The 451,938-nt window shown below is 67.1% G+C and carries 413 protein-coding genes, 3 tRNA genes, 2 rRNA genes, 1 other RNA gene, 6 pseudogenes and 1 riboswitch (2 of these 426 running past the window's edge); of the genes and pseudogenes, 234 read left to right on the plus strand and 191 right to left on the minus strand.

Annotation, left to right across the window (positions count from 1 at the left end; translation table 11 throughout):
* Together ACQY8B_RS07310 and rrf are read left to right on the plus strand one after the other, a co-directional pair.
* Window positions 1–980, plus strand: a 23S ribosomal RNA gene (locus ACQY8B_RS07310) (it extends 1,891 nt beyond the left edge of the window).
* Between the two features lie 128 nt (window positions 981–1,108).
* Window positions 1,109–1,221, plus strand: a 5S ribosomal RNA gene (gene rrf / locus ACQY8B_RS07315).
* Between the two features lie 357 nt (window positions 1,222–1,578).
* On the opposite strand, the gene ACQY8B_RS07320 is transcribed toward rrf, so the two are convergent.
* The 3 genes from ACQY8B_RS07320 to ACQY8B_RS07330 all read right to left on the minus strand — a co-directional run bounded on the left by ACQY8B_RS07320 (window position 1,579) and on the right by ACQY8B_RS07330 (window position 3,516).
* Complete coding sequence (locus ACQY8B_RS07320) at window positions 1,579–2,004, minus strand: DUF1801 domain-containing protein (RefSeq protein WP_422086085.1); 426 nt, start codon at window positions 2,002–2,004, stop codon at window positions 1,579–1,581.
* Between the two features lie 78 nt (window positions 2,005–2,082).
* Window positions 2,083–2,385: a PAAR domain-containing protein gene (locus ACQY8B_RS07325; protein ID WP_422086086.1), complete on the minus strand. Its 303-nt coding sequence runs from the start codon at window positions 2,383–2,385 to the stop codon at window positions 2,083–2,085.
* Between the two features lie 24 nt (window positions 2,386–2,409).
* On the minus strand, window positions 2,410–3,516 hold the full coding sequence (locus tag ACQY8B_RS07330; protein ID WP_422086087.1) for a hypothetical protein: 1,107 nt from the start codon (window positions 3,514–3,516) through the stop codon (window positions 2,410–2,412).
* A gap of 24 nt (window positions 3,517–3,540) precedes the next feature.
* Between ACQY8B_RS07330 and hglS the strand changes: the two genes are divergently transcribed.
* On the plus strand, window positions 3,541–4,920 hold the full coding sequence (gene hglS / locus ACQY8B_RS07335; RefSeq protein ID WP_422086088.1) for a 2-oxoadipate dioxygenase/decarboxylase HglS: 1,380 nt from the start codon (window positions 3,541–3,543) through the stop codon (window positions 4,918–4,920).
* A complete protein-coding gene (locus tag ACQY8B_RS07340) occupies window positions 4,917–6,335 on the plus strand; it encodes an FAD-binding oxidoreductase (RefSeq protein WP_422086089.1) in 1,419 nt (472 codons plus the stop codon). The genes hglS and ACQY8B_RS07340 overlap by 4 nt, the downstream gene beginning before the upstream one ends.
* On the opposite strand, the gene ACQY8B_RS07345 is transcribed toward ACQY8B_RS07340, so the two are convergent.
* The 7 genes and pseudogenes from ACQY8B_RS07345 to ACQY8B_RS07375 all read right to left on the minus strand — a co-directional run bounded on the left by ACQY8B_RS07345 (window position 6,332) and on the right by ACQY8B_RS07375 (window position 11,937).
* Window positions 6,332–7,027 (minus strand): substrate-binding domain-containing protein, encoded by a 696-nt coding sequence (locus ACQY8B_RS07345; protein ID WP_422086090.1) that lies wholly within the window; start codon window positions 7,025–7,027, stop codon window positions 6,332–6,334. The genes ACQY8B_RS07340 and ACQY8B_RS07345 overlap by 4 nt on opposite strands.
* 18 nt (window positions 7,028–7,045) lie before the next feature.
* Complete coding sequence (locus tag ACQY8B_RS07350) at window positions 7,046–7,939, minus strand: DUF1932 domain-containing protein (protein WP_422086091.1); 894 nt, start codon at window positions 7,937–7,939, stop codon at window positions 7,046–7,048.
* A gap of 25 nt (window positions 7,940–7,964) precedes the next feature.
* Window positions 7,965–8,966: a Bug family tripartite tricarboxylate transporter substrate binding protein gene (locus tag ACQY8B_RS07355; RefSeq protein ID WP_422086092.1), complete on the minus strand. Its 1,002-nt coding sequence runs from the start codon at window positions 8,964–8,966 to the stop codon at window positions 7,965–7,967.
* A gap of 8 nt (window positions 8,967–8,974) precedes the next feature.
* Window positions 8,975–9,955 (minus strand): Bug family tripartite tricarboxylate transporter substrate binding protein, encoded by a 981-nt coding sequence (locus tag ACQY8B_RS07360; RefSeq protein ID WP_422086093.1) that lies wholly within the window; start codon window positions 9,953–9,955, stop codon window positions 8,975–8,977.
* 86 nt (window positions 9,956–10,041) lie between these two features.
* Window positions 10,042–10,188: pseudogene (locus ACQY8B_RS07365) on the minus strand (gallate dioxygenase); the annotation flags it as partial.
* Between the two features lie 16 nt (window positions 10,189–10,204).
* Entirely contained in the window at window positions 10,205–10,906 is a 702-nt protein-coding gene (ligK, locus tag ACQY8B_RS07370) for a 4-carboxy-4-hydroxy-2-oxoadipate aldolase/oxaloacetate decarboxylase (RefSeq protein WP_422086094.1), read from the minus strand.
* Window positions 10,907–10,908: 2 nt separating this feature from the next.
* Window positions 10,909–11,937, minus strand: coding sequence for an amidohydrolase family protein (locus ACQY8B_RS07375; protein WP_422086095.1), 1,029 nt, complete (start codon window positions 11,935–11,937; stop codon window positions 10,909–10,911).
* Between the two features lie 168 nt (window positions 11,938–12,105).
* Between ACQY8B_RS07375 and ACQY8B_RS07380 the strand changes: the two genes are divergently transcribed.
* The gene (locus tag ACQY8B_RS07380; protein ID WP_422086096.1) at window positions 12,106–13,383 is read left to right on the plus strand and encodes a LysR substrate-binding domain-containing protein; all 1,278 of its coding nucleotides are present in this window, start codon (window positions 12,106–12,108) and stop codon (window positions 13,381–13,383) included.
* A gap of 6 nt (window positions 13,384–13,389) precedes the next feature.
* Here ACQY8B_RS07380 and ACQY8B_RS07385 read toward each other — a convergent pair whose 3' ends face one another.
* A complete protein-coding gene (locus ACQY8B_RS07385) occupies window positions 13,390–13,839 on the minus strand; it encodes a GNAT family N-acetyltransferase (protein ID WP_422086097.1) in 450 nt (149 codons plus the stop codon).
* A gap of 36 nt (window positions 13,840–13,875) precedes the next feature.
* Window positions 13,876–14,217: an immunity 51 family protein gene (locus ACQY8B_RS07390; protein ID WP_422086098.1), complete on the minus strand. Its 342-nt coding sequence runs from the start codon at window positions 14,215–14,217 to the stop codon at window positions 13,876–13,878.
* 68 nt (window positions 14,218–14,285) lie between these two features.
* Between ACQY8B_RS07390 and ACQY8B_RS07395 the strand changes: the two genes are divergently transcribed.
* Window positions 14,286–14,813: a GNAT family N-acetyltransferase gene (locus tag ACQY8B_RS07395; RefSeq protein WP_422086099.1), complete on the plus strand. Its 528-nt coding sequence runs from the start codon at window positions 14,286–14,288 to the stop codon at window positions 14,811–14,813.
* Between the two features lie 19 nt (window positions 14,814–14,832).
* On the opposite strand, the gene ACQY8B_RS07400 is transcribed toward ACQY8B_RS07395, so the two are convergent.
* Window positions 14,833–16,479 carry a methyl-accepting chemotaxis protein gene (locus ACQY8B_RS07400; protein WP_422086100.1) on the minus strand — a complete coding sequence of 549 codons (1,647 nt, stop codon included), beginning with the start codon at window positions 16,477–16,479 and terminating at the stop codon, window positions 14,833–14,835.
* Between the two features lie 156 nt (window positions 16,480–16,635).
* Window positions 16,636–17,469: an alpha/beta hydrolase gene (locus ACQY8B_RS07405; RefSeq protein WP_422086101.1), complete on the minus strand. Its 834-nt coding sequence runs from the start codon at window positions 17,467–17,469 to the stop codon at window positions 16,636–16,638.
* A 149-nt stretch (window positions 17,470–17,618) separates the two neighbouring features.
* Here ACQY8B_RS07405 and ACQY8B_RS07410 point away from each other — a divergent pair, with 149 nt between their 5' ends.
* The gene (locus tag ACQY8B_RS07410; protein WP_422086102.1) at window positions 17,619–19,514 is read left to right on the plus strand and encodes a GspE/PulE family protein; all 1,896 of its coding nucleotides are present in this window, start codon (window positions 17,619–17,621) and stop codon (window positions 19,512–19,514) included.
* Window positions 19,515–19,647: 133 nt separating this feature from the next.
* Window positions 19,648–20,475 carry an HDOD domain-containing protein gene (locus ACQY8B_RS07415; protein ID WP_422086103.1) on the plus strand — a complete coding sequence of 276 codons (828 nt, stop codon included), beginning with the start codon at window positions 19,648–19,650 and terminating at the stop codon, window positions 20,473–20,475.
* Between the two features lie 12 nt (window positions 20,476–20,487).
* Here ACQY8B_RS07415 and kdsA read toward each other — a convergent pair whose 3' ends face one another.
* The 3 genes from kdsA to ACQY8B_RS07430 all read right to left on the minus strand — a co-directional run bounded on the left by kdsA (window position 20,488) and on the right by ACQY8B_RS07430 (window position 24,701).
* On the minus strand, window positions 20,488–21,333 hold the full coding sequence (gene kdsA / locus ACQY8B_RS07420) for a 3-deoxy-8-phosphooctulonate synthase (RefSeq protein ID WP_422086104.1): 846 nt from the start codon (window positions 21,331–21,333) through the stop codon (window positions 20,488–20,490).
* Window positions 21,334–21,406: 73 nt separating this feature from the next.
* Entirely contained in the window at window positions 21,407–22,366 is a 960-nt protein-coding gene (locus tag ACQY8B_RS07425; protein ID WP_422086105.1) for a S1C family serine protease, read from the minus strand.
* Between the two features lie 97 nt (window positions 22,367–22,463).
* Window positions 22,464–24,701 carry a hypothetical protein gene (locus tag ACQY8B_RS07430; protein WP_422086106.1) on the minus strand — a complete coding sequence of 746 codons (2,238 nt, stop codon included), beginning with the start codon at window positions 24,699–24,701 and terminating at the stop codon, window positions 22,464–22,466.
* A gap of 386 nt (window positions 24,702–25,087) precedes the next feature.
* On the opposite strand from ACQY8B_RS07430, the gene ACQY8B_RS07435 reads away from it, so the two are divergent.
* Window positions 25,088–25,276 (plus strand): hypothetical protein, encoded by a 189-nt coding sequence (locus ACQY8B_RS07435; protein ID WP_422086107.1) that lies wholly within the window; start codon window positions 25,088–25,090, stop codon window positions 25,274–25,276.
* Window positions 25,277–25,300: 24 nt separating this feature from the next.
* On the opposite strand, the gene ACQY8B_RS07440 is transcribed toward ACQY8B_RS07435, so the two are convergent.
* Window positions 25,301–27,001 carry an alpha/beta fold hydrolase gene (locus ACQY8B_RS07440; RefSeq protein ID WP_422086108.1) on the minus strand — a complete coding sequence of 567 codons (1,701 nt, stop codon included), beginning with the start codon at window positions 26,999–27,001 and terminating at the stop codon, window positions 25,301–25,303.
* Between the two features lie 214 nt (window positions 27,002–27,215).
* On the opposite strand from ACQY8B_RS07440, the gene ACQY8B_RS07445 reads away from it, so the two are divergent.
* The 9 genes from ACQY8B_RS07445 to ACQY8B_RS07485 all read left to right on the plus strand — a co-directional run bounded on the left by ACQY8B_RS07445 (window position 27,216) and on the right by ACQY8B_RS07485 (window position 45,426).
* Window positions 27,216–27,482 carry a hypothetical protein gene (locus ACQY8B_RS07445; RefSeq protein WP_422086109.1) on the plus strand — a complete coding sequence of 89 codons (267 nt, stop codon included), beginning with the start codon at window positions 27,216–27,218 and terminating at the stop codon, window positions 27,480–27,482.
* 185 nt (window positions 27,483–27,667) lie between these two features.
* Window positions 27,668–29,578 carry a 1,4-alpha-glucan branching protein GlgB gene (gene glgB, locus ACQY8B_RS07450; protein WP_422086110.1) on the plus strand — a complete coding sequence of 637 codons (1,911 nt, stop codon included), beginning with the start codon at window positions 27,668–27,670 and terminating at the stop codon, window positions 29,576–29,578.
* Entirely contained in the window at window positions 29,575–31,641 is a 2,067-nt protein-coding gene (locus tag ACQY8B_RS07455) for an alpha-1,4-glucan--maltose-1-phosphate maltosyltransferase (protein WP_422086111.1), read from the plus strand. The genes glgB and ACQY8B_RS07455 overlap by 4 nt, the downstream gene beginning before the upstream one ends.
* A 14-nt stretch (window positions 31,642–31,655) precedes the next feature.
* Window positions 31,656–35,000, plus strand: a complete 3,345-nt coding sequence (gene treS, locus ACQY8B_RS07460) for a maltose alpha-D-glucosyltransferase (protein WP_422086112.1) — start codon at window positions 31,656–31,658, stop codon at window positions 34,998–35,000.
* 33 nt (window positions 35,001–35,033) lie between these two features.
* The gene (locus ACQY8B_RS07465) at window positions 35,034–35,789 is read left to right on the plus strand and encodes a mechanosensitive ion channel family protein (protein ID WP_422086113.1); all 756 of its coding nucleotides are present in this window, start codon (window positions 35,034–35,036) and stop codon (window positions 35,787–35,789) included.
* Window positions 35,790–35,830: 41 nt separating this feature from the next.
* On the plus strand, window positions 35,831–37,993 hold the full coding sequence (gene glgX, locus ACQY8B_RS07470; protein WP_422086114.1) for a glycogen debranching protein GlgX: 2,163 nt from the start codon (window positions 35,831–35,833) through the stop codon (window positions 37,991–37,993).
* Window positions 37,990–39,861, plus strand: a complete 1,872-nt coding sequence (gene treZ, locus ACQY8B_RS07475) for a malto-oligosyltrehalose trehalohydrolase (protein ID WP_422086115.1) — start codon at window positions 37,990–37,992, stop codon at window positions 39,859–39,861. Before glgX ends, treZ begins: the two co-directional genes overlap by 4 nt.
* Entirely contained in the window at window positions 39,854–45,028 is a 5,175-nt protein-coding gene (locus ACQY8B_RS07480) for a malto-oligosyltrehalose synthase (protein WP_422086116.1), read from the plus strand. The genes treZ and ACQY8B_RS07480 overlap by 8 nt, the downstream gene beginning before the upstream one ends.
* Before the next feature lie 71 nt (window positions 45,029–45,099).
* Window positions 45,100–45,426: a cell envelope biogenesis protein TolA gene (locus tag ACQY8B_RS07485; protein ID WP_422086117.1), complete on the plus strand. Its 327-nt coding sequence runs from the start codon at window positions 45,100–45,102 to the stop codon at window positions 45,424–45,426.
* A gap of 22 nt (window positions 45,427–45,448) precedes the next feature.
* On the opposite strand, the gene ACQY8B_RS07490 is transcribed toward ACQY8B_RS07485, so the two are convergent.
* Window positions 45,449–45,655 (minus strand): hypothetical protein, encoded by a 207-nt coding sequence (locus tag ACQY8B_RS07490; RefSeq protein ID WP_422086118.1) that lies wholly within the window; start codon window positions 45,653–45,655, stop codon window positions 45,449–45,451.
* A gap of 273 nt (window positions 45,656–45,928) precedes the next feature.
* On the opposite strand from ACQY8B_RS07490, the gene ACQY8B_RS07495 reads away from it, so the two are divergent.
* Window positions 45,929–46,204 (plus strand): hypothetical protein, encoded by a 276-nt coding sequence (locus ACQY8B_RS07495; protein ID WP_422086119.1) that lies wholly within the window; start codon window positions 45,929–45,931, stop codon window positions 46,202–46,204.
* A 45-nt stretch (window positions 46,205–46,249) separates the two neighbouring features.
* Window positions 46,250–47,935, plus strand: a complete 1,686-nt coding sequence (locus ACQY8B_RS07500) for a methyl-accepting chemotaxis protein (protein ID WP_428745007.1) — start codon at window positions 46,250–46,252, stop codon at window positions 47,933–47,935.
* Here ACQY8B_RS07500 and ACQY8B_RS07505 read toward each other — a convergent pair.
* Complete coding sequence (locus ACQY8B_RS07505) at window positions 47,907–49,748, minus strand: ABC transporter ATP-binding protein (protein ID WP_422086121.1); 1,842 nt, start codon at window positions 49,746–49,748, stop codon at window positions 47,907–47,909. The two genes, ACQY8B_RS07500 and ACQY8B_RS07505, sit on opposite strands and share 29 nt — an antisense overlap.
* A gap of 17 nt (window positions 49,749–49,765) precedes the next feature.
* Window positions 49,766–50,419, minus strand: a complete 654-nt coding sequence (gene alkB / locus ACQY8B_RS07510; protein ID WP_422086122.1) for a DNA oxidative demethylase AlkB — start codon at window positions 50,417–50,419, stop codon at window positions 49,766–49,768.
* A gap of 278 nt (window positions 50,420–50,697) precedes the next feature.
* On the opposite strand from alkB, the gene ACQY8B_RS07515 reads away from it, so the two are divergent.
* The 12 genes from ACQY8B_RS07515 to ACQY8B_RS07570 all read left to right on the plus strand — a co-directional run bounded on the left by ACQY8B_RS07515 (window position 50,698) and on the right by ACQY8B_RS07570 (window position 84,252).
* Window positions 50,698–51,297, plus strand: a complete 600-nt coding sequence (locus ACQY8B_RS07515; protein ID WP_422086123.1) for an STN domain-containing protein — start codon at window positions 50,698–50,700, stop codon at window positions 51,295–51,297.
* Window positions 51,298–51,308: 11 nt separating this feature from the next.
* Entirely contained in the window at window positions 51,309–51,869 is a 561-nt protein-coding gene (locus tag ACQY8B_RS07520) for an RNA polymerase sigma factor (RefSeq protein ID WP_422086124.1), read from the plus strand.
* Window positions 51,870–51,874: 5 nt separating this feature from the next.
* Entirely contained in the window at window positions 51,875–52,864 is a 990-nt protein-coding gene (locus ACQY8B_RS07525; RefSeq protein WP_422086125.1) for a FecR family protein, read from the plus strand.
* Window positions 52,865–53,081: 217 nt separating this feature from the next.
* Window positions 53,082–65,549: a filamentous haemagglutinin family protein gene (locus ACQY8B_RS07530; protein WP_422086126.1), complete on the plus strand. Its 12,468-nt coding sequence runs from the start codon at window positions 53,082–53,084 to the stop codon at window positions 65,547–65,549.
* Window positions 65,550–65,671: 122 nt separating this feature from the next.
* Window positions 65,672–66,409: a S1 family peptidase gene (locus tag ACQY8B_RS07535; protein WP_422086127.1), complete on the plus strand. Its 738-nt coding sequence runs from the start codon at window positions 65,672–65,674 to the stop codon at window positions 66,407–66,409.
* A gap of 21 nt (window positions 66,410–66,430) precedes the next feature.
* The gene (locus ACQY8B_RS07540; RefSeq protein ID WP_422086128.1) at window positions 66,431–66,904 is read left to right on the plus strand and encodes a YbaB/EbfC family DNA-binding protein; all 474 of its coding nucleotides are present in this window, start codon (window positions 66,431–66,433) and stop codon (window positions 66,902–66,904) included.
* A 1-nt stretch (window position 66,905) separates the two neighbouring features.
* On the plus strand, window positions 66,906–68,294 hold the full coding sequence (locus ACQY8B_RS07545; RefSeq protein WP_422086129.1) for a Do family serine endopeptidase: 1,389 nt from the start codon (window positions 66,906–66,908) through the stop codon (window positions 68,292–68,294).
* 169 nt (window positions 68,295–68,463) lie between these two features.
* Window positions 68,464–69,132: a TonB C-terminal domain-containing protein gene (locus ACQY8B_RS07550; RefSeq protein ID WP_422086130.1), complete on the plus strand. Its 669-nt coding sequence runs from the start codon at window positions 68,464–68,466 to the stop codon at window positions 69,130–69,132.
* 14 nt (window positions 69,133–69,146) lie between these two features.
* Window positions 69,147–69,683, plus strand: a complete 537-nt coding sequence (locus ACQY8B_RS07555) for an RNA polymerase sigma factor (RefSeq protein ID WP_422086131.1) — start codon at window positions 69,147–69,149, stop codon at window positions 69,681–69,683.
* A 36-nt stretch (window positions 69,684–69,719) separates the two neighbouring features.
* Complete coding sequence (locus ACQY8B_RS07560) at window positions 69,720–70,730, plus strand: FecR family protein (RefSeq protein WP_422086132.1); 1,011 nt, start codon at window positions 69,720–69,722, stop codon at window positions 70,728–70,730.
* Window positions 70,731–70,868: 138 nt separating this feature from the next.
* On the plus strand, window positions 70,869–83,681 hold the full coding sequence (locus tag ACQY8B_RS07565; RefSeq protein WP_422086133.1) for a filamentous haemagglutinin family protein: 12,813 nt from the start codon (window positions 70,869–70,871) through the stop codon (window positions 83,679–83,681).
* Window positions 83,682–83,697: 16 nt separating this feature from the next.
* Window positions 83,698–84,252 carry a sigma-70 family RNA polymerase sigma factor gene (locus tag ACQY8B_RS07570; protein ID WP_422086134.1) on the plus strand — a complete coding sequence of 185 codons (555 nt, stop codon included), beginning with the start codon at window positions 83,698–83,700 and terminating at the stop codon, window positions 84,250–84,252.
* 38 nt (window positions 84,253–84,290) lie between these two features.
* On the opposite strand, the gene metE is transcribed toward ACQY8B_RS07570, so the two are convergent.
* Window positions 84,291–86,582 carry a 5-methyltetrahydropteroyltriglutamate--homocysteine S-methyltransferase gene (metE, locus tag ACQY8B_RS07575; RefSeq protein WP_422086135.1) on the minus strand — a complete coding sequence of 764 codons (2,292 nt, stop codon included), beginning with the start codon at window positions 86,580–86,582 and terminating at the stop codon, window positions 84,291–84,293.
* A gap of 107 nt (window positions 86,583–86,689) precedes the next feature.
* Between metE and ACQY8B_RS07580 the strand changes: the two genes are divergently transcribed.
* The 4 genes from ACQY8B_RS07580 (at window position 86,690) to ACQY8B_RS07595 (ending at window position 91,642) form a co-directional block, all read left to right on the plus strand.
* Window positions 86,690–87,601: a LysR family transcriptional regulator gene (locus ACQY8B_RS07580; protein ID WP_422086136.1), complete on the plus strand. Its 912-nt coding sequence runs from the start codon at window positions 86,690–86,692 to the stop codon at window positions 87,599–87,601.
* Window positions 87,602–87,675: 74 nt separating this feature from the next.
* Window positions 87,676–87,906: a hypothetical protein gene (locus tag ACQY8B_RS07585; RefSeq protein WP_422086137.1), complete on the plus strand. Its 231-nt coding sequence runs from the start codon at window positions 87,676–87,678 to the stop codon at window positions 87,904–87,906.
* A gap of 78 nt (window positions 87,907–87,984) precedes the next feature.
* Window positions 87,985–89,613 carry a phospholipase D family protein gene (locus ACQY8B_RS07590; RefSeq protein WP_422086138.1) on the plus strand — a complete coding sequence of 543 codons (1,629 nt, stop codon included), beginning with the start codon at window positions 87,985–87,987 and terminating at the stop codon, window positions 89,611–89,613.
* Between the two features lie 118 nt (window positions 89,614–89,731).
* Window positions 89,732–91,642: a hypothetical protein gene (locus tag ACQY8B_RS07595; protein ID WP_422086139.1), complete on the plus strand. Its 1,911-nt coding sequence runs from the start codon at window positions 89,732–89,734 to the stop codon at window positions 91,640–91,642.
* 16 nt (window positions 91,643–91,658) lie between these two features.
* On the opposite strand, the gene ACQY8B_RS07600 is transcribed toward ACQY8B_RS07595, so the two are convergent.
* The 4 genes from ACQY8B_RS07600 to ACQY8B_RS07615 all read right to left on the minus strand — a co-directional run bounded on the left by ACQY8B_RS07600 (window position 91,659) and on the right by ACQY8B_RS07615 (window position 94,083).
* The gene (locus ACQY8B_RS07600; protein WP_422086140.1) at window positions 91,659–92,174 is read right to left on the minus strand and encodes a murein hydrolase activator EnvC family protein; all 516 of its coding nucleotides are present in this window, start codon (window positions 92,172–92,174) and stop codon (window positions 91,659–91,661) included.
* A gap of 141 nt (window positions 92,175–92,315) precedes the next feature.
* Complete coding sequence (locus tag ACQY8B_RS07605; protein WP_422086141.1) at window positions 92,316–92,798, minus strand: CreA family protein; 483 nt, start codon at window positions 92,796–92,798, stop codon at window positions 92,316–92,318.
* A 14-nt stretch (window positions 92,799–92,812) separates the two neighbouring features.
* Window positions 92,813–93,364, minus strand: coding sequence for an NUDIX hydrolase (locus tag ACQY8B_RS07610; RefSeq protein WP_422086142.1), 552 nt, complete (start codon window positions 93,362–93,364; stop codon window positions 92,813–92,815).
* A gap of 17 nt (window positions 93,365–93,381) precedes the next feature.
* Window positions 93,382–94,083: a fumarylacetoacetate hydrolase family protein gene (locus ACQY8B_RS07615; RefSeq protein ID WP_422086143.1), complete on the minus strand. Its 702-nt coding sequence runs from the start codon at window positions 94,081–94,083 to the stop codon at window positions 93,382–93,384.
* Window positions 94,084–94,197: 114 nt separating this feature from the next.
* Between ACQY8B_RS07615 and ACQY8B_RS07620 the strand changes: the two genes are divergently transcribed.
* Genes ACQY8B_RS07620 through pgeF form a run of 3 tightly spaced genes read left to right on the plus strand, consistent with a single transcriptional unit; the run spans window position 94,198 to window position 96,538 of the window.
* A complete protein-coding gene (locus ACQY8B_RS07620) occupies window positions 94,198–95,112 on the plus strand; it encodes a tetratricopeptide repeat protein (RefSeq protein WP_422086144.1) in 915 nt (304 codons plus the stop codon).
* A 23-nt stretch (window positions 95,113–95,135) separates the two neighbouring features.
* The gene (maiA, locus tag ACQY8B_RS07625) at window positions 95,136–95,774 is read left to right on the plus strand and encodes a maleylacetoacetate isomerase (RefSeq protein WP_285411103.1); all 639 of its coding nucleotides are present in this window, start codon (window positions 95,136–95,138) and stop codon (window positions 95,772–95,774) included.
* A 5-nt stretch (window positions 95,775–95,779) separates the two neighbouring features.
* A complete protein-coding gene (gene pgeF / locus ACQY8B_RS07630; protein WP_422086145.1) occupies window positions 95,780–96,538 on the plus strand; it encodes a peptidoglycan editing factor PgeF in 759 nt (252 codons plus the stop codon).
* Here the strand turns inward: pgeF and ACQY8B_RS07635 are convergent.
* On the minus strand, window positions 96,470–96,784 hold the full coding sequence (locus ACQY8B_RS07635; RefSeq protein WP_422086146.1) for a hypothetical protein: 315 nt from the start codon (window positions 96,782–96,784) through the stop codon (window positions 96,470–96,472). The genes pgeF and ACQY8B_RS07635 overlap by 69 nt on opposite strands.
* A gap of 110 nt (window positions 96,785–96,894) precedes the next feature.
* Here ACQY8B_RS07635 and phaC point away from each other — a divergent pair, with 110 nt between their 5' ends.
* Together phaC and ACQY8B_RS07645 are read left to right on the plus strand one after the other, a co-directional pair.
* Window positions 96,895–98,652, plus strand: coding sequence for a class I poly(R)-hydroxyalkanoic acid synthase (gene phaC / locus ACQY8B_RS07640; RefSeq protein ID WP_422089167.1), 1,758 nt, complete (start codon window positions 96,895–96,897; stop codon window positions 98,650–98,652).
* 37 nt (window positions 98,653–98,689) lie between these two features.
* Window positions 98,690–99,868: an acetyl-CoA C-acetyltransferase gene (locus ACQY8B_RS07645; protein ID WP_422086147.1), complete on the plus strand. Its 1,179-nt coding sequence runs from the start codon at window positions 98,690–98,692 to the stop codon at window positions 99,866–99,868.
* Between the two features lie 39 nt (window positions 99,869–99,907).
* On the opposite strand, the gene ACQY8B_RS07650 is transcribed toward ACQY8B_RS07645, so the two are convergent.
* Window positions 99,908–100,540: a glutathione S-transferase family protein gene (locus ACQY8B_RS07650; RefSeq protein WP_422086148.1), complete on the minus strand. Its 633-nt coding sequence runs from the start codon at window positions 100,538–100,540 to the stop codon at window positions 99,908–99,910.
* A 28-nt stretch (window positions 100,541–100,568) separates the two neighbouring features.
* Here ACQY8B_RS07650 and yghU point away from each other — a divergent pair, with 28 nt between their 5' ends.
* The gene (gene yghU, locus ACQY8B_RS07655) at window positions 100,569–101,447 is read left to right on the plus strand and encodes a glutathione-dependent disulfide-bond oxidoreductase (RefSeq protein ID WP_422086149.1); all 879 of its coding nucleotides are present in this window, start codon (window positions 100,569–100,571) and stop codon (window positions 101,445–101,447) included.
* A gap of 28 nt (window positions 101,448–101,475) precedes the next feature.
* A complete protein-coding gene (locus tag ACQY8B_RS07660; RefSeq protein ID WP_422086150.1) occupies window positions 101,476–102,066 on the plus strand; it encodes an NADPH-dependent FMN reductase in 591 nt (196 codons plus the stop codon).
* A gap of 436 nt (window positions 102,067–102,502) precedes the next feature.
* Here ACQY8B_RS07660 and ACQY8B_RS07665 read toward each other — a convergent pair whose 3' ends face one another.
* Entirely contained in the window at window positions 102,503–103,447 is a 945-nt protein-coding gene (locus ACQY8B_RS07665; RefSeq protein WP_422086151.1) for a LysR family transcriptional regulator, read from the minus strand.
* Window positions 103,448–103,554: 107 nt separating this feature from the next.
* On the opposite strand from ACQY8B_RS07665, the gene ACQY8B_RS07670 reads away from it, so the two are divergent.
* The 5 genes from ACQY8B_RS07670 to ACQY8B_RS07690 are packed head-to-tail and all read left to right on the plus strand — an operon-like array spanning window position 103,555 to window position 108,565.
* Window positions 103,555–104,532 carry a tripartite tricarboxylate transporter substrate binding protein gene (locus tag ACQY8B_RS07670; RefSeq protein WP_422086152.1) on the plus strand — a complete coding sequence of 326 codons (978 nt, stop codon included), beginning with the start codon at window positions 103,555–103,557 and terminating at the stop codon, window positions 104,530–104,532.
* Window positions 104,533–104,559: 27 nt separating this feature from the next.
* Window positions 104,560–105,456 carry an FAS1-like dehydratase domain-containing protein gene (locus ACQY8B_RS07675; protein ID WP_422086153.1) on the plus strand — a complete coding sequence of 299 codons (897 nt, stop codon included), beginning with the start codon at window positions 104,560–104,562 and terminating at the stop codon, window positions 105,454–105,456.
* Between the two features lie 17 nt (window positions 105,457–105,473).
* Window positions 105,474–106,655, plus strand: coding sequence for a CaiB/BaiF CoA transferase family protein (locus ACQY8B_RS07680; protein ID WP_422086154.1), 1,182 nt, complete (start codon window positions 105,474–105,476; stop codon window positions 106,653–106,655).
* The gene (locus tag ACQY8B_RS07685; protein ID WP_422086155.1) at window positions 106,652–107,518 is read left to right on the plus strand and encodes an HpcH/HpaI aldolase/citrate lyase family protein; all 867 of its coding nucleotides are present in this window, start codon (window positions 106,652–106,654) and stop codon (window positions 107,516–107,518) included. The genes ACQY8B_RS07680 and ACQY8B_RS07685 overlap by 4 nt, the downstream gene beginning before the upstream one ends.
* 36 nt (window positions 107,519–107,554) lie before the next feature.
* Complete coding sequence (locus tag ACQY8B_RS07690) at window positions 107,555–108,565, plus strand: tripartite tricarboxylate transporter substrate-binding protein (RefSeq protein WP_422086156.1); 1,011 nt, start codon at window positions 107,555–107,557, stop codon at window positions 108,563–108,565.
* A 9-nt stretch (window positions 108,566–108,574) separates the two neighbouring features.
* On the opposite strand, the gene ACQY8B_RS07695 is transcribed toward ACQY8B_RS07690, so the two are convergent.
* A complete protein-coding gene (locus tag ACQY8B_RS07695; RefSeq protein ID WP_422086157.1) occupies window positions 108,575–109,114 on the minus strand; it encodes a CinA family protein in 540 nt (179 codons plus the stop codon).
* Window positions 109,111–109,758, minus strand: coding sequence for a DJ-1/PfpI family protein (locus ACQY8B_RS07700; protein WP_422086158.1), 648 nt, complete (start codon window positions 109,756–109,758; stop codon window positions 109,111–109,113). The genes ACQY8B_RS07695 and ACQY8B_RS07700 overlap by 4 nt, the downstream gene beginning before the upstream one ends.
* A 215-nt stretch (window positions 109,759–109,973) precedes the next feature.
* Between ACQY8B_RS07700 and phbB the strand changes: the two genes are divergently transcribed.
* The 3 genes from phbB to ybaL all read left to right on the plus strand — a co-directional run bounded on the left by phbB (window position 109,974) and on the right by ybaL (window position 113,997).
* Window positions 109,974–110,711 (plus strand): acetoacetyl-CoA reductase, encoded by a 738-nt coding sequence (gene phbB, locus ACQY8B_RS07705; RefSeq protein ID WP_422086159.1) that lies wholly within the window; start codon window positions 109,974–109,976, stop codon window positions 110,709–110,711.
* Between the two features lie 124 nt (window positions 110,712–110,835).
* On the plus strand, window positions 110,836–112,179 hold the full coding sequence (locus ACQY8B_RS07710) for a dicarboxylate/amino acid:cation symporter (protein ID WP_422086160.1): 1,344 nt from the start codon (window positions 110,836–110,838) through the stop codon (window positions 112,177–112,179).
* Window positions 112,180–112,290: 111 nt separating this feature from the next.
* Complete coding sequence (gene ybaL / locus ACQY8B_RS07715) at window positions 112,291–113,997, plus strand: YbaL family putative K(+) efflux transporter (RefSeq protein ID WP_422086161.1); 1,707 nt, start codon at window positions 112,291–112,293, stop codon at window positions 113,995–113,997.
* Between the two features lie 5 nt (window positions 113,998–114,002).
* Here ybaL and ACQY8B_RS07720 read toward each other — a convergent pair whose 3' ends face one another.
* Window positions 114,003–114,407 carry a hypothetical protein gene (locus ACQY8B_RS07720; RefSeq protein WP_422086162.1) on the minus strand — a complete coding sequence of 135 codons (405 nt, stop codon included), beginning with the start codon at window positions 114,405–114,407 and terminating at the stop codon, window positions 114,003–114,005.
* 128 nt (window positions 114,408–114,535) lie between these two features.
* On the opposite strand from ACQY8B_RS07720, the gene ACQY8B_RS07725 reads away from it, so the two are divergent.
* The 10 genes from ACQY8B_RS07725 (at window position 114,536) to ACQY8B_RS07770 (ending at window position 126,786) form a co-directional block, all read left to right on the plus strand.
* On the plus strand, window positions 114,536–114,763 hold the full coding sequence (locus ACQY8B_RS07725) for a hypothetical protein (RefSeq protein ID WP_422086163.1): 228 nt from the start codon (window positions 114,536–114,538) through the stop codon (window positions 114,761–114,763).
* Window positions 114,764–114,801: 38 nt separating this feature from the next.
* A riboswitch (cobalamin riboswitch) is annotated at window positions 114,802–115,072 on the plus strand.
* A 133-nt stretch (window positions 115,073–115,205) separates the two neighbouring features.
* On the plus strand, window positions 115,206–117,386 hold the full coding sequence (locus ACQY8B_RS07730) for a TonB-dependent receptor (RefSeq protein WP_422086164.1): 2,181 nt from the start codon (window positions 115,206–115,208) through the stop codon (window positions 117,384–117,386).
* An 11-nt stretch (window positions 117,387–117,397) separates the two neighbouring features.
* Window positions 117,398–117,835 (plus strand): hypothetical protein, encoded by a 438-nt coding sequence (locus tag ACQY8B_RS07735; RefSeq protein ID WP_422086165.1) that lies wholly within the window; start codon window positions 117,398–117,400, stop codon window positions 117,833–117,835.
* A 30-nt stretch (window positions 117,836–117,865) separates the two neighbouring features.
* Window positions 117,866–118,933, plus strand: a complete 1,068-nt coding sequence (locus ACQY8B_RS07740) for a hypothetical protein (protein ID WP_422086166.1) — start codon at window positions 117,866–117,868, stop codon at window positions 118,931–118,933.
* A gap of 46 nt (window positions 118,934–118,979) precedes the next feature.
* Entirely contained in the window at window positions 118,980–119,657 is a 678-nt protein-coding gene (locus tag ACQY8B_RS07745) for an energy-coupling factor ABC transporter permease (protein ID WP_422086167.1), read from the plus strand.
* A 147-nt stretch (window positions 119,658–119,804) separates the two neighbouring features.
* Window positions 119,805–120,872: a cobalamin biosynthesis protein CobW gene (cobW, locus tag ACQY8B_RS07750; RefSeq protein ID WP_422086168.1), complete on the plus strand. Its 1,068-nt coding sequence runs from the start codon at window positions 119,805–119,807 to the stop codon at window positions 120,870–120,872.
* Between the two features lie 12 nt (window positions 120,873–120,884).
* On the plus strand, window positions 120,885–124,703 hold the full coding sequence (gene cobN, locus ACQY8B_RS07755) for a cobaltochelatase subunit CobN (protein WP_422086169.1): 3,819 nt from the start codon (window positions 120,885–120,887) through the stop codon (window positions 124,701–124,703).
* Entirely contained in the window at window positions 124,700–125,773 is a 1,074-nt protein-coding gene (locus ACQY8B_RS07760; protein ID WP_422086170.1) for an ATP-binding protein, read from the plus strand. The genes cobN and ACQY8B_RS07760 overlap by 4 nt, the downstream gene beginning before the upstream one ends.
* Window positions 125,774–125,913: 140 nt before the next feature.
* Entirely contained in the window at window positions 125,914–126,411 is a 498-nt protein-coding gene (locus tag ACQY8B_RS07765) for a vWA domain-containing protein (RefSeq protein WP_422086171.1), read from the plus strand.
* 42 nt (window positions 126,412–126,453) lie between these two features.
* The gene (locus ACQY8B_RS07770; protein WP_422086172.1) at window positions 126,454–126,786 is read left to right on the plus strand and encodes a DUF1090 family protein; all 333 of its coding nucleotides are present in this window, start codon (window positions 126,454–126,456) and stop codon (window positions 126,784–126,786) included.
* A 17-nt stretch (window positions 126,787–126,803) separates the two neighbouring features.
* On the opposite strand, the gene ACQY8B_RS07775 is transcribed toward ACQY8B_RS07770, so the two are convergent.
* From ACQY8B_RS07775 to ACQY8B_RS07815, 9 genes are all read right to left on the minus strand, one after another.
* Window positions 126,804–127,289, minus strand: a complete 486-nt coding sequence (locus ACQY8B_RS07775; protein WP_422086173.1) for an SET domain-containing protein — start codon at window positions 127,287–127,289, stop codon at window positions 126,804–126,806.
* Window positions 127,290–127,300: 11 nt separating this feature from the next.
* Window positions 127,301–128,170: a GNAT family N-acetyltransferase gene (locus ACQY8B_RS07780; RefSeq protein ID WP_422086174.1), complete on the minus strand. Its 870-nt coding sequence runs from the start codon at window positions 128,168–128,170 to the stop codon at window positions 127,301–127,303.
* A gap of 6 nt (window positions 128,171–128,176) precedes the next feature.
* Window positions 128,177–129,400: a GAF domain-containing sensor histidine kinase gene (locus tag ACQY8B_RS07785; RefSeq protein ID WP_422086175.1), complete on the minus strand. Its 1,224-nt coding sequence runs from the start codon at window positions 129,398–129,400 to the stop codon at window positions 128,177–128,179.
* 46 nt (window positions 129,401–129,446) lie between these two features.
* Window positions 129,447–130,388, minus strand: a complete 942-nt coding sequence (locus tag ACQY8B_RS07790; protein ID WP_422086176.1) for an ABC transporter substrate-binding protein — start codon at window positions 130,386–130,388, stop codon at window positions 129,447–129,449.
* Between the two features lie 23 nt (window positions 130,389–130,411).
* Window positions 130,412–131,263 carry a PA4780 family RIO1-like protein kinase gene (locus ACQY8B_RS07795; RefSeq protein ID WP_422086177.1) on the minus strand — a complete coding sequence of 284 codons (852 nt, stop codon included), beginning with the start codon at window positions 131,261–131,263 and terminating at the stop codon, window positions 130,412–130,414.
* Window positions 131,260–132,360 (minus strand): N-acetyltransferase, encoded by a 1,101-nt coding sequence (locus ACQY8B_RS07800; protein ID WP_422086178.1) that lies wholly within the window; start codon window positions 132,358–132,360, stop codon window positions 131,260–131,262. The genes ACQY8B_RS07795 and ACQY8B_RS07800 overlap by 4 nt, the downstream gene beginning before the upstream one ends.
* A gap of 321 nt (window positions 132,361–132,681) precedes the next feature.
* Entirely contained in the window at window positions 132,682–134,640 is a 1,959-nt protein-coding gene (locus ACQY8B_RS07805; protein ID WP_422086179.1) for a reverse transcriptase family protein, read from the minus strand.
* A 285-nt stretch (window positions 134,641–134,925) separates the two neighbouring features.
* Complete coding sequence (locus tag ACQY8B_RS07810) at window positions 134,926–136,629, minus strand: SWIM zinc finger family protein (RefSeq protein WP_422086180.1); 1,704 nt, start codon at window positions 136,627–136,629, stop codon at window positions 134,926–134,928.
* Window positions 136,626–139,811, minus strand: a complete 3,186-nt coding sequence (locus ACQY8B_RS07815; protein ID WP_422086181.1) for a hypothetical protein — start codon at window positions 139,809–139,811, stop codon at window positions 136,626–136,628. Before ACQY8B_RS07815 ends, ACQY8B_RS07810 begins: the two co-directional genes overlap by 4 nt.
* A gap of 138 nt (window positions 139,812–139,949) precedes the next feature.
* On the opposite strand from ACQY8B_RS07815, the gene ACQY8B_RS07820 reads away from it, so the two are divergent.
* A complete protein-coding gene (locus ACQY8B_RS07820; protein ID WP_422086182.1) occupies window positions 139,950–141,050 on the plus strand; it encodes a hypothetical protein in 1,101 nt (366 codons plus the stop codon).
* Window positions 141,051–141,056: 6 nt separating this feature from the next.
* Here ACQY8B_RS07820 and ACQY8B_RS07825 read toward each other — a convergent pair whose 3' ends face one another.
* On the minus strand, window positions 141,057–141,821 hold the full coding sequence (locus ACQY8B_RS07825) for a PLP-dependent aminotransferase family protein (RefSeq protein WP_422086183.1): 765 nt from the start codon (window positions 141,819–141,821) through the stop codon (window positions 141,057–141,059).
* Between ACQY8B_RS07825 and ACQY8B_RS07830 the strand changes: the two are divergent.
* A pseudogene (locus ACQY8B_RS07830) lies at window positions 141,730–142,077 on the plus strand (cupin domain-containing protein); the annotation flags it as partial. The gene ACQY8B_RS07825 and the pseudogene ACQY8B_RS07830 overlap by 92 nt on opposite strands.
* A 7-nt stretch (window positions 142,078–142,084) precedes the next feature.
* Here ACQY8B_RS07830 and ACQY8B_RS07835 read toward each other — a convergent pair.
* The gene (locus ACQY8B_RS07835) at window positions 142,085–142,825 is read right to left on the minus strand and encodes a DUF6882 domain-containing protein (RefSeq protein ID WP_422086184.1); all 741 of its coding nucleotides are present in this window, start codon (window positions 142,823–142,825) and stop codon (window positions 142,085–142,087) included.
* A gap of 30 nt (window positions 142,826–142,855) precedes the next feature.
* A complete protein-coding gene (locus ACQY8B_RS07840; protein ID WP_422086185.1) occupies window positions 142,856–143,215 on the minus strand; it encodes a DUF2845 domain-containing protein in 360 nt (119 codons plus the stop codon).
* A gap of 154 nt (window positions 143,216–143,369) precedes the next feature.
* On the opposite strand from ACQY8B_RS07840, the gene ACQY8B_RS07845 reads away from it, so the two are divergent.
* On the plus strand, window positions 143,370–143,630 hold the full coding sequence (locus ACQY8B_RS07845) for a hypothetical protein (RefSeq protein ID WP_422086186.1): 261 nt from the start codon (window positions 143,370–143,372) through the stop codon (window positions 143,628–143,630).
* A gap of 16 nt (window positions 143,631–143,646) precedes the next feature.
* On the opposite strand, the gene ACQY8B_RS07850 is transcribed toward ACQY8B_RS07845, so the two are convergent.
* From ACQY8B_RS07850 to ACQY8B_RS07865, 4 genes are read right to left on the minus strand one after another with little or no spacing between them, the layout of a single operon-like run.
* Window positions 143,647–144,843: a PrsW family intramembrane metalloprotease gene (locus ACQY8B_RS07850; protein WP_422086187.1), complete on the minus strand. Its 1,197-nt coding sequence runs from the start codon at window positions 144,841–144,843 to the stop codon at window positions 143,647–143,649.
* A complete protein-coding gene (locus tag ACQY8B_RS07855; RefSeq protein WP_422086188.1) occupies window positions 144,840–145,403 on the minus strand; it encodes a hypothetical protein in 564 nt (187 codons plus the stop codon). Before ACQY8B_RS07855 ends, ACQY8B_RS07850 begins: the two co-directional genes overlap by 4 nt.
* Window positions 145,404–145,434: 31 nt before the next feature.
* Entirely contained in the window at window positions 145,435–146,628 is a 1,194-nt protein-coding gene (locus ACQY8B_RS07860; RefSeq protein ID WP_428745008.1) for an acyl-CoA thioesterase/bile acid-CoA:amino acid N-acyltransferase family protein, read from the minus strand.
* 25 nt (window positions 146,629–146,653) lie between these two features.
* Window positions 146,654–147,511, minus strand: a complete 858-nt coding sequence (locus tag ACQY8B_RS07865; protein ID WP_422086190.1) for a hypothetical protein — start codon at window positions 147,509–147,511, stop codon at window positions 146,654–146,656.
* Between the two features lie 161 nt (window positions 147,512–147,672).
* Here ACQY8B_RS07865 and ACQY8B_RS07870 point away from each other — a divergent pair, with 161 nt between their 5' ends.
* Window positions 147,673–148,158, plus strand: a complete 486-nt coding sequence (locus ACQY8B_RS07870) for a cupredoxin domain-containing protein (protein ID WP_422089168.1) — start codon at window positions 147,673–147,675, stop codon at window positions 148,156–148,158.
* Between the two features lie 19 nt (window positions 148,159–148,177).
* Here ACQY8B_RS07870 and ACQY8B_RS07875 read toward each other — a convergent pair whose 3' ends face one another.
* Genes ACQY8B_RS07875 through ACQY8B_RS07915 form a run of 9 tightly spaced genes read right to left on the minus strand, consistent with a single transcriptional unit; the run spans window position 148,178 to window position 157,602 of the window.
* A complete protein-coding gene (locus ACQY8B_RS07875) occupies window positions 148,178–148,570 on the minus strand; it encodes a VOC family protein (RefSeq protein ID WP_422086191.1) in 393 nt (130 codons plus the stop codon).
* A gap of 46 nt (window positions 148,571–148,616) precedes the next feature.
* A complete protein-coding gene (locus ACQY8B_RS07880) occupies window positions 148,617–150,149 on the minus strand; it encodes an amidohydrolase family protein (protein WP_422086192.1) in 1,533 nt (510 codons plus the stop codon).
* A 26-nt stretch (window positions 150,150–150,175) separates the two neighbouring features.
* On the minus strand, window positions 150,176–151,078 hold the full coding sequence (locus tag ACQY8B_RS07885; protein WP_422086193.1) for an ABC transporter permease: 903 nt from the start codon (window positions 151,076–151,078) through the stop codon (window positions 150,176–150,178).
* The gene (locus tag ACQY8B_RS07890) at window positions 151,075–152,109 is read right to left on the minus strand and encodes an ABC transporter permease (protein ID WP_422086194.1); all 1,035 of its coding nucleotides are present in this window, start codon (window positions 152,107–152,109) and stop codon (window positions 151,075–151,077) included. Before ACQY8B_RS07890 ends, ACQY8B_RS07885 begins: the two co-directional genes overlap by 4 nt.
* A complete protein-coding gene (locus ACQY8B_RS07895; RefSeq protein WP_422086195.1) occupies window positions 152,106–153,659 on the minus strand; it encodes an ABC transporter ATP-binding protein in 1,554 nt (517 codons plus the stop codon). The genes ACQY8B_RS07890 and ACQY8B_RS07895 overlap by 4 nt, the downstream gene beginning before the upstream one ends.
* A 16-nt stretch (window positions 153,660–153,675) precedes the next feature.
* Window positions 153,676–154,728 (minus strand): BMP family ABC transporter substrate-binding protein, encoded by a 1,053-nt coding sequence (locus tag ACQY8B_RS07900; protein WP_422086196.1) that lies wholly within the window; start codon window positions 154,726–154,728, stop codon window positions 153,676–153,678.
* A gap of 30 nt (window positions 154,729–154,758) precedes the next feature.
* Window positions 154,759–155,079, minus strand: coding sequence for an NIPSNAP family protein (locus ACQY8B_RS07905; RefSeq protein WP_422086197.1), 321 nt, complete (start codon window positions 155,077–155,079; stop codon window positions 154,759–154,761).
* A gap of 37 nt (window positions 155,080–155,116) precedes the next feature.
* Complete coding sequence (locus ACQY8B_RS07910) at window positions 155,117–156,742, minus strand: GMC family oxidoreductase (protein ID WP_422086198.1); 1,626 nt, start codon at window positions 156,740–156,742, stop codon at window positions 155,117–155,119.
* A gap of 8 nt (window positions 156,743–156,750) precedes the next feature.
* On the minus strand, window positions 156,751–157,602 hold the full coding sequence (locus ACQY8B_RS07915) for a hypothetical protein (protein ID WP_422086199.1): 852 nt from the start codon (window positions 157,600–157,602) through the stop codon (window positions 156,751–156,753).
* A 157-nt stretch (window positions 157,603–157,759) separates the two neighbouring features.
* Here ACQY8B_RS07915 and ACQY8B_RS07920 point away from each other — a divergent pair, with 157 nt between their 5' ends.
* Together ACQY8B_RS07920 and ACQY8B_RS07925 are read left to right on the plus strand one after the other, a co-directional pair.
* Window positions 157,760–158,413, plus strand: coding sequence for a TetR/AcrR family transcriptional regulator (locus tag ACQY8B_RS07920; protein WP_422086200.1), 654 nt, complete (start codon window positions 157,760–157,762; stop codon window positions 158,411–158,413).
* A 170-nt stretch (window positions 158,414–158,583) separates the two neighbouring features.
* Entirely contained in the window at window positions 158,584–158,964 is a 381-nt protein-coding gene (locus tag ACQY8B_RS07925) for a helicase SNF2 (RefSeq protein WP_422086201.1), read from the plus strand.
* Window positions 158,965–159,064: 100 nt separating this feature from the next.
* Here the strand turns inward: ACQY8B_RS07925 and ACQY8B_RS07930 are convergent, their stop codons facing one another.
* From ACQY8B_RS07930 to ACQY8B_RS07940, 3 genes are all read right to left on the minus strand, one after another.
* Window positions 159,065–160,726, minus strand: a complete 1,662-nt coding sequence (locus ACQY8B_RS07930; protein WP_422086202.1) for a GDYXXLXY domain-containing protein — start codon at window positions 160,724–160,726, stop codon at window positions 159,065–159,067.
* On the minus strand, window positions 160,723–161,715 hold the full coding sequence (locus ACQY8B_RS07935) for a DUF2157 domain-containing protein (RefSeq protein ID WP_422086203.1): 993 nt from the start codon (window positions 161,713–161,715) through the stop codon (window positions 160,723–160,725). Before ACQY8B_RS07935 ends, ACQY8B_RS07930 begins: the two co-directional genes overlap by 4 nt.
* A gap of 84 nt (window positions 161,716–161,799) precedes the next feature.
* Entirely contained in the window at window positions 161,800–162,189 is a 390-nt protein-coding gene (locus ACQY8B_RS07940; protein WP_422086204.1) for a DUF427 domain-containing protein, read from the minus strand.
* A 290-nt stretch (window positions 162,190–162,479) separates the two neighbouring features.
* On the opposite strand from ACQY8B_RS07940, the gene ACQY8B_RS07945 reads away from it, so the two are divergent.
* Genes ACQY8B_RS07945 through ACQY8B_RS07955 form a run of 3 tightly spaced genes read left to right on the plus strand, consistent with a single transcriptional unit; the run spans window position 162,480 to window position 165,219 of the window.
* Entirely contained in the window at window positions 162,480–163,448 is a 969-nt protein-coding gene (locus ACQY8B_RS07945) for a Bug family tripartite tricarboxylate transporter substrate binding protein (protein WP_422086205.1), read from the plus strand.
* Between the two features lie 44 nt (window positions 163,449–163,492).
* Window positions 163,493–164,236, plus strand: coding sequence for an FABP family protein (locus tag ACQY8B_RS07950; RefSeq protein WP_422086206.1), 744 nt, complete (start codon window positions 163,493–163,495; stop codon window positions 164,234–164,236).
* 47 nt (window positions 164,237–164,283) lie between these two features.
* On the plus strand, window positions 164,284–165,219 hold the full coding sequence (locus ACQY8B_RS07955) for a LysR substrate-binding domain-containing protein (protein WP_285411052.1): 936 nt from the start codon (window positions 164,284–164,286) through the stop codon (window positions 165,217–165,219).
* On the opposite strand, the gene ACQY8B_RS07960 is transcribed toward ACQY8B_RS07955, so the two are convergent.
* The 4 genes from ACQY8B_RS07960 to ACQY8B_RS07975 form a co-directional block, all read right to left on the minus strand.
* Complete coding sequence (locus ACQY8B_RS07960) at window positions 165,207–166,271, minus strand: porin (protein WP_422086207.1); 1,065 nt, start codon at window positions 166,269–166,271, stop codon at window positions 165,207–165,209. The two genes, ACQY8B_RS07955 and ACQY8B_RS07960, sit on opposite strands and share 13 nt — an antisense overlap.
* 141 nt (window positions 166,272–166,412) lie before the next feature.
* Window positions 166,413–167,288 (minus strand): amidohydrolase family protein, encoded by an 876-nt coding sequence (locus ACQY8B_RS07965; protein WP_422086208.1) that lies wholly within the window; start codon window positions 167,286–167,288, stop codon window positions 166,413–166,415.
* Between the two features lie 22 nt (window positions 167,289–167,310).
* A complete protein-coding gene (locus ACQY8B_RS07970) occupies window positions 167,311–168,288 on the minus strand; it encodes a Bug family tripartite tricarboxylate transporter substrate binding protein (RefSeq protein ID WP_422086209.1) in 978 nt (325 codons plus the stop codon).
* A gap of 138 nt (window positions 168,289–168,426) precedes the next feature.
* Window positions 168,427–169,344: a LysR family transcriptional regulator gene (locus ACQY8B_RS07975; protein ID WP_422086210.1), complete on the minus strand. Its 918-nt coding sequence runs from the start codon at window positions 169,342–169,344 to the stop codon at window positions 168,427–168,429.
* A 102-nt stretch (window positions 169,345–169,446) separates the two neighbouring features.
* Between ACQY8B_RS07975 and ACQY8B_RS07980 the strand changes: the two genes are divergently transcribed.
* Genes ACQY8B_RS07980 through ACQY8B_RS07990 form a run of 3 tightly spaced genes read left to right on the plus strand, consistent with a single transcriptional unit; the run spans window position 169,447 to window position 172,220 of the window.
* The gene (locus tag ACQY8B_RS07980; RefSeq protein ID WP_422086211.1) at window positions 169,447–170,841 is read left to right on the plus strand and encodes an acyclic terpene utilization AtuA family protein; all 1,395 of its coding nucleotides are present in this window, start codon (window positions 169,447–169,449) and stop codon (window positions 170,839–170,841) included.
* Window positions 170,838–171,206, plus strand: a complete 369-nt coding sequence (locus ACQY8B_RS07985; RefSeq protein ID WP_422086212.1) for an AtuA-related protein — start codon at window positions 170,838–170,840, stop codon at window positions 171,204–171,206. Before ACQY8B_RS07980 ends, ACQY8B_RS07985 begins: the two co-directional genes overlap by 4 nt.
* A 48-nt stretch (window positions 171,207–171,254) precedes the next feature.
* Window positions 171,255–172,220, plus strand: coding sequence for a Bug family tripartite tricarboxylate transporter substrate binding protein (locus ACQY8B_RS07990; RefSeq protein ID WP_422086213.1), 966 nt, complete (start codon window positions 171,255–171,257; stop codon window positions 172,218–172,220).
* A 21-nt stretch (window positions 172,221–172,241) separates the two neighbouring features.
* Here the strand turns inward: ACQY8B_RS07990 and ACQY8B_RS07995 are convergent.
* The 6 genes and pseudogenes from ACQY8B_RS07995 to ACQY8B_RS08020 all read right to left on the minus strand — a co-directional run.
* Window positions 172,242–172,550: pseudogene (locus ACQY8B_RS07995) on the minus strand (NAD(P)H-dependent oxidoreductase); the annotation flags it as partial.
* Window positions 172,551–172,587: 37 nt separating this feature from the next.
* Window positions 172,588–174,558 carry an ATP-binding protein gene (locus ACQY8B_RS08000; RefSeq protein ID WP_422086214.1) on the minus strand — a complete coding sequence of 657 codons (1,971 nt, stop codon included), beginning with the start codon at window positions 174,556–174,558 and terminating at the stop codon, window positions 172,588–172,590.
* A gap of 191 nt (window positions 174,559–174,749) precedes the next feature.
* Window positions 174,750–175,073 (minus strand): DUF3325 domain-containing protein, encoded by a 324-nt coding sequence (locus tag ACQY8B_RS08005; RefSeq protein WP_422086215.1) that lies wholly within the window; start codon window positions 175,071–175,073, stop codon window positions 174,750–174,752.
* Window positions 175,066–176,751 (minus strand): PepSY-associated TM helix domain-containing protein, encoded by a 1,686-nt coding sequence (locus ACQY8B_RS08010; protein WP_422086216.1) that lies wholly within the window; start codon window positions 176,749–176,751, stop codon window positions 175,066–175,068. Before ACQY8B_RS08010 ends, ACQY8B_RS08005 begins: the two co-directional genes overlap by 8 nt.
* Window positions 176,752–176,785: 34 nt before the next feature.
* Window positions 176,786–177,082: an iron uptake protein gene (locus ACQY8B_RS08015; protein ID WP_422086217.1), complete on the minus strand. Its 297-nt coding sequence runs from the start codon at window positions 177,080–177,082 to the stop codon at window positions 176,786–176,788.
* 111 nt (window positions 177,083–177,193) lie between these two features.
* Window positions 177,194–178,231, minus strand: a complete 1,038-nt coding sequence (locus ACQY8B_RS08020) for an AraC family transcriptional regulator (protein ID WP_422086218.1) — start codon at window positions 178,229–178,231, stop codon at window positions 177,194–177,196.
* 182 nt (window positions 178,232–178,413) lie between these two features.
* On the opposite strand from ACQY8B_RS08020, the gene ACQY8B_RS08025 reads away from it, so the two are divergent.
* From ACQY8B_RS08025 to ACQY8B_RS08050, 6 genes and pseudogenes are all read left to right on the plus strand, one after another.
* Window positions 178,414–179,205, plus strand: a complete 792-nt coding sequence (locus tag ACQY8B_RS08025; RefSeq protein WP_422086219.1) for an SDR family oxidoreductase — start codon at window positions 178,414–178,416, stop codon at window positions 179,203–179,205.
* A 42-nt stretch (window positions 179,206–179,247) separates the two neighbouring features.
* A complete protein-coding gene (locus ACQY8B_RS08030; protein WP_422086220.1) occupies window positions 179,248–180,486 on the plus strand; it encodes a styrene monooxygenase/indole monooxygenase family protein in 1,239 nt (412 codons plus the stop codon).
* A 7-nt stretch (window positions 180,487–180,493) separates the two neighbouring features.
* Window positions 180,494–181,729, plus strand: a pseudogene (locus tag ACQY8B_RS08035) (styrene monooxygenase/indole monooxygenase family protein); the annotation flags it as partial.
* On the plus strand, window positions 181,703–182,230 hold the full coding sequence (locus ACQY8B_RS08040) for a flavin reductase family protein (protein ID WP_422089169.1): 528 nt from the start codon (window positions 181,703–181,705) through the stop codon (window positions 182,228–182,230). The pseudogene ACQY8B_RS08035 and the gene ACQY8B_RS08040, both read left to right, overlap by 27 nt.
* Before the next feature lie 14 nt (window positions 182,231–182,244).
* Complete coding sequence (locus ACQY8B_RS08045) at window positions 182,245–183,477, plus strand: dienelactone hydrolase family protein (RefSeq protein WP_422086221.1); 1,233 nt, start codon at window positions 182,245–182,247, stop codon at window positions 183,475–183,477.
* A 132-nt stretch (window positions 183,478–183,609) separates the two neighbouring features.
* Window positions 183,610–184,608 carry an OmpA family protein gene (locus ACQY8B_RS08050; protein WP_422086222.1) on the plus strand — a complete coding sequence of 333 codons (999 nt, stop codon included), beginning with the start codon at window positions 183,610–183,612 and terminating at the stop codon, window positions 184,606–184,608.
* Between the two features lie 13 nt (window positions 184,609–184,621).
* On the opposite strand, the gene ACQY8B_RS08055 is transcribed toward ACQY8B_RS08050, so the two are convergent.
* Both ACQY8B_RS08055 and ACQY8B_RS08060 read right to left on the minus strand, forming a co-directional pair.
* A complete protein-coding gene (locus ACQY8B_RS08055; protein ID WP_422086223.1) occupies window positions 184,622–185,257 on the minus strand; it encodes a hypothetical protein in 636 nt (211 codons plus the stop codon).
* A 50-nt stretch (window positions 185,258–185,307) separates the two neighbouring features.
* Entirely contained in the window at window positions 185,308–185,802 is a 495-nt protein-coding gene (locus ACQY8B_RS08060) for an Lrp/AsnC family transcriptional regulator (RefSeq protein WP_172839876.1), read from the minus strand.
* Between the two features lie 65 nt (window positions 185,803–185,867).
* On the opposite strand from ACQY8B_RS08060, the gene ilvB reads away from it, so the two are divergent.
* On the plus strand, window positions 185,868–187,646 hold the full coding sequence (gene ilvB / locus ACQY8B_RS08065; RefSeq protein WP_422086224.1) for a biosynthetic-type acetolactate synthase large subunit: 1,779 nt from the start codon (window positions 185,868–185,870) through the stop codon (window positions 187,644–187,646).
* Between the two features lie 107 nt (window positions 187,647–187,753).
* Here the strand turns inward: ilvB and ACQY8B_RS08070 are convergent, their stop codons facing one another.
* The gene (locus ACQY8B_RS08070) at window positions 187,754–189,130 is read right to left on the minus strand and encodes an NHL repeat-containing protein (protein WP_422086225.1); all 1,377 of its coding nucleotides are present in this window, start codon (window positions 189,128–189,130) and stop codon (window positions 187,754–187,756) included.
* 213 nt (window positions 189,131–189,343) lie between these two features.
* On the opposite strand from ACQY8B_RS08070, the gene ACQY8B_RS08075 reads away from it, so the two are divergent.
* Window positions 189,344–189,469 (plus strand): hypothetical protein, encoded by a 126-nt coding sequence (locus tag ACQY8B_RS08075; RefSeq protein WP_422086226.1) that lies wholly within the window; start codon window positions 189,344–189,346, stop codon window positions 189,467–189,469.
* Between the two features lie 31 nt (window positions 189,470–189,500).
* Here the strand turns inward: ACQY8B_RS08075 and ACQY8B_RS08080 are convergent, their stop codons facing one another.
* Together ACQY8B_RS08080 and ACQY8B_RS08085 are read right to left on the minus strand one after the other, a co-directional pair.
* Window positions 189,501–191,243: a hypothetical protein gene (locus ACQY8B_RS08080; protein ID WP_422086227.1), complete on the minus strand. Its 1,743-nt coding sequence runs from the start codon at window positions 191,241–191,243 to the stop codon at window positions 189,501–189,503.
* Window positions 191,244–191,291: 48 nt separating this feature from the next.
* Window positions 191,292–191,684, minus strand: coding sequence for a hypothetical protein (locus ACQY8B_RS08085; protein ID WP_422086228.1), 393 nt, complete (start codon window positions 191,682–191,684; stop codon window positions 191,292–191,294).
* 178 nt (window positions 191,685–191,862) lie between these two features.
* Here ACQY8B_RS08085 and ACQY8B_RS08090 point away from each other — a divergent pair, with 178 nt between their 5' ends.
* The 7 genes from ACQY8B_RS08090 (at window position 191,863) to ACQY8B_RS08120 (ending at window position 198,495) form a co-directional block, all read left to right on the plus strand.
* A complete protein-coding gene (locus ACQY8B_RS08090; protein ID WP_422086229.1) occupies window positions 191,863–192,246 on the plus strand; it encodes a response regulator in 384 nt (127 codons plus the stop codon).
* Window positions 192,247–192,333: 87 nt separating this feature from the next.
* Window positions 192,334–193,131, plus strand: a complete 798-nt coding sequence (locus ACQY8B_RS08095; RefSeq protein ID WP_422086230.1) for an acetoacetate decarboxylase family protein — start codon at window positions 192,334–192,336, stop codon at window positions 193,129–193,131.
* 28 nt (window positions 193,132–193,159) lie between these two features.
* Entirely contained in the window at window positions 193,160–193,981 is an 822-nt protein-coding gene (locus ACQY8B_RS08100) for an AraC family transcriptional regulator (protein ID WP_422086231.1), read from the plus strand.
* 46 nt (window positions 193,982–194,027) lie between these two features.
* The gene (locus ACQY8B_RS08105) at window positions 194,028–194,705 is read left to right on the plus strand and encodes a TetR/AcrR family transcriptional regulator (protein ID WP_422086232.1); all 678 of its coding nucleotides are present in this window, start codon (window positions 194,028–194,030) and stop codon (window positions 194,703–194,705) included.
* Window positions 194,702–196,414 (plus strand): acyl-CoA dehydrogenase family protein, encoded by a 1,713-nt coding sequence (locus tag ACQY8B_RS08110; protein ID WP_422086233.1) that lies wholly within the window; start codon window positions 194,702–194,704, stop codon window positions 196,412–196,414. Before ACQY8B_RS08105 ends, ACQY8B_RS08110 begins: the two co-directional genes overlap by 4 nt.
* 133 nt (window positions 196,415–196,547) lie before the next feature.
* Window positions 196,548–197,549, plus strand: a complete 1,002-nt coding sequence (gene dusA / locus ACQY8B_RS08115; protein ID WP_422086234.1) for a tRNA dihydrouridine(20/20a) synthase DusA — start codon at window positions 196,548–196,550, stop codon at window positions 197,547–197,549.
* A gap of 160 nt (window positions 197,550–197,709) precedes the next feature.
* Window positions 197,710–198,495, plus strand: coding sequence for an IclR family transcriptional regulator (locus ACQY8B_RS08120; protein WP_422086235.1), 786 nt, complete (start codon window positions 197,710–197,712; stop codon window positions 198,493–198,495).
* A gap of 121 nt (window positions 198,496–198,616) precedes the next feature.
* Here ACQY8B_RS08120 and ACQY8B_RS08125 read toward each other — a convergent pair whose 3' ends face one another.
* Window positions 198,617–199,258, minus strand: coding sequence for a GntR family transcriptional regulator (locus tag ACQY8B_RS08125; protein WP_422086236.1), 642 nt, complete (start codon window positions 199,256–199,258; stop codon window positions 198,617–198,619).
* Between the two features lie 128 nt (window positions 199,259–199,386).
* Here ACQY8B_RS08125 and scpA point away from each other — a divergent pair, with 128 nt between their 5' ends.
* From scpA to ACQY8B_RS08160, 7 genes are read left to right on the plus strand one after another with little or no spacing between them, the layout of a single operon-like run.
* Window positions 199,387–201,549: a methylmalonyl-CoA mutase gene (scpA, locus tag ACQY8B_RS08130; RefSeq protein WP_422086237.1), complete on the plus strand. Its 2,163-nt coding sequence runs from the start codon at window positions 199,387–199,389 to the stop codon at window positions 201,547–201,549.
* 8 nt (window positions 201,550–201,557) lie between these two features.
* Window positions 201,558–202,031: a GNAT family N-acetyltransferase gene (locus tag ACQY8B_RS08135; protein ID WP_422086238.1), complete on the plus strand. Its 474-nt coding sequence runs from the start codon at window positions 201,558–201,560 to the stop codon at window positions 202,029–202,031.
* Entirely contained in the window at window positions 202,025–203,074 is a 1,050-nt protein-coding gene (meaB, locus tag ACQY8B_RS08140) for a methylmalonyl Co-A mutase-associated GTPase MeaB (protein ID WP_422086239.1), read from the plus strand. The genes ACQY8B_RS08135 and meaB overlap by 7 nt, the downstream gene beginning before the upstream one ends.
* Before the next feature lie 37 nt (window positions 203,075–203,111).
* Window positions 203,112–204,656 carry an acyl-CoA carboxylase subunit beta gene (locus ACQY8B_RS08145; protein WP_422086240.1) on the plus strand — a complete coding sequence of 515 codons (1,545 nt, stop codon included), beginning with the start codon at window positions 203,112–203,114 and terminating at the stop codon, window positions 204,654–204,656.
* A 20-nt stretch (window positions 204,657–204,676) separates the two neighbouring features.
* A complete protein-coding gene (gene accC / locus ACQY8B_RS08150; protein ID WP_422086241.1) occupies window positions 204,677–206,725 on the plus strand; it encodes an acetyl-CoA carboxylase biotin carboxylase subunit in 2,049 nt (682 codons plus the stop codon).
* Window positions 206,725–207,762, plus strand: a complete 1,038-nt coding sequence (gene bioB / locus ACQY8B_RS08155; protein ID WP_422086242.1) for a biotin synthase BioB — start codon at window positions 206,725–206,727, stop codon at window positions 207,760–207,762. Before accC ends, bioB begins: the two co-directional genes overlap by 1 nt.
* A complete protein-coding gene (locus ACQY8B_RS08160; protein ID WP_422086243.1) occupies window positions 207,759–208,250 on the plus strand; it encodes a VOC family protein in 492 nt (163 codons plus the stop codon). Before bioB ends, ACQY8B_RS08160 begins: the two co-directional genes overlap by 4 nt.
* On the opposite strand, the gene ACQY8B_RS08165 is transcribed toward ACQY8B_RS08160, so the two are convergent.
* On the minus strand, window positions 208,240–208,737 hold the full coding sequence (locus tag ACQY8B_RS08165; protein WP_422086244.1) for an Lrp/AsnC family transcriptional regulator: 498 nt from the start codon (window positions 208,735–208,737) through the stop codon (window positions 208,240–208,242). The two genes, ACQY8B_RS08160 and ACQY8B_RS08165, sit on opposite strands and share 11 nt — an antisense overlap.
* Before the next feature lie 118 nt (window positions 208,738–208,855).
* Here ACQY8B_RS08165 and yedA point away from each other — a divergent pair, with 118 nt between their 5' ends.
* A complete protein-coding gene (gene yedA / locus ACQY8B_RS08170; RefSeq protein ID WP_422086245.1) occupies window positions 208,856–209,782 on the plus strand; it encodes a drug/metabolite exporter YedA in 927 nt (308 codons plus the stop codon).
* Here yedA and ACQY8B_RS08175 read toward each other — a convergent pair.
* The 4 genes from ACQY8B_RS08175 to ACQY8B_RS08190 form a co-directional block, all read right to left on the minus strand.
* Window positions 209,748–210,386, minus strand: coding sequence for a LysE family translocator (locus ACQY8B_RS08175; protein ID WP_422086246.1), 639 nt, complete (start codon window positions 210,384–210,386; stop codon window positions 209,748–209,750). The two genes, yedA and ACQY8B_RS08175, sit on opposite strands and share 35 nt — an antisense overlap.
* On the minus strand, window positions 210,383–211,015 hold the full coding sequence (locus ACQY8B_RS08180; RefSeq protein ID WP_422086247.1) for an RnfABCDGE type electron transport complex subunit B: 633 nt from the start codon (window positions 211,013–211,015) through the stop codon (window positions 210,383–210,385). The genes ACQY8B_RS08175 and ACQY8B_RS08180 overlap by 4 nt, the downstream gene beginning before the upstream one ends.
* A gap of 19 nt (window positions 211,016–211,034) precedes the next feature.
* Entirely contained in the window at window positions 211,035–212,474 is a 1,440-nt protein-coding gene (locus tag ACQY8B_RS08185) for a polyhydroxyalkanoate depolymerase (protein ID WP_422086248.1), read from the minus strand.
* 158 nt (window positions 212,475–212,632) lie between these two features.
* Window positions 212,633–213,829, minus strand: coding sequence for an amino acid aminotransferase (locus ACQY8B_RS08190; RefSeq protein ID WP_422086249.1), 1,197 nt, complete (start codon window positions 213,827–213,829; stop codon window positions 212,633–212,635).
* Window positions 213,830–213,934: 105 nt separating this feature from the next.
* On the opposite strand from ACQY8B_RS08190, the gene uvrB reads away from it, so the two are divergent.
* The 10 genes from uvrB to ACQY8B_RS08240 all read left to right on the plus strand — a co-directional run bounded on the left by uvrB (window position 213,935) and on the right by ACQY8B_RS08240 (window position 222,683).
* Complete coding sequence (gene uvrB, locus ACQY8B_RS08195; protein WP_422086250.1) at window positions 213,935–216,043, plus strand: excinuclease ABC subunit UvrB; 2,109 nt, start codon at window positions 213,935–213,937, stop codon at window positions 216,041–216,043.
* 242 nt (window positions 216,044–216,285) lie between these two features.
* Entirely contained in the window at window positions 216,286–216,822 is a 537-nt protein-coding gene (gene iscR / locus ACQY8B_RS08200) for a Fe-S cluster assembly transcriptional regulator IscR (RefSeq protein ID WP_007828186.1), read from the plus strand.
* 100 nt (window positions 216,823–216,922) lie between these two features.
* Window positions 216,923–218,143: an IscS subfamily cysteine desulfurase gene (locus tag ACQY8B_RS08205; RefSeq protein WP_422086251.1), complete on the plus strand. Its 1,221-nt coding sequence runs from the start codon at window positions 216,923–216,925 to the stop codon at window positions 218,141–218,143.
* A 50-nt stretch (window positions 218,144–218,193) separates the two neighbouring features.
* Window positions 218,194–218,613 carry a Fe-S cluster assembly scaffold IscU gene (gene iscU, locus ACQY8B_RS08210; RefSeq protein WP_081268994.1) on the plus strand — a complete coding sequence of 140 codons (420 nt, stop codon included), beginning with the start codon at window positions 218,194–218,196 and terminating at the stop codon, window positions 218,611–218,613.
* Between the two features lies 1 nt (window position 218,614).
* Window positions 218,615–218,938, plus strand: coding sequence for an iron-sulfur cluster assembly protein IscA (iscA, locus tag ACQY8B_RS08215; RefSeq protein WP_081268993.1), 324 nt, complete (start codon window positions 218,615–218,617; stop codon window positions 218,936–218,938).
* Window positions 218,939–219,001: 63 nt separating this feature from the next.
* On the plus strand, window positions 219,002–219,520 hold the full coding sequence (hscB, locus tag ACQY8B_RS08220; RefSeq protein WP_422086252.1) for a Fe-S protein assembly co-chaperone HscB: 519 nt from the start codon (window positions 219,002–219,004) through the stop codon (window positions 219,518–219,520).
* Window positions 219,521–219,613: 93 nt separating this feature from the next.
* Window positions 219,614–221,479 (plus strand): Fe-S protein assembly chaperone HscA, encoded by a 1,866-nt coding sequence (gene hscA / locus ACQY8B_RS08225; RefSeq protein WP_422086253.1) that lies wholly within the window; start codon window positions 219,614–219,616, stop codon window positions 221,477–221,479.
* Window positions 221,480–221,488: 9 nt separating this feature from the next.
* Window positions 221,489–221,827, plus strand: coding sequence for an ISC system 2Fe-2S type ferredoxin (fdx, locus tag ACQY8B_RS08230; RefSeq protein ID WP_093176617.1), 339 nt, complete (start codon window positions 221,489–221,491; stop codon window positions 221,825–221,827).
* The gene (gene dnaQ / locus ACQY8B_RS08235) at window positions 221,827–222,549 is read left to right on the plus strand and encodes a DNA polymerase III subunit epsilon (RefSeq protein WP_422086254.1); all 723 of its coding nucleotides are present in this window, start codon (window positions 221,827–221,829) and stop codon (window positions 222,547–222,549) included. The genes fdx and dnaQ overlap by 1 nt, the downstream gene beginning before the upstream one ends.
* 59 nt (window positions 222,550–222,608) lie before the next feature.
* Window positions 222,609–222,683: transfer RNA gene (locus ACQY8B_RS08240), tRNA-Val, on the plus strand.
* 60 nt (window positions 222,684–222,743) lie between these two features.
* Here ACQY8B_RS08240 and ACQY8B_RS08245 read toward each other — a convergent pair.
* A complete protein-coding gene (locus ACQY8B_RS08245) occupies window positions 222,744–223,130 on the minus strand; it encodes a hypothetical protein (protein WP_422086255.1) in 387 nt (128 codons plus the stop codon).
* Between the two features lie 398 nt (window positions 223,131–223,528).
* Between ACQY8B_RS08245 and ACQY8B_RS08250 the strand changes: the two genes are divergently transcribed.
* The 3 genes from ACQY8B_RS08250 to ACQY8B_RS08260 all read left to right on the plus strand — a co-directional run bounded on the left by ACQY8B_RS08250 (window position 223,529) and on the right by ACQY8B_RS08260 (window position 225,844).
* The gene (locus ACQY8B_RS08250; RefSeq protein WP_422086256.1) at window positions 223,529–224,650 is read left to right on the plus strand and encodes an NAD(P)/FAD-dependent oxidoreductase; all 1,122 of its coding nucleotides are present in this window, start codon (window positions 223,529–223,531) and stop codon (window positions 224,648–224,650) included.
* A gap of 123 nt (window positions 224,651–224,773) precedes the next feature.
* On the plus strand, window positions 224,774–225,070 hold the full coding sequence (locus tag ACQY8B_RS08255) for a glycine zipper domain-containing protein (protein ID WP_422086257.1): 297 nt from the start codon (window positions 224,774–224,776) through the stop codon (window positions 225,068–225,070).
* A 51-nt stretch (window positions 225,071–225,121) separates the two neighbouring features.
* Window positions 225,122–225,844, plus strand: a complete 723-nt coding sequence (locus ACQY8B_RS08260; protein WP_422086258.1) for a phage holin family protein — start codon at window positions 225,122–225,124, stop codon at window positions 225,842–225,844.
* A gap of 16 nt (window positions 225,845–225,860) precedes the next feature.
* Here ACQY8B_RS08260 and ACQY8B_RS08265 read toward each other — a convergent pair whose 3' ends face one another.
* Window positions 225,861–226,940 carry a quinone-dependent dihydroorotate dehydrogenase gene (locus tag ACQY8B_RS08265; protein WP_422086259.1) on the minus strand — a complete coding sequence of 360 codons (1,080 nt, stop codon included), beginning with the start codon at window positions 226,938–226,940 and terminating at the stop codon, window positions 225,861–225,863.
* A 40-nt stretch (window positions 226,941–226,980) separates the two neighbouring features.
* Here ACQY8B_RS08265 and rpiA point away from each other — a divergent pair, with 40 nt between their 5' ends.
* Window positions 226,981–227,694: a ribose-5-phosphate isomerase RpiA gene (rpiA, locus tag ACQY8B_RS08270; RefSeq protein ID WP_422086260.1), complete on the plus strand. Its 714-nt coding sequence runs from the start codon at window positions 226,981–226,983 to the stop codon at window positions 227,692–227,694.
* A 33-nt stretch (window positions 227,695–227,727) separates the two neighbouring features.
* Here rpiA and ACQY8B_RS08275 read toward each other — a convergent pair whose 3' ends face one another.
* From ACQY8B_RS08275 to ACQY8B_RS08295, 5 genes are all read right to left on the minus strand, one after another.
* The gene (locus tag ACQY8B_RS08275) at window positions 227,728–228,375 is read right to left on the minus strand and encodes a glutaredoxin family protein (protein WP_422086261.1); all 648 of its coding nucleotides are present in this window, start codon (window positions 228,373–228,375) and stop codon (window positions 227,728–227,730) included.
* A gap of 30 nt (window positions 228,376–228,405) precedes the next feature.
* Window positions 228,406–230,475 carry a M3 family metallopeptidase gene (locus tag ACQY8B_RS08280; RefSeq protein WP_422086262.1) on the minus strand — a complete coding sequence of 690 codons (2,070 nt, stop codon included), beginning with the start codon at window positions 230,473–230,475 and terminating at the stop codon, window positions 228,406–228,408.
* 5 nt (window positions 230,476–230,480) lie between these two features.
* Entirely contained in the window at window positions 230,481–231,332 is an 852-nt protein-coding gene (folD, locus tag ACQY8B_RS08285) for a bifunctional methylenetetrahydrofolate dehydrogenase/methenyltetrahydrofolate cyclohydrolase FolD (RefSeq protein ID WP_422086263.1), read from the minus strand.
* A gap of 76 nt (window positions 231,333–231,408) precedes the next feature.
* On the minus strand, window positions 231,409–232,041 hold the full coding sequence (locus ACQY8B_RS08290) for a response regulator transcription factor (protein ID WP_012747279.1): 633 nt from the start codon (window positions 232,039–232,041) through the stop codon (window positions 231,409–231,411).
* Window positions 232,038–234,578: a PAS domain-containing sensor histidine kinase gene (locus ACQY8B_RS08295; RefSeq protein ID WP_422086264.1), complete on the minus strand. Its 2,541-nt coding sequence runs from the start codon at window positions 234,576–234,578 to the stop codon at window positions 232,038–232,040. Before ACQY8B_RS08295 ends, ACQY8B_RS08290 begins: the two co-directional genes overlap by 4 nt.
* A 217-nt stretch (window positions 234,579–234,795) precedes the next feature.
* Between ACQY8B_RS08295 and aceE the strand changes: the two genes are divergently transcribed.
* Genes aceE through lpdA (ACQY8B_RS08315) form a run of 4 tightly spaced genes read left to right on the plus strand, consistent with a single transcriptional unit; the run spans window position 234,796 to window position 241,660 of the window.
* Window positions 234,796–237,510, plus strand: coding sequence for a pyruvate dehydrogenase (acetyl-transferring), homodimeric type (gene aceE / locus ACQY8B_RS08300; protein ID WP_422086265.1), 2,715 nt, complete (start codon window positions 234,796–234,798; stop codon window positions 237,508–237,510).
* Between the two features lie 51 nt (window positions 237,511–237,561).
* Entirely contained in the window at window positions 237,562–239,235 is a 1,674-nt protein-coding gene (gene aceF / locus ACQY8B_RS08305; RefSeq protein ID WP_422086266.1) for a dihydrolipoyllysine-residue acetyltransferase, read from the plus strand.
* The gene (locus ACQY8B_RS08310) at window positions 239,232–239,825 is read left to right on the plus strand and encodes an MFS transporter (RefSeq protein WP_422086267.1); all 594 of its coding nucleotides are present in this window, start codon (window positions 239,232–239,234) and stop codon (window positions 239,823–239,825) included. The genes aceF and ACQY8B_RS08310 overlap by 4 nt, the downstream gene beginning before the upstream one ends.
* A complete protein-coding gene (gene lpdA / locus ACQY8B_RS08315) occupies window positions 239,822–241,660 on the plus strand; it encodes a dihydrolipoyl dehydrogenase (RefSeq protein WP_422086268.1) in 1,839 nt (612 codons plus the stop codon). The genes ACQY8B_RS08310 and lpdA (ACQY8B_RS08315) overlap by 4 nt, the downstream gene beginning before the upstream one ends.
* A gap of 90 nt (window positions 241,661–241,750) precedes the next feature.
* Here lpdA (ACQY8B_RS08315) and ACQY8B_RS08320 read toward each other — a convergent pair whose 3' ends face one another.
* The 3 genes from ACQY8B_RS08320 to ACQY8B_RS08330 all read right to left on the minus strand — a co-directional run bounded on the left by ACQY8B_RS08320 (window position 241,751) and on the right by ACQY8B_RS08330 (window position 245,138).
* On the minus strand, window positions 241,751–242,326 hold the full coding sequence (locus ACQY8B_RS08320) for a C40 family peptidase (RefSeq protein WP_237674678.1): 576 nt from the start codon (window positions 242,324–242,326) through the stop codon (window positions 241,751–241,753).
* Between the two features lie 384 nt (window positions 242,327–242,710).
* Window positions 242,711–243,505 carry an alpha/beta fold hydrolase gene (locus tag ACQY8B_RS08325; RefSeq protein ID WP_422086269.1) on the minus strand — a complete coding sequence of 265 codons (795 nt, stop codon included), beginning with the start codon at window positions 243,503–243,505 and terminating at the stop codon, window positions 242,711–242,713.
* Between the two features lie 10 nt (window positions 243,506–243,515).
* Window positions 243,516–245,138, minus strand: a complete 1,623-nt coding sequence (locus tag ACQY8B_RS08330; protein ID WP_422086270.1) for a 4-hydroxyphenylacetate 3-hydroxylase family protein — start codon at window positions 245,136–245,138, stop codon at window positions 243,516–243,518.
* 96 nt (window positions 245,139–245,234) lie between these two features.
* On the opposite strand from ACQY8B_RS08330, the gene ACQY8B_RS08335 reads away from it, so the two are divergent.
* The 8 genes and pseudogenes from ACQY8B_RS08335 (at window position 245,235) to ACQY8B_RS08370 (ending at window position 256,307) form a co-directional block, all read left to right on the plus strand.
* On the plus strand, window positions 245,235–245,885 hold the full coding sequence (locus ACQY8B_RS08335; RefSeq protein ID WP_422086271.1) for a TetR/AcrR family transcriptional regulator: 651 nt from the start codon (window positions 245,235–245,237) through the stop codon (window positions 245,883–245,885).
* A 34-nt stretch (window positions 245,886–245,919) separates the two neighbouring features.
* On the plus strand, window positions 245,920–246,525 hold the full coding sequence (locus tag ACQY8B_RS08340; RefSeq protein WP_422086272.1) for an isochorismatase family protein: 606 nt from the start codon (window positions 245,920–245,922) through the stop codon (window positions 246,523–246,525).
* 144 nt (window positions 246,526–246,669) lie between these two features.
* Window positions 246,670–248,583: a propionate--CoA ligase gene (locus tag ACQY8B_RS08345; RefSeq protein ID WP_422086273.1), complete on the plus strand. Its 1,914-nt coding sequence runs from the start codon at window positions 246,670–246,672 to the stop codon at window positions 248,581–248,583.
* Between the two features lie 178 nt (window positions 248,584–248,761).
* Window positions 248,762–251,638, plus strand: a complete 2,877-nt coding sequence (locus tag ACQY8B_RS08350; RefSeq protein ID WP_422086274.1) for a 2-oxoglutarate dehydrogenase E1 component — start codon at window positions 248,762–248,764, stop codon at window positions 251,636–251,638.
* A 55-nt stretch (window positions 251,639–251,693) separates the two neighbouring features.
* The gene (gene odhB, locus ACQY8B_RS08355) at window positions 251,694–252,959 is read left to right on the plus strand and encodes a 2-oxoglutarate dehydrogenase complex dihydrolipoyllysine-residue succinyltransferase (RefSeq protein WP_422086275.1); all 1,266 of its coding nucleotides are present in this window, start codon (window positions 251,694–251,696) and stop codon (window positions 252,957–252,959) included.
* 145 nt (window positions 252,960–253,104) lie between these two features.
* Window positions 253,105–254,531: pseudogene (gene lpdA, locus ACQY8B_RS08360) on the plus strand (dihydrolipoyl dehydrogenase).
* Between the two features lie 4 nt (window positions 254,532–254,535).
* Window positions 254,536–255,636 carry a cell division protein ZapE gene (gene zapE, locus ACQY8B_RS08365; protein WP_422086277.1) on the plus strand — a complete coding sequence of 367 codons (1,101 nt, stop codon included), beginning with the start codon at window positions 254,536–254,538 and terminating at the stop codon, window positions 255,634–255,636.
* Window positions 255,633–256,307 (plus strand): hypothetical protein, encoded by a 675-nt coding sequence (locus ACQY8B_RS08370; RefSeq protein WP_422086278.1) that lies wholly within the window; start codon window positions 255,633–255,635, stop codon window positions 256,305–256,307. The genes zapE and ACQY8B_RS08370 overlap by 4 nt, the downstream gene beginning before the upstream one ends.
* A gap of 30 nt (window positions 256,308–256,337) precedes the next feature.
* Here the strand turns inward: ACQY8B_RS08370 and ACQY8B_RS08375 are convergent, their stop codons facing one another.
* Window positions 256,338–257,108, minus strand: a complete 771-nt coding sequence (locus tag ACQY8B_RS08375) for a PP2C family protein-serine/threonine phosphatase (RefSeq protein ID WP_422086279.1) — start codon at window positions 257,106–257,108, stop codon at window positions 256,338–256,340.
* 106 nt (window positions 257,109–257,214) lie between these two features.
* Here ACQY8B_RS08375 and ACQY8B_RS08380 point away from each other — a divergent pair, with 106 nt between their 5' ends.
* Together ACQY8B_RS08380 and ACQY8B_RS08385 are read left to right on the plus strand one after the other, a co-directional pair.
* A complete protein-coding gene (locus tag ACQY8B_RS08380; protein WP_422086280.1) occupies window positions 257,215–257,418 on the plus strand; it encodes a YdcH family protein in 204 nt (67 codons plus the stop codon).
* Window positions 257,415–259,502: an ATP-dependent DNA helicase gene (locus tag ACQY8B_RS08385; protein ID WP_422086281.1), complete on the plus strand. Its 2,088-nt coding sequence runs from the start codon at window positions 257,415–257,417 to the stop codon at window positions 259,500–259,502. The genes ACQY8B_RS08380 and ACQY8B_RS08385 overlap by 4 nt, the downstream gene beginning before the upstream one ends.
* 30 nt (window positions 259,503–259,532) lie before the next feature.
* Here the strand turns inward: ACQY8B_RS08385 and ACQY8B_RS08390 are convergent, their stop codons facing one another.
* A complete protein-coding gene (locus ACQY8B_RS08390; RefSeq protein ID WP_422086282.1) occupies window positions 259,533–260,339 on the minus strand; it encodes an outer membrane protein assembly factor BamD in 807 nt (268 codons plus the stop codon).
* Window positions 260,340–260,389: 50 nt separating this feature from the next.
* Here ACQY8B_RS08390 and ACQY8B_RS08395 point away from each other — a divergent pair, with 50 nt between their 5' ends.
* The 20 genes from ACQY8B_RS08395 (at window position 260,390) to ACQY8B_RS08490 (ending at window position 280,865) form a co-directional block, all read left to right on the plus strand.
* On the plus strand, window positions 260,390–261,388 hold the full coding sequence (locus tag ACQY8B_RS08395; RefSeq protein ID WP_422086283.1) for an RluA family pseudouridine synthase: 999 nt from the start codon (window positions 260,390–260,392) through the stop codon (window positions 261,386–261,388).
* Window positions 261,389–261,518: 130 nt separating this feature from the next.
* Window positions 261,519–262,331 (plus strand): SMC-Scp complex subunit ScpB, encoded by an 813-nt coding sequence (gene scpB / locus ACQY8B_RS08400; RefSeq protein WP_422086284.1) that lies wholly within the window; start codon window positions 261,519–261,521, stop codon window positions 262,329–262,331.
* Complete coding sequence (locus ACQY8B_RS08405) at window positions 262,328–264,124, plus strand: pseudouridine synthase (protein WP_422086285.1); 1,797 nt, start codon at window positions 262,328–262,330, stop codon at window positions 264,122–264,124. The genes scpB and ACQY8B_RS08405 overlap by 4 nt, the downstream gene beginning before the upstream one ends.
* A gap of 153 nt (window positions 264,125–264,277) precedes the next feature.
* Window positions 264,278–264,703 carry a nucleoside-diphosphate kinase gene (gene ndk, locus ACQY8B_RS08410; protein ID WP_019653122.1) on the plus strand — a complete coding sequence of 142 codons (426 nt, stop codon included), beginning with the start codon at window positions 264,278–264,280 and terminating at the stop codon, window positions 264,701–264,703.
* Between the two features lie 21 nt (window positions 264,704–264,724).
* Entirely contained in the window at window positions 264,725–265,873 is a 1,149-nt protein-coding gene (rlmN, locus tag ACQY8B_RS08415) for a 23S rRNA (adenine(2503)-C(2))-methyltransferase RlmN (protein ID WP_422086286.1), read from the plus strand.
* A 4-nt stretch (window positions 265,874–265,877) separates the two neighbouring features.
* A complete protein-coding gene (gene pilW / locus ACQY8B_RS08420) occupies window positions 265,878–266,732 on the plus strand; it encodes a type IV pilus biogenesis/stability protein PilW (protein ID WP_422086287.1) in 855 nt (284 codons plus the stop codon).
* Window positions 266,725–267,693: a helix-turn-helix domain-containing protein gene (locus ACQY8B_RS08425; protein ID WP_422086288.1), complete on the plus strand. Its 969-nt coding sequence runs from the start codon at window positions 266,725–266,727 to the stop codon at window positions 267,691–267,693. Before pilW ends, ACQY8B_RS08425 begins: the two co-directional genes overlap by 8 nt.
* Entirely contained in the window at window positions 267,690–268,961 is a 1,272-nt protein-coding gene (ispG, locus tag ACQY8B_RS08430; RefSeq protein WP_081269100.1) for a flavodoxin-dependent (E)-4-hydroxy-3-methylbut-2-enyl-diphosphate synthase, read from the plus strand. The genes ACQY8B_RS08425 and ispG overlap by 4 nt, the downstream gene beginning before the upstream one ends.
* 16 nt (window positions 268,962–268,977) lie before the next feature.
* The gene (hisS, locus tag ACQY8B_RS08435; RefSeq protein WP_422086289.1) at window positions 268,978–270,288 is read left to right on the plus strand and encodes a histidine--tRNA ligase; all 1,311 of its coding nucleotides are present in this window, start codon (window positions 268,978–268,980) and stop codon (window positions 270,286–270,288) included.
* A gap of 5 nt (window positions 270,289–270,293) precedes the next feature.
* Entirely contained in the window at window positions 270,294–270,986 is a 693-nt protein-coding gene (locus tag ACQY8B_RS08440) for a YfgM family protein (RefSeq protein ID WP_422086290.1), read from the plus strand.
* Window positions 270,987–270,993: 7 nt separating this feature from the next.
* Window positions 270,994–272,136 (plus strand): outer membrane protein assembly factor BamB, encoded by a 1,143-nt coding sequence (gene bamB / locus ACQY8B_RS08445; RefSeq protein WP_422086291.1) that lies wholly within the window; start codon window positions 270,994–270,996, stop codon window positions 272,134–272,136.
* 60 nt (window positions 272,137–272,196) lie between these two features.
* Window positions 272,197–273,540, plus strand: a complete 1,344-nt coding sequence (gene der, locus ACQY8B_RS08450) for a ribosome biogenesis GTPase Der (protein ID WP_422086292.1) — start codon at window positions 272,197–272,199, stop codon at window positions 273,538–273,540.
* A gap of 162 nt (window positions 273,541–273,702) precedes the next feature.
* On the plus strand, window positions 273,703–273,948 hold the full coding sequence (hfq, locus tag ACQY8B_RS08455; protein WP_012747311.1) for an RNA chaperone Hfq: 246 nt from the start codon (window positions 273,703–273,705) through the stop codon (window positions 273,946–273,948).
* A 56-nt stretch (window positions 273,949–274,004) separates the two neighbouring features.
* Entirely contained in the window at window positions 274,005–275,174 is a 1,170-nt protein-coding gene (gene hflX / locus ACQY8B_RS08460; RefSeq protein WP_422086293.1) for a GTPase HflX, read from the plus strand.
* A gap of 74 nt (window positions 275,175–275,248) precedes the next feature.
* Entirely contained in the window at window positions 275,249–276,625 is a 1,377-nt protein-coding gene (gene hflK, locus ACQY8B_RS08465; RefSeq protein WP_422086294.1) for an FtsH protease activity modulator HflK, read from the plus strand.
* Window positions 276,626–276,642: 17 nt separating this feature from the next.
* A complete protein-coding gene (hflC, locus tag ACQY8B_RS08470) occupies window positions 276,643–277,542 on the plus strand; it encodes a protease modulator HflC (protein WP_081269107.1) in 900 nt (299 codons plus the stop codon).
* 16 nt (window positions 277,543–277,558) lie between these two features.
* Complete coding sequence (locus ACQY8B_RS08475; protein WP_081269108.1) at window positions 277,559–277,747, plus strand: DUF2065 domain-containing protein; 189 nt, start codon at window positions 277,559–277,561, stop codon at window positions 277,745–277,747.
* A 56-nt stretch (window positions 277,748–277,803) separates the two neighbouring features.
* Window positions 277,804–278,964 carry an ATP phosphoribosyltransferase regulatory subunit gene (locus ACQY8B_RS08480; protein WP_422086295.1) on the plus strand — a complete coding sequence of 387 codons (1,161 nt, stop codon included), beginning with the start codon at window positions 277,804–277,806 and terminating at the stop codon, window positions 278,962–278,964.
* A gap of 23 nt (window positions 278,965–278,987) precedes the next feature.
* Complete coding sequence (locus ACQY8B_RS08485) at window positions 278,988–280,319, plus strand: adenylosuccinate synthase (protein ID WP_093052185.1); 1,332 nt, start codon at window positions 278,988–278,990, stop codon at window positions 280,317–280,319.
* Window positions 280,320–280,340: 21 nt separating this feature from the next.
* The gene (locus ACQY8B_RS08490; RefSeq protein WP_237674647.1) at window positions 280,341–280,865 is read left to right on the plus strand and encodes a phosphoribosyltransferase; all 525 of its coding nucleotides are present in this window, start codon (window positions 280,341–280,343) and stop codon (window positions 280,863–280,865) included.
* Between the two features lie 18 nt (window positions 280,866–280,883).
* Here the strand turns inward: ACQY8B_RS08490 and ACQY8B_RS08495 are convergent, their stop codons facing one another.
* A complete protein-coding gene (locus ACQY8B_RS08495; protein ID WP_422086296.1) occupies window positions 280,884–281,336 on the minus strand; it encodes a VOC family protein in 453 nt (150 codons plus the stop codon).
* 88 nt (window positions 281,337–281,424) lie between these two features.
* A complete protein-coding gene (locus tag ACQY8B_RS08500) occupies window positions 281,425–282,273 on the minus strand; it encodes a helix-turn-helix domain-containing protein (RefSeq protein WP_422086297.1) in 849 nt (282 codons plus the stop codon).
* A gap of 87 nt (window positions 282,274–282,360) precedes the next feature.
* On the opposite strand from ACQY8B_RS08500, the gene ACQY8B_RS08505 reads away from it, so the two are divergent.
* On the plus strand, window positions 282,361–283,554 hold the full coding sequence (locus ACQY8B_RS08505) for a PLP-dependent transferase (RefSeq protein ID WP_422086298.1): 1,194 nt from the start codon (window positions 282,361–282,363) through the stop codon (window positions 283,552–283,554).
* A gap of 113 nt (window positions 283,555–283,667) precedes the next feature.
* Window positions 283,668–283,871: a hypothetical protein gene (locus tag ACQY8B_RS08510; RefSeq protein WP_055796387.1), complete on the plus strand. Its 204-nt coding sequence runs from the start codon at window positions 283,668–283,670 to the stop codon at window positions 283,869–283,871.
* Between the two features lie 58 nt (window positions 283,872–283,929).
* Here the strand turns inward: ACQY8B_RS08510 and ACQY8B_RS08515 are convergent, their stop codons facing one another.
* Window positions 283,930–284,568, minus strand: a complete 639-nt coding sequence (locus tag ACQY8B_RS08515; RefSeq protein ID WP_422086299.1) for an arylesterase — start codon at window positions 284,566–284,568, stop codon at window positions 283,930–283,932.
* Window positions 284,569–284,604: 36 nt separating this feature from the next.
* Here ACQY8B_RS08515 and ACQY8B_RS08520 point away from each other — a divergent pair, with 36 nt between their 5' ends.
* From ACQY8B_RS08520 to rlmB, 4 genes are all read left to right on the plus strand, one after another.
* Window positions 284,605–285,315, plus strand: coding sequence for an ABC transporter ATP-binding protein (locus ACQY8B_RS08520; protein ID WP_422086300.1), 711 nt, complete (start codon window positions 284,605–284,607; stop codon window positions 285,313–285,315).
* 68 nt (window positions 285,316–285,383) lie between these two features.
* The gene (locus ACQY8B_RS08525) at window positions 285,384–285,863 is read left to right on the plus strand and encodes a hypothetical protein (RefSeq protein WP_422086301.1); all 480 of its coding nucleotides are present in this window, start codon (window positions 285,384–285,386) and stop codon (window positions 285,861–285,863) included.
* Between the two features lie 4 nt (window positions 285,864–285,867).
* On the plus strand, window positions 285,868–286,848 hold the full coding sequence (locus ACQY8B_RS08530; protein WP_422086302.1) for a hypothetical protein: 981 nt from the start codon (window positions 285,868–285,870) through the stop codon (window positions 286,846–286,848).
* 123 nt (window positions 286,849–286,971) lie between these two features.
* On the plus strand, window positions 286,972–287,718 hold the full coding sequence (rlmB, locus tag ACQY8B_RS08535) for a 23S rRNA (guanosine(2251)-2'-O)-methyltransferase RlmB (RefSeq protein WP_081269119.1): 747 nt from the start codon (window positions 286,972–286,974) through the stop codon (window positions 287,716–287,718).
* 10 nt (window positions 287,719–287,728) lie between these two features.
* On the opposite strand, the gene ACQY8B_RS08540 is transcribed toward rlmB, so the two are convergent.
* The 3 genes from ACQY8B_RS08540 to ACQY8B_RS08550 form a co-directional block, all read right to left on the minus strand.
* Window positions 287,729–288,934 (minus strand): NAD(P)/FAD-dependent oxidoreductase, encoded by a 1,206-nt coding sequence (locus ACQY8B_RS08540; protein ID WP_422086303.1) that lies wholly within the window; start codon window positions 288,932–288,934, stop codon window positions 287,729–287,731.
* A gap of 90 nt (window positions 288,935–289,024) precedes the next feature.
* The gene (locus ACQY8B_RS08545; protein WP_237674634.1) at window positions 289,025–289,195 is read right to left on the minus strand and encodes a hypothetical protein; all 171 of its coding nucleotides are present in this window, start codon (window positions 289,193–289,195) and stop codon (window positions 289,025–289,027) included.
* 104 nt (window positions 289,196–289,299) lie between these two features.
* Window positions 289,300–289,905: a helix-turn-helix domain-containing protein gene (locus ACQY8B_RS08550; RefSeq protein ID WP_422086304.1), complete on the minus strand. Its 606-nt coding sequence runs from the start codon at window positions 289,903–289,905 to the stop codon at window positions 289,300–289,302.
* Window positions 289,906–289,948: 43 nt separating this feature from the next.
* Here ACQY8B_RS08550 and ACQY8B_RS08555 point away from each other — a divergent pair, with 43 nt between their 5' ends.
* Entirely contained in the window at window positions 289,949–290,470 is a 522-nt protein-coding gene (locus ACQY8B_RS08555; protein WP_422086305.1) for a GNAT family N-acetyltransferase, read from the plus strand.
* Between the two features lie 7 nt (window positions 290,471–290,477).
* Here the strand turns inward: ACQY8B_RS08555 and ACQY8B_RS08560 are convergent, their stop codons facing one another.
* The 4 genes from ACQY8B_RS08560 to ACQY8B_RS08575 are packed head-to-tail and all read right to left on the minus strand — an operon-like array spanning window position 290,478 to window position 293,136.
* Window positions 290,478–290,954: a DUF3237 domain-containing protein gene (locus ACQY8B_RS08560; protein WP_422086306.1), complete on the minus strand. Its 477-nt coding sequence runs from the start codon at window positions 290,952–290,954 to the stop codon at window positions 290,478–290,480.
* Window positions 290,955–290,967: 13 nt separating this feature from the next.
* On the minus strand, window positions 290,968–291,936 hold the full coding sequence (locus ACQY8B_RS08565; protein ID WP_422086307.1) for an aldo/keto reductase: 969 nt from the start codon (window positions 291,934–291,936) through the stop codon (window positions 290,968–290,970).
* Between the two features lie 37 nt (window positions 291,937–291,973).
* On the minus strand, window positions 291,974–292,573 hold the full coding sequence (locus ACQY8B_RS08570) for a chromate transporter (protein ID WP_422086308.1): 600 nt from the start codon (window positions 292,571–292,573) through the stop codon (window positions 291,974–291,976).
* Window positions 292,570–293,136, minus strand: coding sequence for a chromate transporter (locus ACQY8B_RS08575; protein ID WP_422086309.1), 567 nt, complete (start codon window positions 293,134–293,136; stop codon window positions 292,570–292,572). Before ACQY8B_RS08575 ends, ACQY8B_RS08570 begins: the two co-directional genes overlap by 4 nt.
* An 86-nt stretch (window positions 293,137–293,222) precedes the next feature.
* On the opposite strand from ACQY8B_RS08575, the gene ACQY8B_RS08580 reads away from it, so the two are divergent.
* Entirely contained in the window at window positions 293,223–294,146 is a 924-nt protein-coding gene (locus tag ACQY8B_RS08580) for a YihY/virulence factor BrkB family protein (protein ID WP_422086310.1), read from the plus strand.
* Window positions 294,147–294,151: 5 nt separating this feature from the next.
* Here the strand turns inward: ACQY8B_RS08580 and ACQY8B_RS08585 are convergent, their stop codons facing one another.
* A complete protein-coding gene (locus ACQY8B_RS08585) occupies window positions 294,152–294,712 on the minus strand; it encodes a DUF924 family protein (RefSeq protein ID WP_422086311.1) in 561 nt (186 codons plus the stop codon).
* A gap of 139 nt (window positions 294,713–294,851) precedes the next feature.
* On the opposite strand from ACQY8B_RS08585, the gene ACQY8B_RS08590 reads away from it, so the two are divergent.
* The 4 genes from ACQY8B_RS08590 (at window position 294,852) to ACQY8B_RS08605 (ending at window position 298,233) form a co-directional block, all read left to right on the plus strand.
* Complete coding sequence (locus tag ACQY8B_RS08590) at window positions 294,852–295,301, plus strand: CHRD domain-containing protein (protein ID WP_093052127.1); 450 nt, start codon at window positions 294,852–294,854, stop codon at window positions 295,299–295,301.
* Window positions 295,302–295,362: 61 nt separating this feature from the next.
* Window positions 295,363–296,574, plus strand: coding sequence for a patatin-like phospholipase family protein (locus tag ACQY8B_RS08595; protein ID WP_422086312.1), 1,212 nt, complete (start codon window positions 295,363–295,365; stop codon window positions 296,572–296,574).
* Window positions 296,575–296,654: 80 nt separating this feature from the next.
* A complete protein-coding gene (locus ACQY8B_RS08600) occupies window positions 296,655–297,404 on the plus strand; it encodes an acetoacetate decarboxylase (protein ID WP_422086313.1) in 750 nt (249 codons plus the stop codon).
* 46 nt (window positions 297,405–297,450) lie between these two features.
* The gene (locus ACQY8B_RS08605) at window positions 297,451–298,233 is read left to right on the plus strand and encodes a 3-hydroxybutyrate dehydrogenase (RefSeq protein WP_422086314.1); all 783 of its coding nucleotides are present in this window, start codon (window positions 297,451–297,453) and stop codon (window positions 298,231–298,233) included.
* Between the two features lie 3 nt (window positions 298,234–298,236).
* Here ACQY8B_RS08605 and ACQY8B_RS08610 read toward each other — a convergent pair whose 3' ends face one another.
* Window positions 298,237–299,178 (minus strand): bifunctional helix-turn-helix transcriptional regulator/GNAT family N-acetyltransferase, encoded by a 942-nt coding sequence (locus ACQY8B_RS08610; protein ID WP_422086315.1) that lies wholly within the window; start codon window positions 299,176–299,178, stop codon window positions 298,237–298,239.
* A gap of 156 nt (window positions 299,179–299,334) precedes the next feature.
* Between ACQY8B_RS08610 and ACQY8B_RS08615 the strand changes: the two genes are divergently transcribed.
* Window positions 299,335–301,740 carry a YgiQ family radical SAM protein gene (locus ACQY8B_RS08615; protein ID WP_422086316.1) on the plus strand — a complete coding sequence of 802 codons (2,406 nt, stop codon included), beginning with the start codon at window positions 299,335–299,337 and terminating at the stop codon, window positions 301,738–301,740.
* A 36-nt stretch (window positions 301,741–301,776) separates the two neighbouring features.
* On the opposite strand, the gene ACQY8B_RS08620 is transcribed toward ACQY8B_RS08615, so the two are convergent.
* Together ACQY8B_RS08620 and ACQY8B_RS08625 are read right to left on the minus strand one after the other, a co-directional pair.
* Window positions 301,777–302,784, minus strand: a complete 1,008-nt coding sequence (locus ACQY8B_RS08620) for a diguanylate cyclase (RefSeq protein WP_422086317.1) — start codon at window positions 302,782–302,784, stop codon at window positions 301,777–301,779.
* A 19-nt stretch (window positions 302,785–302,803) separates the two neighbouring features.
* Window positions 302,804–304,765 (minus strand): EAL domain-containing protein, encoded by a 1,962-nt coding sequence (locus ACQY8B_RS08625; RefSeq protein ID WP_422086318.1) that lies wholly within the window; start codon window positions 304,763–304,765, stop codon window positions 302,804–302,806.
* A 363-nt stretch (window positions 304,766–305,128) separates the two neighbouring features.
* On the opposite strand from ACQY8B_RS08625, the gene ACQY8B_RS08630 reads away from it, so the two are divergent.
* Window positions 305,129–306,046 (plus strand): DMT family transporter, encoded by a 918-nt coding sequence (locus ACQY8B_RS08630; RefSeq protein ID WP_422086319.1) that lies wholly within the window; start codon window positions 305,129–305,131, stop codon window positions 306,044–306,046.
* A gap of 37 nt (window positions 306,047–306,083) precedes the next feature.
* Window positions 306,084–306,989 (plus strand): hypothetical protein, encoded by a 906-nt coding sequence (locus ACQY8B_RS08635; protein WP_422086320.1) that lies wholly within the window; start codon window positions 306,084–306,086, stop codon window positions 306,987–306,989.
* Between the two features lie 10 nt (window positions 306,990–306,999).
* Here the strand turns inward: ACQY8B_RS08635 and ACQY8B_RS08640 are convergent, their stop codons facing one another.
* Complete coding sequence (locus tag ACQY8B_RS08640; protein WP_422086321.1) at window positions 307,000–307,881, minus strand: CoA transferase; 882 nt, start codon at window positions 307,879–307,881, stop codon at window positions 307,000–307,002.
* A 168-nt stretch (window positions 307,882–308,049) separates the two neighbouring features.
* On the opposite strand from ACQY8B_RS08640, the gene ACQY8B_RS08645 reads away from it, so the two are divergent.
* On the plus strand, window positions 308,050–308,952 hold the full coding sequence (locus ACQY8B_RS08645) for an SDR family oxidoreductase (RefSeq protein WP_422086322.1): 903 nt from the start codon (window positions 308,050–308,052) through the stop codon (window positions 308,950–308,952).
* An 18-nt stretch (window positions 308,953–308,970) separates the two neighbouring features.
* Here the strand turns inward: ACQY8B_RS08645 and ACQY8B_RS08650 are convergent, their stop codons facing one another.
* A complete protein-coding gene (locus tag ACQY8B_RS08650) occupies window positions 308,971–309,429 on the minus strand; it encodes an Lrp/AsnC family transcriptional regulator (RefSeq protein ID WP_422086323.1) in 459 nt (152 codons plus the stop codon).
* A gap of 124 nt (window positions 309,430–309,553) precedes the next feature.
* Between ACQY8B_RS08650 and ACQY8B_RS08655 the strand changes: the two genes are divergently transcribed.
* Window positions 309,554–310,162 carry a glutathione S-transferase gene (locus ACQY8B_RS08655; RefSeq protein ID WP_422086324.1) on the plus strand — a complete coding sequence of 203 codons (609 nt, stop codon included), beginning with the start codon at window positions 309,554–309,556 and terminating at the stop codon, window positions 310,160–310,162.
* 12 nt (window positions 310,163–310,174) lie between these two features.
* Here ACQY8B_RS08655 and ACQY8B_RS08660 read toward each other — a convergent pair whose 3' ends face one another.
* Both ACQY8B_RS08660 and ACQY8B_RS08665 read right to left on the minus strand, forming a co-directional pair.
* A complete protein-coding gene (locus ACQY8B_RS08660; protein WP_422086325.1) occupies window positions 310,175–310,564 on the minus strand; it encodes a DUF488 domain-containing protein in 390 nt (129 codons plus the stop codon).
* A gap of 31 nt (window positions 310,565–310,595) precedes the next feature.
* Window positions 310,596–312,464, minus strand: coding sequence for a PhoX family protein (locus tag ACQY8B_RS08665; RefSeq protein WP_422086326.1), 1,869 nt, complete (start codon window positions 312,462–312,464; stop codon window positions 310,596–310,598).
* Window positions 312,465–312,554: 90 nt separating this feature from the next.
* On the opposite strand from ACQY8B_RS08665, the gene ACQY8B_RS08670 reads away from it, so the two are divergent.
* Together ACQY8B_RS08670 and ACQY8B_RS08675 are read left to right on the plus strand one after the other, a co-directional pair.
* The gene (locus tag ACQY8B_RS08670) at window positions 312,555–313,379 is read left to right on the plus strand and encodes a crotonase/enoyl-CoA hydratase family protein (protein WP_422086327.1); all 825 of its coding nucleotides are present in this window, start codon (window positions 312,555–312,557) and stop codon (window positions 313,377–313,379) included.
* Between the two features lie 343 nt (window positions 313,380–313,722).
* Window positions 313,723–314,037 (plus strand): hypothetical protein, encoded by a 315-nt coding sequence (locus tag ACQY8B_RS08675; protein WP_422086328.1) that lies wholly within the window; start codon window positions 313,723–313,725, stop codon window positions 314,035–314,037.
* Between the two features lie 21 nt (window positions 314,038–314,058).
* On the opposite strand, the gene ACQY8B_RS08680 is transcribed toward ACQY8B_RS08675, so the two are convergent.
* On the minus strand, window positions 314,059–315,324 hold the full coding sequence (locus ACQY8B_RS08680) for an acyl-CoA dehydrogenase family protein (RefSeq protein ID WP_422086329.1): 1,266 nt from the start codon (window positions 315,322–315,324) through the stop codon (window positions 314,059–314,061).
* 66 nt (window positions 315,325–315,390) lie between these two features.
* Window positions 315,391–316,539 carry a DSD1 family PLP-dependent enzyme gene (locus ACQY8B_RS08685; protein ID WP_422086330.1) on the minus strand — a complete coding sequence of 383 codons (1,149 nt, stop codon included), beginning with the start codon at window positions 316,537–316,539 and terminating at the stop codon, window positions 315,391–315,393.
* Between the two features lie 74 nt (window positions 316,540–316,613).
* Between ACQY8B_RS08685 and ACQY8B_RS08690 the strand changes: the two are divergent.
* A pseudogene (locus ACQY8B_RS08690) lies at window positions 316,614–316,829 on the plus strand (LysR family transcriptional regulator); the annotation flags it as partial.
* Between the two features lie 158 nt (window positions 316,830–316,987).
* Here the strand turns inward: ACQY8B_RS08690 and ACQY8B_RS08695 are convergent.
* Window positions 316,988–317,179: a DUF4865 family protein gene (locus ACQY8B_RS08695; protein WP_422089170.1), complete on the minus strand. Its 192-nt coding sequence runs from the start codon at window positions 317,177–317,179 to the stop codon at window positions 316,988–316,990.
* Entirely contained in the window at window positions 317,160–317,849 is a 690-nt protein-coding gene (locus tag ACQY8B_RS08700) for a GntR family transcriptional regulator (RefSeq protein WP_422086331.1), read from the minus strand. The genes ACQY8B_RS08695 and ACQY8B_RS08700 overlap by 20 nt, the downstream gene beginning before the upstream one ends.
* Before the next feature lie 137 nt (window positions 317,850–317,986).
* Here ACQY8B_RS08700 and ACQY8B_RS08705 point away from each other — a divergent pair, with 137 nt between their 5' ends.
* Together ACQY8B_RS08705 and ACQY8B_RS08710 are read left to right on the plus strand one after the other, a co-directional pair.
* Window positions 317,987–318,970: a VOC family protein gene (locus ACQY8B_RS08705; RefSeq protein WP_422086332.1), complete on the plus strand. Its 984-nt coding sequence runs from the start codon at window positions 317,987–317,989 to the stop codon at window positions 318,968–318,970.
* 46 nt (window positions 318,971–319,016) lie between these two features.
* A complete protein-coding gene (locus ACQY8B_RS08710) occupies window positions 319,017–319,877 on the plus strand; it encodes a fumarylacetoacetate hydrolase family protein (protein WP_422086333.1) in 861 nt (286 codons plus the stop codon).
* Window positions 319,878–319,898: 21 nt separating this feature from the next.
* On the opposite strand, the gene ACQY8B_RS08715 is transcribed toward ACQY8B_RS08710, so the two are convergent.
* Window positions 319,899–320,213: a hypothetical protein gene (locus tag ACQY8B_RS08715; protein ID WP_422086334.1), complete on the minus strand. Its 315-nt coding sequence runs from the start codon at window positions 320,211–320,213 to the stop codon at window positions 319,899–319,901.
* A gap of 79 nt (window positions 320,214–320,292) precedes the next feature.
* The gene (iaaH, locus tag ACQY8B_RS08720; protein ID WP_422086335.1) at window positions 320,293–321,735 is read right to left on the minus strand and encodes an indoleacetamide hydrolase; all 1,443 of its coding nucleotides are present in this window, start codon (window positions 321,733–321,735) and stop codon (window positions 320,293–320,295) included.
* 139 nt (window positions 321,736–321,874) lie between these two features.
* On the opposite strand from iaaH, the gene ACQY8B_RS08725 reads away from it, so the two are divergent.
* From ACQY8B_RS08725 to ACQY8B_RS08805, 17 genes are all read left to right on the plus strand, one after another.
* Complete coding sequence (locus ACQY8B_RS08725) at window positions 321,875–322,882, plus strand: ABC transporter substrate-binding protein (RefSeq protein WP_422086336.1); 1,008 nt, start codon at window positions 321,875–321,877, stop codon at window positions 322,880–322,882.
* An 11-nt stretch (window positions 322,883–322,893) separates the two neighbouring features.
* Window positions 322,894–323,745, plus strand: coding sequence for an ABC transporter ATP-binding protein (locus ACQY8B_RS08730; RefSeq protein WP_422086337.1), 852 nt, complete (start codon window positions 322,894–322,896; stop codon window positions 323,743–323,745).
* The gene (locus tag ACQY8B_RS08735) at window positions 323,742–324,500 is read left to right on the plus strand and encodes an ABC transporter permease (RefSeq protein WP_422086338.1); all 759 of its coding nucleotides are present in this window, start codon (window positions 323,742–323,744) and stop codon (window positions 324,498–324,500) included. Before ACQY8B_RS08730 ends, ACQY8B_RS08735 begins: the two co-directional genes overlap by 4 nt.
* Window positions 324,479–325,237, plus strand: coding sequence for an ABC transporter permease (locus ACQY8B_RS08740; protein WP_422086339.1), 759 nt, complete (start codon window positions 324,479–324,481; stop codon window positions 325,235–325,237). The genes ACQY8B_RS08735 and ACQY8B_RS08740 overlap by 22 nt, the downstream gene beginning before the upstream one ends.
* A gap of 145 nt (window positions 325,238–325,382) precedes the next feature.
* On the plus strand, window positions 325,383–326,159 hold the full coding sequence (locus ACQY8B_RS08745) for a class II aldolase/adducin family protein (protein ID WP_422086340.1): 777 nt from the start codon (window positions 325,383–325,385) through the stop codon (window positions 326,157–326,159).
* 40 nt (window positions 326,160–326,199) lie between these two features.
* Window positions 326,200–327,039, plus strand: a complete 840-nt coding sequence (locus ACQY8B_RS08750) for a TauD/TfdA dioxygenase family protein (RefSeq protein ID WP_422086341.1) — start codon at window positions 326,200–326,202, stop codon at window positions 327,037–327,039.
* Between the two features lie 71 nt (window positions 327,040–327,110).
* A complete protein-coding gene (locus tag ACQY8B_RS08755) occupies window positions 327,111–327,845 on the plus strand; it encodes a GntR family transcriptional regulator (RefSeq protein ID WP_422086342.1) in 735 nt (244 codons plus the stop codon).
* 53 nt (window positions 327,846–327,898) lie between these two features.
* A complete protein-coding gene (locus tag ACQY8B_RS08760) occupies window positions 327,899–328,732 on the plus strand; it encodes an SDR family oxidoreductase (RefSeq protein WP_422086343.1) in 834 nt (277 codons plus the stop codon).
* Entirely contained in the window at window positions 328,729–329,904 is a 1,176-nt protein-coding gene (locus tag ACQY8B_RS08765; protein WP_422086344.1) for a pyridoxal phosphate-dependent aminotransferase, read from the plus strand. Before ACQY8B_RS08760 ends, ACQY8B_RS08765 begins: the two co-directional genes overlap by 4 nt.
* A gap of 10 nt (window positions 329,905–329,914) precedes the next feature.
* Entirely contained in the window at window positions 329,915–330,796 is an 882-nt protein-coding gene (locus ACQY8B_RS08770) for an alpha/beta fold hydrolase (protein ID WP_422086345.1), read from the plus strand.
* Between the two features lie 2 nt (window positions 330,797–330,798).
* Entirely contained in the window at window positions 330,799–332,088 is a 1,290-nt protein-coding gene (locus tag ACQY8B_RS08775; protein ID WP_422086346.1) for a Zn-dependent hydrolase, read from the plus strand.
* Entirely contained in the window at window positions 332,085–333,017 is a 933-nt protein-coding gene (locus ACQY8B_RS08780) for a cupin domain-containing protein (RefSeq protein ID WP_422086347.1), read from the plus strand. The genes ACQY8B_RS08775 and ACQY8B_RS08780 overlap by 4 nt, the downstream gene beginning before the upstream one ends.
* 66 nt (window positions 333,018–333,083) lie before the next feature.
* The gene (locus tag ACQY8B_RS08785; protein WP_422086348.1) at window positions 333,084–333,350 is read left to right on the plus strand and encodes a hypothetical protein; all 267 of its coding nucleotides are present in this window, start codon (window positions 333,084–333,086) and stop codon (window positions 333,348–333,350) included.
* Between the two features lie 58 nt (window positions 333,351–333,408).
* Window positions 333,409–333,705 carry a hypothetical protein gene (locus ACQY8B_RS08790; protein WP_422086349.1) on the plus strand — a complete coding sequence of 99 codons (297 nt, stop codon included), beginning with the start codon at window positions 333,409–333,411 and terminating at the stop codon, window positions 333,703–333,705.
* Between the two features lie 359 nt (window positions 333,706–334,064).
* Window positions 334,065–334,769: a glutathione binding-like protein gene (locus ACQY8B_RS08795; protein ID WP_422086350.1), complete on the plus strand. Its 705-nt coding sequence runs from the start codon at window positions 334,065–334,067 to the stop codon at window positions 334,767–334,769.
* 47 nt (window positions 334,770–334,816) lie between these two features.
* Window positions 334,817–334,893: transfer RNA gene (locus tag ACQY8B_RS08800), tRNA-Pro, on the plus strand.
* Between the two features lie 188 nt (window positions 334,894–335,081).
* A tRNA-Arg gene (locus tag ACQY8B_RS08805) sits at window positions 335,082–335,158 on the plus strand.
* A gap of 56 nt (window positions 335,159–335,214) precedes the next feature.
* Here the strand turns inward: ACQY8B_RS08805 and ACQY8B_RS08810 are convergent.
* The gene (locus ACQY8B_RS08810; RefSeq protein ID WP_422086351.1) at window positions 335,215–336,234 is read right to left on the minus strand and encodes a tyrosine-type recombinase/integrase; all 1,020 of its coding nucleotides are present in this window, start codon (window positions 336,232–336,234) and stop codon (window positions 335,215–335,217) included.
* Window positions 336,231–336,476 carry a hypothetical protein gene (locus ACQY8B_RS08815; protein ID WP_422086352.1) on the minus strand — a complete coding sequence of 82 codons (246 nt, stop codon included), beginning with the start codon at window positions 336,474–336,476 and terminating at the stop codon, window positions 336,231–336,233. Before ACQY8B_RS08815 ends, ACQY8B_RS08810 begins: the two co-directional genes overlap by 4 nt.
* Before the next feature lie 119 nt (window positions 336,477–336,595).
* Here ACQY8B_RS08815 and ACQY8B_RS08820 point away from each other — a divergent pair, with 119 nt between their 5' ends.
* Together ACQY8B_RS08820 and ACQY8B_RS08825 are read left to right on the plus strand one after the other, a co-directional pair.
* Entirely contained in the window at window positions 336,596–336,787 is a 192-nt protein-coding gene (locus ACQY8B_RS08820; protein ID WP_422086353.1) for a hypothetical protein, read from the plus strand.
* A gap of 288 nt (window positions 336,788–337,075) precedes the next feature.
* Entirely contained in the window at window positions 337,076–337,684 is a 609-nt protein-coding gene (locus ACQY8B_RS08825) for a hypothetical protein (RefSeq protein WP_422086354.1), read from the plus strand.
* Window positions 337,685–337,746: 62 nt separating this feature from the next.
* Here the strand turns inward: ACQY8B_RS08825 and ACQY8B_RS08830 are convergent, their stop codons facing one another.
* The 15 genes from ACQY8B_RS08830 to ACQY8B_RS08900 all read right to left on the minus strand — a co-directional run bounded on the left by ACQY8B_RS08830 (window position 337,747) and on the right by ACQY8B_RS08900 (window position 347,718).
* Entirely contained in the window at window positions 337,747–340,236 is a 2,490-nt protein-coding gene (locus ACQY8B_RS08830) for a DNA cytosine methyltransferase (RefSeq protein WP_422086355.1), read from the minus strand.
* On the minus strand, window positions 340,233–341,063 hold the full coding sequence (locus ACQY8B_RS08835; RefSeq protein WP_422086356.1) for a DNA-methyltransferase: 831 nt from the start codon (window positions 341,061–341,063) through the stop codon (window positions 340,233–340,235). The genes ACQY8B_RS08830 and ACQY8B_RS08835 overlap by 4 nt, the downstream gene beginning before the upstream one ends.
* The gene (locus ACQY8B_RS08840; protein WP_422086357.1) at window positions 341,063–341,374 is read right to left on the minus strand and encodes a hypothetical protein; all 312 of its coding nucleotides are present in this window, start codon (window positions 341,372–341,374) and stop codon (window positions 341,063–341,065) included. The genes ACQY8B_RS08835 and ACQY8B_RS08840 overlap by 1 nt, the downstream gene beginning before the upstream one ends.
* A 3-nt stretch (window positions 341,375–341,377) precedes the next feature.
* Window positions 341,378–342,061, minus strand: a complete 684-nt coding sequence (locus tag ACQY8B_RS08845) for a DUF4406 domain-containing protein (protein WP_422086358.1) — start codon at window positions 342,059–342,061, stop codon at window positions 341,378–341,380.
* A 38-nt stretch (window positions 342,062–342,099) separates the two neighbouring features.
* Window positions 342,100–342,330 (minus strand): hypothetical protein, encoded by a 231-nt coding sequence (locus ACQY8B_RS08850; protein WP_422086359.1) that lies wholly within the window; start codon window positions 342,328–342,330, stop codon window positions 342,100–342,102.
* The gene (locus ACQY8B_RS08855) at window positions 342,330–342,497 is read right to left on the minus strand and encodes a hypothetical protein (RefSeq protein WP_422086360.1); all 168 of its coding nucleotides are present in this window, start codon (window positions 342,495–342,497) and stop codon (window positions 342,330–342,332) included. The genes ACQY8B_RS08850 and ACQY8B_RS08855 overlap by 1 nt, the downstream gene beginning before the upstream one ends.
* Complete coding sequence (locus ACQY8B_RS08860) at window positions 342,494–342,772, minus strand: hypothetical protein (protein ID WP_422086361.1); 279 nt, start codon at window positions 342,770–342,772, stop codon at window positions 342,494–342,496. The genes ACQY8B_RS08855 and ACQY8B_RS08860 overlap by 4 nt, the downstream gene beginning before the upstream one ends.
* 27 nt (window positions 342,773–342,799) lie before the next feature.
* Entirely contained in the window at window positions 342,800–344,947 is a 2,148-nt protein-coding gene (locus ACQY8B_RS08865) for a replication endonuclease (protein ID WP_422086362.1), read from the minus strand.
* 8 nt (window positions 344,948–344,955) lie between these two features.
* Entirely contained in the window at window positions 344,956–345,318 is a 363-nt protein-coding gene (locus ACQY8B_RS08870; protein WP_422086363.1) for a hypothetical protein, read from the minus strand.
* Between the two features lie 4 nt (window positions 345,319–345,322).
* Window positions 345,323–345,937, minus strand: coding sequence for a hypothetical protein (locus ACQY8B_RS08875; protein WP_422086364.1), 615 nt, complete (start codon window positions 345,935–345,937; stop codon window positions 345,323–345,325).
* Window positions 345,938–346,046: 109 nt separating this feature from the next.
* The gene (locus ACQY8B_RS08880) at window positions 346,047–346,442 is read right to left on the minus strand and encodes an ogr/Delta-like zinc finger family protein (protein ID WP_422086365.1); all 396 of its coding nucleotides are present in this window, start codon (window positions 346,440–346,442) and stop codon (window positions 346,047–346,049) included.
* The gene (locus ACQY8B_RS08885) at window positions 346,439–346,648 is read right to left on the minus strand and encodes a hypothetical protein (protein WP_422086366.1); all 210 of its coding nucleotides are present in this window, start codon (window positions 346,646–346,648) and stop codon (window positions 346,439–346,441) included. The genes ACQY8B_RS08880 and ACQY8B_RS08885 overlap by 4 nt, the downstream gene beginning before the upstream one ends.
* A gap of 124 nt (window positions 346,649–346,772) precedes the next feature.
* The gene (locus ACQY8B_RS08890; protein ID WP_422086367.1) at window positions 346,773–346,913 is read right to left on the minus strand and encodes a hypothetical protein; all 141 of its coding nucleotides are present in this window, start codon (window positions 346,911–346,913) and stop codon (window positions 346,773–346,775) included.
* Between the two features lie 48 nt (window positions 346,914–346,961).
* The gene (locus tag ACQY8B_RS08895) at window positions 346,962–347,177 is read right to left on the minus strand and encodes a hypothetical protein (protein WP_422086368.1); all 216 of its coding nucleotides are present in this window, start codon (window positions 347,175–347,177) and stop codon (window positions 346,962–346,964) included.
* A 136-nt stretch (window positions 347,178–347,313) separates the two neighbouring features.
* Entirely contained in the window at window positions 347,314–347,718 is a 405-nt protein-coding gene (locus ACQY8B_RS08900) for a hypothetical protein (RefSeq protein ID WP_422086369.1), read from the minus strand.
* A gap of 86 nt (window positions 347,719–347,804) precedes the next feature.
* On the opposite strand from ACQY8B_RS08900, the gene ACQY8B_RS08905 reads away from it, so the two are divergent.
* The 8 genes from ACQY8B_RS08905 to ACQY8B_RS08940 all read left to right on the plus strand — a co-directional run bounded on the left by ACQY8B_RS08905 (window position 347,805) and on the right by ACQY8B_RS08940 (window position 355,059).
* Window positions 347,805–348,233 carry a helix-turn-helix domain-containing protein gene (locus ACQY8B_RS08905; RefSeq protein WP_422086370.1) on the plus strand — a complete coding sequence of 143 codons (429 nt, stop codon included), beginning with the start codon at window positions 347,805–347,807 and terminating at the stop codon, window positions 348,231–348,233.
* 147 nt (window positions 348,234–348,380) lie between these two features.
* On the plus strand, window positions 348,381–349,673 hold the full coding sequence (locus ACQY8B_RS08910) for an AAA family ATPase (protein WP_422086371.1): 1,293 nt from the start codon (window positions 348,381–348,383) through the stop codon (window positions 349,671–349,673).
* Window positions 349,670–350,527, plus strand: coding sequence for a hypothetical protein (locus ACQY8B_RS08915; protein WP_422086372.1), 858 nt, complete (start codon window positions 349,670–349,672; stop codon window positions 350,525–350,527). Before ACQY8B_RS08910 ends, ACQY8B_RS08915 begins: the two co-directional genes overlap by 4 nt.
* Window positions 350,528–350,655: 128 nt before the next feature.
* Window positions 350,656–351,519, plus strand: a complete 864-nt coding sequence (locus ACQY8B_RS08920; protein WP_422086373.1) for an NYN domain-containing protein — start codon at window positions 350,656–350,658, stop codon at window positions 351,517–351,519.
* Between the two features lie 553 nt (window positions 351,520–352,072).
* A complete protein-coding gene (locus ACQY8B_RS08925; protein WP_422085110.1) occupies window positions 352,073–352,399 on the plus strand; it encodes a transposase in 327 nt (108 codons plus the stop codon).
* Window positions 352,396–352,737: an IS66 family insertion sequence element accessory protein TnpB gene (gene tnpB, locus ACQY8B_RS08930; RefSeq protein ID WP_422085111.1), complete on the plus strand. Its 342-nt coding sequence runs from the start codon at window positions 352,396–352,398 to the stop codon at window positions 352,735–352,737. The genes ACQY8B_RS08925 and tnpB overlap by 4 nt, the downstream gene beginning before the upstream one ends.
* A gap of 47 nt (window positions 352,738–352,784) precedes the next feature.
* Window positions 352,785–354,530: an IS66 family transposase gene (gene tnpC, locus ACQY8B_RS08935; protein ID WP_422085112.1), complete on the plus strand. Its 1,746-nt coding sequence runs from the start codon at window positions 352,785–352,787 to the stop codon at window positions 354,528–354,530.
* A 25-nt stretch (window positions 354,531–354,555) separates the two neighbouring features.
* Window positions 354,556–355,059: a hypothetical protein gene (locus ACQY8B_RS08940; protein ID WP_422085113.1), complete on the plus strand. Its 504-nt coding sequence runs from the start codon at window positions 354,556–354,558 to the stop codon at window positions 355,057–355,059.
* 1,034 nt (window positions 355,060–356,093) lie between these two features.
* Here the strand turns inward: ACQY8B_RS08940 and ACQY8B_RS08945 are convergent.
* From ACQY8B_RS08945 to ACQY8B_RS09050, 22 genes are all read right to left on the minus strand, one after another.
* A complete protein-coding gene (locus ACQY8B_RS08945; protein WP_422086374.1) occupies window positions 356,094–357,257 on the minus strand; it encodes a contractile injection system protein, VgrG/Pvc8 family in 1,164 nt (387 codons plus the stop codon).
* 7 nt (window positions 357,258–357,264) lie between these two features.
* The gene (locus ACQY8B_RS08950) at window positions 357,265–357,756 is read right to left on the minus strand and encodes a phage tail protein (RefSeq protein ID WP_422086375.1); all 492 of its coding nucleotides are present in this window, start codon (window positions 357,754–357,756) and stop codon (window positions 357,265–357,267) included.
* Between the two features lie 8 nt (window positions 357,757–357,764).
* Window positions 357,765–360,431, minus strand: coding sequence for a phage tail tape measure protein (locus ACQY8B_RS08955; protein WP_422086376.1), 2,667 nt, complete (start codon window positions 360,429–360,431; stop codon window positions 357,765–357,767).
* 21 nt (window positions 360,432–360,452) lie between these two features.
* Window positions 360,453–360,578 carry a GpE family phage tail protein gene (locus ACQY8B_RS08960; protein ID WP_422086377.1) on the minus strand — a complete coding sequence of 42 codons (126 nt, stop codon included), beginning with the start codon at window positions 360,576–360,578 and terminating at the stop codon, window positions 360,453–360,455.
* Window positions 360,579–360,586: 8 nt separating this feature from the next.
* Window positions 360,587–360,916 (minus strand): phage tail assembly protein, encoded by a 330-nt coding sequence (locus ACQY8B_RS08965; RefSeq protein WP_422086378.1) that lies wholly within the window; start codon window positions 360,914–360,916, stop codon window positions 360,587–360,589.
* Window positions 360,917–360,981: 65 nt separating this feature from the next.
* Window positions 360,982–361,521 carry a phage major tail tube protein gene (locus tag ACQY8B_RS08970; protein WP_422086379.1) on the minus strand — a complete coding sequence of 180 codons (540 nt, stop codon included), beginning with the start codon at window positions 361,519–361,521 and terminating at the stop codon, window positions 360,982–360,984.
* A 36-nt stretch (window positions 361,522–361,557) separates the two neighbouring features.
* A complete protein-coding gene (locus tag ACQY8B_RS08975; RefSeq protein WP_422086380.1) occupies window positions 361,558–362,754 on the minus strand; it encodes a phage tail sheath protein in 1,197 nt (398 codons plus the stop codon).
* Between the two features lie 54 nt (window positions 362,755–362,808).
* The gene (locus ACQY8B_RS08980; RefSeq protein WP_422086381.1) at window positions 362,809–363,432 is read right to left on the minus strand and encodes a hypothetical protein; all 624 of its coding nucleotides are present in this window, start codon (window positions 363,430–363,432) and stop codon (window positions 362,809–362,811) included.
* A 16-nt stretch (window positions 363,433–363,448) separates the two neighbouring features.
* Window positions 363,449–364,579: a hypothetical protein gene (locus ACQY8B_RS08985; RefSeq protein WP_422086382.1), complete on the minus strand. Its 1,131-nt coding sequence runs from the start codon at window positions 364,577–364,579 to the stop codon at window positions 363,449–363,451.
* A 1-nt stretch (window position 364,580) separates the two neighbouring features.
* The gene (locus tag ACQY8B_RS08990) at window positions 364,581–365,159 is read right to left on the minus strand and encodes a phage tail protein I (protein ID WP_422086383.1); all 579 of its coding nucleotides are present in this window, start codon (window positions 365,157–365,159) and stop codon (window positions 364,581–364,583) included.
* Complete coding sequence (locus ACQY8B_RS08995; protein ID WP_428745009.1) at window positions 365,152–366,048, minus strand: baseplate assembly protein; 897 nt, start codon at window positions 366,046–366,048, stop codon at window positions 365,152–365,154. Before ACQY8B_RS08995 ends, ACQY8B_RS08990 begins: the two co-directional genes overlap by 8 nt.
* Window positions 366,045–366,389 carry a GPW/gp25 family protein gene (locus tag ACQY8B_RS09000; RefSeq protein ID WP_422086385.1) on the minus strand — a complete coding sequence of 115 codons (345 nt, stop codon included), beginning with the start codon at window positions 366,387–366,389 and terminating at the stop codon, window positions 366,045–366,047. Before ACQY8B_RS09000 ends, ACQY8B_RS08995 begins: the two co-directional genes overlap by 4 nt.
* Window positions 366,386–367,141, minus strand: coding sequence for a phage baseplate assembly protein V (locus ACQY8B_RS09005; protein WP_422086386.1), 756 nt, complete (start codon window positions 367,139–367,141; stop codon window positions 366,386–366,388). The genes ACQY8B_RS09000 and ACQY8B_RS09005 overlap by 4 nt, the downstream gene beginning before the upstream one ends.
* A 72-nt stretch (window positions 367,142–367,213) precedes the next feature.
* Entirely contained in the window at window positions 367,214–367,681 is a 468-nt protein-coding gene (locus tag ACQY8B_RS09010; protein ID WP_422086387.1) for a phage virion morphogenesis protein, read from the minus strand.
* A gap of 2 nt (window positions 367,682–367,683) precedes the next feature.
* Window positions 367,684–368,169, minus strand: coding sequence for a phage tail protein (locus tag ACQY8B_RS09015; protein ID WP_422086388.1), 486 nt, complete (start codon window positions 368,167–368,169; stop codon window positions 367,684–367,686).
* 3 nt (window positions 368,170–368,172) lie between these two features.
* Complete coding sequence (locus tag ACQY8B_RS09020) at window positions 368,173–368,808, minus strand: glycoside hydrolase family 19 protein (protein ID WP_422086389.1); 636 nt, start codon at window positions 368,806–368,808, stop codon at window positions 368,173–368,175.
* A 6-nt stretch (window positions 368,809–368,814) separates the two neighbouring features.
* A complete protein-coding gene (locus ACQY8B_RS09025) occupies window positions 368,815–369,330 on the minus strand; it encodes a hypothetical protein (protein WP_422086390.1) in 516 nt (171 codons plus the stop codon).
* Between the two features lie 36 nt (window positions 369,331–369,366).
* Entirely contained in the window at window positions 369,367–369,579 is a 213-nt protein-coding gene (locus tag ACQY8B_RS09030) for a tail protein X (protein ID WP_422086391.1), read from the minus strand.
* Window positions 369,580–369,581: 2 nt separating this feature from the next.
* Complete coding sequence (locus ACQY8B_RS09035; protein WP_422086392.1) at window positions 369,582–370,079, minus strand: head completion/stabilization protein; 498 nt, start codon at window positions 370,077–370,079, stop codon at window positions 369,582–369,584.
* A gap of 111 nt (window positions 370,080–370,190) precedes the next feature.
* Window positions 370,191–371,138, minus strand: coding sequence for a phage terminase small subunit (gene gpM / locus ACQY8B_RS09040; protein WP_422086393.1), 948 nt, complete (start codon window positions 371,136–371,138; stop codon window positions 370,191–370,193).
* A 97-nt stretch (window positions 371,139–371,235) separates the two neighbouring features.
* On the minus strand, window positions 371,236–372,255 hold the full coding sequence (locus ACQY8B_RS09045; RefSeq protein WP_422086394.1) for a phage major capsid protein, P2 family: 1,020 nt from the start codon (window positions 372,253–372,255) through the stop codon (window positions 371,236–371,238).
* A gap of 57 nt (window positions 372,256–372,312) precedes the next feature.
* Window positions 372,313–373,155 carry a GPO family capsid scaffolding protein gene (locus tag ACQY8B_RS09050; protein ID WP_422086395.1) on the minus strand — a complete coding sequence of 281 codons (843 nt, stop codon included), beginning with the start codon at window positions 373,153–373,155 and terminating at the stop codon, window positions 372,313–372,315.
* 303 nt (window positions 373,156–373,458) lie between these two features.
* On the opposite strand from ACQY8B_RS09050, the gene ACQY8B_RS09055 reads away from it, so the two are divergent.
* Together ACQY8B_RS09055 and ACQY8B_RS09060 are read left to right on the plus strand one after the other, a co-directional pair.
* Entirely contained in the window at window positions 373,459–375,231 is a 1,773-nt protein-coding gene (locus tag ACQY8B_RS09055) for a terminase large subunit domain-containing protein (protein WP_422086396.1), read from the plus strand.
* A complete protein-coding gene (locus ACQY8B_RS09060) occupies window positions 375,228–376,274 on the plus strand; it encodes a phage portal protein (protein WP_422086397.1) in 1,047 nt (348 codons plus the stop codon). The genes ACQY8B_RS09055 and ACQY8B_RS09060 overlap by 4 nt, the downstream gene beginning before the upstream one ends.
* Before the next feature lie 227 nt (window positions 376,275–376,501).
* Here ACQY8B_RS09060 and ACQY8B_RS09065 read toward each other — a convergent pair whose 3' ends face one another.
* From ACQY8B_RS09065 to ACQY8B_RS09085, 5 genes are all read right to left on the minus strand, one after another.
* Complete coding sequence (locus tag ACQY8B_RS09065; RefSeq protein WP_422086398.1) at window positions 376,502–377,131, minus strand: DUF2726 domain-containing protein; 630 nt, start codon at window positions 377,129–377,131, stop codon at window positions 376,502–376,504.
* Between the two features lie 802 nt (window positions 377,132–377,933).
* A complete protein-coding gene (locus ACQY8B_RS09070; protein ID WP_422086399.1) occupies window positions 377,934–378,161 on the minus strand; it encodes a hypothetical protein in 228 nt (75 codons plus the stop codon).
* Between the two features lie 42 nt (window positions 378,162–378,203).
* Window positions 378,204–378,548: a hypothetical protein gene (locus ACQY8B_RS09075; RefSeq protein ID WP_422086400.1), complete on the minus strand. Its 345-nt coding sequence runs from the start codon at window positions 378,546–378,548 to the stop codon at window positions 378,204–378,206.
* Complete coding sequence (locus ACQY8B_RS09080; RefSeq protein WP_422086401.1) at window positions 378,549–378,761, minus strand: hypothetical protein; 213 nt, start codon at window positions 378,759–378,761, stop codon at window positions 378,549–378,551.
* A gap of 16 nt (window positions 378,762–378,777) precedes the next feature.
* On the minus strand, window positions 378,778–379,056 hold the full coding sequence (locus tag ACQY8B_RS09085) for a hypothetical protein (protein WP_422086402.1): 279 nt from the start codon (window positions 379,054–379,056) through the stop codon (window positions 378,778–378,780).
* A gap of 131 nt (window positions 379,057–379,187) precedes the next feature.
* Here ACQY8B_RS09085 and ACQY8B_RS09090 point away from each other — a divergent pair, with 131 nt between their 5' ends.
* Together ACQY8B_RS09090 and ACQY8B_RS09095 are read left to right on the plus strand one after the other, a co-directional pair.
* Window positions 379,188–379,376, plus strand: a complete 189-nt coding sequence (locus tag ACQY8B_RS09090) for a hypothetical protein (RefSeq protein WP_081271666.1) — start codon at window positions 379,188–379,190, stop codon at window positions 379,374–379,376.
* A 41-nt stretch (window positions 379,377–379,417) separates the two neighbouring features.
* The gene (locus ACQY8B_RS09095; RefSeq protein WP_422086403.1) at window positions 379,418–380,122 is read left to right on the plus strand and encodes an SOS response-associated peptidase; all 705 of its coding nucleotides are present in this window, start codon (window positions 379,418–379,420) and stop codon (window positions 380,120–380,122) included.
* Window positions 380,123–380,288: 166 nt separating this feature from the next.
* Here ACQY8B_RS09095 and ACQY8B_RS09100 read toward each other — a convergent pair whose 3' ends face one another.
* The 3 genes from ACQY8B_RS09100 to ACQY8B_RS09110 form a co-directional block, all read right to left on the minus strand.
* Window positions 380,289–380,891, minus strand: a complete 603-nt coding sequence (locus ACQY8B_RS09100) for a hypothetical protein (protein WP_422086404.1) — start codon at window positions 380,889–380,891, stop codon at window positions 380,289–380,291.
* 695 nt (window positions 380,892–381,586) lie between these two features.
* The gene (locus ACQY8B_RS09105; RefSeq protein ID WP_422086405.1) at window positions 381,587–381,850 is read right to left on the minus strand and encodes a UBP-type zinc finger domain-containing protein; all 264 of its coding nucleotides are present in this window, start codon (window positions 381,848–381,850) and stop codon (window positions 381,587–381,589) included.
* A gap of 29 nt (window positions 381,851–381,879) precedes the next feature.
* Complete coding sequence (locus tag ACQY8B_RS09110; protein WP_422086406.1) at window positions 381,880–383,559, minus strand: FAD-dependent oxidoreductase; 1,680 nt, start codon at window positions 383,557–383,559, stop codon at window positions 381,880–381,882.
* A gap of 144 nt (window positions 383,560–383,703) precedes the next feature.
* On the opposite strand from ACQY8B_RS09110, the gene ACQY8B_RS09115 reads away from it, so the two are divergent.
* From ACQY8B_RS09115 to ACQY8B_RS09125, 3 genes are read left to right on the plus strand one after another with little or no spacing between them, the layout of a single operon-like run.
* Complete coding sequence (locus ACQY8B_RS09115; protein WP_422086407.1) at window positions 383,704–384,588, plus strand: GNAT family N-acetyltransferase; 885 nt, start codon at window positions 383,704–383,706, stop codon at window positions 384,586–384,588.
* On the plus strand, window positions 384,585–386,906 hold the full coding sequence (ppk1, locus tag ACQY8B_RS09120) for a polyphosphate kinase 1 (RefSeq protein ID WP_422086408.1): 2,322 nt from the start codon (window positions 384,585–384,587) through the stop codon (window positions 386,904–386,906). The genes ACQY8B_RS09115 and ppk1 overlap by 4 nt, the downstream gene beginning before the upstream one ends.
* Before the next feature lie 19 nt (window positions 386,907–386,925).
* Window positions 386,926–387,387 (plus strand): SixA phosphatase family protein, encoded by a 462-nt coding sequence (locus tag ACQY8B_RS09125; RefSeq protein WP_176928784.1) that lies wholly within the window; start codon window positions 386,926–386,928, stop codon window positions 387,385–387,387.
* 18 nt (window positions 387,388–387,405) lie between these two features.
* On the opposite strand, the gene ACQY8B_RS09130 is transcribed toward ACQY8B_RS09125, so the two are convergent.
* Window positions 387,406–388,926, minus strand: coding sequence for an exopolyphosphatase (locus ACQY8B_RS09130; protein ID WP_422086409.1), 1,521 nt, complete (start codon window positions 388,924–388,926; stop codon window positions 387,406–387,408).
* 250 nt (window positions 388,927–389,176) lie between these two features.
* Here ACQY8B_RS09130 and pstS point away from each other — a divergent pair, with 250 nt between their 5' ends.
* From pstS to phoR, 7 genes are read left to right on the plus strand one after another with little or no spacing between them, the layout of a single operon-like run.
* Window positions 389,177–390,211, plus strand: coding sequence for a phosphate ABC transporter substrate-binding protein PstS (gene pstS / locus ACQY8B_RS09135; RefSeq protein ID WP_422086410.1), 1,035 nt, complete (start codon window positions 389,177–389,179; stop codon window positions 390,209–390,211).
* A 30-nt stretch (window positions 390,212–390,241) separates the two neighbouring features.
* A complete protein-coding gene (gene pstC, locus ACQY8B_RS09140) occupies window positions 390,242–391,324 on the plus strand; it encodes a phosphate ABC transporter permease subunit PstC (RefSeq protein ID WP_422086411.1) in 1,083 nt (360 codons plus the stop codon).
* Window positions 391,321–392,205 (plus strand): phosphate ABC transporter permease PstA, encoded by an 885-nt coding sequence (gene pstA, locus ACQY8B_RS09145; RefSeq protein ID WP_422086412.1) that lies wholly within the window; start codon window positions 391,321–391,323, stop codon window positions 392,203–392,205. The genes pstC and pstA overlap by 4 nt, the downstream gene beginning before the upstream one ends.
* A gap of 17 nt (window positions 392,206–392,222) precedes the next feature.
* Window positions 392,223–393,002: a phosphate ABC transporter ATP-binding protein PstB gene (gene pstB / locus ACQY8B_RS09150; protein WP_021007056.1), complete on the plus strand. Its 780-nt coding sequence runs from the start codon at window positions 392,223–392,225 to the stop codon at window positions 393,000–393,002.
* 16 nt (window positions 393,003–393,018) lie between these two features.
* Window positions 393,019–393,720: a phosphate signaling complex protein PhoU gene (gene phoU, locus ACQY8B_RS09155; RefSeq protein WP_237674564.1), complete on the plus strand. Its 702-nt coding sequence runs from the start codon at window positions 393,019–393,021 to the stop codon at window positions 393,718–393,720.
* A gap of 28 nt (window positions 393,721–393,748) precedes the next feature.
* Window positions 393,749–394,441 carry a phosphate regulon transcriptional regulator PhoB gene (gene phoB, locus ACQY8B_RS09160; protein WP_422086413.1) on the plus strand — a complete coding sequence of 231 codons (693 nt, stop codon included), beginning with the start codon at window positions 393,749–393,751 and terminating at the stop codon, window positions 394,439–394,441.
* A 44-nt stretch (window positions 394,442–394,485) separates the two neighbouring features.
* Entirely contained in the window at window positions 394,486–395,829 is a 1,344-nt protein-coding gene (gene phoR / locus ACQY8B_RS09165) for a phosphate regulon sensor histidine kinase PhoR (RefSeq protein WP_422086414.1), read from the plus strand.
* A 17-nt stretch (window positions 395,830–395,846) separates the two neighbouring features.
* Here phoR and ACQY8B_RS09170 read toward each other — a convergent pair whose 3' ends face one another.
* The 3 genes from ACQY8B_RS09170 to ACQY8B_RS09180 all read right to left on the minus strand — a co-directional run bounded on the left by ACQY8B_RS09170 (window position 395,847) and on the right by ACQY8B_RS09180 (window position 399,280).
* Window positions 395,847–397,199 carry an MATE family efflux transporter gene (locus tag ACQY8B_RS09170; RefSeq protein WP_422086415.1) on the minus strand — a complete coding sequence of 451 codons (1,353 nt, stop codon included), beginning with the start codon at window positions 397,197–397,199 and terminating at the stop codon, window positions 395,847–395,849.
* Complete coding sequence (locus ACQY8B_RS09175; protein WP_422086416.1) at window positions 397,196–398,932, minus strand: hypothetical protein; 1,737 nt, start codon at window positions 398,930–398,932, stop codon at window positions 397,196–397,198. Before ACQY8B_RS09175 ends, ACQY8B_RS09170 begins: the two co-directional genes overlap by 4 nt.
* A 78-nt stretch (window positions 398,933–399,010) precedes the next feature.
* Complete coding sequence (locus ACQY8B_RS09180) at window positions 399,011–399,280, minus strand: type B 50S ribosomal protein L31 (RefSeq protein WP_019653042.1); 270 nt, start codon at window positions 399,278–399,280, stop codon at window positions 399,011–399,013.
* Window positions 399,281–399,461: 181 nt separating this feature from the next.
* On the opposite strand from ACQY8B_RS09180, the gene ACQY8B_RS09185 reads away from it, so the two are divergent.
* Window positions 399,462–400,529 (plus strand): oxidoreductase, encoded by a 1,068-nt coding sequence (locus tag ACQY8B_RS09185; protein ID WP_422086417.1) that lies wholly within the window; start codon window positions 399,462–399,464, stop codon window positions 400,527–400,529.
* A gap of 58 nt (window positions 400,530–400,587) precedes the next feature.
* Here the strand turns inward: ACQY8B_RS09185 and rho are convergent, their stop codons facing one another.
* Both rho and trxA read right to left on the minus strand, forming a co-directional pair.
* Window positions 400,588–401,853 carry a transcription termination factor Rho gene (gene rho / locus ACQY8B_RS09190; RefSeq protein ID WP_013540932.1) on the minus strand — a complete coding sequence of 422 codons (1,266 nt, stop codon included), beginning with the start codon at window positions 401,851–401,853 and terminating at the stop codon, window positions 400,588–400,590.
* Between the two features lie 182 nt (window positions 401,854–402,035).
* On the minus strand, window positions 402,036–402,368 hold the full coding sequence (gene trxA / locus ACQY8B_RS09195) for a thioredoxin TrxA (RefSeq protein WP_042578306.1): 333 nt from the start codon (window positions 402,366–402,368) through the stop codon (window positions 402,036–402,038).
* 158 nt (window positions 402,369–402,526) lie between these two features.
* Here trxA and ACQY8B_RS09200 point away from each other — a divergent pair, with 158 nt between their 5' ends.
* Genes ACQY8B_RS09200 through ACQY8B_RS09210 form a run of 3 tightly spaced genes read left to right on the plus strand, consistent with a single transcriptional unit; the run spans window position 402,527 to window position 409,574 of the window.
* A complete protein-coding gene (locus ACQY8B_RS09200; protein WP_422086418.1) occupies window positions 402,527–405,082 on the plus strand; it encodes a PD-(D/E)XK nuclease family protein in 2,556 nt (851 codons plus the stop codon).
* Window positions 405,079–408,339, plus strand: coding sequence for a UvrD-helicase domain-containing protein (locus tag ACQY8B_RS09205; RefSeq protein WP_428745010.1), 3,261 nt, complete (start codon window positions 405,079–405,081; stop codon window positions 408,337–408,339). The genes ACQY8B_RS09200 and ACQY8B_RS09205 overlap by 4 nt, the downstream gene beginning before the upstream one ends.
* Window positions 408,336–409,574 carry a TIGR03862 family flavoprotein gene (locus ACQY8B_RS09210; RefSeq protein WP_422086420.1) on the plus strand — a complete coding sequence of 413 codons (1,239 nt, stop codon included), beginning with the start codon at window positions 408,336–408,338 and terminating at the stop codon, window positions 409,572–409,574. The genes ACQY8B_RS09205 and ACQY8B_RS09210 overlap by 4 nt, the downstream gene beginning before the upstream one ends.
* Here the strand turns inward: ACQY8B_RS09210 and ACQY8B_RS09215 are convergent.
* Both ACQY8B_RS09215 and ffs read right to left on the minus strand, forming a co-directional pair.
* Window positions 409,552–410,091 carry a GNAT family N-acetyltransferase gene (locus ACQY8B_RS09215; RefSeq protein WP_422086421.1) on the minus strand — a complete coding sequence of 180 codons (540 nt, stop codon included), beginning with the start codon at window positions 410,089–410,091 and terminating at the stop codon, window positions 409,552–409,554. The genes ACQY8B_RS09210 and ACQY8B_RS09215 overlap by 23 nt on opposite strands.
* 16 nt (window positions 410,092–410,107) lie before the next feature.
* Window positions 410,108–410,204, minus strand: an RNA gene (gene ffs, locus ACQY8B_RS09220) — signal recognition particle sRNA small type.
* Window positions 410,205–410,385: 181 nt separating this feature from the next.
* Here ffs and dnaX point away from each other — a divergent pair.
* The 8 genes from dnaX to ACQY8B_RS09260 all read left to right on the plus strand — a co-directional run bounded on the left by dnaX (window position 410,386) and on the right by ACQY8B_RS09260 (window position 417,891).
* Window positions 410,386–412,242, plus strand: a complete 1,857-nt coding sequence (dnaX, locus tag ACQY8B_RS09225) for a DNA polymerase III subunit gamma/tau (RefSeq protein WP_422086422.1) — start codon at window positions 410,386–410,388, stop codon at window positions 412,240–412,242.
* 55 nt (window positions 412,243–412,297) lie between these two features.
* Window positions 412,298–412,630, plus strand: a complete 333-nt coding sequence (locus tag ACQY8B_RS09230; RefSeq protein ID WP_007836669.1) for a YbaB/EbfC family nucleoid-associated protein — start codon at window positions 412,298–412,300, stop codon at window positions 412,628–412,630.
* A gap of 115 nt (window positions 412,631–412,745) precedes the next feature.
* On the plus strand, window positions 412,746–413,336 hold the full coding sequence (gene recR, locus ACQY8B_RS09235; RefSeq protein WP_081266265.1) for a recombination mediator RecR: 591 nt from the start codon (window positions 412,746–412,748) through the stop codon (window positions 413,334–413,336).
* A 25-nt stretch (window positions 413,337–413,361) separates the two neighbouring features.
* Window positions 413,362–413,754, plus strand: a complete 393-nt coding sequence (locus tag ACQY8B_RS09240; RefSeq protein ID WP_422086423.1) for an MAPEG family protein — start codon at window positions 413,362–413,364, stop codon at window positions 413,752–413,754.
* 136 nt (window positions 413,755–413,890) lie between these two features.
* Window positions 413,891–414,928, plus strand: a complete 1,038-nt coding sequence (locus ACQY8B_RS09245) for an ABC transporter substrate-binding protein (protein WP_422086424.1) — start codon at window positions 413,891–413,893, stop codon at window positions 414,926–414,928.
* A gap of 45 nt (window positions 414,929–414,973) precedes the next feature.
* Entirely contained in the window at window positions 414,974–415,789 is an 816-nt protein-coding gene (locus ACQY8B_RS09250) for an ABC transporter ATP-binding protein (protein WP_422086425.1), read from the plus strand.
* A complete protein-coding gene (locus ACQY8B_RS09255) occupies window positions 415,789–416,631 on the plus strand; it encodes an ABC transporter permease (protein ID WP_422086426.1) in 843 nt (280 codons plus the stop codon). The genes ACQY8B_RS09250 and ACQY8B_RS09255 overlap by 1 nt, the downstream gene beginning before the upstream one ends.
* Window positions 416,632–416,706: 75 nt before the next feature.
* A complete protein-coding gene (locus ACQY8B_RS09260; RefSeq protein WP_422086427.1) occupies window positions 416,707–417,891 on the plus strand; it encodes a low temperature requirement protein A in 1,185 nt (394 codons plus the stop codon).
* A 12-nt stretch (window positions 417,892–417,903) separates the two neighbouring features.
* Here ACQY8B_RS09260 and ACQY8B_RS09265 read toward each other — a convergent pair whose 3' ends face one another.
* Complete coding sequence (locus ACQY8B_RS09265) at window positions 417,904–419,496, minus strand: transglycosylase SLT domain-containing protein (RefSeq protein WP_422086428.1); 1,593 nt, start codon at window positions 419,494–419,496, stop codon at window positions 417,904–417,906.
* Entirely contained in the window at window positions 419,493–420,272 is a 780-nt protein-coding gene (gene gloB, locus ACQY8B_RS09270) for a hydroxyacylglutathione hydrolase (protein ID WP_422086429.1), read from the minus strand. The genes ACQY8B_RS09265 and gloB overlap by 4 nt, the downstream gene beginning before the upstream one ends.
* Here gloB and ACQY8B_RS09275 point away from each other — a divergent pair.
* From ACQY8B_RS09275 to ACQY8B_RS09285, 3 genes are read left to right on the plus strand one after another with little or no spacing between them, the layout of a single operon-like run.
* Window positions 420,271–421,041, plus strand: a complete 771-nt coding sequence (locus ACQY8B_RS09275) for a class I SAM-dependent methyltransferase (protein ID WP_422086430.1) — start codon at window positions 420,271–420,273, stop codon at window positions 421,039–421,041. The two genes, gloB and ACQY8B_RS09275, sit on opposite strands and share 2 nt — an antisense overlap.
* Window positions 421,042–421,076: 35 nt before the next feature.
* On the plus strand, window positions 421,077–421,526 hold the full coding sequence (gene rnhA / locus ACQY8B_RS09280) for a ribonuclease HI (RefSeq protein WP_081266376.1): 450 nt from the start codon (window positions 421,077–421,079) through the stop codon (window positions 421,524–421,526).
* Window positions 421,527–421,555: 29 nt separating this feature from the next.
* Window positions 421,556–422,047: a GAF domain-containing protein gene (locus tag ACQY8B_RS09285; RefSeq protein WP_422086431.1), complete on the plus strand. Its 492-nt coding sequence runs from the start codon at window positions 421,556–421,558 to the stop codon at window positions 422,045–422,047.
* Window positions 422,048–422,062: 15 nt separating this feature from the next.
* On the opposite strand, the gene moeA is transcribed toward ACQY8B_RS09285, so the two are convergent.
* The 4 genes from moeA to ACQY8B_RS09305 form a co-directional block, all read right to left on the minus strand.
* Window positions 422,063–423,373 (minus strand): molybdopterin molybdotransferase MoeA, encoded by a 1,311-nt coding sequence (gene moeA, locus ACQY8B_RS09290; protein WP_422086432.1) that lies wholly within the window; start codon window positions 423,371–423,373, stop codon window positions 422,063–422,065.
* A gap of 4 nt (window positions 423,374–423,377) precedes the next feature.
* Window positions 423,378–424,037, minus strand: a complete 660-nt coding sequence (mobA, locus tag ACQY8B_RS09295) for a molybdenum cofactor guanylyltransferase MobA (protein WP_422086433.1) — start codon at window positions 424,035–424,037, stop codon at window positions 423,378–423,380.
* Window positions 424,034–425,182 (minus strand): GTP 3',8-cyclase MoaA, encoded by a 1,149-nt coding sequence (gene moaA / locus ACQY8B_RS09300; RefSeq protein ID WP_422086434.1) that lies wholly within the window; start codon window positions 425,180–425,182, stop codon window positions 424,034–424,036. The genes mobA and moaA overlap by 4 nt, the downstream gene beginning before the upstream one ends.
* 89 nt (window positions 425,183–425,271) lie before the next feature.
* A complete protein-coding gene (locus ACQY8B_RS09305) occupies window positions 425,272–425,973 on the minus strand; it encodes a hypothetical protein (RefSeq protein ID WP_422086435.1) in 702 nt (233 codons plus the stop codon).
* 195 nt (window positions 425,974–426,168) lie between these two features.
* Here ACQY8B_RS09305 and ACQY8B_RS09310 point away from each other — a divergent pair, with 195 nt between their 5' ends.
* Together ACQY8B_RS09310 and ACQY8B_RS09315 are read left to right on the plus strand one after the other, a co-directional pair.
* Window positions 426,169–426,804, plus strand: coding sequence for a superoxide dismutase (locus ACQY8B_RS09310; protein ID WP_422086436.1), 636 nt, complete (start codon window positions 426,169–426,171; stop codon window positions 426,802–426,804).
* A gap of 11 nt (window positions 426,805–426,815) precedes the next feature.
* Window positions 426,816–427,736, plus strand: coding sequence for a ZIP family metal transporter (locus tag ACQY8B_RS09315; protein ID WP_422086437.1), 921 nt, complete (start codon window positions 426,816–426,818; stop codon window positions 427,734–427,736).
* A 112-nt stretch (window positions 427,737–427,848) separates the two neighbouring features.
* Here the strand turns inward: ACQY8B_RS09315 and ACQY8B_RS09320 are convergent, their stop codons facing one another.
* Both ACQY8B_RS09320 and ACQY8B_RS09325 read right to left on the minus strand, forming a co-directional pair.
* A complete protein-coding gene (locus ACQY8B_RS09320; RefSeq protein ID WP_106934300.1) occupies window positions 427,849–429,282 on the minus strand; it encodes an aldehyde dehydrogenase family protein in 1,434 nt (477 codons plus the stop codon).
* A gap of 55 nt (window positions 429,283–429,337) precedes the next feature.
* Window positions 429,338–429,895 (minus strand): peroxiredoxin, encoded by a 558-nt coding sequence (locus ACQY8B_RS09325; protein ID WP_422086438.1) that lies wholly within the window; start codon window positions 429,893–429,895, stop codon window positions 429,338–429,340.
* Window positions 429,896–430,021: 126 nt separating this feature from the next.
* Here ACQY8B_RS09325 and ACQY8B_RS09330 point away from each other — a divergent pair, with 126 nt between their 5' ends.
* From ACQY8B_RS09330 to ACQY8B_RS09365, 8 genes are all read left to right on the plus strand, one after another.
* Entirely contained in the window at window positions 430,022–431,596 is a 1,575-nt protein-coding gene (locus ACQY8B_RS09330; RefSeq protein WP_422086439.1) for a phospholipase D family protein, read from the plus strand.
* A gap of 9 nt (window positions 431,597–431,605) precedes the next feature.
* On the plus strand, window positions 431,606–432,379 hold the full coding sequence (locus ACQY8B_RS09335; protein WP_422086440.1) for a sterol desaturase family protein: 774 nt from the start codon (window positions 431,606–431,608) through the stop codon (window positions 432,377–432,379).
* Window positions 432,360–433,325, plus strand: coding sequence for a fatty acid desaturase (locus ACQY8B_RS09340; protein ID WP_422086441.1), 966 nt, complete (start codon window positions 432,360–432,362; stop codon window positions 433,323–433,325). The genes ACQY8B_RS09335 and ACQY8B_RS09340 overlap by 20 nt, the downstream gene beginning before the upstream one ends.
* 3 nt (window positions 433,326–433,328) lie before the next feature.
* A complete protein-coding gene (locus ACQY8B_RS09345; RefSeq protein ID WP_422086442.1) occupies window positions 433,329–435,257 on the plus strand; it encodes an iron-containing redox enzyme family protein in 1,929 nt (642 codons plus the stop codon).
* A complete protein-coding gene (locus ACQY8B_RS09350; protein WP_422086443.1) occupies window positions 435,238–436,152 on the plus strand; it encodes a DUF6999 family protein in 915 nt (304 codons plus the stop codon). The genes ACQY8B_RS09345 and ACQY8B_RS09350 overlap by 20 nt, the downstream gene beginning before the upstream one ends.
* 17 nt (window positions 436,153–436,169) lie before the next feature.
* Window positions 436,170–436,541: a hypothetical protein gene (locus tag ACQY8B_RS09355; protein ID WP_422086444.1), complete on the plus strand. Its 372-nt coding sequence runs from the start codon at window positions 436,170–436,172 to the stop codon at window positions 436,539–436,541.
* Window positions 436,528–436,758, plus strand: a complete 231-nt coding sequence (locus tag ACQY8B_RS09360; protein ID WP_081266289.1) for a hypothetical protein — start codon at window positions 436,528–436,530, stop codon at window positions 436,756–436,758. The genes ACQY8B_RS09355 and ACQY8B_RS09360 overlap by 14 nt, the downstream gene beginning before the upstream one ends.
* Window positions 436,759–436,993: 235 nt before the next feature.
* Entirely contained in the window at window positions 436,994–437,581 is a 588-nt protein-coding gene (locus ACQY8B_RS09365; protein ID WP_422086445.1) for a hypothetical protein, read from the plus strand.
* A gap of 18 nt (window positions 437,582–437,599) precedes the next feature.
* Here ACQY8B_RS09365 and ACQY8B_RS09370 read toward each other — a convergent pair whose 3' ends face one another.
* Window positions 437,600–438,445 carry a metal-dependent hydrolase gene (locus ACQY8B_RS09370; RefSeq protein ID WP_422086446.1) on the minus strand — a complete coding sequence of 282 codons (846 nt, stop codon included), beginning with the start codon at window positions 438,443–438,445 and terminating at the stop codon, window positions 437,600–437,602.
* A 129-nt stretch (window positions 438,446–438,574) separates the two neighbouring features.
* Between ACQY8B_RS09370 and ACQY8B_RS09375 the strand changes: the two genes are divergently transcribed.
* Window positions 438,575–439,204 (plus strand): TetR/AcrR family transcriptional regulator, encoded by a 630-nt coding sequence (locus tag ACQY8B_RS09375; RefSeq protein WP_422086447.1) that lies wholly within the window; start codon window positions 438,575–438,577, stop codon window positions 439,202–439,204.
* Here the strand turns inward: ACQY8B_RS09375 and ACQY8B_RS09380 are convergent.
* The 8 genes from ACQY8B_RS09380 to ACQY8B_RS09415 are packed head-to-tail and all read right to left on the minus strand — an operon-like array spanning window position 439,201 to window position 449,586.
* Window positions 439,201–440,355 (minus strand): ABC transporter permease, encoded by a 1,155-nt coding sequence (locus tag ACQY8B_RS09380; protein WP_422086448.1) that lies wholly within the window; start codon window positions 440,353–440,355, stop codon window positions 439,201–439,203. The genes ACQY8B_RS09375 and ACQY8B_RS09380 overlap by 4 nt on opposite strands.
* Window positions 440,355–441,539 (minus strand): ABC transporter permease, encoded by a 1,185-nt coding sequence (locus tag ACQY8B_RS09385; protein WP_422086449.1) that lies wholly within the window; start codon window positions 441,537–441,539, stop codon window positions 440,355–440,357. Before ACQY8B_RS09385 ends, ACQY8B_RS09380 begins: the two co-directional genes overlap by 1 nt.
* 7 nt (window positions 441,540–441,546) lie before the next feature.
* Window positions 441,547–442,533, minus strand: a complete 987-nt coding sequence (locus ACQY8B_RS09390) for an HlyD family secretion protein (RefSeq protein ID WP_422086450.1) — start codon at window positions 442,531–442,533, stop codon at window positions 441,547–441,549.
* Window positions 442,533–443,972, minus strand: a complete 1,440-nt coding sequence (locus ACQY8B_RS09395) for a TolC family protein (protein WP_422086451.1) — start codon at window positions 443,970–443,972, stop codon at window positions 442,533–442,535. The genes ACQY8B_RS09390 and ACQY8B_RS09395 overlap by 1 nt, the downstream gene beginning before the upstream one ends.
* 3 nt (window positions 443,973–443,975) lie before the next feature.
* The gene (locus ACQY8B_RS09400) at window positions 443,976–444,713 is read right to left on the minus strand and encodes a MerR family transcriptional regulator (RefSeq protein ID WP_422086452.1); all 738 of its coding nucleotides are present in this window, start codon (window positions 444,711–444,713) and stop codon (window positions 443,976–443,978) included.
* Window positions 444,714–444,751: 38 nt separating this feature from the next.
* Window positions 444,752–446,653, minus strand: a complete 1,902-nt coding sequence (locus ACQY8B_RS09405; RefSeq protein WP_422086453.1) for a YhgE/Pip family protein — start codon at window positions 446,651–446,653, stop codon at window positions 444,752–444,754.
* Between the two features lie 49 nt (window positions 446,654–446,702).
* Window positions 446,703–447,071 (minus strand): nuclear transport factor 2 family protein, encoded by a 369-nt coding sequence (locus ACQY8B_RS09410; protein ID WP_422086454.1) that lies wholly within the window; start codon window positions 447,069–447,071, stop codon window positions 446,703–446,705.
* 1 nt (window position 447,072) lies between these two features.
* On the minus strand, window positions 447,073–449,586 hold the full coding sequence (locus ACQY8B_RS09415; protein WP_422086455.1) for a sodium-translocating pyrophosphatase: 2,514 nt from the start codon (window positions 449,584–449,586) through the stop codon (window positions 447,073–447,075).
* A gap of 254 nt (window positions 449,587–449,840) precedes the next feature.
* Between ACQY8B_RS09415 and ppa the strand changes: the two genes are divergently transcribed.
* Entirely contained in the window at window positions 449,841–450,368 is a 528-nt protein-coding gene (gene ppa, locus ACQY8B_RS09420) for an inorganic diphosphatase (protein ID WP_081266300.1), read from the plus strand.
* Between the two features lie 55 nt (window positions 450,369–450,423).
* Here ppa and ACQY8B_RS09425 read toward each other — a convergent pair whose 3' ends face one another.
* Both ACQY8B_RS09425 and ACQY8B_RS09430 read right to left on the minus strand, forming a co-directional pair.
* Window positions 450,424–451,176, minus strand: coding sequence for a hypothetical protein (locus ACQY8B_RS09425; RefSeq protein ID WP_422086456.1), 753 nt, complete (start codon window positions 451,174–451,176; stop codon window positions 450,424–450,426).
* A gap of 75 nt (window positions 451,177–451,251) precedes the next feature.
* Window positions 451,252–451,938 carry the 3' portion of a GNAT family N-acetyltransferase gene (locus tag ACQY8B_RS09430; protein WP_422086457.1) on the minus strand. 468 nt of this gene lie beyond the right edge of the window, so only the last 687 of its 1,155 coding nucleotides appear in the window; its start codon lies beyond the right edge, outside the window; the stop codon is at window positions 451,252–451,254.

Here is a 451,938-nt window from a genome sequence, read left to right on the forward strand (position 1 = left end):
CCTAAGGTAGCGAAATTCCTTGTCGGGTAAGTTCCGACCTGCACGAATGGCGTAACGATGGCCACACTGTCTCCTCCTGAGACTCAGCGAAGTTGAAATGTTTGTGATGATGCAATCTCCCCGCGGAAAGACGGAAAGACCCCATGAACCTTTACTGTAGCTTTGTATTGGACTTTGAACAGATCTGTGTAGGATAGGTGGGAGGCTTTGAAGCAGGGTCGCTAGATCTTGTGGAGCCAACGTTGAAATACCACCCTGGTGTGTTTGAGGTTCTAACCTAGGTCCATTATCTGGATCGGGGACAGTGCATGGTAGGCAGTTTGACTGGGGCGGTCTCCTCCCAAAGCGTAACGGAGGAGTTCGAAGGTACGCTAGTTACGGTCGGACATCGTGACGATAGTGCAATGGCATAAGCGTGCTTAACTGCGAGACTGACAAGTCGAGCAGATGCGAAAGCAGGACATAGTGATCCGGTGGTTCTGTATGGAAGGGCCATCGCTCAACGGATAAAAGGTACTCTGGGGATAACAGGCTGATACCGCCCAAGAGTTCATATCGACGGCGGTGTTTGGCACCTCGATGTCGGCTCATCTCATCCTGGGGCTGTAGCCGGTCCCAAGGGTATGGCTGTTCGCCATTTAAAGAGGTACGTGAGCTGGGTTTAAAACGTCGTGAGACAGTTTGGTCCCTATCTTCCGTGGGCGCTGCAGATTTGAGGAAGCCTGCTCCTAGTACGAGAGGACCGGAGTGGACACACCTCTGGTGTATCGGTTGTCACGCCAGTGGCATTGCCGAGTAGCTAAGTGTGGAAGAGATAACCGCTGAAAGCATCTAAGCGGGAAACTCGTTTCAAGATGAGATCTGCCGGGGCCTTGAGCCCCCTGAAGAGTCGTTCAAGACCAGGACGTTGATAGGTCAGGTGTGGAAGCGCAGTAATGCGTTAAGCTAACTGATACTAATTGCTCGTGCGGCTTGACCCTATAACTTTGATCGATCAGATCAAGGTGTTATGCCAAGTTGACGCATTCAAAACAATTCGCCAAAAGCTGATTCCAAACTCTATGAATTCGTTCGATTGATCGCGTGATCAACCGGACAACCCTTTATGCCTGATGACCATAGCGAGTTGGTCCCACTCCTTCCCATCCCGAACAGGACAGTGAAACGACTCAGCGCCGATGATAGTGCGGGTTCCCGTGTGAAAGTAGGTCATCGTCAGGCTCTTACAGCCCAGAAAACCCCAGTCAAGCAATTGACCGGGGTTTTTTGCTTTGGGGAGGCTGCACGTGATCGTCATCCATAGTGGGCTTGCAATGCCCACAGAACGCCGATAACCACTACAAATAGCACCGCAAAGAGAATCCAGGCTTGTGCGAATGCTCGAGTCTCTGTAATTTCAACAGGAGTTACTGCGGTAGGCAGGGCAGGTGTAGCAGGCGTATGTGAAGTCATTCCCGACTGTACCCCCTGGGGCACCAGTACTGTTCAGCTTTGCAAAGGCGCCTCAAGTGTGACGGCCGCCACGGGCACACCGACAGCCGGCCCAAGTTTCCACACATCCAACGATGGCGAGCAAGCTCAGCTCTTCGCCTTCTTCGAAGACTTAGATTTGCCGGCACCATTAAGCTCGATCGCCTCACGAACGAGCGACTTGAAGGCGGGTGCGGCAATTTTCTCTCCTTCATGAATGTCGATGGCGCGGCGCGTGTTGCCGTCGAGGCTCGCGTTGAAGAGCCGAGTGGGGTCCTTCAATGAGGCACCTTTGGCAAATGTGAGCTTCACCGCGCTCTTGTAAGACTCGCCGGTGCAGATGATGCCGTCGTGCGACCAGACCGGCGTGCCCATCCACTTCCACTCCTCGATGACCTCGGGGTCCGCTTCCTTGATGAGCTTGCGCATCCTGGCGAGCGTCTCACCGCGCCAGTCGCCAAGCTCGGCGATCTTGTTCGAAATGAGCTCCGAGGCCGACGGGCTCGGGTTCGTGTCGTCCGACGACTTCTTCATGTCTTCTTCCTGGAGGTTGCCCCGACAGTGAAGCCGAATGGTAGCCGTCGACGGCCGCGCCGATCTGCGCAGACCTGCCTAACCCCCGATCATCACGGTAGGTAAACCCATGATGATGCTGCCCCCATGCGCCGTCGCATCACCAACGCGTGCCGCTGGGAGGCCGCCGATGAGCACCGTCGCCGAACCTTGCACGATGACGTCGGGCGGCCCCACGCACATTGCGTTGTCGCCAAGCACCGCTGCCGGCAGGCTACCGATGAGAACGCTGGGCACACCGGGTCCGATCACGGGGCCGCCGACGTGAGGGATGGCAACCGGACTGCCAGGCGTCGTCATGGGACAGGCGTGCATGTCGGTCAAGCGGGCGGCTGGTGGCATGGCGATGGGGCCTTGTTCTTGTTGTCAGTTGATCAACACCATCGCACCCTTGACTACGGTCTGCCCGGCTGCCGACAACTCCGCGCTGGCTGAGCCTGTGGCAACGAAGGAGACTTGGGCGCGGCAATCGATGTTCAGGCCGCTGACCTTCGCATCGGCCCTCGAACTGACTGAGAGTGCACCGACTGCTTCAAGCGTCATCGTGCCTCCGGCGGTGAGTCGGATGTTCTTCGGGCTTTCCAGCGTGATGCCGTCGGCATCGAGTGCAATCCTGTTGCCGTTCTCGTCAGTGAATTCGAGCAAGGCGCTGGCGGAGGGGCACGTTGCGGCGCCGAATCGGACGGTGGTGATCCAGTTGCCGCCCCGCAGGTCATGCGTGAGGCCGGTGCAGAGCACATTGCCGTCGAGGCGCGCGCCCAGGCCTCTGAGTTCGATTGGCGTACCAGGGCGGGCCAAAGCACTGCCCTGGAACCGCATGTGGCCGCGCAGACCCGACGTGCCAGTGCTGCTTACTTCGTCTTCAAAGCCGCCTTCGAAATCAAGGAGGTCGACGCCATAGGTCAAGGCCAGAGCGGGCGTCGCATCCGTTGACACTTCGTTGTCGGTGCCCGTCTTGTCACGGCACTCCACCACCAGTTGCGCAGGCGAACCTTGCGCAATCTTGATGCGTTGGCCCGACACCGTGCCGCTGAAAATCACCTCGTCGTTCTCGCCATAGCCGGCGCTGACCGTGATCCTTGCACCGAGCCACAAAGTGGCAGACTCGCTCAAGGCAAAAGCCTGCGAGACCGGATCGCCTTCGAGGAACACCAGCGTGGCCGTCGCCGCCTTGTCCATCGCACGCTCGACGGTGGCCGAGAGGAGTGACACCGCCGAGGACACATCGCTGCCTTCGCTGAACAGCCGCATCCGGAGTAAGGCGGAAGCATCTTGCAAGGGAGACACTGGCATGGGCTTCACTCCGGCGACGTGACGCAGTTGTAACCTCGCGATGGTAGCTGCCGCCGAATGGCCGAGTTCATGCGCTGAAGGAATGACGTCAGGCAAGAAGATCGTTTGACCCGCCTGCCCGCGCTGCCGAAAATTTTGGCTGCGCACTCGGCCGATGCGCTCCGGGAATGCCGGGCGCATCGCGACACTCCAAGACCACCCCCAATGAACGACACCACCTTCCTCCCCAGCGACGAGATCCGTTCGCTGTTCTCCCGCCGCATGTCCGAGATGTACCGCGAGGAGGTGCCGCTTTACGGTGATCTGCTCGATGTCGTCGCCAACGTCAACGCCGACAGCATGCGCGAGCCGGCCCTTCTGGCACAGCTGCGCAGCAACGGCGAACTGGAGCGCATCGACGTCGAGCGCCACGGCGCCATCCGCCTGGGCAAGCCGGAGGAACTGGCCACGATCCGGCGGTTGTTCAAGGTGATGGGCATGGCGCCGGTCGGTTACTACGACCTGTCCGTGGCCGGCGTGCCGGTGCACTCGACCGCATTTCGTCCGGTGACCGACGCGTCGCTGTCGAACAATCCGTTTCGCGTCTTCACTTCGCTGCTGCGGCTCGAGCTGATCGAAGACCCGGCGCTGCGCGCGGAAGTGCAGCAGATCCTGGCGCGCCGGAACATCTTCACGCCGCGCGTGCTGGCGCTCATCGAGCAGGCCGAGACGGCCGGCGGCCTGACGGCGGCGCAGGCGGAAGAGTTCGTGGCGCAGGCCCTGGAGACCTTCCGCTGGCACAGCGAGGCCACGGTGAGCAAGGCCACCTACGACAAGCTGCTGGCGGCGCACCGCCTCATTGCCGACGTGGCTTGCTTCAAGGGCCCGCACATCAATCACCTGACGCCGCGCACGCTGAACATCGACGATGCACAGGTCGAGATGGCGCGCCGCGGCATGTCAGCCAAGGACGTCATTGAAGGCCCGCCGCGCCGCAAGGTGCCGATCCTGCTGCGCCAGACCAGTTTCCGCGCGCTGCAGGAACGCGTGGCGTTCGTGGGGGAGAGCGAGGCCGAGGCGGGAACGCACACCGCACGGTTCGGCGAGATCGAGCAACGCGGCGTTGCCTTGACCCGCAAGGGCCGCGCACTCTACGACGCGCTGCTCGCCCGCGTGCGGGACGCGAACGGCGCCGGCAATGCGGGAGCCGACTACCAGGCCCGCCTGGATGCTGCGTTCAGCGACTTCCCTGACGACCTGAAGACGATGCGCGAAGCGGGTCTCGGTTTCTTCCGCTACGCGCTGACCGACAAGGGCCGCGCCGCGAACCAGGACGCACTTGCCGAAAAGTCGCTCCACACCCTCGTCGACGAAGGCTGGCTGGATGCCGAGCCCATCACCTACGAAGACTTCCTGCCTGTGAGCGCCGCCGGCATCTTCCAGTCGAATCTCGGCGCGGACGAGCAGAAGAGCTACGCTGCCAACAGTGCGCAGGCCGTGTTCGAGGCCGCGCTCGGCGCCAAAGTGCAAGACGAGATCGCGCTGTATGAAGAAGCTCAGGCGCGCTCGTTGAAAGCGGCTGTTCCTTTCCTGGCCGCACCGTGACCGCACTCATCGCACAATTGCGCGCCATCGTCGGCGCCCGGCACGTGCTCGACGAAGGCGACCTCACCGCCTACGAACAGGACTGGCGCAAGCGCGCACGCGGCAAGTCGCTGGCCGTGGTGCGCCCGGCCAACACGCAGCAGGTGGCCGACGTGGTCAAGGCCTGCGCGGCCGCCGGCACGGCCATCGTGCCGCAGGGCGGCAACACCGGCCTGGCGGTCGGCTCCATCCCCGACGACAGCGGCACCCAGGTGGTGCTGAGCCTGCAGCGCCTGAACGCCATTCGCACCATCGACGCCGCCAACCTCACCATGACGGTGGAGGCCGGCTGCATCCTGCAGACCCTGCAGGAAACCGCCGAGAAGGCCGGCTTCCTGTTCCCGCTGAGCCTGGCGGCAGAAGGCAGCTGCACCATCGGCGGCAACCTGGCCACCAATGCCGGCGGCACCCAGGTGGTCCGCTACGGCAATACGCGCGAACTGTGCCTGGGGCTGGAAGTGGTCACGCCACAAGGCGAGATCTGGGAAGGCACCAGCGGCCTGCGCAAGGACAACACCGGCTACGACCTGCGCGACCTGTTCGTCGGCAGCGAGGGCACGCTGGGCATCATCACCGCCGCGACCATGAAGCTGTATCCGCTGCCGGCCGCACAACTGACGGCCTGGGCGGCGGTGCCTTCGCTGGACCATGCGGTCACGCTGCTGGGCCTGGCGCACAAGCACCTGGGCCCGGGCCTGACCGGCTTCGAGGTGATGGGCAAGTTCGCGCTGAGCCTGGTCGACAAGCACATGCCGCAGCTGCGCGTGCCCTTCATCAAGGACGAGGCGGTGCCGTACTGCGTGCTGCTGGAAAATTCCGACAGCGAATCCGAAGACCACGCCCGCGCGCGCTTCGAGGCCCTGCTGGAAACCGCCTTCGAGGACGGCTGCGTCACCGACGCGGTGGTGGCCGAGAACCTGGCACAGGCCCACCAGCTGTGGCACATCCGCGAGAGCATTCCGCTGGCGCAGGCCGAGGAAGGGCTGAACATCAAGCACGACATCTCGATCCCCGTGTCGCGCATTCCCGCCTTCGTGGAAGAGACCGATGCCTTGCTGAAGCGGGAGATCGAGGGCGTGCGCCTCGTGAACTTCGGGCACCTGGGCGACGGCAACCTGCACTACAACGTGCAGGCGCCGGAGAACATCGACACCAAGGCGTTCCTGAAGAACGAGGAAGAGCGCATCAACACGCTGGTGTACGACGCGGTGGAGAAGTTCGGCGGCTCGTTCTCCGCGGAGCACGGCGTGGGCTCACTCAAGGTCGACAAGCTGGAGAAGCACAAGTCGCCGGTGGCGCTGGAGATGATGCGTGCGATCAAGCGCGGGCTCGATCCCAAGAACACGCTCAACCCCGGACGCGTGATCCGGGTCTAGTTTCCGGCAGGCTCCATGCCGAACCGGCGCTTTGCCGCTTCGCTTTCCCTTGAAGTCATGCAAGCGAGCAGTTCAATCACAGCGCCGTGTTGCGATGTACCCGTGCCTGGCGCGGCACTGAAGGTTGTCGTGATCTGTATCTCCGTCGGCAGCGGCCCCAGCAGCCCGATGCCTTCGACGCCCATCAATTCGCTCAGCTGCTGGAACCCCAGTGCAGCCTCTCCACGCGCAATGAGCGAACCCACCGGCACGCCGGCCGGAGCCTGCACCAGCCGTTCCTTGACCGTGCCTGCAATGCCCCAGCGCTCGAACAGTGCCATCAGCGCCACGCCGCTCGGCCCGGTCGAGCAGGCGATGCGTTCGGCCTCCAGCACTGCCCGCCGCACCGCGTCTTCGCTGGAGATGTCGGGCCGCGCCGCATTCGCCTGCACAGCCACGGCAACGCCGGAGCGGACCACATCGAACTTGCGCGACGCATCCACCTTGCCGGCGGCCGCAAGCTTGTCGATCGCATCCGATGCCAGCACCACCAGGTCGAATGGCTCGCCCGATGACACGCGCCGCACGGCCTCGACGCCGCCGACCGACTCGAAGGCAACCGCCACGCCGCTCGAGCGCGTGTACGCCGCCGTCAGTTCCAGCATCAGGCCACGCGTGGCCATCGAGCCGATTCCCCGGATCGTCCTGGTCATGTGCATCTACGAGAAGAATCAGGCGTCGCGGCCGATCAGCCGGTCTGCGTAGGCCTGCCAGTCGCTGCCGGCATCCAGCCCGTCGAACACGCCGTCGCGCGCCTGCGCGGCCACCCAGTCGTGCTTCGACGCAATGGCCGAAGCCATCAGCGGCTCGAAGCCGGCCTCGCGCACCGTCTGCGCCGCTTCGCGCATTTCCTCGGCGCGGCGCTTGCCGTGCTGCACGACGCGGCTGAAGAAGTAGGCGCCTTGCTTGTCCCAGTCGATCTGCGGAAAAGTCTCCTTCAGCGTCGGCAGCACATGCGCTTCCACGCCGTAGCGCCGGGCGGTGGTGTAGCTTTCGATGACCAGCGCTTCCAGTCCCTTGATCATGATGCTGCGGCTCATCTTGATCGCCGAGGCCATGCCGAGCTGTTCGCTCACCACGCGCACGTCCATGCCCCAGCCGGCCAGCGTTGCGGCCAGTGCTTCGGCTTGCGGGCCGCCCAGCAGCATCGGCACGCGGATGCCGTACGGTGGCACGGAAGTCATCACGCCGGCCTCGACATAGGCGACGCCCGCTGGCTCCAGCGCCGCCGCGGCGCGCTGCTTGGTGCCGGGCGACGCGGAGTTGAGATCGAGAAAGCGGCTGCCGCTGCGTGCATGGCGCGCGGCTTCCTCGGCGACCGCCAGCGTGTTGGACGCGGTGACTGCCGAGACGAGCAGATCGGCACGGGCGCAAAGCTCCTTCATGCCGCTTGCCACGCACATTCCGTCGCCTTCTGCCGCCGCCCGCGCCGCTGCACCCGTCGCGCCATCCGCGAAGCGCTTGTCCCAGACCCAGACGGCGTCCACGCCATCCTTTGCGCGCAGCCCGCGTCCGAAGATGCCGCCTACTTCGCCATAGCCGACGAGGCCCAGTGTCGTTCTCATGATGGTGTGTGTCTCCGTGGTTTCTTCAGTCGACGGTGATGTGGGCGCTCTTGATCACGCGGTCCCACCGCTTCATTTCGCTCGCAATGAGTTGGCCGAAGACCTGTGGCGTCGACGGCGTGGGCTCGGCGCCTTCCGCGTTCAGCCGGGCCTTGACCTCGTCCGAGTTGAGCGATTGGTTGATCTGCCGGTTGAGCATGGCGACGATGTCCGCGGGCGTGCCCGCCGGCGCGACCACGCCGTACCACTGGTCGGCCTCGAAATCCTTCGTGCCGGGCACTCCGCTTTCTGCCACGGTCGGCACGTCTGGCAGCAGCGCGATGCGTTGCGGGCTCGACACCGCCAGCGCGCGCAGCTTGCCGGCCTTGATGTGCGGCAGCAGCGCCGGCGCGCCGGTGAACAGCAACTGCAGCTGGCCTGCGAGCAGGTCTGTCACCGCCGGCGCGGTGCCCCGGTAGGGCACGTGCAGGAAGGACGCGCCGGTCTGCAGCTTGAGGTACTCGGTCGCGATGTGCGCCGCGCTGCCGTTGCCGCCCGAACCGAAGGCCAGTTTCCCCGGCTGCGCCTTGGCCAGCGCCACCAGTTCGGCCAGCGTGCGGGCCGGAACCGAGGCATGCACCACCAGCACGTTCGGCACGCGCGCCACCCATGCCACGGGCGCGAAGCTGCGCACCGGGTCGTAGTCGAGCTTGGGGTAGAGCGACGGGTTGATGGCCAGCGTGCCGATGTGGCCCATCAGCAGCGTGTAGCCGTCGGCGGGCGACTTCGCCACCTTGTCCGCGCCGATGGAGCCGCCGGCGCCGGGCAGGTTGTCGACCACCACCGGCTGGTGCCAGGCGTGGCCCAGTTCGATGCCGATGGCCCGCCCGAGTACGTCGGTGGAGCCACCGGGCGTGAACGGAATGACCATGCGGATCGGCTTGGACGGATACGCCTGCTGTGCGGCGGCGGCGGTGCGGCTTGCCGGCAGAAGAGCGGTCGCTGCTGCCGCGAGGCATGCCTGGCGACGGGTGATGCTGGTGGACATGGCGTGCGTCAATCGGGCTTGATGCCGGCTTCGCGGATCAGCTTGCCGTAGCGCGCCACGTCGGTCTTCAGCAGCTTCGTGAACTGCTCGGTCGGCCCCGGCAGCGGAATACCGCCGGCCGCCGCGAGCTGCGCCCGCACCTCTGGCGAGTCGATGGCTTTCTGCACCGCGTCGTGCAGCTTGTCGACCACGGCCTTGGGCAGGCCGGCCGGACCGACGAAGCCATACCAGACGCTGGCCTCGAAACCCGGGTAGCCCGACTCGGCCACCGTCGGCACGCCCGGCAGCACGGCGGAGCGCTCGGCGCTCATTACCGCAAGCACGCGCAGCTTGCCCGACTTGGCGAGCGGCAGCGCCTCGAGCGCATTCACCGCGACCACGTCGACATGGCCGCCGAGCACGTCGGTGAGCGCCTGCGCGCCGCCCTTGTAGGGAACGTGCCGCAGTTGCAGGCCGGCGGTGTGCTGGAACAGCTCCATGGCCAGGTGCGGCGTCGATCCGTTGCCCGGCGTGGCGACGGTCAGGCCGCCAGGCTTGGCTTTTGCCGCCGCGACCAGCTCTGGCAGCGTCTTGATGGCCGACTCTTCGCGCACCGTGAACACCACCGGCACGCGGCCGACCGATGCCACCGGCGTCAGCTCGCGCTCCAGGTCATAGGGCGCGGGCTGGAAAAGCGACGGGTTCACCGCCAGTGCATTCGCGGCCAGCAGCAGCGTGTAGCCGTCGGGCGGGCTGGTGATGACCGACTTGATCGCGATGTTGGTGCCTGCGCCGGGCTTGTTCTCGACGATCACCGGCTGCCCGAGGATGGCGGACATCTTCAGGCCCACCGAACGCGCGATGGCATCGACCGCGCCGCCAGCGCTGTAGCCCACGAGCACCTTCACGGGCCTGGACGGAAACGCGTCGGCCGCGTCGGCAATGCCGAAGTGGCCGGACATGGCCAGTGAGGCCACGCCGAGCATGAGGCGTCGGGAAAGGGGTTTCATTGTTTGTTGTCTCCGGAATCGAAATCGGGTGGGCTCAGCCGTCTGGCCGGGGCGCGGCACGCCGGCGCCAGCAGCGAGCGGCCGATGGGCCTCTTGTCGGCCAGCCATTGCCGCACTGGCGCGAAGGCCTCGAAGATGGGTGCCCAGACCGGGTCCTGCTGCTTGCTCTTGTCGACCGCGAAGCCGATGGCTGGCGTGTGCGAGCAGGCGACGGCGCCGATGATGCGAGCCATGGTGCGTTTTCCTGGCTCAGTCGATGTAGCGCAGGCCGGCCTTGGCGAGCGGCTCGCGCATGGCGTACATGTCCAGCCCCAGCTCGCCGGCCGCGAAGCGCGCGCGCTTGCCGGCTTCGTTGGCTTCGCGGGCCTCCGCAGCGTCGGCCACGCGCGCTGCAAGCTGCGCCGGCACCACCACCACGCCGTCGACGTCGGCCACCACCACGTCGCCCGGCTGCACCAGCGCGCCGGCACAGACCACCGGCACGTTGACCGAACCCAGCGTGGCCTTGATCGTGCCTTTCGAGTGGATGGCGCGGCTGAACACGGGAAAGTCCATGGCGATGAGGTCGCGCACGTCGCGCACGCCGCCGTCGATCACCAGGCCCTTGCAGCCGCGCGCCTTGAGCGAGGTGGCCAGCAGGTCGCCGAAGAAGCCGTCGGTGCAGTCGCTGGTGCAGGCGGCCACCACCACGTCGCCGGGCTGCACCTGCTCGGCCGCGACATGCAGCATCCAGTTGTCGCCGGGCTGCAGCAGCACGGTGATGGCGGTTCCGCACAGGCGCGCCTCGGGGTGGATGGGGCGGATGCGCGGCGCCATCAGGCCCAGCCGGCCCAGCGCCTCGTGCACGGTGGACACGCCGAAGCGCGACAGCTTCTCGACGGCGGCCGCGTCGGCACGCACCACGCGGCGATGCACGACGCCGAGTTCCTGCAGGACGGGAGTGGTCGTCATGTTCAGAGTCCTTTTTGCGAGAGGGCGTGGTCCAGGCGCGGATACACGCGGCGCGCGTTGCCTTCGTAGATCTGGCGGCGGGCCTGGTCGTCGAGCATCGGCGTGGCGTCGATGTAGCGGCGCGTGTCGTCGTAGTTGAAGCCGGTCTCGGGGTCGATGCCGCGCACCGCGCCGATCATTTCGCTCGCGAAGAGCACGTTGTCGACCGGGATCACGCGCGTGAGCAGGTCGATGCCCGGCTGGTGGTACACGCAGGTGTCGAAGAAGATGTTGTTGAGCAGGTGGTCCTTCAGCAGCGGCTTCTTCATTTCCTGCGCCAGCCCGCGAAAGCGGCCCCAGTGGTAGGGCACCGCGCCGCCGCCGTGCGGAATGACGAAGCGCAGCGCCGGGAAGTCCTTGAACAGGTCCGATGTCAGGCACTGCATGAAGGCCGTGGTGTCGGCGTTCAGGTAGTGCGCGCCGGTGGTGTGGAAGCAGGCGTTGCAGCTGGTGCTGACATGCACCATCGCGGGAATGTCGAGCTCCACCATCTTTTCGTAGATCGGATACCAGTGCCGGTCGGACAGCGGCGGGCTGGTCCAGTGGCCGCCCGACGGATCGGGGTTGAGGTTGATGCCGACGAAGCCGTATTCGTTCACGCAGCGCTCCAGCTCGGGGATGCAGCTTGCGGGATCGACGCCTGGCGACTGCGGCAGCATGGCCGCGCCGATGAAGTGGTCGGGGAACAGCTCACTCACGCGGAAGCACAGCTCGTTGCAGATGGCGGCCCAGGTCGATGAGACCTCGAAGTCGCCGATGTGGTGGGCCATGAAGCTCGCGCGCGGACTGAAGATCGTGAGGTCGCTGCCGCGCTCTTTCATCAGGCGCAGCTGGTTGCTCTCGATGGATTCGCGCAGTTCGTCGTCGCTGATCTTCAGCTCCGACACCCTGGGCCTCTCCGAGGGTGCCGTGATGCCGGCGATCTGCCGGTTGCGCCACGTCTCCAGGGCCTTGGGGGCGGTCGTGTAGTGGCCGTGACAGTCGATGATCATTCGCAGCGCTCCGGGCGGTGTGCAGTGGTGGCTTCAAGCATGGAAGTAGTCTGCGCGGCCGTGTCGCCGCGTGGCGTGAGTTAGCGTTGCGCTGCCATCATTCTTTTTTATCGGAGAGGGTTAACCCTCAGCGCGGAAAAGGCATGATCCAAAGGAGAGCAGCATCCCGTGGATACACAAACCGCACATCACAAAGTTATCGGACACGCCGACAGCGTGGCGCTCGGCATCAATCTGCGGCACCTGCGTGCGTTCTCCGCCGTGGCCGCGGCGGGGAGCGTCGCGGCGGCTGCAGACGCGCTGTACCGGGTGGCGTCCGCGGTGACGCGATCGGTGCTGGACCTGGAAGCCGCGCTCGGCCGTCCGCTGTTCGACCGGCGCGCGCGGGGCATGGCGCTCAACGCCTACGGAGAACTGGTGCTGGCGCGCGCGCTGCGCATCGAGCGCGAATTCGAGGAGGCGCGCACGCAGCTCGTGGCGCGCGGCGGAATGAACGGCGGCGCGGACGTCCATTCGCTCTTCACTTCGATCCTGAACGGCCGCCGCCTCGCCGTGGTCGCCAGCCTTGCGCAGAAGCGCAACATGCCCGCCGTCGCGCGCGAGTTCGGCATCACGCAGCCGGCCATCAGCAGCGCGCTCAAGGACCTGGAGAGCGGGCTGGGCGTGGCGCTCTTCACGCGAACGGCGAGGGGGCTGTCGCCGACGCCGGCCGGCGAGATCGTGGCCTTCTATTTCAAGCGCGTGCTGTCGGAGCTGCGGCACATCGGGCCGGACATCGCGGCCAGCGAAGGCAGCCTGCAGGGCAGCGTGACCGTGGGGGCGCTGCCGCTCGGGCGCACGCAGATCCTGCCGCTGGCGATTGCTTCCCTGCTGGCGCGGCACCCGCAGCTGCATGTTTCAACGGTCGAGAGCCCCTACGACGCGCTGGCGGCGTCGCTGCGCAGCGGCGACATCGACTTCATCCTCGGCGCGCTGCGCCACAACGCCGTCGAAGTGAAAGACCTGCAGCAGCAGCCGCTGTTCGAGGACCGCATCTCGGTGATCGCGCGCGCCGGACATCCGCTTGCACGCGCAGAGCGCATCGATTTCAGGATGCTGCGCGAGGCGCGGTGGACGCTCTCGCGGCAGGGCTCGCCGTCGCGCGAGCTGCTGGAGCGCTTCTTCTCGAATGCGCGGCAGGCGCCGCCGTTGCCGGCGGTGGAGACGGGCGACCTCGCGGTGCTGCGCGGGCTGCTGCTGGAGAGCGACATGCTGACCGCGATCTCGCCGCACCAGCTGCGCTACGAGATCCGCGACGGGAGCCTGGTGGTGCTGGACTTTCCACTCGAGGAGACGCGCCGCGAGATCGGGCTGACGCAGCGCCTGGGCGCCTTTCCGTCACCGGGCGCGCGTGCCCTGATGGAGGAAATCGGCAAGGTGGTGGCGGGGTCCGCGGACTTTCGCTGAGCCCAGCTACGCGGCGTGCGGCTTGGCCACGAAGGCCTGCTTGCCGTGGCGGTCGAAGCCCGCGCCCTCATAGAACCTGAGCGTCGCCTCGTCCTTGCGGCCGGTCATCAGCATCACCTTGTAGCAGCGCTGCGCCCATGCGAAGGCGAGCGCCTCGTGCAGCACAGCCTTCGCATGGCCTTTGTTCCGGTGGTCGGCATGCGTCACCACGTTCTCGATGACGCCATAAGGCCTGCAGCCCCGTGTGAGATTCGGGATGACGGTGATGATGCAACTGCAGACCAGGTGATCACCGACGTAGCCGCCGAAGTAGCGGTAGCGCGGGTTACCGAGTAGTTCGCGCCAGACGGCGGCCACATGCGCTTCGTCGGGAAGCGGGTCGTCGGATTCGTGAAGATGGCGGTAGAGCGCCATCAACGCCGGGAGTTCGGATTCGGAGATCTGGCGTATCTGCATCCCGCCATTCTGACGGGACGAGGCTGGGGGCTCGTTTCAGTCGAGCTCGGCGCGCGAGAACAGGTCGCGCATCTGTTCCTTGTTCTCGCACATGGCGTGGAAGGCGAGGGCGAATGTCTCGAGCGCCTGCTTGTCGCTGGAATAGGCGCAGAACATGCTGCCTTCGGGGTCCAGGCGCACGATGTCTATCAGCTCGGGCATCTTTTCCTCGAGGAAAACCGTGGCCAGCGAACCCCAGTCGTAGCCGTTGCCTTCGAAGCCGTCTTCCGCGCGCTCCGCGAAGATGTCGGCGCGGTAGTCGCCGACGTTGAGGATGACCGATGTGCTCCTGTCGCCCTGGACGATCTGGAAGGGGCTGATCGCTTCAAGAGTGCTCATTTCGAAGGCTCCGCTTTCGTTGAAATCGGGTGGGTGGTCGTGGTTTATAACCAGACCCAGGCGGGCGGATGCTCGTCGCGTCGCGTGACACTGCGACGAAAGCCCTCGCCATCTCCATGAATCCCTTGTGCATTGCACCCGCCCGGCCCGAGCAGGCTGCCAAGATCAGCAGCCTGATCAAAAGCCTGGCCCACTATTTCGTGCCGGACCAAAGCCGAGAGGTCGCGCAAGCGTTTCTCGCGACCTTCGAGCCGCCGGCCATCGAGGCGCTGCTGGCCGACGCGTCTTGCAGCTATTACGCCGCGACGCAGGGCGATGCGCTGGTCGGTGTCTGCGCGCTGAAGGATGGCCGGAAGGTGTATCACCTGTTCGTCGCGAGCGAAGCGCACGGCCGGGGCGTTGCGCGGGCCCTCTGGGAGCGGGCCAGCGCGGATGCGCGGTGCGGGGAGCCGGCTGCCGGAGGCGGCGTGTTCACCGTCAACTCGTCGGTGCATGCCGTTCCCGTCTACGAGCGGCTGGGCTTTCGGCCGACCGGACCGCAGCAGGAGCGAAACGGCGTCCGCTTCGTTCCCATGGAACTGACGACCAGGCCCTGACCGGCCCCGAAGCAGGGCCTTACTGGAAACCCAGCTCCGGCATCGCCAGCCCGCGCGATACCTTCTTCTCGCCGGCGATGGCGCGAAGGCCGTTGTCCGCCGCAGGCGCGCCATGACCGCCTTCCAGCCTGAACCGGCCGACGATCTCCGCGAGGCTTCCCGCCTGTTCCTGCAGCGATTGCGCGGCCGCCGAGGCTTGCTCGACCAGCGCCGCGTTCTGCTGCGTCACCTGGTCCATCTGCGTGATGGCCTGGTTGATCTGCTCGATGCCCGAGGTCTGTTCCTGGCTCGCCGCGCTGATCTCGCCCATGATGTCCGTCACGCGCTTCACGCTGCCGACGATCTCGTCCATGGTGCGGCCGGCGTCGGCCACCTGGCGGCTGCCTTCCTCGACCTTCTCGACCGAGTTGCCGATCAGCGTCTTGATTTCCTTGGCCGCCGCCGCCGAGCGCTGTGCGAGGTTGCGAACCTCGGAGGCCACCACCGCGAAGCCGCGTCCCTGGTCGCCCGCGCGGGCCGCCTCCACCGCCGCGTTCAGCGCCAGGATGTTGGTCTGGAACGCGATGCCGTCGATCACGCTGATGATGTCGACGATCTTCTTCGACGACGCATTGATCGAGCCCATGGTCTCCACCACCTGGAACACGACGCTGCCGCCCCGCACGGCCACTTCCGATGCGGAGGTGGCCAGCTGGTTGGCCTGGCGCGCGTTGTCGGCGTTCTGCTTCACGGTCGAGGTCAGTTCCTCGATGGACGCGGCGGTTTCTTCCAGCGAGCTTGCCTGTTCCTCGGTGCGCGACGACAGGTCCTGGTTGCCGCTGGCGATCTGCGTGCTGGCGGTCGACACGTTCATCACCACGCCGTGCACCTGCGTCAGCGAGCCTTGCAGGGCGTCGCGCATCAGGTCGAGGGCGCGCAGCAGGTGGCCGGTTTCGTCGTTGGCATAGCTCTGCTGGGGCCTGCCGGTGAGGTCCATGGCGGCGATCGACTGGGCGATGGCCTCGGCGTTGTGCAGCGGGCGGGTGATGCTGCGCGCCAGGAACCAGGCCAGCAGCGCGCCCAGTACCAGGCTCACCGTGGAACACACGATGAGCAGCGTGCTGGTCTGCGCGCGCAGGTCGTTGGCGCGCGCCGCGGCGGCGTCCAGCTGTTCGCGCTGCTGGTTCACGACCTGTTGCACGCCTTCGATGTAGCTGACCGACGTGGGCTGGAACTGCGAGTCGAAGAGGCGGTTGGCGCCTTCGAGGTCGCCGCTGATCTTTGCCTTGCTCACCGCCTCGCGCGAGGCGAGGTAGCCCTTGCGCAGGTTGGCGACCTTGTCGAGTAGCTGCTTTTCCTCGGGCTTGACCAGCTTGCTCTCGACGAATTTCTGCAGCTCGTTGGTGTCCTTGATCGAGGCGGCCGTGGCGGGGGCGAAGTAGTCGATCAGGCTGGAGTCGCTGCTCTTGGCGATGGCGGCCGCGCGCTGGACGCCCGCCGTGGTGTGGCGCAGCCAGTCGGCCCCCGCGCGCTCGGTCTTGACGTTGTCCTCGATCATCGTGTCGATCTCGACGCTCAACTGGCGAAGCTTGAGTATCGCGGCCACGCTGGTGGCGAGAAAGAGCGCCAGGATGAGGCCCAGCACGATGGCCAGGCGTTTGCCTATTGAGATGTTGCTCAGGAACATGGTCGGACTCCAATACTCGGGAAATGGAAAGGCCGCCCGGTTGGTCGTGGCGGGCAGCCTTGAAAGCGCAGAAGGGCGGCGGTCGCCGCGCTCCACTTCCGGTTATCGGCAGTCCAATTGCAAACTTTAGGTAAACGACGGGCCCGGCAATGCGATTCAGGCGGTTTTCGACTCCGGCAGCACGGCCGTCAGCGCAAAGTCGATGAGATGGAGCCAGGTCGCCTCCAGGCCCATGATGTTGTGGTGGTCGGAGTCCGGCACCGTCTCCACGCTGATGGGCGTGGGCCAGGCCGCAATGAGCTTCTGCGAGCGCTCGGGCAGCACCACGTCGTCCTGCGCGGCCAGCAGCACCTGGGTCTTGGCGGCCACTTCCTTGCAATGTTCGAGCGAGTTGAACTGGTGGCGCAGCAGCAATGACAGCGGCACGAGCGGAAAGCGGCGCTTGGCGACTTCCAGCATGGAGTCGTAGGGCGTCACCAGTTGCAGGCTCGCGAAGTCCTGCCGCGCCACGAGCTGAATGGCCACGCCCGTGCCCAGGCTGCGGCCGACCACGTGCAGGCGGGCCTGCGGGTAGGCGCGGCGCAGGTGCCTGGCGAACTGGCTGGCGTCTTCCACCGAAGCCGTTTCCGACGGATGCCCCTGCGAGTCGGCCACGCCGCGGTAGTTGAGCGCCGCGAAACCGAAGCCTTCCGGCAGCCAGTGCAGCATCTGCGCGGTGGCGCGCACGTCTTCGCCCCGGCCGGCGAAATAGACGAACAGGTCTTGCAGCGCGGCTTCGCCCTGCGGGTGGTAGACGTAGCCGCGGACCATGCCGCCGGGCACCGTGTGCGAGTAGGTGGAGAAGTCGTCCGACAGATGGACGACCGGCAGCTTGCGGGCATTGAAGAGGATCTGGCCCTGGCGCGTGGCCAGCAGTGTCCAGTACGCCGCGATGCTGCCGATGGCCGCGGCCGAAGCCGAGAGCGCGATGCGGGAGACTTTGGATGACAAGTTGTGTGCTCCGAGAGAGAGTGCAAGGTCCGAGTTTCGTCTGTTCCACAGTGTTGAGAACTTGCGTACTCAAGAGCCTGCATTGCTGACACGCGCATGCATTTGCGCTCTACGATGCTACGCAATTCAAATAATCAGGAGGTCCACTCATGTCATCCAATGAAGTCGTCTTGCCGGAGCAATTGCTGCGCGCACTCGAAATCCAGAGCCATGCGCCCATAGCGCGCATCGGCGAAGCGCTGGTCTCGCTGGGCATGGTCAGCGACGAGCAGCTGCGCGCCGGCCTGGCCCGGCAGCAGCGCGAGCCCGACGTGCCGCTGGGAGAGATGCTGGTGCGCATGGGCGTGGTGAGTCGCGGCCAGCTGCAGATCGCGCTGGTGCGCAAGATGGGTTATCCGCTGGTGAACCTGCATCTGTTTCCGGCTTCGACCGAAGCGCTGCGCAAGATTGCGCACGGCGTGGCGCGGCGCCTGCAGGTCATGCCGCTCATGCTGCACGACGGTCGGCTCGTGGTCGCGCTCGACGACCCGAGCAGCCGGCACTCGGCGCTCGACGAGATCGAGTTCATCGCGCAGATCAAGGTCACCCCGGTGGTGGGTCAGTGCCTGGACCTCGACAGCGTGCTGAACGCAGCCTACGAAAAGATCGGCGAGACCTCCGCCAACCCCTTCGCCATCAGCACGGACCCGGGGCGCCCGCTGGAGTTCGACCTGGCCGGCACCAGCGAGCTGCTGCAGACCCTCGAGAAAGAAGGCCCAGCGGCGCCCGCGGCCGAGGCGCCCATCGAGCAGTCGGACAACTCGCTGGTGCGCATGATCAACAGCATGATCCTGGAGGCGCACCGCGAAGGCGCCTCCGACATCCACATCGAAAGCTACCCCGGCCAGGAAAAGACCCGCATCCGGTTTCGCCGCGACGGGCAGCTCTACACCTACCTGGAACTGCCGCCTAGCTACCGCAACGCGATCGTCGCGCGCGTGAAGATCATGTGCGACCTCGACATCAGCGAGAAGCGCAACCCGCAGGACGGCAAGATCAACTTCGCCAAATATTCGCCGCAGCACCGCATCGAGCTGCGCGTGGCGACCATCCCGACGAACAACGGCCTGGAAGACGTGGTGATGCGCATCCTGGCATCGGCCAAGCCGATTCCGATGAGCGAGCTGGGCCTGTCGCCGAACAACCTCGCGCAGCTGACCAAGGCCGTCGAGCGGCCCTACGGCATGGTGCTTTGCGTCGGCCCCACGGGCTCGGGCAAGACCACGACGCTGCACTCGGCGCTGATGCACATCAACACGCCGGAGCGAAAGATCTGGACCGCCGAGGACCCGGTCGAAATCACCCAGAGCGGCCTGCGCCAGGTGCAGATCAATCCCCGCATCGACTGGACCTTTGCCAAGGCGTTGCGAGCCTTCGTGCGCGCGGACCCGGACGTCATCATGGTCGGCGAGATCCGCGACGGGGAAACCGCCAAGACCGCGGTCGAGGCCTCGCTGACCGGCCACCTCGTGCTGTCGACCCTGCACACTAACAGCGCGCCCGAGACCGTGACGCGTCTGCTCGACATGGGCATGGACCCGTTCAATTTCGCGGACTCGCTGCTGGCGGTGCTGGCGCAGCGGCTGGTGCGCCGCCTGTGCACCCGATGCATCGGCAGCAGCCCGGCGAGTGCGGAGACCGTGGAGGAACTGCTCGACGACTACATGCATGCTTTCGGCACGCGCGAAGACGACGCGGGCCGGCAGCGCAATGCGGTGCGCGACGACTGGCTGCGCCGCTACGGTCGCGAGGGGCGGCTGCACACCTATGCCAGCGTCGGCTGCAAGCACTGCGCGGGCACGGGCTTCAAGGGGCGCGTGGGCATCCACGAACTGATGGTGATGTCGAAGACGCTGCGCCGCCTGGTGCAGACCGGCGCGCGCGCCGAAGAGCTCCAGCAGGCGGCGCTGCAGGAGGGCATGCGCACGCTGCGGCAGGACGGCATCGAGAAGGTGCTGGCCGGGCAAACCACCATCGAGGAAGTGCGCGCGACCAGCAACGTGTGATGGGAGGCGCCTGGCCGGTGGCCTACCGGAATCCGTAGAAATTACAGATTCGCACCGATTCGGCGTTGAGCAGGCGGGGTACTGGAGCAAAATCTTTTGCATACATACACCGAGGCAACACCGCCCAAGCGCCATGACACTCGACGAACTGTTCGCCAATGACGAGTCGCTCCCTACCGTCCCCAGGGTGGTGTCCGACCTCATGGAGATGCTGCGCGACGACGACGTGCCCTTCGCGGCCATCGCGCATCGCATCGAGCTCGACCAGGTGCTCGCGGCCAAGGTGCTGCAGATGGTCAATTCGCCGTTCTTCGGGCTGCCGCGCAAGATCTCTTCCATCCAGGGCGCGATCCTGATGCTCGGGCTCTCGGCCATCCGGTCGTTCGTGGTGAGTTCGGGCCTGTCCGGCTCCTTCAGGAAGGTGGAGGGTGTCAATCTGCCGGAGTTCTGGGCCCACAGCCTGCGCGTTGCTTCGGTCTCGCGGTATCTCGCTTCAAAGACCCGGCGCGTCGATCCCAACCTGGCCTTCACCGCGGGCAGCATGCATGCCATCGGCCATCTCATCATGGCGCAGGTCATGCCCGAGCGCATGGCCGCGTTGAACGAGGTCCACCCGTTCGACGCACTGGGGCGTGCGCAGCTCGAACTGGTCGAATTCGGCTACCACTACGGCGACGTGAGCGCCTCGCTGGCGCGGCGCTGGGAGTTCGCGCCCGAGCTGGTCGATGCGCTCTCCAGCTTCGTGACCCAGGCCAGGGCGGAGCGCCCCGACGCGCTCGGCGGCATTCTTCACATGGCCGTGTGGCGCGTGGCGCTGGAGCGTCAGGGCATGGACCTGGGCAACTTCGGCGCCTTCTGGCCGGCCCAGTCCGCGATGGCCGTCGGCATCACCGAGGACATCGTCCAGGGCATGCCGGCGCCGCGCGTGCTGGCCGCCGACCTGGAATCGATGATCGCCTGAGCGGAGGCGTCTTCAGATATTCAGCGGCGCGAACGACTTGACCAGGTCGTCCAGCGCCTTGATCTGCGTCAGGAACGGTTCCAGCTTGTCCAGCGGCAATGCGCTGGGGCCGTCGCACTTGGCTTGCGCCGGGTCGGGATGGGCTTCGAGGAAGAGGCCGGCCAGCCCCACGGCCATGCCGGCGCGGGCCAGGTCGGCCACCTGCTCGCGGCGGCCGCCCGACGCTGCGGCGCCGGCTTCGCGCTGCTGCAGCGCATGGGTCACGTCGAAGATGATGGGCAGGTTCTGCGTGACCTTCTTCATGACGCCGAAGCCCAGCATGTCCACCACCAGGTTGTCGTAGCCGAAGCAGGTGCCGCGGTCGCACAGGATGAGCCTGTCGTTGCCGGCTTCCTTGAACTTCTCGACGATGTTGAGCATTTGCGGCGGGCTCAGGAACTGCGGCTTCTTGATGTTGATGGCCCGGCCGGTCTTGGCAAGCGCCACCACCAGGTCGGTCTGGCGCGCGAGGAACGCGGGCAGCTGCAGCACGTCGACCACCTCGGCCACCGGTGCGGCCTGCGCGACCTCGTGCACGTCGGTGATCACCGGGACGCCGAACGCGTCTTTCACGGCCTGGAGGATCTTCAGGCCCTCGTCGAGGCCAGGACCGCGGTAGGAGTGGATCGACGAGCGGTTGGCCTTGTCGAAGCTGCCCTTGAAGACATAGGGAATGCCCAGCTTGCCGGTGACGCGCACGTACTCTTCGGCGCTGCGCAGGGCCAGGTCTTTGGACTCGAGGACGTTGACGCCGCCGAACAGGACGAAGGGGCCGTCGTTGCGGGCGTGGACGTTGGGGGTGATGGTGACAGTGGTCAAGGTTTTCTCCTGGCTAGGTGCCGATTGTCCGTCCGGCCGGGCTTTCGACATTCCCCCGATTTTCCGGCAGGCATCAACCCCCGGGCGTCACCGTCAGGTAAAGCGGCGTCAGCGTGCCCGCCACCGGCCGCAGCAGCTTCAGCAGCAACGGCCGCCCGTAGCCTTCGCCGGCCAGCCGCTTCAGCAAGTCCGACAACTGCGCGAGCGGCGTACCGTCGCAGCCGATCAGGATGTCGCCGCTGCGCAGCCCGTCGCGCGCCGCCGCCGAGCCGGCCACCACCTCGACCACGCGCACGCCGGTGGCGACGGGCCATTCGTTCTCGCGCACCCAGCGCCTGGGCAGGGCCATCGCGGCGCACTGCACGCCCAGTTTTCCGCGCCGCACCGCGCCGTGGCGCATCAGCTCCCCGGCCACCCAGCGCGCGGTGTCGATGGCCACCGCAAAGCTCAGGCCCTGGGCCGACGGAATAACCGCCGTGTTCACGCCGATGACCTGCGCGGCGCTGTCCAGCAGCGGGCCGCCCGAGTTGCCCGGGTTGAGCGCCACGTCGGTCTGGATCACGTCCTCGATCATCCGCCCGCCGCGCGAGGGCAGGCTGCGGCCCAGCGCGCTCACGATGCCGGCGGTCACGGTGAAGTCGAAGCCCAGCGGGTTGCCGACCGCCACCGCCAGTTGGCCGGGCTGCAGCGCCGCCGAACTGCCCAGCGGCAGGAAGGCGCTGGGGTGCGACTCGATGCGCAGCACCGCCACGTCGGTCGAGGCGTCGATGCCGACCAGACGCGCCACGCTCTCGGTGCCGTCCGCGAAGGCCGCGCGCAGCTCGCTCGCGCCTTCGACCACATGGGCGTTGGTGATGGTGAAGCCGTCCGGCGTGAAGAGAAAGCCGGAGCCGCTGCCCTGGCCGCCCGCGTTGCCGCGCTGCGGCTGCTTTCGCACCTTGATGTGCGCGACCGCCGCGCTGGCCGTATGCGCCACCCTTGTGACGGTGGCCGAGTAGGAATCGAGCAGGAATTCGTCTTCGCGTGCGCCCATGTGAGCACCTCTTTCAGTCGCCGGGATCTCCGGGAATTCAGGAGAAATGGCGGCGCGAAAGAGCTTTTCAAGCGCTTGGGCCGGGGCTCGGGCAGGCTCAGGCAGCCCCCGGGCGCGCCGTGGCCTGCGCGGTCGGCGAATGCTGCAGCGCCGCCGGCAGGCGGTCGTCCAGCCAGTTCATGCGCCAGGCCAGCAGCGTCACCGCGAGCACCAGCACCGCCAGCGCGGCCACGCCCGTCGCGCCGTGGCGGTCGCGGTACGGGTCGCGCACGATGCGCCTTGCGCCCGGCGGCACCCGCGCGGTCTGCGAGAGCATGCCGCCCAGGCGCACATTCACCTTCATGCGCCCGTTGATGGCCCAGCCGCTGGCGTCGAGGATCGGCCCCAGGCTGCGCTGGCGCAGCTTGAGCCACGCGATCAGCATGCTCGGCCCCGAGATGGCGAGCACGATGCCCAGCAGGGCCACCGGTATCCACTGCCCCAGGTCGACGAACTTGCCGAAGATGGCCACCAGTACCGCGCTGATGCTCCCCAGCGCCACGCCGATGGCCGCCACAGTGCCCACGTCGACCCGGCCGGCGGGGCGGGGCGCCGCGGCCGGTGCCTTGGCGGCGTTCGCAGCCTGGTCGGCTGTGGTGAGCCTGGTCGCGAAGCTCGTCAGGCTGCCCTGGCCGGCGGCGTCCTGCGCGGCGGCGCGCTTGGCCACCTGTTCCTCGATCACGCGCACGAACTTCTTGTACGGCGCGAAGAAGGCCTGCGCCACGCTCGTCGGGTTCTCGATGAGCTTGGTGATGGTGGCGTCCCAGTCGCGGCCCTGGCGGTCGTAGAACACGCCATTGCGCCCCACGAACAGGAAGTCGACGTCGCCCGCCGTGAAGGCGGCGGCAATGCTCATCTTCGCGCCCTGGCGCGTGCAATCGCAGTAGGCCAGGCAGGTCTTCGCCAGCCCCGCGAGCACCGCGTGCCTGGCCGTGTCCTGCACCTGCACCGTCAGCTCGCAACTGCGGCCGTCGAGGAACAGCGTGCCGGCCTGGAAGATCGCGCCCTCGCGCCGGTAGAAGGCCTTGAACGACACGAAGTTGCCGAGCAGCACCACCAGGTCGCGCTGCAGGCGGATCAGCTTCTCCAGGTCGACCAGCAGCGCGTTGTGTTCCTCGGCGGCTTCGTCGTCGCGGATCAGCGCCAGCAGCGCATCGCGCGTCTGCAGCAGCGCGTCGAGCTTGTCGAGCGGGAGCGCGGCGGCCCAGTTGCCGGGCCGCCTGGCCATCAGGGCCTGAAGCGGCGCGAGCTTCAGGCGGATGGCGGCCCAGTCGGCCTCCGCAAGTTCTTCGCGCGGGCCGAGCAGCGGCACCACGCTGCGCTCGGCAAAGGCGGCCACTGCATCGGCCCACGCGGGGTTGAGTGCAGTGCCGCTCAACGGCAGCACGCAGCGCGGCGTGACCGGGGCCAGCGGCAGTTCGGCGATGGGCTCCGCATGCAGGTCGAGGCTGTTCGCGGCGAGCGCGTCGTAGGCCTTGGCGGAAGGGTTGAGCGCGGTCACGGCCTGCGCGTCGAAAGCGGCCACGCGGCAGCGCGCGAAGAAGTCGTCGAGCTTGGCCTGCACCTTGAGCGCCGCGTCGGCCGCCGCCAGCGTGGGCTCGCCCAGCGGCATCAGTTCTGCATTGCCGGCGTCGGCCTGCGCATGCCAGTCTCGTGCGGTCTGCACCTCGGCAAAGAAAGCCTCGGCGCGGGCACGGTCCACCCCGGGCGTCTGCCTGTGGCGGTCGGGCAGGCTGCCGTGCAGCCGGATGACTTCGGCGATGGTGGCGCGCACGGCCTCGTCCTGTGCCGTATCGGGCGTGACCACGCCGTCGCCGTTGAAGCGCATGGCGGCCAGCAGTTCGCCCCGGTCGGCGATGTCGGCGAGGGTGAGCGTGTCGGCATCGGGCCTGCCCTGGATCTGCAACAGGCGGCGTGCTTCATCGAGCAGCCGCGCGCCGGCGGGGTTGCCGTCGTCCAGGTCGCCGAGCGTCAGCACGTCGCTGCCTTGCAGCAGCACGTCGGGGTTGCGCAGGCGCGCGCAGACCCATTCGCAGGCCGCTACCACCTCCGGCGGGCGCACGCGGCCATCGTGGTCGGTGTCGATCAGGTCGAGGGTGCGCGTGTCGAAGTCGATGCCGCGGGTCGGGCAGGCGAGCGCCACCCAGAGCTTCTGGTCGAGTTCCGCAATGCGGGCGATGTCCTCGCCGGTGCGAAAGATCACCTGGTCGGCGCCGCCCGTGCGGATGAACTGCCAGCGGTGCGGGGTGGGCGAGGGAGAGACGTCGGAGCTCGGGGAACTGGGTCGATTGCGCATCGCGACACCGTAAGGGAGCATGCGCGGCGCTTTTGAGGACGCAGGGCGCGCAGCCATGTCGTCCGGGGCCGACATGGCTGTGCGTGCATGCGGCAGGCCGTAGGTCTTGTCTGTCCCGAGGAGGCGGCATTCCCTTTGAATCCGCCGCACGTGCCCTCTATAACTTGAGGGTCGACGGTCGTACCGTCCCTCGTATTCCTCCCTTTGCGAGGGCTTCGCTGCGTGACAGCAACGAGGCTTGGACCCGGCTCCTGCCGGGTTCTTTTTTGTGAGCCGGCCCATGCGGGCCGCCGCGCGCGTTAACGAAGGCTTCAGGGCCCGTTTAGGCTTTCTTCAGGCGGGATGCACACACTGCGCTGCACCTACAACACGAAGAAGTTCGCCCCTTGAAAAACATCCTCCTCCTGATTGCCGCCGCCACCCTGATGGCGGGCTGCGGCCACGACCACCACCGGCGCGACCGCGACCGCGACCACAACGGCATCCCCGACCGCTATGAGCGCAACCGCGACAGCGACGGTGACGGCGTGCCCGACCGCTACGACCGCCGGCCCTACGACCCCCGCAGGAACTAGCCGAAGCCTGTTGCCGCGAAGGGATCAGGGGGCCTTGGCGGCCTGCGCCGGTCCCTTCGGCCGCGACGACGGCTCCCAAGAGTCGGGCGTGGTCGCCACCAGCGACTTGAAATCTTTCCATGGCCGCGCGCCCGGAATGGTGCGTCCGCCGACGATCACCGCCTTCGCGAACAGCACCATGCGCTCGCGCAGATAGTCGCGGTCGGACGCGGGCCAGGTCTCGATGGAGTGCGGCCCGCGCGCCAGCACGATCTCCTTCAGCCCGCGGATGCGGTTGTAGGCGGCCACGGTGCCCTCGAGCGTTTCGGCGCGGTCCCACAGGCCCTTGCCGAAGAACGCGGCCGGCCAGCGGTCCATGCCCGCCAGGGTGGACGAGTTCGGATAGAAGACGATGTGATGGTCCGCCGCCATGCCGCCCAGGAACAGGTTGCGGTCGGCCAGGTCGGGCGAGTCGCCCACGTAGCCCGCGCCGCTGGCAAACGACGACAGCAGGATGGTGCCGTGGATGTTCTTCAGCCCCTTGGGCGGCGTGCAACTGGGCTGGGGCATGTCGAAGGTGCATTCGGCCACGTAGTTCTTGGTCATGGCCCAGGCGGTGGACATCGAGCCGCGCGAGTAGCCGCCGAGCACCAGCGGGATCTCGTTGGCCTTCATGCCCGCCAGCAGCCGGCCGCGCGCGGTCTCGCCTTCGAACAGCTCGCCCGAGGGCGCCAGCAGCCGCAGGCCGCGTCCGCCTTCCAGCGCCGCCAGCGCGCGGAACACGTCTTCGCCTTGCTCCAGCGTGTTGGTGTCGCTGAAGCCGCCCGACAGACCCTCGCCGCGCCGGTCGTAGGCCAGCACGTCGAAGCCGGCCTGGTTGAGCGCATGAAGGTTCTCGCGCCACCAGCGCTGGCCCATGGTCTCGGTGGTCGCGTTGGGAAAGTTGATCGGAACGGTCTTGCCGGTCTTCTCGTCGATGCGGTAAGCCACCTCGTCCGGATGCTGGATGGCCGTGAGCTGGCCGCCGCCGCCGGGCGCCATGATGGCCAGCGCGCGCACCTTGTTGCCCTTGCCGTCGTCGATGCCGGCGCCCTCGATATACCAGCCGCGCAGCTTGATGTCGCCGGTCATCTTCAGGTCGATGCGCTCGAAGGCGTCTCGCGGCGCGGTGAACTCCACGATCCAGGTCCGGGCGTCGGCCTCTGCAATGCCTTCTCGGTACGGCGCCTTGGCAAAGAAGGCGGGCCGGCGGATCTGCTTCAGGTCGACATTGCCATCCGGATCGATCTTGCCCGACGGGTCGACCACGCCGGTCGAGCGCGTGGCGCGCTCCTTGTTGGGCGGCAGCCAGCGCTGCATCTGTGCGTCGATGCGCTTGAAGCAAGCAGGGTCTTCCTTGCAGGCGCGCCAGCGGGCCTTGAGCTTTTCGTCGGTGAATTCGCTGATGTAGTAGTCGCCGCCCGCGTAGTCGGGCGGCGGGCGGTTGGCCGTCATGAGCACCGGCACGCACTCCTTGGCGCCGGTCCCCTTGGGGCCTTGCCCCAGCAGGTAGCCGCCCATCATGGCGTTGCGGTCGGTGCCGACCCAGGCCGTGCAATCGGTGGGCGGCGGGGCGCTGGCTGTGGCCTGGCGCTGGGCCTCGGTGGGGCCGGTGCAGGCCCCCAGCAGCAGGGCGCCGGCGGCCAGGGTGAAGGCCGCGGCGCGGCGATGGAGAAGCAGGGGGCTCGGAATCTTCTGTGCAGTCATCGAGGCGGATGTTCCAGGCGGAGGGAAGGTGCAGGAGCGGGAGCCCGATCTTCGCCGCATCCGCGCCCGAAAGCCACGGCCGAAGCCGCGTCCGCCTGCAAGCGCAGGCCGCCCTTGCTGTAGGAGATTTCCTGCATGCGCATGCGCGAATTTCCACTCTTCTTCGGCCTTCGCCGCGCGCTCAATCTGCGCCGAAATAAAGGAGACAAGACAGATGAATTTCGAAGGCATCTACTGCTTCGACACGGCGAGCGTGCGCTTCGCCTTCTATCCCGAGGGCCCCGGCGGCCCACGCGTCCTCGCGCAGATTTCCGAAGAAACGCTGCACGACGGATTCGGCGCGCGCGAAATCGGCGAGCGTTTGCTGGAAGCCTGCCGCAAGCACTTCCACGCGATCGAGCCCGCCGCCATAGCGCGCTACCGCAACGCGCCGCGCCGGCCGATCACGCTCACCATCGAAGACTTCGCGCTGCACGCCTGAGCCGGCGCGGCGCCTGAAGGGACACGGGCAACTCTCCGACAAGGCGAGGCGGCTCAGGCCGTAACCACGGCCACCGGCATCCCAGCAAATTGGCATTCAAGCCGAGCGAGAACCGCAGTGGTTCCCCGCATGGCCGTCGCCCCGACGGCCCTGAACCCCTGCCTCGCTGGCCTTCAAATCAAGGAATGCCGGTGCCTTTGAACCATTCACTCCCTGGCGAGCGAGACGCCTATCTTTTCCACGAAGGAACTCACGCGCGGCTCTACGACTTGCTGGGATGCCATGTGCAGCCGGAAGGCGGCGCGCGATTCGCGGTGTGGGCGCCGAATGCGGAGTCGGTGTCGGTGGTGGGCGACTGGAACTACTGGTCGGGCGATGCCGACCCGCTCGCGCCCAGCCCCGGCCAGACCGGTATCTGGATCGGCCACGTGCCCAATGCGGCGCCCGGGCAGGCCTACAAGTACCGCATCCGCTCGCGCCAGGGCGGCTACACCGTCGACAAGGCCGACCCCGTGGCCTTCAGCGCCGAACACCCGCCGGCCACCGGCTCGCGCATCTGCGAACTCGCCTACGAATGGGGCGACGACGAATGGATGGCGACGCGCGGCATGCACAACTCGCTCGAGGCGCCGATGTCGGTCTACGAGGTGCACCTGGGCTCCTGGCGCCGGCACGACGGGCAGTTCCTGGGCTACCGCGAGATCGCGCACGAACTGGCCGCGTACGTCGGGAAGATGGGTTTCACGCACGTCGAGCTGATGCCCGTGACCGAGCACCCGTTCTACGGCTCCTGGGGCTACCAGACCACCGGCTACTTCGCGCCTACCGCGCGCTACGGTTCGCCGCAGGACTTCATGTACCTCGTCGACCACCTGCACCAGCAGGGCATCGGCGTGCTGCTCGACTGGGTGCCTTCGCACTTTCCGACCGACGAGCACGGCCTTTCTTTCTTCGACGGCACGCACCTGTTCGAGCATGCCGACCCGCGCCAGGGTTTTCACCCGGAGTGGAACTCCAGCATCTTCAACTATGGCCGGCCCGAGGTGCGCAGCTTCCTGGTGTCGTCGGGCCTGTTCTGGCTCGACCTGTACCACCTGGACGGGCTGCGCGTGGACGCGGTGGCTTCCATGCTCTACCTCGACTACGCCCGCAAGCACGGCGAGTGGATTCCCAACCGCCACGGCGGCCGCGAGAACCTGGAGGCCATCGAGTTCCTGCAGACGCTCAACCGTGCCGTCTACCGCGAGTTCCCCGACACGCTCACCGTGGCGGAAGAGTCGACCGCGTGGCCGCGCGTTTCGCGCCCCACCGACATGGACGGCCTGGGCTTCGGCGAGAAATGGAACATGGGCTGGATGCACGACACGCTGGCCTACATGAAGGAAGACCCGGTCAATCGCAAGTACCACCACCACAAGCTGACCTTCTCGCTGGTGTATGCCTTCAACGAGAACTTCGTGCTGCCGTTCTCGCATGACGAGGTGGTGCACGGCAAGGGCTCGCTCATCAACAAGATGCCCGGCGACAGCTGGCAGCAGTTCGCCAACCTGCGCGCGCTGTTCGGCTTCATGTGGGCGCATCCGGGGAAGAAGCTGCTCTTCATGGGCGACGAGTTCGGCCAGCGCCGCGAATGGACGCATGACGGCGAGCTCGAATGGTGGGTCACGCAGCAGCAGGGCCACGGCGGCCTGCAGCGGCTGGTGGCGCAACTCAACCGGGTGTACCGCGACTCTCCCGCGCTGCACCAGCTCGACTTCTCGGCGGCCGGCTTCGAATGGATTGCGGCCGACGACGCCGAGCGCAGCGTGTTCGCCTTCCTGCGCAAGGCGCGCGACGGCAGCCCGCCGCTGCTGGTGGTCAGCAACATGACGCCGGTGCCGCGCACCAACTACCTGCTGGGCGTGCCCGGCGGCGTGGGCAGCGGCTTCTGGCGCGAACTGATCAATACCGACGCGGCCGAGTTCGGCGGCGCGGGCTGGGGAAATCTCGGCGGCGTGGAAGCCGCCCCGGTGCGCTCGCACGGGCGCCCGCAGTCGGTGTCCCTGACGCTGCCGCCGCTGTCGACCCTGATCCTGGAACAACGCCCGTCACCATGAAGAACATCTTCTCCACCCGCCACGCCGCCGGCGTGGCTCCCGACACCGGAAACGGCATCGAAAACCCCGGCGGCAACGTGCGCGCCGTGATCGACGCGGTGCTGCCGGCGGTCGACAACGGTCGCTTTGCCGTGAAATGCGTGGCCGGCGAGCGGGTGTGCGTGCGCGCGCACTGCTTCACCGACGGCCACGACGTGCTTCGCGTTCAGCTGTGCTGGCGTGCGCACGACCAGGCCGAGTTCCGCGAAGTGCCGATGAAGCCGCTGGGCAATGACGTGTGGGAGGCCGGCTTCTCCCCGCCCGCGATAGGGCGCTACGTGTACACAGCCGTGGCCTGGGTCGACCCCTTCGAGTCGTGGCGCAGCGAAATGACGCGCCGCGTCGACCCCGACGACGTGCGCATCGCCTCGGAAGTCGGCGCGGCCGAAGTGGCTGCCGCCGCCGCGCGCGCCGAGGGTGCCGACCGCATCGCGCTGCAGCGCTGGGCCACCGAGCTCCAGGCCTTGGCCGCCGCGCCCGGCACCGATGCGGTGTCGCTCAAGGCGCTGGCGCTCGACGAGGAACTGGCCGAACTCGCGCGCCGCCACCCCGACCGCCGCCACGCGGTGCGCCACCCGGTCGAGCTGCCGCTGGTGGCCGACCGCGAGCGCGCCCGCTTCAGCACTTGGTACGAGCTGTTCCCGCGCTCGGCCGGCACCGAGCCCGGTGTGCACGGCACCTTCAAGGACGTGGAAGCACGCCTGCCGGCCATCGCCGAGATGGGCTTCGACGTGCTGTACTTTCCGCCGATCCATCCCATCGGCCGCGTGCAGCGCAAGGGGCCGAACAACAAGCTGGTGAGCGGCCCCGAAGACGTGGGTAGCCCCTGGGCAATCGGTGCTGCGGAAGGCGGCCACAAGGACATCCTGCCCGCGCTCGGCACCGCCAAGGACTTCCGCCGCCTGCTGGCGCGCGCGGCCGACCACGGGCTGGAGATCGCGCTGGACATCGCCTTCCAGTGCGCGCCCGACCACCCGTACGTGACGGCGCACCCCGACTGGTTCCGCTGGCGCCCCGACGGCACCGTGCAGTACGCCGAGAACCCGCCCAAGAAGTACCAGGACATCTATCCCTTCAACTTCGAGAGCGAAGACTGGCGCGGGCTGTGGGCCGAACTCAAGAGCGTGATCGACCATTGGGTAGGCGAGGGCGTGCGCATCTTCCGCGTCGACAACCCGCACACCAAGGCCTTCCCGTTCTGGGAGTGGGCCATCGGCGAGGTGAAGCGCGAGCACCCCGACGTGATCTTCCTGGCCGAGGCCTTCACCCGGCCCAAGGTGATGCACCGGCTGGCCAAGCTGGGCTTTTCGCAGAGCTACACCTACTTCACCTGGCGCAACACCAAGGAAGAGCTGGTCGAGTACTTCACCGAGCTGTCGACCGCGCCGGGCATCGACTACTTCCGCCCCAACGTGTGGCCCAACACGCCCGACATCCTGCACGAGCAGCTGCAGCACGGCGACGCCGCGACCTACATGGCGCGGCTGGTGCTGGCCGCCACGCTCTCTGCCAGCTACGGCATCTACGGACCTGCCTACGAACTGCGCGAGCACCTGCCGCGCGAGCCGGGCAGCGAGGAATACCTCGACTCCGAGAAATACCAGCTGCGCCACTGGAACCACGACGATCCCGAAAGCCTGGCGCCGTTCATCGCGCGGGTGAACCGCATCCGCCGCGAGAACCCCGCGCTGCACCAGGACCGCACGCTGCGCTTCCTGCACATCGACAACCCGCAGCTGCTGGCCTATGCCAAGGCCTCGGCCGACGGCGCCAACGTGATCGTGACCGTGGTCAACCTCGATCCGCACAACGCGCAGTGGGGCTGGCTGGGCCTGGAGCCCGCCAGCGTGGGCGTGAACCCGCCCTCGCGCGTGTTCCAGATGCACGACCTGCTCAGCGGCCAGCGCTTCCAGTGGCAGGGCGACTGGCACTACGTGCGGCTGGATCCGCACAGTTGCCCCGCGCACGTCTTCGTCGTTCGTCGGCGTCATGGCGACGAGCGCGACTTCGATTATTTCCTCTGAGAGGTCGCCCGCCCATGAATGCACCCGTTTCGCACATCGCACTGGAAACCGTAGAGATCGACAACAGCGACGACCCGCTGTGGTACCGCGACGCGGTCATCTACCAGCTCAACGTCAAGGCCTTCTTCGACTCCAACAACGACGGCATGGGCGACTTCCAGGGCGTGACCGCCAAGCTCGACTACGTGAAGGAGCTGGGCGTCAACACCATCTGGCTGATGCCGTTCTATCCCTCGCCGCTGCGCGACGACGGCTACGACATCTCCGAGTACGAAGACGTTCATCCGCAGTACGGCTCGCTCGCCGACTTCCGCCAGATGCTGGCCGAGGCGCACAAACGCGGCCTGCGCGTCATCACCGAGCTGGTCATCAACCACACATCGAGCGAGCACCCGTGGTTCAAGGCCGCGCGGCTGGCGCCGCCGGGCTCGCCCGAGCGCGACTTCTACGTGTGGAGCGACACCGACCAGCTCTACCAGGGCACGCGCATCATCTTCACCGACACCGAGACCTCGAACTGGACCTGGGACCCGGTGGCCAAGCAGTACTACTGGCACCGCTTCTTCAGCCACCAGCCCGACCTGAACTTCGACAACCCGGCGGTGCTGGAAGCCATCTTCAAGACCATGCGCTTCTGGCTGGACATGGGCGTTGACGGCTTCCGGCTCGACGCCATTCCCTACCTGGTGGAGCGCGACGGCACCAGCAACGAGAACCTGCCCGAGACGCACGCGGTGATCAAGCGGCTGCGCTCGGCCATCGACGCGCAGTACAAGAACCGTTTCCTGCTGGCCGAGGCCAACATGTGGCCAGAGGACGTGCGCGAGTATTTCGGCGACGGCGACGAATGCCACATGGCGTACCACTTCCCGCTGATGCCGCGCATGTACATGGCCATCGCGCAGGAAGACCGCCACCCCATCGTGGAAATCATGGCGCAGACGCCCGACATTCCCGAAGGCTGCCAGTGGGCCATCTTCCTGCGCAACCACGACGAGCTCACCCTCGAGATGGTGACCAGCAAGGAGCGCGACTACATGTACACCATGTACGCCGCCGACATGCGCGCGCGCATCAACCTGGGCATCCGCCGGCGCCTGGCGCCGCTGATGGAAAACGACCTTGACCGCGTGAAGCTCATGAACGGCATGCTGCTGTCGATGCCGGGCTCGCCCATCATCTACTACGGCGACGAGATCGGCATGGGCGACAACGTGTTCGTGGGCGACCGCAACGGCGTGCGAACGCCCATGCAGTGGAGCCCCGACCGCAACGCCGGCTTCTCGCGCGCCGACCCGCAGCGCCTGTACCTGCAGCCCATCATGGACCCGATGTACGGCTACGAGGCGCTCAACGTCGAGACGCAGGCGCGCGACGCCAGCTCGCTGCTGAATTGGACCAAGCGAATGCTGGCCGTGCGCAAGACCAGCCACGCCTTCGGTCGCGGCAAGCGGCGCTTCCTGAAGCCGGGCAACCGCAAGATCCTGGCGTACCTGAGCGAGTACGACGGCGACGTGATCCTCGCCGTGTTCAACCTCTCGCGCGCTGCGCAGCCGGTGGAGCTGGACCTGTCGGAGTTCCGCGGCTTCGTTCCCATCGAGATGCTGGGCCGGTCCCCCTTTCCGCCCATCGGCGAGCTGCCGTACCTGCTCACGCTGTCCTCATACGGTTTCTACTGGTTCAAGCTCACGGCCGAGGCCGATGCGCCGAGCTGGCACGAGCAGGGCGTGGCGCTGCAGGAGTGGCCCACGCTGGTGCTGTTCGACGGCTGGACCAGCTTCTTCCGCGACCGCGTGATGCCGTGGCGCATCGGCATGTCCGAGCGCATGCGCAGCCAGTTCGAACTGGAAACGCTGCCGCGCCACATCGAGATCCAGCGCTGGTATGCCTCGAAGGGCACCGCCATCGAGCGCGCGCGCATCGTCGACCACGCGGTGTGGGAGGTGAACGGCCTGAGCTGGATGCTGCCGCTGCTCGCGCTCGACGGCCCGCCCGGCGGCGCCACCTACTTCATGCCGCTCGCCCTGGCCTGGGAAGAGCGAGACGAAGAGCGCATGGCCGGCGTGGCGCAGGCCGCGCTTGCCAAGGTGCGCCAGCAGGCGCAGGTCGGGCTGATGGGCGACGCCTTCTACGACGAAGCCTTCTGCCGCGAACTGGTGCGCGCCATCGGAAAGGGCGCCGAGCTGGCCACGGCCGGCGGCAAGCTGGTGTTCAAGCCGACGGCGGCGTTCGCGCAACTGGGCATCGACCTGGATGCGCTGCCGGTCGGGCGCCCCAGCGGCGTTAGCAGCAACACCGTTGTCACGCTCGACGAGACGCTGTTCCTCAAGGGCTACCGCCATCTGCGCGAAGGCATCAACCCCGAGCTGGAGATGGGCCGCTTCCTCACCGAGGTGGCGCACTACCCGCACTGCGTGCCGGTGCTCGGCGGGCTCGAATACATGAGCGCCGACGGCCGCACCATGACGCTCGCGTTGGTGCAGAGCTACGTTGCCAACCAGGGCGACGGCTGGGACTACACGCTGGGCTACCTGGAGCGCTTCCTGCGCGACGTGGCCACCACCGACGGTGCCGTCGACGTGCCCGACGTGCTGGCGGTACACGGCGGCTTCCTCGCGCTGATCGGCACGCTGGGCCGCCGCACCGCCGAGCTGCACCGCGCGCTGGCCACCCGCACCGGCGCGGCGGCCTTCGACCCCGAGCCGCTGTCGGCCGAAGACTTGGCGGGCTACCGCACCCATGCCGCCAGCGATGCCGCCGCCACGCTGTCACTGCTGCGCGAACGCATCGGCGCGCTTCCTCCCGGCGCGCAGGCCGACGCCGAAACCTTGCTGCGCGCCGCCGACACGCTGCAGGCCAACATCGCCGAGCGCCGCTTCGTGGGCGAGGGCGGCGGCGGTGCCGCGCTCAAGAGCCGCTACCACGGCGACTACCACCTGGGCCAGGTGCTGGTGAAGGACAACGACTTCGTCATCATCGACTTCGAGGGCGAGCCCGCGCGCAGCTTCGAGGAGCGCCGCGCCAAGAGCTCGCCGCTGCGCGACGTGGCGGGCATGCTGCGCTCGTTCAACTATGCGCGCTGGTCGGCCCTGCGGCGCGTGGCGCAGAGCCCGGAAGAAGCCGAGAAGCTGGCCGCGCCCGCCGTCGCCTGGGAACAGGCCACGCGCGGCGCCTTCATGGAGGGCTACGCCGGCACGCTCGCTCAGCCGGACGGCGGCCCCATCGACGCCGAACTGCTCGCGCTGTTCGAGCTGGAGAAGGCGCTCTACGAACTTCGCTACGAACTCAACAACCGCGCGGACTGGGTTCAGGTGCCGCTGCACGGCGTGCTCGCTCTCATCCAGCCGAACGGGGCCTGAGGCCGCCGTCGTCATTCACTCGGGGAAACACACATGGAAAACTTCGGCATTCACCTGGAGCCGCTGCGCGCCATCCTCTATCAGGTGGGCGCGTTCATTCCGCGCCTGCTGGTGGCGCTGGTGGTGGTGTTCGTGGGCTGGCTCATCGCCAAGGCGGCGCGCTTTGCCGTGACCAAGGCCTTGCGCGCCATCAACTTCAACGTGCTGACAGAGCGCGCGGGGCTCGACAACTTCCTGCGCCAGGGCGGGCTGGCGGGCGACACCAGCAGTCTCTTCGGCATCCTGGCGTACTGGCTGGTGATACTGGCGTCGCTGCTCATCGCCTTCAACGGCATGGGGCTGAGCTACATCGCCGACCTGCTGGGGCGCATCGTCTGGTTCGTGCCCAACGTGTTCGTCGCCTTGCTCGTGCTGGCTTTCGGCTCGTACTTCGCCAAGTTCGTGGGCGATGCTGTGGGCAGCTATTTCCGCGGCGTGAAGATGCAGGACGCCACGCTGTTCGCCAAGGTGGCGCAGTACGCGGTGATGGCTTTCGTGATCCTGATCGCGCTGGACCAGATCAAGGTGGGCGGCGACATCGTGCGCGAAAGCTTCCTGGTGATCCTGGCGGGCGTGGTTTTTGCGTTGGCCCTTGCATTCGGGCTGGCCGGCAAGGACTGGGCGAAGGCACAGATCGAGCGCTGGTGGCCCCGGCAGCAGCAATTGACGAAGACGGGCATGCCCATGCCGCCACCGCCGCCGCCTCCGCCGCCTCCGCCGCCCCGCTTCGACGACCGCCCACCCCGTTGATTTGCTTTTTCTCCCAACGTACGCAACCGTCCGCCACCTGAATGACAAGAAAAACCAACCCGACCATCACCGCCGTCTGGCCCGGCCGCCCCTACCCGCGCGGCGCTACCTGGGACGGTGAGGGCGTCAACTTCGCGCTGTTCTCGCAGCATGCCGACAAGGTCGAGCTGTGCCTGTTCGACGAGCGCGGCCGCCATGAGCTGCAGCGCATCGTGCTGCGCGAGCGCACCGACGGCGTGTGGCACTGCTACCTCCCGGAGGCCCGGCCCGGCCAGGCCTACGGCTTTCGCGTGCACGGCGCCTACAAGCCGGAGGAGGGTCACCGCTTCAACCCGCACAAGCTGCTGGTCGACCCCTACGCCAAGGACCTGGTGGGCGAGCTGCGCTGGGGCGACGCGCTGTACGGCTACACCGTCGGCAGCAAGCGCGAAGACCTTTCCTTCGACCGCCGCGACAGCGCGCCGCTGATGCCCAAGGGCCGCGTTCTCGAAACCGCCTTCACCTGGGGCGACGACCGCCGCCCCTCGGTCCCCTGGCAGGACATGGTGATCTACGAGATGCACGTGCGCGGCTTCACCATGACCCACCCCGACGTGCCGCCCGAACTGCGCGGCACCTATGCCGGCCTGGCCAGCGCGCCCGTGGTCGATTACCTCAAGCGCCTGGGCGTGACGACAGTCGAGCTGTTGCCGGTGCACAGCTTCCTCAACGACCGGCACCTGGCCGAAAAGGGGCTGCAGAACTACTGGGGCTACAACACGCTGGCCTTCTTCGCCCCCGAAATGCGCTACAGCGCCTCGGGCAAGGTGAAGGAGTTCAAGACCATGGTCAAGACGCTGCACTCGGCCGGCATCGAGGTGATCCTGGACGTGGTCTACAACCACACCTGCGAGGGCAACCAGCTCGGTCCCACGCTGTCTATGCGCGGCGTGGACAACGCCTCCTACTACATCGTGAACGCCGACAACCGCCGCTACTACGACGACTTCACCGGCTGCGGCAACACCGTGAACCTGGAGCATCCGCATGCGCTGCAACTGGTGATGGACTCGCTGCGCTACTGGGCCGAGGAAATGCACGTCGACGGCTTCCGCTTCGACCTGGCATCGGCGCTGGCGCGCGAGGCGGGCAAGGTGGAAAACCTGGGCGGCTTCTTCGACGCCATCCGGCAAGACCCCACGCTCAACCGCGTGAAACTCATCGCCGAGCCGTGGGACCTGGGCCACGGCGGCTACCAGGTGGGCAATTTCCCGCTGGGCTGGGCCGAATGGAACGACCAGTACCGCGACGGCATGCGCGGCTTCTGGAAGGGCGACGGCGGGCTCGTCGGCGAAGTGGCCAAGCGCGTCACCGGCTCCGAAGACCTGTACGGCTGGTCGGGCAAGCAGCCCAGCGCGAGCATCAACTTCGTCACGGCGCACGACGGCTTCACGCTGCACGACCTGGTCTCCTACAACGACAAGCACAACGAGGCCAACGGCGAGGAAAACCGCGACGGCAACAGCCACAACGTGTCGTGGAACTGCGGCGTCGAAGGCCCCACCGACGACCCCGAGGTGGTGAGCCTGCGCGAGCGCCAGAAGCGCAACCTGCTGGCCACGCTGCTGCTGTCGCAGGGGGTGCCGATGCTGCTGGCGGGCGACGAGCGAGGCCATACGCAGCAGGGCAACAACAACGTCTACTGCCAGGACAACGCACTGGGCTGGCTCGACTGGACGCCCACGCCCGAGCGGCTGGCGCTGGTCACCTTCGTCGAGCGGATGATCGCGCTGCGCCGCGCGCATCCGTCGTTCCGGCGCCGCACCTTCTTCGCCGGCAAGCCGGCAGAGGGCGAGACCGTGACCGACGTCTATTGGCTCAAGCCCGACGGCGCCGAGATGCGCACTGAAGACTGGAACGACGCCAACGCGCGCTGCATCGCGATGTACATCCCCGGCGGCGGCATTGCCGACCGCGGGCCGCGCGGCGAGCAGCAGCACGACGACGACTTCCTCATCCTGATGAACGCGCACCACGACGAGATCCCGTTCACGCTGCCGGCCATGCCGCACGGCGCATGGCGCCTGCTGGTCGACACCGCGAGCACCACGCCGCCGCCCACCACCGAGGATGCCGCCGCGCTGGCGCCCGCGTGGTCGGAGCCGGCCTATCCGCTGCAATGCCGCTCGCTGGTGGTGCTGAGCCGGCCGGACGTGCGGCCATGAACCGCGCGCACCGCATGCCCTTCGGCGCCACCGTCCGCGACGGCGGCGGCGTGGCCTTCGCGCTGTGGGCCCCATCGGCCGGCGACGTGCGGCTGGAGCACCGCCCGGTGGGCGGCGAGAACACCACTCACCCCATGACCCGGGACGCACAGGGCTGGCATACGCTCACGCTCCCCGAGGCGGCCCATGGCGACAGCTACCGCTTTCACCTGCCCGACGGCACCGCCGTGCCCGACCCGGCATCGCGCTTCAACCCGGAGGACGTGCACGGCCCCAGCGTGGTGACCGATCCGCGCCGCCATCAATGGCGCGACGACGCCTGGCGCGGCCGCCCGTGGGAAGAGGCCGTGGTGTACGAGCTGCACATCGGCGCCTTCACCGCGGAAGGCACCTTCAACGCCGCGCGCGAGCGGCTCGGCGACCTGGCCGAACTGGGCGTGACCGCCATCGAGCTGATGCCGCTCGCCGACTTTCCGGGGCGCCGCAACTGGGGCTACGACGGCGTGCTGCAGTTCGCGCCCGACGCCTCCTATGGCACGCCCGACGAACTGAAGGCGCTGGTCGACGCGGCGCACGGCATGGGGCTGATGGTGCTGCTCGACGTGGTCTACAACCACTTCGGGCCCGAGGGCAACTACCTGCACGCCTACTGCCCGGAGTTCTTCAACCCGGCGCATCGCACGCCCTGGGGCTCGGCCATCAACTTCGACGGCGAGGGCGCGCGCACCGTGCGCGACTTCTTCATTCACAACGCGCTGTACTGGGTGGAGGAATATCGCTTCGACGGGCTGCGCATGGACGCGATCCACGCGATCAGCGACAGCTCGCATCCGCACATCGTGCAGGAGATCCGCGAGGCGCTGCAGGCCGGCCCCGGCCGCGAGCGGCACATCCACCTCGTGCTGGAGAACGACGCCAACCAGGCCTCGATGCTCGCGCGCGACGGCCACGGGGTGCCGGTGGCGGGCACCGCGCAATGGAACGACGACCTGCACCACGCGGTGCATGTGCTGGCCACCGGCGAGCGCGACGGGTACTACGCCGACTACGCGGACGACCCCGTCTGCCGCTTCGCATGCGCACTGGCCGAAGGCTTCGTGTACCAGGGGCAGCCCTCGGCCTTTCGCAACGGCGAGCGGCGCGGCGAACCCAGCACGCGGCTGCCGTCGCAGGCCTTCGTGTCTTTCCTGCAGACGCACGACCAGGTCGGCAACCGCGCCTTCGGCGAGCGCCTGCATGCGCTCGGCGACCCGGTGCTCACGCGCGCGGCCATGGCCTGCCTGCTGCTGTCGCCGCATGTGCCGATGCTGTTCATGGGGGACGAGTTCGCGGCATCGACGCCATTCCTGTACTTCTGCGACTTCGGGCCTGAACTGGCAAAGGCGGTGTCTGACGGGCGGCGCTCGGAGTTCGGCGGCTTCGCGGCGTTCAAGGACGAGGCGGCGCGTGCGCGCATTCCCGATCCGAATGCCGAGTCGACCTTCCTGGCGTCCAAGCTGAACTGGCGTGAACGGGGCTCGCGCGCCCACTTCGCGCGATTCAGCGAGGTGCAGCAGCTGCTGGAGCTGCGCCACAGACTGATCGTGCCGCACCTGGCCGGCTCGACCGGCGCCGGCGTGTACCTCTGCGAGAACGGCACGCTGCGGGTGCACTGGGACCTGGGACCGCCGCAGGAGGGGCGCGAAGGGCGTACCGCAACGCGCTTGCACCTGCTCGCGCACTTGGGCGACGGGCCTGCCGCTGCGGCGGTGTCGCCGCCCGGAACGCTGGTCTACAGCAGCAGCGGCGCGCAGCAGTCCGAGCCTGGCGCCTTGCTGCTCGAGCGCGGCGCGGTGCACGCAACGCTGGAGGACATGCGCGGTGGATGAGGTTTTTCATAACGACACGGCGGGCTTGCTGGCGGCGCTGTGCGAACACTTCGGCATTGCCACCGCTTACCACGACGCCTTCGGCACGCGCCGCCAGGCCACGACGCAGAGCATGCTCGCGCTGCTGGCGGAATTCGGCGTGCGCATCGACAGCGCGCAGGACGCCCGCCGCGCGCTCGATGCGGTGCATGCCGGGCGATGGACCGAAGCGATGCCTCCCGTGCGGGTGGTCGACGCATCGGCCGCCGAATGGAGCGTGCCGCTGCGCCTGCCGCTGGCCATGCGCTCGCTGCGCTGGCAGCTCACCGACGAAGCCGGCCGCACGCGGCAGGGCGAGGCCGATGCTTCCACGCTGCACGAGATCGCGCGCGCCGAGCGCGAGGGCACCTGGCTGTGCGAACGCGTGCTGCCGATGACGCTCGCGCTCGACGCGGGCTACCACCATCTGCGCATCGACGGGCTGGCCGGCGAGACTCTGGTGCTGGCCTCGCCGGGCCGCTGCTACCGGCCGCCCGCGGTGCAGGGCGGCGGCCGCGTCTGGGGGCCGGCGGTGCAGCTGTACAGCCTGCGCTCGCAGCACAACTGGGGCATCGGCGACTTCAGCGACCTGGAAGATCTGGCGGCCCGCATGGCCGCGCAGGGTGCGGACATCGTCGGCGTGAACCCGCTGCATGCGCTGTTCACGGCCAATCCGGCGCATGCGAGCCCGTACAGCCCGTCGTCGCGCCAGCAGCTGAATGCGCTCTACATCGACGTCGAGGCGGTGGATGAATTCGCGCAGTGCGAGGCGGCGCGCAAGCTGGTCGATTCGCCAGCGTTCCAGGCGCGCCTGGCGGCGCTGCGGGCCGAACCGCTGGTGGACCACGCGGGCGTGGCATCGGCCAAATTCGAAGTGCTGGCGCTGCTGTTCGCGCATTTCCGCGAACGCCACCTGCCGGAAGACGGCGCGCCGGACGAAGAGGGCCTGGCGTTCCTGTCATTCGTCGCGGAGCGCGGCGAGGGCTTGCGGCAGCACGCGCTGTTCGAGACGCTGCATGCGCACTTTCTTGCTGCCGACCCCGCGATGTGGGGCTGGCCCGTGTGGCTCGCCGCGTACCGCGACCCCGATTCGGCCGAAGTCACCGCATTCGCCGTGCAGCATGCGCAGCGCCTGCAGTTCCACCAATACCTGCAATGGCAGGCCGCGCGGCAGCTGGCGCGGGCTGGCGAACGCTGCGCCGCACTGGGCATGGGCGTGGGCCTGTACGTGGACCTGGCGGTGTCGGTCGACCGTGCCGGCTCGGACGCCTGGACGGCGCAGTCGGTGTTCGCCGGCGGCGCCAGCATCGGCGCGCCGCCGGACGAGTTCAACCCCGCGGGCCAGAACTGGGGCCTGCCGCCGCTGCGCCCCGACCGGCTGCGCGCCGACGGCCACCGCTTCTTCATACAGACGCTGCGCGCGAGCATGCACGGCGCGGGCGCCTTGCGCATCGATCACGTCATGGGGCTCATGCGCCTGTTCTGGATACCGCCGGGCCGCGGCGCGCACGACGGCGCGTATGTGTACTACCCGCTGGACGAGCTGCTTGCCATCGTCGCCATCGAGAGCCATCGGCACCGCTGCATGGTGATCGGCGAAGACCTGGGCACGGTGGAAGACGCGGTGCGCGAAGCGCTGGGCAAGGCCGACGTGCTGTCTTACCGCCTGCTGTACTTCGAGCGGCTCGACCGGCACCAGGGCAGCGGCTTCAAGCCGCCGGCCGCCTATCCGCCGGCCGCATTGGTAGCCGTGAGCACGCATGACCTCGCGACTTTCGCCGGCTGGTGGGCCGGGCATGACCTGCGAACCCGCCTGGCGCTGGGCCTGTTCCCCGACGAGCGCGTCTTCGACAAGCAACTGCTCGACCGCGCGCAGGAGCGTATCGAACTGATGCTGGCCGTGCAGCAGGCCGGCCTGCTGGCGCGGGAAGAGATTGCCGAGGCCGCGGGCCTCGCGCTGCCCACGGCGCGTGTGGTGGAGGCGGTGCATGCCTGGCTCGCGAAGACGCCGTCGGCGCTGATGATGGTGCAGCTCGAAGACGTGGCGGGCGTGGTCGAGCAGGCCAACATGCCCGGCACGGTGAACGAGCAACCCAACTGGCGGCGCAAGCTGCCGGTGCCGCTGCATGCGCTGGCCACGGGCGAGCGCATGCAGGGACTGGCTGCTCAACTGCGCGCGGCACGCCCCGCGAGCCGCCCGGATGTGCCGCAGGACGCGCCGCAAGACCTGCGCGCCCGCGTGCCGCGCGCCACCTACCGGCTGCAGTTCCACAAGGACTTCGGCTTCGACGACGCGGTGCGCGTGCTGCCGTACCTCGCGCAACTGGGCGTGAGCCATGTCTACTGCTCGCCGATCCAGCGCGCCCGCGCAGGCAGCATGCACGGCTACGACGTGGTGGCGCACGACGAGATCAACCCCGAACTGGGCGGCGAAGAAGGCTTCGCGCGCTTCGTCGCGGCGCTCAAGGCGCACGGCATGGGCCAGCTGCTCGACATGGTGCCCAACCACATGGGCGTGTTCGGCGCAGACAACGCATGGTGGATGGACGTGCTGGAGAACGGCCCGGCCTCGCTCTACGCACAGCACTTCGACATCGACTGGCAGCCGCTGAACGTCGAGCTGACGGGCAAGGTGCTGCTGCCGGTGCTGGGCGGGCATTACGGCGAGGTGCTGGGCAGCGGCGAACTGGCGCTGCGCTTCGAGGCGGAAGAGGGCGCCTTCGCCATCGGCTATTTCGGCCACCGCTTTCCGCTCGCGCCCGAGAGCTATCCCACCGTGCTGGCGCGGGCCCTCGCGCAGCTCGACGAATCCGCCGACGACGCGGCGGCCCTCGCGAGCATCTCCACCGCCTTCGGCCACCTTCCAGGGCGGCAGGCGGCGCAGCCGCAGTTGCGCACGGAGCGCGCGCGCGACAAGGAACTGCTGAAGGCCCGCCTCGCACGCCTCGCACAACGCCACCCTTCGGTCGCGAAGGCGGTGGCGACGGCAGTGGCCGAGCTGAACCTGTCCACGCCCGACGCGCGCGACGCGATGCATGCGCTGATCGAGGCCCAGGCCTACCGGCTGGCCTACTGGCGGGTGGCCTCGGACGAGATCAACTACCGCCGCTTCTTCGACATCAACGACCTCGCGGCCGTGCGCATGGAGCGCGACGATGTGTTCGAGGCCACGCAGTCCTTCGCGCTCGATCTTGCGGCTGCGGGCACGGTGGACGGGTTGCGCATCGACCACCCCGACGGCCTCTACGACCCCGCGCGCTACTTCGAGAAGCTGCAGCAGGGCTATGCGCGGCGCGCGGGGCTGTCGCTGCCCGCGCACGACGCGCAAGGCAGGCCGGCAAGGCCGCTCTACGTGGTGGCCGAGAAGATCGCGGCGGGCAACGAGGAAGTGCCCGAGAGCTGGCACGTGCACGGCACCACCGGCTACCGCTTCGCGAACGTGGCCAACGGCGTGCTGGTCGATACGTCGGCCGCAGAGACCATCGGCCATGCCTGGCGCCGCTTCACCGGCGAGACCCAGGGCTTTCATGCGCTCTCGCAGGCCGGTCGGCGCGAGGTGATGCGCAACGCGCTGTCGTCGGAACTCAACGTGCTGTCGAGCGAATTGCTGCGCATTGCGCGGGCCGACCGCGCCACGCGCGACTACACGCTCAATGCGCTGCGCCGCGCGCTGGCCGACGTGGCGGCCAACATGCCGGTCTACCGCACCTACATCGTCGAGAAGCCCTCGGCGCAGGACGAACGCTTCATCGACGAAGCCACGCAGGCGGCCGAATGGCAGAGCGGCGATGCCGACCGCTCGGTTTTCGCCTTCGTGCGCGGCGCGCTGCGCGGCGAGGCCGTGGCGGGAGCGCCGCGCGAGCTGGCCGAGCGGGTGCGGCGCTTTGCGGTGCGCTTCCAGCAGTTCAGCGCGCCGGTCACGGCCAAGGGCGTGGAAGACACGGCGTTCTATCGTTTCTTTCCGTTGAGTTCGCTCAACGAGGTGGGCGGCGAGCCCGACCACTTCGGCTTCGAGGTGGACGAGTTCCATGCGCTCAGCGCCGACCGCGCGCTGCGCTGGCCGCACACCATGCTCGCCACGTCGACGCACGACAACAAGCGCTCCGAAGACGTGCGCAACCGCATCGACGTGCTCTCCGAAATACCCAACGACTGGGTGCTGGCGCTGACCCGCTGGCACGGCATGTGCCGCGACACGCGGCGCAAGCTGGAGACAGACGACGCACCGTCGCGCGCTGACGAATACCTTTTCTACCAGACGCTGCTGGGCACGCTGCCGGCAGGCGGCCTCGATGCGGCCGACACGCCGGCCTACGCCGACCGGCTCTGCCAGTACATGCAGAAGGCCGCGCGCGAAGCCAAGCTGCGCACGCGCTGGACCCATCCCGACGCCACCTACGAGGCCGCGCTCGAAGGCTTCGTGCGCGGCGTGATCGGCAACATGGAAGAGGGCGGCTGCCTGGCGGACATCCAGCTCTTCGCCGACAGGCTCGCGTGGTTCGGCGCGTGGAACGGGCTGACGCTCACGCTGCTGAAGTACACCTCGCCGGGTGTGCCGGATCTCTACCAGGGCAGCGAGCTGATCGAGCTGAGCCTGGTCGATCCGGACAACCGGCGGCCTGTGGATTACGCGGCGCGGCAGCAGCGGCTCGATGAACTGCAGGCCATGGCCGCCGATGCGCCGGGGCTCGCCGCGCGAGTGCGCGCGCTGGCTGCGTCACCGCATGACGGGCGCGTCAAGCTGTGGTTCATCTGGCGTCTGCTGTCGCTGCGGCGCGAGCATGCCGAGCTTTTTCGTGACGGCGGGTACGAAGGGCTTGCGGTAGAGGGCGCGTTGTCGCGCCATGTCGTGGCTTTCGCGCGGCGGCATGGAGACGAGATGCTGGTGGTTGTCGCGGGGCGGCTCTTCGTCGGGCTGTCGTCCGGCAATGGCACCGTGCCTTCGTTGCCTCAGGCCGGCATCTGGAGCGACACGGCGGTGCAGCTGCCGGCGGAACTCGAAGGCGCGCGGCTTCAGAACCTGCTGACCGGCGAAACGCTGCACGCGGGCAAAGATGCATCGCTGCCACTGGTCCAGGCTTTCGGCAGCATCCCGTGGGCTGCTTACAAGGTGAGCACTCCTAAGCATGCGAGCCGGACTCCTACATGAGCGGCGGCCGGCGCCCCCGAATCTCCTGCGTTGATCGCCCTTTCCGGGCTTTTTTATCCAGGAGATCCCCGATGACGAAATCTTTATCCGTGCTTTCCGTGCTGATGGCGGGCTTGATTGCAACCGTGGCGCACGCCCAGTCGAATCCGCCCGGTGCGGCCGTGCCACCCAACTCGCCCGGCTACGCCACGGGCAAGCCGGAAATGGCAGGCGAAGCTCGCAAGGACCGTCGGCCGCAGAAGGGCGTCGCACCCGCTGCCGGTGACGAAGCGAAGACGCCTGAAGGCGGCGCCATTGGCACAGACCGCGCGGCAAGAGCCGGCGAACGCCGTGCCGAAACGCGCGACGCTCGCCGCCCCGGCAAGCCGGTGCCGGTCCCCGGCGGCACGCCGAAATAAGGCAGCCTGAGGCCTTCGGGCCTCAGTGCCGCCCGGGTCCCGCGCGCTCGCGGATCTCGCTGCGCAGCGCGCGTTGGCCGGCCGACAGCGCGGTCTCGTAGCTGTCTTCGGCGTCGAAGGCGCGTCGCAGCAGGCGAGGGCTCTGGCCCTTGTCGTCGGTTTCGAGCAGTTGCCAGACATAGGCGCCCGGCAGCGGCTCTTCGATGGTGAGTTCGATAGGGTGGTTCATTGAATCACCATGAACCCGCTCCAGCGGCCTGTCTGTAGGCCGAGTTCCACGGGCGGGTGGCGCATGCAGGGTCAGGTTGCTTCTGTCTTGAAGAGACCGCGCACGTTGAGTGCCGCCAAGCCGACCTGCAACGCGATCAACCCCCATGCATCGGTGTGTACACCCCACGCCAGCCGACGCATGGTGTGGGCCGGTTCCCACGAACACGGCCGGGCACGCACCGCACATTCGAAATCAGCCAGGAATTTCAACGAACACACAGGAGCAACCAACATGGAATCCAGCATCCCACCCGTCGTCGAGGAACGCCTCGTCACCTTCACCTACCTGGGCCGATTCTTTCTTTGCCGTGCCGAACGGCTGGACAACCAGACCTACAGGCCCGTGGTGGTCTGCCGCGGCCGCGCCGCTGACCAGCCCGATGTCGAATTGCCTCCGGATACCGACAACGTTTCCTATGCCACCGAGGCCGAGGCGCTGCGCCACGCGGAGCAGCAGGCGATGCGCTGGGTGCACGACCGCACGGGCGACGGACAGGGCCAGCTCTGAGAGAGAGCCCGGGCACGCACGCGATCAGATAGACAGACCTCTGCGTTGGAGCTCATCCGGGCACCTGACATATGTCCGGTGTTGCGAGGCTCCAAGGCGCCGATAGAAAAAGGCCGGCTGGAATCGGCGCTCGGGGCTGTTCTTTTTCTGATTGTGGGTTCTATGAAATTTCTAGCGAAGCTTGGCATCGCCACGCGTCTCTATTGCGTCCTTGCCATCCTGGTGGCCAGCCTCACCTGGCTCGCCAGTGTTTCGTGGCGCGAGTTGTCCCGTGTCAGCGACCTTGCCGCCGCCACGGAAGATCTGCGCGTGCCGCAACTGCAACGCATTGCCGCCATAGAGCTCAACGTGATCCGCGCGTCGCTGCAGATCAGGCACGCAATGCTCGTGAAGTCGCCCCAGGATCTTCAAGCCACATTGGCTGATATCACGGAAAGGCGCCGGCTCATTCAGAAAAGTGCTTCTGACTTTCGCGCGGGCCTCACGGATCCCGTGGACCAGAACGACTTCAAGGAGTTCGAGAAACTGGCGGGCGAATTCTGGCCGATTGCCGACACGAACGTCGCACTGGCTCAGCGCGCAGAAATGGACGCGGCTTTCAACCAGCTCGTGCAGGAGACCATTCCTGCCCGCAACCGTCTGCTGGTGTGGCTCGATCGTGCCAAGAAGCGGCAGAGCGAAGCACTGAAAACGGAATTGGCTGCAATACGCACCAACGCGGATCAGACACGGCTGCAGCTTGTGGCGCTGGTCGCCGCCGTGGCCACTGGCCTGATGTTGTTCTTCTGGCACATAGTCAGACTGGTCCGCCGACGCATAGCTGCCGCACAAGCCGTCGCCAATCGCGTGAGCCGGGGCGACCTCACGGTGGCCATCGTCGATAGCCATCGCGACGAGTTCACGCCACTTGTCGATGCCCTCGCGGACATGCAGGAAAGCCTGGTGCGCATCGTGAGCGGCGTGCGGCAGGGCACGGAAGCCATGCTGTCGGCTTCCTCCCAGATTGCAACCGGCAATCAGGATCTCTCGGCCCGGACCGAGCAACAGGCAAGCTCTCTTCAGCAGACGGCAGCCTCGATGGACCAGCTTACTTCTACGGTACGGCAGAACGCGACGAGCGCCATGCAGGCGAATCGGCTGGCTGTCTCGGCATCCGATGTGGCTGGACGCGGGGGTAGCGTCGTGAATCAGGTCGTCCACACCATGGGATCGATCAATGAGGCCTCCGGCAAGATCGTGGAGATCGTCGGGGTCATTGAAGGGATTGCTTTTCAGACGAACATTCTGGCGCTCAACGCGGCCGTGGAGGCCGCGCGAGCGGGAGAGAAGGGGCGTGGCTTTGCCGTGGTGGCGGCGGAGGTGCGCAATCTCGCGCAACGGTCTTCCGCCGCTGCGAAGGAGGTCAAGAGCCTCATCGATGATTCGGTCAGCCAGGTCAAGGCCGGCACGCGCCATGCGGCGGAGGCCGGGGCGGCCATGAAGGAGATCGTGAGCGGCGTGCTCCGCGTGACCAGCATCATTGGAGAGATCACGAACGCCAGCCATGAGCAGACTTCCGGCATCGAGCACATGAACCTCGCGCTTGCTCAGATAGAGGGGACCACGCAGCAGAATGCCTCGCTGGTAGAGCAGGCCGCCGCCGCCTCAAGCGCTCTGCAAGATCAGGCTAGCAGGTTGATGCAGGAGGTCGATGTCTTCAGGCTCACGGAGCCGCGGGCCCGGGCGTGTTAGTGCTCATGGCGGCGAGGACTTGCCGCCCCATCACCGCATCCCGCGGCCCATAGTCGACCACGTGCCCGGCTTCCATCAGCACCACCGTATCGAAGCGCTCCAGCAGGCTCAGCCGGTGGATCGATGCAACCACGCAGGCATCCGGAAACGCGCCGGCGATGCGCTCCAGCACGCGCGCCTCGGTCCCGGCATCGAGCGCGCTCGTCGGCTCGTCGAGCAGCAGCAATGAGCTGCCTTGCGCGGCCAGCACGCCGCGCGCCAGGCACAGCCGCTGCCTCTGTCCTCCTGAAAGATTGAAGCCCCGCTCCGACACGGCGGTGTCGAGGTCGCCGTGGTTCGCCTTCAGCACTTCGTCGAAGGTGCTGGTGTGCAGCGCTGCCAGCAGCAGCGCGTCGTCGCGCGGCTGGCCGAAGGCGAGGTTCTCGCGCACGCTGGCTTCGAACAGTTCGGTCTCCTGCGGGATCAGCGTGGCAAGGCGGCGCAGTTGCGTCCAGTCGACGGGCTTTCCATCGAGCGACAGGGTGCCGCTGTCCGGCGGATACAGCCCGGCCAGCACGCGCAGCAGGGTGCTCTTGCCGCCGCCGCTCGGCCCGACCAGCGCGACCCGTTCGCCCCGGCGCAGGCTCAGTTTCACGTCGTGCAGGCCGCTGCTGCGCTTCACGGGTTCGGATGGCTCCGCTTGCGGCTCCCCGCGCGCCGCATAGCGCCATTGCAGCCCATCGACATCGAGCCGGCTCCACGCCGCCGATGCGTCGATGCGCTCGCGCTCCGGCACCTGTTCGGGCACGCTCGCGGTCACGTCGCCCGAGGACGCCTGCCATATCGGCTCCGCGCTGCTGTAGTCCGTGTGCATGCGCGCAAAGAAGCTGAAGTTTGCGGCCACCGATGTGACGACGCCGGCGGCCTGCTGCGCGTACTGGTAGATCATGAACACGGCCCCCAGCATCACGGCCTGCCCGGGCGTGCGTGCCTGCCACACGTAGACCACAACCAGCCCCCAGGTCAGCGCCAGCCCCATCAGGTCGACCGCGAACCACTTGCCTTCGTTGAGCACCACGGTGCGCTTCAACGGCAGCGATATCGCGGCCATGCGCCTGCGCAGCAGCAGGCGTGAAGCACCCTGCAGCCGCAGGCCGATGACGGTCGACGCATTGCCCAGGAAGTCGAGCAGCGCGGCCACGTACCGGCGGTCGGCGTCGTTCTCGGCGCGCGCCAGTTTCATCAGCGCGCGGTCGATGCGCACGATGACGAGGCCTATCAGCACATAGCCCGCGAGCGCAGTCATGCCGCTGGTGCGCGACAGCAGCGCCAGCGCGACCAGCGGCCCGACGAAGTTGACGGCGTTGGTGAGCCAGATGAACTGGTTCTGCGCAAAGTCCGACAGCGCGCGGCTGGCCTGGTGCACGCGATGCTGCAGCTCGCCCGAGTGGTGGCCGTCGTGCCAGGCGAGCGGTGCGGCGGCGATGCGCGCATAGAGCTGGTCGGCCAGCGTCTCGCGCACCCGCATGCCGACGTTGCGCTCGAGAATGCGCCCCGGCCCGTGCAGCGCCCATGCACCCACATACACGCCGGCCAGCGCGGCAATCCAGCGGCCGGCGCCGTTCAGCTCTCCGCGCTGAAGGGCGTTGATGGCCTGCCCGGCAAGGTAGGGCAGCGCGAGGCGTATGAGCTGCGACATGGCGAGCAGCACCGTGGCGCCCAGCAGCTGCGCACGCGCGCCGGCTGCGAAGTGCCAGAGGGCCGCATAGAGTTCGCGGATCGCGTTGCCGGGGCTGTTGCTCTTCTTCGTGTCGGTGGTCGTGGTCGCCTGCATGCGTGTCAGTCAGTCAGTCAGCCCGCCTTGCGGAATGTGAGGTTGATGCGCTGCGCGCCCAGCAGCGGGTGCGGCGCTTCTTTGAGCGGCAGCACGCCGTGGTAGCGCAGCCGGTCTTCGCCGCCCCAGACCACGACGTCTCCGTGGACGAGCGGGACGCGCACGGCCTTGTCGCCGCGCGCGAGGCCGCCGAACAGGAACACGGCCGGCATGCCGAGCGACACCGACACGATGGGCGCGCCGTAGTCATGCTCATCCTTGTCCTGGTGCAGCGACAGCCGCGCGCCGGGCGCGTAGCGGTTGACGAGGCAGGCGTCGGGCACGAAGCCGTCGAAGCCGGCTGCGGCGGCGGCCTCGCGCGCGAGCCGTGTGAAGGGCTCCGGCATCGCGGGCCACGGCTGCCCGCTGCCGGGGTCGGTGGGGCTGTAGCGGTAGCCGCGCCGGTCGCTGGTCCATCCCAGCGTGCCGCAGTTGGTCAGCGCGACGGACATGGTGAAGCCGCCCGGCGTGACGAGATGGCGGAACGGCGCGCGCTCTTCCACGGCGTGGATCGCGGGCAGCAGTTCATCGACGAAAGGCAGCGCGGAGCCGGGCAGCACGAAGGCACCGGGGCCGAGCGGTTCGCGCGCCTGGCGCGGCGGGTCGTCGAACAGGGCGAGCGTCGTCGTCATGCCGCCCATTCTCGCCAGCACGGCGTGCGGCGCTTGCAGTCAGGTGCCTTGCATTCAACTTGTCACAAATCGCCACTAGCATCCGCTCGGCAAAAAGTAGTACGTCCTTGGCGGTTCTCGCCACTGGCAATTTCCATTTCGTGACAGGACCCGGCATGTTTCGCGTTGCTCGGTCGCGGTGGGTTTGTGTCTTGACCTTGATCTTCGGAATCCTGTCCCTTGCAGCATCCCTCGCCATGGCCGATTCGTCCGTCCGGTCGCCGGACGCGGCAAATCCGATGAAGTTCGACATCCCCGCGCAGCCGCTGGCGGCCGCCCTGCAGGCGTTCGCGCAGGTGACGGGGCAGTCGGTCTTTTTCGACGGGCAACTGGCGGCGGGGCTCGAATCGGCGGCGGTGCATGGCGACCTGGCGCCGCGCGATGCGTTGCAGCGCCTGCTGGTGGGCACGCGGCTCGCGGCGCGCTATGCCGACGAGACCACCTTCACGCTGGTAGAGAACGAGGCGCCGCCGCAGCCCGCGCCCCCGCTTCCCGCCACACCGGCCGACGCCGCCGCAACGCCCGACGAACGCAACGCGCGCATCGTGCAGCAGGCGGTGGAACGCACGTTGTGCCGCTGGCCGCGCGCGCAGCCAGGCGGCTACCGTGCGCTGGTGCAACTGTGGGTCGGCCCGGCCGGCCATGTGCGGCGCACGCGCATGCTGACCTCGACCGGTGTCGCCCAGCGCGACGCGGCGCTCGAGGCCGCGATGAACTCGCTGGTGCTCACGCCCCCCGCCGACGGCGCCACCGACGAGCCGCTCACCATCCTGCTGCTGCCCAGCACGGGCATCAGCACCGACATCTGCGCGGGCGTCACGCCGCGCGCGGCTTCCTGAGCGAACAGGCCTTGGACTCGAAGGACACCCCCGGTTTCCTGCGCGGCCTGCTGACGAGCCGCTATGTGGACTTCCGCAACCGGCTGCGCCGCCGCCTCGGGTCCGACGACGTGGCCGACGACGTGCTGCACGAGACCTGGCTTCGCGTGAACCGCATGAGCGACCCCGGCCCGGTGGCCAGCCCGATGGCGTACCTGCTGCGCATTGCGTCGAACGTGGCGGAAGACAAGCGCATCGCCAACGGCCGCCTGCTCGATTTCGTCGAGGTCGAGGAACTGCTGCACTTTGCCGACGAGAGCCGCGACCCGGCGCGCGTGTCGGAGGCGCGCAGCGAGGTGCAGGCGCTGGAGCGCGCGCTCGAAGAGCTGCCGCGCCGCCGCCGCGAGATTTTCCTGGCCTCGCGCGTGGACGAGACGCCGCACAAGGACATCGCGCTGCGCTACGGCGTGTCGGTGCGCATCGTCGAGCGGGAAGTGAAGGCCGCGCTGGTGCATTGCGCGGGCCGTTTGGGGCGCGATGTGATCCAGAGGTTCGGTCCCGGGGCCGGAAAACAGTCATTGATAGAAGAATGACGACCATGACCACCCCGTCCGACGATCGCACCGACCTGGAAGCCCAGGCGCGGGACTGGCTCGTGCGCCTGACTTCGGGTCGCGCCACCACGGTCGATGCGCAGGATTTCAAGCGCTGGTGCGGCCGCAGCCCGCTGCACGCTCAGGTGATGGCCGAGGCCACCCGCCTGTGGGATGCGACCCGACCCGCCGCCGAGGCGGTGGCGCAACGCATGCGCGCGGCCGAATTAACGCCGCGTGGCTCAGTGGCCGCCATCGCGCACCCCGGGCGCCGCTACTTCCTGGGCGCCGCTCTGGCGGCCGGCGTGGCGGCTTTCGTCGTGGTGCGGCCGCCCGCCCGGCTGTGGCCCGCGCTGTCCGACATGACGGCCGACTACAGCACCGCCACCGGCGAGCAGCGCCAGGTGGTGCTGGCCGATTCCGTGGTGGTCGAGATGAACACCCAGACCAGCTTCAATCTCGCGCGCGGCGCCGAGGGCGAGCCCGCCGCGCTCGACCTGCTGGCGGGCGAGGCGCAGGTGCTTCTGAATGCCGCGCGCACCGCGCCGTTCACCTTGACGGTCGGGGGCGGCAAGCTGGTGGCCGCGGCGGGCAGCCGCTTCAACGTGCGCGCCACAGGCCCCGAGGTGTGCGTGACCTGCCTGGCCGGTTCGGTCGAGCTGGACTACGGCGGGCGCGTGCTGGTTGCCGCCGCGTCGCAGCAGATCAACTACGGCCAGCGCCGCGCCGAACTCGCGCGCGCGCCAGACCTGTCCACCGTGAACGCATGGCGCGACCGCGTGCTGGTGTTCAACGACACACCGCTTTCGGCCGTGGTGGAAGAAATCAACCGCTACCGCCCGGGCCGGCTGATCGTCACCAACGCCGAACTGGGCCGCCGCAAGGTGCAGGCGCGGCTGCGGCTGGAGCAGCTCGCGCGCATCGAGACGCTGATCGGCGCCAGCTACGGCGCCAAGGTCACGACGCTGCCGGCCGGCATCGTGCTGCTCGGCTGACCCTTCGGCGTTGAAAAAGCGCGCGTGCCCTCATGCATGCGCTTCATGACGCGGCTGTGAAAAACACGCCGCGTCGCACCCCGCAGGAAATTTTTGCTGTCTTTTGCCGCGACCGTGTCGGTCGTGCCGGGCGAGCCCGGTCTCTTAACCAGAGCACGGTGCCGCGAGGCCGCCGCGCCACGCAATCACGCGAACGGGTTTTCCTCTGGGGTATGAAATGAGCAAACAGACATTCCGCCGCGCACCGGTCGCGCATGCGGTCGCCATCGCACTGGCCATGGCGGGACTGGCCGGCAACGCACAGGCGCAGCGCGCGTTCAGCGCCGCATGGATGGCGCAGAAGAACGTGGCGCAGGGCACGGCCGCGGCCACGGGCTACCTGCCGAACGGCACGCCGGCCTCGATGCTGACGAATCCTCTCGCGCAGCAGCAGAAGGCCAACGAGCAGCTGCAGCGCTCCATCGGCAACCTGAATCTCGCGGCGCAGGCGATTGCCGCGCAGCAGGCGGCGCAGAACGCGGCACGGCTGGCCGCGCAGAACGGCGGCACCGACGTGCCCGACGGGCTGGCCGAAGGCGGCCTGAAGGTCGACACCAGCAGCCTCACGGCCGGCTGGCACAACGCGCTGGCGCCAAAGGCCGACAACGCCGGCGGCCGCAGCACGGTAACGGTGCAGCAGACCGGCGACAAGGCCATCCTGAACTGGGAGACCTTCAACGTCGGGCGCAACACCACGGTCGAATTCAAGCAGCAGGCCGACTGGGCCGTACTCAACCGCGTGAACGACCCGGCCGCGCGGCCTTCGCAGATCCAGGGGCAGGTGAAGGGCGACGGCACGGTGCTCATCGCCAACCGCAACGGCATCGTGTTCAGCGGCACCAGCCAGGTCGACACGCGCAACCTCGTGGCGGCGGCGGCGCACATCTCCGATGCGCAGTTCAACGCCAACGGCATCTACTCGAACGGCACCACGCCCAGCTTCACCAACGCGCAGGGCAAGGTGGAAGTGCAGGCGGGCGCCCGCATCGCCACGCGCGCGCCGACCGTCTCCACCGACGGCGGTGGCTACGTGCTGCTGGTCGGCCAGGAGGTGCACAACGCCGGCGACATCGCCACCCCGAAGGGCCAGGCGGTGCTTGCCGCGGGCGACAGTTTCCTCATCAAGAAGGGGGCGGGCACCAGTGGCAACCAGGCCTCCAGCACCCGCGGCAACGAGGTCACGCCGCAGTTCGACACCGACAGCCTCGCGGGCAAGGTCACCAACACCGGGCTGATCGTGGCGCGCGAAGGCGACGTGACGATGGCCGGGCGCGACGTGCAGCAGAGCGGCGTGGCCGTTGCCACCACCACGGTCAACGCGCGCGGCACGGTCCACCTCAATGCGCTGGGCGCGGACGGCAAGGTCATGCTCGGCCCGGGCGCCACCACCGTCGTGGCGATCGAGGACGACGGCAACACCACGGCGCTGAACAGCCAGCGCGACGGCCTGCGCGGCCCCGCGCTGCCCGATCCCAACCAGGACGTGGCGGCGGTGCGCGACCGGCGCGACCAGTCGCGCATCGAGATCGCCAGCAGCGGCACGGTCGACTTCCAGGCCGACTCGCTGACGCTGGCCACCGGCGGCCAGATCGCGGTCACGGCAGCCAGGCGCAGCCTGGTGCGCGACCGCGCGCAGATCGACGTCTCGGGCGCGGTGGGCGTGAACCTGGCGATGGAGAGCAACAACGTCAAGGTCAACATCCAGGGCAACGAGCAGCGCGACGCGCCGCTCAACCGCGACGGCAAGAGCCTGAACAACCTCGATGTGTGGATCGACCGGCGCACCCTGGTCCTGGTGCCCAAGGGCACCAACGGCTACGCCAGCGACCGCTGGTACACGGCGGGCGGCCTGCTGGAAGTGGGCGGCTATCTCGGTACCGAGGGCCACACCGCCAGCGAATGGATGGCGCAGGGCGGCACCGTCAGCTTCGGCGGCGCGGAGGTCGTCACCCAGGCGGGCTCCAACATCAATCTCTCCGGCGGCACGCTCAACGTGCAGACGGGCTTCATCCACCAGACCTGGCTCAAGGGCGCGGACGGGCGCCTCTACGAGGTGTCGAAGGCGCCGGGCGACCAGCGCTACGAAGGGCTGTACCGCGGCTTCGAGGACGAGCACAAGCGCTGGGGCGACAAGACGACGGGCTACTTCTACAACCCGCTGATCGGCCCGCAGAGGCGGCTGGAGAACGGCTACACCGTGGGGCGCGACGCGGGCAAGCTGGTCATTGCCACCGGCGCGGCGGTGCTCGAGGGAGACATCACCAGCGAAGCCTTCCAGGGCGCGCGGCAGACCCAGGCACCGCAGGCGGACGTGGACGGCTACAACCAGTCGCACGACGCGGCCTCGCAGCGGGGCCAACTCGTCATCGGCGACTACGTTCCGATGTTCGACCGGCGCAACGGCGGGCTGAGCCACGTGCTGGCCGCCGCGCTGGACCGGGTGGAACTCAAGGAGACCGGCGAGCGCATCGCCGCCGCGCTGGACCTCGACACGGCCCTGCCCGCCGAGCGCAAGGACAAGCTGGTGCTCGATACCGCGCAACTCAACGGCATGGCGCTGGGTGCCGTGCGCATCGCAGCGCGGGAAAAGATCGAGGTCAACGCCGACCTGCGGGTGGCCTCGGGCGGCAACATCACGCTGTACGGCAACGACGCCGCGGTGCAGGCGAACCTGACGGCCCACGGCGGCAGCATGGCGCTTGGCAACGTGCTCTCCCAGGTGGGCGTCGGCGGCCGGGTCGACATGCTCGTCAACGCGGCAAAACCCGTGGGCAACGTCACGCTGGCAGACGGCGTGACGCTGGACGCGAGCGGCCTGTGGAGCAACCTGGAGCTCGACCCGTTCGCGGAAAACATCGCCTATGCGAACGGCGGCAGTGTCGCGATTCGCGCCAGCGGCGAAGTGGCGCTGCAACGCGGCAGCACGATCGACGTGAGCTCGGGCGCGGTCATGCGCATGGGCGGCAAGACGCAGGGCGGCAAGGGCGGCAGCGTGAAACTGGCGACCACCACGCGCACGGGCAGCCTTCGACTCGACCCCGAAGCGCACTTGCGCGGCTACGGCGTCGCGGGCGGCGGCACGCTGTCGCTGGAGGCGGCCAAGGTGCTGATCTCCGAGCAGCCAGGTGCCACCGAGTCCGGCACGCTGGTGCTGGGCGGCAACTTCTTCGACAAGGGCTTCTCCGCCTACGAGGTCATCGGCGGCGACGGCCTGAGCGTGGCCGAGGGTACGCAGGTCGACGTGACGATGCCGGTGTATCGCTTCCGGGACGACGCACGCAGCGTGCCGACCGCCGGCGGTTCCGCGCAAGCGCTGGAGCTGTGGGCGCAGCCGCTCTACCAGGAAGACGCCGCCAAGGGCGTGCTGCTGCAGCGCAAGGGCGCGAGCCTGACCCTGCAGGCCGGCCGCAGCCTGCTCGGCGAGATCGATCCCCTGACCGGCTCGCTGCTCATCGGGCGCGGTGCGCGCATCGAGGTCGATCCCGGGCAGACCATTGCGCTGCGAGGCGCGGGCCAGATCACCGTCGACGCGACGCTCGTCGCGCACGGCGGCAGCATCGACGTGCGCCAGCAGCAGTACGGCCTGGTCGATCCGGCCCAGGAAACACCGCAGGCCGACGGCAAGGTGCACACGCGCTCGATATGGATCGGCGACAACGCCGTGCTCGACGTGTCGGGCCGCGCGCGCACGGCCGTGGATGTACACGGCCGTACCTACGGCGATGTGGATGCCGGCGGCAGCATCGTGATCGGTGGCGTGATCGACCACGACCGCGCCGTCGCCAGCTCGGCCGACGCCTACGTGATCGTGCGGCCGGGCGCCAGGCTCGACGCCTCCGGCGCGCAGGCGGCGCTCGACGTCCCGGGCCAGGGGCGCACCAACATCGCCACCGACGGCGGGCGCATCTCGCTGAGTTCGTACCTCGGCCTGCACATCGACGGCTCGCTGCGCGCGGCGGCCGGCGGCGCGGGCGCCGCGGGTGGCTCGCTGGACATCGCGCTCGAATCGCCGCTGTACGGCAGCACCGGCCTGAACCGCGCGCAGCAGGACGCCATCGTCCCGCGCGAGCTGACGCTGGTGCAATCGCAGGCGCCGCTGCTGGCGGAGGGCCTGGCGCCCGGCCAGGCGGACGCGGCGCTGCGCTATGGCAAGACCCGGCTCTCGGCCGACCGGCTGAGCGCCGGCGGTTTCGACAATCTCGCGCTGCTGGCCAACGGCCAGTTGTCTTTCGACGGCGACGTGAGCCTGCGCATGGGCCAGGGGCTGTCGCTGTTCTCGAGTTCGCTCTCGCTGGCCGAGTCGTCCAGCGCCAATGCGCGCGTGCAGCTGGCGGCGCCCTACGTCAAGCTGTCGGGCACCGGCCTGTACTACGCCGCGGGCAGCGGCGCGGTGCGTCCCGGCATCCAGCACGGCATGACGCCGCTGGACTCCGAAGCGGCGTTCTCAGTGCAGGCGGGCCGGATGCTCGACCTGGGCAACGGCATTTCCTTCGGCACCTCCGGCAGCTATGCCGAACACACCGAGTTCACGCCGGTGCGCGTCGAGCGGCGCGGCTTCGAGAACGTCGAGCTGGCGAGCGACGGCGACATCCGCTTCCTCGCGCCCAACAACGCCGATGCGCGCTCGCGCCTGTGGACCCGCGGCAGCCTCACGCTCGCCGCGGCGCAGCTCTATCCGGAGACCGGGGCCACCGCGCAGGTGAATGCGGGCTACCGCATGGACCCGGTGCTGCTCAGGCCCGTCTACGACCCCGGCAGCGTGCTGCGCATCGAGCGCCGCGGCGAGGCGCCGGCCGGCGTTCCGTATTCGGCCTTCGGCGCGCTCGAATTCGCCGCCGCGGTGATCGAGCAGGGCGGCGTGATCCGCGCGCCGCTCGGCAACATCACCCTGGGCACCGATAGCTCGCAGGGCGCGAAGCGCGTGGCGCTGCTGCCGGGCAGCATCACGTCGGTCAGCGGCGCGGGGCTGGTCATGCCTTATGGCGGCACCACCGACGGCATTGCCTACCAATACGGCGGCAGCCCTGTGGCGCTCAAGGGCGCCGGCGGCGGCGCGGGCATTCGCCTGGGCGCCGAACTCGTGGACGTGCAGGCGGGCGCGCTGCTCGATCTTTCGGGTGGCGGCGAACTCACCGGCGCGGGGTTCGTCTCGGGCCGCGGCGGCTCGACCGACGCGCGCTTCCATCCGCTCATGCAGATCGGCGCCGACGGCCGTTTCTCGCTGCCCTCGCTGTCCACCAATGCGGTGTATGCGATCGTTCCCGGCGCGCAGCCGCTGGCCGCGCCGGCCGGCGGCCCGGCGGGCGCGTCGAAGTCGGACATCGGCCGGCAGATCACCATCGGCGCCGGCGTGCCGGGCCTGCCCGCGGGCACCTACACGCTGATGCCGTCGACCTATGCGCTGCTGCCGGGCGCCTTCCGCGTGGAGCTCAACGGCGCTCCCGGGAGCAAGGGCGCCGGCGCGCAGCCGCTGGCGATGCGCAACGGTTCCTGGTCGAGCAGCGGCCAGCTGTCGGTGGCCGGCACGGGCCTGCGCGACAGCCTGTCCAGCCAGGTGATCCTGACGCCGGCCGCCGTGCTGCGCACCTATGCGCAGTACAACGAAACAAGCTATGCCGATTTCGTGCGCACCGACGCCGCGCGCCTGGGCGTGCCGCGCGCGGTGCTGCCGGCCGATGCCGGATCGCTGGCCTTCGTGCTGAGCAGCGGCAACGACGACGTGTCCCTGAACTTCGAGGGCCTGGCCCGCTTCCAGGCGGCGCAGGGCGGCCGCGGCGGCACGGCCATGGTGCTCGGCGGGAGCATCGAGGTGCTGGGCGCGGGACAGCGCCATACGCCGGGCTTCGACGGCGCCTCGGTCCGTTCGGACACGCTCAACGCGCTCGGCGCCGGCCGGCTGGTGGTCGGCGCGACGCCGCAGGTGATCTACGGCCAGAAAGGTCGCTATGTCGACTTCTCCTCGCCGGCCCGTGACGTGGTGCTGCGCGCGGGTGCTTCGCTGCAGGCGCCGGAGGTTTTCCTGGCGGGCCGCGACCTGGTCGTCGAGGCCGGTGCCGGCATCTCCACGCTGGGCCGGGGCGACGCGATCTACGACGCGTCTTCGGGCTTCGTCTACCAGCCCGGCACCACGAGCCTGCTGGCCGTGTCGAACGGGCGGCTCGACGTGCTGGCGCCGCAGGCGCCAAGCATCGGCAGCCCGGGCTCGATACGCCTGGGCGTGTGCGCGCTGCCGTCGTGCGACAGGAACAGCACTTTCTATTCGGAGGGCACGATCACGGCGGCCACCAACGGCGACTTCGAGCTCGACGAAGCCGCGCGCTACGGCACGCGCCACCTTGCGCTGGCGGTGAGCGGCGTGAATGCGGGCACCACGCAGTCGCTGGCCGACGCGCAGGCGCGCGGCGTGCTCGCCGGCGGCCTCACGCTCACGCAGGACCTGCTGCAGCGCCTGCTGAACGGCGACACCAGCACAGGCGCGCCTGCGCTCGAATCGCTCACGCTCACCGTGCGCGACGCCATCAATTTCTACGGCAACGTCACGCTCGACACCATCGACCCGGCCACCGGCAAGTCGCGCGTCGACTCGCTGGTGCTCAGCACCCCCGCGATCTATGGCGCGGGCGGCGCGGGCGACGTGGCGACCATCCGCACGCAGAACCTGATCTGGAGCGGCGCGACACAGCTTCCCGGCACGGTGATCGACGGCGGCGCGGGCACCGGCAGCGGAACGCTCGACATCCAGGCGGCGCGCATCGAACTCGGCGGCGCGCCGCACACCGTGAGCAACGGGCAGGACGACGATGCGCGCCTCGCGCTCGGCTTCGCCACCGTGAAGCTGGGCGCCAGCGAGCGCCTGAGCACCAACCGCAAGGGCAGCCTCTCGGTCTACCAGAGCCAGGGCGCCTATGAAGAAGGCAAGGGCTACGCCTGGAGCGGCGGCAACCTGGAGATCACGACGCCGCTCGTCACGGGCGACGCGGGCTCGGTCGGCCGCATCACCGCCGGCGGCACCTTGCGCATCGGCGCGCCCGAAGGCGGCCGGCTCGACGCCGATGCGGCCAGGCGCATCCAGGCACTGGGCGCGGACCTGGCGTTCAACGCGCGCAACATCGTGCTGGACTCGGCCATCGTGCTGCCCAGCGGCAAGCTCGCGATGACGGCGCAGGACGACCTGACGCTGGCCGACGGCGCGCTCATCGATGTCTCGGGCCGCAAGCTGGGCTTCAACGACGTCGACAAGTTCAGCTGGGGCGGCGACGTCGGTCTCGAGAGCCAGGCCGGCAACATCCGCCAGGCGGCGGGCGCCGTCATCGACCTGTCGGCGCAGGGCAACCGCGCCGGCACGCTCAAGGCCGTGGCGCTCGGCGCGTCGGCCGGCGTGGTGGACCTGCAGGGCCGCATCCTCGGCGCGAGCAGCGGCCACTACGACGCCGGCGGCACGATGGTGCCGTTCAAGGCGGGCGGCGTGGACATCCGCGCCCAGCGCCTGGGCGACAGCGGCACGCCGAGCGACCAGTTCGCGGCGCTCAACCAGCGCCTGAACGACGGCGCGGTATTCGGCAGCCGCAGCTTCCAGCTGAAGCAGGGCGACCTCGCCATCGGCAATGAGCTGAAGGCCGGCGAAGTGAACGTGTCCGTCGACAACGGCAGCCTCACGGTGCTGGGCACCATCGACGCCAGCGGCGAGCGCGTTGGCAGCATCCGCCTGGCGGGCAAGAACGGCCTGACCATCGGCGGCAGCGCGCTGCTCGACGCGCACGGCACCGTGCTGCGCGTGGACAGCCGCGGCAAGATCATCGACGCGCCCAACCGCGCCATGGTCGAGCTCAACGGCGGCGACGGCGTGCTCACGCTGGCCGGCGGCGCGCGCATCGACCTGCGCCACGGCACCGGCGCCGCCGTCGGCAGCCAGCCGGGCCAGCACGACGGCCAGAAGCGCGGCACGCTGGACCTTTACGCGGCGCGCACCGGCGAGACCAGCGGCGACATCCGCATCGACGCCAGCGGCAGCCTGGCCATCGACGGCGCGCGCTCCATCGCGGTCAACGCCGTCTGGCGCTACGACGACAACGATCCCCTGGCGGTCATCAAGGACGGGCTGGATTCCGTGAGCGGCCGTCCGTACCGCGAGATCACGCAGGCCTACCTGGACCACAAGCACGAACAGAGCACGTTGTTCATGGACGCCGCACTCGCCAACGGCGCGCTGCTGCACGGCAAGCTCGCCGGCCTGAACAACGCCACGTATGCCGATGCGCTGCACCTGCGCCCCGGCGTGGAGATCGTGACCGCGAAGGACCTGGTGGTGCAGGGCGACCTAGACCTCTCGGGCTACCGCTATGCCAGCCTCAACCCGCGCACGCAGAAGACCGGCGTGTACGGCTCCGGCGAGGCGGGCAGCCTGGTGCTGCGCGCCGCGGGCAACATGGACATCTACGGCAGCATCAACGACGGCTTTGCGCCGCCGCCACTGACGCCCGAGGAAAACGGCTGGGCCCTGGTGTCGGGCGTGCAGCCATTCGACGGCGACCTGGTGCTGCCGATCGGCGGCGTTCGCGTGGCCGAGGGCACGGCCTTTCCGTCGGGCGCCACGCTCAACTACGACCTGCCGATGCAGGCGCTCACGCTGGGCGAAACCACGCGCCTGCCCGCGGCCGCGACGCTGGCCCAGCCCTACGCCGTACCTGCGGGTACCGTGCTGGCCGCCGACGTGCGCGATGCCTCGGGCAACCTGCTGCATGCGCGCGGCACGCTGCTCAAGGAGGCGGTGGTGCTGCCCGCCGACACCCGGCTGGGCGCCGGCATGCTGCTGCCCAAGGGCACTTCGCTGCAGGCCATGCTCTGGCCCAAGGGCGTGCCGCTGCCCGTGGCCCTGGAGAACGATGCCGCGCGCAGGACCGTGCTGCTCAGCGGCGTGCTGGACATGCAGCGCGGCGCGCTCATTCCCTCGACCACCAAGGTGGTGCTGGAGGAGGGCGTCGGCTACATCGACCTGCGCCCCGGCAGCGACGGCGTGCACGGCCGCAACTGGGCGCTGGCGCCGATGCTGCCCGCGGGCAGCGAGTCGTGGTCGGTGCGGCTGGTGGCCGGTGCCGACCTGGGCGCCGCCGACACTCGCATCGCGATGGCGAACGCCGGCAGCCTGCGCCTGGCCGACACCCACTATGGCGCCACCATCCTCACGGGCGGCGGCACGCTGGTCTGGCAACCGGGCAATGGCCTGGGCAAGCCCGAGGGAGAGCCGGTGAGCGACGACGACAAGTGGTGGTGCCAGTCGATCAACCCGGCCGACTGCGCCACCAAGACCGGCGTCGTGTGGGCTCCGGACAATGTCTTCGGTGAGCCTGCGGGAATGCCGGTTCCCGATGAATACCTGGTCCTCTGCGGGATCATCGAAGGCTCCTGCATCGACTACGGCACGGCCAGCAACCTGATGACCGCGCATGGCCAGGGCGCCAGCGTGGTTCGCACCGGCACCGGCGACCTCGACCTGATCGCCTCGGGCAACGTGGACGTGCGTTCGCTCTACGGCATCTACACCGCCGGCACGCAGTCGGCGGGCATCGATGCGCGATTCAACAAGGCACGCGGCACCGCGCCGGGCGCGGCCAGCGTGCTGGGCAGCGGCGGCGTCGACTATGAATCGCTGGTGGCGGGCAGCGGCCGCGCCTACCAGGCCTGGTTCCCCGAAGCCGGCGGCAACCTCACGGTGCGCGCGGGCGGCGACATCACGAGCGACATGCTTTCGTCCGCCGACAGCACCGCGTCGCAGCGGTCGAGCGTGGCGGTGGGCAACTGGCTCTGGCGCCAGGGCGACGGCAGCGCGCAGCTGCCGACGGCCTGGTGGATCAACTTCGGCAGCTATGCCGTGGACCCGACCGCCAGCCTGGGCGTCGACATGAAGCCGTCGCTGGTGGGCTTCACCGGCTTCGGCACGCTCGGCGGCGGCAACGTGCAGGTACAGGCCGGCGGCGACGCGGGCATGCGCCGGGCCCAGGGCACCGCACGCAGCCAGGGCCTGGTGGTGGCGGTCGGCAGCACGGGCCGCGTGGGTGACGACGGCAGCCTCGTGCTCACCGGCGGCGGCGACATCGACGTGCGCATCGGCGGCGGCATCAACAGCGCGCAGCTGGCGCGCAGCAGCGGCACCTACATCCCGAACCACGACCTGCAGGGCGCGCTGATCAACCTGCGCGGCGCCACGCAGCTGAGCGCGGGCGCGGTCGGCGGAATGATCCTGGGCGGCGTCGACCAGAAGGACCCGCGCGCCTTCGACCCCTTCTCCTCGAACCGGGCCGAATCGCTGGGCGGCCTCGTGCTCATCCCGGGCGACTCGGCCATGCGCATCGACACGCTGGGCGACCTGGTGGTGGGCGGCGCCGCCGACCCGGGCCGCGTGCGCCTGCAGAACAGCTCGCCCTTCGCGTCCCGCAGCGGCGGCGGGCTGAGCTGGTTCTCCCTGTGGACCGACCGTACCGCCATCGACCTGTTCTCGGCGGGGGGCAGTCTCACGCCGAGCACCCAGATGAGCGAGGGAACGCAGACCAGCATCGTCGGGCGCACTAACGTCGAGCCCACCGACTTCCGCTTCGTCTACCCGGCGATCCTGCGCGCGGTGGCCGCGGGCGGCAGCATCTACAGCGGCGCCTCGGCCAACGCGGCGAGCGATGGCGTCAATGAAAACACGTCGAAGGCATCGTTGCTGCTGGCGCCGTCGCGCACCGGCCAGCTCGAGCTGCTGGCGGGCGAGTCGATGTTCATGGGCGGCTACGCCATCAACCAGTCCGGCGCCGACCCCGCGCAGATGCCTGGCCCGCTGAAGCCGGCATTCGTCGGCTTCAACAACAACGAGCGCGAGGTGAGCAACCTCGGCGCGAACGGCCTGCCGATGAACTCGCGCAGCGATCCGTTCCACCTGTTCGCCTTCGTCCCCGAGACCTATGCGGCCGTCGCCAACGATGCGCCGCGCACGCCGGCGCGCTTCTATGCGATGAACGGCGACATCGTGGGCCTGCGAAGCGGCGAGATCGTGGTGCGCAGGGACGGCGTGACATGGTACGAAGCCGCGGCGCCGGTCTGGGCGATGGCCGGGCGCGACATCGTGAGCGCGGGCACTGCGCTCGGGAAGCCGACGTCGCTGAGCCTGGGCATCGGCTCGAACTTCGACGCCACGTCCACCGGCAACCTGGCGATCCACGGCCACGCGCAGGATGTCTCGCGCGTGGTCGCGGGCCGCGACATCCTCTACAGCAGCTTCAACGTGGCGGGTCCCGGCACATTGGAGATCACGGCGGGACGCAACATCGTCATGGAAGACCGCGCATCCGTTGCCAGCCTGGGCCCGGCGACGCCGGGCGACAAGCGCCCCGGCGCGAGCATCGCGATGACGGCCGGCACCGGCGCGCAGGGCCCCGACTACGCCGGCTTCCTCGCGCGCTACCTCGACGCGGCCCGCCGCGCCGAGAGCGGCACGCCGCTGGCCGACCAGGCCGGCAAGGTCGTGAAGACCTACGAGGCGGAGCTGCGCGAATGGCTGGCCGACAAGGACAACGGCCTGGGCTTCAGCGGCACGCCTGACGAGGCGCAGGCCTTCTTCGACGCATTGCCCGCGGCGCAGCAGCGCGCGTTCGCGCGGCAGGTGTACTTCGCGGAGCTGAAGGCCGGCGGGCGTGAGTACAACGACACGGACGGCGCGCGCTACGGCAGCTACCTGCGCGGGCGCAACGCCATCGCGGCGCTGTTCCCCGCGGCCGATGCCACCGGCAAGGCGATCAGCTATCGCGGAGACATCACGATGTACGGATCGGCCGGCGTGAACACGCTGTTCGGCGGCGACATCCAGATGCTCACGCCGGGCGGCATGCAGCTGTTCGGCATCGAAGGAAATGCGCCGGTGGCCAAGGGCGGCATCACGCCCGGGGTCATCACGCAAGGCAAGGGCGACATCTCGCTGTACTCGCTGGGCAGCATCCTGCTGGGCCAGAGCCGGATCATGACCACCTTCGGCGGCAGCGTGCTGGGCTGGTCGGCCGAAGGCGACATCAACGCCGGGCGCGGCTCCAAGACCACGGTGGTCTACACACCGCCCAAGCGCGAGTACGACCAGTGGGGCAACGTGACGCTGTCGTCGAACGTGCCGAGCACCGGCGCGGGCATCGCGACGCTGGCGCCGATTCCGGAAGTGCCGGCCGGCGACATCGACCTGATCGCGCCGCTGGGCACCATCGACGCGGGCGAAGCCGGCATCCGCGTGTCGGGCAACGTGAACCTTGCGGCCCTGCAGGTGGTCAATGCGGCCAACATCGCGGTCAAGGGCGAGTCGGTCGGCATCCCGACGATCGCGGCGGTGAACGTGGGCGCGCTCACCAACGCCAGCGCCGCCGCATCGCAGGCCGCGGTGGCCGCACAGGACGTGCTGCAGCGCGAACGCGCGGTGGCGCGGCAGAGCCTGCCGTCGGTGTTCATCGTGCGGGTGCTGGGCTTCGGCAACGAAGAGGGCGCCGCCGCACCGGCCGAGCCGCGCGCGACGGCTGCCAAGGTCGGCTACGACGTGAACAGCCCGGTGCAGGTTCTGGGGCGCGGTGCGCTGCCGGAAGCGCAGAAGGCCAAGCTCACGGCGCGGGAGCGGCAACTGCTGGGGCAGTGAACGCGACGGCCGGGAGCGCCTTTCCAGGCTCCCGGCCGCGTGCTTGACATGAAGTTTTTGTGACAAACGGCAGTCTTGCGTGCCGGATTCCGTCTTGGTTTGCAGAGCCCGCAACTGCCTTCATGCCGTCCGTTCACCATTTCATCCGCGCCTGTCTGTGCCTGTGCCTGTGGCTGTTCGCAGCATCGACCGCGGCGCTTGCGGACGGCGGCATCCTTCCGCCCGAGGCCAGCGCCAGCGGCGTCTTCCTGAACGAAGCCGGCGACGTGCTGACCGCGCGGCACGCGGTGGCCGACTGCCGTTTCCTGTACGCGCTCAAGGGCGGCCACGTGTCGCAGGCCGGCGTGATCGCAGAGAGCGCGGAACTCGATCTCGCGGTGCTGCGCACCACGCTCAAGCCGTATCTGAGCGCCACGCTGGCGCTGGGCGACGTGCTGCCCACGCAAAGCGTCGGCGTGTTCACCGAGGCCTATGCGGTGCTGAAGAACCTGCCCGACCGCGCCGCCCTGCTCAGCAATGCCATGACCGTGCCCGGCGCGGAGGGCCTGCAGCTGCTCTCGGGCGTGAAGCCCGGTGCCAGCGGCAGCGCGGTGCTCGGCGCCGACGGCCTGTTGCTGGGCGTGGTGGTGGAGCGCGTGGCGGCCGCGCCGCATGCGGGCGGCATGGTGCTGAGCCGCGCGGCCACGGCCAGCGGCGTGACCGGCGCCACGCAGGTGCGGGCGGTGCCGGCATCGCGGGTGCGGCAGTTCCTGCAGCGTCACGGCATCGCCTTCGCGGCCAGCGACAGTCCGCAACTGAGCCCGATGCAATCGCCCGCCGCACGGGCGTCGACCCTGTCGGCCGGCGTGCTGTGCGGCTGAGCTTCCCTTACAGAGAAATCAATGAACGCTCCTGCTTCTTCTCCTAAAACAACGCCACGCTGGGGCCGACTGCGCCTTGCGCTCGGCTGGCTCGGCCTGGGCCTTGCCAGCGCCACTGTGCCGGTCGCCGCCACCGCGCAGACACAGCAGCAGGTGCCGCAGCACTGGATCAGCTACGCCAACCTGGCCGGCAACCAGCTGCAGGCGTCGCTGAGCGACCCCGCCAGCGAAACCGTGGTGCGCCTGCACGCCTGGATGCAGGAACGCATGCTGAAAGAAGGCCAATCCGCGCCGCCCGCCCCGGTGGTGGTGCGCGTGTGGGTCGCGCCCAGCGGCAAGGTCGACCGCGTGGCCTTCGATTCGCTGGGCGACGCGCAGGCCGACACCGACCTGCGCACCTTGCTCACCGCGCAGCCGCTGGCCGAGCCGCCGCCGCGCGACATGCGCCAGCCGATGGTGCTGCAACTCACGCTGAGCTTCGTCACCAACACCTGACATGGGCAGAAGCGTGCCTGCCCGGCTGGCCGCCCTGGTGACGGCCGCGGCCTGCCTTGCACCGGGGCTGCCGCTGCATGCGGCGATGCCCTGGCCGGCCTCGGGCCTGTCGCAGCTCGTCAAGGCCTACGGGCCGGCGGTGGTGCACATCGGCGTGGAGCGGCCCTCGGCGCCGGCGCGCCGCTTCAGCGACCGCTGGCTGCTGCGCGTGCCGGGCCAGTTGCCGCAGCCGCAGGGCGAAGCCGACGAGAGCAGCCTGGGCACCGGCTTCATCGTCAGCGACGACGGGCTCATCCTCACCAACGCGCATGTGGTTGCGCGCGGCACGCAGATCAACGTGAAGCTGCCCGACCGCCGCGAGTTCAAGGCGCGGCTGGTGGGCCTCGATGCTGTGGCCGACGTGGCGCTGCTCAAGATCGACGCGGCCGGCCTGCCCACCGTGCGCATCGGGGATCCGTCGGGCGTGGAGCCGGGCGACGGCGTGGTCGCCATCGGCTCGCCCTACGGCTTCGGCAATTCCGTTACCGCGGGCATCGTGAGCGCCAAGGGGCGGCTGCTGCCGGGCGCGGAATACATGCAGTTCCTGCAGACCGACGTGCCCATCAACCCCGGCAACTCGGGCGGGCCGCTGTTCAACCTGCGCGGCGAAGTCATCGGCATCAATTCGCGCATCTACAGCAGGAGCGGCGGCTACCAGGGCCTGTCGTTCGCGATTCCCATCGACGCGGCCATGCGCATCAAGGACCAGCTGCTGTCCACCGGCACGGTCACGCGCGGGCGCATCGGCGTGTCGGTGCAGGAGGTGGGGCAGGCGCTGGCCGACACCTTCCGCCTGCCGCGGCCGGCCGGCGCGCTGGTCAACTACGTGGAGCCGCGCGGCGCGGCCGACAGGGGCGGGCTCAAGCCGGGCGACGTGATCCTGTCGGTGCAGGGCCGCGAGGTGGTGCAGGCGGCCGATGCGCTGGGTTTCATCGCCGAGCAGATGCCGGGCGAGAGCATCCGGCTGCGCGTGTGGCGCGAGCGCGCCGAGCAGATGCTCGAAGTGCGGGTGGAAGGCTTCGACACGCCGCGCCTGAAGGCCGACGCTGCGGATGCGCCCTCGGCCCCTTCGCGGCTGGGCTTTGCGGTTCGGCCGCTGGCGCCTGCCGAGCGGCAGTTCCTGCGCGTGGACGGCGGCCTGCTGGTGCAGCGCGTGAACGCGGCGGCCTCGCGCGCGGGCGTGCAGCCGGGCGACCTGATCCTGGCGCTCAACGGCCAGCCCATCGACAGCGCCGAGGCCCTGGCGCAGGAACTCGACGTGGCCGATGGCTCGGCGGCACTGCTGGTGCAGCGCGGCGGCACGCGCATCTTCGTGCCGATCTGCGCGAGGGCGGGGCAGTCGCGCTGCTGAGGGGGCAGCGTGCGTGCGGCCGATGCGAGTCATTCGAGCGTCACGAAGCCGCCCTAGCATCCCGCCTCTACATGCCCCCCGGGCGGCGGCCTACGCCGGGCGTATCGAACTCATGCGGCATGACCCTCCTTTTCTTCTCCATCTGGCAAGCCTTGCGCTCGCGGGTTGCATGACCCTGCTGGGCGCGGACGCGCGCGCTCACCCTGAAGAAACCGCGGCCGTGAGCGACGGCCGCGCGGCCTTCGACATTCCGCGCCAGCCGCTGCATGCGGCGCTCGAGCAATACGGACTGCGCACCGGCCTGCCGGTGTTCTTCGACGCGGGGCTGGTGGCGGGGCGCGAATCGCACGCCGTGCAAATGACGGCCGCGCCGGCCGAGGCGTTGCGCTTGCTGCTGCAGGGCACGGGGCTCGTCGCCGACTACACGGGCACCGGATCGACGGTCGCCTTTGTGCTCAAGCCCGCGCCGGCCGAAGCCGTGGCGCAGGCTGCCGGCACAGCGCCCGACACCGCCGAAGCCGCGCAGGCGGCAGTGGCCGATCGCAGCTACGACGGCCTCGTGCAGACCCGCATCTGGGAAACCTTCTGCGGCAACCCGCGCACCGCGCCGGGCGGCTATCGCGCCGCGATGCGCTTCGTGATCGACGGCACCGGCCGCATCGCCAACGCCTTCCTGCTGCACACCAGCGGCGACCGCGCGCGCGACGGCGCCATCCTCGACACCCTGCGGCAGATCCGCATCGACCGCGCGCCGCCGCCCGACATGGCGCAGCCGCTCACGATGCTGATCCTGCCGCGTTCGCAGACGCCCGGGCTCGAATGCCCGGCGCGCCACTGAGGCCGTTCGCCGCCATGCCCGAGAACGCGCTGCCGGCGCTGCGCAACTTCCTGGTCTCGCGCTACGACGAGCTCAAGCAGCGGCTCGCGCGCCGGCTCGGCAATGCCGACCATGCGAGCGACGCCTTGCAAGACACCTGGCTGCGGCTCGAGAGCCGCGACGACATCGACGGCGTGCGCGACCCGGCTTCCTACCTGTTGCGCGTGGCCGTCAACCTGGCCTACGACCGGCTCGGCAAACAGGGCCGACTGGCCACGCAGGAAGAAATCGATGCGCTGCTCGAAGACGCCGCCGACCCCGCGCCCGGTCCCTCGCAGATCGCCGAAGACCGCTCCGAGATGGCCGCGCTCGCGGCGCTCATCGCGCGCATGCCGCCGCGCCGCCGCCAGGTGCTGGTGATGGTGCGCTGGGAGCATCTGCCGCAGCGCGAGGTGGCCGCGCGGCTCGGCATTTCGCTGCGCACCGTGGAGAAAGAACTGAAGGACGCCCACGACTTCTGCGCCGCCCGCATGGGCCGTCCGCCTGCCGCGCCGGAGGCCCATGAAAAATAAAGTGCGGTTCCCCGCGCCCGGAGCCGTCTTATGGATATGAACATTCGAGCCGAGCCCGACAAGACCGCCCAGGTCCAGCGCGAAGCGCAGGCCTGGCTGCGGCGTCTTGCGTCCGGCGAGGCCACGCAGCGCGACGTCGAGGGCTTCCGCCGTTGGCAGGAAGCGAGCGAGCTGCATGCATCGGCTTTTGCCGAGGCCAAGCGGCTGTGGAAGGTGCTCGATCCGGCCATCGCGCAGATGATGGCGGCGCAGCCCGCGCTGCTGGCCGAGCACCGGCAAGCCACGCAGCAGAAGGCGCGGCGCCCGGTACTCGCGCGGCGTGCGTTCCTGGGCGCCGCCATGAGTGCGGCCGGCGTGGCGGCGGTGTATCCGCCGCTCGGGCTGTGGCCGTCCATCAGCGAATGGAATGCCGACTTCCGCACCGCCACCGGCGAGCAGCGCGCCGTGGAACTGGCCGACGGCATCGACCTCATGCTCAACACGCAGACCAGCGTGCAGCGCCAGACGATCGACGGCCGCACCATCGGCATCGACCTGATCGCGGGCGAGACGGCGGTCGATCTTTCTTCCGCTTCCGCATCTTCCGCATCGGCGGCACGGCCGTTCCGCGTGGTGGCGGGCGCGGGCCGCAGCGAGGCGCAGGCGGGCCGCTTCGAAGTGCGCTTTCTCGACGGCAGCGCCTGCGTTACCTGCATCGAAGGCAATGTGCGCGTCACGCATGCCATGGGCGCGCGCACGCTGCAGGCCGGCCAGCAGGTGGTGTACGACGCGGTGTCGATCGGCGGCGCCACCGACGTGCAGGGCGCGGACGTGTCGGCCTGGCGCACCGGCGTGCTGGTGTTCCGGCAGACGCCGCTCGCGCACGTGGTGGCGGAAATCAACCGCTACAGGCCGGGCCGCGTGGTGCTGCTGGCGCGCGGGCTGGCCGATCGCGCGGTGAGCGGGCGTTTCGCCATCGCTTCGCTCGACACGGTGCTGGTGCAGATCCAGCGTTCTTACGACCTGGAAGCGCGCACGCTGCCGGGCGGCGTGCTGGTCCTTAGCTGATGTTTGTGACGGTTTGATTGTTGGCCTTGGGGTCCGGTCAGGATTGAAAAAGTTAGCGGTTTTGTTTGCTCCGCCCGGTCTGTCCAGTAAGGGGCACGGATTCTGTGCCCGTGCATTTCATTCTTTACTGGGCGTCAGATGAACACACACGAGGGACACAACAGCCGCAGCCGCAAGCCGGGCGCTGTCGTGCATGCGAGGAGCTTGCGAATTTCGCCGCTGGCACAGGCCATGGCCCTGGCGCTGGCCGCCGGCGCGGCCACCACGGTCACCGTGCCGGCGCATGCGCAGCGCGCCTTCAGCCCGACTTGGTTCAACGCCAAGAGCGCAGCTCAGGCCACCGCCGCGACCACCGGCATGCTGCCCAACGGCCTGCCCGTGTCCAGCCTGATGAGCCCGGCCGGTCAGCAGCAGCGTGCCAACGAGCAGCTGCAGCAGTCGATCAGCAACCTGAACCTCGCGGCGCGCGGCATCGCGGCACAGCAGGCGGCGCAGGCCGCCGCGCGTGCGGCTGCATCGCAGAACGACCCATCGGCGCCCGACGGCCTGGCCGAAGGCGGCCTGAAGGTCGACACCAATTCGCTCACGGCCGGCTGGCTCAATGCCCGCCCGCTGAGCGGCGATTCGCAGAAGAACGTCGACGGCCGCACCGTCGTCACCGTCGAGCAGACGGCCGACAAGGCCATCCTGAACTGGGAGACCTTCAACGTCGGCAAGAACACCACGGTGGCCTTCGCGCAGCAGAAAGACTGGGCGCTGCTCAACAAGGTGAACGACCCGCAGGCGCGGCCGAGCCAGATCCAGGGCCGCATCAAGGCCGACGGCACGGTGATGGTGGCCAACCGCAACGGCATCGTCTTCAGCGGCACCAGCCAGGTCGACACGCGCAACCTGGTGGCCGCGGCCACGCAGGTGGACGAGGCGCAGTTCAAATCCACCGGCGTGTACGGCAACGGCCTTGCGCCCAACTTCCGGAATGCGAATGGCCGCGTCGAAGTGCAGGCGGGCGCGCGCATTTCCACGCCCGCGCCCACCTCGGCCACGCAGGGCGGCGGCTACGTGATGCTGCTGGGTGGCGAAGTGCGCAATGCCGGCGAGATCGCCACGCCCAGCGGCCAGACACTGATAGCGGCCGGCGACAGCTTTTCGATCCGCAAGGGGGTGGGCACCGAAGGCAACCAGGCTTCGACCACGCGCGGCAACGAAGTGGCGGTCACGCTGGCGGCCGACAGCAAGGCCGGTCTCGTCGTCAACACCGGCCTGATCCAGGCGCCCACCGGCGACGTCACGCTGGCGGGGCGTGATGTGGTGCAGAACGGCGTCATTCTTTCCAGCACTTCGGTGAACACGCGCGGCACGGTGCACCTGGCCGCGGTCGGCGCCGCCGGCAAGGTCACGCTGGGCGAGGGCAGCACCACGGCCATCGTGCTCGACACCAGCGGCACCACCGCACTCGACAGCCAGCGCACGGCGCTCATGGCGCCGGCTGTGCCGCAGGAGGGCCAGAACTTCAGCCTGGCGGGCAACGACCGGCGCGACCTCTCGCGCGTGGAAGTGGCCAGCGGCGGCACGGTGGAGTTCCAGAAAGACTCGCTCACGCTGGCCACCGGCGGCCAGGTGGTCGTCGACGCAAAGCAGCGCAGCCTGGTGCGCGAGGGCGCGCGCATCGACGTGTCGGGCGCGGTGGGCGTGAAGCTCACCATGGAGTCGAACAACGTCAAGATCAACGTGCAGGGCAACGAGCAGCGCGACGCGCCGCTCAACCGCGACAGCAAGAACCTCAACAACAACGACCTGTGGATCGACCGGCGCACGCTGGTCTTCGTGCCCGGCGGCACCAACGGCTACCAGGGCGAGCGCTGGTACACGGGCGGCGGCCTGCTCGAAGTCGGCGGCTACCTGGGCACGCAGGGCCACACAGTGGGCGAGTGGATGGCGCAGGGCGGCGCGGTGAGCTTCACCGGCGGCGACGTGGTCACGCAGCGCGGCTCCAGCATCAACCTGTCGGGCGGCACGCTCGACGTGCTTACCGGCACCATCAACCAGAGCTGGCTCAAGGGCGCGGACGGGCGGCTGTATGAGGTGTCGAAGGCGCCGGGCGACCTGAAGTACACGGGCGTCTACAAGGGCTTCGAGGACGAGCATGTGCGCTGGGGCAAGGGCGCCACCGCTTTCTTCTACAACCCGTTGATAGGCCCGCAAAAGCGGCTGGAGAACGGCTACACCGTGGGCCGCGACGCGGGCATGCTCATCGTCCGCACCAAGGGCGCGGTGCTCGAAGGCGACATCGTCGGCGAGACCTTCCAGGGCGACCGCCAGACGCAGGCACCGCAGGCCGGGATCGATGGCTACAGGCAGCCGGCCAGCGCGGCACCGCAACGCGGGCAGCTCATCGTGGGCAACTACGACGCGTACTTCGACAAGAGCACCGGCACGCTGTACCGCCGGCTCGACCCGGCCGGCATCAAAAACGCGGTGCTCGGCGACACGGCGCAGGGCATTGCCGCGGGGCTCGACCTCTCGACCGCGCTGCCGGCCGAACGCCGCGACACGCTCTACCTCGACACCGACCAGCTCAGCGGCTTCAGGCTGGGCGCGGTGCGCGTGGCCACCACGGAAAGCATTGCTGTAACGGGCGCGCTGCAGGCAGGCAACGGCGGCAACATCACGCTGTACAGCCCTGGCGTAAAGGTCGATGCCGACCTGGTCGCGCATGGCGGCAGCATCCAGCTGGGCAACGTGCTCGAGCAGATCAGCAACAACTACCTGAAAGACACGAGCTACATCCGGCCCCCGGCCGACGGCACTGCGTCGGTGGTGCTTGCGGGTGGCGCGAAGCTCGACACCAGCGGCCTCTGGGCCAACGTGATGAGGAACCCGCTCGACGCGGGCGGCCTGGCGTACCGCAACGGCGGCATCGTGTCGGTGCGCAGCATGGGCGACGTGGTGCTGGGCAACGGCAGCGTGGTCGATGTGTCTTCCGGCGCGGGGCTGCTGGCCAAGGCCAGGCAGCAGGGTGGCAAGGGCGGCAGCGTCACGCTCGAGGCCGATGGCTTCAACGAAGGCAACGGCCATGTCGCGCTCGACGGCGCTGTCTTGCGCGGCCAGGGCGTGGACGGCGGCGGCACGCTCACGGTCCAGACGAATCGCATCAACGTCGGCGACACATCGGGCACGGTGGGCGCCGATACGCTGATGCTCGGCGCGAATTTCTTCGGCAAGGGCTTCAGCCGCTATGCGCTCATCGGCAACCACGGGCTCACCGTGGCCGATGGCGCGCAGATCGACGTGACGATGCCGGTGTACCGCTTCGGCGCGGACGCGCAGAACCTCGCCACCGGCAGCAAGCCGGCCGATGCGCTGCAATTGTGGACACCGCCGCTCTACCAGGAAGATGCCACCAAGGCCGTGCTCACGCAGCGCAAGGGCTCGAGCCTGTCGCTGCAGGCAGGCACCTCGACCACGCTCGCCAAGGAACTGCCGACGGTGCAAGCCGTGGTGGGCAAGGGCGCGGCGATCAACGTCGACCCGGGCCAGTCCATCGAAGTGCGCAGCACCGGCCAGCTCACGGTGGACGGCACGCTGCGCGCCAATGCCGGGCGCATCGTGCTGAAGACGGTGGACATCAGCGATCTGGAAGCCGACAAGGCCAATGCACAAGCCCATGCGCGCTCGATCTGGATCGGCGAGCAGGCGGTGCTCGACGCCTCGGCGCACGCGGCCACGGCCAGCGACGTCAACGGCAAGCGTTATGGCCTTTTGCGCGACGGCGGCGGCATCGTGATCGGCGGCGAGATCGACACGGCGCTCGGCAAGACCACCGCGACGCAAGACTTCATCGTCGTGCGGCCGGGCGCTCTGCTCGATGCATCGGGCACGCATGCGGTGCTCGACGTGCCCGGCATGGGCGCAACCAACGTGGCCAGCAACGGCGGCAGCATCTCGCTGGCGTCGTACAACGGGCTGTACCTCGACGGCACGTTGCGCGCGTTCGCGGGCGGCGATCGCGCGGCTGGCGGCACGCTGAGCGTGGTGCTCGACACGCCGGGCCTTCGCCTGCACCTGGACCCGCTGGAGCAGGCGGAAGACCGGGTGCGCCGGCACCGCGTGCTGGTGCTGGGCGCTGAACAGGGCGCGGCCCTTGCGCCCGCCGCCTTGAAGCCTGGCGTGGACGACGGCGCACTCGAATACGGCCAGGGGCGGATCGGCGCCGACATGGTCCGGCGCGGCGGCTTCGACAACCTCTCGCTGTTCAGCGGCTCCACGTTGGCGTTCGAAGACGGCCTCGACCTGCGCATGCGCCAGAGCCTGCAGATCTATGCCGGCGGCCTCGCGCTCGGCACGAACGCGCCCGACGACGCGCGCGTGGCACTCTCGGCCGCCTATGTGCGGCTGGCCGGTTCGATGGTTTCGTTCACGCGCGAAGTGCTGAAGGCGCCCGTCGCCGAGCTCGGCGTGGTGCGCGTGGCGTCCGGCGCTCGCCTGGAACTATCGGGCGACCTGATCGATGTTCGCGACGGCATGGCCCACGGCGCCGCCGGCAAGGTCGCCATGCTCGACAGCAAGAGCGAATCGCCGGTGGTCGACCTGGCCGCCTTCGGCCAGATCACGCTGGCCAGCACCGGCGACCTGCGCTTCCTGCAGGGCAGGTCCGATGTCGGCACCTCCACCAGCCTCGTCGTGCCTGGCAGCCTGACCCTGCGCGCCGCGCAGATCTACCCGGCTACGGGCGTGGTGGCGCTGGTGTCCGCCGGCATGGCGCCGAACGGCAAGTACCGGCCCGACACCAAGCTTCGCATCGAAGGCACGGGCGCAACCCTGGACGTGCCGTATTCGGCCTTCGGCGATTTGACGATGCGCGCTGCCGTCATCGAACAGGGCGGCGTGGTGCGCACGCCGCTGGGGCACCTGACGCTGGGCGACGCGCTCACCACCAGCATCCGGCTGCTGCCCGGCAGCCTCACGTCCGTGAGCGGCGAGGGACTGAACATGCCCTATGGCGGCACCGTCGACGGCATCGACTACCTGTACAACGGCAAGCAGGTCAAGCTCACCGGCGTGGGCGCGGGCGACAGCTTCAACCGCAACCTGACGATCGGCCTGAGCTTCATGGGGGCCAGCGTGCAGGGCCAGGAGGGCGCCACGCTCGACCTGTCCGGCGGCGGCAACCTCACGGGCACGGGCTTCGTGAGCGGGCGCGGCGGCTCGATCGACGCGCGCTTCAGCCCGCTGATGCAGATCGGCGCCAACGGCGGCTTCACACTGCCGGGGCTCGCGACCAACCCGGTGTATGCCATCGTGCCCGGCGTGCAGCCGGCGGTTGCGCCCACGGGTGTGGAGAAGGGCGCTGTCGATCCGCTCGTCGGCCAGCAGATCACCATCGGCGCCGGCGTGCCGGGCCTGCCCGCGGGCACCTACACGCTCATGCCCTCGACCTACGCGCTGCAGAAGGGCGCCTTCCGCGTGGAGCTGAACGGCGTTGGCGGCCTCGGCGCGCCCACCGGTACGCAGGCCATGCGCAATGGCTCGTGGCTCACGGCGGCGCAACTTGGCATAGGCCGCACCGGCATTGGCGACACGCTGTTCCGCCAGGCCATCGTGACCTCGGCCGACGTGCTGCGCAGCTATTCCCAATACAACGAGACCGGCTACGCCGACTTCGTGCGCGCCGATGCACTGCGCGTGGGCGTGCCGCGCGCCATGCTGCCGGCCGATGCGCGCAACCTTCATTTGCTGCTCGCGCCCGGCGCGGGGGCCGACGCTTTCCGCTTCAGCGGCACCGCACGCTTCCAGCCGGGCGAGGGCGGCCGGGGCGGCTCCGTGACGGCCGACGGCTCCAGTGCGACGACGGGCGTCGAGGTCGTCGCGGCCGGCGCGGCGGCGACGCCGGGCTTCAAGGGCGTCACGTATGACGCCGGCATGCTCAGCGGCATGAACGTGTCGCGCCTGGTGGTCGGCGGGCTGAAAGCGGCCGAGTACGGCCAGGGCGGCAGTGTCGTCAAGACCGGCGACAACGTGCAAAGCGTGGTGGTGCGCCAGGGCGCGGTGCTGTCGGCGCCCGAAGTATTCCTTGGCGTGGTGGGGACGAGCAGCGATTTGGCCCTGAGCGTGGTGGTGGAGCAGGGCGCGCGCATCAACACCATCGGCCGGGGCAAGGCGGCCTACGATTCGACCGACGGCTTTGTCTACGATGCGAGCGGCCAGATGCTGATGGTCTCCAACGGCAGGGTGAGCACGCTGCCGGTGCCGCCGAGCGCAGGCACGCTGGACAACCGCCGCCTGCAGGTCGGCGTGTGTTCCAGTGCCTCGTGCGGCGGGCAGACCGAGCTGTATTCCGAAGGCACCATCGCGATGGTCACGCCAGACCGCTTCGAGATGGGCGACGCGGTGCGCTACGGCACGCGCCACCTCACGCTGGCGGTGCGCGGCATCAACGTTGGCGACAACGCCGCGCTGGCCGCCGCCGCGGCCAACAACACGCTGCCGCCGGGTCTGGCCATGAGCCAGAGCCTGCTCGACCGCCTGCTGCGCGGCGACCGGCAGTACGGTGCGCCCGCGCTTGAGACGCTGGAGCTAAGCGCGAGCGGCGGCGTCAACTTCTTCGGCACCGCGGCGCTGGACACCCTCGACCCCGCCACCGGCAAGTCGACGATGGCGCAGCTGGTGCTGGCCACGCCCGCCATTTACGGCCAGGGCGGCGCGGGCGACGTCGCGACCATCCGTACCGGCCGCCTGGTGTGGCAGAGCATGGCCACGGCGCCCACCTCGGTGGCAAGCGGCGGCGCGGGCACCGGCAGCGGCACGCTGAACATCGAGGCAGAGCGCATCGAGTTCGGCTACGGACCCAACAGCCAGCCGAGCGGCCTGGACGACACCGCGCGCCTGGTACTGGGCTTCGCCGACGTGAACCTCAGGGCCAGCGAGCGCGTGAGCGCCAACCACAAGGGCAGCCTTTCGGTCTATCAGTCGCAGAGTGCGTATGAAGCGGGCAAGGGCTACGCGTACAGCGGCGGCAACCTGAACATCGTGGCGCCGCTGCTGACGGGCGAGGCGGGTTCGGTGAACCGCATCACGGCCGGCGGCGCCTTGCGCGTGGCCGGGCCTTCGGGTGCAGCGGTTGCCGCCACCGGCGACGCGGCATTGGGCGCCGAACTGAGCCTGCGCGGGCACGACGTGACGCTCGACACCGCCTTCGCGCTGCCCAGCGGCAAGCTCACGGTGAGCGCCGAGCGCGACCTCACCTTGACCGACCGCGCGGTGCTCGACCTGGCCGGCCGCAAGGTGGCTTTCAACGACGTCACCAAGTACAGCGCCGGCGGCGACCTGGTGCTCGAAAGCCTGCACGGCAACCTGCGGCAGGCGGCGGGTTCCGTGATCGACATCTCGGCGCAGAACAACCGCGCCGGCACGCTGAAGGCGATGGCGCTCGACGATGCCGCCGGCGTTGTCGACCTGCAGGGCCGCATCCTCGGCGCGAGCAGCGACCGCTACGACGCGGGCGGCACGCTGGTGCCGTTCCTCGCGGGCAGCGTGGAAGTGCGTGCGCGGCAGCTCGGCGACGCCGAGTTCGCGGCGCTCAACCAGCGCCTGAACGACGGCGGCGTGTTCGGCGCGCGCAGCTTCCAGCTGCGCCAGGGCGACCTGACCATCGGCAACGGCCTGAAGGCCGGCGAGGTGAACGTGTCGCTCGACAACGGCAGCCTCACCGTGACCGGCACCATCGACGCCAGCGGCGAGCGCGTGGGCCGCATCAGCCTGGCCGCGAAGAACAACCTCACGCTGGCCGGCAGCGCGGTGCTCGACGCGCACGGCAGCACGCTGCGCGTGGACAGCCACGGCAAGATCATCGATTCGCCGAACCGCGCGATGGTGGAACTCACGTCGAACAACGGGCAGCTCACGCTGGCCTCGGGCGCGCGCATCGACCTGCGCCACGGCACCAATGCCAAGGTGGGCGGCGAGCCCGGCCAGAACGACGGCATGACGCGCGGCACGCTGGAGCTCAACGCGGGCCGCACCGGCGAGACCAGCGGCGACATCCGCATCGACGCCAGCGGCAGCATTGCCATTGAAGGCGCGCGCTCCATCGCGGTGAACGGCACCTGGCGCTACGACGACGCGCGCTTCGGCACCGACACGGCGGCCACCGGCCGGCCCTACCAGGTCATCGACCAGGCCTACCTCGATGCCAAGCACCTGCAGAGCACCGCCTTCATCGACAACGCGCTGGCCAACACCGCCCTGATGAACGGCAAGCTCGCGGGCCTGAACAACGCGCGCTATGCCGACGCCTTCCACCTGCGCCCCGGCGTGGAGATCGTCAGCAAGACGCCCGACGGCGACATGGTGGTGCAGGGCGACATCGACCTGTCGGGCTACCGCTATGCCAGCGCCAACCCGCATGCGCAGAAGACGGGCGTCTACGGCTCGGGCGAGGTGGGCAAGCTGGCCATCCTTGCGGGCGGCAACCTCGACATCTTCGGCAGCATCAACGACGGCTTCATGCCTCCGCCCGCCACGCAGGACGACGGTGGCTGGCTGCTGCTGCCCGGCGTCAATCTGCTGCGCGGCGACACCGTGGTGCCGCGCGGCGGCGTGGTGCTGGCCGACGGCACCACCTTCGAGGGTGGGAGCACGCTCAACTACGACCTGCCGATCAAGACGATCGGCTTCGCAGCCGGGCAGTTGATCCCGGCGCCCAGCGTGCTGGCCGCACCGCTCGAGCTGAAGGTGGGCACCGTGCTGAGCGCCGACGTGCGCGACGCCTCGGGGGTGCTGCTGTATGCGGCGGGCAGCATCGTGAGCGGCACCGGCGTGACGCTGCCGGTGGGCACGCGGCTCGCGGCCGGCATGCGCCTGCCGTCGAATGCGACGCTGTCCGGCGTGGTGTGGCCCAAAGGTGTGCCGCTGCCCGGCGACGGCACGAAGTACGTGATGAATGGCGCTCTCACGCTGCCCTTGGGCGCGGTAGTGCCGGGCGCCACCGACGTCAAGCTGCCCGACGGCACGGCTTCGGTGAACCTGCGCCCGGATGGCACCGGCAGGCTGTGGGCCGCGGCGGCGATGCTGCCCGAGGGCTCGCAGTCGTGGTCGGTGCGGCTGCTGGCCGGCGCGGACCTGGATGCGGCCGACAACCGCATCGTGCAGGTGCATCCGGCGCTGGGGCAGGGCGACCTGCGTCTGGCGGACAGCCACTACGGGCTGTTCGGCAAGCTGCTGCCGCCCAAGGGCACCCAGCTCTGGACCCAGTTCGCGCAGGACGACCTGGCCGCAATCGGCATCGAGGTCAAGGCCGGCGAGCCGATCGACGCGAAGTGGCTCGAAGACATGGGCGCGGGAACGATCGAATCGCTTTGCGCCGATACGCCGGCCTATTGCGTGCTGAAGAGCGCCTGGGGCTGGTCGCAGCAGGCAGTGGATGAGCTGGCGGAGAGCGGGGTGACGGTCAAGGTGGGCGATCCGGTCGATCCGCAACTTGTCGGCAACGTGGACGACTTCTGCATGGGTTCGCCGGGCTACTGTGTCTCCGCCAACAAGCCCGAATACGCGCAAACGCCGGCAGGCGTGCGCTTCAGCGTCGTGCGCACCGGCGCGGCCGATCTCGACCTGATGGCCGCCGGCAACCTGCGCATGGATTCGCTGTACGGCGTGTACACGGCCGGCGTCTCGTCGCAGGCCACGCATGCCGGCGACCCCTACAACCTGCCGCGCGCGGTGGGCGCCAAGGGCACGGTGCTCGGCGACGTGAACGGCGCCTACGAGAAGTTCGTCGATGGCGGTGCACAGAGCCTGGCGCGGGCCTGGTATCCGGCCTCCGGCGGCAACCTGACGCTCAAGGTGGGCGGCGACCTGACTGGCGACCTGACGATGGCGGCAGGGGGTTCCGGCTTCGGTCGGCCGAATCCCGCCGACCGCGGCGTCAGCAGCGGTGCCATCGGCAACTGGCTGTGGCGCCAGGGCACGGGCGGCACCTTCGGTGGCGCACAGGACCAGCCAACGGCGTGGTGGATCAACTTCGGCTCGTATGTCGCCCCGAACGAATCTGCCGACAATTTGCTCGGCTTCACCGGCTTCGGCACGCTGGGCGGCGGCGACCTACGCATGGACGTGGGCGGCAACGCGGGCGCGCAGACACGGCGTGGCGCCAAGATAGATTCGGACACCGACAGCCGGCGCAGCCAGGGCCTGGTGCTGGCGGTAGGCGGCACCGGCCGTGTGCTGGCCAACGGCAGCCTGAGCCTGACGGGTGGCGGCGACTTGCAGCTGCGCGTGGGCGGGGCCCTCAATTCGCTGGACAGGCCATTCGTCCAGGGAGTGGGCGGCGATGCCAACGCCGCGCTCAACGGCGTGGTCGTCAACCTGCGCGGCGACGTGCAGTTGCAGGCCGGCAGCATCGGCAGCCTGCCGCTGACCTTCGGAACGTACTCGTTTCAGCAGTCGCCTCGCGAAACCCGCGCCTACGACCCCTACACCGCTACCCGCGGGATGGCGCAAGGCGGCATCGTGCTGGCGCCGGGAGACGCGAACTACACGCTGAGCACGCGCGGCGACCTGGTGGTCAAGGGCGTGATCGACCCGACGCGCGAAAACCTTCCCAATGCCACGCCGTTCAGCGCGAACGGACTGTCGGGCCAGGGCAAGAGCTGGTTCAGCCTGTGGACGCCGAACACCGCCATCAACCTCTTCGGTACGGGCGGCAACCTCGTGCCCGTGACGGGCAGCGCGGGCGTCGCCGCTACCGACTCCGCTTATGTGTACCCGTCGATCCTCAGCGCCGTGGCTGCCAGTGGCTCGCTCTTCTATGGCGACTCGGCAACCGCCTTCAGCACCGGCAACGGCACGCCGATGCTGCTCGCGCCTTCGGCCAACGGCAGGCTGGAGTTCCTGGCCAGCGACTCGATCTACGCGGGCGGCAACACCGTGAGCCAGTCGGGCGCGGCCGCCGCGGCGCTGGCGACGCCGCTGCATCCGGCTTTCACCGGCAAGGCAAGCGACGGCACGGCGTTCGGCAACCTCTCTGGCGGCAACGGCATTGGCGACGCCGAGCGCCGCCCGCTGTTCGCATTCGGCGCCGACACGGTGTCGGGCGAGGCGGTGGGCACCGGGCCGGCACGCTTCTATGCGGTGCGCGGCGACCTGGTCGGCGTGAGCAGCGGGCGCATCATGCGATTCACGACCGAGGACGAGATGCGCACGGGCCAGGTCTGGTACGACGGTGCGCAACCGGTCTGGATGATGGCCGGACGCGACATCGTCTCCAGCGGCACGCCGATCGGGCAGGCCGAGTCGCGCGGCTTCTACGGGGAGCCCAGGTTCCTCAGTACCGGCAACCTGTTCGTGCACCAGAAGCCGGGCGACATCTCGGTTGTCTCGGCGGGCCGCGACATCGTGTTCAGCACTTTCAACGTGGCTGGCCCCGGCACGCTGGAGATCACGGCGGGCCGCGACATCCGCATGGACGGCGCGGCTTCGGTCAGCAGCCTGGGGCCGGTGGTGCCGGGCGACAACCGGCCCGGCGCCAGCATCGCCATGCTGGCCGGCGTGGGCGCCGACGGGCCCGACTACCGCGGCTTTGCACAGCGCTATCTCGACCCGGTCAACCTGATGCAAAGAGGCCAGCCGCTGGCCGACCAGCCGGGCAAGGTGGTGAAGAACTACAACGGCAAGCTCCGGCTGGCCGACTGGCTGCGCATCGAATACGGTTACACCGGCGATAGCGGTGACGAGCAGGGCGCGGCGGCCTGGATGGCGCAACGCCAGGCCAGCCTGGATGCGGAAACCGGCAAGCCGCGCCGCGTGATGGCCAACGACTACAGGCAGGCCAGCCAGCTGTACCTGGTGAACTGGCTCGAAGCCACGCAGGGCTACGGCGGCAATGGCGGCGCACAGGAGGCGCTCGCCTTCTTCAATGCGCTGCCACCCGAGCAGCAGCGCAGCTACCTGCGCGGCGTGTATTTCGCAGAGCTGAAGGAGGGCGGGCGCGAGTACAACGACGAGAACGGCGTGCGCTACGGCAGCTACCTGCGAGGGCGCAACACCATCGCGTCGCTGTTCCCGGGCACCAGCTACAAGGGCGACATCACGATGTTCGGTTCGGCCGGCATCAACACCCTGTTCGGCGGCGACATCGCGCTGCTCACGCCGGGCGGGCGGCAGGTGTTCGGCATCGAGGGCGCGGCACCCAAGGCGGTGGGCACGCTGATTCCGGGCGTCATCACCCAGGGCGCGGGCGACATCTCGCTGTATTCGCTGGGCAGCATCCTGCTGGGCCAGAGCCGGATCATGACCACCTTCGGCGGCAGCGTGCTGGGCTGGTCGGCCGAGGGCGACATCAACGCCGGACGGGGCTCGAAGACCACGCTGGTCTACACGCCGCCCAAGCGCGTGTACGACCGCTGGGGCAACGTGGTGCTGTCGTCGGACGTGCCGAGCACGGGCGCGGGCATTGCCACGCTGAATCCGATTCCGGAAGTGCCGGCCGGCGACATCGACCTGATCGCGCCGCTGGGCACCATCGACGCGGGCGAGGCGGGCATTCGCGTATCGGGCAACGTGAACCTGGCCGCGCTGCACGTGGTGAACGCCGACAACGTGCAGGTGCAGGGCAAGAGCACCGGGCTGCCGGTGGTCGCGTCGGTGAACGTCGGCGCGCTGAGCAATGCCAGCGCGGCGGCGTCGCAGGCCTCGGCGGCGGCACAGGAGGCGATGCAGCGCGAGCGCGCGGCGCAGCGCCAGGCCTTGCCGTCGGTGTTCACGGTGCGCGTGCTGGGCTTCGGCGACGAACCTGCGGGCGGTGCGCCGGGCGCGGGCGAAGTCCGGCGCAAGCCGGCGGAGCAGGCGAGCTACGACCCGTCGGGTTTCATTCAGATGGTGGGGCATGGGGCGCTGACCGATGCGCAGATCGCAAAGCTCAGCGAGAACGAGCGCCGCGGCCTGCCGCGCGGACGCTAGCCTTCGCTGCCGCGCCATGACCACGCCGACCTTGACGCCCTGCGGCCCCGCCGCAGGGGCCGACCGCGCCCAGCCGCCGGACTTCCAGTCGCTGCTGGCGGCCAACTACGAAGAGTTGCACCGCCGTCTCGCACGGCACCTGGGCTGCGCCGACGCCGCCAGCGAGAGCCTGCACGACGCCTGGCTGCGGCTGGCCGACGCGAGCTTTGCCGATTCGGTGCAGAGCCCGGTGGCCTACATCTACCGCGTGGCCTGCAATGCCGCCATGGACCGGCTGCGCGCCGAGCGGCCGTGGCAGTACGCAGGCGACGCGGAAGACATGCTTGAGCATGTGGTGGACCATTCGCCCGGGCCGGAGCTGATCGCCGAGGCGCGCTCCGACCTGAAGGCGGTCGAGCGTGCGATGCAAGGCTTGCCGAACCGTCACCAGGACATCCTGGTGGCGCTGCGGGTGCATGAACTCACACGCCACGAGGTGGCGGTGCGCCACGGCCTGTCGCTGCGGCGGGTGGACACCACGCTGCGGCAGGCGCTGCTGCGATTGCCGGCGGGGCGCTGCGCCACCGCGTGACTTAGCGCGGCCGGCGGCCGAAAAGACTCAGGCCGAACTCAGGCAGAGGCGCGCAGCGTCTTTGCGGCCGCCACCATGTTGGCCAGCGCGGGCAGCACTTCCGCCCACTGGCGCGTCTTCAGGCCGCAGTCCGGATTGACCCACAGGCGCTCGGCGGGCACGCGCTCGGCGGCCTTCTTCATCAGTTGCACGATGTGCTCCTGGCTCGGAATGTTCGGCGAGTGGATGTCGTACACGCCGGGGCCGATCTCGTTGGGGTACTTGAAGTTGTCGAAGGCGTCGAGCAGCTCCATGTCCGAGCGCGAGGTCTCGATGGTGATCACGTCGGCGTCCATGTCCGCGATCGACGCGATGATGTCGTTGAACTCCGAATAGCACATGTGCGTGTGGATCTGGGTCTCGTCGCGCACGCCGTTGGCCGTGATGCGGAACGACTCGACCGCCCAATCGAGGTACTCCTGCCACTGCGACTTGCGAAGCGGCAGGCCTTCGCGCAGCGCGGCTTCGTCGATCTGGATCACGCGCACGCCGCCTTTTTCCAGGTCGAGCACTTCCTGGCGGATGGCCAGCGCAAGCTGCCTGCACGAGGCCGAGCGCGGCTGGTCGTCACGCACGAAGGACCAGTTCAGGATGGTGACGGGGCCGGTCAGCATGCCCTTCATGGGCCGTTGCGTGAGCGACTGCGCGTACTGTGTCCACTCGAGCGTCATCGCCTTCGGGCGGCTGATGTCGCCGAACAGGATCGGCGGCTTCACGCAGCGCGAACCGTACGACTGCACCCAGCCGAACTGGCTGAAGGCGTAGCCCTCGAGCTGCTCGCCGAAGTATTCGACCATGTCGTTGCGCTCGGCTTCGCCGTGCACCAGCACGTCCAGGTCGAGCGCCTCTTGCTCGCGCACGCTGCGGGCGATCTCGGCCTGCATCGCGGCCTTGTAGCCGGCGTCGTCCAGCCGGCCGGCCTTGTGCTCGCTGCGTGCATGGCGGATTTCCGCGGTCTGGGGGAACGAGCCGATGGTGGTGGTGGGGAACTTCGGCAGCTTCAGGAACGCGGCCTGCTTGGCGGCTCGATTGGCATAGGCACCTTCTCGCTGGCCCAGTTGGCTGGAGAGCCTGGCAACCGAAGCCTGCACGGCTGGGTTGTTGACGCGGGGCGATGCGCGGCGCGCGGCGAGGGCGGCGCTGTTGGCGGCCAGGGCTTCCTTCACGGCGTCGCGGCCGTCGCGCAGGGCGGTGGCCAGCACGCGCAGCTCTTCGAGCTTCTGCAGGGCGAAGGCGAGCCACGACCTGACCTCGGCGTCGAGCTTCTGCTCGCTGGCCAGGTCCACCGGCACGTGCAGCAGCGAGCACGACGGCGCGATCCACAGGCGGTCGCCCAGGCGCGCGGCCAGCGGCTCGAGCCAGTCGAGGATGGAGGCAAGGTCGCTCTTCCAGATATTGCGGCCGTTGATGACGCCCAGCGACAGCACCTTGTGCGCCGGCAGCATGGTCAGCAGCGGAACGATGTCGTCGCGGCCGTTGACGGCGTCGACGTGCAGGCCCGCCACCGGCAGGTTGGCGGCCAGGTACTTGTTTTCCAGCAACTGGCCGAAGTAAGTGGCGATGAGGATCTTGATGCGCGCGGCCTTGAGCTGGTGGTAGGCCGTGTTGAATGCGTGCTGCCAGTCGGCGTCGAGTTCGGTAACCAGCAGTGGCTCGTCGATCTGCACCCATTCCACGCCCTGGGCTGCCAGCGTTTCCAGCAGCTCGGCGTACACCTGCAGCAGGCGCGGCAGAAGCGCCAGCTTGTCGGAGTCGTCCTTGGCCTTGCCGATGGCCAGGTAGGTGACCGGGCCTAAGAGCACCGGCTTGGCCTTCACGCCCTGGGCCCTGGCTTCGGCGAGCTGTTCCAGCAGGCGGGAGGCGTCGAGCTTGAATTCGGTCTGCGCGGTGAACTCGGGGACGATGTAGTGGTAGTTGGTGTCGAACCACTTGGTCATTTCACCGGCGGCCACGCCGCCGCAGCAGCCGGCGTGGTCTTCCGCGCCCTGGGCCGAGCGGCCGCGCGCCACGCGGAAATAGTTGTCCAGCGCATCGCCGTGGAAGCCGCGCACGCGCTCGGGCAGGTTGCCGAGCGTGAAGCTCATGTCCAGCACCTGGTCGTAGAAGGCGAAGTCGCCAACGGGCACCAGGTCGATCCCGGCCTGGTCGTTCCAGTGGCGTTGGCGAAGCTGGGCACCGAGGGCCTTGAGCGCGTCGCGCGAAGACTCGCCCTTCCAGTACGACTCCAGCGCGAACTTCAGTTCGCGCCTGGCGCCAATGCGGGGAAAGCCAAGGTTGTGGGTAGTGGTCATGGGTATCGGATACGTCCGGCAGTCAGGAAAGGGCTGGATCGTAGGTTTGGCGACCCGTGAAGTAAAATGGTCTTATTTCACGTATCGATGAATTTCACTCATTAGCCATGCTGGAACGCACCCATCTGTCCATCGTCCAGGAAGTGGACAAGCAAGGCTCGCTCACGGCCGCCGCCGAGGTGCTGCACCTCACCCAATCGGCCCTGAGCCATTCGATCCGCAAGCTCGAAGCCCAGCTCGGAACCGAGATCTGGCAGCGCGAAGGGCGCAGCCTGCGGCTCACCCAGGCGGGCCAGTACCTGCTGGCGGTCGCCAACCGGGTGCTGCCGCAGCTGGACCTTGCCGAGGAGCGCCTGCGCCAGTTCGCCCAGGGCGAGCGCGGCTCGCTGCGCATCGGCATGGAGTGCCATCCGTGCTACCAGTGGCTGCTGAAGGTGGCGTCGCCCTATCTGGCCAGCTGGCCCGACGTGGACGTCGACGTGAAGCAGAAATTCCAGTTCGGCGGCATCGGCGCGCTCTTCGGCTACGAGATCGACCTGCTGGTGACGCCCGACCCGCTTTACAAGCCGGGCCTGCACTACGAGCCCGTGTTCGACTACGAGCAGGTGCTGGTGGTCCCGCGCGGCCACGCCCTGGCAAGCGTGCCCTACGTGAAACCCGCGCACCTGACGCAGGAAGTGCTGGTGACCTACCCGGTCGCCACCGACCGGCTGGACATCTACAACATGTTCCTGATGCCCGCCGGCGTGACGCCCAGGCGCCACAAGGCCATAGAGACCACCGACATCATGTTGCAGATGGTCGCCAGCGGCCGGGGCGTGGCGGCCTTGCCGCGCTGGCTGGTGGAGGAATATGCGGAAAAGATGGACATCGTGCCGGTGCGGCTGGGCCCGCGCGGCATCGCCAAGCAGATCTTCCTTGGCGCGCGCGAGGCGGACATCGAGGTGGACTATCTGAAGGCCTTCGTCGAGCTGGCGCGGCAATCGCGCGACCTCCTCGAAAAGGAGAAAACCCGCTGAATTGAGCCAGAAAAGTAGTTCTTAGGGTTTCAATTCTTTTAACTGCGGAACAAAAGGGTTATTGTGGTTCCATCATGGACACCCTCCGGCTCGACCTCCGTGTGCCAGCAGGCTGGAGTTGCTGGGTCGAACTCATGCGCACGCCGCGCGGCACCTACGTCGGCTTCGCCGAGCTGAGCCAGAGCGGCATTCCGCGCTGCGCACTGGTGATTACGCAGCAGCTCTCCTGGGACGCGGCCGTGGAACGCGCCACGCTGCGGGCCGACCATTTCGTTCGGCAATGGGGCGCGCCACGGGGGCACTGAGCAGGCGCCAGTGACAGCGCCGCTGGGCGCGGGCGTGGTAGAAACCGCGAGCGTTTTCAACCCCACGTTCCGCTTCCGATGCCGCAATCTTTTCGCCGGGCTACCCACATACCGCGCGCAAGGTGGCTGGCTTGGCTGCTGGCCGGTGTCGCCGTGCTGCTGCTGGCTGGCTGCGCCGGCCTGCCGGCCGACGTGCAGCGCAAGCCCTCGACGGCGATCACGAACGGCGCGGACACCACGCTCGGGCGCCTCGTGCAGGCGGCCGCACCGCCCGGCGAGCCGTTGAGCGGCTTCCGCCTGCTGCCGATGCCGCAGTTCTCGCTGCATGCGCGCATCGAACTCGCGCGCCGCGCGCAGCGCTCCATCGACGTGCAGTACTACCTGGTGCAGAACGACGAAACCGGGCGCTACCTGCTGCGTGCGCTGCGCGAGGCGGCCGACCGGGGCGTGCGCGTGCGGCTGCTGGTTGACGACCTCTATACGGCCGGCGCCGACCCGCTGTTCACCAGCTTTGCCGCGCACCCGAACGTGGAGGTGCGGCTGTTCAATCCGTTCCCGGCGGGGCGGGATCGTCTCGGCACGCGCTGGGCCTGGTCGATCCTCGACTTCGACCGCGTGCACCGGCGCATGCACAACAAGCTCTACGTGGTGGACAACGTGATCGGCGTCATGGGCGGGCGCAACATCGCCAACGAGTATTTCCTGCGCGACGGCGGATCGAACTTCATCGACATCGACACGCTGGTGGCGGGCGCGGTGGTGCCCAGGCTGTCGTCGCTGTTCGACATGTACTGGAACAGCCCGTACGTGTACCCGATCGAATCGCTGGTGCCCGCCACCGGCGAGACGCCCGCGCAACTGCGCGAGCGCTTCGACAGGCTCACCACCGGCCCCGCCCAGCTGCACCCCGAGGAACCCGGCTCCACCGACCTGCTCGGCAACAACCCGCTGGCCAAGGACCTCGACGCGGGCGCGCTGAAGCTGGTGTGGGCGCGCGCCGAGGCCTATGCCGACGCGCCGGCCAAGGCGCTCGCACCGACCGAGGAAGCGCGCGGCCTGCCGGCCGACGAGTCGAAGGACAGCGTGCTCTACAACGTGCGCCGCTACATTCGCGCCGCCGAGAACGAGGTCCTGCAGACCACGCCCTACCTGATCCCCGGGCGTGGCGGCATGGAGAGCATCCGCATCGTGCGGGGCAACGGCGTGAACTACAGCATCGTCACCAACTCGCTGGCGGCCACCGACGAGTCGCTGGTGCACATCGGCTACCGCCGCTACCGGCCCGAGATGCTGCGCCTGGGCGTGGAGCTGTACGAGCTGAGCCCCAAGCGGGTGGAGCAGACGAAACGCTTCGGCATGTACGGCTCGGCCAGCGGTCGGCTGCACGGCAAGTCGGCGGTGATCGACCGCAGGATCGTGTTCATCGGCTCGATGAACTTCGATCCGCGCTCGATGCTGCACAACACCGAAGTCGGCATCTTCATCTTCAGCCCGCAGATCGCGCAGCAGCTCACCAGCCTGATCGGCTTCATGCGGCTGGACGGCGCCTACCAGCTCCAACTGGGGCCGACGGGGGCCATCGAGTGGGTGAGCCCGGCCTCGGGCGACGCGGCCGACACCATCCTGCACCAGGAGCCGGAGACGGACTTCTGGTCGCGCTGGAAGCTGGACCTGCTGGCCCCGCTGGTGCCGGAGAGCCTGCTCTAGCTGCCGCCACGTCGCATCCTCAAAACAGAGGATGGTGGGCAGAGAGGGGGCACAGAAGAATCACGTCGCTCGTAACGAGTTGATTCTTTTGTTTACTCCCTTTCACCTGGAACCATCCATGAAAACACTCTCCGTGGCTCCGGCCGCCTCCATCTCGTTCTTCAAGACGACGCGCTCCGCTTGCGCAGTGGCGCTCCTGATCTCGCTCGGTGCCTGCGGCGGGGGCGGGGGTGGCGGCGGCGGTGGTGGTTTTGTCGGCTTGCCTGTGGCCGGGGGGGCAAATCCCCCCGCCAGCAATCCGCCGGCGGCGTCCATGGCTTTCTCGGGCACGGCCGCGTCGGGCCTGCCGTTGTCGGGCACCGTTACCGTGAAGGACGCCAAGGGCGCCACCAAGACCGTGCAGCTGTCTTCCAGCGGCGGCTACACGGTGGACGTGACCGACATGACCGGCCCCTTCGTGTTCCGCGCCGAGGGCACGGTGGGCGGCCAGCGCGTGGTGATCCATTCGGCCGCGACCGCCGCGGATGCCAACGGCACCATCAACATCACGCCGCTGACCGACCTGGTGGTAGCCAACATCGCCGGCAAGGTGGCCGACAAGTACTTCGACAGCGGCGATTTCGGCGCGCTGTCGGCCGACGAACTCAAGGCCGAATCCGACGCGCTGAAAGCAAAGCTGCTGCCGGTGTTGCTGGCAATGGGCGTGGACTCGAGCATCGACCTGCTGCGCACCGCGTTCTCGCCGCTGTCGAGCGCGCTGGACAAGGCGCTGGACGTGCTGCGCGTGAGCGTCGACCCGGCCACCAACGTCGCGACCATCACCAACATCGTCACGCAGCAGCAGATCGTGGACGACCTCGCGGTGAAGGCCGCGCAGGATGCCGGCACCACGCCCATGAGCGGCACCGGCATGGAGACCGCGGCGGACGACGTGGTGCTGATCCGCAAGGCGCTTTCCGACATCACGGCCAAGTTCGCGAACGGGCTGCCCGTGCCGGCCGATCTGCTGCCGCTGCTGACCAACACCAGCAACAGCGCCTACAACTTCCGCCTGGCCGACGCGAGCGCCAGCGAATTCGTGAGCGACCTGACCGGCGACACCAACATGGTGGGCGCTAGCTTTGCCGACGTGGTCATCAACCGCATCAACTACACCGTAGACGGCACCAACAACCTGGCACCGCGCGCCTTTGTCGAGTTCACGCACAAGGACAAGAACGGCGTTGCCTTCAGCAACAACAAGAGCATGCAGGTCGTGAAGGGCAACGACGGCGTGTGGCGCTTCCGGGGCGATGGCCGCGTGCTGGACATCAACCCGCACATGCAGGCCTTCAAGGACCCGGTGTCGGGCTGCGTGACCACGGGGCTGGAATTCCTGATCAGGGACCCGAACCCGACCAACAGCAACGCGGCGGTCGCAGTGGTGGTGACCGGCCCGGGCCTGCCGCCGAACGGGCTGCGCCATGTGCGCGCGCCGCTGGCGGGCGACTACTGGCCGATCCAGGGCAACAACGGCGGCACCCAGTACCTGCTGGCGTCGAACTGCGTCGGCGCATCGACGGCGGGGCTGAGCGACAGTGCCATCGCGGCAATACCGGCCGAGCCCGAGTACACATTCACGGCCTACACCAGCAACGACACGGTCGCGCAGATCACGAGCAGCACGTTCGACATCGTCTACAAGCAGAGCTTCAATGCGCGGCCGTTCACGCTGGCCGAGGCGGCGGCGTTGGCCTATCCGAGCTTCACGACCACGCCGGCGCTGGCTTCGTACAGCGGCGGCAGCGACTTCGCGATCAGCGCGACGGGCCTGAACCCGGCCTTTTCGTCGGAGTTCTTCCTGGCCCTGGCCAGCGCCACCTCGACGCCCAGTACATGGTCGGACCAGGCCGACGTGGCGCCGTCAGCCGCGGGTGCGGCGTCGCACACCTTCAATGCGCCGGCCCTGTCGGGCTTCGTGCTGCGCAGCATGTTCGTGAGCACGCGCGACGCCAACTGGCGCGAAGTGGTGCTGCGCCAGGCGAACTGAGGAAGCTGCCGGTTGGCTACTGCGGCGGCTGCCGGCCGTTGAGATAGGGCTCGGGGTCCACGGGGTTGCCGTTCCTGCGGATCTCGAAGCGCAGCTTCACGCGGTCGGCGTTGCTGCGGCCCATCTCTGCGATCTTGTCGCCCTGGCGCACCACTGTGCCTTCCTTGACGAAGATGGTCTGCAGGTGCGCGTAGGCGGTGAGGAAGGTCTCGTTGTGCTTGATGATGACCATGTTGCCGTAGGCCGGCAGTTCGCCGCCCACGTACACCACGCGGCCGTCGGCCGAGGCCAGGACCGGGTCGCCGAGCGTGCCGGCGAGGTCGATGCCCTTGGTGCGGTCGCCGTCGAAGCGCGCAATGATCGGGCCGTTGACGGGCCGGATGAACTGCGCTGCGGGTCGCTGCGCCACCGGCGGCTTGGCCGCCGGGGCCGTCGGCCAGGGTGTGTTGAGGTCGACGGTGGTGCACGCCGCGAGGCTCGCGGCAAGCAGCGCTGCAGCGCCGGTACGGAAAGCAAAAGTCTGGAGTTGCATGGCGCCTTGTTGGAACGGATTCGTTGCGGAGGGTTCCTTCGGTGCGGCTCCGCCGGGCGGTGCCGCGCGAGCGATGCTAGCAAACTCGCGTGCCGGCTCCCCGGGAAGTGCAGGGCAGCAAAGGGGCGGTGGGTGCCGGCGCTACTTGAGCGGGATCGGCGTTCCGCGGTCGATGGGCACGGCGGTCACGCTGTTCTTCGGCGAGCCGTCGACCAGCAGGTCGGAGTAAGTCAGGTAGACCAGCGTGTTGCGCTTGGGGTCGACCATGCGCACCACGCGCAGCCGCTTGAAGAGCACCGAAAGCCGCTCGCTGTAGACCTCTTCGCGCTTGGGCAGCGGCTGCGTGATGCTCACGGGGCCGACCTGGCGGCAGGCGATGGAGGCTTCGGACTTGTCCTCCGCCACACCGAACGCACCGGCCAGCCCGCCGGTCTTGGCGCGCGACACATAGCAGGTGACGCCGTTGACCTTGGGGTCGTCGTAGGCCTCGATCACGATCTTGTGGTCAGGGCCGATGAGCTTGAAGGCGGTGTCGACGTCGCCCACCGTTTCCGCGTGCGCCGTCGTGGCCAGGATGAACCCGAGGCCGAGCGCGGTGCGCAGCAGGGTGGAGCTAAGTGTCATGGTGTCGAGTGGTTTCAGATGAGGTCGATGGTGTGGACGCGGTCGAAGCTGCCGCGCCGGCGGTCTTCGAAGAAGTGCTCGAGCGTTTCGCGCACGGTGCGAAAGGCGATTTCTTCCCACGGAATCTCTTCCTCGGTGAAGAGCTTCGCCTCGATGGTCTCGTGGCCGGGGTCGAACTTGTCGTCGAGCAGGCGGGCACGGTAGAACAGGTGGACCTGGCCCACGCGCACGACGCTGATCACCGAGAACAGGCCTTCCATCTCGAAGTTCGCGCCGGCCTCTTCGTCGGTCTCGCGGACCGCGCCCTGGGCGGTGGTCTCCTCGAGTTCCATGAAGCCGGCGGGCAGGGTCCACTTGCCCCAGCGCGGCTCGATGTTGCGCTTGCACAGCAACACCTTGTCGCCCAGGACCGGAATGGTGCCGACCACGTTGAGCGGGTTCTCGTAGTGGACGGTGTGGCAGGCCGGGCAGATGGCGCGCTGCTTGGTGTCGCCGTCGTCCGGAATGCGGTAGACCACGGCGGTGCCGCAGTTCTTGCAGTGCTTGATGGGAACGCGCAGGAGCATGAAGCCGTCCGCAGCTTTCAGGCGATCCTGACGGTCAGCGTCGGCAGGCCCGCGACTTCGCCCACCAGCGTGTCGCCGGCCACCACGGCAGCCACGCCTTCGGGCGTGCCCGTGAAGATCAGGTCGCCGGGCTGCAGCTCCCACGCAGCCGACAGGTGCTCGATGGTCTCGGCCACGTTCCAGATCAGCTTGCTCACGTTGCTGCGCTGGCGGTCGGCGCCGTTCACCTGCAGGGAGATCCCGGCCTTTTCCGCGTCGCCGGCTTGTGCCACCGGAACGATCGGGCCGATGGGCGCGCTCTGCTCGAAGCTCTTGCCGATGTCCCAGGGGCGGCCCTGTTTCTTCATGTCGTTCTGCAGGTCGCGGCGCGTCATGTCGAGGCCGACCGCGTAGCCGTAGATATGCTTGTGGGCATCGGCGGCCAGGATGTTCTTGCCGCCGGTGCCGATGGCCACCACCAGCTCGATCTCGTGGTGCAGGTTCTTGGTGAGCGTGGGGTAGGCCATGGTGCCGGTCTGGCCGGCATCGACCGGCACCAGCGCGTCGGCCGGCTTCATGAAGAAGAAGGGCGGCTCGCGGCCGGTGAAGCCCATTTCCTTGGCGTGATCTTCGTAGTTGCGGCCCACGCAGTAGATGCGGTGCACCGGAAAGCGGCTGGACTGGCCGGCCACCGGAACCGAAACGGTGGCGGGCGGGGCGAAGACAAACTCGGAAGCCATTGCGACGTGTCCTTTTTCAGCGAAACCTGGCGGGGAAACCGGCAGTGTGCCAGAGGCGGGAGGCCCACAATAGCGCGTCTCGCGCAACCCATTTCCCCGTTTCGAGTTTTCACCATGCCCATCCGACTCGGCAAAGCCGGCAAAGCCACCGCCTTCAACGAACTCGGCCGACGGCGCGACGATGAGGGCGACCAGGACGGAGCGCTCGAAGCCTACGCACAGGCCAGCGCCGTCCACCCGTACTGGGCGGCGCCCTGGTACAACGCCGGGCTCATCCACAAGTACCGCGGCGACTGGGCCGCCTCGCTGCAGGCCAATGCCCGCGCGGTGCAGTGCGAGCCGGGCAACGAAGGCGCGCTCTGGAACCTGGGCATTGCCGCCACGGCGCTGGGCGACTGGGCTACGGCGCGGCGCGCGTGGCGCCAGTACGGCATCGGCATTCCGGACGGCGAAGGGCCGATCGACTTCTTCGTCGGCCTCACGCCCATCCGCGTGCATGGCGACGAGGCCAGCGAGGTGGTGTGGGCAGACCGTATCGACCCGGCCCGTGCCATCCTGCGCAGCGTGCCGACGCCGGCCTGCGGGCACCGCTGGGGCGACCTGGTGCTGCACGACGGCGCGGCCAACGGCTACCGCATGCGCGGCGAGCGCGAGGTGCCGGTGTTCGACGCGCTGGAGCTGATTGCGCCCTCGGAGCACGGCACCTACGAAGTGACGGTCGAGGGCGTGACGCAGGACGACATCGACGCGCTCATCCGGCGCTTCGAGGCGGCCGATGCCAGTGCCGAGAACTGGACCACCAGCATGCAGGTGCTCTGCCGCGCCTGCTCCGAAGGGCGCCCCTACGGCGAGGGGCATGACCACGAACCCGGCGAGCCGCCCGGCGCGCGCGGCCCGTGGCGCCTGGGCATTGCGGCCCGGGAGGAGGGCGCCGCGCTGCGCATCCTGGCCGAATGGCGCGAAACAGCGGCGCCGGGATCCGTGCTGGGCGAGCTGCGCTGCCTGCTGCCGGGAGTGCCGCGCGCCTGAGGGCGCGCTATGCTCGGAAAATCATGAAGCTGCACAACTATTTCCGCTCCTCTTCCTCGTTCCGCGTGCGCATCGCCCTCAACCTGAAGGGCCTCGACTACGAGTACGTTCCCGTGCACATTGCGCGCGGCGAACACCGCACCGGCTCCTATCCCGCCATCTCCGCCGACATGCTGGTGCCCTTGCTCGAAGACGAGGGCGAGCGCTTCTCTCAGTCGATGGCCATCATGGAATACCTCGACGAAGTGCACCCCGAGCCGCCGCTGCTGCCCAGCGACCCGGCCGGCCGCGCCCATGTGCGGGCGCTGTCGCAGTCGATCGCCTGCGAGATCCATCCGCTCAACAACCTGCGCGTGCTCAAGTACCTCGTGAAGGACCTGAAGCTCGACGAGGAAGCCAAGAACAACTGGTACCGCCACTGGGTGCGCGACGGCATGCTGGCCTTCGAACGCCAGCTCGCGCAGCACCCCGCCAGCACCTACTGCTGGGGCAACACTCCCACCATGGCCGACTGCTGCCTGGTGCCGCAGATCTTCAACGGCCGCCGCTTCGACTGCGACTTCAGCGGCCTGCCGCGCACCATGGCCGCCTTCGAGGCCTGCATGGAGCTCGATGCCTTCCAGCGCGCGCAGCCTTCGCGGGCGCCCGACGCGGAAGCCTGAAGCCGATGGATGCGCGCTGGCTCGTGCCCGAGTGGCCCGCGCCGCCGAACGTGCGGGCGGTATGCACCACGCGCGACGGCGGGGTTTCGCAGGGGCGCTACCAGAGCCTGAACCTCGGCGACCATGTGGCCGACGATGCCGCGCATGTCGCGGAGAACCGCAGGCGCTTGCGCGAGGCCGTCGATGCGCGGCCGGTCTTCCTGCAGCAGGTGCACGGCACCGGCGTGGTCGCCCTCGACGACGGGCGGCACATGGTGCGCGACGGCACGGCGGCCGATGCCTGCACCGCCACCGCCACTGGGCTGGCCTGCACCATCATGGTGGCCGACTGCCTCCCGGTTCTCTTCACCGACGAAGCTGGCCACCGTGTGGCGGCAGCCCATGCCGGTTGGCGCGGACTGGCAGGCGGTGTGCTCGAGCAAACCGCACGGTCGTTCGCATCGGACTCGTCCGGCAAGGTCATCGCATGGCTGGGGCCTTGCATCGGCCCGAAGGCCTTCGAGGTCGGCCCCGAGGTCAAGGCCGCGTTCGAGGCGCACGCGCCCGAGGCTGCCGCGTGCTTTCGCCCCTCGGCATCCGACGGCAAGTGGCTGGCCGACCTGCCCGCGCTCGCGCGCCAGCGCCTGAAGGCAGCCGGGATCGCGGCGGTGCATGGCAACGACGGCACCGACGGCTGGTGCACCGTCGCCAATAGCTCACGGTTCTTTTCGCACCGGCGCGACGGCGTCAGCGGGCGCTTCGCCGCGCTGGTCTGGAAGGTCTGAGGGCGTTGCTTCTTCGGCCTTGGCTGCGCGGCGTGCGGCTTCCTGCGCCTCGGCCTCGCGCTGCTTGATAGCCCGGCGCCGCGCCGGGGTACTCATCAGGTAAACCACCAGTGCCAGCGGCGCCAATCCGTACAAAAGAAATGTGAAGATGGCGCCAAGCACCGTGCCCGTGGTGTTGGTGGCTTCGGCCACCGCCATCATGAGTGCGACGTAGAGCCAGCCGATCACGATCAAATGGATAAACACGGGATTTCAGTCGGTAAGGGAAAGGGCGGCGTTGTGGGTGCCTTGTGAATGCAGGATACTCAAATCACGCAAGCCATCCGTTTCGTTTCAGGCGAGGACCAGGAGACATGATGAAGCAACAAGCCGCGGGGGCCGATGCGTTCGCGCCCTTCCAGCAAGCAATGACCGAGGGATGGACCAAGGCGCTGGAAGCATTCCAGCAGTCCGCCACGCAAGGGGCCACGGCCTTCAATGTCGGCGGCACGCCGCTGTGGCAGATGCCGCAGATGTCGCCGTCGAAGCTGCCCGAGCTGCCGAAGCTGTCCATCGACCCCGAAAAGCTCCAGTCCATCCAGCAACAGTACGTTGCAGAAGCAACCGATCTCTGGCGCCGAGGTTTCGACGCCAGGCCCGAGGGCGACAAGCGCTTCGCCAGCGAAGCCTGGGGCAGCAACCCGCTGTCGGCCTTCTCGGCGGCCGTGTACCTGCTCAATGGTCGCACCATGCTCAGCATGGCCGAGGCCATCGACGCCGACGAGAAGACCAAGGCGCGCATGCGCTTCGCGGTCGAGCAATGGATGGCCGCCTCGTCGCCCAGCAATTCGCTCGCCTTCAATGCAGAAGCCCAGAAGAAGGCCATCGACACCCAGGGCGAGAGCATCGCCAAGGGCATCCAGAACCTGCTGCACGACATGAAGCAGGGCCACGTCAGCATGACCGACGAGAGCGCCTTCGAGGTGGGCCGCAACGTGGCCACCACCGAGGGCGCGGTGGTCTTCGAGAACGAATATTTCCAGCTGCTCGAGTACAAGCCCCTCACCGCCAAGGTGTACGAGCGGCCGTTCCTGCTGGTGCCGCCGTGCATCAACAAGTTCTACATCCTTGACCTGCAGCCAGAGAACTCGCTCATTCGCTATGCGAACGAGCAGGGCCACCGCGTGTTCGTGGTGAGCTGGCGCAACCCCGACGAGTCGATGGACAAGGCGACCTGGGACGACTACATCGAAAACGCCGCCATCAAGGCCATCCACACGGTGCAGGAAATCAGCGGGGCCAAGCAGATCAACACGCTGGGCTTCTGCGTGGGCGGCACCATCCTGAGCACCGCGCTGGCGGTGCTTGCGGCGCGCGGCGAGAAGCCGGCCGCGTCGGTCACGCTGCTGACCACCTTCCTCGATTTCAGCGACACCGGCATCCTCGACATCTTCGTGGACGAGCAGATGGTGCAGTACCGCGAAATGCAGCTCGGCAAGGGCGGCCTGCTGCCGGGCGGCGACCTGGCCTCCACCTTCAGCTTCCTGCGGCCGAACGACCTGGTGTGGAACTACGTGGTCGGCAACTACCTGAAGGGCGAGACCCCGCCGCCGTTCGACCTGCTGTACTGGAACAGCGACGCCACCAACCTGCCGGGGCCGTTCTATGCCTGGTACCTGCGCAACACGTACCACGAGAACAAGCTGGCCAAGCCCAATGCGCTCACCGTGTGCGGCGAGAAGATCGACCTGGGCAGCATCGACATTCCGGCCTACATCTACGGCTCGCGCGAAGACCACATCGTGCCCATCGGGGGCGCTTATGCCTCCACGCAGCTGCTGCCGGGCAAGAAGCGCTTCGTGATGGGCGCGTCGGGCCACATCGCCGGCGTGATCAACCCGCCCGCCAAGAAAAAGCGCAGCCACTGGATACGCGAGGACGGCAAGTTTCCCAAGACCCAGCCCGAATGGCTCGCCGGCGCGCAGGAACACCCCGGCAGCTGGTGGACCGACTGGGCACAATGGCTCAAGGGACACGCGGGCAAACAGATCCCCGCACCCAAGGCGTACGGCAACGGCAAGGCCTACAAAGCCATCGAGCCGGCTCCGGGCCGCTATGTGAAGGCCAAGGCCTGAGCGCAACAGATTTCAAATCACTTCAACGGAGAACCTCATGGAAGACATCGTCATCGTTTCGGCTGCGCGCACGGCTGTCGGCAAGTTCGGCGGCTCGCTCGCCGGCATTCCGGCCACCGAGCTGGGCGCCATCGTCATCAAGGAAGTGATCGCGCGCGCCAACCTCACGGCCGACCAGGTCGGCGAGGCCATCATGGGCCAGGTGCTCGCGGCCGGCGCCGGCCAGAACCCCGCGCGCCAGGCATGGCTGAAGGGCGGCGGCACCAAGGAAACGCCGGCGCTCACCATCAACGCCGTGTGCGGCTCGGGCCTGAAGGCCGTGATGCTGGCGGCCCAGGCCGTTGCCACCGGCGACAGCGAGATCGTGATTGCCGGCGGCCAGGAAAACATGAGCGCCGCGCCGCACGTGCTGCCCAACTCGCGCAACGGCCAGCGCATGGGCGACTGGAAGCTGGTCGACACCATGATCGTGGACGGCCTGTGGGACGTCTACAACCAGTACCACATGGGCATCACCGCCGAGAACGTGGCCAAGAAGTTCGGCATCGACCGCGCCGCGCAAGACGAGCTGGCGCTGGGCAGCCAGACCAAGGCCGCCGCCGCGCAGGACGCCGGCAAGTTCAAGGACGAGATCGTCGGCGTGAGCATTCCGCAGAAGAAGGGCGACCCCGTCATCTTCAACCAGGACGAGTTCATCAACCGCAAGACCAGCGCCGAAGGCCTGGCCGGCCTGCGCCCCGCCTTCGACAAGGCCGGCGGCGTGACCGCGGGCAATGCCTCGGGCCTGAACGACGGCGCCGCTGCCGTGATGGTCATGACGGCCAAGAAGGCCGCCGCCCTCGGCCTGAAGCCGCTGGGCCGCATCGCCAGCTACGCCACCGCCGGCCTCGACCCCGCCATCATGGGCATGGGCCCGGTGCCCGCGTCGACCAAGGCGCTGCAGCGCGCCGGCTGGAAGGCCGCCGACCTCGACCTGCTCGAGATCAACGAAGCCTTCGCCGCACAGGCCTGCGCCGTGAACAAGGAAATGGGCTGGGACGTGAACAAGGTGAACGTCAACGGCGGCGCCATCGCCATCGGCCACCCCATCGGCGCGTCGGGCTGCCGCATCCTGGTGACGCTGCTGCACGAAATGCAGCGCCAGAACGCCAAGAAGGGCATTGCGTCGCTGTGCATCGGCGGCGGCATGGGCGTTGCGCTGACGATCGAACGCTGATCGCAGCAACCGGGCGCTTGCGCCCGTTGGCGTTGCCGCTCAGCGCGACATCGACGGCCGCTGCGCCATCGCGGCACGCCAGCGCATCAGCTCGGGGTGCTGCTCCCCCGGCTTGACGCGCACCACGCGGGCGAAGTCCACCGCCACCACGGCGGTGATGTCGGCAATGCTGAACCGGTCGGTGGCGATGAACTCGCGGCCGGACAGCCGCTTGTTCAGCGTCTCGAAGAAGTGCTGCACGCGGGCCAGTCCGCGCTGCGCCAGTTCGGGAATCTGGGCGTAGTTCACCGGGCCGGGCAGGGCGCGGTCGGCCATGGCCGGCGAGCCGTTGCGCAAGGTTTCGGCAATGGCCAGCAGGCCTTCGAATTCCACGCGCCAGTTCCAGCTCGCGATCTCGGCTTTTTCGCCTGGCGTGCGGCCCATCAGCGGCGGCTCGGGGTAGCGGGCCTCCAGCCAGGCCGCGATGGCGGCGTTGTCGGTCAAGAGGCCGTCTTCTTCGGTGCGCAACGCAGGTACCGTGCATTGGGGGTTGATCTCGCGGTAGGCGGCGCTCAACTGCTCGCCGCGCACCAGGTCGACCTGCACCGTTTCATGGGCAATGCCCTTCTCGGCAAGCAGGATGCGCGCGCGCCGCGGGCTGGGCGCCGTGGCGCAGTCGTAGAGAATGATCATCGTCTGTCCAACTCCTGGAATTCATCGCATGAATGGCACGACCGCCTATACGCCGCCCACCGTCTGGTCCTGGAACAAGGAAAGCGGTGGCCGCTTCGCGAACATCAATCGCCCGATCGCGGGTGCCACCCATGACAAGGAACTGCCGGCAGGGAAGCATCCGCTGCAACTCTATTCGCTCGCGACGCCCAACGGCGTGAAAGTCACGGTGATGCTGGAAGAACTGCTGGCGCTGGGCCATGCCGGTGCCGAGTACGACGCCTGGCTGATCCGCATCAACGACGGCGACCAGTTCGGCAGCGGCTTCGTGGCGGTGAACCCGAATTCCAAGATCCCGGCGCTGCTGGACCGCAGCGGCGCGGCGCCCATCCGGGTGTTCGAGTCGGGCGCGATCCTGCAGTACCTGGCCGAGAAATTCGGCGGCGCCTTCCTGCCGACCGAGCGCGCGGCCCGCGCCGAATGCCTGTCGTGGCTGTTCTGGCAGATGGGCAGCGCGCCGTACCTGGGCGGCGGCTTCGGGCATTTCTATGCCTACGCGCCGACGAAGATCGAATACGCCATCGACCGCTTCGCGATGGAAGTCAAACGCCAGCTCGACGTGCTCGACCGCCGGCTGGCCGAGAGCCGCTACCTGGCCGGCAGCGAATACACCATTGCCGACATGGCCGTCTGGCCCTGGTACGGCACGCTGGCCAAGGGGCAGCTGTACGAAGCGGGCGAGTTTCTTCAGGTGGGCGAGTACAAGAACGTGCTGCGCTGGACCGACGAGATCGCGCAGCGCCCAGCGGTGCAGCGCGGCCGCATGGTCAACCGCACCTGGGGCCAGCCGTCGAGCCAGTTGCACGAGCGGCACGACGCCGGAGACTTCGACACCCGCACGCAGGACAAGCTGCAACCGCCGGCCTGAGCCAACCCGCAACAAGCAAGGAGCTTCGATGAGCGACAGGATCCTGGTCTTCTACGGCTCGTACCGCTCCGACCGCATGGGCGTGCGCCTGGCCGACTACATCGTCGCGGGGCTCAACGAGCGAGGCGCCCAGGCGGAGCTGATCGATGCCAAGGCCGTCGACCTGCCCATGCTCGACCGCATGTACAAAGAGTACCCCAAGGGCACCGCGCCGGCGGCGATGGAAGCGCTGGCCGAAAAGATCCGCACCGCCGACGCCTTCGTCTTCGTGACCGGCGAATACAACTGGGGCCCGCAGCCCGGCCTCAAGAACCTGACGGACCACTTTCTGGAGGAGTGGTTCTGGCGGCCCGCCGCGGTTGCGAGCTACTCGGCGGGGCGCTTTTCGGGCGTGCGCTCGGGCACGGTGTGGCATTCGATCCTGTCGGAGATGGGCATGGTCGTGGTGTCGAGCACGCTCGCGGTCGGGCCGATCGCGCAGACGCTGGACGCGCAGGGCAAGCCGACGGGGAGCGCGGGCGAATCGCTCGACCGCTCGTTCGGCCGGTTCGCTGACGACCTGGCCTGGTGGACCGAGGCGGCGCGGGCGCAGCGGGGGCGCAAGGCGCCGCCGTATTGAGCCTGGGACTTTCAAAATTGGCGGGCGCTCGACCATCTTGTTCACCGCCCAAAATTTAAGCAAGTTGTTGAATCCCTTTATAAAACAACAACTTAAATTGCTTTTACAAGGCTCCACCTGAGTTGTCCCCAAAGTTGTGCACAGAAAATGGGGAGTAACCCGGACGGGTGCGATTCCGCGCGCAAGTTCGCGGCACGCAGCGAAAAAATCTCGCCCCGCATCGAGCGTTCAGGTCGAACTCCGGCCATCCTCTGCTAGGAATCCAGGCTGAAAAATGCCTTTCCACCGAGGTTCGCGTGCTGAGGTTGTGCACCGCTCAAAATTTGGGCAAAGTGTGGAATACCTATATAAAACAACGAGTTGCATCGCTTTTACAATGCTCCTCATGAGTTACCCCCAAAGTTGTGCACAGAAAATGGGGAATACGCGGATTGGCTCAGGTTTCGCGCCCAACTTGCGGTGAATCGGGCTGCTCCAGTGCCCGCGCCTCGTCGGCGTAGTGACGGCACAAGGTTTCCACCAGCGCCTGTGCATAGATCGGCAGCGCCGCCCGGTCGCGTACCAGCAGGTAGCGCTCCCGCACGCACCACGCATCGCTGAGGTCGATCAGCGCGAGCTGCATGCTGTCCTGGTTGCGCCGCGCGGCCGACTCGGGCACCACGCCAATGCCCACGCCGCTGCCGATCATCCGGCACATGGCGTCGAAGCTGCCTAGCTGGATGCGCAGCTTCTGGCGCTTGCCCAGGTTGTCGGTGATCTGCGCCAGGAAGGTCTGCAGCGTGCTGCCCTGCTGCATGCCGATGGCGTCTTCGTCGAGTGTCTCGGCAAAGGCGATGCTGCGGCGCCTGGCAAAGCGGTGCTTGCGGGATGTGACCAGCACCAGCCGGTCGGTGCTGAAGTGGATGGCCTCCAGCCCCAGCGTGTCGACGCGGCCGGCGACGATGCCGATGTCGGCACGGCCGTCGAGCACGCCGCGCGGAATCTGAGCATTCGGTTTTTCCTGAAGGTCGACGTTGATGCGCGGGTTGTTCGCAAGAAAGCCCGGCAGGATCTCGGGCAGGAAGTCGGTCACGGCGGTGGTATTGGCGAACACGCGCAGGTGGCCGCGCAGGCCGCCGCCGTATTCGAGCAGGTCGGCGCGCAGCTGTTCGGTCTGATGCAGCACGAGGCGCGCGTGGTGCAGGAAGGCTTCTCCCGGCGGCAGCAGCCGCACGCCGCGGGCCTCGCGCTGCAGCAGTTGCAGGCCGGCCTGCGTTTCCAGCGCCTTGATGCGCGCGCTGGCTGCGGCCAGTGAAAGGTGCTGGCGCTCGGCGGCCCGCGTGAGGTTGCCGAGTTCGGCCGTGGCCACGAAGAGCCGCAGGTCGGTGAGGTCGAAGAGCATCGCCTGATCTTAGTCAAGCCTTCGGAATTGCAGAAGGCTGGGTTCCGAATTCGCAGATTGCGCGAGCGGGTGGTGCCGACGACCATGCGGCCATGGAGACAAGAAACATGAGCTTTCGCGCATTCGCGCTGCTGGCGCTCGCCGCCGCCACCCTGGTTCAACCGGCTGCGGCCAGCGCCGAGCCATACCCCTCGCGCCCCGTCACGCTGGTCGTGCCGCAGGCGGCCGGCGGCACCAACGACATCGTCGGGCGCCTCGTGGGCCAGAAGCTCGGCGAAGTGATGAACAACGCCAGCGTGGTGGTCGACAACCGGCCCGGTGCGGGCGGCAACATCGGCACGCAGCTCGTGGCCAAGGGCCCGAAGGACGGCTACACGCTGCTCATGACCATCAGCAGCAGCCAGGCCATCAACCCGGCGCTGTACAAGAACCCCGGCTTCGACCCGGTGAAAGACTTCAAGCCCGTGGGCCTGATCGGCGCGGTGCCCAACGTGCTGCTGGTCAACCCGTCGTTCCCGGCAAAGAACTTCGCCGAGTTCCTGAAGCTCGCGCGGCAGAAGGGCGCGAACTACCAGTACGCCTCGGCCGGCAACGGCACGCTCAACCACCTGCTTGGTGAAATGCTCAACAGCATGGCCGGCATCTCGCTGCAGCACGTGCCGTACAAGGGCGTGGCGCCGGCGCTCAACGACGTGCTGGGCGGGCAACTGCCGATCGTGTTCGCGAGCCTGCCTTCGGCGCTCTCGCACATCAAGGCCGGCAAGCTGCGCGCGCTGGCCGTGAGCGGCGACAAGCGCTCGCCCGTGTTGCCCGACGTGCCCACCATTGCCGAGGCGGTACCGGGCTACAACGGCACGCTGTGGATCGGCCTGTTCGCGCCCGCCGGCGTTCCGGCCGACGTGCTGGCGACATTGCAGGAGGCCACGCGCAAGGCGCTGGCGTCGAAAGACCTGCGCGACAAGCTCGACCAGCAGGGCGTGGAGATCGCGCCCGACACCTCCTCCGAACAGTTCGCGAAGCTGCTGCAGGACGACCTCGCCAAGTGGGCGCGCATCGTCAAGGCATCCGGCGCCGCGGTCGATTGAACCGAAGCATTGAAGCAACCCCAACCCATGAGCGAGCAAACCTCCCCGACACACCGCCTGATCGACGACGCCGCCCTGGCAAAGCTGCAGGCCTGGCAGGGCCGCAGCGAAACCCTGGCCGACGACATCACCGCCGCGCCCGTGCGCGCGCTTTCCGCCACCCTCGACCGCGACGACGCCGCGCCCGTGCCCGGCACGCGCTTGCCCGAGCTGTGGCACTGGCTGTACTTCCTGCCGCACCACCGCCAGTCGGAAATCGGCGAAGACGGCCACGCCCGGCGCGGCGGCTTCCTGCCGCCGGTGCCGCTGCCGCGCCGCATGTGGGCCGGCGGTCGGCTCAATTGGGAGGCGGGCAATCCGCTGCAGGTCGGCGACAAGGTGGAGCGCACCTCGACCATCGCCTCGGTCACGCACAAGGCCGGACGCACCGGCGAGCTGGTGTTCGTGCTGGTACGCCATGAGGTGCGCAACGAGCGCGGGCTCGCGCTGACCGAGGAGCACGACATCGTCTACCGCGCCGCAGCGCAGCCCGGCGAATCGGGGCCGCCCCCAACGCCCGCGCCGAAAGACGCCGCCTTCAGCCGCGACATCGCACCCGACGACGTGCTGCTGTTCCGCTACTCGGCGCTGACCTTCAACGGCCACCGCATCCACTACGACCGCCGGTACGTGACGAAGGTCGAGGGCTATCCGGGCCTGATCGTGCACGGCCCGCTGATCGCGACGCTGCTGGTCGACCTGCTGCGCAGCAACGTGCCGGGCGCGCAGCTCGCGCGCTTCGAGTTCCGCGCGGTGCGCCCGACCTTCGACACGGCACCGTTCCGCGTGCACGGCAAGCCGGGTGCTGACGGCAAGACATTCAGCCTCTGGGGCGAAGACGCCGACGGCTGGCTCACGATGCAGGCCACGGCCGTGCTGGCCTGAAGAGAGAGGACGAACACATGACCAGGCCACTGGACGGCATCACCGTCGTTTCTCTCGAACACGCCATCGCCGCCCCTTTCTGCACCCGGCAGCTGGCCGACCTCGGCGCGCGCGTCATCAAGGTGGAGCGGCCCGGCGCCGGCGACTTCGCGCGGGCCTACGACGAGCGCGTGGACGGCGAGGCCTCGCACTTCGTGTGGGTCAACCGCTCGAAGGAAAGCATCACGCTCGACCTCAAGCAGCCCGCCGCGCTCGAGGTGCTGCGGCAGCTGGTGGCCGATGCCGACGTGCTGGTGCAGAACCTCGCGCCCGGCGCGGCGGCTCGCATGGGGCTAGGCGCACAGGCGCTGCAGGCGGAGCATCCGAGGCTCATCGTGTGCGACATCTCGGGCTACGGCGACGACGGCCCGTACCGCGACAAGAAGGCCTACGACCTGCTGATCCAGAGCGAGGCGGGCTTCCTGTCGGTCACGGGCACGCCCGACGAGCCCTGCAAGTCGGGCAATTCCATCGCCGACATCGCGGCAGGCATGTACGCCTACACCGGCATCCTCGCGGCGCTGCTTCAGCGCGGCAAGACCGGCAAGGGCTCGCACATCGACGTGTCGATGCTCGAATCGCTGGCCGAGTGGATGGGCTACCCGATGTACTACGCCTATGAAGGCGCGCCGCCGCCGCCGCGCAGCGCCGCGTCGCACGCCACCATCTATCCCTACGGCCCGTTCCCCGCGGGCGACGGCGGCACGGTGATGCTCGGTCTGCAGAACGAGCGCGAATGGCGCGTGTTCTGCGAGAAGGTGCTGCTGCAGCCGGGGCTTGCGACGGATGCGCGCTTCGACAGCAACGCGCGGCGCAACGAACACCGCGAGACCCTGCGCGCGGTGATCGTCGAGACCTTCGGCGCGCTGAGCACGGCGCAGGTGCTCGAGCGGCTCGACACCGCGCAGATCGCCAATGCGCGCATGAACGACATGGCCGGCCTCTGGGCGCATCCGCAGCTGCAGGCGCGCGAGCGCTGGCGGCAGGTGGGCTCGCCGGCCGGTGACATTCCCGCATTGCTGCCCGCCGGGCGGCAGAGCGCGTTCGACTACCGCATGGACCCGATTCCGGCGGTCGGCCAGCACACCGACGCCATCCTGCGCGGCTTGGGGCGCAGCGAGGCGGACATCGCGGCGCTGCGCGAGGCGGGGGCGGTGTGAGCGGCAAGTCCCCGGTGCCCCTGGCGCTGGCACGCGCGTTTCTCTTCGTGCCGGCCGACCGGCCCGAGCGCCATGCCCGCGCGCTGGCGACCGGCGCGGGCGGCGTGATCGTCGATCTGGAAGACGCCGTGGCGCCCGAGCGCAAGGCAGCTGCGCGCGACGGTCTCGCGGCCTCGTTTGCCGCATTGCCGGCCGCCCGGCGCGGCCGCCTGCTGGTGCGCGTGAACGCCCAGGGCACGCCGTGGCACGGCGACGACTGCGCGCGGGTCAGCGAGCTGGCGAGGCAAGGCCTGATCGCCGGTGTCGTATTGCCCAAGGCCGAAAGCGCCGGAGACCTGGCGCGGCTGGCCGAAGCCGTCGGGCCTCGGGGCTTGCTGGTGCCGCTGATCGAATCGGCCGCCGGCCTTGCCGCCGTCGACGAGCTGGCCGCCGCTCCGCAAGTGCTGCGCCTGGCGTTCGGCAATCTCGATTTCCAGGCCGACCTGGGCCTGGCCTGCGACGAGGACGAAGCAGAACTGGTTCCGGTGCGCCTGGCGCTGCTGCTGGCCACGCGCCGCGCCGGGCTGCCCGCACCCATCGACGGCGTGACGCCCGACTGGCGCGATGCGGGACGCCTCGCGGCCGATACCGCGCGTGCCCGCCGCGGCGGCTTCGGCGCCAAGCTGTGCATCCATCCCGACCAGGTCGCGCCGGTGCATGCTGCGCTCGGCCCGAGCGCCGACGAACTGGCCTGGGCCCGCCGCGTGATCGAGGCGATCCGGGCGTCGGGCGGCGTCGTCAGCCTCGACGGCCGCATGGTCGATGCGCCCGTCGTGCGGCTCGCCGAGCGGCTGCTCGCGCTCGATGCCCCGCCACCGTCCTGAGACAGATACCTGCCCATAACCATAGGAGACAAAGAAGTGACAGCAACCAAGAAGACCTGGAAATTCAAGACCCTGATCGCAGCCGCCTCGGCGGGCGCCTGCCTGCTGGTGGCCCAATCGCCCGCCTCGGCGCAGGCCGCGTGGCCGGAAAAGCCCGTCACCATGGTCGTGCCGTATTCCGCGGGCGGCCCGACCGACGTGGTGGCGCGCATGCTCGCCATTCCGATGGGCAAGTCGCTCGGCCAGACGGTGATCGTCGAGAACACGGTGGGCGCGGGCGGCACCATCGCGCCGGCGCGCGTGGCCCGGGCGGCGCCCAACGGCTACACCATCCTGATCCACCACATGGGCATGGCCACCGCGCCAGCGCTCTACAAGAAGCTCAACTACGACCCGCTGAAGGACTTCGAATACGTCGGCCAGGTGCTGGACGTGCCGATGACGCTGCTCTCGCGCAAGGACTTCCCGGCCAACAACTACCAGGAACTGCTGGCCTACGTGAAGGCCAACAAGGACAAGGTCACGCTGGCCAACGCGGGCGTGGGGGCGGTGTCGCAGCTGTGCGGGCTGCTCTTCATGAACCAGATCGGGGTGCAGCTCACCACCGTGCCTTACAAGGGCGCGGGCCCGGCGCTGAACGACCTGATGGGCGGGCAGGTCGACCTGCTGTGCGACCAGACCACGCAGACCGCGCCGGTCATCAAGGACGGCAACCGGGTGAAGGTGTTCGGCGTGACCACGCCCAAGCGGCTGTCGAGCATGCCGAACATTCCGACGCTGGACGAGCAGGGCCTCAAGGGCTTCGACGTGCGGGTGTGGCACGGCATCTACGCGCCCAAGGGCACGCCGCCCGCGGTGATCGAGAAGCTGAACGTCGCCTTGCGCGCCGCGCTGCAGGACGACATGGTCAAGCACCGCCTGGCCGAGCTCAGTTCGGAGATCGTGCCGCTGGACAAGCAGACGCCGGAAAGCCTGCGCACGCACCTCGCGGCGGAGGTCGACAAGTGGGGCAAGGTGATCCGCGCGGCGGGCGTGCAGGCGGACTGAGCCTTCGCTTCAGGCGGGCGGGGCTTCTTCGGGCTGCGCCCGCAGTGTTTCCTCGAACAGCGCGAGCAACTGGCGCGCGAACAGGTCCATGTTGAGCGGCCGGTCGGTGCCGCCGTTCTCGATGGTGCGGCTGACCGTGGCCGCGCCGCCGACCACGGCGAGGCACACATGCCCCGGCGCGTCGCCGTAGGGGCTGCCAGCCGGTCCGGCGGCGCCGCTTTCGCTGATGCCCCAGCTCGTGTGGTGGCTGTCGCGCACCCGGCCGGCGACGAGGCGGGCGTAAGGCTCGGTCTCGCCGCGCATGCCGGCCATGTCTTCGGCTGTCAGGCCCAGCAGCGCCCGGCCCGCGCGCCGCGAATAGACCACGGCGCCGCCCCGGAAATACGCCGACGCGCCCGGCACGGCGAGCAGCGCGGCCGACACCAGTCCGCCGGCCGAGGATTCGACGACCGAGACGGTCTGGCCCCGCGAACGCAGCAGTTCGCCCACGCGCGCGGCCAGCACCGCCAGCGTCTCCGGGGTATCGATGGAGGAGGGCGACGTGCTCATGGCTTGGCGAACGGGGTGCCGGGGCGCTTCACGTAGGCCGGCGCGCGCTCGTGGCTCGCCGTGCTGCCGTAGACCGTGTCGGCCGGGTAGTACTCCGCCTGCAGCTGCACCTTGGCGGCGGCTTCCTCTCCCGCGGTGTGGGCGATGAAGGCCAGCATCAGGTCGGTGCCGGCCGAAACCCCGGCGGAAGTCCAGACGTTGCCGTCCCGCACGAAGCGTTGCTCGACCACCTTCACGTCGCCCAGCGCGCGCAGGCGGTCGAGCGAACCCCAGTGCGTGGTCGCGGTCTTGCCAGAGAGCAACCCGGCCGCGTGCAGCACGAAGGCGCCTGTGCACACCGACAGCAGCGCGCGGCAGCCGGGCGCCTGGTCGGCCAGGAAACGGGTCACTACCGGGTTGTCGACCTCGCGCCGGGTGCCCATGCCGCCGGGCACGAGCAGGTAGTCCAGCGGCGGGCAGTCGGCAAAAGACACGTGCGGGTTGACCGACAGGCCCTTGGCGCAGGCCACCGGCTCGCGCTTTTCGGCCACGATCAGGCAGTTGGCGGGTCCGCCGGCCAGCTTGCTCCACATGGTGAGCATTTCCCAGGGGCCGATGAAATCGAGCTCCTCGACGTCGGGGAAGATGATGATCCCGAAATTCATACTTTCGAACTCCTTGATATTTCCGTGGCGTTGGCGGTCGTGCAAGAACGTACAGGTGCACGCGCGGATGCGAGGATAGAGTCTGCGCTGAAGCCGCGCTTCGTGACAGCTGGTTGCAAGCCTGGCTCAGTGTTTTCCTCAGAGTTCGGTGGTCCGAAACTCGCTAGAGTGAAGGCGGCCGTTCAGGCTTTTGCTACGTACATAAAGGAATTCTCATGAGCAAGAAAGTTGCATATGTCACCGGGGGCATGGGTGGCATCGGAACAGCCATCTGCCAGCGCCTGCACAGAGACGGGTTCACCGTGGTCGCCGGCTGCGGCCCCACGCGCGACTACGCCAAGTGGCTGGCCGAACAGAAAGCCGAAGGCTTCGAGTTCCACGCCTCGGTCGGCAACGTCGGCGACTGGCAATCCACCGTCGAAGCCTTCTCCGCCGCCAAGGCTGCGCACGGCCCCATCGACGTGCTGGTCAACAACGCCGGCATCACGCGCGACCGCATGTTCCTCAAGATGACGCCCGAGGACTGGAGCGCGGTCATCGAAACCAACCTGAACAGCATGTTCAACGTCACCAAGCAGGTGGTGGGCGACATGGTCGAGAAGGGCTGGGGCCGCATCATCAACATCAGCTCGGTGAACGGCGCCAAGGGCCAGGCGGGCCAGACCAACTATTCGGCGGCCAAGGCCGGCATGCACGGCTTCACCATGGCGCTGGCGCAGGAACTGGCCAACAAGGGCGTGACGGTCAACACCGTGAGCCCGGGCTACATCGGCACCGACATGGTCAAGGCCATCCGCCAGGAAGTGCTCGACAAGATCGTGGCCACCATCCCGGTAAAGCGCCTGGGCGAGCCGAGCGAAATCGCCTCGATCATCTCGTGGCTCGCCACGGACGAAGGCGGCTACAGCACGGGGGCCGACTTCTCGGTCAACGGCGGCCTCCACATGCATTGAACATGCTGACTGGCACCTGAAGAAAAAACCCGCCTCGGCGGGTTTTTTTGTTCACGGATGCGGCTTCTACGAATGGAAACCCGATCCGACGCAACCTACAGTTCCGAATCTTCCGGAGGCATCCATGGAAAACACAACAAGTAAATCCGCCAAGAAGCTCCCTCTGTACCGCTCCCTCTACGTGCAGGTGATCACCGCGGTGATCATCGGCGTGCTGCTCGGCCATTTCTACCCCTCGGTCGGGGAAGCGATGAAGCCGCTGGGCGACGGCTTCATCAAGCTCATCAAGATGATCATCGCGCCGATCATCTTCTGCACGGTGGTGGTGGGCATCGCCGGCATGGAAGACATGAAGAAGGTCGGCAAGACCGGCGGCCTTGCGCTGCTGTACTTCGAGGTCGTCTCCAGCATCGCGCTGCTGGTCGGCCTGGTGCTGGTCAACGTGCTGCAGCCCGGCGCGGGCATGAACGTCGATCCGGCCACGCTCGACACCAAGTCGATCGCCTCGTACACCGGCCCCGGCAAGATGACCGGCACCGTCGACTTCATCCTGAACATCATCCCCAACACGCTGGTCGATGCCTTCGCCAAGGGCGAGATCCTGCAAGTGCTGCTGATTGCCGTGCTGTTCGGCTTCGCGCTGCACCGCTTCGGCGGGCGCGGCACGCTGGTGTTCGACGTGATCGAGAAGGGCTCGCACGTGCTCTTCGGCATCGTCAACTACATCATGAAGCTGGCGCCCATCGGCGCCTTCGGCGCGATGGCCTTCACCATCGGCAAGTACGGCCTGGGCAGCCTGTTCTCGCTGGGCAAGCTGATGGGCACGTTCTACCTGACCTGCCTGCTGTTCATCTTCGTGGTGCTGGGGCTCATTGCGCGCTTCCACGGGTTCAGCATCTGGAAGTTCATCAAGTACATCAAGGAAGAGCTGCTGATCGTGCTGGGCACGTCCTCCAGCGAATCGGTGCTGCCGCGCATGATGGAGAAGATGGAGAACCTGGGCGCCAACAAGACCTGCGTGGGCCTGGTCATTCCCACGGGCTACTCGTTCAACCTGGACGGCACTTCGATCTACCTGACGATGGCGGCGGTGTTCATCGCGCAGGCCACCAACACGCCGATGACGCTGGTGCAGGAGATAACGCTGCTGGCGGTGCTGCTGCTCACCTCGAAGGGCGCCGCCGGCGTCACGGGCAGCGGCTTCATCGTGCTGGCGGCCACGCTGTCGGCCGTGGGCCACGTGCCGGTGGCGGGGCTCGCGCTCATCCTGGGCATCGACCGCTTCATGTCGGAAGCCCGCGCGCTGACCAACCTGATCGGCAACGGCGTGGCCACCATCGTGGTCGCCAAGTGGACCAACGAACTGGACGAGAACCGGCTGCAAGCAGGTCTCAACAACGAGACCTGGGTCGAGGCGCAGGAGCCCGAGGCGCTGGACGCGGCACGCAGCGGCAAGATGGCCGGATAGCCGGGGGCCGCACCGGCGGCCCGGCAAGGCCGGTTCCGCGGTGTTCCGCGGTGTTGCGCGAAGAATCCTGCCAGCCTAAAAGGTTGAACATCGTTCCTGCAAAATGGGGCGATGCCCCATAGCGTCTCCCTCATCAACACCATTGCCGCCGGCCTGGGGCTTGCGCTTGTTTTCGGTTTCCTGGCGGCCAAGCTCAGGCTGCCGGCGCTGGTCGGCTACCTGCTGGCCGGCGTGATCATCGGCCCGTTCACACCGGGCTTCGTCGCGGATGCGGGCATTGCGGCCCAGCTCGCCGAAATCGGCGTGATGCTGCTGATGTTCGGTGTCGGCCTTCATTTCTCCCTGGACGACCTGCTGGCGGTGCGCAAGATCGCGCTGCCCGGCGCGCTCGCGCAGATCGCGGTGGCCACGCTGCTCGGCGGCGGGCTGGCCATGTGGTGGGGCTGGAGCCCCGGCGCTGCGCTGGTGTTCGGCCTGGCGCTGTCGGTGGCCAGCACTGTGGTGCTGCTGCGTGCGCTCGAAAGCCTGGGCATTCTCGATTCGTTCACCGGGCGCATCGCCATCGGCTGGCTGGTGGTCGAAGACCTGGCAATGGTTCTGGTGCTTGTGCTGATGCCGCCGCTGGCCGGCACGCTGGGCGGCCACGCGGCGCAAGAAGGGCCGGCCGATCCGCTGTGGCAGACCCTGGGCCTCACGCTGCTGCAGGTCGGCGGCTTCGTGGCGCTGATGCTGGTGGTGGGGCGGCGCGTGTTCCCGTGGATCCTCTGGCAGGTCACGCGCACCGGTTCGCGCGAGCTCTTCACGCTGTGCGTGGTGGCGGCCGCCGTGAGCATCGCCTTCGCTTCGGCGGCGCTGTTCGGCGTGTCGTTCGCGCTGGGCGCTTTCTTCGCGGGCATGGTCATGCGCGAGTCGCAGTTCGCGCATCGCGCCGCGGAAGAGTCGCTGCCGCTGCGCGACGCCTTCGCGGTGCTGTTCTTCGTGTCGGTCGGCATGCTGTTCGATCCCTCGGTGCTGATCGAGCGGCCGCTGCAGGTGCTGGCGGTGGTGCTGGTGATCGTGTTGGGCAAGTCGCTGGCGGCCTGCGCGCTGGTGCTGGTGTTCCGCTACCCGCTGGGCACGGCGCTCACTGTGAGCGCGAGCCTGGCGCAGATCGGGGAGTTCTCGTTCATCCTGGCGGGGCTGGGGGTGTCGCTCGGCTTGCTGCCGGTGGAGGGGCAGAGCCTGGTGCTGGCGGGGGCGCTAATTTCCATCGCCACCAATCCGCTGTGGTTCAGCCTGATCGCGCCCATGCAGAAATGGCTGCATGCGCATTCGTCTTTCGCGCGCGGGCTCGAGTCGCGCGACGACCCGCTGGCCGAACTGCCCATGACCACCGAGGCCAGGTACCTTTCGCGCCAGGTGGTGCTGGTGGGCTACGGCCGCGTCGGTCGCCGCATCGCGGCCGAACTCGACGCCAACGACATCCCCTACGTGGTCGCCGAGCAGAACCGCGAGCTGGTCGAGAAACTGCGCGAAGCCGGCACGCCGGCCGTGTGGGGCGATGCGGCCGACCCGGCCGTGCTGATCCAGGCGCACGTGGCCCGCGCCCGTGTGCTGGTGGTGGCCACGCCCGACGCGATGAACGTGCGCCAGATGATCGAGACGGCGCGCACGCTCAACCCGACCATCCAGACCGTGATCCGAAGCCACAACGAGCAGGAAGCCGCGCTGCTCACGCGCGAGGCAGCCGTGACGGTCTTCCTGGGCGAACAGGAACTCGCCCAGGCCATGGCGCGCGACGTGGTGCAGCGGGCCGTGTCGATGGCGGCCCCGGCCTGACGAACTCAGAGATCTTCGATCACCAGCGTGCGGTAACGCTGCGCGATGGAGTAGGGCACGGTGCGCACCAGCACCATGAGCTGTTCGGCCGCGTCACTGTCCTTTGTTTTCACCAGCAGCGCCGTGTGGCCCTCGCGCGCGAGCTTGGTGTACGCGCGCACAGTGGCGCCCTCGGTGCCGGCGGAAGGCAGGGGGTCGTCCGCCGTCTCCACGGTGGGCGTGATCTCGGCGAGCACGGTTTTCGCGGGAAGCAGGTAGACCTCGTCGCCGCTGGTGCCTTGCTCGATCAGGCTGCGGCCTATGCGGCGGGCATCTTCCGCGTCTGGAAACATGACCATCGAGTAGCCGGTCGGATAGAAGGCTCCGCCGATGCTCGATCGCATGCCGGGTTCGAGAGTGAAGTTCTTCATGCTGTCTCCTGCTTGTGCATCAACAAACATAGGCTGCATGGGGAAGACCCCCTGTAGGAGAAGCCCGGAAGCTGTCAACCGGCCTTGGCCTCCACCCATTCACCAATAAGCACTGCCCAATCCATTTCATGCCCACACCGAGAAACATCGCGCTCACCGTCCATGAACTGGAAAAGGGTGAGTTCTACTGGGTGTTGATGGAAGCAGTGGCCGGGGAGCCCGGTGACGCCTCCCACTTCTACGAGCCGCTGGAAGCGGCGCTCGAGCCCTACGCCAGCTATTCGAATGCGCTCGTGGCCGGCGTGGCGGTGATGCGGCGCCTGTTCGGGCCGGACGGTAATACCGGCTCCTTATAATTTCGCGGTTTTGGTTTGTTAATTCTCACGAATCAAACCAATAGACACGGTTCGAAGGTGCCCCGCCCGCCATTCCATGGCGCCGGGGTTAAACGGGAAGCAGGTGCGCCGGGTCATTGCCGACACGGTCATTCCTGCGCTGCCCCCGCAACGGTCAGCGGATCGGAAATTCTCAAGCCAGCGCCTCCTTGAAGAGGCCGGCGGCCACTGCGCTTCGGCGTGGGAAGGCGAGGGTTTCTGCTTCGATGCGCACATCGCGCATCGAAGCGCTCCGCAAGCCCGGATACCGGCCTTGGAACCGCCTTCGGACGCTGCGGGAGTGCGTGTCCGGGCCTGCCGCCTTCGCGCTCGCGCTTGGACCGTCATCGCCCCTTCGCTTCTCCCGCTTCGTTCTTTTTCGGACAGAGGAGCCTGCGGGGACGCGGGCCGGAGGAGAGGTCACATGAGCCGACAGGCATCGCCAGCGCGCGATGGCAGGGGCGCGCCGCAACGTGCGCGACTTTCGGGTATCCCGGTGGCCCTGGGGCTGGCACTGGGCCTGGCATTCGGGCCTTCCGTGGCCCTCGCACAGGCCGCCGGCAACCAGAGCCTGGCGCCGGTGCAGGTCGAGGCCGACCGCCACACGCGGCTCGCCATCGACGAGACGACGCAGACCGGCAGCCGCCTGGGCCTGACGCCGCTTGAAACGCCGGCCAGCATCGAGGTGCTTAGCGGCGACACCATCCGCGCACGCGGCGACGTCTCGGTGATCGATGCCGCCACCCGCGCCACCGGCATCACCGGTTCGCCCGGCCCCGGCAACGGCGGCACCGCGATGGCGGCGCGCGGCTTCCTGGGCCACGGCTCGGTGATGCAGCTGTTCGACGGCACGCGGCTGTATGCGGGCGCGGGCACCGTCACCTTTCCGTTCGACACCTGGTCGGTCGACCGCATCGAGATACTGCGCGGCGCGGCCTCGGTGATGTACGGCGAAGGCGCCATCGGCGGCGCGATCAACGTGGTGCCCAGGAAGCCCACGCGCGGGCCGATCCAGAACCAGGCGCTGGTCACCGTCGGCTCCGACGCCACCCGCCAGGTGGCCTTTGGCAGCGGCGGCGCGATCGATGACAGGCTCTCCTACCGCTTCGACATCAGCCACCGCCAGACCGACGGCTTCATGCAGCGCGGCCAGGCCGAAAGCCTGGCCGTGGGCGCGGCCGTGCGGCTCGACGTGTCTTCGCAACTGCAGTTCACGCTCTCGCACGACGAGGGCCGGCAGTCGCCGCAGCGCTACTACGGCGTGCCGCTGATCGACGGCCGCCTGAGCAGCCAGACGCTGCGCCAGAACTACAACCTCGACGACTCCGAGATCAAGTACCGCGACAAGTGGACCCGCCTCGAGGCCCAGTGGACGCCGAACGATTCGGTCACCGTGCGCAACCAGCTCTACCGGCTGGAGAGCAAGCGCCACTGGCGCAACAGCGAGACCTACACCTACAGCGCCACCACGCGCCGCGTGACGCGCGGCGACTACCTGGAAATCGGCCACGACCAGGAGCAGATCGGCAACCGCACCGACGCCACCTTCAGGCACGGCCTGTTCGGCCTGGCCAACCAGGTGCTGATGGGCTTCGACGTGAACCGCATCGACTTCCAGCACACCAACGATTCGCCCTACGGCGGGCGATCGGTGGTGGACCCCTTCGTCTTCAACCCGGGCTACTACGTTTCGCCCGTGGCCTACACGCCTCGCTACCGGACCAAGACCGACACCTACGCCTTCTTCACCGAAGACAAGCTGGCCTTCAACGAGCAATGGTCGGTGGTGGGCAGCCTGCGCTGGGACCACGCGAAGATCGCGCGCGCCGACCTGCAGAACGCGGCCAACAACCTGGGCAAGACCTTCGAGTACGCCACCGGCCGCTTTGGCGTGGTGTATGCGCCCGATGCGTCGCAGTCGTTCTACGCGCAGGTGGCGCGCGCGGCCGATCCGCTGACCTCGCTCATCAGCACCTCGGCCACGCAAGTGCCGTTCGAGCTCAGCACCGGCAAGCAGGTCGAGGTCGGCTACAAGCGCCAGTTCGCCGACAACCGCGGCGCCTGGACCGTGGCCGCCTACCGCATAGAGAAGAACAAGCTGCTGTCGCGCGACGCGAGCGACCCGAGCAAGACGCAGCAGATCGGCCGGCAGTCTTCCGAGGGCATCGAGGCCACGCTGGACATGGCGCTCACGCCCACGCTGAACCTCGAGGCCAACATCGCCAGGCTGCGCGCGCGCTACGACGACTTCAACGAAGTGGTCGGCGGCAAGCTGATTTCGCGCGCGGGCAACACGCCCAACGGCGTGCCCGAGCAGGCGGCCAACCTGTGGCTCAACTGGCGCTTCCTGCCGCAGTGGGAGGCCGCATTCGGCGTGCGCTACGTCGGCCCGCGCCAGGTCGATGCCGCCAATTCGCGCAAGATCGGCTCGTACACCGTGGCCGACGCCTCGGTGAGCTGGCAAGCGAACCGTTCGCTGAAGCTGGCGCTGCGCGCCTACAACCTGGCCGACCGGCGCTATGCGGTGTCGTTCTCCAACGGTGGCAACCAGTGGCTGCTGGGCCGCCCGCGTTCGTTCGAACTCTCGGCGCTGGTCGATTTCTGAGCGACCCACGCATGACTTCCGCATGGCGCCGCACCTGGCCGCGCATCCGCCACTGCCTCTACTGGACCCACCGGTGGCTGGGCATCGGCGGCTGCCTGCTGTTCGTCATGTGGTTCGTCTCGGGCGTGGTGATGATGTACGTGGGGTATCCCAACCTCACGGACGCCGAGCGGCTGGCCGGGCTGGGGCCGCTGCGCCTTGCGCAGGCAACGGTGTCGCCCACGGCCGCGCTCGACGCGTTGCCGCCCGCCGCACGCGCACAGCCGCCAAGGCGCATGGTGCTGGAAATGCAGGGCGGCACCGACTCGCAGCCCGTGTGGCGCATCGTCGATGCGCGCGGCGGCCGGCACACGGTCTCGGCACGCGACGGCCATGTGCCGGGCCCGGTCGATGCCGTGCAGGCCGAAGCCATTGGGCGCGCGTTCTCGGGCCGGGCCGGCGCGCGCTGAGCCGAGACGCTGGAGCGCGACCAGTGGACCGTGCCGCAGGGCCTGAACCCGCTGCGTCCGCTGCACCGCATCGAACTGGGCGACGCGGCCGGCACCGAGCTGTATGTGTCTTCGCGCAACGGCGAGGTGGTGCGCGACACCAACCGTTCCGAGCGCTTCTGGAACTGGCTGGGCTCGGTGCCGCACTGGATCTACTTCACGCCGCTGCGCGCCGACCCGCCCCTGTGGCACGAAGTGGTCGTGTGGCTGTCGGCGGCGTGCATCGTCTCGGCGGTGACGGGCATCGTCATCGGCATCCTGCGCGTGCGGCTGCGCAGGCGCTTTCGCAATGGCGCCGTCACGCCCTACACGGGGTGGATGGCCTGGCACCACGTCGCGGGGCTGATCGGCGGCTTCTTCGTGCTGACCTGGATCAGCAGCGGCTGGCTCTCGATGAACCCCCACGGCTGGTTCCAGCGCGGGCCGGGCGACGCGGCCGCAATGGCCCGCTACAGCGGTGCCGGGGCGTCGCCGTTCCCCTGGCCGCCGGCGTCATTGCCGGACGGCGAGGGCGCCGCCGCGCCGCGCGAGGCCGTGCTGCTGTGGTTCGACGGCCGGCCGCTGCTGCAGCTGCGCGATGCGCGGGCGCGCGTGCGGGTGGTCGATGCCGCCACCGGCGCGCCTGCTTCCATCACAAGGGACGACATCGTGCGGGCCGCATCGGCCCTGCGGCCCGGCGCCCGTGTCACCGAGGCGGTGCTCCAGACGCGCGAAGACTTTCACTGGTACGGCCACCACCGCGAACGCATCGTGCCCGTGTGGCGCCTGCAGTTCGACGACGCCGCGCGCAGCCGGATCTACATCGACCCGGCCAGCGGGCAGGTGGCGGGCAGCAACGACAGCAACTCGCGCCTGCGCCGCTGGCTCTTCAACGCGGCCCACAGCCTCGACTTTCCCTGGCTCATCCAGTACCGCCCGGCCTGGGACTTCGTGATGTGGCTGCTTTCGATCATCGGTGCGGTAGCCTCGGCCAGCGGCGTGGTGATCGGCTGGCGCCGGCTGCGGCGCAAGCCACGGCGGGCGGCGGCCTCGAAGGGGCTTGCGCAGGCAGGTCCATGAACCAACAATCAACTTTCGCACTGCGGTGCATTTCAGGAGGTGCTCGATGCACATCGAACCAGGTCTCGTCGACGGAACCAAGATTTTTCTCAGCTATGCAACGGCCGCTGCCGCACTCGCCTACACAGGCAAGGTGGCCATCGAAACCGCGGTGAAGGACGGCCTTGCCGCCCTGGTGCTGCGCTGCGCCATTGCCGTGGCGCTGGTGTTCTGCTTCTTCGAGGTGTTGCCGCATCACCCGGTGGGCGTGTCCGAGGTGCACCTGATCCTCGGCACCACGCTGCTGCTGGTGTTCGGGCTGGCGCCGGCGGCCATCGGGCTGGCTGGCGGGCTCCTCATCCAGGGCCTGTTCTTCGAGCCGCAGGACATTGCGCAGTACGGCATGAACGTCACCACGCTGCTGGTGCCGCTGTTCGCTACCGCCGCGCTGGCGCGCCGCATCATCCCGAAGAACGTGGCTTATGTGGACCTGAGCTACCAGCAGGCTTTCAAGCTGTCGGTGGCCTACCAGGGCGGCATCGTGGTCTGGGTCGGCTTCTGGGCGCTGTACGGCCGCGGTACCGGGCTCGAGAACCTCGGCCAGATCGCCAGCTTCGGCGCTGCCTACATGACGGTGGTGCTGGTCGAGCCGCTGGTCGACCTGGGCGTGCTGGCCGCCGCCAAGGGCTGGCGCCGCCTGCAGGGCTCGGTCTTCGTCGAGCGTCGCCTGTACGGCGGCGTCTGATTCGCCAAGCACTCTCTCTTCCTGGGCGCCAGGCTCGTTTAGTGGGCCTGGCGCCGATTCTCTTGTGATGACTACCGGCTCGCCTTTGCTGGCGCCCGGTGCTCGTTCATCCATCCGGCCGCCACCGGCGCCCGAAAGAACACTTTCATGACCCAAGCAAGCAACGCCAAGATTCCCGTCACCATCGTCACTGGCTTCCTCGGCAGCGGCAAGACCACGCTGCTGCGCCACATTCTCGGCAATGCCGAAGGCCGCCGCATCGCGGTGATCGTCAACGAGTTCGGCGAGCTCGGCATCGACGGCGAGATTCTTCGCGGCTGCGGCATCGGCTGCGACGACGAAGGCAACGAGCGCGAAGGCGCGCTCTATGAGTTGGCCAACGGCTGCGTGTGCTGCACCGTGCAGGAAGAGTTCCTGCCCGTGATGCTGCAGCTGGCCGAGCGGCGCGGCGACCTCGACGCGGTGCTCATCGAGACCTCGGGCCTGGCACTGCCCAAGCCGCTGGTGCAGGCCTTCCAGTGGCCGGACATCGCCAACATCTTCACCGTCGACTCGGTGGTCACAGTGGTGGACGGCCCGGCCGCCGCGTCGGGCCAGTTCGCGGAGAACCCCGAGGCCGTGGACGAAGCGCGCCGCGCCGACCCCAACCTCGACCACGAATCGCCGCTGCACGAGCTGTTCGAAGACCAGCTCTCGGCCGCCGACCTGGTGGTGCTCAACAAGACCGACCTGATGGACGACGCCGCGCGTGCGAAGGTGGAGGCCCTGGTGCGCGAAGAACTGCCGCCCGAAGTGAAGATCGTCGCCGCCACCGAAGGCAGGCTGCCGCTCGCGCTGCTGCTGGGCCAGGGTCGCGCCGCCGAGGCCACCATCCACCTGCGCGAAAGCCACCACGACCACGAGGAAGACCATGACCACGACGAGTTCGACTCGCTGGTGATCGAGCTGCCGCCCGTGGACCGCGACAGCCTGCTGGCCGTGCTCGGCAAGCTGGTCGAGCAGCACACCATCTACCGCGTGAAGGGCTTCGTCGCCATTCCGGGCAAGCCGATGCGCCTGCTGGTGCAGGGCGTGGGCCGGCGCTTCGACCACCACTTCGACCGCCGCTGGCGCGACGGCGAGGCGCAGCGCACGCGGCTGGTGTTCATCGGCGAAGACCTGGACGAAGCGGTGCTGCGCAAGGCGCTGGAAGAAGTGGCCGCGGTCGCCGCCTGACGGCCTGCACGCATGCACCTGCTGAGCACCCAGCCCGGACGCTTCGTCGAGGACGACAGCGTCGTCACCCGTCTCGACCAGACGCCGGGCGACGTCGTGGTGCTCAGCTCGGCCGACACCACGCTCGCACTGCTGGCCGCCGCGCGCACCGCGCTGGCCGAAACCGACCCCGGCTACCCGTCGCTGCGGCTGGCCAACCTCATGTACCTGAAGCAGCCGGCCTCGCTCGACCTGTACATCGACGAGGTGCTGCAGCATGCGCGCGTGGTGGTGGTCGACCACCTGGGGGCCGAATCGGCCTGGGCCTACGGGCTGCAACAGCTGGAGAAGCTCGCGAAGCGCAAGGGCCAGCAGCTCGCGATGTTCTCCGGCGACCTGCAGGAAGACGAAGACCTGCTGGCGCGCAGCACCGCGCCGCGCGCGGTGAGCCGGCAGCTCTGGCAGTACATGCGTGCGGGCGGTGCGGGCAATGCGCTGCAGTTCCTGCGCGCGGTGGCCTTCCACGGCCTCGGCCATGGAGAGGCGCCGCTGCCGCCGCGCAGCCTGCCGCAAGTCGCGCTGCATGTGCCGCGCGGCATGGACGCGGCGCACACCGTTGCCGGCATCGACGACCTGCGCGCCGGCTGGCACGCGGGTGCGCCGGTGGTGGCGCTGGTGTTCTATCGCTCGCACCTGCTGGCGGGCAACACCGTGGCCTTCGATGCCATGGCCGCCGCGCTGAGCGCCGAGGGGCTGAACCCGCTGCCCGTTGCGCTCGATTCGCTGAAAGACCCGCTGTGCCTGTCGGCGCTGCGCGAGCTGTGCGCAGCGCATGACGTGCAGCTCGTCCTCAACACCACTGCCTTCGCCGCGCTGGGGCAGGGCACACAGAAAGAAGAAGGCGAAGGCCTCGCGCTGGCCGGCGACGCGCCCGTGCTGCAGGTGATCGTGAGCGGCGGCAACCGCGAAGACTGGCTGGCCGACAGCCAGGGCCTGCGCCCGCGCGACATCGCCATGCAGATCGCGCTGCCCGAGATGGACGGCCGCATCATCACGCGCGCCGTGAGCTTCAAGGGCCTGTCGCACCGCTGCGAGCTCACGCAGACCGAAGTGGTGAACTACCAGCCCGAGCCCGACCGCGTTGCCTTCGTGGCCGAGCTGGCGCGGCGCTGGTGCCGGCTGCGCGCGCTCGACGCGGCCGACAAGCGCATCGCGCTGATCCTGGCCAACTACCCCGGCAGCGAAGGCCGCATCGGCAGCGGCGTGGGGCTCGACACGCCGGCCTCGGTCATCGCCATCCTGCGCGCGATGCAGGCCGAGGGCTATGCGCTCGGCAACCCCGCCGCGCTGCCCGAAGACGGCGACGCGCTGATGCGCAGGCTGCAGGAAGGCATCGCGAACGACCCCGCGCAGTGGGCCGCGCGCCCGGCCTGGCAAAGCTATGCGCTGGCCGACTACCGCGCGCGGCTCGCGTCGCTGCCCGCGGGCATGGCGGATGCCATCGACGCCCGCTGGGGCGCGCCCGAACAAGACCCCCTGGTGCGCCAGGGCCGCTTCATGATCGCGGGGCTGCGGCTGGGCCGGGTGTTCGTCGGCATCCAGCCCGCGCGCGCGCTGGGCACCCTGGGCGCGGCCGACTACGCGAGCTACCACGACGCCGAACTGGTGCCGCCGCACAGCTACCTCGCCTTCTATTTCTGGCTGCGCGATGCCTTCGCCATCGACGCGGTGGTGCACGTCGGCAAGCATGGCAACCTCGAGTGGCTGCCGGGCAAGAGCATCGCGCTGTCGCAGGCCTGCTGGCCCGACGCCATCCTGGGGCCGATGCCCAATGTCTATCCCTTCATCGTCAACGACCCGGGCGAGGGCGCGCAGGCCAAGCGGCGCACGCAGGCGGTCATCGTCGACCACCTGATGCCGCCGCTCACGCGCGCCGAGAACCACGGCCCGCTGCAAGACCTGGAGCGGCAGGTGGACGAGTACTACGACGCGCTGCTGGTCGACGCGCGCCGCGCCAAGGTACTGCGCGCGCAGATCCTCGCGTCGGTGCGGGCGCAGCATCTGGTCGAGGAACTCGGCATGCCGGGCGCGGAAGACGACGCGGTGCTGGCGCGTGTCGACGCCTATTTGTGCGAGCTGAAGGAAACCCAGATCCGCGACGGGCTGCATGTGTTCGGCGCATCGCCGGCAGGCCGCTTGCGGCGCGACACGCTGCTGGCGCTTGCGCGCTATCCGGCCGCTGAAGGCGCTGGCGAGAACGCGGGGCTGCTCGGCGCGCTGGCAAATGATCTGCTGCCCGGCGAAGGCTTCGATCCGCTCGACATCGACGCGGCCAAGCCCTGGCTGGGCGCGCGGCCCGCGCTGCTGCAATCGGTCAGCACCGATGCGTGGCGGCACCAGGGCGACACGCGCGAGCGGCTGGAGTTGCTGGCGCAGCGGCTGATCGAATCGCGCGATTGCCCGCCCGATCTGCCGCGCACCTCGGCGGTGCTCGGGCGCATCGAACGGAGCCTGGCCCCCGCGCTCGACGCATGCGGCACGCAGGAGCTGCTGCAACTCTCCCGCGCCCTGCAAGGCCGCTTCGTGCCGCCCGGCCCGAGCGGATCGCCGTCGCGCGGCCGGCCCGACGTGCTGCCCACCGGGCGCAACTTCTATGCGGTCGACACCCGTGCCATTCCCACGCCCACGGCCTGGATGCTGGGCCTGAAGTCCGCCGCGCAACTGGTGGAGCGCCACATGCAGGAGCACGGCGACTACCCGGTGGCGATGGGGCTGTCGGTCTGGGGCACGGCCACCATGCGCACCGGCGGCGACGATCTGGCGCAGGCCTTCGCGCTCATCGGCGTGCGGCCCAAGTGGGCGCCAGGCAGCCAGCGGGTGGTCGATTTCGAGGTGCTGCCCACGGTGGGGCTGGGCCGCCCGCGCATCGACGTCACGCTGCGCATCTCGGGCTTCTTCCGCGACGCCTTTCCCAATGCCGTGCAGATGTTCGACGCCGCCGTGCAGGCTGTCGCGGCACAGGAAGACGAAGACGCCGAGCGCAACCCGATCCGCGCGCGCATCCTGCGCGAAGCCGCCACGCTGGAAGCGCAGGGCGTGGCGCCCGACGCGGCCCGCACCCAGGCCGGCTGGCGCGTGTTCGGCTCGGCGCCGGGCAGCTACGGCTCGGGCCTGCAGCCGCTGTTCGACCACGGCGACTGGCAGACCGACGACGACCTGTCGAAGGCTTATGTCGGCGGCAGTGCCCATGCCTACGGGCAGGGCAGCGACGGCGTGCCGGCAGCAGGCGCGCTGGTGCGCAGGCTGCGCGCCATGGACGTCGTCATGCAGAACCAGGACAGCCGCGAGCACGACCTGCTCGACTCCAACGACTACTACCAGTTCCAGGGCGGCATGGCCGCCGCCGTGCGCCACCTGAGCGGCCGGCAGCCGGCCATGTACCACGGCGACCATGGCAACCCGCAGGCGCCGCGCGTGCGCACGCTGAAGGAAGAAATCAGCCGCGTCATCCGTTCGCGCGTGGTCAATCCCAAGTGGATCGACGGCGTGAAGCGGCACGGCTACAAGGGCGCGTTCGAAATGGCCGCCACGGTCGACTACCTGTTCGGCTTCGACGCCACCGCGCGCGTGGTCGGTGACCACCAGTACGCGATGGTGGCCGACGCCTACGTGCTGGACGAGGCCACCCGCGATTTCGTGAGCGAGCACAATCCGCGCGCACTGCACGACATGCTCGGCCGCCTGCTCGAAGCGATGCAGCGCGGCCTCTGGCAGTCGCCCGGCGACTACCGCACCCAATTGGAGAACCTGCTGCTCGACCAGGAGCAGCGGATGGAAGGAAGCCTCAGATGACCACAGCCGCCCCGATGCCGCTGCCTTTTCCTTTTGCCGCGATCGCCGGTCAGCCGCAGTTGCGGCAGGCGCTGCTGCTGGCCGCGGTCGATCCCGCGCTGGGCGGCGTGCTGATCGAAGGGCCGCGCGGCACGGCCAAGACCACCGCCGCGCGCGCGCTGGCCGAGCTGCTGCCCGGCGCGCCCTTCGTCACGCTGCCGCTGGGCGCGAGCCTCGAGAGCCTGGTCGGCACGCTGGACCTCGGCCAGGCGCTGGCCGGCCATGAGCTCAAGTTCGCGCCCGGCCTGCTGGCGCGCGCGCACGGCGGCGTGCTGTACGTGGACGAAATCAACCTGCTGCCCGATGCGCTGATCGATTCGCTGCTCGACGCGGCGGCCAGCGGCGTGAACGTGGTCGAACGCGACGGCATCTCGCACCGGCACGCCGCGCGCTTCGTGCTGGTCGGCACCATGAACCCGGAAGAAGGCACGCTGCGGCCCCAACTGCTCGACCGCTTCGGGCTGTGCGTGCAGTTGCGCAACATCGACGATGCGGCCGGGCGCCAGGCCATCGTGCGCGCGCGGCTGGCGTTCGATGCCGATCCGGCCGCCTTCCGCGCGAAACATGCGCAGGCAGAGTCCGAGCTGTCCGCCGCGCTGGCGCGGGCTCGCGCGCGGCTGGCCGATGCCTCGGCGCTGCCTTATGGGGACGCGGTGCATGACGCGGTGTGCGCGCTGTGCATCGAGGCCGGCGTCGACGGCCTTCGCGCGGACCTCGTCATGCTGCGCTCGGCGCGCGCGCTCGCAGCGTGGGAAGACGCAGAAGCCATCACCACCGATCACGTGCAGCGTGCGGCCGAAGCGGTGCTGCTGCACCGTCGAAAGCCCGAAGCCGCTGGCGCGCCGCCGGCCAAGGCGGCCACGCCCGCACCTGCGCCCCGTGGCACCGAGACGAACGGCACCTCCAGGACAAGCGGTGCCGCCGACGAAGACTGGGGCGCCATGCCGCCCGAGCCCGTCGGCATCGAGCGCGTGAAACCGCTGCGCCCGCTGATCGCCTCCCGCCCGCAGGCCGCTCCAAAAAAAGCCTGAGCCTCCGGGACGCCGCACCCGCTGGCGCGCGCCAGGGTGACCGGAGGCAGGGCACGCAGAGGGACGCATGGCATGGCGCCGCATCGCAGGGCGCGGGCTTCGACTGGCCGCGCACTTTCGCGGCACGCGGTGCTGGCCAATTGCGTGCCGAACACCTGCGCCACCGCCCGCAGGAAGCACGCAGCGGCGCGCTGCACTGCTTCCTGCTCGACTGCTCGGCCTCCATGCGCGACGACGGCAACCTCGCGCGCGCCAAGGGCCTGCTGCTCGCATTGATGGAGGAGGCCTACCAGCGCCGCGACCATGTCGCGCTGCTTTGCTTCGCAGGCGAGGTGGTCGAACTGCGCCTGCCGCCGCGCCGCGCCAGTGCCTGGAACGACGACTGGGTCGCGCCGATTGCCGCTGGTGGCGGCACGCCCCTCGCATTGGGCGTGCAGCGTGCCGACCAGTTGCTCGCGAAGAGCGAAGCGCGGCAGCGCTGGCTGTGGCTGCTGACCGACGGCCGCAGCAGCGAAAGCCCCGTGCGGCCCGAGTCGGCCGACGTCGCGTGCGTCGTTGATTTCGAGGCGGCGCGGGTGCCACTGCACCGCGCGAAGCAGCTCGCCGAGGGGTGGGATGCGCGCTACCTCACTGTGTAGGGCTGAGCGGTGTTTTGCGCCGCCGTTGCGTTACCGTGCGGCATGAGCGTCAAAACCTTCTTCCTGGCCCTTGCGTTGAGCGTGACGCTGCCTGCCTTCGCACAACCCGCCGTGCCGCCGGACAGCGCGACTTGCCAGGCCGAGGAGGCTGCCCTTGAGCGCGACATCGATCTCGCGCGTTCCCGGGGCCAGATGCTGCGGCGGGGAGAGCTTGCCGAAGCATTGAGCGCGCTGCAGATGCAATGCAAGGCCGCGGCGCCGGCCGAGAGCCGCGCAGCCCGAATCGCCAGGCTGGAGCAGCAAGCCAGGGCGCTGCGCCAGGAGCTCGATCGCACCGAGGAGCAACTGCGCAAGCTGAAGAGCGAGTCGCCCTGAGGCCGGTGCCGGATCGCTTACGGGGCGGGGGCCTCGGCCTCTTCAGGCGCCAGCATCGTCCCCCGGCAGTTCGCCGAGCCGCAGTGGCAGGGGTACTTGGACGGCGGCGAGCCGTCGTCCGCCGTCAGCGAATAGTCGATGAACAGCTCGTCGCCCGCATCCACGGCCGTGAGCGTCTGGAACTTCAGCACCAGCTCACCGCCTTCGTCGTATTCCTCGACCGCCTCGCAGTTGGGCTCGCACGAATGATTCAGGTGGCGCGTGGCGTTGCCGCCCTTGGCGCCGTCGATGGTCTCGTGGTTCGACAGCGTGAAAAGGTAGGTGAGCTGGTCGTTCCAGACCTTGGTGGCGATCTCGGCCTTGGTGTAGCGGCGGCCTTCGTACAGGCCCAGGAAGGCCTCGGGCGGCAGGTCGCGCGTGGCGAAGGCCCCAAGGCCGTGCACGCCGCTGGGGCCGACCCGGACGAAAGGCGTGGACGATGTGATTTGCTTGCGGTGCTTCATGGGGTGCGGGGTCAGGCGAGAGGGGCGTCGTTGTCTTGCTGGAGTGTCAAGGCCATTTCGACCTGGCGGATGACAGGAACCGCGCCACGCGCGCTGGCGGCCCGCAGCAGCGGGCTGCCCTCGGGCTCGTCCACCAGCCGCCAGCGGGTGCCGGGGCGGGCCGTTGCAAGGGCGTCGAGCAGTTCGTGCGCGGCGGTTTCGTCGAGGGCCGCGGCGTCGAGCAGTGCACCCTGGCCGTCGCCGGCCTGCGGCATCACGGCGTAAGCGCAAAGCGTGTCGTTGCGCCACACGCCGAGCGCGACGGCGTGTTCGCGCACCAGGGCGTCCAGCACGGTCGGCCATTCGCGGCGCCAGGTGGGCCGGGAAACCTCGGCGCAGGCGTGGTGCAGCTGCTGGAGCGCGGCGGGTTCAGGCCGCGTGCTGGCTTTCCTGCGATGTTTTTCGAAGCTCCATTCGCGCACGTCGAGCGAGCGCAACTCCTTGAAGCCGGCCTGCCGGTAGAGCGCGCGCGCCGGGTTCTGCTCGATCACTTCGAGAAACGCCTGCGCGATACGGGCCTGCGACAGCGCCGCGGCCTGCGACTTGATCAGTTGCCCGGCCAGCCCTTGCCGCCGGTGCGAATCCGCAATGCCGAAGCCTGCGAGGTAGGCGCGCGGCCCGCGCCGGCCGACCAGCGAGATGCCGCAGGCCGTGCCGTCCATCGTCAGTACGCGCGAGAGCGACAGGTCGACCTCGCCGCGCCGCAGGTGGCGCTCGAAGCGTTGCTCGTCGAACGCGATGGGTACGAAGTAGCCCTCGTAGGCGCGGTTCCAGAGCGCGGTGAGTTCGCCGCGAGAGAAGTCCGTGGCGGGGACCACCGCCATGCCGCTGCTGTTCTGCATGAAGTGTCAGGCGACCGGGAGCTTCGCCACGAAACAGGTTCCGTCGTCCGCGCAGGAGGTGACCTCCAGCGTGCCGCCGTGGGCTGCGACGATTTCCGCGCAGATGTACAGGCCCAGCCCCAGGCCGCCGCCGGGCTTGCTGTTCTCGGGGCGCCAGTAGGGCTGGAAGATCTTGGTGATGTCGCCGGGCGGAATGGGCTCGCCGCCGTTGGCGACCGACAGCACCAGCTGGCCTTCGCGCACCTCGGCGCGCACCACGATCGGCTGGTCCGGCGCGCCGTGCGTGACCGCATTGCCCAGCAGGTTGGACAGCACCTGCTGGATGCGCCCCTGGTCGCAGCGCACGGTGCCGCTGATGGAGAGTTCGTCGCGAATGTCGAGCGCCGCATGGGCGGCCCGCACTTCGTCGATCACGTCCTTGAGCCCCGAGGCCAGGGAACCGGCTTCGCGGATCTCCAGGCCCATGCCCGAGCCGAGCCGCACGCGGGCAAAGTCGAGCACGTCGTCGATCAGCGCCGACATGCGGCGCGTGCTGGCCTTCAGGCGGGTGCCCAGCTTCACGAGATCGGGCTCGGCCTGCCGGCGGATCAGCAGTTCGGCCGCCGCGCCCACCGACGACAGCGGGTTGCGCAGGTCATGCCCCAGCACGGCGATGAACTGCTCGCGCAGTTCGGCAGTGGCGTGGGCGGACTGCAGGGCGGTTTCGGTGCGCTCCTGGCGGTCTTCGATCTCCAGCTGGCGTGCGATCAGGTCGGCAAAGGCGGTGAACATTGCCACCACGCGCGGTTCCGACACCTGGGCCGGACGCGGGTCGATGGCGCAGAGGTTGCCGAAGTAGTCGCCGTTGGTGTGGATGATGGGCACCGAGATGTAGCTCTCGATGTTGTACAGGCGCGGCGTGTGGTGGTCGAAGTAGACGGGGTCGGTGCTGGCCTGGTCGATCACCACCGGCTGGCGCGCCGCGCGCGACTCGCTGCACAGCGTGGTCCGCACCTCGAGTTGGCCGCCGGGCTTCAGGCCGAACTGGATGTTGTCTTCCACCGCGCACGCGGTCCAGGTGCCGTCCGTCACGCGGGCCACGGCCGCGAAGCCCATGCCGGTGTGCTGGCAGATGACCTTCAGCAGCGAGGGCACCGCACTGATGCGGCCGATGGCCGCCACGTCCCGCGCGATGGCTTCGTCGGTATCGACGGCGGCTACAGGCGCGGGAGAATCGGGAGAAGTGCTCAAGATGCTGGAATGGTACGTCAGGGGCGCCGCCGAGGGGCGCGGCCGGTCAAGGCTTCGGTTCGCCCAGCGAGGCGAGGCAGCCCACGATGGCGTCGGCCGCCTCGTCCAGCCGGGGGCCGGGGCGCATCATCAGGTCGAAGCGGGCCGAGGCGAAGCTGCAGACCCGCCCTCTCTTTATTGCCGACATGGCCGACCAGCCGGGCCGTCCGGCCATGGCCGAGATCTCGCCGAGCGCCGACACCATCAGCACGTCGGGGTCGGCGCGCACCACGAATTCGGGGCTCATCTTGGGAAAGGGGCCGAGCGTGCCTGGCACCGCGTTGCCCAGCCCCAGGCGGGCCAGGGTTTCGCCGATGAACGAGCTTTCGCTGGCCGCCGCCATGCCGCCGTGCACTTCGAAGTACACGCGCCGGCCCTGCCAGCCGGCCGGCACGCGCGCCCGTGCGGCGTCCAGTCCGGCATCGAGCTTGCGCCAGAAAGCCTCGCCGGCGCCCGGGCGGCCGGTGGCGCGGGCCACGGTCTCCATCACTCGGCGCATGTCGGCATGAGTCTTGGCGTCGAGCGCCAGCACCTTGATGCCCAGGCGCTCCAGCGGCTCGGCGGCACGGCTGCGCGGGCGCAACAGGACCAGGTCGGGCTTGAGCGAGACGATGCGCTCGATGTTGGCGTCGTCGATGCCTCCCACCTGCGGCAGGCCCTTCACCGACGCCGGCCAGTTGGCATGGCGGTCGATGCCGACCAGCCGGTCGCAGGCGTCCAGCGCGCAGACGGTTTCGGTCAGCGAGGGCATCAGCGACACGATGCGCCGCGCCGGCGCCTGCAGCTCCAGCGTGGTGCCCCGGTCGTCCTGCAGCCGGATGGCCGTGCCGGCGGCATGCGCGGCCGGGCCGAAGCCCAGCGCCACGAAGGCCGCGGCCTTGGCGACCCGGCGGACGGTGGAGGACAGGAGCTGGCGCGGGGCGGAGATCGGCAGGGCGGAAGAGGTCATCAGGCAGGCGGGCGTTGGCCCGCCTATTGTCGCGGCGTGCGCAGGCGCAGCAGCCGCGCGGCCTCTTCCTCGCGCGCGTCGTCCACCTCGCGCAGCACATTGCGCAGGTCGACCGGGCCGGTCTCGGGCATGTAGCTGCCGGTCAGCTCTGTCTCGGGGCGCAGCTGGCCGCGTTCGTAGAGGTGCCAGATCTCTTCGCCGAAGCGCGTCTCCAGCAGCGCGGGCGCGAACTGGCCGAAGAAGTTGCGCAGGTTCTCTACGTCGCGCAGCAGCATGCGCCTGGCGTGGTTGTTGCCAGCGGCGTCGACCGCCTGCGGCAGGTCGATGACCACCGGGCCGTCCTCGGCCAGCAGCACGTTGAACTCCGAGAGGTCGCCGTGCACGATGCCGGCGCACAGCATGCGCATCACCTCGCGCAGCAGGCTGGCGTGGTGGCGCAGCGCGTCTTCGGGCGAGAAGGCCACGTCGTTCAGGCGCGGGGCGGCGTCGCCGTTGGCGTCGGTCACCAGGTCCATCAGCAGCACGCCCTCCAGGAAGTTGTGCGGCGTAGGCACGCGCACGCCGGCGGCGGCCAGCCGGTAGAGCGCATCGACCTCGGCGCTCTGCCAGATGGCCTCCGTCACCTGGCGGCCGAAGCGCGTGCCCTTGGCCATGGCCCGCGCCTCGCGGCTGTTCTTGACGCGGCGGTTCTCGGTGTAGTCCACGGCCTGCCGGAAGCTGCGCTTGTCGGCCTCCTTGTAGACCTTGGCGCAGCGTGTCTCGTCGCCGCAGCGCACGACATAGACCATGGCTTCCTTGCCGCTCATCAGCTGGCGCACCACGGTGTCGATCAGGCCTTCGTCGATCAGGGCCTGCAGTCTCTGGGGTGCTTTCATTGCGATGCCTCCTCGGGCGTAGTGGAACGGGTGGCGAGAAAGTCCCGCAGGCTTTGGGCGCCGACCTGGTAGAGCCCGTCGTGCCGGTACGGCGCGAAGCCCAGGCGGTGGTTGATGGCGAGCATGGGCGCGTTGACCTCGGCGTTGCTGGTGATGGCGAGCTTGACCTCGGGATGGCGCTCGCGCACCAGCTGCAGCATGGCCGCCTTCACACCCTTGGCAAGACCCTTGCCGCGCCATTTGCGCGACACGGCGGTGAGCCGCTGGCTCATGCGGTCGGGGTAGAGCGCGTTCCAGCTGGCCTCGCACACCGCGGCCAGTTCCTCGCCGTCGAGCAGCAGCACCAGGAAGTGCTCGCCGCCGCGGCGGTCCATGTCCGCGTACCAGGGCGCGAAGTCTTCGAGGTCGTAGCGAAACGGCGGACGCTCCAGGCCTGAGGTGGGCGCGTCGTCGAGCAACGACGACATCGGCCCCATCAGCGTTGCCAGCCGCTCGTGCGGCACGCGGCCGGCATGCACCTCGGCGCGGAGGCCGTGGGCAGGCGCAAAGCCTTCGGTGCGCCAGCGTGCGAGCTCCTGCCAGTCGAGGCCGTCGAAGCGCATGCGGTTCTCGACGCTGCGATGTTTTTCGCTCGCGCCGACGGCCTGCAGGAAGGCGTGGCCCCCGGGCATGTGCGCCTTGATGGTCGCGATGGATTTGCCGTGCAGCTCCATCTGCGCCAGCAGCGTGCGCAGCAGGGCGCTTGCCACGCCGCGCCGGCGGTGCGGCAGCAGCACGCCGCCCCAGGCGTCGATGAAAGGCGCGAATGGCTCGCTGCCTGGAGTGCCTGGGCGACGGAAGCTGGTGCTGAGGCTGCCGATGAATTCGCCGTGCTCGCTCACGGCCAGCACGCGATGAACGGCATAGAGGGGGGCGGCTTTCAGCACCTCGCGCCGCCGGTCGGCGTCGGGCTGAACGGGCTCGCCGGGATGGTCTTCCTCGGAGCGCAGGCGCCAGTAGGCAAGAAAGCGGTCCCAGTCGGCTTCGCTCGCGCGCTGGGGATCGAACACGGTGGTGGTTACGGTATGCCGCGAATGCGCGGCACGGGGTTCAAGCATGGGTTTGCCTTGATTCGAAAAGGAACGGGGCGCTGCCGGCACACGCGTGCTGGCGGCGGCGTTTGAATCGGGGCGGTTTGTCGCTGCGGCGAAATGGCCGCGAGTGCCGGACCGGCCGTGCCCGTCAGGGGCACGTGCTGCGCGGAAACTGCGTCAGCAATCGGTCAGAGGGTGGCGGGATGCACGACAAACCGCACGATGGTGGGGGCGTGAATAGCAGTGTCTTCCATCGCGTACCTCCTTCTGTGGCTGTTTGTCGGAGCAACGAATGTAGCTGGCTTGCAATGCGCTGTGAAGTGGCGTGTGGCTTTTGGCGCCTGCTCACTTGCGCATCTTGTGTACGAGCACAGCCACCGCGGAAGACACGAAGACCGCCGCCAGGAAGCCGCCCCATCCGCTCTTGCGCCGCAGGAAGTTGCTGATGAACACACCGCCGGTGAGCAGCCAGATCAGCGGACTGGAGCCGGCCAGGAAAGACGTGACCACGTAGAGCGCCTGGAACATCATGCTGACGATCCAGCCGATGTGGGAGAGGGCGCTTGGCGCGGGGGCGGCCGCAGGAGTGGATTGCGCAGATGGCGCTTGCGTCTGCGCCGGCCGCGCCGCGGCCTTTGGTGCGGCCGCTGCGGCCGCTGCGGCCGCTGCGGCTGCCTGCGCGCGGGCCGCATCGCGCTGTGCCTTCTTCTCTTCGGCGATCTGCTCCGCGGTTTTCTCCAGCACGGGCGCCGCTACCTGCGCGGGTTGCCACCACGCAGGCCACGGCGCCAGCCCTGCGGCCGACTGCTTGCGGAACCGGCCCGCGGGCAGGCTGCGTTGGGGTGGCGTCTGCTGCACGGCCGGCGTGGTCGCCTTGCCGCCACCGTGCTTCGCGGCCAGTGCGCGAACGCGTTCCACATAAGGAGCACCGCGTGCCGCGTCGGTCATCGCGATGAAGTTCGCGTAGCCGCGCAGCGCACCGATCACGTCGCTGTTGCCGTTCCACTGCAAGCCATGCGGCCCATTCCGTTCGGCCTGGTGCAGAACGGCGCGAAAGCGGCGCATCGTGTCGCGGTCGAGAGAGAGCTTGTCGTTGACCACGATGCCCGTCACATGCTGCTGCCGGTGCCTGCGCATGACCTGCTGCTTGTCGGGGTGCACCGTGAGGCCTTCGCTGGCCACGATCTGTTTCACGCGCCACAGCAGCTTGGCCGTGTCGCGGCTGTGCGCGGCGTCGGCCGAGAAGCTCAGGTCGTCGGCGTAGCGCGTGTAGAGAAAGCCGAGCTTGGCGGCGCTGGCGGCCAGCCGAGCATCGAGGCGGCGGCACAGCAGGTTGGTCAGCATGGGGCTGGTCGGCGCGCCTTGCGGCAGCACGCGCTCGCCACGCGCGACGAAGTAGCGGCGGCCGTCGAGCTGCACTTCGTCGGTCGGCGCCTCGGTGCACACCAGCGCGAGCAGGCTCGCCACCTGCGGCGAATAGCCCAGCTGGCGAAACACGCCGCGCACGCGGCGCATGCCGATGGACGGAAAGAAGTCCGTCAGGTCGAGGTTGATCACCACGTCCTGCCCTACGTGCGGCGCGGCATTGGTGAGGATCGAGCGGCCCGGCAGGAAGCCGTGCACCGCGTCGTGCACCGGCATCTTCGCGAGGATGTTGTCGAGCACCCAGTACTGCGCGCGCTTCATGCGCGGCATGGGCGCGGAAATATGGCGCTCGCCGCCGCTCTTCTTGGCAATGGTGAAGCGCTGGTAGTGGCTCACGCTGGCCACGTCGCGGTGCCAGGCCAGGAAGCGCAATTCGCCCAGGCCGATGCCCATCGCCTGCGCGAGGTCGCCTGCGTGGTGCAGCGCGGGCAGGGCGTTGCGCGCCAGCACCTGGGCGTCGCTCTGTGCCTCGCCCAGGCCGCCCGACACGCCTTCGCCAACGTAGAGCAACTCGCGCTGGCGCCGCTCGTGCCATGCGAGGGCGCGCGCATGGCGGCCCTGGGCTAGGCGCTGGCGGGTTTCCTCGCGGCGTTCGCGGGCCTTGGCCATGCGCTCCTTGCGCATCGTCTTCAGGGCCTTGTCGCGGTCCTCGATGCCGCGCAGCTCCTCGCCGAGCTTGCTCAATGCGGCCTGCAGCTCGCTTTCGCGGCGGATCAGCTGCGCCTCGACCGTGGGCTGCGCCGCGTCCTGCGGCCAGAAGCCCAGGCGCTGCATTTCCTCGAGGACCACTTCCTGCTTCGAACTCTTGCGGATGCGCTCGTACAGCTGCTCGCGCGTGAGTGCCGAGTCGGGGATGGAAGATGCGGGGGGAGACTGCATGGTCATGGCGCTGCGCCACCGCCCGATGCACTGCTGAAGATAAAAAATTGCGAACGAAGCGGGAATCTCGTCGAAGAGCCTCGGGACTGGAGGGCTCCACTCGACGCCGTACACGCATGGTGACGCCGATGAGCTTCGAGGAAGCCGTACTGTTGTCGCGTCACCATGCGTGTACGGCACAGTGAAGAGACGTCCAGTGACGCTTGGGAAGTGCTGTGTGCGAGGGTGGCGATACGCCAACCGGATTGCAAGAGCCTTCCCGCTCCGTTCGCAAAAAGCAGTGTATCAGCCGATGCGTGCGATCCTTTCCTGATCTGTCGTCGTTGTTGCGTTCTGGATGACGGCCGTGGCCGGCGAGGCCGACAGGCGCAGCGCGAGCATGTGCTCGCACGGCCCCTTGGTCATGCGATGGCGCACGAAATGGCTGCATTGGCAGTCGCCCGAGGCCACGCGCTGGTCGGTGTCCAGCTGCAGGCTCACCAGGTATTCGCGCTGGCCGGCGGCGCCCTTGCACTTGCCGCTCAGCACGAGGCCGCCGTCGGGCCGCGCCTGCGTCTTCACGTTGGCGATACGGCGTGCGCGCACCAGTTCGGCGGCGGCCTCTTCCTCGGGGCTGGCGTAGCGCAGCTTGTCCATGGGCAGCGGCTCGCGGCTGAGTTCGCGCAGGCGCCAAACGCCGTGCGCCAGGTCGTACACCACGCGGCCAGCCTGCACGTAGCCGCCGAGCGCCGCATCGACCGTGAGGGTCGACAGCCCGGTGGCCGCCGCCAGCTCGGCGGTGGTGGCGCGCCAGCGTTCGCCCAGTGCCGCGAACACGCGCAACTGGCTGTCCTGGTCGACCGTGTGGCGCGGCTGCAGCAGCTCGAAATGGCCGTTGCGCGACCAGTCGTTGGCGGTCCAGCCCGAGAGGCCGAGCGTGAATTCCATGTCGGGCAGTCGCGCCACCCAGAAGCTGGGCATGCCCGTGCCCAGCAGGTGCACGGTGAAGCCCTGCGCCACAGGCACCAGGCGTTCGAGCTGCAGCAGCCGGCGCCGGCCCCACACGCGGATGTCGATGTCCGAGGTGGCGCTGTGCGTGGAGCGCGGGCACACCAGCTCGTGCCCCCAGGGCTCGAACAGAATGCGCACCGGCTGTCCCGGCCGCAGGATGAAGCGCAGCGAGCGCGGCCCCACGCGCTCCTTGCGACGGCGCAGCACGAGGCAGATGTTGTGCACGTCCATCGGATGCAGCTGCAGCCGCTGCGCCGGCAGCAGCATCGCGCTGCTCACCTGCAGGAAGCCGCGCACCCAGCTGTCGGGCACGTCGATCTTCGGCTCGTGGAAGGCCGGGTCGTTGTCGCTCTGCACCTGGAAGCCGCCGGGGTCGATGGCCAGCCGCGTGGTCTTGTAGTCGCGGATCTTCTGGAACTCGTCGTACAGCGATTCCGAGTAATCGACGTTGGTGGTGCCGAAGGCGTGGTCGCTCACCCGGTCGAAGATGTCGTGGCTGCACGAGAACATGCCGTAGCTCGACTCGTCCTGGCTGAAGCACTCGAAGAACACGCGGTCGGGGTGCACCGTGATCACCGGGTCGAGCACGAACCACGCCTCGCGGTTGACCTTGTAGATGTGGTCGAAGTAGCTCTTCTGTGCGCGCATGAAGGGCTGCAGCACGGCCGACTTGCGCTTGCGCAGCTCGGCAAGTTCGTCGCGAATGGGCGCCATCTGCGTCTTCAGTTCATCGCTGCGCGCCATGAACTGCCCGAGCAATTCGCCTTCCTGGCCGGCCAGCCATTCGAGGTAGGCGCTCTTGTCGCGCGGCTGGAAGCGCAGGTCGCCGACAACCACGTCGTGCAGGGCCGACATGCCTTCGCGGAACGGCAGGTGGCGGTTGATGTCGGCCACGAAGTGCACCGGCGCGCGCAGCGTGTCGGGCGCGAACTGCAGCGCGGTGCTGTCGGCCGTGTGCTGCGCGCCGGAGTGGCCGAAGTAGCGGTACTGGAATCTCATGCGGCGCTTCCTCCGCCCGTTGCGGCAGGTAGCGCGCGGCGCGGCGCAACGCTGCGTACCGGGGTGGTCTGCAAGGGGTTGTCGAGTTCGGGGAACTGCGCCTGGATGCCGCGCAGCCCCGCCACGTACTGTGCGCGCTCGGTGATGGCGCCGGTGACGGCCTGCCGGGCGAACACGCGCGCGACGATGCGCGCGATGTCTTCCGAATGCGCCGCCTGCGCCGCCAGGAACTGCATGACACGCGCCTTGGCCAGCCGGCCGCGGTTGGCCTGCGACAGCACGCTCAGGAAGTAGGGCTCCAGCCGCGCGAGCACGTCGGGCTTCTGTCCGGCGGCCGAGGCCAGCCAGTTGGTCACGAAGAGCTGCATGCCGGGCGAGGGGTGCTGGCTCAGCTGCAACATGTAGGTGGTGACGTCGGTCACGTCGAAATGCGTGGTGAGCAACTCGCGGCCCAGCCGCTGCGCGCCGGCGTCCTTGTGGTCGCACAGGCGCACCAGCAGCGCTGGCGTCCATTGGGGTGCGCTGCCTTGCGCGCCGAACCACTGGCGGGCCCAGTCGCGGGCGTCGTCCCAGCGGCTGTCGAACATGCGCAGTGCGTCGCCGAGATTCGCGAGCGTGCGTTCCGGCTGTGCGGCGAGCTGGTCCATGGCCCAGCGGCGCGCCGCGGCTGTATCGACGAGGCCGAGGCTCGCGGTCTGCAGCACGTCGAAGCCCTGCGGGTCTTGCTGCGGTAGCAGCCATGCGCCGAGTTGCTGCGCGCCCTTGCTGCGTGCTTCGAGCAGGCGCAGCGTCACGGCGGGCTCGCCCCGGCGCGTGTGCTCGGCGAGCGGGCCGCGCAGCCATTGCAGCAGGGCGTCGAACACGCCATCGGCGGCTTCGGCGCGGAACAGCTCGTCGCGCAGCATCGGCATCAGCGCCGCACCGAAGGCCGGATGCTGCGGCAGCAACTGCGCGAGCTTCGGTGCCACGGCCGCGCGAACGGGCGCCATCGGGCTGGCGCAGAAGGCCGCGAACAGCTCGGGCTGGCCGAGCAGCGTGTCGTCGGGCAGGGCGGTGAAGAGCCGCACGCCCGCGCCGCGCAGGCGCGCATCGTCGGACTGCAGCAGCCGTGTGAGCACGCCCACCGGCAGGCCCTGCACGGAAGCCGGGTGCAACAGCAGCCACTCGGCCGCGGTGGCCACCACTTCGGCGGCGGGATGATCGAAGAGCGAAAGCAGCTCAGGCAGCGGCGCCTTGGCCGCCGCGGTGCGCAGCAGGCCCTGCAAGGCCCACTGCAGGTTCTCGCAGATGGCGGCCAGTTCGGGCGTCTCGGCATCGCTGGCAGTGAGCCAGGCCAGAAGTTCGACGCACAGCGCATCGAGCGTCGAGAGGTTCGACGCGGCGGCCTGCAGCAAAAGCCGCGAGGCACGGCGCACTTCGGCATCGGCCGATGTCAGCAGCATCAGCAGCAGGTCGACCTGCTGGCTGTACAGGCCCGGATCGCGCGCGATGCATTCGAGCGCGTAGGCGCGCGCCTCGGCGAGCGGAGAGCGCAGCAGCGCCGGCAGCCATTGCATGGGCGCCGTGCCCGCCGCTATGCGCTGGCGCGCGATGGCGAGCGCGAAGCGCGCGGTGTCGTCCCAGGTGCTGGCGAGCAGGCTCCACACGGTGGGCGCGTCCAGCGCTTCGCAGAAGGGCTTGTTGTCTTGCATTGCGCGGGCGGCAAAGGCGTGCACCGCGGCGCAGCGGCCTTGCTGCATCAGCCGCAGCAGTGCTTGCGGATGGCGGTCCCAGCGCTCCGGCCAGGCTTCGGTGCGGTCGATGCGCTGCGTGGGCAGCGGACTGTGGCGGCGCCAGCGCAGGCCGCCGCGCTGGGCTTCCCATTCAGCGTCGTGGCGATGCAGCAGTTGCATCAACACCAGCCAGCCGCTGTAGGGGCCGGTGTGCCAGCGGCTGGGTTCTTCGCTCCAGCGCGGGTCGCGTTGCTGGCCGGCGGTGCCGGCCTCGGCATCGTCGGCGGCGAGCAGCACGCCCATGGCCAGCTGCAGCCAACTCGCCTCGTCGGCCGTGCCGGCCAGCGCCAGCCGGCGCAGGCTGCGCCAGGTGCGGCGGCGCAGGTAGTCGCGCGTGCGGTGGCTGTAGGCGAGGCGGCTGTCGGGCCGCACGACCTCTTTCGCAATCTCTACATATCGGCCGTTCGCCATCGCCCAGCGCCCGCCGGATCGGAAGGCGGCGCGCTGTGTTTCGAGCCTCTGGTGCAGCACGCCGAGCAGCGCGTAGTCGCCAGCGAATTCGGCACCCTTGTAGAGCCGCCGCCATGCACGGAAGCTGCCGGCCGCGAGCTGCAGCGTCTGCCCGATCTCGCGCAGCGCCGCGTGCACCAGACTGTCGGTGGCGGGGCCTTCGAGCAGCGACAGGTCGAACAGCTGCTCGACCCACGCCGCGTACTTCATTCCGTTCCACAGCGCGGTGTCGGCCAGGTGATCGCGCAGGCGCGGCATGGCTTGTTCAAGCGGCAGCTCCAGCAACTCGGCCCAGGCGCGGCGCAGCGCGGCCGGCCAGTCGTCGGCAATGCGCGCCATCTCGCTGGCGCGCTGGTCCTGCGGCCACAGGCTCAGTGCGGCCCAGCGTGCCGCGCGCGTGACCACGGGCGTGCGGCCGCGCTGGGACAGCTCGCGCATCGCCTCGAAGGCACCGCCGTCGCCGCAGCGGCCGATGGCCCATGCAATGCAGTAGTCGAGCATCGGCTCGCCGGTCTCGATGATGTCGACGAGCCGTGGCACGGCTGCGGCCAGCCGGCGTTCGCCGATGCGCCACACCACGCGGCTCTGGCGCACCGGCGGCAGCAGGCGCCAGGCGTCGGGGTGGAGGCTGGCGAGCAGCACGGCGTCGCCGGGGTGTGCAAGTGCAACGGGGGCAGGCGATGCTGCCGGGGCGCTGGCAAGTGCGGTGCCCTCGATGGTGTAGCCCTGTGCGATCTGCGCCGCCACGGCCTGCTCGAAGGCGGCTGTGGCGGCCTCCAGCGGCAGCGGCGAGGGGGTGTAGACGGTTTCCTTCCACTGCTGGCCGTCGCGGCTGCTGCTCACGTGCACCACGTGGCCCGGGGCTTCGGGCAAGGCAAACAGTTCTACCGTGCTGAAGCCGCTGGCGCCCAGCGCGCCCGGCTTCATGCGGATCAATTTCTCTGAGCGAATGCGCTTCACGCGGAGGCCTCCCTGCCTTCGGGTTGGATGCTTGTGCTTCTTGTTCCGGCGAGCATCTTAGCGGGCATGCGCGCCTGCCGGCCATGTGTAGCATCGCGCGCAGCAGACATCTTTCCGAACAGGCAGGCAATGAGCGCGATGGCGAATACGGAACACCTACAACAATCGAGTTTTCTCTACTTCACGGGCCAGGGCTCGGACAAGGTCTACCAGGTGCACCTTCGCCAGAAGGACGACGGCTGGGTCGTCGACTACGGCAACGGCCGGCGAGGCGGCACGCTCGCCACGGGCACCAAGACCAGCAGCCCGCTCGCCTACGAGGCCGCGCTGAAGATCTATGAAAAGGTCGTGAAGGAGAAGACCTCCAAGGGCTATACGCCCGACCAGTCCGGCGCGCTCTACACCTCGACCGAGCTCGCCGGCCGCGTGAGCGGCGAGCTGCCGCAACTGCCCACGCTGATTGCCGAGGAGCAGCTGGCGCGCTACCTCGACGACCCCGGCTGGGGCCTGCAGGAAAAGGCAGACGGTGAAAACCGCATCCTGCTGATCGAGGGCGGCACGGTGCGCGGCACCAACCGGCGCGGGCTGTTCGTCGACATACCGCAGGCATGGGCCGGCACCGCCGACGCGAACGCGGATGCCGCGCGCACGGTGATCGCGGGCGAGCACGTGGGCGATGCTTTCCTGGCCTTCGACCTGCTGGAGATGGCGGGACAGGACCTGCGCGGCGCGCCCTTCATCGAGCGCTTCACTTATTTGCAGAAGGCCGCATCGACGGTGCCGTGGATCACGGTGCTGGCGCTCGAGCTGAGCGCCGAGGGAAAGCGCCGGCGCGCAGCCGAGCTTCTGGCCGCGCACAGTGAAGGCTATGTGCTGAAGGCGCTCGACGCGCCGTTCGCGGCGGGCCGCAGCAGTGCCAGCCTGAAGTTCAAGTTCAACCAGAGCGCGACGTGCGAGGTGCTCCGCGTCAATGCGCAGCGCTCGGTGGCCGTGGGCTTGCGCGACGAGGCCGGCGCGATGATCGACCTCGGCAACGTGACCGTGCCTCCCGGCGAGGCGCTGCCGGCCGTGGGCACGCTGGTCGAGGTGCGCTACCTGTACCGCTACGCAGGCGGCAAGTTCGAACAGCCTGTCTACAAGGGGCAGCGGCCCGACATGACACCGGCCGATGCGGTGCTGTCGCAGGTCACGCGCATCAAGGACCGCAGCGCCGCGCTGGAGGAAGACGGCGAGGCCTGACGCACTTCAGCCGAACGCGGCACGAAGCCGGACCGCGAGACGGTTCGCCTCGGCGGCGCTCGCGATGTTGGTGAAGCCCATCAGCAGCCCTTCGTCGCCAGCTGCCACGATGCGCCGGGCCGACAGCGGCTGGCAGTTCAGCCCGGCCTGTTGTGCGCGGCGGGCCAGCTCCGAATCGCTGTGGCCGAGCCCGTCGAAGCGGGCGATCAGGTGCATGCCGCCGCTCTTCAAGTCGATGCGCACCGCGTCGCCGAAGGCTTTCAGCAAGGCCGAGGCAAGCATGCTCCGGCGGCGCGCGTACAGCAGCCGCATCTTCTTCAGGTGGCGCGAGAAATGGCCCTCGCGCATGAAGTCGGCCACGATGGCCTGCGTGAGCTGCGGGCTGCCGTTCGAGCCGATGCGCGCGGCCTCCTCGAAGCGCGCGCGCAGCGACTCGGGCACCACCAGGTAGCCCAGCGCCAGCCCCGGATACAGCACCTTCGAAAAGCTGCCCGCATACAGCACGCGGCCGTTGCCGTCGAGGCTCTTGAGCGCCGGCAGCGGAGGGCCGGCATAGCGGTACTCGCCGTCGTAGTCGTCCTCGACGATCCAGGCATTGGCCTTGGAGGCCCATTCGAGCAGCTGAAGCCGCCGCGCGAGCGACATCGAAACGCCCAGCGGTGCCTGGTGGGAGGGCGTGACGGGCGCCGCCGCGCGGCCGGGCACTTCGGTGAAAGTGATCTCTTGCGAGCCGCTGCCGCATGTGCCTGGAAAGTCCGTCACCACGGCCATCGTCGACTTTCCGCCGATGGCCTGTTCGCCGGCGCATCGACATCCGGGTTCGGTGACCGCGATCATTCTCGAAGGCACGGTGCGCTCGCAACTGGCCGGCACGCCGCCCGGCAACTACCGCACCGGCGAGACCTTCTTCGAGCCGCCCGGCACGCTGCACCTGTTCGCGGAGAACCCCGAGCCGGTGAAGCCTGCGAAGCTGGTTTCGGTGTTCGTGACCGAGGAGAACTGCGGGCCGCTGGTGCTTCCGCCCTGACGGGGGCCTATCGCTTCCAGAACTGCCAGCGCGGCGCTTTCGGTTCGGGCGGCGGCTCTGCCGCTGGCGTTGCGCCTTGTGGCAGCAGCGTGCAGGCAACGTTCGAGATGCGGCCGGATTCATCGAAGCTGATTTCGATGTGCCCCTCGCCCGCGCGCTCGGCCCGGATGGCCGCCGCGCTGCTCGATGTGGCCTCCAGGCCCTGCTGCCGCAGGAAGCTCGTCGCCATCCGCCTGTGGTCCACGTCGAACTGCGAGATCACCTCCATCAGCACCGTGACCGCGCGCGGCAGCGTCACAGGTGCCAGTACCTCGCGCGGCACGCCGTCGAGCAGCACGAAGAGGGCGCCGCCGTCGTAGGGCGCGCGGTAGTAGCAACGCCCGCCTTCGAGGCCGCCGCACGTCATGGCGATCATGTGGTCGGTGAGGGCATCGTCCAGTTGCAGCGACGCGGCGGTGAAAGCCTCGATCGACTCCGCTTCTCCGCGCTGCCGGATGCGCAGGGCCGCCTCGGTGTGCTGTTCGGGGATGTTGCTCTGCGCGTTGGCCCAGACCCACAGCCACGTGCCGGGGCCGAAGGCGTGCGTGCCGAGCAGTTGCGCGGGGTAGTGCAGGTCATCGCCGAAACTCAGCACGCCCTTCTGCACGTCGATGCCCCAGGACCTTTCTCCGATGACATCGCCCAGTGCCATCTGTCTGGCCAGGGCGGAGGCTGCATGGTCTGAAAAATGATCCTGGAATGTGCTCACGTCAGATCCTGTGTTCGTTGATGAAAGCGCTCAGCGTACCCGCTCCCCGTCGCGCACCGATTCCACCGCCCCGTTGTAGAAGCGCACGATGCCCAGGAAGTTGCCCTGGCCTCGGTTGTAGACCCAGTCTTCCATCGGCACGCATTGCTGCGTGATCACCTGTTGCGCCGGGCCGCCGGGGTAAGGCGAAAGCACCCAGGCGACTTGCGGGCGCGGCACGCAGACGAATTCCTTGGACATCGGCTCGCCGCATTTCTGCACCACCGAGTACTTGGAATCGCCCGCGCCCGAGAGCATGCCGCCGCAGCTCAACGATTGGGCAGACGCGCCTGCGGCATGCAGGAGTGCGGCAATACCGAAGAGAAGGGCGCTCGCGGTGGTGGTGCGCATGGGCGGCAGAGGAGGGCTGTTCAGCCTTGGACTTTAGCCGCTGCCCGGAGCCTGGGGACTTTGCACGGCCCTCATGCGGGGTGGCGGCTGACACGCGGGCACTGCGAGCGATGCGAGCATCGAGGCTCGACTATCGAACCCGGAGGACCACCCCATGACCAGAAAAATCCTGATTGCACTTGCTGCATCGCTCACGCTGTTTGCCGCCGGCACCGCCAGCGCCCAGATCGGCAAGGCCGCCTCCGATGCGACCGACGCCGCCAAGCACAAGATCGACGAGAAGCGCGCGGACAGCGACGCCAAGAAGAGCGGCCCGGTCGGCAAGGCCGTGAACAACGTCAAATCGGGCTATCACAAGAACCGCTCGAAGAACTCGGCCGAGAAGGCGAAGAAGGCGTTGAAGGACGCGGGCTGAGCCTCGGCCGAGCGGATCAGGGCTGCCGCGGCTGGATCAATGGATCGAGTCCCGCGCGCAGTTGCCTGATGGCGATTTCGTGGCGCAGCGTCTGCGGCCCGCGGCCGTAGGTGCCTGCCTTGCGGATCAGGCGCAGCTGCTCGCGCTGCAGCCTGGTCTTCAGCCGCCTTGCGCGCCAGCCGTAGGTCCAGCCCATTTCGCGGCGGACCTTGTAGCGCTGCATGGGCGCACCCAGCCGCACCCATTCGTCATCGCGGATCAGGTCGCGCTCCGGCACGAATACGGCCGCTAGGGCATGCAGGTGGGCGCCGTTCTCTTTGACGGCCACGCGCCAGATCAACCCGGCCGCGATCATCACGGGGATGCCCTTGACGAACAGCAGCACGGCCATTTCGCCGTAGCCGTTGTCGAACAGGTCTTCGAGGAATGGCGAATTCCAGATGAAGTGCATGGCCCACGCGAGCGCGAAGCTCAGTAGTGCCGCCGCCACCCGCACAGCCATCGGCCGCTCGGGATGCAGCAGGAACCAGGCGATGCCGAAAGACGCGATGGTGGTGTAGGCCGCATGGCTCCAAAGTCCGCTCATGAGCCCGCGCGTGAGCAGGTTGAGGAACACCGGATAGACCTGGTTCTCCAGCGGAAAGTGCATGGAGGCGTTGACGGTGTAGCTCAGGTTCTCGATCACCTGGAAGCCCAGCCCCGCCAGCGCGCCGACGATGAGCACCGAGAGATAAGTCTGGAACTGGTTGCGCGCCACCAGCACCAGCAGGATGACGCCCGCGATCTTCAGGAACTCTTCCGTGATCGGCCCCGCGATGGCCGGACCCCACACCGCCACGAACTCCGGCGATATCAGCTTGGCGCACAGGCTCTGGATCGCGATGTTGGCCGGCGCCGCGAAGTAGACGGCGCCCAGGCCGCCCCAGGCAAAAGCCAGGATGAACGCCTCCGGCGGATGCTGCTCGAGCAGGTCCAGCGTGCGGAAGGCGGCCAGGAAGAGCAGCGTGTAGAGCCCCCACACCAGCAGCCCCAGGAAGGCCGTGACCGGGACCACGCGGAACCCGAGCGAGAACATGTTCACCGTGTAGAACAGGCCGTTGACGATCAACGCCGTGAGCACCCAGAACGCCGCGCGCTGCGGCTGGAAGAACGAGTCGGTGCCGACCGGCCATGAGGCCTGGTCGTTGTAGAAGACGGGAGCGTTGATGTTCATTCCTGCGGTGCCTCCAGGTCCATGGAGTCGAGCATGCCGCGGGCTTCCGCCAGCGCGTCGTCCAGCCCGTCGTTGGGGCCGTAGAAGTCGATCTGCACCAGCGACTTGCGCCGCAGGTCGACCACCTGCCAGAAGCGACCGGCCAGCTTGGAGCCGTAGTACGCGAAAGTCTTGCCCTGCAGGCCCCATGAAGTCACGAAGTCGGACACGTCGCCGTCGATGGTCAGGCCTTGGCCGCGCTCCATGAGCCGTTGCTGCCGCACCAGCGGACCGTCGGGGCCGCCCGCCCATGGCTCCGTCGTCACCCGAAACTTATGGCCGCCCTTGAGCAGCATCAGCGAGCGGCCGGCCTTGGAGCGCGCCACGTCCATCTTCCACCCATCGGCCGGTACGAACCGCGCCTGGCCCGCGTCGATGGTTTCGCCGGCAGCCAGCGGCCGGGCGCCGGGCGTGTGGCGGTCCCAGAAGGTCAGGCCTCCGACGTACACGGCAATGGCGAGGAGAACCGCGAACGCGCCGGGCCAGGTGCGGTAGGGGATTCGGCGGGAGGGCTCGTGCATGGGTTGATCGTGCCATATGGACGGACTATGTTCAGGGTGGCGGCGTGCCGGCCAGCGCGTCTCGCACGAACTCGAGCATCCTTGCCCACGAGTCGCTCCGTGCCCGCGCCGTTCCCTCGGGCGTACCGCCCGCGTTCATTTCTTCTCCGGACACGGGATGCCTGAAATGCAGCGTGGTCGTGGGCCCGTTGGGCCAGCCGATGCTGTGGCCGGCGCTCTTGTAGCGCAGGTGTTCGACGCGATGGGGGAAGTTGTTCCGTTGAAAGCGCCGGACGGCGATGTCCGTCAGTTCCGTCGACGGCCACAACTGATCGTCGATGCCCGAGATCATCAGCACAGAGCCGTTGATTCTTTCCACCGCGATGCCGGCGCGCTCCTCGGCGGAGGAACTCTCTGAGAACGGTATCTCCTTGCCGCCCAGTGTCCAGGCGCTGAAGCCGTTCTCCGGATACGCGCCATGCACGATGCCGCTAGGCACGTACGCGACGACAGTGCGGATGACCGGGTAGCTCGCGCCGAGCAGCAACGCCAGTTCGCCGCCGCGCGAGGCGCCTATGACGCCGATGCGATCCGCTGCAGCTGTCGGTTGAGCCGCCAGCCACTGCAGCGCGGTGCCGAAATATTCGAGGGGAATGCGATCCAGCGTGGGCGGCAAGCCTTCTGCTGCAAAGTAGGCCAGTGCCAAGCTCAGGTAGCCGTGGGACGCCATCAGCGCGGCCGTCTCCTGGGACCACTCGATGCCTCCGCCCGAACCTCCCAGCACCAGCAACGCCGGATGCGGACCCGTACCCGGTGGCTCGAACAACTTGCCCACGAGCCCGTTGGCATCGACTGCTCGCGAGGTCACGCCGGGGCCCAAGTAAACGCGCCGAATCGCGTGGGAGATCGATTGCCGGCCATCCGCGCTTTCCGCCGTCAGCGTAGTGGTGAGCGGGTCGTCGCTCAGTCCGGAAATCGCGGCGGCCAGTTCGCCGGTGATCGGTACGCGAGACCAGAACAGTCCCATTGCATTCACGCTGTCGTACGAGCCCGAGATTGGTGCGTGCGCGACGAGGTCGATCACGCCGGCGGCATCGGCTTCGAAGGTGGCTTCGGACAGGAACACTGTGCTCTTGAAGCGATTGCCGAGCTTCAGGACGACTGCCTCGCCGGGCACTGCACCCCGGACGCGGATCTCCAGCGAGTGGTCCACGAGACATTGCGTCGGAAGCGTGTCGAATTTCATCATCTACTTATGTTCCCCTTGCTGTTCAAGAGCGCGGTCCGCGCAGCTTCGCGATACCGAAGCCCAGCGCAACTGCCGCCACAAGAAACGCAAGCACAGCCAGCCACACCGACCGTGTGAGCCCGTATGCGCCCAGCGCCAAGCCTGCCGCAACAAGCGCGCCGAGCCATTCAAGCATCGGGTCGAGCCAGCTCTTGGGCTTGCCCGGCGCCCGCTCAGGCCGGGAGGCGGAAGGACTCGGCTTCGGTTTCTTCCTGTCGGCCGTTGGGAACAGGCTTTGCAGTTCTTCGGTTGGCCAGAACCCCGCATCAGTCAAGCCCGTGCCCGACAACAGCCAGACGGAGTTCGCGCCGTATGCCGACAGGTCTTTCGCCAGCGCCTTCATTTGGCCACTTGCGGCATCTGGCGTGTCGATGGACGCGATAGCGGCGTGCAGCCATTTCCCGGCTTCGGCTGCGTCGGGCAGTCCGCTGGTCCTCAGCAGGAGATGGTCCGCGAAACCATGTGCGATCAGTTCTGCAAAGCCGTCGTAGATGGGCCGATAGCGCTCGCCGACCGCTGCCAGGATGGCCTCCCGCCGGCTCGCCAATCGCGTCAATGCAGTTCTCTTGTCGGTCACGAGGTAGGGGTACGCGGCCTCCCCGCCGAAGCCGTTCATGCATTCTGCGCGGTCCACGGCAGCGTCGTCGTCGTCGATGTCGTACTCGTCGATGAACCGCGCATGCCGGATGTCGTCCGTGCTGAAGAGCGCGCGCCAGAACAACGGGAAGAACGCATTGGCCTCCAGTTCACCGCCGTGCCCGAAGAAGCCGCGCCATTCGTTGCGGCTGCCTTCGGGCATGCGGGGCAAGGCTGAACTGGACAGGAAGACGGGATGCGACATGGATTTCTTCCGGCGTGGCGGCACAAGGCTGCGTAGATTACTTTCTTGTCATCGGCTTGTCAGGCGATCGGTGGATGGGCTTCCTAGAGTGCGGCGCAGGCGGGCATTTCGTTCGTCCGTTCACAGCAAGGCAAGGCAAGAGAAGGAAGACCGTGGCACGCATCAGACTTCATATTCCCGCCGCGGCGGCGTTGCTCGCATTGGCCGCCACCGGCGCCTCCGCATCGGGCACGCATGCAGGCGGTCACGACAACGGCGCCGACAGCGCAATCGGCAAGCCCGGAATCGCCGGAAAATCGGTTCGCACGATCAATGTCGACATGACCGACAACATGCGCTTCACCCCGTCCGACATCAGCGTGAAGCAGGGCGAGACGGTGCGCTTCGTTGTCAGTAACGTGGGCGTGCTGAAGCACGAACTCGTGCTGGGAACCGGCAAGGACCTGCGCGCGCACTACGAGGCGATGATGAAAAACCCAGAGATGGAGCACGCCGATCCGAACATGGTGACGCTGGCACCGGGCAAGACCGGCGAGGTGCTCTGGCAGTTCACGCAGGCGGGCAAAGTCGATTTCGGCTGCCTGCAGCCGGGCCACTACGACGCTGGCATGAAGGGCGGGGTGAGCGTGGCGAAGGCCGGCCGCTGACCGCCTGCTTGATCGCCGCTCAGCCGCCGAGGGGCGAGCACAGCTCGACCAGCGTGCCATCGGGGCAGCGCACATAGGAGACCACCTGTCCCCACGGCTTGGAGACGGGCGCGGACAGTTCGGACGCGCCGGCCGCAATGGCTCGTGCATGCGCTCCCGCGACATCTTCGGTAACGAAGCCCAGTTCCATCCCCAGCGGCTTGGCCGAGGCCGATGCGGCCACATGCCCCTGCGGGAAATTCGATTCCGCAAGCTCGTGCGCGGCAAGGGCGAGGGTGGTCTCGCCGGTCGCGAGTTCGCCATAGGTGTTCGATTCGTGGAGAAACTTGCGCGTGAAGCCGAAGGCCTGTTCGAAGAACCGCAGCGATTGCGCGACGTCGGGAACGTAGACGATGGTGTAGCCGAATTTCATGGGTGTCGAATGCGTGAATGCGGGGTCGAGTGAAACAGCCGGCACTCTATCTGGAGTCGATTCGCGGTGCTAACCGGGGAAGGCCGGGCAGCTCGACCGCCTTGCAGCGCCGGATCACCTCGGCGAAGCAGGGCTCGAACACGCGGTTGGCGGCCTCCCATTTGCCGTGTTCCTGCAGGTAGGCGGGCAGCAGTTCGTCCAGTTCGGCCCATACCGCAGATTCGTCGACGGTGTGCAGCCTGCCGCCCTGCGAGACGATCTGCCCGGCCACCATCACGAGTTCGACCGAGCTGCCGTTCTCGCAATAGACCAGCTGCTTCGCGATGTCGTTGAGCGGCCGGAAGTTGTCGTTGTCCAGGTCCAGCATCACGAGGTCGGCCGCCTTGCCGACTTCGAGCGAACCGGTCGTGTCGTCGAGCAGCGCGGTGCGCGCGCCGTCGATGGTGGCCATCTTCAGCACCTCGGCGGCGCGCGGCCATTCGGCTGCATCGGGGCCCGGGCCGTTGTGCATCAGCGCGGCGAAGCGCATCAGGTCGAACACGCGCGCGCTGTCATTCGACGACAGGCCGTCGGTGCCCAGCCCGATGCGCACGCCCGCATCCATCAGCTTGCGGATGGGCGACAGGCCCGAGCCCAGCTTGAGGTTGCTCAGCGGGTTGTGCACCACGGTGCAGCCGGCCTCGCCCATGCGCGCGATGTCGGCGTCGGTGAGCCAGATGGCGTGGGCCAAGGTGGCATGGCGGTCGAGGATGCCGATGTCGTGCATGTGCGCCAGCAGCGTCTTGCCGTAGAACACCTGGCCTGCCACGGCCTGCACCTTCGTCTCCAGCAGGTGCGTATGCAGCGGCACGCCGTGCTGCACCGCCAGCGCGTGGCAGGCCTGCAGCATGTCGACGGTGCAGCGCTGCGGCGCCGATGGCGTGATGGCGAAGCGCAGGCGGCCATCGGCCTGGCCGTGGAACTGCCGGAACGCCTCCTGGCAGTAGGCCGTGTAGTCGGCGGGCGTGGTCGGCGCGCCGAATTTCAGTTGTGCGCTCAGGTGTTCGGGGAACAGCTCGTGGCCGAAGGGCGTGGAGTCGAGCACCGGCGTGTTGAGCACCGCGCTCGACACATTGACCCGGATGCCCGCGTCACGGTATGCGCGGAACACGATGCCGAGCCGGTCGATGCTGTGCGCCATCGGATCGAAGAAGTCGTCGCACAAGGTGGTCACCCCGCTCTTGAGCGACTGCATGGCGAGCAGCAGCGTGCGCAGGTAGAGCAGGCGGTCGCCGATGGGGCTGCCGCTGAGGTAGGTGTAGGCGTACAGCAGCCAGGTTTCCAGCGGCATGCCTTCGTAGCGGCCCTTGAAGAAGGTCTCGCTCGAATGCGTGTGTGCGTTGACGAGGCCGGGCATCAGCAGCTTGCCGCGCGCTTCGATGAGCGTGCATGCCTGCGGCACGGGCAGGTCGGGGCCGATGGCTTCGATCCCGCCGCCTCGCACCAGCAGGTCGGCGCGCGCGGGCTGCGTGCCTTGCGGGCCGGCCATGGTCAGCACTTCCGCGCCGCGGATCAGGGTGAGGGCGGGCGTCGTCGTCATGCGCGGGTCTTCGTGTGTGGCGAGGCTCAGTCGCGCATCTCGGCCGTGCCCCTGATGGAGCCCAGCCCGCCGCGCAGCTTGGTGCTCAGCCACACGCCGAAGATGGTCGCAAGGTAGGGCAGCGACTGCAGCAAGTCGTTGGAAATCGCGCCGCCATACACCAGCTGCGCGCGGATGCCCAGCGCGGAGACCACCGCGAAGAACAGTGCAGCCGCGGTGGCGCCGAGCGCGCTGCCGGCACCGAAGATCACCGCCGCGAAGGCCATGAAGCCGCGGCCAGCAGTCATGTTCTGCGAGAAGATCTGCAGGCTGCCGCCGGCCAGCTCCGCACCGCCGATGGCGCACAGCACGCCGCCGAGCGCCAGCGCCAGCAGGCGCATGCGCCCGGGGTTCACGCCCACGCTGCGCGCCGCGAACGGGTGTTCGCCCGAGGCCGACATCTGCAGGCCCAGCCGGGTGCGCTCCAGCAGCAGCCACACCAGCCACACCGCCACCGGCATGAACAGCACGAACACCGAGAGGCCGCCGAATGCGCCCAGGTCAACACTGGTCAGGCTGTTGAGCTTGGGAATGCCGAACGGCGCCGTCACCGTGGCTTCGCTGTCGTACAGCGCCTGGATTGCCAGCGAGGTGCCGCCGAGGCCCAGACCCGTCAGGCCCAGCCCCGCGATGATCGGGTTGGCCTTGAGCCGCTCGACCACCCACCACAGCAGCGCCGACGCCGCCACGCACAGCCCCGCGGCGATCAGCATGGCCTGCGCGAACGAGCCGGTCTGCACGATGCCGACGATGAGCGCGCAGCTGCCGATGATCATCAACCCCTCCAGGCCCAGGTTCCAGATGCCCGCGCGCTGTGCCAGCACGCCCGCCAGCGTGACGTAGATCAGCGGCGTGCCGGAGATCAGGATGGATACGAGCGTGTCTGTCATGCGGGCTTTCGGGTCAGGAGCTTGTCCAGCCACTTGGCGCGGGACGTGATGAACAGGGCGATGGTGGCGTTGATGACCTCGATGGCCGCCGCGGGCATGCCGGCCATCACCGGCAGGTAGAGCGCGGCCGATGCCAGCGCACCGAAGAAGAGGGCGGACACGGCCGTGCCGACGATGGTGAGCTGCGCCACCAGCGCGATCAGGATGGCCGTGAAGCCGTGCGCGGGCAGGAAGCCGCTGGCCAGCCGGCCGTTGGGCCCGAGCAGTTCGATGCCGCCGGCCAGCCCGGCCAGCGCGCCGCTCACCAGGAAGCTGAAGAGGCCGATGCGCCCCACGCGCGCTCCTTGCCAAGACACCATCGTCGGGTTGCGACCCGCAAGGTTGGCGACGATGCCCAGCGCCGTGCGGTTGGCCAGCAGCCACGACAGCGCGAACACCAGCAGCGTGAGCACCACGATCAGCGGCGACACGCCCAGCGAATCGGAGATGCGGTAGGCATCGGCAATGGGCCGGCTCGACGCCTGCTGGCCCGAGCCCGTCGGGTCTTTCAGCGGCCCGGAGGTCACGTACACCAGCAGCAGGCCCGCGAGGAAGTTGCCCATCAGCGTGGTGATGACCTCGTCGGTGCCCGAGCGCAGGCGCAAGAGGCCCGGCCACATGGCCCACAGCGCGCCGCCCAGCATGCCCGCGAGCAGGCAGCACGCGACGACCAGCCAGGCCGGACCGCCTGAGAGCCACTCGGCGGTGAACGCCGCGAAGATGGAGCCGACATAGAACTGCCCCTGCGCGCCGATGTTGAAGAAGCCCGCGCGAAACGCGATGGCCACGCCGGTCGCGGTGATGAACAGCGGCATGGCCCATCGCAGGCCCTGGTGCACGGCGCCGTCGCGCAGGAAGGCGCCGTCGAGGATGCCGGTGAACAGCTCGCCCACGTCGAGCCCTGCACCCATGAAGGCCAGCGCGCACAGCAGCAGCGCGAAGCAGACGAAGATCACCACCCGCAGCACGGGCAGCATGCGAGAGGCCGTCATGCGTGTGCTCCCACCATCGCCTGGCCAACCTGGCGCAGGTCGTAGGGCGCGCCGTATTCGCCGACCACCTGCCCGCGCAGCATGACCAGCACGCGGTCGCTGATGTCGAAGAGCTCGTCCAGGTCGGAAGAGATGAGGATGATGGCCGCTCCCCGGTCGCGCGCCTGCCGCAGCGCCTTCCACACATAGGCCGTGGCGCCGATGTCGAGGCCGCGCGTGGGCTGCGCCGCGATGATGAGGCGGGCGCTGTCGTCCACCTCGCGCGCGAAGATCACCTTCTGCGCATTGCCGCCGGAGAGCGAGCCCGCGGGCTGGCCGCAGGTGGCGTAGCGCACGTCCCATTGCGTGAGCGCGACGTCGCACTCGGCCTGGAGTTTCTTCGGGCGCACGAACGACAGCAGCCCGCCCTGCAGCAACTGCCCCATTGACCAGTTCTCCCACAGGCTGCTGTTGAGCGACAGGCCTTCCACGTTGCGCTCGAACGGGATGATGCGCAGACCCGCCGCGCGCCGCGTGGCGAGGTCGCTGTGGGTCATGTCCTTGCCGCCGAACTCGAGCGTGCCGGACGCGGTGCCGGCCAGCGCCGAGATGGCGCGCACCAGCGTGCGCTGGCCGTTGCCCTCGACGCCCGCGATGCCGATGATCTCGCCCGCGCGCACTTCGAGGCTCACCTCGTTCAGCGCCGCGCCCTCGGCGTCGGGCTGGGTCGATAGCTTGTGCATGCGCAGGGTGGTGGGAGCCGTGAGCGCCTCGGTTGCACGCGGCGGTGCCGCGGCAGTCTGCGCTGGCACCTTGGCGTCGCCCATGATCCATTGGCTCAGCTCGGCAGCGCCGATCGATGCACACGGAACGGGGCCGGTGACATGCTCGCCGCGGCGCAGCACGCTCACGGTGTCTGCAATGGCCATCATCTCGCGGATCTTGTGGAGGATGAGCACGACGGTCACGCCGCGCTTCTTCAGGATGCGGATGCGCTCGAACAGCGTTTCCACGCCGGCTGGTGCGAGCACCGCCGTGGGTTCGTCCAGGATCAGCACGCGCGCGTCGGTGACCAGCGCGCGCGCTATCTCGATGCCTTGCTGCGTCTCGATCGGCAGGTTGCGGATCACCTCGCGCGGGCTGACCGAAAGGCCCAGCCCGTCGAGGTGCGCCTGCCAGCGCGCTTCGAGTTGGCGCTTGGTGAACAGGCCGCTGTGCCGCGTGGCGCCGAACTCCATCGCCTGCGCGACGGTGAACGACGCGGGCAGCGCAAAGCTCTGGTGCACCAGTTCCACGCCGGCCGCGCGCGCGGCGTTCACGTGGCCGGTGCGGATCTCGTGCTCGCCGATATGCACGCGGCCGTGCGTGGGCTTCACCAGGCCGGAGCAGACGCGGGCGAAAGTGGTCTTGCCCGCGCCGTTCTGGCCGACCACCGCATGGATGCGGCCTTCCTCGAAAGCGATGGACACGTCCGACAGCGCCTTCACGGTGTCGTATTGCACGGTGACGCCGTCGAGCACCAGCGCCGGGCGCGCAGGGGAGGGCCCGCTGTTCGAGGAACTGCTGTTCATGCTGGGGTGGCGAGCGTCAGAGAACGGTGTTGAAAGGCACCTTCAGGGCGCCGCTCAGGATGGCCGCCTGCGCGGTGCGGATCTCGGCCATCACCTTTTCGGCCTTGGCCGCCACTGCCTTGTCGCCTTCCTTCTGGAACAGGGGCGACAGCTCCAGGCCGACGACGCCGGTGCCCAGGCCGGTGTTCAGGTGCGCGCCGCCCTTGCCGTTCTTGAGGATCTTGCTGGCCTCGTCGTAGAGCGATTTGCCGAAGTGCAGGCTGACGATGGAGATCAGCGTCTTCGGGCCCTGCGGGTATTGCGCGGGGTCGAGGCAGCTCACCAGGCGGCCCGGCTTGTCGTTGGCGGCGGCGATGATGCCCGCGTCGGTCGCTGCGGCGTCGGTCTGGATGAAGTCGATGCCGCCGTTGAACATCTGCGTGGCGATCTCTCGGCCCTTCACCGGGTCCTGGAACGAGCCCGCGAAGGCCACCGTGACCGCGGCGTCCTTGCGCACCGACAGCACGCCGGCCTTGAAGGCGTTGTAGTCGGCATTCAGCGGCGGGATCGACATGCCGCCGATGAAGCCGATCTTGCCGGTGGTCGACATGCGGCCCGCGAAGATTCCGGCCAGGTAGGTGCCGAGGTAGTAGTCGTACGAGACGGTGGTCACGTTCGGGATGGCGGGCTTCATCTCGTCGCCGAACAGCTGCAGCCACTGCGTCTTCGGGTACTTGGGCGCGAGCGCCTTGAAGGGCTCGGTCACTTCGTTGAAGGTCGACACGATGACGGCCGCGCCGGCATCGGCCAGCGTGCGGAAGATGGTCTCGTAGGTCGACGGGTCCTTCGCGTAGATGGCGCGCGTCTGCATGCCCGTTTCCTTGCCCAGCAGCTTGAGCCGCGCAATCATCGCGTCGACCGCGCTGGCGTCGCCCGCGGCTTGCGTGTGCACCAGCGCGATCAGCCCGCCCTTGGCATTCGCGATCAGCGGATAGAGGGCGCTGGCCATGGCGACACCGCCAAGGCCGGCCGCGGCTTTCAGGATCTGCCTGCGGGGCGTGGCGGTGCGGGAGGATGCGTTGCTTGTCATGCGGATATCTCTCGGGTTGAAGAAACTCGTTCAGGGCGTCGGCGAGCTGGAGGCCGGGTTCATGATCATCACGTCCTGGCTCTGGATGGCGTCCAGCGCCCACACGCTCTTGATGAATGACTGCCACTCGGGGTCGGCGTACATGGCGGCGCGCCGGGCCTCGCGGTCGGCCAGGCTGTCGTAGGCCCAGATCAGCACTGAGGTGTGCAGCCGGCCGATCTCGGAGATGTACAGGCCCACGAACTTGTTGAGGTGGCGCTTCTGCACCGGCAGGCCCTCGCGTTCGTACTTCTCGCGCCACTGGTCGATGGTGCCGGGGCGGAAGGTGTAGAGGCGGTGTTCGACGATCATTTCGGTGTGCTCCTGCTGGCCTGGGGTTCGTGTGGTTCTACTGGCCGGCCAGGATGAATTCGGCGCACTTCTCGCCGATCATGATGGCCGGTGCATTGGTGTTGCCGCTCGAGATGACCGGCATGATCGAGGCGTCGGCCACGCGCAGCCCCTCGATGCCGTGCACCTTGAGCCGGTGGTCGACCACGGCCAGTTCGTCGTGGCCCATCTTGCAGGTGCCCACGGGGTGGAAGGTGGTCATCGCGGTGGCGCGCAGCCAGGCGACGAGGTCTTCGTCGCTCTGCTTCTCGGGGCCGGGCGCGATCTCCTTGCCTCGGTAGTCGTCGAACGCGGGCTGCTCGATGATGCGGCGCGTGGCGCGGATCGCATCGACCATGGTCTTGCGGTCGAACTCGGTGTCCAGGTAGTTGGGCTGGATCATCGGCGCGTCGGTCGGGCGGCCCGAGCGCAGCCGGATGCGGCCCTTGCTGTTCGGGTTGACCGGCCCCACGCGCAGGGTGAAGCCGTGCTTGGCCTCGACCGTGCTCTTCCTGAACGGGTTGGGAAAATAGAGGTTGGCCGTCTTCTCCAGCGCCGGCATGAAGTGCAGCTGAACGTCGGGGTTGACGAGTTCGGGCGAGGTCTTGATGAATGCGCCGGCCTCGTAGGGGAAGGTGGTGGTGATGCCTTCGCCGAACAGCATGCCCTGCACCACCGAGAAAGCGATCTTGTCGAAGCGCAGGTCCTTGTAGAGCGTGACGGGCTGCTTGCACTCATAGGACATGACACAGTCCACATGGTCCTGCAGGTTGCCGCCCACGCCGGGCAGCGGCTTGAGCACCGGAATGCCGTGTCGCTCCAGCTCTTCCTTCGGGCCGATGCCCGACAGCATCAGCAGGTGCGGCGAGCCGACCACGCCGGCGCAAAGAATCACTTCCTTGCGCGCGCGTACCGTGTGCATCTGGCCGTGCAGCTCATAGGACACGCCCACGGCCCTGGCCCGCTCCACCAGCACCTTGTGCGTGCGCGCGCGCGTCGCGACCTTGAGGTTGCTGCGCTTGAGCGCCGGCCGCAGGAAGGCGAAGGAGGTGGACCAGCGCTTGCCGTTCTTGATGGTGAAGTCGTAGCGGCCGAAACCGAGCTGGCTGGCGCCGTTGAAGTCGTCGTTGAGCGGATAGCCGGCCTGCTGGCCCGCCGCGCAGAACACGTCGAGCAGCTCATTCCAGCCGCGTGCGCGGCATACGGTGAGCTCGCCCTTGGCGTTGTGGAACACGCCGTCGCGCTGGATGTGGCCCTCGGAGCGCTTGAAGGCGGGCAGCACGTCCTTGTACGACCAGCCGGGGTTGCCCATGGCGGCCCAGCCGTCGTAGTCCTGCTTGCCGCCGCGCACGTAGATCATGCCGTTGATGGTCGACGTGCCGCCCAGCACCTTGCCGCGCGGCCAGTAGATCTTGCGGCCATTGAGGTTGGGCTCGGGCTCGGTATGGAAGTGCCAGTTGTAGATGCCCGACTGGAACAGCTTGCCCATCAGCATCGGCAGGCGGAACAGCGGGTTGGAGTCCTTGCCGCCGGCCTCCAGCAGCAGCACTCGCGTGGCGGGGCGCGCACTGAGCCGCGCGGCGAGGGCGCAGCCCGCGGAGCCCGCGCCCACGATGATGTAGTCGTAGTCGTTCTTGTCGTTCATTGGGGTGGTCACCAGTGGATGGGGGCGCTGTCCATCTCGGCCAGATGGGTGTTGCACAGCAAGAAGGGGTTGGGCAGGCCCAGCACGGCGTCCGCGTAGGCGGGGTGCTCGCGCAGGATGCAGGCGACATTGCCGTTGCGGCCCTCGCCGATGCCCGCCGCCGCGAAGGCTTCCGCGGCCGAGGCGCCGAATCCCATGCAGACCAGCGGCTCGCCGCGCTGCAGCAGATGGGCCAGCACCGCCTGTATGAGCGGCTTCCACAGCACCAGGTGGCCGTGCGACTGGTGCGGATCGATGGCCACCTGGAAGCGGCTGAGCGTGAAGGAGGTGTTGAGCAGCAGCACGCCGTCTTCGATCCAGCGGTCGCTCAGCCAGTCGGGCGTCTCGAAGGGCAGCGCGCCCGATTCGATGTCCGCCAGCGTGCGTGGCCAGTTGGCGAAGCTGCCGCCGTAGCCGGCGTCGCCGGTGCGGGCCTCGGCCAGCATCTGCACCCAGGCGCGGATGCTCTTGGTGAACATCTTGTCGAGCTCGCGCCACCGGGCCACGTTGCCGACCTCGAAGGCGCGGCCGGTGGCGATGTCGATCGAGGGGTAAGGGTCTTGCCCCAGCACCAGGCAGCGCACCTTCGAGGGCGGCACGCTGTCGAAGGCCTTGAGCATGTGCGCGCCGGCCGGCATGCCGGGCAGGCGGCGGCCCTTGCGCGCGGGGAAGATGGGCTCCCATGCTTCCAGCTCGAGTCGAGCGTCCACGCCCTCGAAGTCCAGCCGCGCGCCGCCGAGCGCGCAGCGCCAGTCAGCGGGCAGGTCGTCCTGCCAGTCGAGCAGGGTTTCTTGCAAGGCGGTGCGCAGGGCTTGAGGCATGGCTTACATTCAAACTTCAAAAAAAGCTGACCAGTTCGTCAGGAAATTCTAAGTAATAAATTGACGATATGGTCAGATTTTTTTGATGATGCTTTTCCCGCCCCGGCGCGGGGCCACCTCTAGAATTTGCTCCGGTCAAAAAAAGCGACTCAAAGCCATGCGCGACACCAAGACAACACGACCTTCGGCACCCGAGACCACCGCGGACAGGGAGATCAGGGCGGCCAACAAGCGCAAGATCCTCAAGGCCGCCAGCGAAGTGTTCGCGGCCAAGGGCTTCGACGGCGCGCGCATCGCGGAGATCGCCGCCGTGGCCGAGCTGCCCAAGGCCAACGTCTACTACTACTACGCCACCAAGGAAGAGCTCTACAGCGCCACCTTCGCGCCGCTGCTGGAGGAGTGGGACAGCGCGCTGCGCATCCTCAAGGTCGAGACCGAACCCGCCGTGGCGCTGCGCGCCTATGTGGAAGCCAAGCTCCGGCTGGGCCGCAAGAATCCGCTGGAGGCGCGCCTGTTCGCCAACGAGGTGGTGCGTGGCGGCACCTTCCTGTCGGCCGCCGACCGGGCGCACATCGCGCAGAGCACGGCCGCCAGCATCGAGGTGCTCGAAGCCTGGATGGCCGCCAAGAAGATCCGCAAGATCGACGCGCGCCACTTTCTCTTCATGCTCTGGGCATCGACACAGTTCTATGCCGACTACGAGCCCATCGTCAACGCAGTGCTGCAGGTGAAGAAGCTCACGGCGGTGCACTACGAGCAGGCGCTCGAATGCATCGTGAGCACGGTGCTGGCGGGCGTGCTGCTCGACTGAAAGGGCGTTGCGGGCTGGAGGAGCGGGCGCCGCGATTGTTTCCTTCACACGAACACCGCGGTTCTTTTCGATGCGGGTTTTTACCGGTTTGGCGGCGCAAAATTCTTTCCATGGACCAGCCCTTCAGCTGATCCAGGTGAAAAGAAACCAACCAATTGAAGGACCTCCAAATGACCGCCTCGAAACTCCTCTCCGCCGTCTCTCTCGCTCTGCTGGCCGCTGCCGGCGCTGCCCATGCCGAAAGCTATGACGGCGTGCATCGACTGACCTCCGCCACCAGCCGCGCCGAAGTCGCCAGCCAGGCCGTCGTGGCCGCGCACAGCGCCAACCCCTATGCCGATGGCGCCAACTCGGGCCCGGTGCAGCTGACCGCCTCGACCACCAGCCGCGCAGCCGTTCGCGCCGAAGCAGTGGCCGCCGCGCACAGCGCCAACCCGTATGCCGACGGCGCTTCGTCGGGCGTGGCACCTGTTTTGGCCAGCGGCGTCGATCGCGCTACCGTGCGTGCCGCGGCCCGCGCTGCTGCTCGCGGCGACACGCTGCCGCTGTAATCGATCCGCTGTGCTTCGCCGCTCCGGCGAAGGCAGTCGAATCAAAAATAGAGGCCGGCTCCGCGCACGCGGGGCCGGCTTTTTCCTTGGGCCGGGCGTGCTACCGGATCGGCTGCAATTGATCGTCCGCCATGCCCACCAGCAGGGCCGAACCGTTGGGCAGGATGCGGAATTCGCCATAGCGCGCACCTTCGAACTTCTGCGCGTCGCCTTCCTTGAAGAACCACGCGTCGGTGACGAAGACCCAGCTCCCGTCCTTGGTACTGAGCGGTACTTCGATGTCGTCGCCCTGCCGTGGCTCCAGGGCCGATGGCAGGTGCAGCGTATAGGCCGATGGCAGCGCCGGATCGGGGCGCACGAGCACGGTCGGCCGCCGGCCACCACGAGGATGGTCGTCCCGGTCCATTCGATCGGGCAATGCGAAGTTCAGCCGCATGTAGTCGCCCTGCATCAGCGAGCGCGGATCGACAGGAGCCAGCCTCACGAACACGGGACGGCCATCGCGGATGATGTTTTCCTTCTCGAAGATGGCGAAGTTCGCCGCCGCCAGCGTGGCGACTCCTGCCAGCGCGATGCCGGCGAGCCGCCTGTTCTTCCACCAGGTGCCGGCGCTCGGCGCAGCGCTCTCGGCGCCGGCCGCATGCGACATGGCGCGCGTTGCCAGCCAGGCCAGTGCGCCCAGCGCGGCACCGATCAGCACCAGCAGCAGCGCCTTGTCCGCCAGCGACCATGCGAGCAGGTAGTAGAAGCTGCCTACGATCCACAGCGCGGCCGCGCAGCCAAGGGCGGCGAGCCGCCAGCGCTGCGTTACCGCCAATGCCGCGGTGCAAAGGCAGGTCGCGCCGAGGTTGGGCATGAAGCCGCACAAGACCGCCAGCAGCAGTGCCACGCCCAGGCCCGCCAGCGGCATCTGCCGCAGTGCCGGCCAGCGATAGGCCAACAGCGCGGCTGCAGCCAAGGCACACAGCACCGACGCCAGGTTCCGGGTGCTGCCGAGCAGGTTGAACCCGCTGCCGGCCTGGCCCATTTCGTGTCCGATGCTGCTGCCTGGAACCACGCCGCCCAGCATGAATGTGGTGCCCGACAGCAGCACCAGCATCAGCAGGAGCTGCGCGCACCAGCCTTCGGCCAGGCTCGCCAGCAGGCTGCCGGTGCGCGCGCCGGGCAACCGCGGAAGCAGCCAGAGCACCGCGAGCCATGCGGCCAGGCCTATGTGCGCCTGAAGCCACCACGTCCAGCGAAAGCGGCCCGACCAGAACAAATGATCGAAGGTGTCTTCACCGCTCGACCATCCCATGACGGCCACGGTGAGGAACACGCCCAGCATCATGCCCAGCAGGCTGCGCAGCCAGTGCAGCGGAGCGAGCCATGCCAGAACCACGCTGGCAACGCACATGCCCAGCGCGGCGATGGAAACCGGCAGGTCGCGAAACAGTGCCCATCCCAGGCAGCACAGGCCCAGCAGCACGGCCGGCAGACAGAGCTGTTCGATGAACAGCGCCAGTCCGCCCTGGCGCAGGACGACGACGCTCACGGCCAGCAGGCCGAGTCCCGATACGTACAGTGCCGGTCCTTCTTGCAGCAGCGCATCGCCGAATGCCAGGCCGACCGCGCCCAGCAGCGGCAGCACGGCGAGCCAGGCGCCCAGCGCAGTCAGCAGCAGCACCGCCCCGGGGCGGGAATCCTCGCGCGGCCATTGCGCGTCTTGCGGCAGCAAGCCGTGGGCGGTGGCGCGCTGGATGATTTCGGACGGGGCGATCATGCGGTCGCTCCTTCCTGTTGCGAGGCGCCCAGGACGGTGTTCTGTCTACGCATGACCAGGGCCACGGACACAGCCAGCAATCCCGCGGCCACCAGTCCGATGAGCAGCAGCCGGCTCATGGTGTCGATGCCGCCGCCGTCGAACAGGATGCGGGCCAGGCCGGCGACCAGCAGGGTGTCGACGCACAGTACCGCGGCGCTCAGCCCGACGATGTCGAACCAGCCACGCTGCATCAGCATGCCGCCGGCACCACACATCAGCGCCAGGCCCAGAAAGTAGTGGGGCGAAACCTCGCTGCGCAAGAAAAGACCTGCAAGCGAGGTCAGCGTCACGTTCACGGTCAGCGCCAGCATGGCCAGCCGTTGCGACCAGTGCGTTTCGCCGACCCATTGCCGTGCCCACGGGCTCAGCGCAATGATGAGCAGCACGCCCATGCCCCAGCCGATCAGCTGGATAGGCAGGTCGTTGTTGTCGAAGCGCCAGCGATGCCCCGTGTGCGCATAGACCCAGAGGCTGATTGCGCTGCAGGCCACCATCGCCCACGGAAACCACAGCACGTCGCTGCGCACGCCAAGGCACAGCGGCAGGCCGAGAACGGCCCACAGCGCGAACAGCTGCCATGCATCGGCACCGGTCTGGTAGGTCTGGCCGTAGTAGGCGAACAGCGCGCCCGTGCCCAGCAGGCACAGCAGGCCCATGGGTGTGCGAAGCGTCGCGCTGCGCCATGCGGCCAGTGCCGTCAGCAGCACCCAGCCTTGCAGCAATCCGAACTGCCCGGCGCGGCCCAGCGATCCCCAGTTGGCCGCCACCCACATCACGATGCCGAAGCCGCCGAGTCCCGCCGCCAGCAGTGCGATGACGCGCCAGAAGCGTTGCGGCAGTTGCGTCGGTTGTGCGTCGAGTTCAGCCAGCGCGAACAGCGCGTGCATGCGCGCGGGCGGCAGCCGATGGATGCGGGCCAGTTCGTAGAGTGCGAGTCGGATGTTCATGGACGTGGAGGATGGTTGCCGCTGCCATTCTCCACGTGATGGGTCCGGTGCCCGGGGGCACCGGAAGAGGGGGCTCAGGTGCCGTCAGGCCACCCGCTCCTCGATGGGGCCCACGCGGTCGGGATAGAAGGCCACGTGGTCCTTGATCTGGGCGACCGGCTCGTAGGGCGACTCGTAGGTCCACACCGCATTCACCGAGCGCTCGCCGCCGGCGGGAATGCTGTAGTAGTTGCACTCGCCCTTGTACGGGCAGTAGGTTGCATGCGAGGTGCGTTCCAGCAAGGACATCTTCACGTCCTTGCGGGGGATGTAGTGCACGGTTCCGAAATGCGCTTCGCGCAGCGTCAGCGCTTCGCGCGTGTCGGCAATGACGCGGCCGTCCACCGACACCACCACGCGAAGCGGATTGCGTGCAATGGTGATCGGGTGCTCGGGGCCGGGGGTCTTGATGGTGCGTTCGGGCGTGGCGAACATGAGCGGGCTCCTTCGTTTGGTCGAGGTGACGCAAGAATCGGCGGATGCGCATCTTGCCGCGATGTGAGGGCGGTTTGAAGCCCCCCGAAAATCAGCACGTTCGCGAAGTGGTTAAAAGCCGGCGTGCCGTTCGGAGGTGCTGTGGAAGCCTTTCGCATTTGTTTGTAGTGCTTCAGTTTGCAATGCTTGCCACGGTGTTTTCCTTCCCCGACGCCGGTGGGCGTCAGGTCTCCCTGTCGAACGGTGATAAAACTTTGCGCCGCCCCACCCTCGCCCATCGAAAGACCCAAGTGAAGAACAACAGGCTCGCCATCTTCCTGCTTGCCAGCCTGCTGACCGCCGGCGCAAGTGCACAGGAGTGGCCCTCCAAACCCGTTCGCGTGATCGTGCCCGCGCCGGCCGGCAGCTCGCTCGATGTGATCGCGCGCACGCTCGCCGACCGCCTGCGCGTGCTCTGGAAGCAGCCCGTGGTGATCGAGACCAAGGCTGGTGCCGGCGGCCTGATCGGCATGGACGCGGTGGCCAAGGCGCCGCACGACGGTTATACGCTGGGCATAGGCTTCAACGGCCCCATTGCATTCGGGCCCTACATGTACCGGCGCATGCCCTATGCGCCGTCCCGCGACCTGATGCCCATCGTGCTCACGACCTCGCAACCCAACGTGCTGGCGGTGCAGGCGAACAACCCGTCGAACACGCTGCCGGAGTTCGTCGATTGGGCGAAGAAGCAGGGCTCAAGCTTCAGCTATGCGTCCGTGGGCGCTGGCAGCTCGTCGCACCTCACGATGGAGCTGCTGCGCAGCGTGACGAAGATCGAGGCGGTGCACGTGCCGTACTCGGGCTCGCCGCCCGCAGGGCTGTCGCTCGCCGCGGGGGACACGCAGGCGCTGTTCACGGTCGCGCCCGCGCTGCTGCCGTTGATCCAGGGCCATCGGGTGAAGCTCATCGCAGTGACCAGCGCCACCCGCTCGGAACTCATGAAAGACCTGCCGACCGTGGCCGAGTCGGGCTACCCCGGCTTCGAATCGCTGGCCTGGAACGGCTTCTTCACTGCCACCGGCACGCCGCCCGAGGTGGTGCAGCGCATCAACGCGGACGTCAACGCAGTGCTGCGCGAGCCGGCGGTGCGCGAACTGCTCGCCAACCAGGGGCTGGTGGCGGGCGGCGGTTCGCCCGAGGAATTCAAGGCCTTCATCGACAGCGAGGCCCGCAAGTGGGGGGCGATCATCGCCAAGGTCGGCATCCGTCTTGATCAGTGACGGACTTGTCGTTCACACTCCCGCAAAAACTCCAGGAAGAAAAAATGGCCGACCTCCCGGACTCCCCTGAATTTCCCGAAGACATCTATACCGAACCGGAGCCCGATCCGTACACGCTTGCCAACCTCGGCCCGCTGACCGGCCTCGCGGGCCTGTGGATCGGGACTTCCGGCCACGACGTGAGCCCGAAGCCCGAAGGCTCCGAAGCCGAAGCATTCATCGAGCATGCGGAGTTCCAGCCCATCGACGCGCAGACCAACGGACCGCAGATCTTCTACGGGCTGCGCTATCACCTGCGAATCGTCAAGCCCGACGACGTCGAAACCTTCCACGACCAGGTCGGCTACTGGCTCTGGGAGCCCGCTACAGGTGCGCTGGTGCAGACACTGTCGATCCCGCGCGGGCTCACGGCCATGGCCACAGGGCAGGCGAAGGCCGGCGACCGCAGCTTCAGGCTGGAGGCGGTGCGCGGCGGAGAGACCAACGGCATCCTCGCCAACCCGTTCCTGGAGCATGCGTTCAAGACGCTGCGCTACAGCATCGCGGTGACCATTCACGACGACCGCAGCTGGTCGTACGAGCAGGAAACCGTGCTGAGCGTGCGCGGACAGGCCGAGCCCTTCAGCCACACCGACCGCAACTTGCTGCGCAAGATCGGCGAGCCCACGCCCAATCCGACGGCATTGGCCGCAATGGCGGAGGCAGCGGGCAAGAGCGCCATCGACGTCGCCAGTGGCAGCGCCGACTCCCCAGGCAAGGCCGGCCTCAGCGGAGCCAGCACCGGATAGAACAAACACGCATAGCTTGCCCGGAGCTATGCCGATAACCTCAGGTCATGGACCTGAAACAGCTGGAGTACTTCATTCGCGTGGCCGAGCTCGGCAGCTTCACCCGGGCATCGACGGTGATCGACATCGCCCAGCCCGCGCTGAGCCGCCAGGTGCGCCAGCTTGAAGTCGAACTGCGGCAGAACCTGCTGGTGCGCAACGGCCGCGGCGTGGTGCCCACCGATGCCGGCAAGCGGCTGCTGGAGCATGGCCGCGGCATCCTGCACCAGGTGGAGCGCGCGAAGGAAGACATGGGACGCATGCGCGGCGCGCTGGCGGGGCGGGTGGCGGTAGGGTTGCCGCCCAGCGTGGCCGGGGTGCTGACGGTTCCGCTGGTGCGGGCCGTGCGCGAGCGGCTGCCCGATGCGGCGCTGTCGATCACCGAAAGCCTTTCGACCGCGATGCAGGAGTCGCTGCTCACCGGCCGGCTCGACATCGCGCTGCTCTACAACCCGCAGCCCTCGCCCGATGTAGACAGCGAGACGGTGCTGGAGGAAGACCTGTTCCTGGTCAGCGCCACCAAGGGCGCCGGGCGCGCGCGGCGCGGCGTGCCGCTCGCATTGCATCAACTGGCCGACCAGCCGCTGGTGATTCCGACCCGGCCCAACGCGATCCGCATGCTGGTCGAGGCGGAGCTGGCAGCCATCGGGCGGCGGCCGAGCATTGCGCTGGAGATCGACGGCGTGCCTGCCATCCTCGCGCTGGTGGCCGATGGCGCGGGCCATGCAGTGCTGTCGCGCAATGCGGTGGCGATTGCCGAGCGCTCGCAGCGCTATGCGATCCGGCCCATCGCCGAGCCCGGCCTGCGCAGCCGGCTGGCGCTGGCGGCCAGCTCGCAGCGGCCCGTCACGCGCACGCAGCGTGCCATGGGAGAGTTGCTGCGCGAACTTGTCCAGCAGCACCTGGGTGCCGGTGCAATGACCGGTGCCAGTCAGAAGCGGTGACGCATGCCGAATCCCACGCTGCCGCTGCCGCGGAAGTCCGTCAGCCGGTCGCGCATGTAAACCGCGTACAGGTCGGTCCGCTTCGACAGGAAGTGGTCGTAGCCGGCGGCCCAGGTGGTGCGATGCGTCTGGGCGCCGTTCGTCACCTTGCGCTCGGTGCGCGCCACAGAGGCCATGAAGCGGCCCGCACCCACCGGTACCGCCGCACCCAGCTGAGCGGTGTCGGTGTCGACGCGGATGTCGGGCGTGCGGGTGCGCAGCAACTGGCCGTACAACTGCACCGCCTTGAAGTCGTAAGAGGCGCCGAACATCGCTGCGTCCTGCCGGCCGATGGCCGAGGTGAAGCCCGGCCCCGTTCTGGCCTGTTGCATCGACAGCACCGCCGCGAACGGGCCGGCTGCGTAGTTGAGGGTCAGGTTCAGGTTGCGAACGCTGTCGCGGCTCGTCACCTCGCCCATGCCGTAGAGCAGGTTGGCGCGCAGGCCCGCGAAGGTGGGTGAGCTGTACTGCACCACGTTGTCCCACACGCTGTCGCCGAGCACGGCGCGGTTGTACGTGGGCTGCCATGTGTGCAGCATGACGGGCGAGAACTGCAGCGACACGCCGAAGGGATTGAAGGCGCCGCTGGCAGCGAACATCGGGTTGGTCTGCCGGCCGAGCGACACCTGCCCGAAGCCGCCGGACAGCCCCACCCATGCGTTGCGAGAGAAATAAGGGTCGGTGCTGTTGCGCCCGAAGGTGCCCGTGTCGGTCTGGAAGAAGCTCTCCAGCGCGAACTGCGCCTGCAGCCCGTTGCCCAGGCTTTCCGCGCCGCGCACGCCCCAGTAGGCCGTGGTCATGCCGCCGCTGCCCAGCACCTTGGTGCGTCCCTTCTCGTCGCTGCGCTGCATGGAACCGACGAACGCATCGACCAGGCCGTAGATCTGGACGCTCTCGGCGGAGGCTCCCGCCTGGGACCATGCGGGGTGTGCGGCGGTGCAGAGCGCCAGCGCGGGAAGCGCGCGAAGGGCAACGCGCCCGGAAAGTGCCGGAAGGCGGGGAAGTCGTCTCATGTTGTCTCCTCGTTGTGAATTCGTAGCCCGCGAAAAACGCGGGCGCAGGCGAGCCAGTCCGCACGCCTTGGCGGTGCCGTGGCGTGAGAACGGGGCTGTGGGGGGCTGTGGGGGGCTGTCGGGGTCGGCGCGCGGAGGCGTTCAGTCGTACCAGTACAGGCGGGTCGGGTTGTCGACCAGCAGCCTGCGAAGCTGTGCCGTGTCGTCGCAGAACAGCGGCAGCAGGTCGACCAGCTTGCCGTCGTCGGGCATCTCGCGCACGTTGGGGTGCGGCCAGTCGGTGCCCCACAGCACGCGGTCGGGCGCGGCCTCGATCAGGCGGCGGGCGAAGGGCACTGCATCCGCGTAGGGCTGGCCCTGCGCCGAAAGGCTCTGCGAGATGCGCTCGGCGCCGCTCACCTTGACCCAGGCACGTTCGTCGCGCATCAGGTCGAGCATCATGTCGCAGGCCTGCTGTTCGAGGCCGTGCTCGACCATCGTGCGGCCCATGTGGTCGATGACGAAGGGCACCGGCAGCGTGTCGAGGAACGCGCGGTAAGTGACGAGGTCTTCCGCGTCCAGGTGAAGCACCAGGTGCCAGCCGAGCGGACGGATGCGCTCGGCCATGCGCAGCACCGTGGGCAGGTCGGGCGCGCCGCCCAGGTGCTGAACGAAGTTGAAGCGCACGGATCGCACGCCGGCCTTGTGCAGTGCGACAAGCTCCGCGTCGCTGATGCCCGCGCCCACCATGGCCACGCCACGGTAACTGTCGGGCGACTGGGCGATGGCGTCGAGCATGGCACGGTTGTCGTGGCCGTGCACGCTGGCCTGCACAAGCACCACGCGGTCGATGCCCAGCAGTTCGTGCAGCGCGCGCAGCTTGGCGGCAGGCGCGTCTGGCGGTGTGTAGCGGCGGTTGTCCGAATACGGAAACACGTCGCCGGGGCCGAACACATGGCAATGCGCGTCGCAGGCGCCGGCAGGCAGGGTAAACGCCGGTCGGCTCGGATCGGGGTGGGGTGGGGCGATGGTTTTCAAGATGGTGTCCTTGCCGTTTTTCTCATTGCTTGGGAATGCCGGCGCGCTGGATCACGGCCGACCAGCGCCTGATCTCGCTGTCGAGCAGTCGCGCCTGTTCCTGCGGCGTGCTGCCGCGCGGCTCCACGCCCAGGGCCTGCAGCCGCTTCCTTACCTCGGGCGAGTCCAGCGCCGCGCGTGCTTCGCGGTTCAGGCGGGCGATCACGTCGGGTGGCGTATTGGCGGGCGCGGCCAGCGCATTCCACGAGGCGACCTGGAAGCCCGGAGTACCGCTCTCGGCCACGGTCGGCACATCGGGCAGGTTGGGGGCGCGCTTGTCGCCCATCACCGCCAGCGCGCGCAGCGCCTTCGCCTCGATCTGCGACAGCACCGGCGAGAGGATTTCCACCGCCACGTCGATCTGCCCACCGCGCAGTGCCGTGGTCACGGCCGGCGTGCCGTTGAAAGGCACGACCTGCGCGTCGATGCCCAGCGAGGTCTTGAGCAGCTCGCCGGCCAGGTTCTGCGTGCTGCCGACGTTGATGGTGCCGATGTTCAGCCGGCCCGGATTGGCCTTGGCATAGGCCGCCAGGTCGGCGAAGGTCTTGAACTTGCCGTTGCCCTGCGCGAGCACCGCCATGTCGAAGTAGCCGAGCGTGGAGACAGGCGCGAAGTCTTTCACCGTGTCGTAGGGCAGCGACTTGAACAGGCCCGCGCTCACCGCGTTGCCGTTGGACATGAGCAGCAGGGTGTGGCCGTCCGGCGCGGCCTTGGCAACGGTGTCGGACGCCACCACGCCGCCGGCGCCGGGCTTGTTGTCGATCACGATGCTCTGGCCCATCGATTCGGACATCTTCTGCGCCACGCTGCGCGCGACCAAGTCGGCCACGCCGCCGGCACCGAAGGGCACCACCAGGCGGATCGGCCGGGAAGACAGTGGGGCGGCCAGCGCATACGGCGCGCCGGCGGCGGCAGCCAGGGCCAGCATCAGGCCGACGAAGCTGCGACGGGAATCTCTCATAGGTCTCCTTTGGTATGGGCGCGGCCTCTTTCACCGCTGCGCCGCACTATTCCCGAGGAGCCGACCTGCAGCAATATCGTGATCGCACTGGGAGATATAGCTTTTCGGCATGGCAGGCATGTGGTGCCCGCGCTGGCCTCAGTCCAGCCGCAACGAGCCGAGCCGCGCGACGATCAGGTCGTACAGCGTCTGCGCCGCGACCGACAGGCTGCCTTCGCGCCGCTGCACCAGGTACAGCGTGCGCGTGAGCGCGGGCAGGGGCAGCGGGCGGGTCACCAGCGTTTCGCGCTGGAAATGGAACAGCGTGAGCGCCGGCACCACGCTGATGCCCAGCCCTGCTTCGACCAGCCCCATGACGGTGGCCAGGTGCTCCACCTCGAACACCGCGTTCAGCCGCTGCGGATGCAGCGCGGCGTCAAGCGCCTGTCGCACGCTGCTGTTGCGCGCCATCTGGATGAACGGATGCGGCGCGATTTTCTTGACCGTGAGGCGCGGCTCGCGCGCCAGTGGATGGTCGGCCCGGCACACCAGGTGAAATCGGTCGCTGCACAGCTTGCGCGCGCGCAGGTCGCTGCCCGCCGCGGCCTCCGCGCCCGAGGCGGCGAGCGCGAAGTCGGCCTGGCCGGCGCGCACCAGCGCGATACAGGCGTCTGACAGCGCATCGTCCAGGTCGATGCGGATGCCGGGCCAGGCCTGCATGAATTCCGCGAACACTGTGGGCAGCCAGCCGGCCGCGAGCGAGGGCAGGGCGGCCACGCGCACGCGCCCCTTGCGGCGCTCCACGTGGTCGGCCAGGTCGACCATCGCATTGCCCATGTCGTCGAGCAGCCGGCGCGCCGAGCCTTCGAACAGCAGGCCCTCGGGCGTGAGCTGCACGCTGCGCGTGTCGCGGTCGAACAGGCGCGTGCCGACGGCGTCTTCGAGCGTGCGTATCAGCGCGCTGAAGGCCGGTTGCGACAGATGGCTGGTCTGCGCCGCGCGCGTGAAGTTGCGGTGCTCGGCCAGCGCGAGAAAGGCGCGCAGCTGCCGCGTGGAGAGGTCTGGCGTCTTTTTCATGTCTCTGGCTTCCGGTGGCCGGATACGTTATTTGAAAAGCGGATCAATCGATCCGTATTTTCGATTTTACGGATGAGGGAGGGCTGCCTACAGTGCGGCTCGATGAACTCCATTGCTGCAACGCCCACGCTGTTGATCGGATGCGCGGCCGGCTTCTCGGGCGACCGCACCGACGCTGCCGGGCCCGTTGTCGACATGCTGATCGCGCGCCTCGCGCAGGGCCCGGCGGGGCGGCGCGCGTTCCTCATCTTCGAGACGCTGGCCGAGCGCACGCTGGCGCTGGCGCAATTGCGCCGCCGCGCCAACCCCGATGCCGGCTACGAACCGCTGCTCGACGACATGCTGCGGCCGGTGCTGGCGCGCTGCCTGGCGCATGGCATCCGCATCGTGAGCAACTTCGGCGCCGCCAACCCGCGAGCCGCCGCCCGGCACATCGCCCGCATGGCGCGCGAACTGGGCGCCAGTGCCCCGCGCATTGCGGTGGTGGAGGGCGACGACCTCTCGGGCGCCGAACATCGCGCAGTGCTGCGCGAAGCACTCGGCGCGCGGATGGAAGGGCTGAGCGTGGTCAGCGCCAATGCCTACATTGGCGCCGAGCCGATCGCTGCCGCGCTCGACGCGGGCGCCCAGATCGTGGTGTGCGGCCGGGTGGCCGACCCGTCGCTCACCGTGGGGCCGGCCATGTCGCACTTCGGCTGGCGCGCCGACGACTGGGACCGGCTGGGCCGCGCCACCATGGCCGGCCATTTGCTCGAATGCGGCGCGCAGGTGTGCGGCGGCTACTTCGCCGACCCCGGCTACAAGGATGTGCCGGGCCTCGAGTCCGTCGGCTTTCCCATCGCCGAGATCGACGCCGACGGCGGCTGCGTCATCGGCAAGGCCGACGGCACCGGCGGCCTCGTGACCGAAGCCACGGTGAAGGAGCAACTGCTCTACGAAGTGCACGACCCCGCCGCCTACCTGACGCCCGACGTGGTGGCCGACATCGCCGAAGCGGAGGTGCGTGCATTGCCGGGCGCGGACCGCGTCGAACTGCGCGGCGTTTGCGGGCATGAGCGGCCGCACAATTACAAGGTCAATGTGTGCCATGAAGGCGGCTGGCTGGCCGAGGGCGAAATTTCCTACGCCGGCCCTCGCGCCGAAGCGCGCGCGCGGCTTGCGGCCGACGTGCTGAAGAAACGGCTCGACGGCCTTGAACTGCGCATCGACCTGATCGGCGCGCTGAGCATCCTCGGCGACGACGCGGGCCGTGCGCTGGCGGACACGCCCGACAGCGGCCTGCGCGACGTGCGCCTGCGCGTCGCGGCCACCCATGCCGACCGTGCCCAGGCCGAACGGCTCGGCCGCGAGGTGACGGCGCTCTACACCTGCGGCCCGGCCGGCGGTGGCGGCGTGCGCACCGCGCTCACGCCGCGGCTCAACACGCTGTCGTGCCTGCTGTCGCGCGAGGCGGTTCCGGTGCGCTTCGAACTGCTGGCCGCGGAGGAACTCGCATGAGCAAGATTCTTGAAGACACCATCGACGTGCCTCTCTACCGCGCGGCCCACGGACGCACCGGCGACAAGGGCGACCGTTCCAACATCAGCGTCATCGCCTGGCATGCCGGGCTGTATCCGCTGCTGGCCGAGCAGCTCACGCCCGAGCGCGTGGCCGTGCAGTTCCGCCATCGAGCGCCGTCGCAGGTGCAGCGCTTCCTGTTGCCGAAGCTGCATGCGATGAACTTCGTGCTCGACGCGGTGCTCGACGGCGGCGTCAACGATGCGCTGAATCTCGATGCGCACGGCAAGGCGCTTTCTTTCCTGCTGCTCGACATGCCCGTTCGCGTGCCGCGCTCGCTCGTGCCTTTGCTGGCCGGGCCATAGCGCCGGCTTTCACTTTTTCTACTGCCCATTCAAATCCGGAGACAAACAATGAAACGATTTCCCCTGACCGTGCTGACCACCGCACTGGCGCTTGCGCCGCTGCTGGGCCATGCACAGGCCTTCCCCGAGAAAGCCATCACCTTCGTCGTGCCCTTCGCGGCCGGCACCGCCACCGACCAGATCGCGCGCGCACTCGGCAACCAGATCGCGACCGAGACCAGGCAGGCCGTCGTCATCGACAACAAGGCCGGCGCCAGCGGCTTCATCGCCTCGCAGAACGTTGCGAAGGCGCCTGCCGACGGCTACACGGTGCTGATCACCACCAACACCACGCATGCCGCCAACGAGCACCTGTTCAAGAAGCTGCCCTACGACCCGGTGAAAGACTTCGCACCCGTTGCCGCCCTGGGCAAGGGCGGGCAGATCATGGTGGTCAACCCGTCGTTTCCTGCGAAGAGCGTGGCCGAGTTCATCGCGCTCGCGAAGAAGGAGCCGGGCAAATACAGCTTCGGCAGCGGCAGTTCGTCGAGCCGCATGGCGGGCGAACTGCTGCAGCAGATGGCCGACATCAAGCTGCTGCACGTGCCCTACAAGAGCAACACGCTCGCCGTGACCGACCTGCTGGGCAGCCAGATCAACATGATGATCACCGACACCGCCACCGGCCTGCCGCAGGTCAAGGCCGGCAAGCTGCGCGCGCTGGGCATCTCCAGCTCTGCGCGCTCGCCGCTCGCGCCCGACCTGCCCACCATTTCCGAAGCCGGCGTGAAGGGTTACGAGATGGGCTATTGGTTCGCCGCCTATGCGCCGGCGAAGACGCCGCCCGCCGTGGTCAAGCGGCTCAACGAACTGCTGGTGAAGGCCGCGAAGAGCGAGGCGGCGAAGACCGCGTTCTACGAACCCACCGGCACCGAGGTGTTCACCACCTCGCCCGAAGAACTTGCGAAGTTCCAGGCGGCCGAGTCGCAGAAGTGGGGCCGCATCGTGAAGGCCGCCGGCATCGAGGCCGAGTAGCCCGCGCGCCGTAGCGCTTCCTTAAGCGGTGTGCACTGAAAAGCCCGTCTTGCCCGGCGCGATGTCCTCGCGCGGGGTGAGCGCGGGAATCTCGTAGTCGCCGGCGTTCTGGCGGCGGAACGGGATCGGTTCGGTCGTGAAGAGCGTGTCGAGCCGCTGTCCCAGTTCCCCGGTGATGCGTGCATAGGCGGCATCGTCGATCTTGTTCGTGCGATGCACCGCGTAAGGCGGCAGCACGTCGAAGCCGGGGTAATAGAGGATGCCGTGCTGGATGGGAAGCAGCAGGTCGTCCATCGGCCCGTTGATGCCGCGCGGCGCGTAGTGCGATTGGCTGCGCGAGCAGATCGCGGCCAGCCTCTGGAGGGGCTCAAATGGGGTCCAGGGCCTTCGCTGCTGTGTCCACGTCGCGGTGAAGAGGCAGCCAGAGCGTGAACCGGGTGCCGGCGCTGCCGGATTCCCAGCTCACCTTGGCGCCGATGGCCTGCGCACGCTGCTGCTGGTTGCGCAGCCCGCGGCCATGCCGGCGCAGGGCCTCTTCCACGGCGAAACCCTCGCCGTTGTCCTCGATCACCACGCAAACGCCGTCGTCTGTTGTCGCGGTGCTGAAGCAGATGGTGGAGGCCCGCGTGTGGCGCAGCACGTTGGCAACGCATTCCTGAACGATCCGCAGGATGTGCAGCGCGCTGTTCGGGTCCAGCCAGGCCAGCACGGGCACGGGCTGCACCTCCCAGCGCAGCGCGACGCCGGCGCTCTCGATGCGCGGCGCCAGGCGAAAACGCAGGGTCGCCAGCAGCAGCAGCAGGTCGGCGTCGACGCTTTCCATGGAGTCGATCACCAGCTTCAGGTCTTCCATGCAGCTCTTGAGCACGCTCGAAATCTCGGCCTCGTTCATGGTGCCGCGCTCGACCGAGCGGATGGCGCTGATCAGCGATGAACCCAGGCCGTCGTGCATGTCCTGCATCAGGCGCCGCCGTTCGGCATTGAGCATCTGCTGGTTCTCGATCACGCGCAGGCGCTGGTAGCTTTGCTCCAGTTCGGCCTCGCGTGCCCGCAGCCGCAGGACCAGTTCCGTATTCAGCCGTCCCACCTCGGCAAACGCGCCGGTGTAGCGCTGGAACATGATGAAAGAGAACACGAAGAACAGGCCGATGACGGCGTAGGGCGAGGTGTACACGCTCTCCGGGCTGACCAGGTTGTTCTGCAGGAGCCCGTCGTAGGAGGTGAACACGACGGCGAAGACAGTCCAGCCCGCCACCAGCCGGCCCTCGGGCAGTTGCGCCCGCAAGGCCTTGCGCAGGTTCACGGCAAAGATCAGCACCGCCACGGGCAATACCGCCAGGTTGAGCAGCGGCGTGAATAGGTACAGGCTGACGATCGACGTCGACACATGCGGCAGCGTCGCGATGTTGCAGGCCAGCGTCAGGCCCAGCGCCAGCCGGGTCAGCCAGGCCGAGGGCTGCTGGTGCAGGCGCTGCAGGAACAAGTGGATGAGGACGATCAGCCAGAGCAGGCTGGCCACGGTCACCCATTCGAACCATTCGTCCGAAATCGGCAGGTAACTGCCGCCCACGTAGTAGTGAAGCATCCGCAGGAACGCCACTGCCGAGATGGCGGAGAACAGCAGGTAGAGCGATTCGCGCCGCTTGCCCAGCCACACCGCGAATGCGAAGGCGCCCACCGCCAGGAACGCCGCGCTGCCCATGAACGGCAACTGCACCTGCAGCATCTGGCGCGACTGGTAGCGCCAGGCCAGGGCATTCTCGTCGCCCACCCACACCGTGGAGAACCCGCTTCCGCTGTTGCGCAGGCGGTCGACCCGGATCAGCAAGGACTTCGGCGACAGCGTATTCGCGGTCGCGTTCAGCGGCAGCAGCAGCGGATGGTTGTAGCCGTTGTGGATGGGGCTGCCGTGCGACTGGTAGAGCAGCACGCCGTCGCCGTAGACGGCAATGTGCCCCAGGGTTTTCCAGCGCGGGAGGTAGAGAACGCGTTGCTGCGTCGTCCGGGGCTGGCCCGACAGGTCGATGCGGTACCAGTCGGTGACGGCCCGCATGCCGCTCGAGGCCGTGGGCACGAGTTCACGCAAGGCCGTGTACGGGAGGCTGACCGGCTTCCAGCCGGCGCTCGGCAGCGTGGCGTCTTCGATGTGCTGGGGCGGGAGGGAATAGCCCGTACCGGTAACGGACAGCAGTTCCGCCCGGGTGATGTGGACGGCGGTGTAATTGCTCTGCGGCGATTCATCGGCGTGCGCAAAGGGCAGGACGGCCAGCAGCAGCGCCAGCCAGAGCTTTGCGATCGACCGGCCGATTCGCCAACAGCCTTTGCGGCCAAGCCTCATAGATCGCTTCTGCCTTGGAAATCTTGTTCAGCTTGCTATAGGTGCGCCGGATGAATGCCGGGACCGGCCCGCTTCCGCGCGGCCGCCATTATGTCGTTGGCCAAGCCGCCTTCCCCCTCGCCGGGGAATACTTTTTCGTGACAGGCAGGGGCGCAGGGCAGGCTTTGCCCACCCCGGGGTGGAGGGGCGTGTCAGGCGGCCGGACGGACCCAGGCCGCCAGCAAGGCGAGCCAGCGCGCCTTCCAGGCGGCGGTGAACGCGATCGTCAGCGCGGCGCCGGCCAGCGTCATGAACCACACGAGCGAAGCCATCGAGGCGTGGTCGACCGCCAGGCACAGCAGCAGCGATGCCAGCAGCCCCGATACGCCAAGCACCCGAAGCAGCACGACCGTGCCGCGCGACGCGGGCACCGGGCCGAACGCCTGTTCCCAATGAACATCCATGGCCAGCGCCAGCCAGCCCAGGCCGGCGATGTTGGCCGCCACGGCCAGCAGCAGGAGGAGGGCGTCAGGCACGGGCGCTCTCCTCCACGCCGGCGGCAGCCGCGCGAGGTCTCGCCACGGCGGGGGCCATGCCGGCGCGGCGGCCGAGCTTGCGTGCCGCCATTACCGCGACCGCCGCGCTCGCGAGCATGAACAGGTCGACCCCGGCCACGGGCCAGTAGCCCTGGCCGATGGTGCGCAGCAGGTGGTCCCCGGTGGTCGCCCAGTTCAGCAGCACCGCAGCCACGGCCATGGCGGCTACGGCCCAGCACTGCTCCGCCCAGGCCGGCGCCATGCGCGCTTCGGCGACGGGCGCGGTGCGCCAGATGGCGTGCGCGAACGCGAGCAGCCATGCGCCGCAGAAGATGTACTTTTCCCAGTCGCCGCGCGCCGGCAGGTCGTCCGGCAGCAGGCGGTTGCCGATCAGCATGGCGAGCGTGGCGACGAGCATGCCGGTCACGGTGCTCACCGCGAAGGCATCGACCCAGCGCGCGCCGCCGCGCTCCTGCTTCGCATGCTGGCGCTTGCGCTTTTCCACGAAGAAGACGAAGCCGGTGGCAATGCACGCGCAGCCCGAGAGGCCGCCCAGCACATACAGCCACCTCAGCAGCCAGTGGCGGAAGTGTTGCAGGTGCAGGCCTGTGAGGAAGGTGTTGACGCTGGCCACGGGCGTGAGCGGCGGGTCTTCGCGCAGCACTTCGCCGGTCGAGGCCTTGAAGTGGATGCCTTCGCCGGTCAGCGCGATGCGGTCGGTGCCGGCGCGGTACACGCTGACGTAGCTGTTGGCGTCGCCCACGTGCTGCACGCTGAGGAAGCCGACGTCGCCGGCCATGTCCCTGGCGGCCCAGCGGCGCTTGGCCTCGGCCACCATGGCGTCCACCGAAGCCAGCGTGCCGGGCACGCCCGCGCGGTCGTGCGGCAGGCCGGTTTCCATTGCCTCGTACTTTTCATGCAGGTCGTGCAGCGGCTTGAGCTGGGTGTCGGTGATCGGAAAGTAGATGCTGCCGAAGATCACCAGCCCCGAGAAGGCGAAGATGAAATGGAAGGGCAGCGCCACCACGCCGGTCAGGTTGTGCAGGTCGAGCGTGCTGCGCTGCGTGTGCTTGCGCGGGCGGAAGGTGAAAAGCTCGCGGAAGATCTTGCGGTGCATGACGACGCCGCTGACCAGCGCCACCAGCATGACGAGCGCCGAGAACCCGACGATGAAGTAGCCCAGGTTCTTCCACTCCAGGTGCAGGCTGTAGTGCAGCGGGTAGAAGAACTGGCTGCCGATCTTCAGGTGGTCGTCGGGTAGCAGCCTGCCGTTGCGCGGGTCGATGGTGCGGTCGCCGAAAACGCTGTCTTCGGGGTCCTTGGCATTGGGCAGCTCATAGCTGGAGAACAGGCTGAGCACCGGGTCGCGGTGCGTGGTGTACGCGCCCCAGCTCTTGACCACCGGAAAGCTGTCGGCCATGGGGCCGCTCACGCGGCTGCGGGCCTGCTCGATGCTCTGGGCGCTGGGCTTCATGTCCTGGAAGACGGGCAGCAGCATCTTGTCGAACGACGGCATGGGCTGCGGCTCGAAGCGGGTCGAGGGAATCGCCCAGCGGTCGATCTCGCGGTCGAACACCGAAAGCGAGCCGAAGAAGAAGACGGCCATCAGCACGAAGCCCAGCACAAGGCCGAACCACGTATGAAGCCAGGCCATCGAGAGGCGGAAATTCTGGAACACGGACTTGGGTCTCCTTGCGCGTGCGCGCCAACAATCAGAGCAGCGCGCGCTGCACCAGCCAGGCGGCACCAGCCATGAGCGCGCCGCCGCCGGCCAGCACCAGCCACACACGCGCCAGGCTGTGTGCCGAGAACGCCCAGAGAAACGCGACCAGGAAGACGATGAAGCCGACGATGTAGCCCAGCGCCTCGGCGTCGTGGAATTCCATGCGGGCCGCGAACAGCAGGCCGATGGCCAGGGCGATGAAACCCCAGGTGAAGGCGTAGCCGCCGAGCATGCCGGCGGCAATGCGCCAGGCGATGCGGGAAGGAGAAACGTTTGAAGCGGTCATGCTGTCGAGGCGGCGTGGCGCGGTGGTGAGCCGCGCGGATACGTCTTGAGCCAGGTCGGCCGCCTCGAACGAATAGCCGATTCGACGCCCTGAATCAAATAAGAACTATTCTCATAGTATCTTGATTTCGCCGCCGCAAGCCCTATGCGCTAGCGTCTCGGAGGGCTTTTCGCCGAAGCGGGCGCGGTACTGCGCCGCGAAATGACCGAGGTGAAGAAAGCCGTATTTCTCCGCCGTCTCGCGCACGCTGCCACCGTCGTTGCGCTGCGCCGCCGCCAGCAGGTCGGCCCGTACCCGGTCGAGCCTGAGTTCCCTCAGGAACTCCATCGGCCCCTGGCCCGCATGCTGGCGAAACGCCAGTTGCAACGCCCGCGCACTGCAGCCGACCTCGCGGCACACGTCGGCCAGCGACACCGGCTGCTCGGCGTGCGCAGCCATGAACTCCTGCGCCTTGCGGACTACGCGCGGCATCAGGCCGCGCTGCGCGTCGCCGGCCAGGGCGCCCGAGTGGTTGTGCCGCGCCGACATCAGCAGGCTTGCCATCAGGTAGGCCTCTGCATGCTCGGCCAGGCGACTGCCGCCAGCCTGCAGCGAGTTGCCGGCGTCGAGCGTGAGCCGCAGGTAGTCGATGAAATGCACCAGCGGTGCCAGCGCGGGGTTGTCGAGCGGCACGCCGAGCTCGAACACCAGCGCCTGCCGAACCGGCGCCTGCAGCAGCGCCTCGAGCCGCGACTGCAGCGCCGGACGGGCCAGCCGCACGATCAGGTGCGGACTGTCGTCGGCCCAGCGCATCGAGAGCTGTTCGGTCGGCGACGGCAGCGAGGCGAGGCTGGGCGTGGCTTCGACCTGCTGCGCGCCGCAGCGGATGTCCGCGCCGCCGCGCAGCGGAATCTGCAGCAGGAAGAAGTCTTGCAGATAGCCCGGGTCGATCTGCACGCCCGGGCCGTACTGCACATAGTTGAGGCTCACGTCCCGGTGCAGGCGCGCGCTGTGGTGGCAGGCGTCCAGTTCGGTGCGCGGCCGCAGCATGGTCAGGCCGTGCGGGCAGAACACGCGGGCCACGCTTTCGCGCGCCTCGTCCATGTCGTGGCTTTCGAACAGTCGGTAGCGCTGCAGCGGCAGCCGTGGGGTCGTGGCGGCGGTTTCCATGGGGCTGGGGCACCGTAGCAAAAACCATCCCCGCCCACAATTCGGATCGCCCCTCGTCAAAAACATGCGCGGCAGGGACAGCGCCTGCGCTTGCGGGATGCGTCCGCGCGCTCCGACCTCCTAACGTACGACCCCACGGGCCAGCCCGGCCCGGTCGATCCACCAAGAGGAGAGCCAGCGTCATGTTCAAGGGACTCGAAGGCAAGAGCGCCATCGTCACCGGCGGTGCCACATTGATAGGAGCCGGCGTGGTGCGCGCGCTGCACGCCGCCGGGGTGAAGGTGACCATCGCCGACATCGACGCCGCCAACGGACAGGCGCTGGCGGATTCGCTGGGCGCCGGCGCGCTCTTCGCGCACACCGACATCACCGACGACGCCCGGGTGGCGGCATGCGTGGCCCAGGCCGCGCAGCGGCACGGCGGGGTGCATTTTCTGGTGAACCTCGCGTGCTCCTATGTGGACGACGGCTTCAAGTCGCGGCGCGCCGACTGGCTCACCTCGTTCAACGTGAACGTGGCCAGCGCGGTGGCGATGCTGCAGGCGGTGCATCCGCACATGGTCGAGGCGGGCGGCGGGGCGGTGGTCAATTTCACGAGCATCTCGTCGCGCGTGGCGCAGACCGGGCGCTGGCTGTATCCGGTCAGCAAGGCCGCGATGGCGCAGCTCACCCGCAACATGGCCATGGACCTGGCGGGCGACCGCATCCGGGTGAACAGCGTGTCGCCGGGCTGGACATGGTCGGCCGTGATGGACCGCCTGAGCAACGGCGACCGTGCCAAGACCGACCGCGTGGCCGCGCCTTTCCACCTGCTCGGCCGCGTGGGCGACCCTGACGAGGTGGCGCAGGTGGTGCTGTTCCTGTGCTCGGAACACGCGAGCTTCGTGACCGGCGCCGACTACGCAGTGGACGGCGGCTACGCGGCCATGGGCCCCGAGCAGGCCGTGCCGGCCATTCCCAAGTTGATGGACTGACCAGCAAGCAACCAAGCAACCAAGCAAGCAAGGAGCAAGGCAATGAAGCGAATCGCAATCGTCGGCGCGGGCCAGTCGGGCCTGCAACTGGGGCTCGGCCTGCTGGGCGCGGGCTACGAAGTCACTATGTTCAGCAACCGCACGGCAGACGACATACGCAACGGCAAGGTGATGTCGAGCCAGTGCATGTTCCACACCTCGCTGCAGATCGAGCGCGACCTCGGGCTCGACCACTGGGCCAAGGAATGCCCCACGGTCGACGGCATCGGCCTGGCCGTGCCGCACCCCGAGCAGCAGGGCGCCAAGGCCATCGACTGGACGGCCCGGCTGAACTCGAGCGCGCAGTCGGTCGACCAGCGCGTGAAGATTCCGGCATGGATGGCCGATTTCCAGAAGAAGGGCGGCGAACTGGTCTTCAAGGACGCGGGCATCGACGAACTCGAAACCTGCACGCAAACGCATGACCTCACGCTGGTAGCGAGCGGCAAGGGCGAGATCTCGAAGCTCTTCGAGCGCGACGCCCACAAGTCGACCTTCGACAAGCCGCAGCGCGCACTGGCGCTGACCTACGTGACAGGCATGAAGCCGCGCGAACCGTTCTCGGCCGTGTGCTTCAACCTGATTCCCGGCGTGGGCGAGTACTTCGTGTTCCCCGCGCTGACGACCAGCGGGCCGTGCGAGATCATGGTGTTCGAAGGCATTCCAGGCGGGCCGATGGACTGCTGGGCCGACGTGAAGACGCCGCAGGAGCACCTGGCGCGCAGCAAGTGGATTCTCGACACCTTCACGCCGTGGGAAGCCGAGCGCTGCAAGGACATCGAGCTGACCGACGACAACGGCATCCTCGCCGGCCGCTTCGCGCCCACGGTGCGCAAGCCCGTGGCCACGCTGCCTTCGGGGCGCAAGGTGCTGGGCCTGGCCGACGTGGTGGTGCTCAACGACCCGATCACCGGGCAGGGCTCGAACAACGCGGCCAAGTGCGCCGACGTGTACTTGAAGAGCATCCTCGCGCGCGGCGACGGCGCGGCCGATGCCTCGTGGATGCAGCAGACCTTCGACCGCTACTGGTTCGGCTATTCGCAGTGGGTCACGCAGTGGACCAACATGCTGCTCACGCCGCCGCCGCCCCATGTGCTGAAGCTGCTCGGCAGCGCCGGCGCGATGCCGACGCTGGCCAGCGCCTTCGCCAACGGCTTCGACGACCCGCGCACATTCTTCCCGTGGTTCGCCGACCCGGTGGAGGCCGACCGCTACATCGAAACCTGCGCCGCCACGGCCTGACGACGCAATGAAAAGAAGCGTGGCCATCGTCGGCGCCGGCCAGTCCGGCATGCAGCTTGCGCTGGGCCTGCAGGCGGCCGGGCACGAGGTGACGGTTTTCTCGAACCGCAGCGCGCGGGAGATCCTCGAGGGGCCGGTCATGTCCAGCCAGTGCATGTTCGAGACCGCGCTGCAGACCGAGCGCGAACTCGGGCTCGACTTCTGGGCCGGCGACTGCCCGCGCGTGGAAGGCATCGGCATGACGGTGCGCAACCCGCAGGGCGGCAAGGCCATCGAGTGGAGCGCGCGGCTCGACGGCGCGGCCCAGTCGGTCGACCAGCGCCTCAAGATCCACGGCTGGATGAATGCCTTCGAGCAACGCGGCGGCCGGCTCGTGCTCAAGGCCGTGGGGCTCGAGGCACTGGAGGCGTGCGCGCGCACGCATGAGCTGGTGATCGTGGCCAGCGGCAAGGGCGAGATTGCGAAGCTGTTCGAGCGCGATGCCGAACGCAGCGCCTTCGATGCGCCGCAGCGCGTGCTGGCGCTGACCTATGTGAAGGGCATGAAGCCGGCGCAGCCTTATTCGCGCGTGTGCTTCAACCTGATTCCCGGCGTGGGCGAGTACTTCGTGTTCCCGGCGCTCACGACCAGCGGCCCGTGCGAGATCATGGTGTTCGAAGGCATACCGGGCGGGCCGATGGACTGCTGGGCCGACGTGAAGACGCCGCAGGAGCACCTGGCGCGCAGCAAGCAGATCCTCGAAACCTTCCTGCCCTGGGAGGCCGAGCGTTGCCAGAGCATCGAGCTGACCGACGACAACGGCATCCTCGCCGGCAGTTTCGCGCCCACGGTGCGCAAGCCCGTGGCCACGCTGCCGTCAGGGCGCAAGGTGCTGGGCCTGGCCGACGTGGTTGTACTCAACGACCCGATCACCGGGCAGGGCTCGAACAACGCGGCCAAGAGCGCTCACATCTACCTCCAGCGCATCCTCGAAAACGCCGACGCCTCCTTCGACGCGGCGTGGATGCAGCAGACCTTCGACCGCTACTGGGAGGGTTATGCCCGCTGGGCCACCGACTGGACCCGCAGCCTTCTCGCGCCGCCCACGCCGCACCTGCACAAGCTGCTGCAGAGCGCGACGCACATGCCCGCGGTCGCGAGCACGGTGGTCAACGGCTTCGACGATCCGCGCGCCTTCGCTCCCTGGTGGTTCGACGCTGTGGAGGCCGATCGCTTCCTGGAGGCCAGGGCGCGCGAGGCCGTGGTCGACCGCTTCGACCGCCGCGACTTCCGCAAGGCGCTGGGGCAGTTCTCTACCGGCGTGACCGTCATCACCACCCGCGCCATCGACGGGCGCCGCGTGGGCATGACGGCCAACTCGTTCTCGTCGGTGTCGCTCGATCCGCCGCTGGTGCTGTGGAGCCTGGCGCGCAACGCGCCGAGCGTGGCGGACTTCACGGGCGCCAGCCATTTCGCGATCAACGTGCTGGCGGCGCACCAGCATCACCTGTCGCGCCAGTTCTCGACGCCGCAGGCCGACAAGTTCGGCGGCGTGGATTGCTGCGAGGGCACGGCGGGCGTGCCCTTGCTCAACGATGTCATTGCGCGCTTCGTCTGCCGCAATGTCAGGCAGTATGACGGGGGCGATCACCTCATCTTCATCGGCGAGGTCGAGCGTTACGACCGCTTCGACGGCGAGCCGCTGGTCTTTCACTCGGGCTACTACCAGGTGACGACGCGGCACCCGGAATGTTTGCAGCAATAGAACGGAGAACCCACATGCAAGAGAAAACCAAGGCTTCGGGCCAATACATCCAGATGCAGGCCGCCGACGGCAGCGGCGCCTTCCGCGGCTACCTGGCGCTGCCCGAAGCGGGCACCGGCCCCGGCCTCGTGATCGCCCAGGAAATCTTCGGCATCAACCACACGATGCGCGAGGTGGCCGACTACTACGCCGAGGAAGGCTACGTGGTGCTGGTGCCCGACCTGTTCTGGCGCCAGGAGCCCGACGTGGAGCTGGGCTACAGCGAAGCCGACTGGCAGCGTGCCTTTGCCCTGTACGGCGGCTTCGACGAAGCCAAGGGCATGCAGGACATGCAGACCGCCATCGACGCGCTGCGTGCCCGCACCGAAGTGACGGGAAAGAAGGTCGGCGTGCTGGGCTTCTGCCTTGGCGGCAAGCTCGCCTACCTCAGCGCCTGCCGCACCGACGCCGACGCGGTGGTCGGCTACTACGGCGTGGGCATCGACGCCGCGCTGGGCGAGGCCGACAACATCAAGTGCCCGCTGACCCTGCACATCGCCGAGCTCGACAAGTTCTGCCCGCCCGAGGCGCGCGACCGCATCCTGGCTGCGCTCAAGGGCCGGCCCGGCGTGCAGCTGCATGTCTACCCCGGCATGGACCACGCCTTTGCACGCGCCGGCGGCGAGCATTTCCACAAGCCCTCGGCGCTCATGGCGCACGAGCGCAGCATCGCCACGCTGAAAGACGCCATCGGCCCGCACTACGACCTCTCGGCGCTGTGGGACAAGCACTGCGAATACGAGTTCGGCACGCGCAACGTCGACGACACCATGAGCACCATGGTTGCCGAGCCCTACGTCAACCACATCCCGACCATGACCGGCGGCGTGGGCTACAAGGACCTGCACGCCTTCTACACGAACCACTTCGTCAACAGCAACCCGCCGGACACCGCGCTCACCTCCATCTCGCGCACCATCGGCGCCACCCAGGTGGTCGACGAACTGCTGTTCAGCTTCACCCACACCACCGAGATCCCGTGGATGCTGCCGGGCGTGGCGCCCACCGGCAAGAGGGTGGAAGTACCGCTGCTGGCCGTCATCAAGTTCCGCGGCGACAAGCTCTATCACGAGCACATCTACTGGGACCAGGCCAGCGTGCTGGTGCAGGTCGGCCTGCTCGACCCCAAGCTGCTGCCGGTGGCGGGCATCGAGACGGCGCGCAAGCTGCTGGACGAGACCTTGCCGTCGAACACGTTGATGCGCTGAGGCAATGAGGCCGGGCCGGCGCGGTCCGGCCACGGCATAGGCCATCCGTCGAATGCACAGCGGCGGCTTCCCTGCCTAGCATGCAGTGCATCGCCGTTCTTGCCGACGCCTTCGATGACTCAGACTGCTTTCATGGCCCGATTCATGCGCGTCGCCTGCGCGGCATCGCTGTCATTGCTGCTTGCCGGTGCGTTCGCCGCAGAGCCCGCCAAGGACCATCCGCTGGTCGGCCGCTACGAGGGCGCGGTGCTCGACGGCTACAAGGCCGCCGCGTACGACGAGGTCGGCCTCATCAAGGAGCCGTTCCAGAACTGGGGCGGGGGCAAGCCCGACCTGCTGCAGGTCGAGGGCAAGGTCACGCTCTACCTTTACCGCTTGCCCAAGGAGCGCTCGCTGCTCGAGGTGCAGCGCAACTACGAGTCCAGCCTCAAGGCCAAGGGCTTCGAGGTCCTGTTCACCTGCGGCACGGCCAATGCGTCGTGCTACAGGCCGCGCCCCAACAGCGTGGACACGAACACGCCCTACGACTTTGCGCTGGCCTTCGACAACCCCGAATGGCCGCGCCTGGGCAGCCGGGGCGACTATGCGCGCAACTACTTCGCGGTGAGCGGCCGCTACCTGCTCGCGAAGAAGACCGGACCCACGGGCACCGTGTACGCCAGCATCGCGCTGGCCGAGCACAACGCCGACGTGGGCAACCACGCCTTCGTGCGCGTGGTCGAGACCAAGGCGATGGAGGACAACAAGATCGTCTTCGTCGATGCCACGGCCATGCAGAAGAGCCTGGCGGAGACGGGGCGCATCAACCTCTACGGCATCCTGTTCGACCTGGACAAGGACATCATCAGGCCCGAGTCGCAGCCCACGCTCGACGAAATGACCAAGCTCATGCGCGCCAACCCGCCGCTGAAGCTCTCGGTGGTGGGCCACACCGATGCGCAGGGAGACGCGAAGCACAACGACGACCTCTCGAAGCGCCGCGCGCTGGCGGTGATCGCGGTGCTGGTGAAAGCCGGCGTGGACCCGCGCCGTTTCACGACCCGTGGCGCGGGCTCGGCCGAGCCGGTGGCGCCCAACGACAGCGAGGCGGGGCGCGCGAAGAACAGGCGGGTCGAACTGATCCGGCTCTGAGCGGCCGGCTTCCTCAGCTCTTGAGCACGGTGAACAGCGTCGCCCAGTTGCCGGGCGCGGCCTCGACCAGCGCGTTCAGGTGCGCCTGCAGCCGCGCGGCCACTTCCTGCAGCGTGGTGCTGCCGGCAACGGGCTCGTCGCCCGCGACCTGGCCGATCCACACATCGGCGTCCTCGGTGCCGGCTTCTTCCGGCACTTCCCAGCCGCCCGCCGCGCCCAACAGGTAGCGCAAGTGGTAAGGGAGCCCGAAGCCGGGCTCGGGCGTGCCTTCGCGGCGTACGCGGCCCAGGCTTGCGATGGTGGCAGCGAGCGCGCGGCTGTCGAATGTGCGGGCGGGCTCGTCGCTGCACAGCTCCGAGCCTTCGACGGCATGGCCCACGAGTTGGCTCCAGTAAGCCTCGTCGTGCGCGCCGTCGCGCTGCGTCATGTGGCGGCTGGCAAAGCGGGCCATGAGCGCGGGGTCGGCAATGAGCGGCGACAGCACGAGGTCGCTGCGGAAGTCGAAACCGAAGAAATACATGGTGCCGTCCAGCCTGATCGCCTCGATGCCGCCCAGGTGCCCGTTGCGGCCCGCCAGGGGAGGCGGCACGGAGGGGCCCGCTTCCTTGGCGGGCGCGGGCGGAGGTTTCTTCCTGAAGAAATCGAACATCCGAAGATCCTTTGGGGGAGTTCCAGTGCCCCGCGATGTTCGCACCTTCTTCAGATGACCGGCACGCTGGTCTCCTTCAGCACGCGCAGCACGAAGTGCGACTTGCTGTGCCGGATACCGGGGATCTTGTAGAGCTTCTCGCGCAGCAGGCGTTCGTAGTCGCGGGTGTCGCGCACGGCGATGCGGATGTAGTAGTCGTAGTCGCCGGAGACCAGGTAGGCCTCCTGGATCTCGGGAATGGTCGCGAGCACGCGGCCGAAGTCGTAGAGGGTTTCGTCGGTGTGGCTCTCCAGCGTGACCTGCACGATCACCGAGTCGTGGTAGCCCAGCTTGGCCGGATCGACATCGACCGTGTAGCGCTTGATGACGCCCGTGGCCTCGAGCTTCTTGATGCGCGTCCAGCAGCTGGTGGGCGACAGGCCGACCTCGTTGCCGATCTCCTGTAGGGTCTTGCGGGAATCCAGCAGCAGCACGCGGAGGATCGCCAGATCGGTCTTGTCGAAAGATCCTTCGTTGTCACCGATGATTTGCCGATTGATCTTCATGAATCGAGTCCAAAGAGCCAAAAGAAAGAAGCATATTTTGCGCTCAAGCCGGAAGAATTGACGGCATGCGACTGCTCGACCTACCCCTCACGCCCTCCCTGTCCCTCCACCCCGAGGCGCCCCCCGTGGTGCGCAACGGTGCCGAAGCCCTGCTCGACACGCTGGTCGAGTGCGGCGTCGACACCATCTTCGGCTATCCCGGCGGCGCGGCGCTGCCGCTGTACGACGCGCTGCATGGCGAGCCGCGGCTGCGCCATGTGCTGGTGCGCCACGAGCAGGCGGCGGTGCACGCGGCCGAGGGCTACGCGCGCAGCACCGGCCGGGTGGGCGTGGTGCTGGTCACCTCCGGCCCCGGCGTGGGCAACACCATCACCGGGCTGCTGGACGCCATGAGCGACTCGGTGCCGGTGCTGTGCATCAGCGGGCAGGTGGCGACCGCGGTGATCGGCACCCAGGCTTTCCAGGAGAGCGACGCGCTGGGCATGTCGCGCTCGGTGACCAAGTGGAACCGCCAGGTGCGCTCGGCGGACGACGTGCCTTCGCTGGTGCGGCGCGCACTCGAGATCGCCACCACCGGGCGCCCCGGGCCGGTGCTGCTCGACGTGCCGAAGGACATCCAGCTCAACCGCCTCAGCCATTCTCCCGAGCCGGCGCCGCTGCGCGCGCTGCGCACCAGCCGCGCCGCGATGCCGCCCAAGGCCATGATGCAGCGCGCGGCTGATTTGCTGTCGACGGCGCGCCGGCCGGTCATCTACGGCGGCGGCGGGCTCATCAACTCCGGCCCCGAGGCCTGCGAAGCCTTCACGCGACTGGTGCACCTGCTGCATGCGCCGTGCACGCTCACGCTGATGGGGCTGGGCGCCTTCCCCGCGTCGGACCCCAAGTTCATCGGCATGCTGGGCATGCACGGCATGCTCGAGGCCAACCTCGCGATGCACGAGGCCGACCTGGTGGTGTGCATCGGCGCGCGCTTCGACGACCGGGTCACCGGCAAGCTCGACGAGTTCTGCCCGCATGCACGCAAGATCCACATCGACATCGACCCCGGCAGCATCAACAAGGTGGTGCACGTCGACGTGCCGATGGTGGGCGACTGCGCGGCGATCCTCGAAGGCCTGCTGGCGCTGCTGCCAGGGAGCTTTGCCCCCGAGCGGCTGGCGCCTTGGTGGGCATGCATCGAACGCTGGCGCGCCGAAGACTGCCTGGCCTTCGAGACGCGCGAGGACGCGATCCTGCCGCAGCAACTGATGTCTTCGCTGCAGCGTGCCATTGCCGGGCGCGACGCGATCGTCTCGACCGATGTCGGCCAGCACCAGATGTGGGCCGCTCAATACCTGCGCTTCGACAGCCCGCGCCGCTGGCTTACCTCCGGCGGCGCCGGGACCATGGGTTACGGCCTGCCGGCCGCCATCGGCGCGCAGATCGGGCACCCCGAGGCGCTGACGGTTTGCGTGAGCGGCGATGCGTCGGTGCTCATGAACATCCAGGAGCTGTCTACTGCCGTGCAGCACCGAGTGCCGGTGAAGCTGGTGCTGTGCAACAACGGCTATATGGGCATGGTGCGCCAGTGGCAGGAGCTGAACCACGGCAACCGCCTGAGCCACAGCTGGAACGAGGCGCTGCCCGACTTCGTGGCGCTGGCCAAGGCCTTCGGCTGGGGCGCGCGCCGCGTGACCGACCCGGCCGAGCTGGAAGAGGCGCTGGCCGAATGCCTGGCCAGCGAGGGGCCGTTCTTTCTCAACGTCGAGGTGGCGGCGCAGGAGAACTGCTTTCCGATGATGCCGTCGGGGCACGGACATCACAGGGTGATGCTGGCGAAGGACAGGTGGTACGAGGGGGAGTGAGGGCAGGGGACTGACAACATCGCTCGAGTTTTTGCCCGAGCTTTGATCAGTGCGCATGCGCTTCTTGCACGCGGCGACGCGCTCGGCACACGTCGCCGCAGCGCGCCTCAGGGGGCCTGAACCGGCGTGACCTTGCGGATCAAATTGCCGAAGGTGTCGGCGACATACAGCGTGCCCGCTGCGTTGATCGTGAGCCCTTGGGGCTGATTGAACGTGGCAGCCTTGCCGATGCCGTCTTGCCCACCCTTGTTGCCCTCTTGGCCGGCGAGCGTGGAGACCACCCCTGCCGGTGTGATCCTGCGCAACAGGCTGTTCCCGAAATCGGCCACGTAGACATTGCCGTCCGCATCGACAGCGACGCCGCGAGGACTGGAGAAAGTCGCGGATTTCCCGGGTCCATCGGTGGCACCGGGCGTCCCCGTCCCTGCAAATGTCGTGACCACCCCGTCGGGGGTGACCTTGCGAATTCGATTGTTCTCGGAGTCGGCGACGTAGAGGTTGCCTGACACATCGATGGCAATGTTGTAGCCGCGCCCGAATTTCGCGTCGGTTTTCGTGCCGTCGGCAAAGCCCCGCGGGCTGCTGCCGGCCAGCGTGGTGACATCGCCGGCCGGGGTGATCTTGCGGACGACGGCGCCGCCATACTCCAGAACGTACAGATTGCCGACAGCATCCGCGGCCACCGACACGGGCGTGTTGAAGGTGGCGTTGGTTCCGTTGCCATCGGTCGTGGTGTTCGTGCCGTTGCCCGCCACCGTGGTCACATCGCGCGTCGGCGTGATCTTGCGGATTCGGTGGCCTTGGGCGTCCGCGACGAAGGCGGTGTCGGTTGCATCCACGGTGAGGCTGGCGAGGTCTTCGAACGATGCGTTGGTGCCGTTGCCGTTCACTGTCGCGAAGTTTCCGTTGCCAGCAAACGTAGTGACGTCGGCCTCGGGCGAAATCTTGCGCACGATATTGTTTCCCCAGTCGCCGATGAGCAGACCACCATCCTTGGTGACGGCGATGCCCCAAGGCAGCAAGAACGATGCGGCGCTACCCTTGCCGTTGGCAGCGCCCGAGGTGCCGGTGCTGCCGGCGAGCGTCTCGACCTTGGCCGCCGCGGCAGAGCAGGCCACCGTCACGTCGCTCACGTCGGCCGAAGCCTTGCCGGTGCCCTTGGTGACGGTGCAGAACTGCCACAGGGGTTGCGTACGGACGCTCACCTTGTAGTCCGAGCCCTCGACCAGGGGCGTTGCAAAGGTGAACTTGCCATCGGCCGACAGCTTGAGGTCGTCGCCGCCATTGTTTTGCAGCACTAGGTGGCCGGCGAGGCCGGTGACCGTGCCGCCAATGGAATGGTTCACGACGGGCGGCACCGTCGCCGGTGCGACCACCGGCAGAAAACCACCCCCGCCGCCGCCCCCGCCGCACGATGCCACCAACATGACCGCACCGGCCACGGCGCCGATTCGCGCGACCGAGCTTGCTTGACTGAAAAGCATCTTGACCCCTCTTTATGGTTGTATGACTCAGCAAAAAGAAGCCCACTGCCGACGGGCGTGCAGTGGGTTTCTAAATGTCAATTATTGTTAATGACGGTGTCTGAAGGCATCCCCTGAATTTGGTATTTTTCGCGGTCGGCCATCTCAAACAGAGAGTGCTATGCCCATCGCATCGACGACTTGCCCGAGGGGAGAGGGAGCAAGAAAAGAGGGTTGAAACGCTGCACGCTCTCGCGCAGCGCATCGAGCGCCCGCCGCTGCGCACGGATCGCCGATGCGGAGGGCAAGCGCTGCGCCGTCGTCACGCAGACGCAACTGGCGCTCGATTCGGCTGCCTGATCTATTGAGTGGACGGACGGACCAGCGTTCGTCAGGAGTGCCCGTCCACCCGCATCTGGAACAGGAAGTAGGGCGGAATGCAGGCGCCGCGTCCTTCGGGCTGGCCGTCGGCCTGCGCGCAGATGTAGTCGTCCCGGCAGGGCTGCTGCGCGGAGCAACTGCGCAGGTTGCCGGGGCGCGTGTGCTTGGCCAGGCATTCGCCGAACGGCTTCTTCGCGGCGAGGCAGCTGTTGAAGTCGCTCAGGATGGCGATGCCGCCGCAGGTGCCGTTCGGGTCCTTCGGATCACAGGGGCCCGAGCACATGCCGCCCGGGAAGCCGACCGAGGTTTTCTCGCACACGGAGGCCGCGCCTTCGCAGGAGATGCGCGGCAGCTTCTCGGCGCGGTCGAGCCAGGGGTTGGCCGACGGCGTGATGCGCGTAGGCTCGCAGCGGGCGCCGACCGTCGCGGGCTCGGCGGCGGTGTTTGCTTCCAGCGGCTCGGCCAGCGGGCGGAACGGATCGGGCCGGGGCGTCGACAGCGAGGCCCGCACATACGCCGTGCGCCGCGCCAGTTCGTCTTGCACATGGGGCGAGTGCGGTACCGCGAGTGCATTGCCGGTGGTGAAGGTGCGCGATGCGCCACGGCGGTCCACGCCCAGCAGGTGAAAGCCGGCCACCGCGCGGCTCTGGTGGCAGCCCATGCAGCTCAGGTCGTCGAGGCGGCGCAGCAGCGCCTGCGGCGATCGCAGCGTGCGGCTGCCGGGCTCCGCCTGCCATTCGCCGGGCGCGAACACCTGTTCGAAGGGGCGGTTCGCGAGCCGCTCCAGCCCGCGCGGCGCGACCGACACGGCTTCGGTGGCAAGGAACCTCTCGGGGATCTGCAAGGTCGCCTCGTCGAGCGCGCGCAGGTTGTCCGGCTGGCGCAGCCACTGCTGCAGTTCCTTGCGCAGAGGCGCGCTGGCCTTGAGCTTCGCGACATCGGGCGTGTTCTCCAGCGGCTTTACCTCGTAGCGCTTCGTGCCCGCGTTCCAGCGGAAGGCGCGCAGCATGTACTCGGCATGGCCGCCCAGGTCGGGCCGCACCGCCGAGGGCCAGCGCACGCTCTGCAGGTTGGTCGTGAGCTGCGATATGCGCGCGTGCTCCAGGCGCTTCGGCGCCAGCGGGCCGTCGGCCGACACCAGCCAGCGGCCCAGCGCCTCGTCGCCGGTCATGGCCTGCGGCGGCTGCCAGAGGCGGGCCGTGGCCGCGCAGCTGCCGTCGGCGTCGGGTGCGTCGCCGCGCAGTTCGACGTTGACGGTCATCGGCAGGCGTGACTGCATCGTGGCGGTGCGGTAGGCCAGCCGGTACACCAGCCGTGTCTCGCCGCAGGCGCCGTTCTGGAAGGGCCGCCGGTCCATGCGGTTGGCAACGCCGACCAGCTCGAAGAACGCATCGGGGCTCGCCAGCCAGCGCGCGTCGAACAGCCGGTGCGGATAACGCGCAACGCCGACGCCGGCCTGCCGGTCGCGCCGCTGGATGCCGGCGAGGCTGTCGCCCAGCGGGCCGGTGATGGCGCGCCACGCGGCTGAACGCGCCAGCGCCTCGTTGGTGGCGACGCCGTCGCTCGATGCCGGCGTTGCCGCATCGAACCAGCGAGCGAAGCCGGCGCCGGAGCGCTCGGCCGTCCGCAAGGCGGCAGGCGCGGTAACGAGCAGCACCGGCTCTGCGGCATTCGTGGCGCTCGCCACGAAGCTAGTTGCTACGGTGAGGACCAGCGCGAGGAGCAAGGGCAGGCGGTGTCTGAGGATTTGCACGCGGGCGATTGTGCCGCGCACGCAGCGCACTGCCGGGCCGCTGCGCAGTCAGTCGGCGATCAATGCCGCATCGACGCGCCGCACGCGGTGGTCGATGTAGTAGCCGCCGAACTCGGTGTAGCGCAGCACCAGCAGCGAGCATGCGGCGCAGCGGTACACGTTGCAGCGGTTGAACGGAAAGTGCGTCACCGAGATCGGCGCATCGGGCGAGTCGTAGCGCGTGCCGCCGGGGTGCCATTCCTCGAAGGTCGGTTCGTACAGATCGGGATCGCGCAGCGTGCCGACCTGCTGCATCAAGGCTTCGGGCCAGCGCTCTTCGGTGATGCTTTCCCAGGCGGCAGCGTCCTGAAGGCGACAGGCGCAGGGCGATGCGGCAGGGTTGGATGCAAGGGCGAGTTGCCGCAGTCCGGCGGCGTCGAGGGGAGATGCGGGTGTGTTCATGCGCGTGCCTGTGTGGCAACTGCCGCCAATGGAGCGGGGCTTTGCATGATACGAGGCCGGCCCGCGCCTGTATGGCCGACACGCCGAGTCAGACAAGGCCGCTATCTGGCGTAGATCTCTGCGCCCAAGGGTGCGCACGAACTGCGCTGCGGCGATTTGTCTGGAAAAATGCATTTCAATGACAACAGAACCGCTGCCGACAACACAACAACAAAAGCTCCGGGTGCTCCTGGTCGAGGACGACGCCGACACGCTCGCCACCACCTTGAAGCTGCTCGAGGCCCTGGGGCACTGGGCGACAGGCGTGAAGAGCGCCGAGGCCGCGATCGCGCGTTTCTTCGATGGCGCTTTCGACGTGGTGATGGTGGACATCGGCCTGCCCGCGCTGTCGGGCCACGACCTGGCCGAACGGCTCCTGCATGACCATCAGGTGCCGGTGATCTTCGTGACGGGGCAGGCCGAGCCGGCCACGGCAATGAAGGGCACTGTGTGGCTGCGCAAGCCTTACACGGTCGAGCAGCTGACGCAGACGCTGGAGCGCTCGCTGGCCGAGGTGAGGTAGCGGGCCAGGCGGGCGGGATCACTGGCGTACAAGACGCGGCCGCGAGCGGGGCCTATCGTGCGGCGGTCTTGAACTCGCACGCACCCCATGTCATCTTCTTCCGCGCCTTCTTTCACTCCTCCCTTCACTTCTTCCGGCCGCAGCGCGCTCGTGCAGGCGCCGCCCTGGCACTACGCCGGCTGGATGGTCAACGTCGCATTCGAATTCGATGCCGCACGCGGCGCAGCGCTGGTGCCTGCGGCGCTCGGCACGGCCACCGGCAAGGGCTGCGTCCACTTCGCCGACTGGCAATCGTGCGGCAATGACGGGCGCGAGCTGCTGGACCCCGTCTATGCGCAGTACCGCGAGACCATCGTCGTGCTCGAGATCGCGGCCGGGCAGGGCGGCGGCGATGTGCGCTTCTACTGTCCGCTGATCTACGTCGACCAGGACATCTCGCTGCTGCGCGGCTGGCTGCAGGGCTGGCCCAAGAAGATCGGCAGCACCTGGCTCACGCGCAGCATGCCGCTGATCCACCCCGCAGCGGCACCCCTGAGCGCGGGCAGCCGGCTCGGCGCGAGCCTGAGCGTGAAGGAGCGGCGGCTGGTCGATGCCTCGGTCACGCTGTCGGGCGAGAAGGCCGAGCGGCGATTGGGCTTTCTGTCGGCACCTACCGTGGGCGCCGTCGGCTGGCCCGACCTGACGCAGCCGGGCAGCGGTGCAACGCCGCGCTACCTGCGCGCCGACATCATCGACCGCGTCGAATCGGGCTGGATGGCAGGCAGCGCGAGCTTGCGCTTCCATGAACATCCGGTGGAAGAACTCGCGCTGCTCGGGCCGGTGGAAGCGACAGCGGCCAGCGCGGGCTGGACCGGCCTCACGGTGCGCGGTGCGCTGCAGGCATGACGACGCCGGCGGCGCTACCCTTGGCGGGATGAGTTCGCCCGCCGCCGCTTCGCATGTCATCGGCCTTCCGATGGAGGACGGCGCGCAGGTCGAGGCGATGTTCGCGGCCGACCCCAAGGCGCACTTCGAACTCCATTGGCATGCCGAGTGGAGCGTGGGCGCCATCCTCGAAGGGCGCTGCGAATTCACCTGCGCAGGCGAGCGTTGCATTGCCGAGGCGGGCGATATGGTGCTGATGGCGCCCTTCATGCTGCACACGGCCGGCGTGAGCGCACAGGGCTTTCGCATGGTGATGCTGTATGTGCCGCACGCCTGGGTCGGGGCGCGGTTCGGGTGGCCTGCTGGACTGCGGGGCGAACTGCTGAAGGGCGTGTGGCAGGACGCCGAGACGGCCGATGCGCTCGCTGCCGCTGCGCTGTCGGAAGACGGCGTTCGGGTCGGGCGGCTGCTGGAGCAGGTCTTGAGCGCACAGACCGGCCGCGAGCTGGTGCCGGTCGAGCGCCGTGCGGGCGACGAACGCGTCGAGGCAATCTGCGCGGCCCTTGAGACCGAAGACGCCTGCCGCATCGACCCCGGCGCGCTGGCGTCGAGGCTCGGCGTGTCACGTGAGCACTTTCATCGCCTGTTCCGCCTTGCCGTGGGTATGGCGCCGGCCCACTATGCGCGGCTTGCCCGCATCGGCCGGGCCAAGGCTCTGCTGCGCGAAGGCAGCGCGCAGGCCGACGTGGCGGCGCAATGCGGCTTCACGGACCAGGCGCATTTCTCGCGGTGGTTCCGCCGCTGCTTCGGCGTGACGCCGGGCAACTACATGGCTCGGGAACCCGGATGCGGGTCTTTACCGATTGAATGAATGAACTCTGATTCACATCATTGGTGAATCCCGGTTCATTTCATTCATGGCCTACAGACAAACCGCCGCCGTCGAAGCCCGCCTGCAGGACAACCGCACGCGCATCCTGCAGGTCGCCCGCGCTTTGGTGAGCGAGGGCGGCTGGAGGGAAGCGCAGGTCGCCAGCGTTGCCGCCGCGGCCGGTATCGCGACCGGCACCGTGTACCGATACTTCCCCTCGAAGGCTGAACTGTTCGCCGAGGTGCTCTCGGCTGTGTCGCAACGCGAAGTGGACGTGCTGGCCGAGATCGCGGCTGCCGAAGACACGGCCTTGGGCCGGTTGCGCTCCGCTGTTGCGACCTTCGTGCGGCGTGCCATGCGCAACCCGCGCCTGGCTTATGCGCTGATCGCGGAGCCATGCGACAAGGAGATCGACGAGGTCCGGCTGGTGTACCGCGCGGCGATCAGCGAGGTGATACGCGCCATCGTCGCGTCGGGGCAGTCTTCGGGGGAAATGGCGCCCGACATCCAGCCAGACATTGCCGCGTCCGTCATCGTGGGCGGGTTCATGGAGGGGCTGATCGGCCCGCTGTCACCGTTGAGCCGCCAGCAGCACCAGGACACGGACGGCTACCAGCGCGAGGTGGCCATGCTGGCGGACCAGATCGCCAAGCTGGCCTGCGCCAGCGTAGCTGCTGCTTCTTCATCCTCCACGGTTCGGAAACTCTCACGGAGACCCTCATGAACAAGCCGCTTCCCGCGGAGATCCTCGAAGCGCCCGCGGACCGCTACAGCACGCATGAAGTGCTCAATCAGGCGCTGCCGGCCAGCGGCTTCAATGCCTTCAGTGGCGATGCCGTGCTGCGGGCGGCCATTGAGCGTGAGGCGCCATGGGCCGCATCGCGCTGCGAAGCACTGGGCGCGGTTGCCGGCGACGAGGACGTGCAGGAACTGGCACGCCTGGCAAACCGTCACATCCCCGAGCTCAAGACGCACGACCGCTTCGGCAATCGCATCGACTGGGTCGACTTTCATCCGAGCTGGCACGAGCTGATGTCCCTCGCATGGAAGCACGAAGTGCCCAACCTCACCTGGCGCACACAGGAGAAGAACGGCCACTTCGCACGCGCCGTGCTGTCGTACCTGTGGAACCAGGTCGAGCACGGAACCGCGTGCCCGACGGGCATGGCGTATGCCTCGCACGCCGGCTTCGAAGCCGAGCCTGCGCTTGCGATCTGGGCGGAAAAATCAAAGGGCACGGCCTACGAGTTCAGCCGCAAGGAAGTGGGCGACAAGCCTTCGGTGGTAGTGGGCTATGCCATGACGGAGAAACAAGGCGGCTCCGACCTGCGCCAGACGCAGACCACGGCACGCTACTCGCACACGAGCGACTATCACGGCGCCAAGGCGCACTGGTACGAACTGACCGGCCACAAGTGGTTCTGCTCGGTGCCCCAGTCCGATGGCTTCTTCACGCTGGCCAAGGTCGACGGCGAAGTCACCTGCTTCTTCCTGCCGCGCACGCTGCCCGATGGCAGCTACAACCGCTTCTTCGTGCAGCGCCTCAAGGACAAGTGCGGCAACAAGTCGAACGCGTCCAGCGAAGTGGAGTACGCCGGAACACTCGCCATTCGGGTGGGGGCAGAAGGCAAGGGCATCCGCGAAATACTCTCGCACGCCCATCTGACGCGCCTGGATTTCGCGGTGGGCTCGGCCGGGCTGATGCGCCAGTGCTTGACGCTGGCGCTGCGCCACACCACCACCCGTGGTGCGTTCGGTTCTTCGATTGCCGATCGCCCGATGATGGTCAACGTGCTGGCCGACATGGCCGTGGAGGTCGAGGCCGCCACGCTGATGGCCCTGCGCGTGGCCAAGGCCACCGACCTGATGAACGCCAGCGAACACGAAAAACTTCTGGCCCGCATCGCCACGCCCGCGGCCAAGTTCTTCAACTGCTCGCGCGCGCCCTCCATTGCCTTCGAAGCCCTGCAGTGCCACGGCGGCAACGGCTTCATCGAAGAGGGGCCGATGGCGCGCGTGTACCGCGAATCCCCGCTCAACAGCGTGTGGGAGGGGACCGCCAACATGATGTGCATGGACGTTCGGCGCGCGATGAGCAAGGACCCGCGCACCATCGATGCGTTGTTCGGTGAACTGAAGCCGCTGGCAGGGCAGGATGGCCGCTTCGATGCACTGGTCAGCCATGCCGAGCGGCTGGTGCGCGCCGCGATCGACGATGAGTTCCTGGCGCGGCCGATGACCGAGGCTGTTGCACGGGCGCTCCAGGGCGCGGAGCTTCTGCGCCACGGCAGCCAGGAGGTCGTGGATGCATTCATGGGCACGCGCAGCCCTGGTGCTTCGGGCGCGTGGGGATCGCACTACGGAACGCTGGGCGGCACGGTCACGCAGGCTGCCGCGCGGAAGATCGTGCATCGCTCGACGGTGGCGGGCTGAGCGGGTAAACCCATCTCGTCGGCTCTGGCGGGCTGCAAATCCCGTGGGAAGCCGCTGCATGAGAAACTACGACGCCGATGCCGCCGGTGCTCCACCGGTTGGCCAGCCCCTTCGGCCCATGGGCGGTGAACGTATGGGATACAGAGATAAGTTGTTGAACTCAAATAAGAAAGTGCTTTCGGTCGCTCCAATGATGGACTGGACCGATCGCCATTGCAGGTACCTCCATCGCCTGCTGTCCCGCCACGCGCTGCTCTACACCGAGATGGTGACTACAGGCGCGCTGATTCACGGCGATGTGCCCCGGCACCTGCGCTTCAATGCCGAGGAACATCCCGTGGCCCTGCAGCTAGGCGGCAGCGAGCCTGCCGACCTCGCGCATTGCGCCAAGCTGGGCGAAGAGTGGGGCTACGACGAGATCAACCTGAACTGCGGCTGCCCGAGCGAGCGCGTGCAGCGCGGCGCTTTCGGCGCCTGCCTGATGAACGAACCGCAACTGGTGGCAGATTGCGTGAAGGCGATGGTCGACGTGGTGAGCGTGCCCGTCACGGTCAAGCACCGCATCGGCATCGACAAGATCGAGAGCTACGAGTTCGTACGCGACTTCGTCGGCCAGGTCAGCGAGGCCGGCTGCCAGACCTTCATCGTGCATGCGCGCAACGCGTGGCTACAAGGGCTGAGCCCGAAGCAGAACCGCGAGATCCCGCCGCTGCGCTACGAGTTGGTGCACCGGCTGAAGCATGAGTTTCCCGAGCTGAATTTCTCGATCAACGGCGGCATCTCGACCAATGCACAGGTGCACGAACACCTGCGGCTGCTCGACGGCGTGATGATCGGGCGCGAGGCCTATCACAACCCCTGGTGGCTCGCCGAATGGGACGCCGAGTTCTACGGCGCCGCGCCACAGACCTTGTCGCGCGAAGAGATCGAGTCGCTGATGTGTGACTACATGGTCCGCGAGGCCGCCGAGCATGGCACGCAGTGGTCGTCTATTGCGCGCCACATGCTGGGTTTGCGCAACGGTCTGCCGGGTGCGCGCCGCTGGCGCCAGATCTGGAGCGACCATCGGCACAAGACGCTCCCGCCGCACGAGGTGATGGCAATCGCACACGAGCCGATGGTCCAGGCGGCCTGATCCAGGCGCTATTTCTTCTGCTTCCGGCACGGGTGCTTTCATGCCCGTTTGCCGATGGATGAAACATTGTTCCGAAATTGCTACTTCGTGATAAGTGGCACGTCAACCGTTTTTTGCTGAAAAATGAGGTGTATCAGGGAAATAAGAAGGTTTCGATTCAATGAATGACGCGATTGGCGGCAAAGAAGAAGTGAGCGCGCTCGCTCGCGGCCTGGCTCTCCTCAAGGTCATCGGCATGGCGGCGGCACCCATAGGCAATCGCGAACTGGCAGATACCACGGGAATCCCCAAGGCCACCGTGTCGAGGCTCACCGCCACGCTGGTGAGTGCGGGGTATTTGCGACAGTCGCAAGACAACGAGCGCTTCAGCCTTGGGCCGGCCCTGCTGGACATGAGCAGCCGGTACCTGCGGCATTTCGACTTGCGCACGGTGGCGCGGCCGCACCTGTCGGCGCTGGCCGAGGCTGCAGGCGTCAGCGTGCACATCGGGGTACGCGATGAACTCGACATGCTCGTCATCGATTCGCTGCGGCCGCGTTCCGTGGTCATCAGCTCGCGTATCGAGGTGGGTACGCGCATGGCCATTGCCACCTCGGCCGCGGGGCGCGCCTACCTGGCGGCGCTGCCGGAACCGGAGCAGGGCGAGTTGCTGGCGCAGATCCGGATCGAAAGCGGGGAGAGCTGGAACACCATCGAGCCCGGCCTGATGAGCAGCCTCGAAGAGTACGCAAGGACGGGTTACTGCGGCTCCTTCGGCGAGTGGAACCCGCACATCCACGCCATCGGCTTCGCCCTGGAGGGCCCGCGCGGCGAGCGCTACTCCGTGAGTTGCGGCGGGCCCGCCTACCTGTTGCCCAAGGACGCCATGGTGGCGCGCATTGCGCCGCTGCTGCTGGAGACGGCGCAGCGCCTTGCCGGGGAAGCCGGCACGTCGACCCAGGAGTAAAGGCGCGCGGCCCTACCGGTCGTTGCGCAGGTTCAGCACGTACCCTCGGCCGCGCACCGCACCGTGTGCAGCAGCTTGAGGCGCGCCGTGGAGATGTTTCTCTTTGGCGCGGCGCCGCGTGCTAGTTCGCGGCTTCGAGGCCGTTCTTGAAGTGCTCGCGCATGCGGGCCATGGCCGCCTCGGCATCGCGCGCCTCGATGGCGGCCATCACCGCGCGGTGCTCCGCCAATGATTCCGCGATCCGCCCCGCCTTCAGCAGCGAGTTGCGGCGGTTGAGCTTCATCACCTTGCGCAGGTCTGCCACCATCTGGTCGCGCCACTTGTTGTCTGCGATGGCCAGCAGCTGCATGTGGAAGCGCTCGTTCACTGCGAAGAAGTGTTCGCGGTCCTCGGGGGTGGCGGCGGCTTCCAGTTCGGCGTGCAGTGCCTTCAGCTCGGCGCGCTGCGCGTCGGTGGCGCGCTCGGCCACCACGCCGGCGGCATCGCTCTCCAGCAGCGAGAGCAGGTGGTACACGTCGGCCAGGTCCTGCTCCGACACCTCGGTCACGTAGGCGCCGCGGCGCACTTTCATCGTTACCAGGCCCTCGGCGGCCAGCACCTTCAGCGCCTCGCGCAGGGGGGTGCGGCTGATGCCGTATTCCTCGGCCAGCTTCAGCTCGTCGATCCAGCTGCCGGGCTCCAGCTCGCGGCGGAAGATCCGCTGGCGCAGCAGCTCGGCCACCTCTTCATAGAGGGCGCGGGGAGTAAGGGTGACGGCGGACATGGGCCGCACTGTACTTCAAAATCGGGTTTGAATTAATAATTATGGATGGAGTAGACTCGCGAACGACTTGCAAATTCGTGCAAGCAAATTTGCAAATACCTGTGCAAGACACTGCGAAGCGGCCCCTCATGAGCAGCACACCCGAACCCTCTTTCAAGCCCGCCGACCTCGAAGCCTGGGCCAAGGCCGCAGCCAAGTCGGCACCCGGTGGCGACGTGAGCGCGCTGAACTGGATCACGCCCGACGGCATCAGCGTGAAGCCGCTGTACACCGCCGCCGACCTGCAGGGGCTGAAATACACCGACACGCTGCCCGGCTTCGAGCCCTACCTGCGCGGCCCCCAGGCCACGATGTATGCAGTGCGCCCCTGGACTATCCGCCAGTACGCCGGCTTCTCGACAGCCGAGGAGTCGAACGCCTTCTACCGCAAGGCGCTGGCCGCCGGCGGGCAGGGCGTGAGCGTGGCCTTCGACCTGGCAACCCACCGCGGCTACGACAGCGACCATCCGCGCGTGACCGGCGACGTCGGCAAGGCCGGCGTGGCGATCGACTCGGTCGAGGACATGAAGATCCTGTTCGACCAGATCCCGCTCGACAAGGTGAGCGTGTCCATGACGATGAACGGCGCCGTGCTGCCGGTGCTCGCGGGCTACGTGGTCGCGGCGGAAGAGCAGGGCGTGGCGCAGGACCAGCTCAGCGGAACCATCCAGAACGACATCCTCAAGGAGTTCATGGTCCGCAACACGTACATCTTTCCGCCGGCGCCGAGCATGCGGATCATCGGCGACATCATCGAGTACACGGCGCAGAAGATGCCCAAGTTCAACTCGATCTCGATCAGCGGCTATCACATGCAGGAAGCCGGCGCCAACCAGGCGCTGGAGCTTGCCTTCACGCTGGCCGACGGCAAGGAATACGTGAAGACCGCGCTGGCCAAGGGCCTCGACGTCGACGGCTTCGCCGGGCGCCTGAGTTTCTTCTGGGCCGTCGGCATGAACTTCTATCTCGAAGTGGCCAAGATGCGCGCGGCGCGCCTGCTGTGGTGCCGCATCATGAAAGAGTTCAACCCCAAGAACCCCAAGAGCCTGATGCTGCGCACGCACTGCCAGACCTCGGGCTGGAGCCTCACCGAGCAGGACCCGTACAACAACGTGGTGCGCACCACCATCGAGGCGATGGCCGCGGTGTTCGGCGGCACGCAGAGCCTGCACACCAACGCGCTCGACGAAGCCATCGCGCTGCCTACCGAGTTCAGCGCCCGCATCGCGCGCAACACGCAGCTCATCATCCAGGAAGAGACGCACATCACCAATGTGATCGACCCCTGGGCCGGCAGCTACATGATGGAGAAGCTCACGCAGGACATGGCCGATGCGGCCTGGGCCATCATCGAGGAGGTCGAGGCCATGGGCGGCATGACCAAGGCCGTGGACAGCGGCTGGGCCAAGCTCAAGATCGAGGCCGCCGCCGCCGAGAAGCAGGCGCGCATCGACTCCGGCAAGGACGTGATCGTCGGCGTCAACAAGTACAAGCTCAAGAGCGAAGACGCGATCGACAGCCTCTCGATCGACAACGTGAAGGTGCGCGAGCAGCAGGTGGCGCGGCTGCAGAAGATCCGCGCGTCGCGCGACACCGCCAAGGTGCAGGCCGCGCTCGACGCGCTGACCGAAGCCGCCGAGAACAACACCGGCAACCTGCTGGCACTGAGCATCGATGCCGTGCGCCTGCGCGCCACGGTGGGCGAGATTTCGGACGCGCTCGAAAAATCATTCGGCCGCCATCGGGCCGACACGCAAAAGGTGACCGGTGTGTACGCAGCTGCCTATGACTCCGCCGAAGGCTGGGAGGCCCTCAAGACCGAAATCAACGCCTTCGCCGAGGAGCAGGGTCGCCGTCCGCGCGTGATGATCTCCAAGCTCGGCCAGGACGGCCACGACCGCGGCGCCAAGGTGGTAGCTACCGCGTTCGCCGACCTGGGCTTCGACGTGGACATGGGACCGCTGTTCCAGACGCCCGAAGAATGCGCGCGCCAGGCCATCGAAAACGACGTGCACGCAGTGGGCGTGAGCACGCTCGCGGCCGGCCACAAGACGCTCGTGCCGGCCATCATCAATGAGCTCAAGAAGCAGGGCGCGGACGACATCATCGTGTTCGTCGGCGGCGTGATTCCGCGGCAGGACTACGACTTTCTCTACGAGGCCGGCGTCAAGGGCATCTACGGACCGGGCACGCCCATTCCGGCCAGCGCCAAGGACGTGCTGGAGCAGATTCGCGCGGCGGTCACGGCCTGAGGCGCGACGTGGGCGATCTCTTGTCGCGGCTGTCGCTGCAGCCGGTGGATTCCAGCGATTTCGAAGCCATGCTGGCCCTGCGCATCGACGCGATGCGCCCGAGCCTGGAGCGCGTGGGCCGTTTCGACGCAGCACGCTCGCGCGAGCGCCTGAGCGCGGGTTTTGTCGTGCCGTACATGCACCACATCGTGCTCGATGGCGACCAGCGCATCGGCTTCGTCACGCTCAAGCCGGAGGACAGCGATGCGCTGCGCCTCGACCATCTTTATCTGCGCACCGGCTTCCAGGGCCTGGGCATCGGTGAATGGGTACTGGAATGGGCCAAGTCGCAGGCGCGCGCGCAGCGGCTGGACATCAAGCTCACCGCGCTCGTGAAGAGCGACGCCAACCGCTTCTACCTGCGGCACGGCTTCGTGCTCGAAGGCGAAGAGGGCGTCGACCTGCACTACCGCTGGCGCGTCGCCTCGGAGGCTGCGTGCTGAACACGGCACAGTCGCTCGAACGTGCCGTCGCCGAAACCGATGGCATGGCGCAACGCCGCGCCATCGCAAAAGCCATCACGCTGCTCGAGTCGACGCGCGCCGACCACCGCGCGCAGGCCGACGAACTGCTCACGGCATTGCTGCCGCGCACGGGCAACTCGTTTCGCCTTGGCATTTCCGGCGTGCCGGGTGTCGGCAAGTCGACTTTCATCGAAACGCTGGGCCTGTTGCTGATCGGCAAGGGGCACCGCGTGGCGGTGCTCACCATCGATCCGTCATCCACCGTGTCGGGCGGCTCCATCCTGGGCGACAAGACGCGCATGGAGCGGCTGTCGGTGCACGAGCGCGCCTACATCCGCCCCAGCCCCTCGAGCGGCACGCTCGGCGGCGTGGCCGAGAAAACGCGCGAGGCGATGCTGGTGTGCGAGGCTGCCGGCTACGACATCGTGATTGTCGAGACCGTCGGCGTGGGCCAGAGCGAGACGGCAGTGGCCGGCATGACCGACATGTTCGTGCTGATGCAACTGCCCAACGCGGGGGACGACCTGCAGGCGATCAAGAAGGGCGTGATGGAGTTGGCCGACCTCGTCGTCATCAACAAGGCCGACATCGACAAGGACGCCGCCACCCGTGCGCAGGCTCAGATCACGTCGGCGCTGCGGCTCTTCGGGCACCAGGGCAACCCGGACCACGCACACGCGGTGCACGACGCGCACAGCGGCGCGGAAGTGCGCTTCTGGCTGCCCAAGGTGCTGCAGCTGAGCGCTCTCGCCAACACCGGCGTCGATGCCTTCTGGGAAGCCGTCACGCAATTCAGGCAGCTGCAGACCGCCAACGGCAAGCTCGCCAGGCGCCGCGAGAAGCAGGCCACCGCGTGGATGTGGGAGCGCATCGACGCAGGCCTCAAGCAGGCCTTCAGGCATCACCCTCAGGTGCGCGAACTGCTCCCGCAGCTCACGCAGCAGGTGGCACAGGGCACGCTGCCGGCATCCACGGCAGCGCGCAGCCTGCTCGCCGCGGCCGCCATCACGGCCAGACCATGAGACACGAAATTCAAGACCACAGCTTCGGAAGCACACCATGCAAGAACTGATCGAACAACTCGAAAAGCGTCGCGCCCAGGCGCGTCTCGGCGGCGGGCAGAAGCGCATCGACGCGCAACATGCCAAGGGCAAGCTCACGGCGCGCGAGCGCATCGAGCTGCTGCTCGACGACAACACCTTCGAAGAGTGGGACATGTTCGTCGAGCACCGCTCGGTCGACTTCGGCATGGCCGAGCAAAAGATCCCCGGCGACGGCGTGGTCACCGGCTACGGAATGATCAACGGCCGCCTGGTGTTCGTGTTCAGCCAGGACTTCACCGTCTTCGGCGGCGCGCTGAGCGAGGCGCATGCCGAAAAAATCTGCAAGGTGATGGACCAGGCCATGAAGGTCGGCGCGCCCGTCATCGGCCTGAACGACTCGGGCGGTGCGCGCATCCAGGAAGGCGTGGCGTCGCTCGGCGGCTACGCCGACGTGTTCCAGCGCAACGTGATGGCCTCGGGCGTGGTGCCGCAGATCAGCATGGTGATGGGCCCTTGCGCGGGCGGCGCGGTGTACTCGCCGGCCATGACCGACTTCATCTTCATGGTGAAGGACAGCAGCTACATGTTCGTCACCGGCCCCGAGGTGGTGAAGACCGTGACGCACGAGAGCGTGACCGCCGAAGAGCTTGGCGGCGCCATCACCCACACCACGCGCAGCGGCGTGGCCGACATGGCGTTCGAGAACGACGTCGAGGCGCTGATGATGCTGCGCCGCCTGTACAACTACCTGCCGCTCAACAACCGCGAGAAGCCGCCGGTGCGCCTGGGCAACAACGGGCAGGGCGACCCCGCCGACCGGCCCGACTATTCGCTCGACACCCTGGTGCCGGACAACCCGAACAAGCCCTACGACATCAAGGAACTGATCCTGAAGGTGGTGGATGACGGCGATTTCTTCGAACTGCAGCCCGACTACGCGAAGAACATCGTGATCGGCTTCGCCCGCATGGAAGGCCAGACCATCGGCATCGTCGCCAACCAGCCGCTGGTGCTGGCGGGCTGCCTGGACATCAAGAGCAGCATCAAGGCCGCGCGCTTCGTGCGCTTCTGCGACGCCTTCAACATACCGGTCGTCACCTTCGTCGACGTGCCCGGCTTCATGCCCGGCACGGGGCAGGAGTACGGCGGCATCATCAAGCACGGCGCCAAGCTGCTTTACGCCTACGCCGAGTGCACGGTGCCGAAGATCACCGTCATCACGCGCAAGGCCTACGGTGGCGCCTACGACGTGATGGCGTCGAAGCATCTGCGCGGCGACGTCAACCTTGCCTGGCCGCGCGCCGAGATCGCGGTGATGGGCGCCAAGGGCGCGGTGGAAATCATCTTCCGCGAAGACAAGAACGACCCCGAGAAGCTCGCCGCCCGCGAGGCCGAATACAAGGCGCGCTTCGCCAACCCGTATGTGGCCAGCGCGCGCGGCTATATCGACGACGTGATCCTGCCGCACGAGACGCGCAAGCGCATCTGCCGCTCGCTGGTGATGCTGCGCGAGAAGAAGCTCGAGAACCCGTGGCGCAAGCACGGGAACATTCCGCTGTGAGCGGCATGGAGAAGAAGAACATGTTCAAGAAGATCCTGATCGCCAATCGCGGTGAAATCGCCTGCCGCGTGATTCAAACCGCCAAGAAGATGGGCATCCTCACCGTCGCCGTCTACTCCGACGCCGACAAGGAAGCCCGCCACGTCGAGCTGGCCGACGAAGCCGTGCACATCGGCGCTGCGCCCAGCCGCGAGAGCTATCTGCAGGCGGACCGCATCATCGCGGCCTGCAAGCAGACGGGCGCCGAGGCCGTGCATCCGGGCTACGGCTTCCTGTCGGAAAACGAAGCCTTCGCGCGCAAGGTCGAGGAAGAGGGCATTGCCTTCATCGGACCGAAGCACTATTCGATCGCAGCCATGGGCGACAAGATCGCCTCGAAGAAGCTCGCGAACGAGGCCCAGGTCAACACCATTCCGGGCTGGAACGACGCCATCGAGACGGCCGAGCGCGCGGTCGAGATAGCGAAGGACATCGGCTACCCCGTGATGATCAAGGCATCGGCCGGCGGCGGCGGCAAGGGCCTGCGCGTGGCCTTCAACGACAAGGAGGCCTTCGAGGGCTTCACCTCGTGCCGCAACGAGGCGCGCAACAGCTTCGGCGACGACCGCGTGTTCATCGAGAAGTTCGTCGAGGAGCCGCGCCACATCGAGATCCAGGTGCTGGGCGATTCGCACGGCAACGTGATTTACCTGAACGAGCGCGAATGCTCCATCCAGCGGCGCCACCAGAAGGTGATCGAGGAGGCTCCTTCCCCCTTCATCAGCGACGAAACGCGCAAGGCCATGGGCGAGCAGGCCGTGCAGTTGGCCAAGGCCGTGAAGTACCAGAGCGCGGGCACGGTGGAGTTCGTGGTCGGCAAGGACCAGAGCTTCTACTTCCTGGAGATGAACACGCGTCTGCAGGTGGAGCACCCGGTGACGGAGTGCATCACCGGCCTCGACCTCGTCGAGTTGATGATCCGCGTGGCTGCCGGCGAGAAGCTGCCGCTGACGCAGGCCGAGGTGAAGCGCAACGGCTGGGCGATCGAGTGCCGCATCAATGCCGAAGACCCGTTCCGCAATTTCCTGCCGTCGACCGGCCGTCTGGTGAAGTTCCAGCCGCCGACCGAGACCATGTTCGCGAGCGACACCGAGCACCTGCAAGGCGTGCGCGTGGACACGGGTGTGTACGACGGCGGCGAGATTCCGATGTACTACGACTCGATGATCGCCAAGCTCATCGTGCACGGCAAGGATCGCCAGCATGCGATCGCACGCATGCGCGAGGCGCTCAACGGCTTCGTGATCCGAGGCATCAGCAGCAACATCCCGTTCCAGGCGGCGCTGCTGGCGCATCCGAAGTTCGTGGCGGGCGACTTCAACACCGGCTTCATCGCCGAGCACTACGGCAAGGGCTTCCATGCGGAAGACGTGCCGCATGCCGATCCGTCGTTCCTGATCGCGCTCGCGGCTTATGTGCACCGCCGTTATCGCGCGCGTGCCTCGGGCATCAGCGGGCAGCTCGAAGGCCACAGCGTGAAGGTGGGCGAGCAGTTCGTGGTGGTCGAGCTGGGGCCGGAGGGCAAGCACGTGCACCACCCTGTGTCGGTCACCGACTTCCATGGCAAGACCGGCGCGAGCTCGGTGGCCGTGGGCGGCAAGAGCTACAAGATCGACAGCAGCTTTGCGCTGGGCGCGATCCGTGTGCAGGGCATCGTCAACGACAAGCCGTTCACCGCACAGGTGGAGCGCGGCGCGGGCAAGAGCCCGCTGGCGCTGCGCGTGTCGCACGACGGCACGCAGATAGAGGCAATGGTGCTGTCGCCGCTGGGCGCGCGGCTGCTGGAACTGATGCCCTACAAGGCACCGCCGGACCTGAGCAAGTTCCTGATGTCGCCGATGCCGGGCTTGCTGGTCGAGGTGTCGGTGCAGCCGGGCCAACAGGTGCGCGCCGGCGAAAAACTGGCCGTGATCGAGGCGATGAAGATGGAGAACGTGCTGTTCGCCGCGCAGGACGGCGTGGTCGGCAAGATTTCGGCGGGCAAGGGCGAATCGCTCGCCGTCGATCAGATCATTCTGGAGTTCAACTGATGGGTGCCAACGACTTGCAACAGGCGATCACGCTGCACCGGCCCGCGAAGGCCGCTGTCCCCAAGGCCGAGGGACCGTGGTCTGTCGAGGCGATCCAGGCGCTGCTCGACAAGCCGCTGATGGATCTGCTGTTCGAGGCGCAGACCGTGCACCGCCAGCACTTCCCCGAAGGCGATATCGAGCTGGCCACGCTGCTGTCGGTCAAGACCGGCGGCTGCCCGGAGAACTGCGGCTATTGCCCGCAGTCGGCCGAGTTCGATACCGGCGTGAAGGCGCAGAAGCTCATGGAGGTCGACGAAGTGGTGCGCGCCGCGCAAGCCGCCAAGGACGTTGGCGCCACGCGCTTCTGCATGGGCGCCGCATGGCGCGCGCCGAAGGACCGCGACGTGGAGAAGGTGGCCGTGCTGGTCGAGGCCGTGAAGGGGCTGGGCATGCAGACCTGCGCCACGCTCGGCATGCTGAAGCCGCACCACGCGCACCAGCTCAAGGCCGCAGGCCTGGACTACTACAACCACAACCTCGACACCGCGCCCGAGTACTACACCGACGTGGTCGATACACGCACCTACCAGGACCGGCTCGACACGCTGGCCAACGTGCGCGGCGCGGGCATCAGCGTGTGCTGCGGCGGCATCGTCGGCATGGGCGAACAGCCGGTGCACCGCGCGGGGCTGATCGCTCAGTTGGCCAACCTGAACCCGTACCCGGAATCGGTGCCTATCAACAGCCTGGTGCGCGTGCCCGGCACGCCGCTGGCCGACTCGGACCCGGTCGATCCCTTCGACTTCGTGCGCATGATCGCGGTCGCGCGCATCACCATGCCGACGGCGCGCGTGAGGCTCTCGGCCGGGCGCCAGCAGATGGGCGATGCGGTGCAGGCGCTGTGCTTCATGGCGGGTGCGAATTCGATCTTCTATGGCGACAAGCTGCTGGTCACCGGCAACCCCGACGTGGAAGCCGACACGGTGCTGCTGCGCAAGCTCGGGCTCAACGCGCGGCAGGTTCAGGAGCAGGCTTCGGAAAGTTGCGCAGTATGACCGCCGCTACCGCACGCCCCTTCAAGGTGCTGGGCATCCAGCAGATCGCCATCGGCGGCCCCGACAAGCTGCGGCTGCAGAAGCTGTGGGTCGACATGCTGGGGCTCGAGGTCACGGGCACGTTCAAGAGCGAACGCGAGAACGTGGACGAGGACATCTGCGCGATGGGCGCGGGCCCTTTCAAGGTCGAGGTCGACCTGATGCAGCCGCTGGACCCCGAGAAGAAGCCTGCCGTCCACACGACGCCGCTGAACCACGTGGGCCTGTGGATCGACGACCTGCCCAAGGCAGTCGAATGGCTCACGGCGCAGGGCGTGCGTTTTGCGCCCGGCGGCATTCGCAAGGGTGCGGCCGGTTTCGACATCTGCTTTCTTCACCCGAAGGCGAACGACGAGTTCCCGATTGCGGGCGAGGGCGTGCTGATCGAGATGGTGCAGGCGCCGCCTGAAGTGGTGGCGGCTTTCAGCGCACTCGCAGCTACGCGTTGAGTACTTTCTTGATCGGCGGTTTTACGTCCGAGCTCCGGGGCGGCAGCATCGCCTGGTGCTCGCGCGCCGGGTTCAGGATGATCGAGGTGGCGGTCTCCGTGAGGATGCAGAACTTGGTGACCACCGCATCGAGGTGGCTCACGTCGATCACCGCGATCTCCAGGATCCAACTGTCCTGCCCGGTCACGTTGTAGGCATTGACGCATTCGGGCGTCTGCTGCACCAGTTCGACCACGCGTGCGTAGTCGGCGCGGCCCACGCGGATGATGGCGCGGATGCCATAGCCCAGCTTGCCCGGGTTCACGGTGGCGCGGTAGCCGCTGATGACGCCAGCGGCCTCCAGTTTCTTCACGCGTTCGGTCACGGCGGGCTGGCTCAGGTGGACGCGGCGGCCCAACTCGGCCATGGTCAGTCGCGCATCGTTCTGCAGTTCGGCCAGGATGCGGGTGTCATGCGCATCCAGCGTGGGGGTCAAGGTGAAGTCCATGCAACTCCTTCAAATCAACGGTAGGAAGAGGGCAGAACCATGAAAGTCGCATGGATGCCGAAGGTCGGCTTTCATACCATGGCTGCCTTCACATACCAACAAGAGACTTCCCCCGGCCATGTCCACCCTCGCTTCTCCAGCCAAGCCCGCGTCCGCAGGGCGCTCCGGATTGCCGCTGCTGCTGTGGCTGTGCCTCGCCGCCACCTGGGTGGTCTGGGGCTCGACCTACCTCGCGATCAAGTACGCGCTCGTGAGCTTTCCGCCATTCCTGCAGATGGGCTCGCGCTTCCTGTGTGCTGGCGTGCTGCTCATCGTGTGGATGCGCTGGCGCGGGGCGCCCTGGCCGTCGCTGGTGCAATGGCGCAATGCCTTCATCGTCGGGGCGCTGATGCTGGGCGGCGGCATGGGCGGCACGGCCAGCGCCGAGGTGTCGATCGGCTCTGGGCTGGTCGTCGCGTTCATCGCGGTGATCCCGCTGCTCATTGCGCTCCTGAACCTGATCTGGGGCGTGAAGCCGTCGCGGCTGGAAGCAGCGGGCATTGCGCTCGGCCTTGTCGGCGTGCTGATGCTGACGCAGGGCAGCGGCTTCCGGTCTTCGCCCGAAGGCTTGCTGGCGATCTGCATCGCCTGCTGCTGCTGGTCGCTAGGCAGTGTGCTGAGCCAGCGCGGCCTGCCGCTGGCGCCCGGCGCGATGGGATTCGCGAGCGAGATGCTGTGCGGTGGCGTGGTGCTGATGGGGCTGGCCGCGGTTTCCGGCGAAACAGTGAGCTGGCCCTTGCAGGCCGAGGCAGTGGCCGCGTGGGTCTACCTCGTGGTGTTCGGCTCGCTGATCGCCTTCAATGCCTACATGGTGCTGCTGGCGAGGGCACCGGCCGCGCTGGCGTCGAGCTACACCTTCGTGAATCCGGTGATCGCGATGCTGCTGGGCGTGTGGATCGCCGACGAGACGGTCACGCGCTTCGAGTGGTACGCCGTGGGCGTAGTGCTGGCGGGCGTGCTGCTGTTGCTCTTCAAGCGCCGGGGCGGCGCCACACCGCAAGCGTAGCCGCGAGCAGCCACATGCCGGCCGCACAACCGCGGTTCATTGCCTTGAGGCCGCGCTGCGAGAGAAAGCGCACGGCCTGCGTGCCGGCGCCGGCATAGGCCAGCATCACGCAGGTGTCGAGCGCTACGAACACGGCGCCCAGCAGCAGGTACTGCGGGCCTTGCGGCTTCGCGATGTCGACGAACTGCGGCAGGAAGGCCGCGAAGAACAGCACCGTCTTCGGATTCGACAGCGCCACCATGAGGCTGCGCAGCAGCGCGACACGGCCCTGCGGACGTACTTCGAGCGGCGACTTGGCCAGCGCGGCGCGCAGGTCGGTGGTTTCGCTGCGCCACAGCTTGACGCCCAGCCACACGAGGTAAGCCACGCCTGCGACACGGATCGCATTGAAGAGCCACTCCGAGGCCGCCAGCAGCGAGCCCAGTCCCAGTGCGACGACTGCGATCAGCGTGATGCTGCCGAGCGATGCACCCGCAATGCCCCAGCTCGCGCGGCGCATGCCGCCCTCGATGCCGTTGGAAAGCGCCAGCAGCATCGTCGGTCCCGGGATCAGGGCCAGCGCGAGCGATGCGACGGCGTAGATGAGCAGGGTGTCGAGCGTCATGGCTTGGCGGCTGGTGGGCGTTGCTGCGAGGCGGCGCGGGCACGCGCCAGTGCGGCTTCGACGATGGCGCGCTTGCGTGCGCCGGCGTCTTGCGGGGTTTCGGGCTTGGGCGCCGCTTCGGCCAGGCGGGCGTCGGTGTTGCGGTGCTTGCCGTGCACTTCGTAGCGGCGCCGTGCGCTCGCGGCCTGCTCGGCCGACCAGGCTTGCCAGCCGGTGCGGCCGGGCGTTTCGACCTCGAGCGAGATGCAGTCGACGGGGCAGACCGGAATGCACAGCTCGCAGCCCGTGCAGTGGGCTTCGATCACCGTGTGCATACGCTTGTTGATGCCGACGATGGCGTCGGTGGGGCAGGCGTCGAGGCACAGCGTGCAGCCGATGCACCAGGCCTCGTCGATGACGGCCAAGGCGCGCGGGCCTTCGGTGCCGCATTCGGGGTCGAGCGGCAGCGGCGCGCGGCCGGTGAGTTCTGCCAACCGGTCAATGCCTTCGGCACCGCCGGGCGGGCACTGGTTGATGCCGGCCTCGCCGTCGGCCACGGCCTGGGCGTAGCTCGCGCAATCCGGGTAGCCGCAACGTGTGCACTGCGTTTGGGGCAGTGCGTCGTTGATGCGTGCGGCGAGCCCGTTCACGGTGGCAATGGTGCGCGCTTCAGCGCGCGGCGCCGGTGCCGGGCTTCTTGCGCGGCGTGGTCTTCTTCACGGCGACGGCCGTGGCCGTTTTCGCCGGGGCCTTCTTGGCCGCGACAGCTACGGGAGCCGGGCTTTTGCGCACCGGCTTCACGGTGTCTTCGGCGGCCAGCGCGTCTCGGGCGCTCGCGCGGCGTTGCGGCTGGTCGTTGGCCTCGATGAATTTCTGCATCTTCGGGTAGACCAGTTCGCGCCAGCGGCGGCCGCTGAAGATGCCGTAGTGGCCGGCACCCTTGACTTCGTAGTGCTCGCGCTTCGCGTCGTCGATACCGGTGCACAGGCTGTGCGCGGCTTCGGTCTGGCCAGAGCCGGAGATGTCGTCGAGCTCCCCTTCGACGGTGAGCAGGGCGGTGCCATGGATGTCCTGCGGACGCACGCGCTCCACCTTGCCGTCGGCGGCCTTGACGTCCCAGGTGCCGTTGACCAGGTCGAACTCCTGGAACACGGTACGGATGGTCTCGAGGTAGTAATCGGCGTCCATGTCGAGCACGGCGTTGTACTCGTCGTAGAACTTGCGGTGGGCCTCGGCGCTGGCGTCGTCGCCCTTGATGAGGTCCTTGAAGTAGTCGTAGTGGCTGCTCGCGTGGCGGTCGGGGTTCATGGCCACGAAGCCGGTGTGCTGCAGGAAGCCGGGGTACACGCGGCGGCCTTCGCCGGGGAAGCCCTGCGGCACGCGGTAGATCACGTTGTTCTCGAACCACTCGAAGCTCTTGTTCATCGCGAGGTTGTTGACCGCGGTGGGCGACTTGCGCGCGTCGATGGGGCCGCCCATCATCGTCATGGTGAGCGGCAGCGCTTCGCCGCGGCTGGCCATGAGCGACACGGCCGCGAGCACTGGCACGGTGGGCTGGCACACGCTCACCACGTGGCAGTTGCCGTACTCGGCCTGCAGCAGGCGGATGAACTCCTGCACGTAGTTGATGTAGTCGTCGAGGTGGAACTCGCCTTCCGACAGCGGCACGAGGCGCGCATTCTTCCAGTCGGTGATGTAGACCTTGTGGTCCTGCAGCATGGTGCGCACGGTGTCGCGCAGCAGGGTCGCATAGTGGCCCGACAGGGGCGCGACGACCAGCACCACGGGCTGGCTCTTGAGCGTCTTGAGGATGTGCGGCTCGTCGGTGAAGCGCTTGAAGCGGCGCAACTCGCAGAAGGGCTTGTCGAGCGCAATGGCTTCCTGGATGACGACGTCCGCGCCGTCGACCTTCACCGACTTGATGTTGAACTCGGGCTTCTCGTAGTCCTTGCCCAGGCGGTAGAGCAGGTCGTAGCCCGCGGCCATGCGCTGGGCCATGGGCAATTGGCCCCACACGGCGCCCTGGCCGTAGAGCTTGGAGGCTGCCTGGGCGAAGTCCGAGAAAGGCTCCATCAAGGAACGCTGGGCTTCGTAGAGTTGATAGAGCATCGCTGATCTTGGAGTGGAATGTTGCGGTGCAATATATCAGCGCATTCGCTGCGGTGCAGGGGGCCTAACCCCTACACCGACCCCGCAGCGAGCGTCCTTTGGCCTGGAAGCGTGAAGGAGTCGTCGCTGGGACGCATTCCCTCACACTTCGCTGTCACCTAGATGACTTTGGCGATCGACGCGCAGACGTAGTCGATGTTCTTGCTGTTGAGCGCGGCCACGCACATGCGGCCGGTGTCGGTGCCGTACACGCCGAATTCATTGCGCAGGCGCACCATCTGGTCCTTGGTCAGGCCCGAGTAGCTGAACATGCCGATCTGCGTGGTGATGAAGCTCATGTCTTCCTTCACGCCTGCGGCCTTGAGGCCGTCGACCAGCTTCTGGCGCATGGCCTTGATGCGCACGCGCATTTCGCCCAGTTCCTTTTCCCAGAGGGCGCGCAGCTCGGGGTTGCCGAGCACCGCGGCCACCACGGCGCCGCCGTGCGTGGGCGGGTTGCTGTAGTTGGTGCGGATGGCGATCTTGAGCTGCGACAGCACACGGGCGGCCTCTTCCTTGTTCTCGCACAGCACCGACAGTGCCCCGACGCGCTCGCCGTACAGGCTGAAGCTCTTGGAGAACGAGGTCGAGACGAAGAAGGTCAGGCCCGCTTCGACGAACTTGGCGACGGCGGCGCCGTCTTCCTTCAGGCCGTAGCCGAAGCCCTGGTAGGCCATGTCGAGGAAGGGCACCAGGCCCTTGGCCTTGACCGCGGCGACGACCTGGTCCCACTGGGCGGCGGTGATGTCGTAGCCGGTGGGGTTGTGGCAGCAGGCGTGCAGCACGACGATGGTGCCGGCCGGTACCGCGTTCAGGGCGGCCAGCATGCCTTCGAAGTTGACGCCGCGCTTGGCCGCATCGTAGTAGGGGTAGCTTTCGACTTCGAAGCCGGCGTTGGTGAACAGCGCGCGGTGGTTTTCCCAGCTCGGGTCGCTGATCAGGACCTTGGCGGAGGGGCTGAGCTTCTTGAGGAAGTCGGCTCCGACCTTCAGCCCGCCGGTGCCGCCGATGGCCTGGATGGTGGCCACGCGGCCCGAGGTGACGGGTTCGCTGTCGGCACCGAAGACCAGCGCCTTGACGGCGTTGTCGTACGCCACGATGCCGTCGATGGGCAGGTAGCCGCGCGCGGTGGGCGCTTTCATCATGTTCTGTTCTGCGGCCTGCACGCACTGGAGCAGGGGCAGCTTGCCGTTGTCGTCGTAATAGACGCCGACGCCGAGGTTGACCTTGTTGGGGTTGGTGTCGGCTGCAAATTGCTCGTTGAGGCCGAGGATCGGGTCGCGCGGTGCCATTTCGACCGCGGTGAACATAGACATGGAAAGGTCCTTTGGGATGAAAGCTTCGCTGCAACCGGACTAGGCTTTATGCTTTCCGGTTGCCTTGAATTTTACCGGCGCGAGCGCCACCTGTCGGGAACAGCCATGCCAGACAACAACGAAGCCATAGCAGACCTGAAGAAAGTGGACCCGATCGGGCCCGCGAAACAGGGTGAATTCATCAGGTACCCGGACTCCCCGTTCGAGCTTTTCCAGCCCTATCCGCCGGCGGGCGACCAGCCGAAGGCCATCGAAGGGCTGGTCGAGGGCGTGATCGACGGCGAAGTGTTCCAGACCCTGCTGGGCGTGACCGGTTCGGGCAAGACCTTCACCATGGCCAACGTGATCGCGCGGCTGGGCCGCCCGGCCATCGTGTTCGCGCCCAACAAGACGCTGGCGGCGCAGCTCTACAGCGAGTTCCGCGAGTTCTTTCCGAAGAACGCCGTCGAGTACTTCGTGAGCTACTACGACTACTACCAGCCCGAGGCCTATGTGCCGCAACGCGACCTGTTCATCGAGAAGGACTCCTCGATCAACGAGCACATCGAGCAGATGCGGCTGTCGGCCACCAAGAGCGTGCTGGAGCGGCGCGACACGGTCATCGTGGCCACGGTGAGCGCCATCTACGGCATAGGCACACCCGAGGACTACATGGAGATGCGGCTGATTGCCCGCGTCGGCGACAAGGTCGGGCAGCGCGACCTGATTTCGCGGCTGATCCGCATGCAGTACCTGCGCAACGAGCAGGACTTTGCCCGCGGCACCTTCCGTGTGCGGGGCGACACCATCGACGTGTTCCCGGCGGAGCACAGCGAACTGGCGATCCGTTTCGAGCTGTTCGACGACGAAATCGAGTCGCTGCAGCTCTTCGATCCGCTGACCGGGCGCGTACGGCAGAAGGTGCCGCGCTTCACGGTGTACCCGTCAAGCCACTACGTGACGCCGCGCGACAAGGTCATGGCGGCGGTCGAGACCATCAAGATCGAATTGAGCGAGCGGCTCAAGGAACTGGTGGGTGCGGGCAAGCTGGTCGAGGCGCAGCGGCTGGAGCAGCGCACCCGCTTCGACCTCGAGATGCTGGCTGAAATCGGCCACTGCAAGGGCATCGAGAACTACACGCGCCACCTGTCGGGCGCCGCGCCTGGCGACCCGCCGGCCACGCTGACCGACTACCTGCCGAAGGACGCGCTGATGTTCCTCGACGAGAGCCACCAGATGATCGGCCAGCTCGGCGGCATGTACAACGGCGACCGGGCGCGCAAGACCACGCTGGTCGAGTACGGCTTTCGCCTGCCGAGCGCGCTGGACAACCGGCCGCTCAAGCTCGAGGAGTTCGAGACGCGCATGCGCCAGTGCATCTTCGTGTCGGCCACGCCGGCGCAGTACGAGAAGGACCATGCCGGCAACGTGGTCGAACAGCTGGTGCGGCCGACCGGCCTGATCGACCCCGAGGTCGAGGTGCGGCCTGCCACTCACCAGGTGGACGACGTGCTGGGCGAGATTCGCGTGCGCGTGGACAAGAACGAACGCGTGCTCATCACCACCCTGACCAAGCGCATGGCCGAGCAGCTGACCGACTACCTGGGCGACAACGGGGTGAAGGTGCGCTACCTGCACAGCGACGTCGACACGGTCGAGCGGGTGGAGATATTGCGCGACCTGCGCCTGGGCACCTTCGACGTGCTGGTGGGCATCAACCTGCTGCGCGAGGGGCTGGATATTCCGGAGGTGTCGCTGGTGGCGATCCTCGATGCCGACAAGGAAGGCTTCCTGCGCGCCGAGCGTTCGCTTATCCAGACCATCGGCCGGGCGGCGCGCAACCTGAATGGCAAGGCCATTCTTTACGCCGACCGGATGACCGACTCGATGCGGAAGGCCATCGACGAGACCGAGCGCCGCCGGGCCCGGCAGATAGCGCACAACGAGGCGAACGGCATCACGCCGCGCAGCATCGTCAAGCAGGTGCGCGACCTGATAGACGGGGTCTACAGCGAGAAAACGGGCAAGGAAATGGCCAAGCTCGACCTGGAGCGCGCCAAGGTCGAGGACATGAGCGAAAAGGACATCGCCAGGGAAATCAAGCGCCTCGAGAAGCAGATGCTGGAGCACGCCCGGAACCTCGAATTCGAGAAGGCGGCCCGCGTGCGGGACCAGCTGGCGCTGCTGCGGGAGCAGGCTTTCGGGGCTGCCGGCGGGGACAACATCGCGCTCTAGCCGCGGTAGTTCAAACGTTCGCGTTCTTCAAGCGGGCGGCGCTGGGGTTTACCCGAGCAGAGTCCGGGGGCTTCTGTTATACTTGAGCGAAATACTCAACAACAAGAAAAGAACTTCGCGATGAAGGACCGACTCCTACCGGCTGGTTCACCAGCGTCAGGGGTCGGGCAGGGCGGAGACGAGGTCACCGCGGCCCAGGGCCACGGTGTCATTTCAACGGTAAGCACTTGAAGGAGCTTGCGATGCGTCTCACTACCAAAGGCCGTTTTGCGGTCACGGCAATGATCGATCTGGCGTTGCGTCAGAACACCGGTCCGGTCACGCTGGCTGCAATCAGCCAACGGCAACAGATTTCGCTGTCCTACCTCGAACAGCTGTTCGGCAAGCTGCGCCGTCACGAACTGGTCGAGTCGACCCGCGGCCCCGGCGGCGGCTACAGCCTCGGCCGCAAGGCTGCGGACATCACCGTGGCCGACATCATTGTTTCCGTCGATGAACCCATCGACGCCACCCAGTGCGGCGGCAAGGAAAACTGCCTGGGCGAAGCCGGCCGCTGCATGACGCACGAGCTCTGGGCCTCGCTCAACCAGCGCATGGTCGAGTTTCTCGACTCCGTCACCCTGCAGAAGCTGGTCGACGACCAGATCGCCAAGGGCGTGCAGATCGAGAACAAGCCGGTCGTCAAGCGCGCGATCTCTGCCCAGCCGGTGGTCAAGCCGATTCGCGTGAATGCGCCGAACTCGGTGTTCGCCCTCGGCAACGCCTTCGCGAAGTCCTGAGACCTCTTTCGAGACTTCTGATTTCCGGCGGCGCCTTCGGGCGCCGGCACGAGCAGCAGCCCAGATCTAAAAACAACCCCCACGCCAGCACGAGCCAGCCATGGACGTAACTCCTCATTTCCCGATCTATCTCGATTACGGCGCCACCACGCCGGTCGACCCGCGTGTGGTCGACGCCATGATCCCCTGGTTGCGCGAACACTTCGGCAACCCGGCATCGCGCAGCCACGCCTGGGGCTGGGAGGCTGAAGAGGCGGTCGAGAAGGCGCGCGGCCAGGTGGCCGAACTGATCAATGCCGATCCTCGCGAAATCGTCTGGACGTCGGGTGCCACTGAATCGATCAATCTTGCTCTCAAGGGCGCGGCCCAGTTCTACAAGGGCAAGGGCAAGCACCTGATCACGCTGAAGACCGAGCACAAGGCCGTGCTGGACACCATGCGCGAGCTGGAACGCCAGGGCTTCGAGGTGACCTACCTCGACGTCGAGGAAAACGGTCTCGTCGACCTCGATAAGTTCAAGGCGGCCATTCGCCCCGACACCATCCTGGCCAGCGTGCTCTTCGTGAACAACGAAATCGGCGTGATCCAGGACGTGGTCGCGCTGGGCAATGCCTGCCGCGAAAAGGGCGTGATCTTCCACGTCGACTCGGCCCAGGCCACCGGCAAGATCGACATCGACATCACGAAGCTGCCCATCGACCTGATGAGCCTGGCTTCGCACAAGACCTACGGCCCCAAGGGCATCGGCGCGCTGTACGTGCGCCGCAAGCCGCGCATCCGCCTCGAAGCGCAGATGCACGGTGGTGGCCATGAGCGCGGCATGCGTTCGGGCACGCTGCCCACGCACCAGATCGTCGGCATGGGCGAGGCCTACCGCATCGCCAAGCTCGAGATGCACAAGGACATCGAACACGCGCGCCGCCTGCAGAAGCGTCTGCTCGACGGCCTGAAAGACGTGGAACAGGTGTTCATCAACGGCGACCTCGAGCACCGCGTGCCGCACAACCTGAACATGAGCTTCAACTACGTCGAAGGCGAGTCGCTGATCATGGGCATCAAGGGCCTGGCGGTATCGTCGGGTTCGGCCTGCACCTCGGCCAGCCTCGAGCCCAGCTACGTGCTGCGCGCCCTTGGCCGCAGCGACGAACTGGCGCACAGCAGCCTTCGCATGACCATCGGCCGTTTCACGACCGAAGAAGAAATCGACTACGCCATTTCGACCATCAAGCACAACGTTGCCAAGCTGCGCGAGCTGAGCCCCCTGTGGGAGATGTTCCAGGACGGCGTCGACATCAGCACGATCCAGTGGTCGGCCCACTGACGCAGGCCCGCACGAGGCTCCACGATTGAACAAAGTTTGAGAGGTACACCATGGCATATTCTTCCAAGGTCATCGACCACTACGAAAATCCCCGCAACGTCGGCTCCTTCGAAAAGGGCGACGACTCGGTAGGCACCGGCATGGTCGGCGCACCTGCCTGCGGCGACGTGATGAAGCTGCAGATCAAGGTCAACCCGGAAACCGGCGTGATCGAAGACGCCCGCTTCAAGACCTACGGCTGCGGCTCGGCCATCGCCTCGTCGTCGCTCGTGACCGAATGGGTCAAGGGCAAGACGCTCGACGAAGCGGCTGCGCTCAAGAACGCGCAGATCGCCGAAGAACTGGCGCTGCCGCCCGTGAAGATCCACTGCTCCATCCTGGCCGAAGACGCGATCAAGGCCGCCGTGAGCGACTACAAGGCCAAGCACGGCGTCAAGACCGAATCCGCTGCTGCCGAAGCTGTCCACTGACATGGCCGTCACGCTGACCGAAGCCGCTGCGCGACACGTCACCCGTTACCTCGGCAAACGAGGCAAGGGCGTGGGCGTGCGGCTGGGCGTGAAGACCACGGGTTGTTCCGGCCTTGCCTACAAGCTCGAGTACGTCGACGAACTGGCTCCTGAAGACGTGGTGTTCGAAGACCACGGCGTGAAGGTGCTGGTCGACCCGAAGAGCCTGGCCTATATCGACGGCACGCAGCTCGACTTCGTGCGCGAAGGCCTGAACGAGGGCTTCAAGTTCATCAACCCCAACGAACGCGACCGCTGCGGTTGTGGGGAAAGTTTTCGCATCTGATGCGCCGTCGCTGACTGCGACTACAGCCGCCACCATGTCATGTGCTGGCGGTTTTTTCTTGCCATGAACCTGAACGACACCGACTTTCAACTGTTCGCCGTCCCGGCGACTTTTGCGCAGGACCGCGCCGTGCTCGACGCGCGCTGGAAAGAGCTTCAGCGCGAGGCCCACCCGGACCGCTTTGCCGCACAGGGCGCCGCGGCGCAGCGCGTGGCCATGCAGTGGTCGGTGCGCATCAACGAGGCCTACCAGCGCCTGAAAGACCCGATCCGCCGCGCCAGCTACATCTGCGAGATGCACGGTGCGCCGCTGAATGCGGAGAACAACACGGCGATGCCGCCCGAGTTCCTCATGCAGCAGATGGAGTGGCGCGAAGCGCTCGACGACGTCGAAAGCATCGCTTCCCTCGAAAAGCTCCAGGCGGAGGTCGAGGCCGGCCGCGCACGCGCGCTGTCGTCGCTCGACTGGCTGATCGACGAAAAGGGCGACTACCCTGCCGCCGCGCAGCAGGTGAGAGCCCTCATGTTCATTGAGCGCTTCGGACAGGACGTCGAAGCCAAATTCGATCAGTTGGGACAATAGAGAAGATATGAACCCCCACGCTCATCACTTCGTGTATTCGCTGTCCCCCATGGGGGCGCAGGCCTCCCTTGGGGCGGCCCGGCGGGAGGCCTGATGGCTCTTCTTCAGATTTCCGAACCCGGCCAGGCGCCCGATCCGCACCAGCGCCGCATTGCCGTGGGCATCGACCTGGGCACCACGCATTCGCTGGTGGCCTCGGTGCGCAACGGCGTGGCCGAGTGCCTGCCCGACGACCAGGGGCGCGTGCTGCTGCCGTCGGCCGTGCGCTACCTGGAGGGCGACCGCCGCCAGATCGGCTTCGATGCCGTGGCCGCGCGTGCGCAGGACCCCGCCAACACCATCACTTCCGTGAAGCGGCTCATGGGCCGCGGCCTGGCCGACATCGCGAACCGCGATGCGATGTCCTACCGCATCGGCAGCAGCGACGGCGGCATGGTGAAGGTGCAGACCCTGGCGGGCGAGAAGTCGCCAGTCGAGATCAGTGCCGAGATCCTGGCCACGCTGCGCTACCGCGCGCAGGACACCTTCGACGACGACGAACTCTACGGTGCCGTCATCACCGTGCCCGCGTACTTCGACGAAGGCCAGCGCCAGGCGACCAAGGATGCCGCGCAACTCGCCGGCCTGAACGTGCTTCGCCTGATCAGCGAGCCCACGGCCGCGGCCATCGCCTACGGCCTCGATAACGCGAGCGAAGGCGTCTACGCGGTCTACGACCTGGGCGGCGGCACCTTCGACATCTCGATCCTGCGGCTCACGCAGGGCGTGTTCGAAGTGATTGCCACGGGTGGCGACTCGGCCCTCGGCGGCGACGACTACGACCACGCGCTCGCCGATTTCGTGCTCGCGCAGACCGGCCTGCAAGCCGGCAGCGACGCCGACAAGGCCGCGTTGCTCGTGGCAGCGCGGGCGGCGAAAGAGGCGCTGACCGATTTGGCGTCGACCACATTCAAAGCCGATGTCGCCGGCAAGACCATCTCGTTCGATCTGGCGCGCGAGCAGTTCTACGCCGCCACGCGGCCACTCACCGACCGCACCATCGCGGCCGTCCGCAAGGCATTGCGCGACGCGAAGCTCAAGCCTGAGGAGCTGCAGGGCATAGTGCTCGTCGGCGGCTCGACCCGCATGCCGCAGGTCCGCCGCGCCGTCGCCGATTTCTTTGGCCGCGAGCCACTGGTCAACCTGAATCCGGATGAAGTCGTGGCGCTTGGTGCCGCCATCCAGGCGAATCAACTGGCGGGCAACAACGGCGCGGGCGAATTGCTGCTGCTAGACGTGATCCCGCTGTCGCTCGGTATCGAGACCATGGGTGGCCTGGTCGAGCGCATCGTGCCGCGCAACCAGACCATCCCCACCGCGATGGCGCAGGACTTCACCACCTACCAGGACGGCCAGACCGCGCTGGCGCTGCACGTGGTGCAGGGCGAGCGTGACCTCGTCTCCGACTGCCGCAGCCTCGCGCGGTTCACGCTGCGCGGCATTCCCCCGATGGCCGCTGGCGCCGCGCGCATCCGCGTGACCTTCACCGTCGATGCGGACGGCCTGCTGAGCGTGAGCGCTAAGGAGCAGGGCAGTGGTGTCGAGGCCAGCGTGGCGGTCAAGCCGTCTTACGGCCTGTCGGACGATCAAATTGCGACGATGCTGCAGGAGAGCTTCTCCACCGCACAACAGGACATGCAGGCCCGTGCACTGGTCGAGGCACGCGTCGATGCCGACCGCATGCTGCTCGCCACGCAGAGCGCGCTCGATGCCGACGGCGACCTGCTGAACGACGAGGAGCGCGCGGTCATCGATGCGTCGATGGTGCAACTGCGCGAAGCAGTCAAGCGCAGCAACGATGCCGCTGCCATCGAGGCCGCAACCAAGAAGCTGGCCGACGACACCGAGGCCTTTGCCGCACAGCGCATGAACGCGGGCATTGCGCGCGCACTTGCCGGCCGCAAGGTCGAATCTCTCTAGAACAACAACATGCCCACGATCAAGATCTATCCGCATCCCGAGTACTGCCCGCAAGGCGCCGAAATCACCGCGCCCGCCGGCACCTCGATCTGCGAAGCGCTGCTCGACAACAACATCAACATCGAGCACGCCTGCGAGATGAGCTGCGCCTGCACCACCTGCCACGTGATCGTGCGCGAGGGCTTCAACTCGCTCAACGAGGCCGAAGAAGGCGAAGAAGACCTGCTCGACCGCGCCTGGGGCCTGGAGCCGCAATCGCGGCTGAGTTGCCAATCGATCCTGGCGCAGGAGAATGTGACCATCGAGATTCCGAAGTACTCGATCAACCACGCCAAGGAAAACCACTGATGTCGCGACTGATCGTCCTCGATACCGAAACCACCGGCCTCTCCGCAGAGAACGGCGACCGCATCATCGAGCTCGGCTGCGTGGAGCTGTTCAACCGCAAGCTCACCGGCAACGACCTGCACATCTATTTCAACCCTGAGCGAGAGAGCCACGAAGACGCGTTGAAGGTCCACGGCCTGACGACCGACTTCCTGCGCGACAAGCCGAAGTTCGCCACGCTGGCCAACGACATCATCGAGTACCTGCGCGATGCCGAACTGATCATTCACAACGCGGCCTTCGACGTCGGCTTCCTCAACAAGGAGTTCGAGCGCGCCGGGTTCCCTCCGCTGCGCACCTTCGTTGCGGAAGTGACCGACACGCTGGCCATGGCCAAGCAGGTGTACCCGGGCAAGCGCAATTCGCTGGATGCGCTGTGCGACCGCTTCGGTGTCGACCGTTCGAACCGCACCTTCCACGGAGCCAAGCTCGACGCACAACTGCTGGCCGACGTCTACATCAACCTCACGCGCGGACAGGATGCGCTGCTCATCGACGTGGCCTCCAACGAGCCCGAAGTCGGCACCAAGGTCGTGGCCATGGACCTGAGCCAGTTCGAGCTGCCGGTGATCTTGGCGGCGGAGCATGAGCTCACGGCGCACGAGGGCGTGTTGGCCCAACTCGACAAATCTTCTGGTGGCCGCACGCTGTTTCGTCAAAACGACGAAAAAGCTGTGGCATAATCTGAGGCTTCGCTGAACGCGATTCGTAATTCAAAGCAACGCAAACAACGCGTTGCTTTGGGCGGTTAGCTCAGGGGTAGAGCACAGCATTCACACTGCTGGGGTCGGAGGTTCGAAGCCTCCACCGCCCACCATCATCAAAAAGCGACCTGGATTTCCAGGTCGCTTTTTTGTTTTGCGCGTCCGGTTTGTTTTTACTGCTTCGCGCCGAACAGGTCGTCGCAGCTGTCGCATGCGAAGTAGAGCTTCTGCTCCCCGCACTGCACCGACCCCGTGGCGCCCGCACGGATCTGCCAGTCGCACGACCTGCCTTGCCAGGTCAGCGTGCCTTCGACGTAGCAGGGCGCCAATTCGTAGTCGTCGTGCAAGGCCTTGTAGTCGACTTCCTTCGCGCGAGAAAAGAACTCACGCGCCTTGCCGTGGCTCTGCGGCACATCGGACGTGCGGCAGGCTGCCGCCGGCTCGTCGGTGTGAAATTGGGCGACATAGACGTTCGTGAACGATGCCGCGTCGCGGGTCGCGCACGAAGCGACGAGCGCTGCGCCAACCGCCAGCGCAAGAACGCGGAGTCTCACTTCCATAAGCTCTTGCCGTCGATGGTGGACATTTCTCTCCCTCCAGAATGACGCGGCGCTCATTGCCGCTCCGTCAACGCTTTCGAAGTAAAGCACGTCGATCGCGGATGACAAAGCCGCAGTGGCAACGCGATTTGACGGAAGACGAGTGAACTGTCGGTTGGCGCCGACGGCAAGTGCAGTCGCGTGCTGGCGCGCATTTGACGGCGCCGGCCTGGAAATGGTGTGAAAGGAGCAAGACCATGGCCACTCATCCCGATCTTCCGACCCCCGTCACGCCGGACCTGCCCGTAGAGCCCGACCAAGGCCCGAGCACACCGCCAGACGAACCCATGGACCCAGAACCCCCACCTCAGTGAGTTGAGTCCGCGCGACCGTCGTACGGGCCGCGATAAGCTCGCACGATGGATGAAATTGATTGCGCCGTCATAGGCGGTGGAGTGGTGGGCCTGGCCGTGGCGCGCGCGTTGGCGCTCGACGGCCGGGAGGTGCTGGTGCTCGAATCCGAAGGTGCCATCGGCACCGGCACGAGTTCGCGGAACAGCGAGGTGATTCACGCGGGCATTTACTATCCGCAAGGTTCACTGAAGGCGCGGCTTTGCGTCGAAGGCAAGCATACGCTCTACGCATATGCCGAGGCGCGTGGCGTGCCGCATCGGCGCTGCGGCAAGCTGATCGTTGCCACTTCGCCCGAGCAGGCGGGGCAGCTCGATGCGATCCGGGCCAAGGCGGCGGCCAACGGTGTCGACGACCTGGAGCTGCTCACCGAACAGCAGGCCAAGGCCATGGAACCGCAGCTGCAATGCGTTGCGGCGCTGCATTCGCCGAGCACCGGCATCGTCGACAGCCATGCGCTGATGCTGAGCCTGCTCGGCGACCTGGAGAACGCGGGCGGCATGCTCGCGCTGAAATCGCCCGTCACGCGCGCCGAATGCGGTGCCGGCGGCATCGTGCTGATCGCGCAGGACGGTACGGCGTTGCGTTGCCGAACGGTGGTCAACGCCGCCGGGCTGGGCGCTCCGGCGCTGGCCCGCCGCTTCGAGGGGCTGCCGGCTGCGGCGGTGCCACGCGAGCATTTCGCCAAGGGCAACTACTTCACTCTGTCGGGGCGGGCGCCTTTCGGGCGGCTCGTCTATCCGGTTCCCGAGCCGGGCGGCCTGGGCGTGCACCTGACGATCGACCTTGGCGGACAGGCCAAGTTCGGCCCCGACGTGCAGTGGGTCTCCTCGGCCGACGACCTCGTGGTGGACCCCGCGCGCGGCGACGGCTTCTATGCCGAGGTGCGCAAGTACTGGCCTGCGTTGCCCGACGGCGCGCTGATTCCAGGCTATGCAGGCATGCGGCCCAAGATCTCGGGGCCCGGCGAGCCGGCCGCGGACTTCGTGATCGACGGGCCGGCGTCGCACGGTGTGGAGGGGCTGGTCAATCTGTTCGGCATCGAGTCACCGGGGCTCACGAGCAGCCTGGCGATCGGGGCGCATGTTGCCCGCCTGGTGGCGGGTACGGAAGGCCGAGTGAGTGAATGAAGGGCACAAGTCCGCACATCTGTCGCGCATGAGGGGCTTTTGTGCCTGTAACATGACAGTACGCCATTTGCTGGCGTGAAGCCGCCGGCGCGGTGCCGGTGTCATCACGGAGGAAAGATTCCAATGAGTGCATCCCAAAATCTTGAAGCAGCAGCCGAAGACATCGCGAGCGACGTGCGCGGCGTGCTGGCGAGCAAGGACCTGGATTCGGTTCCCCACATCAAGGCGCTGCGCCAGCGCGTCGACACCAAGCTCGCCATTGCGCGCGAGCTCGCATCCGAGAAAAGCAAGCTCGCCGCCAAGAAGGCCCGCGAAGCAGCCACCTCCGCCAACGCCTACGCTCACGACGAACCATGGCAGATCGCCGGTGCGGCACTGGCCGTCGGCGTGCTGGTGGGCCTGCTGCTTGGCCGCCGCTGACCGGCACTCGCACCGCAGCATCGTTCACCCTGGCATGACAGGAGGTGGCCCATGAGGCTGCTGTCCCTGTTCGGCCTGGACGCTCGCGTTCGGCGGCTGCGCATCGCCGCCGCCGAAGGCGCCCTGGCGGCCGAGGACCGGGTGCAACTGCTGCGCATGGCCTGGGAGGACGAGAAGCAGCGCCTGAAGCTGATGCTGGTCTTCGGGCTGGCCGTGCTGGGGCTGACCACCGTCACCGTGGCGCTGGTATCCGTGGCGGTGGTGGTTCATTTCTGGGAGACGCCCTACCGCATCACGGCCGCCTGGTCGGTGGCGGGCGTGTGGATCGTGCTGTGGCTGGTGGCTGCCATCGGCCTGCTGCAGACCCTGCGCAATGCGTCCAACGGCTTCGCGCCGGCGCGCCACGAGTTCGAGCGCGACTGGGCCTGGGTGCAGGACCGCTTCGGCTTCGGCAAGGACCCGGACCAGCACGAAGACGAACCCCGTCCCCCGAGACCCGCCACGCGCGAGGAATTGCTGGCGCGCATGGACCGCCAGCGCCAGCGCATCGCGACGCTGCAGGGCGGACACGAGCCGCAGTTCGCGCACGACGCAGCCGAGGGCGAGCAAACGCCTCCGCCCGACGAGTCCGCTGCCGCTGCTGCATTGCGCATCGCGCGGGCGCACCCCGTGGCCGCCGGCGTCGTCGCTGCGGCTGCCGTGGTGGTGATCCGGCCGAGGCGCCTGCTGCGCTGGGCCGCGTTCATTGCGCCAGTACTCTGGCGCATGCGCTGAAAAAAGCCGAAAAGACTCAGGCCTTGCTGCGATCTCGCAGCAGCGCCTGAGCCGCTTCGCGGACCAGCCCGGGTCCGCGATAGATCAACCCGGTGTAGATCTGCACCACGTCAGCGCCGGCGGCGATCTTGGCCTTGGCATCGGCCCCGCTCAGGATGCCGCCCACCCCGATGATCGGAAAACCAGAGCCCAGGGCGGCGCGCAGTTGCGCGATCACGCGGTTGCTTGCTTCCCGCACCGGGGCACCTGAAAGTCCGCCCGCTTCCTCCGCATGCGGCAGGCCCTTCACCGCGTCGCGCGCCAGCGTGGTGTTGGTGGCGATCACACCGTCCATGCCGTGGCGCTTCAGGGTGGCTGCAATGACCGCGACCTGGGTTTCGTCGAGGTCCGGAGCGATCTTCACGAACAGCGGCGACCGCTTGGCATGGCGCGTGGCCAGTGCCTCGCGGCGCTCGGCCACGGCGCCGAGCAGGGCATCGAGCGCCTCGTCGCTCTGCAGCGAGCGCAGGTTCGCGGTGTTGGGGCTGGAGATGTTGATCGTCACGTAGTCGGCATGTGGGTACACGCCGTCGAGGCAGGCGAGGTAGTCGTCCACCGCGCGCTCGATCGGCGTGGCGGCGTTCTTGCCGATGTTCAGGCCCAGCAGCATCGGTGGTTTGGCCGCGCCGCCCGCCGTGCGGAAGCGCGCCTTCTGCACGTTCGCAAGGAAGGCGTCGAGTCCTTCGTTGTTGAAACCCAGCCGGTTGATCAGCGCGTCGCGCTGCGGCAGGCGGAACATGCGCGGCTTGGGGTTGCCCGGCTGGCCCTTCGGCGTGACCGTGCCCACTTCGACGAATCCGAAGCCCATGGCCGCGAAGGCGTCGATGCAGCGGGCGTTCTTGTCGAGCCCGGCCGCCAGGCCCACGCGGTTCGGAAAGCTCAGCCCCGCAAGCTGGATGGGATCGCTGACGCGCGGTGCCGAATAAGCGCAGGCCAGGGGCGTGTTCTGGGTGCGCGCGAGTCCGTCGAGGGTCAGTTCATGGGCGTGCTCGGGGTCGAAGCCGAACAGGAAAGGGCGGGCCAGGCCGTAGAGCGAAGAGGGCATCAGCAGGGGCATCGGATAATTCTCGACTTCAATGAGCCAAGGATTCTCCGCGATGACCGCACCCGCCTCCCCAACCCCCGTTTCCGGCACCCTGTCCCAGGACGAACTCAAGGCCCTGGTCGGCCACGCCGCGCTGGCCTACGTGGTCAAGGGCGAGATCGTCGGGGTCGGCACCGGCTCGACAGTGAACAAGTTCATCGACGCGCTGGCCACGATCAAGGACCAGATCAAGGGCGCCGTCTCCAGCTCGGTGGCCTCGACCGAGCGCCTGCGGGCGCTGGGCATCCCGGTGTTCGACAGCAACGAGGTGGAAGAACTGGCCGTCTACATCGACGGTGCCGACGAAATCGACCACCGCGGCTTCATGGTGAAGGGGGGCGGCGCGGCACTCACGCGCGAGAAGATCGTCGCGGCCCAGTCGCGCAAGTTCATCTGCATCGCCGATGCGTCCAAGCTGGTGGAAACGCTGGGCGCCTTCCCGCTGCCGGTGGAAGTGATTCCGATGGCCGCGCGCCGCGTGATGCGCCAGTTCGAGGCCATGGGCGGTATCGCCCAGGTGCGCGAGAAGGATGGCCTGCCGCTGGTGACGGACAACGGCCAGCACATCGTCGACGTGACCGGCTTGCGGATCGGCGATCCGCTGGCTTTCGAGTCCGAGGTGAGCCAGTGGCCGGGCGTGGTGACGGTCGGCGTCTTCGCGCATCAGAAGGCCGACGTGTGCCTGCTGGGCACCGCGACGGGCGTGAAGACGATGACGTTCGCCTGAGGGCGAACAACAAACGGCGCCCAGGCTTCCAGCTCAGAACTTGATGCCGGCCGGGTTGCTCGGCCCCGGCTCGCTCGACGCGGGCGCTGGCGAGGCCGGTTGCGCGGCGGATGATGCGGCCGGCGTGCGGGCGGCGGGCGCCGCCTGCTGCGCGACCAGCGGCCGTGCCGGGCCGTTGCGGTAGCCGGCGGGAAGGCTGTTGCTCTTGGGGTAGCCGGCCGCGTCGAGGTACTGCGACCATTCGACGTCCGAGAAACCCTTGAGCTGCTGCGATCCGATGGTCAGCAACGGCAGCGCAGTCTGGCCGCTCAAGCGCTGCAGCGCTTCGATTTCCTCGTTGCTCTTGACGGTGCGCTCGTCGAACGGAATGCCGCGCGTCGTGAGCAAGGAGCGAGCGGCACCGCAGGGCGAGCACTCTTCGCCGCTGTACAGCGTGACCGGATATCGCTGTGCCACCTGCCGCAGTTCGTAGGGCAGCCCTGCATTGGGCGGCGTGGTGACACCGCCTTGCGGGCCCGAAGCCGCCCCTGAGTCGGCAGTCGGTGCACGGTCCGAGAAGGTGACCTTGCCGTTCTTGTCCACCTGGCGGTAGATGGTCTGCGCCGTTGTGCTCGCGGCGGCGAACACGAGGGCCAGACCGATCAGGCGATGCAGTGAGAATTTGTAAGGGGTCGGATGCATCGCCCGAGTATCGCAAGCTTCAGCGCCGCATCAAGCGGGCTGGGCCTCGGCCATGCCCTGATGTCGCAGCAGCGCATCAAGCTGGGGCTCGCGGCCGCGGAAGGCCTTGAACGAATCCATCGCGCTGCGGCTGCCGCCGGCTTCGAGGATGGCCTGGCGGTACTTGCGGCCGGTCTCGATGTTCGGCTCGCCGTCGGCACCCACGGTTTCCTCGAAGGCCGCGTAGGCGTCGGCGCTCAGCACCTCGGCCCACTTGTAGCTGTAGTAGCCGGCCGCATAGCCGCCCGAGAAAATGTGGCTGAAAGTATTCGGCGTGCGGCTGAACGGCGGCGAGGGCATCACCGCCACTTCGGTGCGCACCTTGCCGAGAAGCGCCATCACGTCGCCGGGCTTGGCATCAGCGGCGTGGTACTCGGTGTGCAGCAGCATGTCGAACAGCGAGAACTCGATCTGGCGCAGCGTCTGCAGGCCGCTCTGGAAGTTCTTGGCGGCCGTCATCTTGTCGAACAGCGCGCGCGGCAGCGGCTCGCCGGTGTCGACATGGGCGGTCATGTGCTTGAGCACGTCCCACTCCCAGCAGAAGTTTTCCATGAACTGGCTCGGCAGCTCGACCGCGTCCCACTCGACGCCGCTGATGCCCGAGACGTCGCGCTCGTTCACCTGCGTGAGCATGTGGTGCAGGCCGTGGCCGAATTCGTGGAAGAGGGTGGTCACGTCGTCGTGCGTGAGCAGCGGCGGCTTGCCGTCGACGCCGCTGGCGAAGTTGCACACCAACTGCGCGACCGGCGTCTGCAGCACGCCGTTGTCGGGGCGCAGCCAGCGGGCGCGCACGTCGTCCATCCAGGCGCCGCCGCGCTTGGCGGCGCGGGCGGATGGGTCGAGGTAGAACTGGCCCACCTTCTGGACGCCCTGAGGGGTTTGGCGCTCGATGCGGTAGAACTCGACGCTCGGGTGCCACACAGGCGCGCTGTCGCGGCGGATCGACACTTCGAACAGCGTCTCGACGATCTTGAACAGGCCGGCCATGACCTTCGGCGCCGGGAAGTACTGCTTCACCTCCTGCTCGCTGAAAGCGTAGCGCGCTTCCTTCAGCTTCTCGCCGATGTAGGTCCAGTCCCAGGGCTGCGGGTCGGTGATGCCCAACTGCTCGGCCGCGAAGACGCGCAGGTCGGCCAGATCGCGTTCGCCATAGGGCTTGGCCTTGGCTGCGAGGTCGCGCAGGAACTTGACGACCTGCTCGGGCGATTCGGCCATCTTCGGCACGACCGACAGTTCGCCGAAATTCCTGTAGCCCAGCAGCTTGGCTTCTTCCTCGCGCAGCGCAAGGATCTCCGTGATCAGCGGGGTGTTGTCGAAGGCGGCGTCGCCGAACTCGCTGGCGCGGGTGACATAGGCGCGGTAGAGCTTTTCGCGCAGCGCGGTGCTCTTGGCGAACTGCATCACCGGCAGGTAGCACGGCATCTTGAGCGTGAGCTTGTAGCCTTCCTTGCCGTCGGCTTCGGCGGCTGCGCGGGCGGCGCTCACCACGTCATCGGGCACGCCTTCGAGCTCGCCGAGAGAGGCGTAGTAGGCAAAGGCGTCGGTGGCGTCGAGGGCGTTCTCGCTGAACTTCTGGCTCAGCTCGGCCTGGCGCTCCTGGATGTCGGCGAAGCGCTTCTTGGCCTCGCCCTGCAGTTCGGCGCCGCCCAGCACGAAGTTGCGCACGGCATTGCGATGGGCCTGGCGCTGTTCGGCGTTGAGCGTGGCGACGTCGATGGCCTTGTACTTGGCGTAGAGCCGCTCGTCGGAGCCTACGCGGGTCCAGAAGGCGGTGACGCGGGGCATGGCTTCGTTGTAGGCGGCGCGCAGTTCGGGCGTGTCCGCGACAGCGTTCAGGTGGCTGACGGCGCCCCAGGCGCGTGTGAAGCGCTCGCCGCCGACATCGAGCACGCGCGAGATCGCGACCCATTCGGCGGGAAATTCGGGCGCGACCACTGTTTCCAGATTGGCCTCGCCTTCGGCCAGCAGCGTGTCCACGGCTGGTGCGACGTGTTCCGGCTTGATCTGGTCGAACAGCGGGAGATCGGTGAAATCGAGGAGGGGGTTGTTCGTCATGGCCATGGAAGTTACTTGGCGGCGCGTTCGGCCGCTTCAAGGGTGTTGGCGAGCAGCATGGCGCGCGTCATGGGGCCGACGCCGCCGGGCACGGGTGTGATCCAGCCGGCTACTTCCTTGACGCCGTCGAAATCGACGTCGCCGGCGAGCTTGCCGTCTTCCTTGCGGTTCATGCCAACGTCGATGACCACCGCGCCGGGCTTCACCATGTCGGCGGTCAGGAGATTGCGCCTGCCCACCGCCGCGACGATCACGTCGGCCTGGCGCGTGATGGCGCCCAGGTCTTGCGTGGCGCTGTGGCAGATGGTCACGGTGGCGCTCTTGGCCAGCAGCATCATGGCCATCGGCTTGCCGACGATGTTGCTGCGCCCGATGACCACGGCGTGCTTGCCGCGCAGGTCGTAGCCGATGGATTCGAGCATCTTCATGCAGCCGTGCGGCGTGCAGGGCCAGAAGCCGGGGGCACCGGTCATCAGCGCGCCGGCGCTGGCAACGTGGAAGCCGTCCACGTCCTTGGCGGGAGAGATCGTCTCGATGACCTTCTGGCTGTCCATGTGCTTCGGCAGCGGCAGCTGGACCAGGATGCCGTGTACCTTCGGGTCGTCGTTGAGCGTGCGGATGCGGGCCAGCAGGTCGGCCTCGGTCATGTCGGCGGGGTAGGTCTCCAGCGTGGCGGCAAGGCCGGTCTGGGCGCTGTCGTTGACCTTGTGCTTCGTATAGACCTGGCTCGCCGGGTCTTCGCCCACGAGGATGATGGAAAGGGCCGGGTTCACGCCTTTGGCCTTGAGTGCGGCGGTGCGGCCGGCAACTTCGGCGCGAATGGTTTGGGCGAGGGCGTTGCCGTCGATCAGTTGGGCGGTCATCGGTTTCGATCTTCCAAGTAAAAACGCCCGCTTGCGCAGGCGTGGGGGTCATTCATCGCTATCGCAGGGATAGCTTCTAGGCCTTGGCCGCGGGGGCCGCTTGTCCGAGTGCGATCTTCAGCAGGTCGGCCACGGTGTTGGCGTTGAGCTTTTCCATGATGTTGGCGCGGTGCGCCTCGACCGTCTTGATGCTGATGCCCAGGTCGTCGGCGATCTGCTTGTTCAGGCGGCCGGCGACGATGCGCTCGAGCACCTGCGCCTCGCGGCCGGTGAGCTTGGACAGCAGCGCGTCGCGGCTGGCCGACTGCTGGTGCTGCGTGAAGGCGCCGCGCGCATGTTCGAGCATGCGCTCGACCAGCGTGACGAGTTCCTCGTCGTTGAAGGGCTTCTGGATGAAATCCATGGCGCCCTTCTTCATGCTGTCGACGGCCATCGGTACGTCGCCGTGGCCGGTGATGACCACGATCGGCAGCGGGGAGCGCCTCTCGATCAGCCGATCCTGCAGTTCGAGGCCGGTCATGCCGGCCATGCGGATGTCGACGATCAAACAGGCGACTTCGCGCGGGTCGTATCGGGAGAGAAAGGATTCGGCGGAATCGAAGCAGCGGACTCTGTAGTCCTTGCCTTCGAGCAGCCATTGCAGCGAATCGCGTACGGCTTCGTCGTCGTCGACGACATAGACCGTGCCCTTCTTCGGAATCAAACTCATGCAGGTACCTTTGCCTCGTCGCTAGCTACGGAACTGATAGCGTCCAACACCGGAATCCAGAAGGAAAAACGGCATCCGATCACATCCGGACCATTGTAGATGTTCTCCGCCTGCATCCGGCCGCGATGCGACTCGACGATGGTGCGGCACAAATTGAGCCCGATGCCCATGCCTTCGGGCTTGGTGGAGAAGAAGGCCTCGTAGAGCCGGTCCATCACTTCCGGGGCCAGGCCCTTGCCGGTGTCCTGCACCGAGAATTCGATGGCGTTGTGGCCCTCGATCACCTTGGGCAGCACCCGCAGCTCGACGCTGCGGCGCGCCAGCGGGCGGTCCGCGATGTCGATGGATTCGGCCGCATTCTTCAGCAGGTTGACCATCACCTGCTCGATGAGGATCGGGTCGACGCGCACCACCGGCAGCCGTGCCGCCACGTAGTGGTTCAGGCGCACGTTGCGCCGGCGCAGCTCGATGCCGGCGAGTTCGACCGCCTCGCTCACCATGGTGGCCACGTCGGCCGGCGTGCGGTTGGGCTCGCTGCGCTTCACGAAGGAACGGATGCGCTGGATGATCTGGCCCGCGCGCTGGGCCTGCTTCGACGTCTTTTCCAGGGCAGCAAGCAGCGCCTCGGTGTCGATCGTCTGCCCCTTGATGCGCGACATCATCCCGTTGCAGTAGTTGGTGATGGCGGTCAGCGGCTGGTTGAGCTCGTGCGCCACGCTCGACGCCATTTCGCCCATCGTGATGAGGCGGCTGGCGGCCTGGGCCTTGTCGGCCTGCGCGGCGGCCTGTTCCTCGGCGTCGCGGCGGGGCGTGATGTCTGTCGCGATCACGAGCTGGGCAAGGCGGCCGTCCACCCAGGTCAGGTACCGCGAGCGCACTTCGAGCCACTTGCCCAGGTGCGGCACGAAGATCTCGTTGTTGGCGGTCTGCGCGGCGGTGAGCGTGTCGATCGGCAGGCCTGCGTAGGGGTCGACGTCGTCCAGGCCCTCGTCATGCGCGTTCGACGCCGGCACACCGGCCTGCGCGACCATGCCGAGGTGGCCCACGGTGTCGGAGCCGAACCAGAGGCGGTACAGCTTGTTGGCGAACAGCAGTTCCTCGGAGCCGATGGGCGCCACCGACACGGCCGCGTCCAGTGCCTCGAGCACCGTCGTGAAGCGCTCGTAGGAAGCAGAGAGCTGCTCCCGGATGCGCGTGGGCTCGGTGATGTCGGTCATCGACGTCATCCAGCCGGTCTGGTGGCCGCGCGCGTCGATCAGCGGCGACACGTACAGACGCGCGTTGAACACGCTGCCGTTCTTGCGCTTCACCCGCACCTGGAAGCCGCCGGGCAGGGCGCGGCCGTGCAGTTCTTCTTCGAGCCGCTCGTTCATCACCTCGCGGTCGGATTCGAGCCAGTAGGGGAAGGGCGGTGATTGGCCGACCAGCTCTTCCTCGCTCCAGCCCGTCATCGCACAGAACGCGGCGTTCACGTAGGTGATACGGCCCTGCAGGTCGAGCACCCGCATGCCGGTCAGCATGGAGTTTTCCATGGCCCGGCGGAAGTTGGTCTCGGCCACCAGCCGTTGTTGCGCCTGCAGCCGTCGGCGCGTGTGGCGCCAGGTGCCGATCAGCATCCAGCTCGTGAGCACGCTGAGCGCGCAGACCAGCCAGAACAGCCCATTGCCGACCACGCCCTGTGAAGTGCGGTAGGCCTGCGCCCGCAGCACCAGCGCGTTGCCGACCGGAGACACCGGCACTTCGTATTCGTTGGTGCGCTCGGTCCAGGGCAGCAGCCGGGTGCCGCTGTCCTTCAGGTTGGTGGTGTTGCCGGCGATCACGCGGCCCTTGGCGTCGAGCAGCGACACCGCGTAGCGCGCCTGCACCTCGGACGGCATGCCGTAGCGCAGCAGGCCGTCGACCGAGAACTCGCCGAGCACCACGCCCGCGAACAGGCCCTGGTCGAACAGGGGAATGTGCAGTTGCAGCATCGCCGGAGGATCGCCGCCGGCCACCGGCTGCGAGTACACCGGCTGGCGCAACTCCCGCGCCAGCGCGTAGTTGCTTTCGATGTCGCCGGGGCGCAGCACGTCGCCGATCAGGTGCTGCTGCGCCGGATGCACGCTTGGCGCGGCGTAGCCGGCCTTGAAGCGGCGGCGGTCATCGATCCATGTGATGGTCTGCAGCTCGGGGAACTGGCTCACCAGCGACTCGGCGCGGCTGGTGAATTCGATCGGGTCGATCTCGCGGTTGGAGGCGTCGCGCGCGATGCGCATCAGTTGCTCCTGCCGCTCGAGCAGCCTCAGGCGCATGCGCTGCTGTGCGTATTCGACGTCGCGGCGGACCGACTCCTGCTCGCGCTCGACCTCCTCGGTGCGCAGATACCAGAAGGCCGACACGATGGCCGCGAGAAAGAGCAGCACGGCGGCCATCGGCGCGAGCATCGCGACTGCGTCCTGCAGCACCGGCGTCTGCTTGCGCCACCACCTGCGCCACCAGGAGAGGGGCGAGGCGTTCACGGCACTGCGGGCAACCGCCAGCGGGGAAGAAAGAGGCATGGCCCGAGTTTAGGTGATGGCCCCCTTGGCAGCGACTGGAATGCGGCGGTGGCATGGGTGCCGGCGTGGTTCGACTCGGTTGCCGGAAGTCACTGAAATATCACATTAAGAAATCATAAAGCACTATTTGAAATTTGAATATTTCTATGAGAAACTCCGCCGCGCTGATCGCATAGCGCACTAAATTACCGCCACAGCCCTAAAAGGAGAGACAAGCATGTCGGCAAATCCCGAGAACCTGTTCGGCTCGGCCGCGAATGACGCGGACGCCCAGGAGACCCGTGAATGGATGGATGCACTGTCCTCCGTCATCCAGAGCGAGGGTCCCGAGCGGGCCCACTTCCTTCTCGAGCAACTGCTCGAACATGCCCGCCAGAACACGGTCGACATGCCGTTCTCGGCCAACACGGGCTATGTCAACACCATCGAGCCTTCGCAGGAGGCTCGCAGCCCCGGCAACCTCGAAATCGAACAGCGCCTGCGCGCCTACATGCGCTGGAACGCGATGGCCATGGTGGTCAAGGCCAACCGCCACCATCCGGCCGAAGGCGGCGACCTGGGCGGCCACATCGGCTCCTTCGCCTCGCTGGCGAGCATGTTCGGCGCCGGCTTCAACCACTTCTGGCACGCCGAGAGCGAAAACCACGGCGGCGACCTGCTCTACATCCAGGGCCACGTTTCACCCGGCATCTATGCCCGCGCCTACCTCGAAGGCCGCCTCTCCGAAGAGCAGCTGCTCAACTTCCGCCAGGAAGTCGACGGCAAGGGCTTGTCGAGCTATCCGCATCCCAAGCTGATGCCGGAGTTCTGGCAGTTCCCCACCGTCTCGATGGGCCTCGGCCCACTGATGGCGATCTACCAGGCGCGCTTCCTCAAGTACCTGCATGCGCGCGGCATCGCCAACACCGAGAACCGCAAGGTGTGGGTCTTCTGCGGCGACGGTGAAATGGACGAGGTGGAATCGCTGGGCGCCATCGGCCTGGCGGCGCGCGAGAACCTCGACAACCTGATCTTCGTCATCAACTGCAACCTGCAGCGCCTGGACGGCCCGGTGCGCGGCAACGGCAAGATCATCCAGGAGCTCGAAGGCGAGTTCCGCGGCGCCAACTGGAACGTCGTCAAGCTGATCTGGGGCAAGGGCTGGGACGCCCTGCTCGAGAAGGACCATGACGGCGCGCTGCGCAAGATCATGATGGAGTGCAACGACGGCGACTATCAGTCGTTCAAGGCCAACGACGGCGCCTACGTGCGCAAGAACTTCTTCGGCCGCGATCCGCGCACGCTGAAGATGGTCGAGCACATGACCGACGACGAGGTCTGGAACCTGCAGCGCGGCGGCCATGACTCGCAGAAGGTGTACGCCGCCTTCCATTTGGCCCAGAACCACAAGGGCCAGCCCACCGTGCTGCTCGTCAAGACCGTCAAGGGCTTCGGCATGGGCAAGATCGGCGAAGGCAAGAACACGGTCCACCAGACCAAGAAGCTCGGCGACGAAGACATCAAGGCCTTCCGCGACCGCTTCAACATCCCGATTCCCGACAGCCAGATCGCCGAGCTGCCGTTCTACAAGCCGGCCGACGACACGCCGGAAATGCGCTACCTGCACGAGCGCCGCAAGGCCCTCGGCGGCTACCTGCCGCACCGCCGCGTCAAGGCCGACGAGAGCTTCACGGTGCCGTCGCTCGACACCTTCAAGGCGGTGATTGAGCCCACGGCCGAGGGCCGCGAGATCTCGACCACGCAGGCCTACGTGCGCTTCCTCACGCAGCTGCTGCGCGACAAGGCGCTGGGCCCGCGCGTGGTGCCCATCCTGGTGGACGAGGCCCGCACCTTCGGCATGGAAGGCCTGTTCCGCCAGATCGGCATCTACAACCCGCACGGTCAGCAGTACACCCCGGTCGACAAGGACCAGGTCATGTACTACAAGGAAGACAAGGCCGGCCAGATCCTGCAGGAAGGCATCAACGAAGCCGGCGGCATGTCGAGCTGGATCGCTGCGGCCACGTCGTACAGCACGAACAACCGCATCATGGTGCCGTTCTACGTGTACTACTCGATGTTCGGCTTCCAGCGCATCGGCGACCTGGCCTGGGCGGCCGGCGACATGCAGGCCCGCGGCTTCCTGCTGGGCGGCACCTCCGGGCGCACCACGCTGAACGGCGAAGGCCTGCAGCACGAAGACGGTCACAGCCACATCCTGGCCAACACCATCCCGAACTGCGTGAGCTACGACCCGACCTTCGCGCATGAAGTCGGCGTGATCCTGCACCACGGCCTCAAGCGCATGGTCGAGAAGCAGGACAACGTCTACTACTACATCACGCTGCTCAACGAGAACTACGCGATGCCCGGCCTGCAGCCCGGCACCGAAGAGCAGATCATCAAGGGCATGTACCTGTCGAAGCAGGGCCCCGCGCTCAAGGCCAAGGCACCCACGGTGCAACTGCTGGGCAGCGGCACCATCCTGCGCGAGAGCTTTGCCGCGCAAGAACTGCTGGAGAAGGATTGGGGCGTGTCGGCTTCCGTGTGGAGCTGCCCGAGCTTCAACGAGCTGACCCGCGACGGCCAGGACGCCGACCGCTGGAACCTGCTGCATCCCGACCAGACGCCGCGCGTGCCTTTCGTGGCCGAGCAGCTCGCGCCCACCGCCGGCCCGGTGGTGGCATCGACCGACTACATGAAGGCCTACGCCGAGCAGATCCGCCCCTTCATCCCGAAGGGCCGCACCTACAAGGTGCTGGGCACCGACGGTTTCGGCCGCAGCGACTTCCGCAACAAGCTGCGCGAGCACTTCGAGATCAACCGCCACTACATCGTGGTGGCCGCGCTCAAGGCGCTGAGCGAAGACGGCACCGTGCCGGTGGCCAAGGTGGTGGAAGCGATCAAGAAGTACGGCATCAATGTCGACAAGGTCAACCCGCTTTACGCCTGACCCTCAACAATCAACGAACGAAACGGCGCCTCACGGCGGGAGACAAACGATATGGCAGCAGTGGAAGTCAAGGTGCCGGACATCGGCGATTTCGATGAAGTCGCGGTGATCGAGGTGCTTGTGAAGGTGGGCGACACGGTCAAGGCCGAGCAGTCGCTCATCACGGTGGAATCGGACAAGGCGTCGATGGAAATCCCGTCGTCCACGGCCGGTGTGGTCAAGGAGCTGAAGGTCGAGGTCGGCAGCAAGGTGAAGGAGGGCTCGGTGGTGCTCGTGCTCGAGGCCGAGGGAGCGGGTGCTGCTGCACCGGCTGCGGCCCCGGCGGCGGCTCCTGCTGCTGCCGCCCCTGCGCCCGCGGCCGCCGCGCCGGCCCCTGCTGCCGCGCCTGCGGTGGCGTCGGGTCCGGTCGAGGTCAAGGTGCCGGACATCGGCGATTTCAAGGACGTCGCGGTCATCGAGCTGCTCGTGAAGGTCGGCGACACGGTCAAGGCCGAGCAGTCGCTCATCACGGTGGAGTCGGACAAGGCTTCGATGGAAATTCCGTCGTCGGCGGCCGGCGTGCTCAAGGAACTCAAGGTCAAGGTCGGCGACACGGTCAACATCGGCGACCTGATCGCCGTGCTCGAAGGCACCGCTGCCGCGGCGCCTGCGCCCGCACAGGCCGCTGCTGCCGCCGCGGCAACCGCCAGCGCACCCGCGCCAGCCGCTGCCGCACCGGCGCCCGCCGCGAGCCCTGCCGCTGCCGCCGCTGCCGCCGCTGCGCATGACCCGACCGTCGCCCCCAGCGGCAAGCTGCCGCACGCGTCCCCGTCGGTGCGCAAGTTCGCCCGCGAACTCGGCGTGCCGCTCGAAGAGGTCAAGGGTTCCGGCCTCAAGGGCCGCATCACGCAGGAAGACATTCAGAGCTTCACCAAGGCCGTGATGAGTGGCCAGGTCAGCACCAAGGCTTCCGCAGCCAAGGCGCCGGCTGGTGGTGGCGGCGACGACGCCGCGCTGGGCCTCATTCCGTGGCCGAAGGTCGACTTCACCAAGTTCGGCACGGTCGAGCGCAAGGACCTGTCGCGCATCAAGAAGCTCAGCGGTGCCAACCTGCATCGCAACTGGGTGATGATCCCGCACGTCACCAACAACGACGAAGCAGACATCACCGAGCTCGAAGCCTTCCGCGTCTCCACGAACAAGGAGAACGAGAAGTCGGGCGTCAAGGTCACGATGCTGGCTTTCGTCATCAAGGCGGTGGTCGCGGCGCTGAAGAAATTCCCCGAGTTCAACACCAGCCTGGACGGCGACCAGCTCGTCTACAAGCAGTACTACAACATCGGCTTCGCGGCGGACACGCCCAATGGCCTGGTGGTTCCGGTGCTGAAAGATGCCGACAAGAAGGGCATCCTGCAGATCAGCGCCGAGATGGGCGAACTGGCCAAGAAGGCGCGCGACGGCAAGCTCGGTTCGGCCGACATGCAAGGCGGCTGCTTCTCGATCAGCTCGCTCGGCGGCATCGGCGGCACGCACTTCACGCCCATCATCAACGCCCCTGAAGTGGCCATCCTCGGCCTCTCCAAGGGCCAGATGAAGCCGGTGTGGGACGGCAAGCAGTTCGTGCCGCGCCTGACGCTGCCGATGTCGCTGTCTTACGACCACCGCGTGATCGACGGCGCCCTGGCTGCGCGTTTCAACGCCTACCTGGGCCAGGTGCTCGCGGACTACCGTCGAATCCTGCTATGACCACCGTAGTGGCTGTCCGCAAGGGCGGCCAGGTCACGATGGCAGCCGATTCTCTGGTGACCTTCGGCGACACGCGGCTTTCGCACCGCGCCGAGGCGAACCAGAAGATCTTCACCGTCGAGGACGCGGCGGGCACCAGCCTGTTCGCGATGGCCGGCGCCGCCGCGCACTTCCTGGTGCTGCAGCATGCGCTGGCCGCGCAACCGCGCGAGAAGCTGCTGTTCGGCAGCAAGCACGAGATCTTCCGCACCTTCACGATGCTGCATCCGGTGCTGAAGGACTCGTTCTTCATGCAGACCAAGGAAGACGACCACGAGCCCTACGAGTCGAGCCAGTTCACGATGCTGATGGCCAACCCGAGCGGCATCTACGGCATCTACAGCTACCGCGAGGTGTTCGAGTTCAAGGAGTTCTGGGCCATCGGCTCGGGACGCAGCTTTGCGCTCGGTGCCATGCACGCGGCCTATGACATCAAGTCGCGCACCTCGCGCGAAGTGGCGGAGGCAGGCATTGCCGCCGCCTGCGAATTCGATCGCAATTCGGCCCCACCGGTCGACGTTCTCACACTCAAACTGAAAGTGTCCAAATGAGCGAACAACAAATCAAGGTGCCCGACATCGGCGACTTCGACGAAGTCGCGGTGATCGAGGTGCTGGTCAATGTCGGAGACACGGTCAAGGCCGAGCAGTCGCTGATCACGGTCGAATCGGACAAGGCCTCGATGGAAATCCCGTCGTCCGCCGCCGGCGTGGTGAAGGCGCTGGCCGTGAAGGTGGGCGACAAGGTCAAGGAAGGCTCTGTCGTGCTGACGCTGGAAGTCGACGGCGCCGCCGCGGCCGCACCCGCCGCTGCAGCACCGGCTCCCGCTGCCGCTGCCGCACCCAATGCAGCCCCCGCGCCCAAGGCCGCACCAGCTCCGGCTCCCGCCTCTGCGGCCGTGGCCGTGTCGAGCTACGGCGGCAAGGTCGATGTCGAATGCGACGTGGTCGTGCTCGGCGCCGGCCCTGGCGGCTACTCGGCCGCCTTCCGCGCGGCCGACCTCGGCCTGAAGGTCGTGCTGATCGAGCGCTACGCCACCCTCGGCGGCGTGTGCCTGAACGTCGGCTGCATCCCGTCGAAGGCGCTGCTGCACGTGGCCTCCGTCATGGACGAGGTCAAGCACTTCGCCGACCTGGGCGTGAGCTTTGCCGCCCCGACGGTCGACCGCGCCAAGCTGCTGGGCCACAAGAACAAGGTGGTGGGCAAGCTTACCGGCGGCCTCACGGCCATGGCCAAGATGCGCAAGGTGACGGTGCTGCGCGGCGTCGGCAATTTCATCGATCCGTACCACCTCGAAGTCGACGAAACCTCGGGCACGAGCTGGGACACCACCGGCAGCAAGCAGACCGTCAAGTTCCGCAACGCCATCATCGCGGCCGGCTCGCAGGCCGTGAGCCTGCCCTTCATGCCGAAGGACCCGCGCGTGGTCGACTCGACCGGCGCGCTCGAAATGGGTACGGACCCCAAGCGCATGCTGATCCTGGGCGGCGGCATCATCGGCCTGGAGATGGGCACGGTGTATTCGACGCTGGGCGCGCGCCTGGACGTGGTCGAAATGCTCGACGGTCTGATGCAGGGCGCCGACCGCGACCTGGTCAAGGTCTGGCAGAAGATGAACGCGCCGCGCTTCGACAACATCATGCTCAAGACCAAGACGGTCGGCGCCGAAGCCACGAAGGAGGGCATCAAGGTCACCTTCGAGGGCGAGAACGCGCCGAAGGAGCCGCAGGTGTACGACCTGGTGCTGCAGGCCGTGGGCCGCAGCCCCAACGGCAAGAACATCGGCGCCGAGAAGGCCGGCGTCACGGTGAGCGACCGAGGCTTCATTCCGGTCGACATCCAGATGCGCACCAACGTGCCGCACATCTTCGCCATCGGCGACATCGTGGGCCAGCCCATGCTGGCGCACAAGGCGGTGCACGAGGCACACGTGGCGGCCGAAGTGATCGCGGGTGAGCAGAAGGGCGACAAGGAGCTGTCCAGCGCAGCCTTCAACGCCCGCGTGATCCCGAGCGTGGCCTACACCGACCCCGAGGTGGCATGGGTCGGCCTGACCGAGGACCAGGCCAAGGCCGAGGGCATCAAGATCAAGAAGGGGCACTTCCCGTGGTCGGCATCGGGCCGCGCCATCGCCAATGGCCGCGACGAGGGCTTCACCAAGCTGCTGTTCGACGCCGAGACGCATCGCATCCTGGGTGGCGGCATCGTCGGCACGCATGCCGGCGACATGCTCGGCGAGATTGCGCTGGCCATCGAGATGGGCGCCGACGAAATCGACATCGGCAAGACCATCCACCCGCACCCGACGCTGGGCGAAAGCATCGGCATGGCGGCGGAAGTGGCGCACGGCACCTGCACCGATCTGCCGCCGGCCCGCAAGAGCTGATTTCCGGCTTGAAGAGGGCGCTTGTCGAGCGCCCATGAAAAAATCCCGCCGCGGCGGGATTTTTTTCGTCCTGGATTCCCAGGGTGGGGCTCAGTTGCCGCTGTGTGCGACGGCTGCCGCCTTCACTTCGTCCGTGGGACCGGCCAGCACGCGGCGGGCACCGTCGAAGCGGCGCTGCCAGTAGCTGCCGTTCATGTCTTCCACCCGAACCTGGGCGCCGGAGCGCGGCGAGTGGATGAACTTGCCTTCGCCGACGTAGATGCCGACATGGCTGAAGGCGCGGCGCATGGTGTTGAAGAACACGAGGTCGCCGGGCTTGAGCTGCTCGCGGTCGATCTTCTCGGTGGCGGCGGCCTGCTCTTCGGCGCGACGGGGGAGCATGTGGCCCACCGTCTGGTTATACATGGCACGAACGAAGCCGCTGCAATCGAAGCCTGCTTCCGCCGTGTTGCCGCCACGGCGATAGGGCACGCCGAGGAAGCCGATGGCAGTGACCACGAGGTCGGAGGTTCGTTCGGAGACTGTTTGACGCACCTGCTGCAGCTGGCCGATCAGGCCTTTGTCTGCAAGCATGCGGGCCATCTCGTCGTCAGATCGGTCCTGTTGAGGGGCTGCGTGGGCAGCGACGGCAAGCAGGAGGGACGCGGGTAGGACGAAAAAACGCATGGCGCGTAGGATATTGATGACGCGCGGTTATGTCAATTTAATCAGAATTAGCGATTGCCATCGTAAACCATTGATTTACATGGATTTTTTCGATTCGGCCAAAGAAAAAATGTAACGGTGAACGTTTATGGTCCATAAGTGGTTGTCATAAAACGGGCCTTCGTTGCCGAGCTGAACAGCAGGGAAAGCTGATTCCGGTCGCCATATCTCGCCAAGATGATGTCATCCGACGGAAAAAGACATGAACTTGCGGGCTAGTGCACCGATGCGTCTTCTTGGAATTTTTTCGCCGTCATTGGGCTGGGCTTTTGCCGTGCTGTCGCGCAGATGCGCAGCGAGACGCTCACTGGCTGCTGTGCCTGCTGTTTGGCTAAAGCGCGGCCATCAGCCGGGGCAGCCCGGCAGCGGCAGCGTCGGCAGCATGCGTTGCCACAGGCGCTTCCACTCGGGCCAGTCGTGGCCGCCTTCGGTGGTGAAGACGCGTTCCGCGGGCAGGGCCGCCGCAAGCAGCCGGTGGCTGAAGGCGAAACGGTCGTCCACGCCGTAGCCCAGGTAGAGCGGTGGGCGCGGCGCCGCGGTCTGCGTGAAGCCCACGTAGCCGCGCAACCATTGCCAGAGCTGTGTTTCGTTCGGCGCGCGGGGAATGCCTTCGCCCGGATCCGCCAGCGGGCCGCGCCATTGCGCGAGGCCGCCGGCGTTGGCAATGTCGGTGCTCTGCGCGCGTTCGCCCAGGTAGGGCGCGAGCGTCACCACGCCGGAGAGTTCGCCGGGATGGGTCTGCGCATACAGCAGGCCGCCGAATCCGCCGACCGAGATGCCGACGATCCAGATATGGCGGTAGCCATGCTGGCGTGCCGGCACCATCACGTCGGCGCTCAGGCGTTCGAGGATGCTCTTGTTGTGGTAGTAGCCCAGGTGTGCGTCGACCAGCATCACGTCCGCGGCGAGCCGGGCGTCGCGCACGGCATCGACGAAGCCCTCGCGCGTGAATTCGTCGGGGGTGGAATAGGCGCCGGGCAGCATGACCAGCAGCGTGTCGACGTTCCGTGCGCAATTGCTCTTCTCGAGTGTGGTCGCCATCGGCACGGTGGCCTTGCGTATGCCGCCGCAGGCGGCGACCAGCAGGGCCGCTCCGATTCCCAGGGCTGCAAGGCAAAGACGTGTCGACAGAAGCTTCATGCGCCGCAGTTTAGGCGCGGCGAGACGCCGGCAGGTCGACCATTACCGGTTGCCCTGGCGTGGTGCAGCCGGTGTCGCAGCATTTGCCGGGCTGGCGGTTGCGGGTGATGGCGCGTGCCGGGTCGTGCGGCGCGGCGGCGGGCGATCCATCGGCCGCAATGCCGCGTTCGAGGATTCGCTCCACCAGCTCGACCTTGGAGCCGACCGGGTAGTTGCGCCAGATTTCCTGCTTCATGGCCGCCGGCGAGCCGCCGCCGTGCAGGCTGATCACGCTGTACCAGCCGCCCTGGTAGCCGGCCGTCAGGTCTTCGATGAAGCGGGCGGTCTCGATGCGCTGCTCGTAGGGGATGGCCGGGTTGGCGCGCAGCACGTCCGACAGTCGTGCGGCGGTCTCTGGGTTGTGGTCTTCGTCGGGGCCGGGGAGGGTGACGATGAGCCCGCCGCTCACGTAGTGGGCGATGCGGTGCATGTCGTAGATCTTCGTGGCCAGCAGCAGCTTGCCGATGTTGCTGAACACCGGGTCGGGCATGAAGACCTCGCAGCGCTCGTCGGCCTTGCCGTAGACGCTGGCCGCCACGCCGCAGGCGAAGAAGCTCTCGGTGATGGTGATGAGCTCGACCATCTGCTCGCGCAGGTGGCTTTCCTTGCCCGGGTCGAAGCCGTTGGCCTCGCACATGAGCGCGCCGGCGCCGATCAGCAGGTCGCCGAAGCCCGCCCGCGCGCCGATGCAGCTGTGGCGGTGGTGCGTGGCGTAGCTGTAGGTCAGGTGGCCGGAATGCTCCCATTCCCCGGCGTAGAACACGCGCTCCCAGGGCACGAAGACCTTGTCGAACATGCATACGCCGGTGCTCTGGCCGTACTTGCGGCTGAAGAGGGCGTCGCCATGCTCGAGCTTTTCCCCGGGGCGCCCGGCGGGGCGGGCGACGATGGTGAGCCCCGGCGCGTCCAGCGGCACGGCGCAGCAGACGGCGAAGTCGACGTCTTCCTTGCCCATGTTGCGGCAGGGCATGACCAGCAGCTCATGCACATAGGGCGCTCCCGTCACGATGGCCTTGGTGCCCGAAATGACGATGCCGCGCGCATTGCGCTCCACCACGTGCAGGTAGCTGTCGACGTTGGTCTGTTCGTGCGGCCGGCGGCTGCGGTCGCCCTTGGCGTCGGTCATGGCGACGCCCAGCGTCAGGTCCTGGTCCTGCACGCGGTGCAGGTACTCGTGGAAACGGGCGGTGTGCTCGGTGCTGCCGCGCGCGTCGTCGATGCGGGCCGACACCTGGGCGATGGCGTTGAGCGCGTCATGCGTCAGGTAGCGCTGGGCGCAGCCAGTTTCCTGGCAGACCAGCCGCACCGCCTCCAGCTTGTTGAGCAGGTCGCCGGAGCCGGTGTTGATGTGCGAGAGCCGGTTCACGCGCTTGCCGCTGGTGTGCTGCACCGCCGTCATCAGCGGCTGGTATTCCTTGCGCAGCGCGTAGTCGTAGGTGAGGGCGATGGCATTGATGCCGGGCTGGAAGGCGGGCTCGTCGGCCACGCTCTCTATGCGGCGGCCATCCACGAAGACGGTGGGGCGGTAGCGGCGCAGCGATTCGCGGTAGTCGGCGCCGGACATCAGCGTGGTGGTGGGGAGCGGGGCGTTCATCGTTTCTTGTCTCCATGGGTTTTCTGAGCTTCCGGGCAAAATTTGAACACTGTTTAATTTTTTGATCAATGCTCGAAGTTTTGTATAGTCCCGCCCATGCATGCCAAGCTCCAACGCCGCCAAGCGCTCACCGACGCTCGCCGCGCGCTCGTGCTCGACGCCGCACGCGCCGTGTTCCTGGAGGCCGGCATCGAGGGCGCGAGCATTCGCGAAATCGCGCGCAGGGCCGGCTACACGCCGGGCGCCATCTACTCCTATTTCGAGAGCAAGGAAGCGATCTACGGCGCGTTGCTCGACGAATCGATCCAGCGTCTGCAGACGGCCGTCGCCGATGCGCCCGAGTCCGACGGCCGCCCTGACAAGACGCTCGCCGCCAAAGCCCAGGCCTGGTTCGACTTCTACGCCGCGAACCCGCGCGAACTCGACCTCGGCTTCTATCTGGTGCAGGGCATGCGCCCGCGCGGCCTGACCAGCGAGCTCGACCACGAACTCAACGACCATCTGCATCAAGCCTTGCGCCCCTGCGAAGAAGCGCTGCAGGCCATGGGCCTCGACGCGGAGGGCGCCCTGCGGGAGAACACCTCCCTGTTCGCCCACGGTGTGGGCCTGCTGCTGATGCAGCACACGGGGCGCATCCGCATGTTCAGGCAGTCGGCCGACGCACTGTTCAAGACCTACGTGGCGCAGCTCGTGCAGCGCGTTGCCGCCCAGGCGGCCAAACCCGGTCTTTTCGGTGGTACGGTTTAGCCCAACCTAAACCTCTACAAGAAAGAATCTGTTCATGCTGCTCGACGCTTCGCAATCCCAACTCGTGCTGGTCGACTACCAGGCGCGGCTGATGCCGGCGGTCTTCGAAAACGAGGCCGTTGCGAAGAATGCCGTGCGCCTCGGCCAGATGGCGAAATGGGTCGACGTGCCGGTCTGGGGTACCGAGCAGAACCCGTCCAAGCTGGGCGAGAACCTGCCGGACATCCGTGCGCTGTGCAAGAAGACGCTGGCGAAGATGCACTTCAGCGGCGTGGAAGAGGGCCTGGGCGAGTGGCTGCGCGCGCCGGCCAAGGCCGCCCCGCAAGGCAATGCCCGGAGCCTGCCGAAGCATCTGCAGAAGCCGCAGGCCGCGCCCGAAGAGCGCAACACCATCGTGATCGCCGGCTGCGAAGCGCACGTCTGCCTGCTGCAGACCGCGCTCGACCTGCTGGAAGACGAGTTCGAAGTCTGGGTCGTCACCGACGCCTGCAGCTCGCGCACCGAGCGCAACCGCGACGCCGCGTTCGACCGGCTGGCCGGTGCCGGCGCCGAGCTGGTGACGACCGAGATGGTCGGCTTCGAGTGGCTGCGCACCGCAGAGCACCCGGCGTTCCGCGACCTGCAGGCCCTGATCCGTTAAGCCCTGCAGCCCGGCGCGGCTGCCGGAGTGGGGCTCGGCCGGATTGTCCCGGTCGTCAGCTTGCTGCAAGATCGGTCTCCATAATTATGAATTCAGTTTTGGTGCGACAGCCGAAACGAAAACATAAAACGGAGACAAATCCAGATGAGCCGCTTTGAACAGTTCCATCGCCAGTCCGTGGATTCACCCGAGGCCTTCTGGGCCGAGCAGGCCCAACTGATCGACTGGCACACCCCAGCGCAGCAGATCCTCGACGCCAGCCAGCCGCCGTTCGCGCGCTGGTTCGTGGGCGGCACCACCAACCTGTGCCACAACGCCGTCGACCGGCATCTGGCCGAGCGCGGCAGCCAGCCCGCGCTGATCTTCGTTTCCACTGAAACCGGCGTCGAAAAGAGCTACAGCTTCGACGAGCTGCACGCCGAAGTGCAGCGCACCGCCGCCAGCCTTGTCGAACTCGGTGTCGGCAAGGGCGACCGGGTACTCATCTACATGCCGATGATTCCCGAGGCCGCGTTCGCGATGCTGGCCTGCGCACGCATCGGCGCTATCCACTGCGTGGTGTTCGGCGGCTTCGCGAGCGTTTCGCTGGCCACGCGCATCGAAGATGCCGAGCCCAAGGTGGTCGTGAGTGCCGATGCCGGCTCCCGGGGCGGCAAGGTCATCGCGTACAAGCCGCTGCTCGACGAGGCGATCCGGCTGTCGAAGCACAAGCCATCGGCCGTGCTGCTCACCGACCGCGGCCTGGCTCCCATGGAAATGACGGCAGGGCGCGACCACCTCACCGCCGACCTGCGCCAGAAGCACATCGATGCCGAGGTGCCCTGCACCTGGCTCGCCTCGACCGACATCAGCTACACCATCTACACGAGCGGGACCACCGGCAGGCCCAAGGGCGTGCAGCGCGACGTGGGCGGCTACGCGGTGGCGCTGGCCGCTAGCATGAAGCACATCTTCGACGGCCGGCCCGGCGAAACCTACTTCTCGACCAGCGACATCGGATGGGTGGTGGGCCACAGCTACATCGTCTACGGCCCGCTGATCGCGGGCATGGCCACCATCATGTACGAGGGCCTGCCCACGCAGGGCATCGACCGCCAGCCCGACGGCGGCATCTGGTGGCGCCTCGTCGAGAAATACAAGGTGACGGTGATGTTCAGCGCGCCCACCGCTGTGCGCGTGCTCAAGAAGCAGGACCCGGCCCTGCTGAAGAAGTACGACCTGTCGAGCCTGCGCGCGCTGTTCCTGGCCGGCGAGCCGCTCGACGAGCCCACCGCGCGCTGGATCAGCGAGGGCCTGGGCGTGCCGATCATCGACAACTACTGGCAGACCGAATCGGGCTGGCCGATGATCACCATTGCCAACGGCGTCGAAGCCAAGGCCAGCAAGTTCGGCAGCCCGGGCGTGCCGATGTACGGCTACCGCATCAAGATCCTGCACGAGTCGACCGGCGAGGAGCTGACCGGTGCCAACGAGAAAGGCGTGGTCGTGGTCGAGGGGCCGACCCCGCCCGGCTTCATGCAGACCGTGTGGAAGGACGATGCGCGCTTCGTCGACACCTACTGGAAAAGCGTTCCCGGCAAGATGGTCTATTCGACCTTCGACTGGGGCATTCGCGACGAGGACGGCTATTTCTACATCCTCGGGCGCACCGACGACGTGATCAACGTGGCGGGCCACCGCCTCGGCACGCGCGAGATCGAGGAGAGCATTTCGGGCCATGCCAACGTCGCGGAAGTGGCAGTGGTCGGCGTGGCCGATGCGCTCAAGGGCCAGGTCGCGATGGCCTTCGTCGTTCCGAAGGACGGAAAGGCCGTGGCCGATGCCGACCTGGCGCTCAGGCTCGAGGGCGAGATCATGAAGCTGGTGGCCGACCAGCTCGGAGCGCTGGCCCGCCCCGCGCGCGTGCGCTTCGTGAGCGGCCTGCCCAAGACGCGCAGCGGCAAATTGCTGCGCCGCGCCATCCAGGCCGTCTGCGAGCAACGCGACCCGGGCGACCTGACCACCATCGACGACCCCGCCACGCTGCAGCAGATCAAACAGTTACTTTCTTCGCCCTGAGTTATCTCCAAGGGGGTTGCAGGCTCCCTTTGAGCCGTCATATGGTTGACGTGGCACAATGCCAAGGTACTCAGGCCCTTCCCCAGCCACAGTCGCATCCGCCAACCGGTTCAGCCGTGTCGCGGAAGGTTTCTTAACCAGCTAGTGCTTCCTTCAGGGAAGCGAAGGTCAGCGGATCATGAGCGATTCATCGACGCCATCGGCGTACACCGCCTATCAAGGCAACACATACCTCTTCGGCGGCAATGCCCCCTATGTCGAAGAGATGTATGAAAACTACCTTTCCAACCCCGGCAGCGTGCCCGACAACTGGCGTTCGTATTTCGACGCGTTGCAGAACGTTCCCGCCGCCGACGGCACCAACACCCGCGACGTCCCGCACCTGCCGGTCATCAACGCCTTCGCCGAACGCGCGAAGCAGGGCACGACCAAGGTCGTGCAGGCCAGCGGCGCCGATTCCGAACTCGGCCGCAAGCGCACCTCCGTCCAGCAGCTGATTGCCGCCTACCGCAACGTCGGCGCCCGCTGGGCCGACCTCGATCCGCTCAAGCGCGCCGAGCGTCCCGCCATTCCGGAACTCGAGCCCTCGTTCTACGGTTTCACCGATGCCGACCTCGAGACGGTGTTCAACACCAGCAACACCTTCTTCGGCAAGGAGACCATGTCGCTGCGCGACCTGCTCAACGCCTTGCGCGAAACGTACTGCGGCACGATGGGCGCCGAGTACATGTACACCACCGACCAGAACCACAAGCGCTGGTGGCAGCAGCGGCTCGAAAGCGCCCGCACCAACCCCAAGCTGAGCGCCGAGCAGAAGAAGCACGTGCTGAGCCGCCTGACGGCCGCCGAAGGCCTCGAGCGCTTCCTGCACACCAAGTACGTCGGCCAGAAGCGTTTCTCGCTCGAAGGCGGCGAAAGCTTCATCGTCGCGATGGACGAGCTGATCAACCAGGCCGGCGTCAAGGGCGTGCAGGAAATCGTGATCGGCATGGCCCACCGCGGCCGCCTGAACGTGCTGGTCAACTCGCTCGGCAAGATGCCGGCCGACCTGTTCGCCGAGTTCGACCACACCGCCCCCGAAGAGCTGCCCAGCGGCGACGTCAAGTACCACCAGGGCTTCAGCTCGGACGTGACCACCCCCGGCGGCCCGGTGCACCTGAGCCTCGCGTTCAACCCCTCGCACCTTGAAATCGTGAACCCCGTGGTCGAAGGCTCGGTGCGTGCCCGCATGGACCGCCGCGGCGACCCGCTGGGCAAGCAGGTGCTGCCCGTGATCGTGCACGGCGACGCCGCCTTCGCAGGCCAGGGCGTCGTGATGGAAACGCTGGCGCTGGCCGAAACCCGTGGCTACTCCACCGGCGGTACGGTGCATTTCGTCATCAACAACCAGATCGGCTTCACCACCAGCGACCCGCGCGACAGCCGCTCGACGCTGTACTGCTCGGACATCGTCAAGATGATCGAGGCGCCCGTGCTGCACGTGAACGGCGACGATCCCGAAGCCGTGGTGCTCGCCACCCAGATCGCCCTGGACTTCCGCATGGAATTCCAGAAGGACGTGGTCGTGGACATCATCTGCTTCCGCAAGCTGGGCCACAACGAGCAGGACACCCCTTCGCTCACCCAGCCGCTGATGTACAAGAAGATCGCCCAGCACCCCGGCACCCGCAAGCTGTACGCCGACAAGCTGGCCGCTCAAGGCCTGGGCGACACGCTCGGCGACGACATGGTCAAGGCGCAGCGCGCTGCTTTCGACGAAGGCAAGAACACCGTCGACCCCGTGCTCACCAACTTCAAGAGCAAGTACGCCGTCGACTGGAGCCCGTACCTCAACAAGAAGTGGACCGACGCCGGCGACACCGCCATTCCGTCCACTGAATGGAAGCGCCTGGCCGAGAAGATCACCACCGTGCCGCAAGGCTTCACGGTGCATCCGCTCGTGAAGAAGGTGCTGGACGACCGCGCAGCCATGGGCCGCGGCGACGTCAACGTCGACTGGGGCATGGGCGAGCACATGGCCTTCGCCTCGCTGGTGGCCAGCGGCTACCCGGTGCGCCTGTCGGGTGAAGACTCCGGCCGCGGCACGTTCACGCACCGCCACGCCGTGCTGCACGACCAGAACCGCGAGAAGTTCGACACCGGCACCTACACGCCGCTGCAGAACGTGGCCGAGAACCAGGCTCCGTTCGTCGTCATCGACTCGATCCTGTCGGAAGAAGCCGTGCTCGCGTTCGAATACGGCTACGCCTCGAACGACCCGAACACGCTCGTCATCTGGGAAGCCCAGTTCGGCGACTTCGTGAACGGCGCTCAGGTGGTGATCGACCAGTTCATCGCCTCGGGCGAAGTGAAGTGGGGCCGCGTCAACGGCCTGACCATGATGCTGCCGCACGGCTACGAAGGCCAGGGCCCCGAGCACAGCTCGGCGCGCCTGGAGCGCTTCATGCAGCTGAGCGCGGACACCAACATGCAGGTGGTGCAACCCACCACGGCCAGCCAGATCTTCCACGTGCTGCGCCGCCAGATGGTGCGCAACCTGCGCAAGCCGCTGATCATCCTCACGCCCAAGTCGCTGCTGCGCAACAAGGACGCGACCTCGCCGCTGGCCGAATTCACCAAGGGCAGCTTCCAGACCGTCATTCCCGACAGCAAGGGCCTGAAGGCAGAGAAGGTCAAGCGCCTGATCGCCTGCTCGGGCAAGGTCTACTACGACCTGGCCAAGAAGCGCGAGGAACTGGGCAGCGAAGACGTGGCGATCATCCGCGTCGAGCAGCTCTATCCGTTCCCGCACAAGGCGTTTGCCGCAGAGATCAAGAAGTACCCGAACCTGGTCGACGTGGTCTGGTGCCAGGACGAGCCGCAGAACCAGGGTGCCTGGTTCTTCGTGCAGCACTACATCCACGAAAACATGCAGGACGGCCAGAAGCTCGGCTACTCCGGCCGTGCCGCATCGGCATCGCCGGCGGTGGGCTACTCGCATCTGCACCAGGAACAGCAGAAGGCGCTGGTCGACGGCGCGTTCGCCAAGCTCAAGGGCTTCGTGCTGACCAAGTAATCGCCTGTCCCTTTTCACACGAACACCCTGAAGAACAAAACGGAGCTCACTCCACATGTCTATCGTAGAAGTCAAAGTCCCCCAGCTTTCCGAATCCGTGGCCGAGGCCACCATGCTTACCTGGAAGAAGAAGGCCGGCGAAGCCGTCGCCGTCGATGAAATCCTGATCGAGATCGAGACCGACAAGGTCGTGCTGGAGGTGCCCGCGCCATCGGCTGGCGTGCTGGCCGAAATCGTGCAGCCCGACGGCGCCACCGTGGTGGCCGAGCAGCTGATCGCCAAGATCGACACCGAAGGCAAGGCTTCGGCCGCCGCCCCGGCTGCCGCTGCCGCCCCCGCGGCTGCTGCGCCTGCCCCGGCAGCCGCCGCAGTCGCCGCCACCGGTGGCTCGAAGGCCGACGTGGCCATGCCCGCCGCCGCCAAGCTGCTGGCCGACAACAACCTGAAGACCAGCGACGTCGCCGGCACCGGCAAGGACGGCCGCGTCACCAAGGGCGACGTGCTCGGCGCCGTGGCTTCGGGCGCCAAGCCCGCGGCACCTGCCGCCACCGTCGCCACGCCGGCCGCCAAGCCCGCGCTGCCGCAAGTCGCAGCGCCCACCGGCGCGCCCGACCTGGGCGAGCGTCCGGAACAGCGCGTGCCGATGAGCCGCCTGCGCGCCCGCATCGCCGAGCGCCTGCTGCAGTCGCAATCGACCAACGCCATCCTGACGACCTTCAACGAAGTCAACATGGCGCCGGTCATGGAACTGCGCAAGCGCTTCCAGGACAGCTTCACCAAGGAACACGGCGTGAAGCTCGGCTTCATGTCCTTCTTCGTGAAGGCCGCCGTGCACGCGCTGAAGAAGTACCCGGTGATCAACGCCTCGGTCGACGGCAACGACATCCTGTACCACGGCTACTTCGACATCGGCATCGCCGTGGGTTCGCCGCGCGGCCTGGTGGTGCCGATCCTGCGCAATGCCGACCAGATGAGCTTCGCCGACATCGAGAAGAAGATCGCCGAGTTCGGCAAGAAGGCGCAAGACGGCAAGCTGGGCATCGAAGACATGACCGGCGGCACGTTCTCCATCTCGAACGGCGGCACCTTCGGCTCGATGCTCTCGACCCCGATCATCAACCCGCCCCAGTCGGCCATCCTGGGCGTGCACGCCACCAAGGACCGCGCCGTGGTGGAAAACGGCCAGATCGTCATCCGCCCGATGAACTACCTCGCCATGAGCTATGACCACCGCATCATCGACGGCCGCGAAGCCGTGCTGGGCCTGGTCGCCATGAAGGAAGCGCTCGAAGACCCGTCGCGCCTGCTGTTCGATATCTGATCCACCCCCAGTCTTCGCGCACTTCGTGTCGCTTCGCCAACCCCCTCGCGGGGGCAACACCTGCGGCCCGGCAAAGCCGGTTCCGCGGTGTTCGCGAAGGAACCCTGATTCACGCAGCGCGATGGACAACTGAAACGGAAACCCAATGAGCAAACAATTCGACGTCGTCGTCATCGGTGGCGGCCCCGGCGGTTACATCGCCGCGATTCGCGCGGCGCAACTCGGCTTCAACGTCGCCTGCGTCGACGAGTGGAAGAACGGCAAGGGCGGCCCGGCACCGGGCGGCACCTGCACCAACGTCGGCTGCATCCCCTCGAAGGCGCTGCTGCAATCGTCGGAGCACTTCGAGCAGGCCGGCCACCACTTTGCCGACCACGGCATCAAGGTCGAAGGCCTGGGCCTCGATATCGACAAGATGCTGGCCCGCAAGGACCAGGTCGTGAAGCAGAACAACGACGGCATCCTGTACCTGTTCAAGAAGAACAAGATCACGTTCTTCCACGGTCGTGCCTCGTTTGTGAAGACGGACGAAACCGGCTACGAACTCAAGGTGGCCGGCGCCGCCGAGGAGTCGATCAGCGGCAAGCACATCGTCATCGCCACCGGCTCCAACGCCCGTGCGCTGCCGGGCGCGCCGTTCGACGAGGAGAACATCCTCTCGAACGACGGCGCGCTGCGCATCGGCGCGGTGCCCAAGAAGCTGGGGCTGATCGGCTCGGGCGTCATCGGCCTCGAAATGGGCTCGGTGTGGCGTCGCCTCGGCGCGGAAGTCACGGTGCTCGAAGCGCTGCCGACTTCCTCGGCGCGGTGGACGAACAGATCGCCAAGGAAGCCAAGAAGGCCTTCGACAAGCAGAAGCTCAAGATCGAGCTCGGCGTGAAGGTCGGCGAGATCAAGTCGTCGAAGAAGGGCGTGAGCGTTGCCTGGACCAATGCCAAGGGCGAAGCCCAGACGCTGGAGGTCGACAAGCTGATCGTGTCGATCGGCCGCGTGCCCAACACCATCGGCCTGAACGCCGAAGCCGTGGGCCTGAAGCTCGACGAGCGCGGCGCCATCGCCGTGGACGACGACTGCAAGACCAACCTGCCCAACGTCTGGGCCATCGGCGACGTGGTGCGCGGCCCGATGCTGGCGCACAAGGCCGAGGAAGAGGGCGTTGCAGTGGCGGAGCGCATTGCGGGCCAGCACGGCCACGTCAACTTCAACACCGTGCCATGGGTGATCTACACGAGCCCCGAGATCGCATGGGTCGGCCAGACCGAGCAGCAGCTCAAGGCCGCAGGCCGCGCCTACAAGGCCGGCACCTTCCCGTTCCTCGCGAATGGGCGCGCGCGTGCACTGGGCGACACGACCGGCATGGTCAAGTTCCTGGCCGACGCCGCGACCGACGAGATCCTGGGCGTGCACATCGTGGGCCCGCAGGCCAGCGAGCTGATCTCCGAAGCCGTCGTGGCGATGGAGTTCAAGGCGAGCGCGGAAGACATCGCGCGCATCTGCCATGCGCACCCGTCGCTGTCGGAAGCCACGAAGGAAGCCGCGCTGGCTGTCGACAAGCGCACGCTGAACTTCTGATCTCTTGACCAGCGTCAAACAGGCCTACGAGGCGGAACTCGCTGCGCGCGGGTTCCACAGCGATCCCGCGCAACTGCGCGCCGTGGAGGCGCTGGATCGCTGCGCCAACGAATGGGCCGAGTACAAGGCCCAGCGTTCGAATGCGCTGAAGAAGTTCATCAACCGGCCGGAGCTTCCGCGCGGCGTCTACATGTACGGTGGCGTCGGGCGGGGCAAGAGCTTCCTGATGGACCTCTTCTTCAACGCCGTGCCGCTGCGGCGCAAGACGCGCCTGCACTTCCACGAGTTCATGCGCGAAGTGCACCGCGAACTGCGCGAGCTGCAAGGTACGGTCAATCCGCTCGACGAACTGGGCTTGCGCATTTCCAGGCGCTACAAGCTGATCTGTTTCGACGAGTTCCATGTGGCGGACATCACCGACGCGATGATTCTTCATCGGCTGCTGGTGTCGCTGTTCGAGAACGGCGTGGGCTTCGTCACCACCTCGAACTTCAAGCCCGACGATCTTTATCCCGGCGGGTTGCATCGCGACCGCATCCTGCCTGCCATCGCGCTCCTGAACGAGAAGCTCGAGGTGCTCAGCGTCGACAACGGCACCGACTACCGGCGCCGCACGCTGGAGCAACTGCGCATGTACCTCACGCCCAACGATGCGGCGGCCGAGAAGGAAATGCGCAAGGCCTTCGACAAGCTGGCCGAGGTGGCCGACGAAAACCCCGTGCTGCACATCGAGTCGCGCGAGATCCGCGCGCGGCGCAAGGCCGGCGGCGTGGTCTGGTTCGACTTCAAGACGCTGTGCGGCGGTCCGCGTTCGCAGAACGACTACCTGGAGATCGCCAGCCAGTTCCACACGGTACTGCTGTCCGACGTGCCGCACATGCCCGTGCGCATGGCTTCGGAAGCACGCCGTTTCACCTGGCTCGTCGACGTCTTGTACGACCGGCGCTGCAAGCTCATCATGTCGGCCGAGGTTCCGCCCGAGGCGTTGTACACCGAGGGTCCGCTGTCGCACGAATTCCCGCGCACGGTCTCCCGGCTCACTGAAATGCAGTCGAGCGAGTTTCTTTCCCTGGAACGCCGCATCGTCGACACCCGACTCACATGAAAAAATTCGCCCTTGTCCTGTTGATGTCGTTGGCCAGCCTGCCGTTGTGGGCGCAGTCCAATGCCGCCTCGGGCACCGTCGATCTCGAAGCCGAGAAGCGCAGGCTCTCGTCCGAGCGCGAGGCCATGGAAAAGCGCTTCCTGGAAGAGCGGACCGCCTGCTACAAGAAATTCGCGGTCGAAGACTGCCTGAGCGAAAGCCGAACACGGCGCCGGATCCAGTCCGACAGCATCAAGCGCCAGGAAACCGCGATCAACGACATCCAGCGCCAGCGCAGCGGCGCGGCAGAGCTGCAAAAGCTCGACCAGAAGGCCGCCACGCAGCGCGAGCAAGACACCAAAGAGAAGCAGGAACAGTCGATCCAGAACCAGAAGGACCGCGAGCAGCGCGCGGCCGACCATGCGTCCAGCCGAGCCTCCACGGCCGCCGGCGATGCCGAGCGCGAGCGCGCATTCCAGTCGAAGCAGCAGGCGCACGCCGACGAGCAGGCCAGGGCGGCCCGGCTTCGCGCGGACGCGTCGGCGAACGTCCAGCGCTTCCAGGACAAGCAGAAGAGGGCCGCCGAGCACAGGGCCGACATCGAGCGCAGGAATGCGTCGAACGACAAGCCGCGCGGCGCGCCGCTGCCGCCGCCTCCCGCGCCGGGCACGCCGGCTCCGGCCGCACCCTGATTCGCGAATTGCCAACGCGAACGGGCGCGCTCAGGCGGTCACTGGCAGCGCGTCGAGCTTCAGGACCGCAATGGAGATGTTGTCGCCGGTGCCGCGCGCCCGGCGACGTGCTTCGCCCACCAGGATTTCGACCGCGTCGCGCGGTGGTTGCGCGTACAGCACGCTGGCCATTTCCTCGGGCGTGAAGTAGTGCCAGAGCCCGTCGCTGCATGCCATCAGCAGGTCGCCGGACTGCATCTTCGGAATGTAGTGCGGATCGATGGGCGGCGGCGTCGTGGTCATGCCAAGGCAGCCCAGCAGGATGTTTCCCTGCGGATGGGTATTGGCTTCGGCCTCGCTGATCTGGCCGCGGTCGATCAGCGCCTGCACGTACGAATGGTCGCGCGTGCGCTTGACGAGCTGTCCGTCGTGGAAGTGATAGATGCGCGAGTCTCCGGCATGGATCCAGGCGCATTCGCCCTTGGGATTCAGCAGGAAGGCCGCCAGCGTGCTGTGGGGCTCCTGTTCGCTGGAAACGGCGGTGAGCTTGATGACCGTGTGCGAGTCTTCCAGCATCTGCCTCAGCAGGACTTCGGGGTCGTCGCGGCCCGGCGCGTAGCGCGCGAAGAGCTGGCGTGCGGTCATCATCACCTGGTCGGACGCCTTGCGCCCGCCACTGCGACCGCCCATGCCGTCCGCAACGACGCCCAGCACGCAGCCGGGCACCCGCGGGTGACTCATCATCAAGACCTGGTCCTGTTGGTACGGGCGGTCTCCCTTGTGGAGTCCGGTGGCCGCTGCTAGTCGAAAGCCTTGAGTCATGAGGCATGTGCGCCGAAGCGCGTGGTTCTGTCTTCTCGGGGATTCGTGTCAGGACGTATTATCGAATGAACATGCGACGCGCCAACTCTGCGTTCGCTCCCCACCGTTGGACTCCAATCTTCATTCCCTTTCCCGGCAGCTGATCGAGCTGCGTATCGAGCATGCCGATCTCGATGCCACCATCGACCGGCTGGCCGAAGGCTCGCCGCAAGACGAGCTGCTGCTGCGGCGCCTCAAAAAGCGCCGCCTCGCATTGCGCGACCAGATCACGCGCCTTGAGAACGTGCTCGACCCGAAAGAGCCGGCGTGACGGGCGCGCTCGAAGACAAGGTGCGCGACGCATTCGCGCAAGACGGCGCGCTGTCGCGTGCCGCCGAGCAGTTCCGCGAACGCTCGGGCCAGACCGAGATGGCCATGGCCGTGGCCCGCACCATCGACCAGGGCGGCGTGCTCGTGGTCGAGGCTGGTACCGGGGTGGGCAAGACCTTCTCGTACCTCGTGCCGGCCTTGCTGAGCGGCGAGCGCGTGCTGCTGTCCACCGCCACCAAGACCCTGCAGGACCAGCTGTTCGGCCGCGACCTGCCGCGGCTGGTCGAGGCCTTCGGGCTGCCGGTGCGCACTGCGCTGCTCAAGGGGCGCGCCAGCTACCTCTGCCTGCATCGCCTGGACACCGCACGCCATGACGCATCGCTGCCCGAGCGCGGCAGCCTGCGCACGCTCGCCAAGATCGAGCAATGGTCGAAGGCAACTCGCACCGGTGACCTGGCCGAGCTGCCGGGGCTGGACGAGCGTTCGCCGCTGATCCCGCTCATCACTTCCACCCGCGAGAACTGCCTGGGCGCGCAGTGCCCGCAGTTCAAGGCCTGCCACGTCAACCTGGCGCGGCGCGAGGCGCTCGCCGCCGACATCGTCGTCATCAATCATCACCTGTTCTTTGCCGATCTCGCGGTGCGCGAGACCGGCATGGCGGAATTGCTGCCGACGGTGAGCGTCGTCGTGTTCGACGAGGCGCACCAGCTCAATGAAACCGGTGTGCAGTTCCTGGGCGCCCAGCTCGGCAGCGGACAGGCGCTGGATTTCGCGCGCGACATGCTGGGCTCGGGCCTTCAGCATGCGCGTGGCCTGGTCGACTGGCAGCAACTGGTGTCCGGCGTCGAGCGTGCCGCGCGCGAGCTTCGGCTTGTGGTCGGCAAGCAGTGGCCGGGCGCCAAGCTGCGGTGGCTGGGCCCTTCGCCGGAAGGCATCGATCCCGACGCCTGGCAGCATGCGCTCGATGACCTTCAGCACTCATTTGAATTGGCGGCTGAAGGGCTGGCCACCGTCAGCGAGATTTCGCCCGACTTCGTGCGGCTGCACGAGCGGGCACGCCAGCTCGCCAAGCGCACTGCGCGCTTCGCGCTGCCTTGCGAGGTCGACTCGGTGCGCTGGGTCGATGTCGGCTCGCAACTGCGGCTGATCGAGTCGCCGCTCGACATCGCCGATGCGATGCGCAAGCGCGTGCTCAAGATTGCCGATGAGTCGGATACCGACGAAGGCAGCGACGCGGAAGACGGCGACGAACTCGATGCCTACGGCGAGCGGACCGCCCGCGAGACGCCGGTGCACGAAGACAGCGGCCGAGCCTGGGTCTTCACCTCGGCCACGCTGGGCGACGAGCCCACGCTGCGCTGGTTCACCGAGCCCTGCGGCCTGCACGATGCCGAAGTGCTGCGCGTGCAGAGCCCGTTCGACTATGCCTCGCAGGCGGCGCTGTACGTGCCTCGCGTGTTCCCCAAGCCCAACGATCCCGCGCACAGCCAACGTGTCGCCCAGCTGGCTGCGCACGGCGCCACCGAACTCGGCGGCCGCACCCTGGTGCTGACGACAACGCTGCGCGCCTTGCGCACCATTGGCGACGCCATCAAGCAGCAGTTCGAACTGCTCGAGACCGAAGCTCGCCCCGAGGTCTTGGTGCAGGGCGAACTGCCCAAGCGGGTGCTGATGGATCGCTTTCGCGAGGGCGCGAGCGCTGGGCGTGCGGGCTGCGTGCTGGTGGCGTCGGCTTCGTTCTGGGAGGGCTTCGATGCGCCGGGCGATGCGCTGCAACTGGTGGTGATCGACAAGCTGCCGTTCCCGCCGCCCAACGACCCCCTGGTCGAGGCACGCTCGCAGCGTCTCGAGGCGCAGGGGCGCAGTTCGTTCGCGGATTATTCGTTGCCCGAAGCGGCCGTAGCGCTCAAGCAGGGTGCGGGGCGGTTGATCCGGCGGGAAACCGACAGCGGCGTGCTGGCAATCTGCGACACCCGCCTGGTTGCCATGGGTTATGGCCGCCGCCTGCTGGCGGCGCTTCCGCCGATGCGGCGGCTCGAAAACGAAGCGGATTTCGACGCCGCGCTGGACGCGCTCAGGAGCTAGCCGGAGCGCGCCTGTTCAGGACTGCTGGCCTTACCAGACCTTCCACCAGGGGTCTTCCTTGCCCTTGAAGCCGTTGGCAAGGTAGGTGCTCTGGGGGTAGTTGGTGGTCAGCACGCGCTGGGCGTCGTCGCGCAGGTCCTTCATGCCGAGCGCATCGTACGACTTCACCATGATGTACAGGGCTTCCTCGAGCGCCGGCACTTCGCGGTAGTCGGACAGTGCGATCTGGGCACGGTTGATGGCTGCCAGGTAGGCGCCGCGCGAGTAGTAGTAGCGGGCCACGTGAACCTCGTACTGCGCGAGCGAGTTCACGATGTAGTTCATGCGCTGGCGCGCGTCAGGGGCGTAGCGCGACTCGGGGAAGCGGGTCACGAGGTCCTTGAACGACTCGAACGACTCCTTGGCCGCCTTCTGGTCGCGCTCGGACAGGTCCTGGCGCGTGAGGAACGCGAACATGCCGAGGTCGTCGTTGAAGTTGATCACGCCCTTCAGGTAGAGCGCGTAGTCGAGCGCGGGGCTCGCCGGGTGCAGCTTCATGAAGCGGTCGATGGTGGCGATGGCGCTGGCCTTTTCGCCCGACTTGTACTGGGCGTAGGCTTTTTCCAGCTGGGCCTGCTGCGCGAGCGGCGTGCCGGCGGCGCGCCCTTCGAGCTTCTCGTAGAGCGGAACGGCCTTGTCGTAGGCTCCCGATCCGGCCTCGTCCTTGGCTTCCGCGTAGATCTTGTTGGGACTCCAGTTCGCGGTCTTGTCGACGGTGGTCGACGAGCAGCCGGCTGCGAGCAGGGCCGCCGCGCTGAGCGCGATCCAGGTAGGGACCGATAATTTGGCGCGAAACATCACATACGGCTTTCGTGAAACAGTTACCCTCAATTATATCGACCGACCCTTTGGGCAATACCCCCGAGAACCAGGAGGCGGCCGAACACGAGGAGGGCGCCGACCCGGCCGAGGCCAGCGAACTGCGGCCCTTCACCATCGATTCGGCCCAGCATGGCCAGCGACTGGACCGCGCGCTGGCTGCACTGGTGCCCGAGTTTTCCCGCAGTTACCTCCAGCAGCTCATCGAGGCGGGTGCCGTCGAGCTGCAGGGGCGCACCGTCACCAAGGTCTCGGCCGGCGTCAAGGCGGGGCAGGTGGGGCGCATCGAGCTGCGGCCCACGCCCCAGAGCCAGGCTTTCCGGCCAGAGCCCATGGACCTCGTCACCGTGTACGAGGATGAGCATCTGCGCATCGTCGACAAGCCTGCCGGGCTGGTCGTGCATCCAGCGCCCGGGCATTGGAGCGGCACGTTGCTCAACGGACTGCTGGCGCTCGACCCGAAGGCCGTGCTGCTGCCGCGCGCCGGCATCGTTCACCGGCTCGACCGCGACACGAGCGGGCTGATGGTGGTTGCGCGCACGCGGGCGACGATGGACGCGATGGTCGCGTTGATCGCCGCGCGCGAGGTCAAGCGGCAGTACCTTGCGATCGGGCACAAGCCCTGGGTTGGCGCGGCGGCCCGGCAGGTCGATGCGCCCATCGGGCGGGACCCGCGCAACCGGCTGCGCATGGCCGTGGTCGACCTGGAACGCCATGCGGGCAAGACCGCGCGCACGCTGATCGAGCGGCTCGACAGCCATTCCGAAGGCTGCATGGTGCGCTGTACCCTCGAAACCGGCCGCACCCACCAGATCCGCGTGCACATGGCGTCGATAGGGCATCCGCTGGTGGGAGACGCGCTTTACGGCGGCGCGCCGGCCGCCGGCCTGTCGCGCCAGGCGCTCCATGCGTTCCGGCTGGCCTTCGTGCATCCGGTGACCCAGGAAGCCATGGAGTTCCGCTCGCCGCCGCCGCCCGACCTGGTTCAGGCTTTGCAGTCCTGGGGGCTGGATTACAATCGCGCCTGACGGCCCGAGGGCCGCGCCGGCCATCCGATGCCGGCCTTGCGTTGCATTCGCCGCGTGCCGGCAACGCCTACTCCTTTCATCCTTGTGAGCCAGCGTCTACCCAGGCGCCTTTTCCCGGATAACGCGAACCATGAATACGGCGGATGCCAAGCGCATTCTCGAAACCGCCTTGATCTGTTCGAGCCAGCCGCTGCCGGTGCGCGACATGCGCGTGCTGTTCGACGACGAGCTGGGCGTGGACACCATCAAGGTGCTGTTGCTTGAATTGCAGGAAGACTGGGCGCAGCGCGGCCTGGAGCTTGTGAGCGTCGGCAGCGGCTGGCGTTTCCAGAGCCGGCCCGAGATGCGCGATCATCTCGACCGGCTGCACCCCGAGAAGCCGCCGCGCTACACGCGCGCCGCCCTCGAGACGCTGGCCATCATCGCGTACCGCCAGCCCGCGACGCGCGGCGACATGGAAGACATCCGCGGCGTGACGATCAACTCGTTGATCCTCAAGCAGCTCGAAGACCGCGGTTGGGTCGAGGTGATCGGCCACCGCGAAACCGTCGGCAGGCCGGCGCTGTACGCAACCACGCGGCAGTTCCTTGACGACCTCGGCCTGGCGTCGCTTGACCAGCTGCCGCTGATCGAGACGCCCGCGCAGCAGGCCGCCCTGGTCGACGCGCTCGAGCAGGCATCCGGCGAGCAGCAGGGGTTGCCGATGGATGCCGTCGAGGAGCCCGCCGAAGTGCCCGTGCCGGCGGAAGTGCTGTCCGAGGCTGCTGAAGCCGTGGAGGCCGCGCAGGCGCAAGTCGCCGAAAACGCCGCCGCCGCCGATGAATCCGAGGCGCCTTCGGCCGCCGAACCCGTTCTGGCGCAAGAGCCCGAACAACAAGAACCCGACGGTCCGTCCGATGACGAGGCCGATCCCCAAGCAGTTTCTCCCGGAAAAACCTCATGAGCCCATCCGACACCGACGACGCGGCAATGCTGCCGGCCGAGCCCGAAGTCAAGAAGAAGAAAAGGGCGGCCGCGCCCAGGAAGGCCGCGGTTGCCGCTGCCGAGTCGGTGGCGCCGGAGGCTGTATCCGAAGTGTCGGTTGCGCCGGCGGAGCCAGCGGCCGAGGCTGAGGTGCCCAAGAAGCCGCGCGCGCCCCGCAAGAAGAAGGTCGTGGAGCCGGCGGAGCAGTCGGTGTCCGAAGAAGCACCGTCGCCTGTGGCTGACGCTGCGCCCGTGGTCGAGGTCGAGGTCGAGGTCGTGGCCGAGGTGGCAAAAGAGCCTGCGCGGGCGCCCGAGCCCGTTGCCGCCGAACCGGCCCGCGACTACAGCGAGGAAGACGACGAGGAAGAGGAAGAGCCCGACGAGGAAGAAGACGACCTCGATCGCGCCCGCCGAGCCGCCGAGCGCGAGCAGCGCAATGCGCTGCCGCCCGAGCCGATCCGATTCGCCGACGTCATTTCCGGCCAGTTCGACGCCGACGAGGAAAGCCCCGAAGTCCCGCCGCTCAAGCGCGTGCTGCTGCCAGAGGCCGACTCGCCCAAGCTGCACAAGGTGCTGGCGCAGGCGGGCCTCGGTTCGCGGCTCGAAATGGAGCAACTGATTCTCCAGGGGCGCATTTCCGTCAACAACGAGCCGGCCCACATCGGCCAGCGCATCCAGTACGGCGATCAGGTCAAGATCAACGGCAAGCCCATCCGCTACCGTATCGCGCCTCCTCCGCCGCGTGTCATTGCGTACCACAAGCCCACCGGCGAAGTGGTCACGCATGACGATCCGCAGAACCGGCCCACCGTGTTCCGCAAGCTGCCGCGCCTGCAGCAGGGCAAGTGGCAATCGGTCGGCCGGCTCGACCTGAACACCGAAGGCCTGCTGCTGTTCAGCAGCTCCGGCGATCTGGCCAACCAGCTCATGCACCCGCGCTTCGGCCTTGAGCGCGAGTACGCAGTGCGCGTGCTGGGCGCGCTCACCAGCGAAGAGAAGCAAAAGCTGCTCGACGGGGTGCGCCTGGACGACGGCATGGCCCAGTTCGGCACCATCGAGGACGGCGGCGGCGAAGGCTCCAACTGCTGGTATCGCGTGACGATTTCCGAAGGCCGCAACCGCGAGGTGCGCCGCCTGTTCGAGTCGGTCGGCCATGCGGTCAGCCGGCTGATCCGTATCCGCTATGGCGCGATGGTGCTGCCGCGCGGCCTGAAGCGCGGCGCCTGGATGGAGCTCGACGAGCGCGACATCCGCGCGCTGTTCCAGGCTTCAGGTGGCGCTGTCGCCCGACCCGGTCCGCAGCAACGCGGTCCTGGCCAGGAAGGCGGTGGAAACAATGGTCGCAACGGACGCAACAAGAAGCGCCGCGGCAACCGCAACGGCGGCCAGGGTGGCGGCCAGCCGCGCGAGATGCGCGACGACGGCAACCGCGGCGAAGCGCCGATTCCGAACCCGTTGGGCGACGGCCGTCCACCGCGCGGAGACCGTGGCCCACGCCCCAATCGGGGTGGTGGCGGTAACGGCGGCCAGCAGCCCCAAGGACAAGGCCAGGGACGCCGCGGCAAGGGCGGCGGCAATCGCCAGGGGGACGACCGCCAGCCGAGCGGAGTCAACCAGCCCGATCCGATGAAGACCTCGCTTGGTTACATCGGCGCCGACAGCTTCTCGCGACAGCGCAAGGAGCAGCGCGGAGGCCCCGGCCGCCGCGGTGGTGGAGGAGGTGGCGGAGGCGGCTTCGGCAACGCGGGTGGCGGACGTCGCCGCGGGCGCTGAAAGTCTCCCGTCGGAGCGCGGCCTTTCGCGGGGTTTTCATGAGCCCAGGGGGCTGCGCCGGTTAAAATCAGAGGCTTTGTCGACATACGGCGCAACAAACTCGTTGCAGTTGTGACAAAACTATTCAAAATCAAAGCTCCAGGAAGCATTTCAATGGCTATCGAACGTACCCTCTCCATCATCAAGCCCGACGCAGTCGCCAAGAACGTCATCGGCAAGATCGTTTCCCGTTTTGAAGCTGCCGGCCTCAAGATCGTCGCAGCCAAGCTGGTGCACCTGTCGCGCAACGAAGCCGAACAGTTCTACGCCGTGCACAAGGAACGTCCCTTCTTCAAGGACCTGGTCGAGTTCATGATCTCGGGCCCCGTGTTCGTGCAAGTGCTCGAAGGCGAAAACGCCATCGCCAAGAACCGTGACCTGATGGGCGCCACCGACCCCAAGAAGGCAGCCGCCGGCACCATCCGCGCCGACTTCGCCGACAGCATCGACGCCAACGCCGTGCACGGCTCGGACGCCCCCGAAACCGCAGCGAACGAAGTTGCATTCTTCTTCGCCGGCCTCAACGTCTACGCACGCTGAAGTCGTATCTCGACCGATTCCATGACCACGGCCAATCTGCTCGAATTCGATCTCGAGGGGTTGGCCGCGTTCTGCGAAAAACTCGGCGAGAAAAAATTCCGCGCCACGCAACTGTTCCGCTGGATCCACCAGCGTGGCGCCAGCGACTTCACCCAGATGACCGATCTGGCCAAGTCGCTGCGCGAGAAACTCGCGACCACCGCTCGCGTCGAGGCCCTGTCGGTCCTCACGCAGCACGAATCCAAGGACGGCACGATCAAGTGGCTGTTCGACGTCGGCGACGGCAATGCCGTCGAAGCCGTGTTCATTCCGGAAGACGACCGCGGCACGCTGTGCGTGTCGTCCCAGGCCGGCTGTGCGGTCGGATGCCGCTTCTGCTCGACCGGGCACCAGGGCTTCAGCCGCAACCTCACCACGGGCGAAATCGTTGCCCAGCTGTGGTTTGCCGAGCACTTCCTGCGCAAGCACCTCAAGCGCGACGAGCGCGTCATCTCCAACGTGGTGATGATGGGCATGGGCGAGCCGCTGCAGAACTATTCCGCGCTGGTGCCCGCTCTGCGCACCATGCTCGACGACAACGCCTATGGCTTGTCGCGCCGTCGCGTGACGGTGTCGACCTCCGGGGTGGTGCCCATGATCGACCGCCTGGGCGCCGATTGCCCTGTAGCCATGGCCGTCTCGCTGCACGCGCCCAACGACGCGCTGCGCGATGACCTCGTGCCGCTCAACCGCAAGTACCCGATCGCCGAGTTGCTCGAGGCCTGCAAGCGCTACCTGGCGCACGCGCCGCGCGACTTCATCACCTTCGAGTACTGCATGCTCGACGGCGTCAACGACCAGCCGGAGCATGCGCGCCAGCTGATCGAGCTTGTTCGCACAAGCGGCGTGTCGTGCAAGTTCAACCTGATTCCATTCAATCCGTTTCCGGCCTCGGGCCTGCTGCGTTCGCCGCAGCCGCGCGTGCTGGCATTCGCCAGGACGCTGAGCGAAGCGGGTCTGGTGACTACCGTGCGCAAGACGCGGGGCGACGACATCGACGCCGCCTGCGGCCAGCTTGCCGGCGACGTCAAGGACCGCACCCGCGCAGCCGAGCGCATGGCCCAGCGCCGTGCAACCGAGCGCCCCATTGTTTTGCATCCGGTCCGCAAGACCGTTCCCGAGGAGCACTGAAGCAATGAGCATGGCCTTTCCGATGACGACCGCTAGCGCGCAGCGAATGCTGGCCGCGAGCTTTGCCGGCGTCGCCGTGACTTTTTTGCTCGCCGGTTGCGTCAGCACGCGCACCACCACCACGAGCCTGGCCGACACCAGTTCAGGCAAGGGCGTGGACATCGTCACCGAATCCGACGAAAGCTCCCGGCAGCGCCGCGCGCGCCTGCGCATGGAGCTGGCATCGGGCTACTTCGAGCAGGGCCAGACCAACGTCGCGCTCGACGAGATCAAGCAGGCGCTCGCCGCCGACCCCAACAATTCGGACGCGTACAACCTGCGCGGCCTGGTCTACATGCGGCTCGACGACGCCGGCATGGCCGAGGACAGCTTTCGCCGTGCGATCGCCATCAATCCGCGCGACCCCAACACGCGCCACAACTACGGTTGGCTGCTGTGCCAGCAGAACCGCTACGGTGACGCGGCAACGCAGTTCAACGAGGCGCTCGCCGTGCCCAGCTACGCCGACCGCGCCAAGACGCTCATGACGCGCGGCGTCTGCGAGCTCAAGGCGGGCCAGCGCGCGCAGGCCGAGCGCACCCTGCAGCAGGCCTACGAGATCGATGCCGGCAACCCGGTGGTCGGCTTCAACCTGGCCCTGGTGCTCTCGCAGCGCGAAGAATGGTCGCGCGCGCAGTTCTACATTCGCCGCGTCAACAACGGCTCCTCGGCGAGCGCCGAGACGCTTTGGCTCGGCATCAAGATCGAACGAAAGCTCAACAACCGCGAAGCAGTGGCGCAGTTGGGAGGCCAACTGCAACGACGCTTCCCCCAGTCGCGGGAGGCATCAGCGTACGAGCGCGGGAATTTCAATGACTGATCGGGTTTCGGAGTTCGGCACTTCCGCGGCACAGCCGCTCGAAGCAGCCGACATCACGCACAAGACCGCCGGCGACATGCTTCGCGAGGCGCGCGAGGCCCATGGCCTGCATATCGAAATGGTGGCGGCGGCACTCAAGGTGCCGCCCCAGAAACTTCTGGCGCTCGAGGCCGACGACATCGCTTCGTTGCCCGACCCGGTCTTTGCGCGCGCGCTCGCCAGCAGTGTCTGCCGCGCCCTGCGCATCGATCCGGCCCCCGTGCTCGCCAAGCTGCCGACCACGCAGAAGGTGTCTCTGGCCGCGGCCGACCGGACGCTCAAGACCAATATCTCGTCGGGCACGCCGCGCTGGACCGGCAGCGGCCGTTCGAGCGGCGGTCTGCCGTCGCGTGCGCTGCTCGCGGTCGTGGTGTTGCTGCTGATCGGCGCCGGCGCGCTGTTCTGGCTGCCGCAGTCGGTCTTCGATCAGCTCGGCGCCTCCGTTTCCCGCCTGACAGCACGTGGCGCGGCCGATGGCTCCGCAACGAACGACGCGTCTGCAGATGCGCAGGCCGCATCGGGTGGCTCGGGCGTGATCGCCCAGGCAGTGCCGGCCCAGCCGGTGGCGCCGAACGGCTCGGTGAGCGCCGCAGGAGAGTCGCCAGCTGCTGCAGCTGCCCCGAATCCCGCCGCTGCAACCCCGGTCGCAGCGACACCGGCAGTCGCACCGGCCGCAAGCAGCCAGCAACTCGTCTTCGTGGCCCGTGAAGAGTGCTGGATCACCGTGACCGAAGCCGGCGGCAAGCAATTGCTGCGCCGCAGCCTGAAGGCTGGCGAGACCGTCGGCCTGTCGGGTGTGCTGCCGCTGTCCGTGGTGGTAGGCCGCGCGTCGAGCGTCGACGTGCAGGTGCGCGGCAAGCCCTTTGACCTGAAGCCCGTCACCAAGAGTGGTGGCGTGGCGCGTTTCGAGGTGACGTCATGAGCGACTGCCTTCCCATCGATTCCGCGGCGCCCAAGGCGCGCCGCTCGCGCCAGGCCAGTGTGGTCTGGGGACCGCGTGTCGTGACGGTGGGGGGCGACGCGCCGGTGCGCGTGCAGTCGATGACCAACACCGACACCGTCGACGCCATCGGCACGGCGATCCAGGTAAAAGAGCTTGCACTGGCCGGTTCGGAGATGGTGCGCATCACCGTCAACACGCCCGAAGCGGCGGCGCAGGTGCCCTACATTCGCGAGCAGCTCGACCGCATGGGCGTCGACGTGCCGCTGATCGGCGACTTCCACTACAACGGCCACCGCCTGCTCACCGACTATCCGGCCTGCGCCGAAGCGCTGAGCAAGTACCGCATCAACCCCGGCAACGTGGGCAAGGGCGACAAGAAGGACAAGCAATTCGGCCAGATGATCGACGCCGCGATGCGCTGGAACAAGCCCGTGCGCATCGGCGTCAACTGGGGCAGCCTCGACCAGGAACTGCTCGCCAGCCTGATGGACACCAACAGCCAGCGTGCCCAGCCCTGGGATGCCAAGCAGGTGATGTACGAGGCGCTGATCACATCCGCCATCGAGTCTGCCAGGCTGGCCGAGTCGATGGGCATGGCCGGCAACCAGGTCATCCTGTCGTGCAAGGTAAGCGGCGTGCAAGACCTGATCTCGGTCTATCGCGAGCTGGCCAGGCGCTGCGAATATCCGCTGCACCTGGGCCTGACCGAGGCCGGCATGGGCACCAAGGGCACGGTGGCTTCGGCCACGGCGCTGTCGATCCTGCTGCAGGAGGGCATCGGCGACACCATTCGCGTGTCGCTCACGCCGCAGCCGGGCGAGTCGCGCACACAGGAAGTGCTGATTGCCAACGAGATCCTGCAGGCGCTGGGCCTGCGCGTGTTCGTGCCGAGTGTCACCGCCTGCCCGGGCTGCGGCCGCACCACCAGCACCACCTTCCAGGAGCTGGCCAAGCAGATCGACGACTACCTGCGCATGCAGATGCCGGTCTGGCGCAACAAGTATCCCGGCGTGGAAACGCTGAAGGTGGCCGTCATGGGCTGCATCGTCAACGGCCCCGGCGAGAGCAAGCACGCCGACATCGGCATCAGCCTGCCCGGTACCGGCGAGGCGCCCGCCGCGCCGGTCTTCATCGACGGCGAAAAGGCGCTCACGCTGCGCGGCGACAATATCGCCAACGAGTTTCACCAACTCGTAGAAACCTATATCGAAAAGCGCTTCGGCGGCGAGCACGCCGTCGCTGCCTGACACCTCCGCAGGATCCATGGCTGAAAAATTGAATGCCGTCAAAGGCATGAACGACATATTGCCGCCCGAATCGGCGCGCTGGGAGTGGCTCGAAGCCACCGTGCGCGACCTGATGGGGCGGTTTGCGTACCGCAACGTCCGCACGCCGATCCTCGAGCGCACGGCGCTTTTCGTGCGCGGCATCGGCGAGGTGACCGACATCGTCGAGAAGGAGATGTACTCCTTCGACGACCGCGCCGACAAGCATGGCAAGTTCGAGCAACTGACCATGCGTCCCGAGAACACCGCCGGCCTGGTGCGCGCGGTGATCGAGCACAACATGCTGTACGAGGGCCCCAAGCGCCTCTGGTACACCGGCCCGATGTTCCGCCGCGAGAATGTGCAACGCGGACGTTTCCGCCAGTTCCACCAGATCGGGGCCGAGGCGCTGGGCTTTGCCGGCCCTGACGTCGACGCCGAACTGATCCTGCTGGCGAACGCGCTCTGGAAGGCCATCGGCCTGACCGATGTCCGCCTCGAACTCAACAGCCTCGGGCAGCCCGCCGAGCGGGCATTGCATCGCGCCGAACTCATCGCGCACTTCGAGAAGCATGCCGACAAGCTCGACGAAGATGGCAAGCGCCGCCTGCACAGCAATCCGCTGCGCATTCTCGACACCAAGAATCCGGCGATGAAGGACGTGGTCGAGTCGGCGCCGAAGCTGATCGACTTTCTCGGTGCCGAGTCGCTCGCGCACTTCGAGGGGCTGCAGGCCATCCTCAAGGCCAACGACATCGCGTTCACGATCAATCCGCGCCTCGTGCGCGGGCTGGACTACTACAACCTATCCGTCTTCGAATTCGTGACCGACCGGCTGGGTTCTCAAGGCACGGTGTGTGCCGGTGGGCGTTACGACGACCTGATCGCGCAGATCGGCGGCAAGCCCGCGCCGGCCGTCGGCTGGGCCATGGGCGTGGAGCGTGTGCTCGACCTGCTCAAGGAGCAGGGCGCGGAGGTACCGGCACCGGTACCCGATGCCTATGCCATCGTGCCGGATGCCGCCTCCATGCCCGTTGCGCTGCGCACGCTGCAGCAACTGCGCGAGATCGGCGTGCGCGTGCAGATGCATGCGGCTACGACTGAAGGTCTCAGCAGCTTCAAGGCGCAGATGAAGAAGGCGGACGCCAGCGGCGCAACCTACGCCCTGATCTTCGGTGCAGATGAACTCGCACGCGGCGAAGTGACTCTCAAGGCGCTGCGCGATGGCAGCGGCGCGCAGACTTCCCGGGCACTTGCTGAAGCCCCCACATGGGCCGCCACCCTACAATCGCCGGCTTCCAACACCTGACACGCATGGCAACCCATCTCGATCTCGAAGAACAGGAACAGCTCGACCAGCTCAAGCATTTCTGGAATACCTACGGTACCCTCATCACGTGGACCGTCCTGCTTGTCGCTGGTGCGTTCGTGGCCTGGAACGGCTGGCAATACTTCCAGCGCAACAAGGCCGTGCAGGCCGCAGCCCTCTACGACGAGGTCGAGCGCACCACGCAGGCTGGTGACGTCGAGCGCATCCAGCGCGTGCTGGCCGACATGAAGGATCGCTTCGCCAACACCGCCTATGCACAGCAGGCCGGCTTGCTGGTCGCCAAGACGCTGTTCGAGAAGGGCAATGCCGAAGGCTCGCGCTCTGCGCTGGAGTGGGTCGCGCAGAACGCCGTCGACCCTGGCTACAAGGCTGTCGCCAAGCTGCGCCTCGCGGGTGAACTGCTCGACAGCAAGTCGTACGACGATGCGCTCAAGCAGCTCGACGGCAGCGTGCCCAAGGAATTCGAACCGCTGGTGGCCGATCGCAAGGGCGACATCTACCTGGCCCAGGGCAAGCGCAACGAGGCGCAAGCCGAGTACCGCAAGGCCTGGACCGGCCTCGGCGCCACTTCCGACTACCGCCGTCTGGTCGAGATCAAGCTGAACGCGGTCGGTGTCGACCCGAAGAGCCTGGCCCCGGTCGTCACTGTCACTCCCGCAGCTCCCAAAACTCCCTGACCGCATCATGAATTTCAAGCGTTTCATGCCTGAATCGACCGCCCTGCGTGCGGGATCAGCCCTTGTTTTGGTCGCGTTCCTGGCCGCCTGCTCGGGCACCAGCAAGCCGAAGCCCGAAGAACTGCCCGCCAATCCGGCCCTGCTGGGCGTGCGCCAGGCCTGGACGGTGAAGGTCCCGGAAGTCAAGTTCCCGCTCACCGCCGCCATCAGCGGCGACATCGTCACCGTGGCCGGCAGCGACGGCACGGTGGTGGCCATCGACGCCCGCGCCGGCCGCGAAACCTGGCGCGCAAGCGCTGGCGCGCCGGTGGCGGCCGGTGTCGGCAGCGACGGTTCCCTGGCCGCTGTCGTCACCACTGGCAACGAGCTGGTGGCCATCGAGAACGGCAAGGTGCTGTGGAAGCAGAAGCTGTCGGCGCAGGCCTTCACCGCACCGCTGGTCGCTGGCCGCCGCGTGTTCGTGCAGACCGCCGACCGCAGCGTCAGCGCCTGGGACGGCCAGAGTGGCCGCCGCCTGTGGATCCAGCAACGTGCCGGTGAAAACCTGGTGCTGCGCAAGTCGGGCGTATTGATGGCTGTCGGCGACACGCTGGTGGCCGGCCTCGGCGGCCGTCTGGTCGGCATCAACCCTGGCAACGGCACCTCGCGCTGGGAGGCTCCCATTGCCGCACCGCGCGGCACCAACGACGTGGAGCGCCTCGTCGACCTTACCGGCAGCGTGAGCCGTGTCGGCGACTCGGTCTGCGCACGGGCCTATTACGCCAGTGTCGGCTGCGTCGACACCGCGCGCGGTACGCTGGTCTGGAGCAAGCCGGCCTCGGGCGCCGACGGCGTCAGCGGCGACGACCGCTTTGTCTACGGCACCGAATCCGACGGCAGCGTCATCGCCTGGCGCCGCGGCGACGGCGAACGTGCCTGGCAGATGAGCCGCCTCAAGAATCGCGAGCTGACCTCGCCGCTGGCCGTGGGCCGCTCGTTGATCATCGGCGAGAGCACCGGCACGCTGCATTTCGTGTCGCGCGAAGACGGCGCTCTGCTCAATCGTGTCACTCCCGATGGCTCCGCCATCACCGTTGCGCCGGTGCTCGTCGGCAACACGGTCGTGGTCGTGACTGCCAAGGGTGGTGTGTTTGGCTATCGCCCTGAATAATCTTTTGAATCTTTTCTCGCAAGGCCCGACCATGAAAACCGCGCCATCGAAAGGCCGGCCATGAAGCCGGTCGTGGCCCTGGTCGGGCGTCCCAACGTTGGCAAGTCGACGCTGTTCAATCGCCTGACCCAGACGCGCGACGCCATCGTCGCCGATTTCGCCGGCCTCACGCGCGACCGCCACTACGGCAACGGTCGCCTGGGCAAGCACGAGTTCATCGTGATCGACACCGGCGGCTTCGAGCCCGATGCCGGCAGCGGCATCTACAAGGAAATGGCCAAGCAGACGCGGCAGGCCGTGGCCGAGGCCGACGTCGTGATCTTCGTCGTCGATGCCCGCGAAGGCCTGTCTGCGCAAGACCATGACATTGCGAACGAGCTGCGCCGTCTCGGCAAGCCCTGCGTGCTCGCGGCCAACAAGGCCGAAGGCATGCACGACGGCACCAAGCTCGTGGACTTCTACGAGCTCGGGTTCGGCGACGTGCACGGGGTTTCCGCGGCACACGGGCAAGGCATGCGCGACCTGGTGGAGCTTGCGCTCGAGCCGTTGAACCTGCCCGATCCGGATGACGAGTCGGACCAGGACGAAGTCAACAAGCCGATCAAGCTGGCGGTGGCGGGGCGGCCCAATGTGGGCAAGTCGACGCTGATCAACACCTGGCTTGGCGAGGAGCGCCTGGTGGCATTCGACATGCCCGGCACCACGCGCGACGCGATTTCAGTACCTTTCGAGCGCAACGGCCAACGTTTCGAGCTGATCGACACGGCCGGCCTGCGCCGCAAGGGCAGGGTGTTCGAGGCAATCGAGAAGTTCTCGGTGGTCAAGACGCTGCAGGCCATTGAGTCGGCCAACGTGGTGCTGCTGCTGCTTGACGCCACGCAGGGCGTGACCGATCAGGATGCCCACATCGCGGGCTACATCCTCGAAAGCGGCCGCGCGGTGGTGATCGCCATCAACAAATGGGATGCGGTCGACAGCTATCAGCGCGAGCAGATCCAGCGGCAGATCGAAACCCGGCTGCCGTTCCTGAAGTTCGCGGCATTGCATTTCATCTCGGCCATCAAGCGCCAGGGTCTCGGCCCGGTTTGGCAGGCAATTGCGCAGGCTCACAAGTCGGCCACGCGCAAGATGTCCACGCCGGTTCTTACCCGGTTGCTGCTGGAGGCGGTGCAGTTCCAGGCGCCCAAGCGCGGCGGCATGTATCGGCCCAAGCTGCGCTATGCGCACCAGGGGGGCATGAATCCGCCGGTGATCGTGATCCACGGCAATTCCCTCGAACATGTGACCGATGCTTACAAGCGGTTTCTCGAGGGGCGCTTCCGCAAGGAATTCGATCTGGTGGGTACCCCCTTGCGAATCGAATTCAAGAGCTCCCACAATCCTTTTGCCGACAAGGACGACTGAGTCATTGGCCGCCGATGGCGGCCAATGACTTGCAGCGGGGGCGGAAGTTCCGTCTTTTGAGAACCGTTATTTTCTCAAGGCTTTTGACTTAGGTTGCTGCAGCGCGGAAACCCTGTGTTAAGGTCATCTCTCCAACAACTACTCTTGAACACGGAGAATATCGTGAGCAATAAAGGGCAACTTCTGCAAGACCCGTTTCTGAATACCTTGCGTCGCGAGCATGTGCCGGTTTCCATTTATTTGGTCAACGGTATCAAGCTGCAAGGGCAGATCGAGTCTTTTGACCAGTACGTCGTGTTGCTTCGCAACACAGTGACGCAAATGGTCTACAAGCACGCCATTTCCACCATCGTGCCGGGTCGTGCCGTCAATTTCTCGGCTGCCGAGAACGACGACGCCGCTGCCTGATAGCGCGGAGCGCGGCGGCCTCCGGCCGTCGCGCTTTTTCCCAATTCTGATCCCGCTTGTCTGAACAGATCCCCCGCCAGGAAGGCGCCGCCGTTCTCGTCGGCGTAGATTTCGGGCTGCCCCATTTCGACAGCGAACTCGAGGAACTCGGCCTGCTTGCGCAGACTGCCGGCCTCACGCCCGTCGCGCATCTCTCGTGCAAACGCAAGGCTCCTGACGCGGCATTGTTCGTCGGCAGCGGCAAGGCCGAAGAAATCAAGGAACTGGCCGCCCTCCACAGGGCGAGCGAAGTCATCTTCGACCAGGCCCTGAGCCCCGCCCAGCAGCGCAACCTCGAGCGCCAGCTCGACGTCGCGGTGTACGACCGCACTTTCCTCATTCTCGAGATCTTCGCGCAGCGCGCCCGCTCGCACGAAGGCAAGCTGCAGGTGGAACTTGCTCGCCTGCAGTACCTCAGTACCCGGCTCGTCCGGCGCTGGTCCCACCTGGAGCGCCAGACCGGTGGTGCGGGTGTGCGTGGCGGCCCGGGCGAAAAGCAGATCGAGCTTGACCGCCGGATGATCGGCGAGTCGATCAAGCGCACCCGCGAGCGGCTGGCCAAGGTGCAGAAACAACGCGGTACGCAGCGCCGGCAGCGCGAGCGGCGCGACACCTTCAACATCTCGCTCGTCGGCTATACCAACGCCGGCAAGTCCTCGCTGTTCAACGCGCTGGTCAAGGCCCGCGCCTATGCGGCCGACCAACTGTTCGCCACGCTCGACACCACCACGCGCAACCTCTATCTGGGCGATGCGCGGCGCCAGGTGTCGATCTCCGACACCGTGGGCTTCATTCGCGACCTGCCGCACGGCCTGGTCGACGCGTTCAAGGCGACGCTGCAGGAGGCGGTCGACGCCGACCTGCTGCTGCACGTCGTCGACGCCTCCAACCCCCATTACCCCGAGCAGATGGCCGAGGTGCAGACCGTGTTGCGCGAGATCGGTGCCGACACCGTCCCGCAGCTTCTGGTCTTCAACAAGCTCGACGCCCTTGAAAGCACGCAGCATCCGCTGCATCTGCAGGACGAGATGGAAATCGACGGCGTGCAGGTTCCCCGCATCTTCCTGAGCGCCAGAAGCGGCGAGGGCGTGCCGTTGCTGCGCGCCGAGCTCGCCCGGCAATCGGGCTCCGTAGCCGATACGATGTCCCCTGGGGCGAACGCTGAATTGCACGATGCGGCCAATTGATTGGGCACAATCCCGCCACTGACAAGAGAACGAAGCGAATGAATTCAAAGCCAGCGCGGAGAGGGTTTCTGGGCATGTTCAATCTGAACGATGGCCGGTGGGGTCGTGGCGACGAGCCGTCCTCCAACGGTGATCGCCCAGCCGGCAACCGTCCCCCCGACGCCAATCCTCCAGGCGCACCGACGCCCCCGCCTTCGGGCAACAACAGCAACAACAACGACCGTCCCCGCGGCCAGGGCCCCAACCAGGGCCCACCCGACCTCGATGAACTGTGGCGAGACCTCAATCGCAAGCTCGGCGGTTTCTTCGGCGGCGGCAAGGGCGGCGGCAACCGGCCCAGCGGCGGCAACAGCAATGGTGGCGGCAACGGCTACCGGCCCGACATGAAAAACGCAGGATTCGGCCTCGGCCTGGTGGCTGCCGTGGCCGTCCTCATCTGGCTCGGCACCGGTTTCTTCATCGTGAACGAAGGCCAGCAGGCAGTCGTGACCCAGTTCGGCCGCTACAAGACGACTGTCGGCGCCGGCTTCAACTGGCGCCTGCCGTACCCCATCCAGCGCCACGAAGTGGTTGTGGTCACGCAGATCCGCTCTACCGACGTGGGTCGCGACGCCATCGTGCGCTCCACCGGCCTGCGCGAGTCGGCCATGTTGACCGAAGACGAGAACATCGTCGAAATCAAGTTCGCGGTGCAGTACCGCCTGAGCGACGCGCGCGCCTGGCTCTACGAGAGCAAGTCGCCCGCCGAGACCGTCGTGCAGGTGGCCGAGACCTCCGTGCGCGAGGTGGTCGGCAAGATGAAGATGGATGCCGCGCTGGCCGAAGAGCGCGACCAGATCGCACCGCGCGTGCGCACGCTGATGCAGACCATCCTCGACCGTTACAAGGTCGGTGTCGAAGTGGTCGGCATCAATCTGCAGCAGGGCGGCGTGCGTCCGCCCGAGCAGGTGCAAGCCGCGTTCGACGACGTGCTCAAGGCCGGCCAGGAGCGCGAACGCGCCAAGAACGAAGCCCAGGCCTACGCCAACAACGTGGTGCCGCTCGCCACCGGTACGGCTTCGCGCCTGAAGGAAGAATCCGAAGCGTACAAGGCGCGTATCGTGGCGCAGGCCCAGGGTGATGCCGGCCGCTTCGCCTCGGTGCTGGCCGAGTACCAGAAGGCGCCGCAGGTGACCCGCGACCGCATGTACACCGACGCCATGCAGCAGATCTACGCCAGCACGACCAAGGTGCTGGTCGACAGCAAGCAGGGTTCCAACCTGCTGTACCTGCCGCTCGACAAGCTGATGCAGCAAAGCGGAAACAGCAGTGCCGCGCCCACGCCGGTCGATGCGGCCAGCCCCAACGTGGCCGGCACCGCTCCGCCGCAGTCCTCGGTGATCCCGGTAGCGCCCGTGACAGGCGACGTGCGAGCCCGCGACGGCCGCTCGCGCGACCGCGACGTGCGTTGAACAAGGACTAGAAGAACATGAACAGAATCGGATTCATCGCATCGTCGATCCTCGTCTTGCTCGTGCTGCTGAGCTCGACCCTCTTCGTGGTCGACCAGCGCCAGTTCGGCGTGGTCTATGCCCTCGGCCAGATCAAGCAGGTCATCACCGAGCCGGGCCTCAACTTCAAGCTGCCGCCGCCGTTCCAGAACGTGTCTTACATCGACAAGCGGCTGCTGACGCTCTCCAGCATCGACACCGAACCCATGCTCACTGCTGAAAAGCAGCGCGTGGTGATCGACTGGTACGTGCGCTGGCGCATCAGCGACCCGCAGGCCTACATCCGCAACGTGGGTCTCGACGAGAACGCCGGTGCGATGCAGCTCAACCGTGTGGTGCGCAATGCGTTCCAGGAAAACATCAACAAGCGCACCGTGCGCGACCTGATCTCGGTGCGCCGCGAGGCCCTGATGGCCGACGTGCAGCGCGAAGTGCTGTCGGTGGTGAAGGGCGCCAAGCCCTGGGGCGTCGATGTGGTCGACGTGCGCATCACCCGCGTCGACTACGTGGAAGCCATCACCGAATCGGTCTACCGCCGCATGGAGGCCGAGCGCAAGCGCGTGGCCAACGAACTGCGCTCGACCGGTACGGCCGAAGGCGAAAAGATCCGCGCCGACGCCGACCGCCAGCGCGAAGTGATCGTTGCCAACGCCTACCGCGACGCGCAGAAGATCAAGGGCGAGGGCGATGCCCAGGCCGCCGCCGCCTACAGCGAGTCCTTCGGCCGCGACCCGCAGTTTGCGCAGTTCTACCGCAGCCTCGAGGCATACAAGCAGAGCTTCAACAAGAAGAGCGACGTGATGGTGCTGGACCCGTCGTCGGACTTCTTCCGCGCCATGCAGGGCTCGGGCTCCTCCACCAACGCTCCTCGCCGTTGATTCTTCGTCAGGAGCCGTGAGCGCCGACACTTTCTGGAGCGCACTGGCGCTCGTCCTGGTGATCGAGGGCATCCTGCCTTTCGTGTCGCCGGGAGGGTGGCGGCGCGGCTTCGGGCAGCTCATGCAGCTGCGCGACGGCCAGCTTCGTTTCTTCGGACTTTGCAGCATCCTGCTGGGTTTGATACTGCTCTGGATCCTGGCCTAGTCTTGGGCTTGTCGCGGTCCCGGTAGAATCCCGGTTTAACCACGCCCCCGATCCCCATGTCCGCTTGGGTCCTCCCGGATCACATTGCCGATGTGCTGCCTTCCGAGGCGCGCCACATCGAAGAACTTCGACGCCAGCTGCTCGATACCGCCCGTGGCTACGGCTACGAGCTGGTGATGCCGCCGCTGCTCGAGCACCTGGAGTCGCTGCTTTCGGGCACCGGCGAAGCGCTTGACCTCCAAACCTTCAAGCTTGTCGACCAGCTTTCCGGCCGCAGCATGGGCCTTCGCGCCGACACCACCCCCCAGGTGGCGCGCATCGATGCCCACCTGCTGAACCGCGACGGCGTGGCCCGCCTGTGCTACTGCGGCCCGGTGCTCCACACCCGCCCGGATCGGCCGCATGCCACCCGTGAGCCGCTGCAGTTCGGCGCCGAGATCTACGGCCACGCCGGCCTCGAGGCCGACACCGAGACCCTGCTGCTCGCACTCGACTGCCTCGATGCCGCCGGCCTGCGCGAAGGCGTGATCGTCGACCTGGCCGATGCCCGCATCGTGCGTGCGCTGTTTGCCGGTGTGCCGGTCGATGCCGCGGTGCTGGCCCGGGTGCATGCCGCGCTGGCCGCCAAGGACGCAAGCGAACTGGCCGCGCTCACCAAGGATTTCCCCGCCGCCTCGCGCGACGGGCTGCGCGCCCTGATCGGGCTCTACGGCGACGCCTCCGTGCTCGACGAGGCCGCGAAGGCCCTCAAGGACACGCCCGCCGTGGGCGCGGCGCTTGCCGACCTCAAGCAGCTCGCTGCCGGCCTGGACGGCGTTGCCGGCCGCCAGATCAGTTTCGACCTGGCCGACCTGCGCGGCTATGCGTACTACAGCGGCATGCGCTTCGGCATCTACGTGCCCGGTGCGGCCGATTCGCTGGTGCGAGGCGGCCGCTACGACGAAGTGGGGGCCGTGTTCGGCCGCAACCGTCCGGCCGTCGGCTTCAGCCTCGACGTGCGCGAACTGGTCGGCGTGCTGCCGGCCCGTCCGCTGCGCGCCGCCATCCGCGCGCCCTGGAGCGATGCGGCCGGCCTGCGTCAGGCAATTGCCCAATTGCGCAAGTCCGGTGAAACGGTAGTCTGCGTGCTGCCGGGCCATGGCAGCGAAATCGATGAATTCCACTGCGACCGCGAGCTCGTCGAGCAAGCAGGCCAGTGGAGTGTCCGAACGATCTGAATTTTTGAAGTAATGGAACGAGCATGAGCGTAACCACCGGAAGAAACGTGGTCGTCGTCGGCACCCAATGGGGCGACGAGGGCAAAGGCAAGCTGGTCGACTGGCTGACCGAAAGCGCCCAGGGCGTGGTCCGCTTCCAGGGCGGCCACAACGCGGGCCACACGCTGGTCATCAACGGTGTGAAAACCGCGTTGCACCTGATCCCGAGCGGCATCATGCGGCCCGGCGTCAAGTGCTACATCGGCAACGGCGTGGTGCTGTCGGCTGCCAAGCTCTTCGAGGAAATCGAAGGGCTGGAGAAGGCCGGCGTCGAAGTGCGTTCGCGCCTGCGCATCAGCGAGGCCTGCCCGCTGATCCTGCCGTTCCATGCCGCGCTGGACATCGCGCGCGAGGCCTACCGCGAAAAGGGCGGCATCGAGAAGATCGGCACCACCGGCCGCGGCATCGGCCCGGCCTATGAAGACAAGATCGCCCGCCGCGCCCTGCGCGTGCAGGACCTGAAGCACCCAGAGCGTTTCGCGGCCAAGCTGCGCGTGCTGCTCGACCTGCACAACCATGTGCTGACGCAGGTGCTGAGCGCACCGGCCATCGACTTCGACGAAGTCTTCAACGAAGCGATGAAGCACGCCGAGCTGCTCAAGCCCATGATGGCCGACGTCTCGCGCGAGCTGAACGATGCGCACAGGAACGGCGCCAACCTGCTGTTCGAAGGCGCACAGGGCACGCTGCTCGACGTGGACCACGGCACCTACCCGTACGTCACCTCGAGCAACTGCGTGGCCGGCAACGCCGCCGCCGGTTCGGGGGTGGGCCCGGGCATGCTGCACTACATCCTGGGCATCACCAAGGCCTACTGCACACGCGTTGGCGGCGGGCCGTTCCCCACCGAGCTCGACTGGGCCACGCCCGGCACCCCCGGCTATCACATGAGCACCGTGGGCGCCGAAAAGGGCGTGACCACAGGCCGCAGCCGCCGTTGCGGCTGGTTCGACGCCGCACTGCTCAAGCGCTCGGCGCAGGTCAACGGCCTGTCGGGCCTGTGCATCACCAAGCTCGACGTGCTGGACGGCCTCGAGAAGCTCGAACTGTGCACCGGCTATGAACTCGACGGCGAGATCACCGACATCCTGCCGATGGGCGCCGACGAGATCGAGCGCTGCACGCCGATCTACGAGACCCTCGAAGGCTGGAGCGAAAGCACCGTGGGTGTCACGCAGTACGACAAGCTGCCGATCAATGCGCGGCTGTACCTGCAGCGCATCGAGCAGGTCACCGGCGTGCCGATCCACATGGTGTCGACCAGTCCCGATCGCGACCACACGATCATGATGCGCCACCCCTACCTGGCCGACTGAAAACAGAGGAAAAGAAGAACCATGTTGACCGAAGACGGCAAGCATCTCTACGTCAGCTACGACGAGTACCACAACCTGATCGAGAAGCTCGCGATCAAGGTGCATCAGTCGGGCTGGCAGTTCGACACCATCCTCTGCCTGGCACGCGGCGGCATGCGCCCCGGCGACGTGCTCTCGCGCATCTTCGACAAGCCGCTGGCGATCATGTCGACCAGCTCGTACCGCGCCGATGCGGGCACGGTGCAGGGCCACCTGGACATCGCCCGCTTCATCACCACCCCCAAGGGCGAAATCGCCGGCAAGGTGCTGCTGGTGGACGACCTGGCCGACTCGGGCCACACGCTGCACGCCGTGATGGACATGCTGCGCAACAACTACCCGCCCATCACCGAGCTGCGCAGCGCCGTGATCTGGACCAAGGCGCTGTCGACCTTCACGCCCGACTACCAGGTGGAGTTCCTGGCTACCAACCCGTGGATTCATCAGCCCTTCGAAGGCTACGACTCCATGGGCGCCGAGAAGCTCATCGAGAAGTGGTCGGTCTGATGACCCAGTCCCGCCGGTTCACCCGGCGGGGTTGAGCAGCATCGCGGTGTAGCGCCGCTGCATTTCTTCCGGCGTCAGCTTCTCGATGCTGTGCCCCACGTTCCAGCGATGGCCGAAGGGGTCGCGAAAGACGCCGGAACGCTCCCCATAAAACTGATCTTGCGGCGCCATGTCCAGCGTGGCGCCAGCCGCGACCGCGCGCGCCACGACCGTGTCGGCATCGTCCACATGCAGGTGCAGCGTGACCGCGGTGCCGCCCAGTGTCTTCGCGCTGTGGATGTTGAACTCGGCGAATTCGTCCGAGAGCATCAGGATGACGCCGTTTTGGAAGTCCAGCTCGGCATGACCGATGCGCCCGCTGGGCTCGGTCAGCCGGAAGATCTCCTTCACCTCGAAGACCTTGCAATAGAAGTCGATGGCGGCGGCCGCGTCGTGGACGCAGATGTAGGGGAAGAGTTCGTGGATGGCCATGATGTTCGTCCGTCAGATGTTGGATGAGCGCGATTCTGGTTCCCGACCCGTTTCACGTCTTGAAGAAATTTGACCTGCTGGCAGCCGCTCAGACCGTCACGTGGCGCGACGACTTCGGTCCCGCGCGCCGGTAGGCCTGCGGCGACATGCCGGCGATCGCGAGGAAGTCGCGGTTGAAATGCGCCTGGTCGCTGTAGCCGGCATCCAGCGCCAGATCGGCCCAGGGCTGCTCGGGTTCGGTCGCGAATCGCCCGAGGACGTTGTCGAAGCGAAGCATGCGTGCGTACTGCTTGGGCGCCAGGCCGGTCATGCCGCGAAAAAGCACAATGAAACGCCGGTGGCTGTAGCCGCTTTGCGCTACCAACTGGTGGATCGCACCGGCTTGCGTACCTTCGTCGTGGGCGTTCCAGCCAGCCATGCTGGCCAGCGCCTGCGCCACTGCGGGATGCAGGCGATGCGCTGTGGAAGCGGCGAGCCGCGCGCTCAGTAACGCATCGACAATTTCCAGTTGCCGCGCAGGCGATTCGGCGGCGTGAAGCTGTTCCAGCGCAAAGCCGGCCGCCGTGCCCCAGAGTGCCTCCAGCGGTGTGTGGCGGCCGGCCAGTGCGTCTTCCGGGGCGCCGAGCAGCGCCTTCGCCGCGCCCGGCCGCAGCATGATGCCGACCGAGCGCGTCTGCAGCGAAACGTCGCGCACGAAGAAGGCCGAGCGTGTGCCGCCCACCATCGCATGGCCCACGGTGTAGCCCTGTGCATCCGCGCCGTCCCGGAACAGCCGCAGCGGCGGCCCGGAAAGCCGGAACACCAGGTGCATGCCGCCCGTGGGCAGCACATGTTCGCGCGCTCCCGGCCGTTCGCGCGGCGCCCCGTCGGGCGCGGAGGCCCACAGCAGCCGCACGAAGGGCCGCAGCTGAGGTGCGGGAAGGCGGGTCAGTTGCATGTGCGGAGAGTGTCCGTCGAGCCACTTCGCAGCGCAATCGGGCCCAGGCGCGAGCAGGGCGCGCGAACGCCGCGCTAGGATTCACTCATGAGCAAGCTTTCCACGACCCTGATCCACCACCCTTACACACCCCCCGACCCCTTCGCCGCGCCGCAGCCCGGCGTGTTCAAGGCCTCGACGGTGTTTTTCGCCGACGTGGCGGCGATGCGCGCGCGCGACTGGAAGACCAAGGCCGGCTATACCTACGGCCTGCACGGCACGCCCACCACCTTCACGCTCGAGGAGCGCCTGGCCACGCTCGAAGGCGGTACCGAGTGCCTGCTGGTGCCCAGCGGCCTGGCCGCGATCTCGCTGGTCGCGTTCGCCTTCCTGAAGACCGGCGATGAAGTGCTGATCCCCGACAACGCCTACGGCCCCAACAAGGCGCTGGCCACCGGCGAGCTCGCCAACTTCGGCATCACTCACCGCCTGTACGACGCGATGGATCCGTCCGACCTCGAGGCCAAGCTGTCGTCCCGCACGCGGCTGGTGTGGGTCGAGGCGGCCGGTTCGGTGACGATGGAATTCCCCGATCTGCCCGCGCTGGTGGAGGTCTGCCGCGCGCGCGGCGTGATGACGGCGCTAGACAACACCTGGGGCGCCGGCCTGGCCTTCGCGCCCTTCGATTTCAACGGCACGGGGCAGGGCGTAGACATCTCCGTGCATGCGCTGACCAAGTACCCGAGCGGCGGCGGCGACGTGCTGATGGGCAGCGTGGTCACGCGCGACGAGCGCCTGCACCGCGCCCTCAAGCTCACCCACATGCGCATGGGCTTCGGCATCGGCGTGGGCGACGTCGAGACGCTGCTGCGCTCGCTGCCCAGCATCGGGTTGCGCTATGCGGCGCACGACCGCGCGGCGCGCGAGTTGGCGGGATGGCTCAATGGCTGCGAAGAAATCGCGCAGGTGCTGCACCCGGCGCTCGAAGATTCGCCGGGCCATGTTCACTGGCGTGCCCTGTGCGGCGAAACCGGCCTGGCGGCGGGCCTGTTCTCCGTGGTGTTCGACGAGCGCTTCCGCACCGAGCAGGTCGACCGCTTCTGCGACAGCCTGAAGCTGTTCCGGCTCGGCTATTCGTGGGGCGGGCCGATCAGCCTGGTGGTGCCCTACGACATCGGCCTGATGCGCGACGCCAGCGTGGCGCGCTGGCCCCACAAGGGCACGCTCGTTCGCTTTTCGATCGGCCTGGAAGACGTGGACGATCTGCGGGCCGATCTGCAACAGGCGCTGGCACGGATGTAAGAAAGCGAATCGACCGCCTTGAGGGCCGCCGTGGGGGGCTCTTGAGACTGCACCGTTATCGCTTACAGTAGGCCACGCGCAGTCACCCTGACTGCCTCGCCCAAGGAGAAGCAGTGGCAACACCAAATTACGGCTACGAGAAGCGCCAGAAAGAGCTGGCCAAGAAGAAGAAGAAGGAAGAAAAGCTCCGGGAAAAGGCGAATCGCAAACTCAGCCCGAGCAGCGACGGACTGGCTCCTGGAGACCCGGAGACCGACGTGGCTTCGCTTGAACGCGATCCCCCCACGGTGCCCGAGTTGCCCACCAAGAACGGTTGATCCGTTTCTGGCGTTCCTCCATGAAAACCGCCACAGGCTTGCGCCCGTGGTGGTTTTTTCATTTGGGCAGCAGCTTGCGCAGTTCGGGCCAGACGTTGTCGAGCAACTGCGGCTGCGCCGCCGCCGTCGGATGGATGCGGTCGGCCTGGAACAGCGAGAGCGCGTCCGGCGCGTCCGCCACGCCCTTGAGCAGGAAGGGCACGAGTGCCGACCGGGTGGCGCCGGCCACCTTCGAGAACACCGCCTCGAAGCGCCGCGTGTAGTCGCCGCCGTAGTTGGGCGGCACCTGGATGCCGACGATCAGCACCTTGGCGCCGGCAGCCTGTGCGGCCTTGGTGATCTGCAGCAGGTTGCTTTCGGTGTCGGCCAGCGGCAGGCCGCGCAGGGCATCGTTGGCGCCGAGTTCCAGCACCACGAGGCTGGGCTTGTGCTGCGTGAGCAGCGACGGAAAGCGGGCGCGGCCGCCGGAGCTGGTGTCGCCGCTGATGCTGGCGTTGACCACGGTGGCCGCGATCTTCTGCTGCGCAAGCCTTTTCTCCAGCAAGGGTACCCAGCCTTCGCCGCGCTTGAGCCCGTACTCTGCACTCAGCGAATCGCCCAGCACCAGGATCACCGGCTTGCCAGCCGCGGAGGCCGGAGCCTGGGCATGCGCTGCCGTCGTCCATGTCCCCGCGCTGCCGAGCGCGGCGGTGGTCAAGATAAAGTCACGTCGATTCAAAACCAAAGCCTTTCCATGTCCCAACCCCCGTCTGATGCCATTGTCGCCGTCGAGCATGTCTTCAAGTCCGTGACCGACTCGGCCGGCACGCTGGACATTCTGCAGGACATCCATTTCACCCTCGGCGCGCGGGAAACCGCGGCCATCGTCGGCGCCTCGGGTTCGGGCAAGAGCACCTTGCTGTCGATCATCGCGGGGCTGGACACCCCCACGCGCGGCACCGTCAGGCTCGCGGGCGACGACCTGTTCGCCATCGACGAGGACGAGCGCGCCGCCGTGCGCGCGAAGCGCGTGGGTTTCGTGTTCCAGAGCTTCCAGTTGCTGGGCAACCTCAGCGCGCTCGAGAACGTCATGCTTCCGCTGGAGCTGGCCGACCGCAAGGACGCCCGCAAGGCCGCCACCGAGATGCTGGGCCGCGTCGGGCTGGGCCAGCGGCTGGGGCACTACCCGAAGGTGCTCTCGGGCGGCGAGCAGCAGCGCGTGGCGCTGGCGCGGGCCTTCGTCGTGCAGCCTTCGCTGCTGCTGGCCGACGAGCCCACCGGCAGCCTGGACTTCGCTACCGGCGAGCAGGTCATGAAGCTGATGTTCGACCTCAACCGCGAACTGGGCACCACGCTCGTGCTCGTTACGCACGACCGCGGCATCGCCGATCGGTGCGAACGCCGGATCACGATCGAGGCCGGGCGAGTCGCAGGTAATGAAAAAGCTGCCGTAGCGCCCGGCTGACAAGCGCGGTAAGCTATCAAACGGATAGCAAATATAGATAGCAGATATAACCAGGAGCAAGATCCCTCATGGACGACCTACCACCGGACGCCATTGCGGCGCTGCGGCGTGGCAGGCTGATCGAAGCCATCAAGATCGTGCGTGACAGCACCGGCATGGATCTCCGGTCGGCAAAGGATGCAGTCGAGCGCTATGCCGCCTGGATGGGGGATCCCGACCGCCGTTCGCCTGACGTTGCAGCACAGGATCGCGGCTTCGCATCGATGCCGTCCACAGCGCTGACCGCGCTGGCGCAAGGCAACAAGGTCGAGGCCGTTCGGCTCACGCGCGAAGCCACCGGCCTGAGCCTCGCGGCCGCGAAGCGGCTGGTCGAGAACCACGAAAACCCGCCGGTCGGCGCCTTCGGCCACCTGCCGTCCGAAATACCTCGCCGCCCCGTGGTCGACGAGCCGGGCCGCATGCCGACCGGCAGCTACAACTGGCTGCCGGTTACCGTCATCGTGCTGGCCATGCTGATGGTCTGGCTGCTATTCGGAAAAGAGCTTTAACCCGATGATCGTTCCCCAGTTCTGGGCCGAAGGCCGCGTCCAGGAGCGCGTGGCCGGCAAGCAAATAACCGTTCGCCGGCACGGCTGGTCCGACGACAGCCCGGTGGCAGCACAGGCGCATGCCGACCAGCGTGCCCGCGAGGCCTTCGACCGCATCGCGGCCGGCGAGAAGCTCGATCGCCGCGAACTCAAGCGCGCCTACAACGGCGCCGACGGCGTGCCGATCCGCGAGGAAATCGTCGAGCGGCAGGGCGACACCGTGGTCACGCGCAACAGCTACGGCGCGCGCTGCCTCAACACGCCCGACGTGCTGTTCGTCGACGTCGATTTCGAGGAGCCGCTGCGTGGCAGCGTGTTCGGCTTCGCGCTGGTGCCGGCGCTGATTGCGGGGGTAATCGGCGGCTGGGCCGCCAAGACCTGGCTCGGCGGGCTGATCGCGGGCATCGTGGTGTTTGCCGTGGCCTGGGTCATCGGCCAGCGCAAGAAGCGCGGCGAGCCCAGCGGCAACCCTTCGCCCGAAAAGCAGGCGGCCGAGCGCATCGGACGCTTCATGCACCAGCACCCCGACTGGCACCTGCGCATCTACCGCACGCCGGCCGGCTTTCGCGTTCTCGCCATGCACGATGTCTTCAAGCCCTCCGACAACGCGGTAGCCGATTGCTTCCAGCTGCTGGGCGTCGACAAGGTCTACGCGCGCATGTGCCGCAACCAGAACTGCTTTCGCGCCCGCCTGAGCGCCAAGCCCTGGCGCATCGGCATCGGCGACCCGATGCGGCCCCGGCCCGGCGTTTGGCCGGTGGCGCCCGACAAGCTGCCCGTGCGCGACGCCTGGATCGCCCGCTACGAAAAAGCCGCCGAAGGCCATGCCGCCTGCCAGTTCCTGGAGGCCGTGGGCAACAGCGAGAAGGTGCATCCGAACGCACTGGCGGTGCAGCAACTGCACGACGAGCGCACCCGCGCAACCAGCGGTTTACCCCTCGCCTGACGGAGCGGGGCACCTTCGTGGAACACCGCGGAACCGGCTTTGCCGGGCCGCCGGTGTTGCCCCCTTCCAGGGGGGAGGAGGCCACACGAAGTGGGCAAGCCTGGGGGTAGGGATAATCGGGGGATGTCTTCCCCCAAAGTGATTTTCGGCTTCCATGCCGTGGGCGTGCGCATCAAGACCGCGCCTAAATCGGTGCTCGAAGTGATGTTCGACGCCAGCCGGCGCGATGCGCGCATGAAACAGTTCATTGCGCGTGCGCAAGAAGCCGGTGTCCGGCTGGTCGAGGCCGACGGCCTGCGGTTGTCCAAGCTCAGCGGCAGCCACGGTCACCAGGGCGTGGTGGCGCGGGTCGAACCCGTGGCCCAGGTCCATTCGCTCGACGAGTTGCTCGAAGGCCTCGAAGAGGCCGGCACCGTGCCGCTGCTGCTGGTGCTCGACGGCGTGACCGATCCGCACAACCTCGGCGCCTGCCTGCGCGTGGCCGACGGCGCCGGCGCGCATGCGGTCATCGCGCCCAAGGACCATGCAGCCGGCATCAACGCCACAGTCGCCAAGGTGGCGAGCGGCGCCGCGGAAACGGTGCCGTACTTCATGGTGACGAACCTTGCACGCACGCTGAACGAACTCAAGGAGCGCAGCATCTGGTGCGTGGGCACCAGCGACGATGCGCCGGGCACGATCTACCAGAGCGACTTCAAGCGCCCGCTGGCGCTGGTGCTGGGCGCGGAGGGCGAGGGCATGCGCCAGCTCACGCGCAAGACCTGCGACGAGCTCGTGAGCATTCCGATGGCGGGCGCCGTCGAGAGCCTGAACGTCTCGGTGGCCAGCGGCGTATGCCTCTACGAAGCTATGCGGCAGCGCGGCGCCTGAGCGCCGTTTCCTAAGCCTGGGGCGGCGGTCCTCCCTTTCGGTGGAAGTAGATGAGTTCCGCCACGCGCCGCATCTGCGGCGTGCCCAGCAGGTGGTTGAACATCCAGTCGCTCTGGAAATTGTCGAAGGCCCAGCGCAGCGTGCGCTTGAGCAGGAAGCTCGGGTAGCTGCGCACGAACCAGTTGGCCGGATCGTCGGCCTCTTTTCGCACGAATCGCGCCACCGCCTCGCCCGCACGCTCGCCGTGCTGCAGCGCGGTGTGGATGCCGCCCGCGGTCACCGGCGACACCATGCCCGCCGCGTCGCCCACCAGCAGCGCCCGTTCCCGCGCAACCCTCGGCAGCACGCCCCCGCACGGGATCATGCCGGCGCGCACCGCGACGGGCGGCGAATCGCCCGGCGACACGACCGAGGCGATCTTGTCCAGCAGCGGATCGAGCCGCAGAGCCTGTGTGCCGCCGGGCACCACGCGGCGCGCCAGCCCTATCTGGCTCACGCCGACACCGTCGAGCGCCCAGCCGATGTAGCCGGGCGCCAGCTTGCGGTCGATGAAGCAGTGCAGCAGGTCGGGCGCCATGCGCGCACCCTGGTATTCATGCTCCACGCCGTACAGGAAGCGCGTATTGCGCGACAGGCCCAGTGCCTTGGCCACGCGCGAATGCGGACCGTCCGCGCCCACGAGGTACGTGGCCGTGATGCAGGGGCCATGCGTGACCGGCACCTCCCAGCGCCCGTTGATCCACAGCGCCTGCTCGAACAGCGTGCCCAGCCGCACGTCGACACCGCAAGCCCGCGCCGAGTCCACCATCCAGTCGAGCAGCGCGGGTGCGTCGGTGGCCCAGAACCAGTAGCCCGGCGCGTGCAGGTCGACATGCCGCATGTTGGGCGCATAGAGCCGAACACCCTCGATGCGGCGCACCAGCGCGGGCGGCACCTCGGCCAGCCATGGCACGCTGTCGACCGCGTCCTTGACGATGATGCCGGTGGTGTGGAGCTTGCTGCCGGCGCTGGCTTTCTTCTCGAGCACCATCACGCTGAGTCCTGCGAGGGCTGCGGCGCGGGCGCAGGCCAGTCCGGCAAAGCTCGCACCCACCACGAGAAGATCGACCTTGATGCCCGCCGCGCCGCTGCCGGCCGATGAAATCGGCACCGCATGCGGCGGTGTGATCAAGGACGAATCGAGGGGGGCGAAGAAACTCGAGGAAGAAGATGACATGGGCTGGCGGTGTTCGATGCGCACCGCGGTCTGCGGCGCGCATGCGAAGTTAGCCAGCCCTTGTGCGCGCGGCGTGAAGCCTGTGTGAACTCAGGACGGGTCCTTGCCGCGCGTGCGGCCGACCGCGCTGAAGATGCCGATCCCGAGCAGGATCGTCGCACCGATGCCGATGTAGAGCGTGGGCACGCCCACCACCGTGGCACCCCAGACAAGGCCGCCAAGGAAGATCAGAAACCCGATCATGTAGAGCGCAAAGGACATCGTCGTTCCTCCGGAAGCTGAGATGCGTTGCAGTATCCCGGCGCAGGCGTGGCCCCGCGGCGGCTCGCGCCGCTTGTCCGTGTGGGAGCGAGCCTACCGGGCGGCTAGGACGGGCTCGCCACCAGCAGATAGCGGCAGGCGCTTCGCCCCAGCGCCTTGAACACCAGCGGCCGGTCCACACCGAAGTCGAGACAGTCGCCCGGCGCAAGCTCGAAGCGTTCGTCGCCGTAGTCCACGCGAAGCGCACCTTCGAGCATCCACAGGCACTGCCGGTACGGCTTGCCGCTCCACCGCGGATAGCTGACCTGCGCCGAACGCGGCAGCTCGACCTCGACCAGTTCGACACCGCTGCCTGCCTGCCTTTCGGCCACCTGGCGCCGGATGTAGCCTGCTTCGGGATCTCGCCAGACGTGCTGCCCGGCCCGCGTGCGCAGGCGTTGGGGGCTGTCTTTGTCCTCAGTCAGTAGCTGCGCCAGCGGCACGCCCAGCCCCGCAGCAAGCTTGCCCAGCAACGCTGCCGTAGGGCTGCTCTGCGCGCGCTCCACCTTCGAGATCATGGCCTTGCTGACCCCCGACAGCTCGGCCAGTTCGGCAAGGCTGAGTGCCCGCGCCTGCCGCAGCGCCAGCAGCCGCGAGGCGATGAGGGTGTCGATGCTATCGGCGGCGCCTTCTGCAGAAGAAGCGCCGGAGGTGGATGAAGTGTTTCCCATATGAGATTATTATTCTCTTATATTGGACGATTCAAGGAACATCATGAGGCTCATCCCCTGTACCGAAGAAGCGCACGCAGCGGCGATTCTTGCCATCCTCAACGAAGCCATCGTCACCTCGACTGCGCTGTACGACTACAAGCCGCGCACGCCGGAGAACATGGTTGCCTGGTTCGCCACCAAGCGCGCGAACGGCTTCCCGGTGATCGGTGCGGTGGACGACGGCGGCAAGCTGCTGGGCTTCGCAAGCTATGGCGCGTTCCGTGCCTTCCCCGCCTACAAGTACACGGTCGAGCATTCGGTGTACGTCGACAGCGCCCACCGCGGCGCGGGCCTGGGCCGCACGCTGATGGAGGCGATCATTGCCGAAGCCATTGCGCGCGACGTGCACGTGATGGTCGGCGCCATCGATGCCGCCAATGCCGGCAGCATCGCGCTGCACGAGCGGCTCGGCTTCGAGCATTCGGGCACCGTGCGCCAGGCCGGCTTCAAGTTCGGCCGCTGGCTCGACGTGGCCTTCTACCAGCGGATCCTGGCGACGCCGCTGAACCCGGTCGACGGCTGAGCGCTCTCTATGCCAGCGTGTAGAAGCGCATCACCACCTCGGACGGCTTGCGCATGCCGGCGCCGGTGAACATGCGCTCGCTGATCCACTTCAGCGACGGCGAAGTGGTTTCGAAGCGCGGGTTGCAGCGGAAGTACACCTGCGACGGGTCGACGGGATCGCCGCGCAGCAGCCGGGCCATGACCTCGGGCGTTGCCGAGCGCACGGCCTGGTTCTGCACGTAGATCAGGTCGCCGGCGTCGGTCTCCAGGGCGTAGCGCGCATCGAGCTCGGAGAGCGTCTCGCTCACGATCAACTGAAAGTCGCAGCCGCCCGGCAGAACGCGCGCCCGCCAGCCGTGCCCGGTGGCTTCGCCACCCGTGATGGGCACCACGCGGCGCATCCCGCGCGGAGTGCCTCCCAGCACCTGCGGCGTGCCCACCTCGACGCGCAGGTCGGCGAAGTGCTCGAGCGTTGGCGCGGAGATCGAGTCGAACAGGCTCATCGCCATTGCCTCCTCAGGCCGCGGCGGTCTCGGCGCTGGCGCGGTCGAGCATCTCGATGGTGCCCGCGTCCAGCTTCAACTGCGTCGCGACCACGAGTTCCTCGAGCTGCGCGATCGACGTGGCGCTGGCGATCGGCGCCGTCACGCCGGGGCGTGCGATCTGCCAGGCGATAGCCACCTGGCCGGGCTTGGCGTTGTACTGCTGGGCCACCTTGTCGAGCGCGTCGAGGATGCGCAGGCCGCGTTCGTTGAGGTACTTCTTGGTGGTGTTGGCGCCGCGGGCGCTCTTGCTCGCATCGGCCTCGGTGCGGTACTTGCCCGTGAGGAAGCCGGCGGCCAGCGCGTAGAAGTTGATCACGCCCACCTCGCGCTTCAGGCACAGCGGCTCCAGCGCGTCTTCGAACACCGCGCGGTCATAGAGGTTGTAGAGCGGCTGCAGGCTCTCGTAGCGGGCGATGCCGAGCTTCTCGGACACGTCCAGCGCCTCGGCCAGGCGAGGCGCGGTGTAGTTCGACGCGCCGATCGCGCGCACCTTGCCTTCCTGGATCAGCTGGTCGAAGGCGCGCAGCGATTCTTCGAGCGGCGTGCTGGCATCGTCGTCGTGCGACTGGTAGAGGTCGATGTGGTCCGTCTGCAGGCGCCTGAGCGAAGCCTCGACCGCCTCGCGGATGTACTTGGGCGACAGGCCCACCTTGCCTTCGCCCATCGGCTTGCCGACCTTGGTGGCCAGCACCACGCGGTTGCGCTTGCCGCTTTGCTTGAGCCACTTGCCGATGATGGTCTCGGATTCGCCGCCCGTGTGGCCCGGCACCCAGGCCGAGTACACGTCGGCGGTGTCGACGAAGTTGAAGCCGGCGTCGAGCCAGGCGTCGAGCAGCTTGAACGAGGCAGCCTCGTCGACGGTCCAGCCGAACACATTGCCGCCAAAAGCGAGCGGCGAAACCAGGAGGCCGGAGCGGCCGAGCGGGCGAAGTTGCGACATGAGTTTGTGTTCCCGAAGAAGCGTTGAGAAAAAATGGTCAGACAAAACCGATGGCGCCCAGCACCGCACCGGCGCCGAGCAGCCAGAGCAGGTGGATGCGCGTGCGCCAGACGATAAGCGCAGCCGCGCCGGTCAGCAGCCACAGGTGCCAGGCGGGCGCATTGCCGGCATGGTTTCCTGCCGCCAGCACCCAGCCGGTGGCGATCAGCAGACCCACCACCACGGGGGCCATGCCCTGCTTGAAGGCGCGCACTTCGCGGCGGGTGCGGTTGCGGTGGCCCCAGCGCGTGGCGACGTAGGTGAGGGTGGTGCTCGGCAGCATGATGCCGACCATGGTGACGAGCAGCCCGAAGAAGCCCAGCAGCCACGCCCCCGGCCCGGCGCCTATGCCGCCGCCCGCGTTGAGCCCGACGTTCCAGCCCATCAGCGCCACGAACAGCACGTTGGGCCCGGGCGCGGCCTGCGCGATGGCCACGGAGGAGGTGAATTGCGCGTCGGTGAGCCAGCCGTGCTGTGCCACCAGGTAGCGGTGCATGTCGGGCACGGTGGTGATGGCGCCGCTGATCGACAGCAGCGAAAGCAGCATGTACTGCCCGAAGAGGGCGAGCCAGTCGTGCCAGTGCATCGCGATGGTCATGCCGGGATCTTCTTCCAGGTCCAAACGCAGGCCACGCCGCCGAGCACCAGCAGCACCCAGCCGAGCGGGATCTTGAACAGCGCAATGGCGCAGAACACCAGCGCCATGAAGCCCAGGCAGGTGGCAAAGCCCAGCGGGTGCTTGCGCAACTGCGGCACCAGCTTGATGCCGGTGGCCGCGATCAGCCCGCCCGACACCGCGCCCATGCCGCGCAGCGCGGCCGCCACCTGCGGATTGCCGGCGTAGTGCGCGTAGAGCACGGCCAGCGCGAGGATGACGACGAGCGGAATGGCCAGCATGCCCGCCACCGCCGCCAGGGCGCCGCGCAGTCCGAAGTAGCGGTCGCCGATCATCAGGGCGAGGTTGATCACGTTGGGGCCGGGCATCACCTGCGCCACGGCCCAGTCTTCGAGGAACTGCTCGGGCGTGAGCCATTTCTTTTTCTCGACCATCTCCCGCTGCACGATGGCCAGCACGCCGCCGAAGCCTTGCAGCGCCAGCCAGGTGAACGAAAAGAACAAGTCGCGCGGCGACTGCGGCTGGGCGGTAGGAGACGGGTGCATGTGGAGCGATTATCGTAGGCAGGCTTTCAATGCGCCGGGCATCGTGCTGACAAGATCCCGGGCGCCTCCACAGGGAAACTACCGCCATGCTCATGCAACTACGCGCACTCTTCGACCTCTGCAAGAAGGCCTTCAACTCCTGGTCGAACGACTACGCGCCGAGCATGGGGGCCGCGCTGGCCTACTACACCGTGTTCTCGATCGCGCCTTTGCTGCTGATCGTGATCGCCGTGGCCGGGCTGGTCTTCGGCCAGGAGGCAGCGCGCGGCGAGATCTTCGCGCAGCTCTCGGGGCTGATGGGCGAGCAGGGCGCGGCGGCGGTGCAGGGCATGCTGAAGGCGGTCAACAAACCCACCGAGGGCGTCGTGGCCACGGTCATCGGCATCGGGCTGCTGGTGGTCGGCGCGACCACCGTCTTCGGCGAGCTGCAGGACGCACTCGACCGCATCTGGCGCGCCCCGGCCCGCGTCAAGAACAAGGGCCTGTTCAACATGCTGCGCGTGCGGCTGCTGTCGTTCAGCATGATCATGGGCATCGGCTTCTTGCTGATGGTTTCGCTGGTGGCCAGCGCGGCGCTCGCTGCGCTGGGCAAGTGGTGGTCGCCGATGTTCGGCGCCTGGGAGTCCACCGCGCAGGTGGTGAACTTCGTCTTCAGCTTCGGGATGGTCACGGTGATCTTCGCGATGATCTACAAGATCATGCCGCGCGCCAAGGTGCAGTGGCGCGACGTGTGGGTGGGCGCGGCGGTCACCGCGCTGCTGTTCACCGTGGGCAAGCACCTGATCGGGCTGTACATCGGCAAGAGCAGCGTGGCCTCGGGCTATGGCGCGGCGGGCTCGCTGGTGGTGGTGCTGGTGTGGGTGTACTACTCGGCGCAGATCTTCCTGCTGGGCGCCGAATTCACCTGGGTCTATGCGCGCACCTACGGATCGATGAAGGACAAGAAGGGCGCGACGGAGCTCAATCCCTCGCCGACACGCGACGTGCCGCTGGCGCAGAACGACAACTGAGCGGCTCAGCCCGCGAAGCCGCCCTTGTCCAGGAACTCCTGCTCCTGCGCGGTCGACTCGCGCCCCAGCATCCTGTTGCGGTGCGGAAAGCGGCCGAAGCGCGCGACGATGTCGCGGTGCAGCACGGCAAAGCGCTGCGTATTGGCGTCCAGCGTGGCATTGAGTTCGACCGAGCGCTGCTGCTCGGCCAGTACCTCGGAGTGCATGAACGGCAGGTAGAAGAAAGGCCGCAGCTCGGCCGCAACCTGCTGGTCCATGCCAGCGGCCACCGCCTTCTTGGCCACTGCCAGTGCCCTGCCGTCGGTGGCGAGCATGTGCGGGTTGTTGCGCCAGGCGTTGCGGGGGAACTGGTCGAGCAGCACCAGCAGGGCCAGCGCGCCTTGGGCGTCCTGCGCCCAATGATCGAGCTCGCCTCGGGCCGCGGCCTGATGGGCGTCAGCAAAGCGGGCAATGAAGGCGGCGTCGAATTCGTCGTTCTTGGCAAACCAGCGTTCAGGGCCGGCGTCGCGCCAGAAGTCGGCCACTTCGCGGGCCGTGGGGAGCGGGGTGAGGGTGGGAGAACTCATCGCCGGATTGTCTTTCAGGCCGTTTCGGGCCGCGTTCCAGGCGTCTGGAGCCGGGGGAAGTCGGGGCGATGGCCGACAAGACAAGTCCCGCCGTGCTGCCTATGCTGTGTTCGCTTACACAACCCAGGAGATAAAGCTCATGACCAAATATGGCACCCTTTTGCGCGCAGCCCTCATTACCGGCGTGGCCAGTGCCGCGCTGGTCGGCTGCGGAATGATGTCGAAGTCGAACGTCGCGAGCTTCAGCGGCGCGATGAACGCGGCCAGCGAAGTCCCGCCCAACATGACGCGCGGCAGCGGGATGGCCGAGGCCTGGCTCGACCGCGACACCAATGTTCTCAAGTACAAGATCACCTACACCGGCCTGAGCGGCCCCGCCACCATGGCGCACTTCCACGGCCCCGCCGCCGCGGGTGCCAATGCCGGCGTGGTGCTTCCCTTTGCCAACCCGGCGAGCCCGATCGAGGGCCAGGCCACGCTCACGCCCGCCCAGGCCGCCGACCTGAGCGCCGGCAAGTGGTACGCCAACGTGCACACCGCGGCCAACCCCGGCGGCGAGATTCGCGGGCAGATGCTGCCGAAGATGTGATTTAGCCGGGGGCAAGACCCCTGGTCAGGTTGGTGTCGCGGAGCTGGGGTCAAATGAACGCATGACGACGACACCACCGAAGAAAAAATCCCGTGCCGCCTCCTCCAAGCCCCTCAATCCTTTTGCTTCGCGCCGCGAAGACATGCGCACCGCCCGCAAGGCGCTGGTGCTGCAGGGTGGGGGCGCGCTCGGCGCCTACCAGGCCGGCGTGTTCGCCGCGCTCAGCGAGACCGAGCTCGAGCCGCATTGGATCGCCGGCGTTTCCATCGGCGCGATCAACGCGGCGCTGATCGCGGGCAATGCCCAGGAAAAGCGTGTCGACAGGCTGCGCGAGTTCTGGCACCTTGTGTCTTCCGGACCTTCGCAGCGCCTGCCTTCCTGGCTGGGCGACCGGGCCGCTCAGAACCAGTACAGCGCCACCATGGCGTCGCTGGTGGGCATTCCGGGCTTCTTCGAACCGCGCTATTCGCCCGCCTTGCTGATGGGCGGGGCGGCGCCGCTGCTGAGCTACTACGACACCTCGCCACTCAAGTCCACGCTGGAGCGCCTGGTCGACTTCGACCGCATCAATGCCTGCGAGGCGCGCTTCAGCGTGGGCGCGGTCAACGTGCGCACGGGGAACTCGGTGTACTTCGACAACACGCGGCAGCTCATCGGGCCGGAGCACATCATGGCCAGCGGCGCGTTGCCGCCCGGCTTCGCGCCGGTGAGCATCGACGGCGAGGACTACTGGGACGGCGGCATCGTGTCGAACACGCCGCTGCAGTACGTGCTCGACCTGCATCCGCGCACCGAGCCGCTGGTGGTGCTGCAGGTCGACCTGTTCAACGCGCGCGGTGAAATGCCTCGCACCATGGCCGGTGTGCTGGAGCGCCAGAAGGACATCACCTACTCGAGCCGCACCCGCATGAACACCGACGCGCTGGCGGCCAACATGAACCTGCAGCAGGCCATTGCCGACCTCATCACCAAGCTGCCCGCCAACCTGCGCAACGACCCGAGCGTGCTGGCGGTGCAGTCGCAGCTGACGCACGAGCCGATCGACATCTTCCATCTCATCTACCGCGACAAGCCCTACGAGCTCGAATCGAAGGACTACGAGTTCTCGCGCGCCGCCGTCGAAGAGCACTGGGAGTCGGGCGTGCGCGACATGCGCAGCACGCTCGCCCACCCCGAGCTGCTGCGTGCCGACGCCACCGTCAACGGCGTGACCACTTTCGACCTCGGCGAGCATGGCTCGGGGCGCGTGAAGCGGCCCGGTCTCGCACGCTGAACCGCGTATCCGGAGAGTTCAGCCTCGACTAAGAAACCAGCGCCAGACTGGGCCCGTCACTTCAACAGGAGGAAATGTTCGTGAACATTGAAGACGTGCGACGAACGGCATTCGCGATGCCGCTGACAAGCCCCGCCTTTCCGCCCGGACCCTATCGCTTCGTGCGGCGTGAATTTCTCATCGTCACCTACCGCACCGACATGGACGCCTTGCGCGCCGTGGTGCCGGAGCCGCTCGAAGTGGTCGAGCCGCTGGTCAAGTACGAGTTCATCCGCATGCCCGACTCCACCGGCTTCGGCGACTACACCGAATCGGGCCAGGTCATTCCGGTGCAACTGCGCACCGCCAAGGGCGTGGAGAAGGGCGCGTACGTGCACGCCATGTACCTCAACGACCATCCGCCCATTGCCGGTGGCCGCGAACTCTGGGGCTTTCCCAAGAAGCTCGCGTCGCCGGTGCTGGACTACGAAACCGACGTGGTCGTCGGCACGCTCGACTACGGCAAGGTGCGCGTGGCCAAGGCCACCATGGGATTCAAGCACCGCGCGCTCGAGCCCGAGCCCATACTCGCGGGCATCGCGCAGCCCAACTTCCTGCTCAAGATCATTCCGCATGTCGACGGCACGGCGCGCATCTGCGAGCTGGTGCGCTACCACATGGTCGACGTGACGCTGCACGGTGCCTGGGGCGGCCCGGCCTCGCTCGAACTGCATCCGCATGCACTGGCGCCGGTGGCCGACCTGCCGGTGTTGAAGGTCGAATCCGCCGTGCACTACATCGCCGACATGACGCTCGCGCTGGGCACGGTCGAGCACGATTACCTCGCCTGATTTCCGCAGCCATTTTTCAACCCAACGCTCTCAAGGAAAGCTCACCATGCAACTCAAGGACAAGGTCGCCTACATCACCGGCTCGGCCAGCGGCATCGGCAAGGAAATCGCCATTCTGTTCGCTCAGGAAGGCGCGAAGATCATCATTGCCGACCTCAACAAGGAAGCTGCCGACGCCACCGCGGCCGAACTCACAGCCTCCGGCGCGCAGGCCATCGGCGTGGCTGTCGACGTGACCAACGAAGACCAGGTGAACGCCTCGGTGGAAGAGGGCGCGAAGGCCTTCGGCGGCATCGACATCCTCATCAGCAATGCCGGCATCCAGATCGTGCACCCGGTGGAAGAGTTCAGCTTTGCCGACTGGAAGAAGATGCTGGCCATCCACCTGGACGGCGCATTCCTCACCACCAAGGCCTGCCTGAAGCACATGTACGCGCAAGGCCGTGGCGGCAGCGTGATCTACATGGGCTCGGTGCACTCGAAGGAAGCTTCGCTGCTGAAGGCGCCCTATGTCACCGCCAAGCATGGCCTCATCGGCTTGGCGAAGACGGTTGCCAAGGAAGGCGCCAAGCATGGCGTGCGGGCCAACGTGATCTGCCCGGGCTTCGTGCGCACGCCGCTGGTCGAGAAGCAGATTCCCGAGCAGGCCAAGACGCTGGGCATCAGCGAAGAAGAGGTCATCAAGAACGTGATGCTCAAGGAAACGGTGGATGGCGAGTTCACGACCACGGAAGACGTGGCGCGCGTGGCGCTGCTGTTTGCTGGCTTCCCGACGAATGCGCTGACAGGGCAGTCGCTTGTAGTGAGCCATGGCTGGTTCATGCAGTAGCCACTACAGCTTCAGCTCCCAGGTCTCGCCCACCTGTGGCGAGCCATAGCCCTCGTGCGGCTCCGACTGCATGAGCTGGAAGCCGCGCTTGGCGTAGATGCCGCGCGCAGCAACCAGGCAGCTGTTGGTCCACAACACCATCTTCTTGTAGCCCTTGCGCCGCGCGAAGGCGATGCACTCGTCGACCAGCTTGCCGCCCAGCCCGAGCCCGCGCGCACCGGGCGTCAGGATCAGCATGCGCAACTGCGCCACCGTGGCCGACTTGCGCACCACGAAGATCGCGCCCACGCGCTCGCCGTTGAGTTCGGCGATCCAGCAGCGCTCCCATTCGGGTTGGAACTTCAGCAAAAACTCGCTCGCGATGCCGGCCACCAGCGCCTCGAACTTGCTGTTCCAGCCGTATTCCCGCGCATAGATTTCGCCGTGCTGCTGCACCACCCAGCCGATGTCGCCGGGCGCCGGGTCGCGCAGGATGGCGGCCTGGGGCTTGGGCGGCGGGGCTTCGGGGTCGAGCAGGGACTGCATCGTGCCCATGGCCTGCACCAGCTGCTGGCGCTGCGGTGGCGCGAGCGATTCGAGCAGCGCAGCGGCTTCCTCGCGCGACTTTTGTTGCAACGGCGCAAATGCAGCGTGGCCGGCTTCGGTCAGGTGCAGCACGCTCTGGCGCGCATCGCGCGGGTGGGGCTCCCGGGTGAGCCAGCCTTCGGTCTCGAAGCGGCGCAGGATGCGGCTCATGTAGCCCGCATCGAGCCCGAGGTCGCGCCCGATCTCGCTCGCGACCGCCGTTTCGCGGTGGGCCAGCTCGTACAGCACGCGCACGTCGGTCAGCGACATGGGGCTGCCGAGGTACGGATCGAGTGCACCGATGCGGCGCGTATAGAAGCGGTTGAACTGCCGGATCGCCTTGACGGCGGCGGCATCGACGGTAGGTGAAGTCGTGGACATGTTTGCTATTGTCATTAAATTGGTTGACTTTGGCAACCAATTGAAGTCCTGCCGACGGCGCGGTCACAGGATGTTTGCCGCGACAGGGGTGGTGGAAAACCCTAAAATCGAGGGTTGCCCACAACGGCGCCCCTACGGTGCCGACTGCCCCCACCGATGAACGCCCCCGTCGACGTCTCCTTTTTCGCGCGCGCCGCCAAGCCGCTGACCAGCTACCGCAAGTACTGGGCGGCCCGTTTCGGCACGGCCAAGTTCCTGCCGACCTCGCGCAAGGAAATGGAAGCGCTCGGCTGGGACAGCTGCGACATCATCGTGGTCACGGGCGACGCCTACGTCGACCATCCCAGCTTCGGCATGTCGGTGATCGGCCGCATGCTCGAGGCGCAGGGCTTCCGAGTGGGCATCATCGCGCAGCCCGACTGGCAGAGCGCCGAACCCTTCAAGGTGCTGGGCAAGCCGAACCTGTTCTTCGGCGTGACCGCCGGCAACATGGATTCGATGATCAACCGCTACACGGCCGACCGGAAGATCCGCAGCGACGACGCCTACACCCCCGGCGACGTCGGCGGCTCTCGCCCCGACCGCGCGGCCATCGTGTATTCGCAGCGCTGCAAGGAAGCCTGGAACGACGTGCCGATCATCCTCGGCGGCATCGAAGGCAGCCTGCGCCGCATCGCCCACTACGACTACTGGTCCGACAAGGTACGCCGCTCGATCGTGGTCGACGCCAAGTGCGACCTGCTGCTGTACGGCAACGCCGAGCGCGCCATCGTCGAAATCGCGCACCGCCTTGCTGCCAAGGAGCCGGTGCAGCAGATCACCGACGTGCGCGGCACCGCCTTCGTACGGCGCGAAACCCCCGAAGGCTGGTTCGAGATCAACTCCACCAGCGTCGACGAGCCCGGCCGCGTCGAGGCGCACGTCAATCCTTACCTGATGGTGTCCGACCAGGCCAAGGCCAACGGTGCCACCTGCGCCAAGGAAGACGAGGCGCAGGCCGTCGCCAAGGCGGCGGAAGCCGCCGGCCCGGCTGGCGCCTCGGTGGTCAACCCCGCCATCAAGCCGCTGAACTTCGTGCCGAACCCTGCGCTGCAGCCGCGCGGCAAGATCAGCGTGCCGCCGCGCGACCGCTCCGTCATCCGCCTGCCGGCCTACGAGCAGGTGCGCAGCGACCCGGTGCTCTACGCGCATGCCAACCGCGTGCTGCACCTGGAGACCAACCCCGGCAACGCCCGTGCGCTGGTGCAGGCACACGGCGAGGGCGCCACGGCGCGCGACGTGTGGATCAACCCGCCGCCCATTCCGCTCACCACGGCCGAGATGGACTACGTGTTCGACCTGCCGTACGCCCGCAGCCCGCACCCGCGCTACGCCGACGAGAACGGCAGCCACGACGGCGCCACCAAGATCCCCGCGTGGGAAATGATCCGCTTCAGCGTGAACATCATGCGCGGCTGCTTCGGCGGCTGCACCTTCTGCTCGATCACCGAGCACGAGGGCCGCATCATCCAGAGCCGCTCGGAAGACTCGATCATCAAGGAGGTCGAGGCCATCCGCGATTCGGTGAGCGGCTTCACCGGCACCATCTCCGACCTTGGCGGCCCGACCGCCAACATGTACCGCCTGGGCTGCAAGAGCCCTGAGATCGAGGCGGCGTGCCGCAAGCCCAGTTGCGTTTACCCCGGCATCTGCCCGAACCTGGGCACCAACCACGATCCGCTGATCAAGATCTACCGCCGAGCCCGAGCGCTGAGGGGCATCAAGAAGATCCTGATCGGCTCAGGCCTGCGCTACGACCTGGCCGTGCAGTCGCCGGAGTACGTGAAGGAGCTGGTGCAGCACCACGTCGGCGGCTACCTGAAGATCGCGCCCGAGCACACCGAGCAGGGCCCGCTCACCAAGATGATGAAGCCCGGCATCGGCAGCTACGACAAGTTCAAGCAGATGTTCGAGAAGTACTCGGCCGAGGCGGGCAAGAAGCAGTACCTCATTCCGTACTTCATTGCCGCGCATCCGGGCACCAGCGACGAGGACATGATGAACCTCGCGATCTGGCTCAAGAAGAACGGCTTCCGTGCCGACCAGGTGCAGACCTTCTACCCGTCGCCCATGGCCACCGCGACGACGATGTACCACACCAACAAGAACCCGCTGCGCAAGATCACGCGCGAGAGCGAGACGGTGGACATCGTGCGTGGCGACAAGCGCCGCCGCCTGCACAAGGCCTTCCTGCGCTACCACGACGCCAACAACTGGCCGCTGCTGCGCGAGGCGCTCAAGAGCATGGGCCGTGCCGACCTGATCGGCAACGGCAAGCACCACCTCATCCCGACGTGGCAACCGCTGACCGACGGCGGCTACACGAGCGCGCGGCGCAAGAATTCGACCGCTGCGCCGGCAGCTGCCAAGGCCGCACCGGTCAAGCTGGCACCGGTGAAGCCCTCGAAGGGCCGCATCCTCACGCAGCACACCGGCCTGCCGCCGCGCGACAACGGCTCGGGTTCGGCCTCGCGCAAGCCATCGGCCGGCCCGGTGCGCGGCAACATCCGCAAGCCGCGCTGAGGCGCGCAAGCCCCAGGCCGAGCACGCTGCATTGCATCAAAAGACTGCGAAGCAGTCTTTGCCGCGACTCTTGGCGAGGTATAGCGCTTCGTCGGCATCTTTCATCAATTCGAAAAACGATTGTTCTTCGTTCATTTTTGAAATGCCGACGCTGGCCGTGATTCTTCGGTCGATCACGTTCAGCTTTCGTATCTGAGCCAGGATCTGATCCGCCACCTTGGCCGCCCGCTCTTCTCCGCCTTGAGTGAGGAAGATTCCGAACTCTTCGCCCCCTAGTCGCCCGCACGGCTCATCCGCGACAGTTCGGCGGATGGTTTGAGCTACCTGTTGAAGGACTTCGTCTCCCAGCGGATGGCCGAAATCGTCATTGATGCGCTTGAAGTTGTCGATGTCGAGCATGAGGAGGCAAGCAGAACTCATATCGCGCGCCCCCTGGATTTCATCGACATCGCTCAGGAATTTTCTGCGATTGTCGATTCCGGTCAGTGCATCGGTGAAGGCCAGATCCACGAGCTTGTCGCGAAGCAGAATGCTCTGGCGGTGTATTCGAGCGAAAAGTGCATTCAAGAAGATGCCGACCAGGATCACCGTTGACACCGACAGCCATGCCCAATTCGTGTCTCCGCCAAACGGCGTGGCTATCAGCGACCCCCTGCCGAAGATGAGCCATATGCCAGCGGACACGATGATGTATTCGCTGGTTCGCGAAAACACGGGGGCTACCGCAAGGGATATTCCAATGCTCAGCACCGCCGTCCAGTAGTTTCTATTGATGCTGGGTTCGGCCAGCAGCGAAAGTTCGATGCATATCAGCCAGACAGTGATGATGGAAAACAGGGAAAAGAAAGCTATTTTCCAGCTTGCGAAAATTGAAACAATGGTGAGGGCTGCAAGAAAAATGAGCTGCCGGTTGTCATATTTATAGGAATCCTCGGCGAGAAACCACGCAATTTCCACCAGGAAAATGCCGCCTAACTGCATTCCAAGCGACAGCGGCTTGATCAGCGCCCTGAATTCATTCACGCGCGTGACTTTGCTTTTCATGTTCCGCACAATGGCAAGCCTACTGGCACATGCTATCGCACATTTTTTCCTGTCTTGATAGCTCAATCAGGTCGTTTATAGGAACGGCCTTGGAAAAAAGATAACCCTGGCCGAATTTGATGCCCATCTTGACAAGTATGTCCAGCTGGGTCTCGGTCTCGACTCCCTCAGCAACAAGTGTTGCGCCATATCTCGTCGCACTTTCCAAGGCCAGGCCTATTGCCTTGTTCATGCGCGGTTGCTCGATCATCGAGACCATTGCATAGTCTATTTTGACCTCATTGAACGGGATTTTTGCCAAGGTAGTAAGCGTGGAGTATCCCGCGCCAAAATCGTCGAGAGACAGTCCGACGCCAGCCGAGTTCAATTTTTGGATGTTTTCTTTTACGGTGTTGAGGTCTGGAACGTGCCCGGATTCGGTAATTTCTATCGATAGCATTTCGAAGGGCACGCGGTAGCGATTTAACCGATCCAGAATGCGGTCGCCAAAATCCGGCACCGTTATCGATGCAGCGGATATGTTCACGGACAACGGTGTATGAAAACCCTTGGTCATGCAGTGCGCGATTTCACGAATCACCATTTCGACGGTGCACCACTCCAATTTCAGCAGGAGCTGGTAGCGGGTCGCAACATCGAGGACGTAAAGAGGGGACAGAGGCAGACCTTCCGAAGACTGCGCTCTCAGAAGTGCCTCGGCACCACAAATCGCTCGAGTCTCCAGGTTGAACTTGGGCTGGTAGTTCATTGGCGGATTGACATTGCGAATCCAGCCAATGATCAGTTCGTGAACCTTTGCATCTTTGTCGGCCTGAGCAGAAAACGAGTCGTGAAAGTACCTTATTTGCTGATTGCTGCTCTGGAGCGCCAAGCTGATGTTTCTCAGAACGGATGAGGCGTTTGCGTCATCTGCCGTCCGGACGTTGGTCACGCCACAACGCAGCTGCACATTGGAGTAATGCCCCCCGGTAACTTGCAGGTCTTCCATGATGTCGGCATACAGCCGAGGCACGAGCTGGCAATTTTCTATTTGACTGACTGAAGTTTCTTTAACAACAAAGGCAAGCGCCAAATCGGATAGCTGAAAACATTTCGACTTCTCGTTCGAAGTCAGTTTGAGGCTTTCTTGCTCCATCAACTGGCGCGCCAGATGGCCCCAGAATTTATCCGTCCAATCGTGGCCAAGAATGCGGACCATTTCTTTGAGATTTCCAATCTCGAATGTGAGAAGTACGTGCTGCGACCGGTCTCTCTTGAGGATTGCTTCGAGGTATTCGCTCAAGGCTCTTCTGTTGGGCAGTCCGCTCAGAAGATCTGTGCGGTACATCTGCATTCGCTGAAAATAGGAATCTCTGATCTGCGCGTCAGCTCGCAGCAAGGCTACAACGCAAACTAAAATCAAAAGCGAAGTGCTGAATCCAAATACCTGCAAGGCTGTGACATGTGCGCTTACCCTTGGGGGAACCAGCTTCAGTGCAAATATGGCAGAGCTTGAAAATATGGAGCACGCCAGGCGAGCACTCCATATTTTCAGCACCTCTCTCCATCCAAATTGCTTGATAAGTTTTTTGCGGTAGACCGAATGCGCGAAAATGCCACCCGCCGCGGTTATCGACATGTCCAGCAAGAAAGCTTCTACCTGATTGAAACCACCAAATATCAAGCGCGCTGAAATAGTCGAAGCCAGTGTTATTGCGCCTCCTTTCCATCCTCCCAGCAGGCCTCCGAGAAATAGCAGGTCGGACGAGAGATAGGGCTTTGAAGGCAGGTTGAAGAACTGAGAGGCCAAGGCAATCAAGGCGAAACTGGTGATGCCGAAAACCGAGCCGTATAGAAGCGTTCTCGATTCAACTCTGTCGGTAGGCGTTCTCGAGAGTAGAAGAGTGACACTCAGTATTCCGAGAAGAGCCGCTGCCTGAAGAATCAGCAGAGGGTAATTTGCCAGCTCGGCCTGCCAAGCGGCTACGAAAATTTCTTGCACTAAGTCGTCCTCCAACGCAAGATCCGGGCTGCTGACGCCGTCCCCGCGTTCGACAATATTTTTTGAAATCGGTATCTGTAGTCTTTCAACTCGACGAGTTCCTGCACATCCGACATTTGTCCTTTGAACCCGCCCGCCAGAAGGCTTCGAACCTTTTCGTGCGCATCTAAGATGCGCGACATGGCCTTCTACCGTTCTCCCCCTCCATCGACCCGCAGCTGACGCGCGCGCCTTCTGCGCCGCGCTCAGGCCCGCAAGTGGTCGCCGCCGTCCGCCTTGAGGCCGGACGCGGCATGGCTGGTCACGTCCGCCTTCCGATCGCAGCCGATCGGCTCTGGCGGGCGTCATGGAGAACTTTCAACAATGAACGCAAGAATTTCTGCCGCCCTGGCTTGGGGCGGCGTGTTGCTGGCTGGCGCGCTGTGGGGCGGAGGTGCGCTGGTGGCGCAATTCCTGATCGAGGGCGGCATTGCGCCGCAGAGCTTGTCGCTCGCGCGCTTCGCGCTCGGCCTGCCGCTGCTGTGGTGGCTGCACTGGCGAGCCGCCGCAGGGCCGGGCGGGCAATGGGCTGACCTGGCGGGCCGGGAGCGCTTCCAGGTGCTGGCAACCGGCGCCGCGATGGCGCTCAACGTGAGCTGCTGGTTCGTGGGTATCTCTTATCTTGGTGCCGCGCTGCCGACCGTGATCTCGATCTGCTGTGCCCCGGTGATCGTCGCGCTGGTGTCGGTGATGAGCGGCTACGAGCGCTTCGGCGCGCGCCTGCTGGCGGGCCTGCTGCTGGCGCTTGCAGGGGTGCTGCTGCTGGTGATGCCGGCGGCCGGTTGGGGGCCTCTTGCGCCGGGGCATGCGGCCGGCGTGGCCTGGTCTGTGGCTTCTGCCTTCTGCTACGCGATGGTGGTGCTGGGCAATGCGCGCATGCCGGCGAGGGTGCCGGCCACCACGGCATCTGCCTGGGGCATGACGGTCGCGGCCGTGTGCATGCTGGCCGTCGCATGGCCCGGCGGCATCACCTGGCCCGAAGGCGGCGCGCAATGGCTCGCGGTGGGCTATACCGGCGTGGTGACGACCTCGGTGGCGTACCTTGCCTTTGCCTGGGGCGCGCGGCGCCTGTCGCCGACCTCGGCGGTGATCGGCACGCTGATCGAGCCGCTGGTGGCCGCCTTGCTGGCCGCCGCGTTGCTCGCCCAGCCTATGTCGCCGCGCCAGTGGGCTGGCGCGGTGCTGCTCGCGGGCGCGATGTTGCTGCTGGTGCGGCGCAGCAGATCCGCACAGACCGATTGAAGGCACGCCGAGACCTTCCGTTGTATGGTGTGGCCCCATGAGCAGTTCGCCCCACCTGCCGGTTCCATGGCTGCGCTCCCTGACGGGCGCGCTTCTGATTGCAGCTTCGACGGCGGGGCTTGCCGCCCCGCCCGAAGCGCCAGCCGCCCAGACGCTTCGCGCCACCCACCAGCGCCTGAGCGACAAGCTCGACCACAACAGCTTCGGGCGGCCTGTGCAGATCGACTCCGTGGAGACTGCCGACGGCCTGCAAGGCGACGTCTATGCCGTGGTCGACCATCCGCTGTCGGAGATCAGTGGCACGCTCAAGGGTTCAGCCCATTGGTGCGATGTGCTGAACCTGCACATCAACAACCGGCGCTGCACCGTGGCCAGCGGGCCCCAAGGGCGCGACATGCTCACGCTCTACGTGGTGCGGCGCTACGACAAGCCGATCGACCAGGCCTTCGAACTGCCGTTCGTCTATCGCGTCGTGAGTGCCTCGCCCGAGCATCTGTCGGTCGAACTGACGGCCGAGAGCGGGCCGCTAGGCACGAGCAACTACCGCGTCAGGCTCGAGGCCCTGGCGCTGGACGAGCACAAGAGCTTCCTGCATTTCAGCTACAGCTATGACCACAACGCGATGGTCCGGCTGGGCACCATGGCCTACCTCGCGACCTTCGGCAGCGACAAGGTGGGCTTCACCGTGGTCGGCAAGACGCCGGAGGGTCAGCCCGACTACATACGCGGGCTGCGCGGGCTGGTGGAACGCAATGCGATGCGCTACTTCCTGACGCTGGACGCCTACCTCGCGGCACCCGGCACCGACCAGGCCGACCGCCGCCAGCGCCGCTGGTTCGCGGCCGCCGAGCAGTACCCGCGCCAGTTGCACGAGGTCGACCTGGACACCTATCTCGCGCTCAAGCGCGAGGACCGGCAGCGCGACGGCGTGGCGACGCGCTGAAGCAGCCCGATCAGCCGGCCAGCGTGAGCAGAGGCACGTCGCGCTCGCGGCCCATGGCTTCGAGTTCCTCGCGGGTGCGCGTCGCCAGCCAGTTGGCCAGTGCCTCGTGCGTGGCCGGCGCCATCATGTCGCGCGAGGCAATCTCCGCGGCCTCGCAGAGCCGGGCCGCGAAATGCGGCTCCAGCGCTGCCACCGCCACGCGGCCGTCGGCGCACGGGTAGACCCGGTAGCCCGCATGCGCGCCGCCGACCGCGCCCGAAGGCTGCGTCAGGCCCCAGGTGCGGGGCAGGGCGAGCCAGTCGGCCGATGCGTTCAATGCGACTTCGAGGTACACGCCGTCGGCCTTGCGCGACCGCAGCAGCATGGCCTTGAGCACCGCCTCGCTCGCTAGCAGGGCGCCACCCATGTCGGCGTAGAGCGTGGGCGGCAGCTCGGTGCCGGTCACGAGCCCGCTTTCCGCGAGGTAGGTCAGGTCGTGGCCCGGCTCCTCGGCGCGTTCACCCGGTGCGCCGACGATGGCCACCTGCGACAGCCTGGGGTAGCGCGCATGCAGCGCCGGCCAGTCGAGCCTGAGCTTGGACAGGGCGGAGGGGCGGAACGAGGTCAGCAGCACGTCGGTTGCCGCGAGTTCGGCGTGCAACTGCTGCTGCCCGGCTTCGCTTTTCAGATCGACGGCGCGGATCTCGACGCCCTCGTGCAGCGCCGCATAGGCCGGCCGGTTGTAAAGCGCCATCGGATCGCCGCCGGGCGGCTCCAGCTTGAGGCAGGCGGCACCCATGCCGCGGCAACGCAGCAGAGCGGCCGGGCCGGGCAGGTTCAGCGCGAGGCTCAGGACGCGCACGCCCTCCAGAGGTGCGGCGTGGTCGAGGGAAGGGCTTGTTGAATCGGGCATCGGCTGTTGTCTCCAGGAAACTCGTTTCACACATTCTCACCCCGTGGCGCGGGGTTCCAAGGAGCTACTTCCCGCAAGCCGGGGTGCGGGTCCGCGCGTAGCATGTGCCGGTGGCAGCCACCTCCCTTGCCGCTGCCTCGACCACATGCAAACGACAGGAGACGAACCATGTTTGAAGCTTCCCTGATGAGCGGCCAGCGCATTCTCGTGACCGGCGGTGGCACCGGCCTGGGCCGCGCGATGGCCGAGCGCTTCCTGAGCCTGGGCGCGGACGTCGCGATCTGCGGGCGCCGCCAGTCGGTCTGCGAGGAAACGGCCGCCGAATGGCGCCAGCAGTTCCCGGGCCGGCGCGTCGACACCTTCGGCGTCGACATCCGCATCGCGCAGCAGGTCGACGAAATGGTCGAGAGCCTGTTCCAGAGCGGCGGCCTCACCGGGCTGGTCAACAACGCGGCGGGCAACTTCGTCTCGCCTACCGAGAACCTCTCGCCGCGCGCCTTCGACGCCATCGCCAACATCGTGTTCCACGGCAGCTTCTACGTGACGCAGGCCGTGGGCAAGCGCTGGGTGGCGCAGGCCAAGTCGGGCGAGTGGAAGCAGGGCGATGCCTTCCGCAGCGTGATGAGCATCATCGTCACCTGGGTCGACAACGGCAGCCCCTATGTCGTGCCCTCGGCCATGAGCAAGGCCGGCATCGAGGTGATGACCAAGTCGCTCGCGGTGGAGTGGGCGCGGCACGGCATCCGCCTGAATGCGGTCGGCCCCGGCGAAATTCCCACTGAAGGCATGAGCAAGCGCCTGAACCCCGGCGAAGAGCCTGGCGCGCGCAGCAAGCAGACCAACCCGATGGCGCGCACCGGCCGCATGAGCGAGCTGCAGAACCTGGCTTCTTTCCTGATGGCGCCCGGCCAGTGCGACTGGCTCACAGGCCAGAGCATCATGATGGACGGCGGCAATGCGCTGGCCACCGGCGGCAATTTCTACGAGCTGCGCCAGTGGAGCGACGCCGACTGGCAAGCCGCGCGCGAACGCATCGAGGCGCAGAACCAGAAGGACAAGGCGCAGCGCTGACGGGCTACTTGTTCGTGCCTATTTCTTCGGCGGCCGGGCCGCGTGCACGGTGACGTGCTTGTTGACCGGGCTCGACAGCACCAGCGACGTGGTCACCGCGCCATCGACCGCCAGCGCGTCGACCACGCGCTCCAGGTCCGCCGGCTCGGCGATCGCGCAGCGCACGATGAAGCAGTCTGCGCCGGTCACCCGGTCGGCGCTCAGTACCTCCGGCATGGCCTCGAACAGCTTCAGGTAGCCGGCGATGCCCGCATGCGTGGTCTCGATGCGGATGATGGCCTGCAGTCCCACGCCCAGCGCGCGCAGGTTGACGCGCGCGCCGTAGCCTTCGATCACGCCGGCCTCTTCGAGCTTGCGCACCCGCTCGCTCATGGCCGGCTGCGACAGGCCGATGCGCTTGCCGAGCGCGGCCAGGCTCTGCCGTGCATCGGCCTGCAGCGCTTCGAGGATCAGCCGGTCTTTCTTGTCGATGTTCATGTGCGTGTCGGGGAGGTTGCGCCGCCGATGATCGATCGGTCCGAGGCCGCGATTTTCGATGGATTGCACTTCGCCGCGAGGCGCCTGGCGGGTAACGTAGCGGCCATCTTTTCCAGGAGAACCCATGCAACTCGTCGGCATGCTCGACTCACCCTACGTGCGGCGCGCCGCCATCTCGCTGCGGCTGCTCGGCGTGCCTTTCGAGCACCGGCCGGTGTCGGTGTTCAGTACCTTCGAGCAGTTTCGCGCGATCAATCCGGTGGTGAAGGCACCCACGCTGGTTTGCGACGACGGCACGGTGCTGATGGATTCGACGCTCATCATCGACTACGCCGAGGCGCTCGGCGGCCGCAGCCTGATGCCCACCGCCATTGCCGAACGGGCGCGCGCCCTGCGCATCACCGGGCTCGCGCTAGCGGCCTGCGAGAAGACCGTGCAGATCGTCTACGAGCACAACCTGCGGCCGGCCGAAAAGCTGCACCAGCCCTGGGTGGACAGGGTGCGCGGCCAGCTCGTGGCGGCGTATTCGGCGCTCGAGGGCGAGGTGGCTGCGTCACTGCCGCCAGCAGACGAGAAGACGATGACGCAGGCCGGTGTCTCGACGGCCGTGGCGTGGTCCTTCACGCAGCTGATGCTGGCCGACGTCATTGCCGCCGATGGCTTTCCCGTGCTGTCGGCCTACGCCGCGCGTGCTGAAAGCCTGCCGGTGTTCCTCGGCGCGCCGCAGGTCTGACGACGGCGTTCTTCAGCCCGCGATGTCCGCGCCGCGCTCGGCCAGCAGGCTGCGCAGCACGGAGCGGTGGCAGTGCGCCTCGTCCTCGCAATAGCAGCCGACCGACAGGTCCGTGTTGTGCGAGAGCGCGGCCAGCAGGTCGAGGCTGCGGCTCGCGTCGGACTCGGCCATCTCCGACTTGAACTTGCGCACGAAGACGTTCCACTGCGCGGGCGTCTGCGCTTCCTGCGCCTGCTTCATGGTTTCGACGGATGGCGCGAGGTTGGGGTACCAAACGTCGTACCAGTTCTGCGAGGCGAACTCGGCCTTCGGAACGCCGCGCGGCGGGCGGCGCACGGTGCCGACGCGCAGGCCTTCACCATCTGCGCGCGGGGTACCCAGGCGGACGATGCGGATGCTCATTGGGCTTTCCTTTCTTCTATCGAGTACTGTCTCAGGTGCCGACGATGCCGCCGTCGCGCCGCCGGATCGCCAGCGTTGCCGAGCGCGGCCGCGCGCTGCCTGGCACGGTGCCATCGGGCCATGCGCTGTTGTGTTTGCTGTCGCCGTCGTCGCGCGCCTCGCCCGGGTGCTGGATGTTGACGAACAGCGTGCGCCGGTCGGGCGTCACCACGCAGCCGGTGATCTCGCAGCCGTTGGGCCCGGTCAGGAAGCGCTTGATGCGGCCCGAGGCCGGGTCGGCGCACAGCATCTGGTTGTTGCCGAGCGAGGCGTAGGGCGGCTTGCCGATCACCTGGCCGCTCATGTCGGTCTGGATCCACAGCAGTCCGCCCTGGTCGAAGTGCAGGCCGTCGGGCGCGCCGAACATGTCGGCCCCGGCTGCCGGGTAGCGTGCGCCGCTACCCGGATGAGAAGGATCACCCGCGAGTGCGAAGTGGTCCCAGGCGAAGCCGGTGCTGGCGGCGTCGCCGCCGTCCTCGCGCCACCGCAGGATGCCGCCGAAAAGGTTGTTTGCGCGCGGGTTGGCGGCGTCGGTGCCGGGCTTGCCGGCATCGCCGCGCTGGCTGTTGTTGGTGAGGGTTACATAGACCTCGCCGGACTGCGGATGCACCGCGATCCATTCGGGCCGGTCCATTTTTGTGCCGCCGACCACGTCGCCGGCCAGCCGCGCGTGGATCAGCACTTCGGCCTGGTCGGCAAAGCCGCCGGCCGCGTCGAGGCCGCCACGGCCGTGCGTGAGTTCCCGCCACTGGCCGCGCCCGCCGGCGTCGTATCGCGCCACGTGGAGCGTGCCGTCGTCGAGCAGGTGGCGGTTGGCGGCGCGCGCGGCGGCATCTGTGCCGGGTCGTATCTTGTCGCGGCTGACGAACTTGTAGATGTATTCGAAGCGGGAGTCGTCACCCATGTAGACCACGAGGCGGCCGTCCTTCGCGACGGTGCAGGTCGCGCTTTCCTGGCGCTTGCGGCCCAGCGCCGTTCGCTTGATGGGCGTGGCGGTAGGGTCGAAGGGATCGATCTCGACCACCCAGCCGAAGCGGTGCGCCTCGTTCGGATGCCGGCTCAGGTCGAAGCGCTCGTCGAAGCGCCAGTACTCGACCCACTGCGAGCCGGGCACCGTGCCGTAGCGGCGCTGCGCGGCCGTCATGCGCGCGGCGGCTTCCTTCGGCCCGCCGAAATAGCCGTGGAAGTTTTCCTCGCAGGTCAGGTAGGTGCCCCAGGGCGTGACGCCCATCGCGCAATTGGCGAAGGTGCCGAACACCGCGTCGCCGGCCGGGTTGGCGGCGGTGCGCATCAGCGGCGTGCCGGCGGCCGGGCCGGCGATGCGCATCGGCGTGTTGCCGTGCACGCGCCGGGCGAACGGCGAAGGCAACGCCTGGCGCCAGCCTTCGGGCGTGCGGCGGATCTCGATGACCGACACGCCCATCGCATGGAGCGACTTGCGCACCTTCTCCGCCGTCCATTGCCTGGCGCCGTCGGCGTGCAGCAGTTGCTCGTCGGTGTATTCATGGTTCATCACGAGCAGGCCGCGGTCGCCGCTGGCGTCGAGGGCCAAGAAGTGCATGCCGTCGTGATGCATGCCGGCCTGCACGGCCTGGTCGTCGGCGCTGTCGGAGGCGTCGGGAGCGAAGGCCGGCATGCGGCCCGCTATGCCGGTGGGCGTGCCCCATGGGTAGAGCAGCTGCCATTCGTATTCGGGCGGTATGACCACGCCGTCGCGCAGCGAGGCGGGTACGCCCGTGAAGCCCAGCACGCCGGCATCGGCTTTCCCGGCGGCTGGCGCCGCGCAGCCCTGGCCGAAAAGCGCCACGACGGCGGCGGCGGAGCCCGATTGAAGAAGAAAGCGGCGGCGGTCCAGGGACATGGCGAGAGCTGTTGTGTGGGCGACAGCCGCCATCATCGCCGAGCGCCGTGGCGGGCGATACTCGCGCCCGGATCGCCCAGGAGACATCGAATGACCGACCGCATCGAATGGACCCGCCACGCCGACGGCGTGGTGGAACTGCAGCTCTCGCGCGCCGACAAGATGAACGCGCTCGACCCCGCGATGTTCGACGCGCTGATTGCCGCCGGCGAAGCGCTGCGCGGCGACAAGGCGGTGCGGGCGGTGGTCATTTCCGGGCGCGGCAAGGCTTTCTGCGCGGGGCTCGACATGGCGTCGTTCGAACGCATGCAGCAAGGCGCGGCAGGCGTGCTGGGCCAGGGTGCCGCTGGCACAGACCTGCTGGCGCGTACTCACGGCATCTCGAATGCGGCGCAGCAGGTCGCGATGGTGTGGCGGGAAGTGCCGGTGCCGGTGATCGCGGCCGTGCATGGCGTGGCCTTCGGCGGCGGACTGCAGGTGGCGCTGGGCGCGGACATCCGCATCGTCGCGCCCGACACGAAGCTCTCGGTGATGGAAATCAAGTGGGGCCTGGTGCCCGACATGGCCGGCATGGTGCTGATGCGCGAACTGGCGCGTGCCGACGTGGTGCGCGAACTGACATTCACCGGCCGCATCTTCTCGGGCGAGGAAGCGCTTCACATCGGCTTCGCGACCCGGCTCTCGGCCGACCCGCTGGCCGAAGCCCTGCAAATGGCGCACGAGATTGCAGGCAAGAGCCCGGACGCCATTCGCGCCGGCAAGCGGCTGCTCAATGCATCTGCACACCAGAGCGCCGCCGACCTGCTGATGGGCGAGTCTGTCGAGCAGCAGGCGCTGATCGGCAGCCCGAACCAGATCGAGGCCGTGAAGGCCAACATCGAACGGCGCGCACCGCGCTTCGACACGCCCGCCTGAGGCGGCCGGCCTGCAGGGCCGGGGCGCAGCTTTCAGCTTTCATTCAGCCATACAGTCAGGACTGCGCGAGCGGCCGGTAACTCCGGGCCCGCTCGCGTTGCCTTTCGTAAACAGCTTTTGCGCTCGCCAAATCAGTGCTGAAAGCTCCACGGCACCGGGGAAGTGCAACTCAAGCGGGTTTGTGTAAGAATAAAGTAGTTGTTTTAAGGGGAAAATGAATGAATTTGGACACAATTTATGTGCAGAAGGTCACGTCTTCCCCCGTGTTTGCCCTAGAGGAGGATGGCTCCTGAAGCCACACTCATTAACAATTGAACGTTTTGCCTAGCGACGGCGATCCTGCATGTCGACGACCACGTTTTTCTGCAATCTCAGCGTGCCCATCCTGGTGGGCGAGGATCGCTACAAGTACGTCCCCATCGTCGGGGTCTTCCGCAGCATTCCATTCGATCAAGTCGACGAATGGGTGATGCACCCCGACGGCAGCCCGCGCAGCGACCGCGAACTCGCGGCCGAAGTTCTTGTAGAGATCCGCAAGCCACTCGGTTCGAGTGGACGCACAGCGCCGCACGCGTTCGACGTGGAGGGCATCCTCCAGCTCGATCGCGCAGCCGCGATCGTGGTGTCTACCTTTCTGGCGGCGCTGCCGCGCGTCTGAGCTCGGCGCTCATCGGGCGCTTCAGGACGCGATGGCGCCCACTGCCCAATAGAAGGTCGGCCTCGCGCCGTTGAGCAGGTGGTCGCCCACCACGCGGCCCTTGTATATGGTCGGGTTGTGCGACGCCAGCGTGCGCGCATTGCGCCAGTGCCGGTCGAGCCGCCGGTCTTCCTGCAGCGCCGAGGCGCCGCCGATGTCGAACAGCCGCGTGCCGGCCTGCAGCACCAGGTCGACGATGCCGGCCTGGGCCTTGGCGGTGTTCAGCTCCACTTCGAACAACAGGCTTTCGGGCGCTGCCTCGTTGCGCTGGCGGAAGCGGTCGACTTCGTCGAGGCCGCGCGCCACCGCCTGCACCGTGGATGCCGCAACGAAGGCCGCGCTCGCCAGTTGCCCGATCACCTGCTGCACCAGCGGGTCTTCGCGCGGCGTGTTGCCGCTGCCGTGGCTGTAGACGCGCTTGCGCGGCTGCACGAAGGCGACCGCGTCGCGCACGATGGCCCGCGCGATGCCGACCAGCGTGGCCAGGTGAATCAGCTGGAAATGCGCGGTGAGCGGCGTGGGCTGGTCGCGCACGTACAGCAGTACGTTGACGGGCTTCACCCGCACATTGCGAAAGCGCGTGGTGCCCGATGCACTCAGCCGCTGGCCGAAGCCGCGCCAGTCATCGATGCGCTCCACGCCTTCGGCCTCCGCGGGCACCAGCGCAATCACGCGCTCGCTGCTGCCGTCGGCGTTCAGCCGTTGCGCGGAGACCGAGATCCAGTCCGCGTACAGCGTGCCAGTGCTGTAGTACTTGTCGCCGTCGAGCAGCCACGCGTCGCCGTCGGGCTTCAGCGTGGTCTGCATGGTGGTGAGCGAGCCGTCGCCCAGCTCGGTGGTGGCGTTGCCGAAGATCACGCCCTCGGCCGCCAGGCGCATCCACGGTCCGTGCAGCGCGGGGTCGATTTCCGCGAGCAGCCGTTCGATGAAGCCGAAGTGCGCGCGCAATATCTGCGGCAGGTTGGAGTCGGCTTCGCCGAGTTCGATCAGCAGGTCATAGAGCTGCGCGACCGAAGCGCCGATGCCGCCATGCGCCAGCGGCACGCGCAACGCGCCGAAGCGCTCGGCATTGAGCCAAGCCACCGGCTCGTAGGCGAGTTCGCGTTCGTTCTCGCGTTGCGCCGCGTGTTCGGCTATGCGCTGGAAGATGGGGCGGAAGCGGGCGAAGAGTTGTGGGGAAGAGGGGGCTTGCGCACCGCCGCCGCCGTGCGTGGCGCAGGACGCCGCTGCGTCGATGAGGGATTCCATGTGGCCCCGACTGTCAGCCCTCGCGCCGCGCTTGTGAAATGCGCCTTTCGAGTTTTCTTATGCCGCTTATCGTTTGCCGCGCGCATCCACCGGCCAGATCGCGACCAGCTTGTCGCCATCGACCACGTGGTAAGCGTCGTGCAGGTTGACGGTCGGGTCGCAGTGCGGCGTGATGAACTCGACGCGCGCGCCGAGTGTGGGCCGTGCATCGGCGGCTAGCAGCAGCTTGCCGTGCTCGTCGCCGAAGAAGGCGTAGCGGCTTGCCGCGGGATCGACGCCGCGCGCCACCAGCGGCACGCCGCTGTCGGTGGAAAAACACTTGGTGCCGCCGTCGACCGTGACCCAGTCGGCCGCGTTGGTGCTGACCACGGCTGTCTGCACGAACAGCGACACCTCGAAGGGCGAGGGCTGGCCGCCAGAGGCCAGCACGGTCGTGTACTCCGCGTCCATGAAGACATAGGAGCCGGCCTGCAGCTCGGTGAAGGCGTTTTCCTGCGAGTCGAGGTCGTGCGTGCCGGTGCCAGCGCCCGTCACGATCTCGAAGTGCAGGCCCTGGCGGTCGGCGGCCGCGACGATGCCTGCCACGGTCTCGCGCAGGCCGGCCGCAGCCGCGCTGCGCTTGTCGCGCTCCACGATGTGCTGCAGGTTGCCCGCATACGACTGCAACCCGCGCAGCCGCAGGCGCGGCTCGGCGGCCACCAGCGCTGCGAGTTCGAGCACCTGCGCCTGCGTGGCGGCGCCGGTGCGGTTGTAGCCCGCGCCGTAGTCCACCAGCACGTCGAGCGGATGCGCGAGCGCACCGGCGGCCTGCGCCAGGTCGGCCAGGTTGCGGGGGTTGTCGACCACCACCATCACGTCGCCTGGGCGGGCGCGCTGCGCGAGCTTCATGAGGCGCGCGATCTTGCTCGGCGTGACGGCAGGCGAGGTGATCAGCACGCCCGGAATGCCGCCTTCCACCATCACCTCCGCCTCGCCCATGGTGACGCAGCTCACGCCGATGGCGCCGGCCGCCACCTGGCGCCTTGCGATCTCGACCGATTTGTGTGTCTTCACGTGCGGGCGCAGCCCGATGCCGCGCGACTTGGCAAAGGCGGCCATGCGCTCGATGTTGCGCGTCATGGTGGGCAGGTCGATCAGCAGTGCGGGCGTGTCGAGCTGTTGGCGGCCGTTGGGCGCGCCGATCAGCGGGGCGTTGGGTTGCGTGTCCAGGAACATCGTGGCGGAGCCTTTGCGGGAGGTGTTGAAGCGGCGGAGCGCGGGAAAGTGCGTGGTGAAATGATCGCACCGAAATGAAGACACTCGACATCGAGGCTGTGCAAGCCTTCATCCGCGTGGCCGACCTCAAGAGCTTCACTCGGGCGGCCGAAGCCATGGACAGTTCGCAGTCGGCCGTGAGCCTGAAGGTGAAGCGGCTCGAGGATGCGCTGGGCCGCCGCCTGCTCGAGCGCACGCCGCGCCAGATGCGGCTGCCCGCCGAGGGGCTGGCCTTCTTGCCGTCCGCGCGTCGGCCTCCGCCGCATGCAGCGCGGCGCGATCCGCCGTCGCGGCTATTGCCTGTTCTTCGCGGTACAGCGACAAAGCCTTGCGCGCGCTGCCCGCGCCGGCACGGGCATCGAGCGGCAGCCATGTTTCCACGCTCGGCCGCCCGAACGAGTCGATACGCTCAGGAAGCGCTCCCCCATGAGAAAGCGCGCGGGGCCTGGGTGTCGAGCCACAGGTAGACCGACGCATACAGATGGCCGGCGGCGCCGTGCTGTCCGCGCTCCTGCGAGACGAAGGCCTTGAAGACCAGCCCCTCGGTGTCGTCCCAAATCGGGCCGCGCCGGCCAGCCGGCCTACTTGTCCGCCGGCGGATTGGCCTTCAGCGCGGCCAGCAGCACGCGGCCGGTGGTCTGCAGGTGTTCGGCGATCAGGGTTTGCGCCGTCTGGATGTCGCGGTTGAGCACCGCGTCGAGCAACGCCTGGTGCTCGGCGCGCACATCGCGTTTCTGCATGGAAAGCGGCGCCGACAGTTGCCGGTAGCGCTCGCTCTGCTGATAGAGCATCTGGTGCATGCGCAGCAGCCAGCTGTTGGGGCAGCCCGCCACCAGCGCGTTGTGGAAGTCCGCGTGGCTCGCCGTCCATTCGGCGCTCAGCATCGAGGGCATGGCCGCGTCCCGCTCGGCAAGGCGCGACAGCCGGTGGTGCGCCGAGACCACGCTGCCTTCCCACGCCAGGTCACCGTGGCGGATGGCTTCGGCCAGGCACAGCTTTTCTATCTCGATGCGGGCCTTCACCAGCTCTTCGAGGTCGGCCTCCGAAATCGGGCTCACGCGATAGCCGCGCGCCGGTTCCGACACCACCAGCGCCTCGGCCTCCAGCATCGCCAGCCCTTCGCGCACCGCGCCGGCACTCACGTCGAGCTCGTCCGCCAGCGCGGCGATGTTGAGCTTGGAGCCCGGCAGCATCCGGCCGCTCACGATGGCCGCGCGCAGCTCGGTGAATACCTGGCGCGTCTGGCTCATGCCCTTTGTCTTTTCGTTCATTGCTCTCCCGTCACACCGCGAAAGCGGCTGATGTTACTTGCCGGCATCCTTGATGGATAAACGCAAAAATAATATACTTACCTTCAAATAATATATTATTTGAAAAACACACCGGCAGCCAATCGGAGACAAACGACATGGCCGAGATCCAGCTTCGCACCCGCAAGAGCGCGCACCGCGCGGCACTCCACAGCGTTCATTCGCTCGATGCATTCGTCTTCACGGTGCCAGACCTCGACGAGGCCGAGCACTTCTACGACGCCTTCGGCCTGCAGCCCAGGCGCGAGGGCGGCCGGCTCGACCTGTACACGCTCGGCCATCCGCATGCCTGGGGATCGTTGCACCAGGCGCCCGGTGTGAAAAAGCTGCAGTACCTGCGCTTCGCCTGCTTCGAGGAAGACTTCGACGCCATCGCCGAGCGCATCGCGCGGCTGGAGGTGCCGCGCTGCGCGCCGCATCCGCTGGGCGACGACCGCGGCCTGTGGGTGCTGCACCCCGAAGGTTTCGCGGTGCAGATCGTGGTGGCGGCGAAGAGCGCGCCCGACGAGGGCAGCGAGCCGGTCGTGGCGCCGCGTCCGCCCGTGGGCACGGGCGCCTCGCTCAACCGCTCGCGCATACCGAAGGTGCATCCGCGCCGGCTCTCGCACATCCTGATGTTCTGCGCCAAGGTGCCCGAGGCCGTGCGCTTCTACGAAGACGCGCTGGGCCTGCGCGTGACCGACCGTTCGGGCGATCACATCGTCTTCATGCACGGCGCGCACGGCAGCGACCACCACCTGATCGCAATGGCCCGCTCGAACGGCCCGGGGCTGCACCACCTGAGCTGGGACGTCGCCGACATCGACGAGGTCGGCCGGGGCATGGAGCAGATGTACGCCGCCGGCCATGTGCGCGGCTGGGGCGTGGGGCGCCATGTGCTGGGCTCGAACTACTTCCACTACGTGCGCGACCCGTGGGGCAGCTACTCGGAGTACTCCTGCGACATGGACTTCGTGCCCGGCGACTTCGACTGGCGCGCCGCCGACCATCCGCCCGAAGACTCCTTCTACGCCTGGGGCCCCCGGGTGCCGGAAGACTTCATCACCAATTTCGAGATCGAGGCGCCGGCCGTCGGGGCCTAGCCATCTTCCGTCCTTCAACTCCCGTTCCCACCCACTAGGAAATCACATGCGCCTCCTGGCCTTTCAACACAACGGCAAGCCCGCCCTCGGCCTGCGCCTCGACAGCGAAGTCGTCAACCTCACGGCCGAAGGCATGCCCGCCACCCTCGACGAACTGCTGCGCGGCGGCCCTGACGCCCTGGCCGCCGCGAAGAAGGCGGGCCATTCCGCCCGCGCGCGGCTGCCGCTGTCCGGCATCGACTGGCTGCCGCCTGTGCAGTCGCCTTCCAAGGCCATCGCGGTCGGGCTGAACTACATCGACCATGCGGCCGAGAGCAAATTCGAGCCGCCGAGCTACCCGGTGCTGTTCCATCGCTTCCCCTCGTCGTGGGCCGGGCACAACCAGCCCATCGTGCGCCCGCACGTGTCGACACAGTTCGACTACGAAGGCGAGCTGCTCGTCGTCATCGGCAAGGCCGGGCGCTACATCTCGAAGAGCGACGCGCTGAATCACGTGGCCGGCTATTCGGTGTTCAACGACGGATCGATCCGCGACTACCAGTTCAAGTCCGCGCAATGGATGATGGGCAAGAACTTCGACCGCTCGGGCTCCTTCGGCCCCGAGTTCGTCACCGCCGACGAACTGCCCGCGGGCGCCGCCGGCCTGCGGCTGCAGACCCGCCTGAACGGCACCGTGCTGCAGGACGCCAACACGCGCGACATGATCTTCGACGTAGCCACGCTGGTGTCGGTGTGCTCCGAGCCCTTCGCGCTGCAGCCGGGCGACATCATCATCGCGGGCACGCCATCGGGCGTGGGGCTGGCGCGCAATCCGCAGGTCTTCATGAAGGCCGGCGACGTGTGCGAGGTGGAGATCGAAGGCGTGGGCCTGCTCTCGAACCCCGTTGCTGACGAGCCGCGCGGCTGATATTTCTTCAGGGCCGCCGGCTCAGGCCGGGTGCGACGGCGAGTGCCGGCCCGGCCGCCGCATCGCCATCCACCACAGCAGTGCGGCATTGGCCGCCCAGCTGGCCGCGAGCATCAGCAGCGCCGTGTGCGCCACGCCGGGAGAAAGCCCCAGCGTCAGCAGGCTCAGCGACCACGGCAGCCCGCCCGCGATGGCCACGAGCATGCCCACGTCGCTCTCCGGCACCAGCGCACAGCCGAAGATGCAGACGGCGCCCGCGACCGTGTAGATCAGCGCGGCGGTACGCCATCCGGGGCGACGGTGTGGCAGGGAATTCGATGAATTCGCGATGGGCATGCCTCTAGCATCGCCGATTGCGCGGCAAGGCGTGAAGGCCTGATGCGTGAAGGGATGTAGTGTTTTGGCGATGCGGGTTTCAGCCGCCGTTCAGCCCTTGCAATGCGCTGGGAACCGGCGCTGGGGGCAGTGCGGATTCGACCCCCAGCGCCAGCGCCAGCAGCATCGAATCGGCGCCTTCGGGGCCGGTGAGTTCCAGCCCGGCGGGCAGCCGGTCGCGCGTCAGTCCGATCGGCAGGCTCACGGCCGGCAGTCCGGCCATGCCGGCCGGCCCGGTGTTGCGGATGTAGGCTGAAAAAGCCGAGGCCGGTCGCCCGCAGAGCGTGACCTGCACATCCTCGCCGATGCGTGCGGCAGTCAGCGGAGCGGTCGGGAAAACCAGTGCGGCGATGTCGTGCCGGGCGAAGCAATCGCGGTAGGCCGCCTGCATGCGCGGCCGCAGCACGTGCAGCGCGTGGGCATAGGCCTCTGGAGTGATCGCGCCGTCGCCGAACAGCCGCTCGAACAGCGGGCGAACATCGGGGCTCACCACCGCATCGGTCAGCGCGCGTGCATCGAAAGGGCGCTGGTGGCGCGCAAAGTACGCGGCCAGCGCGGGCAGTATCTCGTGCAGCGAGATCGACATCGATCCTTCCTGGAATAGTGCGCCGGCTTCCGCAAGATCGCAGGTCACCAGCACCGCGCCGGCCGACTGAAGAGCGTGCAGGCTTTCGCGGGCCAACTCGGCCACGGGCGGATCGAGTTCTTCCCAGAAATAGGCCTCGGGCACGCCCAGACGCACACCCATGAGCGGCATCGCGCCCAGCCGCAGCGGCCCGCCGGCGACCGCATGGTCGACCAGCACGCAGTCGTCCACGCAGCGTGCCATGACGCCCGCTGTGTCGAAGGTCGGCGAGATCGGTACCAGCCCGTCGTCCGGCCAGCGGTGCACCGTGGGCCTGTAGCCGACCAGCCCGCACAGCGCGGCGGGCACGCGCACCGAGCCGCCCGTGTCGGTGCCGATGGCGACCGGCGCGGCGCGCAGGCCCAGCAGTGCCGCATTGCCCCCGCTCGAGCCGCCGGTGATGCGGGTGCTGTCGAACGGATTGCGAGACGGCCCGAAGCCGTGGTTGTGGCTGGTGACGCCTTGCGACCACTCGTGCAGGTTCGTCTTGCCGAGCACCAGTGCGCCGGCATCGATGAGCCGTTGCGTCACGCCGGCATGCATGCACGGCCGGTGGTCGGCCATCCAAGGGGCGCCGGCGGTGGTCGGCATGCCGGCGACGTCGATGTTGTCCTTGAAGGCCAGCGGCACGCCGCGCAGCGGTTGCGCGCCGGGTGCGGGGCGCGGCGAGGCATCCAGCGCGGCTGCGGCATCGAGCAATTGCGCGGCGTCGAGGTGGAGCAGGGCGCCGAAGGGCGCGATGGCCTCGGCGCGCGCCAGCAGCGCCTGTGCGTATTCCGTGGCGCGCAATTCGCCGCGTGCCATCTGCTCGGCGGCCTCGCGGGCGGAAAGATCGATCAGCGCATGCATTCGGTTCATCACGGGTTCGAAGTTGGGGCAGAAGCTGCACTCCGGTGCACATTCCGGGCCAATTTCCTGTCTTCGGCCTGAAAACAGGCCTGAAAGTGATTGGCATGAATACTGCTAAGAGTGTTTTTTGTATCCATGAGGCCTTCCAATGTCTTTCAAGTCCTTGCGTATCCTGGCCGCCGTCGCCGCGTCGATGGCTCTTCTGGCGGGCATGCCCGCGTCCGCCGCGGAGAAGGTGTCCGTGCGCCTCAAGTGGCTGGCGCAGGCGCAGTTCGCCGGCTTCTACGTGGCCAAGGCCAAGGGCTTCTATGACCAGGCCGGCCTCGACCTGACGATCAACCCGGGCGGCCCCAACCTGAATGTCGAGACGCTGGTGGCCTCGGGCAACGACACCTTCGGCCTGGCCGGCGGCACCGAGACCGTGCTGCTCGCACGCGAAAAGGGCTTGCCGCTGGTGTGCATCGGCGTGACCGTGCAGAACACGCCGTTCACCTACGTCACCTACAAGGATTCCGGCATCACCAAGGTGAAGGATTTCGCGGGCAAGAAGGTCGCGACCTGGTTCACCGGCACGCAGTACACGCTGTACTCGATGCTTGCTTCGGCCGGCGTGAAGCAGAGCGACCTGACCATCGTGCCTCAGTCGGGCTCCATGGCGCCTTTCGTCGAGAAGCAGTTCGACGTGGCCGCCGCCACCTATTACAACGAGCTGAACACCCTGAAAGAGCAGGGCCTGGGCGACAAGCTCACGCTCATCAAGCCCGACGACTACGGCGTGGTGGTGCAGCAAGACACCGTGCTCGTGTCCGAGAAATACCGCAACGAGAAGCCGCAGCAGGTGCAGGCGTTCATGAACGCCACCGTCAAAGGCTGGAAGTACGCGCTGCAGAACAAGAAGGAGGCCATCGACATCGTCATGGCTGCCGCGCCCAGCCTGAACCGCGCGCACCAGGAAGCCATGCTCGACGAGTTCGAGAAGCTGGTGAAGGCCGGCAAGGGCGGCACCGACGGCATCCTTGCCATCGACCTGCCGACCGTCGAGAAGATGCAGGCGCAGCTCGTCGGCTACAAGGCGCTGAAGGCACCGGCCGACCTGTCGAAAGCCTACGACGCCAGCTTCTGGAACCAGGTGCCGGCCGGCGACAAGAAGTTCTGAGCCGCCGCGCCATGAAGTTCATGCCTCACGAAGTGATGCCGCCGGTGGCTGCCGATAAGGCGCCTCCCATGCTCGAGCTGGTCAACGTGTGGAAGCGCTTCGGCGAAGCGCAGGCCCAGACCGTTGCTGTGTCTGGCGTCAACCTGCGGATCGCGAAGAGCGAGTTCGTCACGCTCGTGGGCCCCTCGGGTTGCGGCAAGTCGACGCTGTTCAACATGATCGCGGGCCTGCTGCCGCCGGACGACGACGGCTCGCTGCTGTTCGGCGGCGCGCCGCAGCGCGACGGGCAACTGCTCGGCAAGGTGTCGTTCATGCCGCAACGCGACCTGCTGTTTCCGTGGCGCACGGTGCTCGACAACGCCATCCTCGCGCTCGAGGTGGAAGGCACGCCGCGCAAGGAAGCGCGCGAACGCGCCCGCGCCATGCTGCCCGAGTTCGGGCTGGCCGGCTTCGCCAACCACTATCCGCACCAGCTGTCGGGCGGCATGCGCCAGCGCGTGGCGCTGATGCGCACCTTCCTGTTCGAGCGCGACCTGATGCTGCTGGACGAACCCTTCGGCGCGCTCGACGCGCTCACCCGCACCCGCATGCAGCACTGGCTGCTGGAACTGTGGGCGCGCCACCGCCGCACGGTGCTGTTCATCACGCACGACATCGACGAAGCCATCCTGCTCGGCGACAAGGTGCTGGTGATGACGGCGCGCCCCGGCACGGTGAAGAGCGAGACCGTGATCGACCTTCCGCGTCCGCGCGATCCGTCGGTGGTGCTGACGCCCGAATTCATCGGCCTGAAGCAGCGCCTGCTGGCCGAGATCGAGGAAGAGAGCCAGAAGACCTTCGCGCAGGAGGGCACCGCGCTGTGAATACCTTCCTGCAGCGCGCCGTGCGCTCGCCCGCGCTGGCTTTCTTGGGCCTGGCGCTGGTGTGGGAGCTGTATGTGCACGCCTTCGCGCCGTCGCCGCGCTACCTGCCGGCGCTCAGTGCCATCGCGCAGGACGCCTGGTCGGTGTGGCCGCAACTGGCGCGCGGCTTCGGCCGCACGCTGCTCGAGACGGTGCTGGGCTTTGCCCTGGGCGCGGCGTTCGGCTGCTTCTGCGGCACGGTGTTCACTTATTCGCGCTGGATGGAACGCTCGGTGTTTCCGCTGTTCGTGGTGTCGCAGACGGTGCCGGTGGTGGCTTTCGGCGCGCTGATCGTCATCTGGTTCGGCAACTCGCTGCTGGCCAAGGTGATGACCGCGTTCTTCCTGACCTTCTTTCCCGTGACGGTGAACACGCTGCGCGGGCTGAAGTCGTGCGACCCGCAGCGCATTGCGCTGATGAGGAGCTTTGGCGCGAACCGCCTCGTCATGTTCTTCAAGCTGGCCGTGCCTTCGGCGCTGCCGCAGATCATGGTGGGGCTGCGCGTGGCCATCGGCCTGAGCCTGATCGGCTCTGTGGTGGGCGAATGGTTCGGCGAAACGGTGGGCCTTGGCGTGATGCTCATGGAGGCCATGAACGCCGACCTCGTGGTGCGCCTGTGGGTGGTGATGTTCGCCTGCGGGCTGATGGGTGCGCTGCTCTACGGGCTGCTCACCTTCGTGGAAAGGAGGCTCGTATGGTGGCGCAGCGAAAGCTGATGGCCTCGCCCGTGGTGCCGGTGGTGTTGAGCATCGTCGTGCTGCTGGTGGTGTGGGAAGGGGCGATCCTGCTGTTCAAGATTCCGCCGTTCGTGCTGCCCAGCCTGGGCGCGATCGTGCAGCACGCCTTCACCGACACGGGCCGCCTGATGGCCGCGCTGCTGGCCACGCTGGGCGAGGCGCTGGGCGGCTATGCACTGGGCAGCGTGCTGGGCTTGTTGCTGGCAGTGTTGTTGCTGCTGGCGCCGCCGCTGGAGCGCATCGTGATGCCGCTGGCGGTTGCGGTGAACGCTGTACCGACGGTGGCTTACGCGCCGCTGTTCCTGATCTGGTTCGGCCTTGGTGCCGCGTCGAAGATCGCGCTGGTGGCGCTTGCCGTCGGCTTCACCATGCTGGTGAATGCGCTGCACGGCCTGAAGCAGGCCGACGTCGCGGCCGTGAACCTGATGCGCAGCTTCGGGGCGGGGCAACTGAAGATCGTGTGGCGCCTGCGCCTGCCGGTGGCCATGCCCTCGGTGGTCACGGCGCTTCGCATCGGCGTGCCGCGCAGCATGATCGTCGCGATCGTCGGCGAGATGCTGGGTGCCTACGCGGGCCTCGGGCGAATGATCTATGAATCGACGCAGCAGGTCGACCTGCTGAGCGTGTGGTCGGCGGTGCTCATCGCATCGGTGGCGAGCATGGTCTTCTACGGCCTGCTGGTCTGGATCGACCAGAAACTGGTGTGGTGGCGATAAATGAAGAGCACCCCCAGTCTTCGCGCACTCCATGTCGCTACGCCAACCCCCTTGCAGGGGGCAACACCAGCGGCCCGGCGAAGCCGGTTCCGCGGTGTTCTGCGAACAGATCGGATCTCGCGTGACGTGTGACGAAGCAATCGATATGACAGAGATCAAACTTCATCCTTCTGCGTACCCCGAAACCGAAGACGAGTTGCGCGTTCAGCTCGCCGCCTGCTACCGCCTGGTGGCGCACTTCGGCATGGACGACCTGATCTACAACCACATCTCGGCGCGCGTGCCGGGGCCGGAGCATCACTTCCTCATCAATCCGTACGGGCTGCTGTTCTCCGAGGTGACGGCTTCTTCGCTGGTGAAGATCGACCTCGACGGCAACAAGGTGGACGCCACCGATGCCGAAGTGAACCAGGCCGGCTTCGTGATCCACAGCGCCATCCACGCGGGCCGGCCCGACGCGCTTTGCGTGCTGCACACGCACTCGGAGGCCGGAACCGCCATCGCGGCCATGCCCGACGGCCTGGCGCCGTTGAGCCAGTTCGCGATGCGCTACCAGGGCCACACCGCCTTCCACGACTACGAAGGCGTGGCGCTGGAAACCGGCGAGCGCGAGCGGCTGGTGCGCGACCTGGGACCGCACCACACGCTGGTGCTGCGCAACCACGGCATCCTGACCGTGGGGCGCACCATCCCCGAGGCCTTCATCCTCATGTACTACTTCGAGAAGGCGGCCAAAGTGCAACTGCTAGCGCAGGGCGGCGTGGCACCCGGCCAATCGCTGGTGTATCCGCAGCCCGAGGTGAGCGAGCTGGCCGCGCGCCAGTTCACCGAATTCGCCGGCGACATCCTGCCGCCCGGCACGCGCGAATGGCCTGCGTTCCTGCGCATGCTGGAGTGCACCCAGCCCGACTACCGGCTCTGACAGCCGTTTCTTTCCTCAATTCCTGAGACATCTTCCAACCATGCAACTCGAGAACCTCACCTCTTTCATCGGCACCGAAGTCAAAGGCATCGACCTGCGCGAGCCGGTGAGCGACGCCGACTTTGCCGTGCTGCGCGACACGCTCAACCAGCGCTCGGTGCTGCTGTTTCGCGGCCAGAGCATCAACGAGGCACAGCACGTTGCCTTTTCGCGCCGCTTCGGCACGCTGCTGGGCCACGTGCTCACGCAGTTCCTCAAGAAGGAATACCCCGAGGTCTACGTGCTGTCGAACGTGTCGGAAAACGGCAAGCCTATCGGCAACCACAAGGAAGGCTGGAACTGGCACTCCGACCTGTCGTACAAGGCCGAGCCCTCGATGGGCGCATTGCTCTACGCACTGGAGGTGCCGCCGGTGGAAGGCGACACCTTCTTCGCTTCGATGCACGCCGCCTACGAAGCGCTGGACGATGACATGAAGGCTCGCATCCGCCACCTCACGGCCACGCACAGCTACGCCAACTACTACGGCAAGGCCTTTGCCGACCGCAACCCGCTCACGCCGGAGCAACTGGCCGCCACGCCCGATGTGGTGCATCCGCTGGTGCGCACGCATCCCGAAACCGGCCGGCTGTCGCTCTACGTGGGCGAAGACGTGGTCAAGCAGATCGACGGCCTGCCCGCCGACGAAAGCACCGCGCTGCTGGCCGAGCTGAATGCGCACGCCATCTCGCCCGAGTTCAGCTACCGCCACAAGTGGCTCGCGGGCGACCTGCTGGTGTGGGACAACCGCTGCACCATGCACCGCGCCACGCCCTACGACGATAACGTGTACCGCCGCGTGATGCATCGCACCACGGTGGCTGGCGACCGCCCGTTCTGACATTCGAATTGATCTCCTATAGCACCCCGCGTTTGAAGACCGACGACAACCACAAAAAGGAAGGCAAGAACATGGAACACGACGAACCCGAGATGGTGGAACCCACGGCGTTGCGCGGACGCGAGCGCCAGCGCGGCAAGGGCGCCACGTTGTCCGACGAACTGAAGGACACGCTCGAAGACCTGATCGTCAGCGGCGTCATGAAGCCCGGCGCGCGGCTCGACGAGGCCGAGCTGGCCGAACGCTTCAAGGTGTCGCGCACGCCGGTGCGCGAGGCGCTCAAGGCGCTGGCCGCCACCGGCCTCGTCGACCTGCGCAGCCGCCAGGGCGGCGTGTGCGTGGCGCGCATCTCGCTGCCCATGCTCATCGAGATGTTCCAGATGATGGCGGTGATGGAAGGCCTGTGCGCCAAGTTCGCCGCGCGCCGCGCCACCGAGGCGCAGAAGCAGCGCATGAGCAAGCTGCACGACGAGCTGACCAGCATCCTCGCTTCGGGCGACCACTCGCGCTTCTACGACGTGAACCAGGACTTCCACGATGCGCTGTACGAGGCCTCCAACACGCACTACCTGGCCGAGCAGACCCGCGCGTTGCGCAAGCGCGTGCGCGTGTACCGCCGCTATGTCACCTTCCAGCCCGGTCGCATGACCGCGACCATCGGCGAGCACGGCGCGATCCTCGACGCCATTCGCCGCAACGACCCCGACGCGGCGTTCTCGTCCGCCATCGACCACGTGAGCCTGCTCGAGGACGACATCGTCGACCTCATCGCCGCGCTGTCCGAGCAGGACGCGGGCGGCGCCTGACAACCCTCTTTCAACGAACCCGATATTTCGAACGCATCCCAGGACATCACGCCATGAAACTCGAACTCGAAGGCAAGACCGTACTCATCACCGGCGCCTCCAAAGGCATCGGCCTCGCAGCCGCCCATTCTTTCGCGGCCGAGGGCTGCCACCTGCATCTGGCCGCACGCGACGGCGTGGCTCTGGCAGCCGCAAAGGAAGAGATCGAGAAGATCTACCCCATCAACGTGCGCATCCACCCCATGGACCTGGCCGCGCCCGGCGCCATGTCGCAACTCGCCGAGGCGGCCGGCAATGTCGACATCCTGGTGAACAACGCGGGCGACATTCCCGCCGGCCCCATCGAGTCGCTCGACTTCGCCGTGGTGCGGCGCGGCTTCCAGCTCAAGGTGCTGGGCTACATGGAGCTCACGCAGATCTACTACGCACGCATGAAGGCCGCCGGCGGCGGCGTGATCGTGAACGACATCGGCAACTCCGGCGAGAACTGGGACGCCAACTACATCGCCGGCTCCACCGGCAACGCCGCCGTCATGGCCTTCACGCGCGCGCTCGGCGGCGTGAGCCTGGACGACGGCATTCGCGTGGTGGGCGTGAACCCCGGCCCGGTGGCCACCGACCGCATGGTCAAGCTGATGAAGCGCCGTGCCTTCGACACTCACGGCGACGAAGGCCGCTGGGAAGAGCTGTTCGACAACTATCCGGGCGGCCGCCCCGCCACGCCGGAAGAAGTGGCCGAGCTGATGGTGTTCCTGGCCTCGGCGCGCGCGGGCTACATCACGGGCACGGTCGTGACCATCGACGGCGGCATTGCCGCGCGCGGCTCGATCATCAAGACCAGCAAGAAGGTGGTCGAGGCCGAACAGGCCCGGAGGCTCGCGGCATGAACGCGGCATTGAAACCCGCCGTGGCAGTGCCGGCCGTGACGAGTGATGCGGAAACCCGCAACCGCTACTTCGACCGCCTGTTCACCAACCCCGACCTGATGTGGCTGGGCCAGAACACCAACCACTTTCCGCTGCATCCCGCGGTGCGCAAGGCGCTGCACGATGCCATCGACGACGAGAGCTTTCACGCCTATGCGCCGCCGCTGGGCATGGAGGCACTGCGCAGGGCCATCGTGGACGACCTGGGCGTGCCGAACCAGTCGGCAGTGGTGACGGATGGCGCGGTCGCCGCACTTGCATTGTCCTGCCGTGCGTTCTGCGAAGCGGGCAAGGGCTTCGTGACCACCGACCCGGGGTGGAAGTGGCCGCTGCAGTTCGCGGCGAAGGCCGGCTGTGCCATCACCGAGATTCCGATCTACGGGCCCGAGTACGGCTTCAAGCTGTCGGCCGAAGCATTGGCTGCTTCGACCGACGAAAGCACAGCGGTCATCTACCTGGTGGACCCCAACAACCCGCTGGGCACCACCTACACCGAGGACGAGATCCGCGCCTTCGCGGACCGCGCAAGAGAGATCGGCGCGATCCTCATCCACGACTGCACCTACCGCGACTTTGCCGACAGCCACACTCTGGCTTCGCGCTTCTATCCGGAAGGCACGGTGACCATCGTGAGCTTCTCCAAGTGGCTCGGCCTCGCGGGGCTGCGGCTGGGTGCGCTGGTGGCGTCGCCGGAGTTGCTGGCGCGCATCCTGCCGCATTCGCAGGCGCCGCTGGGTGCCAGCGTGCTGGCACAGCGCGCGGCCATCGCTGGCCTGGGCGTGAAGGCCGAATGGATGGCCGGTGTGATCGCGCAGCAGCGCGAAAACCAGCGGATGATCGTCGACGCCTTCGCCAAGCTGCCGGGCTTCGTGGTGCCGGTGTTCCCGTCGCAGGCCAACTTCATCGTGGTCGAATGCGCCGGCGCGGGCGTGACGCCCGAGGCGCTGGTCACGGCACTGGGCGAGCACGACATCATGGTGCGGCAGGGCACGTATCACACGCCGCGCTTCGGCCACCGATTCATCAAGATATCGACCACCGTGCCGAAGGCGTGGGCGCAGGCGCTGTGCGATGTGCTGCCGCAAGCGGTCGAGCGCGCACGCACGCTGCCGGCCACGGCTGCGCTGTTCTGAGGAGGCGACCATGAGCTTTGCCACCACGCCAGACGGCGTTCGCCTGTACTACGAGACCGCCGGCAGCGGCACGCCCATCGTGTTCGTGCACGAGTTCGGCGGCGACCACCGCAGCTGGGAGCCGCAGATGCGTTACTTCGCGCGGCGCCACCTGTGCGTGACCTTCGGTGCGCGCGGCTATCCGCCGTCCGACGTGCCGGCCGACGTGGAGCGCTATTCGCAGGCCACGGCGGCCGACGACATCGTGGCCGTGATGGATGCGCTGGGCCTGCAGCGCGCACACATCGTAGGGCTGTCGATGGGCGGTTTCGCGACGCTGCACTTCGGCCTGCGCCATGCGTCGCGTGCGGCTTCGCTGGTGATAGCCGGCGCGGGCTACGGCGCGGAGAAAGAACACGAGGAATACTTTCGCGGCGTATCGCTCGAAGTGGCCAGGCAATTCGAAGCGCAGGGCTCCGAGAAATTCGCGCGTACCTATTCGCTGGGCGCGAGCCGCGTGCAGTTCCAGAACAAGGACCCGCGCGGCTGGCAGGAATTTGCCACGTGGCTCGGTGAGCACGATGCGCTGGGCGCTGCCAACACCATGCGCGGCGTGCAGGCGCGGCGCCCGTCGATCTACGACCTGGAGAGCGAATTGCGCGCGATGCCAGTGCCCTCGCTCGTGGTGGTCGGCGACGAAGACGACCATTGCCTGCAGCCCGGCGTCTTCCTCAAGAAGACCGTGCCGGCCTGCGGCCTTGCGGTGATGCCCAAGACCGGCCACACGCTCAACCTGGAAGAGCCCGCCGCCTTCAACGCCTTGCTGGCCGAGTTCTTCGCACAGGTCGAAGCCGGCCAGTGGAAGCCGCGCGATCCGCGCGCGCTGCCCAGCCAGATCATGAAGACCGACTGACCATGAACGCCGACGCAGCCACGATCACTCACACACAGCAGGACGCCTGGCGCATCGACGCCACGCGTCTCTGGGACCGCCTCATGGCGCTCGCAGGCATCGGCGCCACGCCGGGGGGCGGTGTCGACCGGCAAGCGCTGAGCGCGGAAGAGATCGCGTCGTGGCGCACGATGATCGACTGGGCCTTGCAGGCCGGCCTGGAGCCTTCGACCGATGCGGCGGGCAACCTCTTCATCGCGCTGCCCGGCATCGACCGCGATGCACCGCTGGTGCTCGCGGGCAGCCATCTCGACAGCCAGCCGGGCGGTGGGCGCTTCGACGGCGTGTATGGCGTGGTGGCCGCACTGGAGGTGTTGACCACGCTGGCGCAGCGCGGCGTGCGGCCGCCGGTGGACATTGTCTGCGTCGCATGGATGAACGAAGAGGGCTCGCGCTTTGCGCCCGGCATGATGGGTTCCGAAGCCTTTGCCGGCGTGCGCAGCCTGGAGGCCGTGCGCGCGGTGCGCGACGCGCAGGGCGTTTCCGTCGCCGACGCGCTCGATGCCTTGCATGCGGCGTTTCCGGAGCTGCGGCGGCGAGCGCTGGGCTTCCCGTTGAAGGCTTATGTGGAAGCGCACATCGAGCAGGGGCCGTTGCTGGAAGCGCAGGAGCGTGTGATCGGCGTCGTCACCGGTATCCAGGGAAAGAAAACATTCGACATCGTGATCGAGGGCGAGCGAGGCCACGCGGGCACGCTCGCGATGGTCTATCGGCGCGACGCGCTCGAAGCCTTCACGCGCATCGCGGGTGCGCTGTATGCGGAGATCGGCGGCTACGACGAAGCGGTGAAGTTCACCATTGGCCGCCTGCAAGTCGAGCCGAATGCGCCCTCGGTCGTGCCCGAACGCGTGACGCTGCGCATCGACCTGCGGCACCCCGACAACGCCGTGCTCGGGTACCTGGGCGAGCGAATCGGCATGCTGTGCGACACCTTCGCAGCGCCTTGCGAGGCCACTGTCACGCCGCTCGTCGATGCGCCTTCCAACGGATTCGACCCTGCGCTGCAGCAGGCGATTGCCAAAGCCGCCGAGAGCATCGGCGAGTTGCACATGCCGATTCTTTCGGCCGCCGGCCATGATGCGCGCCACATGGCGCCGCTATGCCCGAGCGCGATGATCTTCATTCCATGCCGCGACGGCGTGAGCCATGCCGAGCACGAATGGGCCGAGCCCGAGCATGTGGCCGCCGGCGCGAATGTGCTGTTGCGCGTGCTGCTGCCCTATGCGGGTGCAGGCGAGGGAGCTGCTCCGTGAACGAAACCGTCACCGACATGGCGGATCTGCCGATGCAGCATCCGAGCGCACCGGCCAACGCGGCGCAGGCACGCGCGCGTTTCTTCAACTCTGGCAACGCCTTCAACGTGAAGCTGCCCGAGGTGCCCGCGCGGCTCTTCTCGCCGCCGCAGGAGGGGCAGTTCGGTGTGTTCGACTGCGACCAGTCCGAGGCGCTGGGCAGCGGCTTTGCGGCCACCACGCCGCTGATGCTCGCGCGCTACGTGCGCATTGCGCCCGGCGACATGCTGCTGCCGCTGGACGTGCGCGCGACCGGTGCGGTCTGGTATGTGATTTCCGGCAGCGGGCGGCTCGATGGCGCGTTCGACGGCTTCGAGTTTGGCGCGGGCGATGTTTTCCTGTTGCCCGGTGCCACCGGCTATCGCCTTGCGGCCGGTGCGGAGGGTGCGCTGCTGTGGACCGTTGGCAACGAGCCGCAACTGGCCTTCGAGCGAGCGGAGCCTGCGCCGGTGGTCGATGCATCCATCGACGTCGTTCACTATCCGGCCGCCGAGATCGAGCGACAGTTCGCAACGATCTTTTCGACCGGGACGCGCGACGAGACCTCGGGCCGCGCGCTGATCTTCTCGTCAGACAGGCAGGCCGCCGCGCGCAACCTCACGCCGACCTTGACGCTGAGTTTCAACACGCTGTCTCCCGGCACCTGGCAGCGTTCGCACCGCCACAACTCGGCTGCGGTAACGCTGGTGGTGCAGGGCGAGGGTTGCCACTCCGTCGTGGGCGATGCGCATTGCCCGTGGGAGCCATGGGCAACGCTCGTCACGCCACCGGGTGCACCGCACTCGCACCACAACCCAGGCGCGCGAGGCGCACGCTTCCTGATAGTGCAGGACGGCGGCCTGCACTATCACGCGAGGACCATGGACTTCGCTTTTCTCGAAGCAGCCTGATAACGAGTCACGCGGCTTACTTCACCCGGAAGCTGAACTGTCACTTGGCGTTGTCACCATGAGTGAATGGCTGGCCAACTTATCTCTATCGCCCTGACTGTCGACCAACACGACGCAGGGGACTATTTCTGGGTGCTCCTGGAGTCCTTCGACAACTCGATGGAATTCGAGCCGCTGATGGAAGCTGCTACAGGCTTTTCAACATACATCGAGGCGTTGCAGGCCGGGTATGTGGTGCTGAAGGGGATGTCGGAAGATTTGAATGTCGGGCCCCGGGAGGAGGGGGATGAGCTTCTGATTGCGCAAGAGCGGGGTGCCAACGGCCAGCTCTGATGCGCTGACAGGCGCAGGCTATGCTGGCGCCTGTTTGTTTTGCGAGCGACCGAGGCACATGAAGAAATCCAAGCCCCCGAAGAAGGCGGGCACCTACGACATCAAGAAACAGTGGCACTGGGGCCGCGCAATGCGCGAACTGCGCATTGCCGATTTCCTGAAAGAAGGCCGCCTGCTGGTTCCCGGCGAATACACAGGCGAGGGCCCTGCCACCGATGACGGAACCGGTGCGCTTCGCACCGTGGGCGGCATCCAGGTCGGTGCCGCGAACTACGAAACGGGAATGATGTGGGTTGGCCGAAAACTGCGGGAAGGCGACCTGCCTTCCAAGCCGGGCGGACCGGCAGCAGACTGAGGGTAAACCCCGGCGATTTTTGTCTTCGGCAGGCCTATCTTGGATTTGTGACCAATTGCTGGAGACAAACATGTTGATGGTTACAAAAGTGGTTGCAGCCGGCGTGACGGCCCTCGTGATCGGGGGCACGCCGTCGCCAAACGGCGGGGTTTCGGATCTATCTCCGATGGCGCCGCAAGTGGTTACGGCACAGGCGTATGGGGAGTCTCCCTGCGCCGGCGGGTGCAATGTCTGGCGGTTGATTTACGACGGGCGCTGACGGCCGCCGGACTCGGACGAGCAATTCCCGGTCGCACACGCGATCGGATGCCCACGTATATGCTGCCGGCTCGCATCACATTCACCGGAGCCCGAGACATATGTCCGCACAGCCCATCGAGGTCTATTCCTGGCCCACGCCGAACGGCCACAAGATTCACATCATGCTCGAGGAATGCGGCCTGCCGTACCACGCGCACCCCGTGAACATAGGCAAGGGCGACCAGTTCGCGCCCGACTTCCTGCAGATCAGCCCCAACAACAAGATCCCCGCCATCACCGACCCAGACGGTCCGGATGGCAAGCCGATCTCGCTTTTCGAGTCGGGCGCCATCCTGGTCTACCTGGCGGGCAAGACCGGCAAGCTGTTGCCGGCAAGCGATCGAGAGCGCTATGACGTGCTGCAGTGGCTCATGTTCCAGATGGGTGGCGTCGGCCCCATGCTCGGCCAGGCTCACCACTTCCGCATGTACGCGCCCGAGAAGATCGCCTATGCGATCGACCGCTACACGAATGAAGCCAAGCGCATCTACGGCGTGATCGACAAGCAGCTGTCGAAGAACAAGTTCATTGCCGGCAAGAGCTATTCGATTGCCGACATCGCAATCTTCCCTTGGCTGCGCAGCTGGGAAAACCAGGGCATCACGCTCACCGACTTCCCGTACCTGAAAACCTGGTTCGACGGCATCGCGGCGCGTCCCGCGGTGCAACGCGGCGTGAAAGTGCTGGCCGATCTGCGCCAGCCGATCACCGGCGACAAGGAGCGCGAGATTCTTTTCGGCAAGACGCAGTACGAGAAACGCTGAGAAACTTCAGGAATGGGCCAATATCCGGGCTAGAATAGAAGGCTTGTCGGGGTGTAGCGCAGCCTGGTAGCGCATCTGGTTTGGGACCAGAGGGTCGAAGGTTCGAATCCTTTCGCCCCGACCAAAAAATCGAAATGCACACAGTCTTCACGGGCTGTGTGCATTTTTCGTTTCGGCTCATGAAGAGCGCCGATCGGTGGCGTTGTTGTCACGCGGGGCGAAGTACGGAACTGGGTAGAATCTCCGCCGCTGCCGGCCCGGAAACAAAGACGTCTAAGTCGTTGATTCTCCAGGGTTCTCTCCGGCTCGCATCTGCCCGTAGCTCAGTTGGATAGAGCACCTGCCTTCTAAGCAGGTTGTCGGGGGTTCGATCCCCTCCGGGCAGGCCATTTCAGTCTCTAACCACAGCAGTTTTCTCTAACCAAGGCAGGGAGAAACCCGCCTTTTATCGGGTCGCTGGGGTCTTTCTCGCCGTCTTGTGGCGCACGTAGTCGGCGGTCTGATGTTCCGTCGAATGCCCTCCCATGGTGCGTGCAGCACCCATGCCCTCGGCGCGGTCCTTGTCCGTCAGCGCCTTGGCGCGCAGGTCGTGGAAGTGCGCGTCTTCGATGCCCGCGCGCTCCAGCGCCCGATCCCACGCGATTCGCACGCCGTGATATTTGTAGGGGCGCCCCTCCTGGTTGGCAATGACGAAGCGGATGTTGGCGCGCTTGATCACCTTCACGCGCTCGATGACCGCTCTCAGCTTCGGGGTCCACTGGATCAAGATTGCAACCTTGGTCGTCTTGGCCGCCTTTGCGGGTTTGAACGTGATGCCGTCCTTACCGATAGCCGACCATTCCAGCGCCAGCAGGTCGCCGATGCGTTGGCCAGTCAGGTACGCCAGGTCGATCAAGGCACATATCATCGGGCCGGAGCGGGTTTCCAGCCCGTCCTTTCCCTTCATCGCAGCCACCTTGATCCGGCGAAGCTCGCTGTCGGTGATGTAGCGGTTGCGCGCGGCGATGCTCATTTGCTTCACCGCCCCGGTGGGGTTCGATCCCTCGGGGCGGAAGCCCTTTTCTTCGGCGAATCGCATCAACTCCCTGAGCATCGACCGATAGGCGTTGTAGGTGCGCGGCATCGCCTTGAACCGCTTCAGAAACTCCATCACGTCGGGAGTCTTGACCTGCGATGCCCTGAACTCCGCGAAGGCGTCGGAGATCTCGCGCAGGCGGAAGGCGTCGTCTGCGCGCGTACGCTTCTCGCGGTCCTTGCCGACCTCTTCTTTCCAGTCGGCGATCAGCTTTGGCACCATGTCATCGATCCCCTTGTCGGCCGTCAGCTTGCCCAGCGCGAGGTACATCGCGGGGAGGCCTTCACGTTCGCGACACAGCTTCGTCCATTTGCGGGTCTTGCCGATGGCGGCGACGTGCCAGTAGGAGCCGTCCTTCAGGTATACCCGCTGCGGAAGATCTCGGCTCATCGGGTGCGCACTTTCGGCGGCCTGACAGTGGGCTCGTTGGCCGGCTTTCCTCCTCCGGAGCAGATCGCGTCGTAGTGCGCCCGCTCCAGAATCAACGAGCCATCAACGGGGGATCTTCGGGCGCGGTAGAAGCCCTGGAGCAGCAGCTCGGACAGCTGATCTGCTGCTCTCTTGTAGCCAGTCAGCTCCTTGAGTTCTGCCCTGGAAAGAATGGCACTCGTTTTGAGATTGTCCTGTTTCATTGCACGTCCCTCAGCGCGTCGTCGTGTGCGCGGTAGATGTTGTCGGCGCAGCGCCACCGCAAATCCTGCACTTCGAGCCTGCGTGGCATCATTTGTGACTTCGACACTTGGAGACAGCGATGGCAACGCAATTCGCCGGCAAGGCACAGGAAGTCGCCTACAAACTCACTGCCGATCAGATCGCTCACGCGATGGAGCTGGCCAGCAATTCGGGCTACAACCATCCAGCAGATCCTGCTTTCGTGAGCGCGGTTCTGATCGCATTGGCGACGAACCTGCAGACTGCCGACGGCGCATTGCGGAAGAAGTAGAGCGGCGTGGACTAACACCACTTTGCCGTCGCGCAGTGCCAGGCCTCGCCAGTCTGGCGCACTGAGGCCATCCCTGACCTGGGCTGCCATCCGACGGACTTGCACGGCTCCGGCATGGCCAGTATTGAAGTTATGGTTGGCAGAGGCCCGGGCTGGACGGTGCCCGTGGCCGGTGATCGCTGCACCCATTGGCGCGACATCGAGCTGAATGTCTGCGCGCTGCAGGCACAGTTCGGTCTTGAGGATTGAGCCCGGCGATACTGCCGCCATCAAACGATGGAGGCGGAGATGAACGGACTTGCGATGCTTGGAGTGTGGGCGACGGTTGCGGTTGCGATCGCGGTCATCGCTGGCTGGGCACCCTTGCAGGCCTGGTTGGAAGCACACGAGAAGCTCGCCGCTTGGGTACAGGCAGTGGGCTCCGTTGCTGCGATTGGCCTTTCTGTGTGGGTCGTGCAGCGCCAGCATCGGCTTGAGCTTCGGAGACAAGCCACTGCAGCGTGGCAAAGCACACGTGCCGGCCTCCAAGGTCTCTTGCAGGTGATGAGTGGTGTGCAACAGGTCATTGTCAAAGTTTCGAACATCGCCCGTGCACGAGCGCCCAATGCCGAAGACTTGATACACCTCTCCATCGAGCTGGAGACTTTGTTGAATTCGCTTTCTCGAACGGACTATCTTCGCTTCGAGACACATACGGCCATCGAGGGCGTCGCTGTCACTGAGAGCCTGGGACGAACACTTTTGCTGCGAATACGCGAGGCTTATCCTCGTTTGAAGAGCGGAGATAGCGAACTTTGGGGACCCATCATCAAAATGGCTAACGAATGCGCGATCGGCACAGACGCTCGAGCGAAGGCCTTGTTTGCGAGCATCGAAGCTATGGTGCCGCCGAAATGATGGATCGAAGCGGTCGATGTTCATAGGGTTGCCACCAGAGACGGAAACAACGTGCTTCGTGCTCACGCCGCAGCCCTCCCGTAGATCTGCGCCTCGTGCGCGAAATTCGCGCGCACCAGCGCCTCGGCCTGCGCCGGCGCCACGCTGTTGCCGCACATTCGCACCTGTGCTGTCGCACTCAGCTTGATGCGCGGCACCTTCAGCGGGTCGGCCGCCTGCACGCCCCCCTTGAACAGCAGCGCCGGATCCGGGATTTCGTGAATGACGTAGTCGGCCGGGAAGCTCTGCGCCAGGAACAACTCCGGCGCCTTGAGCATGCGCAGGGTGATGTCGACCAGCACCCACCACTGGCCTTCGTACGGCATCAGCACAAGCTCAGCCAGTTCGGGGAACTGTTCGGGCAGGTGCTCGTGCAGCAGGGCGGCGCACTGCCGCGCTCGCTCGCGCAACTCGGGCGCGAGGCAGTCGGTTGGCACTTGTTCGACTTGGACCAGGCCCATGCGTCCTTTCGTGGGTAGCGTGTGCATGGGCTCGGCCAGGCCCTGCCACTGGCCGCCGTTGCTGTAGTACTTCACGCAGTAGGCGGCGACGAGGCGCTGGTTGCTGCCGGCGGCCGTGATGGTGGACATGGGCGAGTCGGCGGCGCGGCCGTCGCCGTCGTAGAAACCGCCGTTGGCCTGTTCGATGCACGCGGCCACCAGCGCCTGCTCTCCGCGGTGCGCGCCGGTGATGGTGCGCAGCGGCTCGGCCGCGTCGTTGCCTGCGCGGTCGCCGTGGTGCGTCAGGTGGGTGAGGTGGATGGCCGCGACGGCGCTGGTGGCGCCGCTGGCCGTTACCGTGTTGAGCGGCTGCTCAACGCTGCGCACACCGTGGCTGAAACGCTTGGTCCCGTCCTTGCCTTCACCGTGGCCCGCGTCGACCAAGTGCGCGGCAACGAGGCCCATCTGAATGCCGGTGCCGGGCCGCGCAGGCGCGCCGCCGGCGGTCACGGTCTTCACCGGCTCATGAAGGCTTGAGCCCACGCTGCCGGTGTTGAACTTCGTGATGAACGCACCTTCGACCACCGCATGTTTCACACCGCCGGCCACCACAGTGCCCAGCGGGCGGGTGATGTCCAGCGCGCGCGGCTCCTGGCCCGGCCGCTCTCCATAGCCGACGGTCACCAGGTTGGCGCTGGCAAGCGCGTGGTGCGTGCCGCCGGCCGAGACCGTCGAGAGCGGTGCGGTCACGTCATCGCCCTGCAGGTGGCTCTCGCCGGTGCCACGTAGGGGGGCGAGCACAGCCGCCGCGGCCCGCTCCTGTTCTACGGCCGCGTCAAGCGTCCGTACGGCCTTCCAGAAGTCGACATCCTCGGCAGTCATGCCGTTGGCGTCGGTGCCCGCGAGCGCAGCCACTGGCTCGATGTCTGCAGCGACCACCGCCTGCTGCCCGCCTGTAGTAATCGTCGAGAGCGGCGCATCGGCTGGCGCGCCGGGGTGGCCCGTGGTGTTCGTCATCACCATGGGTGCCAGCATCGGCGCCACCACCGAGAAGTGCCCGCCCTTCACCTGGGCGCAGATCGTGCGCAGCGGCTGGTCGGCGGCCATGTTGCGCTGGTTGCTGGCGTTGGCATGCTCGCTGACGAACGGCGCCAGCACCGGCTGCGCCACGCACGAATCGGCCTTCGAGGTGATGGTCTGCAGCGGCGCGCTGACCGAGCGCGAGGGCGACTGCCCCATGCGGCCGCCCACTCCAACGATGAAGGGCTTGGGGCAGGCGAGCACGTGCCGCCACAGGCCCTTCGCGACCCGGCGCATGGTGTTTTCCGCCAGCGGGCGATCGCGGCCGAACACGCTCTGCGCGGGCAGGCTGAAGTTGATGCACTCCGCGGCCGATCGCCACGGCAGCAGCTTGCCGGCCAGAACCTCGCGGCTGGTCGGGTCGCCGTGCGTGGCCTCGGGCCAGACGATGGGCAGGCCGTCGCGGCGCGCGACGAGGAAGAGGCGCTTGCGGATTGTCGGGGCGCCGTGGTCGCAGGCGCGCAGCTCGCGGTACTCCACGTTGTAGCCGTGGCCGCGCAGTTGCCGCACGAAGCTCTCGAAGGTCTTGCCCTTGCGCGAGGGGTCTGGCCGGGCCATGCCGTCAGCGCCCACCAGCAGAGGCCCCCAGGTGGTGAACTCTTCGACGTTCTCCAACATGAGCACGCGCGGCTTGGTCAGCGCCACCCAGCGCAGACCTACCCATGCCAGGCCGCGAATGTGCTTTGCCACCGGCGTGCCGCCCTTGGCCTTGCTGAAGTGCTTGCAGTCAGGCGAGAGCCAGACCAGCGCCACCGGCTGATTGCCGGTCACCGCGATGGGGTCCACGTCCCAAACACTTTCCAGCAGGTGCCGGGTGTGCGGGTGGTTGATGGCGTGCATCGCCAACGCCTCGGGATCGTGGTTGATCGCGATGTCGACGGGCCGGCCGAACGCGGCCTCAAGTCCCGTTGATGTGCCACCGCCGCCCGCGAAGTTGTCGATGATGAGTTCGTGGCCCAGATCGAGCCGCATGGTGAAGTCGTCGCGCCTCATGCGTCGTTCTTCCTGCTGTCAAGATTGATGAAAGAGCGGGCGATCTGTTGAAGGCCCGGCGGCGCTGATTGGCTCGGCTCATTCACGAAGAGGCTCTCGAGGCCTTCTTCGATCCGCCGGCACGCGATGTCGAAGTAATGGAGGCTCTGCTCGCAGCCAATGAAGCGACGGCCGAGCCGCAGCGCGGCCACCCCGGTGGTGCCTGAACCCATGAACGGGTCAAGTACCAGGCCGCCTGGCTCGCAGATCTCGACCAGGTCGGCCATGAGCGGTACCGGCTTCTGCGTGACGTGCTCACGACCAGCCGGGACATGGCACTCGTAGAAGCCGGGTAGGCAACCGACGCCGCGGTCGACTGGCATCGGCCCGGCAGAACCCCAGACGACGTACTCGGCGGCGGCCGTGAACCGCCCCATCTGCGGGCGCGCCGACTTCTTCACCCAAGGCACGACCCCGCGCCACACCCAGCCGCCGGCCTGCAGGTAGTCGGTCGACACGGGAAGTTGGCGCCAGTCGGAAAAGAACAGCGCGGGGGCACCGGGCTTCGATGCGCGAAGTGCTGCCGATGACCAGAGCGTCGACCAGAAGTGGAACGAGCGCTGGTCGCGGTTGTCGCCGCCGAAGTTGGTTGTTCTTTCGAGGTTGCCGGATCCTGTGCTCAGGTATTTCGCTTTCGTGTCCAGCGCGCGATCGCCACGGAAGGCGCCGCCGCTGGAGTAGGGCGGATCGGTGATGACGGCATCGGCCGTGCCGGGCGGCAGGGCGTGCAGCACTTCGAGGGCTTCGCCGTGGTACAGCGTGGCGCTGCCGATGGTTTCGACGCGCATCACAGCAGCAGCTCCAACAGATCGATGCTCGGCAGGGCGCCCACCGCCACGCCGACTCGCGCCGCGGCGGCCAGGTCTGCGGCGTCCAGGTCGCGACCGGACGCCTTCCTAATGACGTCGACCAGCTCGCCCTGGTTTCTGCTGTCGAGCATGCGGCCCGCCCACACCAGCACGTCGTTCGTCGACAGGCCATGCAGTTCGAACGCCTTGCCGTTGGCGTAGCTGGGGCCGTGGCCGGGCCGGCCGGACTCGGCCAGCATCCTCACGATGTGCTGCGCGAGCGGGCAGAGCTTGAGAGATTTCTTTGACATCGCTCAACCTTCCGCGTGCGCCGCCGTGCGGATCGCCTCGATGCAGCGGCGCGCGCCGAGATACTGGTAGCCGTGGGCTCGCGTGACGGCCGTGTGATAGCCGTGCGCCGCAAGCACGGCCTGCAGCTGCGTCTGGTGGTAGTTCGCGACCTTTTCGCACATGGCGAGGGCCGCTTCGTGGCCGACACGTGTCGCGGCTGCTGAGGCCCAGGTGCGGGACTCATCGGCCGCCTGCACTGCGCGGTTGAGGAACTGGCTCACGAATGCGTCGGCACTGCCCGCGAAGCTGATGTGCTCGGGCATGCTCTCGGCGCCGTCGGCCAACGTGATCAGCAGGCCCAGCGCGCGGGCAATGTGGTGTTCAAGCGAAGCGCCTTTGCTGCGCGACCAGCCGGGCAGCAGGTGGATGCGCTCGCAGGTCACGAGCTGCGCGATGTCGGCGCGCATGCACGCGCACCAGCCCATGGTGGGGTCCACGTTAATTTCGGCCGGATTGATGACTTCGAGGCCCGCTGCGCGGAGCGCCGCAGCCTCGCTGTGGAAGGCCGGAAAGTTCAGCTCGGCATAGCCGGTCATCGGGCCGGCGATGTAGACGGGTTGCGCGGCCGTCAGGGTGTGAGCGGTGCAACGGTGCTGGTGGTGCGCGAGGCCGATTTTGGCGGCGTCGGGTGCAAGGTGGTCGGTCATGTTCGGTACGTGTCGAAAGGGTTTGAGATGCGGCGCCATCAGCGCCAGCCAGGCATGTCGAGATGCCGCGCGTTCGGCCCGCAGCCGCCGCACGGCGCGCGCGCGGCGTCGAGTACTTCGGGCCGGCCGCTCAGGCACACGGCCGGGCTGTTGCACATGAGCCGGCCGCCTTGCGTGGTGGAGTGCGCGCACAGCTCGCAGGCGCGGAACAGCGTGATGACGGGGCGAGCCGTGGGGGGCGGCGCGTCGGCGCGAGACAGGGCGGCCATCACTGCGGCGACCCTTTCACCAGGCCGAGCAGCAGCACGGCGCCGAGAAGGCACGCGGCCAGCACCAGGCGGTCGGCCAGGCGCCTGGCTCTGGCCTTTCGCTTCGCTCGCGCCTCGAAGCTCTTCACGGCCTGGATGTCGTGGTGGTTGAGGCGGTGCGCGTTCATGCCGCCCTCCGCTGTTGCACGGCCGCGATGCACACGACGGTGGACGGGAACATGTCGGCCTGCTGGACCGGCCGCGCTGCGGTGCGGCGCGGCTTGCGCCGGCCTGCGGCCTGGGCTTCGACCAGCCCGCGCACGCGCTCGATGGTCGCGCGCACGTCGGTAGCGCAGGCGGGCAGGTAGGGCGCGGTGATGTGCACCTTGTGCGCCATGGGCGGTGCGTAGGGCTTGTGCTGCGCGATCTGCAACAGCGCGGCGGTGGTGGTGGTGCGTGGCATGGTGGTGCGGCTCCGGTTGGTGGTGAATCAGTGGCCAGCCGCCGCGAGGGCGCGCAGGCGGGGGAGGGAGGCCTTGACGCGAGCGATCAAGGCGGCGGACTCGGGCGACGTGGGGTCGTCGATGGCGCGGCGGGGCGGCTCGGCGGGCGCGGCAGGGGCTGCAGGCAGGGCCGGGCGCGCCTCGGCCTGGCGGATCAGTGCGGCGGCCGCGGCGATGCCCGGATCCGGCATGCGGAAGGTCGTTCGTTCCCCGTGGATGACGTTGACCGGCGCTTCCGGCGGGGTTGTCGGTGGCCTGGTGCCGGCGCGGGCGGGTCTGGTGGGCTCCAGCGGCAGGATTTCGGCCGTGTCGAAGGGCATCGGCCAGGGCTTGTCGCCCCGCATGAGCTGCCGCAGCGGCTCCCGCGTGAGGCGGGCCGTACAGTTATTGAAACGAGTCCAAGGGCGGCCCAGCGCTTCGCGCTCGGCCTTTTCCTGCGCGGCTTCGCCGGCGCAGGAGGTCCACGCCTGCCGGCGGCTCACGAGCCAGTAGCCGGCGCGTGTTTCCACGCCCACCACCCGCTTGCGCTCGATGGTCTCGCCGTAGCAGTTGGTGGCGCCTTCGGTAACGCGCACGGCGGTGCGCAGCATCCAGTCTTGCCGCTTGCGGCACATGCCGCCCTGGGCACGCACGTAGCGCTCCCACGATGCCTGAATGAGCCCCTGCTTGTGGCAGGCCCACCATGCCTTCACGGCCGCGGCGTCGCCGAAGTCCAGGCGCAACTGCGCGCTGTCGATCTGGTCTTTGGTGACACGGCGCATTTCCCGCCAAACCGTCACGCTCGGTTGCCCGATCGGCTGAAACTGCCGAATACCCCAGGTGCTGGCCCACGCGTCCACGCGCTGCCAGCCCTTGAACTCGCGCGTGTCCATGATCTGCTCGACGCCGTCGACGGTGTCGGTGTGCTGGCTCACGCCGGCGTCGCCGCCGTCTTCCGCGCCGATGTTCTTCGACACGTACTTCGCGACGTAGCCAGCGGCGCCGCCGCGCTCCATGTGCTTGAAGTCGCAGCGGTTGCGCGCCGCGCCGGGCTCGTCGCCCGCATCGCTGAGCCAGTAGCCGCGGATGATGTCTTGGGCCTCTTGCGCCTGCTCTGGCGTGTGGAACCACAGCAGCGCGTGCCAGTGCGTGCACCCATCGTGATGCGGCTCGGCCACGCGAAAGCCGTAGGCCACCACGCCCCGGCGCGCCATCTTGGCGCGGGCCTTGGCCCACATGCTGCATAGCCACTGCTGCGCCTCGCGCGGCGTGGCGCCTTCGTACTTCGCGTTGCGCGTCGGCTTGGCCCAACGCGACTTTCCGCCGGACAGCACCGCGTGGAACCGGCTCGGGCAGGTGAGCGTGAGAAACAGGCCGTGGTGCCCGTTGGCGTCGGCAAACTCTTCGCAGCCGCGCAGGCGCGTCATCAGCTCGCCGCGGCGGATGTCGCGGTTGCTGGTGGTCAGCGCAGCCAGCTCGGCAAGGCTGTAGACCTGGCCGGCCTCGTTGCGCATCTTCACGTGCGCCAGCAAATCGGCATTGCGCTTTTTCTGTTCGGCGCGGCGGCGGCACGTCTCGTCGCTGGCATAGCCGCCATTGCGTTTGTGCACCACCGCCAGCTTGATGGCTGCGTGCTCCACCACGCGCCCCACCTTGCGGCGCAAGGCCCTGCGCCACCACTGCTCGCTCACGGCGCGGCCGATCAGCCCCTCCGGGGTCTTGGCGGCCGGCCGGTCGACGCCCAGGCGCTCGCAGTAGTCGAGCACCGTGTCGAGCTTTTCCTGCAGGCTCATGGGCAGCGGGTGGCCGTTGAGCAAGTCGTCGACCGTGCGGGCGCAGCGGCGGGCGCGCTCGCGCACCTCGGCGTCGCCCACCGCCCAATGCAGGATGTCTTTGTGCGCGTGCTCGAAGGCGCGCATCGCGTCGACGCGGGTCAGGTTCCAGCTGATCCAGTCCGCGCCGATGGCCGCCACCGAAGGCTTGAGCGGCATGATGATGTCGAGCGCCGGCACCCACTGCGCGGGCAGCTTCGAGCGCAGGTTTGCGTCCATGAGCCGGGCAACCTGCGCCACGTGCTGCGCGGCCGGCAGGTTGGAGCGGCGGCGCATCCAGAAAATCGGGTCTGGCCTGGCAGGGCGGGCGGCGACGAAACGCATGGCGGTGCCTACAGCGTCAGACTGCCGAGCGAGCCAAGCTCGCGAGCCCACGCACGCAGCGTGGCGCGGATGGCATGGCGCTCTGCCTGCGGGTACTCACGCCAGTTGCGCTGCATGGCGCCGTCGGGGTCGGAGAGCCCGGCGTCGGTGAGCACGAAGAAGCGCAGCATGAACGGCAGGCTTTTCCATTCCGCTTCTTCGAGCAGCTCGCTGCGCTGGCCGAAGAAACCGACGACGCACACCTCGCGTAGCTGGGCGATGCGCTGCGCGTGCGCTGCATAGAAAGGGTTGGGTTTGCCATCGGAAATGTGGTGGGTTGGCTTGGGCGGGCCGTGAAAGTCGGGGTGTTCAGGTGCGTCTGCGCTGGGCATGCCGTCAGGGTTCGCACGCGGCGCGGGCGGCCTCGGCGCGGCCGTCGTTCAGCGGGGTGCCCGTGTCGGTAGCCGGGTGGCGGCCTGCCGTCGCGGCCGTGATGTGGCCGGCCTCGATGGCGTCGACGACCCACTGGCGCAGGCAGGTGGTTTCCACAGTCCGCATGCCGCGCGTGAAGACCAGGCGGTCGCGAGACACCTCCGAGCCGTGCGCTTCCGCAGCCTGCACGCGCCAGCCTTCGGCCAGCAGTGCGTTTGCCACCGCGTTCTGCGCCTTGGCATCGCGCCAGCTCGACAGGGTGTCGCACGGCCTCAGCACCACCCCGCACACGCGGCGACCGCCTGGGAGGCGGTAGCTCAGGTAGCTCTCTCGCACGCCTTCGATGTCGATGTATGCGCCTGCGGCCTGCGCGGCGACGACGACGCTTTCGAGCGCGGCCAGCTTGTCTGCCACGCAGCGCACCTCGGCCAGCCGGGCAGCGTGCCGCTGGTGTTCTTGGAGCAGCACACGGTCCAGCAGCGGCAGGCGTGCAGCGTCTTCGCGAGAGAGCTTCGCGACCTTCGGAACTTCGATGCGCTGGGCGGGCTTGTCGGCGAAGCGGCGGGCGGTGAGGGACATGACTACGGCTCCTGTGCAGAAAAAAGGCGTGAGAAGGGCCGCACGCCTTGAAAAAGGCGCGTGGCAGGGGTTGGGCAGTGGGGGTGCGCCGCGTGGGCGCGCGACTAGATCAGTCGGGCGGGGCGCCGCTCATGGCGCCGCCCGTGCCCCAGTCGTTGGTGGGCGCGTGCAGGTTGGCCGCGTAGGCGGCTTCGTCGTCGGCTACGTTGCCTTCGTCCGCGAGCTGCAGGGCGAGCTGGCCGCGCTTGATGTGGCGCGAGAGCGGCAGCGAAACGTCCGCCGCCGGAATGCTGCTGAGCACCAGCACGCGTTGGAACTCCAGCGTTGCCACTCCCGTGAAGCCGCAGCGCCAGTTGCGGCAGCGGTACGTGATCTCGCGCATGGTCTTGCTCATCGCGCGGCTGTCGCATGCCACGCACCGACTGCCGCAGTGCGGGCAGTCGATGGTGATGCGCATGTAGCGGTTGTTGGCGTCGGCCGCCTGGTCTTGCTGGCGCGCGTTCATTGCGGCTTTCCTCCCGAAGAAACCAGGCGGGGGCCGCGACGGCGGCCGGTGATTTGCTCGATGCCCTTGCGCAGGCGAATGCGCACCAGCCACTCCATGGCCTCGGCAACGCTGGCCAGACCATGCATGCGGCGCACCCGGTCGAACACATCGTGTTCGGCGTCGCTGAGGTCGATCTGGTGAGGCGTCATCTTTTCGGCAGACATTCGGCGTGTGTTGGGCTGGCTTCAAGCCGCGTTGGTGCGGCTTCGTTCAGCCCGCAGCCCGGGGCAGACTCGTGTCGGGCTTGGCGTCTTGACCGAGGAAGGCCTCGACCAGCATCTCTTCGGCCTAGCGCATCGCCAGTTCGCGGATGAGGGTCGAAGGCTGCGCTCCGGTGACCTTGGAAAGGAGCCGAAGCAGTTCCTCTTCGTAGTCGTCAAACCGGACGGTCTGGCGGTTGTCGCGCACGCGCTTGGGATCGGGGTACATCGTCGAAAGTCCTTCGGGCAAAGGAGGGAGGCAGAGGGCGAGGAAGGCTCAGGCGCGAGCGGTGCTATGGCCCAATTCGGCCTCGTACTGCGCGAGGCCCATCAGGTAGATGCGGCGGGCGAAGTTGCCCTTTGCGCGGGCTTCGCGGTCAGCGTGCTTCTGCGTTCTTTCCAACTCGGCGGCGGGAAGACGCAACGCGATGACGCCGAAGTTTTCAATCTTGGCGCGCGAGGTTCTGGTGCTGGTGCGATCTGCTTTTTTCATGGCTGTAACATGCGTACGAAATTACCAAAGGGAGTGAATGCAATGGCGATAGACCAAGTTCTTTTTCAGGCAGCGGCAACCATCGTGGCGGGACGAATCCAGGCGCGCGCGACCAGCGCGGCAAGTGGCAGAACAATCACGAGTCCTGCTCTGCGTTCAGAGGTGTCTGAGGCTTATGAGGAGCTTCTGGAGGCGGCGAAGCTGATAGAAGACCGCCAGGCGAAGCTGCCGCAAGCGAAGTCGAGCATTGATTTTTTCTAACCGCACCTGTATCGGACAGGTGCCGCTCGACTTCAGCTAGAAACAGTTGAGTGAGCCAAGCCGATGCCGTCCAGTCGGGCTGACCCAATCTGCCGTGCGGCGCGAACGTGAGCTGGGAGCCAGGGAAGAGCTTCTTGGACGCGATCCGCAGTTCGTTGCCCAGGGCGGCGCAGCTTTGCGCGAATTGGTGAAAGTCTTGCGGAACGCTACAGCCGGCGAGGTTGATCTCGAACGCGATGGCGTTGGGCAGGCCTGCGGCATTGGTTGATTGGGTGGTCATGCGTCTACTATTCGCGTACGGATTTTTTGTGTGCGGCTTGCATTTTTTTCGACAAACGTTCGAAAGTCAATGCGTTTTTTAAGCAAATGTCGAAATTCTTTGAGCGGTTGCGCGAGGAGCGCAAGCGGCTAGGCCTGAACCAGACGGATTTTTCGGCGTTTGCCGGGGTGTCCACTGAGACGCAGAGCAACTACGAAAGAGGCAGCCGGAAGCCTGATTCGGAGTATCTGGAGGCCATCGCTTTGCACGGGGTCGATGTCGGCTATCTGCTGACAGGCGTCCGCTCGGGCGCGGTTGACGCGCGCCTGGCGAACAACGGGGCAACGACCGTCAAATACAAGAAGACGGGTATGCACGACGGTGGCCCGCCAATCGCCGCGGAGAGGGCAGCTCGCTACCTGACCGCAGATCAGGAGGCGCTGCTCGACAACTACAAGGCGGCAGACGAACAAGGTCGAGCCGCTGCGCGCACGGTTCTAGAAGCACTGGCGCAGCCGAAGAGGGCCAACGGGTAGGCTGGGTCTGGTCCTCTGGACCCTGGCCCGTTGGATGTTTGTGGGGTGGGACGCCGCGACCGAAGCGGCGGAGTAGTGGGGAATGGATAAACTCTGTTTCACTCGATTGCGTGGGGAATCCCGCCCCACCGGACGCACGGAGAATTCGTGGCCCTTTACCTATCCAAGCTGAAATTTCAGAACATCCGGGGCTTCAAAGATTTTGAGCTCTCATTCGATGGCCCAAGAAAGCACCGGCAGTGGACCATCTTCATTGGCGACAACGGCCATGGAAAGACAACCATCCTTCGCGCTATTGCTTTGGGCCTTGGCGACGAGCGCACCACCAGCGAGCTACTAGGTCAACTTCCGGGGGATTTCATCCGGATCAATAAGAGGGGATTGCGTGCGCCACAAGGCCGTATCGAGCTCACGCTTAAGGATTCGGAGACGAAAGGTCTGACAGTTATCACCACTGTGTTGACGAAAGACCCGCACGGCGGAGTTACGGTCAACAAAGAGGTCAGCGAACCGGACTTTAAATGGACCAAGGTTTTTGTTTGCGGCTACGGCTCCAACAGGGGGATGGGCGGTCGAGTCCATAGCGAGTTCGAGCTTCGCAACGCTTTGCTGACTCTGTTCAATGACAGAGCCGGCTTGCTGGATCCTGAATCGATTCTGCGCGACTTCGCTCTCATGTCCGCTCAGCGGAGAAAGAGTGCAGCCCAGGATCCGCTGAAACAAATGAAGGGCTATTTGTGGAATCTATGGAGCCTGAATCCCAATCACCGGCTTGAGGTGACTGCGCAGCACGTCGTCATTCACGGCCCTTGGGGTGGGATGCCATTCCATGCTCTAGGCGACGGCTACCGAGGCACTGGAAGTTGGCTCCTAGATCTTATGGGCAACTGTGTGAAATCGGGTCGTTGGAATTCGGAGTTATCCGGCATTGTTCTGCTAGACGAGATGGACGAGCACCTGCATCCGAAATGGCAAAAAGGACTCGTGCCAAAGCTGCGGCGTCTACTGCCGAATATCCAGTTTGTTGCGACCACACATTCTCCCTTGGCAATCGTCAACACCGAGCCCGGCGAGCTGTTTGCGACGCGCCTACATAACGCGGTTGCAGAACTCGTTCCTCATGCCCTTCAGCCGCCGGACGGTCGAAGTGCCAACGAGATCCTCATGGGCGAGTGGTTTGGTTTGGAGTCCACGTTGGACACTCACAGCGAGCGATTGCTCAATCGTTACCGTAGAGCGTTTAGAGAGGGTGATAAGACGACCCTCGCACAACTGGAGCCGCAGTTGCATCAACGAGTGCGGTCTTTTCTTCCCGCCGATCTTCCCGATGACTTGCCAGATGATCAGAACGAGGATCTGGAGATCACTCAAGAACTGGAAGCTCAGCTTCTCGCTAATGCTGCGCGGCAACGCCAACGAGCGCTAAAGTCTCCCAAATGATTCCCCTGATTGGGCGGCGGCCGGCGGGCGCAGCCGCAGTCGCGGCGCAGACTACTTTGGCAGCTGCCAGCGAGGCCGCTCGCAACGCACTGGCTAAGAAAGCGGCGGCTTCTTCCACCGCGATTTTCGAAGAGCTGGATTTTCCCAATCATTGGGGCGTGCACAAGCATCATTTTTTGATCGCGCAGTACAGTGGAAAGTGCGCGTTCTGCGAAACGCGCACCTCGAGTGGTTATCCCGGCGACGTAGAGCATTTCCGGCCCAAGGCTTATTGCGAAGCGCTTGGGCCAGCCTCAAGTTCCAACGACATTGGAGGGCAGGCTCCTGGCAGGAAGGCAGTGAGCGCCAAGAGTTCCGGCTACTGGTGGCTTGCGTACGAGTGGTCAAACTACTTGTACAGCTGTAACCGGTGCAATTCCACCTGGAAGAGGAATCAGTTTCCAGTCCGTGGACGACGGGCTCGAGCTGGTGGCAACCTTGCCCGGGAACGAGCACTTCTCGTTAACCCCTTCGATGTAGATCCGGCGCGGCACTTTGACTTTAATGCGCTAACTGGTCAGATTCGAGGGCTGACCGATGAGGGCAAGGCAACGATACAAGTGTGCGGGCTGGATCGTCGCTCACTGGACGTAGACCGAGCGATCAAAGGAGCCAAGCTGAACAAGCGGCTGAAGCAATATGTCAAAGCGCTGGCCACGAACAACATTCAAGCGCAAAACAATGCCTTGAGCGCGCTGTTGGATGAATGTCGGTGCAAAGAGCCGTATGCCGCCATGGCTCGCGTCTTCGTAAAAAACACCCTTCAAATCGATTATCCGACTCTCTTGCAGATGAAGCGGAAGCGACAGATTTGACGTCGGAGATCGCTTCGGCCTAAGTAGCTCAGGGATGGAGTCGGAGCTGTCTTCGTCGGAAGGTAGCGAGCGTCTTGGTCAACATGTAGCGCACCAATTTTTTGCGAAGCAACTTTAAGGAGCACTTGATGCAGACAGTTGGCGGCGGTTACACCGGGCCGCAAGAGGTGCGATACCTGTTCATCGATGGGGAGCAGCTCCGCAGGACGGCTGAAGATGTTGGCAATGACTGGTTCGGAAAAACAATCGAACTGGACTACGTCAAGCTTCAAGGCCCTCATCTGAAGGTTTTTTACTACGACTGCCTGCCGGCCAAACGTTCTGCCGAAAGCAATGAGGAGAATGCCGAGAGACGTGCTCAGAAGCTCGCCTTCTTCAATGAGCTAAGAGAACTACGAGGTTGGCATGTCAGCGAGGGCATAGCGCGGCATCGCAAGAAAGAGCGGCAGGAGCAAAAGGAGGTAGATATCCTCATCGCCGTCGACATGCTCACTCACACGCATCGACGGAACATGCACCGCCTCACGTTTATCTCCGGAGACCAAGATTTTGCACCGCTAATCGAGGCGGTGGTCCGCGAGGGAATGTACGTCGAGCTCCTGTACCCGGAAGGACACGCATCCGTGGACCTGCGAAACTTTGCAGACGTTGCGCGGCCGATGGACATCGACTTTCTTATGAGCGTCGCGACGGACAATTTTGTTCGCAGCAATGGCCTGCCTACCCGCGAGTACGTGTACGAGTCCAGTCCGAGAGGCGCCCAACTGCAGGAGGAAGGATTTCGCGGAGGCTTGTTGATCGCGCGGCTTTGGAAAGATCAAACCGGCTTGCACACAATCAAGCAAGTCGACGATGTCCGTGGCCAGTACTTCACAGTGAGGCACCCGGATCTTGCGAAGGCTAGGCGGTACTTCGAGCGCACGGCAGGGCCTCTTGACTGGTGCCCTCCACCTCCGCCCAGAACGATAGCCTCACTTGCCAGCAAGGTCTGACCCGATTCCCAATAACAACGTAGGATTTGGCGAGCTATGAGTACTCGATGGGACGAGACGTGGCATCGACTTCGCGAATGGACCAACGGTCAGGCTAGATCGGAACGTTTAGCGGCTCAAATACTTTTGAGTGAGGGTTTCACGAGCATTGATCCTAGCCATCCACTTGGCGGGCCTGATGGAGGTATAGACGGTCTTTGCCTGCGAGATGGTGAGCGTTGGGCAATGGCTGTCTATTTCCCTCGTGGGCAGCATGCAACCCGTATTACTCGGAAAAAGTTTGCTTCGGACGCCGAAAAGGCAAGGGTTGCCGGCGTTGGTGGCATCGCGTTCGTCACCAATCAGGAAATTACTCACCGCACTAGGACCAATCTCGTCGGAATGGCGTGAGCGTCCAGTACGCCCATCTTGAGTTCCCCTCGTTCGCGTAGGAGCCTCGTATCCACTTAACTTAGGTGGATACGTGAACACTATCTCTGGCAATCAAATGGACGGACGCCGCCGTCGGCGGCGGCATGGCGACGAGTTCAAGGCATCGGCCGTGACGGCGTGTATGCAACCTGGCGTCTCGATCGCCGCGGTGGCGATGACCCACGGCATCAACGCCAACTTGCTACGGCGCTGGGTGAACGATGCCGAGATGAAGCCGGTCGCCCGTGCTGGCATTGCGTCGGCCGCGGTGACGACGGATGCGCCGCAGCTGACGCCTTCGTTCGTACCGATGGAAGTCCCGACACCCACGCCTGTGCCTGCACCGACGCCTGCACCCCCGCAAGACATCCACATCGAACTGCGCCGCAACGCGATGACGATCACCGTGACCTGGCCGGCCAGCGCGGCGGGCGAGTGCGCGACGTGGATGCGCGAGATGCTCCGATGATCCGCATCGACGCGATGTGGCTCGCGGCCGAGCCGGTGGACATGCGTGCCGGCGCCGACCGGCTGCTCGCCCGAGTGGTGCAGGTCTTCGGTGCAGCGCAGGCGCATCACGGCTACCTCTTCGCCAACGCCCGCGGCACGCGCGTCAAGCTGCTGGTGCACGACGGCTTCGGCGTCTGGTGCGCGGCGCGTCGGCTCAACGCAGGCAGCTTCACATGGATGGCAACAACCTCGACATCGCCTCTCTCGCTCTCACTGACCCGCGCGCAATTCGATGCGTTGGTCCTCGGCTTGCCGTGGGAGCGGCTGACTGAATTGAGCACCATCACGCGGGCCTGAAGCACTGCAGTAACGGCATCGACGCGGGCGCCGAGCGCGCTGCATCGATGCAATACGTGCTTGCTCGGATGCGGTTGATGCCCTGGTCCTGGCACCATACCGGCATGCTCGGCGCGCACGATCTTCCTCCGCTCAACCTGCAGGCGCTACCGCCGGAAGCGGCGGCCTGGATCGCCCGTTGGCAACATGCCGAACGGCAACTCGCACTGCGCGACCAGGCTCTCGTCGATCGTGACCGCGAGTTGCTTCAGGCGCGCGACCTACTGCAGCGCAAGGACCGTGACATCGCCTGGCGCGACGCCAAGATTGAGAAGATCACCTTCGAGCTGGCACGCCTCAAGCGCTGGAAGTTCGGCGCCAGTTCAGAGGCAATGGATGCCGACCAGCGACGCCTGTTCGAAGAGACGATTGCCGAGGACGAGGCGAGCCTGCGCGCGCAGCTAGAGCAACTGCGTCTGCAAGCAGCGGCCGATGACGCCGGCAAGGCCAAGCCGAAGGAAGCACCTCGTCAGCCGCGCCGTCAGGCTCTGCCCGAGCATCTGCGCCGCGTCGAGCACCGCCACGAGCCCGACAGCACTGACTGCCAAGAGCCCGGCTGCGGCCGCCCGATGACGCGCATCGGCGAGGACATGAGCGAGCGCCTGGACATCGTGCCGGCCGAGTTCTTCGTCCACCGCCACATCTACGGCAAATGGGCCTGCCGCTGCTGCCAGGTCCTCAGGCAGGCGTCCTCCATCCCGGAGCTGATCGAAGGCGGCATGGCCGCGAGCGGCCTCATCGCGCACACGCTCATCAGCCGCTGCGTCGACCATCTTCCGTACTACCGCCAGGAGGCGATCAACGCACGCAGCGGCGTCCATACGCCGCGTTCCACACTGGCTGCCTGGGCTGGCCAGGCCGGCGCTGCGCTGGAGCCGCTCTACGAGGTGCACAAGGCCTTTATCCTCGCCTGCCGCGTGCTGCACGCCGACGAGACGCCCGTCAAGCTGCTCGACCCCGGTGCCGGCAAGACGCGCCGAGCCTACGTCTGGGCCTACGCGCGCAGCTGGCACGACGCCGTGCCGGGCGTGATCTACGAGTTCTGCCTGGGCCGCGGCGCACAGTACCCGAAGACCTTCCTCGCGGGCAATGCACAACAAGGTCGAGGCAGATGGTCTGGAACGCTGCTCACGGACCGCTACGGCGGCTACGACAGCGTGCTCGATCCCCGCATCCATCCCGACCGCATCAGCGCGGCCTGCGTCGCGCACGCACGTCGCAAGTTCGATGAACTGGCGCGCGACGGCACGAGCCCGATCGGCGACGAGGCGATCCGGCGCTATGCGCGGATTTATGCGGTCGAGGCCGAGCTCAAGGACATGAACGATGACGAGCGACAGGCGCAGCGACAGCGACTTGCCAAGCCGCTGTGGGACAACCTGAAGCAATGGCTCGAACTCGAACGCCGGCTGGTTGCGGACGGCGGCGCGGCAGCGGGCGCCATCGACTACACACTCGGCCACTGGAGCACACTGACGCGCTACCTAGACGACGGCGCGGTCGCGATCGACAACAACCACCTCGAACGGCAAATCAAACCGTGGGCAATGGGGCGTCGGGCATGGCTGTTCGCCGGCAGCGAACTCGCCGGTCAGCGCACGGCCATGGTGATGAGCCTGGTGCAGTCGGCCAGGCTCAACGGCCACGATCCGTGGGCCTACCTGCGCGACGTGTTGGCGCGCCTGCCGACGCAACTCAACAGCCGCATTGAGGAACTGCTGCCGCATCGGTGGCAGCCGTCTGCGGTCTGCTGAACAGCAAGACGTGGGGCGACCGAACGTGGGCAGACTGACGATGGAAATGGTGGCGCGGGCGACCATGGAGGTCGATGCACTCGGCCACGACGGCAAGGTGCGCCTGGGCGACGAAGTCTTCGCTGCGCAACCCAACTTGCTCGGGTCGATCCTCGTGCTGGCGCGCATGGGCGTCAACATGCCGGAGGTCGAGATCGGGCTGCAAGTCCTATTCGTTGCGTTCCTGGCGATGAAGCGAAGCCGGCACCGCTGGGACGTGGTGACCATGGACCTGCAAGAGGCCTGCATGGAGCGCATGACCGCGCGGATGCGGTTCAACGACGGGTTGCCTGCCGAACTCGCTGCCAAGCTGGTCACGCAGTTCCACACCGAACACCCCGAGCGCCACCTGCTCGCTTACGTCTACGGCTACCTCGGCGAGCACGACCTGCTGAAGGTTCGCACGCACGCCGAGAAGTCCTTGCTGCTGGCCGTACTCAACCTCGTCGAGTGCATCGCCGCCGTCAACGCAAAGCCGGCAGGGCTATAGCCGCAACTCAGCTGTGCGGCGTCAAGATGGCACGGCTGGACGCTCACGGAATGGCGGCCCCGATGCGGGTTGAGATATTCCATCTGGAACGGCTCACCGCCATTCTCGATCACCCACCAATGCGCACGGTTCGCGCACAGTTTTTGGACTTCGGCGGAGACGCACCGACTAACCAGCTCGGCGGGCTCGGCGGAGCAGGCCCTGGCGCCGGCGGTGGCGGTGGCGGTGTGCTTGGATCCGCTTGGTCTCGTGGGGGTGACGGGGGCAGGGGCGGCGACATTTCGCTTGCGGGCCGAGACGCAGTGTGGCCCGGCGCGGGCGGAGGGGGCGCAGGCGCAATTGGAGATGGTGCCGTCGGTGGCGAGGGGGGAGGTGGCGGAGAGTTGGTCATCGCCGCCTTTCGACTGGAGGATCTTCCTGCCGAAATTCCTATCCACATTGGGGCAGGCGGACTCGGCGGCGAAGGGGATGGTCAACCTGGCGGCGACACCACATTTGGAGATCTGATACGCGCTCGTGGAGGTAAGGGAGGTAGAGCGGGGCGTTCGACGGAGACCCCGAGGGCCCGGTTCGCGACGGAAGAAGACCTCGCCCACGGCCTACACGTATCGTCCCTACTTGCTGCGGAGCATGTACTCATCCGTCAAGATGGTCTGCTCTATTTGACGGCGGGCGGCTTCGAACACATTGAGGCATCGGCATTTCCAGTTGAGGCCGCAGTTGTGATCGCGGGCACCATAAGTTTCGGAAGCGTTGCCCCCGAAACCCAACTAGCGTTGACCAGTCGTGTGACTTCAGCGTCTGGCGAGGTCGTGTTCGAGTCTTTGTTTGAAGTTACGAGCGGACCGCGCCGAAATGTGACTCGACCTTGCTTTGCACACGTAGTTCGATGGGGTGCAAATGCCCCAGGTGTCTGGAAAGTGATAGTTTCTTCGGGATCAATCGAACTCTTCGCGTTGCCTATCGAGGTCAAACAATCGCCTGCTCGGTAGTGTGATCGATGACACCGCCGCGTAGCACGCCGACCTGAAACGTCAGCTGTCTGCGTTTGCGCCTTCCTGCCCCTCGACACCTTCGGCTTGCTCGGTCTCAAGAGTGAGCTGGCTGACGAAGCCGGCCTGGTCGATCGTGTGGCGCACGCTGGCCACGATCCATGGCGTCTCGTCTATCTGGCGCTTGAAGCCCGCCACGCGCCCCGGGCGCTGCGCCGTGATATCGGCGCGGCCGTAGGCGAGGGTGATCTCGAAGTCGAAGATCCCGCGCTGAATGCGCAGCCACTCGGCGCGCGCGGCGGCCAGCGCGTCTTCCTTGCTCGCGAAGGTGGTGCGCAGCTCTTTGGCCCGTCCGCTGATGCCCGCGAGCACGCTGCTGCGGTGGCCGGTCTTGATGTTGTTCCACCATGCCCTCACGCCGCTGTAGGCGTCGCGGTCGGCGCGGCTCCATCGGTGCCGGTCGCCGTCTTGCCTGGTGATGACGAACGGGGCCAGCGCCTTGCCGCTGGGCGTGCGCGCGGCGCGCGCCTGGCTGAAGAGCAGCTTGCCGTTCTTCACGGTGCACAGGCAGTCGTAGGTCTGCGCGAGCCGGCGCAGGAACGATGCGTCGGACTCGCCGAGCTGGTCGGCGTGCTTGACCTTGCGCGTCGCGATTTCCTTGGCGACGATGGCCTCGATGCGGTTGCGCTTTGCCACGCTCTTCACGATGGCGCCGACGGTGGTGTCGTGCCAAGACTGGTCGCGCAATGAACGCAGGCTGTCCAGCAGGTTGGCCGCGCGGGCGCGAATGGTGATCTCGTCGGGCGTGCCCGCGTGCTCCACCGCCTGCACGGTGTATTTGCCCTTGTCGATCAGGCCCACGGGGAAGCCCATTTCTTCGGTCGTGAGCTGCCTGTAGGGCGCCGCGTTGGGCTCGGCGAGCCAGCCGATGGCCACTTCTACGGTGTCGCCGGTGTCGGGCAGCTCCACGGCGCCGTCATGGTCGCTCACGACGAGTTCGATTTCGTCGGAGTCGTTCTGCCTGTCGTCGGTGATGGTGAGGCGCACGAAGCGCGGGCGTATGCGCTCCGACACGTTCGCGCCGTTGACGGTGATGCGCCAGATGGGCGTGAGGTGCGCGGCGGCGCGCTGGGTGTCGCGCTTGCAGGTGTTGGCGCTGACGGTGACTTTCGGCAGCGTGGCGCTGATGGCTTCTACGTCGGACATGGTCTGTTCACGCCACCCTGGCGCCTACGCCCAGCGAGAGGCCGATGTTGCCCGCCGCGTCTTGCAGCAGGGCGCCCAGGTCACCCATGCTGTCGGCCATGAGCTGCTCGACGGTTTCCTGCGCGTCCTGGTCGACGCGCTGCAGCGTGAGGGTGAACTCGATGCGGCGCGGCTCGCCGTCTACGTAGAACAGGGTCTTGGTCTCCTGCAGCTCGGTGATGACGAAGGCGCCATAGATGGTGCCGGTGCCTTCGACCAGCACCCACGCGGCGCCCTGGTCGGCCATGAGGCGCAGCACCGTCAGGCTGGCGGGGATGCCCGCGAATTCGGGCACCACGGTGCCATTGAGCGTGATGATGTCGTCGCCCGGCCCCAGGTACTGCGTGGCGTTGCGCGCGCCCACCAGCGCCTGGGAGGCGTGCTTCCAGCTGCTGCGGCGCTGCAGTTCCTGATAGCTGAGCGTGTCGAGCGAAAAAACGAACAGGCCGAGGCAGAGCATGGCGGCAATCAGTTGTCGTAGTCGAAGAAGGCGCCGCGCACGCGGGCGCGCTTGTCGGCGTCGCGCTTGTCCAGCTCCGCACGAATGGCGCGGGCCAGCGCCTGCGCATCGCCGCCCGGCGCGGCGGTGATGTGGATGGTGATGGTGTCGCCCTGCACGACGATGCCGCCGCCGCCGGCGCGGCCGGCAGACGCGGCGGCCAGCGGCGGGCGGGTGTCGAAGCTGGCGGGCGCGAGCGGCAGGGCGCCAGCCATGGCGGGCATGCCGACGGCGGTTGCGCCGGCCAGGCCGAGCGCCGCGGCGCGCAGCATGGGCAGGCTGCGGTCGATGCCGAGGGCGGCGCCTTCGACGATGTCGCCGCCGGCCGCCATGAACACGCGCGAGGGGCTGCGGATGCCCAGCTTTTCCTTGAACCAGCCGAGGGTGGAGTCTGCGGCGCCGTTGATCGAGTCTCGCACCGCGCCCAGCGCGCCGGTGATGCCGTTGGCCAGGCCCTGCATCATCTGGGCGCCGAAGGTCGTGAACTTGGCAGGCATGTCGATGCCGAACCACTGCATGACGGACGCGAAGGCCTGGTAGAAGAGGCCCATGGGCGACCAGTTGAGGATCGCCGCGCCGACGGTGGCGAGCGCCGCAGGCATGGATCCGCCGAGGTACTGCCAGAAAGTTGCGAACGCGGTCTTTGCGCGCTCCCACAGGCCCGAGAAGAAGCCGCTGATCGGCCCCCAGTACTTGTAGATCAGGAAAGCGGCCGTAGCGATGCCGGTCACGATCAGGCCAATCGGGTTCATCAGCAGCGCGCGGCCGACCCACAGGATGGCCGTGCCGACGATGCCGAACGCCCGCCCGAGCAGCGTGAGCACCGGAGAGAGCACCGCCGCCTTGACGCCGAAGAGGCCGAGCCCGTAGCGCACCACTGCGAAAGGCCCGAGCAGCGCAGCCGCGCCGAGGGTGAGCGCACCGAAGCCAGCGGCCAGCAGACCGATCCACAGCACGGCCTTGCCGATGTAGGAGGCGAGCACCGGATTTTCCTGGGCGAACCTGGTGATGCCCTGCAGCGCGCTCGTGGCGGTGCTGAGCAAGCTCGTGTAGGCCGGCAGGATGGCCTTGCCGGCTTCGAGCATGGCGTCGTGAAAGCGGGCCATCGTGTCCACTTCCTTGCCGCTGACGATGGCCCTGGCCTTGGTGTCGAGCTGCTGAATGCCGTCGGCGCCAGCATTGAGGCGCGCATTCTTGTGGATCTGGTCGCGCTGCTGGTACATGGTCGCGAACAGGTTGGATGCCGTGCGGTTGCTGAAGATGCTGCCGATCTTGTCGATGATCTCCTGTTCATCGGTGATGCCTTTGGCGGCCATGGCGGGCAGCAGCACCTTCTCCATCCATTCGAACTGGTTGGTGCGGAAGATGTCGCCGCCCTTCAATGCGCCGGGGTTGAGGTAGGACATCTGGCCGGCCTTGTCGTGCTTGACCTTGGACGGGTCGCCGATGAGGCCCAGCGCCTCGATGTTCTGCGCGGCGCGCTTCGTGGTGCGGCCTTGGTAGAGGTTCTGATAGGCCGACATGGTGGCTGTGCCCACACGGTTGCCGCCCATTTCGCTCACGAGCGCTTCGAGCTGGTAGTACATGGCCGAGTCGCTCAAGCCCTTGGCGGCGATGCCGCCGGTCTTGATGAAGTTCAGCCATTCCTCGGGGCCGATGCGCCCGCCCGTGGCGGTGATGACGCGTTGCACCTTGTCGGCCTGATCCATGAAGGTCTGTTCGCTGGCGAGGCCGTTGCGCATTTCGATGACGCGCAGCATGTCCATGAACTTGCGTTCGTTGTCTTCGCCTTTCTCGGCGCCGAACATGGCTTTGTTGGCGAACTTCATCTTTGCCAGCGTGGGCATGACCATCTCGGCGTGGTGCACGTCGGCAAAGGCGGTGGTCGCGTCCAGCATCAGCCCCAGGTTGTCGTTGGTGCTGGTGCCGAAGGTCTTCATGCGCCTGGCGTAGTCGACGGCCTGCTTGGTGTCTTCCGGCTTCAGGCCGAGGGCTGCGATGCGCTGCGTGGTGGTGTCGTACTCGCGCACCTGGTGCAGCGGCTCGTTGACGGCACGGCGCACGCCGTAGGCGGTTCCGATTCCGGCTGCGCCCGCCATGGCCAAGTTGCCGGCCGCGGCGCGCGTGTTGTTGAAGCCCTGGCGCATCTGCGCCTTGCGGGTGCCGATGCCGGACAGGGCCTCGAGCCGAGCTTTCTGCTGGGCGATGGCGCCATTCGTGGAGTCGATCTCGGACTTCAGGCGCTGCTGGTCGACGGACAGCTTGCCGATGCCACTTGCGGTGGCGGCGGTGCGGAGCTGCACGAGCGCGTGGCGTTGCTTGTCGTAGGCTGCTGTCGCGCGGTCGACCTGGGTCTGCAGCGCGCGCGCCTGGTCGCTATTGGCGCCGTAGGTGCGGGTGATGCTGTCGAGGTTGGCGCGCAGCACCTTCAAGCTGTTGCCTTGCTTTGCCAGCTCGGCCTGGTACTTGCGGATGCCGTCGATCTGGGCAAGCTGGCCGTTGAGCAGCTTGAGGGCGTCGCGCGACTGTTTCAGGCTGGCCGCGGTGGCTTTGCTCTGTGCGTCGAGCGGCTTGAGTTCATTGACCGCCTTGGTGGCACCGGCCAGGATGAATTTGAGGGTGAGCGCGGTTGCCATGTCGGTGGGGTGGTGTGACGGTCAGTCGTCGTGCTTGCTGGGCGCGTAGCGCTTGCGGGCGGCCTCGCGCCAGTCCATCAGTTCGGCAAGCGACAGGGCATTCATGTCTTGCGGGCGCCAGTGGAAGACGAATGCCACATCCGCCATCGCTTCCTCTACGCGCTCTGCAAGACCGCGTCCCGAACTGCCTTCTTCAGCAAAAAACTGATGACGACACCTCCGGCCTCGGACAGGTCGGCCGGGTCGAGCTGCGCGCATTCGGGCGGCGTCAGGCTCGGCACGGTGATGCGCGGCAGCAGCTTGAGCAATTCGTCGGTGTCGGCTTGGTGCAGGCACTGCAGCGACAGGCCGCGCAGCTCGCCCGCGTTGGGCTTGCGCAGGGTGATCTCTGTGATGGTGGTGGTGCCGCGCTGGATGGGAACGTCGAGCGTGATGGTGGTGGGCGCGGCGGCGATGATCTCGGGCGTTTGGGCGGTGGTGGTCATGGTCTGGGCTCAGTGAGGGAAAGGAACGGGGAAAGAACGGGTGAGGGCGCGGGTGTTGGTTCGCGTCAGATGTTCAGGCTGACGCTCAAGCCGACGCTGACGCCCAGGGCGGCGCGAAGGGCGCTGTACTTGTCGACGCCGCCAACGCGGAACACCATGCCGGGCACGTCGATCTCGAGCAGTTCCTGCGCGTCGACGGTCACCTTGTAGTAGCTCAGCGCAACCATGAATTCGTGCTCGTTGTCGTCGCCGGCCTTGGCCTCGTTGGGGTTCCATTCGCGCATGCGGCCGCGGGCGATGACTTCCACGGCGCTGACCTGGCCGGTGGCTTCGTCCTGATAGGCGCCGGCGAAGCGGAAGAGGTTGGCGCCGACGGTCTGGCCGCCCAGCATGGCGATGAGCTGGGTTTTCAGGCCGCCGGCCTTGATGCCGAGTTCCATCTTCTCGTGGCCGAGGTCTATTTCGACGGGGCCGTGCATGCCGCCGGCGCGGTATTCCTCGGTCTTCTTGGTGATCTTGGGCAGGGTGACGCTGGGAATTTCTCCGACCCAGCTTTCGCCGTCGCCGAACAGTGCGAAGTTCTTGAGTTTCTTTGGCAGGGCCATGGTGGTGTGCTCCTAGGTGTGGTGCGGTGCCGCGGCTCAGGCGGCCTGCACGGCGGCGGCGAAGTTGGCGAGGTAGTCGTCGGTGATGGTCTGGATGAAGCCCAGGTCTTCCAGCGGCGGAACTGGCGTGTAGCGGTAGCTGATGCGCAGGCGGCCGACGGCCAGCTCTTCCTTCGGGTTGAGGTCGGGGTTCAGGAACGCCTCGAAACCGATGAGGTAGCCGCCGGTGACGAGGTCTTTGCCCTTGGCGTTGATGCTGGCGAGCATGTCTTTCACCAGGCTGGGGTGCATCGGCTTGTCGGTGAAAGTGAAGTGCGCCTCGGCGATGGTGTCGGCCAGCACCTGGGCGGTGCGGGTGTAGTTCTCGAAGAAGAACTTGCCGCCCTGTGCTTCGGTGGTGCGGTTGCCCCAGAAGCGATAGCCGCTTCTGTTGATGATGGTCGTGACTTCGAGGCTGTTGAGGTAGTTGGTGTCGCTGCTCGGGCTCTGCAGATCGAAGAACACGTCCGACGTGATGCCTTGCGGGCCGTTGACGACGATGTTCGACAGGGTCTTGTGCCAGCCCACCTGCTGGTCGAGCTTGGCGCGCAGGCCGAGCGCGTAGGCGGTGGCGGGCGCAACGTCAGGCGCGCTGGTTTCGGTGTTCCATGCGAGGAAGTTGGGCCAGATGACCATCAGCTCGCGGTGGCCGAACTTTGCGCGGTAAAGGGTGGCCTCTTCCTTGGTGGTGGCGTAGGCCATGCCGTCGGCCTTGCGTGCGGCGATGTAGCCGAAGCCTTTCAGTGCCTGCGCGACGGAGCCAAGTTCGCTGGCCACGGGTAAGGTGTCCAGGCCCGGCGCGCCGATGATGCGCGGCTTGTAGCCGAGCTGGCCCTGCGCGGCGAGCAGTGCCTGCAGGCCGGTCTTCTGGCCGCTGGCGGTGGTGGTGCCGATGACGTTGCTGGTGGTGGTGGCATCGTCGGCACCGGGGGCCACCCGCACGACGATGGTGAAGGCCTGCGCCTGCTTGGCGATGGCCTTGAGGCACTTGGCCAGCGTGCCGGTGGGGCCGGCCTTGCCGACGGCGCCGCCGGGGTTGGTGAGCAGCACGGGCGTGTTGAGCGGGAAGGCCTCCGGGTCGGCCTTGGGCGCGGTGGCAACGAGGCCGATGATGGCCGTGCTGACTACGCGTATGGTGGCGCCGCCTTCGTCTTTCTCGAAGACGCGTACGCCGTGGTGGTATTCGGTGGACATGGGGAATGCTCCTGTGGTGATTCGGGAGAGCCGCAGCTACTGGGCTGCGGCGGGTTAGGTGGTCGAGGTGCCTGGCGCTTCGGTGGGGGCCGCAATCACCGCGGGAGGTGCTTCGAGCGGGGGAATCGAAAGGCTGGGCAACAGGCCGGTGAGGGTGCGCTCCGACGGCTCGGCCATGGCGCCGGACTTCACTCGCTCGAGCAGCTCGTAGCAGGCGGCCCAGACGGCAGACCGCCATGCGCGCAGAGCGCGGCCTTCGTTCTGGAACTTGGGCACCGAAGGCTCTTCGGCGTAGGTGACGGCCGTCTTGATGTCGTCGTAGCCGAGGGAGCGCGCCATTGCGTCCAGGTACTGCTGGACGTGGGCGCGCAGAGAGGCGATGCGGTCATCGACAGTGCTGGGCGCTGGCGCTGGCGCAGGCGCAGGCAGCGGTGGCACGACAGGCACTTCCGGCTGCGGCGCTGGCGGCAGCGGTTCCAAAGCCCATTTGCCCAGCACCCTGCGGGCTCGCATGCCGGTGGGGACTTGCGGCGGCGCGTTCTCGGTGGCCAGGGCGGGATTGAGCAGCGCGTAGACCGCTTTTCCAGAGCGCTCGGTTTCGACCGGGTCGAGTGGATGGACGGTTTCGCCCATGAGGTAGCCGCTCTCAGGATCGATCAGATAGATGGTCTTGGTCATGACGTATGGTCCCTGTTCAGTAGCTCATCCATGCCGGGAACGCGACGTTGCGCGGGCGTGCTTCCGAGCCCTCTGCATTGATCGAAATGCCGGTAGCGCTGCTGCTGAGCCAGATTCCGGTCCGCCGCGTGTCGATGCCGACGTTGTGGGCGTGCGCGCCGTCCCAGTTGATACCCTTGGGCGTGTCGATGCTGAAGTCGGAGTAGTTGCCGGTTCCTCGATCGGAGTCGGCAACCTGCTGTGGCACGTTCATGCCGTGGTTGTGCGCGCCTTGCGAGTCGGTCCAGCCGCCGTGCAAGTGGCCTGGGTCGTTGACATAGTGGCCATGCCCCGGGTCCGTGACGCCGTGGGTGTGCGTGCTGTTCGCCGCCGCTTCAGCCGAGCGCAGCACACGCGAAGCGTTGACGCCGCGCCCGTTGTCCAGGCAGCGGATGAATTCGCCCCGCAGCTCCACGAGCGAGAACGTGCCTGTGCCCGATAGCCCCAGCCGCGCGACCAGATCGGGATAGTTTGCCTGGTTGTAGGTGAGGTCGGCGCGCACCGGCAGGTAGCCCGGAATGGTCGACGGGTTGTCGTAGCTGTAGAGCACCATGCCCGGCTGGTGCCACGGCGCGCGCACGTAAGCCGTGCCGTTCCACACCATCTGCCGAAGGTGTGGCGTCTGCACCGTGATGACGGGGCCGATGTTGACGGCGGGCACGACGTTGATCGGGCCGCGAAAGGCATAGATCGGATGCGGGTCCGGATGTTCGAGGTGCGCGGTCAGCGCTTCGACAGTCGCGTATTGACGGTGCGGATTCGCCTTGGCTTCGTGCGCGTTCAGTGATTCGCCGAATGCGGCCTTGAGTTCCGCGCCGGTATGGCCCCAGCGCACCCACTTCGTGGCGTCGGTGCCGGGCGCCACGTTCGTGCTCTCGCCAACGCTTTTCCACGTGGTGCCGTCGTGGCTGACGTGCGCGACGTTGGCGGGGTAAGACAGGGTCGCGTCCCATGGCGTGACGTTGCGCAGCCGCTGGTACAGCGTGCGGCTCGCCAGTTCGCGCGGCGCCCTGTTGTCGATGCCGCTGGGGCCGCCCAACACGGGGTCGTCTTCTTCCAGTTGGTAGATGCCGGCGATCCAGAGATCGACTTCGAGGAGATTGGCCATGTCAGGCGCTTCCGTGGTTGTAGGCGCCGTCGCGTCGGGTGGCGCCGTTGTGGCTGTTGGCGACGGCCGCGTAGCGCAGCGCCACCAGGTGGCAGCGCGCCGGTGCGACGGACGGCAGGAGCTTGCGCAGGCGCTCGGCCTGCGCGTTGGTGATGGGGCGCTGGAAGTCGACAATGTAGGTCGCCCAGGTGGTTGCCAACGGCGCGTGGGGATAGACGCCGTTGCGGCGGATGGTGCCGTTGTGGCTTCGCCCGCCCACGCGTTCGATGATGTTCACTTCGCCGAACCCGAGCGAGCGAATCAACTGGCGAATGGCCCACGGCGTGCCCTTGTGGCGGTGGATCTCGATGCTGTTGAGGATGAGCGCGCGCTTGGCGTCGTCGGACTTGGCGTCTTGCCAGGCTTCGACGCTCAGGGTCCACGACAGCCAGGGCAGCAGCGCAGCGAGGCAGCGCATGGCCGACCACAGGTAGCGCAGGCCGTCGGTGTCGAGGTCCATCGGCGACGTACCGGCAAGCGCCAGCTCCAGCGCCGTGCGGTTGGGAGGCAGCAGGCGCTGCGCGGGGGCGAGCTCAGGCATCGACCACCTCCTCCAGCACGGTGACCTTGTTGACCCGAACCCATTGCGTCTTGGTGCACAGCATGTCGGATGGCGGCGTAGAGATATCGACACGGTCGACGCCTGGCTGGTGCAGCGCGGCGTCGATGCCGGAGTGGGGCAGTCCCTTGCCGAGCTTGCGGATCTTCGCGAGCCATTTCTTGAGTGCGGCGTTACCGCTTTCGAGCGCCACGTCACCGGCCGGACCCTTGTAGCGATAGACCTTCGCGACGATGTCGGTGTCGAAGATCTGCGGTCCCTGCACCGGCACGCTGTCGCAAAGCGGGCGGATCTTCTCGTCATTGAGCGCCGCGCTGACCTTGTTCAGCAGCGCTTCGCTCGGCACGCCACTCGGATCGGTGGACAGAACCGTGATGCGCACGGTGCCGGGTATAGGGCTGTCCACGCTGACATCGGCCACGTCGGCGCTGGCGGTGAGCGCGTGGAACCGGTAGCTCTCGATCGGGCCGGCTGTGGTGATGCCTTCAGGCGCGAGCTGGATGCGTTCACGGAAGCGCTCGTCGTCTTCGTAGACGGCGTCGACCGGCGGCACGGCGTTGGGGTCGGCCGGCGTGACGACGAGGCGGAAGACCCGGTAGTTCGCGCCCTGATGGTCGAGGTCGGTCTTAGTGGCGTAGGCCAGCATGCAGGCCTTGGCTGCGTCGTTGATGCGCTGGCGCATCTCCAGCTCCTGATAGGCCTGCAGCTCCAGCAGCTTTGTGATGGGGTCGGACTCGAGCAGCAGCGCGTAGTCGACGCCGGCCTTGCGGCATTCGTCCTGAAAGCGTGCCTTGCGGCGCGCAAGGATCGTTTCGAAGTCCAGCGCTTCGATGACGGCGGGCGGCGGCAGCAGGGAAAGGTCCATGCTCATGCGGCGCCCCCGACCGTGACTTTGAGGGCGACGCTGTCGACGCTGTCGGTGTCGCGGCGCACGATGGAGAGTTCGCACTTTCCCTGCGCGTTGAAGCCGACGTTCACGCGCAGCACACGCGTGCGCGGCTCCCACTTCATGATGGCTTGCGCCGTCGCGGCGATGAGGCGCAGGCGGTTCGCGGCGGTGGCCGGGTGGTCGACGAGCTGCGGCAGAAAGCTGCCGTAGTTGCGGCGCATTAGGCGCGTGCCGATGGGCGTGCTGATGATGTCGTCGATGGACTGCCCGATCTGCTCGCGACGCGCGAGCATGCGGCCCGTGGTGTTGGAAATCCCGCTCATTGCACCGGCCCGTCGCTGATGTCGCCGCCGCGGACGATGCCTTTGGTTCGGTGGTGCTGCAGGCTGATGTCGCCGGCCACGATGTCGCCGCCGTCGGTGGTCAGGCTGTGGCCATTGACGAGGCTCATGTCGCCGTCGATCTCGGCAGTCTTGCCGCCTGGGCCGGTGCCGGATCCAGCCATGCCGCCGAGGAAGGTGAGCAGGCCCCGCACCACCAGCTCGCCGGTGGCGATGGTCTTGGGTGCGTCGAGCGTGATCTCCTGCGAATGCACCTTTGCGCTGTTGGCCGCGGTCACGTCGGCGGTCTTGCACTTCACGGTGATCGCGTCGGGGACTTCGATGTCCGCGGTGCCGGCGGCGGGCAGCGTGACCTTGAGCTTGTGGGCGACGTGGTCGTACTCCACCACAGCGCCGTCGGGGTACTTCGTGACTGTCTTGTTGGGGTCCGAGCTTGGCGCGGGGTGGTTCTCGGTGGGCAGGCCCGGCAGCGCATAGCCGCCCTCGGTCAGTCCGTTCGGCGAGAGGAACAGGACGCACTCGCCGACGGTCGGCGGGTTCCATGTGCCGGTCTTGCCCGCCCGCAACTCAACGTAGGGGCGCCAGTCGGTGCTGCCCTTCTCGGTGAGCTGCACGCGCACGAGCGGCGGGGTGGCGCTGTGGTCAACGTCGGCGATGGTGCCCATGCGCACGACGTTCGCCATCTGGCGTTGCAGGTCGGCAAAGAGTTGCGGCGATTCGGTTGGTCCGGGCATGCGCCCAATGTGCCGGAAGGCACTCGCGTGCGCGAGCGAGCGCGAGTGTGCGCGCGGCGGGGACTGATGCGCTCAGGTTTCTGCGGTGATGTGGTGCAGAAGGATGTCGGTGATGGCTTCTTCCTCGGCAGCGGTGAAGCCTAGCAACTGGCGCCGCGCGTACTGCACGCTCGGGCTGTTGGGTTTGCGCCAATCGACTTTGTCGCGCAGGCCGTGGTGGTGCACGCGCGCGATGCGCGCGCTTTTGCCGCCGATGCTGACGGTGGCGCCTTCGGCCGTGGCGGATTTGCGGAGGTACTTGGCGGTGCTCAGCTTCGCGAACATCTTGCGCTGGATGGCACCTTTCTTCTCTCGCAGGCGCCGAGGTTTGCGCGCCTCGTAGGGAGTGCCGTCAGGGTTGAGCTGCGCGCCGATGCGTTGCGCCTGGCTGCGGCGCAGGTAGGTAGCGACCTGCACCATGGCCGCCTTGCGGCGCGGCGCCGATAGACCGGCGAGCAGGGGCGCGGCCCAGTGAGCGAGGCGCTTGAGTGCGTCGTCCACGCTCAGCCCTCGTCGAGCGGCTGGATGCGCCACTCCGCAGCCAGGTCGAGCAGCGATGAGACGGGTTCGGCGCCGGCCAGCACCGGCTCGCCGATGTGGCGGGTGGTGAGCCGGTTGACGCCTTCGACCGTGCCGCCCGCGACGGCGACGGTTTCGGTCAGGTCGATCTCGAAGCCGAGGTCGGAGGTGGCGTGGTCGATGATTTCGACTTCGAAGCGGAACGCTTTCTGCCGCCGCTCGGGGTTGTCGAAGATGTCGGGCTGGTGGCGCTTGAGCCAGGCCACGACGGGCACGACGAGCACGTCGGTGCTGCCGGCCCAGTCGGTAACGACGATGTTCAGCGTGTAGCGGTATTCGAAGGACAGCGCGGGCGTGCCGGTGTGCACGATGCTGCCGCGCTCGACGAAGACGGTGAGTTTCTCGGGGTTGGTGGCGAGGTCAGGGCAGGCACGCGTGATGTGGTCGCGCAGGAGCTGCGGCTTCTTCATGGTTCACGGCTTCACAGGGCTGGTCGCGGGCAGGAGTGCCTCGAGGGCGCGCGTGCAGCGTTCGACGCGGTCGGCGTGGCCCGCCATGGCAGCGCCGTTGATGCCGCGCGTGATGGCGGCCAGGTTCCAGCGGTCGGCATGTTCGTTGAGGCCGTTGGACTTCCAGTACCAGGCACCGACGAGCACGGCGGCCTCCGGCTCGGCCACGCGGTCGGGATGCTGCTCCAGCGGGAGGCCGAGCGCGGCGCCGGCGGCCTGGTAGTTGCGGCGGCCGGTGAGGTGCGGCAGGCCCCGGCCGCGGTAGGTCCAGCCGTCGCCGGTCGCTTCCGCGCCATTGCCGTTGCGGTTGGCGTAGACCCTGTTGGCGAGTGCCTTTGGCTGGCGCGTGAAGGCGCGCGCCTGCTCGATGTTGCGCAGCGCGGAGAACATCTGCGCGATGCGTGCGGGGTCGGTGTAGTACAGGTTTTCTTCGAGGCGCGTGAAGCCGGCGGTCTCTTGGCTGTACTCGCCGATGAAGGCGGCAATGCGCCGGGGCGTGCTGATGTCGAAGCGCTGGGAGGCGGCGACGAGGTGCGGCAGGAACGTGCGCGCGACGGTGGGGGTAATGCCGGCGGCGATGAGCTGTTGCAGGGTGAGCATGGTGCGTCAGGGCTGGGGGGTGGTCGGGATGGCGGGGTCGGCCGGTTTGGGTGGCTCCGTGGCGACACCGGCCGGTGCGCGAGCGATGCCAAGTTCAGCCCGCAGCTCGGCGGCAAGCTCGCCGATGTCGCGGCCCTTGCGCCGCTCCAGCCACAGGAACACCGCCGCCACGATCCACGGGCCGGGGATGCTGCAGAGCACGAACACGCAGCCGGTGAGCACGAAGAAGCCGGCCTCGGGCGGGAACGAGGCGAGCCTGGCAAGCGCTGCACCGGCGGTGAAGATCTCCGGCTTGTGGTGCATGAGCATCACGAGCGCGATGGTGCCGAAGATGAAGGAGCTGACGAGGCAACCGAGCACGCGGTTGATGAGGTCGCTCCACGCATGGCCCGCGCGCAGCGGCACGAAACGGATGCCGAGCCAGAAAGCGATCAGGCTGGCGACGATGGGCAGCGACAGCAGGGCCAGCTTGTAGCCTGCTGCGGTGCCGGCGGCCGCGGCGGTGGTGGTGGGTTCTGTCATGGTGTGGTGAAAGTTGGAGGCGGGCATGGCGGGTCTTCAGTCCCAGAGCTGCACGGTTTCGACGCGCGCGGCATTGGCGGGGAGGTCGGGCAATATGACTTCGAGGCCGAGCGGCAAGACGGGGCCGAGGCTGGCGAGGCCGGGGTTGAGCCGGTAGGTCGCTTCGGTCACGCCGGCCGTGGCGCCCAGGTGGCGCAGGCACAGCAGATCGACGGTGTCGTGCTGCTGGGTGATGACTTTGCGCGGCATGGCTAGATCAGCTCGACATGCAGGCGCGAGACGCCCAGGATGTCGCGCACGGCCAGGGTGGCGTCGCGGCGGTACTGCTCGGCCTGGTCATCGCGCGCGGCGTCCTGGTCTTTGCGGCGCTCGCGCCCGGTGGTGTCGTAGTCGCTGTACCGCTCGACGAGGTTGGCCTTGGCGTGGCAGTACACGGCGCGGCGAAAGCGCTGCACGTGGATTGATTCGCCATCGACCTGCAGCGCGGGCACGTCGGCCAGGCTGGCGCGGCTTTCGTCCTGCCGGCATTGCGCCCATGCCGACAGCAGCCCGATGGTGGTGGCGACGGCTTCCTGCACCGCGGGCAGCAGGCGCTGGGGCGTGACGGTGGCGTCAAGCCGCATGGCGTCGCGAAGCGCGGCGAGGTCGATCGGCGGCCACCATGGGCCGGCGGACACGGTGCCGAGCGGCGCGGGGTCGCTGGGCGGGGTGGTGCGCACGAGGGGCGGTGCTGCGGCGATGAGGGACATGGTGGGCTCGACGAGGGATGTAGGTGGGCGGTGGCCGTGGCGCGTAGTGGTGAGGGCTCAGCCTTTCACGCTGCGCCACGGGCCGCCCTGCACGGGGGGTGCTCGGTTGCGCTACTTGCCGGCCGCGCGTTTGCGCGTGGCCGGCGCCGGCTTCTTCGCCGCCGCGGTGGTCTTGCGGGCGGGTGTGGGCGTGGCGGGAGCGGGTTGGGTGGTGTCGCCGGGAGGCGGTGTTTCGGGCGTGTCGCCGTCTTCCGGCGCGGTGTCCTTGCCGGCCTTTGCCAGCGCGCGCTCGATGCGCTCGATGTCTTTCTTCACGCAGGCGTTGCTGTCGAGTTCCAGCGCGCGCTGCAGGCGTGCGAGCGCGACGCTCAGCGCCTCGGGCTCGATGGCCGAGAGATCGACCTCGTCGGCGTTCTGTACCTTGCCGAGCGCGGCGTACGCAATGGCCTTGTGCAGCTTGGCCCGCGCCTGGTCGGGCGCGTCCTGCTCGGCTGTGAGGGTGTCGGCCTCGATGAGCAGGGCGGCGGCGTGCGCACGCGCGAGGGCGCCGGCCTGTGCGGGGTCCTGGTCGACGGCCACGGCGGACACAAGTTGGCGCGCGCCGTCGTCTGCCTGCTGCACGACGAGCGGCGCCCACAGGCCCTTGAGGTACGCGTTGGACAGTTCGTCGATGACGATGGCGGCCGGGCTGCGTTTGTAGTCGTCGGCCATGGGCATGGCGTGGCCGACGACGTAGCCCGCGATCTGCAGGCCCAGCGCGTAGGCCCCGGCGTCGAAGGCCCAGACCATTAGGGTGGTGAGAACCTGGTCCTGCGCGCCGTTGCCGGTGGCCAGCGAGGTGTCGATCCAGTCGAAGTACTCGGGCAGCAGGCGGGCCTTGAGTTCGGCGCGGCGTTCGTGCGACTGGATCTGCGAGAGGCGATTCTTGTCTTGCGAGAGCTTGATGCGCATGAGCCCGTAGGCGTCGCCTTGCAGCTCGACGCCGTAAGGGCTGGCGGCCTGGGCCTGTTCTTGCAGGACGCGCGCGCGGTGGCGCTGTGCGGGGCTGAGTGGGCTCATGGTGGTGTGCTGGGCTGGTTTGGTGAAAGCGCGGGCCGTGTGCGGCCCGCGCGGCTGTCTTTCGGCAGACTTTTGGCGCTGGGGTAGGAGCGCAGGATTACCCGGCGATCTCGATGTTTTCCACCAGCACCGCGCGGCCGTAGTCTTCGACCACGTAGGCGTCGTTCGACGATTCGTAGTTCTCGATCTGGTCGCGCTCGGGCACGTCCTTGATGTTGCGGCGGCGCGCGTCGCGCTGCCAGTACATCGACAGGTTTGACAGCGCGGTCACCAGCACCTTGCCGGCCGGGAAGAACGGCACGGTCACTGCGGCCAGGCCGCCCACGCGCTTCTGGCTGATGATGATGTCGGCCGAGAGCGTTTCGCTCGGCGGCTGATCCTTGTTGACGAGCGGGAAGTACTTGTCGTGCATGAGCCCGCGGCCGAGCACGGCCACGAGGTCGGGATCTTCCTGGTACCACGGGTCGAGCAGGGTGATGGCGTCGTACACGACGGCATCGAGGTTGGCGTAGTCGCTGGTGGCCTTGTCGGCGCCGACGACTACCTTCTTTTCCTTCTTGTCGCCCTTGGCGAGCACGTTTTCCGGAGCGTGTTCGCGCATGTGCTGCAGCCAGCCCTTGTTCACGTCCTGCAGCAGCGGGTTCGCTGCCAGGTCGGTGGTCGCGGCGATGCTGGTGCCGTTGAAGCCGATGCAGATGCGGTCCAGCGCCTGGCGCCGCAGGATGGCGTCGCGCAGCAGGGTCTGGAAGTTGGGGAAGCCGGCCCAGGCGTCGAGCTGGGCGTAGCGGATGGCGGTGTCGAAGTTGGTCTGCACGCAGCGGTATTGGTTGTCGTCGAGCGTTGCGACGTTGCGCGGCTTGCGCGTGCCGTTGCCGGTGGTGTCGGTGCGGCTGGCCACAGGGCCGCTCACGCCGAGGCCTACCTTGGCGGCCATCTGCTCGGTCACGCCGATGACGTTGATGCGCTGCAGGAACGCGCTCGACTCCTGCATCTTCGATTCGAGGGTCTGCTGCACGCGCGGCACGACGTTGAATTTCTGCGTGACGCTGGCGACTTCGTTCAGGGTGGCCAGTTGGCCGAAGTAGGCATCGAGGGCCTGGCGGGTTTCTTTGCGCATGGTGGTGCTGCCTGTGGTGTTGCGGTTGTGGATTGCTCTGGGTGTGGGCGACGTGGCTCAGCAGTCGGTCTTGGCGACGCCGTTGCCGCCGGTGGCTGGCGGGCGCGCGGTGCCGGCCGGCGTGTTGTCGAGGACGGCGTACTTCGCCTGCAGGGCGGCGACGGCGGTCTTCAGCTCGCCGATGCCGGCGGCGCTGGTCGACAGCTTGGTCGCGGTCTCTGCGACGTGCGCAGCGAATGCGTCGCCGAGTTGTTCGAAGCCTTCGACCACGACGGCGAAGCGCGCATCGTCGGTGGCGGACTTGGCGCCGAACTTCGACAGCACGCCGGCGATGGTGGCGCGGAACTTCGCAAGGGCGCCTTCGTCGGGCGCGTCTTCGAGTTCGAGGGTGATTTCCTCGGCCGCGGTGAACAGGTCTTCGGGCTGTTCCTTGCGTGCGGCGAAGGGGTTGGCGGTCGGGTTCTTGGCGGCGAACTCGAGCACTTCGGTGCCCAGGCTCGCGGGGTTATCGGTGACGGCCAGGCCGACCAGATAGGCCTTGTCGGTGTCTGCGAAGCGCGGCCGGACTTCCATCGACGAGTAGATTTTCTGGCGCTTCTTGTTGAGCGCGATGAGTTCGTCGGTGGGAGCGATCTGCGCGAACAGGGCCAGCTTCTTGGCGCCGCCCACGTCGACCTCTGCAGTCTTGACGGCGACGACATCGCCATAAGCGCGAAAGTCGCTGTTCGGGCTGTAGCCGCGCATGTGTTCGATGTTGATGCGCGCGCCGTAGACGTTGGGGTCGTAGCTGGCGGCGATCTGTTCCAGCGTGGCGCGGTCGATGACGCGGCCGTCGCTGGTCGCACCTTCGACGGCGACGCGGAAGAACTTGGAAACCGGCTTCTTGGCGGGAGTGGACATGTGTTGGCTCGCTGCGGGTTGAACGGTGCATCGCGTGGTGTTCGCGGTGCGATGAGCCAATGGTGTCGGTGCGTTCGTCCGCTCTCAAGCCGCTGCGCATGTGGCAGCGGCGGGCACTGTTGGGCGTGGTGGCGATGCTTCGCGCGCGCGGGCAACCTCGGCGGCATGCCCTTGAAATCCGCTGCATCCGGCCGAACCCGCCGGACTGTTTCTGTCGTCGCGAAAAAGCCGGCGCCTCGCAAGCGTGGGCGGGCTTCGAAGACCGTGGAGGCGGCGGCGCCGGCTGCTGACACGGGCAGTGCGGTGAGCACTGAGCCGAGTCAGATTGCCACGTTGACGCCGCAGGCGCAACCCCGCACCGCGGCGCGGTTCCTGGCGTGGACCGGCTGGAAGGTGAGGCAGATCGCTGAGCACCTGGGCGTGCCCGCATCGACGGTGTACGGCTGGAAAGAGGCCGACAAGTGGGACGATGCGCAGCCGCTCGACCGCGTGAACGGCGCGCTGGAGGTGCGGCTGATTCAGCTCATTCTGAAGACGGAGAAGACAGGCGGCGACTACAAGGAAATCGACCTGCTGGGCCGGCAGCTTGAGCGCACGGCGCGCGTGGAGAAGTACCAGCAGACGGGCCGCGAGGGAGACCTGAATCCCAATGTCGCGGCGCGCAACGCGGCGCCGAAGCGCAAGCCCAAGCGCAACGAGTTCAGCGAAGCCCAGATAGCGCTGCTCGAATCGAAGCTGCGCGAGTCGAACTTCCCATTTCATCAGAACTGGTTTGACCAGCAACAGCAGCGGCTGCGCGCGATCCTCAAATCGCGGCAGATCGGCGCGACGTTCTATTTCTCTCGCGAGGCGCTGCTGTCGGCTGTGAAGGAAGGGCGCAACAAGCTCTTTCTGTCGGCGTCGAAAGCGCAGGCGCACCAGTTCCGCAGCTACATCGTCGACTTCGCCAAGGAGGTCGATGTTGAGCTGAAGGGCGAGAACATCAAGCTGTGGAACGGCGCCGAGTTGATCTTCCTGGGCACGAACGCGATGACGGCGCAGTCGTACCACGGCGACTTCTACTTCGACGAGTTCTTCTGGGTTCCGCGCTTTCGCATGATCAACAAGCTGGCGAGCGCGATGGCCTCGCACAAGCACTGGCGCAAGACGTACTTTTCGACGCCCTCGGCGATGTCGCACGAGGCCTACGGCTTCTGGACCGGCGACGACCGCAACAAGGGGCGGGCGAAGAAGGACCACGTTCGCATCGACACGAGCCACAGGGCGCTGCGTGGCGGCGTGCTGGGCCTCGATCGGAAGTGGCGCGACATCCTCACCGTTGAAGACGCCGTCGCGATGGGTTTCGACCTGTTCGACATCGCCGAGCTGCGCGAGGAATACAGCCTCGAAGAGTTCGCGAACCTGTTCATGTGCCAGTTCATCGACGACAGCCTGTCGCTGTTCACGCTGGCGCAGATGCAGGCCTGCATGGTGGACAGCTGGGAGACGTGGAGCGACGTGAAGCCGCTGTGGTTGCGGCCCTATGCGCATAACCCCGTTTGGGTGGGCTACGACCCGTCGGACAAGGGCGACGCGGCGGCGCTGGTTGTCGTGGCGCCACCGCGGGTGCCAGGCGGCAAGTTCCGCATCCTGCACCGCGAGCAGTTCAAGGGCTCCGACTTCGAGGCGCAGGCCGAGGCCATCAGGCGGATCACGCAGCAATACAACGTGGTGCACATAGGCATCGACAAGACGGGCCTCGGTGCTGGCGTGTTCCAGATCGTCGAGAAGTTCTTCCCCCAGGTGAAGGGCTACCAGTACAGCATCGAGGTGAAACAGCGCCTGGTGCTGAAGGCGCAGCAGGTGATCCACAAAGGCCGACTCGAGTTCGATGCAGGGTGGACGGACATCGCCGCTTCGTTCATGGCGATCAAGCGCGTGCTGACGGCCAGCGGCCGGAATGTGACCTACGACTCCGGCCGCTCCGAAGCCACGGGGCACGCGGATCTTGCGTGGGCAACGATGCACGCGCTGGACAACGAATCATTGGCCGGCGACATCGTCGGCGGCAGCTCTCGCATGGAGATTTTTGAATGAGCAAACGCAAGGGCGACCTGGCCCTCCGAACGGCGCACGCGTCGCCGCCCGCCAATGCCAACGCTGGTGCCGTGTCGGCTTTCAGCTTCGGCGACCCGGAGCCGATCAGCCGTATCCAGCTGCTGGACTACGTGGAGAGCATGTTCAACGGGCGTTGGTACGAGCCGCCGCTGCCGTGGGAAGGACTCGCGAGCGCGTTCCGCGCGTCACCGCACCATGGCTCGGCAATCTTCCTGAAGCGCAATCTGCTGAAGACGATGTTCGTACCGCATGCGCGGCTGTCGAGCGCGACGTTCGGGGCGATGGCGCTGGATTTTCTGGTCTTCGGCAATGCCTACGTCGAGCAGCCGCGCGCTATGACGGGGCGGGCGCTGGCGCTGCAGCACGCGCTGGCGAAGTTCACCCGGCGCGGGCAGGAGGCGGGCCGCTACTTCTTCGTGCGCGGCTGGCAGCATGAGCATGAGTTCGCCGCCGGCTCGGTGTTCCATCTGCGCGAAGACGACGTGAATCAGGAGATCTACGGCCTGCCCGAGTACATCAGTGCGCTGCAGTCGGCTTGGCTCAACGAGTCAGCCACGATGTTCCGGCGCAAGTACTACGCGAACGGCTCGCACGCGGGGTTCATCCTGTACCTGTCGGATGCCCAGGTCAGCACCACCGATGCGGATGCACTGCGCGATGCCCTGAAGGCGGCGAAGGGGCCGGGCAACTTCCGCAACCTGTTCCTGCACGCGCCCGGTGGCAAGGCCGAGGGGTTGAAGCTGATTCCGGTCAGCGAGGTGGCGGCAAAGGACGACTTCGCGGCCATCAAGAACGTGAGCAAGGACGACGTGCTCGCCGCCCACCGCGTGCCGCCTGGCTTGCTCGGCATCGTGCCCACCAACGCCGGCGGCTTCGGCAATGCGCCCGACGCGCTGGGCGTGTTCATCGAGAACGAGATCCGGCCGCTGATGCAGCGCTTCCGGGAGCTCAACGAGTGGGCGGGGGAGGAGCTGGTGCGGTTTGTGGTGACAGAGCGGGCGGCCGCGAACCCTAGCGCTTAAAAAAACCCGCGTGCCGACTTTCGATTGCACCATCGCGAATGGCGGAGTCTTGGGCGAAGCCTGATGTCTTGAAAGGGCTCAAGGCGGGCGCTGATGTCAAAAGATTGGGGCGCCCGGAAGCAGTCCTTCATTGTCCGCCTGCGTCCGAAATGGCCCGGATGGGCGACGTGCGCGACCTCAGCAGTCATGCCTTGCGTTGAGGCGACTTGGCGATGCGACTGGAAGCGTCAGGCGTTACGCTTCCAGATCCCGTTTATCTTCGAGTGTGTTCTCCACAGCTCTGCGACGTAATCCCAACCGTCAGGGAAAGCCCAGCCGAGCCCAACGAGCGCGAGTTCTATGTCAAGCGGCGCGACCGCCCGAATACAGCGGTCGTAGGTCGCATCGGACAAGTCAAGGTGGCTCACGCGGCCAAGCTCGTCGGAAACTGGATATTGCAATTCCCGATCGAAACTTTCAATTTCGACGTGGGCCTTCAAGATGTCCAAGCTGTCCTTTACGCCCTCAGCCTCCAGCCTGGCGATAGGTATGCCAGCCAAGCCCAACAAAAAGTCCTTCGTGCTGTCTCGATTCTTTTGAACCGGCGTTCCATGTTGCTCTCCGTCGGTCTCAAACACCAATCGCGGCGAAGCCCTCGTGCCGTCCACTATGACGCAATCCAAAGACATGGCATTGACCTGGACACCATTGAGCCATAGCCATTTGTCGGGCACATCGATCACGCGCAGCAGGCCGACTTGTGCAAGAACGTGCATGCGGCAGCTTCGGTTCTGCCGCAGCGTGAAATACTCCTCCAGCACGTTATAGAGATGGCGTTCCCAAACATTCAACACCTCGCGCCTTGCAGTAGCGGCCATATTGACTGTCCTCCACGATATTCGAAGAAGCGACTATGCCAGCATCTGCTGTTCTGACTTTTCTCTTCGTCATCGCGTTCACTGCGGCGATCTTCCTGGCATAGCTCGCATCGAGCCGACCTAGTTCGCACTGCACTCTAAGGCGAGCGCAACGATTTTCGGGCCGCACTGGCCAGTCCAGCCTGGCCCAGTCACCGCAAAGCCAAGAGGGCGCGCACAGCGCGTTTTTCGCCCGAACGTCCCTAGCCCTCCGACTTAGGTCGATTGGCCTCTGCATGGGGCTGCCATGGGCTTCGGCGCGACCCCGCCGTCACCACAGAAGCGTACCCCTCGACGCAAGCCGCCCGTACCCGTCGGCGCGCGGTCTAACCCCCACCGAGCCCGCGCGCTTCGGGTAGTTGTTTTTACGACCTTGTCGGCAGCCCGTGAAGCGGTGCCAGCGCTGGAGCGCGGCCGCCTTTTCGCCTGGTGGATCGATTGCCGGCTTTTACGGGTTTACTGCGCTTTCGCCGGTGCCGAGTGGCGGCGTGCCGGCAGTTGACTTTTGTTGACAGTAGTTTCGGTTTCAGCAGCGTAAAAACCGGGCCTCAACAACACGGGAGGAACAGATGATTGGGTCCGGAAAATGGGCGCTCACGGTCAACGAGCTTGAGTCGGGGAAGTTTCATTTCACGCTGCTGCTCGCGGTCGCCAGCCCCGATGATTTTTTGAGCTTTCAACCAGTGATAACCGACGAGAGGGCCTTTGGTCGAGCGGAGTCCGCGTGGATGGCCGGTGCGGTGGCACTGGCCGATCGGACAGCTCAGGCTTTGCGGCCGCTTCGGCCGATCTCGACCGGGCCAATGCCGCTGTAGACCGTGGCGCCATCCTTTAGCGACGTGACCGTCCATCGAGCAGCGCCGAGCCCAGGCGTGATCTTGTAGTCCCCCGGTGCCAGCGGCAGTTCGCGGTCCTCGCGAGCCTTGTCGCTGTACCAGGCTGGCGTGTAGAGAGTGGTGGTTTCGGTGGGAAAAATGTCAGCTTGGCTCATGTCTTCATTCTCGCTAGGGGGCTCTGGAGCTGCATGGCAACGTCAGTCGTCGCCTCTGCGCTCGACCGGCAGTACGTGCCACACCTGCCGGTGCTCCCACACGCGGCATTCACCGTCAACCATCTCCGTATTCAGCTCGGTGCCCTCGATCAGGAAGCCCGGCCCCTTGTATGGCCGAATCACCGGGTCGGTAAGCCGTCCACGACTTGCCATCTGAGCGATGCCATAGCTGACGTACAGGCTCACCTCTGTCAGGTTGCGGGCAGAGTTATTTTTCTCCCTGTCGGACTCCAAAATGGTGACCGTGACGCGCAGAGGCCGCTCGCGCTCGCGCTTCTTCAGGCGCAACCCCTTGCGCATCAACGGGGTAACTTCGGCGAAGAACATTCAAGTCTCCGATGGCTCGTCGTCGCTGGGTGGCTTGGGCATGAAAGCCGGAATCTCGTGCATCACCGCGCGGATGTGGTCGCCGGCGTTACGGTCCCAGTCTCCGTACAGGTCGCCGATGCGCGCACAGCGGCCGGCCACGTGGTCAGCGAAGTCGCGCAGGGTAGGGCGCATCGGCTCGTCGGGGCCGAGCTCACCTGTCTGACGGGCCATAGCGACGAGCTCGTCTTCAATCGTTTCGCCAGGCGCCATCTTCGTGTCTCCATCCCGGGGGCACCTCGGCGCCGGGCACCATCCACGCTGGCGTGTTGACGCCCAGGATGTACTGGGTGCGCTTGCCGCCGAACATGCGCTTGACGACTTCGGCGGGCTCCTCCGCTGAGTGCTTTTCATACTGCTCGTATGCGTCTTCGATGTGGTCGTCGAAGGCCGCGCGTGGCTCGATCTCGAGCACTGCGTAAACGAACTTTTCGACCCACTCTTGGCGGGCTGTCTTCATCTTGCTCACGGCAATCTCCTAGACGGTTGAAGATCGCGCGCCTTCGCGCGCATCAGTGCATCGAAACCCGCCAGGCGGATCGGACTGCTGATCTTGTTAACTACTGGTTAAATATACAGTGATTGCGGTAGACTGCAAGCATGGAAAACATGCCGGCGAACCTCTGGATTGCCGCCTGCGCGCACCGGTTGCAGCAGCAGTGGCACACCGTCGACCCTCTGGATCTGGAGGATGTGGCGCACGATTTGTGGCGCGACGAGCGCCTGCGAGCGATGCCGCCCGACGAGGCGGCCGTCGACTGGCTCAAGCCGATCAACGAGGTGGGGTAACTGCCGAGGCCGCCGGCGCGGTCGCGCGAGAGGATGAGCGCATGTGCACCCGCTACATTTCCCCCGAGGATCGCGAGATCGAGGCTTTCTGGTCCATCGACCGGAAGACCAACGACCGCAAGGACTGGGAGGGTCTTCTGACCGTGTTCCCGCTGTCGCTGGCCAGGTTCATCAGGCGCGCCGACGATGTCGACTACGCACGCGAGTTGGTTGTCGGGCAGTGGGGAATGATCCCGCCCTGGTCGACCAGCCATATTCCGCAGCGCAAGCCGAAGAAGGGCGAAGAAAAGGGCGCCAGGCTCAGCACGGTCAATGCGCGCACCGAGGGCATGGAGAAGTCACCGACCTACAAGAACGCCTGGGCTCGCGGCAAGCGCTGCATCATCCCGGCCGCCAGCTTCGACGAACCGAACTGGGAGACGGGCAAGAACGTCTGGTGGCGGTTCCGTCGCGCTGACGGGGCGCCGTGGGGCCTGGCTGGGCTATGGGACACCTGGACAGACCTCGAAACCGGCCAGGTGTGGGACAGCTACACCATGCTCACGATGAACGCCGACGAGCACCCGTTGATGTCGCGCATGCACAAGCCGGATCCGAAGCTGCCCGCCGATCAGCAGGACAAGCGCTCGGTGATTCCGCTCGAGGTGCATGATTTCGACCGCTGGCTGACCTGCACGGTCGATGAGGCTCGGACGATGCTGAAGCTGGCGCCAGTCGAGTTGTTTGGCGCGGCGCCGGTTGCGTGAGCGCACCGAGCGAAATTCCCTGTGGCGAGAAATGCACGCTCGCGCTACTCATGGCGAGCGTAGGCGCGCATAAATAACCCGACCTCTCCGCGCCGCTGCGCATGTAGCAAGCACGGGCCAGCCAAGCCGGCGGAATCCCATCAAGGCGTCGGCTTATGGCCAATTGTCACTGTGTTTTAGTGCCGGGAGCGGGCTCAGCTATTGGATCCGTCCTGGTGCGATCAACCGGTTCTGCGGTATCTGCACCTCTTGCGGCTTTGGCTGCTTTGGCGGATTCTGTTGCCCGGGTTGCCGCTTGAGTAGCGGTCTGGGCCGCGAGCTGCGCGGCTTCGGCGGATCGAGTTGCTTGCGCTGCTTGGGCTGCCGGGGATGAAGCTGGAGCGCTAACTGCTTGAATAATCTGCTGTTCAGCCTTTGCACTTGCCAACCAGCACTGATTGGTCATTTCGATAGCCAGTTCTTGTTTCCTCGTGGCATCGGTTTCTAGGAGATATTTGGCGCTCCAATCGCTCGCTGCGGTGCCGACAGCTGTTTGACGCTTGAGTTCGGCTGCCGCTGAGAGCGCGTTGCTCATTGCAAGCTGTAATGCATTAGTAGAGCCCGACATCGCAGAGAAAACCTTGTTCGCGGTTCCCGTGGTGGAAACGGCCACGATGCCAGCGGCGGTGCCGGCTACGCTCACGGCGGTTTGGGCGATGCCAGCCTGATTGGCGCCAGACTCGTATCGGTTGTGTACTTCCCTACAAAATTGGCTTGCCTTGATGAACATCGCGAGTGCCTTGTCTTCAGCCCTCGAGCATGCGTTTTGTGCGTTGTTTGCCGCAGTGAGCGAGCAGGGGTAGTTTGGCCATGGCCAATCTGCGGTAGGTCGTTGAAATACCGAGCAGCCGGCTAGTGAAAAAGCAAAACACACTGCAACTGCTGAGCGCGATGATTGCATTCCGCCCTCCATTCTTGTAACGGAATTTTTAACAGAGTTGCAACGGGTGGGCAATCAAGCGTGCTACTTGAATCAGGCGATTGACAGGTGCTTAATTAGATGACTACGGTGCTGAATCCGACCTTGGTCGAGTTGTGCCATGTGGGTGCGACTGACTCAGCGCCTAAAGGGAAATTCCCTCTAACTTCCACGGCTCTCCCCTTGGGAAAGATTGATTGAATCGCCGGTCTCGAAGTAGAGAAAATCAAGCTAAGTTATTGATTTTCTACGTTTGTCGTCCTGCCTTCTAAGCAGGTTGTCGGGGGTTCGATCCCCTCCGGGCAGGCCATTTCAGTGATTCACGAAGCCCCTCAAGGCACCACAATCACTCATCTTCCCTCTGTAGAAACGCATTCTCCGGAGGACTCTACTCACAGATCAAGGCCAGCGCCTCTCGACGCTGGTTCTGGGAGTACCGCTTCGAAAGCCAGGAAAAACGCCTGGCGCTGGGCAGTTACCCCGAGGCCAGCAGGAGCATGACCACGTCAGCCAACCTGCCTCTCATGCACGTTGCACCACATCCAGTCTTCCCCAGGCTCGATCGACTGGATCACCGGATGTCGCTCCGCATGCGAATGCTTCGTCGCATGCTGGTTCTTCGACGAGTCGCAGCAACCCACATGGCCGCAATGCACGCACAAGCGAAGATGGACCCACGTGTCCCCCGTCTTCAAGCAGTCTTCACAGCCGCGCAGAGTGTGCGGCTGCGCGATGTCGGCGGGCACGTGGTCACAGGGTTTGATGGGCACGAAACAGCTCCTTTGTAGCTCGGTGTCTATCAGGCTGCAGTAGTGGCCTGCGACAGGTGTTGATGAATCAGCGCCACCGCAGCGGCGCCTTCGCCGATGGCGCCGCCGACGCGCTTGACGGAGCCCGATCGCACATCGCCCACGGCGAACACGCCAGGCACGCTGGACTCGAGCGCGGTCGCCGGCCGAGCCGGGAAGCCGCTGCTCGCCGCCGCGCCGGTCAGCACGAAGCCGTGCTTGTCGACCGACACGCCGCAGCCTTCGAGCCACGACGTCTCGGGCTCCGCGCCCACGAAGAGGAAGATGTTGCGGGCAGGGCAGTCGTGCTCGTCGCCCGATGTGTGGCAGCGCCACGTCGCACCCGTGAGGCCTTCGTCCGATCCGCCGTGCAGGCGGACCAGTTCGGTGTGCGGTTGCAGCGAGATGTTGGGTGTGGCTTCGATGCGGTCGATGAGGTAGCGCGACATGCTGGCCGCGAGCGAAGGCCCGCGCACCAGCACGTTCACCTTGGCCGCATGGCGCGACAGGAACACCGCGGCCTGTCCGGCGGAGTTGCCGCCACCGACCAGCGCCACTTCCTGTTGCGCGCAAATCTTCGCTTCGATGGCCGAAGCCCAGTACCAGATGCCGCGACCCTCGAATTCGGCCAAGCGCGGCACGGCGGGTCGCCGGTAGCGCGCGCCGCTGGCAATCACCACGGTGCGCGCATTGATGGTGCGGCCGTCGGCCAGCGAAACGCGCAGGCTTTCTTGCGGGTTGTCGCGCGAGCAGTCAAGCGATGTCACCTCGGCGGGGATCAGCATCTCGACGCCGAACTTCTGTGCCTGCACGAAGGCACGGCCTGCGAGTGCCTGGCCCGAGATGCCGGTCGGAAAGCCCAGATAGTTCTCGATGCGTGCGCTGGCTCCGGCCTGTCCGCCGAAAGCGCGGCAATCGAGCACGATCACGCGCAGGCCTTCGGAGGCCGCATACACGGCGGTGGCCAGGCCGGCCGGTCCGGCGCCGACCACGGCCACGTCGTACAACTCGTCGCGCTCGGCGGTGTCGACCATGCCCAGGCAGCGCGCCAGCGCATCGTCGGTGGGGTTCACCAGCACGGAGCCATCTGGACACACCGCCAGCAGCTTGCCGGCGCCGTACTGCGCGATGAGCGCGGCGGCGTCGGGGTCTTCGTCAGCGTCGACCAGGTGATAGGGGTAGCCATTGCGCCGAAGAAAATTCTCCAGCCGCGCCATGTCGGGCGACTGCGGCGGGCCGATCAGCACTGGTCCGCTCGCGCCGGATTCGATCAGCGCCACGCGTCGCAGGATGAGCGCGCGCGTAATGCGCTCGCCCAGGTCGGCTTCGGCGACCAGCAGCGCGCGCAGTTGCGCTGGCGGCACGAGCAGCACTTCGACATCTTCATCGGCATGTCCGTCGACCAGGGCAGGGCGGCCGCTCAGTTGGCCAACCTCGGCCAGGAACTCTCCCGGTCCCTGCCGCACGATGGGCACGACGTGGCCGAGCCCATCGCGTTGCGTGACCGCCACGACGCCCTTGAGCAGCACGAACATGCCGGGGCCGGTTTCGCCGGCCGTGAAGAGCCGCGCACCGCGCGCGAACTGTTGCACGGTGCCGAAACGCGCAATACGCGCAATCTCGGTGTCACTGAGCACGGGAAAGGTCTGCTGGAGGCGGCCGTTGTCGGTGCCGCGTACGTCGGTGGCCATGCGTGAAAGCTCCTTTTCGCGAGTCCACCGCATTAGACGACGAAGTGCGCTGGAGGGGCTGCACTGCCGTCATGTGTCTGAAATGTTCCTGACATGCCGGCTTCATGGCAGGTGCGGAGACTCCCCCGGCAGAAAGGGTTCCCCATGAAAGAACTGCCCAACCCGACGTTTCCGCTTTCGCAGATCGGGCTGCGCGCGGCCCTGTGGCCCGCTCCCGCTGTCGGTGGTTCGACTACCACCACTGCCCGCACCTCGGTGCCCCAGGCGCCTGCCGTCATTCTTCCTCCAGCCACAGAAGCCCGCCAAGGCATCACTGTGGGCTGGGCCCGCCACCTTGATGATGTGCGCGCTGCACAACGCCTGCGTTACGACGTGTTCGTCGGTGAGATGGGTGCCCGTGTGTCGTCGCCGCTGGCCGGCCACGACATCGACCTGTTCGACGATTTCTGCGAACACCTGCTGGTCCGCGACGAACTGACGCAGCAAGTCATCGGCACCTATCGCGTGCTGACGCCAGCTCAGGCCCGCCGCGTCGGCAGCACCTACAGCGATACTGAATTCGACCTCACCCGCCTGCGCGACCTGCGCGAGCGCATGGTCGAGCTGGGTCGCAGCTGCGTGCACCCCGAGCACCGCCAGGGCGGTGTGATCCTCGCGCTATGGGGTGCCTTGGCCGGCTTCATGCACCGCAACAAGCTCGACACCATGATCGGCTGCGCGAGCATTCCCATGTCGCACAACGGCGTGACCAACGGCGACGCCGCCGCCAGCATCTGGCGCCAGGTGTCGGCCAGCCACATGGCGCCGATCCAATATCAGGTGCAGCCGCGCCTTCCGCTGCCGGTCGAGCGGCTGGACAGCACGCTCGACGTGGAGCCGCCGGCGCTCATCAAGGGTTACCTGCGCCTGGGTGCCAAGGTGCTCGGCGCTCCGGCCTGGGACCCGGACTTCAATGCCGCCGACCTGCCGATGCTGATGCGCATCGACGATCTGCCTGCGCGTTACCGCAAGCATTTCCTGGGCGCATGAAGCCGGCGGCTACCCGGCCCGAACCGGGGCCGCTCGCTTCTTCCAATGGGATTGCCGACTCCGCAGCAGTCGGCACCGAGGCGTCACGAGAATGTCATGCAAATGACACAAGCGCGGATGACACTGTCATATTTCCGCCTACACGTTCTCCTGTGCCGCTTGCTCCAGAATCAGTGCCTATGCAATCCGACCCCGCAGATCCGTCACTCGACGTCGCTGCGCCCACGTTCACGCTGCTGGACCGCGATCACAGCATCCTGTCTTTCAACGAGCGCGTGCTCGACTGGGCCCATCGGACTGAAGTGCCGCTCATCGAACGGCTGCGCTACCTTTGTATCGTTTCGTCGAATCTCGACGAGTTCTTCGAAGTCCGTGCCGCGCCACACCTGATCGCAGGCAGCGCCGGCGACCACAAGGGCACTTACACCGTCGAATCGTTCGAGCGGCTGGCCGAGGCGGCTCACACGCTCGTGGCGCGCCAGTACGCGCTGTACAACGACGAGCTGATGCCGACTTTTGCCACGCACGGCATCCACATCATTTCGCACGGCGAACGCAACCCGGCGCAGCGCAAGTGGGTCAGCGAGTATTTCGAGCGCGAAGTGCGTCCGCTGCTGATTCCCGTCGGACTGGACCCGGCCCATCCGTTCCCGCAGGTGGCGAACAAGTCGCTCAACTTCATCGTGAGGCTGGGCGGCAAAGACGCCTTCGGGCGCGAGAACCCTATCCAGATCGTGAAGGTGCCGCGTGTGTTGCCGCGCCTGATCAAGATGCCTGCCAAGGTGTCGGATGGCAAGACGCTGTTCGTGGCGCTGTCGAGCGTGGTGCGGGCGCACCTGTCGAGCATGTTTCCGGGCCGCGAGGTGGGCGATTTCTCGCAATTCCGCGTCACGCGGCATTCCGACCTCGCGGTGGACGAGGAAGACGTCAAGAACCTGCGCACCGCCTTGCGCCAGGGCTTGCAGCATCGGCACTACGGCCAGGCCGTGCGGCTCGAGGTGTCGGCGAGCTGCGCAGAATCGCTTGCGAGCTTCCTGCTTGCGCAGTTCAACCTGCCGCCGCAGGCGCTGTACCGGGTGCACGGGCCGGTGAACCTGGCCCGGTTCACGCAACTGGCGGACCTGCTCGACGAGCCCAAGCTGCGCTTTCCGCCGTATCCGGCGTCGTACCCGGTCACGCTGTCGACGTCGCAGTCGTTCTTCGATCGGCTGCAGCGCAGTGATGTGTTGATCCATCAGCCCTTCGAGAGCTTTGATGGCGTGCTCGCGTTCCTGCGCGAGGCGGTGCTCGATCCCCAGGTGCTGGCGATCAAGCAGACCATCTATCGCACCGGTGCCGATTCGGTGCTGATGGATCTTTTGCGCGAAGCGGTGCGCCGTGGCAAGGAAGTCACGGTGGTGGTGGAACTGAAGGCGCGCTTCGACGAAGAAGCCAACATCAACTGGGCTGAAATGCTCGAGTCGATCGGCGCGCAGGTGGTGTACGGCGTGGTCGGCCTGAAGACCCACGCCAAGATGCTGCTGGTGACTCGCCGCGAGGGCAAGCAGATGCGCCGCTATGGCCATCTTTCCACCGGCAACTACAACCCGCGCACCGCCAAGCTCTACACCGACATCAGCCATCTCACGGCCGACCCGCTGCTGACGGCCGACATGGAGACCGTGTTCGTACACCTGGCGAGCCAGAGCCGGCTGCCCAAGCTCAACCGCATGTGGCTGGCGCCGTTCGACCTGCACAAGAACCTTGTCACCCAGATCGACGCGCTGGGCGTGGCCGCCGCAGCCGGACAGCCGACGCGCATCGTCGCCAAGATGAATGCGCTGACCGACGAGGAAATCATCGCCGCGCTGGTCCGCGCAGGACAGAAGGGCGTGAAGATCGACCTGATCGTGCGCGGTGCCTGCACGCTGCCGGCGCAGGTGCCGGGGTTGACCGACAACATTCGCGTGCGCTCGGTGATCGGGCGCTTCCTCGAACATTCGCGGGTCTTCTACTTCCGCAACGGGGAAGACGAGTCTCTCTACCTGTCGAGCGCCGACTGGATGAACCGCAACATGATGCGGCGCATCGAGCTCGCCTGGCCCGTGACCGACCCGGGCCTGCGCCAGCGCCTGATCGACGAATGCCTGGTGGCTTATCTGCACGATGGACGCGACGCCTGGGATCTGGGCGGCGATGGCATCTACACCCGCGTCGACCACGACACGCATTCGGGCGAGGCGGGCGCTTCCCGCGTTATCGAGGCACACGGCGCACAAGCAGCGTTGATGAACCGCTATGCATCCCGAGGACACATCCGGGATGCATCCGGCAACTGAAGACCGAAAGACGATGACCATGGACTTGATCTTCTGGCGCCACGCCGAAGCCGAGGACTGGACCGAGGGTTGCGACGACATGCAGCGCTCCCTCACAGCGCGCGGCGAGAAGCAGGCCAAGCGCATGGCGACCTGGCTCGACCGTCAGTTGCCGGACGGCACGCGCATCATCTGCAGCCCCGCGCGGCGCTGCGAGCAGACCGCTCTTGCGCTGGGCCGCAAGTACAAGCTTCGCTCCGAGCTGGCACCCGACACCACGGCCGAGGCGTTGCTCGGCGCGGCCGGCTGGCCCAACGGCAAGTCGGTGGTGCTGATGATCGGCCACCAGCCGTCGGTAGGGCAGGCGATTTCGCTGCTGCTGGGCCTCAAGCAGGACAGCTGCCCTGTGCGCAAGGGCGCGCTCTGGTGGATCCGCACGCGCGAGCGCGACGGCGACGTACAGACCGTCGTGGTGACGGTGCAGTCGCCGGAATTGCTCTGAGCGTAGAGTTGGCGCGGCTCAGCAGCCGCTGAGTTCGACGCGCCAACTGCTGGTCTTCTGCCAGGCCAGCACTTCTTCCCGCAACAGGTGGGCCGACTGCGGATAGGCCTCGGCCCAGTCTGGCGCGCAGGCGATCGTGAAGGCCCGGGCGCCCAGCGCCGCCAAGTGCAGTGCCTGGGGATCGGGGTCTCGTCGCGCATGGCACAGGATGATTGCCAGCCGCAGCGACAGCAGCTGCATCACGAAGGTCTCGTCGTCCAGTGCCGCCTCTAGCTTGCGCAGTTTGCCGCGTTGACCCAGCACCAACTGGCCGAGCGCGTGCATTTCGTTCACTGCAAAGCCGGGAGCGTCGGCGTTGTCGAGGATGTAGGCGCCGTGCTTGTGGTAGTCGCTGTGAGAGATCTGGGTGCCGATCTCGTGCAATTGCGCCGCCCAGCCCAACTTGCGCAACGCACGGCCGGCACGGTTCGAGTTGTTTCCTCCGCGGGCCGCCGGGGCGAGTTGCAGGAACAGGCTGGCTGCCGTGTCGCCCACGCGCTTGGCCTGTACCGCATCGACGGTGAAGCGGTTGGCCAGCCGTGCGACCGTGGCGGTACGCATGTCGGCCACGCTTTCGTCGCGTTCCAGCAATTCGTACAGCACGCCGTGGCGCAGTGCGCCCTGTGCAACCTTCATTTCCTGGATGTCGAGAAGTTCGAACACAGCACGCAGCACGCTGACACCACCGCCGATGACGGCCTTTCGGTCTTCGCGCATGCCGTCCATGCGTAGCTTGTCGGCGCTGCCGGCCTTGAGCAGGCGGTCGAGCAGCCAGTCTAGGCCTTCGCGCGTGACGAGTCCGGGCTCGCCTCCGGCCGCAGCCAGCACGTCGCCGACCGCGCCAATGGTGCCGGAGGCACCGTACGCCACGTCCCATTGGTCGCGGGTGTAGGTGGCAAGCGCGTCGTCCAGTACGGCCTTGGCCGCCACCTCGGCGGCGCGGAAGGCCGTGGGGGTGAACAAGCCCTCGCCGAAATGCTTCATCGACCAAGCCACGCTGCCGACGCGATATGACTCCATGCGATCGGCCTCCAGCGCGTGGCCGATGATCATTTCGGTGGAGCGCCCGCCGATGTCGACGACCAGGCGGCGTTCGCTGTCTGACGCATCGGTGTGCGGCAGCATGTGCGCCACGCCCTGATAGATCAGGCGGGCTTCTTCGCGCCCGGGGATCACGTCGATGCCGAAACCCAGAATGGTGCGCGCACGCAGCAAAAACTCTTCGCGGTTGCGTGCTTCACGCAATGTCTGGGTGGCAACCGCGCGAACCTGCGATCGCTTGAAGCCCGCGAGGCGCTCACCGAAGCGGGCGAGCGCGTCCCAGCCGCGCTGCATGGCCTCGGTCGTGAGGTTGCGCGCGCTGTCCAGGCCGTTGCCCTGGCGCACAGTCTCCTTGAGATATTCAGTGCGGTGAATCTGACCATGGTCGACCTGTCCGATTTCCAGCCTGAAGCTGTTCGAACCGAGATCGACCGCTGCGAGGCGGGTGCCGTTTTGCATTTTGTAGTGGAGAGGGGCGGTTGTCTGAATCGTAGCGCCGTGACAGAACGCGCCGCCCTCAAGTCTCATCACGGCAGGGGTTGGAGGCTAGGCGCGGCGCATGACGTTTGTGTGACAGCGTCACACAAGTCACTATGGAGTTACCGCCATTTTCCCTCGACAGACGGGTGTCATATTGATGTCACAGAAGCTTTTTAGAGTCCGTCCCAAGCCCGAAAGGGACTACTTCTTACCTCTAAAAGGAAGCTTCATGAAAACGACGTTCAAATTTGCAACCGCTGGCCTTCTGGCCGCGATGTTCACCATTCCCGCTTTCGCACAAGACGTGACCGGCGCCGGCGCCAGCTTCCCGGCACCGCTGTATGCCAAATGGGCTTCCGATTTCAACAAGGCCACCGGCGTCAAGATCAACTACCAATCGGTCGGCTCGGGCGCCGGCATCAAGCAGATCGAAGCCAAGACCGTCGATTTCGGCGCTTCGGATGCTCCCCTGAAGGACGACGAACTGCAAGCCAAGGGCCTGATGCAGTTCCCCACCGTCATCGGCGGCGTGATCCCCGTGGTCAACATCCAGGGCATCAAGCCCGGCGAACTGAAGCTCAATGGCCAAGTCCTGGGCGACATCTACCTCGGCAAGATCACCAAGTGGAACGACCCCGCCATCAAGGCCCTGAACGGTTCGCTGGCTCTGCCTGACGCCGCCATTGCTCCGGTTCGCCGCGCCGACGGTTCGGGCACCAGCTTCCTGTTCACCAATTACCTGAGCAAGGTCAACGCCGAGTGGAAGACCAAGGTCGGCGAAGGCACGGCCGTGAACTGGCCCACGGGCGCGGGCGGCAAGGGTAACGAAGGCGTCGCCGCTTTCGTGAACCGCCTGCCCAATTCGATCGGCTACGTCGAATACGCCTACGTCAAGCAGAACAAGATGACGTACGCACAAATGCAAAACGCCGCCGGCACCTTCGTGTCGCCTGACGACACCGCCTTCAAGGCCGCCGCCGCTGGCGCAGACTGGAACAAGACCTTCTACCAGGTGCTGACCAACCAGGCCGACAAGGGCGCATGGCCGATCACCGGCGCAACTTTCATCCTGATGCACAAGGTGCAGGACAAGCCCGCCAACGCGACCACCGTGCTGAAGTTCTTCGACTGGGCCTACAAGAGCGGCGACAAGACGGCCGACGACCTCGACTACGTGCCGATGCCTGACGCCGTGAAGGCGTCCATCGCCAAGGCATGGGGTGATGTGAAGGATGCGTCGGGCAAGGCCGTCGCTTACAAGTAAAACAACCCATCAGTCCAGAACGGCGCGCCCATGAGCAATTCTTCGCTCGAGGACGCGCCGCTTTCGTCTTTGCCGGAGCGACCCGTGTCATCCACCTTTCCCGCCGCAGGCGCCTCACTCGACCTCGCGGCCGAGCGCGGCCGCGTTACCGCCCCTCCGCCCCCTGTCAAGGCTCCGCGCTCCGGCCCGATGGCCGATCGTTTGTTCGGCTGGGCTGCCAAGGGCGCCGCGCTGCTGACGCTTGCGATGCTCATCGGCATCCTGTTGTCGCTGATCGTCGGCGCATGGCCCGCCATTTCCAAGTATGGCCTCGGCTTCCTCACTAGCAGCGTGTGGGATCCGGTCAAGGACGAGTACGGCGGCCTGGTCATGATCTACGGCACGCTGGCCACCTCGATCATCGCGCTGGTGATCGCCGTGCCGGTGAGCTTCGGCATCGCACTCTTCCTTACCGAACTTTCGCCCAACTGGCTCAAGCGCCCGTTGGGTACGGCCATCGAACTGCTGGCGGCGGTGCCTTCCATCGTCTACGGCATGTGGGGCCTGCTGGTGTTCGGCCCGATCCTGTCGACCTGGGTGCAGCAGCCGCTGCAGAAGCTGCTGTCCGGCGTGCCGTACCTCGGCGCCCTGGTGTCCGGCCCGCCCGTGGGCATCGGCATTCTGTCGGCCGGCATCATCCTCGCGATCATGATCATCCCGTTCATCGCTTCGGTGATGCGCGACGTCTTCGAAGTGACGCCGCCGCTGCTCAAGGAATCGGCCTATGGCCTGGGTTCCACCACCTGGGAAGTCGTTTCCAAGGTCGTGCTGCCGTACACCAAGGCCGGCGTGATCGGCGGCATCATGCTCGGCCTCGGCCGGGCGCTGGGTGAAACGATGGCGGTCACGTTCGTGATCGGCAACATGAACCAGCTCAACTCGCTTTCCGTGTTCGAGGCTGCCAACAGCATCACCTCGGCACTCGCCAACGAATTCGCTGAGGCCGGCGCGGGCCTGCACCAGGCCGCGCTGATGTACCTCGGCCTCGTGCTGTTCTTCATTACCTTCGTCGTGCTGTCGCTGTCGAAGATGCTGCTTGCCAAGATGAAGAAGAGCGAAGGAACCAAGTCGTGAGCACCGCGCAAAACCTCCTGAGCGCCAAGGCGCTCGCTGAAACGCGCCAGGCCAGGTTCGCCTCGCGCAACCGCGTCAACAAGATCGCGCTCACGCTGTCGCTCGCCGCAATGGCTTTCGGCGTGTTCTGGCTGGTATGGATCCTTTGGGAAACGCTGCGGCAGGGCGTGGGTGGCCTGGCCCTTGCAACCTTCACCGAAATGACCCCTCCGCCGAACGAAGCGGGCGGTATCGCGAATGCGATCTTCGGCTCGTTCGTGATGGTGATGCTTGCCACCTTCGTGGGCACGCCCATCGGCATCATGGCCGGCATCTACCTGGCTGAGTACAACCCCAAGGGCTGGCTGGCCTCGGTAACGCGCTTCGTCAACGACATCCTGCTGTCGGCGCCGTCGATCGTGATCGGCCTGTTCGTCTATGCCGTGGTGGTGGCCTACTTCAAGACCTTCTCGGGTCTGGCCGGTGCCCTTGCTCTGGCGCTGATCGTGATTCCGGTCGTGATCCGTACCACCGAGAACATGCTGCAGCTGGTGCCACCGGGCCTGCGCGAGGCGGCCTACGCTCTCGGCACGCCCAAGTGGAAGGTCATTCTCAGCATCACGCTGCGTGCTGCCCGCGCCGGTGTGGTCACCGGTGTGCTGCTGGCGGTGGCCCGCATCGCCGGTGAAACCGCGCCGCTGCTCTTCACCGCGTTGAACAACCAGTTCTGGACCGCCGACGTGAGCCAGCCGATGGCCAGCCTGCCGGTCACGATCTTCAAGTTCGCAATGAGCCCGTACGAGAACTGGCAACAGCTGGCCTGGGCCGGCGTGTTCCTGATCACCGTCGCCGTGCTCGCCCTCAATATCCTGGCGCGGGTCCTGACGCGCAACAAACACTAAATCAAGAAGACGCCAACATGCCAAATACCGTCGCACAACCGTCGCGCTCGAAGATTTCGGTCAAGGACCTGAACTTCTACTACGGCAAGTTCCACGCGCTCAAGGGCATCAACCTCGAGATCCCCGAGAACAAGGTCACGGCCTTCATCGGTCCGTCTGGCTGCGGCAAGTCGACTTTGCTGCGTACCTTCAACCGCATGTTCGAGCTCTATCCCGAACAGCGTGCCGAGGGCACCATTGCCCTCGACGGCGAGAACCTGCTCACGTCCAAGCAGGACGTGGCGCTGATCCGCGCCAAGGTTGGCATGGTGTTCCAGAAGCCCACGCCGTTCCCGATGTCGATCTACGACAACATCGCCTTCGGCGTGAAGCTGTTCGAGAACCTCTCGGCCAGCGAAATGGACGACCGCGTCGAGTGGGCCCTGAAGAAGGCAGCCCTGTGGACCGAGGTGCGCGACAAGCTGCAGCAAAGCGGCTCGGGCCTCTCCGGCGGCCAGCAGCAGCGCCTGTGCATTGCACGGGGCATTGCCATCAAGCCCGAAGTGCTGCTGCTCGACGAACCTTGCTCGGCGCTCGACCCGATCTCCACCGCGAAGATCGAGGAGCTGATCGCGGAACTGAAAAACGAATACACGGTGGTCATCGTGACGCATAACATGCAGCAGGCCGCCCGCTGCAGCGACTACACCGCCTACATGTACCTCGGCGACTTGATCGAGTTCGGCGCCACCGAACAGATGTTTTTCAAGCCGCAGCGCAAGGAGACCGAGGACTACATCACCGGCCGCTTCGGTTGAAGTCAAAGGAGACAACATGACCGAGAAACACCTTTCCAGCCAGTTCGACAGCGAACTCAACGGCGTCTCGTCGCGCGTGATGGAGCTCGGCGGCATGGTCGAGTCGCAGATCCACCAGGCCGTGTACGCGCTGCTGCAGTTCGACTCCGAAGCCGCCGACCGCGTGATGGAGACCGAGCATCGCGTCAATGCGATGGAAATCGACATCGACCGCGAACTGTCGTCGATCATCGCGCGCCGCCAGCCCACGGCCCGAGACCTGCGCCTGCTGATCGCCATCAGCAAGACCACCGCCAACCTCGAACGCGTGGGCGACGAGGCCAACAAGATCGCACGCATGGTCAAGTCGATCATCGAGAGCGGCGCGGCCCGCCAGTTGCCCACGACCGAACTGCGTATCGCGGCCGACCTGGCTTCGGGCCTGCTGCGCACCGCGCTGGACGCCTTCGCCCGCCTCGACACCGCCGCGGCGCTGTCGATCCTGAAGGACGACGACTTGATCGATCGCGAGTTCGACGGTTTCGTGCGCAAGCTGGTCACCTACATGATGGAAGACCCGCGCACGATTTCCGCCAGCCTCGACCTGCTGTTCCTGGCCAAGGCCATCGAACGTATCGGCGACCATGCCAAGAACATCGCTGAATTCATCATCTACATCGTCAAGGGTGCCGATGTGCGGCACACTTCGATGCAAGAAATAGAGTCCGCGCTGCAGTAACAACCGCGGCAAGACTCCCAAGAAAGCAATGAAGAAACCCCGAGTCCTGATCGTCGAAGACGAGTCCTCGATCGCCGAGCTGATCGCCGTCAACCTGCGCCACAACGGCTTCGAGCCGATCTGGTCGGAAGATGGCGCCGCGGCCCAGCGCGAAATCGACGCCTTCCTGCCGGATTTGATCCTGCTCGACTGGATGCTGCCCGGCCAGAGCGGCCTGCAGCTTGCGCGCCAGTGGCGCAAGGACCCGCGCACCAAGGCCATCCCGATCCTGATGCTGACTGCGCGCGGCGACGAACCCGACAAGGTTGCCGGCCTCGATGCCGGTGCCGACGACTACATCACCAAGCCTTTCTCGACCCAGGAAATGCTGGCCCGCATCCGCGCGGTGCTGCGCCGCCGTGCGCCGGAAGTGGTGACGGAGCGCGTCGAGATCGGCGAACTGGCGCTCGACACCTCCACCCACCGCGTGACCTGGCAGGGCAGCGCATTGAAGGTCGGCCCGACCGAATTCAAGCTGCTGGCCTACCTGATGCAGCATGCCGAGCGCGTGCACAGCCGGGCGCAACTGCTCGACAAGGTGTGGGGCGACCACGTCTACATCGAGGAACGTACGGTCGACGTGCACGTCAAGCGCCTGCGGGAGTCGCTGGGCGCGGCTGCGCCCATGGTGGAAACCGTGCGCGGAGCGGGCTATCGCCTGACAGCCCAAGTCACGGTTTGAGCGCCGTGGCTTCCCTTGGCTGCGGGCGCGGATAATCGCCCGCCATGCCTTTTCGCATTGCTACATTTTTAATAGCGTCCCTTGCAATTGGAGGGGGCGCTGTTGCTGCTTTCGGCTGGAAATTCGGCTGGCTGGGTGCCTGGCTGGGTGCGGTGCTGTGGCTGGGGCTCGATGCCTGGCGTGCCGAGCGGCTGCTGCAGGTACTGCGCAACGATGCAATGGGCTTGCCGGCGCGCGGACCTGGTGTGTGGGGCGAGTTGGCTGAGCGTATTCGCAAGCTGCTGCGCGACCGCGAGCAGCAGGCCCGGCAGGCCGAAGACCGGCTGCAGGAGTTCCTGGCGGCGATCCAGGCATCCCCGAATGGCGTGGTGCTGCTCGACGAGCAGGGCCGCATCGAATGGTGCAACCAGACGGCTGCCAGCCAGTTCGGCATCGACGCCGAGCGGGACCTGGCGCAGCATCTGGCGAACCTCGTGCGCGACCCGGCCTTCGTGGCTTATCTGGCCTCCTGGAACTACAGCCGGGACGTCATCATCGACGCCTTCGGCCCGGGCCATGCGCACCAGCGCAGCCACCTCGTGCGGCTGTCGGTGCAGGTTCACCCCTATGCAGGCAACCGCCGCATGCTGCTGACGCGCGACATCACCGCTCTGGAGCAGGCCGAAGCCATGCGCCGCGATTTCGTGGCGAACGTGTCTCACGAGATACGCACGCCGCTTACCGTGCTGGCCGGCTTCGTCGAAACGCTGCAGAACCTGCCGCTCGATGCGGACGAGCGCACACGTTACCTGTCGCTGATGGGGCAGCAGTCGCACCGGATGGAAACGCTGGTGAATGACCTGCTGACACTGTCGCGGCTGGAGGGGAGCGCGGCGCCCTCGGGCAACCAGTGGATTCGCATCCGGGCTTTGCTCGCGCATTGCGAGGATGAGGGCCGGGGTCTGTCGGGCCGATTGGCGCCGCTGGGCCATCGTCTTTCGTTCACCATCGACGCGGAGTCCGAGGTGTCGGGCGCGCCGACCGAACTGCAGAGTGCAATGTCGAACCTGCTGAGCAACGCCATCCGCTACACGCCGGGCGGTGGCGAGGTGGCCGTCAGCTGGCGGGTGCTGCCCGACGGGCGTGGTGAATATGCGGTGAAGGACACGGGGCCCGGCATCGCGGCCGAGCACATCCCTCGGCTGACCGAGCGCTTCTACCGCATCGACCGCAGCCGGTCGCGCGAGACGGGTGGCACCGGACTGGGCCTTGCGATCGTGAAGCACATTGCGCAGCGTCATGGGGCCGAATTGCGCATAGAAAGCACGGTGGGCAAGGGCTCGCGATTCGCGCTGGTGTTTCCGGCGGCGCGTGTCCGGGAAGCGCGGCTGCTGGCCAAGCAGCAGTAGGCACGCAGCGCGGCTTTTCAGGCCGAGCGCTTCTTCATCGTCCAGCGCAGCAGGCTGATGAAGAACAGTGCCGTCAAGGCCAGCGCGCCAGCGCTCATGATCCAGAACGCCAGCGGCGATTGCATGGCTGCCCACGGACCCAGGCCGTGATACGCAAGCATGTAGCTGCCGCCGAGTCCCAGGCCCCAGAGCATCGCGCAGTAGATGAGCAGCGGTGCGAGCGTGACCCGGTAGCAACGCAGCAGGAACACGCACAGCGTCTGCACGGCGTCGGCCAGGTGGTAGGCGGCCACTGCCAGCATCAGTGCCGCGGCCAGCCCGACCACGGCGGGGTTGTCCGAGTACACGTTGGCCAGTTCGTGGCGCAGCGTAATCAGCGCAGTGGAGAAAAGCAGGGCGCACAACATGGTTTGCTCGAACCCCAGCCTGCATGCGTGGCGCGCCCTGGCGGCATCGCCTGCGCCGAGCCAGAAGCTCACGCGCGCGCTGGTCGCGATCGAGAGCGACAGCGGCACCATGTACGCCACCGCCATCAGGTTCGCGGCGATCTGGTGCGCCGCCGCGGCAGCTGTGCCAAGGCGTGCAATGAACAGTGCCATCAGCGTGAACGAGGTCACTTCGACCAGCACGGCCAGGCCGCCGGGCACGCCCATCCGTGCGAAGAGGCGAATCTGTTGCCAGTCGGGCTTCTCCAGGCGTTCCCACAACCTGTAGCCGCGGTAGAAAGGGCTGCTGCGAAGCATCCAGACCGCGCAGGCGAGCATGGTCCAGTTCACGCACAGCGTGGCCCAGCCGCAACCCACCAGTCCCATCGCCGGCAGCCCGGCACCGCCGAAGGTGAACCAGATCGAGAGCGGCAGCTTCACGACCAGCGAGCCCAACTGGAGCCAGGTCACGAGTTGCGGCTTGCCCAGGCCCTGGTTCAGCGTGCTGAACAGGCGAAAGAGCAGGGCAGGTGCCAGGGCGAAGGCCAGCACGCGCAGGTACATCTCCACGTCGCCGCGCATTTCGGGCGGCACCTGCGTGAGACGCAGCACGGCGGCAGGTGCCAGCAGCGCCGCCATGCCGATCACGATGGCAATGGCGGCGAGGTACAGCGATTGCCGTACCGAACGGCCGACCTCGCTGCCGCGGCCGCCGCCGTGCAGTTCGGCCCACACAGGCAGCAGCGCCTGCAGCACGCCCATCAGCGAGACGTACACGCTGACGAAGATTGCAGCGCCGACCGACAGCGCGGCCAGCGCGCCCTCGGAGTAGCGGCCGGCGATGATGGTGTCGGTCACGCCGAAGGCCATCACAGCCAGTTGGCCGACCAGCACGGTGCCGGCATGCCGCGCGATCAGGCCCCTTTCGCCGCTCGGTGCGCTCACTGGGGCGTGATCTTCTGGTAGAGCAGCAGATCGTCGGCCGGGCTGCTGGGGCGGCGAAGGGTGCCGCTGAAACGCCATTGATCGAAGGGGATGATCGTGTGCAGGCGCTCGATGGTCTCAGGGCTGACCAGCAGCCAGGGGCAATCGGTGCCCAGCAGCAGCGGTTGCAGGTTGAACTGGCCGTGGTAGCGCAGCGCGGCGATGTGCGGGCGGCTCAGTGCAAGCTCCGCAATGCAGCTCGGCTGGCCGACGCGCTCGGCCACGGCCCGCACCTGCGGCACATAGCTGCGTGCGTAGTCGATGGGCGGCAGCCACAGCGTCATCAGCAGCATCCAGCACAGCGCGGTGCCGCCGGCTGGCAGCACCAGCGTCTTCCAGAGGGCCGCGCGATGCCGACCGGTGCGCCAGCGCACCAGCCAGCACCAGGCAATGGTCGCGGCCACTGCCAGCACCACGGCGATGGGAGAGAACTCGGGCACGAAGCCCGGCACCAGGCGGGTCACGCTGGCTGCGGGCTTGGGCGGCACGCCGGTCTGCATGGCGATCCAGTAGATCCAGCCGAGCAGCGCCAGGCCGCTGAAGAAGAGCACGTTGAACCAGTCGACCAGCGCCGCCGCGCTGCGGCGGAAGGTCGGCAGGGCAAATGCCGCGAGCGTGGCGAATGCCGGCAGCGCCAGCATGAGCGAGCGGTCGGAAAAATCGGTGGTCCAGGTCGCTGCCAGCGGCACCAGCGCGAACCAGAACGGCAGCGCTACATGGCGCGCATTGAGCTGGCGGCGCCAGCGCCAGAGCGTCCAGATGGCCAGTGGCCAGACCGGCCAGGTGAACCACAGCAGCAGCTTGGCCTGGCCACGGATGTCACCGAACAGGGAGCCGCCTGTCAGCGTGATCTTCCACTGGGGCAGGCCCAGCGCGAACACCAGCACTGCCGCCACCGCGGTGACGCTTGCCATCGTCGCGAAGGCGCCCAGGGTGTAGCCGGGACCGTCGTCGTTTTCTGTGTCGAATTCGTTCCGGGCCTTTGCCGCGGTTCGACGTTCGTAGGCGATGTACAGCGTACTTCCGATGGCCAGCGCCAGGCCGACCGTGGGAGCGCCGCTCATCGTGATGCCAAGGGTGCCCACGATCAGCGCGATCACGGGGCCGGCGCGGCGGTAGGGCAACGCGGCCACGCCGTAGAAAAGGTACGAGGCGAAGAACAGCTGCGCCAGAGCGGGCGTGGTCTCGTGACCGAGCTGCGCCAGGCCGAGGCAGGCGATCAGCGCCAGCAGGCCGCCGTCGGCAATGGCGCGTGCGTAGTCGGTCGGGCGTGCTTCACCGCCGAAGGCGAAAGCCACGGGCTGGGCGCGCGATGTGCGGGCCAGGTAGTAGACGGCGTACCACGTGGCGGTGAACGTGCCCCAGAGAAGGAATGCGAACGCGATGCGCACCGCCAGGTCGGGGTTCAGCCACGAGGGGGCGATCTTGATAGCCCAGGCGCCGATCCAGTACGGAATCAGCGCGGGTGTTTCGGGGCGAATGCCCAGCAGCAACGGGTCGAACCAGCGAGAAATGCCTTCGGTGTTGCGGGCCAGTTCGGCCATGTAGCCGAAGGCGGTGATGTCTGCGCTTTTCCATGGGCCCCGGCCGACCAGGCCCGGCAGCAGGTAGGCCGCGCACAGCAGCAGCAGCGCGATGCGCGGCAGTCGGCGCACGGCGCTCTGGGCAACGATCGCTGGGGTGGGCTGGTTCAAAAGGGGCAGGAAGCAGGTTTCGGAAACAAAAAGGGCAGCGCGGTAAACCGGGCTGCCCTCGACGCAAAAGCGCGTGCTTTACTTCGAAGCGGCGCCGGTGGTCTTGCCGAAGCGGTTGCGGAACTTCTCGACGCGACCGCCCATGTTGTCGACCGACTTCTGGGTGCCGGTGTAGAAGGGGTGCGATTCGCTCGTGGTGTCCAGCTTGAACAGGGGGAGCTCGCGGCCGTCGTCGGTCTTGCCCATTTCCTTGGTGTTCGCGCACGAACGGGTCACGAACTTGAAGCCGTTCGACATGTCGACGAACAGAACTTCGCGGTAATTCGGGTGAATGCCTTCTTTTGCCATGGTATTTCCTTTTGCGCTGTTGGAATCAATGCGCGGTCGATGCGAGAGCCACCAGTGCACCATTCATTTGGCGCGCTGCCCCAGGGCAGGCCTGGGAAGCCGGGCGACGCTGCCCAGCCGCACTTTTCGCGGAGCCCACGATTATCGCATACTGCCGCTTTTCCGAGCAAACCAGCCTCCCATGACTGTTACAACCTTGCGCGCCGGCCTCGTCGGCTATGGCTTTGCCGGCCAGACTTTCCATGCACCCGTGCTTTCCGCGGTGCCCGGGCTCGAATTGGCCGCTGTGGCGAGTTCGCAGCCTGACAAGGTCGGGGAGGACTGGCCCGGCGTACCAGTGGTTTCCGATGTGGTGGCGCTGGTGGCCCGATCGGACATCGATCTTGTGGTGGTTGCGACACCTAATGCGCAGCATTTTCCGGTCGCCAAGGCGGCGTTGGAGGCTGGCAAGCATGTGGTGGTCGACAAGCCTTTCACCCTCGACGCAGCCGAGGCCAGGGCGCTGGAGGCGTTGGCTCAGCGCAACAAGCGCGTGCTGGCGGTTTACCAGAACCGACGCTTCGACGCCGATTTCCTGACGCTCAAGGACGTCCTGGCAAGCGGCGAGTTGGGCCGCCCCGTGTATCTGGAGTCGCATTTCGACCGCTTCCGGCCGGAGGTGAAGGTGCGGTGGCGAGAGCAGGCGGTGCCAGGGTCCGGCCTTTGGGTGGACCTGGGGGCGCACCTGGTCGACCAATCGGTGCAGCTGTTCGGGCTGCCCGACACGATCCAGCTTGACACTGCCGTCCTGCGCGACGGCGCCGTGGTCGAAGACTACTTCCATGCCGTGCTGCGCTACGAAAGCGGACCGCATGCACCGCTTCGCGTGGTGCTGCATTCGACAACCCTGGCAGCCGATGCGGCGCCGCGCTACATCGTGCATGGCACGCGCGGCAGCTACGTCAAGCATGGTGTGGATACGCAGGAAGATGCGCTGCGCGCGGGGCAAAGGCCGCCGGCCGAAGGGTGGGGAACCGATCCGCTCGACGGCGAACTCACGCTGGTCGGCAGCGACGGTAAGGCCAGCAAACGCAACGTACCCACGCGCGCAGGCAACTACGTCGACTACTACGCGGCGGTGCGCGACGCCATTCTGGGCAAGGGACCGAATCCCGTGCCGCCCGAGCAGGCCGTGGCGCTGATGGAGCTGCTCGACCTCGGCCGCCAGAGTGCTCTTGAAGGCCGCGCGATTCCTGTAGCTCGCCCATGAAAAAAGCGCGTTGGCCCAAATAGGTCAACGCGCTTTTGCGGACAGAGCGAAAAGGTGCTCAGCCGCCGCGACGCATCATGTCGAAGAACTCGACATTGGTTTTCGTCGCCTTCATGTTCTTGAGCATCAGCTCCATCGACTCGATCTCGTCCATGTTGTACATGAGCTGGCGCAGGATGCGGGTCTTTTGCAGGATCTCGGGTGCCAGCAGCAGTTCTTCGCGGCGGGTGCCGCTGCGGTTGAGCTGGATCGAGGGGAACACGCGCTTTTCGTACAGGCGGCGGTCGAGGTGGATTTCGGAGTTGCCGGTGCCCTTGAACTCTTCGAAGATCACTTCGTCCATGCGGCTGCCGGTGTCGATCAGCGCGGTGCCGATGATGGTCAGCGAGCCGCCTTCTTCCACGTTGCGCGCGGCGCCCAGGAAGCGCTTGGGGCGTTGCAGGGCGTTGGAGTCGACACCGCCGGTCAGCACCTTGCCAGACGATGGCACGACGTTGTTGTAGGCACGGGCGAGGCGGGTGATCGAGTCGAGCAGGATCACCACGTCCTTCTTGAGCTCGACCAGGCGCTTGGCGCGCTCGATCACCATTTCGGCGACGTGCACGTGGCGCGCGGCGGGCTCGTCGAAAGTCGAGGCAATGACCTCGCCCTTCACGGTGCGCTGCATTTCGGTCACTTCTTCAGGGCGCTCGTCGACGAGCAGCACCATCATGTGGACGTCGGGGTAGTTGGCGCTGATCGCGTGGGCGATGTGCTGCATCATCACCGTCTTGCCGCTCTTGGGCGGTGCCACGAGCAGGGCGCGCTGGCCTTTGCCGATGGGGGCGATGATGTCGATGATGCGGCCGGTGATGTTCTCTTCGCCCTTGACGCCGTCGCGTTCCAGCTTCATCTGTTCCTTGGGGAACAGCGGCGTCAGGTTTTCGAACATCACCTTGTGCTTGTTCTGCTCGGGCGGACCGTCGTTGACCTTGTCGAGCTTGGTCAGCGCGAAGTAGCGCTCGCCATCCTTGGGCGTGCGCACTTCGCCTTCGATCATGTCGCCGGTGTGCAGGTTGAAGCGGCGCACCTGGCTGGGCGAGATGTAGATATCGTCCGTGCTGGCCGTGAAGCTGGTGTCGGGGCTGCGCAGGAAGCCGAAGCCGTCCGGCAGGATTTCGAGCACGCCGTCGGCGAAGACCTGCTCGCCGGCCTTGGCGCGCTTCTTGATGATCGCGAACATCAGCTCCTGCTTGCGCATGCGGCCGACGTTTTCGATCTCAAGCGCTTCAGCCTGCTTGAGGACTTCAGACACGTGGAGTGCCTTGAGTTCGTTTAAGTGCATGGAATGACCCCTCGCGGGGTAATCGAACGGAAAACGGGGGGAGGTTGGGTGTGAAGCGAGAACTGCTTCACCAACCGGGGAACTCGAACCGGTTGCCTAGGTAAGGCCGGTGATCTGTTGGAGATTATGACAGGAAAAACGCTCCGGCCAACGCATTGCGCGCTGGCCGGGTGAAATGTCGCTCAGGCGAGTTGCTGGTCGATGAAGGCCGTGAGTTGCGCCTTGCTCATGGCGCCGACCTTGGTGGCGGCCAGCTGGCCGTCCTTGAACAGCATCAGCGTGGGGATGCCGCGGATGCCGAACTTGGCGGGGATGTCGCGGTTCTCGTCCACGTTCAGCTTGGCGATCTGCAGCTTGCCTTCGTAGGTGGCCGACACTTCATCCAAGATCGGGGCGATCATCTTGCAGGGGCCGCACCATTCGGCCCAGTAGTCGACCAGAACGGGCTGACTGGACTTGAGCACGTCGGCCTCGAAGGAGGAATCGGAGATGTGTTTGATGAGTTCGCTGGCCATGTGATGGATCCTTGTGCGCAGAGAGTTTCGGTGCAGCTAAAGTTCAGGTCATTGTGACAGAAACCAAGGGGTGGCGTGCCATGCGCGGCCGCTATGGCGGCGATAGCCAAAGCCCTTGCTCGTCACGCCTCCCACACTCTCAAACCCCTCGATAGAACATGAACGAAGGCCACCCCGTCCAGGCCCTGTGGTGCGACCCCGCCGACGGCATCGTCGCGCGGATCGTCCGCGCGCTCGCCGAGCGCCAGGTGCACGCGGCCCGCACGGTGGTGCTGGTGCCCTATGCGCAACTGATGGGCGTGGCGCGCGCCATGTGGGCCCGCTGCGGCAGCCCGGGCTTCGTGCCGCGCTTCGAGACCACGCACAACTGGGCCCGCAGCGCCGGCGGCTTCGTGCCCACCGGCTACGACGTCGCGCACGACATGGCGCGCGACCTTGTCACCGCGCAGGCCTTGCTGTCGCAGGCCGGTTTCAGCGCCGAGCGCTTTGCACTGGCCGGCCGCGTGGTCGAACTTGCCTACCAACTGGTGCCGCTTGCGGCCGCCGTGTCGCCAGACGAGCGTGTGGGCGAATGGGCTGCGCGTGCGGCGCAGGTGGCGGAGGCGGGCAGCGAGTCCGAGTGGTTCCGCACCGAGAGCGCGCTGATCCGGATTGCCGTGGCGTGGGTCTCGACCTCGGGCTACGCCACCGACGTGCTCCAGCGCGAAAGTACGCGCGCGCAAGTCGATGCGCTCATCGTGCTCGAGGGCTTCCAGACCGATCCGCTCACGCAGGCCCTGTGCGCCCTGTGGGGTGACCGGGCACTGCACCTTTCGCTGGTACCGACCGATGCGCCGGCCGAAGCCGCGGCCTCGCATGTCGCGCTCGACCCCGAGGACGAAGCGGAACTCGCGGCCGCCTGCGTGCTGCGCCACTTGGCCGAAGACCGTGCGCCAGTCGCGCTGGTGGCGACCGACCGCGCGCTCACCCGCCGCATCAGCGCCCAGCTCAAGGCACAGGGCGTCATCACCCACGACGAGACCGGATGGAAACTTTCGACCACACGCGCCGCCGCCACCCTCATGAGCTCGCTGCGCGCCTGCGCCCATGACGCCAGCAGCGACCAGGTGCTCGAATGGCTCAAGAGCGGCGCCGATGGCGACGCGTTGGCCGTCCAGTCGCTCGAGGCCCGCCTGCGCCGGGAAGGCGTGCGCGACTGGTCCGCGTGGTGCGCGCTGGTGGCGCGCAGCGAGAAACCGCACGACGCCACGCTGCTGACCTTTACCGAAGCCATCGAGGAACGCCGCGCGCCGATGACCCGCTCCAGGCCCCTGGCCGAATGGCTGCGCGCGCTGCGCGAGCTGCTGGAAGCGGGCGACCAGTGGGAGTCGCTCAGCGAGGACATGGCCGGCGGCAAGGTCATCGCCGCGCTGTGGCTCGACGCCGGTGCCCACGGCGACGACGAAGAGTTCCCCGGTGGCCGCCATACGCTCGCCGAGTTCACCGCCTGGGTTCGCGACGTGCTCGAAGACGCGAGCTTCGTGCCGCCTGCCGGCGACCAGGCCCCGAAGGTCGTCGTGCTGCCGCTTTACCAACTGCTGGGCCGTGCCTTCGGCGCGGTCGTCATCCCGGGCTGCGACGACCGCCGCCTGCCTGCATCACCGGAGCCACCAGGCAACTGGAGCGCCGCACAGCGCGCCGATCTCGGCCTGCCTTCGCGTGAAACGCTCGAGGCCGCACAGCGCGCGGCCTGGGCGATGGCGCTGCACAACCCGTCGTGCGAACTGCTGTGGCGCCAGTCCGACGCCAACGGCGAGCCCGTGCGCCCGAGCCCGCTGGTGCAGGCCTTGCAGCTCGACCACGCCTTGCGGCCCGCCGCAGACCCGCGCTCCCCGCGCGAAGTGGCCGTGCAGCCGACCGAATATCCGAAGCCTTCCGGCGCGCTGCTGCCGCTGCAGAACATCTCGACCAGCGTGTACGAAGACCTGCGCCGCTGCCCCTATCGCTTCTTCGCGCTGCGGCAGCTCGGCCTGCGCAGCGCCGACGAACTCGATGCCGAGGTCGACAAGCGCGACTTCGGCAACTGGCTGCACGCCGTGCTCGGCCACTTCCACCAGTCGCTGACCGAAGCCCCGACGCAGGATGCGCGGGAGCGCGCCGCGTTCATCGAGGAAGCCGCGCGCCGGGCCACGCGCGAACTCGGCTTGTCAGACGCCGAATTCCTGCCGTTCGCGGCGGCATGGCCCGCCGTGCGCGACGGCTACCTCCACTGGCTGACGGGGCATGAGGCCAGCGGCGCGGTCTTCGTCGAGTCCGAGCCTTGGAAGGAGCAGCCGCTGGGTGACCTGCGCCTGATCGGCCGGCTCGACCGCATCGACCGCATGCCCGACGGCCAGCCCTTCGTGATCGACTACAAGACCGAGTCCGCCTCCGTCAGCAAGGAGCGCGTGAAAGACCCGACCGAAGACACCCAGCTGGCTTTCTACGCGGCGCTGGTGGCTGATGACACCTTGCGCGCGGCCTACGTGAACGTGGGGGAGAAGTCCTCGGGGACGCAGACCGTCGAGCAGCCGGCCGTGGTGGAGGCGCGCGACGCACTCGTGGCCGGCATCATTCATGACTTCACCCGCATCGCCCAGGGGGCGCCGCTGCCTCCATTGGGGGAGGGCGCCGTCTGCGACTACTGCGCGGCGCGCGGCCTCTGCCGCAAGGATTTCTGGGAGGTGGCGCAATGAACGGCGCAGCCTACGAACACAACGGCCGCCACGTCACGCGCGAAGCCTTCTATGTCGTCGCGTGCGACCCGCGCCGGTCGGTTGCCGTCGAGGCCTGCGCGGGCGCGGGCAAGACCTGGATGCTGGTGTCGCGCATCCTGCGCGCGCTGCTCGAGGAAGGCGATTCCGCCTGCGAGCCGCACGAAATCCTGGCCATTACCTTCACGAAGAAAGCCGCCGGTGAAATGCGCGAGCGGCTCGACCAGTGGCTCGAGGATTTCGCCGAGCGCACGCCGGAGGAACTGGTCGCCCAGCTCGTGATGCGCGGCGTCGAGCCCGGCGCCGCATTGGCTGCGGTTCCGCGCCTGAAGGGCCTCTACCGGCGCTTGCTCGAAGGTGGCCGGCCGGTGCAGTTCCGCACCTTCCACGCCTGGTTTGCGGGCCTGCTGCGCAACGCGCCGCTGGCGGTGCTGCGCGAACTTGGCCTGCCTTCGAACTACGAACTGCTCGAGGACGATGCCGAGGCGCGCAGCCACACATGGCGCCCGTTCTTCGAGGCGGTCACCGCCGACCGTAATGCGCTGGCCGACTACTACGCCGTCGTCGCCACGCACGGCCGCTCGCAGACCGCCAAGGCGCTGGGCGAGGCGCTGTCCAAGCGCGTCGAGTTCTCGCTGGCCGATGCGGAAAACGCGGTGCAGCATTTCAGCGCGTTCTATCCGTCGCTCGACGGGCTGGAGGAGCCGACCGACGCCTTGCGCGGCAACGAAGTGCGCAAGCGTTGGCTCGACCGCGCAGCCGCGCTGGGCAAGGAGTCGAACAAGACGCCGCAGAAGGCCGCCGAGGCCATCATCGACGTCTTCGGCACGGGTGAGCCGGAGGCGGGCGCGCTGCAGGCCGCGCTGGCGCACCTGCGCAAGAACTTCTTCGTGGCCACCGAAGACCGGCTCAACAAGAACCTTCAGAAATTCCCCGCCGCCCAGGAGGCCGAGGCCGAATTGCAGGTGCTGTGCGGCGCGCAGGCCCAGCACGCGGCGTGGCTCTACCAGCAGCGCATGACGCGGCTCACGCGCATCCTGATCGCGGCCTTTGCCGACGTGAAGCGTGCCCACGGCTGGGTCGACATGAACGACGTCGAACAGGCCGCCCAGTTGCTGCTCGGCCAGTCGGCGCTGTCTGGCTGGGTGCAGGAGCGGCTCGACGCGCGCATCGCCCATCTGCTGATCGACGAGTTCCAGGACACCAACCCTCTGCAGTGGCAGGCGCTCTACGGCTGGCTCAGCGCCTACACCGGCGCGCAGGGGCGGGCGCCGCGCGTGTTCATCGTGGGCGACCCGAAGCAGAGCATCTACCGTTTCCGCCGCGCCGAGCCGCAGGTGTTCATCGCCGCCAAGAAATTCGTGCGCGAGGGCCTGGACGGCGAGCTGCTGAACTGCGACCACACCCACCGCAACGCGCGCGCCGTGGTCGGGCTGGTCAACTCGGCGATGCTGGCCGCGCAGGAAGCCGGCGAGTTCGACGGCTACCGCGCCCACACCACCGAGCGCAACGACGCAGGCGAACTGCTCAGGCTGCCGGCCATCGACCGCGATGCGCTCGGCGCCGCCGAGGCCGAACCCGCCGACGACGGCATGCTGCACTGGCGCGACAGCCTCGTCACGCCGCGCGTGCTGCCCGAGGAGCAACTGCTGCAGAAAGAGTGCGAGCAGGCAGCGCAGTGGGTCGCACAACGCATCGCCGACGGCACGCCGCCGCGGCAGATCATGGTGTTGGCGCGCCGTCGCAGCCGGTTGTCCGCCATGCAGGACGCGCTGCGCCAGCGGCACATTCCCGTACAGCAGCCCGAGAAGAACGAGCTGCACGACGCACCCGAAGTGCAGGACGTGGTCGCGCTGATCGACGCGCTGGTGTCGCCCGCGCACGATCTTTCCCTGGCGCGAGCGCTGAAGTCGCCTGCTTTCGGCATCGGCGACGACGCATTGGTGCAACTGGCGTTGCGCCAGCGGGAGCGCCCGTCGCTCAACTGGTTCTCGCTGATCCAGAAGGGCGAAGACCTGCCGGCTGAACTGGCCGAGGCGGGCGTCAAGCTGCGCAAGTGGCAGCGCTGGCTGATGACGCTGGCTCCGCACGACGCGCTGGACGCGATCTTCAATGACGGCGACCTGCTCGCGAAGTTCGGCGCGGCGGTGCCGGCGCCCATGCGCCAGGGTGCGCTGGCCAACCTGCGCGGCGTGCTGACCGCGTCGCTCGACATCGACGGCGCCCGATTCACCACGCCCTATGCGCTGGTGCGTTCGCTGCGTGCTGGCGGCGTGCGGGCGCCGTCCGTCGCCGCGCCGGACGCCGTGCAACTGCTTACCGTGCACGGCGCCAAGGGCCTCGAGGCCGACACCGTGCTCATGCTCGATTGCGATGCCCCGCCGCCGCGCGCCCAGACCATGGGCGTGCTGGTCGAATGGAAGGGCAGCGACAGCGCACCGACGCGCTTCGTTTTCCTCGCGAGCGAGAAGACGCCACCGGCCTGCGCAGCGCCCTTGCTCGAAGAAGAGCAGCGCGCCCGACATCGCGAGGAACTGAACGGCCTCTACGTCGCGACCACGCGGGCACGCGAGCGTCTGGTGCTGTCATCGGTGCGTCCCGCGCGGGCCAACGAGGGCAGCTGGTGGGCCCGGCTGGAGCCGCTGTGCGAGCCCACGGAGGCCGACGAACCGCTGGTCGCGCTGCCGACCGAGAGTGGCCCGGCCAGCTTCTCGATGAAGAAAATGCCCGAGGCGCCGGTGTCGGCCGAAGTGCCTTCGACCAAAAAGGCGGCTGCGAACGCCACCGTCGACGCGCGTGCCGCGGCCTTCGGCCAGGCCATGCACCGCCTGCTCGAATGGGCCGTGCCGGGCGAGCCTCTGCCCGCTGCCCACGTGCGTGCGGCCGCTCGCGAATTCATGCTCGATGCCCAGCAGGCACGCGGCGCCGCCGCGCTGGCCCAGCGCATCCGTGCCGGGGCGGGCGCCTGGGTGTGGGACGATCGCAGGGTCGACTGGCATGGCAATGAAGTCACGCTGGTGCATGAAGGCGAGACCTTGCGCATCGACCGTCTGGTGCGCGAGCGCGACGGCGGCGCCTGGTGGATCCTCGACTACAAATCCGCGGCGCGCCCCGAACGGGACGCCGCGCTGATCGCACAGATGCAGCGCTACCGCGCGGCAGTGCAACATGCCTATCCCGGTGCCACGGTGCGCGTCGCGTTCCTGACCGGGCAGGGCGAACTGGTAACTCTCGAATGAATGTTTCTCCTGCCGTTGCCGTGATCGGCGGCGGACCCGCCGGCCTGATGGCGGCCGAAGTGCTGAGCGCATCCGGTGCGCAAGTGCATGTGTATGACGCAATGCCCTCGGTGGGGCGCAAGTTCCTGCTGGCCGGACGCGGCGGCTTGAACCTCACCCACTCGGAACCTTTCGATGTGTTCATGAGCCGCTTCGGCGATCGCCGCGCGCAGCTCGAACCGATGCTCGGGAAGTTCGGCCCGCAGCAGGTGCGCGAGTGGGCGGCGGGGCTGGGCATCGAGACCTTCGTCGGCACGTCGGGCCGCGTGTTCCCGACCGACATGAAGGCCGCGCCGCTGCTGCGTGCATGGCTGCACCGGCTGCGCGCGGCGGGTGTGCAGTTTCATATGCGGCATCGCTGGCTGGGCGACGGCGCGATCGACCTGGGCGCGTTGCGATTCGCGACGCCAGCCGGGGAGGCCGTCGTGAAAGCCGATGCCGTGGTGCTGGCGCTGGGCGGCGCGAGCTGGGCGCGTTTGGGCTCCGACGGGGCATGGGCGCCGTGGCTGCAGGCCAGTGGCGTGGAGGTGGCGCCGCTGCTGCCCGCCAACAGCGGCTTCGACGGCGAAGGGTGGAGCGAACACTTTTCGAGCCGTTTCGCGGGGCAGCCTTTCAAGTCGGTCGCAATCTCGTTCGCCGACAGCCAGGGGCGCCACTTCGCGCGCAAGGGCGAGTTCGTCGCAACGGCCACGGGCATCGAGGGCAGCCTTGTCTATGCCGCGTCGGCGCTGCTGCGCGACGAGATTGCAGCGAACGGCAGCGCGACGCTGCTGCTCGACTTGCTGCCTGATCGCAGTGCCGAGCAGGTACTCGCGGCGGTGAAGCATCCACGCGGCGCTCGCTCGCTGAGCAGCCACCTCAAGAGCCGGCTCGGCATCGAAGGCATCAAGGCCGGCGTGCTGCACGAGGCATTGAGCAAGGAGGCGATGCAAGACCCCGTGTCACTGGCGGCCACGATCAAGGCAGTGCCGCTGAAGCTGGTCGCGACGCGGCCTGTCGACGAGGCGATCAGCACGGCTGGCGGGGTGCGCTTCGACGCATTGGACGCGGCGCTGATGGCGAACGCGCTGCCCGGCGTGTTCGCTGCAGGGGAGATGCTGGACTGGGAGGCGCCGACCGGCGGCTACCTGCTCACGGCGTCGATGGCGAGCGGTGCGGCTGCGGCGCGGGGCGCTATTCAGCGGCTGGGGCTGTGATGGATGGCCCGGTGCGCGATCGCTCACGGGGCCAGAAGAACACCAGTTCGGTGTCATCCTCGTCGAGGTTGTCGATGTGGCCGCTTTCCCTGAATCCGGCCTCTTTCAGCAGCGATTGCATCGCCTGATTGGACCTGTTCGTGGAGGTGAAGAGTTTGGGTTGATCGCAGATCGACTTCAAATGCTCGACGAGTTCCAGGCCAAGCCCTCTTCGACGAAATCTCTCGCCGACCATCAGCATTTCGATGAAGCCGCAGTCGAAGAAGTGGTGATGCAAGACGCCGTAGGCGGCTATTTCGCCGCCTGTCTCGATCACATGGCAGAACCGGTCATTGATCCAACCTTTGATCTGAGCGCCGCGGCGCTCGTCGTGCGGGGCTGCTGTATCGAGGCGTATCAGCGCTTCGAGATCGTTGATGCTGGCGAGCCGAATGTCCAAGTTGATGGCGGCGCGAGGTTTGGAGTGCGGGGCGGCAGCCCCTTGAGGCAGCGCGTGAGTTCTTTTTTTGGAACTCACGGCTTTTTGATGTTAGGTTGACGAGCCTTACCCCTGGCACTGACTACGCAGTTAGGGCTGCTTGGTTCCCCACCTGACCCGGTTGGCCACTTCACCATGCAGGGAGGCCCGTCAGCACGTATTGTAACCCCCCAGGTTGCGCGCACTTCGTGTCGCTTCTCCTTCCCCCCTGCTGGGGGCGACACCTGAGGCCCGGCGGAGCCGGTTCCTCGGTGTCCCACGACCAGACTGGGGCCTTTTTGATTTTGGGGTGGGGGCGGGGGGAGGGACGCCGCGCCTTTTAGAATGCCCGCAATGTCTTATCTCGTGCTCGCTCGCAAGTTCCGCCCGAAAACCTTCGGTGAGATGGTCGGTCAGGGGCACGTGGTGCAGGCGCTCGAGAACGCGTTGACGACGCAGCGCCTGCATCACGCCTATCTGTTCACCGGCACCCGGGGGGTCGGCAAGACCACGGTCTCGCGGATCCTGGCGAAGTCGCTCAACTGCCAGGGCCCGGACGGGCAGGGCGGCATCACGGCCACGCCGTGCGGTGTCTGCCAGGCTTGCCGCGACATCGATTCCGGCCGCTTCGTCGACTACACCGAGCTCGACGCTGCCTCGAACCGTGGTGTCGACGAGGTGCAGTCACTGCTGGAACAAGCCGTCTACAAGCCGGTGCAGGGGCGCTTCAAGGTCTTCATGATCGACGAAGTGCACATGCTCACCAACACCGCGTTCAACGCGATGCTGAAGACGCTCGAGGAGCCGCCCGAGTACCTCAAGTTCGTGTTGGCCACGACCGATCCGCAGAAGGTGCCGGTCACTGTGCTGTCGCGCTGCCTGCAGTTCAACCTGCGGCCGATGGCGCCCGAGACGGTGCTCGAACACCTCACGAGCGTGCTGCAGACCGAAAACGTTCCGGCCGAGCCGCAGGCGCTGCGCCTGCTGGCTCGCGCGGCGCGCGGCTCTATGCGCGACGCGCTGTCGCTCACCGACCAGGCCATCGCATTCGGCAACGGCGAGTTGGTCGAGACCGGCGTGCGGCAGATGCTCGGCAGCGTCGATCGCGGCCATGTGTTCCGCCTGATCGAAGCCCTGTCGCTGGGCGACGGCAAGACGGTGGTCGAGACGTCGGAGGCGCTGCGCGTCGACGGCATGTCGGCCGCGTCCACGCTGGAAGAAATGACGGCCGTTCTGCAGGCCATGGCCGTGTTGCAGGCGGTGCCCTCGCGCGCCGAGTCCGCCGATGCCGCCACAGACCCCGATGCGGCCGATACCGCGCGCCTGGCCGCGCTGATGCCCGCCGACGAGACGCAGTTGCTCTACAGCCTTTGCCTGCACGGCCGTGGCGAGCTGGGCCTGGCGCCCGACGAGTACGCGGCGCTGACCATGGTGCTGTTGCGGCTCCTGGCCTTCAAGCCTTCCAGCGCGGCTGCCTCGACAGCCTCCACGGAAAAAAAAACTCTGAATGAAGCTGCGGCCGCCGCGCCGCAGGCGCCGGCACGTGCCCCGGCCCCCGTTCAGGCCGCCGCGCCGGTCGTGCGCCCTCCGGCCGAAGCGCCGGCTGCCATGGCGCCAGCGGCAGCCCCGACATCTCCGCCAGCGCCCGCAGGGCAACGCCTCGCCGTGGTCGACGAACCCCGCCGCCAGCCCGAGCAGCGCCCCGAGCCGCCCGACACGCCGGCCAAGGTCGTCGGCGTGCCCATCCGCGTGCAGCCTCCGCCGAGCGCGCGCGACGTTCCCCCCGCCGAAGGCTCGCAGCGTGTTCCCTACACGCCCATTCCCCAGAGCGAAGACGGCGACTTCTGGCATGCCACGGTCACGCAATTGGTCGCGTCCGAGGCCATCAATGCCCTGACGCGCGAACTGGCGCTTCAGTCGCAGCTGGTGGGCCGCGATACCGACCAGTGGATGCTGCGCATCGAGCGCGAGACGCTCAACCAGCCCTCCAGCCGCGAGAAGCTGACGGCCGCGCTCAACAGCCTCGGCCACGAGGTCAAGCTCACGATCGAGATCGGTGCCGTGGTCGACAGCCCGGCGCGGCGCAACAGGCAGGCCGCCGACGAGCGCCAGCGCGTGGCCGAGGAGGCCATCTACAACGACCCCGAAGTGCAGGCGCTCATGCGCGACTTCGATGCGAAGATCGTCCCAGGAACCCTGAAACCGGCCTGAGCTTCCGTCTCTCTTATCCTTCTCCCATTTTCCAACCCAACAATCAGGACCAACGATGTTCAACAAAGGACAACTGGCCGGCCTCATGAAGCAGGCGCAGGCAATGCAGGACAACCTCAAGAAGGCCCAGGAAGAACTGGCCCATATCGAGGTCGAAGGCGAATCGGGCGCCGGCCTCGTCAAGGTCGTCATGACCTGCAAGCACGACGTCAAGCGCATCACCATCGACCCGAGCCTGCTGGCCGACGACAAGGACATGCTCGAAGACCTGGTGGCCGCGGCCTTCAACGCCGCCGTGCGCAAGGCCGAGGAAACCAGCGAGCAGAAGATGGGCAAGCTGACGGCCGGCATGCCCGGCCTGCCCCCAGGCATGAAGCTGCCGTTCTAAATGACTCTCCCCCAGGCTCGCCCGCTTCGTGTGGCCGCCAACCCCCTCGCAGGGGGCAACGCCTGCGGCCCGGCAAAGCCGGTTCCGCGGTGTTTGCGCGAAAGGGCCGCCTGACATGGCCGACGCCAGTTCGCTCGATGCCCTGGTCGATGCGCTTCGCCGCCTGCCCGGTGTCGGCGTCAAGTCGGCCTCGCGCATGGCTTTTCATCTGCTGCAGCACGACCGCGATGGCGCGCAGCTGCTCGCGCGTGCTCTGCAGCAGGCCGCGGGCAATGTGCGGCACTGCGAGCTCTGCAACACTTTCACCGAAGCGCCGATCTGCAGCGTCTGCATGGACTCGCGGCGCGACGTGAGCAAGCTCTGCGTGGTCGAGACCCCCGCCGACCAGGCCGCGCTCGAGCGCACCGGCGCATTCCGCGGCTATTACTTCGTGCTGATGGGCAAGCTCAGTCCGCTCGACGGCATCGGCCCCAACGACATCGGGTTGCAGAAGCTCTTCAACCGGGCGCTCGATGGCACGGTGAGCGAAGTCATCCTCGCCACCAACTTCACGGCCGAGGGCGAGGCCACCGCGCACGTGATCGGTGAAGCGCTCAAGCAGCGCGGTTTGACGGTGACGCGTCTTGCGCGCGGCGTGCCGGCCGGCAGCGAACTCGAGTACGTGGACCTCGGCACCATCGCGCACGCGCTGGTGGATCGGCGGTAAGCACCGCCGGCGGAGACCAAACGACATGACTTTTTCACTGCTCACGGTAGCCTACTGGTGCGTGTTCATCGCCTGCGTCCTGCCGTACCTGGCCGCTTGGATCGCCAAGGCGGGCAGCTTCGGTCCGCGCGACAACATGCATCCGCGCGACTGGGCCGCGAGGCAGAACGGCTGGCGCGCACGTGCCAACAGCGCGCAGGCCAACAGCTTCGAGGGCCTGCCGTTCTTCATCGGCGCCGTCATCATTGCGCACCAGCTTGGCGCGGCGCAGGGGCGGCTCGACATGCTCGCCGCGGCCTACGTGGTGCTGCGCGTGATCTATATCGGCCTCTACATCAAGGGCGTGGGCAATGCTCGCAGCGCGGTCTGGGCCCTCGGTTTCCTGGTCAACGCTGCAATACTTTTCATCGGGCGATAGCCCCGTGCGCAGGGCCTTCGGGAGGCCTTCATGCTTACGTGAAAACCCGCACGGGATGACCCCGATGCAGTCGCGTGATGCGGCCCCTAAGCTCGATTCAGTCCAGACGAATCACAGAGCCTCCAGGCACCGTTTCATGCTCCACCGCCGCGCCCTCATTTCCGCCTCCGCCATTGCCGCCGCAACCATTGCGTTGCCGCGCGTCTTTGCGCAACAGGCGAAGCTGGAGAAGACCAAGGTCTCCATCGCGGTGGGCGGCAAGGCGGCGTTCTACTACCTCCCGTTGACCATCTCCGAGCAGCTCGGCTACTTCAAGGCCGAAGGGCTGGACGTGGAAATCTCCGACTTCGCCGGCGGCGCGCGTGCGCTGCAGGCCGTGGTCGGCGGCTCGGCCGACGTGTGCTCCGGCGCCTACGAGCACACCATCAACCTGCAGGCCAAGAACCAGTTCTTCCAGGCCTTCGTGCTGCAAGGCCGCGCACCGCAGATCGCGGTGGGCGTGTCGACCAAGAACATGGCCGGCTACACCGGCATCCAGGATCTCAAGGGGAAGAAGATCGGCGTCTCGGCACCGGGCTCGTCGACCAACATGGTGGCCAATCTGGTGCTTTCGCGCGGCGGGCTCAAGGCCAGCGACGTGAGCTACATCGGCGTGGGCGTGGCGGCCGGCGCGCTCACCGCACTGCGCTCGGGCCAGATCGACGCCATCAGCAACACCGATCCGGTGATGACGATGCTCGAGCAGAAGGGCGACGTGAAGATCATCAGCGACACGCGCACGCTCAAGGGCACGCAGCAGGTGTTCGGCGGCACGATGCCGGCGGCCTGCCTCTATGCATCGACCGAGTTCATCCAGAAGAATCCCAACACCTGCCAGGCGCTGGCGAACGCCATCGTGCACGGGCTCAAGTGGCTGCAGACGGCGGGGCCGGGCGACATCATCAAGACGGTGCCGGAGACCTATCTGCTCGGCGACCGCGCGCTGTACCTCGCGTCTTTCGACAAGGTGCGCGAGTCGATCGCGACCGACGGCCTCGTGCCGGCCGACGGCCCCAAGACCGCGCTCACCGCGATCGCGAGCTTCGACACCACGGTGAAGGCCGACAAGATCGACCTCGCCAAGACCTACACCAACGATTTTGCAAGGCGCGCGAAAGACAGGTTCAAAGCCTGATTCCGAACGTCCCCGCGACCCGGCTCAGGCCGGGTTTTTTCTGCCATGTCCGAACACGCACTCGAACTCCTCTCCATCAGCTGCACCTTCCATTCGAAGGACGATCCGGGCCAGCGCTACACGGCGGTGGCCGACACCACGCTGCGCATCAAGGCCGGTGAGTTCGTCTCCGTGGTCGGCCCCACGGGCTGCGGCAAGTCGACGCTGCTGAACGTGGGCGCGGGCCTGCTGGAGCCTTCGTCGGGCACGGTCAAGGTGTTCGGCAAGACGCTGGAGGGCGTCAACGCGCGCGCGGGCTACATGTTCCAGACCGAGGCGCTGATGCCCTGGCGCAGCGCCATCGACAACGTGATGGTCGGGCTGCAGTACCGCGGCGTGCCGGATGCCGAGGCGCGCAGCCAGGCCGATGCCTGGCTCGCGCGCGTGGGCCTCTCCGGCTTCGGCGACCGCTATCCGCACCAGCTCTCCGGCGGCATGCGCAAGCGCGTGGCGCTGGCGCAGACGCTGGTGCTCGACCCCGACATCATCCTCATGGACGAGCCGTTCAGCGCGCTCGACATCCAGACGCGCCAGCTGATGGAGAACGAGGTGCTCGAGCTCTGGAGCGCGAAGAAGAAGGCGGTGCTGTTCATCACGCACGACCTCGACGAAGCGATTGCGATGAGCGACCGCGTGGTGGTGCTGTCGGCCGGACCGGCGACGCGTCCCATCGGTGAATTCGCCATTGACCTGCCGCGCCCGCGCGACGTGGCCGAGGTGCGCACGCAGCCGCGCTTCGTCGAACTGCACACCCAGATCTGGGAGGTGCTGCGCGACGAGGTGCTCAAGGGCTATGCGCAGCAACTGAGGAAGGCCGCCTGATGTCGCGCGCGCACTTCGGCCTCAACGAGCGCAATGCGCGCTTCTGGCAACTGGCGCTGCTGCTTGTGATCCTGGTTGCATGGCACCTGGCTTCGCGCAACCAGCAGTTCGCTTTCTTCGTGGGCGAGCCGATTCAGGTGGCGGGGCGCATCTGGAGCTGGTTCCTGCCGTTCGATGTGCCGGCCAACGTGCTCTTTCCCGAAGGGCTCAAGGGCAACGCCGACGTCTACCTGCACCTGGGCACCACGCTGCTGGAGACGGTGCTGGCCTTCGGCATCGGCACGGTGCTGGGCCTGGCGTGCGGGCTATGGCTCGCGCTGGCGCCGACCGCGAGCCTGATTCTCGACCCCTACATCAAGGCCGCCAACTCGATGCCGCGCGTGATTCTTGCGCCCATCTTCGCGCTGTGGTTCGGCCTCGGCATCTGGAGCAAGGTGGCGCTGGCCGTGACGCTCGTTTTCTTCATCGTGTTCTTCAACGTTTACCAGGGCGTGCGCGAGGTGAGCCCCGTGGTGCTGGCCAACGCGAAGATGCTGGGTGCCAACCAGCGGCAGCTGCTGCGCACCGTGTACCTGCCGAGCGCGACCAGCTGGGTGTTTTCCAGCCTGCACACGTCGGTGGGGCTGGCCTTCGTGGGGGCGGTGGTGGGGGAGTACCTGGGCTCGGCGCGGGGCGTGGGCTATCTCATACTGCAGGCCGAGGGCACCTTCGACGTCAACACGGTGTTTGCCGGCATCGTGGTGCTCACGGCCTTTGCGCTGGTGCTCGACGGCATCGTCGGGCTGCTCGAGAAGCGCCTCATGAAGTGGCAGCCCAGGACGGGCGAAACCGAGAAGCTCTAGCACCCCTCATGCGATGATCCCGCGCGGCGCGCTGGAGCAACAAGGAGCGCCGCAACGACTTCACAGGGGTAAAGAATGAGCCACGACAACAAGCGGGCCACGACCTTGCGCTCGCGCAGCGAGGCCGCCAGAGTCTCGAACGAAGAACTGTTCTTCGATCTGGTCTACGCGTTTTCCGTCACGCAGCTGTCCCACTACCTGCTGGACCACCTCACGCTGCTGGGGGCGCTGCAGACGCTGGTGATGTGGTTCGCGGTATGGCTGGGCTGGCAGTACACGGCCTGGACCACCAACTGGTTCAACCCCGGCGCACTGCGCATCCGCGGCGTGCTGTTCGCGATCATGCTGCTGGCCATGGTGATGGCCTCGGCGCTGCCGGGCGCCTTCGCGGAGCGGGGGCTGGTGTTCGCGCTGTGCTTCGTGGGTATCCAGGCGGGGCGAACGCTGTGCATGTTGATCGCCATCGGGCCGAACGATCCGCTCACGCCCAACTTCCGCCGCCTGCTGGCATGGAACTGCGTGGCTGGCGTGTTCTGGATCGCGGGCGGTTTCGCGCAAGGCGAGGCGCGCCTCGCACTGTGGTTCGGCGGCGTGCTGTGCGAGTACATCGCGCCGATGATCGGCCTGCGCTTCCCGGGCCTGGGCCGTTCGCTGACGAGCGACTGGACCATCGACGGCGGCCACCTGGCGGAGCGCTGCCAGCTCTTCGTGATCGTCGCGCTGGGCGAATCGGTGCTGGCCACCGGTATCGCCTTCGGGCACCACGCCGAATGGCATGGTGCCGACCTGTTCGCGCTGATGGTTGGCTTCTCGGGCAGCCTGGCGATGTGGTGGATGTACTTCGATACCAGCGCGAAGGAAGCGACCCACGCCATCGAGCATTCGGCGGACCCTGGCGGCATCGGCGCCAAGTTCCATTACACGCATGTGATCCTGGTGGCGGGCATCATCGTGTGCGCGGTGGCCGACGAACTGACGATCAACGAGGGCTCGCACCACGCCGAGCTCAAGTACCTCGGCGCGCTGATCGGCGGGCCGGCGCTCTACCTGTTCGGCAATGCGCTGTTCAAGCGCGTGGTGCGCGGCTTCCTGCCGCAGTCGCACCTCTACGGGCTGGGCCTGCTGGCCGTGCTCGCGGTGTTTGCGCCGCACCTGTCGGTGATCTTGGTGGGCACGCTCACGACGCTCGTGATGATTGCCGTGGCTGCGCTGGAAGCCGTGGTGCGCCGCCGGGCGTGGGCCGCGACGCCCACGCACTGAAGAGGGGGCTTCTCAGCGCTTCTTCTTGGCCGGCGCGCCGCCGCGCTTCTCGCGCACCACCTGCTGCTTGCTGCTTGCGGGCACCTTGGCGATGTTGGCGCCGCGCGGTGCCGCGGTCCTCACTGCCGCCTGCTTCGACGACGCCGCCGCATGGCCGCGCGCGGGCGGAATGCCGGTGCCCACGCGCGTCGCGACGGTCGCGCGGATCGGCAGGTACACCACCACGCTGTAGCCGCGCTTGAACGCGTGGTTGGGCTTCACGTCGTTCCATTCGGCCACGTTGGCCGGCTTGAGGTTGTAGCGCCGCGCAATGGAGGCCACGCTGTCGGCACGGCCCGCCTTCACGGTGGTGCGGCGGGTGACGATCTCGGGCTGGAAGCTCAGGTGTCCGCCGTCGGCCACCACGGCAGCCACGTCTTCCTTCACCCGGGCGCCGCGCGGCACGATCAGCGTCGAGCCGGCCTTGATGAGCATGCGCGGCGGCACGTTGTTGATGGCGCGCAGATCGGCTTCGCTCATGCCCGAGCGTTGCGCGGCGTCGGCCACGGTCATCGTGTTGGGCACGACCCAGGCGGTCCAGCTGGCGTACTGGCCTTGCGCGTAGGCGTCGAAGTTGCGCTGGAACACGGCCGCGTTGTCCCACGGCAGCAGGATCTGCGGCGTGCCGGCGGCGATGAGCACGGGCTTGTGCGCGGCCGGGTTCAGCGCGCGGAAGTCTTCGAGGCGAACGTCGGCCAGCTTGGCGGCAAGCTCCACGTCGAGGTCGCGCGTGAGGCTGACGGTCTGGAAGTAGGGGTGGTTGGCGATCAGCGGCAGTTCGGTGTTGAACGCCTGCGGGTTGGCCACGATGTTCTTCACGGCCTGCAGCTTGGGCACGTACATGCGCGTCTCGGCGGGCATGGTGAGGTCGCTGTAGGTGGTGGGCAGGCCCAGGCGCTGGTTCTTGGCGATGGCGCGGCTCACGCTGCCTTCACCCCAGTTGTAGGCGGCCAGGGCCAGTTGCCAGTCGCCGAACATGCCGTAGAGCTTCTGCAGGTAGTCGAGCGCGGCGCGGGTGGATGCGACCACGTCGCGGCGGTCGTCGCGGAAGATGTTCTGCTTGAGGTCGAAGTCGGTGCCGGTGGCCGGCATGAACTGCCACATGCCCGCGGCGCGTGCGCTGGAGATGGCCTGCGGGTTGAACGCGCTCTCGATGTAGGGCAGCAGCGCGAGCTCGGTCGGCATGTTGCGGCGCTCGAGCTCCTCGACGATGTGGAAGATGTACTTGTTCGAGCGCTCGGTCATGCGCTGGATGTAGTCGGGGCGGCTGGCGTACCACTGCTCGCGGTCGCGCACGAGGTCGTTGTCCAGGTCGGGCATCTTGAAGCCGCGGCGGATGCGGTCCCACATGTCGGCGGGCGGGGCGAGCGTGACGACGCTCTGCGAATGGGCCTGGCTGCTGGCAAGGGGGGAGAGGGCGTCGCGCGGGTAGACGGGGCTTGCACTGCCGCCGGCGGTGGCGCCGGCTTTGGGGGAGGAGGAAGACGGTGTGGAGCTGTTGTTCGTGCCCGCGCAGCCCGCGAGCACCAGTGAACCTGCAAGGCAGGTGGCAGCAATCAGTTTCATCGGAAGTCGTTTTTCCATTGGCGCAGTGCGGCGAACACGTCGGCCTCGGCTGCATCGGCAGCCAGCTCGGCGTGGGCACGCACCGCTCGAAGGACAGTGGCTTCGCGGCTGCGAAGAAAGGGGTTGATCAGGCGTTCGGTTGCCAGTTGCGATGGCAGCGTGGGCTGCCCCTGTGCGCGCAGGCTTTCGCAGCGCGCGTTGTAGTGAGTCAGATCGGCGTTGGCCGGTTCCACTGCAAGGGCGAAACGCAGGTTAGAAAGTGTGTACTCGTGGGCGCAGCAGACGCGCGTGTCGCCTGGCAGCGCCGCGAGCGCGTCGAGCGAGGCCAGCATCTGCGCTGGCGTTCCCTCGAAGAGGCGGCCGCAGCCGCCCGAGAACAGTGTGTCGCCACAGAAGAGAAGCGGCGCCTGTGAAGGCGCCGCCGGCAGGAAGTAGGCAATGTGCCCGGCCGTGTGGCCCGGTACGTCGATGACTTCGAAGCGCAGGCCCAGTGCTTCGGCCACGTCGCCCTGCACCAGCGGCGTGTACGGTTCGGGAATGCGCTCGTGCGCGGGGCCCCACACCGCGGCGCCGGTGGCGGCGTGCAACGCCCCCACGCCGCCGGTGTGATCGGCATGGTGGTGCGTGACTAGAATCGCGGCCAGCTGCAGCTTGTGGCGCGCCAGCGCGTCGAACACCGGTTGGGCGTCGCCCGGATCCACCACGATGGCGTGGGACCCGTCGTGCAGCATCCAGATGTAGTTGTCGGCAAAGGCGGGCAGCGGAACGAGGGTCATGAGCGGTCAAATTATAGGTTTGCAGGATTGGTTCGCGACCCCCCCGGGGCGCTACCTTCTGGCCTGGGAGCAGGCCCAGTTCGATCAGGCGGTGGCCGATGTCTTCGGCTATCACGCGCTGCAACTGGGCGCGGCGGAGGTCGACGGCCTTCGCACCAACCGCATGCCGCACCGCTGGCTGGCGCTGGACGACCCCGCCCGGCTCGGCAAGGCCACGCTGCTGACCGACTTCGCGGCCCTGCCTTTCGCGGCCAACAGCCTCGACCTGGTGGTACTGCCGCATGCGCTTGAACTGAGCCCCGACCCGCACGCCACGCTGCGCGAAGTCGAGCGGGTGCTGGTGCCCGAGGGCCGGGTGGTGATCTGCGGGCTCAATCCGGCCAGCCTCTGGGGCATGCGGCAGCGCCGCGCGCACATTTACCGGCGCCTGGGGTTTGGCGACCTTTACCTGCCCGAGGGCGGCGAGTTCATCGGCTACTGGCGCATGCGCGACTGGCTGCGACTGCTGAGCTTCGAGGTGGAATCGGGCCGCTTCGGCATTTATCGGCCGGCCGTGCGCAGCGAGGCCTGGCTGGAGCGCTCGCGCTGGATGGACGCGGCCGGCGAGCGCTGGTGGCCCATCTTCGGCGCGGCCTACTTCCTGGTGGCGGTGAAGAGGGTGCGCGGCATGCGCCTGCTGAGTGCCGACTGGCGCCGCGCCGCCGCGCGGGCCAAGGCGCCCGTGCCCATCGCGGGCAAGGTGCACCGCAGCGAGCCCGACAAGAATTGAAAATGAACGAATCGAATGAAGAAGGAAAAGCCAGTTTGACCGAAGTCGTGATCTACACCGATGGTGCCTGCAAGGGCAACCCCGGCCCCGGGGGCTGGGGCGCGTGGCTCAAGTCGGGTGCCACCGAAAAAGACCTGTTCGGCGGTGAACTCGACACCACCAACAACCGCATGGAGCTGACTGCCGTCATCGAAGGCCTGGCCGCGCTCAAGCGGCCGTGCAAGGTGCTGCTGTACCTCGACAGCCAGTACGTGCGCAAGGGCATCACCGAGTGGATCCGCGGCTGGAAGGCCAAGGGCTGGGTCACGGCCAGCAAGCAGCCGGTGAAGAACGTCGAGCTCTGGCAGCGGCTGGACAAGCTGGTGACCGAGGGCGGCCACCAGATCGAATGGCGCTGGGTCAAGGGCCATTCGGGCGACCCCGGCAACGAGCGCGCCGACATGCTGGCCAACAAGGGCGTGGACAAGGCGCTCGGGCGACTCTGAACCGCGGGGCGGACCCCGATAATCGGTGCATGACTGAATCTTCACGTTTGGCGGAACTGCACCGCGTGGCCATCCTCGACACCAGCGAAGAGGCCGCCTACGACGAGATCACGCGGCTGGCCGCCCAGCTGTGCGGCACGCCAATCGCCCTCATCTCGCTGATCGACGAGCGGCGGCAGTGGTTCAAGTCGCGTGTCGGTCTCAAGGCGGTCGAAACGCCCCGGGAGCATGCGTTCTGCGCGCATGCCATTGCCGCCCCGGCCGAGGTCATGGTGGTCGGCGACGCGCTCGAGGACGAGCGCTTCAAGGCCAATCCGCTGGTCACAGGCGACCCGAATATCCGCTTCTATGCCGGCGCGCCGCTCGTGATGAGCAACGGCGAAGCGCTGGGAACGGTCTGCGTGATCGACACCCGCCCGCGCACGCTGGACCCGGAGCTGCTGGAGCAACTGCGCTTCCTGGCGCAGCAGGTGGTGACCAAGCTCGAGGAGCGCGCCCGCGAGCGGCCCGACCCGGCGTAGATTGCCGAACGGCGGCTAGATCACGCCGTCGAACATCATCACGTCGACCTCGTCCCCCGCCGCGACGCTGCCCTGGCCATGGTGCAGCACCACGAGCCCGTTGGCCTCGACCATCGAGCTCAGCACGCCCGAGCCCTGGTTGCCCGCCACGCTGACTTCGGGCAACGCGCCGGGCACCATCCTGACGAAACCCCGCTGGTACTCGGTACGACCCGGCTTCTTGCGAAGGGGCGCCGTGGTGCGCGCGCGCAGCAGCGGCGGCGGTGCCGAGGCGGCTTCGTGGCAGCCCATCATGCGCAGCAGGGCCGGCCGCACGAAGGCAAGGAACGTGACCATCACCGCCACCGGATTGCCCGGCAGGCCGAACAGCACGGCCGGCTGCTGCGAGCTTTCACGCGGGATCAGGCCCACGGCCAACGGGCGGCCGGGGCGCATCGCGACGCGCCAGAAGGCCATGTCGCCAAGCTGCTGCATCACGTCGCGCGTGTGGTCGGCCACGCCCGCGCTCACGCCGCCGCTGCTGACGATGGCGTCGGCCTCGCGCGCTGCGCGTTGCAATGCCGCGGCGAGCGTGGCCGGGTCGTCGCGCACCAGGCCCAGGTCGACGATGTCGCAGCCCAGCCGGCTGAGCAGGCCGAACACGGTGTAGCGGTTGCTGTCGTACACGGCGCCTTCGCGCGGTGCGTCGCCCAGGCTCAGGATCTCGTCGCCGGTCGAGAAGTACGCCACGCGCAGCCTGCGCAGCGCAGGCACGCTCGGCAGGCCGAGGCTGGCGACCATGCCCAGCGCGGCGGGCGACAGGCGCTCGCCCTTGCGCAGCGCGGGCTGGCCCTGCATCAGGTCTTCGCCGGCGAGGCGGCGGTTGGCGCAGCGGCGCAGCACGCGCGCGGGAAAGCTCACCTTGTCGCCGTCGACCTTGCAGAATTCCTGCGGGATCACCGTGTCCAGGCCCGCCGGCATCATCGCGCCGGTCATGATGCGCACCGCGTCGCCGGCCGCCAGCGCACCGCGCCAGGCCGCGCCGGCCAGCACGGTGCCGGCCACGCGCAGCGTGACGGAAGCGTCGATGGGCGCGTCGGCGGGCAGCACCGCGCCGTCGAAGGCATAGCCGTCCATCGCGGAGTTGTCGTGCGGCGGCACGCTGATGGGCGAGACGATGTCTTCGGCCAGCACCCGGCCCAGGGCGTCGAACAGCGTGACGCTTTCGCGCTGCGTGACGACGGCCGTGGCCGTCAGCTGCGAGAGAAAGGCATGGACGGCCTCGACGCTCAGGTCGGCGGCGTCGTAGCCCGAAAGGTTGGAGGCGATGTCTGCGATGCGACTCATAGGCTCATCGGTTTTCGAGTGCGTGCAGTTCGGCAAGGGTGTTGGCGTTGAAGAAGGCGTCGGGTGCGTCGCCCGGTCGGTCGAAGGGTACGCGCACGGTGCGGTGCTGCGCGGCCCAGGCCTGGACCTTGCGGCCGCCGGCTTCGGTGTAGCGCCGCAGGCTTTCCAGCAGGTCGGCGCGCAGCAGGCAGAAGACCGGCTGGGGGCGCAGCACGTTGGCGGCGCCCTCGGTCCCGGAGGCTTCGGGCGCGACTGCCATTGCGATCTCCGCATCGCCGGCGACGGCGGCTTCGGCCAGCCGCGCGGCCAGGTCCGGCGGAAACAGCGGGGTGTCGCAGGGCACGGTCAGGAGCCAGGGCGTGCGGCAGTGCGCAAGCCCGCTCAGGAAGCCAGCGAGCGGGCCGGGGTAGTCGGCCAGGATGTCGGCATGCACCGGTGCGCCGAAGGCCTCGTAGTCCTGCAGGTTGCGGTTGGCATTGAGCATCAGCGTGCCCACCTGCGGGCGCAGCCGGCGGATCGCATGCAGCGCCAGCGGCTCGCCGTTGAACGGCTGCAGCCCCTTGTCGATGCCGCCCATGCGCGAGCCGCGGCCGCCGGCCAGCAGCAGCCCGGTGATGTCGGCTGGCGCGATGGCGTGCGCGGGCATGGCGGGCGCCTGCGTCATCCGCCGATGTAGCTCATCTCGACGCGGCGGGGCGCCTTGTCGCCGGCAGCGTCGTCGGCGTCGGTGGTGCGCAGGGCGCGCAGCTCGGAATAGCGGTCGGCGCGGCCCTGCCAGATGTGGCCGATGGCGGAGGCGATGTCTTCGTCGCTGGCGGCGCCGCGCAGCAGGGGGCGCAGGTCGTGGCCGGCGCTGGCGAACAGGCAGAGGTAGAGCTTGCCTTCGGTCGACAGGCGCGCGCGGCTGCAGTCGTGGCAGAAGGCCTGGGTGACGCTGCTGATGACGCCGATCTCGCCGCCGCCGTCGGCATAGGCCCAGCGCTGGGCGGTTTCGCCGGGCGCGCTGGCCTGCAGCGGCACCAGCGGAAACTCGGCATGGATGCGTGCAATGACCTCGGCCGAGGGCAGCACCTCGTCCATGCGCCAGCCGTTGGTGGCGCCCACGTCCATGTACTCGATGAAGCGCAGCACCACCTTGCCGCCGTGCTGCTCGCGGAAGTAGCGCGCCATCGGCAATATCTCTTGCTCGTTGGTGCCGCGCTTGACCACCATGTTGACCTTGATCGGACCCATGCCGGCGGCCAGCGCCGCGTCGATGCCGGCCAGCACGTCGGCCACCGGGAAGTCGACGTCGTTCATGTGGCGGAACACGGCGTCGTCGAGGCTGTCGAGGCTCACGGTCACGCGCTGCAGGCCGGCGCTCTGCAGCGCGGCGGCCTTGCGCCGGAGCAGCGAGCCGTTGGTGGTGAGCGTCAGCGCCAGCGGCTCGCCGGCGGGCGTGCGGATCTCGGCAAGCTGCCCGATCAGCCCTTCGATGTTCTTGCGCAGCAGGGGCTCGCCGCCGGTCAGGCGGATCTTGCGCACGCCGTGGCTCGCGAACAGGCGGGCCATTCGGGTCATTTCCTCGAAGCTCAGCAGCGCGCTGTGGGGCAGGTACTGGTAGTCCTTGTCGAACACGTCCTTCGGCATGCAGTAGCTGCAGCGGAAGTTGCAGCGGTCGGTCACGCTGATGCGCAGGTCTGTCATGGGCCGGCCCAGGCGGTCGAGCAACTGGCCGGTGGCGGGTACGGCGATCTCCGGCACGGCCACGGCGGGGTGCGCGCGGCCGACCGCGGAGATCGGGATGACAGTGCTGCTGCTATGCTTCATGAGGGGTATGGGGAGGGCCCGATTTTGCGCCATCGCCCATGGGCCCATTGGCTGCAGGCTACTTGCGCCCGCCGCGGTGCGTCCGGGGGTTATCCCCTGCAGAGCTTCAGGTTCGTGCGGGTGGCGCGCACCACGGGCAGGAAGATGTCGGCGTCGGCGGGCGGGTAGTTTTCCCTGATGCCGTCGTCGGTGCGCTCAGCGTCCTCGGCCAGAGGCTGCAGCGTCTTGAGGCAGGCCGCGCGGTCGCCCTGCTTGAACTGCGTCAGCGCGATGTCGTTGCGCATCCAGCCCTTGGTGATCCAGTCGAGCGTCTTGTCGCACTCCGAGAGCAGCGGCGACAGGGTGGCCAGGGCGATCGCGTAGTCCCGGGCGTCGTACTGGCGCTTGAAGCTCTTGCGGGAGCTGGCCACCGCCTTGTCGGTGCAGGCCGGGGTGGGGCGGGTGTAGGTGCCTTCGAAGGTGGCGCGCATGCCGCAGTTGTCGCGGCATTGCTCGGCGCCGTTGGTCGCGACCGCCACCTTGTCGGCATTGACCGCGAAGCTCACCACGCAGCCGCCGTCGGCGAGCTTCGCCTTGCCGCGCACGATGGTGCCGTCGAGCGCGCAGGTATGGGCGTTGGCGCCGATGGTGGTGATGTCGAAGCGTCCATCCGTCTTGACACGAAGGGCGCCGCTGCCGCCTTCATAGATGTATTCGCCGGCCGGCGGCGTGGAGGTTTGCGCCAAGGCCGGGCCGGTGCTGACAAGCAAGGCAATAGGCAGTGCGAGGGGCAGGATGTTCTTGAACTTCATCGTGGGAATCTCCCGGGAAACATGCCGCCAGGCAGTGTATCGATCGTTACCGGAAGTTTTCCGGACCTGGCCGGTTTTCGCCATCCCCGGTGGGATGTCTTGATGCAGACAATGAGAATTCCTATCATCTGAGTGCCTGAATACGCAGCACGTCGACGACGCAAAGGGCTCTTCCAGCCAAGGAGCCTCCCGACCGTGCAGTACACCCTCCCAGCCTTGCCCTATGCCTTCGATGCGCTCGAACCTCACATCGATGCGCAGACGATGGAAATCCACCATGGCAAGCACCACCAGACCTACGTGAACAACCTCAATGCCGCGTTGAAAGACACGCCGCACGAGGGAACGCCAATCGAAGAACTCATCGCCGGCGTCGAGCAACTGCCCGAACCGCTGCGCGCGCCGGTGCGCAACAACGGCGGCGGCCACGCCAACCACAGCCTGTTCTGGACCGTGATGGCGCCCGTGGACCAGGGCGGCGGAGGCGCACCCACGGGCGCGCTGGCCAAGGCCATCGACGTCGACCTGGGCGGCTTCGACGCCTTCAGGGACGCTTTCACCAAGGCCGCGCTCACGCGCTTCGGCAGCGGCTGGGCATGGCTGTCGGTCGGCCCCGGCGGCAAGCTCGCCGTGGAAAGCAGCGGCAACCAGGACAGCCCGCTGATGCGCGGCATCGGCTCCGGCAGCACGCCGATCCTGGGGCTGGACGTGTGGGAGCACGCGTACTACCTCAAGTACCAGAACCGCCGCCCCGAATACATCGCGGCTTTCTACAACGTGGTGAACTGGGCCGAGGTGGCCCGGCGCCACACCGCCGCAACCGGCGGCTGAGGCGTGCGGCCATGAACGACCCCCGGCAGGTGACGGTGGCGGGTGCGCGGGCCAGGCCCGTGCGCCCCATGCGCGAGTGGATCGGCCTTGCCATCGTCGCCGCCGGCGCGCTGGTGGGGCTGTCGCAGTTCTGGACATTCGTGCGCAGCGATCCGATCGTGTGGAACGCCTTGCTCGGCGGTTCGGTCGCGGCGCTGGCCACGGCGCTCGGCACGCTGCCGGTGGTTTTCTCACAGAAGCTGCCCGAGCGGCTGCAGGACACGCTGTTCGGTTTCGGCGCCGGCGTCATGCTGGCCGCCAGCGCCTTCTCGTTGATCATTCCCGGCCTGGAAGCCGCCAGGCATGCGGGCGTGTTCGGCGGCGGCAGCTGGGCGGCGGGCGGCGTGATCGGCTCGGCCATCCTGCTCGGCGGCGCCATGCTGATGCTGATGGACCTCGTGCTGCCGCACGAACACTTCATCAAGGGCCGCGAAGGCCAGGCGGCGCGGCAGTTGCGGCGCACATGGCTCTTCGTGTTCGCGATCGCGCTGCACAACGTGCCGGAGGGGCTGGCCATCGGCGTCGGCTACGCGGCCAACAACGGGCTGCGGGCGGACGCGCTGGCCACCGGCATCGCGATCCAGGATGTGCCCGAGGGGCTGGTCGTGGCCGTGGCGCTGCTGGCGGCAGGCTACGGCCGCGTCTTCGCGGTGCTGATCGGCATGGCTTCGGGGCTGGTCGAGCCGCTGGGCGCCGTGCTGGGCGCGGCGGCGGTCGGCCATTCGGCGATGCTGCTGCCCTGGGGGCTGGGCTTTGCTGCTGGCGCGATGCTGTTCGTCATCAGCCACGAGATCATTCCCGAATCCCACCGCAAGGGGCACGAGGCCTTCGCCACCAGCGGGCTGATGGTCGGCTTCGTGCTGATGATGCTGTTAGATACCGCGTTGGGGTAGGGCCCCCTTCGCAGGACACCGCGGAACCGGCTTTGCCGGGCAGCAGGTGTCGCCCCCGGCGAGGGGGGCGAAGCGACACGAAGTGCGCGCAGCCTGGGGGAGCACCAAGGTACTAGCCGTGCTTGACGGCGACGGTCTTCAGGGTGGTGAAGCCGTACAGCGCCTCGAAGCCCTTTTCACGGCCGTAGCCGGAAGACTTCACTCCGCCAAAGGGTAGTTCGACGCCGCCGCCCGCGCCGTAGTTGTTGATGAACACCTGGCCGCTGCGCACGCGCCTGGCCATGCGGAACTGGCGCGAGCCGTCGGCCGTCCACACGCCGGCCACCAGGCCGAACTGCGTGGCATTGGCGAGCGCCACGGCCTCGTCCTCATCGGCGAATTGCATGGCAGCCAGCACCGGGCCGAACACCTCTTCCTGCGCCAGGCGATGGTCCACGGGCACGTCGCGCAGCAGGGTCGGGGCCTGGTAGAAGCCGGTCTCGGGCGCTTCCTCGACCACGATGCCCTGCGCCACCATCGGGATGCCGGCATGTTGTGCATCACTCAGGAAGTCCCACACGCGCTGCTGCTGTGTCTGGCGGATCAGCGGGCCGACGTCGAGGTCCATCGCGGCGGGGCCCACGCGCAGCGCCTCGAAGGCGTGGCCCAGGCGCTCGAGCAGCGGCTCGTAGATGTCGCGCTGGATCAGCACGCGCGAGCCGGCCGAGCAGGTCTGGCCGGCGTTCTGCACGATGGCGTTGATGACCACGGGAATGACTGCGTCCAGGTCGGCATCGGCGAACACGATCTGCGGGCTCTTGCCGCCCAGCTCCAGCGTGACCGGGCAGTGCCGCTCGGCAGCCACCTGCTGGATCAGCGTGCCGATCTTCGGGCTGCCGGTGAAGCTGATGTGGTCGATGCCTTCGTGCCGCGCCAGCGCGTCGCCCACCTCGTGGCCGTAGCCGGTCACGATGTTCAGCGCGCCGGCCGGAAAGCCGACTTCAGCCGCCAGCTGCGCCACCCGGATCAGCGAGAGGCAGGCGTCTTCAGCCGGCTTGACCACGCAAACGTTGCCCGCCGCCAGGGCGCCGCCCACGCTGCGCCCGAAGATCTGCATCGGGTAGTTCCACGGAATGATGTGGCCGGTGACGCCGTGCGGCTCGCGCCAGGTGAAGACGCTGTAGCCGTCCTGGTAGGGGATGGTTTCGCCGTGCAGCTTGTCGCAGGCGCCGGCATAGAACTCGAAGTAGCGCACCAGCGCCACCGCGTCGGCCCTGGCCTGCTTGACGGGCTTGCCGCAGTCGCGCTGCTCGATGAGCGCGAGCTCGTCGACGTGCTCGGCGATCTTCTGCGAGAGCTTGTAGAGCAGGCGGCCGCGGTCGGCGGCGCTGACCTTGTGCCACACGCCCTCGAAGCAGTCGCGCGCGGCGCGCACGGCCGAGTCGATGTCGGCGGCGTTGCTGCGCTGGATTTCGTCGAAGGCCTGGCCGTCGGAGGGGTCGATGACCGGCAGGGTGCGGCCGGAGGAGGACGGAACGTCCGCGTTGGCGATGTAGTTGAGCTGCATGGGGCTGGATTTTGCGCGAAGCGCGCAAGAAACGTGGGCGCCCCGGTGGCCGGCCCTACCTGGCGGCGGCGCTGGTCCGGGGCAGGGCGCGCACGGCGTTCAGCATGCGCTCCACGTGCTTGTCCGGGTTCAGGTTCTGGTAGTAGTAGGCCACCTTGCCGTCCGGCGCGATCACGTAGGAAAGCCGGTTGGCGAAGTCGGGCTTGGTCTGCATGAGGGCGTCGAAACCCTGGATCACGGTCTTCGACTCGTCCGAAGCCACCGGAAACCGGTTCTGGCACGACTTGACCGAGAACTTCGACAGCGTGCCGATGTCGTCCGCCGACACGCCGATGACGGAGGCGCCCAGCGCGGCGAACTTGTCGATGGCTTCGGCGAAGGCGTGGGCCTCGATCGAGCAGTCGTTCGAGTCGGCCGCCGGGAAGAAATACACCACCACCGGGCCCTTGGCCAGCGCGTCGGCCAGCGAGTAGCGGAAGGTCTTGCCGCCCAGCGCGGCATCGGCGGTGAAGCGGGGTGCCGGGTCGCCGATGTCGAGCGCGGCCCAGGCTGGGTGCGAAAGCACCGCAAAAACAGCCGTCAAGGCGATGCGTGAGAGGTTCGTTCGGGCCATGATGCAACTCCGCAGCTGTGTGGCCGGAATTCTAGGCTCCAGGGGCGCCTGAAACCGGCACCTGCCAGCCGGCGTACAGAAGAAGACACGATCACTTGGACCACCGAATCAACGGAAGCACTTTTCATGAACGCCTGGCTTCTACTTTTGCGCATCGCGATCGCGGGCCTGCTGGTCGCGGCGCTCGGCGCATGCGGCTCGCTGCCGGTGGCGCGCGAGCGGCCCGCCGAGAACGCCTCTGCGGCCGACCCCGGCACCGCGCTCGCGAAGATCGTGGCCGCCTCCACGCCGCCCGGGGAGCACTCGGGCTTCCGGCTGATGCCGCTGGGCGTGTACTCGCTCGACGCCCGCATCCAGCTCGCCCAGCGGGCCCAGCGCTCGCTGGTGGTGCAGTACTACCAGCTCGAGAACGACGCCGTGGGCCGCCTGCTGCTGCGCACCCTGCGCGAGGCGGCGGCACGCGGCGTGAAGGTGCGGGTGCTGGTGGACGACCTCTACACCGTCAAGAGCCAGCAACTGCTGCTCGCACTGTCCGAGACGCCGAACGTCGAGGTGCGGCTCTTCAACCCGTTCTGCTGCGGGCGCAACGGCTTCCTGTCGCGCTTCGCGGCGTCGCCGTTCGAGATCGGGCGGCTCAACCACCGCATGCACAACAAGCTCTTCATTGCCGACGGCGTGATGGCGGTGGTGGGCGGGCGCAACATCGCCGAAGAATATTTCGTGCTGAACGAGGCGCAGAACTTCATCGACATGGACGCGCTGGTCGTCGGCAAGGTGGTGCCGCAGCTCGAATCGATCTTCGACGCCTACTGGAACAGCGTGCAGGTCTGGCCCATTGCAGACATCGTGGCGGGCGAGGGCGGCCGCAAGCCGGGCACCGCCGAATTCGACGAGTGGGTGGAGATGGCCGCACCGCCGCCGAAGATCGTGCTGCCGCCGTCGGACATCCTGGGCTACGGCCCCATCGCCGAAGAGCTGGACGGCGGGCGCATGGGCCTGCTGTGGGGCGAGGCCCGCGCCATTGCCGATCCGCCCGGCAAGCCCGCGACCATGACGGCCGACGAGGCCATTGCCACCAGCGTGACCATGCAGGTCTGGACCCTGATGCTCGACGCCAAGACCGAGGTCGACCTGACCTCGCCGTACCTCGTGCCGGGCGAGCGCGGCATGGCCGCTTTCCAGGAGCTGACCCGGCGCAAGGTCAAGCTCACCCTCGTCACCAACTCGCTGGCCGCCAACGACGAGCCGCTGGTGCACACGGGCTATGCGCGCTATCGAGAACGGCTGCTGCAAAGCGGCGCCGACCTGTACGAACTGAGCCCGCAGCGCACCAGCGCGGGCGAGCGCTTCGGCATGTTCGGCAAGTCGCTGGGGCGGCTGCATGCCAAGACGGCGGCCATCGACAAGACGCGCATCTTCATCGGTTCGATGAACCTCGACCCGCGCTCGGCCAGCCAGAACACCGAGATGGGGCTGGTGGTCGACAGCCCGCAGCTCGCGCGCGAAATGCTGCGGGTCATCAACATCAGCAAGCTGCAGAACTCCTACCGGCTGCGGCTGGCCAAGGGCACCGGCACGCTCCAGTGGCTGACGAACGACGGCGAGAAGGAAATGATCCTGACCTCCGAGCCGGAGTCGAGCTTCTTCCAGCGCTTCTACAACATGCTCATTGCGCCGGTGGTCCCCGAGATGCTGTTGTAGCCTCGGGGGATGGCGCAGACTTTCACTTCGTTGTCGGCCCCGCAGGTCATGCTGTGGGGCCTGCTTTTCTTCGGCGGGATCTATCTCGGTTTCGGCGGCCTGACGTGGCTGCTGACGAAGCGGGTGCTGCCCGCGCTGGGCATCGGGCGGGTGCTCGATCCGCGGCCGTTGCAGCCGGGGCAGCTGCGGCGCGAACTGGGGCAGTCGGGCGTGTCGGTGCTGATCTTCGGGCTGGGCATGGTGTTTCCGTGGGGCTTGCTGCAACTGGGCTGGGCGCGGCTCGACGGCGATGCCGGCTGGCTGCAGATCACGCTCGAGATCCTCGTGCTCGCGGTCTGGAACGACGTGCACTTCTGGATCAACCACCGCCTGCTGCACACGCGCTGGCTGCGGCGCTTTCACGGGCCGCATCACCGGTCGTTCGTGACCACACCGTGGGCCACCTACAGCTTTCACCCGATCGAGGCGCTGATGCTGGGCAACGTGATCCTGCTGCCGATGGTGCTGCACGACTTCAGCTTCTGGTCGCTTGCGGCGGTGCCGGTGTTCAGCCTGTTCTTCAACTGCGTCGGGCATTCGAACTACGACTTCTTCACCGGTGTGTCTTACAGCCACTGGTTCGCGGCGAGCCGGCGGCACCACCTGCACCATGCCGTGCACAACGGCAACTACGGCTTCCAGTTCACCTTCATGGACCGGCTGTTCCGCACGCGCATTGCAGCGGACGCCGCCGAACCGCTCTTCCGGGCCTTCCACAGGAAGCATGGCGCGACCACCGCCTGACGCGCGCCCGCGGCTGCCGAGGCTGCGCCACTGGCGGGACTGGCAGAGCCTGGCCTACCTTGCCGCGCTGCCCGCCCTGGCGGCATGGCAGTGGGTGCACGGCTTCAACATCGCGATGTATGCGCTGATGCTGTTCCTCACGCTCGGCATCGGCGTCATCCACCACAACCACGTGCACCTGCGCATGTGGCGCGGGCGGCGCCTGAACCGGCTGACCGACTTCTGGATCACGCTGCTGCAGGGCCACCCGACCTTCGTGTTCTGGCCCGCGCATGTGGCCAACCATCATCGCTTCCGGCATGGGCCGAAGGACGTGGCGCGCACCTACCGCTTCGGCGGCGACACCAACCACCTGTGGGGCTATCTGCTGCATCCGTTCCAGGCGGTGTGGGTGCTGATGCCGTTGTTCTTCGGCTGGCTCGCGCGGCTGCGGCGGCATCGGCGCGGCGCGTGGCGCTACTGCATGGCGCAGTACGCGCTGTGGCTTGGCAGCTGGGCGGTGCTGCTGGCCATCGACTGGCGCAAGGCGCTGCTCTTCGTGATCGTGCCGCAGCTGCATGGCCTGCACTGGCTGCTGGCGACCAACTACCTGCAGCATGCGCATGCCGATGGCCGCAAGACGGCGCCCAAGGGGGCGGCCAAGGGTGCGGCCAAGGGAGCGCTGGGCGATACCCCGGGTAGCCGGCTGAACTACGCCCGCAATTTCGAGGGGCTGGTGAACCCCTTGCTGTTCAACATCGGCCTGCACACCGCACACCACGAGAACCCGCATGCCCATTGGTCCGAGCTCACGCATCTGCATCGCACGCTTTACCGCGCGCAGGTCGATCCGACGCTCAACGAGGGCGGGCTGGTGCCGTACATGGCGCGCGTATTCGTGCTGGGGGCCGTGTGGCCGCGTTTTCGCAGCCGCTCGCTGATGCCTCCCGATTCCTCAACCCACTGAACCATGCCTGTTTCATTCCAACGCGTGTATCTCGAGAGCGCCGGCTACTTCATGCCGGGCGAGCCCATTCCCAATGACCGCATGGACGCGTACATCGCGCCGCTCAACCGCATGTCGGAGCGCATCAAGCGGCGCATCCTGGCGGAGAACGGCATCCTCACGCGGCACTATGCGATCGACACGGAAGGCGTGACGCAGCACACCAACGCGCAACTGGCGGCCGGCGCCATCCGCGACTGCCTGCGGCGGGGCGGGGCCGATCTGTCGCGGGTGTCGATGCTGGCCAGCGGCTCGTCGGGCGGCGACACGCTGATGCCGGGCTTCGCCAACATGATCCAGGGCGAACTGGCGGCGCAGCCGATGGAAACGCATTCGGTGCACGGCATCTGCGCGGCGGGCGTGTCGGCGATCCAGGCGGCGGCGCAGGGCATCGAACTGGGCGCGCACCGTTCGGCGATGGCGGTGGCGAGCGAGATGCCGTCGCGGCTGTTCAAGCGCTCGCGCTTCGCCGCGCGCGGCTACGAGACCGACTTCGACTCGCACTTCCTGCGCTGGATGCTGTCCGACGGCGCGGGCGCGCTGCTGCTGTCCGACGGCTCGCCCGCGCTGGCGGGCTCGCCGGGGCTCAGGCTGCGGCTGAAGTGGGTGCACCAGCGCGCTTTCTCGGGCGACTACCCGGTCTGCATGCAGCTGGGCCTGACCGAAAACCGCGAGGAGCACGGACGAGGCCACCTCGACTTCGGCTCATGGGCCGAGGCGGAGGCCGCGGGCGCGCTGTCGCTGCGGCAAGACATCCGCCTGCTGCCGCACCTGTTCGACATCGGCATCCACGAATACGCGGGGCTGGTGCGCGACGGCTGGGTCGATCCGAAGCGGGTCGATCACTTCCTGTGCCACTACTCGTCGGAAAAATTCATCCCGGTGGTCGAAGACCTGATGGCCAAGGCCGACCTGTCGATTCCGCGCGAGCGCTGGTGGAGCAACCTCGCGTGGCGCGGCAACACCGGGGCGGCGTCGATCCTCGTGATGCTGGCCGAGTTTTTGCACACCAAGGCGCTGAAGCCCGGCGAGCAGATCTTCTGCTACGTGCCCGAGTCGGGGCGCTTCATGGCGGCGTACATGCTGCTCGAAGTGGAAGCGGCCGATGCCGCGCCCGTGGTGGTCGCGCCCCGCGTGGCCGCGGTGCCAGACGACGACCTCGTCATCGCCCCGCCGCACGACCCGGCCGCCGCCCCTGAGGGCCTCGGTGCGCTGCTGACCGAGCTGGCCGCCATCTGGCACGACTACCGCTCGCGCGTCTGGCGCACGCCGCTGGTGCGCCAGATCCGCGAGCGACGCTTTGCCGTGCCCGACTACCTGAACTGGATGGAGCAGTGGGTGCCGCAGGTGCGCGAAGGCAGCTTGTGGATGCGCGAAGGCGCGGCATCGCTCAGCGAGCCCTACCAGGTGCTGGCCTCGCTGATCGGCGTGCACGCGGGCGAGGAGCAGAACGACTTCAACATCCTGTTCAGCGACTATCGCAAGGCCGGCGGCACGGTCGAATCGATCGACGAGTTGCGCCGCAACCCCGGTGGCGAGGCGCTCAATGCCTACCTGCACGGCCTGGCCGCCACGCGCGACCCGATCGGCCTGCTGGGGGCGATCTACATCATCGAGGGCACGGGCCAGCGCATCGTGCCGGCGCTGCTGCCGCTCCTCAAGGCCAGCCTGAAGCTGCCGCCCGATGCCTTCCGCTTCCTCGAGTACCACGGCCACAACGACGAGCACCACCTGAGCCGCTGGCTCACCGCCGTCGAGATGGTCATGGCCGTCGAGGGGCAGGCCCGCGCCGCCCGCCAGATCACCGACACCGCGCGCCACACGGCCGGGCTGTACCTGATGCAGTTCCAGCACATCACGGAGCGAATGACACATGCCCAGCAGAACGCCTGATTTCCTGACCCAGGCGCACGACGAGCGCGACCCCAGCCCCTGGCTGGCGCTCTACCTTGACCAGAGCACGCCGCTGCCCGACAACGTGAAGGAGGCATGGCTGGCCGATTCGAGCTCCGGCTCTCGGCAATACCTGCTGCCGTTCCTGCGGCCGATTGCGCGGCTGACGATCATCCTGATCCAGATCGTGAAGGTGTTCGTGCCGCGCAACTGGTCGCACTCGATGCTGCTGCACCGCTTCCTGGCCTGGGGGCTGAAGCGCTTTGTCTCGCCCGAGGCCAACTGGCTGATCCTGCGGCACTTTCACCTGGGCTCGCAGGTGCTGGCCTTCATCGGGCGCAATTCGCCGGCGCCCGTGGCCACCAACCCGCTGGAGCCGGCCGACATCGACGCGCTGAAGGACGAGATGTTCCTCAAGCACGACCTGAACCTCTTCAACTTCGTGATCCGGCTGAACACGGCGCTGCGCGACAGGGGGCAGACGCTGTGCAAGGCGGAAAAGGTCGATTTCTCGATGATCAAGGAGCCCCCACTGCGGCTGGAGGACATGCCGCAGGGCAGGCTCAATTTTCTCGACCTGCAAAGCGCCATCGAGCTGTTCACGCCGCTCTACCAGCTGATGCTGACGGACAACGATTTCTGGCGCGCGGCCAATTCCTTGCAACTGGACGAAACCATCGGCATCTACACCGCGACCATCCTCGCCGCTCCCGAGCACCTGATCCTGGTCAACAACAAGCACCCGCTGGTGCCCCTGTCGACCCTGCGGGCGGGGCATCGGCTGGTGATCCACGGGCTTTCGACCGAAATGCTGCACAGCCTGCTGCAGCGCATGCAGGCGGCGCAGCAGGCGGGGGAAGGTGAGACATCCCTGTACGACCAGCCACTTGCATAGGCGTATGCTGCCCCCAGATGCAAACCATGAACACGACCCGAAATCCGTCTCCCAAGACCGATCTGGCAGTGACCCACGTGCTGGCTCAACTGCTGGAAAAGCTCGAGCACAGCCCCGTGCCCGTCGGCGCCGAGCAATACCGCTCGGTGGTCGAGCACCTCGTCCACGAGTTCGAGGACGTCGAACAGGGGGCCGAACTGGGCCGCCTGCTCGACGCCTACCCGGCCGCGGCAGAGGTGTACGAAAATCTCAACTATCAGCACGCCGGCCTTTGCCGGTCGGCGCTCGACGCTTCTCTTTCGGCCGAAGTCAGTGCCCGTGAAGCCATTGCCCGCGCCATTCGCGGTGCCCAACCGAACAACAAGGACAAGACGCATGGCGAAGGGTGAAGTAAAGACGGCAGTGGTGGCGGACGGCCTGCGCTACAAATCGAAGACACCGGGTTCGCCGTTCCGCGCCTCGGCATCGTTCAGCGGGGCGACCATGTCCTGCTTCATGTGCGGCAAGCACCGCGTGCGCTCGCAGTTGCGCACCCGCCAGGTGCTGGGCAAGTCTCAGACAGTTTGCGCGCCTTCGTGCAAGGCGCTCGACGAAGCCCTGGAATAAACCTGCTCGGTCTTGCTGCTAGCACGGCGGCGAGACGTTTTGGCGACATTTCCTTGCGCGCAAGTCACGGATTGGCTTCCCCGGCGACTCGATTTGGATATACAGTTGGAAACAAATAATGCATGTGATTGCATTTATTCAAAAGTTCTAATTTCAGTCGTCTCAATGAATTGCAGCCAAGCCGTTGACGCCCTTCGCAGGGCGTGGATTTCAACGCTCGCAAAGGGGTTCAGCCATGGCTAAGCCGCGTCACGTTGTCATGCAGGTGGTCAGGCGTTCGTCGGGCAGCGCCACACACCACGTCGAATTCCTCATGGACGACAACTTCGCGGAGCGGCTGCGCCAGCTGCGTTCGCTGGTGCCGCCCCTGGGCAGCCTCAACAAGCAGCGCGATCTCGTCATCGACAAGGTGCGCGTGCGCCTGCCGAACGCCATCTGGCGCTCGGGCAACGAGATCGACGCGGACGGGGGTGTGGACGGTTCCTGCATCGTCATCGCGGCCGAAGGCTCGTTCAACTGCGGTGGCAAGGACCGCAAGACGCGCGAGAAGCTCGTGACCTACAACTTCTCGATCGCACGCCTGATCGAGCTGCATGCCGAGCGCTCCGAAGGCGAAACGCTCTACATCCGCGACGGCGTGTTCGCCAACGACGAGCCGGCCGAGTCGCCGGCCGGCCGCTGGGTCGCGTCGATGCACGAACTCGAAGTGGTGATGCGCGTGCCAGACGCCCCGTCGGACTTCGACACCCTGCACGACCTCGCGCTGCGCCCCGAACACCAGCAGTCCGGCGGCAACACCACGCAGCGCGCCACCTTCTTCTGATCTTCTGACGCGTTAGTTTCAGCGCGCGGCGGCCGCTTCCGGCGCCGGGCCGCCCACGGGCGTGTACTGCGCCCGGTTGTTCTCCAGCCAGCGTTCCGACAAGGTGCTGTCCTGCTGCATCGGATGGAAGTCCGCGCGCAGGTAGCTGCGCCAGCCCGCGAGGTTGCCGCGCAGCAGGCCGTCGCGGCTCAGCAGAATGCGCGCTGCGCTCTTCCAGGTCGACCACTTCCACAGCTGCTTCTCATGGCGCAGGTTGTCGATGGTCTGGCGCATCAGGTCGCCCAGGAACATCATCGTCACGCGGCGGAACCAGCGCTTGCGCCACTCGTCGGAGCCGCCCGCGGCCTTGTAGATGTCGAAGGCGACGCTCTTGTGCTCAAGCTCTTCTGCGCTGTGCCAGAGCCACATTGTGCGAAGCCGGGGCTCGGCACCGTCGAGGATGCCGGGGTGGGCCAGCAGCCATTCGGCGAACATGGCGGTGAAGTGCTCGGTGGCCGCGGTGACCGCAAGCGCATGCCGCGGATCGGCGTCTTCCATCAGCGTCAGGCGCTTGCTGGCGCGTGCCGTCCAGCCGTCGACTAGGCCCTGGCTCTCGAGATGGCTGTTGAACAGCGAGTGAATGCGCCGGTGCGTCGCTTCCTGGCCGATGAAGCCGCCCACGTCGGCGCGGTACTGCTCCTGCACCTCGGGCGGCAGGGTGGCCACGGCATCGCGCACGGCATCGATGAAGAATTGTTCTCCGAAGGGGAAACTCATCGACAGGGCGTTGAAGAAAGCGGTCGAGAATGCATCGCCGCCGCACCAGTCGCGGGCGAACGGCGGTTGCAGGTCGATCAGAAGGCGTCGGACAACGAGTTCAGTCATGAAATCAAGCCTCGAAAAAAGCACGGAATGCGTGGCAGGAAGGTTGGTACATCTTCGTACCGCATGCCTCCATGGTGCGACCGGTTGTTGGTACTGTCAAGTACCAAAGCGTAGGAAAATGTGCCATCCATGAGCGAAACCATTGAAAAGGCCGTGACGCCGAAGTCTCCCGACGGCCCGGCGAGCGAGCATTACAACCGGCTGCTCCAGGGCATGGCGCAGGCGGTGGCGGCCAAGGGCTATGCCGAGACGACCATCGCGGACATCGTGCGCGAGGCGGCAGTGTCTCGCCGCACCTTCTACGAACACTTCAGCACCAAGACCGAATGCCTGATCGCGCTCTATGAAGCCGCGAGCCGGCTCGCCCTGCAGGCGGTGAGCGAGGCCTTCGACCCGGTGCAGCCGTGGCATGCGCAGGTCGAGCAGGCCATGACGGCGTATTTCGATTACCTCGCGCAAGACCCGGTGCTGCTGCGTACTCTCTTCGTGGAGATCCTCGGGCTGGGCATGCCGGGGCTGGTGGTGCGGCGCCGGGTGAACGACGAGATCGCCAACTTCATCCAGGTGGCCATCAACAGTGCCGGCGGCGCCGAAGAGCCCTCGGCGCACCTCACGAGCGAGATGGCGATGACGGTGGTTGGCGGCATCAACGAACTGGTGCTGCAGGCCATCGAGCAGGACCGCGCGGGCGACCTGCGCGAGCTGGTGGCGCCCGCGACGCGGCTGGTGCGGGCCGTGGCGGCCGAGAGCCTGCGCTAGGCGCGCCGGGCTTCCGCGCTGCCGCGCGGGGTGGCCGCCAGCCACAGCGTCAGCAGGCCTGCCAGCGTCAGCGCCAGCATCACGCCCAGATAGGGCAGCACGTCATGCAGCGGCGCACCCATCTGGTTGAGGCGCAGCGAGCCCTGGATGCCCGCGGTGCTCGGAAACAGCCAGCGCAGCGCCTGCAGCGGCCCCGGCAAGGCCTCCACAGGCCATGAGAAGCCCGAGAGAAACGCCATTGGCAGGGCGGTGAACAACAGCACCTGCAAGGCCCGCTCGCGGTCGCGGAACCAGCAGCCCAGCAGCAGGCCGAGCGTGCAGATGGAGGGCACATAGAACGCGAGCAACACCATCGCTCCCAGCGGGTTGCCGCCGCGCGGGTAGTCCTGCAAAAAGAACACCCAGCCGAAATAGAACAGCCCGCTCAGGAAGCCGAAGCCGGAGAGCGCGCCCAGCCGCCCTAGCCACGCTCCCATGGAAGCCCGCAGCCGTCCTGCTTCGGCCCAGGTGCCGGCCAGCATCGCCGCGCCCATCAGCAGCGTCTGCTGCAGGATCAGCAGGGCCACCGCCGGCACCACGTAGCTGCCGTAGCCTTCGGTCGGGTTGAGCAGCGCCACCAGCTGCGTGTTGAGCGGGCTGCGGCTGTGCGCGGCCTGCACCGCGCTCTGGCCGCCGGCCTGCAGCTTGCGGATTTCCACGCCCGCCGATACCGTGCCGGCCGCCTCCGAAAACCCATACAGCACCGCCTTGTTCAACAGCGCATACGCGCCGTTGCCCTCGATGGTGACCACCGCCGAGGTACCGCGCAGCACATTGCGCTTGAGGTCCGCCGGCAGCAGCGCGTAGCCCTCGATCTCGCCGCGCCAGAGCGCCTGCTGCGCCTCGTGCACGTCGGACGTGACCATGCGCACGTCGAGCCGCGGATTGGCCATTGCGAAGCGCGCGATCTGGCGCGACAGCGCGCTGTGGTCCTGGTCGACCACCGCCACCGGCACGCGGGTGACAGCCTGCGAGCCGTAGGGCCACGGATAGAAGAAGCCGTAGATGATGGGCGCGATCAGCATGATCAGCAGCACGCCCTTGTCGCGCAGTACCGCAAGGGCGGTGTCGCGCCATGCGGCGCCGAAGCGGGTGCGGTCGCCCGTTGTCATCAGCGGCCTCCCCAGGTGTCGGGCGCGCGGGCCGCGCGCACCAGTGCTGCTGCCGAGGCGGCCAGCAGCACGGCCGTGCCCAGCACCATCCACAGCGGCGTTGCCACCGAATAGAGCACCGGCGCGCCCATCTGCAGCTGTTCCATCTGCACGCGGATGTAGTGGGTGTAGGGCAGCAGGTTGGCCCACATGCGCGCGAACAGCGGCATCGCGACCAGCGGAAAGCCCACGCCGCCGAAAGCGAACGCGGGCGCGGTGATGAAGCCCGTGGCCGACAGCGCGGTGCGCAGCGAGCGCGTGAGGCTCGATACGAAGGCGCCGAGCGCGACCGACAGCGCCAGGAACACCACCAGCGCGAACAGCGTCCAGCCGATCGAACCGACAGGATGCCAGCCGCGTCCCGCCGTGATCCACAGCATGGCCGCGATCGCCACCGCGGAAAGGCTCAGGAAGGGCAGCGCCAGCTTGCCCGCCAATGCGGCGAGGGCTTCATGCCAACGCGGCGCGGCGCCGAGCCATTCGCCGATGCTGCGGTCGCGCAACTCGCGGCCAACGGACCATGCGCCGGCCGTCATCGCGAGGATGTGCAGCAGCGCGGGGATCAGCGCCGCGCCCAAAAACTGTTCGTAGTCTGTCGAGGTGTTGAACAGCGCGACCATGCTCGCCTTGATCGGCTCCATGCTCACGCGCGCGGCCCTCATCGATTCGCCGCGCTTGTTGCGCACGGTGAGCTCCACCCCGGCCGACACCGTGGCCACCGCGGTGCGCACATCGCGCTGGATCAGGCTCGAATGCGTGCCCAGCTGCGCGTTGTGCAGCAGCACGACCTGGCCGACGCGCCCCTGCTTCACGTCGCGGCTCAGGTCCCGTGGCAACTGCACTGCCGCATCGACGGCGCCGCTCGTCAGGGCGCGCGCCATCTCGCCTTCGTCGCTGTACTGCTGCACCACGCGCAGGCCCGGCGTGGCGTCGAGAAAGCGCACCACCTGGCGCGAGAGCGACGAATGGTCCTGGTCGAGCACGCCGATGGGCAGGCGTTCTGGCAGGCCGGCGGAAAAAATCCACCAGATCAGGAAGACCGCGAGCAGCGGCACCCACGAAACCATGGCCAGGTCCCAGGGGCGGGTGCGCAGCAGCGCGAACTCGCGCCGTGCGCTGGCAGCGGAAAAACCGCGCAGGCTCATTGCGAGCTCAGTCGACCAGCACGCTCATGCCGGGACGCGCGCCGTCGATGGGCTTGAGCGGGCGCGCGCGGACCTCGAATGTGCGCACGTCGAAGCCCGCGCCGCCACGCGTGGCGCGCCAGGTCGCGAAGTCGGGCAGCACGGCGCTGTAGTAGACCTTGAAGCGGGCGGTGCGCTTGCCTTCGGGCAGCGCGGGCAGGCGTGCGTCGAATTCGTTGCCGAGCGCGAAACGGGAGAGCCGGTCTTCGCGCACGTTGAGCACCACCCACTGGTCGCTGAGGTCGACCACGGTGACCACCGCCACGCCCTGCGGCGACAGCTCGCCCACCTTGGCCAGCACCTTCGCCACCTCGCCGCCGACGGGGCTGCGCAACTCGGTCTCGGCCTTGGCTGCTTCCGCTTCGGCCACCACGCCGGCCACCTGGCGGGCCTGTGCGCTGGCGGCGGCCTTGTCTTCGGGGCGAGCGCCGGTGCGTGCCATGTCGTACTGCGCCTTGGCCGCGATGGCGGCGTCGCGCGAAGCCTTCCAGTTGGCTTCGGCCTCATCGCGCTTCTGGTCGGCGACCAGGCCTTCGCGCGCCAGCCCGTCGACGCGGCGGAACGAGGTCTGCGCCAGTTGCGCGGCGGTTTCGGCGCGCTGCCATTGCATGCGCGCCATTTCCACTTCCTGCGGGCGGGCGCCGTTCTGTGCCTTGTCGGCCACGGCCTGCGCCGCCTGTTCGGCGGCGGTGGCCTGCGCGAGCTTGGCGCGCACTTCGGGGCTGTCCATGCGCACCAGCACCGCGCCGGCCTGGATGCGGTCGCCTTCCTTCACCGCCACTTCGGCGACGCGTGCCGTCACCTTTCCGGCGACGTCGGTCTCGCGCGCTTCCATCTGGCCCTGGAACACCTCGGGCGCGGGCTGCGACGCGCGCCAGAAGCCCCAGACCAGCAGCGCGAGCACGAGCAGCGCGACCAGGATCGCGATCAGTTTTCGGGTCTTGGCACTCATCATCAATTCACCTTCACGTCTGCACGCGCGATGTAGTCGGAAAACTTCTCGGAAAGGCCTGCGCTTTCGAGCAGTTGCGCGAGCGCCTGCACGTAGTCGTTGGCGGCTTGCGCGCGTTCGGTCAGCACCTTGGCCTGGTTGGTCTCGGCGTCGATCAGGTCGAGCGTGGTGCTCGTGCCCTCGCGCAGGCCGGAGGCGCGCAGCTTGACGACCTCTTGCGCCAGCTCGACCGAAGCCTTCATTTCCAGATACTGGCGGCGCGCGTTTTCCAGCGCGCGCCAGTTGCGTTCGACCAGCAGCGAGATGTCGCTGCGCGCCTGGGCGTCGGTGCGCTCGGCCTGTTCGACCTGCTTGAGCGATGAGGCGGAGAGCGCGTCGCGGTCGACCGAGTCGTAAAGCGTCCAGCGCACGCCGAGGCCGGCCACCCAGTCGGCGTTGCCGCTCTTGATCTCGCGCGTGCCGAAAGCGATGACCTGCGGGCGGCGCAGCGCTTCCTCGCCTTCGTGCAATTGCTCGGCCTGCGACTTCCTGGCCGCGACCTTGCCCAGGCCCGGATGCCGCGTGAGGGCCGAATCGATGAAGTAGCCCAGCGGCTCGATCGGCGTGCTGATGAGGAAAAGCGGCGTTTGAGGCACCACGGTGCCGTCGGCGCGCAGCGTGCGGGCGAGCGCCACGCTGGCCAGTGCGGCGTCGTTTTCCGCCTTGCGGGCGTTGCGCCGCGCTTCTTCATACGCGGCGCTGGCCTGCAGCCGTTCCACGCGCGAGATCACGCCGGCCGCGAGCATCTTCTGCGCCGCCGAATCGTGCTGCGCGATGGTGCGCTCGGCCTGCGCGCGCAGCGTGGCTGCGCGCTGCGCGAGCTGGGCGCCGAAGTAGCGCTGCACCAGCAGCGTGTCGACCTCGTGGCCGGCCTGTTCGGCGTCGGCTTCCGCCTCGCGCGTTTGCGCCGACACGAAGCCGCGCACGGCAGCGGTCGCGCCGCCCAGGTAGATGGGCCACACGGCGGAAATCGATGTGTTGGCTCCGGTGTCGTGGCGGTTGAGCGTGTAGCTGTTGGGCAACTGCGGAATCGGCACGCGCGAGACAAAGCTCTGGATCGACGACGGCAGCGACGAGCCGATCTGCCCGAGCTTCTGGTTGAGCGGATCGAGGTCGAGGTTCAGGTTGGCGTTGTAGGCATAGGCCAGCCCCGAGACGCTGATCGTCGGCCCGCCCAGCCCCTTGAGGCCCTGGCTCTGCAGTTCCTTGGCGTCGACAGCCGCGCGGGCGGCGGCCAGCTTGTCGGAGCGGTCGACCATGCGGGCGCGGGCGGCGTCGAAGCTCAGGGCCAGGGCGCTGTCGCTGCGGGCCTGTGCCTGGGCTTGCGCGGAAGCCGAGCCGCACAGCATGAGCAGCGCCGGCAGCAGCAACAGGGAGGGATGGAGGGAGCGGGAGCTTGTCATCGGTCAGGCGGTCTTGTGCAGCAGGGCGTCGAGTTCCTGCTGCAGGATCACGGGGAACGCGGCTTGCACCGCGCCGGTGGCGAGCGGCCGCGCCTTCTCCAGCAACTGCGCCGTGCGTTCGGCGTCGATGGCGTCGCTCGCCAGCAGGCTGTCGGCCAGGGTGCGCAGCCAGTGCCGCGCCACGGTGCGCAGGGTGCGCGCCATGGTTTCCTGCATGCCGATCACCTGCTCCAGCGGCAGGCCGAGGGCGGCGAGCTGCTCGGCCACTTGCCCGAGCGCGGGGCTGAGCATTTGCACCTGCCCGTCGGGCAGTTCGCGCATCAGGCCGGCCTTGGCGGCGCGGGCGAGCAGGGCGGGCGTCATCTGGCCGTTCCACTTGGAAGCAAGGGCCTTGGCCGAGACGACCACGGGCGTTTCCGATGCGAACAGGCTGCCCGACATCGAGCGCGCGACCGAGACGAGGTCACCCCACACAGAGGCCGGCGCGCGCCCGAAGATGCGGCGGATCGCCTCGATGCCGAAGCCCTGGTCGCGCAGCTCGCGGATCAGCGCAAGGCGCTGTGCATGGTCTTCGCCATAGAGCCCGAGGCGGCCGCGCAGCCGGGGCGGTGGCAGCAGCCCGGCGGTGGTGTAGGCGCGGATGTTGCGCACCGTGACGCCGGTGCGCGCTGCCAGTGCCTCGATGGAGAGATCCTCGGCGGCAGGGGTGACATCGGCGGCGGGCACGGCGGGCGTGTTCATCCGGCAGATTGTATGTTACATCGAAAGTGTTGTGTTCATCAGACTTGAATCGTGGGCTTGTAGTCGGCCAGCAGCACTTCCTTCCACTTGCCGAAGATGGCCATCAGGCCGACCGCCACCGCGCCCGACAGCAGCACCACGCCGCAGGCATGCGCCCAGCCGTTGTCGAAGGCCCCGAACATCACCGCCCGGAAGGCCTGCACCACCCAGCTGAACGGCAGCCAGCTGTGCACCGTGCGGAAGAAGCCAGCCGACAGTTCCACCGGCAGCACGCCGCCGCCGGCCGACAGCTGCAGCGTGAGCAGCAGCACGGTCAGGATGCGGCCGAAGTCGCCGAACACGTGCAGGATGGCAAACAGCACCACCAGGAACACCAGCGAGGCCAGCGCCATCGTGAGCGCCAGTGCCGCCACGTGCGGCGCCTGCACCTCCAGCACGCCCAGCAGCGTGGCAAGCACCAACGCCACCTGCAGCAGCACGATCAGCGCGGGCATGGTGATCTTGCCCAGCGTCTTGGCGAGCTTGGGATAGTGCGTGTGGTCCGACAGCACGATGCGGATGTTGAACAGGTAGCCAGCCATCACCGCGCCGATCCACAACGCCACCGACACCATGTTCGGCACGAAAGCGCTGCCGTTGTTGGCCACCGGCGCCACCACCTCGACCCTGGGCTCGACCGAGTCGGCCAAGCCCGAGGCGCTGCCCTGGATGCGGGTTATCGAAGCGGGCAGGGCGGCCTCGATGGTGCGAACGCCGGTCAGCAGCCTCTGCGCGCCCTGCGCGAGCTGCGTGCCGCCTTGTACGAATTCGTCGAGCTTGCGGTCTTCCGGCAGCTTGCCGGCCATGGTGCGGATGCCGGCTGACAGCGCACCCATGCCGTCGGTGAGCTTGCCGACGCCGCCTTCGAGCGCCGTGGCACCGGCGTCGAGCTTCTGGCTGCCGTCCTGCGCCTTGGTCATGGCCGCCTGGGCTTGCTCGAGCCCGCCGCGCAGCTTGTCCGCGCCGCCCGCAAGCTCGCCGGCGCCCTTGGCGATGCGTTCGCCCACGAAGGGAATGTCGGCCGACTCCCTTTGCAGCCGGCGTGCGCCGTCGCCGAGTTGGCCGGCACCGCCGTGGAGCTTGTCGAGACCTTCGCCGATCTGGACCAGACCGGAGCCGAGTTCGTGCTGGCCCGCCGCGAGCTGTTGCGCGCCGCTCTTGAGCGCGCGCAGGTCCGCGTCGGCCGGCAGCTTCGACTGGATGAGACGGACGCCGCCATTGACCTGCTTGAACCCGTTGCCCACTTCGCGCGCGGCGGTGCTGTATTGAGCGGCGCCGGCGGCGAGTGTCTGCGAGCCGTCGCGCAGGGTCAGCAATGCCTGCTTGAGCTGCTCCAGCCGCTGCTGCGAGCCTGCGGCCGCATTGAGCACCAGCGTCCAGCGCTGCTCGTTGAGCATCTCGTTGACCTGGTGCCCCAGTTCGCCCGCGAAACGGCGGGCGAGCCCTGCGGAGCTGTAGTTGTTGCCCTCGGAGGTGTAGACCACCAGCCGCCCCGCGCCGCGCTGCGCGCCGGGCACTGCGTCGGCGCTGAAGTCCGGCGGAATCAGCAGGGCGAAGGCGAGCGTGCCGCGCCGCACTTCGGCGCGCGCCTCTTCTTCGTCGGTCATCACGCGAAAGCCGAAGGCGCGCTTGGCCAGCAGGGTGGCCGTGAGCTGCTCGCCGACGTTGACCGAGTGCGCCATGTAGGTCACGCCACGGTCCTCGTTCACGATGGCGGCGGGCAGGTCGGCCGTGTGGCCGGCCGGGTCCCACACGCTCGTGAGGTAGATCAGCGCGTAGATCGCCGGGACAACACCGACGGCGACGATGGCCAGCAGGATGCGCGGAAAGCGCCGAACCACCGCAAGCTCCGCGCTTGCAATGGCCAGGGTGCCGGTGATGAGGGCGCGAAGGTATTTCATGGAGCTACGGAGCCTTCAGCGCCATGGACGGGGCGGCGTGGGAGCGGCTTCAGGCCGGCTTCTTCTGTGCCGGGTCGTAGAAGAACTGCTCTTCGGCGATGCGCTCGCCCTCCCAGCGCTGCCAGGCGATTTCTTCCATGCGCATCTTGCCGCCGCCCTTGAAGCTGAATTCGAAGATCCAGTGAATGGCAACGTGGTCGCCATTCACCAGCACCGGCCGCACGCAGGTGGGCACCACCGACTCGGTGCGCTCCAGCACCGCGCTCTCCTGCGCCACCAGCGTGCTGCGGCCCCGCCGCGGCTCGGCCTGGTTCTCGCGCATGGTCGCATCTTCGGTGTAGTAGTCCTCGATGGCCTTGGCATGCGCGCCGCCTTCTACAGCGGCAATGAACGATTCGAGTCGGGCGGGTGTGGGCATGTCATGACTTTACTTTGACTTCCACGCGGCGGGCCTCGGAGGGCGGGCCGTCGGCTTGCGATTGCTCGGGCTTGGCCAGCTCGATCTTGTCTTCGGGCGCGCCGGCCGCCTTGAGCGCGTCGCTCACGGCCATGGCGCGCTGCTTGGCCAGCTCCGCATTCTTGGCCGGGTCGCCGCTGGCGTCGTGGTAGCCGCTCACCAGCACCGTGCTGCCGCTCTGCACCGCCTTGATGACGTCGGCCAGGGCTTCCTTGGCGTTGGGCGCCACTTCGGCGCTGGCGGTCGCGAAGTAGAACTTGACGACGCCGTTCTCCACCTTCACCGCGGCGGTTTCCACGGCCGACACGGCACCCGCGGCCACCACCGCGCCGGGTGTCGACGGCGCCATGGCTGCCGGGGCCGTCGCGGCGGGCGGCGTCTCCATCTTCGTCGGCACGGCGGCCGCCGCATCGCCGGCGTGGAACTTCACCACCAGCGGCACGATGAGCAGCGCCACGATGTTGATGATCTTGATCAGCGGGTTCACGGCCGGGCCGGCGGTGTCCTTGTAGGGGTCGCCCACGGTGTCGCCGGTGACGGCCGCCTTGTGCGCCTCGGAGCCCTTGCCGCCGTGGTGGCCGTCCTCGATGTACTTCTTGGCGTTGTCCCATGCGCCGCCGCCCGTGCACATCGAGATGGCGACGAACAGGCCTGTGACGATGGTGCCCATCAGCAGCCCGCCCAGCGCTTTCGGCCCGAGCAGCAGGCCGACCACGATCGGCACCACCACCGGCAGCAGCGACGGGATCATCATTTCCTTGATGGCCGCGCCGGTCAGCATGCCCACTGCCTTGCCGTACTCGGGCTTGCCGGTGCCTTCCATGATCCCGGGGATGTCGCGGAACTGGCGGCGCACTTCCTCGACCACAGCGCCGGCCGCGCGCCCCACGGCTTCCATGGCCATGGCGCCGAACAGGTATGGGATCAGGCCACCGATGAACAGCCCGACGATCACCATCGGGTCGCTCAGGTTGAAGCTGATGTTCAGCCCGAAGCTCTCCAGCTTGTGGGTGTAGTCGGCAAACAGCACCAGCGACGCGAGGCCGGCCGAGCCGATGGCGTAGCCCTTCGTCACGGCCTTGGTGGTATTGCCCACGGCATCGAGCGGATCGGTCACGGCGCGCACGCTGTCGGGCAGTTCGCTCATCTCGGCAATGCCGCCGGCGTTGTCGGTAATGGGGCCGTAGGCGTCGAGCGCGACCACGATGCCGGCCATGCTCAGCATCGACGTGGCGGCCACCGCGATGCCGAACAGGCCCGCCAGCGAGTAGGAGGCCAGGATCGCGATGCAGACAAAGATCACCGGCCAGGCGGTGGAGCGCATCGACACGCCCAGGCCCGCGATGATGTTGGTGCCGTGCCCGGTGGTCGAGGCCTGCGCGATGTGCTGCACGGGCTTGTACTGTGTGCCGGTGTAGTACTCGGTGATCCACACCAGCGCGGCCGTGAGCGCCAGGCCCACGAAGCAGGCACCGAACAGCTTCAGCTGGCTGCCGCTCGGCGCGATGGCGTTGTCGGGAATCAGCCAGCTCGTGACGAACCAGAACGCGATCAGCGACAGGACACCCGCCACCGCCAGGCCCTTGTAGAGCGCCGGCATCACGTTGGTCATGCCCGGCGAGGCCTTGACGAAGAAGCAGCCGATGATCGACGCGATGATCGACACGCCGCCCAGCGCCAGCGGATAGAGCACCGCGTTGGTCGGCGCCGCCGTGACCATCAGCGCACCGAGCACCATGGTGGCGATCAGCGTCACCGCGTAGGTCTCGAACAGGTCGGCCGCCATGCCGGCGCAGTCGCCGACGTTGTCGCCCACGTTGTCGGCAATCACGGCCGGGTTGCGCGGGTCGTCTTCAGGAATTCCGGCCTCGACCTTGCCCACAAGGTCGGCGCCGACGTCGGCGCCCTTGGTGAAGATGCCGCCGCCCAGCCGCGCGAAGATCGAGATCAGCGAGGAGCCGAAGGCAAAGCCTATCAGCGGGTTGAGGATGGCCGAGAGGCTCTGGCCCGCAACCGGCGTGCCGCTGGCCAGGAACCAGTAGAAGCCCGACACGCCCAGCAGGCCCAGTCCCACCACCAGCATGCCGGTGATGGCGCCGCCGCGGAATGCCACGTCGAGCGCCGGGCCGATGCCGTGCGTGGCCGCCTGCGCGGTGCGCACGTTGGCGCGCACCGAAACGTTCATGCCGATGAAGCCGCACGCGCCCGAAAGCACCGCGCCCACGATGAAGCCGACCGCTGTGGTCAGGTCGAGGAAGAGGGCGATCAACACGGCGAGCACCACGCCGACCACCGCGATGGTCGTGTACTGCTTGGCGAGGTAGGCGGAGGCGCCGGTCTGGATGGCCGCCGCGATTTCCTGCATGCGTGCGTTGCCGGGGTCCTTCGCGAGAATCCAACTTCGGGCCCAGAAGCCATATGCCACGGCCACGAGGCCGCAGACGACTGCCAGTATCAGGGGGGTGTTGCCGATCATGCCTTGCTTCTCCATTCGTTCGTTGCGACTAGTGGAGACGGGCAGCATGGGCCCTTGCGTGCAACGCGTACGGGGCCATGCTATCCGTCGCGTTGCTTCCTCGAAGCTCGCTGCACCGGGGTGCGGAGCCGATTGGCCAACGGTTGCAATTTACAGGCAAAAACAGATGTGCGTGCGACCGGCCGGTGACACGGAAAGTAAACTCCGGGTTTGTCCCCATCCGTCTCATACTTTTCAACTACTCGAAAAACGTCATGTCCTTCGACAAAGTTTCCCCCGGCAAAAACGTCCCCGATGCCTTCAACGTCGTGATCGAAATCCCGATGAACGCCGACCCGATCAAGTACGAAGTCGACAAGGAATCGGGCGCGATCTTCGTCGACCGTTTCATGACGACGGCCATGTACTACCCCGCCAACTACGGCTACGTGCCGCAGACCCTGTCGGGAGACGGCGACCCGGTCGACGTGCTGGTGATCGCTCCGTACCCGCTGCTGCCGGGCGTGGTCGTGCCGTGCCGCCCGCTGGGCATCCTGATGATGGAAGACGAAGCCGGCGTCGACGGCAAGGTGCTGGCCGTGCCCACCGACAAGGTGCTGCCGATCTACAGCCACTGGAAGTCGGTCGACGACGTGAACCCGATGCGCCTGAAGGCCATCAGCCACTTCTTCGAGCACTACAAGGACCTGGAAGCCGGCAAGTGGGTCAAGGTGCTGGGCTGGGAGGGCATCGACTCCGCCAAGAAGGAAATCCTGGACGGCATCGCCAACTACAAGAAGTAAGTTCTGCTGCCGAAAGGCAGCGTCCCGGGGGCGCCATGCCCCCGGTTCTGCGGCTTCAGGCCCGGACCGCGTCCGAGGCCAGCCGCATCCACTCGCGATTGACCGATCGCGCGTGCGAGTTCCAGTGGCGTGCCGCCTGCTGGAGCTCTTCCCAGTGGCGTTGCGCGCTGCTGGCATCTCCTTGCTGTGACAGCCACGCGATATAGCGGGCCCGGGCCTCGACCGTGTTGTATTGGCTCAGCGCGCTCTCGAAGGCTTCGCGTGCCTCTGCTTGGCGTCCGTCGGCGGCGAGGGCGCGGGCAGCAAGCACGGCGACTTCGTCCTTGCGGTAGTCGTCGCGCGTGGAGCGCAGGGCCTGGATTGCCTGCAGGGCATCTTTTCCCGAAGTGGGGGCGCCCGCCGCGAGCAAGGCGCTGGCAAGGCCGAACTGCAATTCAGGATCGGAGGCCAGCGGCCCCTTCAGCGCGTCCCGGTAGTGGCCGACGGCATCCGCAGCCTGGCCTTTGTCGAGCGCGGCCTTGGCGAGCCGCAGCTTGTTCTGGGCCGTGGGCGCGAGGTCGTAGGCCTCGGCGGCCGCGCGGTATTCGCGCTCGGGATCGATGAAGCCGATGGCCGCGTTCGCCACCTTGCCGGCGGTGCGCTGCATGCGCGAGGCGGGCAGGTACTCGACCACGAAGTACACGATGCTGCCGAGCAGCGGAAAGCTGAAAAGAATGAGGAGCCAGTACATCTGCTTGCCGTGGCGCATCGCGTGCACGGCGAAGAACAGCGCAATGAGGACGTGCAGCCCCAGTCCGACGAATGGCATCGAGTTCTCTCTCTCTGTGTTGTTGTGGGAATCGGGCGCTTTTATAGCAGCCCGACATGGCGCAAGCCGCAGCGGTCAGGCGGCCTTGAACGGACTGCGCTCGCCCAGGTGGTCCATGTAGTTCTCGATGCCCGCGCCCTCGCGCTCCAGGAAACGCTCGACCGCGTCGGCAAATGACGGATGCGCAAGCCAATGAGCGCTGGTCGTCTTCACCGGCATCAGGGCGCGGGCCATCTTGTGCTCGCCCTGTGCGCCGCCCTCGAAGCGTTTCGCGCCGTGCTCGATGCACCAGGCCAGCGGCTGGTAGTAGCAGGCCTCGAAGTGCAGGCAGTCGACGCGCTCCAGCGCGCCCCAGTAGCGGCCATAGGCGACCAAAGGCTGGTCCGGTTGGGTGGAAAGGGCGATCAGGCTGGAGGCCATGGGCTTGCCGTTGCGCTCGGCGATGAACAGCAGCCAGGCCTCGGGCATCGTGTCGGCCATGCGCCGGAAGAAGTCGCGCGTGAGGTAGGGCGGGTTGCCGTGCTCTCGATAGGTGCGCTCGTAGCAGCGGTAGAAGAAGTCCCAGTCGGCCTTGGAAATGTCGGCGCCGCGGGACCAGCGGAAGCTCACGCCGGCGTCGGCCACCTTGCGGCGCTCCTGGCGGATCTTCTTGCGCTTGTCGTGGGAGAGGCTGGCGAGAAAGCTGTCGAAGTCGGCGTAATGCGCGTTGGTCCAGTGGAATTGCACCGTGTTGCGCAGCATCAAGCCGCTCTCAGTGCATGC

The organism is Variovorax sp. (assembly GCF_965279555.1).
Classification (GTDB): Bacteria; Pseudomonadota; Gammaproteobacteria; order Burkholderiales; family Burkholderiaceae_C; genus Variovorax.

Coding starts and splice junctions, on each gene's coding strand:
- ACQY8B_RS08090 (WP_422086229.1), top strand. CDS start 191,863: ATGACAACAGAACCGCTGCCGACAACACAACAACAAAAGCTCCGGGTG.
- ACQY8B_RS07805 (WP_422086179.1), bottom strand. CDS start 134,640: ATGCAGTCTCCCCCCGCATCTTCCATCCCCGACTCGGCACTCACGCGC.
- ACQY8B_RS09340 (WP_422086441.1), top strand. CDS start 432,360: ATGGCGCGACCACCGCCTGACGCGCGCCCGCGGCTGCCGAGGCTGCGC.
- ACQY8B_RS08550 (WP_422086304.1), bottom strand. CDS start 289,905: ATGGGAAACACTTCATCCACCTCCGGCGCTTCTTCTGCAGAAGGCGCC.
- dnaX (WP_422086422.1), top strand. CDS start 410,386: ATGTCTTATCTCGTGCTCGCTCGCAAGTTCCGCCCGAAAACCTTCGGT.
- ACQY8B_RS09095 (WP_422086403.1), top strand. CDS start 379,418: ATGTGCACCCGCTACATTTCCCCCGAGGATCGCGAGATCGAGGCTTTC.
- ACQY8B_RS08250 (WP_422086256.1), top strand. CDS start 223,529: ATGGATGAAATTGATTGCGCCGTCATAGGCGGTGGAGTGGTGGGCCTG.
- iscU (WP_081268994.1), top strand. CDS start 218,194: ATGGCATATTCTTCCAAGGTCATCGACCACTACGAAAATCCCCGCAAC.
- ACQY8B_RS07960 (WP_422086207.1), bottom strand. CDS start 166,271: ATGAGACGACTTCCCCGCCTTCCGGCACTTTCCGGGCGCGTTGCCCTT.
- ACQY8B_RS07325 (WP_422086086.1), bottom strand. CDS start 2,385: ATGCCACCAGCCGCCCGCTTGACCGACATGCACGCCTGTCCCATGACG.
- ACQY8B_RS09390 (WP_422086450.1), bottom strand. CDS start 442,533: ATGATGAGTGCCAAGACCCGAAAACTGATCGCGATCCTGGTCGCGCTG.
- ACQY8B_RS07620 (WP_422086144.1), top strand. CDS start 94,198: ATGCCCATCCGACTCGGCAAAGCCGGCAAAGCCACCGCCTTCAACGAA.
- dusA (WP_422086234.1), top strand. CDS start 196,548: ATGGGATACAGAGATAAGTTGTTGAACTCAAATAAGAAAGTGCTTTCG.
- tnpB (WP_422085111.1), top strand. CDS start 352,396: ATGATCCGCATCGACGCGATGTGGCTCGCGGCCGAGCCGGTGGACATG.
- ACQY8B_RS08985 (WP_422086382.1), bottom strand. CDS start 364,579: ATGGCCAATCTCCTCGAAGTCGATCTCTGGATCGCCGGCATCTACCAA.
- ACQY8B_RS09130 (WP_422086409.1), bottom strand. CDS start 388,926: ATGCAAAACGGCACCCGCCTCGCAGCGGTCGATCTCGGTTCGAACAGC.
- ACQY8B_RS09415 (WP_422086455.1), bottom strand. CDS start 449,586: ATGATCGGCAACACCCCCCTGATACTGGCAGTCGTCTGCGGCCTCGTG.
- ACQY8B_RS07330 (WP_422086087.1), bottom strand. CDS start 3,516: ATGCGCCCGGCATTCCCGGAGCGCATCGGCCGAGTGCGCAGCCAAAAT.
- ACQY8B_RS07390 (WP_422086098.1), bottom strand. CDS start 14,217: ATGAGCACTCTTGAAGCGATCAGCCCCTTCCAGATCGTCCAGGGCGAC.
- ACQY8B_RS09100 (WP_422086404.1), bottom strand. CDS start 380,891: ATGTTCATCAAGGCAAGCCAATTTTGTAGGGAAGTACACAACCGATAC.
- ACQY8B_RS07955 (WP_285411052.1), top strand. CDS start 164,284: ATGGACCTGAAACAGCTGGAGTACTTCATTCGCGTGGCCGAGCTCGGC.
- pstB (WP_021007056.1), top strand. CDS start 392,223: ATGCCAAATACCGTCGCACAACCGTCGCGCTCGAAGATTTCGGTCAAG.
- ACQY8B_RS09015 (WP_422086388.1), bottom strand. CDS start 368,169: ATGAAGAAGCCGCAGCTCCTGCGCGACCACATCACGCGTGCCTGCCCT.
- ACQY8B_RS07900 (WP_422086196.1), bottom strand. CDS start 154,728: ATGACAAGCAACGCATCCTCCCGCACCGCCACGCCCCGCAGGCAGATC.
- maiA (WP_285411103.1), top strand. CDS start 95,136: ATGAAGCTGCACAACTATTTCCGCTCCTCTTCCTCGTTCCGCGTGCGC.
- ACQY8B_RS07610 (WP_422086142.1), bottom strand. CDS start 93,364: ATGCTCCTGCGCGTTCCCATCAAGCACTGCAAGAACTGCGGCACCGCC.
- ilvB (WP_422086224.1), top strand. CDS start 185,868: ATGCGACTGCTCGACCTACCCCTCACGCCCTCCCTGTCCCTCCACCCC.
- ACQY8B_RS08060 (WP_172839876.1), bottom strand. CDS start 185,802: ATGAAGATCAATCGGCAAATCATCGGTGACAACGAAGGATCTTTCGAC.
- ACQY8B_RS07880 (WP_422086192.1), bottom strand. CDS start 150,149: ATGACGACGACGCCCGCCCTCACCCTGATCCGCGGCGCGGAAGTGCTG.
- cobW (WP_422086168.1), top strand. CDS start 119,805: ATGACCCAAGCAAGCAACGCCAAGATTCCCGTCACCATCGTCACTGGC.
- ACQY8B_RS08740 (WP_422086339.1), top strand. CDS start 324,479: ATGGTGGCGCAGCGAAAGCTGATGGCCTCGCCCGTGGTGCCGGTGGTG.
- bamB (WP_422086291.1), top strand. CDS start 270,994: ATGAATTTCAAGCGTTTCATGCCTGAATCGACCGCCCTGCGTGCGGGA.
- ACQY8B_RS07660 (WP_422086150.1), top strand. CDS start 101,476: ATGAGCGACAGGATCCTGGTCTTCTACGGCTCGTACCGCTCCGACCGC.
- ACQY8B_RS08860 (WP_422086361.1), bottom strand. CDS start 342,772: ATGCCACGCACCACCACCACCGCCGCGCTGTTGCAGATCGCGCAGCAC.
- ACQY8B_RS08190 (WP_422086249.1), bottom strand. CDS start 213,829: ATGTCTATGTTCACCGCGGTCGAAATGGCACCGCGCGACCCGATCCTC.
- ACQY8B_RS08505 (WP_422086298.1), top strand. CDS start 282,361: ATGAGCAAGCTTTCCACGACCCTGATCCACCACCCTTACACACCCCCC.
- ACQY8B_RS08500 (WP_422086297.1), bottom strand. CDS start 282,273: ATGCAACTGACCCGCCTTCCCGCACCTCAGCTGCGGCCCTTCGTGCGG.
- ACQY8B_RS08165 (WP_422086244.1), bottom strand. CDS start 208,737: ATGGACTTCACCTTGACCCCCACGCTGGATGCGCATGACACCCGCATC.
- ACQY8B_RS08120 (WP_422086235.1), top strand. CDS start 197,710: ATGAATGACGCGATTGGCGGCAAAGAAGAAGTGAGCGCGCTCGCTCGC.
- ACQY8B_RS08265 (WP_422086259.1), bottom strand. CDS start 226,940: ATGCCCCTGCTGATGCCCTCTTCGCTCTACGGCCTGGCCCGCCCTTTC.
- scpA (WP_422086237.1), top strand. CDS start 199,387: ATGAGCAGCACACCCGAACCCTCTTTCAAGCCCGCCGACCTCGAAGCC.
- ACQY8B_RS08790 (WP_422086349.1), top strand. CDS start 333,409: ATGAAGAAATCCAAGCCCCCGAAGAAGGCGGGCACCTACGACATCAAG.
- iscR (WP_007828186.1), top strand. CDS start 216,286: ATGCGTCTCACTACCAAAGGCCGTTTTGCGGTCACGGCAATGATCGAT.
- ACQY8B_RS07670 (WP_422086152.1), top strand. CDS start 103,555: ATGAGCTTTCGCGCATTCGCGCTGCTGGCGCTCGCCGCCGCCACCCTG.
- ACQY8B_RS09345 (WP_422086442.1), top strand. CDS start 433,329: ATGCCTGTTTCATTCCAACGCGTGTATCTCGAGAGCGCCGGCTACTTC.
- ACQY8B_RS08965 (WP_422086378.1), bottom strand. CDS start 360,916: ATGACCACCACCGCCCAAACGCCCGAGATCATCGCCGCCGCGCCCACC.
- ACQY8B_RS08160 (WP_422086243.1), top strand. CDS start 207,759: ATGACCGCCGCTACCGCACGCCCCTTCAAGGTGCTGGGCATCCAGCAG.
- ACQY8B_RS08565 (WP_422086307.1), bottom strand. CDS start 291,936: ATGTCGCAACTTCGCCCGCTCGGCCGCTCCGGCCTCCTGGTTTCGCCG.
- fdx (WP_093176617.1), top strand. CDS start 221,489: ATGCCCACGATCAAGATCTATCCGCATCCCGAGTACTGCCCGCAAGGC.
- ACQY8B_RS07590 (WP_422086138.1), top strand. CDS start 87,985: ATGCCGCAATCTTTTCGCCGGGCTACCCACATACCGCGCGCAAGGTGG.
- ACQY8B_RS08835 (WP_422086356.1), bottom strand. CDS start 341,063: ATGCGCGTCGAAACCATCGGCAGCGCCACGCTGTACCACGGCGAAGCC.
- ACQY8B_RS08650 (WP_422086323.1), bottom strand. CDS start 309,429: ATGAACATCGACAAGAAAGACCGGCTGATCCTCGAAGCGCTGCAGGCC.
- pstC (WP_422086411.1), top strand. CDS start 390,242: ATGAGCAATTCTTCGCTCGAGGACGCGCCGCTTTCGTCTTTGCCGGAG.
- ACQY8B_RS08880 (WP_422086365.1), bottom strand. CDS start 346,442: ATGAACGCGCGCCAGCAAGACCAGGCGGCCGACGCCAACAACCGCTAC.
- pilW (WP_422086287.1), top strand. CDS start 265,878: ATGAGCATGGCCTTTCCGATGACGACCGCTAGCGCGCAGCGAATGCTG.
- ACQY8B_RS09330 (WP_422086439.1), top strand. CDS start 430,022: ATGAACGCCTGGCTTCTACTTTTGCGCATCGCGATCGCGGGCCTGCTG.
- ACQY8B_RS09005 (WP_422086386.1), bottom strand. CDS start 367,141: ATGCCCGGACCAACCGAATCGCCGCAACTCTTTGCCGACCTGCAACGC.
- ACQY8B_RS08185 (WP_422086248.1), bottom strand. CDS start 212,474: ATGCTCTATCAACTCTACGAAGCCCAGCGTTCCTTGATGGAGCCTTTC.
- ACQY8B_RS07895 (WP_422086195.1), bottom strand. CDS start 153,659: ATGAACAGCAGTTCCTCGAACAGCGGGCCCTCCCCTGCGCGCCCGGCG.
- ACQY8B_RS08760 (WP_422086343.1), top strand. CDS start 327,899: ATGAAACTCGAACTCGAAGGCAAGACCGTACTCATCACCGGCGCCTCC.
- ACQY8B_RS08635 (WP_422086320.1), top strand. CDS start 306,084: ATGAGCAGTTCGCCCCACCTGCCGGTTCCATGGCTGCGCTCCCTGACG.
- ACQY8B_RS08100 (WP_422086231.1), top strand. CDS start 193,160: ATGAGTTCGCCCGCCGCCGCTTCGCATGTCATCGGCCTTCCGATGGAG.
- ACQY8B_RS07535 (WP_422086127.1), top strand. CDS start 65,672: ATGCCGTCCGTTCACCATTTCATCCGCGCCTGTCTGTGCCTGTGCCTG.
- ACQY8B_RS08745 (WP_422086340.1), top strand. CDS start 325,383: ATGACAGAGATCAAACTTCATCCTTCTGCGTACCCCGAAACCGAAGAC.
- ACQY8B_RS07790 (WP_422086176.1), bottom strand. CDS start 130,388: ATGACCTCTTCCGCCCTGCCGATCTCCGCCCCGCGCCAGCTCCTGTCC.
- ACQY8B_RS08615 (WP_422086316.1), top strand. CDS start 299,335: ATGAACGCCCCCGTCGACGTCTCCTTTTTCGCGCGCGCCGCCAAGCCG.
- ACQY8B_RS09080 (WP_422086401.1), bottom strand. CDS start 378,761: ATGGCCCGTCAGACAGGTGAGCTCGGCCCCGACGAGCCGATGCGCCCT.
- ACQY8B_RS08585 (WP_422086311.1), bottom strand. CDS start 294,712: ATGAGTTCTCCCACCCTCACCCCGCTCCCCACGGCCCGCGAAGTGGCC.
- ACQY8B_RS07810 (WP_422086180.1), bottom strand. CDS start 136,629: ATGAGATTCCAGTACCGCTACTTCGGCCACTCCGGCGCGCAGCACACG.
- ACQY8B_RS07645 (WP_422086147.1), top strand. CDS start 98,690: ATGGAAGACATCGTCATCGTTTCGGCTGCGCGCACGGCTGTCGGCAAG.
- ACQY8B_RS08885 (WP_422086366.1), bottom strand. CDS start 346,648: ATGTCTGCCGAAAAGATGACGCCTCACCAGATCGACCTCAGCGACGCC.
- ACQY8B_RS09115 (WP_422086407.1), top strand. CDS start 383,704: ATGAAAGAACTGCCCAACCCGACGTTTCCGCTTTCGCAGATCGGGCTG.
- ACQY8B_RS07600 (WP_422086140.1), bottom strand. CDS start 92,174: ATGCAACTCCAGACTTTTGCTTTCCGTACCGGCGCTGCAGCGCTGCTT.
- ACQY8B_RS08340 (WP_422086272.1), top strand. CDS start 245,920: ATGCTGCTCGACGCTTCGCAATCCCAACTCGTGCTGGTCGACTACCAG.
- ACQY8B_RS08055 (WP_422086223.1), bottom strand. CDS start 185,257: ATGTTCGATTTCTTCAGGAAGAAACCTCCGCCCGCGCCCGCCAAGGAA.
- ACQY8B_RS08850 (WP_422086359.1), bottom strand. CDS start 342,330: ATGGCCGCCCTGTCTCGCGCCGACGCGCCGCCCCCCACGGCTCGCCCC.
- ACQY8B_RS09030 (WP_422086391.1), bottom strand. CDS start 369,579: ATGCCGCGCAAAGTCATCACCCAGCAGCACGACACCGTCGATCTGCTG.
- ACQY8B_RS07455 (WP_422086111.1), top strand. CDS start 29,575: ATGAAGAACATCTTCTCCACCCGCCACGCCGCCGGCGTGGCTCCCGAC.
- cobN (WP_422086169.1), top strand. CDS start 120,885: ATGCACCTGCTGAGCACCCAGCCCGGACGCTTCGTCGAGGACGACAGC.
- ACQY8B_RS07725 (WP_422086163.1), top strand. CDS start 114,536: ATGCCCACACCGAGAAACATCGCGCTCACCGTCCATGAACTGGAAAAG.
- ACQY8B_RS08110 (WP_422086233.1), top strand. CDS start 194,702: ATGAACAAGCCGCTTCCCGCGGAGATCCTCGAAGCGCCCGCGGACCGC.
- ACQY8B_RS07485 (WP_422086117.1), top strand. CDS start 45,100: ATGACGAAATCTTTATCCGTGCTTTCCGTGCTGATGGCGGGCTTGATT.
- ACQY8B_RS09265 (WP_422086428.1), bottom strand. CDS start 419,496: ATGAAACTGATTGCTGCCACCTGCCTTGCAGGTTCACTGGTGCTCGCG.
- ACQY8B_RS08905 (WP_422086370.1), top strand. CDS start 347,805: ATGTCGAAATTCTTTGAGCGGTTGCGCGAGGAGCGCAAGCGGCTAGGC.
- ACQY8B_RS07730 (WP_422086164.1), top strand. CDS start 115,206: ATGAGCCGACAGGCATCGCCAGCGCGCGATGGCAGGGGCGCGCCGCAA.
- ACQY8B_RS07395 (WP_422086099.1), top strand. CDS start 14,286: ATGCTCGTCGCGTCGCGTGACACTGCGACGAAAGCCCTCGCCATCTCC.
- ACQY8B_RS08320 (WP_237674678.1), bottom strand. CDS start 242,326: ATGCGTTTTTTCGTCCTACCCGCGTCCCTCCTGCTTGCCGTCGCTGCC.
- hscA (WP_422086253.1), top strand. CDS start 219,614: ATGGCTCTTCTTCAGATTTCCGAACCCGGCCAGGCGCCCGATCCGCAC.
- ACQY8B_RS09065 (WP_422086398.1), bottom strand. CDS start 377,131: ATGGCCGCTACTGCAAGGCGCGAGGTGTTGAATGTTTGGGAACGCCAT.
- ACQY8B_RS08495 (WP_422086296.1), bottom strand. CDS start 281,336: ATGGCCATCCACGAACTCTTCCCCTACATCTGCGTCCACGACGCGGCC.
- ACQY8B_RS07875 (WP_422086191.1), bottom strand. CDS start 148,570: ATGAAATTCGGCTACACCATCGTCTACGTTCCCGACGTCGCGCAATCG.
- ACQY8B_RS08855 (WP_422086360.1), bottom strand. CDS start 342,497: ATGAACGCGCACCGCCTCAACCACCACGACATCCAGGCCGTGAAGAGC.
- ACQY8B_RS07415 (WP_422086103.1), top strand. CDS start 19,648: ATGACACTCGACGAACTGTTCGCCAATGACGAGTCGCTCCCTACCGTC.
- ACQY8B_RS07775 (WP_422086173.1), bottom strand. CDS start 127,289: ATGAAGCACCGCAAGCAAATCACATCGTCCACGCCTTTCGTCCGGGTC.
- ACQY8B_RS08575 (WP_422086309.1), bottom strand. CDS start 293,136: ATGCACCCGTCTCCTACCGCCCAGCCGCAGTCGCCGCGCGACTTGTTC.
- ACQY8B_RS08725 (WP_422086336.1), top strand. CDS start 321,875: ATGTCTTTCAAGTCCTTGCGTATCCTGGCCGCCGTCGCCGCGTCGATG.
- ACQY8B_RS08715 (WP_422086334.1), bottom strand. CDS start 320,213: ATGCCCATCGCGAATTCATCGAATTCCCTGCCACACCGTCGCCCCGGA.
- scpB (WP_422086284.1), top strand. CDS start 261,519: ATGAATACGGCGGATGCCAAGCGCATTCTCGAAACCGCCTTGATCTGT.
- ACQY8B_RS08015 (WP_422086217.1), bottom strand. CDS start 177,082: ATGACCGCTTCAAACGTTTCTCCTTCCCGCATCGCCTGGCGCATTGCC.
- ACQY8B_RS08280 (WP_422086262.1), bottom strand. CDS start 230,475: ATGGCCATGACGAACAACCCCCTCCTCGATTTCACCGATCTCCCGCTG.
- ACQY8B_RS09035 (WP_422086392.1), bottom strand. CDS start 370,079: ATGTCCCTCATCGCCGCAGCACCGCCCCTCGTGCGCACCACCCCGCCC.
- ACQY8B_RS07320 (WP_422086085.1), bottom strand. CDS start 2,004: ATGAAGAAGTCGTCGGACGACACGAACCCGAGCCCGTCGGCCTCGGAG.
- ACQY8B_RS07440 (WP_422086108.1), bottom strand. CDS start 27,001: ATGACTGCACAGAAGATTCCGAGCCCCCTGCTTCTCCATCGCCGCGCC.
- ACQY8B_RS09370 (WP_422086446.1), bottom strand. CDS start 438,445: ATGACTGAACTCGTTGTCCGACGCCTTCTGATCGACCTGCAACCGCCG.
- ACQY8B_RS07845 (WP_422086186.1), top strand. CDS start 143,370: ATGACCAGAAAAATCCTGATTGCACTTGCTGCATCGCTCACGCTGTTT.
- ACQY8B_RS08000 (WP_422086214.1), bottom strand. CDS start 174,558: ATGAGGCTTGGCCGCAAAGGCTGTTGGCGAATCGGCCGGTCGATCGCA.
- ACQY8B_RS08440 (WP_422086290.1), top strand. CDS start 270,294: ATGGCAACCCATCTCGATCTCGAAGAACAGGAACAGCTCGACCAGCTC.
- ACQY8B_RS07910 (WP_422086198.1), bottom strand. CDS start 156,742: ATGAACGACAAGAACGACTACGACTACATCATCGTGGGCGCGGGCTCC.
- ACQY8B_RS08530 (WP_422086302.1), top strand. CDS start 285,868: ATGATCGTTCCCCAGTTCTGGGCCGAAGGCCGCGTCCAGGAGCGCGTG.
- ppk1 (WP_422086408.1), top strand. CDS start 384,585: ATGAAGCCGGCGGCTACCCGGCCCGAACCGGGGCCGCTCGCTTCTTCC.
- ACQY8B_RS08175 (WP_422086246.1), bottom strand. CDS start 210,386: ATGACGCTCGACACCCTGCTCATCTACGCCGTCGCATCGCTCGCGCTG.
- ACQY8B_RS08325 (WP_422086269.1), bottom strand. CDS start 243,505: ATGAAGCTTCTGTCGACACGTCTTTGCCTTGCAGCCCTGGGAATCGGA.
- ACQY8B_RS08730 (WP_422086337.1), top strand. CDS start 322,894: ATGAAGTTCATGCCTCACGAAGTGATGCCGCCGGTGGCTGCCGATAAG.
- glgB (WP_422086110.1), top strand. CDS start 27,668: ATGCCGGTGCCTTTGAACCATTCACTCCCTGGCGAGCGAGACGCCTAT.
- ACQY8B_RS07560 (WP_422086132.1), top strand. CDS start 69,720: ATGAACATTCGAGCCGAGCCCGACAAGACCGCCCAGGTCCAGCGCGAA.
- ACQY8B_RS07430 (WP_422086106.1), bottom strand. CDS start 24,701: ATGCGCAATCGACCCAGTTCCCCGAGCTCCGACGTCTCTCCCTCGCCC.
- ACQY8B_RS09050 (WP_422086395.1), bottom strand. CDS start 373,155: ATGTCCACTCCCGCCAAGAAGCCGGTTTCCAAGTTCTTCCGCGTCGCC.
- moaA (WP_422086434.1), bottom strand. CDS start 425,182: ATGAAGCATAGCAGCAGCACTGTCATCCCGATCTCCGCGGTCGGCCGC.
- ACQY8B_RS08865 (WP_422086362.1), bottom strand. CDS start 344,947: ATGCGTTTCGTCGCCGCCCGCCCTGCCAGGCCAGACCCGATTTTCTGG.
- ACQY8B_RS07545 (WP_422086129.1), top strand. CDS start 66,906: ATGGGCAGAAGCGTGCCTGCCCGGCTGGCCGCCCTGGTGACGGCCGCG.
- ACQY8B_RS08975 (WP_422086380.1), bottom strand. CDS start 362,754: ATGTCCACCGAATACCACCACGGCGTACGCGTCTTCGAGAAAGACGAA.
- ACQY8B_RS08755 (WP_422086342.1), top strand. CDS start 327,111: ATGGAACACGACGAACCCGAGATGGTGGAACCCACGGCGTTGCGCGGA.
- ACQY8B_RS07940 (WP_422086204.1), bottom strand. CDS start 162,189: ATGTTCGCCACGCCCGAACGCACCATCAAGACCCCCGGCCCCGAGCAC.
- ACQY8B_RS08335 (WP_422086271.1), top strand. CDS start 245,235: ATGCATGCCAAGCTCCAACGCCGCCAAGCGCTCACCGACGCTCGCCGC.
- ACQY8B_RS07770 (WP_422086172.1), top strand. CDS start 126,454: ATGAGCGTCAAAACCTTCTTCCTGGCCCTTGCGTTGAGCGTGACGCTG.
- ACQY8B_RS08095 (WP_422086230.1), top strand. CDS start 192,334: ATGTCATCTTCTTCCGCGCCTTCTTTCACTCCTCCCTTCACTTCTTCC.
- ACQY8B_RS09320 (WP_106934300.1), bottom strand. CDS start 429,282: ATGCAGCTCAACTACATCGCCAACGCGGACGTTCCGTCCTCCTCCGGC.
- ACQY8B_RS08915 (WP_422086372.1), top strand. CDS start 349,670: ATGATTCCCCTGATTGGGCGGCGGCCGGCGGGCGCAGCCGCAGTCGCG.
- ACQY8B_RS07970 (WP_422086209.1), bottom strand. CDS start 168,288: ATGAGAGATTCCCGTCGCAGCTTCGTCGGCCTGATGCTGGCCCTGGCT.
- ACQY8B_RS07550 (WP_422086130.1), top strand. CDS start 68,464: ATGACCCTGCTGGGCGCGGACGCGCGCGCTCACCCTGAAGAAACCGCG.
- ACQY8B_RS07345 (WP_422086090.1), bottom strand. CDS start 7,027: ATGACCAGGACGATCCGGGGAATCGGCTCGATGGCCACGCGTGGCCTG.
- ACQY8B_RS08810 (WP_422086351.1), bottom strand. CDS start 336,234: ATGAGCCGAGATCTTCCGCAGCGGGTATACCTGAAGGACGGCTCCTAC.
- ACQY8B_RS07980 (WP_422086211.1), top strand. CDS start 169,447: ATGAACTCCATTGCTGCAACGCCCACGCTGTTGATCGGATGCGCGGCC.
- metE (WP_422086135.1), bottom strand. CDS start 86,582: ATGACCACTACCCACAACCTTGGCTTTCCCCGCATTGGCGCCAGGCGC.
- ACQY8B_RS09365 (WP_422086445.1), top strand. CDS start 436,994: ATGGCTAAGCCGCGTCACGTTGTCATGCAGGTGGTCAGGCGTTCGTCG.
- ACQY8B_RS07795 (WP_422086177.1), bottom strand. CDS start 131,263: ATGAAAGCACCCCAGAGACTGCAGGCCCTGATCGACGAAGGCCTGATC.
- phaC (WP_422089167.1), top strand. CDS start 96,895: ATGAAGCAACAAGCCGCGGGGGCCGATGCGTTCGCGCCCTTCCAGCAA.
- aceF (WP_422086266.1), top strand. CDS start 237,562: ATGGCAGCAGTGGAAGTCAAGGTGCCGGACATCGGCGATTTCGATGAA.
- der (WP_422086292.1), top strand. CDS start 272,197: ATGAAGCCGGTCGTGGCCCTGGTCGGGCGTCCCAACGTTGGCAAGTCG.
- ACQY8B_RS09200 (WP_422086418.1), top strand. CDS start 402,527: ATGAACGAAGGCCACCCCGTCCAGGCCCTGTGGTGCGACCCCGCCGAC.
- ACQY8B_RS07950 (WP_422086206.1), top strand. CDS start 163,493: ATGGCCGACCTCCCGGACTCCCCTGAATTTCCCGAAGACATCTATACC.
- ACQY8B_RS08245 (WP_422086255.1), bottom strand. CDS start 223,130: ATGGAAGTGAGACTCCGCGTTCTTGCGCTGGCGGTTGGCGCAGCGCTC.
- ACQY8B_RS08520 (WP_422086300.1), top strand. CDS start 284,605: ATGTCCCAACCCCCGTCTGATGCCATTGTCGCCGTCGAGCATGTCTTC.
- ACQY8B_RS08955 (WP_422086376.1), bottom strand. CDS start 360,431: ATGGCAACCGCGCTCACCCTCAAATTCATCCTGGCCGGTGCCACCAAG.
- ACQY8B_RS09025 (WP_422086390.1), bottom strand. CDS start 369,330: ATGACAGAACCCACCACCACCGCCGCGGCCGCCGGCACCGCAGCAGGC.
- ACQY8B_RS08545 (WP_237674634.1), bottom strand. CDS start 289,195: ATGTCCTTTGCGCTCTACATGATCGGGTTTCTGATCTTCCTTGGCGGC.
- ACQY8B_RS08785 (WP_422086348.1), top strand. CDS start 333,084: ATGGCTGGCCAACTTATCTCTATCGCCCTGACTGTCGACCAACACGAC.
- phoU (WP_237674564.1), top strand. CDS start 393,019: ATGACCGAGAAACACCTTTCCAGCCAGTTCGACAGCGAACTCAACGGC.
- ACQY8B_RS07925 (WP_422086201.1), top strand. CDS start 158,584: ATGACCGCCTCGAAACTCCTCTCCGCCGTCTCTCTCGCTCTGCTGGCC.
- ACQY8B_RS09110 (WP_422086406.1), bottom strand. CDS start 383,559: ATGGCCACCGACGTACGCGGCACCGACAACGGCCGCCTCCAGCAGACC.
- ACQY8B_RS08345 (WP_422086273.1), top strand. CDS start 246,670: ATGAGCCGCTTTGAACAGTTCCATCGCCAGTCCGTGGATTCACCCGAG.
- aceE (WP_422086265.1), top strand. CDS start 234,796: ATGTCGGCAAATCCCGAGAACCTGTTCGGCTCGGCCGCGAATGACGCG.
- ACQY8B_RS08765 (WP_422086344.1), top strand. CDS start 328,729: ATGAACGCGGCATTGAAACCCGCCGTGGCAGTGCCGGCCGTGACGAGT.
- ACQY8B_RS08605 (WP_422086314.1), top strand. CDS start 297,451: ATGCAACTCAAGGACAAGGTCGCCTACATCACCGGCTCGGCCAGCGGC.
- ACQY8B_RS08025 (WP_422086219.1), top strand. CDS start 178,414: ATGTTCAAGGGACTCGAAGGCAAGAGCGCCATCGTCACCGGCGGTGCC.
- ppa (WP_081266300.1), top strand. CDS start 449,841: ATGTCCTTCGACAAAGTTTCCCCCGGCAAAAACGTCCCCGATGCCTTC.
- ACQY8B_RS07710 (WP_422086160.1), top strand. CDS start 110,836: ATGGAAAACACAACAAGTAAATCCGCCAAGAAGCTCCCTCTGTACCGC.
- phoB (WP_422086413.1), top strand. CDS start 393,749: ATGAAGAAACCCCGAGTCCTGATCGTCGAAGACGAGTCCTCGATCGCC.
- ACQY8B_RS08675 (WP_422086328.1), top strand. CDS start 313,723: ATGTCGACGACCACGTTTTTCTGCAATCTCAGCGTGCCCATCCTGGTG.
- ACQY8B_RS09075 (WP_422086400.1), bottom strand. CDS start 378,548: ATGTTCTTCGCCGAAGTTACCCCGTTGATGCGCAAGGGGTTGCGCCTG.
- yedA (WP_422086245.1), top strand. CDS start 208,856: ATGTCCACCCTCGCTTCTCCAGCCAAGCCCGCGTCCGCAGGGCGCTCC.
- ACQY8B_RS07800 (WP_422086178.1), bottom strand. CDS start 132,360: ATGCTTGAACCCCGTGCCGCGCATTCGCGGCATACCGTAACCACCACC.
- ybaL (WP_422086161.1), top strand. CDS start 112,291: ATGCCCCATAGCGTCTCCCTCATCAACACCATTGCCGCCGGCCTGGGG.
- ACQY8B_RS08350 (WP_422086274.1), top strand. CDS start 248,762: ATGAGCGATTCATCGACGCCATCGGCGTACACCGCCTATCAAGGCAAC.
- odhB (WP_422086275.1), top strand. CDS start 251,694: ATGTCTATCGTAGAAGTCAAAGTCCCCCAGCTTTCCGAATCCGTGGCC.
- rpiA (WP_422086260.1), top strand. CDS start 226,981: ATGACCGCACCCGCCTCCCCAACCCCCGTTTCCGGCACCCTGTCCCAG.
- mobA (WP_422086433.1), bottom strand. CDS start 424,037: ATGACGCAGGCGCCCGCCATGCCCGCGCACGCCATCGCGCCAGCCGAC.
- iaaH (WP_422086335.1), bottom strand. CDS start 321,735: ATGAACCGAATGCATGCGCTGATCGATCTTTCCGCCCGCGAGGCCGCC.
- ACQY8B_RS08995 (WP_428745009.1), bottom strand. CDS start 366,048: ATGAGCATGGACCTTTCCCTGCTGCCGCCGCCCGCCGTCATCGAAGCG.
- ACQY8B_RS08705 (WP_422086332.1), top strand. CDS start 317,987: ATGGCCGAGATCCAGCTTCGCACCCGCAAGAGCGCGCACCGCGCGGCA.
- ACQY8B_RS07700 (WP_422086158.1), bottom strand. CDS start 109,758: ATGAATTTCGGGATCATCATCTTCCCCGACGTCGAGGAGCTCGATTTC.
- ACQY8B_RS09305 (WP_422086435.1), bottom strand. CDS start 425,973: ATGAAGTTCAAGAACATCCTGCCCCTCGCACTGCCTATTGCCTTGCTT.
- ACQY8B_RS07490 (WP_422086118.1), bottom strand. CDS start 45,655: ATGAACCACCCTATCGAACTCACCATCGAAGAGCCGCTGCCGGGCGCC.
- ACQY8B_RS07935 (WP_422086203.1), bottom strand. CDS start 161,715: ATGAACATCCGACTCGCACTCTACGAACTGGCCCGCATCCATCGGCTG.
- ACQY8B_RS08845 (WP_422086358.1), bottom strand. CDS start 342,061: ATGACCGACCACCTTGCACCCGACGCCGCCAAAATCGGCCTCGCGCAC.
- ACQY8B_RS08405 (WP_422086285.1), top strand. CDS start 262,328: ATGAGCCCATCCGACACCGACGACGCGGCAATGCTGCCGGCCGAGCCC.
- ACQY8B_RS09020 (WP_422086389.1), bottom strand. CDS start 368,808: ATGCTCACCCTGCAACAGCTCATCGCCGCCGGCATTACCCCCACCGTC.
- ACQY8B_RS09070 (WP_422086399.1), bottom strand. CDS start 378,161: ATGAGCCAAGCTGACATTTTTCCCACCGAAACCACCACTCTCTACACG.
- recR (WP_081266265.1), top strand. CDS start 412,746: ATGGCCGACGCCAGTTCGCTCGATGCCCTGGTCGATGCGCTTCGCCGC.
- ACQY8B_RS08525 (WP_422086301.1), top strand. CDS start 285,384: ATGGACGACCTACCACCGGACGCCATTGCGGCGCTGCGGCGTGGCAGG.
- ACQY8B_RS09405 (WP_422086453.1), bottom strand. CDS start 446,653: ATGAAATACCTTCGCGCCCTCATCACCGGCACCCTGGCCATTGCAAGC.
- ACQY8B_RS08595 (WP_422086312.1), top strand. CDS start 295,363: ATGACGACGACACCACCGAAGAAAAAATCCCGTGCCGCCTCCTCCAAG.
- lpdA (WP_422086268.1), top strand. CDS start 239,822: ATGAGCGAACAACAAATCAAGGTGCCCGACATCGGCGACTTCGACGAA.
- iscA (WP_081268993.1), top strand. CDS start 218,615: ATGGCCGTCACGCTGACCGAAGCCGCTGCGCGACACGTCACCCGTTAC.
- treS (WP_422086112.1), top strand. CDS start 31,656: ATGAATGCACCCGTTTCGCACATCGCACTGGAAACCGTAGAGATCGAC.
- ACQY8B_RS07860 (WP_428745008.1), bottom strand. CDS start 146,628: ATGAAATTCGACACGCTTCCGACGCAATGTCTCGTGGACCACTCGCTG.
- ACQY8B_RS07840 (WP_422086185.1), bottom strand. CDS start 143,215: ATGCGCACCACCACCGCGAGCGCCCTTCTCTTCGGTATTGCCGCACTC.
- ACQY8B_RS07515 (WP_422086123.1), top strand. CDS start 50,698: ATGAAGTTCGACATCCCCGCGCAGCCGCTGGCGGCCGCCCTGCAGGCG.
- ACQY8B_RS07695 (WP_422086157.1), bottom strand. CDS start 109,114: ATGAGCACGTCGCCCTCCTCCATCGATACCCCGGAGACGCTGGCGGTG.
- ACQY8B_RS08830 (WP_422086355.1), bottom strand. CDS start 340,236: ATGAGGCGCGACGACTTCACCATGCGGCTCGATCTGGGCCACGAACTC.
- ACQY8B_RS08710 (WP_422086333.1), top strand. CDS start 319,017: ATGCGCCTCCTGGCCTTTCAACACAACGGCAAGCCCGCCCTCGGCCTG.
- ACQY8B_RS07890 (WP_422086194.1), bottom strand. CDS start 152,109: ATGACGGCCTCTCGCATGCTGCCCGTGCTGCGGGTGGTGATCTTCGTC.
- ACQY8B_RS07410 (WP_422086102.1), top strand. CDS start 17,619: ATGTCATCCAATGAAGTCGTCTTGCCGGAGCAATTGCTGCGCGCACTC.
- ACQY8B_RS08485 (WP_093052185.1), top strand. CDS start 278,988: ATGAGCGTAACCACCGGAAGAAACGTGGTCGTCGTCGGCACCCAATGG.
- ACQY8B_RS09315 (WP_422086437.1), top strand. CDS start 426,816: ATGAACGACCCCCGGCAGGTGACGGTGGCGGGTGCGCGGGCCAGGCCC.
- ACQY8B_RS07360 (WP_422086093.1), bottom strand. CDS start 9,955: ATGAAACCCCTTTCCCGACGCCTCATGCTCGGCGTGGCCTCACTGGCC.
- yghU (WP_422086149.1), top strand. CDS start 100,569: ATGAATGGCACGACCGCCTATACGCCGCCCACCGTCTGGTCCTGGAAC.
- ACQY8B_RS08840 (WP_422086357.1), bottom strand. CDS start 341,374: ATGTCAAAGAAATCTCTCAAGCTCTGCCCGCTCGCGCAGCACATCGTG.
- ACQY8B_RS07595 (WP_422086139.1), top strand. CDS start 89,732: ATGAAAACACTCTCCGTGGCTCCGGCCGCCTCCATCTCGTTCTTCAAG.
- gpM (WP_422086393.1), bottom strand. CDS start 371,138: ATGAGCCCACTCAGCCCCGCACAGCGCCACCGCGCGCGCGTCCTGCAA.
- ACQY8B_RS07905 (WP_422086197.1), bottom strand. CDS start 155,079: ATGATCGTCGAACACCGCCTCTACACCTTCCGCCCCGGCACCATCGAC.
- ACQY8B_RS08085 (WP_422086228.1), bottom strand. CDS start 191,684: ATGAACACACCCGCATCTCCCCTCGACGCCGCCGGACTGCGGCAACTC.
- ACQY8B_RS08045 (WP_422086221.1), top strand. CDS start 182,245: ATGCAAGAGAAAACCAAGGCTTCGGGCCAATACATCCAGATGCAGGCC.
- ACQY8B_RS08570 (WP_422086308.1), bottom strand. CDS start 292,573: ATGACCATCGCGATGCACTGGCACGACTGGCTCGCCCTCTTCGGGCAG.
- ACQY8B_RS08330 (WP_422086270.1), bottom strand. CDS start 245,138: ATGAACGCCCCGCTCCCCACCACCACGCTGATGTCCGGCGCCGACTAC.
- ACQY8B_RS08670 (WP_422086327.1), top strand. CDS start 312,555: ATGACCGACCGCATCGAATGGACCCGCCACGCCGACGGCGTGGTGGAA.
- ACQY8B_RS08920 (WP_422086373.1), top strand. CDS start 350,656: ATGCAGACAGTTGGCGGCGGTTACACCGGGCCGCAAGAGGTGCGATAC.
- hisS (WP_422086289.1), top strand. CDS start 268,978: ATGGCTGAAAAATTGAATGCCGTCAAAGGCATGAACGACATATTGCCG.
- ACQY8B_RS08990 (WP_422086383.1), bottom strand. CDS start 365,159: ATGCCTGAGCTCGCCCCCGCGCAGCGCCTGCTGCCTCCCAACCGCACG.
- ACQY8B_RS08555 (WP_422086305.1), top strand. CDS start 289,949: ATGAGGCTCATCCCCTGTACCGAAGAAGCGCACGCAGCGGCGATTCTT.
- ACQY8B_RS09250 (WP_422086425.1), top strand. CDS start 414,974: ATGTCCGAACACGCACTCGAACTCCTCTCCATCAGCTGCACCTTCCAT.
- ACQY8B_RS07570 (WP_422086134.1), top strand. CDS start 83,698: ATGACCACGCCGACCTTGACGCCCTGCGGCCCCGCCGCAGGGGCCGAC.
- ACQY8B_RS08875 (WP_422086364.1), bottom strand. CDS start 345,937: ATGTCCCTCACCGCCCGCCGCTTCGCCGACAAGCCCGCCCAGCGCATC.
- ACQY8B_RS09245 (WP_422086424.1), top strand. CDS start 413,891: ATGCTCCACCGCCGCGCCCTCATTTCCGCCTCCGCCATTGCCGCCGCA.
- ACQY8B_RS09425 (WP_422086456.1), bottom strand. CDS start 451,176: ATGCCATTCGTCGGACTGGGGCTGCACGTCCTCATTGCGCTGTTCTTC.
- ACQY8B_RS08540 (WP_422086303.1), bottom strand. CDS start 288,934: ATGTCATCTTCTTCCTCGAGTTTCTTCGCCCCCCTCGATTCGTCCTTG.
- ACQY8B_RS09400 (WP_422086452.1), bottom strand. CDS start 444,713: ATGAACACGCCCGCCGTGCCCGCCGCCGATGTCACCCCTGCCGCCGAG.
- ACQY8B_RS08640 (WP_422086321.1), bottom strand. CDS start 307,881: ATGCCCGATTCAACAAGCCCTTCCCTCGACCACGCCGCACCTCTGGAG.
- ACQY8B_RS07375 (WP_422086095.1), bottom strand. CDS start 11,937: ATGATCATCGACTGTCACGGCCACTACACGACCGCCCCCAAGGCCCTG.
- ACQY8B_RS08105 (WP_422086232.1), top strand. CDS start 194,028: ATGGCCTACAGACAAACCGCCGCCGTCGAAGCCCGCCTGCAGGACAAC.
- ACQY8B_RS08590 (WP_093052127.1), top strand. CDS start 294,852: ATGACCAAATATGGCACCCTTTTGCGCGCAGCCCTCATTACCGGCGTG.
- ACQY8B_RS08645 (WP_422086322.1), top strand. CDS start 308,050: ATGTTTGAAGCTTCCCTGATGAGCGGCCAGCGCATTCTCGTGACCGGC.
- moeA (WP_422086432.1), bottom strand. CDS start 423,373: ATGAGTCGCATCGCAGACATCGCCTCCAACCTTTCGGGCTACGACGCC.
- ACQY8B_RS08290 (WP_012747279.1), bottom strand. CDS start 232,041: ATGAGTTTGATTCCGAAGAAGGGCACGGTCTATGTCGTCGACGACGAC.
- ACQY8B_RS09205 (WP_428745010.1), top strand. CDS start 405,079: ATGAACGGCGCAGCCTACGAACACAACGGCCGCCACGTCACGCGCGAA.
- ACQY8B_RS08275 (WP_422086261.1), bottom strand. CDS start 228,375: ATGCATCCGACCCCTTACAAATTCTCACTGCATCGCCTGATCGGTCTG.
- hflC (WP_081269107.1), top strand. CDS start 276,643: ATGAACAGAATCGGATTCATCGCATCGTCGATCCTCGTCTTGCTCGTG.
- ACQY8B_RS08125 (WP_422086236.1), bottom strand. CDS start 199,258: ATGTCCGCCGTCACCCTTACTCCCCGCGCCCTCTATGAAGAGGTGGCC.
- ACQY8B_RS09125 (WP_176928784.1), top strand. CDS start 386,926: ATGGACTTGATCTTCTGGCGCCACGCCGAAGCCGAGGACTGGACCGAG.
- ACQY8B_RS09255 (WP_422086426.1), top strand. CDS start 415,789: ATGTCGCGCGCGCACTTCGGCCTCAACGAGCGCAATGCGCGCTTCTGG.
- ACQY8B_RS07585 (WP_422086137.1), top strand. CDS start 87,676: ATGGACACCCTCCGGCTCGACCTCCGTGTGCCAGCAGGCTGGAGTTGC.
- ACQY8B_RS07505 (WP_422086121.1), bottom strand. CDS start 49,748: ATGCAGGCGACCACGACCACCGACACGAAGAAGAGCAACAGCCCCGGC.
- ACQY8B_RS07495 (WP_422086119.1), top strand. CDS start 45,929: ATGGAATCCAGCATCCCACCCGTCGTCGAGGAACGCCTCGTCACCTTC.
- ACQY8B_RS07465 (WP_422086113.1), top strand. CDS start 35,034: ATGGAAAACTTCGGCATTCACCTGGAGCCGCTGCGCGCCATCCTCTAT.
- ACQY8B_RS08370 (WP_422086278.1), top strand. CDS start 255,633: ATGAAAAAATTCGCCCTTGTCCTGTTGATGTCGTTGGCCAGCCTGCCG.
- ispG (WP_081269100.1), top strand. CDS start 267,690: ATGAGCGACTGCCTTCCCATCGATTCCGCGGCGCCCAAGGCGCGCCGC.
- trxA (WP_042578306.1), bottom strand. CDS start 402,368: ATGGCCAGCGAACTCATCAAACACATCTCCGATTCCTCCTTCGAGGCC.
- ACQY8B_RS07825 (WP_422086183.1), bottom strand. CDS start 141,821: ATGGCCGTGGTGACGGACTTTCCAGGCACATGCGGCAGCGGCTCGCAA.
- ACQY8B_RS07930 (WP_422086202.1), bottom strand. CDS start 160,726: ATGATCGCCCCGTCCGAAATCATCCAGCGCGCCACCGCCCACGGCTTG.
- ACQY8B_RS09260 (WP_422086427.1), top strand. CDS start 416,707: ATGAGCCACGACAACAAGCGGGCCACGACCTTGCGCTCGCGCAGCGAG.
- ACQY8B_RS07445 (WP_422086109.1), top strand. CDS start 27,216: ATGAATTTCGAAGGCATCTACTGCTTCGACACGGCGAGCGTGCGCTTC.
- ACQY8B_RS09375 (WP_422086447.1), top strand. CDS start 438,575: ATGAGCGAAACCATTGAAAAGGCCGTGACGCCGAAGTCTCCCGACGGC.
- ACQY8B_RS09355 (WP_422086444.1), top strand. CDS start 436,170: ATGCAAACCATGAACACGACCCGAAATCCGTCTCCCAAGACCGATCTG.
- ACQY8B_RS07885 (WP_422086193.1), bottom strand. CDS start 151,078: ATGACAGACACGCTCGTATCCATCCTGATCTCCGGCACGCCGCTGATC.
- ACQY8B_RS08030 (WP_422086220.1), top strand. CDS start 179,248: ATGAAGCGAATCGCAATCGTCGGCGCGGGCCAGTCGGGCCTGCAACTG.
- ACQY8B_RS08815 (WP_422086352.1), bottom strand. CDS start 336,476: ATGAAACAGGACAATCTCAAAACGAGTGCCATTCTTTCCAGGGCAGAA.
- ACQY8B_RS08630 (WP_422086319.1), top strand. CDS start 305,129: ATGAACGCAAGAATTTCTGCCGCCCTGGCTTGGGGCGGCGTGTTGCTG.
- ACQY8B_RS08825 (WP_422086354.1), top strand. CDS start 337,076: ATGAACGGACTTGCGATGCTTGGAGTGTGGGCGACGGTTGCGGTTGCG.
- ACQY8B_RS09000 (WP_422086385.1), bottom strand. CDS start 366,389: ATGAGCGGGATTTCCAACACCACGGGCCGCATGCTCGCGCGTCGCGAG.
- ACQY8B_RS08945 (WP_422086374.1), bottom strand. CDS start 357,257: ATGTCCGACGTAGAAGCCATCAGCGCCACGCTGCCGAAAGTCACCGTC.
- ACQY8B_RS07350 (WP_422086091.1), bottom strand. CDS start 7,939: ATGAGAACGACACTGGGCCTCGTCGGCTATGGCGAAGTAGGCGGCATC.
- ACQY8B_RS07735 (WP_422086165.1), top strand. CDS start 117,398: ATGACTTCCGCATGGCGCCGCACCTGGCCGCGCATCCGCCACTGCCTC.
- ACQY8B_RS07975 (WP_422086210.1), bottom strand. CDS start 169,344: ATGAAAAAGACGCCAGACCTCTCCACGCGGCAGCTGCGCGCCTTTCTC.
- ACQY8B_RS08775 (WP_422086346.1), top strand. CDS start 330,799: ATGAACGCCGACGCAGCCACGATCACTCACACACAGCAGGACGCCTGG.
- ACQY8B_RS09230 (WP_007836669.1), top strand. CDS start 412,298: ATGTTCAACAAAGGACAACTGGCCGGCCTCATGAAGCAGGCGCAGGCA.
- accC (WP_422086241.1), top strand. CDS start 204,677: ATGTTCAAGAAGATCCTGATCGCCAATCGCGGTGAAATCGCCTGCCGC.
- bioB (WP_422086242.1), top strand. CDS start 206,725: ATGGGTGCCAACGACTTGCAACAGGCGATCACGCTGCACCGGCCCGCG.
- ACQY8B_RS09380 (WP_422086448.1), bottom strand. CDS start 440,355: ATGACAACGGGCGACCGCACCCGCTTCGGCGCCGCATGGCGCGACACC.
- ACQY8B_RS09335 (WP_422086440.1), top strand. CDS start 431,606: ATGGCGCAGACTTTCACTTCGTTGTCGGCCCCGCAGGTCATGCTGTGG.
- rlmB (WP_081269119.1), top strand. CDS start 286,972: ATGTCTTCCCCCAAAGTGATTTTCGGCTTCCATGCCGTGGGCGTGCGC.
- pstS (WP_422086410.1), top strand. CDS start 389,177: ATGAAAACGACGTTCAAATTTGCAACCGCTGGCCTTCTGGCCGCGATG.
- ACQY8B_RS07850 (WP_422086187.1), bottom strand. CDS start 144,843: ATGAACATCAACGCTCCCGTCTTCTACAACGACCAGGCCTCATGGCCG.
- hglS (WP_422086088.1), top strand. CDS start 3,541: ATGAACGACACCACCTTCCTCCCCAGCGACGAGATCCGTTCGCTGTTC.
- ACQY8B_RS08620 (WP_422086317.1), bottom strand. CDS start 302,784: ATGAAAAGCAAAGTCACGCGCGTGAATGAATTCAGGGCGCTGATCAAG.
- ACQY8B_RS07385 (WP_422086097.1), bottom strand. CDS start 13,839: ATGCAGATACGCCAGATCTCCGAATCCGAACTCCCGGCGTTGATGGCG.
- ACQY8B_RS09395 (WP_422086451.1), bottom strand. CDS start 443,972: ATGACAAGCTCCCGCTCCCTCCATCCCTCCCTGTTGCTGCTGCCGGCG.
- ACQY8B_RS09285 (WP_422086431.1), top strand. CDS start 421,556: ATGACTGAATCTTCACGTTTGGCGGAACTGCACCGCGTGGCCATCCTC.
- uvrB (WP_422086250.1), top strand. CDS start 213,935: ATGCCAGACAACAACGAAGCCATAGCAGACCTGAAGAAAGTGGACCCG.
- ACQY8B_RS08795 (WP_422086350.1), top strand. CDS start 334,065: ATGTCCGCACAGCCCATCGAGGTCTATTCCTGGCCCACGCCGAACGGC.
- rho (WP_013540932.1), bottom strand. CDS start 401,853: ATGCACTTAAACGAACTCAAGGCACTCCACGTGTCTGAAGTCCTCAAG.
- ACQY8B_RS09045 (WP_422086394.1), bottom strand. CDS start 372,255: ATGCGCAAAGAAACCCGCCAGGCCCTCGATGCCTACTTCGGCCAACTG.
- ACQY8B_RS09325 (WP_422086438.1), bottom strand. CDS start 429,895: ATGGCCCGAACGAACCTCTCACGCATCGCCTTGACGGCTGTTTTTGCG.
- ACQY8B_RS08700 (WP_422086331.1), bottom strand. CDS start 317,849: ATGAACGAAAAGACAAAGGGCATGAGCCAGACGCGCCAGGTATTCACC.
- ACQY8B_RS07820 (WP_422086182.1), top strand. CDS start 139,950: ATGGCGAATACGGAACACCTACAACAATCGAGTTTTCTCTACTTCACG.
- dnaQ (WP_422086254.1), top strand. CDS start 221,827: ATGTCGCGACTGATCGTCCTCGATACCGAAACCACCGGCCTCTCCGCA.
- hflK (WP_422086294.1), top strand. CDS start 275,249: ATGTTCAATCTGAACGATGGCCGGTGGGGTCGTGGCGACGAGCCGTCC.
- hscB (WP_422086252.1), top strand. CDS start 219,002: ATGAACCTGAACGACACCGACTTTCAACTGTTCGCCGTCCCGGCGACT.
- ligK (WP_422086094.1), bottom strand. CDS start 10,906: ATGACGACCACTCCCGTCCTGCAGGAACTCGGCGTCGTGCATCGCCGC.
- ACQY8B_RS08665 (WP_422086326.1), bottom strand. CDS start 312,464: ATGTCCCTGGACCGCCGCCGCTTTCTTCTTCAATCGGGCTCCGCCGCC.
- pgeF (WP_422086145.1), top strand. CDS start 95,780: ATGGATGCGCGCTGGCTCGTGCCCGAGTGGCCCGCGCCGCCGAACGTG.
- ACQY8B_RS08770 (WP_422086345.1), top strand. CDS start 329,915: ATGAGCTTTGCCACCACGCCAGACGGCGTTCGCCTGTACTACGAGACC.
- ACQY8B_RS07605 (WP_422086141.1), bottom strand. CDS start 92,798: ATGACACTTAGCTCCACCCTGCTGCGCACCGCGCTCGGCCTCGGGTTC.
- ACQY8B_RS08870 (WP_422086363.1), bottom strand. CDS start 345,318: ATGCCCAGCGCAGACGCACCTGAACACCCCGACTTTCACGGCCCGCCC.
- ACQY8B_RS07530 (WP_422086126.1), top strand. CDS start 53,082: ATGAGCAAACAGACATTCCGCCGCGCACCGGTCGCGCATGCGGTCGCC.
- ACQY8B_RS08960 (WP_422086377.1), bottom strand. CDS start 360,578: ATGGCGGATGTGGCATTCGTCTTCCACTGGCGCCCGCAAGACATGAAT.
- ACQY8B_RS08050 (WP_422086222.1), top strand. CDS start 183,610: ATGGCCCGATTCATGCGCGTCGCCTGCGCGGCATCGCTGTCATTGCTG.
- ACQY8B_RS08925 (WP_422085110.1), top strand. CDS start 352,073: ATGCAACCTGGCGTCTCGATCGCCGCGGTGGCGATGACCCACGGCATC.
- ACQY8B_RS08980 (WP_422086381.1), bottom strand. CDS start 363,432: ATGACCAAGACCATCTATCTGATCGATCCTGAGAGCGGCTACCTCATG.
- ACQY8B_RS08295 (WP_422086264.1), bottom strand. CDS start 234,578: ATGCCTCTTTCTTCCCCGCTGGCGGTTGCCCGCAGTGCCGTGAACGCC.
- ACQY8B_RS07525 (WP_422086125.1), top strand. CDS start 51,875: ATGACCACCCCGTCCGACGATCGCACCGACCTGGAAGCCCAGGCGCGG.
- ACQY8B_RS08820 (WP_422086353.1), top strand. CDS start 336,596: ATGGCAACGCAATTCGCCGGCAAGGCACAGGAAGTCGCCTACAAACTC.
- ACQY8B_RS09090 (WP_081271666.1), top strand. CDS start 379,188: ATGGAAAACATGCCGGCGAACCTCTGGATTGCCGCCTGCGCGCACCGG.
- ACQY8B_RS07680 (WP_422086154.1), top strand. CDS start 105,474: ATGACCAGGCCACTGGACGGCATCACCGTCGTTTCTCTCGAACACGCC.
- gloB (WP_422086429.1), bottom strand. CDS start 420,272: ATGACCCTCGTTCCGCTGCCCGCCTTTGCCGACAACTACATCTGGATG.
- ndk (WP_019653122.1), top strand. CDS start 264,278: ATGGCTATCGAACGTACCCTCTCCATCATCAAGCCCGACGCAGTCGCC.
- ACQY8B_RS07915 (WP_422086199.1), bottom strand. CDS start 157,602: ATGCCTCAAGCCCTGCGCACCGCCTTGCAAGAAACCCTGCTCGACTGG.
- ACQY8B_RS07865 (WP_422086190.1), bottom strand. CDS start 147,511: ATGTCGCATCCCGTCTTCCTGTCCAGTTCAGCCTTGCCCCGCATGCCC.
- ACQY8B_RS07990 (WP_422086213.1), top strand. CDS start 171,255: ATGAAACGATTTCCCCTGACCGTGCTGACCACCGCACTGGCGCTTGCG.
- ACQY8B_RS08655 (WP_422086324.1), top strand. CDS start 309,554: ATGCAACTCGTCGGCATGCTCGACTCACCCTACGTGCGGCGCGCCGCC.
- ACQY8B_RS08490 (WP_237674647.1), top strand. CDS start 280,341: ATGTTGACCGAAGACGGCAAGCATCTCTACGTCAGCTACGACGAGTAC.
- ACQY8B_RS09060 (WP_422086397.1), top strand. CDS start 375,228: ATGAGCAAACGCAAGGGCGACCTGGCCCTCCGAACGGCGCACGCGTCG.
- ACQY8B_RS08260 (WP_422086258.1), top strand. CDS start 225,122: ATGAGGCTGCTGTCCCTGTTCGGCCTGGACGCTCGCGTTCGGCGGCTG.
- ACQY8B_RS07355 (WP_422086092.1), bottom strand. CDS start 8,966: ATGTCCACCAGCATCACCCGTCGCCAGGCATGCCTCGCGGCAGCAGCG.
- ACQY8B_RS08145 (WP_422086240.1), top strand. CDS start 203,112: ATGCAAGAACTGATCGAACAACTCGAAAAGCGTCGCGCCCAGGCGCGT.
- ACQY8B_RS09210 (WP_422086420.1), top strand. CDS start 408,336: ATGAATGTTTCTCCTGCCGTTGCCGTGATCGGCGGCGGACCCGCCGGC.
- ACQY8B_RS07540 (WP_422086128.1), top strand. CDS start 66,431: ATGAACGCTCCTGCTTCTTCTCCTAAAACAACGCCACGCTGGGGCCGA.
- ACQY8B_RS09410 (WP_422086454.1), bottom strand. CDS start 447,071: ATGCCCACACCCGCCCGACTCGAATCGTTCATTGCCGCTGTAGAAGGC.
- ACQY8B_RS09350 (WP_422086443.1), top strand. CDS start 435,238: ATGCCCAGCAGAACGCCTGATTTCCTGACCCAGGCGCACGACGAGCGC.
- ACQY8B_RS08950 (WP_422086375.1), bottom strand. CDS start 357,756: ATGCTCTGCCTCGGCCTGTTCGTTTTTTCGCTCGACACGCTCAGCTAT.
- tnpC (WP_422085112.1), top strand. CDS start 352,785: ATGCAATACGTGCTTGCTCGGATGCGGTTGATGCCCTGGTCCTGGCAC.
- ACQY8B_RS08685 (WP_422086330.1), bottom strand. CDS start 316,539: ATGTTCCTGGACACGCAACCCAACGCCCCGCTGATCGGCGCGCCCAAC.
- ACQY8B_RS09240 (WP_422086423.1), top strand. CDS start 413,362: ATGACTTTTTCACTGCTCACGGTAGCCTACTGGTGCGTGTTCATCGCC.
- ACQY8B_RS08610 (WP_422086315.1), bottom strand. CDS start 299,178: ATGTCCACGACTTCACCTACCGTCGATGCCGCCGCCGTCAAGGCGATC.
- ACQY8B_RS08390 (WP_422086282.1), bottom strand. CDS start 260,339: ATGTTTCGCGCCAAATTATCGGTCCCTACCTGGATCGCGCTCAGCGCG.
- glgX (WP_422086114.1), top strand. CDS start 35,831: ATGACAAGAAAAACCAACCCGACCATCACCGCCGTCTGGCCCGGCCGC.
- ACQY8B_RS08375 (WP_422086279.1), bottom strand. CDS start 257,108: ATGACTCAAGGCTTTCGACTAGCAGCGGCCACCGGACTCCACAAGGGA.
- ACQY8B_RS07720 (WP_422086162.1), bottom strand. CDS start 114,407: ATGAAGAACTTCACTCTCGAACCCGGCATGCGATCGAGCATCGGCGGA.
- ACQY8B_RS07985 (WP_422086212.1), top strand. CDS start 170,838: ATGAGCAAGATTCTTGAAGACACCATCGACGTGCCTCTCTACCGCGCG.
- ACQY8B_RS07665 (WP_422086151.1), bottom strand. CDS start 103,447: ATGCTCTTCGACCTCACCGACCTGCGGCTCTTCGTGGCCACGGCCGAA.
- ACQY8B_RS09275 (WP_422086430.1), top strand. CDS start 420,271: ATGAGCGGTCAAATTATAGGTTTGCAGGATTGGTTCGCGACCCCCCCG.
- ACQY8B_RS07855 (WP_422086188.1), bottom strand. CDS start 145,403: ATGCACGAGCCCTCCCGCCGAATCCCCTACCGCACCTGGCCCGGCGCG.
- phoR (WP_422086414.1), top strand. CDS start 394,486: ATGCCTTTTCGCATTGCTACATTTTTAATAGCGTCCCTTGCAATTGGA.
- ACQY8B_RS07760 (WP_422086170.1), top strand. CDS start 124,700: ATGACCACAGCCGCCCCGATGCCGCTGCCTTTTCCTTTTGCCGCGATC.
- ACQY8B_RS07580 (WP_422086136.1), top strand. CDS start 86,690: ATGCTGGAACGCACCCATCTGTCCATCGTCCAGGAAGTGGACAAGCAA.
- ACQY8B_RS09180 (WP_019653042.1), bottom strand. CDS start 399,280: ATGGCAAAAGAAGGCATTCACCCGAATTACCGCGAAGTTCTGTTCGTC.
- ACQY8B_RS08660 (WP_422086325.1), bottom strand. CDS start 310,564: ATGAGCATCCGCATCGTCCGCCTGGGTACCCCGCGCGCAGATGGTGAA.
- alkB (WP_422086122.1), bottom strand. CDS start 50,419: ATGACGACGACGCTCGCCCTGTTCGACGACCCGCCGCGCCAGGCGCGC.
- ACQY8B_RS08750 (WP_422086341.1), top strand. CDS start 326,200: ATGCAACTCGAGAACCTCACCTCTTTCATCGGCACCGAAGTCAAAGGC.
- ACQY8B_RS07400 (WP_422086100.1), bottom strand. CDS start 16,479: ATGTTCCTGAGCAACATCTCAATAGGCAAACGCCTGGCCATCGTGCTG.
- ACQY8B_RS07615 (WP_422086143.1), bottom strand. CDS start 94,083: ATGGCTTCCGAGTTTGTCTTCGCCCCGCCCGCCACCGTTTCGGTTCCG.
- phbB (WP_422086159.1), top strand. CDS start 109,974: ATGAGCAAGAAAGTTGCATATGTCACCGGGGGCATGGGTGGCATCGGA.
- ACQY8B_RS08895 (WP_422086368.1), bottom strand. CDS start 347,177: ATGAAAAAAGCAGATCGCACCAGCACCAGAACCTCGCGCGCCAAGATT.
- ACQY8B_RS09360 (WP_081266289.1), top strand. CDS start 436,528: ATGGCGAAGGGTGAAGTAAAGACGGCAGTGGTGGCGGACGGCCTGCGC.
- ACQY8B_RS07555 (WP_422086131.1), top strand. CDS start 69,147: ATGCCCGAGAACGCGCTGCCGGCGCTGCGCAACTTCCTGGTCTCGCGC.
- ACQY8B_RS08020 (WP_422086218.1), bottom strand. CDS start 178,231: ATGGAAACCGCCGCCACGACCCCACGGCTGCCGCTGCAGCGCTACCGA.
- treZ (WP_422086115.1), top strand. CDS start 37,990: ATGAACCGCGCGCACCGCATGCCCTTCGGCGCCACCGTCCGCGACGGC.
- ACQY8B_RS08425 (WP_422086288.1), top strand. CDS start 266,725: ATGACTGATCGGGTTTCGGAGTTCGGCACTTCCGCGGCACAGCCGCTC.
- ACQY8B_RS08680 (WP_422086329.1), bottom strand. CDS start 315,324: ATGGAATCCCTCATCGACGCAGCGGCGTCCTGCGCCACGCACGGCGGC.
- ACQY8B_RS08255 (WP_422086257.1), top strand. CDS start 224,774: ATGAGTGCATCCCAAAATCTTGAAGCAGCAGCCGAAGACATCGCGAGC.
- ACQY8B_RS07565 (WP_422086133.1), top strand. CDS start 70,869: ATGAACACACACGAGGGACACAACAGCCGCAGCCGCAAGCCGGGCGCT.
- ACQY8B_RS08480 (WP_422086295.1), top strand. CDS start 277,804: ATGTCCGCTTGGGTCCTCCCGGATCACATTGCCGATGTGCTGCCTTCC.
- ACQY8B_RS07425 (WP_422086105.1), bottom strand. CDS start 22,366: ATGGGCGCACGCGAAGACGAATTCCTGCTCGATTCCTACTCGGCCACC.
- ACQY8B_RS07745 (WP_422086167.1), top strand. CDS start 118,980: ATGCACATCGAACCAGGTCTCGTCGACGGAACCAAGATTTTTCTCAGC.
- ACQY8B_RS08580 (WP_422086310.1), top strand. CDS start 293,223: ATGCTCATGCAACTACGCGCACTCTTCGACCTCTGCAAGAAGGCCTTC.
- ACQY8B_RS08205 (WP_422086251.1), top strand. CDS start 216,923: ATGGACGTAACTCCTCATTTCCCGATCTATCTCGATTACGGCGCCACC.
- ACQY8B_RS08070 (WP_422086225.1), bottom strand. CDS start 189,130: ATGCTTTTCAGTCAAGCAAGCTCGGTCGCGCGAATCGGCGCCGTGGCC.
- ACQY8B_RS07675 (WP_422086153.1), top strand. CDS start 104,560: ATGAGCGAGCAAACCTCCCCGACACACCGCCTGATCGACGACGCCGCC.
- ACQY8B_RS07920 (WP_422086200.1), top strand. CDS start 157,760: ATGCGCGACACCAAGACAACACGACCTTCGGCACCCGAGACCACCGCG.
- ACQY8B_RS09185 (WP_422086417.1), top strand. CDS start 399,462: ATGACTGTTACAACCTTGCGCGCCGGCCTCGTCGGCTATGGCTTTGCC.
- ACQY8B_RS08310 (WP_422086267.1), top strand. CDS start 239,232: ATGACCACCGTAGTGGCTGTCCGCAAGGGCGGCCAGGTCACGATGGCA.
- ACQY8B_RS08560 (WP_422086306.1), bottom strand. CDS start 290,954: ATGAGCCTGTTCGACTCGATCTCCGCGCCAACGCTCGAGCACTTCGCC.
- ACQY8B_RS07780 (WP_422086174.1), bottom strand. CDS start 128,170: ATGCAGAACAGCAGCGGCATGGCGGTGGTCCCCGCCACGGACTTCTCT.
- ACQY8B_RS08970 (WP_422086379.1), bottom strand. CDS start 361,521: ATGGCCCTGCCAAAGAAACTCAAGAACTTCGCACTGTTCGGCGACGGC.
- ACQY8B_RS07650 (WP_422086148.1), bottom strand. CDS start 100,540: ATGATCATTCTCTACGACTGCGCCACGGCGCCCAGCCCGCGGCGCGCG.
- ACQY8B_RS08890 (WP_422086367.1), bottom strand. CDS start 346,913: ATGTACCCCGATCCCAAGCGCGTGCGCGACAACCGCCAGACCGTCCGG.
- ACQY8B_RS09385 (WP_422086449.1), bottom strand. CDS start 441,539: ATGAGCCTGCGCGGTTTTTCCGCTGCCAGCGCACGGCGCGAGTTCGCG.
- rlmN (WP_422086286.1), top strand. CDS start 264,725: ATGACCACGGCCAATCTGCTCGAATTCGATCTCGAGGGGTTGGCCGCG.
- folD (WP_422086263.1), bottom strand. CDS start 231,332: ATGACCGCCCAACTGATCGACGGCAACGCCCTCGCCCAAACCATTCGC.
- ACQY8B_RS08900 (WP_422086369.1), bottom strand. CDS start 347,718: ATGACCACCCAATCAACCAATGCCGCAGGCCTGCCCAACGCCATCGCG.